The sequence below is a fragment of the Pseudomonas sp. TE3910 genome, from assembly GCF_056279025.1.
Genome location: NZ_JBWBQN010000001.1, coordinates 2731805 through 3193177, shown reverse-complemented (window position 1 = coordinate 3193177; position 461373 = coordinate 2731805). Strand labels below are relative to the sequence as shown.

Genomic DNA, 461373 nt, shown 5'->3' with positions numbered 1-461373 from the left:
GAGAACTGGCAGACCCGCCTGCCTGACGCCAGTACCCCTTACACCTCGACCATCGTTTTCCTGGTACGCAAGGGCAACCCCAAAGGCATCAAGGACTGGGGCGACCTGATCAAGAAAGACGTGTCGGTGATTACCCCGAACCCGAAAACCTCCGGGGGGGCGCGTTGGAACTTTCTTGCTGCCTGGGCCTACGGCCTGAAAGCCGGTGGCAGTGAAGCCAAGGCGCAGGAGTATGTGACGGAGCTGTTCAAGCATGTGCCTGTGCTGGACACCGGTGCCCGTGGCTCGACCATTACCTTCGTCAACAATGGCCAGGGTGACGTGCTGCTGGCCTGGGAGAACGAGGCGTTTCTGGCATTGAAGGAAGATGGCGGCAGCGACAAGTTCGAGATTGTCGTACCGTCCCTGTCGATCCTGGCTGAGCCGCCAGTTGCCGTGGTCGACAAGAATGCCGAGAAAAAAGGCAACGAGGCCATTGCCCAGGAGTATCTCAAGTACCTGTACAGCCCCGCCGGGCAGAAGATCGCCGCAGAGAACTTCTATCGTCCGCGTGATGTGAAAGTGGCGGCCGAGTATGCCAAGCAGTTCCCGAAATTGGATCTGGTAACTATCGACAAAGATTTCGGTGGCTGGAAAACTGCGCAGCCCAAGTTCTTCAACGATGGCGGGGTGTTCGATCAGATCTACACGGCGCAGTGAATTGTCACCGCCAGGATGAAAGCCGTTCAGTAGCCAGCATGGGCCCGGGATTCGTTCCGGGCTTACTGCGTTCAACCAAGGACCTTTATGTCACGTCGTATCTCCCCCGTCATACCCGGCTTCGGGCTGACGCTGGGCTACACCTTGGTGTACCTCAGCCTGATTGTGCTCATACCGCTGGGGGCGATGTTCGTCCATGCCTCCCAGCTTACGTGGGAGCAGTTCTGGGCCATCGTCAGTGCTCCGCGCGTGTTGGCGGCGCTCAAGCTCAGTTTCGGTACTGCGTTGTACGCTGCCCTAATCAACGGCCTGATCGGTACGCTGCTGGCCTGGGTGCTGGTGCGCTACACCTTTCCGGGGCGCAAGATCATTGATGCAATGATCGACTTGCCGTTTGCCCTGCCAACGGCCGTTGCCGGTATTGCCTTGACCGCGCTGTATGCGCCGACCGGGTTGGTCGGTCAGTTCGCCACTGACCTGGGCTTCAAGATCGCCTACACGCCGTTGGGTATTACCTTGGCACTGACCTTCGTCACCTTGCCGTTTGTGGTGCGTACGGTGCAGCCGGTGCTGGCCGACATTCCGCGGGAAGTCGAAGAGGCCGCGGCCTGCCTTGGCGCCAAACCCTTGCAGGTGTTCCGTTATGTATTGGCGCCCGCGCTGCTGCCCGCTTGGCTGACCGGCTTTGCCCTGGCCTTTGCCCGAGGCGTCGGTGAATACGGATCGGTGATTTTCATCGCCGGCAACATGCCGATGAAAACCGAGATCCTGCCGTTGTTGATCATGGTCAAACTGGACCAGTACGACTACACCGGTGCTACCGCTATCGGCGTGTTGATGCTGGTGGTTTCCTTCATTCTGCTGCTGCTGATCAACTTGTTGCAGCGGCGCATCGAAACCCCGTGAAGGAGGCTTTGTCCATGTCTACGTCTTCCCTTGGCGCAGCCGCTTCGGCCAATGCCGCTCGCCGTGGCAGCGCAGTGTCACGACGGGTGCTGATCGGTTTTGGCTGGCTGATCTTTGCCGTGTTCCTGTTGTTGCCATTGTTCATCGTGGTGTCCCAAGGCCTGAAAATGGGCCTGGGTACGTTCTTCAGTGCGATCTTTGAGCCCGATGCCCTCTCGGCGTTGAAGCTGACCCTGATTGCCGTGGCCATCTCGGTGCCGCTGAACCTGGTGTTTGGTGTCAGCGCGGCCTGGTGTGTCAGTAAGTACACCTTCCGTGGCAAAAGCATACTGGTGACGCTGATCGACCTGCCGTTCTCGGTGTCCCCGGTTATCGCTGGCCTGGTCTACGTGTTGATGTTCGGTGCCCAGGGCCTGTTCGGGCCGTGGTTGCAGGAGCACGATATTCAGATCGTCTTTGCGTTGCCGGGGATTGTCCTGGCGACCATTTTCGTCACCGTCCCCTTCGTGGCCCGTGAGCTGATCCCGCTGATGCAGGAGCAGGGCACGCAGGAAGAAGAAGCGGCGCGCCTGCTGGGCGCCAACGGCTGGCAGATGTTCTGGCACGTGACCTTGCCGAATATCAAGTGGGGCCTGATTTACGGTGTGGTGCTGTGTACTGCGCGAGCCATGGGCGAGTTCGGTGCGGTGTCGGTGGTCTCGGGGCACATTCGTGGGGTGACCAACACCCTGCCGCTGCATGTCGAGATCCTCTACAACGAGTACAACCATGTCGCGGCCTTCAGCGTGGCCAGCCTGTTGCTGATCCTGGCGCTCTTCATCCTGCTGCTCAAGCAGTGGAGCGAGTCCCGCATTAACCGTCTGCGCCACAACGCAGCGGAGGAATAATTCATGTCGATCGAAGTTCGTAACGTCAGCAAGCGCTTCAACGCTTTCCAGGCCCTGGACAGCATCAACCTGGATATCCACAGCGGCGAGCTGGTGGCATTGCTTGGCCCCTCCGGCTGCGGCAAGACCACGCTGCTGCGCATTATCGCCGGGCTGGAAACCCCGGATCAGGGCAGCATCGTTTTCCATGGCGAGGACGTCTCCGGCCACGACGTGCGCGACCGTAACGTCGGCTTCGTGTTCCAGCACTATGCGCTGTTCCGCCACATGAGCGTGTTCGACAACGTCGCCTTCGGCCTGCGCATGAAGCCCAAGGCCGAGCGCCCGAGCGAGAGCAAGATCGCCGAGAAAGTTCACGAACTGTTGAACATGGTTCAACTCGACTGGCTCGCAGATCGCTACCCCGAGCAATTGTCCGGTGGCCAGCGCCAACGTATTGCCCTGGCTCGCGCCCTGGCAGTAGAGCCCAAGGTATTGCTGCTCGACGAGCCCTTCGGCGCCCTGGATGCCAAGGTACGCAAGGAACTGCGCCGCTGGCTGGCGCGGCTGCACGAAGACATCAACCTGACCTCGGTGTTCGTGACCCACGACCAGGAAGAGGCCATGGAAGTTGCGGACCGTATCGTGGTGATGAACAAGGGCGTGATCGAGCAGATCGGCTCGCCGGGGGATGTCTACGAGCACCCGGCCAGCGACTTTGTTTACCACTTCCTGGGCGATTCCAACCGGTTGCACCTGAGCGAAGGTCATCACGTGCTGTTCCGGCCGCACGAAGTGTCGTTGTCGCGCCATGAGATGGAAGGCCACCACGTCGCTGAAGTGCGGGACATCCGCCCCTTGGGTGCGACGACCCGGGTCACCCTCAAGGTCGAGGGGCAGAGCGAGTTGATTGAAGCCGAAGTGGTCAAGGATCACGACAGCCTGACCGGGCTGGTGCGTGGCGAGACCTTGTTCTTCAAGCCGAAGGTTTGGCAGAAAGTCGCGAACATCTAACTGTACGCGAGCGTTTCAGGGGCCGTTCCTTGGCAGGGTGCGGCCCCTTTTTTATTGCGCTCCAGTGCTCACCGGAGCGTCCAGATTGCTACGCGAATTATTGGTTTTGGTTATTACCAAATAGCTTCTTATTCCTTTACGAATATAACCCTCGCCCTATACTGGTCCTCAAGCACGCAAGCCTGCAGGAGGCGTCCCATGTCCAACACGTCGATTCGTTACCTGATAGTGCCGGGTTGGCAGGGTTCGCCAGAGGATCACTGGCAAAGTTACTGGCAACAAAGCCTGCCCAATAGTGCCCGGGTCGAACAGGCTGACTGGTTGACGCCACGGCGTGAAGACTGGGTGGCAGCGCTGGAGCAGGCTATCGCGGCCGATGCAGCGCCGGTCATTCTGATTGCCCACAGCCTGGGCTGCATCACTGTCGCCCATTGGGCGGCGCAGGCCAGTGCCAACCTGTTGCGCCGGGTGCGTGGTGCCCTGCTGGTGGCGCCGGCGGATGTCGAGCGCCCCACCTGTGCGCCGGCCTTGCGCAACTTCGCGCCGATCACGCAACAGGTATTGCCATTCCCTTGCCAGGTGGTCGGCTCCGACAACGACCCGGCGGCCAGCGCTCCACGGGTGATGCAACTGGCCCGGGCCTGGGGGGCTGAAGCGGGGATTCTCTCCGGCGCCGGTCACATCAACGTGAAGTCCGGGCATCGTCGCTGGGAACAAGGGTTTGCTTACCTGTATCGCCTGCAGAGCCGGTTGGAACAAGGCGCCTTGCGCCGCGCCTGATCCCAAGGCGTTAACCACTTCTATCTGAAACGCCTGGTCGCCTAGTGGCCGGGCGGGAGTTTGCCATGCCTATTCATGACACCCACGGCCAGCCGTTGCTGACCTTTCCTGAACTGGACAAGAGCCCGCTCAGTATTCGCGCCAAGGCGCTGGTGTTCGTTGACCCTCGCTCACGCCAGTTGCGTGAGGAACTGGAGCAGCTTGCACCGCTGGGCTTGCCGGTATTGATTCGTGGCGAAACCGGTACCGGCAAGGAGTTGTTGGCGCGGCAGATCCACCGGGCCAGTGATCGCAGCGGGTTGTTCGTTTCGGTGAACTGCGCAGCCATCAGCCCGACCTACGCCGATGCTGAATTGTTTGGCTACAGTGCGGGCGCTCATAGTGGGACCGCCAGTAGCCGGGCCGGTTGGTTCGGCTCGGCCAATGGCGGCACCTTGTACCTGGATGAGATCGCCGATTTACCGTTGCCGATTCAGGTCAAGTTACTGGCCGCGCTGGAGACGCGAGAAGTCACCCGCGTTGGCGCGCAGCAACCGAACCCGGTGGACGTGCGCCTGGTGGCGGCCTCAAGCATCGACCTGGCATTGGCGGTGCGTGCGGGCAAGTTCCATGAGCGGCTCTATCACTACCTGCATGAGGGGCATTTGACCCTGCCGGCCTTGCGCGAGCGGGTCGGAGACATCTTGCCGTTGGCCGAGTACTTCGTCGGTATCTACAGCCAGCGGCTGAACGTGCCGGTTCCGCTGATCAGTGAGGCGGCACAGCGCGTACTGGAGGCGCATTGCTGGCCGGGCAATACCCGTGAGCTGGAAAACGTTATCCACTTTGCCTTGCTGGTGAGCACTGGTGACGAGATCCTGCCAGAGCACCTGAGCTTGCCGGCGTTCATCGTTGCGGATACTCGGGCGCAGGGTTGAAGGGCAGATTCTCGAAATGGAATAAGCCTCTAAATAAAAGGTATTGTTCTGGAATAAAAAATCTCGGTATTGTCCACCTCACGCCAGTCTTCAATGACGGGCATCTTCTTTTCGCCGTCGTCTGATGGCCATGATTCGAATAAGGACTGTGCATGAAAAAGGTTCTGCTGTTCACTGCTCTGGCGACTGCGCTGTCGGTAGCTGGTTTTGCCCAAGCGGCTGAAAAACTGGTCGTTGCGGCTACCCCGGTACCCCACGCCGAGATCCTTGAGCTGATCAAGCCAACGCTGGCCAAGGAAGGTGTGGACCTGGAGATCAAGGTGTTCACCGACTATGTGCAGCCTAACGTTCAGGTCGACCAGAAGCGCCTGGATGCCAACTACTTCCAGACCCTGCCGTACCTGAAGAACTTCAACGAAGGCAAAGGGACTCACCTGGAAACGGTGATCGGCGTTCACGTCGAACCGTTCGGTGGCTACTCGAAGAAGGTCAAGAGCCTCTCCGAGCTCAAGGACGGTGCAACCGTTGCGATCCCGAACGAGGGCAGCAACAGCGGTCGTGCCCTGCTGCTGTTGCAGAAGGCGGGTCTGATCACCCTGAAAGATCCGAAGAATGCCCTGGCTACGCCGAAAGACATCGCCGAGAACCCGAAGAAACTCAAGTTCCGCGAGCTTGAGTCGGCCATGCTGCCGCGTGTGCTGGACCAGGTCGATCTGGACATGATCAACACCAACTATGCGCTGGAAGCCGGTCTGAACCCGGCCAAAGATGCTCTGGTCATCGAAGGCAGCGACTCGCCTTACGTGAACTTCCTGGTCGCCCGTCCAGACAACAAGGACAGCGCCGCTATCCAGAAGCTGGCCAAAGCCCTGACCAGCCCTGAAGTGAAAGCGTTCATCGAGAAGAAATACCAGGGTGCGGTACTGCCCGCGTTCTGATACGCCCAGCGCCTGCCGGGCGTACTAGAACGTCTTCCGCTAACAGCGGGGGCGTCAGCAACCTGAAACGCCGACGCAGAGGCCTGCGTCGGCGTTTTTGTGTGCGCGTCAGTCTTGGTTAGCAACGGCCCTGTGCAGCGCGATGAGCAGCTTGAGCAGGTCGTTGGGGCCAAGTGCAGGCAGTGGGGTTGGGCGAGTCATGGTCGTCTTCCTTGTCAGTTAGGACACGCGGGTCAGGCGATTGGAGGGCGCGTTTCAAGGAAAGATCCCGACGCTGGCAAGGATTTGTTCAGTTGGCCGTCAGGGGATGTGCCATTTGCACCGCCGGGCTATTCCTTTGCGTGTGCTGGCCGATAAGTGTAGAAGGGCAGGTTTGGGGCCAACGAGCATGGCCCGGCTTGATAGGCTGGCATAAGCCTGCGCTTGGGTTTGCCAAAAGCGCTGGTTATGCTGGCGCCAACTGTTTGAGGAGTGAATTCGTGAAAGCGTGGATCGTGATGCTGGTGGCCCTGATGCTGCCTGCGGCCGCTATGGCCGAGGAGTCCAAGGAAGATGCACCGAAAGTGGCCTACATCTCTCTGACGCCGCCCTTTGTTGGCAACTATGCCCTCGACGGTGGGCCGAAGCTGCACGTGTACAAGGCTGATGTTGCCCTGCGGGTGACCGGTGAAGCCGCAGCGGCAGTGGTCAAGCACCATGAGCCGCTGATCCGTAACCAGCTCGTTGCACTGTTTACCCAGCAGAACCTGGAGAGCATGAGCAATGTCGAGTCCAAGGAAAAGCTGCGTCAGGAAGCGTTGAAGCAGGTCCAGCAGGTGCTCAATGACGAAGAGGGCAAGCCGATCGTCGAGGACCTGCTGTTCAACAACCTGATCGTGCAGTAATCAGGAGGTCAGGGTTCGTCTGAAGCGCGCCAACGCGATGCTGAAGAACAACAGGCCGATCGCGCCGAGCGCGAGCAGGTCTGGCCAGACTACGTCGACGCCGGCATCGCGGAACAGGATGGCGGCGGCGAGGCTGACGAAGTGGGTCGACGGTGAGCCCTGCATGACCCACTGCAGCCACTGCGGCATGCTGTCCAGCGGTGTGCTGCCGCCCGAGAGCAACAGCATCGGGATAATCACCGGGATCGCCAACAAGCCGAACTGCGGGGTCGAACGGGCCAGCGTGGCGAGGAAAATCCCCAAGGCGGTACTGGCGAACAGATAGAGCGCGGTCACTGCCAGGAACAGCCCGAGCGAACCTGCCAGCGGTACACCCAGTGCGCCTTTGACCACCACCTCCAGCGATACCCAGGTGCACAGCACCACCACCAGCGCGTTGCTGCCAATTTTCGCCAGCATGATTTCCAGTGCGGTCAATGGCAATACCAGCAGGTGGTCGAGGGTGCCGTGCTCGCGCTCACGAAGCAGCGCCGTGCCGGTCAGGATGATTGCCAGGATGGTGATGTTGTTGACGATCTGGATCACCGCCAGGAACCAGCCACCTTCCAGGTTGGTGTTGAACAACGCCCGATTGGTCAGCAGGGCCGGTGCACGCTCGACGCTTGAGTCGGGGTTGGCGTAGTCGAGCAACTCGCGTTCAAAGATCCGCCCGATGTAGCCAGCCCCCATGAACGCCTGGCTCATGGCGGTGGCGTCAACATTGATCTGCAGTTCCGGTGAGCGCCCCGCGAGCAGGTCGGTCTGGAAGTTCACCGGAATGTTGATCACGAACGTGTACTGACCGTTGTCCAGAACCTGGTCGATCCGGTCATAGGACAGGGCGGTGGCTGTCTGGAACTCGGGAGGTTGCAGGGCCTGGGTGAGTTTGCGCGAGATCAGGCTGTGGTCTTCGTCGACCACGGCGACGCTGGCGTTGTGCACGCCAATCACGGAACCCGCCGCCGGCATATAGATGGCCACACTGAAGGCATAGAGGAGGAACAGCAACAGCACGCTGTCATGGCGCAGGCTGGTGAGCTCTTTGAGCCCCAGGCGCAGAATGTGAGCAAGGCGATGCATCAGGCCTCCTGCTTTTTCAACATGGCCAGGCTCAAGCCCGTGAAGGCAAGGAAGAATCCCAGCAGGGCCAGGCATTGCGGCCACAGCTCGCGCAGGCTCAGGGCCTTGGTGAAGGTGCCGACGGCGATGTCGAGGAAGTAGCCGGCGGGGAACAGTTGCCCCATCACCGCTGCTGTGCCTTCGAGTGACGAGCGTGGCACGATCAACCCGGAGAACTGAATGGTGGGCAGGCTGGTGATGATCATGGTGCCGAGGATCGCGGCGATCTGGGTGCGGGTGAACGCAGAGATCAGCATTCCCATGCTGGTGGTCGCCAGCAGGTAGAGCACGCCACCGCACGCCAGGGCGAAGGCGCTACCCTTGAATGGCACGCCGAACAGCCAGCGGTTCATCGCCACCAGCAGTGCCAGGTTGATCAGGCTGACGATCAGATAAGGCACCTGCTTGCCGAGCAGGAATTCCAGGCGTGTCAGGGGTGTGGCATAGAAGTTGGTAATCGAGCCCAGCTCCTTCTCCCGGACGATACCCAGTGCGGTCAGCATGGCCGGGATGAAGGCCAGAATCAGCGCCATGACGCCGGGGCCGATGGCGTTCACGCTGACGACATCCTGGTTGTAGCGAAAGCGTGTTTCCAGGTTTACCAGTGGCTGTGCCGGCTGAGCGGCACTGCTCAAGGACGCCAGTAATGCCAGGTTGCCCTGATGCACGGCTTCGACATAGTTCCGACTGGTTTCGGCGCGAAACGGCATGCCACCGTCGAGCCAGGCGGCTACGGTCGGCTGGCGACCGGCGTAGAGGTCGCGACCAAAGCCCGGCGGTATCTCCAGCGCCAGCTTGATCTCGGAACGCTGCAGGCGCCGGTGCATTTGCCCCAGGTCGGTTATCGGTGCTTGCTCATCGAAGTAGCGCGAGCCACGAAACGCTTCCAGGTAGGCGCGGCTTTGCGGGCTTTGGTCCTGGTCATAGACCGCAAAGGCGAGGTTCTCGACGTCCAGCGAGATCCCGAAACCAAAGATCACCATCATGAAGAGTGCGCCGAGCAAGGCAAACGCCAGGCGTACCTTGTCCCTCAGTAGCTCCTTGCCCTCGCGGTTTGCCAGGGCGAACAGGCGCTTGAGGCTGAAGCCTCGGCGCTGGCGCAGTAACGTCGGCGCGGCGGCCGTGTTCAGCGGGGTGTCAGTGGCAGGCGCCTCCACTGGGCCCTGGGCCTGTTCCAGGCAGCGCACGAAGGCGTCTTCCAGGGTTTCGCCGGCGAACTGAGTCTGCAGCGCTGAGGGCGTATCGCAGGCCAGTACCTGGCCGGCGTGCATCAACGAAATGCGGTCGCAGCGTTGTGCCTCGTTCATGAAGTGGGTGGAGAGGAAGATGGTCACGCCCTGTTCCCGTGACAGCTCGATCAGCAGGCGCCAGAAGTCGTCACGGGCGGCGGGATCGACTCCCGAGGTCGGTTCGTCGAGGATCAGCACTTCCGGCCGGTGCAGTACCGCCACTGCGAGCGAAAGCCGTTGGCGAATCCCCAGGGGAAGCGCGCCGGATTGTTGGTCGGCCACGCTGTTCAGATCGAAACGCTGGATCAGTTCGGCGATGCGCGGACGGCTTTCGGCGTTGGGCAAGTCAAACAGGCGTGCGTGCAGCTCAAGGTTTTGCCGCACACTCAGCTCGCCGTACAGGGAAAAGCTCTGCGACATGAAACCGACCCGTTTGCGGGTGGCCAGGTCGCTGGCATCCACCGGGCGCCCGAGCAGGCTGGCGCTGCCTTCGCTGGCGGGCATCAGGCCGGTCAGGACCTTCATGGTGGTGGTTTTACCGCACCCGTTGGAGCCAAGAAAGCCGAAGATCTCGCCACGACCAATGGCGAAGCTGACCTTGTTGACCGCGGTGAAGTCGCCAAAGCGCAGGGTCAGTTCATGGGCTTCGATGGCGATTTCGGCGTTGCTGTCGGCACGTGGTGGTATGTGCAAGGGTTGCCCGCTGCGCTTGCTGTCACCCTGAAAGTGAGTAAAGGCGTCGTCGAGCTTGTCGCTGGGGGTCACGGCGGCCAGTTCGCGGCTGGGCCCGGCGGCGATCAGGCGTCCGCGGTCGAGCATCAGGCAATGCTCGAACTGCTCGGCTTCCTCCATGTAGGCCGTGGCGACCAGCAGGGTCAGTTGCGGGCGCTCGCGGCGCACCTGCTCGACCAGTTCCCAAAAGCGCCGCCGTGACAACGGGTCGACGCCTGTGGTCGGTTCGTCGAGGATCAACAAGTCGGGGTCATGGATCAGCGCGCAGCACAGCCCGAGCTTTTGTTTCATGCCGCCCGAGAGCTTGCCGGCGGGGCGGTCGGCGAAACGCACCAGGTCAGTGGCCAGCAGCAGCTCGTGCATGCGCCGCTCGCATTCCGCGCGGGGCAGGCCGAACAGGGTGGCGAAGAAACTGATGTTTTCGCGTATCGACAGGTCCGGGTAAAGGTTGTTGCCCAGCCCTTGGGGCATGAAGGCGATGCGTGAGTACAGGCTGCGGCGATGGCGACGCTCGTCGATCGAGCCGTCGAGCACCTGTAGCGTGCCGGTCTGCAACTTTTTCACCCCGGCAATCAACCCAAGCAGGCTGGACTTTCCCGCACCATCGGGGCCGATCAGGCCGCAACGGGTGCCGGCTGGCAGCTCGAAGTCGATGCCCTGCAGGGCCACTACGGTGCCGTAGCGATGGCTGATGCCCTTGGCGTGCAGCGCCAGCGCATTCATTGCAGGTTGGCCGGCCAGTCCACGGGGGCCGTGCGTACATAGCCGGCCCCCGGCATACCGGGTTTGGCTTGAGGCAGGGCGCTAGGGTCGGTCAGGCGCAGTTTTACCCGGAACACCAGCTTCTGGCGTTCGTCACGGGTTTCCACTTGCTTGGGGGTGAACTGAGCCTTGGCCGCGACAAAGGTGATCTTGGCCGGCAGGGCTTTGTCGGGCAGGGCATCGAGTACGATCCGTGCCTGATCGCCCATGGTCAGTTTGCCGGCGGTCGAAGCCGGCAGGTAGAGGTTCATGTACTGATCGTTGGGGTCGATCAGCAGGAGTACACGTCCGCCCGCCGGCAGCACCTCGCCGGGTTCGGCCAAGCGTAACTGGATCACCCCATCGATGGGGGCGCGCAGACTGCTGTCGTCAATTTCGCTGGTCAACTGTTCGACCTGTGCCTGCGCCGCACCAATGGCCGCATTGATAGCCGCCAGTTGTGCACGAGCGGCGACCACCGCCGAGCTGCTGGTGTCGAAGCGTGCCTGTTGCTGATCGAGCAGTTGCTGGCTGGCGTACTTGCGCTGGAACAGTTCACGACTGCGCCGCAGCTCCTGGCTGGCAAGCAGCAATTCGCTCTGACGCAACTGCACGTTGGCCTGGGCCGCGGCGTAGTTCTCCTTGGCGCGCAGCACTTCCGCTTCGGCCTGGGTACGTTGAGCTTCGAGGGTGCGGGTGTCGATGCGGGCCAGCAATTGTCCCTGCTTCACGCTGTCGCCTTCATCGGCCAGCACTTCGGCCAGGCGCCCGGGAACCTTGCTGGCGATCTGCACCTCGGTGGCTTCAAGCCGACCGTTGCCTTGGCTCAGGCCTTCGGGCAGGCGATCATGCAGTGATTTCCAGTAGCCCAAGCCCCCCGCGGCCACGAGCAGAGCAATCAGGGCAGCGGCGAAAAGTCTTGGTGTGTGTTGGCTAAGCGACATTGTTCAAGCATCCTGCGGCAATGACGTCAGTGTGACGGTTCCCTGTTTAGCCGGGTTGATATCCGTCAATTGAGTAGGAATCCTACCCTGTTCAGCGCAAGGCGAGTACAGCGGCCCATTGTTCGGCAGTTACCGGCATGACCGAAAGGCGGCTGCCTTTCTGTACCAGTGGCAGCTCGGCGAGGGCTGTTTGTTGTTTCAGGTAACCCAGGCCAAGCACCTTTGTGAATGTCTCGACATGGATGACATTGATGGCGCTCCACGGGTTCTTCTCGGCAGTGGCCTTAGCGTCGAAGTAGTGGCTCTCGGGGTCGAGCGCGGTGGGGTCCGGGTAAGCGTCCGAGGTGATCCGGGCAATGCCGGCAATACCCGGCTCCGGGCAGCTGGAATGGTAGAAAAAGAACGCATCACCTACCGTCATCGAACGAATGAAATTGCGTGCCTGATAGTTACGCACGCCGTCCCAGCGGGTTTCGCCGAGCGTGGCCAGGTCTTGGATCGAGAGCTCGTCGGGCTCGGATTTCATCAGCCAATAGGCCATGGAAGGTGCTCCTGAAAAAATTGGAAACAACCTGTGGCGCGAAACCGACAGCCGGTTGACGTCAACGTTTGCGTGTCGCTTCAGGTTGTCGGAGAATGCGCGGGTTTTAAGCATGACGCTGCTGCACGGCCTACCTCGCTAACCGTTGCTGCCATCGTGATCAGTTTGCCTGAGGGGGGCAATCGATGAATCGCAAACCGGATATGATCTGGGTACTCGTTTTTCTGTTCGGTTTGGGTGTGGTCACTACCGGTTATGCGGAAAGCCTCTGGGAGCGCAACCTCGACACCAATTATGAAGTGTCGGTCATCCCGCAACAGCGTTGATCGGCTGCTTGCCTGCGCTTAGTTCGCCAGGTACCAGCCCTTGTCCGAAACAGTTCCTTGAAGCGGCACGTCCCAACTGGCTTGAGTCAGTCGCTCGACCTTCTGGCATTCATGCGCCAGCCCCAGTAGCAGTGGTTTTCTCCAGGTTTTGCGTCGGGCCAGGTAGCCCAGGCTTCGGTCGTAGAAACCACCGCCCATACCCAAGCGTCCCCCTGTTTCATCGAACCCTACAAGCGGCAGCAGGACCAGGTCCAGCGCCCATACGGGGCGTTGTCGTGCCTGGCTAATGACAGGCTCAGGAATGCGGAAGCGGTTGGGGCGTAGCTTTTCGCCTGCCTCAATGCGTTGAAAGGCCATCTTGGTCTTCGGCCAGGCGTGCAGTACTGGCAGGTAGGTACGCTTGCCACGGCGCTGGGCCTCGCGCAGCAACAGGCGCGGGTCGATTTCGCTGTCGTTGGGCAGGTACAAGGCAATGTGCCTGGCACGACGGAACAATGGATGCTGTGCCAGTTGGCAATACAGGTTCTGCGCGGCCCGGCGTTGTTCGGCTGGCGTCAACGCGCGACGGGCATCTCGAAGCAGGCGGCGTAGCTGGGGGCGGGTGAGCAGCGCGGTGTCGGTCATGGCACGGGCGGTCTCTTGAGCAACTGCCAGGCGGGTGGCAGCGCGTGTGCGCATGCCAAGGCTGGCAGGCGCAGGATAATCAGGCTCCCCGACGAACCGCTGTCGGTGTAGCCCTTGAACCCGAAAGTTCAAGGTGGAGATTGCAGGGGGCGTTAAGGCTTTCCGTCAGGCGGACATGCGCACCGGCCCCAGCGTGCAACCCCCGTGGTTGTGCGTATCGGCTCAGGGACATGACCGACTGGCAAGCACTCCAGGGAGTGATCGAGAGTATACCTGAAACTCAATTGGATGGTGTATCGGCATCGTTGGCCAACGCCTGATCGACACGTTCCAGCAGGTCGCGCACCTGTTCGCGGGTGGCGCCGCCGACTTGAGGGGCCGGGCGTTCCTGGCGGTGCAGCAGGTCGTGGGTAATGTTGAGAGCGGCCATGACCGCGATACGGTCGGCGCCAATAACCTTGCCGCTGCTGCGGATCTCGCGCATTTTGCCGTCCAGGTAGCGTGCAGCGCTGATCAGGTTGCTGCGTTCTTCCGGCGGACAGATGATCGAGTACTCTTTGTCGAGGATCTGAACGGTGACGCTATTGCTTGAACTCATGAGTCTTGCTCCAGGGCCTTGAGTCGCAAAATCATCGATTCGACCTTACGCCGGGCGATTTCATTTTTTTCGATGAGGTGGGCACGTTCCTCACGCCAGGATTTTTCCTGAGCTAATAAGAGTGCGTTTTGCCGTTTTAGTTGCTCGACCCGTTCAATCAACAGTTCGAGTCGGCCCATCAGCGCTTGCAGCTCGGTCTCTTGCATGAAATGCCACTCGATTGGGTGTGCCTGAGTTCCCGGCGATTATGCCCTGCCAGCCCCGAGTTGGCCGCGTCGATGGTCTTGGCGCGCCTGCCGGTGCTAGGATACAAGGTCTTCATTCTAGTCATTGCGCCGTCTGGCGCCTAGTTGCCCATGCCCAATACCAACTCGCCGTACACCGCATTCGCCGCCCTGCTGAGCAGCGGCGGTCATCCAGTTTCTCCTGCCGAACTGCACGGGCTGTTGCTCGGACGTAGCTGCACAGGTGCCGGCTTCGATGCCGACAGCTGGTTGGCCGACGCAGCCCCCCTGCTTGATACCGAGCCGGCCGACAATGTTCGCAATGCCCTGATTGGCTTGCAGGAAATGGTCAAGGCCGAACTCACCGGTGAAGACATCACCATCGTCTTGCTGCTGCCGGGCGATGACGCGCCGCTGACCGAGCGTGCCGTTGCGCTGGGCCAGTGGTGCCAAGGCTTCCTTGACGGCTTCGGCCTGAACTCGGGTGGCCTGACATTGAGCACTGAAGCCAAGGAAGTGCTGCAGGACCTGGCCGCCATTTCCCAGGTCCAGGATGCTCTGGAGGAATCCGAGGACGGCGAGAGCGACTACATGGAAGTCATGGAATACCTGCGCGTCGCGCCGTTGCTGCTTTACACGGAGCTGGCCAAGCCTGCTCCAGCCGCTGCGAAACCTTCCCTGCACTGATTTTTGCCTGGACGCCATCTGCCCATGACCCACATCCCCAAGTCGGAATACGCCCGCCGGCGAAAGGCGCTGATGGCGCAGATGGAGCCCAACAGCATCGCCATCCTGCCGGCGGCTGCGGTCGCCATACGCAACCGCGATGTCGAGCACGTGTATCGCCAGGACAGCGACTTCCAGTACCTGAGCGGCTTTCCCGAGCCCGAAGCGGTGATTGCGCTGATACCCGGGCGTGAGCACGGTGAATATGTGTTGTTTTGTCGTGAGCGCAATCCTGAGCGTGAGCTGTGGGATGGCTTGCGCGCCGGGCAGGAGGGCGCCATTCGCGATTTTGGCGCCGATGATGCCTTCCCGATCACCGATATCGACGAAATTCTGCCGGGGTTGATCGAGGGACGCGACCGCGTGTACTCGGCGATGGGCAGCAATGCCGAGTTCGACCGCCATTTGATGGAGTGGATCAACGTGATTCGTTCCAAGGCGCGCCTCGGTGCGCAGCCGCCCAACGAATTCGTTGCCCTGGATCATCTGCTGCATGACATGCGTCTGTATAAATCGGCAGCGGAAGTGAAGGTGATGCGCGAAGCCGCGGCCATTTCGGCGCGTGCTCATGTGCGGGCGATGCAAGCCTGCCGGGCCGGCTTGCACGAGTACAGTCTTGAAGCCGAACTGGATTACGAGTTTCGCAAGGGCGGGGCGAAGATGCCGGCTTACGGCTCGATTGTCGCGGCTGGACGCAACAGCTGCATCCTGCATTACCAGGAAAACGATGCGCCGCTGAAGAACGGTGATCTGGTGCTGATCGACGCGGGTTGCGAGATTGACTGCTACGCCAGCGATATCACTCGGACGTTTCCGGTCAGTGGCACCTTTTCGCCGGAGCAGAAAGCAATCTACGAACTGGTACTCAAGGCGCAGATGGCGGCTTTCGAAGAGATTGCGCCGGGCAAGCACTGGAACCACGCGCACGAAGCGACCGTGCAGGTGATTACCGAAGGGCTGGTGGCGTTGGGCCTGCTCGCAGGCGAGGTGCCGGATCTGATCGAGTCCGAGGCTTACAAGGCCTTCTACATGCACCGTGCCGGGCACTGGCTGGGCATGGATGTACACGATGTTGGGGACTACAAGGTTGGCGGCCAGTGGCGGGTACTTGAGCCGGGGATGACCCTGACGGTCGAGCCGGGGATCTACATCTCGGCGGACAATATGCACGTGGCGAAAAAATGGCGTGGTATCGGCATACGCATCGAGGACGACGTAGTGGTAACCAAGCATGGGTGTGAAGTTCTGACGGCGGGTGTGCCGAAGACAGTCGCTGAAATCGAAGCCTTGATGGCTGCTGCACGAAGCCAGGCCGCATGAACCGGTTCAATCTGGCAATTATTGGCGGCGGCCTGGTGGGGGCCAGCCTGGCCTTGGCGCTGCAGGCCGGTGCCAAGGCTCGGGGCTGGACGATCCTGTTGATCGAGCCGTTTGCGCCGGGTGACAGCTATCAGCCCAGCTACGATGCACGCTCGTCGGCGTTGTCCTTCGGCACCCGACAGATCTATGAACGGCTGGGGCTGTGGCAGGCGATCAGTCACCGTGCCGAGCCGATCCGGCAGATCCAGGTGTCTGATCGGGGGCGTTTCGGCGCGGCCCGTCTGAACGCAATGGAAGAGGGCGTACCGGCCCTCGGCTATGTGGTGGAAAACGCCTGGCTGGGGCAGTGCCTTTGGAAAGGGCTGGATCCTGAGGTGGTCAGTTGGCGCTGCCCGGCCGAAGTGACGGCCTTGCAGGCGCTGGAAGACGGTTATCGCTTGTCGCTCAACGACGACACGACCCTTGACTGCGATCTGGCGGTGCTGGCCGACGGTGGCCGTTCTGGCCTGCGCGAGCAGTTGGGCATTCATGTCACGACGCGGCCTTACAACCAGAGTGCGTTGATCGCCAACATCACGCCCAGTGAAGCGCACTGCGGGCAAGCGTTTGAGCGCTTCACCGACGAAGGGCCTATGGCGCTGTTGCCGCTGCCGGAAAACCGCTGCGCGCTGGTCTGGACCCGCAAGGGGATGGACGCCAAGCGGTTGGCCGAGCTGGATGAGCGCAGCTTCCTCGACGAATTGCAGGGCGTGTTCGGCTACCGGTTGGGTGCCTTGTGTCAGGTGGGTGTTCGTCACCTGTATCCGTTGTCATTGGTCGAGGCGCAGGAACAGGTGCGTCCTCACCTGGTGGTGCTGGGCAATGCGGCGCACAGCCTGCACCCGATTGCCGGGCAGGGCTTCAACCTGTCGTTGCGTGACGTTCAGGCCTTGTCTGAAGCCTTGCTCGCCGGGCCGCAAGCGCCCGGTGACCTTGCGACGTTGCAAGCCTACTGTGAGCGTCAACGCCTTGATCAGGCCTTGACCATCGGCTTTTCCGACCGTGTCACCCGACTGTTTGGCAACAACCAGCCGCTGGTGACGGCCGGGCGCAACCTGGGCCTGCTTGGGCTCGACCTGCTGCCACCGGCCAAGCGCTGGTTCGCCCGGCAAGCGATGGGCCTGGGCACCCGTTCGGACCTGCAGGGTTGAGCATGCGCAAGGGCTACATACCACTTTCCCTTTATCTGCGGCTCCGGCCGCAAGCAATACAGGCTTAAGGCATGGAAATGCGCGCGGAACTGTTGATTGTCGGTGCCGGTATGGTCGGCAGCGCTCTGGCGTTGGCGCTACAGCACAGTGGCCTGAATATTCTGCTGGTCGATGGCAGCCCGCTGTCGGTCAAACCCTTTGATGTCGAGGCCGCATTCGAGCCACGGGTCAGCGCCCTGTCGGTGGCTAGCCAGCGGATCCTTGAACGGCTCGGTGCCTGGGACGGTATCCGCGCCCGACGCGTCTGCCCGTATTGGGCAGATGGAGGTCTGGGACGGCAGCGGGACAGGTCGTATTCACTTTTCCGCAGCCAGCGTGCATGCCGAGGTGCTGGGGCATATCGTCGAGAACCGAGTGGTCCAGGATGCGCTGCTGGAGCGCCTGCATGACAGCGAAATCGGCCTGCTGGCCAATGCGCGCCTGGAGCAGATGCGTCGTTCTGGAGAGGACTGGCTGCTGACCTTGGCCGATGGCCGTACGCTGCGTGCACCCTTGGTGATCGCAGCCGACGGGGCGAACTCGGCCGTGCGCCGCCTGACGGGGTGCGAAACTCGTGAGTGGGATTACTTGCATCACGCCATCGTGACCAGTGTGCGCTGCAGCCAGGCTCATCAGGCCACGGCCTGGCAGCGCTTTACGGATGATGGCCCGCTGGCGTTTCTGCCGCTGCAGCGCGACGGCGAGCAGGGGTGGTGCTCGATTGTCTGGTCGACCACGCCGGAGCAGGCCGAGCGCCTGATGGGGTTGGCCGATGAGGCGTTCTGCGCCGAACTCGAGCGCGCCTTCGAAGGTCGTCTGGGCCAGGTGCTGAGTGCCGACCCGCGATTGTGTGTGCCGCTGCGCCAGCGCCATGCCAAGCGCTATGTGGCCGAGGGCCTGGCGCTGATTGGCGATGCTGCGCATACCATTCACCCGTTGGCCGGGCAGGGCGTCAACCTGGGCTTCCTCGATGCGGCGGTGCTCGCCGAGGAACTGTTAAACGCTCTGGACCGTGGCGAGCGGCTGGCCGATGTGCGGGTACTGAGTCGCTTCGAGCGGCGCCGGATGCCGCACAACCTGGCCTTGATGGCGGCAATGGAAGGCTTCGAGCGGCTGTTCCAGGCCGATCCGTTGCCGCTGCGCTGGCTGCGTAATACGGGCCTGAAGTGGGTCGAGCAATTGCCTGAGGCCAAGGCGCTGTTTGTGCGTCAGGCCCTCGGCTTGAGCGGTGATCTGCCCGAATTGGCGCGGCCCTGAGAGGCTTGCAACATCTGGTAACTGCTCTGTTGTGAGTTAGGTTGAGATGGCAAATGGGATTCACTACCATTTCTGCCTTTCTTGTCTTTCGAGGACCGCTTCCATGTTGTCACGCAAGCATTTACTGGCCGCCCTGGCATTGACGCTGTTCGGTAGCACCGCCCAGGCAGCGGATGAAGTGGTGGTGTACTCCTCGCGAATTGATGAGCTGATCAAGCCGGTATTTGATGCCTACACGGCCAAGACTGGTGTGAAGGTCAAGTTCATTACCGACAAGGAAGCACCGCTGATGCAGCGGATCAAGGCCGAGGGCGAGAATGCCACCGCCGACCTGCTGCTCACCGTCGATGCGGGCAACCTCTGGCAGGCCGAGCAAATGGGCATCCTGCAGCCGATCCAGTCGTCGGTGATCGATGCCAACATCCCGTCTCAATATCGTGCCTCGTCCCATGACTGGACAGGCCTGAGCCTGCGCGCACGAACCATTGTCTACTCCACCGAGCGGGTCAAGCCGGAAGAGCTGAGCACCTACGAGGCACTGGCCGACAAGCAATGGGAAGGCCGCCTGTGCCTGCGTACCGCGAAGAAGGTCTACAACCAGTCGTTGACCGCCACCCTGATCGAGACCCATGGCGCCGAGAAAACCGAACAGATCATCAAGGGCTGGGTGAACAACCTGTCCACAGACGTCTTCTCTGACGATACGGCCTTGCTGCTGGCGATCAAGGCCGGTCAGTGCGATGTCGGTATCGTTAACACCTATTACTACGGTCGCTTGCACCAGCAGGACCCGCAACTGCCGGTCAAGCTGTTCTGGCCTAACCAGGCGGACCGCGGTGTTCACGTCAACCTCTCGGGTATCGGCCTGACCAAGTACGCGCCGCATCCAGAGGCAGCCAAGGCCCTGGTCGAGTGGATGACCGGTGCGGATGCACAGAAGATGTTCGCGAGTATCAACCAGGAGTTCCCGGCCAACCCGAAGGTTGCACCGTCCGAGGAAGTCGCCGCCTGGGGAACCTTCAAGGCTGACGCCCTCCCGGTGGAAGTCGCAGGTAAGCGTCAGGCTGAAGCGATTCGCTTGATGGACCGGGCTGGCTGGAACTAAGCCCCAGGCTTTATGCTTGTTCGACCCTTTGCGGCTTCATCGCCGGCAAGGCCAGCTCTGATGGGCAGGTGTTGCCGGCGACAGTCATTAAAACCTAGAGCATCGCCCTTTGGCCCACCCTGCCCAACGCCGCTGGTATCCCCTGGTTTTCGCCGTTGTCACCTTGGTGCTGTTGCCGATCAGTGTTCTGCTCCTGTCCTGGGAGACGATTGACCGGCAGATCTGGTCGCACCTGCTCGAAACCCAGATGTCCCGCCTGTTGGGCAATACCGCCACACTGGTCGCCGGTGTCGGCATTGGTGTCACCCTATTGGGCGTCAGCCTGGCCTGGTTGACCAGCCTTTGTGAGTTTCCCGGGCGTCGTTGGCTCGATTGGGCCTTGATGCTGCCCTTCGCCATCCCGGCCTATGTACTGGCGTTCGTCTTTGTCGGCTTGCTGGATTTTTCCGGACCGGTGCAAACCCTGCTGCGCGAGTGGTTCGGGCCGATGCGTCTGCCTCGGGTGCGCTCCACCGGTGGCGTGATCACGGTGCTGGTGCTGGTGTTCTACCCCTACGTCTACCTGCTGGCTCGCACTGCGTTCATTGCTCAAGGCAAGGGTTTGATGGAGGCCGCGCGGGTACTGGGGCATTCGCCGTTGCAGGCGTTCTGGCGGGTTGCCCTGCCCATGGCGCGTCCTGCGATTGGCGCGGGCGTGGCATTGGCACTCATGGAGACCCTGGCGGACTTCGGTGCGGTCTCGGTGTTCAACTTCGATACGTTCACCACGGCCATCTATAAAACCTGGTACGGCTTCTTCAGCCTTTCCAGTGCGGCACAACTGGCCAGCCTGTTATTGCTGGCGGTCATGCTGGTGCTGTACGGCGAGCGCCGGGCACGTGGTGCAACCCGCAGTGGCAGTGAGCGGCCACGGGGCAAGGCCTTGTATCACCTGCGCGGGGTCAAGGCGTTTGCAGCGACCGGTTGGTGCCTGCTGGTCTTTGCCTGTGCGTTCGTCATCCCGGTGCTGCAACTGCTGGTTTGGTTCTGGCAGCGTGGTCGTTTCGACCTCGACGAGCGCTATGCCGGGCTGATTGTGCACACCCTCTACCTGGGCGCCATGGCGGCGTTGATCACGGTCTGCGTGGCACTGATGCTGGCATTTGCCCGACGGCAGGCGCCCACGCGCGGTATCCGGGCTGGCGTCAGCCTGGCTAACCTTGGTTACGCCTTGCCAGGATCGGTACTGGCTGTGTCGATCATGTTGGCGTTCAGCTACCTGGACAAGCAACTGGTCATCCCGCTGTCCAGCTGGCTGGGTGGCGCTGGCAAGCCGTTACTGCTGGGCAGCCTCAGTGCATTGATACTGGCATACCTGGTGCGGTTCGTGGCTGTTGCCTACGGGCCTTTGGAAAGCAGCCTGGCGCGGGTTAGGCCTTCGCTGCCGGAAGCTTCGCGCAGCCTTGGGGTTGCGGGGCCGCGCCTGTTCTTCAAGGTCTACCTGCCGTTGTTGGTGCCTGGTGCGCTGAGCGCGGCGCTGTTGGTGTTTGTCGACGTACTCAAGGAAATGCCTGCTACCTTGCTACTGCGGCCCTTTGGCTGGGACACGCTAGCGGTGCGGGTCTTTGAAATGACCAGTGAGGGCGAGTGGGCACGTGCTTCTCTGCCAGCCCTGACGCTGGTGTTGGTCGGCCTGTTGCCGGTTATCGGGCTGATTCGACGGTCGGCTCGGCACCCCGGCCAAGCGCACTGAGGGTGTAAGCGTCCAGCCTTGCAGCTACAATGCGCGGCATTCGCTACGTCGGTGGCTGCACTGCCGCCGGTCGTAGCCTCGCCACGCGCGGAAGGAGAAACCCATGGGACTGCGTACGCCTCTTTATGACCTGCATTTGGCGCTTGGCGCCAAGATGGTCGATTTTGGCGGTTGGGACATGCCCCTGCATTACGGCTCGCAAGTCGAGGAGCACCATCAGGTGCGTCGCGACTGCGGGGTTTTCGATGTATCTCACATGACCGTGATTGATATCGGCGGCGCTCAGGCAGCGGCGTGGCTGCAGTATGTGCTGGCCAACGATATCGAGCGCCTGAGTGCCACAGGCAAAGCCCTGTACAGCACCCTGCTCAATGAGCAAGGCGGGGTGATCGACGACATGATCGTCTACCGCTGTGATGACGGTTATCGTCTGGTGGTCAACGCTGCGACCCGCGACAAGGACCTGGCCTGGCTACAAGCGTGCCGGGTTGGTTTTGACGTGAGTATCCAGGAGCGCACGGATTTGGCGATCCTGGCGGTCCAGGGGCCTCATGCCCGCGAAAAGGTCGCAGATCTGGTGACTGCCGCACGTGCGGCATTGATTCGCGAACTCAAGCCGTTCGAGGGCCTGGTCGACGGTGACTGGTTTATCGCCCGTACCGGTTATACCGGCGAAGATGGTTTGGAAATCATGCTGCCAGCAGTTCAGGCGCCCGGGTTCTTCAACGACCTGGTCGGTGCCGGTATTGCCCCGAGTGGGCTGGGCGCACGCGATACCTTGCGTCTTGAGGCGGGTATGAACCTCTATGGCCAGGATATCGACGAAGCACATTCCCCGCTGACCTCGAACCTCGCCTGGAGCATTGCCTGGGAGCCGGCGACGCGAGACTTCATCGGTCGTGCCGCGCTTGAGGCCGAGCGTGATGCCGGGCCGAAGCTTAAGCTGGTGGGCCTGGTGCTGGAGGAGCGCGGGGTGTTGCGGGCGCACCAGGTCGTGCGTATCAGTGAAATTGGCGAAGGAGAGATCACCAGTGGTAGTTTCTCCCCTACGCTGAGCAAATCGATTGCTCTGGCACGGGTGCCAATGGCGACTGCCGATCGCGCTGAAGTCGAGATCCGTGGTCGCTGGTACCCGGTGCGAGTGGTCAAGCCAACGTTCGTGCGGCATGGCAAGATTCTGATCTGAATTTTTTCTGGCGGGCCGACCGCTGACCTTATCGAGGACAACAATATGAGCGATATCCCTGCCGAACTGCGTTTTGCCGATAGCCATGAGTGGGCCCGTTTGGAGGCTGACGGTAGTGTCACGGTCGGCATCAGCGACCATGCACAGGAAGCCTTGGGCGATGTGGTATTCGTTGAGCTGACAGAAGTGGGCATGGTGTTTGCCGCTGGCGATACCGCCGGTGTGGTCGAGTCGGTCAAGGCCGCTTCGGACATCTACGCCCCGATCAGCGGCGAAGTCATCGCGGTCAACGAGGATCTGAGCGACACCCCTGAGTCGCTGAACAGCGATCCGTATGGCGCCTGGATCTTCAAGCTGAAGCCCGCCAACCCGGCTGAACTGGACAAGCTGCTCGACGCGGCAGGCTACAAAGCGCTTATCGGCGAATAGTTTTCCGACACAAGCGGCAATCTCTTCCTAGACTCAATATGCCTCGGCTGGTCGAGGCTTGGTCTAGGAAGAGAGAGCCGCTATGTCCCAGTCGCCGTCCCTGAGCCAACTGTACGACGCCAATCCTTTCCTGCGTCGCCACCTGGGGCCTGACCCCAGCGAGCAGCAGGCTATGCTCGAAGCCCTTGGCCTGGGCAGTCGTGTCGAGCTTATCGAACAGACCGTCCCACCCGGCATTCGCCTGAACCGCCCCCTCGACTTGCCGCCCGCCCTCGATGAAGAGGCCGCGCTGGCGAAGCTGCGTGGTTACGCCGAGCAAAACCAGATCTGGACCAGCCTTATCGGCATGGGCTACCACGGTACCCTCACGCCAACGGTGATCCTGCGTAACGTCCTGGAAAATCCCGGTTGGTACACGGCCTATACGCCGTATCAGCCCGAGATTGCCCAAGGGCGACTGGAGGCTTTGCTGAACTTTCAGCAGATGATCATTGACCTCAGCGGGCTGGACCTGGCGAACGCCTCGCTCCTTGATGAAGCCACGGCTGCCGCCGAAGCGATGGCCTTGGCTCGCCGCGTTGCCAAGTCGAAGAGCAACGTGTTTTTTGCCGATGAGCACTGCCATCCACAAACCCTCTCGGTATTGCAGACCCGCGCCGACGGTTTTGGTTTTGAACTGGTCATCGACGCTGTGGATAACCTCGCCAAATACGCTGTGTTCGGTGCCTTGTTGCAGTACCCCGACACCCATGGCGAGGTGCGCGACCTCAGGCCGTTTATCGAACAGCTGCATACGCAGCAGGCACTGGCGTGTGTCGCCGCCGACCCGCTGAGCCTGGTGCTGTTGGCGCCACCGGGCGAGCTGGGGGCCGACGTGGTGCTGGGTTCTACCCAGCGCTTTGGTGTGCCGATGGGCTATGGCGGGCCGCATGCGGCTTATTTCGCTTGTCGTGACGAGTTCAAGCGGGCGATGCCGGGGCGGATCATCGGCGTGTCCAAGGACGCCCGTGGCAACCTCGCGCTGCGCATGGCACTGCAGACCCGTGAGCAGCATATTCGTCGGGAGAGAAGGCCAACTCGAACATCTGCACGGCGCAAGTGCTGCTGGCCAATATCGCCGGATTCTATGCGGTCTACCATGGGCCGGAAGGCCTGAAACGGATTGCTCAGCGGGTACACCGATTGACCTTCATCCTGGCGGCCGGGCTGGAGAGCAAGGGTATCAAGCGGCTCAATGAGCATTTCTTCGATACCCTGACCCTGGAAGTGGGCGGCAGCCAGACTGCGATCATCCAGAGCGCCGAGGCGGCGCAGATCAACCTGCGGATTCTGGGGCGCGGCCAACTGGGTGTCAGCCTCGATGAAACGTGCAACGAAGCCACGGTGCTGCGCCTGTTCGATATCTTCCTGGGCGCCGACCACGGCCTGGACATCGCGACCCTCGATACCCATGCCCTGCCTGAGGGGATACCTGCAGCGTTGGTGCGCCGCTCGGCCTACCTGACGCACCCGGTATTCAATCTGCACCACAGCGAAACCGAGATGCTGCGCTATCTCAAGCAGTTGGAGAACAAGGATCTGGCGCTGAACCAGTCGATGATTCCACTGGGCTCTTGCACCATGAAGCTCAATGCCAGCAGCGAGATGATCCCCATTACCTGGCCAGGTTTTGCACAGCTGCATCCGTTCGCCCCCGCCGCGCAGGTGCAGGGCTACAAGGCCATGATCGACGAACTGGAGAGTTGGCTCTGCGCGATCACCGGTTTCGACGCGGTCTGCATGCAGCCCAACTCCGGTGCCCAAGGTGAATATGCCGGGTTGATGGCGATTGCCAAGTACCATCGCAGCCGCCAGCAGGGCCAGCGCGATATCTGCCTGATCCCCGCCTCAGCTCATGGGACCAACCCGGCGTCTGCACAAATGGCCGGTATGCAGGTGGTCATCGTTGACTGTGACAAGGACGGCAACGTCGACCTGACCGACCTCAAGGCGAAAGCCAAGGCGGCGGGTCAGCGCCTGTCCTGCCTGATGGCGACCTACCCCTCGACCCACGGTGTGTATGAAGAGGGGATTGTCGAAATCTGCGAGGTTATCCACAGCCATGGTGGTCAGGTGTACATGGACGGGGCCAATCTCAATGCCCAGGTCGGCCTGACCCGGCCGGCCGATATCGGTGCCGATGTGTCGCACATGAACCTGCACAAGACCTTCTGCATTCCCCATGGTGGCGGTGGCCCGGGTATGGGGCCGATTGGTGTCCGGGCCCACTTGGCGCCCTTTGTCGCCAGCCACCCGGTGGTACCGGTGCCAGGGCCTGACCCGAAGAACACGGCAATCAGCGCCGCGCCCTGGGGCAGCGCGAGTATCCTGCCGATCAGTTGGATGTACATCGCAATGATGGGGCCGCAATTGGCGGACGCCAGCGAGGTGGCGATCTTGTGTGCCAACTACCTGGCGCAGCAATTGGGCGGGGCGTTTCCGGTGCTCTATCGCGGTCGCAATGCGCGGGTGGCGCATGAGTGTATTCTCGATTTGCGGCCGTTGAAGGCCCTGACCGGCATTACCGAGGAGGATGTCGCCAAACGCCTGATGGATTACGGTTTCCATGCCCCGACCATGTCCTTTCCGGTGCCCGGCACGTTGATGGTCGAGCCTACGGAGAGTGAGTCAAAGGCTGAACTGGACCGGTTTATCGAAGCGATGCTGAGTATCCGCGCAGAAATTGCCGAAGTGCAGAACGGTAACTGGCCAGCAGAAGACAACCCACTTAAAGGCGCGCCGCATACCCTGGCAGACGTTGTCGGCGTATGGGAGCGGCCATACAGCATTGCGCAGGCGGTGACGCCCAGCACGCATGCCCGGCTGCACAAGTACTGGCCTGCGGTGAACCGGGTCGACAACGTGTATGGCGACCGCAACCTGTTCTGCGCGTGTGTCCCGGTAGAGGACTACCGCTGAAGGGCTGGTCGCGGCGCCTTGATCGCGGGCAAGCCCGTTCCTACAGGGTTTGTGGGAGGCTTGCCTGCGATGGTTTTGGCGGGTTATTCGTTGGCGCCGGCGTTTTTCGCCAGGATGGCGTTGGCCAGCTCCATGTCGCTGGCTTTCAGCCCTGGGTTGTCGGCCCGCACTTTCTGGATGGCCGCTTCGAGGTAAGGTCCGCGAATGCTGCCTTCGCTAGCGACGAAGCTGCCCGCGTCGTCTTGAGCCGCAACGATCAACTTGTGATCCCTGAACGTCAGGTAGGTAGAGGCAGTGGTTGCACCCGAGGAAATAACGTCGCGCCAGAAGGTGTCGGCCATGGCAGCGCCGAAGGGCAGGGACAGTAATGCAAGTGTTGCTACAGCACGCTTGAAGCGCATGGTGGGTGACTCCAACATTTGGGGGGTGATCTACCGGGTTTGATCTTGTCACCCCTCGGCAAGTTCCCTGGCCCTCAACGGGCCGATGAACGTACGTTGATCATGGCGCGACCCTGATAATTTCCGCCACGCTGGTAAGGCCAGCGGCGACCTTTTGCGCGCCATTCAAGCGCAGGCTTCGCATCCCTTCGGCAAGCGCCTGGTGACGTAACGCCTGAGCGTCGCCGTCGGCACAGATCAATGGCTTGAGCGACTCGCTCAAGGGCAGCAGCTCATGGATGCCAGTACGCCCCCGGTAGCCGGTGTGTCGGCAGGCAGGGCAGCCCGCTGCCTGCTTCGCCTCAGTGGGTAACGGCCACTGCTGGGGCTGGACCAGGGTATGCCAATCCTGTTCGGACAGGGTTGCGGGCACTTTGCAGGCGGGGCAGAGGGTACGGATCAGGCGTTGGGCCATCACCCCGATCAACGTAGCGCGGATCAGGTAGTGCGGGATGCCCAGCTCCAGCAAACGGCCAATGGCAGTGCAGGCATCGTTGGTGTGCAGGGTGGACAGCACCAAGTGACCGGTCAGCGCTGCCTGGATGGCCATCTGTGCGGTCTCCAGGTCGCGTATCTCGCCGATCATGATGATGTCCGGGTCCTGGCGCAGCAGTGCGCGTACTCCGTTGGCGAAACACAGGTCGATGGCCGGGTCGACCTGCATCTGATTGAACGCGGGTTCGACCATTTCGATCGGGTCTTCCAGGGTGCAGAGGTTGACCTCAGGCGTTGCCAGTTGCTTGAGGCTGGCATACAAGGTGCTGGTCTTGCCGGAGCCGGTCGGCCCGGTGACCAGGACGATCCCGTGGTTGTGCCCCAGCATGCGTTGCCAGCATGCCAGCTCATCGCCGACCAGGCCCAACTGCTGGAAATCCCGTTGCAGCAGCTCAGGGTCGAAAATCCGTAGCACCAGCTTTTCACCGAAGGTGGTCGGCAGGGTGGACAGGCGTATTTCCACCTCGCTGCCGGCGGGTGTGCGAGTCTTCAGCCGGCCGTCCTGTGGGCGGCGTTTTTCTGCGACATTCATGCGTCCCAGGCTTTTCAGCCGGCTTACCGCCGCCAGCGTCACCCACGGTGGGAACCGGTAGGCCTCATGCAGCACGCCGTCGATACGAAAGCGTACGCCACCCTGCTCGCGGCGAGGTTCGATATGGATATCGCTGGCGCGCTGCTCGAAGGCGTACTGCAGCAGCCAATCGACGATGCTCACAATGTGCGTGTCGTTGGCGTCCGCTTCCTGGTGTGCGGTGCCAAGGTCGAGCAAGTGCTCGATGCTGGCAGCGGGCCGGGCGATTTCCAGTTGGCAAGCGCTGTTGACCGAACGGGCGACATTGAAAAACTCCCGGCTCAGGTTGCGGATGCGTTCAGGGCTGGCGATTACCCGCTTGATCTGCCGTTTGAGGACGTGGGCCAGATCGCTCTCCCAGCTGCGTACAAACGGTTGCGCACTGGCCACCGTCACGCTGTCGGCATCCACCGCGACTGCAAGTATGCCGTGGCGCTGGGCAAACGCGGCAGACATCAGGGCGGTGACGTGGGCTGCATCAATGCGCATCGGGTCGATGCACAGGTAGGGTTGGCCAGCATCGGCGGCCAGCCATTGGCACAGCCCTTCCAGCTCCAGCACCTGGCCAGGCTGGCGCGCGTCGGGCAGCCTGCGGCGGGCGATGACCTCCAGCGGATGGTCAGGGTCGTCGGCGGTTGGCACAACACGTTGGGCGTCTTCGGCGTGGATGACGTGTTGTGCAACCAGTGCATCCAGCAGGGTAACAAGGTCGAGTGGGCGATCCTCTGCGAGCGCGGGCATGGGGCTTCCTTGCAGGTCGGTTATGGCCTGCCAAGGCTAGTTGCTGCCGTGCTCGACGGTCGGGCGCAAGGTTTTCCGGGTATGTCGTGGCTCAGCGTGCGGGTCGTGATCCGAAGGCGCTGACCGGTGGCAGGCAGGGCTCAAGGTGTACCTCGACAACACTGATCAGGTTGCGCATTTTTTGCGCAATGAGTTCGGCGCGATGCCAGCTCAGGCCGCCGATCTGTACCTCAATGTGCATCAGCTCATCTTCTTGTTTCATCTGTAGCTGTTGAGGCACGAGGAACTGTAATGCGAACAGATTGAGAATACGGCACAGGCTGTCCGGCTCGGCTTCAGCCTGCAATCGGTACTGAACGTGTGCGTGCGTGGCATTGCTGGCCCACGCATCGGTGCGCAGCGCAGTGACAGGGTGGTCCAGCCGTTCGAGTGCGCTCATGGAATTCTCCGAAGTTGATGAGAAGATTTTTGCATGATGCGCGGGGTATTTTTTCTCTATGATCCGCAGTTATTGCTATCAATTGAATTGATTAATTCTTGAATAAGTCGTCTGGAGAAAAAATTATGCAGAGCGAGTTAGATGCCTATGACCGACGCATCCTGGCCCTGCTGCAGGAGGATGCTTCGCTGTCCAGCGCGCAGATTGCCGAGCGTGTGGGGTTGTCACAGTCGCCCTGCTGGCGGCGTATACAGCGTATGAAGGAGGAAGGGATTATTCGCGGGCAGGTGACCCTGCTCGACCGCAAGAAAATCGGCCTGAACACTCAGATCTTTGCCGAGGTCAAACTCAACGCCCACGGGCGTTCAAACTTCACCGAGTTCACCGAGCAGATTCGCGGCTTCCCTGAAGTTCTGGAGTGTTACGTGCTGATGGGGGCTGTGGATTTTCTCTTGCGTATTGTCACCCCGGACATCGAAGCCTACGAACGGTTCTTCTTCGAAAAGCTGTCGATGGTGCCGGGGATCCAGGAGGTCAACTCGATCGTGGCCTTGTCTGAAATCAAGTCCACGACGAGTCTGCCGGTGCTCTGAGGCTTACTTGCGCAGCAGGTATTTCCAGGCACGGCTTTGGAACACGGCAATGGCCTGTTGTACCCGGGCATCCAGGGTTTCGTCGTTGATGGGCTGATGAGCCAGGTGTTGCAGCTTGTTCAGCTCGCCGTACAAGCGGTCGACTTCCGGCACCTCAAGCACGTTGCGGGCGTGATGCAGCCAGGCCAACAGGCGTTCGATGCGCGGCAGTTGCTCGGCCAGGTCTTCAGGCTGCTGCTGGTAGCGCGGCAGTTGCAGGGCCTGGGCTTCCTCGGCCAGCAGGTGGGTCAGCCAGTTACCCAGTTGCGCAGCGCCCTGGCGATTGCCACGGTTGTTGCGCTCGACTGTCCAGGCACGGGCCAGCAGCCAGCGCGAGGTGTCCAGGGAGAACTGGCCCCAGCGGGTTTCCAGCAGTTCTTCAGCGAACTGTTCTGGCGCGGCACGACGGACGTCTTCGTCTTCCAGGCCGGCCAGTACCAGTGGCTTCCAGTCTTCCAGCAGGGCGTCGAGGCTGTTGCGCAGTTCGCGGGTGCTGGCGCGTGGCGCAGCCTGGCCCAGGCTGCTGGCCAGGGCACGCAGTTCGGTCAGGTTCTCGACCCAGTCCTGCAGCAGGCGCCAGTGGCCATTGAAGCGGTACTGCTCGGCCAGTCGCTGGCTGCTGCCCAGCAACTGCCAGCCCAGTGCGGCGAAGGCGTCGTCCAGGGTCATTTCGGCGTTCAGTTCCGCCGCGGGCAGGCTCAGGTCATAGCTGGCCGGGTCGAGCAGGCGGTAGCCACGCTCGGCCTTGCTGATATCACAGGGCATCATCGGCAGGCTGGCGGCGAGTTCGGCGGCCAGCTCCAGCAGGGCTTCGGCGGGGCCTTCACGCAGTTCCAGCTCCAGTTCGCAGATCTCTTCGTGCTGCTTGCCGACGATGACCTTGCCCAGGTCCAGGGCCGCTTCGATCACGACCTTGGCCTTGCCGCGGCCCCAGGCAATTTCCGCGTATTCGCGGGTGAAGTCGGTGCTGAACAGCGGCTTGATGGTTTTCTTGTCGACCTCGGCCAGTTGTTCTGGCCAGCACTGTGCGTCGAGTTTCTTCAGGTCCAGCTTGGTTTTTTCCAGGTGCCATTCGTATTCATGGCGCTCGGACAGGCCGGCAACGCTTTGACCACGGGTCTTGAGGGTCTGGATGATGACCTCACCATCGCGGCGCAAACGCAGGGCGACCTTGGCCGCAGCCAGGTCGCGCTCAGGCGTGTCGAAGTACTGGTTGAGCAGCTCGCGCTGCTGCCAGCCGGACTTGTTGCGCTTCTTCAGCAATGGGTGTTCGCGCAGGGCCGCGAGGGTGTCGCGGCTGACCCGCAGTTTGATTTCGGTTTCTTTATGCATTGCTGGGCAATCCGGCGTCGGATGACAGGGGGGCGTCTTGGCCGTGCAGTGTACAGGAGTCGGCCGCAGACGGTTTATTCCAGATGCCCGATGGCCCTATGATGAGGTCCGACCCGAGGAGAATCCGCATGCCGTTGCCGCCGCTCAAAGACCAGTTTGCCGCGCTGATTGCCGCACCCTCGGTCAGTTGCACTCAAGCCGCGCTGGATCAATCCAACCGTGCGGTGATCGACTTGCTCGCCGGTTGGCTGGGCGACCTCGGTTTTGCCTGCGAAATCCAGCAGGTGACCCCCGGCAAATTCAACCTGCTGGCCAGCTATGGCAGCGGCCCAGGTGGGCTGGTGCTGGCCGGGCACAGCGACACCGTGCCGTTCGACCCGCAATTGTGGCAGACCGACCCGCTGAAGCTGACCGAGGTGGACGGGCGCTGGGTGGGCCTGGGTAGCTGTGACATGAAAGGCTTCTTTGCATTGATCATCGAAGCGGTGCGCACCCTGCTCGATCAACCGTTCAAGCAACCCCTGCTGATTCTCGCGACCTGCGACGAGGAAAGCTCGATGGCGGGGGCCCGGGCGTTGGCGGCGGCGGGGCGGCCATTGGGGCGCGCGGCGGTGATTGGTGAACCCACCGGGCTGCGGCCGATCCGCCTGCACAAAGGCGTGATGATGGAGCGCATCGATATTCTCGGGCGCAGTGGCCATTCGTCGGATCCGCGCCTGGGCCATAGTGCTCTGGAGGCGATGCATGAGGCGATGGGCGAATTGATGGGCCTGCGTCGGCAATGGCAGCGCGAGTTCAACAATGCGCAGTTCAGTGTCCCCCAGCCGACCCTGAACTTTGGCTGCATTCATGGTGGCGACAACCCCAATCGCATCTGTGGCCAATGTGCTCTGGAGTTCGACCTGCGGCCGTTGCCCGGCATGGACCCGGAAGCGTTGCGTGCCGCCATTCGTGGCAAGCTTCAGCCGTTGGCCGAGCGTCATCAGGTGCGTATCGACTATGCGCCATTGTTTCCCGAGGTGCCGCCGTTTGAGCAGGCGGCTGACGCCGAACTGGTGCGTCTGGCCGAACGTCTTACCGGGCATAGCGCTGAAGCAGTAGCCTTTGGCACCGAAGCGCCTTATCTTCAGCGCCTGGGGTGCGAGACCCTGGTGCTTGGCCCAGGCGACATCGCCTGTGCGCATCAGCCGGGTGAGTACCTCGAAATGTCACGCTTGCAGCCTACCGTGCGTCTATTGCGTGAGTTGATCGAACATTATTGCCTCAGCCCGGCTGTTGCCCGCTGAGTTCGACTGTATTTTTTCAAGGAGAGTACGCGTGACGCCAAGCCTGTTCCGACGATAACCCTTCGAGCGCTGTGTGTTGTTCCGCCTTTGTTCAATTTTTTACAGGCTCTGGTTATGCACGATTACGTCAACTGGCTGCGTCACGCTTCGCCTTACATCAACGCCCACCGGGACTGCACGTTTGTCGTCATGCTCCCTGGCGATGGGGTTGAACACCCTAATTTTGGCAACATTGTCCACGACCTGGTGCTGCTGCACAGCCTGGGTGTGCGCCTGGTACTGGTGCACGGTTCGCGCCCACAGATCGAGAGCCGCCTGGCGGCACGTGGCCTCACGCCGCATTACCACCGTGGCATGCGCATTACTGATGCCGCGACCCTGGAATGCGTGATCGATGCTGTCGGGCACCTGCGGATTGCCATCGAGGCGCGGTTGTCGATGGACATGGCAGCCTCGCCGATGCAGGGCTCGCGCCTGCGGGTGGCGGCCGGCAACCTGGTGACTGCAAGGCCGATTGGAGTAGTTGAAGGCATCGACTATCACCACACTGGCGAAGTGCGCCGGGTCGACCGCAAAGGTATCAACCGGCTGCTCGACGAGCGTTCGATCGTGTTGCTGTCGCCACTGGGCTACTCGCCCACCGGCGAAATTTTCAACCTGGCCTGCGAAGACGTGGCAACTCGCGCCGCCATAGACCTGGGTGCCGATAAACTGCTGTTGTTCGGTGCCGAGTGTGGCTTGATCGACGAGAACGGCAACCTGGTGCGTGAGCTTCGCCCGCAGCAGGTACCGGCGCATCTGCAACGGCTGGGCAGCGATTATCAGGGCGAGTTGCTGGATGCGGCTGCCGAGGCATGCCGTGGCGGCGTAGCGCGCAGCCATATCGTCAGTTATGCCGAAGACGGTGCCTTGCTGACGGAGCTGTTCACCCGTGACGGTGGCGGTACGCTGGTTGCCCAGGAGCAGTTCGAGAAGGTCCGCGAGGCGGCCATCGAGGATGTCGGTGGCTTGCTCGAGCTGATCAGCCCGTTGGAGGAGCAGGGGATTCTGGTGCGTCGTTCGCGCGAGGTGCTGGAGCGTGAGATCGAGCAATTCAGTGTGGTTGAACGCGAGGGCATGATCATCGCCTGTGCTGCGCTTTACCCGATTGCCGATTCCGATGCGGGTGAACTGGCGTGCCTGGCGGTCAACCCCGAGTACCGCCATGGGGGGCGCGGTGATGAACTGCTCGAGCGTATCGAGACGCGCGCGCGGGCAATGGGCCTGAAGACCCTGTTCGTATTGACGACCCGTACTGCGCACTGGTTCCGTGAGCGCGGGTTCTCCCCAAGTGGCGTCGAACGCCTACCGGCGGCGCGGGCGTCACTGTACAACTTCCAGCGTAATTCGAAGATCTTCGAGAAAGCCCTCTGAGGTTATCGCCGGTAGAGCCGGCGATAACGAGACAGCAGGCGCATAAAAAAACGCCGTCGACCCAGCGGGCCGACGGCGTTTTTCAGTGCAGCGCACACCGTTTACACGGTGTGCAGGTACCAGTTGTACTCGAGGTCGGAGATCGAGTGTTCGAACTCTTCCAGCTCACTTTCCTTGCACGCGACAAAGATGTCGATGTACTTCGGATCGATGTACTTGGCCATGATCTCGCTGTCGTCCAGCTCGCGCAGGGCGTCGCGCAGGTTGTTCGGCAGGCTCTGCTCGTTCTGCTCGTAGGAGTTGCCTTCCACCGGCGCACCGGGCTCGACCTTGTTGGTCAGGCCATGGTGTACGCCCGCCAGGACGGCCGCCATCAGCAGGTACGGGTTGGCATCGGCACCGGCAACGCGGTGTTCGAGGCGCACGGCGTCGGAGCTGCCGGTTGGTACGCGCAGCGCCACGGTACGGTTGTCCAGGCCCCAGCTCGGCGAGTTCGGTACGTAGAACTGTGCACCGAAACGGCGGTACGAGTTGACGTTCGGGCAGAGGAACGCCATCGACGCGGGTAGGGTCTCGAGCACACCGCCGATCGCGTGACGCAGTGCGGCGTTCTGCTCGGGATCCTCACTGGCGAAGATGTTCTTACCATCTTTATCCAGTATGGAAATATGGACGTGCAGACCGTTACCCGCCTGGCCTGGGTAAGGCTTGGCCATGAAGGTGGTGTCCATCTCATGGTCGTAGGCGATGTTCTTGATCAGTCGCTTGAGCAGTACCGCATAGTCACAGGCCTTGAGCGGGTCTGGGACGTGGTGCAGGTTCACTTCGAACTGTGCCGGGGCGCTTTCCTTGACGATGGCGTCGGCAGGGATGCCCTGTTCCTTGGCCCCTTCGAGGATGTCCTGAAGGCAGTCGACATACTCGTCGAGGTCGTCGATCAGGTAAACCTGAGTCGAAATCGGACGCTTGCCGGAGATTGGCGAACGCGGCGGTTGTGGACGGCCGTTCACGTTCTCCTGGTCGATCAGGTAGAACTCCAGCTCGAAGGCGGCGCAGATGGTCAGGCCCAGTTCATCGAATTTGGTCACGACCTGACGCAGGACTTCCCGAGGGTCGGCGAAGAACGGCTCACCTTCCAGCTCGTGCATGGTCATCAGCAGCTGCGCGGTAGGGCGCTTCTGCCAGGGTTCGTTGGAGAGAGAGCCCGGGATCGGATAGCAAATCCGGTCGGCGTCGCCGATATCCAGGCCCAGGCCGGTGCTTTCCACCGTCGAGCCGTTGATGTCCAGGGCAAAGAGTGAGGCCGGCAGGTTGATGCCTTTCTCGTAAACCTTGTGGAGGCTGGTGCGTTCGATGCGTTTGCCACGCACCACACCATTCATATCCGCAATCAGAAGGTCAACGTACAGAACCTCAGGATGTTCCTTAAGGAACGCGTTCGCTTCGTTAAGCTGAACGGCACGCGGGGGTACCGACATGATGCAACACCTTTGTTGTTAAATATATCAATCAATGGGGGCTTGCAGCTCCAGTCAATCCGAAAGCCACTCTTAAGTCAAGCTGACCCAATGATGCCCTAAAACGGCGCCTCAGCGGCACTTTTGCTGCAATTGAGGGCGCCGATAGCCCGTCCATCGGGTAAACATGGGTGATGCTGAGCAGGCCGTGTTCTATTTTTTACGGGGGTGTTGTGTAAAAAAATGAACAAGGCTAAGCTCGAACGTAACCCATAACAGCAATAATACCGGGGGTTACATGTCTCGCATGCCGATAATCGGCGTGACCGCCTGCACCAAGCAGATCGGTCTGCATGCTTTCCACATCAGTGGCGACAAGTACGTGCGCGCAGTTGCGCTGGCAGCCAAAGGCTTGCCATTGATTCTGCCGTCGCTGGCGGAACTGCTCGACCCGGCTGAAATAATTGACGGCCTGGACGGGCTGCTCTTTACCGGCTCCCCCTCAAATATAGAACCTCATCACTACCAAGGGCCGGCCGATGGCCCGGGCACCCCTCACGATCCTCAGCGTGATCACACCACGCTGCCGTTGTTGCGTGCTGCGGTTGCTGCTGGCGTACCCGTACTGGGCATCTGCCGTGGCTTCCAGGAACTTAATGTGGCGTTCGGTGGCAGCCTGCACCAGAAGGTTCATGAAACCGGAACCTTCATGGATCACCGTGAACCTTCAAACGAACCGGTCGAAGTCCAGTATGCCCCAAGCCATACCCTGTGGGTTCAACCTGGCGGTGTACTGGCCGCTTTGGGCCTGGCATCCGAGATTCAGGTCAACTCTATCCATGGTCAGGGCATCGCACGTTTGGCTCCAGGCCTGCGTATCGAGGCTGTGGCCCCAGACGGTTTGATTGAAGCGATATCAATTGAAGGTAGCACGGCTTTTGCTTTGGGGGTGCAATGGCACCCCGAATGGCACGTGATGTCCAATCCGGACTATCTGGCCATTTTCAAGGCGTTTGGCGATGCCTGCCGAAAGCGGGCCAGTCAGCGTGATGCCAATTCATCGCACCGCGCCTGACGCCACCTTAATAGAAGCAGGTTACCTTCAGAGGTGTTTATGAGTACCAATCTCGATCAGCTCACCGATTGGTTGAAAGAGCACAAGATCACTGAAGTCGAGTGTTTGATCAGCGATCTCACCGGGATTACCCGCGGCAAGATCTCGCCTACCAACAAGTTCATTGCCGAGAAAGGCATGCGCTTGCCCGAGAGCGTCCTGCTGCAGACGGTCACTGGCGATTACGTCGATGACGACATTTATTACGAACTGCTCGACCCTGCCGACATCGACATGATCTGCCGCCCCGACGAGAACGCAGTGTTTCTTGTCCCGTGGGCCATCGAGCCTACTGCACAGGTGATTCACGACACCTATGACAAGTTTGGCAGCCCGGTCGAACTGTCACCGCGTAACGTCCTGAAGAAGGTGCTCAAGCTGTATGCCGACAAAGGTTGGCAGCCGATCGTCGCGCCAGAGATGGAGTTCTACCTGACCAAGCGTTGCGAAGACCCGGACTTCCCGTTACAGCCACCGGTCGGTCGCTCTGGTCGCCCGGAAACCGGTCGCCAGTCGTTTTCCATCGAAGCAGCCAACGAATTCGACCCGCTGTTCGAGGATGTCTACGACTGGTGCGAACTGCAGAACCTGGACCTCGATACGCTGATCCACGAGGACGGCACGGCACAGATGGAGATCAACTTCCGTCATGGTGACGCGCTGTCCCTGGCCGACCAGATCCTGGTGTTCAAACGCACCATGCGTGAAGCCGCGCTCAAGCATAACGTCGCCGCCACGTTCATGGCCAAGCCGATGACGGGCGAGCCAGGCAGCGCGATGCATCTGCACCAGAGTGTGGTGGACGTGCAGACCGGAAAGAACATCTTCTCCAATGACGACGGCAGCATGAGCGACCTGTTCCTCTACCACATCGGTGGTCTGCAGAAGTTCATCCCCGAGCTGTTGCCGCTGTTCGCGCCCAACGTCAACTCGTTCCGGCGTTTCCTGCCTGATACCTCGGCACCGGTGAACGTCGAATGGGGCGAGGAAAACCGTACTGTCGGTTTGCGGGTTCCAGATGCCAGCCCGCAGCATCGCCGCGTCGAGAACCGTCTGCCGGGCGCCGACGCCAACCCGTACCTGGCAATCGCTGCCAGCCTGCTGTGTGGCTACATCGGCATGGTGGAGCGCATCAACGCCAGTGCGCCGGTGCAGGGGCGCGGCTATGAGCGACGCAACCTGCGCCTGCCTTTGACCATCGAGGATGCGTTGGAGCGGATGGAAAACTGTAAGGCCCTGGAGAAGTACCTGGGCAAGAAATTCATCACAGGCTACGTGGCGACCAAGCGCGCCGAGCATGAAAACTTCAAACGCGTAATCAGCTCTTGGGAACGAGAGTTCCTGCTGTTCGCGGTCTGATCAACCCGGGGCCGCAGGAGCGCGGCCGCCAGCAATTGGAGAAGCACATGAGCGTCAAGAACCCGCAAACCCGTGAATGGCAAGCCTTGAGCGGCGAGCACCACTTGGCCCCTTTCAGCGACTATAAACAGTTGAAGGAGAAAGGCCCGCGCATTATTACCAAGGCCAAGGGTGTGTATTTGTGGGACAGCGAGGGCAACAAGATCCTCGATGGCATGGCCGGGCTTTGGTGTGTGGCGGTTGGCTACGGTCGTGAAGAGCTGGTGAAAGCGGCCAGCGACCAGATGCGTGAGCTGCCTTACTACAACCTGTTCTTCCAGACCGCTCACCCACCGGCACTGGAGTTGGCCAAAGCCATTTCCGCGGTTGCTCCGAAGGGTATGAGCCATGTGTTCTTCACCGGTTCCGGCTCCGAGGGTAACGACACCGTACTGCGTATGGTGCGCCATTACTGGGCGCTCAAAGGCAAGCCGCAGAAGAAGGTGATCATCGGTCGCGTTAACGGCTACCACGGTTCGACTGTCGCGGGCGCCAGCCTGGGTGGCATGGCCTTCATGCACGAGCAGGGCGACCTGCCGATTCCGGGCATCGTGCACATTCCGCAACCTTACTGGTTCGGTGAGGGCGGCGACATGACCCCGGACGAGTTTGGCGTCTGGGCGGCCGAGCAGCTGGAGAAAAAGATTCTCGAAGTGGGTGAGGACAACGTTGCGGCCTTCATTGCCGAGCCGATTCAAGGGGCCGGTGGTGTGATTATTCCGCCAGAAACCTACTGGCCCAAGGTCAAGGAAATCCTCGCCAAGTACGAGATTCTTTTCGTTGCCGACGAAGTGATCTGTGGCTTTGGTCGCACCGGTGAGTGGTTCGGTTCCGATTATTACGACCTCAAACCTGACCTGATGACCATCGCCAAGGGCCTGACCTCCGGTTACATCCCCATGGGCGGCGTTATCGTGCGTGACGAAGTGGCCCGCGTGGTCACTGAAGGCGGCGACTTCAACCACGGCTTCACCTACTCAGGCCACCCGGTGGCGGCTGCAGTAGGCCTGGAAAACCTGCGCATTCTGCGTGACGAGAAGGTCATCACGCACGTTCATGAGGAAACGGCACCGTATTTGCAAAAGCGTCTACGCGAGCTAAACGATCACCCGCTGGTGGGTGAAGTTCGTGGCTTGGGGATGCTCGGTGCGATCGAACTGGTCAAGGACAAAACGACCCGTGCGCGCTATGAAGGCAAAGGCGTGGGCATGATCTGCCGGCAGTTCTGCTTCGACAACGGGCTGATCATGCGCGCTGTAGGCGACACCATGATCATTGCGCCGCCGTTGGTGATCACGCGTGAAGAGATCGATGAGCTGGTGGAAAAGGCACGTAAATGCCTGGACCTGACCTATGAGGCGATCCAGTAAGCCTGCTGCTAGGCTAGCGTTGTGACATTAAGGGGGTTCAGGGTTGCTCTTTCCTTGAAAGAGCGCCTTGTACCTTGCCAGACTAGCGGCTGTTTCAGTCGCCTAGTGCCTGCGCCGAAGGTCCCGGTTGCTGAACAGATGGTCAATAAAAATTCTGGAGCATTACGCATGAAGAAATTGGGCAAGACGCTGTTGGCAATGTCCCTGATGGGGGCAATGGCCAGTGCTGTTCAGGCAGAAGACAAGACGCTGCACGTGTACAACTGGTCTGACTACATTGCAGCAGACACCATCGCCAAGTTCGAAAAGCAGTCGGGCATCAAGGTGGTCTACGACGTTTTCGACAGTAACGAAACGCTGGAAGCCAAGTTGCTGGCCGGTAAATCCGGTTACGACGTGGTCGTACCTTCGAACAACTTCCTGGCCAAGCAGATCAAGGCCGGGGTTTACCAGGAGCTGGACAAGTCCAAGCTGCCGAACTGGAAGAACCTCGATACCGACCTGCTCAACGCCGTTGGCAATGCCAGCGACAAGGGCAACGTGCACGCCTTCCCTTACATGTGGGGCACGATCGGCATCGGCTACAACCCGGAGAAGGTCAAGGCTGCGCTGGGCGTCGACAAGATCGATTCCTGGGACGTGGTGCTCAAGCCGGAGAACATCGCCAAGCTCAAGAGCTGCGGCGTGAGCTTCCTCGATTCGCCGACCGAGATGATTCCGGTAGCGCTGCACTACCTCGGCTACCCGACCGATTCCCAGGACAAGAAGCAGTTGGCTGAGGCCGAAGCGCTGTTCCTGAAAATCCGTCCTTCGATCGCTTACTTCCACTCCTCCAAGTACATCTCGGACCTGGCCAACGGCAACATCTGCGTCGCCGTGGGTTACTCGGGTGACCTGGAGCAGTCCAAGGCGCGTGCTCATGAAGCTGGCGACAAGGTCAAGATCAGCTACGCCATTCCGAAAGAAGGCGCGGGCAGCTTCTATGACATGGTTGCGATTCCAAAGGATGCCGAGAACCTCGACGCAGCCTATCAGTTCATGAACTTCCTGATGCAGCCGGAAATCATGGCCGAGATCACCAACGCCGTACGCTTCCCGAACGGCAACAAAGCGGCAACGCCGCTGGTGGACAAGGACATCTCTGGCGATCCGAGCATTTACCCGTCGGATGAAGTGAAGGCCAAGCTGTATGCAATCAGCGACTTGCCGCCGGCTACCCAGCGGATCCTGACGCGCAGCTGGACCAAGATCAAGTCGGGCAAATAAGCCTGGGTTGACCCGCTGAGCGCTGCCCGGAAGCTCTAGGGCAGCGCTTTCGCGGGAGGTGAGGGCAAATATTTTTTGCCGGTTGGGTGTATCGAAGGTAAGTTGCGCGCCGGTTTGGTTATCCGGCAGAGCATTCTGTCGTTTAGCTCGGGCACTATTGAGAGGACCTTCCACTTGTCTATTTCTGTATTTCGCAAGGCCTTGATGGCTGGAGCGGGTCTGACGCTGGCGATCAGCGTCCAAGCGGCGCCCACGGTGCACATTTACAACTGGTCGGACTATATCGGCCAGACCACGCTGGCGGATTTTGAGAAAGAAACCGGTATCAAGCCGTTGTATGACGTGTTTGATTCCAATGAAACCCTGGAAGGCAAACTACTGGCCGGTCGTTCCGGCTATGACGTGGTCGTGCCGTCCAACCATTTCCTCGGCAAGCAGATCAAGGCGGGTGCGTTCCAGAAACTCGACAAATCGCTGCTGCCGAACTGGCAGAACCTCGATCCTGCTCTGCTCAAGCGCCTGAACAAGAACGACCCGGGCAACCAGTATGCGGTGCCTTACCTGTGGGGCACCAACGGCATTGGTTACAACGTCGACAAGGTCAAGGCCGTGCTGGGTACCGACAAGATCGACTCGTGGGCCATGCTGTTCGAGCCGGAAAACATCAAGAAGCTGTCCGCGTGCGGTGTCGCGTTCCTCGACTCCCCGGACGAGATGCTCCCGGCAGTGCTCAATTACATGGGCCTGGACCCCAACAGTACCAACCCGGCCGACTATAAAAAGGCCGAGGCCAAGCTGATGGCGGTGCGCCCTTACGTGACCTATTTCCACTCGTCCAAGTACATCTCGGACCTGGCCAACGGCGACATTTGTGTGGCCGCTGGCTTCTCCGGCGATGTATTCCAGGCCAAGTCCCGCGCTGAAGAGGCGGGCAAGGGCGTGCAGGTGGCGTATGCCATTCCCAAGGAGGGCGGCAACCTCTGGTTCGACATGCTGGCGATTCCCAAGGACGCCGGCAATCTCAAAGAGGCGCACGCTTTCATCAACTATTTGCTCAAGCCTGAGGTTATTGCCCAGGTCAGCGATTACGTCGGTTATGCCAACCCGAATCCAAAGGCTGGCGATCTGATGGACCAGAGCGTTAGAACCGACGCAGCGGTTTATCCACCGCAAGAGGTGCTGGACAAGTTGTACGTCAATGCTGAGTTGCCACCCAAGGTGCAACGTTTGATGACCCGTAGCTGGACCAAGGTCAAGTCGGGCAAATGAGTATCCAGGGCCCGTCACGGCAGGGGCGGGCTGCAAAAATTCTTGTTGGGAGTTTCACACATGGCTGTTGCCTCCGGTGCCTATAAAAAAGCCCTCGATGGCGGCCAGCAACCTAAACAGGTGCTGGTGAAGATCGATCGGGTTACAAAAAAGTTCGACGAAACGGTCGCCGTGGACGATGTGTCCCTGGAAATCCGCAAGGGCGAGATCTTCGCTCTGCTGGGTGGCTCCGGCTCGGGTAAATCCACATTGCTGCGGATGTTGGCCGGTTTCGAGCGTCCGACCGAAGGCCGCATCTTCCTTGATGGTGTCGACATCACCGATATGCCGCCTTATGAACGGCCGATCAACATGATGTTCCAGTCCTATGCGTTGTTCCCGCACATGACCGTTGCGCAGAATATCGCGTTCGGCCTGAAGCAGGACCGCATGCCGGCTGCCGAGATCGACGCCCGTGTGGCCGAGATGCTCAAGCTGGTGCACATGACTCAGTATGCCAAGCGCAAGCCGCACCAGCTTTCCGGCGGTCAGCGTCAGCGTGTGGCCCTGGCCCGCTCCTTGGCCAAACGGCCAAAACTGCTGTTGCTCGACGAGCCAATGGGCGCACTGGACAAGAAGTTGCGTTCGCAGATGCAACTGGAACTGGTGCAGATCATCGAGCGCGTGGGGGTGACCTGCGTGATGGTGACCCACGACCAGGAAGAGGCCATGACCATGGCCGAGCGCATTGCGATCATGCACCTGGGCTGGATCGCCCAGATCGGTAGCCCGATCGACGTCTACGAGACCCCGACCAGCCGCCTGGTCTGTGAGTTCATCGGCAACGTCAACCTGTTCGAAGGCGAAGTGGTGGACGATGCCGAAAGCTATGCCCTGATCTCCAGCCCCGAGCTTGAGCGCGGCATCTACGTTGGCCACGGCGTCACTACCTCGGTGGAAGACAAGCACATCACCTATGCGCTGCGCCCAGAGAAGCTGCTGGTAACCACCGAGCAACCGTCATGTGAGCACAACTGGTCGCGCGGCAAGGTTCACGATATTGCCTACCTGGGTGGCCATTCGGTGTTCTACGTCGAGTTGCCGAGCGGCAAGGTGGTGCAGTCGTTCGTTGCCAACGCCGAACGCCAGGGAACCCGGCCGACCTGGGGTGACCAGGTCTATGTGTGCTGGGAAGATGACTCCGGTGTGGTATTGCGCTCATGAAAATTCGAAAACTGAAGCGCGCTTTCCAGCGCCTGGTTCCCGAGGGGCGTCACCTGGTCATTGGTGCGCCATTCCTGTGGCTTTTCCTGTTCTTCATGCTGCCGTTCTTCATCGTTCTGAAGATCAGCTTTGCCGAAGCGGACGTCGCTATTCCGCCGTACACCGAGATCTACACCTTCGTCGAGCAGAAACTCGAACTGGTGCTGAACCTCGGCAACTACGCCATGTTGACCGACGACGAGCTGTACCTGTCGGCCTACCTGGGCTCGTTGAAGATGGCTTTCATCAGCACGCTGCTGTGCTTGTTGATTGGCTTTCCGATGGCCTACGCCATCGCCAATGCGCGCAAGGAAACCCAGACGGTCCTGCTGCTGTTGATCATGATGCCGACCTGGACCGCGATCCTGATTCGGGTCTATGCCTGGATGGGCATCCTCAGCAACAACGGCCTGCTTAATGGCTTCTTGATGACCATGGGCTTTATCGACGAGCCGTTGCAGATCCTCAACACCAACCTGGCGGTTTACATCGGTGTGGTGTACTCGTACCTGCCGTTCATGATCCTGCCGCTGTATGCCAACCTGGTGAAGCACGACCCAAGCCTGCTGGAGGCCGCTTCCGACCTGGGTTCCAGCACCTTCAACAGCTTCTGGAAAATCACCGTGCCGCTGTCCAAGAACGGGATCATCGCCGGCTGCATGCTGGTGTTCATTCCGGTGGTGGGTGAGTTCGTTATCCCAGAACTGCTCGGCGGCCCGGAAACCCTGATGATCGGTAAAGTGCTGTGGCAAGAGTTCTTCAACAACCGTGACTGGCCAGTGGCTTCGGCACTGGCGGTAGTGATGCTGGCGATCCTGATCGTACCGATCCTGCTCTTCAACCGTAGTCAGGCCAAAGAGATGGAGGGTCGGGCATGAAGCGTTTCAGTTTCTCCAAGCTGATGCTGGTAGTGGGCTTGCTGTTCATCTACCTGCCGATGCTGATCCTGGTGATCTACTCGTTCAACGCCTCCAAGCTGGTGACGGTCTGGGGCGGCTGGTCGGTGAAGTGGTACGTTGGCCTGCTCGACAACAGCCAGTTGATGGGCTCGGTGGCGCGCTCGCTGGAAATCGCCTGCTACACCGCGATTGCCGCCGTCGTCCTCGGTACCCTGGCGGCCTTCGTGCTGACACGGGTAACCCGCTTCAAGGGCCGTACCCTGTTTGGTGGCCTGGTCACTGCGCCGTTGGTCATGCCCGAGGTGATTACCGGCCTGTCGCTGCTGCTGCTGTTCGTGGCAATGGCACAGATGATCGGCTGGCCGCAGGAGCGCGGTATCCTCACCATCTGGATTGCGCACACCACCTTTTGCTCTGCCTATGTAGCGGTGGTGGTGTCGGCACGCCTGCGCGAGCTGGACCTGTCCATCGAAGAGGCTGCAATGGACCTGGGTGCGCGGCCATGGAAGGTGTTCTTCCTGATCACCATTCCGATGATCGCGCCTTCGCTGGCAGCGGGCGGCATGATGTCCTTTGCCCTGTCGCTGGACGACCTGGTATTGGCCAGCTTCGTCTCCGGCCCGGGCTCGACCACCCTGCCGATGGAGGTTTTCTCGGCTGTGCGTCTGGGCGTGAAGCCGGAAATCAACGCGGTGGCCAGCTTGATTCTGCTGTCGGTGTCGTTCGTGACCTTCCTGGTCTGGTACTTCAGCCGTCGGGCCGAAGAGCGCCGCCGTCGGGCTATCCAGCAAGCCATCGAGGAAAGTGCAGCCGACTCGTGGAAGCAGCCGGACGTGCGTCGCGCGCCGGCACCTGCTGCCGTTTCGGTGTAAGTGCAAGCAAGCGCATACGTCAGGTGGCGTATGCGCTTGCGCAATGGTGGTATCGCCGAAAAGGTCGCCCCTCACCCGGGCGGCCTTTTCTGTCTCTCTGATCTGAATCAACATTTCCTTTTGACCTACGCAATGTAGCGTCGATTCCTGCATTCCTTCGCTGGCTTCGCAAGCGGCGCTTGTAACCCTGATCTACGCTAACACTCGCATCCTCTCTTCGACTGGGTATCGCAAGGAGCTCGCATGCCGGTGTCGCGTCCAAACCTGATCGTCTGCCTGGGACTAACGTTGCTACTGGGTGCCTGTGGCGAGCAAGAAACCATTGAGTCGCAACGCCCGCGTGTTGTGGTTCAGGTTGCCGAAACCAATGATTACGCTGCCGCAGCGACGCTGACTGGCGATATCCAGGCACGTGTACAGACTGAGTTGTCGTTCCGGGTGGGCGGCAAGATCATTTCCCGCAGTGTCGATGTCGGTGACCGGGTGACGGCCAAGCAGGTGCTGGCAAGGCTTGACCCCAAGGACCTGCAGACCGCCGTCGATTCGGCCGCTGCACAGGTGTTTGCCGAGCAGGCACGTGTCACCCAGGCCAGTAAGGCGTTTGCACGGCAGCAAAAGCTGCTGCCAAAGGGCTACACCAGCCAGAGCGAATACGACACCGCCGAAGCCGCCCTGCTCAGCAGCCGCAGCGCACTGAAGGCTGCCGAGGCGCAGTTGGCCAGTGCTCGTGAGCAGTTGAGTTATGCCGCACTTGTAGCCGATACCGCAGGCGTCATTACCGCGCGTCAGGCCGAAGTCGGGCAGGTGGTTCAAGCGACAATGCCCATTTTCAGCCTGGCTGCCGATGGCCCGCGCGACGCGGTGTTCAACGTGTATGAGTCGCTGTCGGTTGACCCACGTAATGACCGGCGTGTGACCGTTCGTATGGTCGATAACCCGCAGGTGCAGGCCTCGGGGCGGGTGCGTGAGGTTAACCCGACCGTCTCGGCGCAGAGCGGTACTGTGCAGGTAAAAGTCGGGCTGGACTCGACTCCCAAGGGCATGGAGCTGGGCTCCGTGGTCAGTGCCAGCGTGAATGCTGCGGGTAAAACAAGTGTCGAGCTGCCTTGGGCGGCCTTGACCAAGGCGCTGCATGATCCAGCTGTCTGGGTGGTCGACAAGGACGGCAAGGTCAACTTGCAGTTGGTGACCGTCAGCCGCTACCTGACCGGCAAGGTAGTGATCGCGGAGGGGCTGAAGGGCGGCGAGACGGTGGTCGTGGCCGGTGGCCAGACCTTGCACCCTGGTGCAGTGGTCGAGGTGGTTCCGGCAAGTGCTGAAGGGGTGGCGCCATGAAATCTGTTGCGATCCTTATCAGCACCTGCCTGTGCCTGGTTGCCTGCACCGAGGAACACAGTGAGGAGCCTGTGCGCCCTGTACTGACGTTGCGGGTCACGACACAGGACACTCAACAATGGGGGCGCTATGCCGGGAGCATCCAGGCCCGCTATGAAACCAACCTGGGTTTTCGGGTGGGTGGACGAATCGCTCAGCGTCATGTGGATGTTGGCACCGAGGTGGCCAAGGATGCCTTGCTGGCCACGCTTGACCCGACCGATCAGCGTAACCAGTTGCGCGCCGCCGAGGGTGACCTCGCCAAGATCCAGGCCCAATTGATCAATGCCCAGGCCAATGCCCGACGCCAGCAGCAGTTGTACGACCGAGGGGCCGGCGCGCTGGCCCAGTTGGATATTGCCCAGACCAACCTGAAGACCACCAAGGCTGCCCTGGACCAGGCCAGTGCGGCGTTCAGGCAGGCGCGTGACCAGCTCGGCTACACCGAGCTGCACACCGACCATGGGGGCGTTGTGACGGCCTGGCAAGCCGAAGCCGGACCAGACCGTTACCGCCGGCCAGCCAGTGGTCACGCTGGCCCGTCCTGACGTCAAGGAGGCGGTCATCGACCTGCCGACAACACTGGCTGAACAGTTGCCCAAGGGCTTGCGCTTTCATGTCGAGGCGCAGCTTGACCCCAGTACCCAAACGTCCGCTTCGCTGCGTGAGCTTGAGCCTCAGGCCGATGCGGCGACCCGAACCCGTCGCGCCCGTCTGACCCTGGCCGAGGCGCCGATCGGCTTCCGTCTGGGGACGGCGATCAGTGTCTCCCTGAGTTCGGCCGTAGCGCCACGTGTGGAGCTGCCCGTCAGCGCTGTGCAAGAGGCGGACGGCCAGAGCCGGGTATGGGTGGTCGACGAGCAGCAGCAGACCGTCTCGCCCCGTGAGGTCAAGGTACTTGAGCGTAACGACGATAGGGTCGCGTTGGCGTCGGGGGTGCAGGTTGGTGAGCGAGTGGTCAGTGCCGGGGTACACAGCCTGAAGCCGGGGCAAAAGGTCAAACTTGATGAGGTGGGCCCATGAAAGGGAGCTTCAACCTGTCCGAATGGGCGCTCAAACACCAGTCGTTCGTCTGGTACCTGATGTTCGTATCCCTGTTGATGGGCGTGTTCTCCTACCTGAACCTGGGCCGGGAAGAAGACCCTTCCTTTGCCATCAAGACCATGGTCATCCAGACCAGTTGGCCGGGTGCGACCCAGGATGAGACCCTCAATCAGATCACTGACCGGATCGAAAAGAAGCTCGAAGAACTGGACTCTCTCGATTATGTGAAAAGTTACACCCGCCCGGGTGAGTCGACGGTGTACGTCAACCTGCTCGACACCACCAAGGCCGAGGACATCCCGGATATCTGGTACCAGGTTCGCAAGAAGATCCAGGACATCAAGGCCGATTTTCCCAAGGGGGTTCAGGGGCCGGGTTTCAACGACGAGTTTGGCGACGTGTATGGCTCCATCTACGCCTTTACTGCTGATGGGCTGACCATGCGGCAGTTGCGCGACTATGTCGAGCAAGTGCGTGCCGAGATTCGTGCTGTACCGAATCTGGGCAAGGTGTTGATGATCGGCGCGCAGGACGAAGTGCTTTACCTGAATTTCTCCACCCGCAAGATGGCCGCATTGGGCATAGATCGGCGTCAGGTATTGCAGGCCCTGCAAGCGCAGAACGCGGTAACGCCTGCAGGCATCATCGAGGCAGGGCCGGAGCGGATTTCGGTGCGCACCACGGGCCAGTTTGCCTCCGAGAAAGACCTGGAACAGGTGAGCCTGCGTCTCAACGATCGCTTTTACCGGTTGGCTGACATTGCCGATATCAGCCGCGGTTACGTCGACCCGCCGACGCCGATGTTCCGCTTCAATGGTCAGACGGCGATTGGCCTGGGCGTCGGCATGAAGTCCGGCGGTAACATGCAGGTATTCGGTGAGGCCCTGCACAAGAAGATGGAGGAAGTGATCGCCGACCTGCCGGTGGGCGTCGGGGTACATACCGTCTCGGATCAGGCGGTGGTGGTCGAAGAAGCCGTTGGTGGTTTTACCAGTGCGCTGTTCGAGGCGGTGGTGATCGTGCTGGTGGTGAGTTTCATCAGCCTTGGCATCCGTGCCGGGTTGGTGGTGGCGTGTTCGATCCCGCTGGTATTGGCCATGGTCTTCGTGTTCATGGAGTACAGCGGTATCACCATGCAGCGGATCTCTCTGGGGGCGTTGATCATTGCTCTGGGGTTGTTGGTTGACGATGCCATGATTACCGTCGAGGTGATGGTCACCCGCCTGGAAATGGGCGAGACCAAAGAGCAAGCGGCGACCTTCGCCTACACCTCGACGGCGTTCCCGATGTTGACCGGCACGCTGGTGACCGTCGCCGGTTTCGTGCCCATTGGCCTTAACGCCAGCTCGGCGGGTGAGTACACCTATACCTTGTTTGCGGTGATTGCCGCATCCCTGCTGGTGTCATGGGTGGTTGCCGTACTGTTCGCCCCGGTGCTGGGTGTGCATATCCTCAATGCCAAGCTGAAGGCCCACGACAAGAAAGCCGGGCGCTTTGACAAGGCGTTCCAGAACGGTTTGCTTTGGTGCATGCGCCATCATTGGCTAACGATCATTGCCACGGTGCTGCTGTTTGCGCTGTCGTTGTTCGCCATGCGGTTCGTGCAGAATCAGTTCTTTCCTGCCTCGGACCGCCCAGAGTTTCTTGTCGACTTCAACCTGCCGCAGAATGCCTCGATCGAAGAGACCCGAAAGGCGGTTGACCGCTTTGAAGCAACGCTCAAGGGTGATCCGGATATCGTTCACTGGAGCAGCTACATTGGCCAGGGCGCGATCCGTTTCTACTTGCCGCTGGACCAACAACTGGTCAACCCCTACTTTGCCCAGTTTGTCATCGTCAGCAAGGGCTTTGAGGAGCGAGGGGCGTTGATGGCCCGCTTGCGGGAACGGCTGAAAACCGATTTCGTCGGCATCAGTACCTACCTCCAGTCGCTTGAGATGGGGCCACCTGTGGGCTGGCCGATCCAGTACCGGGTCAGTGGTTCGGACATCGATCAGGTTCGGCGGCATGCCATCGGGCTGGCGACCTTGCTTGATAGCAACCCGAACATCGGCGAGATCATTTACGACTGGAACGAACCGGGCAAGGTCATGCGTATCGACATTGCTCAGGACAAGGCCCGGCAGTTGGGGCTGTCTTCCGAAGATGTCGCCAGCATCATGAATGGTATTGTCAGCGGTGCGGCGGTGACACAGGTGCGTGACAACATCTATCTGATCGACGTGATCTCCCGCGCCGATGACAATGAGCGCGCCTCGCCACAGACCCTGCAGAACCTGCAGATCCTCAGCCCTAATGGCACCTCGATCCCGCTGCTGGCGTTCGCGACCGTGCGCTATGAGCTGGAGCAGCCGCTGGTCTGGCGTCGCGACCGCAAACCGACCATTACCGTGAAGGCAGCGGTCAGCAGTGAGATTCAGCCCACCGATCTGGTCAAGCAGCTCAAGCCGCAGATCGATGAATTCGCCGGCAAGTTGCCAGCGGGCTATCAGGTGGCCACCGGCGGTACGGTGGAGTCCAGCGCCAAGGCCCAGGCGCCAATTGCCAAGGTTGTGCCACTGATGCTGTTCCTGATGGCGACCTTTCTGATGATCCAGCTGCACAGCGTGCAGAAGCTCTTCCTGGTCGTCAGCGTCGCCCCGTTGGGGTTGATTGGCGTGGTGCTGGCGTTGGTGCCGACCGGTACGCCGATGGGCTTCGTGGCGATCCTGGGGATCTTGGCGTTGATCGGTATCATCATCCGTAACTCGGTGATTTTGGTGACGCAGATTGATGAGTATGAAGCCCAAGGCTATGGCCCGTGGGAGGCCGTCATGCAGGCGACCGATCACCGACGTCGGCCGATCCTGCTGACGGCCGCCGCGGCGAGTCTGGGCATGCTCCCGATTGCGCGAGAAGTGTTCTGGGGGCCGATGGCCTACGCGATGATCGGCGGGATCATCATCGCAACCTTGCTGACGTTGCTGTTCCTGCCGGCGCTGTATGTGGCCTGGTTCAAGATCAAGGAGCCGAAACACGCTTGACTGTACGGAGGTGCGGCGCGCGTGGCAGGTACAGTAGTACGCGGCGACTGTATCGCGGGCAAGCCCGCTCCCACAGGGGGTCAGCGTTTGTTCAGGCCCTTGGCCAGGCGGTCGCCGCCCAACTGGATCAGTGCCACCAGCACCACCAGCATGACGATGACGGTCAGCATGATCTGGCTGTCGAAACGCTGGTAGCCGTAACGGTAGGCGATGTCGCCCAGGCCGCCCGCGCCGATGGCCCCGGCCATCGCCGAGGAGTTGATCATGGTGACCAGGGTGATGGTAAAACCGCCGACGATGCCTGGCAGGGCTTCAGGCAATAGTACATGCCAGACAATGTGCCAGCGTCGGCAACCCATCGCCTGCGCCGCCTCGATCAAACCATGATCGACCTCGCGCAGGCTCACCTCGGCGATCCGTGCGAAGAAGGGGGTTGCGGCAATGGTCAGCGGTACCACTGCTGCCCAAACGCCGTAGGTGGTGCCAACGATCAGGCGGGTGAAGGGGATCAACGCCACCATCAGAATCAGAAACGGTATCGAGCGGAACAGGTTGACGAAGGCGCCGAGCACCCGGTTGACGGTCGGTGCCTCGAAGATCCCACCCTTGCCGCTGGTGACCAGAATCACCGCCAACGGGATGCCGGCAAGCAGGGCGATCAGCGAAGACACACCCACCATCAGCAAGGTATCGAGTACACCCTGTAGCAGACGATCAAACCACATATCCGAGTACCTCCACCTGTGCGGCCCAGCCTTGGGCGCGTTCGATCACGTTGTCGTGGCTATGCGGTGATTGCTCCACCGAAATCACCAACTGGCCCAGGGGCCTTCCCTGAATCGACTCAATGCCACCCTGCAAGAGGCTGACCCGGCCACCCAGCGCACTGAACAGTGTCGACAACTGCGGTGCATGCTTGTCCCGGCCACTGACCCGCAGGCGCAGTACCAGCGCCGCCTCAGGGCCGGGTGCTTGTGCCTGGAGGCGCGCTTGCAGGTGTGCGGGGAGGGCCGGTTGCAGTGGCGCCAGCAAGGTCTTGCTGACGTCGTGCTGTGGCTCGCCAAACACTTGCCAGACGGCGCCCTGTTCGACGACATGACCCTTTTCCAGCACCACCACGCGGTGGCAGATCTCGCGGATCACGGCCATCTCATGGGTAATCAGCACGATGGTCAGGCCCAGGCGCTGGTTGATATCGCGCAGCAGGCCCAGGATCGACTCGGTGGTCTCCGGGTCCAGTGCCGAGGTTGCTTCGTCGCAGAGCAGGATTTCGGGGTCATGGACCAGCGCCCGGGCAATGCCGACGCGCTGCTTTTGCCCTCCGGACAACTGTGCAGGATAGACATGGTGTTTTTCCTGCAAACCGACCAGCTCCAGCAACGCAGCGACCTTGCGCTGGCGTTGCTCCTTTGGCACACCGGCTACCTTCAGTGGCAACTCGACGTTCTGCCAGACGGTTTTGGCCGACATCAGGTTGAAGTGCTGGAAGATCATGCCGATGCGACGACGCAGGTTCACCAGACGGTCTTCGTCGAACTCACCGATGTCGACCTGGTCGATCAGTACCCGCCCGCTGCTCGGTTGCTCCAGGCGATTGATGGTGCGGATCAGCGACGACTTGCCCGCGCCGCTGCGGCCGATGATGCCGAAGATCTCGCCACGCTGGATGTTCAGGTCGATGCCCGACAGCGCCGGGGCGGCTTGCCCCGGGTAGGTCTTGTTCAGGCCGATGAAACGGATATGGGCTGTGCTCAGCTCCGGGTGCAGGGCCCTTTGCTGAGCGTTTTGAGGCGGCGCGAACGGTTGCGCGTCCAGCGCCAGGCGGGCGTTGGCGGCACTCATCTCAACGCTCCCAGCCAGGCTGATAGAGCTTGCCGTAGGCCTTGTCCAATGCGCTATGAACGACCGGCGAGTGCTGGTAGATATCAATGAACCTGGCCAGGCGCGGGTCATCTTTGCTCTGTGGTTTGATCACGAATTGAATCACGTATTCCTTGTGATCCAGGCCGTCGAACAGCAACGCGGAGTTGGCATCGAAGGTGTTTGCCAGGCGAATGTAGTGCGGATAACCCTGCACCAGGTCGGCATCATCGTAAGCCCGTACCAGTTGCACCGCTTCGACCTGAAGAATCTTCAGCTTCTTCGGGTTGGCGACGATGTCATCTTCAGTCGCCTTGTAGCCGACACCTGGCTTGAGGGTGATCAAGCCTGCCTTGGCCAGCAACTGCAGGCCGCGTCCGCTGTTGATCGGGTCGTTGGCAATCGCGACGCTGGCGCCTTCAGGCAGTTGGTCGAGGCTTTTGTAGCGCTTCGAGTACAGCCCCACGTTGTTGATGATCCCGGGTGCATACGGCACCAGGTCGAAACCCGCCGCGTGCTTGGCGTTTTCCAGGAACGGGACATGTTGGTAATAGTTCACGTCGATGTCACCGTTGGCGAGGCTGACGTTCGGTGCGATCCAGTCGCTGAACTCGATCAGCTCTACCTTGAGCCCCTGTTTCTTGGCTTCGCTGACGGCGGCTTCCAACGGCGGGGCGAAGGCCGCAGTAGTGCCGACTTTCAGCGGGGCCTCGTTTGCCTGTGCCGCACCAAACAGGCCAAGAGTCAGGGCGATGGCCGCAACAGGGCGGGCCAGAACGGTCTTAAGCATGCTGTAGCGCTCCAATCGGTTGGACGGTTGATTCAGAGGGGGTGCGGTAGCTGGCCCCGGTGTGCTGGTCAGGCAGCCGGGCGCTGCCGCCAAAGAGTTTTTCCCGCAGGCTGCCGTCGTCGTAGGCGGTTTTGTACGAGCCACGGCGTTGCAGCTCGGGTATGACCAGGTCGATGAAGTCGACATAGCTTTCCGGGGTGACCGTGCGCGCCAGGTTGAAACCGTCCAGGCCGGTTTCGTCGATCCAGGCTTCCAGCTCATCGGCAACCTGGGTTGGTGAGCCGACCAGGGTGATGTAGCGCCCGCCGAGGGCGTGTTGCTCGAGCAGCTTGCGGCGGGTCCAGTCGTTGTTCTGCAGGTTTTTCGTGGCCGACTGGATGGCGTTGTTTTTTTCGTACTGGATCGGTTCGTCCAGGTCGTACTTGGCAAAGTCGATTCCGGTTGAGCTGGCAAAGTGCGCAACCCCGGCTTCGGCGCTGGCGTAGCGCAGGTACTCAGCCTGCTTGGCCCGTGCTTTCTGCTCGCTCTCGGCAACGATGACTGTCAGGCCCATGAACACCTTGATTGACTGCGGGTCGCGCCCGGCAGCTACTGCTGCGGCCCGCACCTTGTCGACCTGTGCCCGCGTCGCGGCTTTGTTCTGGCCACTGATGAACACGCACTCGGCGTGCTGCCCGGCAAAGCTCAGGCCGCGTTCGGAACTACCGGCCTGGAACAGCACCGGGGTCCGTTGCGGAGAGGGCTCGCAGAGGTGATAGCCCTCGACGCGATAGAACTCGCCGTGGTGCTGCACCTTGTGCACTTTGTCTGGCCGGGCATAGACCCGTTGCTGTGGATCGTTGACCACCGCATCGTCTTCCCAACTGCCCTCCCAGAGTTTGTAGAGCACCTGCAGGTACTCATCGGCCTGGTCGTAGCGGCGGTCATGCTCCGGTTGGGCGTCCAGGCCCATGGCTTTTGCCGCGCTGTCGAGGTAGCCGGTGACAATGTTCCAGCCAACCCGGCCGCGGCTCAGGTGGTCGAGCGTGGAGAGCCGTCGAGCAAACAGGTAGGGGGGCTCGTAGGTCAGGTTGGCTGTCAGGCCAAAGCCCAGGTTATGGGTGACTGCGGCCATGGCGGACACCAGCAGCAGCGGGTCATTGACCGGCAACTGGATGGCCTCCTTGAGCGTGACGTCCAGCGATTGCTGGTACACGTCATAGACGCCAACGATGTCAGCGATGAATAGCCCGTCGAACAGTCCGCGCTCAAGCAGTTTGGCCAGGTCGGTCCAGTACTCCAGTGTGTTGAACTGGGTGGAGGTATCCCGTGGGTGTGTCCACAGCCCATGGTTGATGTGCCCGATGCAGTTCATGTTGAAGGCATTGAGCAGGATCTTTTTCTTCGCCATCAGATGGTCCCCCGCAGTGGTGGGTTTTCATCGTTGAGGTAGTAGTTGCCGATGGCGTGGTACTTCCAGCGCACCGGATCGTGCAGGGTATGGGTGCGGGCGTTGCGCCAGTGCCGGTCAAGGCCGTGTTCGGCCAGTGTCGCCTGGCTGCCTGCCAGCTCAAACAAGGTGCTGCCGGCGGCCAGCGAGATCTCGGTGCTGATGGCTCGTGCTTCGGCAACTGCAATGGAGGCGGCGGCAACGGTGTCGGCATTGGTTTCGGCCTGCGCCCTGTCGAGGTATTCACCCGCGCGCTCGAGCAGTGCCTCGGCGGCGTGCAGACGAATTGCCAGGTGCCCGAAGGCCTTCAGGCTCAACGGGTCGTCGGTGGCTTTTTCGATACCCGAGTCGATCCAGGGCCGTGTGCGTGTACGCACGAACTGCAGGGCATCTTCGTAAGCGGCGCGGGCGATGCCCGTGTCGATCGCAGCATGGAGAATCTGCGCCAGTGGCCCGACGGGTGTTGGCCGCTCGAAGGCGCTTTGAAACGGCACGATATCGTCGGCCGCTACCTGCACGTTGTCGAACACCACCGAACCACTGCCGGTGGTGCGTTGGCCGAAACCACTCCAGTCGTCGATGACATTCAGGCCCGGGCTGTTGGCTGGAACGAAGGCCAGGTGCTGTCCACCGTGCTCGTCGACCACCGAGGTCGGAATTCGTTGAGCATACAGCGCACCGGTGGCGTAGAACTTGCGGCCATTGATTCGCCAGTGTTCGCCTTCACGGCTTAGTGCGGTGGTGCGGTCATGGGCGGTTTTGGTGCCCAACTCAGCCAGGGCATTGCCGAAGCGCAGGCCTGCGAGTACCTCGGCATACAGGCGCTGCTGTTGCTCAGGGCTGCCGTTGACGCGCAGCACTTCCAGTGCATAGAAGTGGTTCTGCGGGATCTGGCCGAGCGATGAGTCGGCCTGGGCAATACGGCTGATAACCTTGGCCAGGGTGACGTTGGACACCCCGGCACCACCGTAGGCTTTCGGGACCGTGATACCCCACAGGCCAGAGCGCGAGAACAACGCCAGTTCGGCATGCGGCAACTGCCGCTCGCGGTCGCGCAGGATGCTGTCCTGACGCAATTGCTGGGCGATATCCTCGGCGATCTGCAAGGCCTGGGCATCAGTGTGGATAACCGCAACGCTGGCGTGCGGTGGTGACAAAAGGCTCATAGAGGCTCCAGTGGTCTGGTCAGATCCAGGAATGCCGGGCAGGCAGGGTACCGTTGAGGTAATAGGCGCCGACGGCGTGGTATTTCCAGCGCACCGGGTCATGCAGGGTATGCACACGGGCATTGCGCCAATGCCGGTCGAGGTTGAACTCGGCCAGGCTGGCCCGGCTACCGGAGAGCTCGAAGAGTTTCTCGCTGGCCTGCAGGGAAATTTCCGTGGTCAACACCTTGGCCTCGGCCACGGCGATGGAGGCCCGAGCGGCCGCCTCGGCGTCAATCGGTGCGGCACTCACTGCATCCAGCACGCGGGCGGCCTTGCTCAGCAGCGCCTGGGCCGCGTGCAGTTCAAGCTGCAGGCGACCAATGTCGGCGATCACGTACGGGTCGGCGCTGGCGCGTTCGACCTTGGCATCGATCCATGGGCGAGCACGTTCGCGCACAAAGGCGATGGTGTCGGCGAGCGCCGCTTCGGCGATCCCGGCATCGATGGCGGCCTGGATCAATTGTGAGACGGCGCCCTGAATATTCGGGCTTTCACCGATCCGCCAGTTATCGACGACCAGCTCCGCGTCGACCGGAACCTTGTCCAGCAGGACGGTGCCGCTGGCCGTGGTGCGTTGGCCGAAGCCAGACCAGTCATCGACAATGCGCAGCCCCGGGCTGCCCCGGCGTACAAACGCCATGACCTGACGGCCTTCATCATTCAGCGCTTTGACCGCGACCCAATGGGCGTACAGGGCGCCGGTCGAGTAGAACTTCTGCCCGCTGATAACGTAACCGTCGCCTTGGCGGGTAATGCGCGCCTTGAGCTCCAGGGTGTTCTTGGTGCCGCGCTCCGGGCCGGCATTGCCGATGCGCCAGCCGTTCAGCACGCTGGTGAACAACAGGGCTTTCTGCGGCTCGGTTGCCGCACCCTGCAGCAGTTGCAGGATGCCGACCTGGTTTTGCGGGATCTGCCCGAGCGCAGGATCGTCGGCGCTGATGATGCGAAACACCTCGGCCAGGGTCTGAAACGAGACCTGCGGGCCACCATAGGCCCGGGGGATCGTGATACTGCCCAGGCCGCTGTGGGTGAAAAGTTCGATTTCACTCCAGGGCAGCTTGCGTTGCTGATCGCGTTTGGCTGCCTGGGTGCGGGCGACTGCGGCCAGTTCGTGGGCTGCCTGCAAGGCTTCGGCGTCAGTGCGCAGAACCTTGGCCGGCAAGAGTAATGGGGCGCTGTCCAGGTCGCTGTGGACTGTGGTGATTGCCAGACTGGACATTTCAGTACCGCTCCTTGGCTGCACTCAATGCCCTGGCGTTACGCACTGGGGTGATTGTGTTCCTGACCATACCTACCTCACTGATGGGAAAGTCGCCGCGGGTGCGGCGACGGAACAAGCGTGGGTCCGGTGGTCCGGTTTATATACCTTAATTGTTTGTAAAAATTAAATGAACGAACTTTTGGGAATATACATAGAAGGGAGGTCAGGGGCGGCTGTTGTAAACCTTCACCTGCAGGGGAGCCGCCCATTGCGAGCTGTTACCCACGCGGTCAAGGACGCAGTAACTGATGTCGAGAAAGTCGTCCGCTCCGGCTTCGATGACCAGCGCCCTGGGGATTTCGCCATGCACGGCGAGGCCGATAGCGTCAGCGCCGAGTGCAGGCAGGTCGAGGCGCACGTCACCCCAGCGAAGGGTGATTTCATCGCCTTCGGCCATGTTCAGGTAAGGGGCGATGCGAAAGGGCAGCGTCGGCCCCAGGCGCTGCAGGTCGAGGCCATGGCGAACAATTGCAGGGGCCAGGCTCAGCGGGGCGAGCGCCGGGTTTTCGGTGGTCTCGCACAGGGTCTCACCACCAGGGCAGGCCAGCTTGATGAGCACCTGCAGTGACGGTGACTTTACAGGCCGGCACCCGGGCTTGAGCAGGCGATAGTGCACGCGGTTCGCGCCTGGGCGCAGCAGCGTGCGGGGTACCTGGAAACTGATGTGCTGGTCGAGGTCGTTGGCCGAAAGCTGGTGTGCGGCAACGAAGCAACTACCCCAGAACAGTTCCAGCACGTCACCCGTTTGCATGGCCGCATTGGTGTGGATGCAGGCACGCAGGTTGCTGGCAGCGGCCAGGCCAATGCCCTCATGGGCAACGTCGGGGAGGGCAGGAGGGGGCAGTTCAGTTCCTTTGGCTGCACAGTGCATGGTGATGTTCCCGTACGAAGTAAATGAGTGGTCGAGGACGACGTTGCTCAGGTTTATTGGCGAGTACGGGAAGCGAGTCAAGGCATGCGGGCGCCGCCTTGGGCTGGGTGCAGGATCTTCGGAGACGTCCTACTTCGAGGGGGAAACCAGGGTGTTCGTCGGGTGCAAAAGTCGTCGTCCTGGCTCAGGGCTGCGAGGCGTGCATACCGAGGAACTTGCCAAGGAATTGCCGGGTGCGCTCTTCCCTGGGATTGGCAAAGAGTGCCTTGGCTTCACCCTGCTCGACGATGACCCCCTTGTCGAAAAAAATCACCCGATTGGCGACGTCGCGGGCAAAGCCCATTTCGTGGGTGACGATGATCATCGTGCGCTTTTCTTCGGCCAGGCTGCGGATGGTGGCCAGCACTTCGCCAACCAGTTCCGGGTCGAGGGCCGAGGTCGGCTCGTCGAACAGAATCACTTCGGGCTCCATGGCCAGTGCCCGAGCAATGGCTACCCGCTGTTGCTGGCCGCCGGACAAGCGTCTCGGATAAGCATTTTCCTTGTCGCCCAGACCGACTTTCTGCAACAAGGCACGGCCCAGGGTGATGGCCGCATTGCGTGGGGTTTTCTTGACCACGATGGGGCCTTCGATAACGTTTTCCAGCGCCGTGCGGTGGGGAAACAGGTTGAAGTTCTGGAACACGAAACCGACGTGCTGGCGCAGTTGGCGGATCAGGCCCTGTTGCTGTTTCAGCGGACGGTTGCCGTCAATCTCGATGTCGCCGACGCGAATGCGACCGCTGCTGGGGGTTTCCAGCAGGTTCAGGCAGCGCAGGAAGGTGGTCTTGCCCGAGCCGCTGGGGCCGATGATGGCAATCACTTCACCGGCGTTGACGGTGAGGTTGATACCGGCCAGTACGGTCTGGCCGTTGAACTGCTTGGTCAGGTGCTCTACGACGATCATGCGCTCAGGACTCCAGGTCGTGCCGGTTGACCCGCGCTTCAAGGCGGTGCTGCAGGTGGGCGAGGAGGCTGGACAGTACCCAGTAGATCAGTGCTGCTGCCAGGTACAGGGTGAACACCTCGAAGGTGCGTGCGGTAATCAACTGCGCCTGACGAAACAGCTCCGGTACCTGGATGGTCGCGGCCAGCGCCGTGTCCTTGACCAGGGAGATGAAGCTATTGCCCAGTGGTGGCAAGGCGGTGCGTGCCGCCTGTGGCAGGATCGCCCGACGCATGGCCTGGCTGCGGGTCATGCCGATGCTGGCGGCGGCTTCCCATTGGCCGCGGTCGATGGAACTGATGGCCGCCCGCAGGATTTCGCAGGCATAGGCGGCCATGTTCAGCGACAAGCCGATCAGTGCCGCCGGCAGTGGGTCGAGTTCCAGGCCCAGTTGCGGCAGGCCGTAATAGATCACGAACAGTTGGACCAGCAGCGGTGTGCCGCGAAAAAACGACACGTAGACGCGGGCAGTCCAGCTAAGCACTTTCAGCGATGACAGCCGCATCAGCGCCAGGCCGAACCCCAGCAGCAAGCCGAAGAACATGCCGCCCAGGCTCAGGCCTACGGTGAAGTACGCGCCCTTGAGCAGAAAGGGCGCGGAATCCAGCGCTAGCTGGAGGCTGTCGGCAATCATTTTGTGACGTCAGCGTTGAACCATTTCTGCGACAGCTTGGCCAGGGTGCCATTGGCCCGAAGCGTGTCGATGGCCTTGTTGATCGCCTCAAGCAGTTCTGGCTCACCTTTGCGCAATGCAACACCGGATTCCTGGCGGGAGAAGGCTTCGCCGGTGACGGCGGTGTCCTTGGCCTTGGCGACCAGCTCGAATGCTGCCAGGCGGTCTACCAGAATGGCGTCGATACGGCCGACCCGCAGGTCCTGGTATTTGGTGGGGTCGTCGTCGTAGGTCTTGATGATGGCTTTCGGTACGTTGTCCTTGAGCCATTGCTCGTAGTTGGTACCCAGGCCTACACCGACTTTCTTGCCGGCCAGATCGGCGGCGGTCTTGATGCTGCCTTCGTTCTTTTTCAGGGTCAGGGCCTGAATGCCGGAGATGGTGTACGGGGTCGAGAAGTCGTACTTCTTCTTGCGCTCCTCGGAGATGGTCACCTGGTTGATCACCACGTCCAGGCGCTTGGACTCAAGGGCCGCGAGGATGCCGTCCCACTTGGTTGGCTGCAGCTTGGCTTTTACCCCAAGCTCCTTGGCCAGGGCTTCGGAGAAGTCCACTTCAAAGCCGGCGAGCTTGCCGTCATTGTCGACGAAGCTGAACGGTGGGTAGGTGCCTTCCAGGCCAACCTTGAGTATGCCGCTGTCCTTGATCTGTTGCAGTTGCTCCCCGGCGATGGCCTGGCCCAGCAGGCTGGCACCGAGTAGCAGGCCCAGACTGGCACCGAGAACCTGTTTCGTCAGAACGGAAATCTTCATGGCTAGCCCCTCTGTTGTTATGGGTGTGTCGGTGACTATAGGGGTGACACTAATAGATCCTTAAATAATATTAATTTGTTTATTTATTCCTTTAGGTTCTATTTGGTGCCGCCCGTTCATGGGTTCCAGACTTCAGGGTAGGCGAATAACGCCGGTGCCCCACCGGTGTGCAGAAAAATCAGCGGGCCGGCCTCGAAACGCTGGCGGGTGATACCGTCAAGCAAGCCTGCCATGGCCTTGCCGGTGTAGACCGGGTCGAGCAGCAGGCCCTCGTGGCTGGCCAGTTCGCGTATCGCCGCGAGTGTGCCTGCGTTTGGTTCGCCATAGCGTGGGGCGAAGTATTCATCCCAGAGGGTGACCTTGAAGCGCTCCGGCAGTTGCACACCGAGCAGCTCGGCAGTGCGCTCGGCGAGCCCTTGTACCTTGGGTCGCTGGGCTTCGTCGGTACGCGACACGGTGACGCCGATGACCGGCAATTGCGGCAGCACCGAGGCCAATCCCAGGGCCAGGCCGCTGTGGGTGCCGGCACTGCCAGAGGCCAGCACCACCCCGGCAAAGGTTTCGCCGCTGTGCTGGATCTGCGCGGCCAGTTCCAGGCCTGCGCGCACATAGCCCAGGGCGCCGAGGGCATTGGAGCCGCCGATGGGTACCTGATAGGGTTTGCGGCCACTGGCATGCAGGCGCACCGCCAAGGACTGCAACTGCTCATCGGCGTTATCGAGGTTGTCGACCATCTCGACCTTGGCCCCGAACAGGTCCAGCAACAGGCGGTTGCCGTTGCCCAGGTAACTGGCTGAATCGGTACCGATGGGGTTTTCCAGCAGGGCGACACAGCCCAGCCCCAGGCGTGCGGCCAGGGCAGCGGTCTGGCGCACGTGGTTGGACTGGATCGCGCCCGCGGTGATCAGGGTGTCGGCACCTTTGGCCAGGGCATCGGCGGCCAGGTATTCAAGCTTGCGCAGTTTGTTGCCACCGAATGCCAGCGGCGTCAGGTCATCGCGTTTGACGTAGATGTCGCGGCCTGCCCACGTGGACAGCCGCTCGAGTTTTTCCAGTGGCGTGGGCCCGCTCAGCAGTTCAAGGCGGTTGAAGCGAGCGAGCTGGCGTTCGAGTTCGGTCATGGGAAGTTGTGCCTGACAAAAAATCGAGTATAGGCAGCCGCTGGCGTTCGGCGAATAGCTCGGCTTATGCCCCCGGTATAGCGGATTGGAATAAAGGGTTATTTTTTCCAGCGACGCCAATTGCCGTAAAGTGGTCAGCTATCAGGCGAGCATTCCAATCCAGCAGCTGCCGCGTGGCAGGAGAGCAACCGTGAGCGAGAACGCGCAAACAGGGCAATGGCAATTGCAGGGTATCGTCGGCCAGCTACGTGCTGCCCGTGATCAGTGGCGCAGCCGCAATGGCCGCAGCAGTGGGGAGCAGGGCGGGCGCGAATTACCCTCGCGTGAAGCCATGCGGCAGATCCTTGAGCAGTTGTGTGGCGCGTTGTTCCCGATGCGCCTGGGCCCGGTCGACCTGCGTGAAGAGAGCGAAGACTTTTACGTGGGGCATACCCTCGACACAGCCCTGACCGCGCTGCTCGCGCAGGCCCGTCTGGAGCTGCGCTATGTTGCGCGTCAGGGCAAGGCGGACCCGGCACAGGTCGATGCTACCGCCTTGCGTCTGATCCAGGATTTCGCCGCGGCCCTGCCTGGCCTGCGCAGCCTGCTCGACACCGACGTGTTGGCGGCGTACCACGGCGACCCGGCGGCCCGCAGTGTCGATGAAGTCCTGCTGTGCTACCCCGGTATCCTTGCAGTGATTCATCACCGTCTGGCGCACCACCTGTACCGTGCAGGCTTGCCGCTGCTGGCGCGGATCAGCTCGGAAATCGCCCACTCGGCCACGGGTATCGACATCCACCCCGGCGCGCAGATCGGCCCGAGCTTCTTCATCGATCACGGTACCGGTGTGGTCATCGGTGAAACCGCAATCATCGGTGAGCGGGTACGGATCTATCAGGCCGTGACCCTGGGTGCCAAACGCTTCCCGGCCGACGAGTCTGGCCAATTGCAAAAGGGCCACCCGCGCCATCCGATCGTCGAGGACGATGTGGTGATCTATGCCGGCGCCACCATCCTTGGCCGAATCACCATCGGCAAGGGCTCGACCATTGGCGGCAACGTCTGGTTGACCCGCAGCGTGGCACCGGGCAGCAACTTGACCCAGGCCAATCTGCAGCATGATGACGGGACGCAGAAGTAGGCGGGCTTCCAGACCGGTTGGGTCGCATCTGAGCGCCATCCATGTTTAACTTGAACGCTCGTTCAAGTTAAACGGTGGTCCGCTGCCGGTGTTCAACAGGAGGAAACCCTTTGCTGAACCCGTTCAATCCAACCCTTTCCACGCGTCGTGAGGTGCACTGCCTATGAGTGCATCCACGCCTGTCCCGACCAGCAAGATCCGCATGAACCCGCCGGTGTTCTACTTCGCGGCAAGCTTCATTCTGTTGTTTGGCCTGGTGGTGATCGCCAACCCCACGGCCGCCGGTGAGTGGCTGTTGGCCGCGCAAAACTGGGCCGCCAATACGGTTGGCTGGTACTACATGTTGGCGATGACGCTGTACCTGGTCTTCGTGGTGGTCACCGCCTTGTCTGGCTACGGCAAGATCAAGCTCGGTGCCGACCACGACGAGCCCGAGTTCAGCTACCTGTCATGGGCCGGCATGCTGTTCGCCGCCGGTATCAGCATTACCCTATTCTTCTTCTGCGTCTCCGAACCGCTCACCCACTTGCTTCAGCCGCCTCAAGGCGAGGCCGGCACGGTCGAGGCCGGGCGCCAGGCCATGCAGTTGCTGTTCCTGCATTGGGGCCTGCATGGCTGGGGTGTTTTTGCCTTTGTCGGTATGGCCCTGGCGTATTTCGCCTACCGGCACAACCTGCCATTGGCCCTGCGTTCGGCGCTGTACCCGCTGATCGGCAAGCGCATCAACGGGCCGATTGGCTATGCCGTGGATGGCTTCGGCATCATCGCCACGGTGTTCGGCCTGGGAGCCGACATGGGCTTTGGTGTCTTGCACCTGAACGCCGGCCTGGATTACCTGTTCGGTATTTCCCATAGCCATTGGGTACAAGTTGCCCTGATCACGCTGATGATGGGCGCCGCAGTGGCTGTTGCCGTGGCCGGTGTGGACAAGGGCGTGCGGGTGATGTCCGACATCAACATGCTCCTGGCCTGTGGGTTGCTGCTGTTCGTGCTGTTCGCCGGCCCGACACAGCACCTGTTCAACACGCTGATCCAGAACCTGGGTGATTACCTCGGTGCCTTGCCGCGCAAGAGTTTCGATGTCTATGCCTACACTCAGGCCAACGACTGGCTGGGTAACTGGACGGTGTTCTACTGGGCCTGGTGGATTGCCTGGGCGCCCTTTGTCGGCTTGTTCATCGCACGGATCTCCCGGGGCAGGACGATCCGTGAATTCGTCTTTGGCGTGCTGCTGATTCCACTGGGCTTCACCCTGGCCTGGATGTCGATCTTCGGCAACAGTGCCCTGACCCAGGTGCTGGACCATGGCATGACCAGCCTGGCCCAGTCGGCCCTCGACAACCCATCGATGACCCTCTACCTGTTGCTGGAAACCTACCCGTGGAGCAAGGCGGTGATCGCCATCACGGTGTTCATCAGCTTTGTCTTCTTCGTCACCTCGGCCGACTCCGGCACCGTGGTGCTGTCGACCTTGTCCGCCCGTGATGGCAACGCCGATGAAGATGGGCCGAACTGGCTGCGGGTGTTCTGGGGCGCCATGACCGGGCTGATCACCATTGGCCTGCTGTTCGCGGGCAGTATCGACTCGCTCAAATCAGCGGTGGTACTGACCTCGTTGCCCTTCTCGGTGATTCTGCTGGCCATGATGTGGGGGCTGCACAAGGCGTTTTACCTGGAGTCGCAGCGGCAGATTGCCCAACTGCACTCCCTGGCCCCATTCGCCACTTCACGGCGTGGTCGCGGGGGCTGGCGTCAACGTTTGAGCCAGGCCATTCACTTCCCGTCGCGGGATGAGGTCTACCGGTTCATGGATGACGTGGTGCGCCCGGCGATTGCCGAGGTCACCGAAGTGTTTGTCGAGAAAGGCCTGGCGGTGATTTCCCAGGAAGACCCGAGCCACGACAATGTCAGCCTGAAGATCGGCCATGGTGAAGAGCAGCCGTTTATCTACCAGGTGCAGATGCGCGGCTATTTCACACCGTCCTTCGCGTTGGCAGGGCTGGGTACGCAAGAGTTGAAGAACCGTCGCTACTACCGTGCGGAAGTGCACCTGAGTGAAGGCAGCCAGGATTATGACCTGGTGGGCTACAGCAAGGAGCAGATCATCAACGACATCCTCGACCAGTACGAACGGCACCTGCAGTACCTGCACCTGGTGCGCTGAGCCCGCTGCCTGCAACTTGCTGGACAGGTGGCAGCCATCTTGCCGTTTTACCGGGAGATGGCTGCCGCGAGGTTCAGAACGGTGCGTCGCCCAGAATCGTCGCTCGGTGCATCACGCGCCGCTGCGGACGGTAATCGTCTACCGCGTAATGCTGGGTGACGCGGTTGTCCCAGAATGCCACGTCGTTTTCCTGCCAACGCCAGCGAATGGTGAACTCGGGGCGGGTGGCGTGGGCAAACAACAGGGCGAGCAGCGCCTTGCTCTCTGCCTCGCTGAGCTCGTTGATGCGGGTCGTGAAACCCTCGCTGACAAACAGTGCCTTGCGCCCGCTGACCGGATGGGTTCTGACCACCGGATGTGAAAGCGGCGGGTTGGCGCGACGAGTCGCCTCCCAGCGTTCGCGGTCTTCGGCGGTCGTGCCAAAACGTTCCAACGGAAACGACTGGGTGAAGTCATGGGTCGCGGTGAGGCCGTCGAGCATCTGCCGCAATGGTGCCGAAAGGGCCTCAAAGGCGGCGATGCCGCTGGCCCACAGGGTGTCTCCCCCATAAGCCGGCAACTGCTTGGCACTGAGCACCGCGCCCATCGCCGGGGTTGCCAGGAAGGTCACGTCGGTGTGCCAGACGGCGTTGTCGCGCACGTCTGTGACCGCCGTGTCGAGCACCAGCACCTCTGGTGTCTCAGGGACATTAGGGTAGATCGGGTGAATGTGCAGGTCGCCAAAGTGCGCAGCGAAGCGTGCTTGCTGGGCAGGCGTCAGCGGCTGATCACGGAAGAACAGTACCTGGTGCTTGAGCAACGCCTGCTCGATGGCGTCACGTTGCTCGGCATTGATCTCAACACGCAGGTCAATGCCGCTGATCTGTGCGCCCAGTGCCGGGCTCAATGGGGTAATGGTCAGGCTCATAGGGGTCTCGTTCGGTTCGGCGCCGAGCTGTCGGCGTGGTCAGTGTCGGTGCGCGATCAATGGCTCTGGCCGTGCCAAGGCACCAGTTTGCGTTGCAGTGCACGCAGGCTCATCTCCAGGGCGAAGGCGATCAGGGCGATAACCAGAATGCCCAGTACCACCACGTCGGTGACCAGAAACTGTGCCGCCGATTGCACCATGAAGCCCAGGCCGCTGGTGGCGGCGATCAGTTCGGCGGCAACCAGGGTCGACCAGCCGACACCCAGGCCAATACGCACGCCGGTAAGAATGTCCGGCAGTGCGCTGGGCAGAATCACATGGCGAATCAGCTGTGCCCGTGTGGCGCCCAGCGACTGCGCAGCGCGCAACTTGGCCGGGTCGACCGTGCGCACGCCAGTTGCGGTGGCGATGGCAATCGGGGCGAAGATCGCCAGGTAGATCAGCAGCACTTTCGACAGCTCGCCAATACCGCACCAGATCACAATCAGGGGCAAATAGGCCAGCGGGGGAATAGGCCGGTAGAACTCGATCAGTGGGTCGAGAATGCCCCGTGCAATCCGGTTGTGGCCGATGGCGATGCCGATCGGAATGGCGCTGACAATCGCCGCACCCAGGGCCAGGCCGATACGTCCGAGGCTGGCGCCCAAATGTTGCCAGAGGGTCGACTCCATGTAGCCCTGGGTTAGCAGTAACCAGGCTTTGGACAACACCGCGGCAGGCGAGGGCAGGAACAGCGGTTCGATCCACTCGGCTGCCGTGACGGCCCACCAGACGGCCAGCAGGCTGATCAGGGTCAGGCCGCTGATCCAGCGGGTGCTCAGGCTGCGGCGTGCTGCCGTAGTGTGGGCCAAGGGTTTGGCGGCTTTTGCGGCCAACGGAACGTCCAGGCTGCTCATGCGGACTCCTGCCGCGTGGCGGCGCTGCGTTGTGAGAACACCCGTGCCAGCACATGCTCGCGGGTTTCGATAAAGCGTGGATCGGATTTGATCGCCCGGGCCGATTCACCGGCGGCGTAACGTCGCCCGAAGTCCAGCGGCAGGCGCTCGACAATCCGCCCCGGATGGGGGGCCAGCAGCACGAGCTCGGTAGCCAGGAACACTGCTTCCTCAATGTCGTGGGTAATCAGGAACACCGGCTTGGCGGTACGCTGCCACACCTGCAGCAGCAACTCCTGCATCTGCTCGCGGGTGAAGGCATCCAGTGCGCCGAAGGGTTCATCCATCAGCAGCACCCGCGGGTCTGCGGCCAGCGCACGGGCCAGGCCCACACGCTGCTTCTGCCCACCGGACAGCTGCCAGATACGCCGGCTGCCAAACCCGGCAAGGTCAACCAGGGCGAGCATTTCGCGGGCCTTTTGTTCCCGTTGCGCACGTGGCACACCAGCCAGCTCCAGGCCGAAGGCAACGTTGCTCAGCACGTCCTGCCAAGGCAGTAGCGCGTCGTCCTGGAACACCACCCCGCGCTCGGCGCCAGGGCCTTGCACCGGCTTGCCGTCGAGGGTGATGCGCCCGGCACTGGGCACAACGAAGCCGGCGATCAGGTTCAGCAGCGAGGTCTTGCCGCTGCCGGAAGGGCCTAGGGCCACCAGCAACTGCTGTGGGCCCAGGCTCAGGGAGATGTCGGCCAGTACCGGCTCGGCCGCACCGGGGTACTGTGCGCTGATGCGCTCCAGCTCAAGCAATGCCATGACAGGCTCCGATCAGTTGGCGATGAATTTGGCGCTGACGTAGGGCGAGTAGTCCGGCAGTACCGCCTCGACCTTGCCTTGCGCCTTGAGGAAGGTGGCGGTGTCGGTGATGGCCTGGGTGGTCGGTGCGCCGAGGGCTGCGATCTGGTCATTGGCCAGCGGGAAAACGTTGCCCTGAAGCAGCGCCGGGATATCGGTAGCCTTGGCCCCGGACAGTTTCACCAGCTTGTCGACGTTGCTTTGGTCGGCAAGCCAGGCTTGTGGGTCTTTGCGGTACTCGGCGTAGGCGTCCAGGGTGACCTTGGCGAAGGCTTTGACGATTTCTGGGTGTTTGGCGGCAAAGTCCTTGCGCACGATCCAGGCGTCGAAGGTGGGTGCACCGGTCTTGGCCAGTTCGCCGGAGGTGATCAGCACCTTGCCGTTTTCCTTGGCCACACCCAGTGCCGGGTCCCAGACGTAGGTGGCGTCGATGTCACCACGTTTCCAGGCAGCAATGATGGCGGGCGGCGCCAGGTTGAGGATCTGTACCTTGGCCGGGTCGATGTTCCACTGCTTCAGCGCGGCCAACAGGCTGTAGTGCCCGGTGGAGACAAACGGCACGGCGATTTTCTTGCCGACCAGGTCTTGCGGCGAATTGATCCCCGCACCGTCGCGAGCGACCAGTGCTTCGGCGGCGCCGATCTGGGTGGCGATCAGGAAGGTTTCCACCGGCAGCTTGCGGGTCGCGGCCGCTGCCAGAGGGCTTGAGCCCAGGTAGCCGATCTGCACATCACCCGAGGCTACGGCGGTGATCACGTCGGCCCCGCTGTCGAACTTGCGCCAGTCAATGCTGGCCTTGCTGGCTTTTTCATAGTCGCCGTCAACCTGGGCGACTTTCGCCGGGTCAACGGTGGTCTGGTAGGCCACGGTCAGGTCGGCCGCCTGGGTGAACCAGCTGGCACCGGCCAGGGTCAGTGCGGCGAACAGGCGCAGCGGCGTATGCAGGGTCATGGACAACTCCTTCTCAGGCGGAGGGTGATGGGCGATTGAGAGGAAGGCTAAATGATCTAAGAAAATTAAAATAAATAACTTTTAGGAATTAGCTTAGGAGCCAATTGCTTTAAGGCGCTTGCGTGTCTGGGGAGGGTGCGTTGGTTTGGCGATGGGCTGACCACGGTCAACCTCGCCACTGCACGGGTGGGAGAGGATTGAAATGGCTGCACGGAAAGGCAGGGAGAGAAAAATTCTATTTTTATGTCAGAAAAATCTTAAAACGTCATAAATAATTCTTTTTAGATTTATAGGATAGTCATTATTCTTCGGCGCAAACCGGACGCATTAGACCAAAGTCTTGAAATGAATGGTTACGATTGACTCGAACCACACCCTTTGGTGCTAATCGGCTATCGACGTCGAGCGAGGCAAAAGACCCCGCCGACAGAGAATCACAAGAATTAGAAATGAAAGGAGCAAAAATATGTACAAGTCCACCTTGGCACTTGCCGTGGCCCTTGGGGTTCTGGCTCAACAAGCAGGTGCTGCCGGTTTCGTTGAAGACAGCAAGCTGTCTGTCAGCTCGCGCACCATGTATTTCGATAACGACAACCGTGAAACCGGGGTGGAGCGATCAGCGAGAATCCGCTCAAGGCTTCAAGGCCGACTATCAGTCGGGCTTCACCGAGGGTACGGTGGGCTTCGGTTTTGACGCTCAAGCCGTTTGGGGTATTCATCTGGATGGCGGCAAAGGCCACCACCCGAATAACAACAACTTTTTCCCCAGCGATACTGACGGTTCGGCTGTAGATCAGTGGGCGCGTATCGGTGGCAACGCCAAGGCGCGCTTCTCCAAGACCGAAGCCCACCTCGGTGGTGCACTGGCGCCAAACCTGCCAATCCTGGTAGCCAACGACGGCCGTCTGCTGCCGCAAACCTTTGAAGGTGGCATTGTCACCTCCAAGGAAATCGACAACGTCACCCTGACTGGTGGTCAACTTGAGCACGCCATGGGCCGTGCTTCGAGCAACAGGACCGGCCTGTCGGTTGCGGGCGCGTCTCAGGACAGCAACAAGTTCCAGTTTGGCGGCGCCGACTGGAAGGTCACCAAAGACCTGACCCTGCAGTACTACTACTCGAACCTGGAAGACTTCTACAAGCAGCACTTCCTGGGCCTGGTCCACGTCTACCCGATCGCGAACGACCAGTCGTTCAAGACCGACCTGCGCTACTTCGACAGCAGCTCGGATGGCAAGAACGGCCAAGCCGGTTACGAGTTCAAGAACAACGGTGGTTACGGTAAGAACAACGAGGTCGATAACAAGACCTGGAGCGCCATGTTCACCTACACCCTGGGCGGACACTCGCTTATGCTCGGTCATCAGCAGGTTAGTGATGATGGTGGTTTCGTCTGGCTGAACCAAAGCAACGTTACCGATGGTAATGGTCGCCTTGAGGGTGCCGGCGGCTCCAGCTTCTACCTGTTCACCGATAGCATGATCAACCAGTTTGCCCGTGCCGGTGAAAACACCACCTTCGGTCAGTACGCTTATGACTTCGCTCGCCTGGGGGTTCCAGGTCTGAAGACCTCGATCGCCTACCTGCGTGGCGATGACATTCGTTACAAGAGCGGAAATGGCAGCTACAACGAGTGGGAGCGTGATGCACGTATCGATTACGTCATTCAGGAAGGCGCCCTCAAGGGGCTGGGTGCTAGCTTGCGGCATGGTATCTACCGTGGCGAAGGCACAGAAAGTGCTGCCGACATGGACCAAACCCGCCTGATCTTCAACTACACCTACACCTTCATGTAAGTGTCAGTTAGAGAAAGCCTCGCCTTGGTGCGGGGCTTTTTTTCGACCTGAAATTAATAGCTCGTAAAGTTATAAATAAATCATTATTTATTCTTTTTAATTTGCTTCAGGTCGATGCACAGTGGCTCCACCAGAACGTATTTCAAGGAGCCCCACCATGAGCCTCAGACTCGGCGATATCGCCCCCGATTTCGAACAGGATTCCAGCGCCGGCACAATTCGTTTCCATGAGTGGCTGGGCGACAGCTGGGGTGTGCTGTTTTCGCACCCAGCGGATTTTACGCCAGTCTGCACCACCGAACTGGGGTTCACTGCCAAGCTCAAGGAGCAGTTCGCCGAACGCGGGGTCAAGGCCATTGCCCTTTCGGTCGACCCGGTCGAGTCTCATCTGCGCTGGATCGAAGATATCAACGAAACCCAGAACACCGTCGTCAACTTTCCGATCCTGGCCGACGCCGATCGCAAGGTGTCTGACCTCTATGACCTGATCCACCCCAATGCCAGCGACACCCTGACCGTGCGTTCCTTGTTCGTGATCGACCCGAACAAGAAGATCCGCCTGACCATCACTTACCCCGCCAGCACCGGGCGCAATTTCCACGAGATTCTGCGGGTGATCGACTCACTGCAACTGACCGACAACCACAAGGTCGCCACCCCGGCCAACTGGCAGGACGGTGACGAGGTGGTGATCGTGCCGTCACTCAAGGATGAGGACGAAATCAAACGACGCTTTCCCAAAGGCTACCGGGCGGTCAAGCCCTACCTGCGCCTGACCCCGCAGCCAAACCGTTGAGTGTGTGACGCATTGCTTTAGCCACAGCAGGGATTTTCGGGCCGTTTCGACGGCCCTTTTTTTTGCGCGGCGTACGGGTTATTCAATATTCCTATACTGAATAACCAAATGAAAAAATATGATTTATAGATATATAAAACAGCTGTTAAGGTCACTCCATCAACGCGAGATCTGCTGCTCGCACCCGTCTCGAAACCGCTAAAGGATACGCTTCAATGTTGGTTGTCTCTCTCGGTGGCAGTCCCAGCGTGCGTTCACGCTCTGGTGTGTTGCTCGAACGCGCCCGGCACTGGTTGCAAGGCCAGGGTGTGGAAGTGGTGACATTCCAGGTGCGCGACTTCCCGGCAGACGATCTGCTGCATGCGCGCTTCGACAGCCCTAAGGTTCAGCACTTCCTGCAACTGGTCGAGCAGGCCGATGGCCTGATCGTCGCGACGCCGGTGTACAAGGCGTCGTTCTCCGGTGCGCTGAAGACCCTGCTGGATTTGCTGCCTGAGCGAGCGCTGAGCCACAAGGTGGTTCTGCCCATCGCTACCGGCGGCAGTATCGCCCACATGCTGGCGGTTGATTACGCGCTCAAGCCGGTACTGTCTGCACTCAAGGCGCAAGAGACCCTGCAAGGGATCTTCGCTGACGACAGCCAGATCGCTTATGGCGAAGGCAGTGCTGCCGCGCAGTTGCTTCCTGCGTTGGAGCTGCGCCTGAACGAATCGCTGGAACAGTTTCACACTGCCCTGGCCCGTCGGCCAAAACCCGTTGCACCGGGGCTGTTGAACGAACGTTTGCTCAGTGCTCGCTGGAGCATCTGAGCCGCAACACGCAACACGCAACACATTACTCGCACGTCCCACCTTACTCGCCCGCCAACGGGCAAGCAGGTGCAGCCTGAACCCTAATCGCAAAAGGAGAGCGCTATGCGCACTGTCATTTTGCGTCGTGGTCTGGTCGCTCTGTTTGCTGCGGCTGTGTCCTTCGGCGCCATTACTCAAGCCCAGGCTGAAAGCCTGCGTATCGGTTATCAAAAGTACGGCACCCTGGTGCTGCTCAAGGCCAAGGGTACGCTGGAGAAGCGCCTGGCGGCGCAGGGCGTGCAGGTCCAGTGGACGGAGTTCCCGGGTGGCCCGCAACTGCTTGAAGGGCTGAACGTCGGCTCAATCGACTTCGGTGTCACCGGCGAGACCCCGCCGGTATTTGCCCAGGCTGCTGGCGCGGATCTGTTGTACGTCGCCTATGAGCCACCGGCACCGCACAGCGAAGCGATCCTGGTACCCAAGGACTCGCCAATCGATTCGGTGAAGGCGCTCAAGGGCAAGAAGGTTGCCCTGAACAAGGGCTCCAACGTTCACTACCTGCTGGTTCGGGCCCTGGAAGATGCCGGCCTGAAATACAGCGACATTCAGCCGGTGTTCCTGCCGCCCGCCGATGCCCGTGCCGCCTTCGAGCGTGGCAGTGTCGATGCCTGGGTGATCTGGGACCCTTACCAGGCGGCGGCCGAGAAACAACTGCAAGCGCGTACCCTGCGCGATGGCAAAGGCATCGTCGACAACCATCAGTTCTACCTGGCGACCAAGCCTTACGCACAGAAACACCCTGAGGTGATCAGCGCCTTGGTGGACGAGGTTCGCGCGGTGGGTGAGTGGTCCAAGGCCAATCCGCAGGAGGTGACCGATCAGGTTGCGCCGCTGCTCGGCCTGCCCGCCGACATCACCCTGACTTCGGTTAAACGCCAAGGCTACGGTGCGACATTCCTGACGCCAGAGGTGGTCGCCGCGCAGCAAAAGATCGCCGACACCTTCCAGGCGCTGAAGCTGATTCCCAAGCCCTTGAGCATCAAGGATGTGATCTGGACACCCCCGGCCAAGGTCGCCAGCGCGCCTTGAAGCATTGCCTGCGCCGGGGCGTCGCCCCGGTCTGAGCCACCCTTAGGAGACAACTCCAATGAGCCTTAATGTTTTCTGGTTTCTGCCTACCCATGGCGACGGTCATTACCTTGGCACCGCCGATGGCGCGCGAGCAGTCGATCACGGTTACCTGCAACAGATCGCCCAAGCGGCGGATCGCCTCGGTTTTGGCGGCGTGCTGATCCCCACCGGGCGCTCCTGCGAGGACTCCTGGCTGGTCGCCGCTTCACTGATCCCGGTAACCCAGCGCCTGAAGTTCCTGGTGGCTCTGCGCCCCGGAATCATCTCGCCAACGGTCGCTGCACGTCAGGCCGCAACCCTTGATCGGCTCTCGGGTGGCCGCGCGCTGTTCAACCTGGTCACCGGTGGCGACCCGGAAGAGCTGTCCGGGGATGGCCTGTTCCTTAGTCATGAAGAACGTTATCAGGCCTCGGTGGAGTTCACTCGCATCTGGCGTCGCGTGCTCGAAGGCGAGACGGTCGATTACGACGGCCAGCATATTCAGGTCAAAGGCGCCAAGTTGCTTTACCCGCCGATCCAGCAACCACGTCCGCCGCTGTACTTTGGCGGCTCGTCCGAGGCGGCCCAGGACCTGGCCGCCGAGCAGGTTGAACTGTACCTGACCTGGGGCGAGCCGCCGGCTGCCGTTGCCGAGAAAATCGAGCAGGTGCGGGCCAAGGCGGCGAAACAGGGGCGCACGGTGCGCTTCGGCATTCGCCTGCATGTGATCGTGCGTGAAACCAACGCCGAAGCCTGGCAGGCCGCCGAGCGACTGATCTCGCACCTGGACGACGACACGATTGCCCGTGCCCAGGCATCCCTGGCGCGCTTCGATTCGGTCGGTCAGCAGCGCATGGCTGCACTGCATGGCGGCAAACGCGACAACCTGGAAGTCAGCCCGAACCTCTGGGCCGGGGTCGGCCTGGTGCGCGGCGGTGCTGGCACGGCGCTGGTCGGCGATGGCCCAACCGTGGCCGAGCGGGTCAAGGAGTATGCGGCACTGGGCATCGACACTTTTATCTTCTCCGGTTACCCGCACCTGGAAGAGTCGTATCGGGTAGCCGAACTGCTGTTCCCGCACCTGGATGTGCAGCGTCCTGAACCGCCAAAAAGCGCAGGCTATGTCAGCCCGTTCGGCGAGATGGTCGCTAACGACATCTTGCCAAAATCTGCAGCGCAGCGCTGAGGACCGGGCCATGAGTCGTGCTAACGCGCCCTTGTCACACAGGCTTGCCCCTTGGGCCTTGCCGCTGCTGTTGCTGGCTGTCTGGCAACTGGCGGTAAGTGCCGGCTGGCTGTCGACGCGAATCCTGCCGGCACCGAGTGCGGTCATCAGCGCCGGTGTCGAACTGGTGCGCAGCGGTGATATCTGGAAGCACCTGGCGATCAGTGGTTGGCGCGCCGGTGTCGGTTTTGTCATCGGCGGCAGCCTTGGCCTGGCACTGGGCTTCATCACCGGGTTGTCACGTTGGGGTGAGCGTCTGCTCGACAGTTCGGTGCAGATGATCCGCAACGTGCCGCACCTGGCGCTGATTCCGCTGGTGATTCTCTGGTTTGGTATTGATGAGTCGGCAAAGATTTTTCTGGTGGCCCTGGGCACCTTGTTCCCGATTTACCTGAACACGTACCACGGTATTCGCAATGTCGACCCGGCCTTGGTGGAAATGGCGCGCAGCTACGGCCTGTCCGGTTTTGCACTGTTCCGTCAGGTGATCTTGCCGGGTGCTTTGCCTTCGATTCTGGTCGGTGTGCGCTTTGCCCTGGGCTTTATGTGGTTGACGCTGATCGTGGCTGAAACCATCTCGGCCAATGCCGGTATCGGCTACCTGGCGATGAACGCCCGGGAGTTCCTGCAGACCGACGTGGTGGTGCTGGCCATTGTCTTGTATGCCGTGCTGGGCAAGCTCGCAGACCTTGCTGCGCGTGCACTTGAACGGGTCTGGTTGCGTTGGCACCCGGCGTATCAAGTTGCCAAGGGAGATCGCCCATGAGCCTGTTGAACGCGTCACCCGCACGGCTGTTGCGCGGTATTCCGCTGGCTGCGCGCAACCTGCAGAAAACCTTCGGCGAGCGCCAGGTGTTGCGCAACATCGACCTGCATATCCCGGCGGGGCAGTTCGTCGCCATCGTCGGTCGCAGTGGCTGTGGCAAGAGCACGCTGTTGCGCTTGCTGGCTGGCCTCGACCAGCCCAGTGCGGGTGAGTTGCTGGCCGGCCCGGCAGCGTTGAGCGAAGCCCGTGAAGACACCCGGCTGATGTTCCAGGAAGCACGTTTGCTGCCCTGGAAAACGGTCATCGACAACGTAGGCCTGGGGCTTTCCGGTGACTGGCGCCCTCGCGCGCTGGAGGCCCTGGCGGCAGTTGGCCTGGCTGAGCGGGCCAATGAATGGCCGGCAGCGCTGTCGGGTGGGCAGAAGCAACGGGTGGCGTTGGCGCGAGCACTGATCCATCAACCGCGCTTGCTGTTGCTTGACGAGCCACTGGGTGCATTGGATGCCCTGACCCGTATCGAGATGCAGCAACTGATTGAAACGCTTTGGCGCCAGCACGGTTTCACCGTGTTGTTGGTCACCCACGATGTCAGCGAAGCCGTTGCGGTCGCGGATCGGGTGATTCTGATCGAGGACGGCGAGATTGGCCTCGACCTGCTGGTTGACCTGCCACGGCCAAGGGCGCGTGGTTCACATCGCCTGGCAACCCTGGAAAGTGAAGTACTGAACCGTGTTCTGTCGGTGCCGGGCATTGCGCCCGAGCCGGAACCTGTAGCCCCTTTGCCCACGCAACTGCGTTGGGCGCATTGACCTCTCGTCCCATAAGGAATCAAGCAGATGACTATTAAAGCGATCAACGTACGTAACCAGTTCAAAGGCACCGTGAAGGAAATCCTCGAAGGCCCGGTACTGTCGGAAATCGATGTACAGACCGCCTCGGGTATCGTCACCTCGGTGATCACCACCCGTTCGGTCAAGGAGCTGGAACTGACCATTGGTAGTGAAGTGATTGCCTTCGTTAAATCCACCGAGGTGTCGATCGCCAAGCTGTGAGCAGGGTGCGACACAACACCCCGACGGGCCAGCCTTGACCCGCCGGGGCGTGGTTGCGCCGGTTTACTCGGCTGCCGGGCGTAGCCCGCCAAACAGCTTCATCGCCTCTGCCTCGTTGATAGGTCCGTGCCAGGCGTTTGATACATTGCGCTCACTGCGCACCTTCAAATGGCCCGCACTTAATTTGCGGAAACCGCTGCCGGGGCGCTGTGGAAAGTGGAAGTGGGCGTACCAAAGCACGGTGTTGGCCGCCAGATCTATCACTTCATACTCTTCCAGGTACTCGATCGGCCGACCTTTGCTGTCTTTTTTCGGTTCCAGGATGCGTCCCCACCGCGCCTTGACGGCATTCTGCTCGTGAAGAAACTGCAGCTGACCGATGTTCGGTTGTTGGGTGGTCTTGATTTTAGAGATGCGCAGCTCCTTGCCATGCCGGTCCAGATTCCTGGCTGCATCCTTCAGGCGTTGCATCAACTGACGCTGGTCGTCGGTGGCCTGATCCCCCAGGGCATCCTCGAGATAGCGTGCCCGTTCGCGCAGGTTGGTCGCGTAGTGCTCGGCGATGTTTTGCAGGCTGGCTGGCGCCATGTCAGTAGCCATATAGCCTTGCCAGCGGTTTTTTTGCTCCGCGATGCCGGCCAGTTGCTCGCGGGCCCGGGTTTGCAGTTCGTTAATACGGCGTGGGTTAATCGTTCGGCGTATGACCGGTGCCGTGCTCTGCCAGCGATCCCCGTCGACTCGACGAAAGCTTTCGGTTCGGCCGTCGTTCATGGCGTCGACTACCACCATGCGCTGTTCACCCTCAATGTGTTCCTGACGGCCTATCAGCAGTTGCTGCTCATCGGTTTGGAAGATGCGGGCTGTGCTTGGTCGGCCAGTGCCTCGTCTCGGCGGTTGATAATTGACCAGGGTTCGGTCTATTTCTGCGACCAGTTGCGTTAGGTCGGCACGTAAGCTGGTGGCAGCTGTCGCGTCGACGAAGTTCTGGAAATTAACTGACCACGAGTCAATGTGAGCGATGAAGGTGATGTACTGATTCTTGAACGCTCGTAGGGCTTCCCCATACTGGGTTCGGCTCAGACTGGCCTGTTGTGACTGGAAGTGGCTGTGTAGCGTGCGGATAAGCGCTCTGCTCTGTGTATTGACTTGATTGAAGAACAGGTAGAAATCGACGTCATGCATGTGGTCAAAATTGGCAAGCATTGAATACGTCACATGCAGGCGCGCAAATCGGTAGGCCTGGGGCTCGATTGAGAGCGAGATGAGGCGCGAGGCTTTGATGTCGTGTTGGGTCAGCATGTCGCCGCGCAATTTGTCGCGCAGGTCCATATTACGTTGGGTGTCTCGTTCAAGCCCTTGCAGTTGCGCCAGCAACTGTTTGTTGTTGCTATCGATTGTTGCCCGTTTATGGCGTATCAGCGCACTGGCCTGACTCAGGTCATTGGGCAGGTTGTCGATGAGCGTTAATAGTTCTTGGTTGAGACGTTCTACAGCGATTAGCAATTCGCTTAGTTCCAGGCTGCGTAACTGGATCAGCTTCAGGTTCTGTTCGGCAGCATTGTGCAGGTACTCTGTCAGAAAGCTGGCGTATTGCCGGCGGCCAATACTGGGTTTCAGGCGGCTGAGGGTCTGAAGGCAGCCGTCATGGTATTCGACAAAGCGTTTGCACGCCTTGATCGCCTCTTGCTGTGCACTGCGGATTTGAGCGGGGGATCCACGCTCTCCGACCGGGCCGTTGGGCCCCACGGCTCGGACCTCGTTGAAGCGTCGGATCGCAGCCGCGAGCGCGATCTTGTGCTGATCGGTTTCACGATTCATTCGTGTCAGCTCATCCCGCGGTTGCTCGATGGCGTTGCCGCGCAGGCGGCGAAGGTAGCCGTGCAGGGTTTCCCAGCCATTGTTGTACAGCCGGCTGAACCTCTGCCCTCCACTCTCGACCAGCCGGCCTAACTCCTGCCCTCCACCCTGCAGGCCACTCTCGACCAGCAGGCCGCTCAGGTGCCCATGGGTTTCCCAGACGCCATCTTCGCTGAGCCTTATGGGTTGCTTGTAGTGCTTGAGTGCGTTGCCTTTCAAGCGCCAGGTGTTGTAGGTCGCGTCCCATTGCACTTCGTAGTAACGGCCGTAGCGGCTGATGTAGCGCTTGCCGTCCAGCGCGAGCGTATTGCGCGTATAGCCTGCGCTGTCCAACCGCACCGTGTGTGTCGGCATCTCTGTTTCGTAGCCTTTGAACGGGTCGGGTGAGACCGTGCGCACGGTCTTGCCCAGGGTTGTCCGCTGCGCTTGGGTTTGTCGCAACCGAGTGTACGCGCGTGCGCTGGCCACGCGTGCGCTTGGCGCGGCACCCAGACCTGGGGCAATGTCGAGTAATGCATCAATGATCGACAGTACGACCGAATTCAAGTGGTCGACGCCTTGGCTGTGTTGCCCGCGCATAAAGGCTTCGACTGCAGCGGTGGAGGCGTTCCAGCCATCGTAGAGCCCCACCGCGACACCGACACCCGGCACGAATGACAGGCATAGATGGATATAGTCGTATACCCGGTTGTGGCGGATCGCCGCTTCTTCCAGATACAGCTCGCGTTGGCTGCGGGCTGTTTTTCGATGCTGAGTGATCAACCGGCCCATTTGCAGCCGGCTCAGGTGCGTGGCCAGCGAAAGGGTTTGGCGTGTGCCGGGGGCAATAAAGCCTGTGAAGCTCTTCAGCAGCGCCTGATTGATGTAGCTGCGATGCCGTTCCGGGTCGCCTGCTACGGGACGCGTTGCCAGCCAGTCGAGCATGATGCTGTTCAACGCCATTTGCTCCAACGCCTGGCAGGCCGCTGTTGCGTTTGGATGCTGGCTGACAATGCGGCCGTTGGGTGCTTCTGGCAGGTAAAGGATGACGGTGTCGTGGCTGGCGTTTTGCAGCAGGAACACGCCGGACAGCGCGACCTCATGGCTGGAACCGTCAGCGGCAACACCGGGGTTGAGGTTCAAGGGTGTCCATTCAATCGTACCGGCTGCCGCATCGCGCAGCAGGGCCTGCCCTTGGTCGTCCAGATCTGCAGGTTTGCTCAGGGCAAAGAGTTCCAGGCTGAGTGCAAACGGCCGACGGAGTACTTCATCACGCCACTCTTTTGCCATTTCCGTGTCGCCTTCCGAGCCATTGAAGGCTTCGAGGATGGCACTTTCATAAGCCCCCGCCAGATCGAGCGTCTTGTCGAGGCGAGCCAGGTAGGCGCTGGTCAAGGCATTGCTCAGGCGTGTGCTGCTTTCGGGAGGATCGAAGGCAAAACGCATGTAGTTCATGCGTTGCAGAACGTTCTCATCCATAGCCCCCAGGAGCAGGTTCTCCAGGGGAATATCGCTGCGCGCTTCACTCGGTACGAAGACCGTCCTGGTCGCATGCGCTTGGCCCGAGCCGGCAATCGGCTCTTGGTACATGTCGACCTGGTCCGGCAGGTTTACCGTGATCGTTGGGACGGTCGTAAGCCCGAGATCTTTGCGCAATTGCTGCGCCAGCTTGTCCCGTGCGAACTGGGTGCGTTCGGGCAGGCTCTGTTCCAGGCAGACGATGGAGGCTACCATCGCCTGACTGTACTGCTGGAAGCCGGCAGTCAGGGCGTTTCTCTCTTCAGCCGACAGGCGGTTTAGCCGGGTGTCAAACTGCTTGACGATGTTTTCGGTTCTGTTCTGTTCGGCAATCGCGTTGAAGGCTTGCGTTCGGGCTTCGTTTCTGGGAATCGACAGCAGCGTGCTCAACCAGGCGTGAGCTTCAGTGCTGGGCTCGACCTGTTCGGCGTCTTCTGGTTGTATGGCGTCAATGATCGTCTGCACGCAGTGATCAAAGCAGTGGGTAATCAGCGGGGTGCTTTCCAGGCGCGCCGGTTCCTGGCTGCTGGCCAGCGCGGTCAACAGCGCTTGGGACGCTGTTGGCCCGACACTGTCGATCAGGGTATTGGCCCACAGCCCGGACAGGCTTTCGAGCAGCGCTTGTGTCAGTAGCGTTTCGTCAGCAAACGCCTTCAGCCCGCCATCGCGTCCAGACCGATAGAGCAGTACGTCATTTTCCTGCGTCGTTGTTTCTGCGGCGGGCCGAAAGGTCAGAAAGCCGTGCAGTGGCCACTGTTGATTGCCTATGACCAGTGTCAGCCTGGCAACCTCGACCGTGTGCTCTGGGGTGTATTCCGGTTGTGCCACGACGGCGTCGATGAGCGCGAATTGCGCGTCGTTCAATTCACCCAGCGTCTGCTGCAGACGCGCTTCGGCGAGCAGTGCCTGAGCCAGGCGGTGGCTGATGAAGTCGAAGCGAGAGGTGCCCTCGACGTGTTCTTGCCAGTCGGCAGGGGAGAGGGGGTCGGGCAGCTGTTCCAGGTGCCTGGAGGTTTTTTCCTGGTGTTGCTCCAGCGCTTCTTCAAGGGCGCGCAAGGTAACCATGGCTGGCGCAGTGACTGCCGTATCGTCGCCCACGTAGCGCTCAAGGGCTGCTTGATAGGCCGCGATGCGTGAGGTTCGCCAGAGCAGCGGCAGCACAGGGCTGAGTGAATCGAAATGCAGTTGTTCTTCAGCCAGTTGCTGTTCGTGTTGCAGGGTGTTGCGGATCAGGGTCGAGGTTTCATCGGCCAGAGGTGCCACGAGGCGCAGGCTGCTGCGTTGCTCCCAGTCGGTGATCGACTGCCAGTCGAGGTTGCCGGGTTCCTGGTTCTGGTCCTTCGTCTGGTTCAGGCAGGCCTGCTCGAGTAACGGCAGTGCGCGCTCTTCATGGTCGAGCAGCAGTTGCTTCAGTACAAAGCCAAAAGCGCTTTCGTCAAGCGGGCTGATGACCGGTGCCCCGGACGTATTGTCGTCGTCCTCGGTGGCTGGCAGGTCTGGCCATAAGGTGGCGCGCAGTTCGTTCAAGCCACTCTCCAGGGCTGCACGATCAGCGTATGCGCGAAGGGTTGTCGTATCGCCGGGGCGATACAGCAGCCATGGGGCCTGCTCGGCCAGTGGCTGAACCACTAGCGTGGCCTGCGCCAGCTCACGCATTTTGTCCGAGTGTTCCCAGTAAACCGCCGCCCAGGTGCTGGCCGCATGCCCTTGGTACCAGGCGTGTTCGTCAATGTTCCCGAGGCCGTAAGCCAGGTCGATGCTGTGGGTGAAATGCTGTTGCAGCAGGCTTTCTCCGTGCGCCAGGCGAGCGTGTGCATGCCCGGGCATGCGTTGCGCCCAGTATGTGCTGTAGACCTGTGCTACCAACCGGCCTGGTGTCAGGGCGTTGATTCGACGGACCCAGTCGGCACCGCTCATTTGGGCTGCACTGGCGTTGTTATCCACCCCATAGGTGGTCCAGTCTTCTGTAAACAGATTGGAAAACGCCGGGCTGGCGAGCAGGTAGGCCGACATGTCCAACAGGCTCACCTGGGTCGTGTCGTGTTGCACACCGCACAGGCGTGGATCGATGTTCCACTGCTGGGAGAGCATGCTGGCAATGGATTGCTGCAGGCCAGGGGATTGCGCCATCAGCGCTTGCAACGCCGGGATGATCTGGTTGAGGGCCATGCTGGCCTGGTGGAGCGAGTTACCTGTACCGGAGCGGGTACCGCTAACGGTCTCCTCCAGGTCGGTAGGCTCAGGGAATGTGATTTCAAAAAAATCTGGCATGGGTGCCCTCCGTGACTAAGTTGAGCGGCGCCGTGTTTGCCGCTCCTTTCAGTTCACACGCATCGCGTTTGGTGGAGGCACTACATATTGCTGGAGATATTGCTGGGGGGTGGCGTACTACCGACGAGGCAGGAACGGTGGCAGGTAGAGGCCCAGGTAGGCGTCGAATACGCGCATGCCTTCTTCCGCCATGCGCGGGGTGATCTGCCCGTAAAGCTGTATCGAGCGGGCGTAGACCCGGTCGCCCAGCTCCATGGCCAGTGCAAACACATCCACGTCATTCGGCAGTACCGGCAACTGGAAGTGCTGCTCGAACAGCTTGTGCATCAAGTCGCCCAGTTCGATGTCGTGCTGGCGATCAGCCTGGGTCACTTCGCTCAGGCCATGCTGGGCGAGGATCAACTGGCGGGCAGCAGCATCGTCGTTGTAGATGCTCAGCATGCGCTGTTCCACCAGCCGTGACAGGTCATGCCAGGTGTTCAGCCGCGTCGGCTCGATGGGTGCCTGCAGGCAGGCCCGGAACGCACGGTGAACATCGGCAGTGAGGGCCTCAAGCAGTGCCGGAACACTGGCGAAGAAGTGGTACACCGACGACGGCGGAATCTGCGCCCGCTCGGCCACGCTGTAGATCGACAGGCTGGCCACACCCTCGCTGGCCAGTAGCGTACGGGCCGCATCGAGAATGGAGTCGATGCGGGCCTGGCTACGGGCGCGAGGTTTACGTGGAGTGGTGGTACGGGTCATGTCAGTTGCTGATCGCCAGGATGCTGGCCTGGTAGGCGCTGACGAACAGGTCGAAATCCCCCACTTCCTGGCGCTCAAGTTCAGCCTGGGCGGCGAGCGACGTGCGGGCCATAGCCTCGAAACGCTGCAGCTCCTCGGCAGGCAATGCCTGGCTGCGCAAGTATTCGGCGTGAACCTTGCTCTGGCGCAAGGAGAACTCACTGAAGCTTTCGCGGTTCTCGGTCATGCTCGCCAGCACCTGTGCCGAAGGCGTCAATTCAGGGTCGTCGACCTTGGCCTTTTGCTGGGCCAGCGCGCTGACGTGCTCATGCCCACCCTGGCTCTGGTCAAGCAATTGCGCCAGCGGCGCAATGCGCTCCAGCAGTTCTTCGGCCCATTGTGTGAGCGTCACTGGCTGCCCTTGGCGTTGCAGCGTCAGGCCTGGGCGGCGCCCTTCCTTGACGACGGTAAGGAAGTTGCTGGTGCATTGGCCGCATTCGCCATTTTCCAGCAACGGGCTTTCTTCCAGCGCGCAATACAGTAGGAAGGCGTCGAGGAAACGCGCTTCAGCCAGGTCGATGCCCGTTGGCAGGAAGGGGTTGATATCCAGGCAACGCGCTTCGACGTACTGCACGCCACGCGCCATCAATGCCTGGATCGGCCGCTCGCCGGTGTAGGTCACCCGCTTGGGTCGAATGTTGGAGTAGTACTCGTTCTCGATCTGCAGGATGTTGGTGTTGAGCTGAACCCACTCACCATCCTTGTGCGTACCGATTTCGACATACGGCGGGTAAGGCGTACCCACCGCTTTGCGCAAGCTGTCGGTATAGCTGTTCAGGTCGTTGTAGCAGGGCGTCAGGCCGGCTTGTGCATTGCTCTGGTAGCCCAGGTCACTCATGCGCAGGCTGGTGGCGTAGGGCAGGTACAAGGTACTGGCGTCAAAGCTTTCCAACTGGTGGGGGCGGCCACGCAGGAAGCCCGCATCCAGCGCTGGCGAGGCACCGAACAGGTACATCAGCAGCCAGCTGTAGCGCCGGAAGTTACGGATCAGGGCGATATAGGCGGCGGACTGATAATCGCGCTCGCTGCCTTCGGCACCTTCGGCCTGCATCAGCAGTGGCCAGAGTTTCTCCGGCAGCGAGAAATTGTAATGAATACCGGCGATGCACTGCATGGTGCGGCCATAGCGCAGGGCCAGGCCCTTGCGGTAGACGTACTTGAGCTGACCGATGTTGGAGGTGCCATACCAGGCGATCGGGATGTCCTCCTCGGCGGGCAGCGGGCAGGGCATCGACGGGCTCCACAGGTATTCGTCGCCCAGTTTGGCGTAGGCGAAACGGTGGATATTCTCCAGGCTCTCCAGGGTTTTTGCCGGGTCGGTCAGGGCTGGGGTAATGAACTCCAGCAGCGACTCCGAATAGTCCGTGGTGATCTGTTCATGGGTCAGGGCCGAGCCCAGCGCCTCGGGGTGCGGGGTCTGTGCCAGGCGACCGTCCTCGGTCACGCGCAGGCATTCGCGCTCAATACCATGCAGGCACTGCTCGAGCAGGGAGAGGTTGTCACGCTGGCCGAGCAGGCTCAGGCGGCGGTTGAGAAGTTCGCTCAAGATGGATTCCTTCACGGTCAGTCGCCCCAATATGGGGGTAGAGATGACGGTCTACAAGGGTGAAGAGAGGAACTGGCGTTGTCGCCTGGTTATCGCAGGCCGGGCCTGCAGGTTCATGCCCCGATTCTCGGGGCACAAAAGACGGTTTCGGCAGTACCTGCGCACTGGCGAAAATAGCCTGAAACAGCAAGCGTCGGCTAGAGGACCGAAAAGGTCCCCTGGGCCTTGGCGACCAATTTGTCGCCCTGAAGCACGTCGGCGTCGACCACCAGCGTGCGTCGCCCGGCATGCAGTACACGAGCGATACACAGCACGTCGCCTTCGCTGACAGCACGCAGGTAGTTGATCTTGCATTCCAGGGTAACGCTTTGCTGGTCGAAACCGTGGGCGCTGGAACAGGCCAGGCCCATGGCGATGTCGACCAGGCTGAACAGCGCGCCGCCATGCAGTTTGCCGCCACGGTTGCGCAGGTGCTCCTGCAGCGACAGGGCAACCTCCGCAACGCCGTTGTCCAGGCGTTGCAGGCGGCAGCCGAGCAATTGGCTGAATGCGCTCTGGACGATACCTTCGATACCTTCAGGTGCTTCCATCAACGTTTCTTCAGCTGTTTGGCGTTGGCGAACAGCGAGGCCATGGCGTTGTTCGCCGGGGCGGCGGTTTCCTTGGCCCGTGCCGGCGCGTTCTGTTGGCGAGGTGCCGAGCCTGGGCGGCTGCCACGGGCGCCGTCGACTTTCTCGCCGGGTGTGTCACCCATGCGCATCGACAGGCCAACGCGTTTGCGCGGGATGTCCACTTCCATGACCTTGACCTTGACCACGTCACCGGCCTTGACGGCTTCACGCGGGTCCTTGATGAACTTCTCCGACAGCGCGGAAATATGCACCAGGCCGTCCTGATGCACGCCGATGTCGACGAAGGCACCGAAGTTGGTGACGTTGGTCACGACGCCTTCGAGAATCATGCCGGGTTGCAGGTCCTTGAGGTCTTCGACGCCTTCCTGGAACTCGGCGGTCTTGAATTCCGGACGCGGGTCACGGCCTGGTTTGTCCAGTTCCTGGAGGATGTCGGTGACGGTTGGCAGGCCAAAGGTTTCGTCGGTGAACTTTTTCGGGTCCAGGCGCTTGAGGAAGCCACTGTCACCAATCAGCGAGCGAATGTCGCGATCGGTCTCGGCGGCGATACGCTGTACCAGCGGGTAGGCTTCCGGGTGAACAGCCGAGGCGTCCAGCGGGTTGTCGCCGTTCATGACGCGCAGGAAGCCTGCCGCTTGCTCGAAGGTCTTCTCGCCCAGGCGGCTGACTTTCTTCAGCGCGGCGCGGGTCTTGAAGGCACCGTTGGCATCGCGGTGCGCGACAATGTTCTGTGCCAGGGTGCTGTTCAGGCCGGAAATGCGCGACAGCAGTGCTACCGACGCGGTGTTGACGTCAACGCCGACGGCGTTCACGCAGTCCTCGACCACGGCATCCAGGCCACGTGCCAGCTTGAGCTGCGACACGTCATGCTGGTACTGGCCGACCCCGATGGACTTCGGATCGATCTTCACCAGTTCGGCCAGCGGGTCCTGCAGGCGGCGGGCAATGGACACCGCACCGCGCAGGGATACGTCCAGCTCGGGGAACTCGCGGGCAGCCAGTTCCGAAGCCGAGTACACCGACGCGCCGGCTTCGGAGACCATGATCTTGGTCATTTTCAGGGCGGGATATTTCTTGATCAGTTCGGCGGCCAGTTTGTCGGTTTCGCGGCTGGCAGTACCGTTGCCGATGGCGATCAGTTCAACCGAGTGCTTGGCGCACAGCGCGGCCAGCACGGCGATGGTCTGGTCCCACTGGTTTTTGGGTACATGCGGGTACACCGTGGCGGTGTCGAGCAGCTTGCCGGTGGCATCGACCACCGCTACCTTGCAGCCGGTGCGCAGGCCCGGGTCGAGGCCCAGGGTCGCGCGCGGGCCGGCCGGCGCGGCCAGCAGCAGGTCATGCAGGTTGTGGGCGAAGACGTTGATGGCCTCGCTTTCGGCATTGTCGCGCAGCTCACCGAACAGGTCGGTTTCCAGGTGGGTGTAGAGCTTGACCTTCCAGGTCCAGCGCACCACTTCGCCCAGCCACTTGTCGGCAGGGCGGTTCTGGTTGCGCAGGCCGAAGTGCTCACCGATCATCAGCTCGCATGGGTGCAGGGTGCCCGGCAGTTCTTCGCCAATTTTCAGCGAGGCGGCCAGCACGCCTTCGTTGCGGCCACGGAAAATGGCCAATGCGCGGTGCGATGGCACGCTCTTGAGCAGTTCATCGTGTTCGAAATAGTCGCGGAACTTGGCCCCTTCTTCTTCCTTGCCTGCCACCAGGCGGGCGCTGAGCACGGCTTCCTGCTTGAGGAAACTGCGCAGCTTGGCGAGCAGGCTGGCGTCTTCGGCGAAGCGTTCCATCAGGATGTACTTGGCGCCTTCCAGTGCCGCCTTGACGTCGGCAACACCTTTCTCGGCGTCGACGAAGCGCGCGGCTTCGGTTTCCGGGTTCAGTTGCGGGTCGTTCAGCAGGCCGTCGGCCAGCTCGCCCAAGCCGGCTTCCAGGGCGATCTGGCCCTTGGTGCGGCGCTTCTGCTTATAAGGCAGGTAAAGGTCTTCAAGGCGGGTCTTGGTGTCGGCCAGCTTGATCTCGCGGGCCAGTTCGGGTGTCAGCTTGCCTTGTTCCTCGATGCTCGCCAGGATGCTCACGCGCCGTTCGTCGAGTTCGCGCAGGTAGCGCAGGCGCTCTTCCAGGTGACGCAGTTGGGTGTCGTCCAGGCTACCGGTGACTTCCTTGCGGTAACGGGCGATAAAAGGCACCGTGGAGCCTTCATCAAGCAGGGTCACGGCCGCCTCGACCTGCTGCGGGCGGACGCCGAGTTCTTCGGCAATGCGGCTGTTGATGCTGTCCATAAAACCACCTGACAAATTGTGAATGCGGGGGCCGCAGGCCGACGCGGGGCGCGGGCGGCAGTGGATCAAAGGCGCGCATTATACCCGCCACATCCGGCTTGCGGTGATGGCAGCAGGCCAGCCTGGCGCCGGGTCCGACTGGCATCGGGGGAAAAATCTGCTAACAATGCACACGTCACGGCCCGTGGCGGCTAGGCCATAATGCTTGCCGAGATTAAAGGAGCGACCTATGAGCAGCACTGCACAAACCGCTGAAGGCGAGAAAATCCTCATCGTCGATGACGATCCGGGGCTGAGCAGCCTGCTGGAGCGTTTTTTCACCAGCAAGGGCTTCCGTGCCCGCGCTGTACCGAATGTCGAACAGATGGACCGCCTGCTGGCCCGTGAAGTCTTCAATCTGGTCGTGCTTGATCTGATGCTGCCGGGCGAGGATGGCCTCTCGGCCTGTCGCCGTCTGCGGGCGGCGAACAACCAGGTCCCGATCATCATGCTGACCGCCAAGGGTGACGAGCTGAGCCGGATCAAGGGCCTGGAACTGGGCGCCGACGATTACCTGGCCAAGCCGTTCAACCCCGACGAACTGGTGGCACGGGTCAAGGCCGTGCTGCGCCGCCAGGCGCCTTCGGTGCCAGGTGCGCCGGGCACTGAAGACGAGACCGTCACTTTTGGCGACTACGAACTGTCGCTGGCCACCCGCGAGCTCAAGCGTGGCGACGAAGTACACATGCTCACCACCGGTGAATTCGCCGTACTCAAGGCACTGGTCATGCACGCCCGTGAGCCGCTCACCCGTGACAAGCTGATGAACCTGGCCCGAGGGCGTGAATGGGATGCGCTGGAGCGCTCCATCGACGTACAGATTTCGCGTCTGCGGCGCATGATCGAGCCCGACCCGTCCAAACCGCGCTACATCCAGACCGTTTGGGGTGTTGGTTATGTGTTCGTACCGGACGGCAACGCCGGCAAGTAACGTTTCGGTTGTAGACGTGCGTCACAGGAAGCGGGGCTACCTTAACGGTGCCCTGCTTTTTGCTTGTGTCGAGGTCCGCAAAGCCTGCGAGCCATGCTCGCTCCTGCAAGGTGTGTAGCTGTTGTCCATGAAAACGCCGCTGTGGTTCCCGCAAAGCTTCTTCGCCCGCACCCTTTGGCTGGTGCTGATCGTTGTGCTGTTTTCCAAGGCGCTGACCCTGGTTTACCTGCTGATGAACGAAGATGTGCTTGTCGATCGCCAGTACAGCCATGGCGTGGCCTTGACCTTGCGCGCCTATTGGGCCGCCGACGAGGCGGACCGTGAGAAAATCGCCGAAGCCGCTGGCCTGATCCGAGTGGTCGGTACCGGTGTGCCTGAGGGTGAGCAGCATTGGCCCTACAGTGAGATTTATCAGCGGCAGATGCAGGCCGAACTGGGCGCCGACACCGAGGTTCGCTTGCGTATCCATGCCCCTCCGGCCCTGTGGGTGCGCGCTCCGAGCCTGGGCGATGGTTGGCTGAAAGTGCCACTGTACCCGCACCCGCTGCGCGGCCAGAAAATCTGGAGCGTGCTGGGGTGGTTCCTGGCCATTGGCTTGCTGTCCACGGCCTCGGCCTGGATCTTCGTGCGCCAGCTCAATCAGCCGCTCAAACGTCTGGTGTTCGCGGCCCGGCAGTTGGGGCAGGGGCGTAGCGTGCGTTTGCCGATCAGTGATACGCCCAGCGAGATGACCGAAGTGTATCGGGCGTTCAACCAGATGGCCGAGGATGTCGAGCAGGCCGGGCGCGAGCGTGAGTTGATGCTGGCCGGTGTTTCCCATGACTTGCGTACGCCCTTGACCCGGCTGCGCCTGTCACTGTCGTTGATGAGCAATGACAGTGAGCTGACTGACGGCATGGTGCGCGACATCGAGGACATGGACGCCATTCTCGACCAGTTCCTGGCCTTTATCCGTGATGGCCGTGACGAGCCCGTGGAGGAGGTCGACCTCAGCGATCTGGTGCGTGAGGTGGTGGCACCCTTCAATCAGCCGGAAGAGCGGGTGCGCCTGTGCCTGGAGCCGATTCCGCCGTTCCCGCTGCGTCGGGTTTCGCTCAAGCGCATGTTGAACAACCTGATTGGCAACGCGCTGTATCACGCCGGCAAGGGCGTCGAAGTGGCCGCCTATGTCTCGGGTGACAGCAGTGCGCCCTATGTGGTGCTGAGCGTGCTGGACCGTGGTACGGGTATTGATCCAAGCGAGCTGGAGGGCATCTTCAACCCGTTCATTCGCGGCGACCGTGCCCGCAGTGGCAAAGGCACCGGGCTGGGCCTGGCGATCGTCAAGCGCATCGCGGCCCAGCACGGTGGCAATGTCGAGCTGCGCAACCGCTCCGGTGGCGGCCTTGAAGCACGGGTGCGTCTGCCCCTGGGCTTGTTGCTGCCCAGGGACGCGGTTTAGCCCTTACCCTTGGTGCGGGTCAGGTGCGGCCCGCCATTCTTCTCCAGGTGTTCGATGATCATCCCGGCAACGTCCTTGCCGGTGGTGACCTCAATGCCTTCCAGGCCGGGCGAGGAGTTCACCTCCATCACCAGCGGGCCATGGTTGGAGCGCAGGATATCCACACCGGCTACCGACAGGCCCATCACCTTGGCGGCACGGATGGCGGTCATGCGCTCTTCCGGGGTGATCTTGATCAGGCTGGCGGTACCTCCGCGATGCAGGTTCGAGCGGAACTCCCCCGGCTTGGCCTGGCGTTTCATCGAGGCGATGACCTTGTCGCCGACCACGAAGCAACGGATGTCGGCACCGCCGGCCTCCTTGATGTACTCCTGGACCATGATGTTCTGCTTCAGGCCCATGAAGGCCTCGATCACCGATTCGGCGGCCTTGGTGGTTTCGCACAACACCACGCCAATGCCTTGAGTGCCCTCAAGGACCTTGATCACCAGTGGCGCGCCATTGACCATCTGGATCAGGTCGGGAATGTCATCCGGCGAGTGGGCGAAACCGGTGATGGGCAGGCCGACACCACGCCGCGACAGCAACTGTAGCGAGCGCAGCTTGTCCCGCGAGCGGGCGATGGCCACCGACTCATTGAGCGGAAACACGCCCATCATTTCAAACTGACGCAGCACCGCGCAGCCGTAGAAGGTCACCGAGGCCCCGATGCGTGGAATGACCGCATCGAAGCCTTCAAGTGGTTTGCCACGGTAGTGGATCTGCGGTTTGTGGCTGGCGATATTCATGTAGGCGCGCAGCGTGTCGATCACGACCATCTCATGGCCGCGTTGGGTACCGGCTTCGACCAGACGACGAGTGGAATACAGACGCGGGTTTCGCGACAGCACAGCGATCTTCATGCAACACCTGTGGAAGGGGTGGGGGAGGCCGGGAAGGCCGGCTTGTCCTGAACATACTTGAGCCCGGGGTTGACCACCAATTGGCCGTCAACCAGGGCCTTGGAACCCAGCAGCAGGCGATAGCGCATCGCCTTGCGGCACGCCAGGGTGAACTCCACCTCCCAGACTCGGTCGCCGAGTGCCAGGGTAGTGCGGATCACATAGCGGATCTGGGCCTGACCGTTGGAGCTTTTAATGGTTTTCATCGCCACCAATGGCGCTTCACAGCGTCGATGGCGCAACTGCACCACCGAACCCAGGTGGGCGTTGAAACGGACCCAGCGCTGGCCGTCGCGTTCGAACGGTTCGATTTCGGTAGCATGCAGGCTTGAAGTGCTGGCACCGGTGTCGATTTTCGCACGCAGGCCGGCTACCCCGAGGTCGGGTAGCGCCACCCACTCGCGTAGACCGATCACGGTTAAATGGTCAAAAGTCTTCAAATTGCTAAACCTGCTCAAATGATCGGTGAACTGTAAGCACGCCGCGTACTTTTTGCATCCGCCAGTTACGGTAGTACAGTTCGATTGCAGATTGCGATCGAGGACATGAGATGGCACAAAAGCCCGAAGAAGACGACAAGGTTCGCCTGGACAAATGGTTGTGGGCGGCACGTTTCTACAAGACCCGAGCGTTGGCCAAGGCGGCCATCGAGAGTGGCAAGGTGCATTGCCGAGGTGAGCGCTGCAAGCCGGGCAAGGAGCCGCGGATAGGCGATGAGTTCGTCTTGCGCACCGGTTTCGACGAGCGCACTGTCGTGGTCAAGGCATTGTCGGTGGTGCGCCGTGGTGCCCCCGAAGCCCAGGCGCTGTACGAGGAAACAGCGCAGAGTATTGCCCGCCGCGAACAGGCGGCGGCACTGCGCAAAGCGGGCGCGCTGGGTGTGACCACCGATGGGCGGCCGACCAAGAAGCAGCGGCGCCAGCTTCACCAGTTCCACGACACGGGTCATTGAGCGTTTGCGTGGTCGGCTTGCCATTCGTCGAAAGGCCGGCAGAGGCACTGGTCAAAAGGCCATAAGCGGAAACAGAGTAGGTGGGGTTGCAGCGTGTCGGTGTGAACCCGCCTTGCTTCGCTTGGATCAGTGGCCGATTGCCCATAAAATACCCGGTTCAAGCAGCACACCGTGGTACCCGCAGGTGCCCTGACGCGGCCCTTGATGGCCAGCCCATTTATTTTGTCACCTCTTAGAAAGCCAGAACTCATGCACGATTTGCCCGATACCGACTACACCCAACGCTTCATCTTCGACGAAAGCGATGTTCGCGGTGAGCTGGTTGCGCTCGAGCGTAGTTACGCCGAAGTGCTGGCCAAGCACACCTATCCGGAGCCCGTCGCGCAACTGCTCGGGGAGCTGATGGCGGCAGCGGCGCTGCTGGTTGGCACGCTGAAATTTGATGGCCTGCTGATTCTTCAGGCACGCTCTGAAGGCCCGGTTCCATTGTTGATGGTTGAGTGCTCCAGCGAGCGCGAAATCCGCGGCCTGGCGCGTTACGATGCAGACCAGATAGGCGATACGGCGACGCTGGGCGAACTGATGCCGGACGGCGTACTCGCACTGACCGTCGACCCTACCAACGGCCAGCGTTACCAGGGCCTGGTAGACCTGGATGGGGAGGACCTGTCGCAGTGCTTCACCAACTACTTCGTCATGTCCCAGCAGGTTGGCACGCGCTTCTGGCTCAAGGCCGATGGCAAAAACGCCCGTGGCATGTTGCTTCAACAACTGCCTGCCGATCGCCAGAAAGATGAAGACGATCGCGCCGCCAGCTGGCAGCACGTCACTGCCCTGGCCAGCACCCTGAGTGATGAAGAACTGCTTGGCCTGAACAACGAAACCATCCTTCACCGCCTCTACCACGAAGAGGCTGTGCGCCTGTTCGACATCCAGCCGCTGCGCTTCCGTTGCAGTTGCTCGCGCGAACGTTCGGGCAATGCACTGGTCAGCCTGGGTCAGGAAGATGCGCAGCAACTGCTGGCCGAGCATGGCGGTCATATCGAGATCGATTGCCAGTTCTGCAACGAACGCTACCGGTTCGATGCTTCTGATGTGGCGCAATTGTTCGTGGGTGCGGGTGTTGAGGCACCGTCAGATACTCGTCACTGAAACGTTTAACCTCAGGTAAATCTCCTGTCGAATGGCGGAAAAGCGCCGTTCTGACAGGAGGGCTCTACTTTTTTTGGGCGTTTCTGGCATAATCCGGCCACTTTTTTCGCTGTAGTAGTTTAAAAAGTTCTACTACAAAACGTTTGGAGCACTCGGCCTCAGGCCGGATGGGGAATCTCATGACGCAAGCCAACAACGCCGTGTACACCGATCTGAGTGTCGACGAGCTGGTACAAGAAGCCCTGAACCGCGGTGAAGGTGAGCTGGCCGATACTGGCGCCCTCGTCGTGAAAACCGGTCATCGCACCGGTCGTTCGCCGGTTGACCGTTTCATCGTAGAAGAACCAACCACTCAGGACGCTATTGCCTGGGGCCCGATCAACCGCAAGTTCCCGGCCGACAAGTTCGATGCCCTGTGGAACCGCGTCGAGGCCTACGTCAACGAGCGCGAGCATTTCGTTTCCCACGTGCATGTCGGTTCCGACGAAGCCCACTACCTGGCGGTCAAGATGACCACCGAGACGGCTTGGCACAACCTGTTTGGCCGTTGCCTGTTCATCAACCCGGAAACCTACAATCCGGGCGCCAAGCAGGAATGGCAGATCATCAACGCGCCGAACTTCGTCTGCGAACCTGAGCGTGATGGCACCAACTCCGACGGCACCGTGATCATCAACTTCGCCGCCAAAAAGGTGCTGATCGCAGGCATGCGTTACGCCGGCGAGATGAAGAAAGCGATGTTCTCGGTACAGAACTTCCTGCTGCCAGCGGCCGACGTGCTGCCAATGCACTGCGCTGCCAACATGGGCGAAGAGGGCGACGTGACCCTGTTCTTCGGCCTGTCCGGCACTGGTAAAACCACCCTGTCTGCTGACGAAAGCCGTTACCTGATCGGTGACGACGAGCACGGCTGGGGCGAAGGCGTGGTGTTCAACATCGAAGGCGGTTGCTATGCCAAGTGCATCGACCTGTCCGAGAAGAACGAGCCGGTCATCTGGAAAGCGATCCAGCACGGTGCTGTTCTGGAGAACGTGGTCATCGACCCGGTCACCAAGAAAGCCGACTACGCGGACGACAGCCTGACCCAGAACAGCCGTGCGGCCTACCCGCGCGAACTGATCGAGAAGCGTGCACCGAAAAACCTCGGCGGCGAGCCAAACGCGGTCATCTTCCTGACCTGCGACCTGACCGGCGTACTGCCGCCAGTGTCGATCCTCAGCGAAGAGCAGGCGGCCTACCACTTCCTGTCGGGTTACACCGCACTGGTTGGCTCCACCGAAATGGGTTCGGGTTCCGGCATCAAGTCGACCTTCTCCACCTGCTTCGGCGCTCCGTTCTTCCCGCGTCCTGCCGGTGAATACGCTGAGCTGCTGATCAAGCGTATCCGTGGCTTTAACTCCAAGGTCTACCTGGTCAACACTGGCTGGACCGGTGGTGGCTACGGCGTTGGCAAGCGTTTCAACATCCCGACCACCCGTGCGGTGATCGCAGCGATCCAGAGCGGTGCGCTGATCGGTGCTGAAACCGAACACCTGGACATCATCAACCTGGACGTGCCGAAGGCCGTTGAAGGCGTTGAAACCGTTCTGCTCAACCCACGTAACACCTGGGCTGACAAGGCCGCGTACGATGAAGCAGCCAAAGGCCTGGCCAAGCTGTTCATCGAGAACTTCAAGAAGTTCGACGTTTCCGATGCCATCAAGAACGCCGGCCCACAACTGTAAGTTGTCGCCAGCGCACTGACGAACCCCCGCTTTTTAGCGGGGGTTTGTTTTTTAAGCCTAAAACATTCTGGCGTTGATCTCTGTGTGTGTTGGCTTGCCAACGATGCGGGCGCTGCGTACCCACTGACACCGCGCCGATACCATCGCAGGCAAGCCTGCATTCCACAGAAAAGCAGTGTACTGCGCGGCCCCCTGTGGGAGTTGGCTTGCCAACGATGCGGGCGCTGCGTACCCACTGACACCGCGCCAATACCATCGCAGGCAAGCCTGCATCCCACAGAAAAGCAGTGTACTGCGCGGACCCCTGTGGGAGTTGGCTTGCCAACGATGCGGGCGCTGCGTACCCACTGACACCGCGCCGATACCATCGCAGGCAAGCCTGCTCCCACAGAAAAGCAGTGTGCTGCGCGGCCCCCTGTGGGAGTTGGCTTGCCAACGATGCAGGCGCCGCTTACCCACTGACACTGCGCCGATACCATCGCAGGCAAGCCAGCTCCCACAGAAAAGCAGTCTACTGCGCGGCCCCCTGTGGGAGTTGGCTTGCCAACGATGCGGGCGCTGCGTACCCACTGACACCGCGCCGATACCATCGCAGGCAAGCCTGCATTCCACAGAAAAGCAGTGTACTGCGCGGACCCCTGTGGGAGTTGGCTTGCCAACGATGCGGGCGCTGCGTACCCACTGACACTGCGCCGATACCATCGCAGGCAAGCCTGCATCCCACAGAAAAGCAGTCTACTGCGCGGACCCCTGTGGGAGTTGGCTTGCCAACGATGCGGGCGCTGCGTACCCACTGACACTGCGCCGATACCATCGCAGGCAAGCCTGCATCCCACAGAAAAGCAGTCTACTGCGCGGACCCCTGTGGGAGTTGGCTTGCCAACGATGCGGGCGCTGCGTACCCACTGACACCGCGCCGATACCATCGCAGGCAAGCCTGCTCCCACAGAAAAGCAGTGTGCTGCGCGGCCCCCTGTGGGAGTTGGCTTGCCAACGATGCAGGCGCCGCGTACCCACTGACACTGCGCCCGATACCATCGCAGGCAAGCCAGCTCCCACAGAAAAGCAGTGTACTGCGCGGCCCCCTGTGGGAGTTGGCTTGCCAACGATGCGGGCACCGCGCACTCTCTGACACTTTGTCGATGCCATCATCAGGAGGGATCGTATGTCCGAGACGGTTCAGCGTGATCATTACCCTCATTTTCACCCTGTTCAGACGCGCTGGCAGGACACTGATGCACAGGGTCATATCGCGGGTGCAATGGTTTATGCGTTCTTCGACAGTGCGCTGCAGGCGTACTTGATCGAACGTGCCGAACTGGACCCACAAGACGGCGACGTGGTGGGTTTTGTCGTGAGTTCGTCCTGCGATTTCTTCGCTTCGGCAGCGTTCCCCGAGGCGTTGGCGGTTGGCGTGCGGGTTAGCCGCCTGGCCGGTAGTAGCGTCGAATACGCGGTGGCGTTGTTCAAGGCCAATGACTCGCAAGCCTGCGCGGTAGGGCGCGTGGTACAGGTGTTCGTTGAGCGTGCTACAGGTCGCCCGGCAAGCCTGCCGGAGCGCTTGCAGGCGGCCTTGCAGGCGCTCCAGTAGGCTCAGTCGTTCAGGCGAATGATGCCTTCGCGCACAGCAAACAGTACCAGGCCCGGCACGTCGTGGATCTGCAGGCGGTGCATGATCTGCGAGCGATGGGCCTCGATGGTCTTGATGCTCAGGCCCAGGCCTTCGGCAATCGAGCGGGTCGACTCACCACGGGCAATCAGCCGAAGGATTTCCAGTTGGCGGGTGGTCAGTTGTGTCGTGGTGCCTATCGTCGGGCGCTTGCGGCTGTGTTTCACCGCCTGTTCGATCACCAGCGGCAGTACGGTGGCGGACAGGTACTGACTGCCGCTTCTTAGGGCATGCAGTGCCGACTCAAGTTCCGGCACGGTTGCGCTCTTGAGCAGGAAGCCGTGGGCGCCGTGTTGCAGGCATTTCATCACGAACTCCAGCTCTGAGCGGGACGATAGGATCAGTACGCGGCTCGACGGTACGCGCAGTTGCAGTTCGCCCAGAACCTCCTCGCTGTCGAATGCGTGCTGGAGCATGTCCAGCACGATGATGTTCGGCTTCAGTTGTTCAGCCAACGTGATGGCCTTCAGGCCGTCGCCAGCCTCCCCAACGATGACATAGTCTTTTTTTTGTTCGAGCAATGCCCTCAGACCTGCTCTGAAGAGGGGCGAGTCATCGACAAGGAGTATTCGGCAAAGCATGGGTTCGAGCCTGTTTCGCAAGGGATGAGGAGCGACAGGTTTGCTCGGTCCATGTGAGCGCTGTCGCGGTGCTGCGCCATCAGTGTCGGTGTCGCGCCTGGGTGGCCTGCCGTGAGTGTGCAGTCATAAGCGTTCGAATACGGAAGGTAGTATCGGGCGAAGGGGAAGCGCCAGTTCGTGGATGCTCTCAGCGTGCCCGATAAACAGCAGGCCACCAGGGTGCAGGCGAGCCACTATGTCCTTGAGCAGGCTCGGCTTGTGCTCGCTGTCGACGTACATCAACAGGTTGCGCAGAAAGATGGCGTGGAAATGGCCCAGGTCGTCGGGCAATGGGTGGATCAGGTTGATGGTCTTGAGGGTTAGCCGTTGGCGCAAGCATGCACTCATGCGCAGGCGCCCGACCATCTGACCAATGCCACACAGGCCATGACGCTCTAGCCAGCCTTCAGGAAAATAGCGGGCCTGGGCAATATCGTAGATACCTGCTTGGGCAAGCGACAGCATGCGTGTACTGACATCGCTGGCCAGTACTTCCCAGTGATCGGTGGCGGCATGTTCGCTGGCGACCATGGCCAGGCTGTAGGCCTCTTCACCGGACGAGCAGGCGGCACTCCAGAGGCGCACCGGGCCTTGGTGTTTCGCTAACCATTGGCCGAGGTACTCGAAGTGACGGTGCTCGCGAAAGAAGTAGGTTTCCTTGGCAACCAGCAGGTCGATGGCCAGGCTGCGCTCAGCCTGATAATGAGGCTGTTCGAGTAACTGAAGGTAGTCGCGGTAGGTGTCCAGGCGGTGGTGGCGCAGGCGCTGATTCAGGCGGGCGGCGATCAGTGCGCGCTTGTCGTCGGTGATGACGACGCCGCAGCTTTGATGCACGAGTGTCTGCAACTGCTGGAACTCGGTAGGGTCGGGTAACGCCGGTTTGAAGTTTGCCAACCCTTTAGTGGCGACAAGCGTTCGGCTTTCAGCGTCATTACCTATCCGCATTCCTTGCGTCCTGCCTGATCTGAGGACGTTGGATGATAGCGCCCAGCCCTGTTTGCCCATATCAGGACTCCCCTTAAGCCGTTGGTATCGGGCAAGGTCGGGCTAGAGGGGTATGCGGTGGGTTGGGGCGTTCCGGCCGCTTGGCGGGTGTTCTGCAACGCACCCGGAGCGTGAGCTCCGGGTCGATGCCGACGGATCGCCAGGGAAGCGAACCGTTAGGTATTTGGCTTAAGCCAGTGACGTGATAGCGGTGTGCCTTTAGGCCGTTGTCGCGGCGGCTATCAGTCGTCGTGGCGCCAGTGACGGTGCTTGCGCTGGCCGTAGTGATGGCCACGGTCATGGTAGTAACGACGGTCGTCGTAGTCGCGCCCGCGGTAACCACGTCCACGGTAGTCACGGTCTTCTTCGTCGGCTTCTCTGCCCATGTAGTTACCCAGCGCGCCACCGGCACCGCCACCGGCGGCTGCACCGATCAGGCTGCCTGTGGTGCCGCCCATGCTGCGACCCACCACGTTACCGCCGGCAGCGCCCAGTGCGCCCCCGATGGCGGCTTCGCCGCGGCTGTGTTTGTTCGCGCCAACAGCACCACCGGCTGCACCACCGAGGCCCGCACCGATCGCAGAGCCGGTGCTGCCGCCAATCGACTGGCCGACGACCGAACCCAATACCCCACCCAATGCGCCGCCAATACCGGCTTCGGTGGTGCCGCCTGCCGAGGCAACGCCACTGAGCAGGCCGAGGGACAACAAGAGAATCGAGGAGTACTTCTTCATCTAAGAGAGCCTCAGAGGGATGACGAGGCGATCCTGAGGCTCTGGGATGGGGCTGGCAACGGAAATCCGACGAGTAACACGACTTGTGCACAAATCGATAAGTTACTGTTTTTTAGCTGAAACTTTCTCGAATTTCGCGTGTCTGAGCTACTTCGGGAAAGGCCCTGGCAGTGTTGTCAGGGCCTTTTTTGTGGGCGTAAACCGGTCAGATGATTCGTGCCGTCTCGCTGGCTGCGAGCAGCTTGATCGCGATGAATTTCGAGGTGGGCGTGTGGCTGTCATCGCCGACGCTTTCCAGCGGCACCAGTGGGTTCACCTCGGGGTAATAGGCTGCTGCCTGCCCGGCGGGGATGTCGAAGGCGAGCAGGGTGAAGCCTTTGACCCGACGCTCACGCTCATCGCTCCAGAGCGACACGATATCCACCTTCTGCCCCGGACGGAAGCCCAGGCGAATGATGTCGGCCTCGTTGGCGAACAACACATCGCGTTGGCCTTTCACACCGCGGTAGCGGTCGTCCAGACCATAGATCGTGGTGTTGTACTGATCGTGCGAGCGCATCGACTGCATGATCAGGTCCGGTACCTGGCCACTGGCGCGAACACATTCATGCAACAAGTCATCGGGCAGTGCGTTGGCCTTGAAATTGGCCTTGCCACTGGCGGTATTCCATTGGCGCTGGCTGGCGCTGTTGCCCAGGTAGAAACCGCCGGGGTGCGCCAGGCGCTGGTTGAAATCCTCGAACCCCGGGATGGTCTGGCTGATCAGCTCGCGGATGCGTGCGTAATCGGCCACCAGCCAGTGCCAGTCCACCGGCTGCGCGCCGAGGGTGGCCGCAGCGATGCCGGCGATGACCGCAGGCTCCGAGCGCATCTGCCGCGACAACGGCTGCAGTTGGCCATTGGAGGCATGCACCATGCTGAACGAATCTTCTACCGTGACCGCTTGGGCGCCTTCGGCCTGCAGGTCGATGTCAGTGCGTCCCAGGCATGGCAGGATCAGCGCGTCCTTGCCGTGGATCAGATGGCTGCGGTTGAGCTTGGTGCTGATCTGCACGGTCAGTGCGCAGTTGCGCAGGGCTTGGGCGGTGCGCTCGGTGTCTGGCGTGGCTTGGGCGAAGTTGCCGCCCAAGCCGATGAACACCTTGGCCTGGCCGGCGAGCATTGCGCCAATGGCTTCGACAGTGTTGTGGCCGTTGTGCCGAGGCACCTTGAAACCGAAGCGTTTTTCCAGCGCGTCGAGCAACGCCACCGGTGGGCGTTCGTTGATGCCCATGGTGCGGTCGCCCTGCACGTTGCTGTGGCCACGGACCGGGCACAGGCCAGCACCCGGTACACCAAGGTTGCCGCGCAGCAGCATCAGGTTGGCGATTTCCTGAATGGTTGCCACTGAATGTCGGTGCTGTGTGATGCCCATGGCCCAGCACATGATGACCTTGCCAGCCTTGCGGTACATCTGCGCCGCCTGTTCGATCTCGGCAAGGCTCAGGCCCGACTGTGCCTCGATCTGTTCCCAGGGCGTGGCCTCGACCGTTGCCAGGTAGTCGTCGACACCGGCGCTGTGTTGCGCGATGAAGGCGTGGTCGAACACCGCTGGTGCACCGCTGGCCTGGGCTTCGCGTTCCCACTGCAACAGGTACTTGGCCATGCCGCGCAGTACTGCCATGTCGCCGCCCAGGGCCGGACGGAAGTACGCCGTGTTGGTTGGACGGTCGCCGTTGGTGAGCATCTCCAAGGGGTGCTGCGGGTGCTGGAAGCGCTCCAGGCCGCGTTCCTTGAGCGGGTTGATGCAGACGACCTGAGCGCCCCGCTTGACCGCTTCGCGCAGCGGCTCAAGCATCCGGGGGTGGTTAGTGCCTGGGTTCTGGCCCCAGACGAAGATCGCCTCGGCATGCTCGAAATCGTCGAAGGTCACCGTGCCTTTGCCGACGCCGACACTTTGCCCCAATGCCACACCGCTGGCTTCATGGCACATGTTCGAGCAGTCTGGAAAGTTGTTGGTGCCGTAGGCACGAACGAACAGCTGGTAGAGAAATGCCGCTTCGTTGCTGGCGCGGCCGGAGGTGTAGAACTCGGCCTGATCCGGGCTTGCCAGGTTCTGCAGGTGTCGGGCGATCAGGGCGAAGGCGGCCTCCCAGCTGATGGGCTGGTAGCGGTCGGTTGTGGGGTTGTAGCTCATCGGTTCGGTGAGCCGGCCCTGGTACTCAAGCCAGTAATCGCTTTGCTGCAGCAGTGAGGTGACGCTGTGGCGGGCGAAGAATGCAGCATCGACCCGGCGTTTGGTCGCTTCCCAGTTCACTGCCTTGGCGCCGTTCTCGCAGAACTTGACCATGCCGCTTTCCGGCGAGTCACCCCAGGCGCAGCCTGGGCAGTCGAGGCCGCCATTCTGGTTGGTCTTGAGCAACGCGCGGATGTTTTTCAGCGCGTTGTCACTGCCAATCCAGGCTTGTGCCACGCTGCGCAGTGCGCCCCAGCCACCCGCGGCGCCGCGGTAAGGCTTGTAGCGTGGAACAGGTTTCTGGTCGACTTGATGGGGCAGGTTCACGTTCGGTTCTCCCGCGCAGGGCTGTAGACCCGCGGCGCACTACGTTGTGGCAGGTGAATAAGGTTGAGGTTGTGTTGGCGGGCCCATTGCAGGGCCAGGCCGGTCGGAGCAGACAGGCTGACCAGCGTCTGGATGCCGGCGCGCAGCACCTTCTGGATCAGCTCCAGGCTGCAGCGGCTGGTGACAATGGCCAGGCCACCCTTGGTGGCGATGCGTTGGCGTACAAGGGCCCCGATCAGTTTGTCGAGGGCGTTGTGCCGACCAATATCTTCGCGGCCCAACAGCAGTTCGCCGTTGGCGTCCATGAACAGTGCGGCATGCACCGCGCCACAGTGTTGGCCCAGCGGCTGGAAGGCACTGATGCGCTGGCGCAGGTCGACCAGCCAGGCGGCCGGTGGCAAGGGTGCGCCGGGCAATACCTTGAGCTCGGGCAGCGCCTGCTCCAATGCCTCGACTCCACACAGGCCGCAACCGCTGGTACCGGCCAGTTGCCGACGTTGGTTCTTGAGGTTCCAGAACGCCCGGCTGGCGATCTCAACCTCCGCGTGCAGGGCTGAGCCGCTGCCGCTGAGCGTGATGTCATAAATCTCACTGGCCTCGGCGATGCCGCTACCGATGCTGAAGCCAACGATAAAGTCTTCAAGGTCGGTGGGGCTGACCAGCATGACCGCCTGGCTGATGCCGTTATAGGCAATCGCCAGAGCCACTTCCTCGGCCAGTGCGGTGTAGGTCGGCGTGCTGTCTTCGAGGTCGTGGAACGCGTAGTCGTTGCTGGCCGCTGGCGTCACCAGCTCAGTGGTCGCCGCGCAAGTGGGGCGTTTTAGGGTCATGGCACAGGTACCGGCGGCTGATCAGTCTTAAGCCTAGGCCTGCGCTCAGGTATCGTCTAATCGCTAATACTGATGCCGTGATAGAGCGGGTCGATCAAACCTCGTCCTGCATGTGGCGGTACTCGTTGAAGCAGGCCTCGGCCAAGGCCGAACGCGGTGCGCTGCGGCGCATGATCAGGCCCAGCGGTGCCAGGGTGCTGGCTTGCTCGATGGGCTGCAGGCGCAGGCGCTCGGTCAAGGCTTCCAGGCCGGTGGCCAGCGGCATGATTGCACAACACAGGCCACCGTTCACCGCTTGTACCAGTTGATGCACGGCATCGGTCTGCAGCAGCGGTTGCGGGTTCAGGCCACGGCTGTGGAAGTTGTGGTCGATTGACTGACGAAAGTGCATGCCGGCGGTGAGCAGGCCCAAAGGCAGTTCGGTCAATGCCTGCCAACTGAGGGGCTGATCGTCGAAATTGAAGTACGCCGGGTCATACAGCAGGCCCATGCGTGTGTCGCCCAGCGCCAGGGACTCGAAACGTTCGTTATCCAGCCGTTCGAGGTACGACACGCCGAGGTCAAGCCGGTTACTCGCCAACTGCTCCAGAATTTGTTCGGAGCTGAGTGCGCTCAGTTCAAAGCACAGTTGTGGATGCTGGCTGTGCAGGCGCTGCAGCAGTGGCAGCGGGTCGAAGCTCGACAGCGGCACCACGCCCAGGCGCAGGGTGCCTACCAGATGCCCACGGCAGGCAGCCGCTTCGGCGTACAAGCCATCGTAGGCGGCCAGTACCGAACGGGCCCAGGCCAGCACCCGTTCACCCTGGGCGGTGAACCCCTCGAAGCGCTGACCACGATTGACCAGGGCCAAACCCAGTTCCTGCTCCAGGTTGCGCAGGCGCATCGACAGGGTTGGCTGGGTTACATGGCACAACGCGGCCGCTTGGCCGAAGTGGCGGGTTTCATCCAGGGCGATCAGGAATTTCAGCTGTTTGATGTCCATCGGCGCTCCACGGCACAGGGCAGGCGAGGCATTCTAACCGAGCCCTTCGAGCAACGTCCGATAGTCGTCCAGTGCCGCGAACTCCTGGGTGTCCCGTGGGCCTTTACGGCTGTCGGGCTGACGCACCGCAAGCAGGTGTGCAACACCAAAAGACTGGGCGCTGCGCAGGATCGCCAAGGTGTCGTCGATGAACAGGCTGCGCGCCGGGTCGAAGTTGATGTCGGCCTGCAGGGCACTCCAGAACTGCGGGTCTTCCTTGGGAAAACCGTAGTCATGGGAGCTGATCAAGCGCTCGAAATACGGCGCCAGTGCCACCCGTTCCAGTTTCACCGAGAGCGAATCGCGGTGGGCGTTGGTGATCAGCACCACCCGCTTGCCGGCATCGCGGATGGCCGCAAGGAACACGTCGGCATCCGGGCGCAGGGCGATCAGGTTCGCGGTTTCCAGCTTCAGTTCGCGAATCGGCAGGTTCAGCTCTGCACTCCAGAAATCCAGGCAGTACCAGTTCAGCGAGCCGGCGTTCTTTTCAAACAACGGCTGCAGTTCCAGTTCGGCCATGGCCCGGCTCACCCCATGCAGTTCGGCATAGCGCTGCGGCAGGTGTTCGAGCCAGAAGTGGTTGTCGTAATGCAGGTCGAGCAGGGTGCCGTCCATATCGAGTAGAACGGTATCGATGTCGCGCCAGTTCAGGGCAGGCATGAAAGATTCTCGGTCAGTCGGGCGCAGTGGCCGGGCAAGCCACGGTATAGTACCGCGTTCACGCCAAGGAGCCGCCACCCATGCGCCAGAAACCCACAGTCCTTGCTCGCGAGATTGTCGCCAGCAGCCGTCTATTTCGTGTCGAAGCGGTGCAACTGCGCTTTGCCAACGGTGCCGAGCGCACCTATGAGCGATTAGTCGGGCGCGGCAACGGGTATGGTGCGGTGATGATCGTGGCGATGCTCGATGCCGAACACGCGGTGTTGGTTGAGGAGTACTGCGGCGGCACCGACGAGTACGAGCTGTCGTTGCCCAAGGGCCTGATCGAACCGGGCGAAGACGTGTTGGCTGCGGCCGACCGTGAGCTCAAGGAAGAGGCCGGCTTCGGTGCCCGGCAACTGGAGCACCTGACCGAACTGTCGTTGTCGCCGGGCTACATGAGCCAGAAAATCCAGGTGGTGCTGGCCAGCGACCTCTATGAAGAGCGCCTTGAGGGCGATGAGCCGGAGCCGATGCGGGTTGATAAGGTCAACCTGCGTGATCTGGCCTCGCTGGCACAGCATCCGCAGTTTTCCGAAGGGCGAGCGCTGGCGGCGTTGTACCTGGCGCGCGACCTGCTGACCCAGCGTGGGGTATTTGTCCCATGAGCGAATTGAACCTGAACGCGATGATGGCTGAGGTCGTCGATCTGGCCCGTCTGGCAGGGGATGCCATTCTGCCGTTCTGGCGGGTCAATGTTGCGGTGACTGCCAAGGCTGATGCCTCGCCGGTGACGGCTGCGGATATGGCCGCGCATCAAGTGATTGCCAGTGGGCTACAAGCGCTGGCCCCGGAGATTCCGGTGCTGTCCGAAGAGGATTGCGATATTCCCTTGAGCAAACGTCAGACCTGGCAGCGCTGGTGGCTGGTCGACCCGCTGGACGGTACCAAGGAATTCATCGCAGGCAGCGAAGAATTCACCGTCAACATCGCACTGATTGAACAGGGGCAAGTGCTGTTCGGTGTGGTCGCCATGCCGACCAGTGGCCGCTGCTATTTCGGTGGTAAAGCGCTCGGCGCCTGGCGCTCCGAACGCGGAGGCGAGGCGCAGCCGATTCAGGTTCGTCTGGCGCCACCGGCGGGTGAAAGCTTTACCGTGGTCGCCAGTCGCCGTCATACCAGCCCACAGCAGGAACACTTGTTGGCAGGGCTCAGCGGCACGCTGGGCGAGTTGCAACTGGCCAATATCGGCAGTTCGTTGAAGTTCTGCTTGCTGGCCGAGGGCAGCGCGGATTGTTACCCGCGCCTGGCGCCGACCTCGCAGTGGGATACGGCAGCAGCCCAAGGTGTGCTGGAGGGCGCCGGTGGTGAAGTCTTGGGCCTCGATGGCCAGGTCTTCAGCTACCCGCCGCGTGAATCGTTACTCAATGCGTTTTTCCTGGCGTTGCCGGCCGCTGCGGCGTGGCGCAACGACCTGCTCAAGCTCGCCTCAGCGATGTAATACGTACTGCCCGCTGAAACGCACGGCATCCTCTTCGCTGCCGGCGTTGCGAACCTGGGTGTTCAGGTTCAGGCGGGCCCGGCCATAGCGCTGGTAAGTGGCGATGAACTTGTTCCAGACCTTCTCATCAGGCGCCTCGCATTGAGCGATGGCTGCACCGGTGACGGGCACTGGATAGTTGATCTGACCTTCCTGAATGACGATATGGCCGTCGTCGATGCCGGCCTCGCGCAAGCGCATGTGCAACCAGCCCCAACCGACCAGCACGGCGGCGCAATACAGGCTGCCGCCAAACATGGTGCTCTTGTGATTGACGTTGGCGGCCAGCGGCAACTGCAGGCGCAGGCGCTGTTGTTGCCAATCAAGTACCTGCAAGCCCATTTCCCGGGTAAGGGGGATGTCGTGGTGCAGGAGGGCTTCCAGGTACTGGTTGTCGGTGGTCACGGGCGGTTCTCCTCAAGATCATCAGTGCCGCTGCTGTGGCTGTCGGCGAAATTCAGGCCATGCTTGCGCAACTTGTCGTGCAGGGTTTTGCGCGGGATACCCAGGGCCTCGGCCAGGCTGCGCAGTGAGCTGTGCGAACGGGCCAGCTCGGCGGCGATCAGCGAGCGCTCGAAGTGCTCGACCTGCTCACTCAAATTGCCGCTGCCCAGCACCGGGTTGGCGGCCAGCGGTTCGCTGTGGCTGTCGCCGTCCAGGGCCAGCTCAAGGCCGAGGGCGAAACGTTCCGCCGCGTTCTGCAGTTCGCGCACGTTGCCTGGCCAGGCATGGCGCATGAGCAGGGCGCGCTGCGCCGGTTGCAGGGCATGGCCGGGCAGGCCGTGGCGCTGGCTGGCCGCGTCGGCAAAATGCTGGAACAACAGCAAAATGTCTTCGCCGCGTTCGCGCAGCGGTGGAATACGCAGCGGCGCGACGTTCAGGCGGTAGTACAGGTCGGCCCGGAAGCGGCCCTGATCGGCGGCCTGGCGCAGGTCTTCCTTGGTGGCTGCGATGACCCGGATATCCAGCGGAATCTGCTGGTTGCCGCCCAGGCGCTCGACCACTCGTTCTTGCAGCAGGCGCAGCAACTTGACCTGAACATCCAGGCTCATGCTCTCGATTTCGTCGAGGAACAGTGTGCCGCCGTTGGCGAACTCGAATTTGCCAATGCGGCGTTTCTGCGCCCCGGTGAAGGCGCCGGGTTCATGGCCGAACAGCTCGCTTTCGACCACCGACTCTGCCAGCGCGCCGGCATTGATCGCCACGAACGGGCCGTCGCGGCGGCTCGACAGGTCGTGCAGGGCACGGGCGACGACTTCCTTGCCGGCGCCGGTTTCGCCGAGGATCAACACGTCGGCGCGGGTCGGGGCCAGTGCGCCAATCTGCTCACGCAGGCGCAGCATCGGTGCCGATTGCCCGACCAGCCGGGCGCTCAATGCCTGGCGATCGCTGAGGGCCAGGCGCAGGCTGCGGTTGTCCAGTATCAGGCGGCGCAGGGCCAAGGCCCGGCGCACGCTGTCGAGCAGGGCATCGCTGGCGAAGGGTTTTTCCAGAAAATCGTAGGCGCCGGCACGCATGGCCTGGACGGCCAGCGGTACGTCGCCGTGGCCGGTAATCAGCAGCACGGGTAACTCCGGGTCCTGCCCATGCAACTGTTCGAGCAGTTGCAGGCCGTCGATGCCTGGCATGCGAATATCGCTTACGACTACCCCCGGCCAATCGGCTTCGATACGTTGGGCCAAGCCTTGGGCATCGCTCAGGGACATGACCTTGAGGCCGGCGAGGTCGAGGGTCTGGCTCAGCGCCTGACGCAAGTGCGGGTCGTCATCGACCAGAATCACCTGTGTGCGGCTATCGATGAGCGGCTCGGTCGTCATGCCGATGGATCCTCCGAGGTTTGCAGGTTGGCGCCGGGTTTGGCTACGCGCAGTTTCAGGGTCAGCAGTGCGCCACCCTCAGGGTGGTTGGCCAGCAGCAGTTCGCCACCCAGCGCACGCATCAAGGTATCGCAGATCGCCAGCCCCAGGCCAAGGCCCTGGGTACGGGTCTTGGTGGTGAAGAACGGTTCACGGGCACGGGCCATGGCTTCGCTGCTGAACCCTGGGCCGTTGTCGCGAATGTACAGGTAGACGTTGTCGTCCTTGCGTTCGGCACTTAGCCACAGCTTGCGCGGGTTAGCCTTCTCGGTCAGCGCGTCGAGGGCGTTGGCCAGCAGGTTGCCGAGCACCTGGCGCAAGCGGGTTTCACCGGCCTGTACCCACAGGGTGGCCTCTGGCAGGTCACGCACCAGTTCCACGGCCATTGCCCGGCGCCGTTTGGCCAGCAGGGCCAGGGCATCGTCCAGGGCCGGTTGCAGGGCCACGCTCTCGGGGGCGTGCCGGTCGCGCCGGGCAAAGGCGCGCAGGTGGGCGATGATCGAGGCCATGCGCCCGGTCAGTTCAGCGATCAGCTTGAGGTTGCTGCGGGCCTCTTCGGTGCGCTGATGGTCGAGCAGGATCTCAGCGTTCTCGGCATAACTGCGGATGGCCGCCAGCGGTTGATTGAGCTCATGGCTGATGCTCGCCGACATCGTGCCGAGCACTGACAGCTTGCCGGCCTGAACCAGTTCATCCTGCGCACGGACCAGTTCCTGTTGCGCCTGCTCGCGCTCCAGCACTTCGTTTTTCAGCCGGCTGTTCAGGCCTTCAAGGTCGGCGGTTCGCTCAATGACCCGTTGTTCCAGTTCCTGGCGGGCGCGGGCCTCGAAGGCGATTCGGTCCATGTAGTGCCGTCGCCGCTGCATGATCAGCCCAAGCAGCAACATCAACACCAGCAGCGTGGCGCCGCCGATGGCCAGCACCGTGCGTACCGAACGGTCGATCAGGGTTCGTGGGGCAAGGATGCTCACCTGCCAGCCGGTTTCCTCGATGGTTCGGGTCTGGATCAGCCAGGCTTTGGGGTCGAGGTTCAGCGGTTGGGGCGTCAGCGTCGGGTAGGGCTGGATCGCGGCAATGGCGGCGCGCTCGGTATCGGTCAGTGGCCGGGTGGCACGGAAGCGCCAGTCCGGACGGGAGGTCAGAATAACCACGCCGTTCTGGTCGGTCAGCAGCAGTTGTTCCGGGGTTTTGCCCCAGAGCGTTTCGGTGTGGTCCAGGTCGACCTTGACCACCAGTGCGCCGATCACGCGCTCGCCATCGCGCACGGCACCTGCAAAGAAGTAACCGCGTTTGGCCGAGGTGGTGCCTTGGCCGAAAAAGCGCCCCAGGCGTCCGGTAAGGGCATCGCTGAAATACGGGCGGAAGGCAAAGTTACGGCCAACGAAGGTGTCGCGCTTGTCCCAGTTGGACGCTGCCAGGGTGTTGCCGTTGGTGTCCATCAGGTACATCACTTCGGCACCGGTCTGGGTGCTGATGTCCTTGAGCAGACGGTTGGCGTTGGTCAGGGTTTCCAGGCGCATCGGGTCCTTGAGCACCGCACGCAGGGCTGGCAGGTCACCGAGGATTTGCGGCAGGGTTTCATAACGGTGCAGGGTACCCAGCAGGTTTGCCACGTACAGGTCGAGGGTCTGGCGATTTTGCCCGGCCAGCTCGTCCTGATAGTAACGCTCGGCCAGGTGTTGCAGCGGCAAGAGCAGTGGGGCGAGGAACAAGGCCACTATGGCCAGGCTGCGCCAGCGTGGACGACGGGGAACGGTCGGGGTCATGGTCATTGCAAATGCGCCGATGGAGTCTGGCGCATTATGCGCTACTTCAGGCAGTCGATCAGTGCTTGCTGCCAGTCTGGCTGGCTGACCTGCCATTGCTGCTGCAGGCGACTGCAGTCCAGGCGCGAGTTGAGTGGGCGCTGGGCCGGTGTCGGGTACTCGCAGGTGGGGATGGGCACTAGCCGGGCACAGTGCTTGCCTTGGGCCTGGAGGTGCGCGGCGATGGCCTGGGCAAAACCGAACCAGGATGTCTCGCCTTGCGCGGTCAGGTGATAGGTGCCCCAGGCACCCGCCTGGCCAGCCTGCCAATGCTCGATCAGGGCGCGGGTGCTGCGGGCGATGGTAGCCGCCCAGGTCGGTGCGCCGATCTGATCGGCAACCACGCGCAGCTCGGGTTTTTCCTGCAGCAACCGCTGCATGGTCAGCAGGAAATTGCGCCCATGCTGCGAGTACACCCAACTGGTGCGCAGGATCAGGTGCTGGCCAGCGACGTCACGGATTGCCTGCTCGCCAGCCAGCTTGCTGCGGCCGTAGACGCTCAGCGGGTTGGGCGTGTCGTCTTCGTTGTAGGGCGTGGCCTTGCGGCCATCGAAGACGTAGTCGGTGGAGTAGTGAATCAACGGGATGCCCAGCCGCGCGGCCTCTTCAGCGAGTACCCCGGGGGCGTGGGCGTTGACCGCAAAGGCCAGGGCCTGCTCGACTTCCGCCTGATCGACTGCGGTGTGGGCGGCGGCGTTGATGATCAGGTCCGGTGCCAAGGTGCGCACCTGCTGACGGATCTGCTCCGGATACGCCAGGTCGAGCGCATCGCGACCCAGCACGTGCAGGGTGCCGAGCGGGGCCAGCTGCAGTTGCAGTTCGCGCGCCACCTGACCGTGTTGGCCGATGATCAGCATGTTCAATGGGGCAGTGGTCATGGAAACAGTTCTGCCTCTTTCAGCGATTTACCGGCCTGGTCCTTGGCCGACAACAGTGGTTCCTGTTGCAGTTGCCAGTCGATGGCCAGGTCCGGGTCGTCCCAGCGGATGCAGCGTTCGGCGGCCGGGTTGTAATAATCGGTGGTCTTGTAGAGGAACTCCGCACTGTCGCTCAACACCACGAAACCGTGGGCGAAGCCTTCCGGTATCCACATCTGACGTTTGTTTTCGGCAGACAAATGCACCGCGACCCAACGGCCAAAGGCTGGCGAACTGCGGCGGATATCCACGCACACATCGAGCACCTCGCCCTGTACGACCCGCACCAGTTTGCCCTGGGGGTTTTCCAGTTGGTAATGCAGGCCGCGCAGTACGCCGCGCTGTGAACGGGAATGGTTGTCCTGAACGAAGGTTGTCGTGACCCCTGTCTGCGCTTCGAAGGCCCGGGCATTGAAGCTTTCGTAGAAAAAACCGCGGGCATCGCCGAACACCTTCGGCTCCAGGATCAGTACCTCGGGCAGGTCAGTGGTGATTACTTCCATCGGTTCTCTCGGGTCAGGCTGTAGAGGTACTGGCCGTAGCCGGTCTTGCCAAAAGCGTTGGCACGTTCAAGCAGGTGCGCCTCGTCGATCCAGCCCTGTTGGAAGGCGATCTCTTCCAGGCAGGCCACTTTCAGACCCTGGCGGTGCTCAATGGTCTGCACGTATTGCGAGGCTTCCAGCAGGCTGTCGTGGGTACCGGTATCGAGCCAGGCAAAGCCACGCCCGAAGCGCTCTACGCGCAAGTCACCCCGTTTCAGGTAAGCGTTGTTGACGTCGGTGATCTCCAGCTCGCCACGGGCCGAGGGGGTAATGCCCTTGGCGATCTCGATCACGTCGTTATCGTAGAAGTACAGGCCAGTCACGGCATAGCTGGACTTGGGCTGCGTCGGCTTTTCCTCGATCGACAGGGCCTGGCCTTGTTCGTTGTACTCGATCACGCCGAAGCGCTCCGGGTCTTTGACCCAGTAACCAAACACCGTTGCACCGCTGCTGTGGCTGGCGGCGCGTTGCAGTTGTTCGGTAAACCGCTGGCCGTGGAAAATGTTGTCGCCGAGGATCAGGCACACCGAGTCGTTGCCAATGAACGCTTCGCCAATCAGGAAGGCCTGGGCCAGGCCGTCCGGTGAGGGCTGTTCGGCATAGCTGAACTGGACGCCGAACTGGCTGCCGTCCCCGAGCAGTTGACGGTACTGCGGCAGGTCCTGCGGGGTGGAAATGATCAGGATTTCGCGGATACCGGCCAGCATCAGTACCGAGATCGGGTAGTAGATCATCGGCTTGTCGTAGACCGGTAGCAGCTGTTTGGAAAGCCCCAGGGTAATGGGGTGCAGGCGAGTGCCGGAGCCGCCTGCCAGAACGATACCTTTGGTCATGCAATCAGGTCCTTGAAATCGCTGTTGCCCAGGCGCTGGCCTTGATAGCTGCCATCCTGAACATGTTGGCACCACTCACTGTTATCCAGGTACCACTGCACGGTCTTGCGCAGTCCGCTCTGGAAGGTTTCGGCCGGGGTCCAGCCCAGCTCACGCTGGATTTTGCTGGCGTCGATGGCGTAGCGCTGATCGTGCCCGGGACGGTCCTGGACGAAGCTGATCAGGTCGGCGTAGTGGTTTACCCCGGCCGGATGATCGGGTGCCAGTTCTTCAAGCAGGGCGCAGATGCTGCGCACCACATCGATATTCTTCTGTTCATTGTGCCCGCCGATGTTGTACGTCTCACCGACCTGACCGGCGCACAGCACCTGCAGCAGGGCGCGGGCATGGTCCTCGACGAACAGCCAGTCACGCACTTGCAGGCCGTTGCCGTAGACCGGCAGCGGTCTGCCCGCCAAGGCGTTGAGGATCGTCAGCGGAATGAGCTTTTCCGGGAACTGGAACGGCCCATAGTTGTTCGAGCAGTTGCTGAGCAGTACCGGCAAACCGTAGGTTCGGTGCCAGGCACGTACCAGATGGTCCGAGGCCGCCTTGCTGGCCGAGTAGGGCGAGCTGGGGGCGTACGGCGTGGTTTCCGTGAACAGGTCGTCCACCCCATGCAGATCGCCGTACACCTCGTCGGTGGACACATGATGGAAGCGAAAGGCTTCACGCTCGGCGGCGGGCAGCTTTGCCCAGTAAGCACGGGCGGCTTCCAGCAGGCTGTAGGTGCCGACAATGTTGGTTTCGATGAACGCGGCGGGGCCGTCGATGGAGCGGTCCACATGCGATTCGGCGGCCAGGTGCATGATCGCGTGCGGAGCAAAACGTTCCAGTACGGCGTCGACCGTGGCGCGGTCAGCGATGTCGGCCTGCACGAACTCATAGCGGGTATTGGTCGCGATGCTGCTCAGCGATTCCAGATTGCCGGCATAGGTGAGCTTGTCGAGGTTGAGCACGTCATGTGCGGTGGTCTCGATCAGGTGGCGAATCAGCGCCGAACCGATGAATCCGGCACCGCCGGTAACAAGAATACGCATGTCGAGTGGCCTTTCCTGACTAAACGGGTATTGATCGGGTGCTGCCTAGCCTGTGTAAAGGCGCGGGTGGGTGCAAGCAGCGTACGGCGACTGTCGGCGTCGGAGAAAACGATACCCGGTACGGCCTTTTTTTCCACCTCCCTTGCTTATCGGCAGAAGCGGTGGCGATATAAGCAGCAAAAAAAACGAGGCTTGCCCCATGCCGCTTACTACCCTTATCCACCGATCCAGCTTACCGCGCCCGGATGTCAGCGAATCACAGGCCCTGCAGTTGCTGCAGGAACATTATGGGCTTACCGGCACGTTACAGTCGCTGGGCAGTCAACAAGACCTGAATTTTCGCCTCGACAGCCCTCAGGGTCGTTACGTGTTGAAGATCTGCCACGGTGATTATTCACCGGTCGAGCTTCAGGCCCAGCATGCCGCCCTGGGTTACCTGCGCGAGCGCTGGTTGCCGGTGCCTGGCGTGGTGCCGGCGCGTTCCGGTGAGCACCTGTTGGCACTGAGCCTGAATGGCCAGCCCCTGCGTGCCCGCCTGCTTGAGTACATCGAAGGCCAGTCGCTCACCCGCCTCAAGCGCCTGGAGCCACGGCTGATGGCTGAGCTGGGCGAGTTCTGTGCGCGCATCGACCATGCCTTGGCCGACTTCAGCCACCCAGGCCTGGAACGTACCCTGCAGTGGGACCCTCGGCATGCCCCGGCGCTGATCGAACATCTATTGCCGGTACTCGTCGAAGGGCCGCGCAAGGCGCGCGTGCAGGCGGCGGCCACGGAGGCCTGGCAGTACCTGGCCCCGCTGATCGAACACCTGCCGCAGCAGGCCGTGCACCTGGACATCACCGACGACAACACCGTGTGGCAGCGCGATGCCCAGCGCCACTGGCAGTTGCAGGGGGTGATCGACTTTGGCGACTTGCTGCATACCTGGCGGATTGCCGACCTCTCGGTGACTTGCGCGGCGCTGCTGCACCACGCCGAAGGCGACCCGTTGCGTATCCTGCCGGCCATTCAGGCGTATCAGGTCGTCAACCCGCTGACTGAAGCCGAGCTCAAGGCCCTGTGGCCGATGATCGTGGCCCGTGCTGCCGTGCTGGTGTTGAGCGGAGAGCAGCAGGTCAGCGTCGATCCGGGCAATGCCTACAGCCGGGACAACCTGGCCCACGAGTGGGAAATCTTCGAGGTCGCAACCAGCGTGCCGTTCGCCTTGATGGAAACGGCGATCCTGCAGGCTGCGGGTCATGACCTGGCCCCGCTGGGGTTGGTCAACACCACGCTGTTAATGCCCAGCCTGAACGGCCAGCCTGTCGCCCGCGTCGACCTCGGGGTACTCAGCGAACATTTCCAGGCCGGTAACTGGCAGCAGCCGGGCATCGACCAGCAGCTGCTGCGCGCCCAGAGCGGGCTGGCCTGCTCGCTGCACGGCCAATACCGGTTGTCGCGTACCCATATCGATAACCCGCAGGAACCCGAAACCTGCGCCTTGCATGTCGAGCTGCAGGTTCCCTCGGGTACGGCCCTGCAGGCGCCGTTTGCCGGTGTCTGGCACGCGGTGGCGGGCGGTGGTTGCCTGCAGGGTGAGCAGGTCAGCCTGTGGTTGTGGGGCGTGGTCGATGCCCCGGCCGATGGCCTGGCGCTCAAGCAGGGCGAGCCGCTGGGGCAGAGCAGTGTCGGCCTGATGCTGCAACTGTGCCGCGTACCGGGGTTGTGCCCGCCACTGTTCGCCACGCCTTCACGTGCGCAGGCCTGGCTGGCGCTATGCCCCTCGCCGCAGCCATTGCTCGGGTTTGCCTGCGACGCTGAACCACTGGCCGATGCCCAGGCACTGCTTGAGCGGCGTGATGCCAGTTTCGCCCGTTCGCAGAAGCACTATTACCAGCAGCCACCGCAGATCGAGCGTGGCTGGCGCAACTACCTGATCGACATGCAGGGCCGCTCCTACCTGGACATGCTCAACAACGTTGCGGTGCTCGGTCATGGTCACCCGCGGATGGTCGCCGAGTCGGCGCGGCAATGGTCGTTGCTCAATACCAACTCACGCTTCCACTACGCGGCCATTGCCGAGTTCTCCGAGCGCCTGCTGGAACTGGCGCCCGAAGGCATGGACCGGGTGTTTCTGGTCAACAGCGGCACCGAAGCCAACGACCTGGCGATTCGCCTGGCCTGGGCCTACAGCGGTGGCCGCGACATGCTCAGCGTATTGGAGGCCTACCACGGCTGGTCGGTGGCCACCGATGCGATTTCCACCTCCATTGCCGACAACCCGCAAGCCCTGACCACCCGTCCAGACTGGGTACATCCGGTGATGGCGCCGAACACCTACCGTGGTGCCTACCGTGGCGCTGAGAGCACCGCCGACTATGTTCGTGATGTCGATGCCACCCTCGACCGCCTGACCGCGCAGAAGCGCCAGGTGGCTGGTTTCATCTGTGAGCCGGTGTACGGCAATGCCGGCGGTATCGCCTTGCCGCCGGGTTACCTGCAACAGGTCTACGGCAAGGTTAGGGCCTTGGGCGGGGCCTGTATCGCCGACGAGGTGCAGGTTGGCTATGGCCGTCTTGGCGATTATTTCTGGGGCTTTGAGCAACAGGGCGTGGTGCCGGACATCATCACCATGGCCAAGGGCATGGGTAACGGCCACCCACTGGGCGCGGTCATCACCCGTCGGGAAATCGCCGAAGCACTGGAGGCCGAGGGCTACTTCTTCTCGTCTGCTGGCGGCAGCCCGGTCAGTTGCCGGATCGGCATGGCCGTGCTCGATGTCATGGGCGAAGAAGGCCTGTGGGACAACGCGCGTACCGTCGGCGGGCACTTCAAGGCGCGGTTGCAGGCATTGGTCGATAAACATCCGCTTGTGGGCGCCGTGCACGGTTCCGGTTTCTACCTGGGCCTGGAACTGGTGCGCGACCGCAGCACACTGGAGCCGGCCACCGAAGAAACCGCGGCGCTGTGCGAGCGCTTGCGCGAACTGGGGATCTTCATGCAGCCAACCGGTGACTACCTGAACATCCTCAAGATCAAACCGCCGATGTGCACCACCCGTGAAAGCGTCGATTTCTTCGTCGACAGCGTGGCGAAGGTGTTGGCAGAAGACCTCTAAACCCGCATTGGGGCTGCACTGCAGCCCATCGCAGGCAAGCCTGCTCCTCCAAGGGGGGCAGGTTTTTCTACAATGTGATCAACATGGAAAACACAGATTTAAATCGATTGTTATCGATTTAAATGGCGACTCTCACCCTTTTATTTTGATTTATCGCCTTCCAAAGCCGATTTTTATCGGATATAAAGTCCTCATTACTTGCCCAGCAACCCTTCGAGGACGTTTTCATGAGCCGCATCGTTACCGTCGCCGCCACCCAGATGGCCTGTTCCTGGGATCGCGACGCCAACATCGCCACCGCCGAGAAACTGGTGCGCGAAGCCGCCGCCAAGGGCGCGCAGATCATCCTGATCCAGGAACTGTTCGAGACCCCGTACTTCTGCCAGAAGCCCAACGCCGACTACCTGCAACTGGCGACCCCGGTTGAAACCAACGCCGCTATCGTCCATTTCCAGAAACTGGCCAAGGAACTGCAAGTGGTGCTGCCGATCAGCTTCTACGAGCTGGCCGGGCGGGCGCGTTTCAACAGCATTGCGATCATCGATGCCGATGGCCACAACCTGGGCATCTACCGCAAGAGCCATATCCCGGATGGCCCGGGCTATCACGAAAAGTACTACTTCAACCCGGGTGATACCGGCTTCAAGGTCTGGAACACCCGTTATGCCAAGATCGGCGTCGGTATCTGCTGGGACCAGTGGTTCCCGGAGTGCGCACGCAGCATGGCCCTGCAAGGCGCGGAAATTCTGTTCTACCCGACCGCCATTGGCAGCGAACCGCATGACGCCAGCATCACCTCGCGTGATCACTGGCAGCGCGTGCAGCAAGGCCATGCCGGCGCCAACCTGATGCCGCTGGTCGCCAGCAACCGTATCGGCAAGGAAGAGCAGGACGGCTACGACATCACGTTCTACGGCTCGTCGTTCATCGCCAACCCGTTTGGCGAAAAGGTTGAAGAACTGAATGAAACCGAAGAAGGCGTGCTGGTGCATACTTTCGACCTGGACAAGCTGGAGCATGTGCGCAGCGCCTGGGGCACCTTCCGTGACCGTCGGCCGGACCTGTACGGTACGCTGAAGACCCTCGACGGTTCGCTGGAATCCTGATCACCCATTTATCGTGCCGCAGGCCCGTTCTGCGGCAGTTCTTGCAAAGGTTCAACTATGACAACCCTGACCACTACCCCACGCGCCGATGGCTTTCACATGCCTGCCGAGTGGGCGCCACAATCGCAGGTCTGGATGGTGTGGCCGGAGCGCCCGGACAACTGGCGGCTGGGCGGCAAGCCAGCGCAGGCCGCGCATGTTGCCGTGGCCAAGGCCATTGCCCGCTTCGAGCCGGTGACCGTCGGCGTGTCGGCCGCCCAGTACGAACATGCCTGTGCCCGCCTGCTGGACACCCCGAACATCCGCGTGGTGGAAATCAGCAATGACGATGCCTGGGTGCGTGACACTGGCCCGACCTTTGTGATCAACGACACGGGTGAAGTCCGCGGCGTCGATTGGGGCTTCAATGCCTGGGGTGGTTTTGAGGGCGGCCTGTACGCACCGTGGAACCGTGATGAACAAGTGGCTGGCAAGATCCTGCAGATCGAGCGCTGCCCACGCTACCAGACCGAAGGCTTCGTGCTGGAAGGTGGCTCGATTCACGTCGACGGCGAAGGCACGCTGATCACCACAGAAGAATGCCTGCTCAATCACAACCGCAACCCGCACCTGAACCGTGAGCAAATAGAGGCGATCCTGCGCGATCACCTGGCGGTGGAGACCATCGTCTGGCTGCCTGATGGCCTGTATAACGACGAAACCGATGGGCACGTGGACAACTTTTGCTGTTACGTGCGCCCTGGTGAAGTGTTACTGGCCTGGACCGATGATTCCAACGACCCCAACTTTGCACGTTGCCGTGCGGCGCTTGAGGTGTTGGAGCGTCAGCGCGATGCCAAAGGGCGCACCTTTGTGGTGCATAAAATGCCGATCCCCGGGCCGCTGTACGCGACCGAGGAAGAATGTGCGGGTGTCGATCCGGTCGCCGGTAGCCAGGAGCGTAACCCGTCGGTTCGCCTTGCCGGCTCCTATGTCAACTTCCTGATCGTCAATGGTGCGATCATCGCGCCAAGCTTCGACGACCCGGCAGATGCCGAGGCTAGAGCGATTTTGCAGACGTTGTTCGCGGATCGTGAGGTAGTCATGGTGCCAGGTCGTGAGCTGTTGCTCGGTGGCGGCAACATCCATTGCCTGACCCAACAGCAGCCAGCACCGGTCAAACGCTGAAGCATTTAAGTAAAAAGGCCCGTCGCACGACGGGCTTTTTTTTGCGCGTCATTCGACGATCGGAGCTCGATCTGGCACAGCTCTTGTATTCGTTTTGCATTGTATTTCAAGCGGATAGAGCACGCAGTTCTGTCACAAAGTTAACGTAGGTTAGTGGCTCACGACCCTGGGGAGTACGTGTCGATATGAATGTAGTCAGTGAGCCAGCTTCAGGCCTGTCCATCGTTAATAACGAATCGATCAAGGCACTGGCACAGTGGTTGAAAAACAATGCAAATAATCGAGTCAGGAAGACCGATCCGCGACGTCGGTTGTTGGTTGAGCGGTACCCGGTGGGTTTGATCAGTGAAGCAGAGCTCGATGCGCTGCTCGGGGTCTGGCACCACTGACTGAGCGATCGCCGGCAAGGTCTGCCTTGCCGGCGATGCGTTTTCTCCTGTCCTGCTCTTCGTGTCCCCCCGCAGTGCTGCATGCCCCGCCATTGTCAAAATTGCACGATCGACCGCTGATCCGTGCTGTTCACGAATTTTTGACACACAGAACTGCTGACCGCTAGGATTCGGCCCTCGCCTGTAGGCCCATTCACCTTGTACCCAGAATAGATGGCCCGCTGTGCCTATGCGCAGGGGGCTTTTTTGTTTTCAGACCCGCGAGCGTCAACCCACGCAGGGGGCGTGGTTCCTGGTGCCGGTCGCAGCGCGTCTTTGTTTTTGTGATAAGGAAAATAAAATGTTGAAAACCAGGATCAGCCTGATCGCTCTGGGTTTGTTGTCCGCGACTCAGGCCATGGCCAATGACCAGGCCAATGCCAAAGGTTTCGTAGAAGACAGCAGCATGAATGTGCTGCTGCGTAACGCTTATATCAACCGTGACAAGAAACATGGCAAGAACGACCAGATCGAATGGGGTCAGGGCGTCATTGGCAACTTCTCCTCTGGTTTTACCCAAGGTACCGTCGGCGTCGGTGTTGATGCCTTTGGCCTCTACGCCGTGCGCCTGGACGGTGGTAAAGGACACAACGGTGGTGCTGGGGTCGACTTCTTCAAACCGAGCGACGGCGCCCAAACCAATTCCCCGCACAACCTCGCCCGTGGTGGTGCTGCGGTCAAGTTCCGCGTCTCCAACACCGTACTGAAGTACGGCGACCAGATGCCGACACTGCCTGTGCTGCAATACGACGATTCGCGTCTGTTGCCAGAAAGCTTCACCGGTACCCTGGTCACCTCCAAGGAGATCGAAGGCCTGGAGCTGAACGCGGGTCGCTTCACTCAGGAAGCGCGCAAGAGCGCTGAAGGTCGTGACAGTGGTGGCCTGAAGTCGATCAACGTCTTTGGTGGTAGCTACAAGTTCACCGACAACCTGTCGGCTTCCCTGTACGGCTCCGACGTCGAAGACGTCATGAAGAAGCAGTACCTGGGTATCAACTACGTGATGCCGATCGCCGCCGAGCGCTCCCTGACCCTGGACTTCAACGGCTACAAGTCGAAGATGGACCGTGACTTTGTCAAAGACGCTGGTTTGACTGGCCGTGACAACACCATCTGGAGCCTGGCCGCGACCTATGCCTTTGGTCCGCACTCGATCACCCTGGCACACCAGCGCAGCACCGGTGACACCGGCTACAACTACGGCGGTTACCAGAGTGAAGGTTGGGTGGGTGACGGTGGCTCTACCATCTACCTGGCCAACTCGTACTGGTCCGACTTCAACGCCGAAGACGAGCGTTCCTGGCAGTTGGGCTACGGCCTGGACTTCGGCGCCTTCGGCGTACCGGGCCTGACCTACAAAGTGGCCTACGTGCGTGGTGACAACATCAACACTCACGGTTACGGTGAAGGTAAAGAGCGCGAACTCTTCAACCAGTTGAAGTACGTGGTTCAGGAAGGCCCTGCCAAGGACCTGTCGGTCAAGCTGCGCAGCTCGTTCCTGCGTACCTCTACCAGTGTTCAACAAAACACTTACAACGACGACGGCAACGAAGTCCGCGTATTTGTCGAGTACCCGATCAGCATCTTCTGATTGGCGTCTCCCACAACCCCGGCCTAGGCCGGGGTTGTTTCTCTGCGGTTCCGGGCTGCCCGGATCTCCACCACCTCGCCGGTGTCTGCGGCGAAGCTGTCACTGCGGGCCATCCGCCACATCCGCGCATAAAAATCGCTTTCAATCGAGCCACTGAGCAATTCGCCAGGCTTGAGGAACACGTGCAACTGCGAAAACAGGCGTACTTCGCTAGGGCTGATGCGTCGCGCCAGGTGCTTGGGCTTGAGCTCTTCAGGGTGCTCCAGGCCTGCGGCAGCGAGCATTTCGGCCAGCGCGTGCAGCGTGTTGCGGTGGAAGCTGTACACCCGTTCGGCTTTTTCCGGCACCACCAGCGCCCGCTGGCGTAGTGGGTCTTGGGTAGCAACCCCGGTCGGGCACTTGTTGGTGTGGCAGCTTTGCGACTGAATGCAGCCGATGGCGAACATGAAACCGCGTGCCGAGTTGACCCAGTCGGCACCGATGGCCAGCACACTGGCAATGTCGAAGGCACTGACAATCTTGCCGGCGGCACCGATGCGAATCTTGTCGCGCAGGTTCAGGCCCACCAGTGTGTTGTGTACGAACATCAGGCCTTCACGCATCGGCACGCCGATGTTGTCGCTGAACTCCCGTGGTGCTGCACCGGTGCCGCCTTCCTTGCCGTCGACGACAATGAAGTCCGGGAGAATGCCGGTGGCCAGCATGGCCTTGGCGATCCCCATGAACTCCCAGGGATGGCCCAGGCAGAACTTGAAGCCGACCGGTTTGCCACCGGACAGTTCGCGCAGTTGGCCAATGAACTGCAGCAACTCCACCGGGCTGCGGAACGCAGTGTGAGCAGCAGGGGAGACGCAGTCTTCACCCACGTTCACGCCGCGTGTTTCGGCGATTTCAGCGCTGACCTTGTGCCCGGGCAGAATCCCGCCGTGGCCCGGCTTCGCACCCTGGCTGAGCTTGACCTCGATCATCTTCACCTGAGCCGAGCTGGCCTGTTCGGCGAAGCGCTCAGGGTCGAAATGGCCGTCGGCGGTGCGGCAACCAAAGTAGCCGCTGCCAATTTCCCAGATCAGGTCACCGCCGTGCTCACGGTGATAGGGGCTGATGCTGCCCTCGCCAGTGTCATGGGCAAAGCGGCCGAGCTTGGCGCCCTTGTTCAGCGCGCCGATGGCGTTGGCGCTGAGTGCACCAAAGCTCATCGCGGAAATGTTGAAGATCGAGGCCGAGTAAGGCTGGTGGCACTGCGGCCCGCCGATGGCCACGCGGAATGATGCCGGGTCGGGGGTTTCCACCGGCAGCATCGAGTGGCTGATGAACTCGAAACCCGGCTTGTACACATCGTTCAGCGTACCGAAGGCTTTCTCGGCGCTCTCGTTCTTGGCCCGTGCGTACACCAGCGAGCGCTGGGCCCGGGAGAACGGCAGCTTGTCGTCGTCGCCTTCAAGCAGGTACTGGCGAATTTCCGGGCGGATGGTTTCGATCAGGTAACGGATATTGCCCAGGATCGGGTAGTTGCGTCGCACCGCGTGATGGCTCTGGCGCAGGTCATTGAGGCCAACCAGGCTGAGCAGGGCGGTGATCAACGTCAGGGGCCAGAGGCCCGCGTGGGCAGAGAGAAAAGGCAGGCTTGCGACAGTGAAAAGCAGACAGCCTGCCAGGCAGGCATAACGGCTGTAGAGCGACGGTTTCATGGATCTTCCGCTGATGAGTACGTCTTGCCTAGGATAGGGAAAGCGCTTCGGGAGAAAACCTGCGATTTCAGTAAAACACTTTTAAGGGGCAGGGGCTTGCAAGCGGCCAGCCGTCATGGGCGTTGGCGCAGGCAAGCCGGTTTACCCCCTTACTGAACCGGGGCGATGGCGAAACCCAAACGGTTTTCCTCAAGGTAGACAAGTGCTTCCTGGCCAAGCAGCTCCACGGGCCGCGCCGAAACCGCCTCATGCTCAGGGACGATCTTGGACAACACCTTGTTGACCAGGTCCACCCGCCAGACACAGGCCATGGCACCGCTGTTGTCGAAGTACAACACGGCCCGGCGCTCGCTCCAGGTTGGGTTCACCAGGCTCCAGTCGGTGGCGTCGTTGGCCATCACGCGCTCGGTCTTGTGGCGGTCAACCCGCTCGTCATACGACAGGGTCAGGTTGCTGTTGTTGCCGTTGATGTCGTCCAGGATACGGGCCTTGGCGAACTGTGCGGTACTGGACGGCACCTGGAACGTCTGCGCGGTCGGCTGTGGTGCCGCACCCGATCCCAAGGTATACGCCATGGCCTGTTGCAGGCCTTTGTCTTCTTGCTGGCGATAATAGAACACCCCGTCCACCACCCCGGCGTAGCGCTTGCCCTGATCGTAGAAACCGGTTTTTTCCCAGCCCTTGAAGGCAATGTGGGTGGCGATCGGGTGCCAGCCCGGGCGGGTATCGGTGTATTCGTAAAGGGTGCCGTAGGTCTGGTGGTTGAAGCGCTCGCTGAGGTACATGTTGTCGCGGTCATTGCTGTTGCTGACATAGAGAATGACATGCAGCACACCGTCGACCACGGCGGCGTCGACAATGTGCTTGAAGACGTACGCGGGCGCCTGCGGCAGCTCGGCCAGCACGTAGCGCTGCCACGGCTCATCGTCTACTTGCGTATACACCTGCCCCTCGGGCAGTGGCGACAGCGCATGAACATCGACCCTGGGCAGCGGCTGCGGGGTCAGCCGCTTGATCTGTTGGTCGTAGGCGGCCTCCAGACAACCGATCGTCTGGCACGCGTTGCGCACCTCATACAGCCAGGTGGCCCCCAGTTGGCGGAAAACCTGATGCTTTTTCAGCGGGCGGAACAGGGCATTCAACTGCTCGTCCTTGGCGGACAGCGACGGTGTATTGCAGATGGCCTGTTCCTGCAGGGTGACAGCCTTGCTGCAGTCAAACCCAGCCGCGCTGGCGGTGTGTTGCAGGGCGAAGGCAAGCAGCCCGGCGAGCATTGCGCCAAGGCATAGGAAGCGTTTCATTGCACATCCGTGTGAGTGTGAAGAAGCACGCATGGTACGTCAGCCAGTGGCCCGGGTGAACCAGGCCACGGCCACGCACCGGACGCTAGAAGAACGTCGCCACGGTCAGTTGCAGGTAGGTGTTGGTGTCGTCGTTGCCCAACTGCAACCCGCCTTCGCTGGCACTGCGCTCAGGTTTGTACAGGCCCACCAGCGGGCTGATGATCAGGTGCTCGTTGACCGTCCACTCCAGGTACAGGTCCAGTTCCTGGCCGCTGAGGTTGCCAAGATCGCGGTCGAGGGTGTCGAAGTCGAAGAACAGCGCGCCCAGCGTCAGGTCGTCCCGTGGCGTCGCTTTCAGGCCGACATGATGCACGGCGGTATTGCTGTTGAACGGCCCGGCATAGTTGGCCGCCACTTCACCTTGATACCAGGTGCCGTAGCCACGGCTGAAACCGTAGAACAGCGGGTCGAAGGCCTCGGAGAAGCGGCTGTAGCGGTAGGTGGCCGTAGGTTTCCACGGCACATCGGCGAAGGTCCAGGCGCCCTCCAGGTACCAGGCGTTCTCGCGCCCGCTGTCACGGTCCTGGGTGGCGTACTCGAACGCCAGGTTGAGGTTTTCAACCCCCAGCCCGCCGCTGCCGCGCACGCTGACGGTGTCCATGTCCTTGCGTTCAAGCTGGGCGGCGGTGGCGAAGCGCTCGTTGACGTCCAGCCCGTGAATCCAGGTCAGCCCCAGCGTACCGGCTGCACCCACATGCTCCAGGGTGGCCGCCGCCAGCTCGGTTTCGGCCTGGGCACGGTTGTCTGACTTCAGCCACACCAGATCACTGCGCCAGCCTTGCGTGCCGCCCACATGCACAACCGCGGTCTGGTCGAAGGCTTTGCGCCCGGCCAGGTAATAGGCGCCGCCCCGGTCGAAGTCGGCACCGAGGTCGGCATCGCCGACGTTCACCGAGTCGCCGTTGAGCAGGAAGCCGTCGCCGAGTTTGACCAGTTGGCGGCCGGCGGAAATGTCCACGCCGTCCTCACCAAACAGTGGCAGCAGCGCCCCGGAGCGCCAGCCCAGGTAGGCGTCTTCCACGGCTGTGCGGCGTTCGCTGCCGAGGGTGAAGCCTGCAGCATCACCGTCACCCCAGGTGCCCGAGCTCACCAGGTTGAACTTGCCGTACAGGCTGCCTGCGTCGGCCAGCGTCTGGCTGCCGCTCAGGCCGTACTTGATGTAGCCCTCGCGCCAGGCCGAACTGCCAGCGCTGCGGTTGCCAGCGGTGGCATAGCTTTCTTCGCTGTGCATGATGCCGAACACCGCCTCCAGGTCGGCGTTCAGTACGCTGCCGTCCTGGTTGTACAGCTCGTAGGCTGGCGCTGGCAGGCTGGCAAATACGCCGCTGGCGGCCAGTGCCAGGGCAAGGCGCGTTCGCAGGGGAGTGGACGTTTGCGTGGTCATCGGGGGGGCTGCTCCTATGGTTTTTGTTGTGCAGGCCCGTGCGCAACCGCCATGCCAATGTTCGCCGGGCGCTGTAAGACCATGGAAAACAAGGTGTTTTGCATCAACGCTCAGCCCCCTGCGCAGTGTCTCGGCATCTTGCCGATGCGACAGTCGCTGTCTCAGGCTGTAACAGTGGGGCGTGTGCGTACCTTCGCCTTGGCCGGCCATCACCCCCGTAAATGCTGGCCATCAGGCTGTTTTCAGCGCGCGTTGGCAGGTGGCACGCAATGTGTAATGGCTCTAACAAATACGCCTGCGCAGGCGTGCCAGTCGCCCCCGGCGTAAGGATCACGTGCGATGCTGCTGAACCGTCTGTCCATCCAGTGGAAAATTACCCTGCTCACCGGCCTGTGCCTGCTGACCATCGTCGCGGTGCTGATTGGCATCTCGCTCTACCGCATGAGTGCGAGCACCGAGTTGGTCAAGGCCAGCAGCGCACAGATGCTCGAAACCTCGGCCCGCGAGCGCATGGAAGGCGAGGGCCGGGTACAGGCGCTGACCCTGCAGCGCTTTTTCCTCGCGGCCTACCAGGACGGCGTAAACCTCAGCCGCCAGGTACTGCAGCAACAACGCCAACTGCAGAAAGCCCAGCTTGCCCCTGAAGCCCTGCGCGAGTCGCTGCACCAGCAGGTGAAAGAGGCCTTGCAGGCCAATCCGCAACTGCTCAGCCTGTACCTGGTGTTCGAGCCCAATGCGCTGGATGGCAACGATGCCCGTTTCAGCGGGCAGGGCGCCAGGGGCAGCAACGAGCAGGGGCGCTTCTCCAGCTACTGGGCGCAGCGTAACGGCGAGTTGAGCACCTTGACGGTCAGCGAAGCGCTGATCGCCGACAGCACCACCATGCTCGATGGCACCCCGTTCAACACCTGGTTCAACTGCCCGAAACAGACCCTTAAACCCTGCCTGCTCAACCCCTATTTCGACGACGCCTCGGGGCAGAAGACGCTTATCACCTCGCTGACCTTCCCGGTGATCGACAACGGCAAACTGCTGGCGGTGCTGGGCATGGACATCAGCCTGGCCAACTTGCAGCAACTGGTTGAAGCCAGCAGCCAGCGGCTGTACCAGGGCAAAGGCGCGGTCAGCATCGTCAGCGCCGGCGGGTTGCTCGCCGGGCATAGCCCGGATGTAACCCGGCTGGGCCAGACGCTGAGCCAGGCCTACCCGGAACACGGCAGCGAGCTGCTGGCCCTGCAACGCCAGGGCCAGGCCCACGCGCAGCAACAGGCCGGTCGCTTGCAGGTGCTGGCGCCACTGCAACCCATACCGGACGCGCAGCCCTGGTCTGTGCTGCTTGATGTACCTATGGAGGCCCTGCTGGCCCCGGCGCGAACCCTGCAGCAGGACCTCGACCGCCGCAGCGCCGAAGGCACCTGGCTGGAGCTGCTGTTCGGCCTGCTGGCTGCCGTGGCCGGGCTGTTACTGGTGTGGCTGACCGCACGCGGCGTCACCCGGCCGATCCTGGGTGTCGCCGCCATGCTGCGCGACATCGCCAGCGGCGAGGGCGACCTGACCCGGCGCCTCGCCTACGACAAACACGACGAGTTGGGCGAACTGGCCGGTTGGTTCAACCGCTTCCTCGACAAACTGCGGCCGATCATCGCCGATGTGAAAAGCTCGGTGCAGGACGCACGCGGCACCGCCGACCAGTCTGCCGCCATCGCCAGCCAGACCAGCGCCGGTATGCAACAGCAGTACCGCGAAGTAGACCAGGTGGCTACTGCGTCCCACGAAATGAGCGCCACGGCCCATGATGTTGCCCGCAGCGCCGCCCAGGCCGCAGAAGCTGCACGCGGCGCAGACCAAGCCACCCGCGAAGGCCTCGGCGTGATCAACCAGACCACCCGCGCCATCGACGACCTGGCCCGCGACATGACCCTCGCCATGAGCCAGGTGGAAGGCCTGTCCAGCAGCAGCGAACAGATCGGCTCGGTGCTCGAAGTGATTCGCGGCATCGCCGAACAAACCAACCTGCTGGCGCTCAACGCCGCCATCGAAGCCGCCCGGGCCGGTGAGGCGGGCCGTGGCTTTGCCGTGGTCGCTGACGAAGTACGCAACCTGGCCAGGCGCACTCAGGAGTCAGTGGAAGAGATCCGCCAGGTGATCGAAGGCCTGCAAACCGGCACCCGAGATGTCGTCGCCTCAATGCACAGCAGCCACCAACAGGCCCAGGGCAGCGTTGCCCAGGTCGAACAGGCCGTTACCGCCCTGCGGCGTATTGGCGATGCCGTCACTGTCATCAGCGACATGAACCTGCAGATCGCCAGCGCGGCCGAAGAACAGAGCTCGGTTGCTGAAGAGATCAACCGCAACGTCGCAACCATCCGTGACGTGACCGAGTCACTGTCCGGGCAGGCCGATGAGTCGGCCCAGGTGAGCCAGGCACTGAACCGCCTGGCCAACCAGCAACAAACCCTGATGGATCACTTCAGGGTATAGGCGGCGCTGCCGCGCAATACCCATGGCGTACTCCCGACTTTGCTGCTATCAAGACACCAGCGTGCACGCTAACTAAACTTCTCTGAGCCGTTAACAACGGAATTGCAGGTCTTTAGCTGCTGGGGTCTTAATGAGCAATTCCGAATCGTCGTCCCCTCGCCCTGAGCCCGGTCGAATTCACCGTCGCGTCAAGCTGACCGACCAGGCCGGTTGGGCGCACTGGATGCCGGGGCTGCGTATGCTGCGCGAGTATCAGCTGGCCTGGCTACGCCATGACATCATGGCCGGGCTGGTGCTGACCGCCATGCTGGTGCCGGTGGGCATCGCCTACGCGGTAGCCTCGGGCATCCCCGGGATTTATGGCCTCTACGCCAGCATCGTGCCGCTGCTGGCCTACGCCCTGTTTGGCCCCAGCCGCATCCTCGTGCTCGGCCCCGATTCCTCGCTGGTGGCGGTGATACTGGCGGTGGTGCTGCCCCTGTACGGCGGCGACCCGATGCGTGCCGTTGCCCTCGCCGGCATGATGGCCGTCGTCTCCGGCGCGGTGTGCATCCTGGCCGGGGTGGCCCGCTTGGGCTTCATCACCGAACTGCTCTCCAAACCCATTCGCTACGGCTACATGAACGGCATTGCGCTGACCGTATTGATCAGCCAACAGCCCAAGTTGTTCGGCTTCTCGATTGAATCCGACGGCCCGCTGAGCAACCAGTGGGCGGTGATCATGGGCGTGTTCGAGGGCAACATCCACTGGGCCAGCTTTGCCGTCGGTGCCGCGACGTTGGCGGTTATCCTGCTGTTCAAGGGCAACGGCCGTGTGCCGAGCATCCTTATCGCCGTGGTCGGCGCAACCGTCGCGGTCAGCCTGCTTGGCCTGGCCGAAGGCGCAGGCGTCGAGGTGCTCGGCTCCCTCCCGCAAGGCCTGCCAGCCTTCGCCATCCCGTGGATTACCCGCGACGACATCGTCCCGGTACTGATCGGTGGCTGCGCGGTGGCAATGGTCTCGTTCGCCGACACCAGCGTATTATCGCGGGTGTATGCCGCACGAACCCGCAGCTACGTCGACCCGAACCAGGAAATGGTCGGGCTGGGCATCGCCAACCTGGCCGCCGGGTTCTTCCAGGGCTTCCCGATCAGCAGCAGCTCATCGCGCACACCCGTGGCCGAAGCCGCCGGGGCGAAAACCCAACTGACCGGCGTGGTCGGCGCGCTCACCGTAGCCGGCTTGCTGATGGTCGCCCCCGACCTGCTGAAAAACCTGCCCACCAGCGCCTTGGCCGCGGTGGTGATTGCCTCGGCCATCGGCCTGATCGAAGTCACCGACCTGCGGCGCATCTACCGTATCCAGCGCTGGGAATGCTGGCTGTCTATCGCCTGTACGGTCGGGGTGGTGATGTTCGGTGCCATCCAAGGTATTGGCCTGGCGATCGTGATTGCCGTGATCGAATTCCTCTGGGACGGCTGGCGCCCGTACTCCGCCGTGCTGGGCCGTGCCAAGGGCGTACAGGGCTACCACGACATCAAGCGTTACCCCGAGGCGCGGCAGGTGCCAGGCCTGGTGCTGTTCCGCTGGGACGCCCCGTTGTTCTTTGCCAACGCCGAACAATTCCAGGACCGCGTACTGGATGCCGTGGCCGCCTCGCCAACGCCCGTGCGCTGGTTGGTGGTAGCGGCAGAGCCGGTGACCAGCGTCGACGTCACCTCGGCCGACATGCTGGCCGAACTGATGGGCGCCCTGAACGAAGCGGGTATCGAACTGCGCATCGCCGAAATGAAAGACCCGGTCAAAGACAAACTCAAACGATTCGGCCTGTTCGCGCAACTGGGGGAAGACGCCTTCTTCCCGACCGTGGGCACGGCGGTAAAGCACTACCTCGCCACCCATGCCGTGGCCTGGGACGACTGGGGCTGACCCCTGCCCACAAAATGAAACAGCTGGGCGCTACTGAGCGCGGGTGGTTTTGCGCGAGTATTGCCAGGCTATGGCAGCTGTGCGCATGAGGGCTTTGGCCCTGCCGGGTGCCTACTGTCCCGGTCGACCAACCTGCGCATGGCGGCCACCCTTCGATCTTCGCCTTGCCTCATTGCACCTTGGGCGTTAGGCTTCCTAGGTCGCTGAACATCAGTGATCAGGCTTGGTCGCCTGTCGGAAAAAAATACAAATCAGGTCCCATATACGAATACTGACGAGCTCCTCGTCCGTAACGTAGTTCTATGGCGGCTGTGCGTGGGAGGCATTCGTGCCTGCCGGGTTTGTCTTTTTTCCTGGTCGACCAACCTGCGTACAGCTGCCACCCAACTTGTTTGGTCGCAAGCGGTGACGGCTCAACTAAAAGAAAAAGAGACGTTCGCTATGACAAAAATCGTTCCCGATCCCCCGCAATCCCTTCTTGGCAAAACCGCGACCACCGCATTTGGTTGCTGCGACGCGGGCCATGCACCCTTGTTCACCGTACGCTCCGGCATCGATGCCGAAGACGCGCTGGTCCACGTCTCCCTGCTGCTCCAGGGTATCTACGACACGGCCCAACAGGCCTGTGAACACATCGACGACATCCCCAAAAAAGGCCTGCTATGGTCCACCCTGCACTCCGCAGAAATGGCCAAAGGGCTGGTCGATGCGGTGCTCGATGGCATTGAAACCCAAGCCTTGAACCGCCGGTAACCGATGGCGTTGTCGGCGCTTGAGTTGCCCTTATCAAGCGTCGACATCTGATAGGCGTACTTCAGAAACCGAAGCCTGCACAAGGCCGTTCTGGTTGTTCTGAATCAATTGGCCACCCTCAACATTCGGCGGGCGTTGAACTCGACCCGAAACACGCGGCTACTTCAAGCCATCCCTGGGGGGGAACGGTGTCCTCTCTTTCATGGGGCTCGTTCAATTGGTTACGCTCTGGCCTCCATCAAACACATCTCAAAGGATTGAAAATGAAAAGGAATAAAGAAGCAGTTTTGAAAGTGCTGGCTGCAGTTGAGGCGGAGACCAATGTAGGCGGAATGAGTGGGTTTGATCTCTCCACGTTTTGTGTAGAGGATTGCGACAATGATGAGTTGGAGTCTGCAAAGCTTTTGCTGCTTGATAGCGGCTATTTGGTTGATGATGGCAAGATCAGAATTACCTGGGCCGGCCACTCACTTCTAGAGGAACTGAGGGGCTAATAATGCTATTGGGCCCAATAGCAATGTTTAAAAAGGTCAGCCCAGTGCTGGCCTTTTTTATGGTTCCTCATGGAGGATCGGGAAGATGTTCTTGATCTTCATGCAACAGAGTTCGCAGGCTGAAAGTTTATGTCCGAAACGCTTAGGGCGTCCGCCAAAGCATTTGCGCGCATCTTGGCTTCATGGCGAGAGGTACTGTCCACCTCCGATCCTAGAACCGTTTTTTCGACGATGATTGACTCTACGTCGGTGATGCCAATAAGCCGTAACCACGCTTCCACATAAGGCTTTTGAAAGTCGAAATGTTGAGCGGGTGTCAGCGAAGCGGCAGAGAAATCCATACCTCGGGCATAGACGACAACAGCTTTTTTATTTCTCAACATGCCTTCGAGCCCGGTTTCCGGATTGAAACTAAACAGCACGTCTTTCTGCGATACCACGTCGATGAAGTGCTTTAGCTTGTAGGGAATGCTGAAATTCCACAGCGGCACAGACAGCACGAGCACGTCGGCTTCGTGCAGGTAATTTGCCAATGCCTTCAGTTCATTCCAGGCAACCACCTGAGTCGCAGTCAACTCCAATCCATTCAATCCAGAGTACTTGGCATCCATCACCTCATCAGAAAACTCCGGCAGTGATATCTGCCACAGGTCTAGCGTTGTCACTTCCAGATCGGGATGAGAGCCCAAGAGTCGCGAAATGAAACTCTGGGCGACCTCTATGGACGCTGAGCGATCTTTGCGGGGGGAGCATTCGATATGAAGGAGCTTGGCCATTGCGGTCTCGTGTCGTGGTGGGTGTACGAGGCATTGCAACATATCTTTAAAAGAAATATAAATTGAGAAATTACACGCTATTCATCATGGATTGAGATATGTTTGATCCGCTTCTACTAAAGACTTTTGTTGCCGTAGTTGAAGAGCAAGGTTTTGGTCGCGCTGCAGAAAAACTCCATCTCACCCAACCTGCTGTCAGTGGGCATCTGCGCCGCTTGGAAGAGCAGGTCGGCAAACCTCTGCTCAAGAGGACAACCCGGTCGCAGGAACTGACACTGGAGGGCGACCGTTTGATGCGCCACGCCAGGATCATCCTTGCTCTCAATCGAGAGGCATGGGCTGAAATGACGCGAGCCCCTTTCCAGGGGCGTATCAGGGTGGGGCTTGCGGAAGACCTTGTGGAGACCAGGCTGCTGCGTGAACTGCAGAACCTTGCACTAGGTTACCCAGGTATGGAGATTGAGTTTCAGATCAACATCCCCGGCACACTGGTCGGTTTGATGAAGCAAGGAGAGTTGGATTTAGTGGTCGGGTCTTTGTGTGAGACCGATAGCTCAGGGATCCTGTTGTGGAGCGAACCGCTCATTTGGGCGACCGCTGCGCAGCCACTCACCCCAATCAGCGAGCCGCTCCCGCTGGCACTGTTTCCTGAGCCTTGTGCTTATCGAGAGGCGGCTTTGCTGCATCTTGCACAAGCGGGCATCGCTCAACGCACGTCGATGCTATGCACCAGCACGAATGCCCTGCGCTCGGCTGTGTTGTCCGGAATAGCCATAGCCCCGATGCCGCTAAGCCAGCTGGTTGCGGGAATCTCAGTCCTGAGCGCTGAGTACGGATTGCCACCGTTACCCAATGCCGAATTTCGGTTGTTCTCGGCACCAGATGCAGACCCAGAAATCGTCACAGCGCTTACCAAGGTATTCCTGGAATACTGCTCGGTGCGCCGGCAGTGAGTATCGCTCTTGCTTTAGCTAGTACGAAGCCACCGCATCAGCCTTGATCAACATCCCTTCGGGAGCCGAACGCGATACAGGAATTAATGTACAGACTGGTAGTCGTGTGGTGTGTTGCGATTGCTATCGCAGGCAAGGCTCCTACAGGGATCTGTGCAGGACAGTGCATTTGATCGAATCAGTGTGCATCGCGGGCAAGGCTTCACCGGTTTTGTGGCGGGTAGGGTGAAGGTAGGCGGTTCCAGCTGATCTCTTGCCGTAACGCATAGCCGGGGGCGGCGGCCACTTCCTAGTCGGGTCTAAAACTCTGGCCTCGCGTCGTCCCAGGGCCAAAATTTGTCAGCGTCGGCCAAGTCGCCGTGCTGGCCTGGATGTGAGGTTTTGACAAGCTACCCACCCGGGCCTTCAATCCGGTAAAGGCACGCATGGAAGACAGAGGGCGCCGTCATCGTTTGGGAAAGAAGGCACAGTCCAGATGAATACACCTCGATCATTGCGGAGGTCTTCTATGACCGCGTCCGCCGCAGTCATATCGGAAATGGTGTGAAAACTGTGATGGCTCATCGCCTCTTAGTAGGGGCGCGCGATAGACAACCTTTCCCGAAGGACGGCTAAGCTCTAAACAGCCCCTAAGAAGACAACTGCGAAACTAGGGGCTCTTAGATGATTAGCAAAGTTTGGTTGTTATTTCACTAACGAGCTTAGAGACATCGGTTCTTTCAATGGAGAATGCGGTTTTGTACATTGCTTTTTTAAATGCGTATGAGGTTACGCCAGTTTGATTAGCGAAGTAGGATGCGGCTTTGGAAAGAACTTGCTTCCCATCGCATCGCCTTAATAGATTGGCACTGTCGATTTTTGTATAGGTTTCAAATACTTCCGCGGATTCTTTGGAGAGTAAGTTTTTCAGTTCAGTAAATTCTGAGTCAGTTAAGATGCTTGTAGTTAACTGTTCTTGAATTTTTGTAGCATCTGTCCAAGAAAAACCTTTGTTGCCCCAGATCAGGGAAGAGAATTTTCTTTCGATAACTTGCTGGAATACTAGAGAGAGCTCTTTTTTATAGACAGCGGGGAGAGAGTCGCGAGATATCTCGATGAGCTTGGATTCAATGGTTTTTATATCGAGCTTTTTGCTCTGCTCGCCTGATACATCTAAGAAGCCATCCATGGATGTTTTTATTATTTCCGGGTCTAGAAAGTAGTTTTCAAATTCGTGGCGATCAATTTTAATGAATGAGGCATTGTAGTAATCAGGGTCTATTGCTGAGACTTTGTCGAAAAAGCTGTCAGGCTTATTGTCAGAGTCTACAAGGAAAACAAATTTAGATTCCTGTACATAGTTTTTTAGTTCGGCCAGTCTTTTGAAGGTGTCGATTACTGCGGATGATCCATTGAGTGGTTTTATCTGGATGTTTTGGTCCTGAAGCACATGTTCAAGTGCTTCATGATCCCCATCGCCCTCAACTAAAAGAACTTTGCTGTAGATGGAGCTTAGGCCTAGGTTTCTGAGTTCGGCTTCAGCATCTTCATAAGAAATGGCGGTTACATTGTTGTTTACGATGTAATTTTTGCCAATTAAGAAAAATTTATATATTAAAGACCTTGAGTGGGTGGATACAAGTACCTGGTTTATATTGTGGTCTTTGTATTCGGCTGCGACCCAGTCTAATTTTACTTTTTTTCCACGACCTTCGGTACCTTCCATCCATTTATATATGCCGCCTGTTTCACAAAGTCGGTGGAGAACACTAACGAATTCCAGTAGTAATGATTCGTGGAAATGGTTCTCGGGCTCATCGATGATTAACGTGCTTACGGTTTTAGAAATGCATAAAAAAGTAAGGGTGCTGAGAAGCGCTTTTTCACCCGAGCTGAAGTCTCGAACGTCATAAAGTGGGCGTGCTTTGTCTCTACCCGCTTTACCTAGTAGTACAAACTCTCCTGGCATATGATTGCCGCTGAAATTTCTAAGCTCAACCGTAGGTATTAGATGGGTAAATAATTTTGAAGCAATGTGGTAGTAAAGGAGTCGGTCAGGCTTGCTAGGTATCAATCGATCATGCACATAGTCTTTTACGAGCTGGCTATATATGCCAGAGAACAAGCTCTCGGGATTTAAGATCGCTTCTAAGACTAAGCTGCCCTTGTCATTCCCTTTGATATTGATCTCATCAAATGTGAGGGTGGCCTCGGAAAATCCTTTGCTTGCATCAATATATAGCACTAGGTTGTTAGGGGTTGACAGGTTCCAATATTTTTTTAAAGTCTCTTCGTCACTGTAGGCAATGCTATAGCCTTGCGGGCTTGAAAGATCTTTGGTTAGCTTTATTTCTAAATCGCTGTCTTCTGAATTAAATCTTACATTTATGTATGAGTCTTTTCCGCTTAAATATTTTCTCAGCTCTTGCGAAAAAGAAGTTGATAGCTCTCTATTGTTTAGTAATTTAACGAAATGGGCTTTCTGTACAAGCCATACAGCCTTTAGTAGAGTTGATTTTCCGGCACCGTTCTTCCCTGAAAAAGCACACATTGATATTTCAGCGGGAAGTGATACCGAGGTTGCCTCATCAAATGATTTTACACCCCTAAGTTCAATTGTTGAAACTTTCACACCGATTTCCCTTGCGTAATTGCTGTGAGTGAGGCTTGATATATCTTCCGGTCTAACTCTGCTACCTTGATACCATGGTGCTGGTGTCGCAAGCATGTGTACAATAAGGCATGTTTATATTGCGTGTTTTGTCCGTGTTTCAGGGTGAATTAGTTTAATCGTTTTTTTGCATCATGGCTATATGCCATGTGGTCGGTAGGGAGTTTGAACTGTTCACGCGCATCTGTAACTATAAAGCAGTGAGCTTGATGGTGTTTTCGGGGTGGATGACGGCCAAAGGCAGTCCCTCATGTGATCACTCCGACCGGAGAGTAGCCCAAGCTGCCGTTAGCTATATACTCGAATGTTTACGAGTGGAAGATGATAAGATCAAACGCCTAATCAAGATTCGATGCACTTTTTTACATCAGGTAGTGCAATATAGGCGCGACAGCCCAGAAGTTTTCAGTGCCACGCCTTGGGTAAGTCGAAAGCTTGAGCATTCAAGTGATGTGCTATTTTGCAAGGCCGTGACAACTACAAAAAACACCCGCCCAGACTTAGAGTCTCAGTAGGAAGTGATCAGGGATGACACGTTTAGTTGAAGAAAAAGCAAAGCTTTACTTGTTAACCGAATTCAGCCACCCTAGATTTAGTTTTCGCGAGAAGGGACTACTTGATAATGGTTTTGACTTGTGGCCAGACAAGCCAGGCCGTCCCCCGAAAAAGTCGAACTGAAAGCCACTGACGCTGTATATCAAAGGCTTAATAGTATTTTCGAGCGTTTGGTTTTTAATGCCGAAATTGAAAAACAATTATTTGAAAGTGGGGAGCCTGTTATCGCACGGTTGTTTATAGTAACTAATGCCATACTCAATGGCGGTGCGCAACTTGCGACTGAGGCAAGATGTGTTGTCCGAGGCGGAATTAATTATATAAACTCAATAGTGGAGTTCGCGGGTGTTAACTCGTTAGAGGTCCTTTTATAAGGGGTAAGAGGCTATTAGGTTCGACTGCTGCAGATGCGCCTTTAAAAGTCAAATGCTCGTTCAGAGATTAAACCCCCATTTTTGTGCAACCTAAGAGAAAGCAGCCGCACGGTCAGCAAATAGTAATACCGCGTTGCCGCGTCGCGGGCGATCCGATAAGTATACTGGTCAAGAATAACTCCATATCGAATGGCTTACTCATACCCGCCCTCCAATGTAGGCAGCGACCACATCGATACGACCGTGCTCCAGTTCGTAGCTGATTTGCCTCCGGGACCCATGATCAAGGTTCTTATCTACCTGCCAACAGTGGCCGCTATTGATAGGCGCGCGATGCCGGGTGATTTGCTCCTAGCGCTGCATGCGTATGCCGCTCGTAGCTCATGGAAACCTTTGAGGTTGTGTATGCAGGATATCCCGCGCAGTACGGATGATTTCTTGCAAAAAATTCAAGTAGCTTTCGTGTGGCGCAATCAGGTTGCGGCTACCCATAGGCAACACCTGCCGTGCAAACCCAAGTGCGCCTCGAGCGTGATCATCGACCGAAATCTAGCAGGGTGCCGAGGATCCGGCGCGGCCGCCTTTGGTGCTGTCCTGGATGTTAATCCTGCCTAGTTCGTTAGTCTCACGGCTCAGCCGTGGCAGGTCAGCCAAGATAGCCTCACGCAAGCGCATACCGGTGGCTCGCGCCAACAGAACAATCGCGGCGGCCCGTAGATGATGATGGCGGCAAAGCGCATCGACAATCTGCTTAACCTGTTCGCGGTCTTGGCCCTGCGGCACTGAGTGCCGAACCCCGGTGCGCTGTATGCCCAGCGCCTTGCTTGGGCTTGGCAATTTCACGTACTGATCACCGCAAAGCGCTGCCATGGTCCTGTTAACGCTGGATAGCCGATTTTGTGCGGTGCTGACGGCAAGATCACCGCACCCAACCGCGTCGCGCAGATACATCGCATAATCGGCTAACACCTTCCGATCAATCTGCCGCGCATTATTGATACCAGGCCCCTGTTCGGAGCGGCACCACTTCACGAATGCCTGCCACCGATCACAGTGCGCCTTGACCGTACCGTAATGGCCGCCGAACATGGCTTTCAGCGCTTGCGGCCCTGCGTAGCTCAATTGCCTGCCGTAGCCGAAATTACGACCATCGCGTCTACCCACCAATGCCATGTCGGTCACTTCATCTTTCGCTCTCCGATCCTCGCCCCACGTCATCCCGCCAAGAATGCTGAGTTTTATCAGGGATCAAGGCCCCTGCGGCCTGTGGGGAATGTCCTCTACGCGGGACTGGCGACTCCTTACGACCGGGAATCGCATTCCGGGAGCAAGGGCATCTCATGATCTGGCCTTCTGAGCACCGTTACCGGTGGGCGGGTGGAGGCAGTGCTGGCTGACTAAACCAGCGCCTGAAGATCCTGAGCCGGGTGAACGCCGCAATGCGATGACAGGGGCATGCCTGACTGTCAGTCAGGTGCAGGCCATTCCCTGGTTTGCGGCACCATCATCTGCAGTGCTGTTGCGGGTGACTTTGGTGTTTGTCACGAGGGGAGTTGTCGCACCGTTCATATAAGAGAAGAGGTCGCGACCGCTCTTGAAGTGACCTAGCAAGCCGCTGGATGCCAATCGCTTATGTGGATAACCGCCACGGTATGACAGTTCACTGAACAGGCTGCTGTTTGGGTAGCCTTTTTACTGTGGCGGGGTCTGAGTTGTGTGGTGTGTTGAGATTGCTATCGCGGGCAAGCCCGCTCCTACAGGGTGGACTGCCCCCGAGAAATTGGACACAAATCCAACCCTTGGTGGGCAGTCCAGGGATCTGTGCAGGGCAGTGCATTTGATCGAGTCACTGTGCATCGCAGGCAAGGCTTCAGAGGATGGCTGCCTGAAAGGATTTCGCACGAACATTCGCCAGAAACAAAAAAGGCCCACCTTTCGGTGAGCCTTCTTTGGTACTGCGTATGGTGCCGGCACCAGGAATCGAACCCGGGACCTACTGATTACAAGTCAGTTGCTCTACCATCTGAGCTATACCGGCTTAGGGGCGCTATTATAGCCATCGGTTTGGTTATGTAAACCACTTCTGTAGCACTTATTGCGTAGGTTTTTTCCTTTCATTCTCTGCCGCCCGTTTTTGCCCTGCAACGGCGGCGATTTTTGGCGCTTTTGGCGTGTGATCTGGCGGTGCTGAAAGCCTTATTCACAATCGCTATGTCACGTTACTGTCGCGCTCCTGTCCTTTAAAACAGTCGTTTGTGTTTGCGCAAATGGCTGTTTTTTCTCGCTTAAAATGTGTGACTAAAAAATGACCAGGCGCTGTTTTGCCTTGGATCCAAGGCTTTTGAGGGGTTTGTGGGAAAACCATCAACAGAGTTATCCACAGGCTGTTCACTGCTGCTGGTTGCGTTCGGCCAGTAGCATCAGGTTGCGCGGGGTGAGGGCGTAGTCGCAGAACTGTCCGAGTTGCACGCGGTAGCCCTGGGCTTGCAGGTAAAGGGCGCGGTCGAGCACCAGCCACAGTTCCAGCGGGCGGCGGAACAGGTTGCGCAGCAGTTCCAGGTTGCGCACTTCGGCCAGCCTTGTTTGGCCTGCGGCTTCCAGGGCATCCCAGTCGGGGTTGCCGTGCAGGGGTAGGTTTTTGAGGGCGGCGAGGTCGCGGCAGTAGTCGGCAAAGGGCTTGTCTAGCCAACTGCTGGGCAGTGACGGAGTGGGCAGGTAGGCGTCGATGCCGCGTTGTTGGCGTTGCAGCAGGTCGAAGCCGAGGCGGCGGGCCATGGACAGGTCGCGTTGGCGGCGTACCCGGGCGCCAGCGGTGACGGTTTCGCTCAGCGGCAGGCCGAGGTCGTCGAGGCTCAGTTGCAGCGCCGAGGCCTGGGCTGCACTCGACAGGGGTTGGTAGAGCGGGCCTTGGGTGCGGTTGTAGCAGCACGGGGCAATGGCCAGTTGGTTGCAGCCACGGGCGCTGGCCAGTTGTATCAAGCGTACGTGCAGGTCGCCGCAGGCGTGCAGGGCCACGGGGGTGTGTTGTGGGCTGAGTTGCTGGGCGGTGTTGTCGGCCAGCACATCCTGCAGGCGGTGTTCGGCGTTCAGGCCGTGGTGTTGGCTAAGCGCTTGGCCGGCCTGTACCAGGGCCGGGTCGTATTCCAGGCAGGTCAGGTGCTGGTCGTTGTGCAGCAGGCGGCGGCCCAGGTGGCCTTTGCCCGCGCACCAGTCGAGCCAGTGACGCGGGGTGTGGGTAAAGCCCAGGTGGCTGGCGAAGGCTTCGATCTGCTGCCATTTGCGCCCCGGTACGTCGACGTTCAGCCGCGGCGGGGCCGGGGTGATGGCGATTACGGGCAATTCGCCGACCGCCGCCAGTTGCGCGGCCTGTGCCGCCAGCTGTGGATAAGGCGCCGGTGCGTCGAGTGTTTCCGGGTGGTTGTGGGCGGCCTCGGCGTCGCTCAGTGTGCGTTGGCGCAGCCACTGGGCCAGGGCCGGGTGCTCGGTTTCCCACGGCAGTTGGCGTTCGGTGAACGGGCGCGGGCGCCAGAGTGCCTGGTGTTGCAGCAGGAATTGGTCAAGGGCCTGGAAGCGGCTGAGCAGGTGCGCGTCAGCCGGGGCAGCAGCGGGGCCGGAGGCGACCCCGCTTGCCGGTTTAGCGGCCTTGGCAGGCATCGACTCGCAGCCAGCGTTCGAGCAGCTTGAAGCCGTTTACCAGCAGGAAGGAGATCAGCAGGTAGAACAGCCCGGCTGCGAAGAAGATCTCTACCGGCAGGTAGGTGCGGGCGATGATGGTGCGCGCCATGCCGGTGAGTTCCAGCAGGGTGACGGTACTGGCCAGGGCACTGGCCTTGAGCATCAGGATCACTTCGTTGCTGTAGGCCGGCAGGCCGATCCGTGCGGCACGTGGCAGCATGATGTAGAACAGCGCCTTGGCCTTGGACATGCCCAGCGCCCGGGCCGCTTCGATCTCGCCCCGTGGGATGGCCTGCAGCGCACCGCGCAGGATCTCGGCGATGTAGGCGGCGGTGTGCAGGGTCATGGTCAGCACCGTACACCAGAACGGGTCACGCAGGTACGGCCACAGGGCGCTGTTGCGCACGGCGTCGAACTGGGCCAGGCCGTAGTACACCAGGAACAACTGCACCAGCAGCGGGGTGCCCCGGAAGAAGAAGATGTAGCTGAAGGGCACGGCACGTACATACCAGTGCCGCGACGAGCGGGCGATGCCCAGCGGGATGGCCAGGATCAGCCCTGCGATCACCGCGATGGCGACCAGTTCCAGGGTGAGTGTGGCGCCTTGGGCCAGGCGTGGCAGCCACTTGATGATGACTTCCCAGTTCATTGGTTGGCCCTCGCGAAGCCGCGTGCGGCGCGTTTTTCCATGAAGTGCATGCCGGTCATGGCGATGATGGTCAGGCCCAGGTAGATGAAGGCTGCAACCATATAGAAGGTGAACGGCTGTTTGCTGACCGTCACGGCGATCTGCGAGTGACGCATGATTTCTTCCAGGCCGATCACCGAGACCAGTGCGGTGTCTTTCATCAGGATCATGAACAGGTTGCCCAGGCCGGGCAGGGCGATGCGCCACATTTGCGGCAGGATCAGTTTCGAGAAGATCCGGCCCTTGGACAGGCCCAGGGCCAGGCCCGCTTCACGGTGGCCCTTGGGGATGGCCAGGATCGCACCACGGAAGACTTCCGTGGCATAGGCGCCGAAGCACAGGCCCAGGGCGATGACGCCAGCGGCGAAGGCGTTGAGCTCCAGGCCAGGGATGTTCAGGGCTTCGCCCAGCCGGTTCATCAGGCTGACGGTGCCGAAGTAGATCAACAGTACCCACAGCAGTTCAGGTACGCCACGTACCAGGGTGGAGTAGAAACCACCGAGCCATTGCAGGGGTTTGTACGGCGAGGTTTTGGCCAGGGCGCCGAGCAGCCCCAGGACCAGCCCCAGTGCCAGGGCACACAACGCCAGTTTGACGGTCATCAAGGTACCGGCAGCAAGTGCCGGGCCGAATCCGTAGAGGTCGATATTCATGGGCAGGTTTGTTCAAGGGACGGGCACCGCCGCCAGGGCGGTGCCGGTCGGGCGGATCAGTAGATACTGAACGGGAAGTACTTGTCGTTGATCTTCTTGTACGTGCCGTCGGCGATGATTTCTTTCAGCGCAGCATTCAGCTTCTCACGCAGTGGGTCGCCTTTACGCACGGCGATACCGACTTCGTCACTCTCGACCACCGGGTCGCCCTTGAACTCGTAGTTCTTGCCAGCGTCGGTTTTCAGCCAGTCATAGTTGACATACTTGTCGGCGAGGATCGCGTCGACCCGGCCGGAGGTCAGGTCCAGGTAGGCGTTTTCCTGGGTGTCGTACAGCTTGATGTCGATGTCGCTGCCGTAGTTGTCTTCCAGCCAGGTGCCGGCGAGGGTGGCGCGCTGGGTACCGATCACCTTGCCTTTGAGCGAGGCCTTGTCGGTTTTGAAGTCGACGTTTTTCGGGGCGATGAACTGCAGTTTGTTCGAGTAGTAGCGGTCGGTGAAGTCAACGGCCTGCTTGCGCTCGTCGGTGATCGACAGCGAGGAGATCAGGAAGTCGAACTTCTTGGCGTTCAGGGCCGGGATGATGCCGTCCCAGTCCGAGGTGACGACGTCGCATTCGACTTTCATCTTGGCGCACAGGGCGTCGCCGATGTCTTTGTCGAAGCCGACGACCTGGCCGCTGGCATCCTTGTTGTTGAACGGCGGGTAGGCCGCCTCGATGCCCATCTTCAGTTTTTCGGCAGCCATGGCATTGGCCGAAAACACCAGCGTGGCGGCAGCGGCCAGGAGGAATTTCTTATAGCTCTGCATGCGTGTTGCTCCGTTAGCGGTTGCTGGACATGAATTGTTTGCAGCGCGCCGAGTTCGGGTTTTCAAAAACCTGCTGCGGCGATCCTTGCTCTTCGATCAGGCCTTGGTGCAGGAAGATCACTTCGCTGGACACCTGGCGGGCAAAGCCCATTTCGTGAGTAACCAGTAGCATGGTTCGACCTTCTTCGGCCAGCGCACGGATCACGTTGAGCACTTCCTGGACCATTTCCGGGTCCAGTGCCGAGGTGGGCTCGTCAAACAGGATGACCTTCGGTTGCATGGCCAGGGTCCGGGCGATGGCGGCCCGCTGTTGTTGCCCGCCAGACAACTCGGCGGGGTAGGCGTGGCGCTTGTGGTGAATGCCGACCTTGTCCAGCAGTGCTTCGGCGGTCTCGATGGCTTCGGCCTTGCTCTGGCCCAGCACGCGACGGGGCGCCTCGATGATGTTGTCGAGGATGGTCATGTGCGGCCAGAGGTTGAAGTTCTGGAAGACGAAGCCGATCTCGCTGCGCAGGCGATTGATCTGCTTGTTGTCGGCGGCGACCAGCTCGCCGTTTTTCGCGGCCTTCAGGCGCAGCTCTTCACCCGCGACGAGGATTTGGCCTTGATGCGGGTTTTCCAGCAGGTTGATGCAGCGCAGCAGGGTGGACTTGCCTGAACCCGAAGACCCCAGAATCGAGATCACGTCGCCGTCGCGTGCGGTCAGCGAAATACCCTTGAGTATCTCCACGTCACCGTAGCGTTTGTGCAGGTTGCGGATTTCAAGCGCGGGCGTGGCCTGGGCCATGTGCGGTCCTCATGAGTTCTGATGCGCTCCTGCTGTTGTAGGCCTTCCTGGCTTGGCGCCACGCTAGCATAGCGTTCTGACGGCCGCCAACAGCGTCGGGCGGGGCAATCGGCTGGGGTGAGGGCAGGTGTCGCATCGTTGCAGCGGACTGTCGCGCCAATGTCCGCCTGCTCCCATTTCCAGGGCCGGAGCCTTGATGAAAAAAGGCGCGATGGTGCCAGTTTTGGCCGGTACTGGGAAGCCGTATTTAGTCCTGTGCCCTCTGGGCTGCCTGTGGGTTGCACTGCCGGGTTGCACTTTTATTGCGCAAAAAATGTGCAGGGGTGTTACCACCGGCCGATTTCGGTGCACCTGCATGTATGTGTAACTGAGTATTTCGGTAATCTGAGGTGCGATGCCCTTGAATAATGGCCTTTTGGCCAGCCTTTGGCCAAAAGGCCCGCAAGGCTCGTTGTAGAGGGTTGTGCTGAATGCGGAGCAACTGCTGAAAAAATTTGGCGCAGTTCTTGCTCAAGGCATGGGTAACAGGACGTATCAGTCTTTCTTTACGAAGGGTGTGATTCAGGATTAGAGCGCCCATTCCTCGCTATAGGTAGTGTTATGAGCGGTACGCACAACTCCAATGACCTCGCTCAGGGGCTCAAGCAACGGCATGTCACCATGCTGTCCATCGCGGGTGTAATCGGTGCCGGTTTGTTCGTCGGCTCCGGCCATGCCATCGCCGAAGCCGGCCCTGCCGTGCTGCTGGCCTACGCCGCTGCCGGTACGCTGGTGGTGTTGGTGATGCGCATGTTGGCCGAAATGGCCGTGGCGTCGCCGGATACGGGTTCTTTCTCCACCTACGCCGACAAGGCCATCGGCCACTGGGCCGGTTTCACCATCGGCTGGTTGTACTGGTGGTTCTGGGTGTTGGTGATCCCGTTGGAGGCCAACGCCGCCGCGACCATCCTGCATGCCTGGTTCCCTGATATTGCCATTTGGGCCTTTACCCTGATCATTACCCTGTTGCTGACCGCAACCAACCTGTTCAGTGTGAAGAACTACGGCGAGTTCGAGTTCTGGTTCGCCTTGATGAAGGTGGTGGCGATCATTGGCTTCATCATTCTCGGGCTGGCGGCGATCTTCGGTTTCATGCCGAACAGCCAGGTCAGCGGTGTCAGCCACCTGTTCGATACCCAGGGCTTCATGCCTAACGGGATGGGGGCGGTGCTGGCAGCCATGCTGACCACCATGTTCTCGTTCATGGGTACTGAGATTGTCACCATTGCAGCGGCCGAATCGAAAGACCCTTGCAAGCAGATCACCAAGGCGACCAACTCGGTCATCTGGCGGATTTGCCTGTTCTACCTCGTGTCGATCTTTATCGTCGTGGCGCTGGTGCCGTGGAACCATGGCCCGCTGGCAGAAGTCGGTTCGTACCAGACGGTGCTGAACCTGATCGGCGTGCCGAATGCCAAGGTGATCGTCGACATCGTCGTGTTGATTGCAGTAACCAGCTGCCTGAACTCGGCGCTGTACACCTCTTCGCGCATGCTGTTCTCCCTCGGCAAGCGTGGTGATGCCCCGGCAATTGCCCAGCGCACCAACGCCAGCGGCACGCCGCACTGGGCGGTGCTGTTGTCGACTGCAGCTGCGTTCCTGGCCGTGTTCGCCAACTATGTCGCGCCGGCGGCGGTGTTCGAGTTCCTGCTGGCCAGCTCTGGCGCTATTGCGCTGCTGGTGTACCTGGTGATTGCCATCTCGCAACTGCGCATGCGTCGTCAGCGCATGGCCCGTGGTGAGAAGATCGTCTTCAAGATGTGGCTGTTCCCGGGCCTGACCTGGGCGACCATCCTGTTCATCGTTGGCATCCTGACGGTCATGCTGATTCGCCCGGACCATCGGGTGGAGATCATCGCGACTGGCCTGCTGACCATCGCCGTGGTCGCTGCGGGCCTGCTGACGGCGCGCAAGCACAAGGCCCTGGCCGCTGGGCGTGCCGCCGTACTGAACAACTGATACAAGGCTGTTGAGCAAAAAGGCCGCTACCCGAAAGGGAGCGGCCTTTTTGCTACTGTGGGAGCGGTGCTTGCCCGCGATGCAGGCACCGCGAACTTGCTGACACTCCACTGACCCTATCGCGGGCAAGCCTGCATTCCACGGGTTTGGTAGGAGCGGGTCTTGCCCGCGATGCAGGCGCCGCGAACTCACTGACGCCCCACTGACCCTATCGCGGGCAAGCCCGGCTCCTACAGGATGAGCTGCAGCCCTGTTATGCCGGGCGCTTTTGTACTTTCGAGACGGCTTCCGAGGCGGCGACATAGGCTTCCTGGAATTCGTCGCTCTCCAGCCAGGCCATGGCGGTGGCTTCGTCGGCGTCGTCGAGCCATTTGCGGTAGGCGCAGAAGACCATGACGATGTAGTCGGTCGATTGCTCTTCCTTGTGCCCCTTGAGCACCAGGGCCAGCAACGGGTCGACGAGGAACACCGCGATCATTGCCTGCAGGCCGTTGTCTTGCGCCTGGGCTTGTTTCATTTTTTCGAACAGGGCGTTGTAGCTGCCCGAGTTCATGGCCTTGTTGAATACCTGCTCAACACCCACGCTGGAGGCGTCCGACGAGCTCTTGACCGCCTGCCCACTGCGCACCATTCGGTTTTCCCGAGCCTTGTTGGCGGCGCGTTTGGCGCGTTTCTGTTGTTTGCTGCTGGAGGCCATCGATGAAATCCTTGAAATAAGCTGATGCGTCCGGCTATTGAAACGCAGTTGGTCAGGAAACCCAAGCTGCGTCTGGTGCGTTGTGGTGGGCGGCAGGTGGCTCAGGCGGGCAATGACAGCGGCTGGGTGCTCGGCTCAATCCGGTGTTCGGTGGTCGCTCTTTCGTCTTCCTCGATCACCCGTGAAGCACGGTCGACCAGCAGAGGGTCTGGCTGGTGGGCGACTTTCAGGTTCTTGCCCGGGTAGTCGAGTGAGTGCAGGAAGTGGCGAATGCAGTTGAGGCGCGCGCGCTTCTTGTCATCAGACTTGATCACGGTCCAGGGGGCGTCGGCGGTGTCGGTGTGGAAGAACATGGCTTCCTTGGCCGCGGTGTAGTCGTCCCAGCGGTCCAGCGACTTGATGTCGATGGGCGAGAGTTTCCAGTGCTTGAGTGGGTCGTCGCGGCGCGAGATGAAGCGTCGCAATTGTTCTTCGCGGTCCACCGAGAACCAGTACTTGAACAGCAGGATGCCGCTGTTGCAGAGCATGCGCTCAAGGTCTGGCGCCTGGCGCATGAATTCCAGGTACTGCAGCGGTGTGCAGAATTCCATCACCCGCTCGACGCCGGCGCGGTTGTACCAGGAGCGGTCGAAGAAGACCATTTCACCCGCCGTGGGCAGGTGCTGGATGTAGCGCTGGAAGTACCACTGGCCTTTTTCCTGTTCGGAAGGCTTCTCCAGGGCGACGATTCGCGCACCACGCGGGTTCAGGTGCTCCATGAAGCGTTTGATGGTGCCGCCTTTGCCTGCCGCATCACGGCCTTCAAAAAGCACGACGATCCGTTGCCCGGTTTCCTTGACCCAGTTCTGCACCTTGAGCAGTTCGATCTGCAACTCGTGCTTGGCCTTTTCGTATTCGAGGCGGCGCATGCGGTTGCGGTACGGGTAGCGGGCCGGCAGCTTCGCCGAGGAGCTGTCTTCGTTCGAACCATGGGGCGCGGAAATTACTTGCAGGGCCATGGGCTGCTGGCTGGCCGTGCTGATTTCGGCTTCAAGGTTTTTCACGGCGACCGGTTTGCTGGTGCTGCGTGCTCGGCGGGTGCGTGGTGCAGTGGCTTTGCGCGGGGCGCTTTTGCTGGTGCTGAGCGTTGCGGTTGGCGTGGTGCTTTCAGGCAAGGCGTTGGGAAGGGGGTGGGCGGTTGATTCTTCGCTCATGGGAGACCTGTGTTCTCTCTCGGATGTCTAAAAGCATTTTAGGGATCCAAAAGTGATGGCACATTGACTCTTATCAATAGGGCGTCGCTTTACCGCAAGGTGATTAAACCCCGGAAAACAAAAAACCCGCACTAGGCGGGTTTTTTGATGTTTCAGATGATGCTGGCACCATCTGAACTGAATGATGGTGCCCAGAGACGGAATCGAACCGCCGACACGGGGATTTTCAATCCCCTGCTCTACCGACTGAGCTATCTGGGCAACGGGGCGCATTAAAAGGCTTTTTCGGACTTAGGTCAAGCAAGTTTTGAAAAATTTTTTAATTAATACCGTCGCTTACGATTTTACGGGGTTATTCGGCCGGTGGAACGTAGCCTTCGGCCTTGGCGTAGTCCTCGCCGGAGAAGAACTTGTCCATCTCGCCCTGCAGGTACTTGCGGTCTTCGGCGTTCATCATGTTCAGGCGCTTCTCGTTGATCAGCATGGTCTGGTGTTTCTGCCAGTCGGCCCAGGCTTTCTGCGAGATGTGGTTGAAGATGTCTTCGCCCTTGGCGCCTGGGTAGGGTTGGCGCTCCAGGCCTGGCAGTTCTTCTTTGTACTTGCGGCACATTACGGTACGGGTCATGACGACTCTCCTGAATTCAAGGCATCGGCTGCGCGTTTGAGCAGCTTTTTCACCGGGGCGGCAAGGCCCAGGCGCGGCGGGGTGGCGAGGTTATACCAGAGCCAGTCGGCCTCGGCCACGTGCTCGCCCCGGCTGTCGACGCGCACCAGCCAGGGTTCGATGGCCAACTGGAAGTGGCTGAAGGTGTGGGTCAGGCCGCTCAGTGCCTGACGGCTGTCCAGGGTCAACTGGTGCTGTTCGGCAAGGTGCTCAAGGTCGGCCAGGGTATCGAGCTCGGGCAGGCTCCAGAGCCCGCCCCAGAGGCCGCTGGAGGGCCGGCGATAAAGCAGGATCGCGCCTTCACGGTTGGCCAGCAGGGGCATCAGCGTACTGCGCTGTGGCAGGGCTTTGCGCGGCTTGGGCAGGGGGTAGCGGGTTTCCTGGCCGAGCAGGTGCGCTTCACAGCCGCGTTTGAGCGGGCAGAGCAGGCAACTGGGCTTGCTGCGGGTACACAGGGTGGCGCCCAGGTCCATCATCGCCTGGGTGTAGTGGTTCACCCGGCTATGCGGGGTAAAACGCTCGGCGGTGGCCCACAGCGCCTTGGCTACCTTCGGCTCGCCGGGGTAGCCCTCCTGGGCACTGTAGCGGGCCAATACCCGTTTCACGTTGCCGTCGAGGATCGGCGCGCGCAGGCCCATGCTGATGCTGGCGATGGCACCGGCCGTGGACAGGCCGATACCGGGCAGGTCGGTGAGTTTTTCCACGTCTCGGGGAAACTCGCCGGCGTACTGCTCGACAACGATCTTCGCGGTCTTCTGCAGGTTGCGGGCGCGGGTGTAGTAGCCCAGGCCCGTCCACAGGTGCAGCACTTCGTCTTCCTCTGCTGCGGCCAGCGCCTCAACGGTCGGCAGTGCGTCCATGAAGCGCCCGAAGTAGTTGAGCACGGTGCTCACCTGGGTCTGCTGCAGCATGATTTCCGACACCCACACCCGATAGGGGGTGATGCCCTGTTGCCAGGGCAGGTCGTGGCGGCCGTGTTGGTCATACCACTCCAGTACGGCACTGGAGAACTGCTCGGGACTCATTGCTTGAACAGCCCCTTGAGTGCGTCTTTCAATTCTGGAGATACCTTATCGCCTAACTTTTCGTTGATCTTTTCGCTGAGTTTGTCACCGGCCAGCTTCGCCGCCACCTTGCCCAGGCCGTCCTTGTCGACACGGCAGGCCTTGGCGCCCAGTTCCAGCGGGCCACGGCAATGCAGTGGCCATTCAAGGCCGACGTAGCGTGAATTGACCTGGCAGGCCGGGTCGGGCATGTCGCGCTTGTCACCTTCGATGATCACGCCAACGCGGTAGTCCATGCCCAACACCCGCAGGTCGAGGTCGCCGGCACCGTTGACGGTCAGGCCAGGAATCCGCACTTTCAGGTCCGGGTTGCTGGCCACGCCATTGCGCAGTACCAGGCTGCCTTTGAGTTCCTCGAATGGGGTGTCCTTGCCGCGAGGCTCGCCACTCAATGCCTTGCGGTTGAGTGTGGCGATCCCTTGGCAGAGTTGTTGTTCAAGGTTGGCATTGACCAGCACGCCGTTGTTGATGGCGAAGCTGGCGTTGCCGTTGAGGGTGTCGATCAGCGCTTTCTGGCTGTTGCCGCTGGCGGTCAGGTCGCTCGTGAGGTCGAGCAGGCCCTTGAGCGGCGAGCTGTCGTCCTCGCCCTTGATGAAGTGTTCCACGGGTACCCGGTTGATCTGCGTGTTCAGGCCGATCTGCGGGATTGCCGGGCGCACGTCGAGCTTGCCCTTGCTCTCGAAGTCGCCGTTGTACAGGCCGCCGCGCAGGGTTTCCAGGGTGAGCAAGCCGCCCTGGCCGCTGGCTTTGAGGCTGGCGTCTTCGATCGGCAGTTTTTTCAGGGTCAGCAGTCCGAAGTTCAGGTCGGCTTGCAGGTCGAGTTGGTGCAGGCGCTCCACGGGCAGCAGGGTGTCACTGCTCCAGGCCACTTGAGTCGGCGCGTCCGGCAACGGCGTGGTGCCTCCACCGGCGAGTGCGCCGGCTTCTTTGCCTTTGACCTCGGCCTTGCGTGCGGCGCTGGCACTGGCGGCGGCTTCGCTTTTAGCCGGCAGGTAGCGGTCCGCATCGAACTTGTCGGCCTTGAGCTGCAGGCGCAGGGCCTGTTTGGCGAAGTCGTCGATGGCTACCCGACCGCTGAAGGTGCTGTCGTCGAGTTTTACCGTCAGGTCTTCCAGGGCCAGGCTGGTGCTGCTGCCTTGCAGGCGGCTGACCAGTTCGAATTTGCTCAGGGCGGTGGTGTCGGCCATCGCTGGCAGGGGGTAGCCGATGCTGTCGAGGAAGGTCCGCAGGTTGAGCTGGGCGATGGACAGGCCGCCAGTGATTTTCGGTGCCTTGTCCAGGTCGCGCAGGTTCAACTCGCCGAGGGCGCGCAGTTGGTTGGCGGACACCTTCAGGCTGTTCCATTCGGCGACATTGGCGGCCAGGTCAACCAGCAACTGGCCCTGGGCGGCAAAGGTCATGGTCTTGCCCTGCAGCGGCTCGCCGGAGGCTTCACCGGTGAGCTTCATGTCTTCGAGCTGGTAACGCTTGAGGGCGCGGTCAAAGCGCAGTTCACCGTTCAGCTCGGTGCGGGCGCGCAGCACTGGCTGGCCGACGCTGAGGAATGCGGTGAGTTTCAGCGGGATGTCGACCCCTTCATGCACCGCCCCCGTGCTCAGTTGGATGCTGTCGGCATTGAAGGTCTGGCCGTTGCGTGCATCGCTGTACTGCACACGGGCGTTGTTTACGGTGAGGCTGTCGATGTCCAGCTTGACCGGGCGCTCGTTGGCCGTGGCCGCCTGGCTGGTTTCGGCCGGTGCCAGTGTAGCCGTAGTAGCGGGCGTCGTGGTTGTGGCGGGGGTGGTGCCTAGCAATGGCTTGCCGAAGTCTTCCCAGTTGCCATGGCCGTTTTCGTCACGGGCCAGGGTCAGGTTCAACCCTTCGACCCGGACATCGCTCATTTGTACTTCGCGGCGCAGCAGGGGCAGCACGCGCACGGAAAGGCCAAGCATCTTCAGGTCGGCGAACGGGGTTTTCGGGGTGTTCAGGGTCGCGATGCTGGCGTCGTGCAGTTCCAGGCCCAGCCAGGGGAACAGGCTCCAGCCGATGTCGCCGTTGAGGGTCAGCTCAATGTTGGCCTTGTCGCGAGCCAGCTGGCGAATCTCGTCTTTGTAGTCGTTGGGATCGAAGAGGTGGGTCAGGGCGAAGCCCAGAGCCACAATGATCAGCAACAACCCGAGAAGTACCAGCCCCAGGATTTTGCCGAACGCTTTCATGGGCGAGTCCTTGTAGTCCGATTTTTAGAAAATTCAGCCGCAGAGTATAGCGCTGCGCATTTGGTTGCCGGTTTAAGTGCGTGCCCCAGCGTTATACGGTTGCGGACAGCTCCAGCGGCAGGTCCAGTTGGCTTGCCAGCGCCTGAATGGCCGCGCACTTGGTCGTGGCCTGCAAGCGCAGAGTTTGCCCGGCTTCGCGGGCCATACGCTGTGCTTCGCTGACCAGTCGCAGGCCCACCCCGCGTCGACGCGTCACGCTGCGCACGCACAAGTGCGACAGGCGCCAGGCGTCATGCTGAGGCGTAAGGCGGGCAGCGCCTAGCAGACGATCGTTGAACCGCGCTGCGATCAGGCTGCCGTCGGCCAAGGCTGCGGCCAACCAGGCTTCGGCGGTTTCGCCAGGGGCAAACAGATCGGCAGGTGCATCGGCGTAGATCTTCGCCAGGTCCAGCCGGTCTTGTTGGCTCGGTGTACGCACGGCTTCGACAACGACAGGCATGTAGGTTCCTCGTGACAGGTCAGTTAACTAAAAAAGGACGATATCAGATTGCTTTCAGTGAGCCCGGCAAATGGTACCCTTTCGCGGTTTTCAGGTGCCTGTGTAGCGTTTTGCCGCATTTTACTGATTGCCTGCCGCTAGAACGTTCGCTACCCGCGTGCGCCAAGGTCGAGGGCGGATGTGGGGCCTGCGAACCGTCCAGATCGATAAGGGAAAACAATAAATGAGCAGCATTACGGCAGGTGCGATTGTTCCTGCACCGAGCTTTTTGTCCAAGGAGCGCATCATCGCCCAGCCGGGCTTCAACCGCTGGCTGGTGCCGCCGGCAGCCTTGGCGATTCACCTGTGTATCGGCATGGCCTACGGCTTTTCGGTGTTCTGGTTGCCGCTGTCCAAGGCCATTGGTATCAGTGCGCCGGTTGCCTGCTCGGCAGACATGGGTTTTCTGGCTCAGGCGTTTTCCTCGAGCTGTGACTGGCCGATCTCGATGCTGGGCTGGATCTACACGCTGTTTTTCATTTTTCTCGGCTGTTCGGCAGCGATCTGGGGCGGTTGGCTTGAGCACGCCGGGCCACGCAAGGCTGGTGTGGTGTCAGCGCTGTGCTGGTGCGGCGGCCTACTGATTTCGGCGTTGGGTGTGTACACCCACCAACTGTGGCTGATGTGGCTGGGTTCCGGGGTAATTGGCGGTATTGGCCTGGGGCTGGGGTACATCTCACCGGTGTCGACCTTGATCAAGTGGTTCCCGGACAAACGCGGCATGGCCACCGGTATGGCGATCATGGGCTTTGGTGGCGGGGCCATGGTTGGTGCCCCGCTGGCGGCGGCACTGATGAACCATTTCGCCAGCCCTGAAGGGGTCGGCGTGTGGCAGAGCTTTGTGGTGATGGCGGCGATTTACTTCGTTTTCATGATCGGCGGCGCGTTGGCGTACCGCGTACCGCCTACTGGCTGGAAGCCCGAGGGCTGGGTCGCACCGCAGAAAAAAGCCAGCAATACGATGATTACCCATCGCCATGTGCATGTCAGCGTGGCCTGGAAAACCCCACAGTTTGCCTTGGTCTGGCTGGTGCTGTGCCTGAACGTCTCGGCGGGTATCGGTATCCTCGGCATGGCTTCGCCGCTGCTGCAGGAGGTGTTTGCCGGGAAGTTGCTGGGTAACGACCTGCGCTTCAGCGAGCTGAACACTGCGCAGTTGAGCCAGATCGCCGCGATTGCCGCCGGTTTCACCGGCTTGCTCAGCCTGTTCAACATTGGCGGACGGTTCTTCTGGGCCTCGTTCTCCGACTACATTGGCCGCAAGAACACCTACTTTGCCTTTTTCGCGCTGGGCTTCGCCCTGTATGCGCTGGTACCGAACATGGGCCACCTGGGCAATGTGGTGCTGTTCGTGGCGGCGTTCTGCATCATCCTCTCCATGTACGGCGGTGGCTTTGCCACGGTGCCGGCCTACCTTGCCGACCTGTTCGGCACGCACATGGTCGGCGCAATCCATGGTCGTCTGCTGACCGCCTGGGCGGCGGCGGGTGTGCTGGGGCCGGTGCTGGTCAACTACTTGCGTGAGTACCAGTTGAGCATCGGGGTCGAGCGGGCAGCCGCCTATGACATCACCTTGTACATCCTGGCCGGCTTGCTGGTACTGGGCTTCATCTGCAATGCCCTCGTGCGCCCGGTAGCCGACAAGCACTTCATGACCGACGAGCAATTGGCCGCCGAGGAAAAGCGCTCGCAGGCTCACGTCATCACCAGCGCCAAGGCACTGGAATGGCACGCCTCACCGGCGAGTATGCCGCTGGTGCTGTTGGCCTGGCTGGTCGTCGGTATTCCGCTGGCTTGGGGCGTCTGGGCGACGCTGCAGAAGACCGCCGCGTTGTTCCATTAAGCCGCTCGCCAGCAGGGCCGGCACCTTCGGGCATGCACAATTGCCGTTGGGTGCCGGCCTTGTCGGCGATCAAGCCCCCTGCAAGGCAGGCAGAAATTCCCTGCCATGCGTCATGTTCGTTTCAAGCCGAGCGTATCTGGGCCTATAATGGTCGCCTTTTTCGCCCAATGATTTCGCGGAGCAGGTGATGGTCGAACGTAAGGCTTCCGTCGAGCGCAATACTCTGGAAACCCAGATCAAGGCCTCGATCAACCTGGATGGCAGTGGCAAGGCCCGATTCGATATCGGTGTCCCCTTCTTGGAACATATGCTCGACCAGATCGCCCGACATGGGCTGATCGACCTGGACATCGAGTGCAAGGGCGACCTGCATATCGACGACCACCATACGGTCGAGGACGTCGGTATCACCCTGGGCCAGGCATTCAGCCAGGCAATCGGCGACAAGAAAGGTATCCGTCGTTACGGCCACGCCTACGTGCCGCTCGATGAAGCCCTGTCGCGTGTGGTCATCGACTTCTCGGGTCGCCCAGGCCTGCAGATGCACGTGCCGTACACCCGTGCGTCGGTCGGTGGCTTCGATGTCGACCTGTTCCAGGAGTTCTTCCAGGGCTTCGTCAACCACGCCAACGTCACGCTGCACATCGACAACCTGCGTGGGCACAACACCCACCACCAGATCGAGACCGTGTTCAAGGCCTTCGGCCGTGCCCTGCGCATGGCGATCGAGCTGGACGAGCGCATGGCCGGCCAGATGCCTTCCACCAAGGGTTGCCTGTAATGCAGACCGTTGCCGTTATCGACTATGGCATGGGCAACCTGCACTCGGTGGCCAAGGCCCTGGAGCACGTTGGCGCTGGCAAGGTACTGATCACCAGCGACGCTGCGGTCATCCGTGAGGCTGACCGTGTGGTGTTTCCAGGCGTAGGCGCGATTCGCGACTGCATGGCCGAGATCCGCCGCCTGGGCTTCGACAGCCTGGTGCAGGAAGTCAGCCAGGACCGTCCCTTCCTTGGCATCTGCGTGGGCATGCAAGCCCTGCTGGAGCACAGCGAGGAGAACGACGGCGTTGACTGCATTGGCATGTTCCCGGGCAATGTGCGCTTTTTCGGCAAAGACCTGCACGAAGACGGCGAACACCTGAAAGTGCCGCACATGGGTTGGAACGAAGTCGAGCAGACGATCGACCACCCGCTGTGGCACAACATTCCGGACCTGGCGCGGTTTTACTTTGTCCACAGCTACTACGTCACGGCCGGCAAGGCTGTGCAGGTGGTCGGTCGTGGCCACTACGGCGTCGATTTCGCCGCAGCGCTGGCCGACGGTTCACGTTTCGCCGTGCAGTTCCACCCGGAGAAAAGCCATACCCATGGCCTGCAGCTGCTGCAGAACTTCGCGGCCTGGGACGGGCGCTGGTAATGAGCAAGGCCAGGAACAAGGCCCCGATCCTGACGCTGGCGCCCGAACAGGAGCGCGAAGCGTTGGACGTACTCAAGCGCTTTCTCGAAGACCGTTTCGAGCTGCAATTGGGTTCTTTCGAGGTGGCTGAGGTCCTGGACCTGTTCAGCAAAGAGATTGCGCCACACTACTACAACAGGGCGATTGCCGATGTTCAGCTGCACCTCAAGGAGCGGTTCGAGAGCATCGAAAGCGACCTGTGGGCGCTCGAGAAGAACTGACTTCCCGAGCATCGCTGTTTACCGATTAGACAGGTTTTCCAGATGCTGATTATTCCCGCTATCGATCTCAAGGACGGTGCTTGCGTACGTCTGCGCCAAGGCCGCATGGAAGATTCCACGGTGTTTTCCGATGACCCGGTGAGCATGGCCGCCAAATGGGTTGAGGGTGGCTGCCGGCGCCTGCATCTGGTCGATCTGAACGGTGCTTTCGAGGGCCAGCCGGTCAACGGCGAAGTGGTCACCGCGATCGCCAAGCGCTACCCGAACCTGCCGATCCAGATCGGCGGCGGCATTCGTTCGCTGGAAACCATCGAGCACTACGTCAAGGCGGGCGTGAGCTACGTGATCATCGGCACCAAGGCCGTCAAAGAGCCTGAATTCGTGGCCGAAGCCTGCCGTGCTTTCCCGGGCAAGGTCATCGTTGGCCTGGACGCCAAGGATGGCTTCGTCGCCACCGACGGCTGGGCTGAAGTCAGCTCGGTGCAGGTGATCGACCTGGCCAAGCGTTTCGAAGCCGACGGCGTCTCGGCCATCGTCTACACCGACATCGCCAAAGACGGCATGATGCAGGGCTGCAACGTACCGTTCACCGCCGCCCTGGCCGCAGCCACCAAGATCCCGGTGATCGCCTCCGGTGGCATCCACAACCTGGGTGACATCAAGGCCCTGCTCGATGCCAAGGCTCCGGGGATCATCGGCGCCATCACCGGCCGGGCGATCTATGAAGGCACCCTGGATGTCGCCGAGGCGCAAGCCTTCTGCGACAGCTACCAAGGCTGAGGAGAACGCCATGGCGCTGGCCAAACGCATCATCCCTTGCCTGGACGTCGACAACGGTCGTGTGGTCAAGGGCGTCAAGTTCGAGAACATCCGCGATGCCGGTGACCCGGTGGAAATCGCTCGGCGCTACGATGAGCAAGGCGCCGACGAAATCACCTTCCTCGATATCACGGCCAGCGTCGATGGCCGTGACACCACGCTGCACACTGTCGAGCGCATGGCCAGCCAGGTGTTCATCCCGCTGACCGTCGGTGGCGGTGTGCGCACGGTGCAGGACATCCGCAACCTGCTCAATGCCGGTGCCGACAAGGTTTCGATCAACACGGCGGCGGTGTTCAACCCCGAGTTCGTCGGCGAGGCTGCCGCGCATTTCGGTTCGCAGTGCATCGTTGTCGCCATCGACGCCAAGAAGGTCTCTGCACCGGGCGAAGCCCCGCGCTGGGAGATCTTCACCCACGGTGGGCGCAAGCCTACCGGGCTGGATGCGGTGGAGTGGGCGAAGAAGATGGAAGGCCTGGGTGCCGGTGAGATTCTCCTGACCAGCATGGACCAGGACGGCATGAAGAGCGGTTTTGACCTGGGGGTTACCCGGGCCATCAGCGATGCCTTGGGTATTCCGGTGATCGCCTCGGGCGGTGTCGGTAACCTGCAGCACCTGGCTGACGGCATTCTTGAAGGCCACGCCAGCGCTGTGCTGGCTGCGAGTATCTTCCACTTCGGTGAGTACACCGTGCCGGAAGCCAAGGCTTTTATGGCCAAGCAGGGGATTGTCGTTCGCTGACAGTCCTCCATCGCGGGCAAGCTGTGGGGCTTGCCCGCGATAGCTTTCACCCCAGGGTTTTGCCCAGCAGGGCGTGATACAACTCGCTGTCGCCGAGGATACCCACCACGCGGTTGCCTTCCTGCAGGACAAGCTTGTTGCCGGTCTGGTAACGAATCTGCAGTGCTTCGCGCATACCGATACCGGCGTTGACCAGGGTCGGCCGGCGACCCAGCTGTTCCACTGCCTCTCCCGGCCTCCAGTTCTGCAAGTCCAGCCCGTTGACGCCCTGGCGTGCACCTTTGATGGTGTTGCCTTCAGCCAGGTCCAGCCACGAGTCGACACTGGGGTCAATGCAGACCGAACCGTTGATCCGCTTGCACTTGTCCAGGGTACGCATCAGGCTGCGGCCGCAGAGGACGTTGAGCGGGTTGGTGTGGGCGACGAAGGTACGCACGTAGTCGTCGGCCGGGTTGAGGACGATCTCCTCGGGCTTGCTGTACTGGATGATCCGGCCGTCTTTCATGATGGCGATGCGGCTGCCCAGCTTCAGGGCCTCATCCAGGTCGTGGCTGACGAATACGATGGTCTTGCTCAGCTTGCGCTGCAGTTCCAGCAATTCGTCCTGCAGGCCTTGGCGGATCAACGGGTCAAGGGCCGAGAAGGGTTCGTCCATCAGCAGGATGTCGGCATCCATGGCCAGCGCACGGGCCAGGCCGACCCGCTGCTGCATGCCGCCAGAGAGCTCGTCGGGCTTCTTGTTGCGCCACTGGGTGAGGCCGACCAGTTCCAGCTTTTCATCCACCAGTCGGCGTCGTTCATCGGCAGGGCGGCCCTGCATTTCCAGGCCGAAGCTGATGTTTTCGCGCACGGTCAGCCAAGGCATCAGGGCGAATTTCTGGAACACCATGGCAATGCGCTTGGTGCGCATCATCTTCAGTTCAGCCGGGGTGCAGGAAGCGATGTTGATCTGCGAGCCTTCGTGTTCGACGAACAGCTTGCCACGGCTGACCGTGTTCAGGCCGTTGATGCAGCGCAGCAAGCTCGACTTGCCTGAGCCGGACAGGCCCATCAGCACGCAGATCTCGCCTTTGTTGATCTCCAGGCTGGCTTTTTCCACGCCGACCACCAGGCCGGTCTTCTTCAGGATCTGTTCGCGCGTGAAGCCTTGGTCCAGCAGGCTCAGGGCCTCACGCGGTGATTTGGAGAAGATAACGTCTACCTCGTCGAAGCGAATGATGCTCATGCTTCACCCCTTACCGGTACTTCGGGTTGTTTGCAGATACGGTCGAGCATGATCGCCAGCAGTACGATCGCCAGGCCTGCTTCGAAGCCCAGGGCGATATCGGCAGTGTTCAGTGCATTGACCACGGGTTTGCCCAGGCCATCGGCTCCCACCAGCGCCGCAATCACCACCATCGACAGCGACAGCATGATGCATTGGGTGATGCCGGCAGCGATGCTTGGCATGGCGTGGGGCAGTTCGATACGCGAGAGCAATTGGCGACGTGAGCAGCCGAAGGCCTTGCCGGCATCCAGCAGCTCCTGGGGCACGTCGCAGATGCCCAGGTAGGTGAGGCGGATCGGCGCGGCGATGGCGAACACCACCGTCGAGATCAGCCCGGGCACCACACCCAGCCCGAAGAGGGTCAGGGTAGGGATCAGGTAAACGAAGGTCGGCACGGTCTGCATCAGGTCGAGTACCGGCCGCATCATGGTGTAGAACATCGGTTTGTGCGCAGCGACGATGCCCAGTGGCACACCGATAAGCACGCAGACCAGGGTGGCGAACAGCACCTGGGCCAGGGTTTCCATGGTTTCCTGCCAGTAGCCCAGGTTCAGGATCAACAGGAACGACAGGGCGACGAACGCTGTCAGTGCCCATTTGCGCTGGATCAGGTGAGCGATCAAGGCAAACAGACCGATCAGAACGAAGGGGTTGAACCAGGTCAGGGCGCCGGTAACGCCATGAATCATGAGTTCCAGTGCGGAGGCGAAAGCATCGAAGAAGTTGGCGCCGTGTTGCGTCAACCATTCGACGAATGCCGAGATGTACTGGCCCAGTGGGAGTTTATGATCGATCAGCATGATAGCGAGCGTCCACCTGCAAAGAATTGAAGACAGCCTGCGGCGGGGCAAGCCCGCCGCAGGTGGTGCTTACTGCGTCAGTTTGGCCTTGGCGGCTTCCAGGCCGGGTTTGCCGTCAACGGTGGTGACGCCGACCAGCCAGGTGTCGAGCGCCTGTGGGTTTTTCTTCAGCCAGGCCTTGGCTGCGGCGTCGGGTTTCATCTTGTCGTCCAGGACGTTACCCATCAGGGTGCTTTCCATGTCCAGGGTGAAGTACAGGTTTTTCAGCAGTTGGCCGACGTTGCTGCACTCCTGAACGTAGCCCTTGCGGGTGTTGGTCAGGACGGTTGCCTTGCCGAAATCCGGGCCGAAGAAATCATCCCCACCGCTCAAGTACTGCATCTTGAAACGCTTGTTCATGGGGTGCGGTTCCCAGCCGAGGAACACCACGTCGGTGCCGCGACGCTGGGCGCGATCCACTTGCGAGAGCATCCCGGCCTCGCTCGACTCGACCACCTTGAAGCCGGCGTCTTTCAAGCCGAAGGCGTTCTTGTCGATCATGCTCTGGATGGTGCGGTTGCCATCGTTGCCTGGCTCGATACCGTAGATCTTGCCGTCCAGCTCCTTCTTGAACTTGGCGATGTCGGCAAAGTCTTTCAGACCCTTGTCATACAGTGCCTGAGGCACGGCCAGGGTGTACTTGGCGTTCTCCAGGTTGGCCCGAACAGTCTCCACGGTGCCGGCATCGCGGTACGGCTTGATGTCGTTTTCCATGGTCGGCATCCAGTTGCCGAGGAACACATCCATGTTCTTGCCGTCGGCCAGCGACTTGTAGGTCACCGGTACCGAAATCATGGTGGTGCGGGTTTTGTAGCCCAGCGACTCAAGTACGGCGCTGGTGACCGCCGTGGTCACGGTGATGTCAGTCCAGCCGACATCGGAGAAGTTGACGGTACGACAGGCTTCGGGTTCTGCAGCCTGGGCCAGCACCGGCAGACTCAGCAGAGCGGCCAACAACAGCGAGGGTGAACCTTTCATGAGTGGACTCCTAGGTGTTTTCTTGTCGGGTGTCCCGCAGGACCGCCACGCGTTGTGAGTGATCTACTCGGGTGGGCCGGACGGTCGGGCGACAGCGGGACGGGTGCCGTGCAATCGAGTCGAGATTGATCATCTAACAGCCAAAAACAAACGCCTACAGGGTGCGTCGTATCCAGTACAGGCAGGGTCGCATCCAGTGCAGGTGAGGTCGTTTACAGTGTTTTTCCTCCCCGTAACGGCCCTTTACGGCGATCTGCACCGCATAAAAACGGCGTAATCCAGCGGCCAACGGCGAGCGGCGTTGCTGGACAAGAGTGGGTCGGTTGCAGACGTCAGAGCTGCTGATAAAAGCCTGATGATGCGCGCATTCCGGCGGATTGCAGCTTCAGCGTAGCAGCTCCGCCACCCGCGGCTTGTGGCGGCGGGCGTGTGCTCATTCAGGAGGTTCGCGGCCATGGCTATCAGTGTGTTTGACCTGTTCAAAATCGGTGTCGGACCGTCCAGTTCCCACACCGTAGGGCCCATGCGAGCGGCCGCATTGTTCGTCCAGGGGCTGCGCGAGCGTGGCGAGCTGGCGCAGGTCCGGCGTGTCGAAGTGCGCCTGTACGGTTCGCTGTCGGCCACCGGCATCGGCCATGGCAGTGACAACGCCGTGATCATGGGCCTGATGGGCGAATGGCCAGACGCCATAGACCCCTCACAAATCGGCCTGCGCATTGCGGTATTGCGCGAAACAGACACCTTGCTGCTGGACGGCCGGCTGCCAATCGAGTTCGTCTGGGCGCGCGACATGCGCTTGCTGGAGGAGAACCTGCCGTATCACCCGAACGCCATGACCTTGATTGCAGAAGGTGCGGAGGGTGAGTTGCACCGGGACACCTACTACTCGGTGGGTGGCGGCTTTGTAGTCGATGCCGCCCAGGCTGCCAGCGGCGTGCTAGACGCCGACACCACGGTATTGCCCTACGATTTCAACAGTGCGGTGGAGCTGCTTGAGCTGTGCAAGCAAAACGACCTGCGCGTGTCGCAATTGATGCTGGAAAACGAAAAAGTCTGGCGCAGCGAAGAGGAGATTCGGGCTGGCTTGATGAAGCTCTGGCGGGCCATGCAGGACTGTGTGGAAAACGGCCTGAAATACGAAGGCATACTGCCGGGCGGGCTGAATGTGAAGCGCCGTGCTGCCAAGTTGCACCGTAGCCTGCAGGAGCTGAACAAGCCCAATGTGATTGGCTCGACCCTCAGCGCCATGGAATGGGTGAACCTTTATGCGCTGGCTGTGAATGAAGAGAATGCTGCCGGCGGGCGCATGGTCACCGCGCCCACCAACGGTGCGGCGGGGATCATCCCGGCAGTGCTGCACTACTACATGCGTTTCAGTGAAGAGGTCAGCGAAGCCTGCGTGGTCGACTTCTTTCTGGGCGCGGCGGCGGTGGGCATCCTGTGCAAGAAGAACGCCTCGATCTCGGGCGCTGAAGTGGGCTGCCAGGGTGAGATCGGTTCAGCCTGTGCCATGGCGGCTGCCGGGTTGGCAGAAGTACTCGGTGCGACCCCCGCGCAGTTGGAGAATGCTGCCGAGATTGGTCTGGAGCATAACCTCGGGCTGACCTGCGACCCGGTTGGCGGCCTGGTGCAGGTGCCCTGCATCGAGCGCAACGCGATTGCTGCGGTCAAGGCGATCAATGCGGCGCAGATGGCCCTGCGTGGCGACGGTGAGCATTTCATCTCCCTCGATCGGGTGATCCGCACCATGCGCGATACCGGCGCCGACATGCACGACAAGTACAAGGAAACCTCACGCGGTGGCCTTGCGGTCAGCGCCATCGAGTGCTGAACACGGCTGCGCCGTTTTCGCCCATGCCGGTGTCGGCGCGCTGCTTTTTGGCGCAGCGTCGACACCGCCGCATCCCGGTCCTCCCTTCCGAGTGTCACTGCGCCTGTGGTGACACATCGCCGATGTCGCTTCCAAGCATCCTCTACACAAGTGCTACCGTACTGCTCACTTTTCCTACAGAGATGCGCTAGTCCGGCACTTTGCGTTTATAAATCCTGCGCTGAACACAGGCCGTATAGACGCATTGCGACGTCGTTTTCAGGTTTTATTGAATAGCTATTCAATTTCAGGCATGGCATTTGCGTTGTGTTGTGCAAAGCCCTGCATTCGAGATGGGGCCCTGACAAAAAACCGTGCCTGAGGCGCAACCTGCATTGTGTGAGGAGAGATCGCGATGACGTCGTACAACTCCGGGGCCCAACCCCAAACCCGCACACCACAATCCATCGGCTTTCTGCTGTTGGACAATTTCACGCTGATCTCTCTGGCCTCGGCCGTGGAGCCACTGCGCATGGCCAACCAGTTGTCCGGCCGTGAACTGTATCGGTGGACTACCTTGAGCGTGGATGGCGGGCAAGTGTGGGCCAGCGACGGCTTGCAGATCACTCCGGACGCCTCAATGCACAAGGCGCCAGCAATGGACACCGTGATTGTCTGCGGTGGTATTGGTATTCAGCGCACCGTTACCCGTGAACACGTTACCTGGCTGCAAAGCCAGGCGCGGCAGTCGCGCCGGTTGGGTGCGGTGTGCACCGGCAGCTGGGCACTGGCCTGTGCGGGCCTGCTTGATGGCTTTGATTGCAGCGTGCACTGGGAATGCCTGGCAGCCATGCAGGAAGCCTTCCCTCGCGTCAGCATGAGCACCCGGCTGTTTACTCTCGACCGTAACCGCTTCACCAGTTCCGGTGGCACTGCGCCGCTGGACATGATGCTGCACCTGATCAGCCGTGATCATGGTCGTGAACTGTCAGCGGCGATCTCGGAAATGTTTGTCTACGAGCGTATTCGTAACGAGCAGGATCATCAGCGTGTGCCGCTCAAGCACATGCTTGGCACCAACCAGCCGAAGCTGCAGGAAATCGTCGCGCTGATGGAAGCCAACCTGGAAGAGCCGATCGACCTCGATGAGCTGGCGGTGTATGTCGCGGTATCGCGGCGACAGCTGGAGCGCCTGTTCCAGAAGTACCTGCACTGCTCGCCATCGCGTTATTACCTGAAGCTGCGGTTGATCCGTGCCCGGCAACTGCTCAAGCAGACGCCGATGTCGATCATCGAAGTGGCGTCGGTGTGTGGCTTTGTTTCCACGCCGCACTTCTCCAAGTGCTACCGCGAGTACTTCGGTATTCCGCCGCGTGATGAGCGTGTGGGCTCCAACACCGCCCAGCAGGTGGCAATGATGCCGATTCCACAGGCACTGGTGCTGTCGCCACTGGCAGGGCCGATGTCGGCACTCAGCCAGGCGCGCAACGAATCGACTTTCGCCAGCGTACGCCTGTAGCCGAAAGCGCTTCCGGCCTTTTCGCGGGCAAGCCCGCTCCCATGCGAGAGCGGGTTTGCCCGCGAAAAGGTGTCAGCTACGGTTGCTGTTGAACTGTGCCAGCGCCGGCAACAGCTGCTTTTCGATGGCCTGGCGCACAGCCGGCAGGATGGTCGCGCTGCTGGTGTACATCTGCTCGACCATACCGCGCAGCGCCTTGGCCCGAGGCTCACTCAAGCCCCGCACCGCACACTCGCACGCTTGCTCGGCAGTTGCCCCGGCAGGCATTTCAAAACCCAGTGCGCGCAGTTGGCCCAGCAGGTCGTCCTGATCAATCAAATCCGCATGCATCATGGCTGTTGTCCTTGTCGACGGGAGGGATTGTGGGTCGATTCTGGTGTTCGCCAATCAGCGGAGCAAGGGCAGCGTGTCGCAATGGCCGGCATACCTATGAACAGGTCGTTTTCGGCTAAATCGAAGGGCAGGGGAGGCGGCACACTGGGGCCAGGTTTCAGTATGGACGGTTTGGTCACCCTCCAGATGTAGCGCGTCATTGCTCGCTTTTGACCCCGGCTTGTCACGGCTTGCCGGGGTTTTTTTTGCCTTGAAGTTTGTGGCGGTGCGAGCAGGCATCGCCAGCGTTAGCGACCGGCCTTGAGCAGCACCGCGCAGGCGCATTTGTAGGCTTCGTGCTGGTACTTGTTCAGCGAGCCGGGCAATTCCAATGCGTGTTTCTTGCTTTGGGCGCTGACCGTCTGTGGTGACAGCAACTGCACTTCGCAGGTGTCCAGCAGTTGCAGGATGCCTTCGATCTTGAAGGTGGTCGGGCCACCTGCGAACTCACCTTTCTTGCTGCGTTTCTTGATTGCCAGGTGGGTGATGCCGTGGTCGGCAACGAACTGCCGGGCCTGGTTGGCGAAGGCTTTGACGTTGGCGGCCTCGTCGTCATCCTCCAGGGCGATTTTCTTGGTCGCCAAAGGCCGGTGCACGGGTAGGCCAGCTTCAAGCGTAGCCACCGCGAGCAGGGCTTCGCTGCCCTTGATTTCGATTCCGCAAACGTTCATTCGTACCTCAGGGTGGGGTTATTGCAGGCCCAGTGACTGCAGATACTCGGAGCGATCATCGCTGCGTTGGGCCAGGCAGGTGTTCTGCGCGGTTTCGAAGTCCTTGCTGCCGGGCTTCTCGGCGAAGGTCTCCACGGCGCAATCGGCATCGCGGGCCTTGCTCCAGAGTTGCTCGGCGTTTTTCAGGCGGGCGCTCAGTTCAGTGATCTGCGCCGGCTGGCCGGCGTACTGCTCCTTGATGCGATCAAGCAGGTCGGCAAAGGCTGCATTCAGCTCGCGCTCGGCGGTCTGGCGGTTATAGACCGCGCAGTCGTAGCTCTGCTGGCTGGTTTCGACGTTGTCACAGGGCGTGCTCTCTTCTTCCGCCGCCTGGGCGCCGAAGCTCAGGGCCGCCAGGGCCAGCCATACCATTGGTTTCATCTACGACATCCCCCAAGCCGGTGTTTGGAACAGAAGTGCCGATTCTCGCTCAGCCGCGAGACAAATAACAGCGCCGCAGGCGCCCATTACAGCCATCAGGGCAGGGCCGCGAAGGGGTGCTTTGTCGCCCTTTGACGCTTTCGGCAATACCCCTGTCGTTTTTGCACCGAGGCCCTTCCGGCCCCAGGCATATGCTGGCCCCAAAGCGCCGGCAGACGATTCGGCGCAGGCATCGAGAAAAGGGGACCGCCTGATGAGCCCAGCCGAATTACACGCAGACAGCATCGTTATCGACGGGCTGATCATCGCCAAATGGAACCGCGAGCTGTTCGAGGACATGCGCAAAGGTGGCCTGACCGCTGCCAACTGCACCGTGTCGGTGTGGGAGGGCTTCCAGGCGACCGTCAACAACATTGCTGCCAGCCAGAAGCTGATCCGCGAAAACAGCGACCTGGTGATTCCGGTGAAGACCACCGCCGACATTCGTCGGGCCAAGGAGCAGGGCAAGACCGGGATCATCTTCGGCTTCCAGAACGCCCATGCCTTTGAAGACCAGCTGGGCTATGTCGAGGTGTTCAAGCAGCTCGGCGTCGGTGTGGTGCAGATGTGCTACAACACCCAGAACCTGGTCGGTACCGGCTGCTATGAGCGTGACGGCGGGCTGTCGGGCTTCGGTCGCGAAGTGGTGGCCGAGATGAACCGCGTCGGCATCATGTGCGACCTCTCTCACGTGGGCTCCAAGACCAGTGAGGAAGTCATCCTCGAATCGAAAAAGCCGGTGTGCTACTCCCACTGCTTGCCGTCCGGCCTGAAGCAGCACCCGCGCAACAAGTCCGATGAAGAACTGAAATTCATCGCCGACCATGGCGGTTTTGTCGGCGTGACCATGTTCGCGCCGTTCCTGGCCAAAGGCATTGACTCGACCATCGACGACTACGCCGAGGCCATCGAGTACACCATGAACATCGTCGGCGAAGACGCGATCGGTATCGGTACCGATTTCACCCAGGGCCACGGCCAGGAGTTCTTCGAGTGGCTGACCCATGACAAGGGCTACGCCCGCCGCCTGACCAACTTCGGCAAGATCGTCAACCCGCTGGGCATTCGTACCGTAGGCGAGTTCCCCAACCTCACTGAAACGCTGCTCAAGCGCGGCCACAGCGAACGCGTGGTGCGCAAGATCATGGGCGAAAACTGGGTCAACGTGCTGCGCGACGTGTGGGGCGAGTAAGCCTCCAAACCAAGTCTCTCTAACCCCTGCCAACTGAGCAGGGGCTGCCAACCAAATTTTCTGGAGTTGAGTTTCCATGGCCAAGATCGCCCCGCAATTGCCTATCGAAGTCGACAGCGAGACCGGTGTCTGGACCTCCGACGCCCTGCCGATGCTGTACGTGCCACGGCATTTCTTCGTCAACAACCACATGGGCATCGAGGAAGTGCTCGGCGCTGACGCCTATGCCGAGATCCTCTACAAGGCCGGTTACAAGTCCGCCTGGCACTGGTGTGAAAAGGAAGCCGAGTGCCATGGCCTGGAAGGTGTCGCGGTGTTTGAGCACTACATGAAGCGCCTGTCCCAGCGCGGCTGGGGCCTGTTCAAGATCCAGGACATCGACCTGGAAAAAGGCACCGCCAGCGTCAAGCTGGAGCACTCTGCCTTCGTTTATGTGTACGGCAAGGTCGGGCGCAAGGTCGACTACATGTTCACCGGCTGGTTTGCCGGTGCCATGGACCAGATCCTGGCAGCGCGTGGCAGTTCGATCCGTACCGTGGCCGAGCAGGTCTACGGTGGTTCGGAAGAAGGCCACGACGACGGCCTGTTCATCGTCAAGCCGCTGTAAGTCGAGGATCCCGCCATGGCTTTCGAAGCAATGTTCCAGCCGATCCAGATCGGCAAACTGACCATCCGTAACCGCGTACTCAGCACCGCGCACGCCGAGGTTTATGCCACCGACGGCGGCATGACCACCGAACGCTACGTGAAGTACTACGAAGAGAAAGCCAAGGGCGGTATCGGCCTGGCCATTTGTGGGGGCTCCTCGGTGGTGGCCATCGACAGCCCGCAGGGCTGGTGGAAATCGGTCAACCTGGCCACCGACCGGATCATCCCGCATTTCCAGAACCTGGCCGATGCCATGCACAAGCATGGCGCCAAGATCATGATCCAGATTACCCACATGGGCCGTCGCTCGCGCTGGGACGGTGAACACTGGCCAACTCTGATGTCGCCGTCGGGTATCCGTGAGCCGGTACACCGTGCTACCTGCAAGACCATCGAGCCGGAAGAAATCTGGCGGGTGATCGGCAACTATGCCCAGGCCGCGCGCCGGGCCAAGGAAGGTGGCCTGGACGGCGTCGAGCTGTCGGCGGTGCACCAGCACATGATCGACCAGTTCTGGAGCCCACGGGTCAACAAGCGTACCGACGAATGGGGCGGTACCTTCGAGAAGCGCATGCGTTTCGGCCTGGAAGTGCTCAAGGCTGTGCGGGCTGAAGTCGGCCCGGATTTCTGCGTCGGCATGCGTATTTGCGGGGATGAGTTCCACCCCGATGGCCTCAGCCATGAAGACATGAAGGAAATCGCCAAGTACTACGATGCCACCGGTATGGTCGATTTCTTTGGCGTGATCGGCTCCGGGTGTGACACCCACAACACCCTGGCCAACGTAATTCCGAACATGAGCTACCCGCCAGAGCCGTTCCTGCACCTGGCGGCTGGTATCAAGGAAGTGGTCAAGGTTCCGGTGCTGCACGCACAGAACATCAAGGACCCGAACCAGGCCACACGCATTCTGGAAGGCGGCTATGTCGACATGGTCGGCATGACCCGTGCGCACATCGCCGACCCGCACCTGATCGCCAAGATCAAGATGGGCCAGGTTGACCAGATCAAGCAATGCGTCGGTGCCAACTACTGCATCGACCGCCAGTACCAAGGCCTGGATGTGCTGTGCATCCAGAACGCCGCGACCTCCCGTGAATACATGGGCGTGCCGCACATCATCGAGAAGTCCACCGGGCCGAAACGCAAGGTGGTGGTGGTTGGTGCAGGCCCCGCCGGGATGGAGGCTGCCCGCGTGGCTGCCGAACGTGGCCATGACGTTACCCTGTTCGAGAAAAAGGACGCCATTGGCGGGCAGATCACGACGGCGTCCAAGGCACCGCAACGTGACCAGATTGCCGGTATCACCCGCTGGTACCAACTGGAGCTGGCGCGGTTGAAGGTTGACCTGCGCTTGGGCACCGCCGCCGACGCGGCGAGCATCCTCGACCTGCGCCCCGATGTGGTCGTGCTGGCCGTGGGCGGGCATCCGTTCCTGGAGCAGAACGAACACTGGGGCGCTGCCGAAGGGCTGGTGGTCAGCAGTTGGGACGTGCTCGACGGCAAGGTTGCGCCGGGCAAGAACGTGCTGGTGTACGACACTATCTGTGAATTCACCGGGATGTCGGTGGCCGACTTCATCGCCGACAAGGGCAGCCAGGTCGAGATCGTCACTGACGACATCAAGCCGGGTGTGGCCATTGGCGGTACTTCGTTCCCGACCTACTACCGCAGCATGTACCCGAAAGAAGTGATCATGACCGGCGACCTCATGCTGGAAAAGGTCTACCGCGAGGGCGACAAGCTGGTGGCGGTGCTGGAGAACGAATACACCGGTGCCAAGGAAGAGCGGGTGGTCGACCAGGTGGTGATCGAGAACGGCGTGCGTCCGGACGAAGCACTCTACTACGCGCTGAAGGAAGGCTCGCGCAACAAGGGTCAGATCGACATCGAAGCCCTGTTCGCGATCCAGCCGCAGCCGATTCTCAGCCAGCCGGGCGAAGGTTACCTGCTCTATCGCATCGGTGACTGCGTCGCTCAGCGCAACACGCACGCAGCAATCTACGACGCCTTGCGCCTGTGCAAGGACTTCTGATCGCTCAGTCGGCACACATCGGCCCTAGTGGGAGCGGGCAAGCTCGCGAAAGCGCCAGCACGAACAACACCGTTGTCTGATCTGACGCATTCGCGGGCACGCCCGCTCCCACAGGGCCGGTGCAGGATTCCAAGGGCCTGAACCCCTTGCAACCGCTGTTGTGGGAGCCTCCCATGTTGAACACCCTTCTACCCATCCTGCTGTTCGCTGCCATTGGCCTGGCGGTGCTCGGCGCCTTGCGCCGGGTGCGCATGTGGCGGCGTGGCCGCCCGTCCAAGGTCGACCTGCTCGGCGGTTTGCTGGCCATGCCGCGCCGCTACATGGTCGACCTGCACCATGTGGTCGCGCGTGACAAGTACATGGCCAACACCCACGTGGCGACTGCGGGCGGCTTTGTGCTGGCGGCGGTGCTGGCGATCCTGGTACACGGTTTTGGCTTGCATAACCGCATTCTCGGCTATGCCTTGCTGCTGGCAACGGTGCTGATGTTTGGCGGTGCGCTGTTCGTCTACAAGCGCCGCCTGAACCCGCCTGCGCGGTTGTCCAAGGGCCCGTGGATGCGCCTGCCGAAAAGCCTGCTGGTGTTCGCTGCAAGCTTCTTCCTCGCCACCTTGCCGGTGGCCGGCATTCTGCCGGAGGGCTTTGGCGGCTGGTTGCTGGTAGCCCTGCTCGGTGTCGGTGTGCTCTGGGGTGTGTCCGAGCTGTTTTTCGGCATGACCTGGGGCGGGCCAATGAAACACGCCTTCGCCGGTGCCCTGCACCTGGCCTGGCACCGCCGTGCCGAGCGTTTCGGTGGCGGTCGCTCCACCGGGCTCAAACCGCTGGACCTGGAAGACCGCAACGCGCCATTGGGCGTAGAAAAGCCCAAGGATTTCACCTGGAACCAACTGCTGGGTTTTGACGCCTGCGTGCAGTGCGGCAAGTGTGAAGCGGCCTGCCCGGCGTTTGCCGCGGGCCAGCCATTGAACCCGAAGAAACTGATTCAGGACATGGTCGTCGGCCTGGCCGGTGGTACCGATGCGAAGTTCGCCGGCAGCCCCTATCCGGGCAAGCCGATTGGTGAGCACGGCGGCAACCCGCATCAACCGATCGTCAATGGTCTGGTCGATGCCGAAACTCTTTGGTCGTGCACCACCTGCCGCGCCTGCGTGGAAGAGTGCCCGATGATGATCGAGCACGTCGATGCCATCGTCGACATGCGCCGGCACCTGACACTGGAGAAAGGCGCGACCCCGAACAAGGGCGCCGAAGTGCTGGAAAACCTGATCGCCACCGACAACCCGGGGGGCTTTGCACCGGGTGGGCGGATGAACTGGGCCGCCGACCTGAACCTTGAGGTGCTGGCCGAGAAGAAAACTGCAGACGTGCTGTTCTGGGTCGGTGACGGCGCCTTCGACATGCGCAATCAGCGCACCCTGCGTGCGTTCGTCAAAGTGCTCAAGGCGGCCGCCGTGGACTTCGCCGTGCTGGGCCTGGAAGAGCGCGACAGCGGTGACGTGGCCCGTCGCCTGGGCGACGAGGCGACGTTCCAGGCGCTGGCCAAGCGCAACATTCAGACCCTGGGCAAATACAGCTTCAAGCGTATCGTCACCTGCGATCCGCACAGCTTCCACGTGCTGAAGAACGAATACGCGGCCTTTGGCGGCGAGTACCTGGTACAGCATCACAGCACCTACATTGCCGAGCTGATTGGCGCCGGTGCGCTCAATCTCGGCCAGCACAAGGGCAGCAGTGTCACCTATCACGACCCGTGCTACCTGGGCCGCTACAACGGCGAGTACGAGGCGCCGCGTGAGGTTTTGCGTGCGCTGGGTATCGAGGTCAAGGAAATGCAGCGTTCGGGCTTCCGGTCCCGTTGCTGTGGCGGTGGCGGCGGTGCGCCGATCACCGACATTCCGGGCAAGCAGCGTATTCCCGACATGCGCATGGAGGACATCCGCGAAACCGGCGCCGAGTTGGTGGCGGTAGGTTGTCCACAATGCACGGCCATGCTCGAAGGGGTGGTTGAGCCACGCCCATTGATCAAGGACCTGGCAGAACTGGTCGCCGATGCCTTGCTTGAAGACGAAGTGCCTGTGAATAAGTCGGCAGCCGCCAAACGTAGCGCTGCGGAGGTGCATTGATGAGCGACATTATTCGCCGCGACCCTCGCGCTGAGTGGATCGCCCGCAACCGCCTGCACCCGTTGCATGCGGCCATGCAGACACAACAAACGACGTGGATGGGCCCGAACGGCCTGATCCGCAAGAACCCTCATGCTGTTGGTTTCATTGGCCCTAACGGCATCAAGCGAATCGACCGCAGTGGCGCCCAGCAGGGCAGCAGCAACAAGCGCAGTGCAGCGGTCGAGGTGCAGCTGCCGCTGCATCAACTGGCCGCGCCTGCCTTCTACATTGCCGTGGTACCGGACATGGTCGGTGGTCGCCTGAGCAGTCACGACCGCGACCTGTTGGGGCTCGCCCGTGGCTTGGCCGGCAGTGACGGTGCGGTACTGGCGGTGCTGTTTGGCGAGCACAAGGAAAGCAAATTCGACACGGCCGGCGTTGACCGCCTGTTGGTGATCGAAGGTGATGCCTTTGACGGTTATGCACCGGAGCAACGGGTCCAGGGCCTGCGCGCTGTGGATAACCAGTTCAACCCACGCCACTGGCTGCTGCCTGACAGCCGCACCGGTGGCGCTGAGTTGGGGCGGCGCTTTGCTGCAGCGCTGGGCGAGCGCCCGGCAACCCGCGTCTGGCAAGTCAAGGATGGCCTGTGCAGCGGCCGTGCGGGGGCTGGGCAGCAAGACCTGATTCGTGACCTGCCGCGGCTGATTCTGGCCTCGGCCGAATGCGCCGAGCCGGTCAGTGAAACCCGCCACGAAGCGCTGCCAGTGACGTTATCCACAGCCGTGGTCCGTAGCCTGGCACGCATCGAAGACCTCGGCCCGGTGGCCGTCGACCCGGCGGCGATTGCCATGGCCGAGGCCGAGTTCATCGTCTCTGGCGGTAATGGTGTCAAGGACTGGAACCTGTTCCACCGCGCTACCGTTGCGCTGGGCGCCACCGAAGGCGCTTCGCGGGTGGCGGTGGACGATGGCTTCATGCCGCGTAACCGTCAGGTCGGCGCGACCGGTACCTGGGTCACGGCGCGGGTCTACCTGGCTGTGGGTATCTCGGGGGCGATCCAGCACCTGCAGGGCATTGGGGCCTGCGACAAGGTGGTGGCGGTCAACCTCGACCCGGGTTGCGACATGATCAAACGGGCCGATCTCTCGGTGATCGGCGACAGCGCAGCGATCCTCAAGGCGCTGATTGCCGCTGTGGATAACTACCGCAACGAAGCCAAGCGCGATGCCGCGTAGAGCAGGGGATAGCTATGAACACTAAGGTCATCAGCCTGGTTTCGATTGGCGCCCACCCGACCTCGGGTCGGGCCCGGCGTGCTGAACAGGATGCCCGTGCAGTCGAATTGGGCTTGCAACTGGCTGGGGATAACTTGCAGGTGCTGCATGCCGGCGACCCTCAGGAGCCGGCACTGCGCAGCTACCTGGGCATGGGGCTGGCGCAACTGGACGTACTCGAACAACCGGCTGGCAGCGATGCGCTCGTTGTGCTGGGTGACTACCTGCGCGATGCCGGAGCACAACTGGTACTGACCGGTAGCCAGGCAGAAACCGGCGAAGGCTCAGGGATGCTGCCGTTCCTTCTGGCCGAGCGCCTGGGCTGGCCGCTGGTGGTGGGGCTGGCTGAGGTGGAATCTATCCACAACGGCGTTGCACAGGTGCTGCAGGCCCTGCCGCGTGGCCAGCGGCGCCGGCTGAAGGTACGCCTACCGATGTTGGCCACTGTGGATAACGCTGCGCCCAAACCACGCCAGAGCGCGTTTGGCCCGGCGCGGCGCGGGGTATTGGCGGCACGCCATGTGGCGATCGTTGAAGACACGTTACTCACCGGCGCAGAACTGCAGCCCGCCAAGCCGCGCCCCAAGCGCTTGAAAGTGATCAAGGCCAAGAGTGGTGCCGACCGCATGAAAGCCGCTACCGCCAAGGCCAGCGGCGGCGGTGGCCAGGTACTCAAGGACCTCACTCCGCAAGCGGGTGCCGAGGCCATTCTGAAGCTGTTGATCGAAGAAGGTGTGCTGCGCTGACAGTTGCTCACAAAGTCTGTTGGCGGTTCTGTGGATAAAGTGTTTGCCTATGACTACAGGCCACGTATTACGTGGCCTGTAGTCGTTTGATCAGATTTTGACCAGTTGCAACTGGGGTTTTTCCAGCCTTTCCCCCTGTGAATGAAGCACCGTTCGCACGCATATTGCCCACAATCCTTGTTGGCGCTTCTGTGGATAATCTGTTCGCCCATGGCTGCAGGCCACGGAATACAAGGCGTTCAAGGTTTTGATCAAAAAACATACAAACACACCCAAAAGCACCGGCGATGATCGGGAAAACGCCGATAAATCGGGGCCTTGCGGGTTTATCCACATGGCTTTTTCAGCCTTGCACAGTTGCGCACAAAGTCTGTTGGCTGCTCTGTGGGTAAGGTGTTCGCCTTCTTCTGCAGGCCACGGTTTTAGAGGCGCTCAGAGGTTTGATCAAAAAGTGATCAATAGGGGGTGGGTCATCGAACAGGCCGCTGGCTCAGTTTTCCACAGGGGTTGCCCACATTAACTGTGGGTTGCCCTGTGGATAAAGTGTTCGCGAAGTGTCGCAGGCCCTGTGTTTGTTGGGCAATGCGCTGTTTGGTTAGATTTTGTACAGGCAGGATGGCATGGCGCCTGGATCACCGACAAGGCGCCTACCGAGGTGTAGGAAGCGCGCTTGCCGGCGATGGAGGAGGGGGCGACGCTTACTGTGCGGCTACACCCTTGAGGTAGGGGGCTGGTGCGGCACCGAGGTTGTTCAGCATGCGCTCGCTGTACCAGTCGATGAAGTTGACCACGCCAAACTCGTAGGTCTTGGAGTACGGCCCTGGCTGGTAGGCCGTGGAGTTGATGCCACGCTGGTTTTCTTCGGCCAGGCGACGGTCCTGGTCGTTGGTGGCGTCCCACACTTCACGCATGCGCTGCGGGTCGTAGTCGACGCCTTCGACGGCGTCCTTGTGTACCAGCCACTTGGTGGTGACCATGGTTTCCTGTGCACTGATCGGCCATACCGTGAAGACGATCATGTGGTCGCCCATGCAGTGGTTCCAGGAGTGCGGCAGGTGCAGGATGCGCATCGAGCCCAGGTCAGGGTTTTTGATGCGGCCCATCAGCTTCTGGCAGCCTTGCTTGCCGTCCATGGTCATCGATACGGTGCCTTTGAGCAGCGGCATGCGCACAATACGGTTACGCAGGCCGAAGCTGGCGTGGGCATACGGAATCTGCTCGGCATCCCAGGCTGCGGCAGAGGCGGCAACGTGGTCCTTGAAGGCCTGGTCGGCGCGTGGATCGGTGACGTCGTCCCATTCCAGGAGCGTTTTGAGCAGTTCAGGGTGCGAACCGTTGCAGTGGTAGCACTCGCGGTTGTTTTCCAGCACCAGCTTCCAGTTGGCCTTTTCCATCAAGGTGGTTTGCACCGCCACCTTGGTGTTCTCCATGTCGTAAGGCTCCATGTAATGGGCCAGGGTGGAGAGGAAGTCATCGATGGCCGGTGGGTGCTCCGCCAGGCTGACGAAGATGTAGCCGCCGGCGGTTTTCACATGCACAGGCTTCAGGCCGTATTGCTTCATGTCGAAGTCGGCGCCCATTTCGGTACCGGCGAACAGCAGGCGACCGTCCAGTTCGTACGTCCACTGGTGGTAAGGGCACACCAGTTTGGCCACTTTGCCCTTGTCGCTGGTGCACAGGCGCGAGCCACGGTGGCGGCAGACGTTAATGGAAGGCATGTACCTGACCTTCGGCACCCCGTACCACCATGATCGGGTTCTTGCCGATCTCCAGGGTGAGGAAGTTGCCCTTGGCCGGGATTTCACACGTCATGCCGGCGATCAGCCATTCCTTGTGGAAGATCTCCTGCATGTCGATCTGGAACAGGCGCTCGTCGTTGTAGAACGGTTGGGGCAGCGAGAAGGTCCGCTCGCGGTTCTGCAGCATGTCGGCAGTTGCCTTGCGTGCAGGTTCCAGTGGATCGCCCAGGCTCAGGGTTGCGGTGACGTCCATCGTGTAGGTCCTCATGGCCAAGCGTGTGGCCGGTGGAAGTGGCTAATCGTTGTTATGGCGACGCAAGGCTGAAGCAGCAGCATTCTTTGAGGTGGAGTGTGCGTTCGCCGCCGACATGAACCATATCCCTGGACGACATGGTCGAATCCGTTTCCGACGCGCCAGCCCTTGTCGGTGGGGGCTGGTCGCGATAAGCACGTCAATGTCGCGGATAGGAATGTGCGCCGGTTGCAGCTTGAGCAGAATCACTACCATCAGGCCACAGTCGGCCGTGGAGATGAGCATGTCCAATCCCTTTCTCAATCCGGTGACTACCCAGACCTGGGCCAACGGCCGCCATATCGTCCGTTGCGTCAAGGTGATCCAGGAAACCTGGGATGTGCGCACCTTTTGTTTCATGGCCGACCAGCCGATCATGTTCTTCTTCAAGCCCGGGCAATTCGTCACCCTGGAGCTGGAAATCGAAGGGCAGCCGATCATGCGCTCCTACACCATTTCCAGCTCGCCCTCGGTGCCCTACAGCTTTTCCGTGACCATCAAGCGGGTGCCGGGCGGCAAGGTGTCGAACTGGCTGCACGACACCCTGCACGAAGGTCAGGAGCTGGCGGTGCATGGGCCGGTCGGCTTGTTCAATGCAATTGATTTCCCCAGCCCCAAAGTGCTCTACCTCAGCGGTGGCGTGGGCATCACCCCGGTAATGTCGATGGCCCGCTGGTTCTACGACACCAACGGCAATGTCGACATGGTGTTTGTCCACAGCGCCCGTTCGCCGAAAGACATCATCTACCACCGCGAACTGGAGCAGATGGCCTCGCGGATCGACAACTTCAGCCTGCATATCATTTGCGAGAAGCACGGCCTGGGCGAACCTTGGGCGGGTTACCGGGGTTACCTGAACCACAAGCTGCTGGAACTGATCGCCCCGGACTTCATGGAGCGGGAGATCTTCTGCTGCGGCCCGACCCCTTACATGAACGCGGTCAAGCGCTTGCTTGAAGCCAGCGGCTACGACATGCGTCGTTACCATGAGGAGTCATTTGGCGCGACCCCGGCCGAGGTCAAGGCCGATGCCGTGGAACACGCCGAACAGGCCGCCGAAGCGGCCGAGGTGGACAACGCCGACCTGCATCAGGTGGAGTTCACCGCCACGGGCAAGAGCATTCGTGTCGCGCCCGGCGAGACCGTTCATGCGGCGGCGGCCAAACTCGGCCTGATGATCCCCAAGGCCTGCGGCATGGGCATCTGCGGTACCTGCAAGGTGCTCAAGCTGGGCGGCGAAGTGGAGATGGAGCACAACGGCGGTATCACCGATGATGACGTGGCCGAGGGTTACATTCTGTCGTGCTGCAGTGTGCCGAAGGGGGATGTACGTATCGAGTATTAAATAGCTGCCCTGTTTGAACATTGTTCAGGCAGGGCATTTATTGTGTGGGTGAAGTCAACTATCAGTTTTGACAGTCTAGTTGTGTAGATGCTGATCTCGAATCAGTATTTCATTGTGGTAGTGGGCGTGTGATTTAGTTCAGCAGGCTTTTGTTGAATGATCACTGTTGAGGAGTCGCCCGCTATGTCTGCAATTCCCTCGCGTACCCGCAGAACACAATCAAAACGCCTTCAGGCAAACGAAGTGCGTGCCTTGATCCCGGATTTTCCCTTCGACTACGGTGAGTACCTGGCACAGGCCGGCCAACAGCCACTGGGCAGTATTGCCCCGAGCCACTATGGCAAGCAGGTACTGGTGGTGGGGGCCGGCATCGCCGGGCTGACAGCCGCCTACGAGGCGCTGCGCATGGGCCTGCACCCAGTGGTGGTAGACGCCAGTGGTCGCCTGGGTGGGCGCCTCTATTCGAAAGTGGTGGGCACGGAAAACAACGAGAGTAGTGTGATCTGTGAGTTGGGCGCCATGCGTTTTCCGCTGTCGGGGAAGGCGCTTTATCATTATTTCGAAAAAGTGGGCATGGCCGACAACAGTACCGAATTTCCCAACCCGGGTACTGTGGCTGCAGTCAGTACGGTGGTCGATTATCAGGGCGAGAAGGTTTACTACGAAGAAGGTACAAACAACTTCCCGAGGCCTCCAGCGTATACGAACTTAGAAGATAAGTTTTTCGATGTTTTTCTGCAGCAAGAGCCTATTCGCTTTGGCGAAATGGAACAGGCAATGTCTACGGGTACGATCAATCAGAGCCTGATCAAGTCGATCTGGAATACTGTTTTGGAAAATGGCTGGGATAACCTCAGTTTCCACGCGGCCATGGTCGAGCAAGCCAAATGGACCCCCGAGGAGATCAACCTGTTTGGCCAGATCGGTTTCGGTACGGGCGGGTGGAACACCGACTACCCCAACAGTTTTCTGGAAGTATTGCGGGTGTTGTACACCGGGCTCGATACCAATCATCGGCTCATGTATGACGGTGCTTCGACGTTACCGACACGGCTATGGAACACCTCGCCAAGCACCTTTGGTGATGCGATGGTGCATTGGGCCGCAGGCACTACGGTTGAGGGGCGGTCTAAAGCCGTGTTCGCCAACCCGTTGCAACAGGAGGTACGGCATATCGTCCGCCAGGCGGATGATCAGTTTCGGGTTTACTTCCATGACCTGGTTACCGGGCAGGAACAGTCCCTGGAGTTTTCCAGCGTTATCTATACACCCCATGTGCGTATCCTCGACAAATTGCGCTACATGGGCGGCCCACAGCTGTTCGCGGATATGAACACGTTGCTGAGCAAAGCCCAGTGGGAAGCGGTGATGTATACCCACTACATGCAGTCGGCGAAGATCTTTGCGGGTACCCAGGAAGCGTTCTGGAAGACGCGTGGCGAAGACGGTAAACAGTTGATGAGTATTACCTTGTCCGACCGGCTGACCCGTGGCACCTACCTGGTGGACTATGGCCAGAGCACCGGTACCTACAAGGGCAGTGGGATGTTCCTCTCGTACACCTGGAACGATGACAGCCTGAAATTTCTGGGTGACCTCGCTGCACCGGTGTCTGGGCATGTCGAGCTGTGCACGACACTACTGGATGTGGTGTATCCGGGGTTGAACGTGGCATCCAGGTTTGCCACGCAGGACCCTTTCGTCGAGTTGAACTGGGAAGATCAGCCGCACTTTCTCGGTGCCTTCAAGATGAACCTGCCAGGGCAGTACGAGTATCAGCGCCTGTTGTTCAGCCAGTTCATGCAGGGTGTCGGTGGTGCCAACCCCTATGGCTTTATCCTCGCCGGGGATGATGTGTCGTGGACTGGCGGTTGGGCGGAGGGCGCGGTGACCACCGCCTTGAATGCGGTGGACAAGTTGGCGGCCAAGTACGGAGGGAGTAGCGCCAACGGCCCCATTAGCCAATGGGAAGCGCTCAAGCCCATTGAGCTTACCGCCGGGCCGAAGCTTACCGCCGAGCCCAGGAAAACACCGCCTCATGAGTCCGCCCCTCACAACCGCGGCAGACTCATGAAGGAGCAGGTTAAACGCTGAAACGGGCGACCAGGCTGTTCAGGTCGACTGCCAGGCGTGACAGTTCGGCACTGGCTGCGCTGGTCTGGTGGGCTCCGGTGGCCGACTGCACCGACAGGTCATTGATGTTGACCAGGTTGCGGTCGACCTCGCGGGCCACCTGCGCCTGTTCTTCGGCGGCGCTGGCGATCACCAGGTTGCGTTCGTTGATCTGCGCCACGGCACCGGTGATGGTGTCCAGGGCCAGGCCTGCACCACGGGCGATGTTCAGGGTCGACTCGGCGCGCTCGGTGCTGTTGCGCATCGAGTTGACCGCTTGCTCGGTACCGCCCTGAATGCTGCCGATCATGCGTTCGATTTCGCTGGTCGACTGCTGGGTGCGGTGCGCCAGGGCGCGCACTTCGTCTGCAACCACGGCAAAGCCACGGCCAGCCTCGCCGGCCCGCGCGGCCTCGATGGCGGCGTTCAGGGCCAGCAGGTTGGTCTGGTCGGCCAGGCCACGAATCACGTCCAACACTTTGCCGATGTCTCGTGATTCCTCTGCCAGGTTGCTGACCAACTCGGCAGTGCCCTGTACATCAGCGCTCATGCGCTCGATGGCACTGACGGTCTCCATCACCAGATCACGGCCATCGCCGGCCGAGCGGGTGGCGTCCTTCGATGCTTCCGAGGTGCTGACGGCGTTGCGCGCCACTTCTTCCACCGCGCTGGTCATCTCGGTGACTGCCGTGGCCGCTTGCTCGATTTCGTTGTTCTGCTGTTGCAGGCCACGGGCGCTTTCTTCGGTGACGCTGTTCAGTTCTTCGGCTGCCGACGCCAGTTGGTTCGCTGAGCCGGAGATCTGGTGCAGTGTGTCACGCAGTTTGTTCTGCATCTTGGCCATGGCCTGCAGCAGGCGCGCGGCCTCATCCCGGCCTTGGGTCTGGATCGGTCGGGTCAGGTTGCCTTCGGCGATCTGTTCGGCGGCTTGCAGGGCATCGTTGATCGGCTTGACGATGCTTCGGGTCAGCAGCAAGGCGCAGACGAAGGTCAGTACGGTCGCGACCACCAGCAGCGCGATGACCAGGGTGAATGCCGTGGAGTACTGTTCGGCGGCCACCTGGTTAGTGTTACGGGTTTGCTCTGTGTTGATCTTTACCAGATTTTCCATGAGCGTGTTGATCTGCTCGGAGTTGTCCAGCAACTCGCGGTTCAGCAGGGTGCGCAGTTCGTCCAGTTGGCCGGACTGGGCGTGGTTCTTCATGCGCGCTTCCAGTTGACGGTACTGGCTCAGTAACTGCACGTACTGGTTGTAGGTTGCGCGTTCGTTCTGATCGGCGATCAGCGGCTCGTAGGTTTTACGCACCTCATCAATCTGCGCGTTGCGCTTGTCCATCAGTGCCAGCGTGTCGCGTAGCTCTGCGGGCTCGCGGTTAACCAGCAAGCGATAAGCCAGGCTGCGCAGGCGCAGGGTGAGTTGGTTGAGCTCGCCCAGGTTCTTGATGCTGGGGATGCTGTTTTGCTCAATGACCACACCTGCCTGGCGGATCACACTCATCTGGTTGAGCGCGAAAATACCGAGCGCCAGCATCAGCGCACCGATCAAGGCAAAACCCAGCAGTGCGCGCGGCGCGATGTTCATATTGCGTAGGGACATGGTCGTTATCCGAAGGAGAAAGGGCACGCGATCCATGCGACGCATTTTGACGTACTCTGCCTATCGGTCGAATCGGACAAGACTTGAGGCACTTCGGCCGAAAGTAACGCTTGTGAATGAAATTTCATCTGGGCAATGGTGGGGTTGCCAGGGAACCGAGTTGTCCAATGTGTGTCAATCAACATCAAAGCGGGGCCTCTGGCCCAATATCCCTGGCGAGTGCGGTGAGTTTTCTTTATCGTGTGCGCCCCCTGCAAAAACCCCCGAGAAGGCATTATGTTGGAAACTTCCCTGAGTCAATTGGAACAACTGGTCAACGACCTGGTACAGAAGAATCAGGAACTGGCTGAGCGCACTGCCAAGCTGGAAGCCGAACTGGTTCATGCCAAGGATGAAAACGACAGCCTGCAACTGAGCCTGCTGGAGCAGGAAGAGAAGCAGGGCGCTACGGCCGCGCGTATCCAGGCGCTGGTTGAGCGTGCCGGTGGTGGCGCAGTCAACGCATGAAAACGACCGCGCAGTCGATCAATGTTATCTCGATCCTGGGCACCGATTATTCGATCAAGGCACCTGAAGGCGAAGAGCAGACCTTGCTCAAGGCGGTGCAAATGCTCAAGGCTTCGTTGGGTGACACCAAACGCAAGTACCCAGCCCTGATTGGCGACAAGCTGTTGGTGCTGGCGGCGCTGAACCTGTGCTCGCAGCAGATCGAACTGCAGCACAAGCATCAGGAAGCCCTCGACCGTTATCAAGAGCAAGTCAACGCCACGGTCGACGTCATCGCCCGGACTATCGGCAACAACTGATCGCCCATTCCTCCGACGTACTGCGCGCCTGAGCGCGCCGGCTTTGCCGGCGCTGGGCGCGTAGTGACCTGCAACGCGTTCTAGCCCCGTCCTGAGCCCTCTACATAAGCAAAACCGACACCTGCTCGGTTGGGTATTGTCTCGCGCTAATGGAATAATTGGATACCAAAGTGTATACAGTTGACCTGCCTGTTGCAGTACAGGGTCATTTGCTCGGGGGAATTCCATGCAGTTCTGGCGGCGCAGTATTCAGTGGAAGTTGATTGCAAGCATGGGTGCGGCCTTGTTGGCGAGCATTCTGGTGGTGGTCGCGATCTATACGCTGGCGGTTAACCGGCTGACGGAGCGTTATCTGGTCGAGACGGCACTGCCAGCGAGCATCGAGGCGATTCGTAACGACATCGAGCGGATGCTCGGACAACCGCTGACGGCGGCGGCGGACATCGCCAGCAATACCTTGCTGCGTGACTGGCTGGCCGAGGGCGAGGACGCCAGCCAACGTGCGCACTTTACCGAGTACCTGGATGCACTGCGCCAGCGCAACAACGCGTTCACGGCACTGTTTGCCTCTACGGTCTCCAATCATTACTACAACGAGAAGGGCCTGGACCGTACCCTGCGTCGCGACAACCCGGCCGATAGCTGGTTCTTCCGCTTCATCGACAGCGGTGACGAGCGGATGCTCAACATTGACGTCGATGGTAGCTCCGGTGAAGTGGCGTTGTTCATCGACTACCGGGTAGAGAAGGACGGCAAACTGGTCGGCATTGCCGGGCTGGGCCTGCGTTTGCATGAGCTGTCCGAGTTGATCCACAACTTCAGTTTCGGGGCGCGAGGACGGGTGTTCCTGGTGCGTGGCGATGGCTTGATCCAGGTGCATCCACAGGCCGAGTTCAGCGGTAAACGCCAACTCAGTGAGCAGTTGGGTGAGGCTGCGGCGAAAACCGCCTTGGTGCGGCAGGAGCGGGTGGTCAGTACGCGTTTTCAGCGTGATGGCGAAACCTTCCTGGCACTTAGCCTGCCGCTGCGCGACCTGAACTGGACGCTGGTGGCGGAAGTGCCCGAGTCGCAAATTTACGCCCAGGTGCATGAGACGGTCTGGCTGACCAGCCTGATCGGCCTGGCCGTGGCGCTGTTGTCATTGCTGCTGGTGGTCTGGCTGGCGCGTGGGTTGGTCAAGCCGATCCGCCAGGTAACCGCTGCACTGGTGGCCATCGGCAGTGGCGGTGGCGACCTCAGCCGTCGGCTGGATGAGGGCCGTAGCGATGAGTTGGGTGATCTGGCGCGTGGCTTCAACCGCTTTATCGACAGCCAGCGAGAACTGATCGGCCAGGTGTTGGGCACCACTGAGCGTTTGCACCGTGCGGTGGAACAGGTGACTCAGGTGGTGGACAACACCGCTGATCGCTCTGTGCGGCAGCAGGAAATGACCGAAACGGTTGCCACTGCGGTGCATGAGATGGGCTTGACCGTGCAGGACATTGCGCAAAATGCCGGTAATGCGGCCCAGGCATCGCAGGCTGCCCGCAATGAAGCCGAACACGCCCGTGAGGTGGTGCAGCGCTCGATTAGCCAGATCGAAGGCATGTCCAATGACATCGGCTCGGCCGCCGGTGCGGTTGGCGAGTTGGCTGCAGAAGTCGCCTCGATCGACGAGGTATTGGCGGTGATCCGCAGTATTTCCGAACAAACTAACCTGTTGGCGCTGAATGCGGCCATCGAAGCGGCGCGGGCCGGGGAAATGGGCCGTGGTTTCGCCGTGGTGGCTGATGAAGTGCGCACATTGGCTCAGCGTACCCAGGTGTCCACGGGTGAAATCCAGCAGATGATTCAACGGCTCAAGCAGGGCACGGGCAATGCCGTGGCCTCAATGCAGGCCGGGCAGGTGGCAACCGGTGCCGGTGTGGCGTCGAGCCAGCGCACCGGCGCATCGCTGGGGACCATTACGGATCAGGTGGAGCATATCAGCGACATGAACCACCAGGTCGCCACGGCGACTGAGCAGCAGTCGGCAGTGACCGAGGAGATCAACCGAACGGTGCAGGGTATCTCAGACCTGGCCCGGCAAACCGCCGCAGAAGTGCGCGGCTGCCGGGACGAGTGTCAGGCCCTGCGCGAGCTGGCTGACGACCTGGCGCGGCAGATGGGCGGGTTTCGCCTGTAGCCGCTGATGGTGTCAGGCGCTCATCACGGCGCGGATATCTGCCGCCAGTTCGCGTACCCGGGCTTCTTCGGTGTCCCAGGAGCACATGAACCGGGCGCCGCCGCTGCCGATGAAGGTGTAAAAACGCCAGCCCTTGTTGCGCAATGCTTCCAGGGCCGGTTCCGACATTTGCAGGAATACACCGTTGGCCTCCACCGGGAACATCAGTTCAACGCCGGGGATGTCCGCGACCAGCGAGCTGAGCAATTGTGCGCAGTGGTTGGCATGGGCGGCGTGGCGCAGCCAGGCGCCGTCCTCCAGCAGGCCGACCCAGGGGGCGGAGAGGAAGCGCATTTTCGACGCCAGTTGCCCGGCCTGCTTGCAACGGTAGTCGAAGTCCTCGGCCAGTTTGCGGTTGAAGAACAGGATCGCCTCACCCACCGCCATGCCGTTTTTGGTGCCGCCAAAGCACAGCACGTCGATACCGGCCTTCCAGGTCAGCTCGGCCGGGGTGCAGCCGAGGAAGGCGCAGGCGTTGCTGAAACGAGCGCCGTCCATGTGCAGGTTCAGGCCCAGTTCCTTGCAGGTGGCGCTGATCGCCTTGAGTTCATCCGGGCGGTAGACGCTGCCCACCTCGGTAGCCTGGGTGATGGTCACTACCCGGGGTTTGGGGTAGTGGATGTCCTGGCGCTTGAGCGCGACTTCGCGGATCGAGGCCGGGGTCAGCTTGCCGCCTTCGCTGCGGGCGGTCAGCAGCTTGGAACCGTTGGAGAAAAACTCCGGCGCGCCGCATTCGTCGGTTTCGACGTGGGCGGTCTCCGAGCAGATCACGCTGTGGTAGCTCTGGCACAACGACGACAGCGCCAGCGAGTTGGCGGCGGTGCCGTTGAAGGCAAAGAACACTTCGCAGTCGGTTTCAAACAGCTTGCGAAAGTGATCGGCTGCCCGTGCGGTCCATTGGTCGTCGCCATAGGCACGTTCGTGGCCGTGGTTGGCCTTTTCCATGGCGGCCCAGGCTTCGGGGCAGATACCGGAATAGTTGTCGCTGGCGAATTGTTGGCTTTGATCGGTCATGGTTCTGTCCTGAAAACGACGCAGGCAAGCACTCTAAACCAAGATTCGGTGAAGTGTCTGCTGCTGTATGGCCAGCGGCCCTGCAAGCGATGGGGCCATCTGCTGTAGGGTTTTTCGCGGGTTTTATCCTGCCTGTCGGGCTGACGCTCACGAGGTTATGTCGTAAACGCACCTTTGCGTGGCGCCCATAGGCATCTGGGCTGTCTGCGTCGGTCATACCATCGAATCCAAAGGGCGCTGTCCATGTCATGCCGCCCACCTAATGAAAGCCCATGCCGCTGCCGGGAGAGATGCGATGTTCAGCAAGCAAGACCAGATCCAGGGTTATGACGATGCACTGCTGGCGGCGATGAATGCCGAAGAGCAGCGTCAGGAAGATCACATCGAACTGATCGCCTCGGAGAACTACACCAGCAAGCGCGTGATGCAGGCCCAGGGCAGCGGCCTGACCAACAAGTACGCCGAAGGCTATCCGGGCAAGCGTTACTACGGCGGTTGTGAGCACGTGGACAAGGTCGAGCAACTGGCGATTGACCGTGCCAAGCAACTGTTCGGTGCCGACTACGCCAACGTTCAGCCGCACTCCGGCAGCCAGGCCAACGCGGCGGTGTTCCTCGCCCTGCTGCAGGCCGGTGACACGGTGCTGGGCATGAGCCTGGCCCACGGTGGCCACCTGACCCACGGCGCCAAGGTCAGCTTCTCCGGCAAGCTCTACAACGCGGTGCAATACGGCATCGACACTGCCACCGGCCTGATCGACTACGACGAAGTCGAGCGCCTGGCGTTGGAGCACAAGCCGAAAATGATCATCGCCGGTTTTTCGGCCTACTCGAAAACCCTCGATTTTCCACGCTTCCGTCAGATCGCTGACAAAGTGGGCGCTTACCTGTTCGTCGACATGGCGCACGTGGCCGGCCTGGTCGCGGCCGGGCTGTACCCGAACCCGCTGCCGTACGCCGACGTGGTCACCACCACCACCCACAAGACCCTGCGCGGCCCACGTGGCGGCCTGATTCTGGCCAAGGCCAACGAAGAACTGGAAAAGAAACTCAACGCTGCGGTGTTCCCCGGCGGCCAGGGCGGGCCCCTGATGCACGTCATCGCGGCCAAGGCTGTGTGCTTCAAGGAAGCCCTGGAACCCAGCTTCAAGGCGTATCAGCAGCAAGTGATCGACAACGCCCAGGCCATGGCTGGCGTGTTCATCGACCGCGGCTACGATGTAGTGTCCGGCGGCACCGATAACCACCTGTTCCTGGTCAGCCTGATCCGTCAGGGCCTGACCGGCAAAGAGGCCGATGCTGCCCTGGGCCGTGCCCATATCACGGTGAACAAGAACGCCGTACCGAATGACCCACAGTCGCCGTTCGTCACGTCCGGCCTGCGCATTGGCACCCCGGCGGTGACCACGCGCGGCTTCAAGGTCAGCCAGTGCACCGCACTGGCCGGCTGGATCTGCGACATTCTCGACAACCTTGGCGATGCCGATGTCGAGGCCGATGTGGCGAAAAACGTGTCGGCACTGTGTGCAGACTTTCCGGTTTACCGCTGAGTGGTTGAGGAGTAACTGACTATGCAACGCTACTCGGGCTTCGGCCTTTTCAAGCACTCGCTGAGCCACCATGAAAACTGGCAGCGCATGTGGCGCACGCCGACCCCGAAAAAGGTCTACGACGTGGTGATCGTCGGCGGCGGCGGGCATGGCCTGGCCACGGCCTACTACCTGGCCAAAGAACACGGCATCACCAACGTTGCGGTGGTCGAGAAGGGCTGGTTGGGCGGTGGCAACACCGCCCGTAACACCACCATCGTGCGTTCCAACTACCTGTGGGACGAGTCGGCGCACCTCTACGAACACGCCATGAAACTCTGGGAAGGCCTGTCGCAAGACATCAACTACAACGTGATGTTCTCCCAGCGCGGCGTCTACAACCTGTGCCACACCCTGCAGGACATGCGCGATTCGGAGCGTCGGGTCAGTGCCAACCGGCTCAACGGTGTGGACGGCGAACTGCTCAACGCCCAGCAAGTGGCCGACGAGATTCCGTACCTGGACTGCTCGAAGAACACCCGCTACCCGATCATCGGTGCCACCGTGCAGCGCCGCGGCGGGGTTGCCCGTCACGACGCCGTGGCCTGGGGCTTTGCCCGCGCCGCCGATGCCTTGGGCGTGGACCTGATTCAGCAAACCGAAGTCACCGGTTTCCGCAAGGAAAATGGCGTGGTCATCGGGGTTGAAACCAGCAAGGGCTTCATTGGCGCCAAGCGGGTCGGTGTGGTCACTGCCGGCAACTCCGGGCACATGGCCAAGCTCGCCGGCTTCCGCCTGCCGCTGGAGTCGCACCCGCTGCAAGCACTGGTGTCCGAGCCGATCAAACCGATCATCGACAGTGTGATCATGTCCAACGCCGTGCACGGCTACATCAGCCAGTCGGACAAGGGCGACCTGGTGATCGGTGCCGGTATCGACGGTTGGGTTGGCTACGGCCAGCGCGGCTCGTACCCGGTGATCGAACACACCCTGCAGGCCATCGTCGAGATGTTCCCGATCCTGTCCCGTGTGCGCATGAACCGGCAGTGGGGCGGCATCGTCGATACCTCGCCGGACGCCTGCCCGATCATTTCCAAGACCCCGGTCAAGAACCTGTTCTTCAACTGCGGTTGGGGCACCGGTGGCTTCAAGGCCACGCCGGGTTCAGGCAACGTCTTTGCCGCCAGCCTGGCCAAGGGTGAAATGCACCCGCTGGCTGCGCCTTTTTCCATCGACCGTTTCTACAACGGCGCACTGATCGACGAACACGGCGCTGCCGCTGTCGCCCACTAACAGGAGAACCTGACCATGTTGCACATCTTCTGTCCCCACTGTGGCGAGCTGCGCTCCGAAGAGGAATTCCACGCCGCTGGCCAGGCGCACATCCCGCGCCCGCTCGACCCGGATGCCTGCACCGATGAGGAATGGGGCACCTACATGTTCTTCCGCGACAACCCACGCGGCCTGCACCACGAACTGTGGATTCACGCCGCCGGTTGCCGCCAGTACTTCAATGCCACCCGTGACACGGTGACCTACGAAATTCTGGAAACCTATCCAATTGGCGCCAAGCCACAAGTGACCGGCAAAAACACCAGCCCGCAGTTGGCAGTCAGTGGTCAGGGAGAAAAGGTATGAGCCAGGTCAATCGCCTGTCCAACGGCGGTCGTATCGACCGCAGCAAAGTCTTGAACTTCACCTTCAACGGCCAGAGCTATCAGGGCTATGCCGGTGACACCCTGGCGGCCGCGTTGCTGGCCAACGGGGTGGACATCGTCGGGCGCAGCTTCAAGTACTCGCGCCCTCGCGGGATCATCGCCGCCGGTGCCGAAGAGCCGAACGCGATCCTGCAGATCGGCGCCACCGAAGCCACCCAGGTGCCGAACGTGCGCGCTACCCAGCAGGCACTGTATGCCGGCCTGGTGGCCACCAGCACCAATGGCTGGCCGAGCGTGAACAACGACGTGATGGGGATCCTGGGCAAGGTCGGTGGCAAGCTTATGCCACCGGGCTTCTACTACAAGACCTTCATGTACCCGCAGTCGTTCTGGATGACCTACGAGAAGTACATCCGCAAAGCGGCCGGCCTGGGCCGTTCGCCGCTGGAAAACGACCCGGACACCTACGATTACATGAACCAGCACTGTGACGTGCTGGTGGTTGGCGGTGGCCCGGCTGGCCTGGCAGCGGCCTTGGCGGCTGGCCGCAGTGGCGCCCGGGTGATCCTTGCCGATGAGCAGGAAGAGTTTGGCGGCAGCCTGCTCGACACCCGCGAAAGCCTCGACGGCAAGCCTGCCGCGGAGTGGGTGGCGGCCGCCGTGGCCGAACTCAAGGGCATGCGCGAAGTGACCTTGCTGCCACGGGCCACTGTGAACGGCTACCACGACCACAACTTCCTGACCATCCACGAGCGCCTGACCGACCACCTGGGCGATCGCGCGCCACTGGGGCAGGTGCGTCAGCGTATCCATCGCGTGCGTGCACGGCAGGTGGTGCTGGCCACAGGCGCCCACGAGCGTCCGCTGGTGTATGGCAACAACGACGTGCCGGGCAACATGCTGGCTGGTGCAGTATCGACTTACGTGCGCCGCTACGGCGTGGCACCGGGCAAGAAACTGGTGCTTTCGACCAACAACGACCACGCGTATCGCGTTGCGCTGGATTGGTTCGACGCCGGCCTCAAGGTCGTCGCCATTGCCGATGCGCGGCATAACCCGCGTGGTTCGCTGGTCGAAGAAGCCCGCGCCAAAGGCATTCGCATTCTGACCTCCAGCGCGGTGATCGAAGCGCGTGGCAGCAAGCATGTGACAGCCGCCCGCGTGGCAGCCATCGACCTGAAAGCCCACGCAGTGACCAGCCCAGGCGAGTGGCTGGAGTGCGATCTGGTGGCCAGTTCGGGCGGCTACAGCCCGGTGGTTCACCTGGCTTCGCACCTGGGTGGCAAGCCGGTCTGGCGTGAAGACATCCTCGGCTTCGTGCCGGGCGATGCCCCGCAGAGACGCGTCTGCGTCGGCGGCGTGAACGGTGTCTACAGCCTCGGCGATACCCTGGCCGATGGTTTTGAAGGCGGTGTACGGGCTGCAACCGAAGCCGGTTTCAAGGCGGTCACCGGCGTACTGCCCAAGGTGCTGGCGCGCCATGAAGAAGCCACTGTGGCGTTGTTCCAGGTGCCGCATGACAAACCCACGGCACGGGCACCGAAGCAGTTCGTCGACCAACAGAACGACGTGACGGCCGCGGCTATCGAGTTGGCCACCCGCGAAGGTTTTGAGTCGGTCGAGCACGTTAAACGCTATACCGCGCTGGGCTTTGGTACCGACCAGGGCAAGCTCGGCAACATCAACGGCCTGGCCATCGCCGCCCGTTCGCTGGGCATTGGTGTGGCGCAAATGGGCACCACCATGTTCCGTCCGAACTACACGCCGATCACCTTCGGTGCAGTGGCGGGCCGGCATTGCGGTCACCTGTTCGAGCCGGTGCGTTTCACCGCGCTGCATGCCTGGCACGTGAAAAACGGTGCCGAGTTTGAAGACGTCGGCCAGTGGAAACGGCCGTGGTACTTCCCGCGCAAAGGCGAAGATATCCATGCCGCCGTTGCCCGTGAGTGCAAGGCGGTGCGTGACAGCGTCGGCCTGCTCGACGCCTCGACCCTGGGCAAGATCGATATCCAGGGCCCGGATGCCCGTGAGTTCCTCAACCGCATCTACACCAACGCCTGGACCAAGCTGGACGTGGGCAAGGCCCGTTACGGCCTGATGTGCAAAGAAGACGGCATGGTCTTCGACGACGGTGTCACGGCGTGCCTGGGTGAGAACCACTTCCTGATGACCACCACCACCGGCGGCGCAGCACGCGTACTGCAGTGGCTGGAGATCTATCAGCAAACCGAATGGCCAGACCTGAAGGTGTACTTCACCTCGGTCACCGACCACTGGGCGACCCTGACCCTGTCTGGGCCGAACAGCCGCAAACTGCTGTCGCAGGTCACCGATATCGACCTGGACAAAGACGCCTTCCCGTTCATGAGCTGGAAGGAAGGCAAGGTGGGCGGGGTACCGGCGCGGGTCTTCCGGATCTCCTTTACCGGTGAGCTGTCGTACGAAATCAACATCCAGGCCAACTACGCCATGGGTGTGCTGGAGCAGATCGTCGAAGCGGGCAAGCCGTACAACCTGACCCCGTACGGCACCGAAACCATGCACGTACTGCGGGCCGAGAAGGGCTTCATCATTGTCGGCCAGGACACTGACGGCTCGATGACCCCGGACGACCTGAACATGGGCTGGTGCGTCGGGCGGACCAAGCCGTTCTCCTGGATCGGCCGTCGTGGCATGAACCGTGAAGATTGCGTACGGGAAAACCGTAAACAGCTGGTCGGCCTCAAGCCGGTCAATCCGACCCAGTGGCTGCCTGAGGGTGCGCAACTGGTGTTCGATCCGAAGCAACCGATCCCGATGGACATGGTCGGCCACGTGACCTCCAGCTACGCCGCCAACTCGCTGGGCTATTCGTTCGCGATGGGTGTGGTCAAGGGTGGCCTCAAGCGTATGGGCGAGCGCGTGTTCTCGCCGCAGGCCGATGGCAGCGTGATCGAAGCGGAGATCTGTTCAGCGGTGTTCTTCGACCCGCAAGGCGAACGGCAGAACGTTTAAGGATTGACGCGCACGTGTGGCGCCGGCGCGGCCGGCCCCACACGGATCGCCCTACAGCATTTGATATTTCAGGCAGGTTTGAAATGAGCGCAATCAACGTTTACCAGCAACACCCAGGCAACGCCGCCAAGGCGGAATCGCCGCTGGCCCACGCCGACTTGCCGAGCCTGGTTGGCAAGGGGCGCAAGAACGCCGGTGTCACCCTGCGCGAGAAGAAGTTGCTGGGCCACCTGACTATTCGTGGCAACGGCCACGACCCGGCCTTCGCCGGTGGTGTGTTCAAGGCCATCGGCCTTGAGTTGCCCGTGGCCCTGACCGTGGTCGCCAACGGCGACATGTCGCTGCAGTGGCTCGGCCCGGATGAGTGGCTGTTGATCGTCCCCGGTGGCCAGGAGTTCGCCGTCGAGCAGAAACTGCGCGACGCCCTCAAGGACCAGCACATTCAGGTGGTCAACGTCAGCGGTGGCCAGACCCTGCTGGAACTGAGCGGCCCGAACGTGCGCGAAGTGCTGATGAAGTCCACCAGCTACGACGTGCACCCGAACAATTTCCCGGTCGGCAAAGCGGTCAGTACGGTGTTCGCCAAGTCGCAACTGGTCATCCGTCGCAGCAGCGAAGACACCTGGGAACTGCTGATCCGTCGCAGCTTCTCCGACTACTGGTGGCTGTGGTTGCAGGACGCCGCCGCAGAATATGGCTTGAGCATCCAGGCCTGAACCCGACAGGAGCGTTAGCATGAGCCGAGCCCCGGATACCTGGATTCTCACCGCCGACTGCCCGAGCATGCTCGGCACTGTGGATGCGGTGACGCGTTACCTCTACGAGCAGCGCTGCTACGTCACCGAACACCACTCGTTCGATGACCGGTTGTCCGGGCGGTTTTTCATTCGCGTGGAGTTCCGCCAGCCCGATGATTTTGACGAAGCGGCTTTCCGCGCAGGCCTGACCGAGCGCGGTGAGGCCTTTGGCATGGTCTTCGAGCTGACAGCGCCGAACCACCGGCCCAAGGTCGTGATCATGGTCTCCAAGGCCGACCATTGCCTGAACGACTTGCTCTATCGCCAGCGTATAGGCCAGCTGTCCATGGACGTGGTGGCGGTGATTTCCAACCACCCGGACCTGGAGCCGTTGGCCCAGTGGCACCGTATTCCGTACTACCACTTTGCCCTCGATCCCCATGACAAACCGGCGCAAGAGCGCAAGGTATTGGATGTGATCGAGGCGTCCGGTGCAGAGCTGGTGATCCTTGCCCGCTACATGCAGGTGCTGTCGCCAGAGTTGTGTCGCAAGCTCGACGGCTGGGCGATCAATATCCACCACTCCCTGCTGCCCGGTTTCAAAGGCGCCAAGCCGTATCACCAGGCCTATAACAAGGGGGTGAAACTGGTGGGCGCCACGGCGCATTACATCAACAACGACCTCGACGAAGGCCCGATCATTGCCCAGGGCGTCGAAGCGGTCGATCACAGCCATTATCCCGAAGACCTCATCGCCAAAGGCCGCGACATCGAATGCCTGACCCTGGCCAGGGCGGTGGGTTACCACATTGAGCGGCGGGTGTTTTTGAACGCCAACCGCACGGTAGTGCTCTGACGAGCACGCTTGCCAGTAAAAAAATCCAGTAACTCAGCGCTGCCTCCGGGTAGCGCACTTTGCACCGCTACATAAAAACAATCAGCGAGGTGAAAGCATGTCTGGTAATCGTGGTGTGGTGTATCTCGGCGCCGGTAAGGTCGAGGTACAAACAATCCCCTATCCAAAAATGCAGGACCCGCGAGGCCGCAAGATCGAGCACGGTGTCATCCTGCGGGTAGTGTCGACCAATATCTGCGGCTCCGACCAGCACATGGTGCGTGGCCGTACCACCGCTCAGGTCGGCCTGGTTCTGGGCCATGAAATCACCGGCGAGGTGATCGAGAAGGGCCGTGATGTCGAAAACCTGCAAATCGGTGACCTGGTTTCGGTACCGTTCAACGTTGCTTGCGGTCGCTGCCGCTCCTGCAAGGAACAGCACACCGGTGTCTGCCTGACGGTCAACCCGGCACGGGCTGGCGGTGCATACGGTTACGTGGACATGGGCGACTGGACCGGCGGCCAGGCCGAATACGTGCTGGTGCCTTATGCCGACTTCAACCTGCTGAAACTGCCGAACCGTGACAAGGCCATGGAGAAGATCCGTGACCTGACCTGCCTTTCGGACATCCTGCCAACCGGTTACCACGGTGCAGTCACCGCAGGCGTTGGGCCGGGCAGTTCGGTGTACATCGCCGGTGCCGGCCCGGTCGGCCTGGCAGCCGCGGCCTCGGCGCGCCTGTTGGGCGCGGCCGTGGTGATTGTCGGTGACGTGAACCCGGTACGTCTGGCACACGCCAAGGCTCAGGGTTTCGAGATCGCCGACCTGTCCCAGGACACCCCGCTGCACGAACAGATCGCCAACCTGCTGGGTGAGCCAGAAGTTGACTGTGCGGTGGATGCGGTGGGCTTCGAGGCCCGTGGCCATGGCCATGCTGGTGCCCAGCACGAAGCGCCGGCCACGGTGCTGAACTCGTTGATGGGTGTGGTGCGGGTAGCCGGCAAGATCGGTATCCCTGGCCTCTACGTCACCGAAGACCCGGGCGCCGTGGATGCCGCCGCGAAAATCGGCAGCCTGAGCATTCGCTTCGGCCTTGGTTGGGCCAAGTCCCATAGCTTCCACACCGGCCAGACCCCGGTGATGAAGTACAACCGCGCCTTGATGCAGGCCATCATGTGGGACCGCATCAACATCGCTGAAGTGGTGGGCGTACAAGTCATCAGCCTGGATCAGGCGCCAGAAGGTTATGGCGAGTTCGATGCCGGCGTGCCGAAGAAATTCGTGATCGACCCGCACAAACTGTTCAGCGCCGCCTGATCATTCCCCCTGCCACCCCCGCTTTTTAGCGGGGGTTGGCTTCAGCTGACACCCCACCGACGTCATCGCAGGCAAGCCAGCTCCAACAGAGCCCGCGCAACCTGTAGGAGCCGGGCTTGCCCGCGATGCAGGCGCCGCGCACTCACTGGCACCCCACCGACGCCATCGCAGGCAAGCCAGCTCCAACAGAACTCGCGCCGGCTGTGGGAGCGGGTCTTGCCCGCGATGCAAACGCCGCTAACGCACTGACACCGCGCCGAGGCCATCGCAGGCAAGCCAGCTCCAACAGAGCCCGCGCCAGCCTGTAGGAGCCGGGCTTGCCCGCGATGCAGACGCCGCTAACGCACTGACACCGCGCCGAGGCCATCGCAGGCAAGCCAGCTCCAACAGAGCCCGCGCCAGCCTGTAGGAGCCGGGCTTGCCCGCGATGCAGGCGCCGCGAACTCGCGATCACCCCACTGACGTCATCGCAGGCAAGCCAGCTCCAACAGAGCCCGCGCCAGCCTGTAGGAGCCGGGCTTGCCCGCGATGCAGGCACCGCGAACGCACTGACACCGCGCCGAGGCCATCGCAGGCAAGCCAGCTCCAACAGAGCCCGCGCCAGCTGTGGGAGCGGGGCTTGCCCGCGATGCAAACGCCGCGAATTCGCGATCACTCCACCGACGTCATCGCAGGCAAGCCAGCTCCAACAAAGAGCGGGCAGCCTGTGGCAGGCTTGCCTGCGATAGTGCCTAAAGACATGAAATTGCCGACAGATAACCTGTTCTAGGAAACATCCTACGAACGCTGTCAGCACCCATTGGCTTGTCTTGGAAATGTTGCCCACCTACGCTGCCCGTGTCGCTGACAACTCGGCGAACGGGCGTGGAAACCTGGACCGGTAATGTGGCGGCTGTCGTTATGGCGGCTGTGCGCGGGAGACCTTCGGGTCTGCCGGGTTACCCATTACCCTGGTTTTCCACCCCGCGTACAGCTGCCACCTCTTCGTGTGGAAACGGAAGGGTGCAGCTACACCTGCATCAGGAGCTTTCCATGAAGGAAATCGTTCCAGATCCACCCCACGAAACCATCGCAGGCAAGCCTCCCACAGCTACAGCATGAACGCTGCGATAGCGCCTGATGACATGAAATTGCTGGCAGATAACCTGTTCTAGGAAATATCCTACGAGCGCTGTCGGCACCCATTGGCTTGTCTTGGAAATGTTGCCCACCTACGCTGCCCGTGTCGCTGACAACTCGGCGAACGGGCGTGGAAACCCGGGCAAGTATCAGGTGTCGCTTTATGGCGGCTGTGCGCGGGAGACCTTCGGGTCTGCCGGGGTTACCTGATGCATCCGGTTTTCCACCCCGCGTACAGCTGCCACCTCTTCGTGTGGAAACGGAAGGTTGCAGCCACACCTGCATCAGGAGCTTTCCATGAAGAAAATCGTTCCAGATCCACCCCACGAAACCCTTGCCCCAACCGCCAGCACGCTCTTCGGCCTCTGTGGTGCCGGCCACGATCCGATGTTTCTCGTGCGCCCCGGTATCGAACCCCATGACGCGCTGGTGCATGTCTCTCTGTTCTTGCGCGGCGCCTACGACACGGCTCATCAGGCCAGCGACACCGCCGACGAGTCGGCCAAGGGCTTTCTCTGGTCCACGATGCATTCGGTAGAAATGGCCAAGGGCCTGGTCGATGCCTTGCTCGACGGGATCGAGGCGCGCGCCCTGAGCGAACGCTCAGGCTGAAAACACCCGACCACTGGCGGTCAATCAGCACGGAACAATCCTGAGGCAGGCCAGTCAAATGACCGTTTCCCGCCGTTGAGGCTCAAGAGGTCATTTGATGAAGCGCTTTGCCCTGGTAACCCTGATGACCCTGGCCGCCAGCCCGGTCTTTGCCTTTAACCTCAGCGATGCCGCCAATGCCGTCTCGGCCATGCAAGGCACAGACAGCGAAGGCCCTGCCGTCATTGCTGCGCCTGCGTCGGCGAACCTACTAAACACTTTGGGCAGCCAGTTGAACATCACCCCCGAACAAGCCGTGGGTGGCACGGGCGCGTTGCTTGGCCTGGCGAAGAACCAACTGAGTGGTGACGAGTTCTCGCAGCTGACCCAAGCGGTCCCGGGGCTTAACCTGCTCACCGGTGATAACGCGCTGGGTGGCTTGAATGGCTTGATCGCGCTGATGGGCAAGAGCGACGGCCAGCAATCGGCGCTGAGCAATGCCTTGGGCAATGTGAAAGACACCAACGACCTGAACAACGCCTTCAGCCTGTTAGGCATGGACACCGGCCTGATCGGCCAATTTGCCCCGCTGTTGCTGCAGTTCCTTGGCCAGCAAGGCGTGGCCAATTCGTTGTTGCAGAACCTGGGCACCATCTGGGGTAGCCAGGCAGCACTGCCTTCAGTCTGACCGGCTGGAGCGGTTTGCGCGTGAGGGGGGCTGTGGTAGCCTCCCGAGCCGTTTTACAAGGATAGGTAACTGCAATGTTCATGGATGCTCTGAAGATGTCCTTGCCGGCTGAGGCCGTGCTCGGTTTCGTCGTCTACATGGGTGGCGCCGCTGCGCTGTTCGCGCTCTATGCGCTGATCTATACCCGTCTTACGCCCTATAACGAACTGCGCCTGATTCGCGAAGGCAACACGCCTGCCGCTGTTGCCCTGGCCGGTGCGCTGGTGGGCTTTGCCATTCCGGTGGCCAGTGCTGTCTCTCATTCCATTTCGCTGCTGGACTTCCTGCTCTGGGCGGTGATCGCGGCGGTGGTGCAACTGTTGGCATTCGTGGTGGTGAACCGCTGTGTCAAAGGCATGGCCGAGCGCATCGCTCGTCAGGAGATGGCCTCGGCCATCCTGTTGGCTGCGGTCTCGATCAGTATCGGGTTGCTCAATGCTGCCTGCATGACACCCGCCGCCTGATCAGGGAGCACCGCGATGAAACGCAGTAAACGAGTACGGCTGATTGCGCTTGGCAGTCTGCCGCTGGTGCTGTCTGCCTGTGGCGAACGACCGACCCGGGTGGTCAGCGAGGTAAAGCGCTTTCAGGACGTCGACCATTGCGCCATGGCCGGGATCAACCGTCAGGTCTGTCTGCAGGCCTGGTTGGGCGCACAGCAGCACCATTACGCCAATGCGCCGCGCTTCGTGAGCCTTGAGGCTTGCGAGGAGGTTTTCCAGGAATGCGATACGCGCAACTTTGCCGGCAATTTCGTGCCACGGATGGAAGGGTTCGCCTTGACCGTCGACCGGCAGGTGTATGCCGATGGTAATGACGACACCTCAGGCGCTGGGTCGACGTCGACGGGCGGCAGCCGGTTCTACGACTACACCGACACCGAGCCGCATTATTCCACTGAGGCGATCTACCACGAGCGTGATGGCCGCAATGCGTTCAAGGTTACCTCGTTGACCGAGCAGGTCGCCGCAGGCAACCAGTACGCCGGGCTTGATCCGAACCACCCGACGTCGATGCCCTTCAGTTCCTTGCCGCATGCGCTGGACGGTACTCACCCCGCGACGGTGCCGGCTGGCAGCGCGCTGCACCCGACAGCATTGGCGCAATCGCCCCGGCCATTCGCCATCGGCAGTCACAATGGCTTTGTATCGCGTGCCTCGGCGCGTGGTGGCTTTAGTTCCTGAGGTGCGCAGATGAAACGTATAGCGGTTGCCCCGCGCCCGGGCTGGAAAGCCACCGCCGAGCATTTCGGTTTCAACTTCCATACCTTCGATGGTGAACCGTATTGGGATGAAAGCGCCTATTACCAGTTCAGCCTGCGGCAGATCGAGGATGACCTGGAGGAGCCGACCCGCGTGCTGCATGAGCTGTGCATGGCGCTGGTGGCCGAGGTGGTGGAGAGCGACGCCTTGCTCGACCGCCTGGCGATCCCGACGGCTTACCATGAGCTGATTCGCCGTTCCTGGCGCGACGGGCACCCGCATTTCTACGGGCGCATGGACCTCTGCTATGACGGTTCTGGCCCGGCCAAATTGCTGGAGGCCAACTACGACACGCCCACCTCATTGTACGAAGCGAGTTTCTTCCAGTACCTCTGGCTGGAAGAGCAGATGCGCCGCGGTGTGTTGCCGGGCGATGCCGACCAATTCAACAGCCTGGAAGAGAAGCTGACCCAGGTCATGACGGCCAACCGCTTTGCTACACCGTTCTATTTCGCCGCGGTAAAGGGCTCGGTGGAAGACCGTGGCACGGTGGAATACCTGCGCGACATCGCCGCGGGTGCCGGGCTCGATGCGCGCCTGGTCGACATGGAAGACATCGGCCTGAGCCGGGGCGGGCAGTTTGTCGATCCGGTCGGTGCGCCGATTCCAAGCCTGTTCAAGCTCTACCCTTGGGAAGAGATCTTCAATGACCCGTTCGGCCCGGCGATTGCTGGCAGCGGCACCTTGTTCGTTGAGCCGCCCTGGAAAGCGATCCTTTCCAACAAGGGCATGTTGGCGTTGCTCTGGGAGCGTCACGAGGGCCATCCGAACCTGTTGCCGGCGTTTATCGAGCCGACACCGGCCCAGCCTCTGGAAAAGGGCTGGGTGCGCAAGCCGTTCTTTTCCCGTGAGGGGGCGAACGTGGAGATTCATACCGGCCAGGGGCAGCGCATCGTCGAAGACGGCCCTTACGGCGGTGGGCCAAGCATCATCCAGCAGTTCCAGGCGTTGCCACGCTTTGGTGACAACTACACGGTAATCGGCAGCTGGATGGTTGGTGATCTACCGGCCGGTATCGGTATTCGTGAGGACAACTCGCTGATTACCAAGGACAGTAGCCGCTTTCTGCCTCATGCGATTATCGGTTGAATCAGCGCAGCTCGGCGCGCAGGGCCTCGATGCGGGCGTCCTTCTCGTGCCAGAGCTGGTTGACCCAGTCCTGAACCGTCTGGCGGAACGCCGGGTCGCTCTCGTAGTCGCCAGCCCACAGGGCCGGGTCGAGTTCGCGCACCTGGATATCAATGATCACCTTGGTCACTGAACCGCTAAGCAGGTCCCAGAAGCCTGGCGCTTTGTTACCGGGGTAGACCAGCGTGACGTCGAGCAGGGCGTCGAGTTGCTCGCCCAGTGCAGCCAGCACGAACGCAACACCACCTGCCTTGGGCTTGAGCAAGTGGCGGTAGGGGGAGTGCTGTTCGAGGCGCTTGGCCTCGCTGAAGCGGGTACCTTCCAGGTAATTGACCACGGTGACCGGCTGGCGCTTGAACAGCTCGCAGGCGGCTTTGGTGATTTCCAGGTCATGCCCCTTGAGGTGCGGGTGCTTGGCGAGAAACGCCTTGCTGTAGCGCTTCATGAACGGGTAGTCCAGCGCCCACCAGGCCAGGCCCAGCAGTGGCACCCATATCAGCTCCTTCTTCAGGAAGAACTTGAAGAACGGAATGCGCCGGTTCAAGGCCTGGATCAACGCCGGAATATCGACCCAGGTCTGATGGTTGCTGACGGCCAAGTACGAGGTGTCCAGGCGCAGCTCGGCGGCACCTCGCACGTCCCATTGGGTGGGGATGCACAGCGCGAAGATCAGTTTGTCGATTTCGGCCCAGGTTTCGGCAATCCACTTCACCGCTGTGGAGGCGTAGTCGCGGTAGTGGCCGGGGAGCACCAGCTTGAGCAGGGCAAATACGGTGAGCGGGCCAATCAGTGCCAGGGTGTTGAGCAATAGCAGCAAGGTCACGAGACTGCCGGTCAGCAGGCGGCGCATAAAGAACTCTTATTCTTGGGTAAGCGGTCAGTAATGATAAGCAGCGGCGGGGTTTACGCCAAATATGGCGGCCCGCTCTTGGCAGACAAATGTTTCACATTGTCTTTAATACCCTGTGACACCGAACCTATGCTGCCTCTGTAGTCTAATCACTGTCTTTTCTCAAGGAAGCCAACCCGGTGAAACCCTTACTCGCATTGCTTTCCCTGTTGGCCCTGCCGGTGATGGCCGCCGAGCCGACCCTGTATGGCCGTTATGAATACATTGCCCTGCCGGAAATCGGCGAAACCCTCAAGGCCAAGATGGACACCGGGGCATTGACGGCGTCGTTGTCGGCCAAGGACATCGAGCGTTTCCAGCGCGACGGTGAAGATTGGGTGCGTTTCCGCCTGGCCACCAAGGATTCAGACGGTAAGGTCTACGAGCACAAGCTGGCGCGTATCAGCAAGATCAAGAACCGCGCGGAAGAAGAGGACGACGGTGGCGAAGGCGCCGATGTGACCAAGCGTCCGGTGATCGACCTCGAGGTGTGCCTTGGCGATACCAAGCGCACGGTTGAGGTGAACCTGGCCGACCGCAGCAGCTTCAACTACCCACTGCTGATCGGCGCCAAGGCCCTGCGCGAGCTTGGCGCGGCCGTGAACCCGGCGCGACGCTTCACGGCGGGCAGGCCTGCATGCTGATGGTCTAGCCTTGTACACGTCGGCCTTGCCGACGATAGGAGCGCCGGGTTAATGGCTGACACCACCGCGACCCTATCGCCGGCAACGCTGGCCTTTGTGGAGGTATAGAGTTTCTGGGCCTTGTCAGCCACACCTGAATCTCTTACAAGTGGCGACCGATTACCGCTAGGCCTGGATGCCATGCCCCATATCTTGATTGTCGAAGACGAAGCGGCCATTGCCGATACCCTGATCTACGCCCTGCAGGGTGAAGGCCACAGCACTGAGTGGGTGACGCTGGGCAACGCGGCACTGGAGCAGCAGCGTCTGCGTCCGGCTGATCTGGTGATTCTCGATATCGGCTTGCCGGATATCAGTGGCTTTGAAACCTGCCGCCAGTTACGTCGCTTCAGCGAGGTGCCGGTGATGTTCCTCAGTGCCCGTGACGGTGAGATCGACCGCGTGGTAGGCCTGGAGATCGGTGCCGACGATTATGTGGTCAAACCCTTCAGCCCGCGTGAAGTTGCCGCCCGGGTTCGGGCGATTCTCAAGCGCATGGCGCCGCGTACCGAGGCGTTGGGCAGCCTTGAGCCCTTTGTGCTCGACACTGTGCGTATGCAGATCAATTACCGTGGTCAGCCGTTGGGCCTGACCCGGCACGAGTTTCGTCTGTTGCAGTGCCTGCTGGAGCAACCGGAGCGGGTGTTCAGCCGTGAGCAGTTGCTCGATGCGGTCGGGGTACCGGCCGATGCCGGGTATGAGCGCAGTATCGACACCCATATCAAGAGCGTGCGCGCCAAGCTGCGTCAGGTGGCCGGCGAGGCAGAGCCCATCCAGACCCACCGCGGGCTGGGCTACAGCTATAGCCCGAGCCATAGCTGATGCGCCTGGGGATACGGATTTTTCTGGTCTACTTCCTGTTTGTCGGCCTGACGGGCTACTTTCTGATCAACACCGTGCGCGAGGAAATTCGCCCTGGTGTGCGTCAGTCTGCCGAGGAAACCCTGGTGGACACCGCCAACCTGCTGGCCGAGATCCTGCGCGCGGACGTCAAGGCCGGCACCTTGGGCCAGAGCCAGCTGCCGCAGGTGCTCCAGGCCTATGGCCAGCGGCAGCCGCGAGCGCAGATCTGGGGGCTGCCCAAGACCGAGGTCAACCACCGCATCTACGTGACCGATGCCAAAGGTATCGTGCTGCTTGATTCCAGCGACCTGGCAGTGGGCCAGGACTACTCGCGCTGGAACGACGTCTACCTCACCCTGCGTGGGCAGTACGGCGCCCGCTCGACCCGCAGCGACCCGGACGATCCGGCGTCCTCGGTGATGCATGTCGGTGCGCCGATTCTGGATAACGGCATGATCATCGGTGTCGTCACGGTGGCCAAGCCCAACAGCTCGCTGCAGCCCTATATCGACCGCTCCGAACGCCGTTTGCTGTACCTCGGTGTCGGTCTGATCGCCCTCGGGTTGCTGGTGGGGGCCGGGTTGTCCTGGTGGCTGGCGACCTCATTGCGGCGCCTGACCCGTTATGCCCTGGCAGTCAGCGAGGGCGAGCGTGCGGAGCTGCCACATTACCGTGGTGGCGAGTTGGCACAGTTGGCCGGGGCTGTGGAGCGAATGCGTACCCAGCTTGAAGGCAAAGCCTATGTCGAGCGCTATGTGCACACCCTGACCCATGAGCTGAAAAGCCCGCTGGCGGCCATTCGCGGTGCCAGCGAGTTGCTTCAGGGGCCAATGCCGGAGGCCCAGCGGCAACGCTTTGCCGGCAACATAGAAAGCGAAAGCGCGCGGATGCAGCAACTGATCGAGCGCCTGCTCAACCTCGCGCAGGTGGAGCAGTTGCAGAGCCTTGATGCGCAAGAGTGGGTGCCACTGGCGCAGATGGTCGACGACCTGTTGCTGGCCCACAGTGCCCGTATCGAAAGTGCCGGCCTGCAGGTTCGGCAGCGTTTGCCGCATGAACTCCAGCTGCTCTGCGAGCCGTTCCTGATGCATCAGGCGATTGCCAACTTGCTGGATAACGCGCTGGACTTCACCCCTCCAGACGGGATGCTGCTGTTCGAGCTGGAACGGGACGGGCAGCGTGTTGCGCTGAGCCTGTTCAACCAGGGCGAGGCGATTCCCGACTATGCGCTGGGGCGGCTCAGTGAACGCTTCTATTCCTTGCCGCGCCCGCGTACAGGGCGCAAGAGCACCGGGCTTGGGCTGAACTTTGTCGAAGAGGTGCTGCAACTGCACGGCGGTTCGCTGGACGTCGGCAATGTCGAGGGTGGTGTGCGGGTTCGCCTGTGGCTACCGGCCAACCGATTCAACTGAGGCTTCACCGCATCTACACAAAGTCTCCATATTCGCTCCCTCAAGGCTCCATAACGCTGACACACACTCTGTGGCATCGAAACCGGAGCCTTGAGCATGAACCGAAACCTAAGCCTGAAACTGGGCGCTATCGCCTTTTTGATTGTGTTGTTGCTGGTACCGTTGCTGATGATTGGTGGGCTGATCCAGGAGCGCCAGTCGCTGCGCGACGGCGTGGTGCAGGACATTGCCCAGAGCTCCAGCTTCAGCCAGACGCTCAGCGGCCCGTTGCTGGTGGTGCCCTACCGCAAGATCGAGCGGCAGTGGAAAACCCCGGAAGGGGGTGGCGCACTCTATCAGGACGTGAAAACGGTCAACGGCCACTTGTATTTCTTGCCGGAGACCTTCGATCTGAACGCCAGGATCGACACTGAGCTGCGTTCACGCGGCATCTACGAAGCGCGCCTGTACCACGCCGAAAACCGCATCAACGGCCAGTTCCAGATTCCGGTGAAGCTGGGTTTAGGCAATGATTTTGAGGACTACACCTTCGATGCACCGTTCCTGGCTGTGGCGATCAGCGACATCCGCGGCATCGAGAAAGGCCTGAAGCTGGACCTGAACGGCCAGTCGATGGATTTCCAGCCGGGCACGGGCCTGAGCTGGTTGGGTGCCGGGGTGCATGTGGCACTGCCCGCGCTGGACAGCCGCAACGAGACCGTTCTGGATTACGCCTTTGATGTCAGCCTGCAAGGTACCGGGAAACTGCAAGTCTTGCCGGTGGGGCGTAGCAGCAATGTGACCATGGCGGCCAATTGGCCTCACCCCAGTTTTGTCGGTAACTACCTGCCGAGCAGTCGCCTGATCGACAGCCAGAGCTTCACTGCCAATTGGAAGACCTCGTTCTTCTCCACCAACATGGAAGACGCCTTGAGCCAGTGCGTGAACAACGAGTCTTGCCTGGAGTTCAAGGAACGCGCCTTTGGCGTGAGCTTTATCGACCCGGTGGATCAGTACCTCAAGAGTGAGCGGGCGATCAAATATGCGTTGTTGTTCATTGCCCTGACCTTTGCCGGCTTCTTCCTCTTCGAAGTGTTGAAAAGCCTCAGTGTTCACCCGATCCAGTACTTGCTGGTGGGTGTTGCCCTGGCGTTTTTCTACCTGCTGTTGCTGTCGCTGTCCGAGCACGTTGGCTTCGGCCCGGCCTATGCGATTTCGGCCAGTGCTTGCGTGTTGCTGATTGGTTTCTACCTGAGTCATGTGTTGCACAGCCTGGGACGAGCGCTGAGCTTCAGCGGTGGCCTGGCGGTACTGTACGGCATGCTCTATGGCTTGCTCAGCGCAGAGGACTACGCCTTGCTGATGGGGTCGTTGCTGCTGTTCGGCCTGCTGGGTGTATTCATGATCCTGACCCGGCGCCTGGACTGGTACCGGGTAGGGCAGGGCAAGCTGCAATGAGCGGTTTACGCGAGGAGCGTTGTGCAGGGGCGGCGCTGGCGATAAATATCGCCAGGCTGTTCAGCCCTTGTTGGAGCTGGCTTGCCTGCGATGGGATCGGCGCGGTGTCCGTGAGTTCGCGGCGTTTGCATCGCGGGCAAGCCCGGCTCCTACAGGCTGGCGCGGTATCTGTTGGAGCAGGCTTGCCTGCGATGGGATCGGTGGGGTGTCAGTGAGCTCGCGGCGTTTGCATCGCGGGCAAGCCCGGCTCCTACAGGCTGGCGCGTGCTCTGTTGGAGCTGGCTTGCCTGCGATGGCGTCGGAGGGGTGTCAGTGAGCTCGCGGCGTTTGCATCGCGGGCAAGCCCGGCTCCTACAGGCTGGCGCGTGCTCTGTTGGAGCTGGCTTGCCTGCGATGGCGTCGGAGGGGTGTCAGTGAGCTCGCGGTGTCTGCATCGCGGGAAAGCCCGGCTCCTACAGGCTGGCGCGGGCTTTGTTGGAGCTGGCTTGCCTGCGATGGCGTCGGTGGGGTGATCGCGAGTTCGCGGTGTTTGCATCGCGGGCAAGCCCGGCTCCTACAGGTTACGCGGGCTCTGTTGGAGCTGACTTGCCTGCGATGGCGTCGGTGGGGTGCCAGTGAGTTCGCGGCGTCTGCATCGCGGGCAAGCCCGGCTCCTACAGGCTGGCGCGTGCTCTGTTGGAGCTGGCTTGCCTGCGATGACGTCGGTGGGGTGATCGTGGGCAAGCCCGGCTCCCACAGGTATCGCGGGCAGGCCGCCGATCAGGCCTTGGGTGGTTCAGTGGCCTGGAGTGATGGCCGCTGGCTGACGTCAGCGTACCAGGCCGCCAGTTTAGGTTGAGCACTGCGCCAGCCGAACTGTGGCATGCGCAGGTCGAGGTAACCCAAGGCACAGGCGACACCAATGGCTGCGACGTCGAATGCCGCGTTGAGTTCAGCGATGTGCGCCTGTTCCAGCTGGGCTAGGCCGCGCCGGATCTTCTCCTGTTGTGCATCGACCCAGGCATCCCAGCGCTTTTCTTCCGGACGCAGGAAGGTCTCGTAGCGGGTCAGCACGGCTGCCTCGGCAATCGCGTCAGCCAGTGAGGCAACGGTCAGGCGCTGCCAGCGTGCGGAGCCCTCACGCGGGATCAGTGGGTTGCCAACATGCTGCAGGTCGAGGTACTCGAAGATCACCCGGCTGTCATGCAGCACCGAGCCGTCCGCCAGGCGCAGGGCCGGGATTTTCCCGGCCGGGTTGCCTTGGTTCAGCGTCGCGTCGGGCTGGGTCGGGCTGATGTTGACGCTCTGCAGCGCGACCCGGTCCAGTTGCCCGGTTTCGTGCAGCAAGACCATGATCTTGCGGACGAACGGCGAGAACGGCGAGTAAAACAGCGTCATGCTCGGTGCGGACATGTCAGTTCCTCAGTTGTTTTGCAGGCTGGGCGGCATGCAGATGCCTGTACCGCCGATGCCGCAGTAGCCATTCGGGTTCTTGGCCAGGTACTGCTGGTGGTAGGCTTCGGCGAAGTACACGATCGAGTGCTCGGCGATTTCAGTGGTGATGGTGCCCCGACCGGCCTTGGTCAGTTCGGCCTGGTACACGTGCTTGCTGGCCAGGGCCTGTTCCAGCTGGCTAGGGGTGGTGGTATAGATCACCGAGCGATACTGCGTGCCAATGTCATTGCCCTGGCGCATCCCCTGTGTTGGGTCATGCAGCTCCCAGAACATCGTTAGCAGTTCCTGGTAGCTGACCTTTTCCGGCTCATAGACAACCAGCACCACTTCAGCGTGGCCGGTCAGGCCAGAGCAGACTTCCTCGTAGGTCGGGTTCGGTGTGACGCCACCCGCGTAACCTACCACTGTGCTGACCACGCCTTCGCGTTGCCAGAAACGGCGTTCTGCCCCCCAGAAGCAACCCAGGCCGAAAATGGCGAATTCCACATTGCCCGTGAACGGCCCCAGCAGTGGATTGCCGTTGACGAAGTGATACTCGGGTAAGGTCACGTGTTGTTCGCGGCCCGGCAGGGCCTGCTTTTCAGTCGGTAGCGTGCTTTTGTTTGTCAGGATTTCAGAGCGCAAGACCATGAACCCACTCCTCTATGTCAGATGGGACGGCCGCGAGGCGGCGTCGATAAGGCTTAGACCTGTAGTGTGCCCGAGTGTTACACGGCTGTCAGGCGATTGGGCCGCGTGGGTAGCGCTTGAGTTTATCCAGCAGCTCGTGGCCGGAGATGGGCCGGTCAAACAGGTAACCCTGGCCGACATCGCAACGGTGCCTGCGCAGAAATGCCAATTGCTCAGCGGTCTCGATGCCTTCGGCAACCACCTTGAGCTTGAGGTTGTGGGCCATGGCGACCACGGCTGAGGTGATCTCCATGTCGTCCTGGTTGTCGGGAATTTCGTTGATGAAGCTGCGGTCGATCTTGATGATGTCGATCGGGAACTTCTTCAGGTAGCTCAGTGACGAGTAGCCGGTGCCGAAGTCGTCCATGGCCAGGGTCAGGCCCAACTGCTTGAGCTCGTCGAGTTGGCGGTGAGTGTCTTCGGTGGCTTCAAGCAACAGGCCTTCGGTCAACTCCAGTTCCAGGAGGTGCGGCGGCAGGGCTTCCTCTTTGAGGATTTTGGCAATCGAGGCGACCAGGTCCGGGTCGGAGAACTGCTTGGGTGACAGGTTGATGGCCACTTGCAGGTTGCCCAGGCCTTCGCTTGCCAGCTCCTGGCTCATGCGGCAGGCCTGACGCGCGATCCACTTGCCGATTGGAATGATCAGGCCGGTTTCTTCGGCGACGCTGATGAACTGGTCTGGGCGAATCATGCCCTTTTCCGGATGGTTCCAGCGCAGCAGCGCCTCCATGCCCAGCAGGCGACCGCTGCGCAGGCAGACCTTAGGCTGGTAGAACACTTCCAGTTCGTTCTGGGTCAGTGCACGGCGCAGGTTGTTCTCGACAAACAGTTTGTAGCTGGCTTCGGCGTTGAGCGCTTCGGTGAAGACCTGGACCTGATGCTTGCCGTTGGCTTTGGCCTTGTGCAGCGCAAGCCCGGCATTCTTCATCAGGGTTTGCGGGTCGCGCCCGTGCAGCGGTGCGCAGGCCAGGCCGACCGAGGCGGTGACGTTGATCAACTGGTTATCGACAAACAGTGGCTTGTCGAGGGTCTTGAGCAACTGTTGCGCAACCTGCTGGCCACCCTCCATGTCGGTATCGTCGAGCAGTACGGCAAATTCGTTACTGGCAAACCGCGCCAGGCTGCCACCGGGGCTCAGGCTGTTGCGCAGGCGTCGGGCCAGGCTGATCAGCAGTTTGTCGCCGGTCTGATGACCAAGGCTGTCATTGATCCGCTTGAAGTTGTCGATGTCCACCAGCAACAGGCTGATCTTGCGGTCGCTGTCGCAGTTAAATCGCTCGTCCAGGTTTCGGATAAATGAGGGCCGGTTGCCCAGGGTGGTCAGGTTGTCGGTGTAGGCCAGGCGTTCGATACGCTGTTGGGCCAGCTTGGTTTGGGTGATGTCTTCGTAGATGCCGATGTAGTGGGTCAGTTCGCGGTTATCGCCATAGACCTTGGAGATCGACAACTGTCCCCAGTACGGCTCAAGGTTCTTGCGCCGGCTTTTGAACTCGCCTTGCCAACTGTTGTTCATGGCCAGGCTGGAGGGCGCATCGAAGAGCAGGTCGTTGAGGTTTTCCAGGGCCGGCAGCTCTGACAGGCGGTGGCCATGGACCTCTTCGGCGCTGTACTGGGTGATCGCCGTGAAGCTTGGGTTTACGTACTCGACCACGCCATCGCGGTTGACCAGCAGGAAGGCGTTGGCGCTTTGCTCCACGGCGCGCTGGAACAGGTGCAGGGCACTGGTGGCCGTGCGGCGGTTGTGGTTGTTGATGACCTGGGCGAACTGGTCGGCCAACTCGCCAGCAAAGGCGAGTTCGTCCGACTGCCAGGTGCGTGTCGAGCCTCTATGCTCCAGGCACAGCACACCGACCACCTGCCCGTCGATGCGGATACTGGCATCGAGCATGGCGCTGATGTTGTGCTGGCGCAGGTGATCAACCAGCTCGCGGGTGCGCGGATCGTGGTTGGCATTGTGGGCGTCGATGGCACGGCTGGTGTGCAGGGCTTCCAGGTAGTTGGGGAACTGGCTGGCGTCGAACGCTTCGGGCAGGCGGTATTCCTGGGTATCGCGGTAGTAGGCCGAGATAGGCTCCAGGCGCTGGTCTTCCAGGTTCCAGATGCTTGCGCAGTCGACCTTGTAGATCTCGCAGGCGCTGCGGGTGATCAGTTCGGCGGCCTCCTGCAGCGAGTTGCCGGCGCTGTAACGCTGTCGTGCCAGGCGCAGGATCAGGTCCTGCTGGGCGCGCACCCGCTCCAGATGCTCGAGCTGTTCCTGTTGCGCTTGCTGGTTGAGTTGCAGGGCGATCTGCAGGCGGTTGTTACGGGTTTCCAGTTCGCTGGGCGAAAGCTCTGGGCTATCGCCAGGCTGCCCGTCGATTACCAGCAAGTAGCCGCGCAACAGGTGCCGATTGTGCTGTTTGTACGCTTCGCCAACTTCCAGCAGGTGCAGCGGCCCTACGCTTGTGTGCAGCGTGTAGCGCACCAGGTAATGGTTGCGCTGGCTCAGTTGCAGCTCAATGGCGTCGTGCAGTTTGTAGCGCGCCTCAGGCTCCATCAGGCTCGCGTAAGGCGAACCGATCAGGGCGCAGAGGTCGACGGCAGGCATGCCGAACTGGCGTTCGCAGCTCGGGTCGAGAAACAGCATGGCCCAACTGGCTTCATTCAGCCGCTCGAAACGCAGCATGCCGAGCCGCGAAGGCACGGGCAATTGCGTTACTACCTCGGCCACCATACGGCTGGCGGCATCGGGTTGGCTTTTCATGGAGAGCTCGCTTCAAAGGTACGAATGCGCAGTGGCCTGGAACTCGTGGAAAAATGCGTGCCGCAAGGTTGCATCATGCCGTGCTGGCTGACAAGCGCAACACGTGGTTACGACTTTTCAGGTTATCGGCCGTATCGACAGTTTCTGAAGCGAGGGGGCGTTGGGGCGAGGGGCATGGGGGCTGTGGCCTGGACAGCTCTACGAGCACTCGGCCATTACGGCTGCAACACACAAGTAACAGGCAAAAAAAGCCCCGCCAAATTGGCGGGGTTGAGGTACGAGCGTGGCAGCTCGAAAAAGGGTCTGTCTCCCCCGGCAGAGGGAGACAGGGTGTAGCGATTACAGCAGCATGGTGCGGATGTCGGCCAGCAGGTCGCTCAGACGCTTGGTGAAGCGTGCTGCTGCGGCGCCGTTGATCACGCGGTGATCGTAGGACAGCGACAGCGGCAGCATCAGCTTCGGCTGGAAGGCTTTGCCATCCCAGACTGGCTGGATGGTGGCCTTGGAGACACCAAGGATCGCCACTTCCGGCGCGTTGACGATCGGCGTGAAGCCGGTGCCGCCAATGTGTCCGAGGCTGGAGATGGTGAAGCAGGCGCCCTGCATGTCATCAGCCGAGAGCTTCTTGGTCCGGGCTTTTTCAGCCAGGGCCGCAGCCTCACCAGCCAGTTGCAGCAGGCTCTTCTGGTCGACGTTCTTGATGACCGGAACCAGCAGACCATCCGGGGTGTCCACGGCGAAGCCGATGTTCACGTATTTCTTGCGCAGGATGGCCTTGCCGCTTGGTGCCAGCGAGCTGTTGAAGTCTGGCAGTTCCTTGAGCAGGTGTGCACAGGCTTTGAGCAGCAGTGGCAGCACGGTCAGCTTGACGCCCGCTTTCTCGGCGACGGCTTTCTGCGCAACGCGGAAGGCTTCCAGTTCGGTGATGTCGGCCGAGTCGAACTGGGTAACGTGAGGCACGTTCAGCCAGCTGCGGTGCAGGTTGGTGGCACCAACCTGCATCAGGCGCGTCATCGCCACTTCCTCGACTTCGCCGAAACGGCTGAAGTCGACTTCCGGGATCGGCGGGATGCCTGCACCACCGGTTGCACCGGCGGCAGGCGCTTCCTTGGCCTTCTGCATCATGGCCTTGACGTACGCCTGCACGTCTTCCTTGAGGACACGACCGTGCGGGCCGCTGGCCGAAACAGCGTTCAGCTCGACGCCGAATTCGCGGGCCAGTTGACGCACGGCAGGGCCGGCGTGAACCTTGGCGCCGTTGTTGGCAGCCGGAGCGGCGACAGGTGCCACCTCGACCTTGGCCGCCGCTGCTGGCGCTGCAGCAGGTGCTGCAGCTGGAGCCGCTTCGGCCTTGGCGGGTGCTGCGGCCGGTGCCGGGGCGGCAGCCGCAGCTGCGCCTGCAACCTTCAGCTTCAGGATCAGGTCGCCAGTGCCGACTTCGTCGTCCAGCTTGGCGATGATCGCTTCAACCACGCCAGCAGCAGGCGATGGAATCTCCATGCTTGCCTTGTCCGATTCCAGGGTGATCAGCGACTGGTCAGCTGCGACGCTGTCGCCGACCTTGACCAGTACTTCGATGATCTTGGCCTTGCCCGAGGAGCCGATGTCCGGAACATGGATGTCCTGAACAGTGGCAGCCGCAGGTGCAGCTGCTGGCGCGGCTGCGGCGACTGGCGCTGCAGCAGGTGCCGGGGCGGCTGCAGGTGCTGCGACCGGAGCCTCAGGCGCCGCAGCGGCGCCCTCGACTTCCAGTTCCATCAGCTCGTCGCCTTCTTTCAGGCGATCACCCAGCTTGACCTTCAGGGCCTTGATCACGCCGGCTTTCGGAGCCGGGATCTCCATGGAGGCCTTGTCGGACTCCAGGGTCAGCAGGCTCTGGTCGGCTTCAATGCGGTCGCCAACTTTGACGAACAGCTCAATGATTTCACCTTCACCGCTGCCGATGTCAGGTACGCGAATGAGTTCGCTCACTTAGAAATACTCCTCAGCAGTCCAGTGGGTTGCGTTTTTCCGGGTCGATGCCGAAACGGGCGATGGCTTCAGCCACCACTTTCGGTTCGATATCGCCACGGTCGGCCAAGGCTTCCAGGGCAGCCAGCACTACGAAGTTGCGGTCGACTTCGAAGAAGTGACGCAGTTTCTTGCGGCTGTCGCTGCGACCGAAGCCATCGGTACCCAGGACTTTGAATTCTTTGCTCGGTACCCACTGACGAATCTGCTCGGCGAACAGTTTCATGTAGTCGGTGGAGGCAATGACCGGGCCCTTACGGCCAGCCAGGCACTCTTCGACGTAGGTAGTCTTCGGCTTCTGGCCAGGGTGCAGGCGGTTGCTGCGCTCTACGGCCAGGCCGTCGCGACGCAGTTCGTTGAAGCTGGTAACGCTCCAGACATCAGCGCCGACGTTGAACTCTTCACGCAGGATCTTCGCCGCTTCGCGGACTTCACGCAGGATGGTGCCGGAGCCCATCAGTTGAACGTGGTGCGCCGCTTCGCGGGTGTCTTCCTCGAGCAGGTACATGCCCTTGATGATGCCTTCCTCGACACCGGCCGGCATGGCTGGCTGGGTGTAGGCTTCGTTCATCACGGTGATGTAGTAGAAGATGTCCTGCTGCTCTTCCATCATCTGGCGCATGCCCTCGCGGATGATTACCGCCAGTTCATAGCCATAGGTCGGGTCGTAGGTGCGGCAGTTCGGGATGGTGCCAGCCAGCATGTGGCTGTGACCGTCTTCGTGCTGCAGGCCTTCGCCGTTGAGCGTGGTGCGACCGGCGGTACCGCCGATCAGGAAGCCACGGGTGCGGCTGTCGCCAGCGGCCCAGGCCAGGTCGCCGATACGTTGGAAGCCGAACATCGAGTAGAAGATGTAGAACGGCAGCATCGGCTGGTTGTGGCAGCTGTACGAGGTACCGGCAGCGATGAAGGAGGACATGGCGCCCGCTTCGTTGATGCCTTCCTCGAGGATCTGGCCCTTCTTGTCTTCGCGGTAGAACATCACCTGGTCTTTATCGACTGGCTCGTAGAGCTGGCCGACCGAGGAGTAGATGCCCAACTGACGGAACATGCCTTCCATACCGAAGGTACGGGCTTCGTCCGGGATGATCGGCACGATGCGCTGGCCGACTTCCTTGTCCTTGACCAGTTGCGCGAGGATCCGCACGAAGGCCATGGTGGTGGAGATTTCACGGTCGCCCGAGCCGTCCAGGATTGCCTTGAGGGTTTCCAGTGGCGGAGTCGGGATGCTGAAGCTCTTGGCGCGACGCTGAGGCACGAAACCACCCAGGGCGGCACGGCGCTCGCTCAGGTAACGGGCTTCGGCGCTGCCTTCTTCCGGTTTGAAGAACGGCAGGTTTTCCAGCTCGTCATCCTTGACCGGGATGTCGAAGCGGTCGCGGAACAGCCGCAGGCTGTCGATGTCGACCTTCTTGGTGTTGTGCGCGGTGTTCTTGGCTTCGCCTGCACCGGTACCGTAACCCTTGATGGTCTTGGCCAGGATGACAGTCGGCTGGTCTTTGTGGTTGACCGCCTGATGGTAGGCTGCATAGACCTTGTACGGGTCGTGGCCACCACGGTTGAGCTTCCAGATCTCGTCGTCGGACAGGTCTTCGACCATGGCCTTGAGTTCTGGGGTGTTGAAGAAGTGCTCACGGACGAACGCGCCGTCCTTGGCCTTGTAGTTCTGGTACTCGCCGTCGATGACTTCGTCCATGCGGCGCTGCAGGATACCGTGGGTGTCCTTGGCCAGCAGTGGGTCCCAGAAACGGCCCCAGACGACTTTGTTGACGTTCCAGCCACCGCCACGGAACACGCCTTCGAGTTCCTGGATGATCTTGCCGTTGCCGCGAACCGGGCCGTCGAGGCGCTGCAGGTTGCAGTTGATGACGAAGATCAGGTTGTCCAGCTTCTCGCGGCCGGCCAGGGCGATTGCACCCAGGGATTCCGGCTCGTCGCACTCGCCGTCACCCATGAAGCACCAGACCTTCTGCTTGCCTTCAGGGATGTAGCCACGGCTTTCCAGGTACTTCATGAAGCGTGCCTGGTAGATCGCCTGGATTGGGCCCAGGCCCATCGAAACGGTCGGGAACTGCCAGAAGTCAGGCATCAGCCATGGGTGCGGGTACGACGACAGGCCATTGCCATCGACTTCCTGGCGGAAGTTGTTCATCTGATCTTCGCTGATGCGGCCTTCCATGAACGCGCGGGCGTAGACGCCCGGCGAGGCGTGGCCCTGGAAGAAGATCAGGTCGCCGCCGTGTTCATCGGTCGGGGCCTGGAAGAAGTAGTTGAAGCCAATGTCATACAGGGTGGCACTGGAGGCGAAGCTGGAGATGTGGCCGCCCAGATCCGAGTCTTTCAGGTTGGTACGCATTACCATGGCCAGCGCGTTCCAGCGCACCAGCGAGCGAATGCGGCGTTCCATGAACAGGTCGCCAGGCATGCGTGCTTCGTGGGTGACGGGAATGGTATTGCGGTATGGCGTGGTGATGGCATATGGCAGCTGCGAACCACTACGGGTTGCCAGCTCGCCCATACGGGTCATCAGGTAGTGAGCGCGGTCTTCGCCTTCTTTGTCGAGAACCGACTCCAGGGCGTCCAGCCATTCCTGGGTTTCGACGGGATCGAGGTCTTGCATGGCTTGCTCCAGGGCGGAAAGGCTACCAGAATCGGTGGCCTGAGTTTTTTGGCGCCTGGCCTTGTGGGCAGGCGACATGAATTCTTGGATTACCGGATAGGGTCCCGGCGCTGTGTAGTTTTACTACAAATCAATCGGCATTTCATGCTTTTGAGGCGAAATGATAGTAGTAAAACTACAGAAAAATGGCTCGTGGCCTCTGCTCGGGTTGTGGGAAAAATCGATACGGGTGGTAAAAGCTCCGTCATCAAAGGGTTTGCTGCGATGTTTTCTACCAAGAAATCGGTTTTTTCAGCTATTTATAACTTTTGTACGACAGTCTGTCCGAGGCCTTGTTTTACGTGCCTTGCAGCCCACCACTTTTTCACGCCGTTCAAGGATAGACCATGAGCTTGCCTTCGCTGGCCGAGTTGCCCGCTTCCTTCGCGCCGCTGGTCGAGCGCAATAAACAGTCGCTGCGCAGTGCGGTCGCAGACGCTGGCCTGCAACTGGACGACTGGAGCCCAGAACGCTGGCAGCAGTTTGACCGGGTTTGCGCGGCCAGTGACTTTGTCCTGCAACAGGTGCTGCGAGACCCGCAGATGCTCCTGGACCTGCTGGCCAGTGGCGAACTGGACCGCTCGTTCGCTGCCGGTGAGTTGTGCGCCCAGGTGGCTGCAGCGGCCCAGGCGGCCACGACGGAAGACGAGTTGGCGCGCAACCTGCGCCGACAGCGCACGCGCCAGCAGGTGCGGATCATATGGCGTGATCTGAATCGCCAGGCCGATCTGGTGCAGACGTGCCGTGACCTTTCCGACCTGGCCGATGCGGCCATCGATCAGGCCTATCAATGGCTGTACCCGCGTCAGTGCCAGCAGTTCGGCACACCCATCGGCCACCGTAGCGGCGAGCCGCAGCACATGGTGGTGCTTGGCATGGGCAAGCTCGGCGCGGTCGAGCTGAACCTGTCTTCGGATATCGACCTGATCTTCGCCTACCCGGAAGGCGGGGAAACCGAAGGGGTCAAACGTTCGCTGGATAATCAGGAGTTCTTTACCCGCCTTGGTCAACGCCTGATCAAGGCGCTGGACCCGGTCACCGTCGACGGTTTCGTATTCCGGGTCGACATGCGTTTGCGCCCTTATGGCTCGGCTGGCGCGCTGGTGCTCAGCTTCAATGCCCTTGAGCAGTACTACCAGGACCAGGGTCGAGACTGGGAACGCTACGCGATGATCAAGGCGCGGGTAGTGGCTGGCGATCAGACCACTGGCGCGCAGTTGCAGGAAATGCTGCGGCCATTCGTTTACCGGCGTTACCTGGACTTCTCGGCGATCGAAGCGCTGCGCACCATGAAGCAGTTGATCCAGCAGGAAGTCCGGCGCAAGGGCATGGCCGACAATATAAAGCTGGGGGCTGGCGGTATCCGCGAGGTCGAATTTATCGCCCAGGCGTTCCAGTTGATTCACGGCGGGCGTGACCTGAGCCTGCAGCAGCGGCCGCTGCTCAAGGTGCTGGCAACCCTTGAAGGGCAGGGCTACCTGCCGCCTGCGGTGGTTGCCGAACTGCGCGAGGGCTATGAGTTCCTGCGTTATACCGAGCATGCCATCCAGGCAATTGCTGACCGCCAGACGCAAATGCTGCCTGACAGTGAGCTGGACCGTGCCCGGATCGCCTTTATGCTTGGCTTTGCCGACTGGGCGGCGTTCCATGAACAGTTGATGTACTGGCGTGGGCGCATCGACTGGCATTTCCGCCAGGTCATTGCCGACCCCGACGAGGACAGCGAAGCCGGTGAAGAGGTGGTCGGAGGCGAATGGCTGCCGTTGTGGGAAGAGGTACAGGATGAGGAGGCCGCCTGCCGTCAGTTGCAGGACGCCGGATTTGTCGACGGGCCCAAGGCGCTGAAACAACTGGCCGGCCTGCGCGCAAGCCCACAGTTGCGTGCCATGCAGCGCCTGGGTCGTGAGCGCCTGGATGCCTTTATTCCACGCCTGCTGGCGCAAGCGGTGGAGCATGCTGATCCCGATCTGGTACTGGAGCGGGTATTGCCGCTCGTCGAGGCGGTGGCGCGGCGTTCCGCCTATCTGGTGCTACTGACTGAAAACCCAGGCGCCTTGCGGCGCTTGCTGACCCTCTGTGCCGCCAGCCCCTGGATTGCCGAGCAGATTGCGCGCTTCCCGCTGCTGCTTGATGAGCTGCTCAATGAAGGTCGCCTGTTCAGCCCGCCTCATGCGCCGGAGTTGGCTGCCGAGCTGCGTGAGCGGCTGACGCGTATTCCCGAGGATGACCTGGAGCAGCAGATGGAGGCGCTGCGGCACTTCAAGCTGGCGCACAGCCTGCGTGTTGCTGCGTCGGAAATTGCCGGCAACCTGCCGTTGATGAAGGTCAGTGACTACCTGACCTGGTTGGCTGAAGCGATCCTCGATCAGGTGCTGGCCTTGGCCTGGCGCCAGACGGTGGCCCGTCATGGCCAGCCTAAACGCAGCGACGGTAGCCTCTGCGATCCGGGCTTCATTATTGTGGGCTACGGCAAGGTGGGCGGTATCGAGTTGGGCCACGGCTCGGACCTGGACCTGGTGTTTATCCATGACGGCGACCCGCAAGCCGAAACCGACGGTGCCAAACCGATCGACAGCGCGCAGCTTTTCACGCGTCTGGGGCAACGGATCATCCACTTGCTGACCACTCAGACCAACTCCGGCCAGTTATACGATGTCGACATGCGCTTGCGCCCGTCCGGCGCCTCGGGGCTGTTGGTCAGTTCGCTGGGCGCGTTCGAGCGTTATCAGCAGAACGAGGCCTGGACCTGGGAGCATCAGGCGCTGGTGCGTGCCCGTGTGCTGGTCGGGTGCCCGCAGGTCGGCGCAGCGTTCGAGGGCGTACGTGCCCGTATCCTCGGTCAGAGCCGCGACTTGGGTAAACTGCAGACCGAAGTGAGTGAGATGCGCGCCAAGATGCGTGACAACCTCGGGACCAAGGCGACGGCTGCCGGTACGGCGGCCAATGCCTATGACGCCGGTATGCCCTTCGATATCAAGCAGGACGCCGGTGGTATCGTCGATATCGAATTTATGGTGCAATACGCCGCTTTGGCCTGGTCTGACAAGCATCCGGCCTTGCTGCGTTACACCGATAACATCCGCATCCTTGAAGGGCTTGAGGAAGCCGGGTTGATGCCGGTCAGCGATGCGGTGCTGCTGCGTGAGGTCTACAAGGCATTCCGTTCGGCTGCACATCGCCAGGCCTTGCAGAAACAGGCCGGGGTCATCGATGCCGGGCAGTTCGTCAGCGAGCGGCGCGAGGTGCGGCGTATCTGGGCTGAGTTGGGTCTGAAGTGAGGGGTTCGAGCCGTTGATTCAGGCGATGGAAGGCCTGCTGCGACCACATGGCGTACACTGGTCGGATCAAGCCTGATTATAAAGAGGGGAGGCCAGGCTGTTGATGAACAGGCTGCAGCCTCCCTGATCGTTTCTGGATAAAGCATGAGAATTTTGATCATTGGGCCCAGCTGGGTGGGCGACATGGTAATGGCACAGACCCTGTTCCATTGCCTGAAGCAGCATCACCCCGAGTGTGTGATCGATGTGCTGGCACCTGAATGGAGCCGGCCGATCCTTGAGCGTATGCCTGAAGTGCGCAAGGCCTTGAGCTTCCCGCTCGGCCACGGCGTGCTGGAGTTGGCGACCCGTCGGCGTATCGGTAAATCCCTGGCTGGCGAGTACGATCAGGCGATTCTGTTGCCCAATTCGATGAAGTCGGCGCTGGTGCCGTTCTTTGCCGGCATCGCTCGGCGTACCGGCTGGCGTGGCGAGTTCCGCTACGGTCTGCTCAATGATGTGCGTACGCTCGACAAGGCACGCTATCCGTTGATGATCGAGCGCTTCATGGCCCTGGCGTATCCGGCCGGTGCCGAGCTGCCCCAACCCTATCCGCGTCCGAACCTGCGCATCGAGGCCGAAAGCCGAGAGGCCGCGCTGGCCAAGTTCGGCCTGAGCCTGGATCGCCCGGTATTGGCCTTGTGCCCTGGCGCCGAGTTTGGTGAGGCCAAGCGTTGGCCGTCCGAGCATTACGCCAAGGTTGCTGAAATCAAGATCCGTGAAGGCTGGCAGGTGTGGCTGTTTGGCTCGAAGAACGACCATGCGGTGGGCGAGTCGATCCGTGAGCGGCTGATCCCTGGGCTGCGCGAGGAATCGACCAACCTCAGTGGCGAAACCTCCCTGGCCGAGGCGATTGACCTGCTGTCCTGCAGTGACGCGGTGGTGTCCAACGACTCTGGCCTGATGCATGTGGCTGCGGCCCTTAACCGTCCGCTGGTGGCGGTTTATGGCTCGACCTCGCCGGGCTTCACCCCGCCGTTGGCCGATCAGGTGGAAATCGTTCGCCTGGGCCTTGAGTGCAGCCCGTGTTTCGAGCGGACCTGCCGCTTTGGTCACTACAATTGCCTGCGCCAGCTGGAGCCGGATGCCGTGGCTGCCGCGCTGCAGCGGTTGAACGGCCCGACGTTGATTGATGTCATGGCCGAGGTCGACTAAGTGCGGGTATTGCTGATCAAGACGTCTTCTTTGGGTGACGTGATTCACGCGTTGCCGGCGCTGACCGATGCGTCCCGGGCGATTCCCGGCATCCGCTTCGACTGGGTGGTCGAAGAGGGTTTTGCCGAGATCCCCAGTTGGCATCCTGCGGTGGACAAGGTCATTCCGGTGGCTATTCGCCGCTGGCGCAAGAACCTCTGGCAGACCTTCAAGAGCGGTGAATGGCGCCAGTTCAAGCAGCGTCTGCGTGAACGCCAGTACGACCTGGTGATCGATGCTCAAGGCTTGGTCAAGAGCGCCTGGTTGACCCGCTACGTCAAGGCGCCGGTAGCTGGCCTTGACCGCTATTCGGCCCGCGAAGGCCTGTCGAGCCGGTTCTATGACCGTCGACTGTCGGTTGCCAATGGCCAGCACGCGGTCGAGCGGGTGCGTCAGCTGTTCGCCTTGTCGCTGGGCTACGACCTGCCTTCCGGTTTGGGTGACTATGGCCTTGATCGTGCCCGCTTGCAGGAAGGCATCGCGGCACCGTTCGTGGTGTTTCTGCATGGCACCACCTGGGACACCAAGCACTGGCCTGAGGCCTACTGGCGGGAGCTGGCCGAGCGCATGGGCCGCCTGCGTGTCGAGGTGCGTTTGCCGTGGGGGAACCCGGCCGAGCGTGCGCGTGCCGAGCGTATTGCCCAAGGGCTGAGCAATGCCAAGGTCTTGCCGAAACTGAATCTGGCCGGTGTCGCCCGGGTGCTGGCGTCGGCCAGGGCCTGTGTGGCGGTAGATACCGGCCTCGGGCACTTGGCGGCAGCGCTGGATGTGCCAACCCTGTCCTTGTTCGGGCCGACCAACCCAGGGCTCACCGGTGCCTATGGCAAGGCGCAGATACACCTGGGGAGCAATTTCCCCTGTGCGCCCTGCCTGCAGAAGAAATGCACCTACAAACCGAGCGCTGACGATCAGCGTCGGTTCGATCTCAAACGCGAGTGGCCGTTGTGTTTCACTCGCTTGAATCCCGAGCACGTCGCGGGCCGATTGAGCGCGCTGCTGCTGGCTGAGGATGTTCGTTGATGCAACTGGCTTTCGTGCTCTACAAGTATTTCCCGTTCGGTGGCCTGCAACGCGACTTCATGCGCATTGCGTTGGAGTGCCAGCGTCGCGGGCACCAGATCCGTGTCTACTCGTTGATCTGGGAGGGCGATGTACCTCCGGGCTTTGAAGTGTTGGTGGCGCCGGTCAAGGCGCTGTTCAACCACCGACGCAATGAAAAACTCAGTGCCTGGATGGCGGCCGACCTGGCCAAACGCCCGGTCGATCGCTTGATCGGTTTCAACAAGATGCCCGGCCTGGACGTTTACTATGCGGCTGACGGTTGCTTCGAGGACAAGGCGCAGACCCTGCGTAACTCGCTGTACCGGCGTTGGGGCCGCTACCGGCATTTTGCCGAGTACGAGCGGGCGGTATTTGCGCCAGAGTCCAAGACTGAAATCTTGATGATCTCCGAAGTGCAACAACCACTGTTCATCAAACACTACGGCACGCCGCTGCAACGTTTCCACTTGCTGCCACCGGGCATCTCCCAGGATCGCCGGGCGCCGGCCAACGCCGCAGAGATTCGTGCGGCGTTTCGCCGTGAGTTCAAGTTGTCGGAAGATGAACTGTTGCTGGTGCAGATCGGTTCGGGTTTCAAGACCAAAGGTGTCGATCGCAGCCTGAAAGCCCTGGCGGCACTGCCTTCGGACTTGCGCAAACGTACCCGGCTGATGGTGATCGGTCAGGACGACCCCAAGGTGTTCCAACTGCAGAGTACGGCGCTGGGCCTGGGTGAGCACGTGCAGTTTCTCAAGGGGCGCAGCGATATTCCGCGCTTCCTGCTCGGTGCCGACCTGTTGATTCACCCGGCCTACAACGAGAACACCGGGACGGTGTTGCTGGAGGCCCTGGTGGCGGGTTTGCCGGTGCTGGTCTCGGCGGTCTGTGGTTATGCCCATTACATTGCCGAGGCTGACAGCGGCCTGGTGCTCGATGAACCCTTCGAGCAGGAGCAGCTTAACCAGTACCTGCAACGCATGCTTGAAGACAACACCGCTCGCGCCGCCTGGGCGCGTAATGGTTTGGCGTTTGCCGACAGTGCCGACTTGTACAGCATGCCCGAGCATGCCGCCGATGTGATTCTGGCGCAGGAGCGCGCATGAAGCTGAAACTGGCTGAACCCTTCAAGCGCCTGTGGGCCGGGTGCGATGCCTTCGAGGCTGTTGAAGCCTTGCAAGGCCAGGTGTACCGCGAGCTGGAAGGCCGCCGTACCCTGCGCACCGAGGTCGAGGGGCGGGGTTATTTCGTCAAGATTCACCGTGGCATTGGCTGGGGTGAGATCTTCAAGAACCTGTTCACGGCCAAGCTGCCGGTGCTCGGTGCTGGCCAGGAATGGCGCGCCATTGAGCGCCTGCACCAGGTCGGCGTCCCCCACCATGACCGCAGTGGCCTATGGTGAGCGTGGCAGCAACCCGGCGACTCAGCACTCGTTCATCGTGACGGAGGAACTGGCGCCCACGGTCAGCCTGGAAGATTTCAGCCTGAACTGGACCCGGCAGCCACCAGAGCCGCGCCTGAAAAGGGCGTTGATTGCGGAAGTGGCGCGCATGACCGGCACCATGCACCGCGCAGGGGTCAATCACCGTGACTGCTACATCTGTCACTTCCTGCTGCACACCGACCGTCCAGTGACGGCGGATGACTTCAAGCTTTCGGTGATCGACCTGCACCGCGCTCAAACCCGCGCGCAGATCTCCCGGCGCTGGCGCGACAAAGACCTGGCAGCGCTGTACTTCTCGGCTCTGGACATTGGCCTGACTCCGCGCGACAAGCTGCGTTTCCTGCGCGGCTATTTTCAGCAGCCATTGCGTCAGGTTCTGGCCGAAGAAGCCGCCTTGTTGCGCTGGCTGGAGGGCAAGGCCCAGAAGCTCTATGCGCGCAAGCAACGGTATGGGGATGCGCTCTGATGGCGGGTTGGACACTTGACCCTGCCTATGCGGCACTCGCAGCCGATTTTGGCAGTATCGATGCGGTCTTCGCGCTTCAGGGTGAGCGCTTGACGCACGATCTGTTGAGCGAGGTGATCCGGGTTCAGCGCGACGGAATCAACTATTACGTCAAACGCTATGTCGGTGCTGGCAAAGGCCTGCGCCGTTACCTCGGGCGCCCACGGATCAAAGCGGAATGGCAGAACCTCAGGCAGTTTGCAAAGTGGAACATCCCTACCGCCGAAGTGATCGCCTGGGGCTTGGAGCGCAACGGCCTGAGTTTTAGCCGCGGGGCGATGATTACCCGTGAGTTGCCGCATACCGAAGACTTGTCGGCGCTGGCGGAACGCCGTGACCCGCGCTTGCGTGACCGCGCCTGGGTTGACCACCTGAGTCAACAGCTGGCGCGGCATACCCGCTGCATGCATGACCAGCGTTTTACCCACAACGACCTTAAGTGGCGCAACCTGCTGGTCGATGATCAGGGCACGTTGTTCCTGATCGACTGCCCGACGGGCGACTTCTGGTGGGGCTTTATGCTGCGCTACCGGATTACAAAGGATTTGGCATGCCTGGATAAAGTGGCCAAGTATCAGTTGTCGGCTACCCAAAGATTGCGCTTCTACCTGCAGTACCGTGGGTGCAAGCGGCTCGATGCGGCGGACAAGCGGCGCATTCGGCATGTTGTCAGGTTTTTTGAGGGACGTGAATGAGCGATTTTCTGGCCAGTGGCGAGTTGGCATTGCTCGCCCGTCATGGCCTGAGCGATTTCGACCAACTTTGGGCACTGCAGCTCGATGCGGTCGATGAGCCCAATACCGGGCGTGGTGGCTGGAGCAGCGTTTACCGCTTGGAGCTTGAGGGGAAGGGCTACTACCTGAAGCGTCAGAGCAACTACCTGACTCGCACCTTGCACCGGCCATTCGGTGAGCCGACGTTTGCCCGCGAGTTTCGCAATATCAGCCGTTACCAGGCCCTGAGCATCCCTGCGTTGCAGGCGGTCTACTACGGTGAGCGGCGTATTCGCGGTGAGCGTCGAGCTATTCTGATGACCCGTGCACTGGACGACTGGAGCGACCTGGAAAGCCTGCTGGAAAAGTGGCCGCAGCTGTCGGCGTCGAAGCGTCAGGGCATTCTTCAGGTGTGTGGACGAGCCGCGCGTAAGCTGCACCGCGCCGGTCAGGTGCATTGCTGTTTCTATCCCAAGCATATTTTTCTGCGTGAGCGCCGTGATGGCTGGCAGGCACGGCTGATTGACCTGGAGAAAACGCGACCGTTGTTGTTTGGCATGCGCGACCGGCTGAAAGACCTGGAACCATTGCTGCGGCGTGCCCAGGCCTGGAGCGAAGGCGATGTGCGTGTGCTGCTGGGGGCTTATCTGAAACAGCCAGCAGACAGCGCTTTGGTCGATAATTGGTTGGAGCGCCTGACGCGCCGCCGCTGTATTAAAGAGGCTCGCTGATGCAATTGTCTGAACTCAAGAGCGCCGGACGTCGCCCGACGCTGCCACTGAGCATTTCCCTGGCCGATGCAGCCGGTGCTGCCGATCTGCAACTGCTCACGCTATTGCGGGTGTTGCCTGGGCAACGCTATGTCGGTGCCGGGGTCTGGCGTGGCAAGCCCGTACTGGCCAAGCTGCTGGTGGGCAACAGCGCTGCGCGGCACTTTCAGCGTGAGCTGGAGGGCGTGCGCTTGCTTGCCGCGCAAGGGCTGACCACGCCGCGGCTGTTGGCAGATGGCCTGCGCGAGGGCGAGGGTGGCTGGCTGCTGTTCGAGTTTCTTGAGGGTGCACTCAGCCTGGCCGACGCCTGGGCCGAAGTGGAGAACCTGCCGTTGCTGGCAGACGAGCAGCAGCAGGTGCTGGGCGAGGCATTGGCTGCGGTGGCGCAGATGCATGCCAAGGGCCTTTGGCAGGAAGACCTGCACCTGGACAACCTGTTGCGTCACAACGGTCAGCTGTACCTGATCGACGGGGCCGGTATCAAGGCCGAAACCCCTGGCCAACCGCTGTCGCGTGATCGGGTGCTGCAGAACCTTGGGGTGTTGTTTGCGCAGTTGCCCAAGCGTCTTGAACCGTACATCGAAGAACTGTTGGTTCATTACCTGTTGGCCAATGGTGAACATGCGCTGGTACTGGAAGCGCTGCAGAAACAGACCGACAAGGTGCGTGCCTGGCGGCTGAAGGACTACCTGGACAAGGCCGGCCGTGAATGCACGCTGTTTAGCGTCGAGCGCGGGCTTTCCGGCTTGCGGGCCGTGCGCCGCGATGAGTTGGCCGCGATGAGCGCTGTGCTGGAGCAGGCCGATACCTTGATCGAGCAGGGGCATATGTACAAGACCGGAGGGGCCGCCAGTGTCGCTCGGGTCGAGGTCGATGGCCGCCGTCTGGTGATCAAGCGCTACAACATCAAGAATGCCGCTCACTGGTTCAAGCGCTTCTGGCGCCCGAGCCGTGCCTGGCATTCATGGATTGAAGGGCATCGCCTGACGTTTCTGGAAATCGCCACGCCGAAGCCGCTGGCGGTACTGGAACGGCGGACCTGCGGCTTGCGTGGTCGCGCTTACCTGGTGACCGAGTACATGGACGGGCCTGACCTGGTCGAGTGCTTTGCGCCGTATGTCGAGCGCGGCGACGTGCCTCAGGAGCAGTTGCAGGCTCTACAGCAGTTGTTGGAGCGCTTGATCCATGAGCGCATCAGCCATGGTGACCTGAAGGGGCACAACCTGTTCTGGCAGGATGGTCGTTGGGCGCTGATCGACCTGGATGCGATGAGCCACCATGCGACCCAGCTCAGCTTCGCCCCGGCATTTGCCCGCGACCGGGCGCGGTTGCTGCGCAACTGGCCCACGGACAGCGCCCTGTACCAGCGGCTGGATCGGGAACTGCCGACGCTTGCCTGAGCGTCAGCGTGCTTGCTTAGAAGAGCTGACGCTGCTGCTGACGCCGGCGCCAGCCGTTTAGCCGCTGTTCAAGCGCCAAGGGGCTGTCGATGTGTTGCCGTTTTGCCTGGTTGAACAGGATCAGGGCCAGTTCGGCAGTGACCATGGCGTCGGCACTGGCATGGTGGCGTTCGCTGGCCTCCAGGCCGAAGTAGTAGGTCCAGTCATCAAGCCCGGCTTCACGCAAGGTGGCGTTGGGGTTGAGCTGGGGGGCCAGTTCGGCCACATCGATGAAAGGGTGTTGCAGGCGGTAACCCAGGCTGTCTTTAAGGGCGCGGCTGAGCATGCGCTGATCAAAGGGTGCATGAAAGGCCAGTATCGGGCTTTCGCCAACAAACTCCATCAGGTCAAGCAAGGCTTGCGCGGGGTCGCAACCGGCAGCAATGGCGCTGGGGCCAAGGCCATGGATCAGTACGCTGGGGCTGAGTTTGTGGTCGTGTCGGTGCAGGGTGCGCTCAAACTGTTGGCTGAAGTCGATGGCGCCGTCCTCAATGACTACCGCACCAATCGACAGTACCTGGTCACGGTTGACGTTCAACCCACTGGTCTCCAGGTCGAGAACAACCCAGCGTTGTTCGTCTAGCGGGCGCTCGTCGAGGGCGGCAGCGCCAGGCAATTGTGCCAGGCGCTGCGCTTGTTGTTCGTTAAGGTGGGGCTGGCGGGGACGCAGCCAGGCAAACAGACTCATAACTGGTACCGCAGGGTCAGGCTGGCTTGCAGGCGCTGGGCCTGGCGCAGGGATTCACGCAGGATGCGTCGGTCCAGATGGTTCAGGCTGTCCGGGTCGACGCGGTTGGAGTAGGGCAGGTGATGCCGGGTTTGCAACTGGTGTTGCTGCATCCGGGTCTGCTGGATGAAGTGGTAGGCCTCTTCATAGGCCGCACCGTCCAGCGGGTCGATGACGTCCTTGGCAACCAGTTGGCGCAGGCGCTCCAGGGTGTTGTTGGCGCCGATGCCATTGGCCAGCGCGAGCAGGCGTGCGCCGTCGACGAACGGTGTCAGGCCCTGAACCTTAAGGTCGAGTGTTGCGGCCTTGTCGTCGCCCTGGCGCGTCAGGACGAAGTCCCGGAAACGGCCAACCGGTGGGCGCTGACGCAAGGCGTTTTCGGCCATCATGCGCTGGAACAGACGGTTGTCTGCTACCTGCTCAAGAATGCCCTGACGCAGTTGCTCGCAGGCGCTTTCGTCGCCCCAGACCACCCGAAGGTCAAAGTAGATGCTTGAAGCCAGCAGGTTTTCCGGCGTGGCTTCACGAATGAAGGCGGCGAAGCGGCGGGCCCACTCGGCGCGTGAGAGGCACAGCTGTGGATTGCTGGCCATGATGTTGCCTTTGCACAGGGTGAATCCACATTGGGCCAGGCCTTGGTTGATGTGCAGCGCCAGCGGCAACAGCTTGCTGCGGATCTCTTCGGCCTGGGCCGCATCGCGTGCCTCGAAGATAATGCCGTTGTCCTGGTCGGTATGCAGGGTTTGCTCGCGTCGCCCTTCGCTGCCAAAACACAGCCAACTGAACGGCACACCCGGATCGCCTTTGTCCTGAAGCGCCAACTCGATGACGCGGCAGACCGTATGGTCGTTGAGCAAGGTAATGATCTGGGTAATCTGGGTCGAGGATGCGCCGTGGGCCAGCATGCGCTCGACCAGTTGACCGATCTCGCCGCGTATCGATACCAGGTTCTCGATGCGTGGTGCGTTGCGGATGGTGCGGGCCAGGTGCACCAGGTCCACCCGTTGCAGGGAGAACAGGTCACGTTCGGACACCACACCACACAGGCGTTTGTCTTCCACCAGGCAAACGTGGGCGATGTGCCGCTCGGTCATTGCAATGGCCGCATCGAAGGCACTGGCCTCGGGACTGAGGAAGAACGGCGCGTGGGTCATGTGCTGTTCGATCGGCGTGGCGAAGTCGGCGCTGGCGTCGGCCACCACCTGACGAAGGTCGCGCAGGGTGAAGATGCCAATCGGTGCTCGCTGTGGGTCGACGATGACGATGCTGCCAACCTGTTGTTCATGCATCAGCCGTACCGCTTCGCGCAGCGCTGTCTCGGGGCCGCAGACCACCGGGTGACGCATTGCCAGCTCGCCCAGGCGAGTGTTCAGCGAGTACTGAGTGCCCAGGGTTTCGACGGCCTTGCGCTGGACTTGCTGGTTGACCTGATCAAGCAGGCTGCTGACCCCACGCAGGGCGAAGTCCCGGAACACGTCAGACAGCGTGAACAGACGAATGAACGCGGCTTTAGGTAACCGCAGGCAGAAGGTGTCCTCGGCGGCCAGATGCTCGGTACGGGTCGCACGCTCACCCAGCAGCGCCGCCAGTGGGAAGCACTCGCCACTGGTGATTTCAAAGGTGGTTTCAGTGCCGCGTTTGGCGGTGTGCGGGCGTTCGCCGACCACACGCCCCTGTTTGACGATGTAGAAATGCTCCACAGGCCCATCGGCGGGCTTGATGATACTTTCGTCGGCAGCATAGAAACGCAACTGGCACTGTTCAACCAGATAGGCCAGATGGGCGTTCTCCATCTGGTTGAACGGAGGGAAACGCTGCAGGAACTGCATGGTTCCCTGAATGTTCTGCATGACTGCCGTCTTGCCGGCTTGGGCGAAGGCGTCCATTTTACTCATGTGTTCGACCACATCTCTGGGCTCGGCGGCGCAGCGCCGAAGATTGTTCTTGTCTGCCTCCATGGTCGGTCGCAGGCCCGGCAGTGCCCATTGGACGTAAGTCTAAAAAACGCGGCATAGGCAGGTTGATTGGCGTCAGGAGCGGGCTGCAGGCCATCCATTAAGCGATGAAAGGCAGGTTGCAAGGCGTCCGAATGCAGTCTGAACTTGTTCCAGTGGGCAATTTTCTACGTGCATGGAGCCGTGATGACCGATCATGAAAATATCTTGAGTGACGCCGAGCGTGAGGCGTTAAGCGCGGTCATGCAGGCTCCGGCAGCCCTGACAGTATTGATTGTCGACGACCCGCGCAATGCCGCTGAACTGCTGGCTGCGCAGCTCTCCAGCCATGGCGTGCAGTGCCTGGTGCTGGATGACGGCCAAGCGGTACTTCAGCGGCTGAAGAAGGATCGGACAATCGGCCTGTTGATCACGGGCCTGCATATGGCCCCGGTCGATGGCCTGGCGTTGATTCGGTTGATTCGGGGAACGGAACGGGCGGCCTTGCCTATCGTGATTACCTCTGCTGAGGCTGATGTGCAGGATGCGATCTCGGCAATGCGCCTGGGCGTAGTGGACTTTTTGCTCGGGCCGATCGATATGGAGGCGTTGCTGGCGCTGGTGCGGCGGGAGTTGGGTGTGAACTGAGCGTGAGGCGACGTGCGTCGCCGCCAGCACCGCCCCCCGGTGGGAGGCAGTGCTGGCGATGGCGTTACAGGCCGTTACGCGCCTTGAACTCGCGCCGACGACGGTGCAGGACCGGCTCGGTGTAGCCGTTCGGCTGCTTGGTACCTTCTACCACCAGTTCGACTGCCGCCTGGAAGGCGATGTTGTTGTCGAAGTCTGGTGCCAGTGGGCGGTACAGCGGGTCGTTGGCGTTCTGCCGGTCAACCACGGGGGCCATGCGCTTGAGGCTCTCCATGACCTGGGCTTCGCTGACGATACCGTGACGCAACCAGTTGGCCAGCAGTTGGCTGGAAATCCGCAGGGTGGCGCGGTCTTCCATCAGGCCTACATCGTTGATGTCCGGCACTTTCGAGCAGCCAACGCCTTGGTCGATCCAGCGCACAACATAACCGAGGATGCCCTGGGCGTTGTTGTCCAGCTCGTTACGGATCTCTTCGTCGGACCAGTTGGTATTGGCGGCCAGCGGGATGGTCAGGATGTCGTCGACCGAAGCCGGTGCACGCTTGGCCAGTTCCGCCTGGCGGGCGAAGACGTCGACCTTGTGATAATGCAGCGCGTGCAGCGCTGCAGCCGTTGGCGACGGCACCCAGGCAGTGTTGGCGCCAGCCAGCGGGTGAGCGATCTTCTGTTCGAGCATGCCGGCCATCAGGTCCGGCATGGCCCACATGCCTTTACCGATCTGTGCACGACCTGACAGGCCAGCGGCCAGACCGATATCGACGTTGGAGTTCTCGTAAGCGCCGATCCACTTCTCGGTTTTCATGTCGCCTTTGCGCACCATGGCGCCAGCCTCCATGGAGGTGTGGATTTCATCGCCGGTGCGATCAAGGAAACCGGTGTTGATGAACACTACACGCTCGCTGGCAGCCTGGATGCAGGCCTTCAGGTTGACCGTGGTACGACGCTCCTCGTCCATGATGCCGACTTTCAGCGTATTACGTTTCAAGCCCAGAACGTCTTCGATGCGACCGAACAGTTCATTGGTAAATGCGGCTTCTTCAGGGCCATGCATTTTCGGCTTCACGATATACACAGAGCCGGTACGGCTGTTCTTGCGGGAGGTGTTGCCGTTGAGGTTGTGCACCGCTGCCAGGTTGGTGATCAGGCCGTCGAGGATGCCCTCTGGTACTTCGTTGCCGTCTTTGTCGAGAATGGCGTCGATGGTCATCAGGTGACCAACGTTACGCACAAACAGCAGCGAACGACCGTGCAGGCTCAACGTGCCACCCTGAGGCGTGCTGTACTCGCGGTCCGGGTTCATGGTGCGGGTGAAGCTCTGGCCACCTTTGCTGACGCTTTCAGACAGGTCGCCTTTCATCAGGCCGAGCCAGTTGCGGTAGACCACCACTTTGTCGTCGGCATCGACCGCAGCGACGGAGTCTTCGCAGTCCATGATGGTGGTCAGGGCGGCTTCGACCAGGATGTCTTTTACACCCGCTGCGTCGGTTTGGCCGACAGGGGTGTTGGCGTCGATCTGGATCTCGAAGTGCAGGCCGTTGTGCTTGAGCAGGATGGCGGTCGGTTTCGCCGCATCGCCCTGGAAGCCAATCAGTTGTGCATCATCGCGCAGGCCACTGTTGCTGCCACCCTTGAGGGCGACTACCAGTTTTCCGCTCTCGATACGGTAGGCTGTGGCATCGACATGGGAGCCGGCTGCCAGTGGCGCGGACTCATCGAGGAAGGCGCGAGCGAAGGCAATGACCTTGTCGCCACGAACCTTGTTGTAGCCTTTGCCTTTTTCCGCGCCACCCGCTTCGCTGATGGCGTCGGTGCCATACAGGGCGTCGTACAGCGAGCCCCAGCGGGCGTTGGATGCGTTCAGGGCAAAGCGCGCATTCATGACCGGAACCACCAGTTGTGGGCCGGCCATGCGAGCGATTTCGTCATCGACGTTTTCGGTGGAAATCTGGAAATCTGCCGCTTCTGGCAGCAGGTAGCCGATTTCCTGAAGGAAGGCTTTGTAGGCCGCAGCATCGTGTGCCTGGCCTTTGCGTGCCTGGTGCCAGGCGTCGATCTTCGCCTGCAGGTCGTCACGTTTGGCCAGGAGGGCTTTGTTCTTTGGAGCGAGGTCGTTGATGATCTTTTCCGCACCCACCCAGAACTGTTCGGCGTTGATACCGGTTCCAGGAATGGCTTCGTTGTTCACGAAGTCGAACAGGACTTTGGCGACCTGAAGGCCACCGACTTGAACGTGTTCAGTCATTGCTTGCCTCACTCTGCTCAGCTATTCAGCTCTTCTATTTAAAGCCTGTAGCGCTTCTCTAAACACGGCACCAGAACTTGCCCGGAGGGCGGCTGGGTGCAGCCTGCCAGGCGTGCTGGCGGGCGGTTGCGTATTTTCACAGGCGCCTTGGCAGACATCGAATCAACGTTTTGTAGTCCGCGCTGCGGCATACTACATGATGCGCGGCGGTTGTGAAAATTAGACTAAATACGTCGTTCTGCGACCGTTTGGTCGCATGGGGTCACGCTGGAAGACAACATGTTCTCAAAAAACAGAGAGATTGTTCCAGATAAATCTTAAAACAGTACACGATTTGTCTTTTGGGACGGCTGCGGCAGGTTGCCGCGCCTTGCCTATACTTTCTCGGCGCCTTGGCAATTCGGGCGAATCGAACCGTTAAACGCAGAGGGCTGCCGCGTGAATCATCTCGTATTGACAGTGATTGCCGCCGACAAGGCGGGCCAGGTGGAGCGCATCGCAGAATGCATTGCCGAGCATAACGGCAACTGGCTCGAGAGCCGGATGTCGCGGATGGCCGGCCAGTTTGCCGGGATTTTGCGCGTGGCCGTTCCGGCGGAGTCCTATGATGAGTTGGTCGAAGCCTTGCAGGCGCTGGCCAGCCAGGGTATTCGCGTGCTGATCGCCGAAAGCGGCATCGAACCTTCGTGCACTTGGAAGCCCATCGCGATGGAGCTGGTTGGCAACGACCGGCCAGGCATCGTTCGCGATATCACGCGTTTGTTGGCCGAGTTGGGGATCAACGTCGAGCGCTTGAACACGGATGTGCGACCGGCCCCCATGAGCAGTGAGCCGCTGTTTTATGCGGAAGCGTTGTTGGCGCTGCCGCTGACCTTGCCGCTCGAACAGCTACAGAAGCACCTGGAAGAACTGGCAGACGATCTGATGGTAGAGCTCACGTTACGACCGGAAGAGTAGTTATCCCGTTTTACCGGGGATGCCCCTGTGGATAACCTGGGGAGCCTCCTGGCAGCGCCAAGCCGGCTGCGGCCTGTGGAGGTTTGAGCAAAAAATGAGCAGATTCAGGGGCTTGTGCACAAAGCACGGGGATCAGCTTGTGGATAACCTTGGGAGAGGTTGCTGCAGGCCACGTGCTCTGTGGCCTGCAGCGATCTGTATATTTTTTGATCAGCTATTTTTGCGCAGGCGTAGCCAACTGTCGACGCTGTACAGCGCCAGGCCCGCCCAAATGAAGATGAACGCTACCAGCGTGCTGCTCGATAGGTGTTCGCCAAACAGCCACACCGCCTGCAGCAGGACAAGCGTCGGCGCCAGGTACTGCAGGAAGCCCAAGGTGGTGTAGGGCAGGTGGCGCGCTGCGGCGTTGAAGCAGACCAGCGGCACCAGCGTGACCGGCCCGGCAGCAATCAGCCAGAGGGCTTCGCTGCTGCCGTAGAAGCTGGCCTGTGCGCTGTTGGCGTGCGGGTTGAGCAGCAGCCAGCCGAGTGCCAGCGGTACTAGCATCCAGGTTTCCACGACCAGCCCGGGCAGTGCCGCAACCGGCGCCCTTTTGCGGATCAGGCCGTAGAAACCAAAGCTCAGTGCCAGTATCAGTGAAATCCACGGCAGGCTGCCGACCTGCCACACCTGTTGCGCCACCCCGAATGCTGCCAGGCCTACGGCGAGCCATTGCAGGCGGCGCAGGCGTTCGCCTAGCAAAAGCATACCCAGCAGAACGTTGACCAGCGGATTGATGTAGTAGCCCAGGCTGGCCTCAAGCATGCGGTCGTTGTTCACGGCCCAGACATAGGTCAGCCAGTTGCCGGCGATCAGCGCGCCGCTCAGGGCCAGGGTCGCTAGCCGGCCAGGGTTTTCGCGTAGCTCGCGCCACCAGCCGGGGTGTTTCCAGACCAGCAGCAACAGTGAGCCGAATAAGGCCGACCAGAGCACCCGGTGAACAATGATTTCGACGGCCGGAACGGCTTGCAGGGCTTTGAAATAGAGGGGGAACAGGCCCCAGATGATGTAGGCGGTCAGGCCCAGGATGTACCCGCGGCGCGGGTTGACGGCGTGCATGCAGATTCCTTGCTTAGGCAGCTAACTAAAAGCAGTCGCCATTGTAGACAGACTGCTTCAGGTTTCAGAACAATTTCAGCGGTTCTTCATCCAGTGCGGCCCGTTGTTCACGTAGTGCAAGGATCTGGTCGCCCCAGTAACGCTCCTGACCGAACCAGGGGAAACTACGCGGGAAGGCCGGGTCGTCCCAGCGCCGGGCCAGCCAGGCGCTGTAGTGCAGCTGGCGCAAGGCGCGCAGTGGCTCGATCAGGGCCAGTTCCCTCGGGTCGAAGTCGTGGAACTCGTTGTAGCCGTCCATCAGTTCAGCCAGTTGCCCCAGGCGCTCCTGCCGACTGCCGGCAAGCATCATCCACAGGTCTTGAACCGCCGGGCCCATGCGGCAGTCATCCAGGTCGACGATATGGAACACCTCATCCCGGCACATCATGTTGCCGGGGTGGCAGTCGCCATGCAGGCGGATGAGCGTGTGCGGCGTTTGCGCGTAGATGGCCTCGACGCGCTTGAGCAGGTCACGTGCGACCGATTCATAGGCGGGCAGCAGGCTTTTGGGGACGAAGTTGCCTTCCAGCAGGGTGGCGAGCGAAGCATGGCCGAAGTTATCCACCCCCAGGGTTTCACGGTGCTGGAACGGGCGGGTAGCGCCTACGGCGTGCAAGCGTCCCAGCAGTTGGCCGAGGCGATAGAGTTGGTCCAGATTGCCCGGTTCGGGCGCCCGCCCGCCACGCCGTGGGAACAGGGTGAAGCGAAAACCGGCGTGTTCGAACAGGGTGGCGCCGTTGTGAACCAGTGGCGCGACCACCGGCACGTCGCAATCGGCCAGTTCGGCGGTGAAGGCGTGCTCTTCGAGAATGGCCTCGTTGCTCCAGCGTCCGGGCCGGTAGAACTTGGCGATCAACGGTTCGGCGTCTTCGATGCCGACTTGATAGACGCGGTTCTCGTAACTGTTGAGGGCCAACACCCGGGCATCGCTGAGAAAACCGGTGCTTTCCACGGCGTCCAGCACCAGGTCGGGGGTGAGGGTATCGAAGGGGTGTGACATACGCGCTCCTGCCGTGCGGCAGGCAGCCGCATCATGCCTGGCATGGTAGCGCAATCCGCCGGATGCGATGCATCTCGTTGGGGTGCGCTACATGCCCCTGCGCGCGCGGAGTTGCAGGGGCTGTGTTGCGGTTGGCCTCAGGCGCCGATGATGCCACCGTCGTCCCGGCGGATCGCCATGACGGATGAACGCGGCTTGCCGTTGGGCAGGTGCTCGGGGAAGGTCGAGCCACCACTTTCGCCTGGGTGCTGGATACCTACGAACAGCGTGCGCTGGTCTGGCGCGAAGGCAATACCGGTGACTTCACAGCCTACCGGGCCGACCATGAAGCGCCGGATCTCGCCGGTCGTCGGGTTGGCGCAGAGCATCTGGTTGTTGCCCATGCCGGCAAAATCACCGCTGTTGCTGTAGTCGCCATCGGTGAGAATCCACAGCCGTCCGTCGGCATCGAAACCCAGCCCGTCCGGGCTGTTGAACATGTTCTGCGGGGTGATGTTGGCTGAGCCGGCTTTCGCGTCGCCGGGATGAACGCCAGGGTTGCCGGCAATCAGGAACAGGTCCCAGTCGAAGGTCATCGCACCCTGGTCGTCAGCGCTTTCGCGCCAGCGCAGTATCTGCCCATAGATGTTTTTTTCGCGGGGGTTCGGTCCGTTTACAGGTTGGCCTTCTTCGCCGCGTTTGACGTTGTTGGTCAAGGTGCAATAGACCTGACCATCCTTGGGGCTGACCACAATCCATTCCGGGCGGTCCATGCGTGTGGCGCCAAGCAGGCTGGCCGCCAGGCGCGCATGGATCAGCACCTGAGCCTGATTGGCGAAGCCATTGGCGGCGTTCAGGCCGTTCTTGCCGTGGGTCAGCTCCAGCCACTGGCCCTTGCCTTTCGGCTGGTCGGGGTTGCCGTCGCCGTTGTCGAAGCGGGCGACATACAGGGTGCCGTGGTCGAGCAGGTTACGGTTGGCAGTGGGGTTCTTGTGGTCGATGGGGTCGCGACTGATGAATTTGTAGATGAACTCTCCACGTTCATCGTCGCCCATGTAGACCACTGCCCGGCCGTCGCGGGTTTCGCCTAGTGCCGCATTTTCATGTTTGAAGCGGCCCAGGGCTGTGCGCTTGACCGGCGTTGAATGTGGGTCGAAGGGGTCAATTTCGACGACCCAGCCATGCCGGTTGAGTTCATTGGGGTTTTTCGCCAGGTCGAAGCGCGGATCGTGCAGGTGCCAGCCGATGTCCTTGCTGGCGACCGAGGCACCGTAGCGTTTCTGGCCCGCATCGAATGCCTGTTGCGGGTTGCTGCTGCCGAAGCAGTCGGTGAAGTTTTCTTCGCAGGTCAGGTAGGTGCCCCATGGCGTCTTGCCGTTGGCGCAGTTCTGGAAGGTGCCCAGTACCTTGCTGCCGCTGTTGTCGGCAGCGGTCTTGAGCCAGGCATCGCCGCTGGCCGGGCCGCTCATGCGGATTGGCGTATTGCCGTGAATCCTGCGGTTGTAGGGCGAGCCCTGGACGAACTGCCACTGGCCATTGCTGCGTTGCACCTCAATCACCGACACGCCTTCGGCAGCCTGGGCCTTATGCACATCTTCGGCGGAGGTTGGCTGGCCACCGTGAGGGAACAGGTAGCGGTAGTTGGTGTACTCGTTGTTGATGGCCATCAACGCCCGGTTTTCATCGCCAGGAAAGGGGAACAGGCTCATGCCATCGTTATTGTCGCCAAACTGCAGTTCCTGCGCTTTGGCGCTGCCATTGCCCGAGGCGTCGAACGCCGGGCTGTCGGTGTGCAGCGGCTGGCCCCAACTGATCAGTACCGAGGCGTTGTAGCCTGGCGGCAGGCTGATGCTGTCGGTGGTTGCGGCAGGGATCGTCGGAAAACCCAGCAGGCTGTCGTTGGCGGCCTTGACGCTCTGCGCCAGTGTGCTGCGGCTCAGCAGGCCGCCGCCAAGGAACAATGCGGCGCCACACAGGGCGCCGGCACCGATGAAGCGGCGTCGGCTGAGGCCGACCATCTGTTCGAGATCGGTAGGCTGGTTTTCGTCTAAAAGGGTCATGATCGGCTTCCTGCTGTTTTGGCAGTCACCTTAGTCAGCCTGTATGACGGTAATGTGTCGAATTTTAGACTGGGGTTCCCAGCAGTACACAGGCCGGCGGGAACTGAACCTGTAACAGGCTTCCAGGCGTTGCGTGCAACTCATTCAGCCACTCGGCTTCTGCGAGGGCGCAGAGGGTCTGGCCGTTGCTCAGCACCAGGCGCACTTCGCTGGGCCCTTCTGCATCGTCGAGGCGCTCCTCGACGGTCGCCAGCAGGCAGTTGTAGCCTGCTTCAGGCTGGGCATTGGCCGCCAACAACTCCAGCCAGCCAGCCTTGATCAGCGCAACGACAGTGGCCCCAGGGGCCAGCTCCAGGCGCAGCGTGCTGTCATGGGTGATCTGTGCGCTGAGGCTCAGGTTGTCGGCCAGTGCCAGCTCGATCAGGTCATTGCGACCTTGAGCCTCTATTGCGCGTACCTTGCCGTACAGTTGGTTGCGTGCGCTGGTGCGCAGCATCAGCCGACCGAGCAGGTCGAGATCCGCCGCGTCTTCGGTGGCTTCGAGAATTTGCGCCTGCAAGGCTTGCAGGCGTTGATACAGGCGCAGTACCCGAGCGCCTTCCTCGGTGAGTTTCGCGCCGCCACCACCCCGGCCGCCGACGCTGCGTTCGACCAGTGGTGTGCCAGCCAGATTGTTCAGCTCGTCGATGGCATCCCAGGCGGCCTTGTAGCTGATACCGGCGCTTTTGGCCGCCCGCGTGATCGAGCCTTGTTCGGCGATGTGCTGCAGCAGGGCGATACGTTGCGGGCGTTTGACGAGGTGCTGGTTGAGCAGGGCGGGCAGGGACATGAATGGCTACGCAGGGTGGCGGTGATCGCTGCGAAAGTGCCCGCCCGCTTGTGCCAAGTCAAGCGCTGCCCGGTTTTGGTGTGCGCGCCAGGCAGTACACATCAACCCGTCGAGCCCCCGCCTTGAGCAACTGGCTCGCCAAGGCCTGGGCGGTAGCGCCGGTGGTCAGTACATCATCGACCAAGGCCAGGTGACGGCCGGCCACGGCCTTCACATCGGTCACTGCGAACGCCTGGCGCAGGTTGCGTTTGCGGGTCCGGGCGTTCAGGCCCTGTTGCGCAGGGGTATCGAGCGTGCGCACCAGCAGGTGTTCATCGCAGGTAATGTCCAGTTGTGTGCCGAGCCACTTGGCCAGCATTCCCGCTTGGTTGTAGCCGCGCTGACGCAACCGGCGTGTGGCCATCGGTACAGGTAACAGAAGCGTTGGCTGCGCCAGGCCTTCGGCGAAACGGTAGGCCAGCCAGTTGCCGAGCAGTTCGGCGAGCAGTCGCCCCAGCGGCCATTGCCGGTGGTATTTGAAGCGGGTGATCAGTGCATCCACTGGAAACCCATAGTGCCAAGGGGCTTCAACCTGCTGGAAAGCCGGGCGGCGGCGATTGCATTGCCCGCAGACCAGTCCTGTCATCGGCAAGGGCAAGGCGCACACCCGGCATCGTTCATCAAGCCAGGGCAGCTCAGCCTCGCAGGCGACGCAGATGGGGATGGGGGCGTGGGCAGGTTCATCGCATAACAAACAGTTGTGGTTATTATTTAACCACTTGTAAACCAGCTGTTTAAGCTTCGGTTGACAGTGCATGGGGCTTCCTTAATCATGCAAACACTCCGTGATGCGCTGGCGGGCTTTCCTGTCCCGGCGCCAGTCAAGCCTAAACAAGGAATCGCCCATGAGCGCCAGCACAACTGCAACTCTTCGTCACGACTGGACCCTGGCTGAGGTTAAAGCCCTGTTCCAACAGCCGTTCAATGACTTGCTGTTCCAGGCGCAGACCGTACACCGCGCGCACTTCAACGCTAACCGTGTTCAGGTCTCGACCCTGCTGTCGATCAAGACCGGTGCCTGCCCGGAAGATTGCAAATATTGTCCACAGTCCGGTCACTACAACACCGGCCTGGACAAACAGAAGCTGATGGAAGTGCAGAAGGTGCTGGAGGAAGCCGCGCGGGCCAAGGCTATCGGTTCTACCCGGTTCTGCATGGGCGCCGCCTGGAAACACCCGTCGGCCAAGGACATGCCGTATGTGCTGGAGATGGTCAAAGGGGTCAAGGCCATGGGCCTGGAAACCTGCATGACCCTGGGCAAGCTCGACCGTGAGCAGACCCAGGCCCTGGCCGAAGCCGGGCTGGACTACTACAACCACAACCTCGATACCTCGCCGGAGTTCTACGGCAACATCATCACCACCCGTACCTATGGCGAGCGCCTGGAAACCCTGGCGTATGTGCGCGATGCGGGGATGAAGATCTGTTCGGGCGGCATCCTCGGCATGGGCGAGTCGCTGGACGACCGCGCCGGCCTGCTGATTCAACTGGCCAACCTGCCAGAGCACCCGGAGTCGGTACCGATCAACATGCTGGTGAAGGTCGCCGGTACGCCGCTGGAGAATGCCGAGGCTGTCGATCCGTTCGACTTTATCCGCATGCTCGCCGTTGCCCGCATCCTGATGCCCAAGTCCCATGTTCGTCTGTCGGCTGGCCGTGAAGCCATGAACGAAGAAATGCAGGCACTGGCCTTCTTCGCGGGCGCCAACTCGATTTTCTACGGCGAGAAGCTGCTGACCACTGCCAACCCGCAGGCCGACAAGGACATGCAACTGTTTGCACGCCTTGGTATCCAGCCCGAGGCCCGCGAGGAGCATGCCGATGAGGTTCATCAGGCGGCTATCGAGCAGGCCCTGATCGAGCAGAAGAGCAGCGAGTTGTTCTACAACGCCGCCTCGGTTTGAGGTGCGGATGAGCTTCGATCTTCGTGCGCGCCTGGAAGAACGGCGCGCCGCGTCCCTGTACCGGCAGCGACCGTTGCTGGAGAGCCCGCAAGGCCCCAGCGTGGTGGTCGACGGTCAACCGCTGTTGGCCTTTTGCAGCAACGACTATCTGGGCCTGGCCAATCACCCCGATGTGATTGCTGCCTGGCGTGACGGTGCCGAGCGCTGGGGTGTCGGTGGCGGTGCTTCGCACTTGGTGATCGGTCATAGCGGCCCGCATCACGCGCTGGAAGAGGCCTTGGCCGAGTTCACCGGGCGCCCGAGGGCGTTGCTCTTCACCACCGGCTACATGGCCAATCTGGGCGCTGTGACGGCATTGGTCGGGCAGGGTGATACGGTGCTGCAGGACCGCCTCAACCACGCATCGTTGCTTGATGCCGGGCTGCTCAGTGGTGCGCGTTTCAATCGCTACCTGCATAACGACCCCCTGAGCCTGACCAGCCGTCTTGAGAAAGCCCAGGGCGACACCCTGGTGGTCACTGACGGGGTGTTCAGCATGGACGGCGATGTGGCTGACCTGCCCGCGCTGGCCAAGGCGGCGAAGGCGCGCGGTGCCTGGTTGATGGTCGACGATGCACATGGTTTCGGTACCCTGGGTCGTCAGGGCGGTGGCGTTGTCGAGCATTTTGGCCTGGGCCTGGATGACGTCCCGGTGCTGGTCGGTACCCTCGGCAAGGCCTTCGGCACCGGGGGAGCATTTGTTGCGGGCAGTGAAGAGCTGATCGAGTGCCTGATCCAGTTCGCCCGCCCTTATATCTACACCACCAGTCAGCCACCGGCGCTGGCCTGCGCCACCTTGAAAAGCCTGGAGCTGCTGCGTACAGAAACGTGGCGTCGAGAGCACCTGGCGGCATTGATCCAACAATTTCGCAGTGGTGCCGAGCAGATAGGCTTGACGCTGATGGACAGCTTTACCCCGATCCAGCCGATCGTGATAGGCGACAGTGCTCGGGCGGTTCGGTTGTCGCAGTTGTTGCGTGAGCGCGGCCTGCTGGTCACTGCCATTCGACCACCGACGGTCCCTGCAGGCGGTGCGCGGTTGCGCGTTACCCTGACAGCGGCCCACAGTCAGGCACAGGTGCAGCTATTGTTGAATGCATTGGCCGAGTGTTATCCGTTGTTGGAGCCTGTCGATGCGTGACCGTCTGATACTGCTGCCAGGCTGGGGCCTGGGAACCGCGGCGCTGGAGCCGTTGGCTGCGGCTCTGCGCGCGTTGGACCCGGCGCTCAAGGTTGAGGTGCATGCGTTACCGCAACTCGACACCAGTGATCCGCACGCCTGGCTTTCGGCCCTGGACCGTAGCCTGCCACGTAACACCTGGCTGGGTGGCTGGTCGCTGGGTGGAATGCTGGCGGCTGAACTGGCCGCTCGTCGTGGTGATGAGTGCTGCGGCGTACTGACCCTTGCCAGCAACCTCAGTTTTGTCGCTCGCCCGGATTGGCCGCACGGGATGGCGCCCGCCACCTTTGAGACGTTTCTCGACGGCTGCCGCCATCACCCTCAGGTGACCCTTAAACGCTTTGTCTCGCTGTGCAGCCAGGGTGCAGAGGAACCACGCACGCTGGCGCGGCTGTTGACGGCCGGTATGCCGCAGACGCGTGAGGAGTTTCTGGTGACTGGCCTGGAACTGCTGGCGCAGTTGGACACCCGTACAGCATTGCAGTCGTTTGGCGGGCCGCAGTTGCACCTGTTTGCCGGGAGCGATGCACTGGTGCCGGCTGAAGCTGCGCGCGAGCTGCTGAATGTGTTACCCGACGTTGAAGTCGGTTTGATCGAAGACAGCGCGCATGGCTTCCTGGTGGAGACACCCCACGAGTTGGCCTGTGCGATAAAGGCTTTTCTGCACGAGAGCGGCGATGACTGATCTATCCCGGCCGGCCTTGCCCGGTGCCTTGCCTGACAAACGCCAGGTAGCCGCGTCGTTTTCCCGCGCCGCAGTCAGTTATGACAGCGTTGCGCAGTTGCAGCGCGATGTGGGGAGCGCCTTGCTGGAACAGTTGCCTGCGTCGTTACAGCCTTCGAACTGGCTCGACCTGGGCAGTGGCACGGGTTACTTCAGCCGGATGTTGGAACAGCGTTATCCGCAACGTGTCGGCCTGGCGGTAGACATTGCCGAAGGCATGCTTCGTCATGCCCGCGAACAGGGCGGTGCGCACTACCATGTTGCTGGTGATGCCGAGCGTTTGCCGCTGCGCGAGGCCAGCGTCGGGCTGATCTTCTCCAGCCTGGCGGTGCAGTGGTGTGGTGACTTTGCAGGCGTGCTCAGCGAGGCAAGGCGGGTGCTGCAGCCGGGCGGTGTGCTGGCGTTTGCCAGCCTGTGTGTCGGTACGCTCCAGGAGCTGCGCGACAGTTGGCAGGCGGTGGACGGGCTGGTTCACGTCAACCGCTTTCGGCCATTTGAGGACTATCAGCGCCTGTGCCTGGCCAGTGGCATGCCGGTGCTGGCGTTGGAGCGTCGCCCGCATGTTTTGCACTACCCGGATGTGCGCAGCCTGACCCATGAGCTCAAGGCCTTGGGCGCACACAATCTCAACCCGGGCCGGCCCACCGGCTTGACAGGGCGCGCGCGCATGCAGGGCTTGCTGCAGGCATACGAGCGGTTCCGTCAGCCCCAAGGCCTGCCGGCGACCTATCAGGTGGTCTACGGGGTGCTGCAAAAGCCTCTGGAAAGTGGAGTGTGAAATGAACGCAGCCTATTTCATCGCGGGTACCGATACCGACGTCGGCAAGACTACGATCGCCGCCGGCTTGCTTCAGGCTGCCCGCCAGGCGGGGCTCAGCACGCTGGGTGCCAAGCCGGTCGCTTCGGGCTGTGAGGTCAGCGCCAAGGGTTTGCGCAATGCCGACGCCCTGGCGCTGATGGCGCAAAGTTCGATTGTATTGCCCTACGAGCAGATCAACCCTTTCGCCTTTGAGCCGGCCATCGCACCGCATCTGGCGGCGCGTGAGGCGGGCGTGGCATTGACGGTTCAGGGGTTGCTCGCGCCGATGCGTCACGTGTTGGCGCAACGGGCAGACTTCACCCTGATTGAAGGGGCTGGCGGTTGGCGGGTGCCGCTGTCTGATCAGGCCAACCTTTCTGATCTGGCCATTGCCCTGCAACTGCCGGTGATTCTGGTGGTTGGCGTGCGCCTGGGGTGCATCAATCACGCCCTGCTCAGTGCGGAAGCCATCGCGCGCGATGGCCTGCAGTTGGCCGGCTGGGTGGCCAACGTTGTCGACCCGCGCACATCGCGACTGGAAGAGAACCTTGCAACCCTGGCGGAGCGGTTGCCGGCACCCTGCCTGGGGCGCGTCCCTAAACTCAAGAGCGTCACGGCTGACGCCGTGGCTGAATTCCTGCAACTGGATCTGCTGGACTGACTACAGGCTATTGAAGGGCAATGTGCTATTAGTGTTTTTGACGGGCCTTTTTCCTTGAGGTCTGCTTCAATAGGCGGTATCTGCAGTTAGCGTCATGGAGTGTCGAAATGGAAATCTCAGGCAACTCAGCGTTCTATGCCGGTCTGGGGGCTATTCAGACGGGGCAGAACCGTGTCGATCAGGCAGCCAGCCAGATCGCCAATACCACCGTCGAGCGTGCCGCCACCAGCCAGTCCAGCGACTATCAGGCTGAGCGTCTGCGTTCGGTCGATCGCAGCCAGCAACAAGACCTCGCCACCAGCACCGTCGAATTGGCCCTGGGCAAGTTCCAGGTTGAACTCGGTGTCAAAGTGGCCAAAGCATCCGACGAAATGCTCGGCACCCTGATCGATACGTACGCCTGACCGCCCCCCGGTCTATCTACGTTCACCCCCTCTACTACGCTTTATGTATCAGCGCCTTGGCCTTGTCGCCAGGCGCTCGTTCGTGCGCGTGTGGCGGGTGCAGTGAGGGCCGTGCAGCGGTTTGAGATGGCAGAATTGCCCTCTGGACGATGCTTGACAACCCATTGGCGTAAACGTATGTTTCAAACAACTGTTTGACCGAAAGTCGCCAAGAGCTGGTCGGTGTGTCACGGTCTCCCTATCCAGGATCCATCAGCAGAGGTTTATCGCTATGCCTGATTACAAAGCCCCCTTGCGTGATATTCGCTTTGTTCGTGACGAGTTGCTCGGCTACGAAGCGCACTATCAGAGCCTGCCGGCTTGCCAGGACGCCACTCCAGACATGGTGAATGCCATCCTTGAGGAAGGCGCCAAGTTTTGTGAACAGGTACTGGCCCCACTGAACCGTGTGGGTGATCTGGAAGGCTGTACCTGGAGTGAGTCGGGCGTGAAAACCCCGACCGGCTTCAAAGAGGCCTACCAGCAGTTTGTCGAAGGTGGCTGGCCGAGCCTGGCCCATGACGTCGAGCATGGTGGTCAGGGCTTGCCTGAGTCGCTGGGCCTGGCGATCAGCGAAATGGTCGGTGAGTCCAACTGGTCCTGGGGCATGTACCCTGGCTTGTCTCATGGCGCGATGAACACGATCTCCGAGCACGGCACGCCCCAGCAGCAACACACCTACCTGACCAAGCTGGTTTCCGGTGAGTGGACCGGCACCATGTGCCTGACCGAGCCGCACTGCGGCACCGATCTGGGCATGCTGCGCACCAAGGCCGAGCCTCAGGCTGATGGCTCCTACAAAGTCACCGGTACCAAGATCTTCATCTCCGCCGGTGAGCACGACATGGCCGATAACATCGTCCATATCGTTCTGGCACGCTTGCCCGACGCCCCTGCTGGCACCAAAGGCATCTCGCTGTTCATCGTGCCGAAGTTCCTGCCTACCGCTGATGGTGGTGTGGGCGAACGCAATGCCGTGGCCTGCGGTTCCATCGAACACAAGATGGGTATCCACGGCAACGCCACCTGCGTGATGAACTTCGACGCCGCGACCGGCTACCTGATCGGCCCAGCCAACAAGGGCCTGAACTGCATGTTCACCTTCATGAACACCGCACGTCTGGGGACTGCGCTGCAAGGCCTGGCTCACGCTGAAGTGGCCTTCCAGGGTGGCCTGAAGTACGCACGCGACCGCCTGCAGATGCGTTCGCTGACCGGGCCGAAAGCACCGGATAAAGCCGCTGACCCGATCATCGTTCACCCGGACGTGCGGCGTATGCTGCTGACCATGAAGGCTTTCGCCGAAGGTAACCGGGCGATGGTCTACTTCACCGCCAAACAGGTCGATATCGTCAAGTACAGTCAGGACGAGGAAGAAAGGAAGAAAGCCGACGCGCTGCTGGCTTTCATGACCCCGATCGCCAAGGCTTTCATGACCGAAGTCGGTTTTGAAGCCGCCAACCACGGCGTGCAGATCTACGGCGGTCACGGTTTCATCGCCGAGTGGGGCATGGAGCAGAACGTGCGCGACAGCCGTATCTCCATGCTGTACGAGGGCACCACGGGTATCCAGGCGCTGGACCTGCTGGGCCGTAAAGTGCTGATGACTCAAGGCGAGGCCCTGAAGGGCTTCACCAAGATCGTCCACAAGTTCTGCCAGGGCCAGGAGGGCAACGATGCGGTCAAGGAGTTCGTTGAACCGCTGGCCAAGCTGAACAAGGAGTGGGGTGAGCTGACCATGAAAGTCGGGATGGCCGCCATGAAAGACCGTGAAGAAGTTGGTGCCGCTTCGGTGGACTACGTCATGTACTCCGGTTATGCCTGCCTGGCTTACTTCTGGGCTGACATGGCGCGCCTGGCTGCTGAGAAACTGGCCGCTGGTACCAGCGAAACTGCGTTCTACACCGCCAAGCTGCAAACTGCGCGCTTCTACTTCCAGCGCATCCTGCCGCGTACCCGTGCTCATGTTGAAGCCATGCTGTCAGGTGCCAATAACCTGATGGACATGAAAGAGGAAGATTTCGGCCTCGCTTACTGAGTGAGTGGCTGAACTGAAAAACCGCCTGCCCTGACCGGCAGGCGGTTTTTTTTGTGTGGACGAACAGGAGGGAAGCCTTAAACCCCATCTCGCGCTGCCGTTAAATGAAAGTGCAGGTAAACATTCATCTATTCATGTGCGTTGCCGATGCACTAGAGGCACAATGCCATTGTTGATCTGCCGGGTCGGAGATTCCCTTGTTTCGTTTATCTGCTGTACGCCTCAGTCACTTTCTGCCATCACTGTTCCTTCTGCTCTGCGGACTGGCGGCGGCCTATGTGCGGGACCTGAGTGTTTTCTTCACATCGCTGTTCAATGTGCTGCCAACCTTGGTGTTGCTGCTTGGCGGTGCCTACTGCGCGGTTTACCGACGTCAGCGTGAGCTGTTTCTGATGGTCACGGTCTATATCGCCTACTTCCTGCTGGATACTCAGACTGACTTTTATCGAGACAATGGGCGGGTCCGTGAGGATGCGGCCGTTGTCTTCCATTTAGTGTGCCTGTTACTGCCCTTGCTGTTCGGGCTGTTTGGCGCCTGGCAGGAGCGTACGCACCTGTTCCAGGATATGGTGGCGCGCTTTGCCGTGTTGCTGGCTTTTGGCAGTGTCGCCCTGGGGCTTGAGCAGAGCTTCCCGCAGCCCTTGCTGGCGTGGCTGGCGGAGATTCGTTGGCCATCGTTGCATGGCCAATGGATGAGCCTGATCCAGATGGCGTACCCGGTGTTCCTGATCGCCTTCGGCTTGCTGGTGGTGCAGTACCTGCGTCAGCCACGACCGCTGCATGCGGCGCAGATCATTGGCCTGATCGGCATTTTCTGGATGCTGCCAAAGACGTTCATCTTGCCGTTTACCCTCAACATCATGTGCAGTCAGGTGATGTTGATGATTGCCGCAGCGGTGTCCCATGAAGCCTATCAGATGGCCTTCCGCGACGAGTTGACCGGGCTACCGGGGCGTCGCGCATTGAATGAGCGGATGCAGCGGTTGGGCCGTACCTATGTGCTGGCGATGACAGACGTCGACCACTTCAAGAAATTCAACGACACCCACGGTCACGATGTCGGGGACCAGGTGCTGCGTCTGGTGGCCAGCAAGTTGTCCAAGGTCACTGGTGGTGGTCGTGCCTACCGCTATGGCGGGGAGGAGTTTTGCCTGGTATTTGCCGGCAAGAGCATCGAGGAGTGCATGCCACACCTGGAAGCCGTGCGCGAGGTGATCGCCAACTACAATATCTTGCTGCGTAATCCGGATAGCCGCCCGCAGGACGATACTCAGGGGCGCCAGCGCCGTGGTGCTGCTGCGGCCGCCAGTGTGTCGGTGACCATCAGTATCGGTGTCGCCGAGCGTCAGATGGAGCATCGCTCGCCTGACGAAGTGCTCAAATCGGCCGACCAGGCGCTCTACAGCGCCAAAGGCGCGGGCCGTAACTGCGTGGTCGCCTACGGTTTGCAAAACAAGCGAGGGGCCGTTCGTACAGCGTGACCGGATATGACTATCCGGTCAAAAGATGGCCCTATGTCTCGCAAAAGTTGTTCAGGTACACTGGTTTTCTAACTGAGTATCGGTCCCTCGGGACTGCCCCTGACTGGTTCTGTGAGAGGTTGCCATGGCTGACTATAAAGCGCCCTTGCGCGATATGCGCTTCGTCCTCAATGAAGTCTTCGAGGTTGCCAGGCTCTGGGCTCAACTGCCCGGCCTGGCCGATATCGTTGACGAAGAGACGGCCATGGCCGTTCTCGAGGAGGCCGGCAAGGTCACCAGCAAAAGCATCGCGCCGCTGAACCGTGGTGCCGACGAAGAGGGCTGCCGTTGGGATAATGGCGTCGTCACTACACCAGCAGGTTTTATCGATGCGTATCGCACCTATGCCGAAGGTGGTTGGGTGGGCGTAGGCGGTGATCCCGCATTCGGCGGCATGGGCATGCCCAAGGTTATTTCTGCCCAGGTCGAAGAGATGGTCAACGCTTCCAGCCTGTCCTTCGGCCTGTACCCGATGCTGACGGCCGGTGCCTGTCTGTCGATCAATGCCCACGCCAGTGAAGCACTCAAGGCTACCTACCTGCCAAACATGTATGCCGGCGTCTGGGCCGGCTCGATGTGCCTGACCGAGCCCCATGCCGGCACTGACCTGGGCATCATCCGCACCCGTGCAGAACCTCAGGCCGATGGCAGTTACAGGGTCAGTGGTACGAAGATCTTCATCACGGGCGGCGAGCACGACCTGACCGAGAACATCATCCACTTGGTGTTGGCTAAACTGCCGGACGCACCGGCTGGGCCGAAAGGCATTTCGTTGTTTCTGGTGCCCAAGTTCCTGGTCAATGCTGACGGCAGCCTCGGCGCACGCAACCCGGTCAATTGCGGCTCCATCGAGCACAAGATGGGCATTCAGGCTTCTGCCACCTGCGTGATGAACTTTGACGACGCGGTAGGGTATCTGGTCGGTGAGCCCAACAAGGGCCTGGCCGCCATGTTCACCATGATGAACTACGAGCGTTTGGGCGTCGGTATTCAGGGCCTGGCATCGGCAGAGCGTTCTTATCAGAACGCGATCGAATACGCCCGCGACCGTCTGCAGAGTCGCGCGCCGACCGGTCCGCAAGCGAAGGAAAAGGTCGCAGACCCAATCATCGTTCACCCTGATGTGCGGCGCATGCTGCTGACCATGAAGGCCTTTAACGAGGGTGGCCGCGCCTTCTCCAGTTATGTGGCGATGCAACTGGATACTGCCAAGTACAGCGAAGACCCGGTTGTGCGCAAGCGAGCCGAGGACCTGGTGGCCTTGCTGACGCCAGTGGCCAAGGCGTTCCTCACGGACCTCGGCCTGGAAACGACGGTGCATGGTCAGCAGGTGTTCGGTGGCCATGGCTACATCCGTGAGTGGGGCCAGGAGCAACTGGTGCGCGATGTGCGCATCACGCAGATCTACGAGGGCACCAACGGCATTCAGGCGCTGGACCTGATCGGGCGCAAGGTCGTGGGCAGCGGCGGGGCGTATTACACGTTGTTCGCGGATGAGGTCCGCCAGTTCATCGCCTCGGCAGACGCCGGGCTGGACGAATTCAGTAAACCGCTGGCAGCAGCCTTGGGTTGCCTCGACGAACTGACCGCCTGGGTACTGGACCGCGCCAAGAGCAACCCGAACGAGATCGGTGCCGCCTCGGTGGAGTACCTGCAGACCTTCGGTTACGTCGCTTATGCCTACATGTGGGCGCTGATGGCACGTACGGCGCTGGCCAAGCAGGGGCAGGACGACTTCTATGCCAGCAAACTGGGGACCGCACGGTTCTACTTTGCCCGATTGCTGCCACGCATCCACTCGTTGAGCGCAGCCGTGAAGGCCGGTAGCGAGTCGCTTTATCTGCTCAATGCCGAGCAGTTTTAAGCTTCGCCGCGTCGTGTAGGAAAAGGCTTACACGACGTGGTGACTTTTCGCCTCTATCTAAAGATTGGATCCATCGCTAATCTTTACCACATGGACGTCGCGCAGGACGCGCAATGTACAGAACAGGGACACGCAGGATTCCTGCCAGGATGGCGGGTGAAATGGATGTCAGGGAAACAGTCTGCAAACCCCGCCTCGGCGGGGTTTTCTTATGCCCGCAATTAAATCAACCCAACACGTCCAGTGGCGATACGCCGATGTGCCGTGGGTCGATCTCTTCTTCCAGTAGCGTACGCAGCAACTCGATCGATGCTTGCTGGCGCTGCGCATCCCGGAACACCAGGCCCACTTTCAGCGGCACCCGTGGCTCGCTCAACGGCTTCCAGAGCAGTTCCTGATCATCCGTCACTTCTTGGGCCCGCCCGGGCAAGACGGTAGCCAGCGACGTGTGTGGCAGGCTGTCTAGAATCCCGCCCATGTTGTTCATTTCCGCCTGAACCTGCGGGCGCCGGCCAAGGTTGGCCAGCTGCGACTGCCAGATCTGCCGCACCTGAAACTCTTCGCCCAGCAGCAGCATCGGTAACTCGGCGGCCTGTTTCAGCGAGACTTTCTTGAATTCGCGCAACGGGTGGGTATTGGGGATCACCAATTGCAGTTCGTCTTCATACAGCATCAAGCCGTGCAGGCCCGGTTGGCGCGGCGGCAGGTAGCTGATGCCGATATCCAGTGTGCCGTTTAGCAGGCGTCGCTCGATTTCCATACCTGACAGTTCGTAGATCTGTACCACCAGGTGTGGCTGCGCCTTGCGTACCCGGTCGAGCAGCTGTGGTACCAGGCTTGGACGTACGGTCTGCAGTACCCCGATGGCCAATGTGCGCAATGACTGCCCCTTGAAGTTTCGCAGGGCGTCACTCGCCCGTTGCAGGCCGTCGAGCAGGGGCAGTGCGTGGTTGTACAGGGTGTGCGCTGCCAGGGTCGGCAGCAGTCGCTTGTTGCCGCGTTCGAACAGGCTGACATCCAGGCTGTGTTCGAGTTGGCGGATCTGTTGCGACAGCGCCGGTTGGGACAGTGACAGGCGTTCGGCAGCCCGGCCGACATGACCTTCTTCGTAGACCGCGACGAAATAACGCAGTTGGCGAAAATCCATAAGAGATACTTATCAAAAAAGCTCGAAAAACGAAATGGCTGTTAGCCTGCAAGAAGCCTAGTCTATCCCGTATTCACAAGGTTTACAGGGCCATAGGGCGCGATGAATACCGTGTATGTGGATGGTGTTTACATAGGCAAGGCTAAAAACATCGGTCATGGCTTATTGACCGACATTGATAAGGAACAGGTTGCAAGAAGGCTGTGGTTGTGGCCACAGGGACTGGGCAGCGATGAACACGGCGACCCACGCTTCCATACCGGCCCTGAACGGGCCTTGCATCACTACCCCGCCGAGCACTACGCCTATTGGCGCAAACGTTATCCACAGATCGACTGGTGTGCACCGGCTTTTGGCGAAAACCTGTCGACCCACGGCATGAGCGAAGAATCCGTTTGCCTGGGCGACATGTTTCGATGGGGGGGCGCGCTGTTGCAGATCAGCCAGCCGCGCTCGCCCTGTTATCGGCTCAGCCACCGCTGGGGCCTGCTGGACTTGCCTGAACAGGCTCAGCAAACGGGCCGTTGCGGCTGGTTCTACCGGGTGCTCAAGCCGGGTTTTGTCAGCGCCGAAGATCCTTTTGAGTTGATTCAGCGTAGCTACCCAGGCCTCACCGTAGCCTGGGCGTTACATGCTTTTTTCCGTGAACCCCTGGAGCATGCAGGTTTGAAAAAGCTGGTGGATTGTCCGGCCCTGTCGTCACGCTGGCGCGACATCGCGATGAGGCGTCTACGTACCGGCCAGGTCGAAGACTGGACATCGCGTCTGCTCGGCTTGCCACTGGAAGGGTTGCGCGCATGAACCTGTTCAACCTGCGTCGTTCGCCGGCCCCCCTTGAGGAGCACGAGTCTGCTCCGGTGACCACTGCACCGGTCGAGTCGTTGTCGCGTGAATGCCTGATGCCAGTGGCAGAGCGCCCGGCACAAGTCTTCGTCCGGGGTCAGGGTTCCTGGCTGTGGGACAGTGATGGGCGGGCGTACCTCGATTTTACTCAGGGCTGTGCGGTCAACAGCCTTGGGCATAGCCCCAAAGCACTGGTTCAGGCATTGGGTGCCCAGGCTCAAGCGCTGATCAATCCGGGGGCAGGGTTTCATAACCGTGGCTTGTTGCAACTGGTCAATCGCCTGTGTGAAAGCACCGGCAGTGATCAGGCCTATCTGCTCAACAGTGGCGCCGAAGCCTGCGAAGGTGCGATCAAACTGGCACGCAAGTGGGGCCAACTGCATCGTAACGGTGCCTACCACATCATCACGGCCAGCCAGAGCTGCCATGGGCGTACGTTGGGTGCGTTGTCGGCCTCCGACCCGTCGCCGTGCAACCGCTGCGAGCCTGGCGTGCCAGGTTTCAGCAAGGTGCCCTACAACGACCTTGCAGCCCTGCATGCCGCCGTCGACTCGCGTACGGTTGCGATCATGCTCGAGCCTATCCAGGGCGAGGCTGGCGTCATTCCGGCGACCCAGGACTACTTGCAGGGTGTCGAGCGTCTGTGCCGCGAGCTGGGCATCCTGCTGATCCTTGATGAGGTTCAAACCGGTATCGGTCGCTGCGGTGCTTTGCTTGCCGAGCAAACCTACGGTGTACGCGCCGATATTCTGACCCTGGGCAAAGGCTTGGGCGGTGGTGTGCCGCTGGCCGCACTGCTGGCACGTGGCACGGCCTGCTGTGCCGAGCCGGGCGAGCTGGAGGGAAGCCATCACGGTAATGCGCTGATGAGCGCTGCTGGCCTGGCGGTGCTGCAAACGGTATTGGAGTCGGGGTTCTTCGACCATGTGCAGGAGGCCGGACGGCACCTGCGCGATGGTTTGGGGCGCCTGACTGCACGCTACGGCCAGGGTGAAGTGCGCGGCCAGGGCTTGCTCTGGGGGCTGGAGCTGGCGGATGACTCGGCGGCTGCGGTGGTCAAGGCTGCGCTGCAGGAAGGCCTGCTGTTGAACGCACCGCAGGCGAACGTGCTGCGTTTTTCGCCGGCGTTGACCGTGAGCAAAGGCAACATTGATGAAATGCTGTTGCGCCTGGCACGGGCATTCGCCCGGGTCCATACCGCGCAACTGAACCGTCGTCGCGAGGCGAGTGCCTGAGATGCGTGTACTTGTCCTGCAACATTCGCCCGCCCAGCGTCATGGGCCACTGAACCGCTGGCTGCTGCAAAACGCCGAAGCGGTGCATATCTGCCACCTCTATGCCCATGCCCGCATGCCACGGCTGGACAGTTTCGATCTATTGATCGACCTGGGGCCCGAGCAACCGCAGGAGCCTTGGCGTGACGCCGAGCGACGCCTGCTGGAAAAAGCCTTGAGCGCTGGCAAACAAGTGCTGGTAGCCGACCAACTGGACCACCTGATCCTCTCCGGCAACGTTCTGCACTAACGAATTTTACGAACCGTCTCGCGTTCCTGCGCATCGCCCTGGGCCTGATCATTTTGGCTCGGGGCGTTTTTTTATCTGCCGTCAGCTGCTCAAGGGCACGCCCGGCGTCCTAAGGTGCGCTGAGGACTTTGCGGTAGAACTTCCATTCCTCCTCCAGCGCATGGGCGAGGTTGGCCGCGGTTCGAAAGCCGTGGCGTTCATTGGCATAGAAGTGCCCTTCGGCGTGAATACCACGGCGTTTCAGGGCGTCGAGCATGCTGCGCGTTTGCTCGGGGACGACCACCGCATCCAGTTCGCCCTGGAAGAAGATCACTGGCACTTTGATTTGTGCTGCATGCAGCAGCGGTGTGCGCTGTCGGTAGCGCTCGATGTCCCGCACGGGGTCGCCGATCAGCCAGTCGAGGTAGTCGCCTTCAAACTTGTGCGTTGCGCGGGTCAGGGCCAGCGGATCACTGACCCCGTAGAGGCTCGCGCCAGCACGGAACACGTTGTGAAAGGCCAGCGCACACAGGGTGGTGTAACCACCGGCGCTACCGCCTCGGATAAAGGCCTGGGTTGGGTCCACCAGGCCTTGCCCGGCCAGGTAGCTGACTACGGCACAGGCATCTTCCACGTCGACTTCGCCCCAGCGCCCGCACAGCGCCTGACGATAGGCCCGGCCATAGCCACTGCTGCCTCGATAGTTGAGGTCGGCGACGGCAAAGCCGCGTTGGGTCCAGTATTGAACACGCGGGTCGAGCACTGGGTAGCATGCGGATGTCGGGCCACCGTGGATGAACACCACCAGCGGTGGGCGCGACGTCCCGTTCATGGCCGGGTAGAAAAAACCATGGGCAATACCATCACCGCTGGGGTAACGGAGGGTTTGCGGCCGGCTGATGCGTTCGGCCGGTAACGGAAGTACGCCGCCACTCAACACCTGAACATGGTGCGTTCGCCGGTGGATGGCGATGACAGCCGGTGGGTGGGTGGCCGACGACGCGATGGCATACAGGTAGGTGTTGTCCAGGTCCAGGCAGCGAAAACGGGTGAACGCGCCGCTGAAGTCTTCTAGCGTGCCGTCGAGATGGCGCACGCCCAGGCGGCTGAAACCGTCTTCGAACCAACTGGCCAGATAACGTCCACGATCCAGGGGGCGCCAGGTGCTGGCGCCCAGTTGCCAAGGAGCGCCGGCGTGGTCGGCCGCCGTGGCGGGGAGTGCCTGCCAACCCTGTTCGGTTTCACCCCAGGGCTGCCAGAAACCTTCACGGTCTGACAGGCAATACAGGCGGCCATTGCTACCGAAGCGCGGTTGCTGCAGGGATTCCTGTTCGTCGCCGTCACCCGCAATGCACTGCGCCGGGCTCCAGCGGCCATCGGCCTGACGCTGGCAGCACAGCAGGCGGGTGGCGGTCCAGGGTTGATCGGGGCGGTTCCACTCGATCCAGGCCAGGCGGGCACCATCCTCGCTTACGGTCGCAGATGCATAGAAGTCCGCACCTTCGGCCAGTACCTCCCGTGAGCCCCGGCCAATCGCGACCAAGCGGTGTTCGACCTGATCCGGCGTGTGCGTTTCCTCAACGGCCACGACCTTGCCGTCTGCCCAGCACAAATCACCGTAACGACGATGGCCGTGGGTCAGCGGCTGCGGCTGGCCGCCATCGAGGCTTTGCCGATAGAGCTGCTGGTCTGTTTCGTTGACGAACACCAGGCCGTTGGCCGTGAGGCAGAATGCACCGCCGCCATACTCGTAGACCCGGCTGCGTACGCTGAAACCATCGGGCGTCAGGCAGCGGCTGCGGCCCTTGTGCCAATGCCAGATCCGGCAAGCACCGTCCTGGGGACGAAAGGCATTCCAGAACAACCCGTGCGGGCCGACCTTGAGTTCGGCATAGTCGGCGCCTGCGGCAACCGCCTGTTCGGCGCTGAAGCGATCAGCCGCGAGCGATGACACGGGAGTTTCGATCATTGCGGAACGTCATCTGGTCGATGGAGAGGTTGGCGTGTTCAGCGTCTTTCCGGGCGTTGAGGATGATCCCGTGGTCGGCCGATTTGGCGCAGACCGGGTCAGCCTTGCTGGCGTCGCCGGTGAGCATGAAGGCCTGGCAGCGGCAGCCGCCGAAGTCTTTTTCTTTCTCGTCGCAGGAGCGGCACGGCTCAGGCATCCAGTCATAACCGCGGTAGCGGTTGAAGCCGAACGAGTCGTACCAGATGTGCTGCATGCTGTGTTCGCGCACGTTGGGAAACTGCACGGGCAGTTGCCGTGCGCCGTGGCAGGGCAGTGCAGTGCCGTCCGGGGTGACGGTGAGGAATACGCTGCCCCAGCCGTTCATGCAGGCTTTCGGGCGCTCCTCGTAGTAGTCCGGGGTGACGAAGATCAGTTTGCAGGGGTTGCCGGCAGCCTTGAGCGTTTCGCGGTACTCGTTGGTGATGCGTTCGGCGCGCTCCAGTTGGGCGCGGGTCGGCAGCAGGCCGACCCGGTTCAAGTGCGCCCAGCCATAGAACTGGCAGGTGGCAAGCTCGACGAAGTCCGCTTCCAGGGCAATGCACAGCTCGATGATGCGGTCGATCCTGTCGATGTTGTGCCGGTGGGTCACGAAGTTCAGCACCATCGGGTAACCGTGGGCTTTTACCGCGCGGGCCATTTCCAGCTTCTGCGCAAAGGCTTTCTTCGAGCCGGCCAACAGGTTGTTTACCTCTTCGTCGCTGGCCTGGAAGCTGATCTGGATATGGTCCAGCCCGGCGTGCTTGAAGTCGGCAATCTTCTGTTCGGTCAGGCCGATACCCGAGGTGATCAGGTTGGTGTAGTAGCCCAGGCGGCGGCCTTCGCCGATCAGTTCGGCGAGGTCCTGACGAACCAGCGGTTCGCCACCGGAGAAGCCCAGTTGCGCGGCGCCCATTTCCCGCGCTTCACGCATCACCTTGAACCATTGCTCGGTGTTCAGCTCCTGGCCCTGGGCAGCGAAGTCCAGTGGGTTGGAGCAGTAAGGGCACTGCAGTGGGCAACGGTAGGTCAGCTCGGCCAGCAACCACAGCGGCAGACCGACCTCAGGGGTAGCGGGTACCTCAGGCAAGCTCGATCCAGTGTTCGACACGGGCGACCTCCATGAATTGCTCGATGTCATCCCCAAGTTCGGGTACGCCGGGAAACTGCTCGTCCAGGTTGGCGATGATCGCGGCGACCGTGCGCTGACCATCAATCAACCGGCCGATGGCCGAGGCGCTTTCGTTGAGCTTGATCATGCCCTCCGGGTAGAGCAGCACATGGGCTTTCTGTGCCGGCTCGAACTGGAAGCGGTAACCCGGGCGCCAGCGCGGGGTCAGGTTGCGATCGAAGCTCATAGGGCAATCCCCTTGTGCCAGACCCGTTCACGGGTGACGGTGTGATAGGGCGGGCGGTTCAGTTCGTAGGCCATGCTCATGGCATCGAGCATGCTCCAGAGAATGTCCAGCTTGAACTGGAGAATCTCCAGCATGCGCTGTTGGCCTTCCACTGTAGTGTAGTGCTGCAAGGTGATACTCAGGCCATGTTCGACATCGCGACGGGCCTGGCTCAGGCGTGTTCGGAAGTACGCGTAACCGGCAGGGTCGATCCACGGGTAGTGTTGCGGCCAGCTGTCCAGGCGCGACTGATGGATCTGTGGCGCGAACAGTTCGGTCAGGGAGCTGCTGGCGGCTTCCTGCCAGCAGGCTCGTCGGGCAAAGTTGACATAGGCGTCCACCGCAAAGCGTACACCGGGCAGCACCAGCTCTTGAGAGCGTAGTTGCTCGGGATCAAGGCCAACGGCCTGGCCCAGGCGCAGCCAGGCTTCGATACCGCCATCTTCACCAGGTGCGCCGTCATGGTCGAGCAGGCGTTGAATCCACTCGCGGCGGATCTCGCGGTCCGGGCAGTTGGCCAGGATCGCGGCATCCTTCATCGGGATATTCACCTGATAGTAGAAGCGGTTGGCAACCCAGCCCTGGATCTGCTCGCGGCTGGCCCGGCCTTCATACATGGCCACGTGATACGGGTGATGAATGTGGTAGTAGGCACCCTTGGCCCGCAGGGCTTGTTCAAACTCGGCGGGGGACAGCGCTTTGGCGTCGTTCATGTCAGCTCCTACAACTCGATGCTCATGCCGTCGAAGGCGACTTCGACACCGCGGCGGTTCAGTTCAGCGCGTTCGGCCGAGTCTTCATCCAGGATCGGGTTGGTATTGTTGATGTGGATAAGCACCTTGCGCTGCGTCGGCAGGTGTTCCAGCACTTCAAGCATGCCACCTGGGCCGTTCTGGGCCAGGTGGCCCATTTCCCGACCTGTACGGGTGCCGACACCACGTCGCTGCATCTCATCATCGTCCCATAGGGTTCCGTCGACCAGCAGGCAGTCGGCGCTGGCCATCTTCTCCATCAACCCGTCATCGACTTGCCCAAGGCCTGGGGCATAGAACAAGGTACCGCCAGTGCGCAGGTCTTCGACCATCAGCCCGAGGTTGTCACCTGGGTGTGGGTCGAAGCGGTGTGGCGAGTAAGGCGGTGCGGCGCTGCGCAGCGGGAACGGGCTGAAGCGCAGGTTAGGGCAGGCGTCTATAACGAAGCTGCCTTCCAGTTCGATACGGTTCCAGACCAGCCCACCGTTCCAGTGGCTGAGCATATTGAACAGCGGAAAGCCGGTGCTCAGGTCCTGATGGACCATGTCGGTACACCAGACCTGATGGGGGCAGCCCTCGCGCAGGCTGAGCAGGCCCGTGGAGTGATCAATCTGGCTGTCGAGCAGGACGATCGCGTTGATGCCCGTGTCGCGCAGTGCCCGGGCCGGCTGCATCGGGGTAAAGCTTTGCAGTTGGGCGCGGATGTCTGGCGAAGCATTGCAGAGTACCCAGTGGACGCCGTCATCGGACAAGGCGATCGACGACTGGGTTCGCGCCGTGGCGCGCAGGGTGCCATCGCGAAAGCCCTTGCAGTTGTCACAGTTGCAGTTCCACTGGGGGAAACCGCCACCGGCGGCGGAACCGAGAATCTGGATGTACATGGCCACTCCTGCCGCGTCTGAAAATGAAAACGCCCCGGCTGACCGAGGCGTTGTACTGACAGCAAACTCAGCGGTTTGCGAAGTACATGGTCACTTCAAAGCCGATACGCAGATCAGTGTATGCAGGTTTGGTCCACATGGGATTACTCCTTCCGGATAGGTCTGGGGGTTGGTGGCTACTTATTTAGTCCACCCTCGCAATGAAGGGGGTTCGGTGGCCAAGATTGCGCTATCTTACTAAAAAATACGAAGCTGAAAGGTTAAATCTTAGATGAATGCCGTTACCGCGGGCGTAAAAATCAGCATGCATCCTGCCAGGCGGCGGACGGCGCTGGGCCGTTGGCCAAGCATAGCCAACCCTGGTCAACCCGGCGCACCGCCTCGGCGGCGGCTTCGAGTGTTGCCAGGTCTACAGCCTTGATGCGTGCCTGCAACGGCTTCAGTGTCTGCAGGGGATGGCCGGCCAGTTGCGCTTGCCAGGCCCACTCGGCCACATCGCTGTTGCTCATGCTCGGTTCAGCGAACTGCGCCGCCAGGGCCTGACGTTGTGCTTCCAGCTCGCTGGCGTGAGTGTTGAGCCAGAGTCCTAGCCCATCAATGAAGGTGTTGATGTGCATTAGGATTTGCCTATGGCTGACCGACGGTGACTGCACGCCGAACAGCAGGCCAGCATGGCCTTGAACCTGACGGAAGGCGCTGAACACGGCATAACCCAATTGCAGTTCGACCCGCAGACGCTGGTAGAAAGGCCCCTGGATCAGGTGTGCCAGCAGGCGTCCTGCAGCCTCATCGGCCACCGGGCAGAACAACAGCAGGGCTTGCTCTGCGCTGTCATCGGTCGAGTGGTACCACTGCCTGCCGCGAATGAGGCGCGGCGTGGTGTGGCTGCCAGCACTGCCGGGAATCGCCAGTGGTTGCCGTTCGGTTGCCGCAAAGCCGGTGGCCAGCCCTTGCCAGCGTGCGCTGCTCCACACGGCCTGAAGCTCTGCGTCGGTGGCTGTTTGCACCTGCGGGGTTGTGTTCCCTCCCCCCAGAACAACCTCCGGCAATTGCCGGAGCAGTTGGCGGATGGGTATCAGTGTCGGTTCCCGGGCTGGGGTCGTGGCCGTCTGCCAGGTACTCGCTGGAGGGCTGCGCAGCACCGCCAGGGCTTGCGTGACAACAGCATTGACGGCACTGGGTGCGCCAGCGCAGCGCAACTGCCAGTAGTGTGCGCAGGCGCTGAATTCCAGCTCTACACAGGCTTGTGCCGCGCGTTCGATGAGCCTTTGCAGGGCACCGTTGAGCCGTGCGTAGAGGTTATCGTGGCCGCGTGAGTCGAGTTGCCAGCGCAGGTACAGGATGCCGGTCTGGCGTGTGCTTGGCAGGGCAGGGTTGTAGACCATGTGGGGGGGGCCCGACGACGCCTGAGTGGCGGCATCAGCGTTCACCAGGAATGGGTTGGGCTCGGGCAACTGCCAGGGCATGAAGGTTTCGAGACGCGGGCATGTGCGAGCCAGTAGCGTGTTGAGCAGGGCGCTCAGCGCTGCACTGTCCGGTGTCCCGGGTGGGTTGCCCGTGCTGTCTTGACGTGCCAGTTGCAGGGCGCCGGCACGCCCTTGCTGGCAGGCCATGAGCCGAGCGTATTCCTCCTCCAGCGGCGTCCGGTCGGCGCTGTTGAAAAAAGCCAGCCAATCAAAAAACAGCCGTTCAACGTCACTGCGATGCTGCTCATCCGTCAGGGTGAACTGCACATGCAGCAGGGCCTGCTGCTCATACTGATAAAGCGTTTTGAAACTGAGCCCCGTTATCCAGCCTTTTTCGCGCAACAGTGCGAGCAGGCCGCCGGGTTGGCTGTCCGTCAGCCACGTGCTGAGGAATGCGATTGCGTCCTCGCTACCGGTAGGCAAGCGTTCACAGGCGAACAACAGGTTCAGCAGGCCTGCCGGTTGCGCCGGTGCGCCGCACAGTTGCAGAGGTGTGACCGGCGCCTGGGCTGTTTTCAGCCCGGGATTGAAGGCCTGGCTACAGGCTTCGGCCATTGCCAACAACTCGGTCAGTGGTTGTGGCCCGGCCAGGCTCAAGGTTATTTGCCCTGCCTGGTAGTAGCGTTTGTGGAAGTCCTGCAGTGCCCGTTGAAAGGCGGCCTGCTGTACACCCAGGCTGTAGCGGTTACCGGCATGGAAGGCCCGAAGTGGATGGCCTGCCGATACGCACTGAAGCAGGGTGAATTGTGCCTGCGAGGCGTGGTCGCGGGACCAGGCAATGAACTCGGCGTGCAGCACTTCGCGTTCGCGCAACTGCGCGGCGTGGTCGTCCAGGCGGGGCTGGGCAAGCATGTCGCACAGCCGCTCCAGGGCACCACTGAATGCCGCGACCGGGACTTCGAAAAAAAACTCAGTGGCCCGTTCCCGCGTGCTTGCATTGACCTGGCCACCGTAGCGTTGCACATAGCGCATCAGGCCGTCTTCAGCCGGGAAGCGGCTGTTGCCGAGAAAAAACAGGTGTTCAAGGAAGTGCGCCAGCCCCGGCCATGCCGTTGGAGCATCGTGGCTACCGGCAGCGACATGCACTGCGGCGGCGCAGCGCTTCAGGTGTGGCGCATGGCGCAGTGTGAGCTGCAGGCCGTTGGCCAAGGTATGGTGTGCAAACGTGGCAGGCATGACGGCTCCAGCAAAACGCGAACCGTCATGCTAGCGGATAACTCAGCCTTTGCGCGGGTCGCCGTACAGCTCGGGGCGCAGGTCGTGCAAATAGGGGGTGTTGGCCCGGCCCTGTACGACCTGTTGGCGATCCAGATCACTGACCAGCAAACAGGCCTCGCGTCCAGCCATGGCCAGGATGCTGCCATCCGGGCCGACGATACTGCTTTGCCCACAGTACTGGATCGCGTCCTCGGCACCGCAGTAGTTGGCGTAAACCAGATAACACTGGTTTTCGTAGGCGCGGGCGCGCACGGTGACCTGGGCGACAAAGTCGTAGGGCACCATGTTCGCGGTCGGCACCAGTATCAGTTCGGCGCCGGCCAGGGCCAGACGTCGGGCGTTCTCCGGGAACTCGATGTCGTAGCAGATCAACAGGCCAAGCTTCCAGCCGTTGAGCTGGACCACCGGGAAGTGGTCCGGGCCCGGGCTGAACATCGCCCGGTCAAGGCCGCCGAACAGGTGCGTCTTGCGGTAGTTGCACAGGCTGCTGCCGTGGGCGTCGATCAGCTGTACTGCGTTGTACAGCCGACCATCATCGGCCCGCTCAGGGTAGCCATAGGCGATGGCAATGCGGTTGCTTTGGGCGATCTCCACCACGGCCATGGCCGAGGGGCCGTCCTCGGCCTCGGCCAGCCGTGCTACAGCGTCGGCGCCGATGTTATAGCCCGTCAGGAACATCTCCGGGCACACCAGCAGTTCGGCGCCCCGGGCAGCAGCGGCCTGCGCTTGCTGATGCAAGCGCTCCAGGTTGCCGGGCACGTCCACTGGCAGCGGCGCACCCTGATACACGGCGATACGCATGGCGGTTCTCTCGTCAGTCGGCCAGGGCGATTGGGCCAATTTCATTGAACACGTCGCCTGGGCCTGGGTTGTCCGGATGGGTGTGGCCACCGAAGTGGGTCATGATACCCCACACCGCATTGAGCGACGTTTGTACCGCCCCTTCTACCCAGGCGGGGGTCCAGGAGACGTCATCACCGGCGATGAACATGCCGCGCTGCTCGGCTGGCATGTCCTGCTGCATGAAGTGCGCGTACATCCGCTGGTTGTAGCGGTAGTGGCCGGGCAGAGCGCCTTTGAACGCACCCAGGAAGTGCGGGTCGGCTTCCCAGGAAACCGTAATCGGATCGCCGATGATGTGCCCGGCGATGTCCACTTTCGGGTAGATCTTCTTCAGCGCATCCAGTGCCAGTTTCACCCGTTTTTCCACGGGTTGAGGCAGCATTTTCAGGGCATCGCTCATCCACGAATAGGACAGGCAGATCACCCCCGGCTTGTCGTCGCCGTTGTCGAACAGGTAGGTGCCACGGGTGAGGCGGTCGGTCAGGGTCATGCTCATCAGGTCGCGACCGGTTTCCGGGTCCTTGTCCTTCCAGAAGGGGCGGTCGACCATGACGAAGGTCTTCGACGACTGCATGTAGCGTGTGCGGTCCAGGGCCATCCACATCTTCTGCGAGAACAGCGACTCCTCGCATTCGATCTGCGTAGTCAGCAACCAGCTCTGGCAGGTGGTCAGCACTGCTGCGTAGTGACGGGTATCTCCCCAGTTGTCAGTCACCGCCAGGCGACCGTCGCTGGCCCGGGCAATACGTTTGACGCCCGGCCGCGGCGCGCCTCGGTGCAGTGAGCTCAGGCTGGTACCTGCGGGCCAGTGGGCACAGCGCTCAGGAACATGGCGCCAGATGCCCTGCGGCACCTGCTCGACGCCACCGACGATCAAGTGCTGGTGATCGTCGCAGTTGGTCATTACCACGCGGAAGATTTCCAGCATTGAGTTGGGGAAGTCCGAGTCCCAGCCGCCCGTGCCGAAACCCACCTGACCAAAGACTTCTCGGTGCAGGAAGCTGAGCTTGGCGAACGACTTTGAGGTCGCAACGAAATCGTAAAAGGTGCGGTCGTCCCAGAGCGGCACCAGCGTGTTCCACAGCTCTTTGAGGCGCGGAACATCACGGTCACGGATGGCTTGCTGGATATCCCCAAAGCGCGCGCCGCTTTCCAGGGCGTCGGCCCAGGCATCGGCCACTTCCTGGAACAGCTTGGGCAAATCGGAGAGTTTTTCAGCGTAATGGGTCTGGCCTTCCAGATCGATCACGGTGCTGCCGGAAGCTGGGGTCAGCGGGTTGGGGAAGGGCTTGGTCTCAAGGCCGAGCTTGTCCACATAGTGATAGAACGCCGTGGAGGACACTGGAAAACGCATTCCCCCCAGTTCTGCAATGATCCCGTCAGTGCCTTCAAAGGCTTGCGAGCGCAGGCGGCCGCCCATCCTCGAGGCTTCGTAAACGACCGGTTTCAGGCCCAGTTTCATCAACTCGTACGCGGCCACCAGGCCGGCGATCCCGGCACCGACAATCGCTACTTCCTCACCCTGTCGCTCGGCCGGGATGCTGCCGAGGCCTGCGGGGTGTTCGATCCAGTCGTCAAAGGCGAAAGGGAAGTCCGGGCCGAAAATAGTGACGGGTTTCTTTCCATCGGCGGGGTGGCGATTGTTCTTGTTCATGATTGACCTTGCCAGGGCTGCGCGGAGTGCGGAGCTTGAGTATAGGAAACTGCCTGGCGGTCATTTTAGAGGGTGTGGATTTCGTTATTAAGATGCATAGTGTCGTCGTTATGCTCTTATTTGTGTCATTTAGACGACGATACGCTACAAAGTGACGATCTGTGTGGGCGCCGGCGTGGCTCATGCCATGCCGGCCGAGGCGGTCAAATCGGCTGCCCGCGATCCACCTTGCTGCTGAGGATGATCGAGGTGGTGGTTTTCTCCACACCTTCGACGTTGCCGATTTGATCGAGCAACTGGTCCAGTTGCTCCGGTGAGTCGCTGCGCAGCCAGGCCACATAGTCAAACTCGCCACTCACCGCACATAACTGCTGGATCTGGCCCATGGCACTGAGCCGCCGCACCACATCCTTGCCGGAACGTGGCTGCACGGTAATCCCGACATACGCCTGCAAGCCGCCATCAATCACTCGCTGCCCGAGGCGAACACCGTAGCCAGTGATTACCTTGGTTTTCTCAAGGCGAGCCAGCCGTGAGGTGACGGTAGTACGAGCGATGCCCAACTGCCGGGCCAGCGTGGCCACGCCTTCACGGGCGTTGATCTGCAACAGGGCGATGAGTTGACGGTCGATTTCGTCGAGGGCTGCAGCGCGTGTTTCAGGCATGGGGTATCTCGGATACAGGCCCTGGGTCAGGGCTATTGGGCTGGCTGAAAGGCCTTGGTGCCAGGTTAAGGGCACTTGCATCCTGCAGGCTGCCTGCGATGGATGCGGCGGGGTGCCCGCATTTACGCGGTGCTTGCATCACAGGCATGAGCTTATTCGGCTCATGGTGTGAGCCGATTGTGTCGGCTATTCGGCTCACTGTCCAATACCGAGGCCGGGCTGTTTGCGGACAGGCACGCCGTGAGCTTTAGCACGCCAAAGATTGCCGTCATGAACAGCAATGGATGGATGTGCTTGAGGTGGGTTGCCTGCGCAACTCCTTTAGTCGCTACCGAAGGCTGCGCTCGCCGGAGGTGCCGCCGCTGGAGATCGTCGCGAGGCCTTGTGGGCCTCCAGCGCAGACTGCGCAGCGGTGCCTTAATTCAGGTCAGGTAATGCCCTGCTTGTCGGCCAAACCTTAAAAAGGAATAAAGAACACAACCGGCTTGCCGGGGAATTCAACAGGGCGATTTGTTTCGGTCGCAGGAGCTCCTCGTGATTAACGAATTAGCGCAAGCGCACTATATCGTCACTATTGTTCGTCATAATGACCAATAATTCGTCAAATAAATGCACTTTGCGTCTTATCGTCGCACCCGCTTGCTTTTAGACTCTTTTCCCTGCGCGCTCGGCCTTCCTGTTCATCAGGAGCACGAGCTGTTGGGTGTTACCTCTTCCAATGTGACATACGAGCTCCAGGACAGTACTCATGTGTCACAGCGCTCATATTGGTCCTTAGGAATAAAAACAATGACAAAAACATTTCTGACCCTTTCTGCATTGGCTTTGTGTGTGGCTGCCGGCTCTGCGCTGGCCAAGGAGTACAAGGAGTTACGTTTTGGCGTCGACCCTTCCTATGCGCCGTTCGAATCCAAGGCCGCTGATGGAAGCCTGGTGGGTTTCGATATCGACTTGGGCAATGCGATCTGCGCTGAGCTGAAGGTCAAGTGCAAGTGGGTCGAAAGCGACTTCGACGGCATGATTCCCGGGCTCAAGGCCAACAAGTTCGATGGCGTGATCTCTTCCATGACCGTCACACCAGCACGTGAGAAAGTCATCGACTTCTCGAGCGAGCTGTTCTCTGGGCCGACTGCGCTGGTATTCAAGAAAGGTGCGGCCTTCGGCAGCGATCCGGCCTCACTGATCGGCAAGAAGGTCGGGTACGAGCAAGGCACCATCCAGGAAGCCTACGCCAAGGCCGTGCTGGACAAAGCCGGGGTAGAGACCCAGGCCTACGCCAACCAGGATCAGGTCTACGCTGACCTGATCTCCGGACGCCTCGATGCCTCAATCCAGGACATGCTGCAAGCCGAACTGGGCTTCCTGAAGTCACCACAAGGCGCCGACTTCCAGGTCAGCGAGCCGGTCGAAAGCCCGCTTCTGCCAGCCAAAACCGCCGTGGGTCTGTCCAAAGGCAACGCCGAACTCCAGGCCTTGCTGAACAAAGGCATCAAGGCTCTGCACGACAATGGCACCTATGCGGCCGTCCAACAGAAGCACTTTGGCAATCTGAATCTCTACAGCGGCAAATAATGACCCTGCGCCCATCTGCGGATGGGCACTTTTTTGATTGATGTAGGGCTGCTCAATGCTAGAAATCCTATTGCAGAATCTCGGACTGTCAGGCTTCAGCCTCAAGGGCTTCGGCCCACTGTTGCTGGAAGGTTCCTGGATGACGGTCAAATTATCCTTTCTGTGCTTGCTGGTAAGCGTTGGCCTGGGCCTGATCGGCGCCAGCGCGAAACTGTCAAACGTCAAACTGCTGAGGGTTACGGCCCAGCTCTACACGACGCTGATTCGCGGTGTGCCGGACCTAGTGCTGATGCTGCTGATTTTCTACAGCCTGCAAACCTGGTTGACCTCGTTTACCGAGTTCATGGGATGGGAATACATCGAGATCAACCCGTTCAGTGCCGGGGTCATTACCCTGGGTTTCATCTACGGGGCGTATTTCACCGAGACCTTCCGTGGCGCCATCCTCGCGGTACCCCGCGGGCAGATGGAAGCCGCTACCGCCTATGGCCTGACCCGAGCTCAGCGCTTCCGCTTCGTGGTGTTCCCGCAAATGATGCGTTTTGCCCTGCCGGGCATCGGTAATAACTGGATGGTGATCCTCAAGGCCACCGCGTTGGTCTCGATCATCGGTCTGGCCGATCTGGTCAAGGTGGCCCAGGATGCGGGTAAAAGCTCCTATCAGTTGTTCTTCTTCCTGGTGCTGGCCGCCTTGATCTATCTGGTGATAACCACCGCTTCGAATTACGTCTTGCGTCGGCTGGATGTCTTCTACGCCGCAGGCACCCGGGAGGCCGTACGATGATCGAACTACTGCAGGAATACTGGCGCCCCTTCCTTTACCAGGACGGCAGCCACATCACCGGGCTGGCCATGACCCTCTGGTTGCTCAGTGCCTCGATTTTCTTTGGCTTCGTGATGTCGGTGCCGTTGTCGATTGCCCGGGTGTCGTCCAATGTATGGGTGCGCTGGCCGGTGCAGTTCTACACTTACTTGTTCCGAGGCACGCCGCTGTATATCCAGTTGCTGATTTGCTACACCGGCATCTACAGCCTGGCTGCGGTACGCGCCCAGCCGCTACTGGATGCATTCTTCCGCGATGCATTGAACTGCACCATTCTGGCCTTTGCCCTGAACACCTGCGCCTACACCACGGAGATCTTTGCCGGGGCCATTCGCAGCATGAACCACGGTGAAGTCGAAGCAGCCAAGGCCTACGGCCTGACGGGCTGGAAGCTGTACGCCTATGTGATCATGCCGTCGGCCCTGCGTCGCTCGCTGCCTTACTACAGCAACGAAGTGATCCTGATGCTGCACTCGACCACCGTGGCCTTCACCGCGACCATCCCGGACATCCTGAAAGTCGCACGGGACGCCAACTCGGCGACCTTTCTGACCTTCCAGTCGTTCGGCATCGCCGCGTTGATCTACCTGGCAGTCACTTTCTCTCTGGTCGGCCTGTTCCGCCTGGCTGAACGCCGTTGGTTGTCTTTCCTCGGCCCGGCTCACTAATTCAGGATGCTTGTTCATGTACAAACTGACCGTTGAAAACCTGCACAAAAGTTACGGCAACCATGAAGTCCTCAAGGGCGTTTCACTGAACGCCAAAACCGGCGATGTGATCAGCCTGATTGGCGCCAGTGGTTCTGGCAAGAGCACCTTTCTGCGTTGCATCAACTTCCTGGAAACGCCCAACGACGGCGCCATGAGCCTGGATAACCAGCCGATTAAAATGGTCCATGATCGCCACGGCATGCGCGTGGCCGACGCCAATGAACTGCAACGTATCCGTACTCGCCTGGCCATGGTGTTCCAGCACTTCAACCTGTGGAGCCACATGACCGTGCTCGACAACATCACCATGGCCCCACGCCGTGCGCTGGGTGTCAGCAAGAAGGATGCAGAGGAGCGCGCCCGACGTTATCTCGACAAGGTGGGGCTGCCGTCGCGCGTCGCCGATCAATACCCGGCGTTCCTCTCCGGTGGTCAGCAGCAACGCGTTGCCATCGCCCGGGCCTTGAGCATGGAGCCGGAGATCATGCTGTTCGACGAACCGACTTCGGCACTGGACCCGGAGCTGGTGGGCGAAGTGCTCAAGGTGATCCAGGGCCTGGCCGAAGAAGGCCGCACCATGATCATGGTGACCCACGAAATGAGCTTTGCGCGCAAAGTGTCGAACCAGGTGCTGTTCCTGCACCAAGGGCGGGTCGAAGAGCAGGGCGCGCCCGAGGACGTATTGGGTAACCCGCAAAGCGGACGTCTGCAGCAGTTTCTCAGTGGCAACCTGAAGTAAGCCGCAGGGCAGATTCAAGCGTCATCCGTTCTGAAAGTCTTAGACGCAGTCGGCCAGCCATTTTTACGAATGACCGCTTTCCATGTTTCTGAAGGTGTTTTTACGAGGGTTGCCATACGTTCTCCGAGGGACGATCAGTACGGGCTGTACCGACACTGTTCCTCGGGAACGTCTGATTGGGGCGTCAAGACCTGCAGCTGAGCTGCAGGTCTTGATTCATATGGTGGGCCCAGCAGGACTCGAACCTGCGACCAAGGGATTATGAGTCCCCTGCTCTAACCAACTGAGCTATAGGCCCTCAGTGGTCGCGGATTATAACGAGGGTTTCCAGGCTGTGCCATCCGAAAGATCTGAAACTGCTATACGAAGAAAGGTTGCGGCAAACTCTTCGGGTGGTAATGGCAAGCTGACGATGTAGCCTTGGATCTGTTCGCAGCCCTCAGCCGCGAGGAAGCGTTGTTGGGCGAGGTTCTCTACGCCCTCGGCAATGATGGTCAGTTGCATGCTGCGGCCCAGGGCGATAATGGCGCGGGCAATCGCTGCGTCATGCGGGTCGTCCGGTAGGCCGCGGATGAATGACTGATCGATCTTGAGGATGTCCAGCGGCAGGCGCTTGAGGTAACTGAGCGATGAGTAGCCGGTGCCGAAGTCGTCGATGGCCAACTGTACGCCCAGGCGTTTGAGTTGGTGCAGAATCGCCAGGGCCTCTTCGGCCTGGCTCATGATGAAGTTCTCAGTGATCTCCAACTGCAGGTCGCCCGCGCTCAGGTGGTAGGTATTGAGCAACTGTTCAATACGTTTGACCAGGCTGGGCTGGCGTAACTGGGCCCCCGCCAGGTTGATCGACAGTGGGCCGAAGGCGAGGTAGGTCTCTTTCCATTGCTGCATTTGTCGGCAGGCATGTTCCAGCACCCAGTCGCCCAGTTGCAGAATCATGCCGTTCTCTTCTGCCAGCGCAATGAAGTGTTCGGGCGGAACATCACCAAAGGTGGGGTTGCTCCAGCGAATCAGGGCTTCGGCACCAATCAGGCTTTGGGTCTTCAGGCTGAACTTAGGCTGGTAGTACAAGCTCAGTTCGTCGCGCTCAATGGCTCTGCGCAGTTCATGCTCCAAGGCAACGCGCGCGCTGGCCTGTGCGGTCAGGTCGCGTGTGTAGGATTCGACGCGGTTGCGGCCCTTGGCTTTGGAACGGTACATCGCGGCGTCGGCGTTTCGGATAAGTGATGCAACGTCGCTGCCGTCCTGTGGATAAAGGCTGGTACCGATGCTGGCGCTGGTGAAGAACTCATGTTCGCCCGCCTGGAAAGGTGCACTGAAGCAATTCAGTAGCTTGGCGGCGATGTGTTCGGCGTCGCTGGGTTGGTGCAGGCCGGGAAGCAGGATGATGAACTCGTCACCGCCCAGGCGGGCGACGGTGTCGATATCCCGCACTTGCTCCTTCAGGCGATGGGCGATGCCTTTGAGCAGCAGGTCGCCGACCGGGTGACCAAGGCTGTCGTTGATGTGCTTGAAGCGGTCCAGGTCGAGAAACAGCACGGCTCCCTGAGCCTTGGAGGTTTGTGTGCAGCTCAAGGCGGCCTGTAGCCGGCTTTCAAACAGGGTACGGTTGGGCAGGCCGGTCAGTGGATCATGGTGCGCCTGATAGTCGAGCTTGGCCTGGGCATGTTTGATGCTGGAGATGTCGGCGAATACTGCCACGAAGTGGGTGATTTCCCGGCCGCTATTACGTACGGCACTGATGGTCAGCCAGCCTGGGTACACTTCGCCGTTCTTGCGGCGGTTCTGAATTTCGCCTTGCCAGTGGCCTTCGGCGGTCAGTTGGTGCCACATGGCCGCGTAGAAGGCGCTGTCGTGCTGGCCAGAAGCGAGCAGGCGCGGTGTCTGTCCCAGCGCCTCGAATTCGCTGTAGCCGGTGATCTCGCTGAAAGCCCGGTTGACCGCACTGATACGCTGCTCGGTATCGGTGATCAGCACGCCCTCGGCCGTATTCTCGAAGACAGTGGCCGCCAGTTGCAGTTTTTCCTGCATCAGGTGGCGCTCGGTAATATCGCGCGCGATGGTCAGCATGCACTCTTCGCCGGCGATGGGCAGTGGCCGCGCTGAGAGTTCACACAGGCGAATCTGCCCGTCGCTGCGGCGAATATGGCAGGTGTAGTCGCGCACGAAGCCGTCCCTTTCCAGCAGTTCCAGCAGGCGTTTGCGTTCATTGAGGTCAACCCAGATGCCCAGGTCAATCGATGTGCGGTCCAGCGTCATGCTCAGGTCATAGCCTGTCAGGCGGCAGAACCCTTCGTTGACTTCAATCAGCCTGCCGTCTCGCTGGCGCGACAGAAGAAGCCCGTCGGGTGAGGCATGGAAAGCCTTGGCGAACTTCTCTTCGGATGTTTGCAGCTGATCCTGGGCTTCCTTGAGTTGGCTGATGTCGCGTACGGCCACCACCAGGGCAGGCGTGCTATCCAGCTGGAAGGCCTCGACCGAGGTCAGCCCGGTAAACACCTGGCCATTGCGACGTTTGAACAGCATCTCAAGGTTGCGCACCTTTCCGGCCTGCAGGCGCCGCAGTAATTTGGGGCCTATGCCTTCGATGCCCCAGATGTTCAACTCGGTGGCGGTCTTGCCGATGACGTGTGCCGGGCTCAGGCCAAGCTGCTCCTCGAAGGCTTCGTTGACTTCAAGCAGGCAGCCGTCGCTGAGGCGGGCGATAACCAGGATGTCTGGGCACTGCTGGAACACTGAGGCGAACTTTTGCTCAGAAAGGCGCAGGGCCAGTTCGGTATTCTTGGCTTCACTGATGTCTATCATCAAGCCGCGCATGACCGGCTTGTGCCCGTGTTCGATCAGGCTGACGATGTCGCGCACCCACAGGCTACGCCCGTCGGCAGTGATCACCCGGTAGTCGAGGCTGTGATCGCGTCCTGCAGCGGTCTCGCTGTCACAGTAGGCCTGTGCCCAAAGCGCGTCGTCGGGGTGCAGGATGCTGTTCCAGAAGCCGGGCTTGAGCCAGTCGCTGAGTGGATAGCCCAGCAGGTTTTCTGCATGGGGCGAGACGTAGCTGTAGGTGAAATCTTCGGTGTCGGCTTCCCAGGCGATGGCCGAAAGGCTCTCGATCAAGCCGCGGTAGTGGTATTCGCTGCTACGCAACTCCTGTTCAAGGGCGATGCGTCTGGAAATCTCGGAGCTGAGTCGGCGGTTGCTCCAGATGACCACCGCCAGGATGGTGAGCAGCACCAGGATCCCTGGCAAGCCATACATCAGCAGGTCGTACCAGCCTGTGCGGCGATCCAACACCTTGCCGACCCAGCGCTCCTGGATATTGCTGATCTCGCCAGGGCTCATGTCGGCCAGGACTTTGTCGAGGATTGCGACGAGTATTTTATCCTCGCGTGGCACGGCCATTGCCAACTGGTAGCGATAGGGGGTTTCCCCGCTGACATACAAGCCTTCAAGCTTCTGCTGGCGCAGGCTCCAGATACTTGATGCCAGGTCGCCGACCACCGCATCGACCTGGTCTGTCGCCAGGGCTTGCAAGGTCGAGCTGACGTTGGGCAGGGCGACCAGATTGAGGTCGGGGTGGTGGTGGGTGCGTAACAGTTCGTGGGGGGCGTAGTTCTCAACCACGGCGACTTTCAGGCCATAGAGGTCTTTCAGGTCGTGGGGTTGCGCGCCGCCCTGATGGGCAAGAATGACAATCGGAAAATCCAGGTAGGGGCGCGTAAAGGACAGGTAGCTTTGTCGTTCAGGCGTCGACATGATGCCTGGCAACAGATCCAGTTTGCCGTTTCGAGCCTCCTCCAGTACTGCAGTCCAACTGATCGGTTCGATCGGTTTGAATGCGACCCCCAGGCGATCCTCGAGCAAGGTGATGTAGTCGGCGGCCAGTCCCTGGTAGCGACCCTCCTGGTCCCGGTATTCAAAGGGTGGCCAGGAAGCATCGACGCCTAAGCGCAGTTGCGGGTGCGCACTGAGCCAGGCTTGTTCTTCGTCTGTCAGGGTCAAGGCGCCGGCCGTTGCACTCCAGAGAAGCTGGAGCAGCAACAGGATGGCCGGCAATCTGAGCATAGCGGCCTCGTCACACAGGTAGTCTGATTCGAGTGTAGACGGCGCTTTTGCCTAGGGGATAGTGGCGAAAGTCTTAAATGCAGATGCCATGAAAAGAAAAACCCCGGCGCAAGGGCCGGGGTTTGTCATCACTCGTCGAGGAAGGAGCGCAGATGCTCGCTTCGCGTCGGGTGGCGCAGCTTACGCAGTGCCTTGGCTTCAATCTGACGGATCCGCTCACGGGTCACGTCGAACTGCTTGCCGACCTCTTCGAGGGTGTGGTCGGTGTTCATGTCGATACCGAAACGCATGCGCAGCACTTTGGCTTCGCGTGCGGTCAGGCCGGAGAGCACGTCACGGGTTGCTTCCTTGAGGCTTTCGACAGTGGCCACATCAATTGGCGACTGCATGGTCGAGTCCTCGATGAAGTCGCCCAGATGCGAGTCTTCGTCGTCACCGATCGGGGTTTCCATGGAGATCGGCTCTTTGGCGATCTTCAATACCTTGCGGATCTTGTCCTCAGGCATTTCCATGCGCTCACCCAATTCCTCCGGCGTCGGCTCGCGCCCCATTTCCTGCAGCATCTGCCGGGAAATACGGTTGAGCTTGTTGATCGTTTCGATCATGTGTACCGGGATACGGATGGTGCGAGCCTGGTCGGCGATAGAACGGGTAATCGCCTGACGGATCCACCAGGTGGCGTAGGTCGAGAACTTGTAGCCGCGACGGTATTCGAACTTGTCCACCGCCTTCATCAAGCCGATGTTGCCTTCCTGGATCAGATCGAGGAACTGCAGGCCACGGTTGGTGTACTTCTTGGCAATGGAGATCACCAGACGCAGGTTGGCCTCGACCATTTCCTTTTTCGCGCGGCGGGCCTTGGCCTCACCGATCGACATGCGACGGTTGATGTCCTTGATTTCGGCAATCGTCAGACCGGTTTCTGCTTCCAGGTCTACCAGCTTCTGCTGGCAACGCACGATGTCGGCGTCCAGTCGGCCCAATGCTTCAGCCCACTTGGTGCTGCGCTTGGCAAGATCGCCGCTCCAGGTCAGGTCGACTTCGTTGCTTGGGAACATGCGCAGGAAGTCGGCACGTGGCATACGTGCATCACGTACGCACAGCTGCATGATGGCGCGTTCCTGGGCCCGCAGGCGTTCCAGGGCGCTACGTACACGCTCGACCAGTACTTCAAACTGCTTCGGAACCAGTTTGATCGGCATGAACAGCTCGGCCAGTTGCAGCAGCTCGGCAATGCCTTGCTTGCTGTTTCGACCGTGCTTTTTCAGCACCTTGACCGTTGCTTCGAGTTGCTCTGCCACTGCGCCGAAACGCTGGCGAGCGACTTCCGGGTCCGGACCGCTTTCGGTCTCTTCCTCGTCGTCGGAGGCTTCGGCAGCCTCTTCCTCGTCGTCATCAGCGACCGCAGCCGGAGCGGCTTTGGTGTCGACCGGTGGCGGCATTTCGGCCGGCGCGGCGATGCCGTCATCCGGGTCGATGTAGCCACTGAGCACGTCGGACAGGCGGCCGCCTTCGGCGGTTACACGGTCGTATTCGCTGAGGATGTAGTCGACAGTACCCGGGAAGTGGGCAATCGCACCCATGACTTCACGGATGCCTTCCTCGATGCGCTTGGCGATTTCGATTTCGCCTTCACGGGTCAGCAGCTCAACCGTACCCATTTCGCGCATGTACATGCGCACTGGGTCGGTAGTGCGACCAATGTCGGTTTCCACAGCCGCCAACGCGGCGGCCGCTTCCTCGGCGGCGGCTTCGTCGGTATCGGCTTCGGCCAACAAAAGGGCATCCGCATCCGGAGCACTCTCGAATACGTTGATCCCCATGTCGTTGATCATGCGGATGATGTCTTCCACCTGCTCCGGATCTGAAATATCCTCTGGCAGGTGGTCGTTGACCTCCGCGTAAGTCAGGTAGCCCTGCTCACGACCGCGGGTGATCAACTCTTTGATGCGAGACTGCTGTTGCGCTTTTCCGGACATAACACCCTATCCACTGAAGGTCTTGGCGGGCAAAAAAACAAGCCGAGGATTATACCCGAGCATGGACCTCACGCGCCAGTTGAGGTCGGGTTTTGTGCGGGAACATTACGGCTTAACAGGTCGCGCAGCTGATTTTTTTCCTCTGCGCTCAGTTCACTTTGACGTGCTTTCCTGAGCAAATGTTCCAGGCTGCGCTCGCGTTGGCGAGCGGACAAGCTAGTTATAGTGTCGAAAAACTGTTGTTCAAGGTTGTCGGCATCGATCAACCATTCCTTTTCTGCCAGCGCTCGCAGCAAGCGGCCTTGTTCAGTGCCGTGCCAGCGTGCGATCAGCTGTAATGAGCGTAGCTCAGGATTTTTCTGCAAGGCCTCAAGGAGTGCCACCAGTAGCTGAGCGTAATGGTGCTCTTCGGCAGCGAAGTGGCTGGCGTCCTCGACTTTTTTGGCCAGTCGCGGGTGGTGCAGCAGCGTACGCAGGGCGCTCAGCGTGGGTGGCTCGACGGCGGTCGGTACCCGTGGTGGCGCCTCTTGATTGCGGCCATTGCGCTCCCATGGCTTGCCTTTCTTGTCCCAGGGCTTGCCGTCCCACTTCTTTTTCTGGCCACCCTTGTTCGGTGTCCACTGCTGCTGTGGTGGTGCGTACTCGGGCTGATGAAAATCATTGTAATCGGGTGTGTAGTCGGGCATCGCACCGTAGTCGATGCCCGGGTCGTAGCTGGGCGGCGCTTCGGTGGGCGCGCTGTGCGACAGCTGCTCGACCTGCTCGCTATTGAGGCCGGTAATTTCCTTCAGCCGATTACGCATCAGGGCGCGCAGGTTTGCACCGGGCACTTTGTCGATCAGCGGTGCGGCGAGGGTGGCCATGTGGGCCTTGCCTTCGAGCGAGCGCGGGTCGGCCTCTTCGGTCAGTCGTTGGAAAAAGTAATCGGCAAGCGGTTGAGCGTGCTGGTTGATCCGTGCGCGGAAGGCGTCTGTGCCTTCGGCGCGAATCAGGGTGTCAGGGTCTTCACCTTCGGGCAGGAACAGGAAGCGTGCCTTGCGACCATCCTGCAGGCTCGGCAGGGCAGCTTCCAGTGCGCGCCAGGCGGCATTGCGGCCAGCCTGGTCGCCGTCGAAGCAGAACAGCACGCTGGGCACCACGCGGAACAGGCGCTTGAGGTGTTCTTCGCTGGTGGCTGTGCCCAGGGTGGCTACGGCATTGCGCAGGCCTTGCTGGGCCAGGGCGATGACGTCCATGTAGCCTTCTACGACGATGATTTCATCGAGATTGCGGTTGAACTTGCGCGCTTCGTAGAGCCCGTAAAGCTCCTGGCCCTTGTGGAATACAGGCGTCTCCGGGGAGTTCAGGTACTTGGGCTTGTCGTCCCCCAGCACGCGGCCACCAAAGGCGATGACGCGGCCCCGGCTATCGCGGATCGGGAACATGACGCGATCGCGGAAGCGGTCATAGCGTTTGCCGGTTTCGGCGTTCTCGATCAACAGCCCGGCGTCGATCATGGCTTTTTGCTGCAGTGTATCGCTGCTGAGGTGCTTGAATAGGTTGTCCCAGCCGGGCGGGGCGAAGCCCAGGCCGAAGTCGCGGGCAATTTCACCGGACAGGCCACGCCCTTTGAGGTATTCGACTGCTGATTTGCGCGTCGGGTGGCTTTTCAGGGCCTGGCGGTAGTACTCCGCGGCGGCTTCCAGCAGTGGATAGAGCGGTGAATCGGTCGGTTGCCGAGGCTTGTGCCCGCGCTGGCCTTCTTCGCGTGGCACTTCCATGCCGGCCGCTTTGGCCAGTTCCTCGACAGCCTGGGGAAAGTCCAGGTTGTCGTGGTCCATGATGAAGCCCAGGGCGTTGCCACCAGCGCCGCAGCCAAAGCAGTAGTAGAACTGCTTGTCGGGGCTGACGCTGAAAGAAGGGGTCTTCTCTTTATGGAACGGGCAGCAGGCGGTGAGGTTCTTGCCGGCTTTTTTCAGTTGGACGCGTGAGCTCACCACATCGACGATATCGGTGCGGTTGAGGAGGTCGTCAATGAAACTTTGGGGTATCAGCCCGGCCATGGCACTCTCATCATCAGGCGATAAACCAGTGTAATCGCTAATGCTGCGGGAACGGCTGCGCATTCGAGCGTGGTCGAATGTTCATAACACAAGTGTGGAAGAGTGTGCTCGCCTGCAGCCCGTGAGGACTCGTCAGTGTTGACGTGCACAGCTGGCGTGATGCCAGTTCTGACGATTGGAAGGCCTGCTTCAACCGACGAGCGGTCTCTGCAGCTCAGGTGTTTAGGCCTGAGTAAAACATCATCTGCCGACAACCCGGCGTTTAGACCGGGTTAGGCAGAAGCGTGGTCGAACGTCTGTATTAGTACAGACGAACGGCGCGGCGCTGCTCGCGCTGGACTTTCTTGGCGTGACGCTTAACTGCAGCAGCAGCCTTGCGCTTACGCTCGGAAGTCGGCTTCTCGTAAAATTCGCGGCTACGAACTTCAGCCAGTACACCGGCTTTTTCGCAGGAGCGCTTGAAACGACGCAGAGCTACGTCGAAGGGTTCATTCTCTTTAACTTTGACGGCTGGCATCCAGAGCTACCTTCATTTAGTACCGGGGCAACGTACTCGTGGCAAAAATGTGCGCTGGAGAACGTCGGTTTTTAAGGGTTGCGGATGTTAACCCTTAGACGCTCGGAATGCAAAGCCTCTGATCGAAAACCGCTGGTCGGCATCGGGTACGGGGACTATCATGCGCGCCTTCGAATTCAGCCTATACAAGGCATAGACCCATGCTAGTACTGGGATTGGAAACATCCTGCGACGAAACCGGCGTCGCATTATACGACAGTGAGCGCGGTTTGTTGGCCGACGCGCTGTTCAGTCAAATCGACCTTCACCGTGTCTACGGCGGGGTGGTGCCCGAGCTTGCCTCGCGTGATCACGTCAAGCGCATGCTGCCGTTGATCCGGCAGGTGCTGGCCGAGGCCGACTGTGTCGCGACCGAGATCGATGCCATCGCGTATACGGCAGGCCCCGGGCTTGTCGGTGCGTTGCTGGTTGGTGCCTCCTGCGCCCAGGCCCTGGCGTTTGCCTGGGGCATCCCGGCGTTGGGCGTACACCATATGGAAGGCCATCTGTTGGCGCCGATGCTGGAAGCCCAGCCGCCGGAGTTCCCGTTCGTCGCCTTGCTGGTTTCGGGTGGCCACACCCAACTGGTCCGGGTGGATGGTATCGGTCGCTACGAACTGTTGGGCGAGAGCCTGGATGACGCAGCAGGTGAGGCGTTCGACAAGACTGCCAAGCTGATCGGCCTGAACTATCCGGGCGGGCCGGAGATTGCCCGCCTTGCCGCTCAGGGCGTACCGGGACGCTTCGTGTTCCCGCGGCCTATGACCGATCGTCCGGGCCTGGATTTCAGCTTCAGCGGCCTGAAAACCTTTGCCCTCAACACCTGGCAGCAGTGTCAGCGCGCTGGGGACGACGGTGAGCAAACCCGTTGCGACATCTCGCTGGCCTTCCAGCAGGCAGTGGTGGAGACTTTGACCATCAAGTGCCGGCGTGCCTTGAAGCAAACCGGCCTCAAGCGGCTGGTGATTGCCGGTGGAGTGAGCGCGAACAAGGCCTTGCGTGCGTCGTTGGAAGAGATGCTGGCCGGGCTCAAAGGCAATGTGTATTACGCGCGCCCAGCGTTCTGTACCGATAACGGGGCGATGATCGCCTATGCCGGCTGCCAGCGTTTGGCCGCCGGGCAGCACGAAAGCCTGGCAATTACAGTGCAGGCGCGTTGGCCGATGGAGCAGTTGCCAGCGCTTTGAAGCTGAAAGCCATTCATGTTTCAGGTTCAGAAGTGTCGTTCGCGCCCGGCGAAAAGGTCGCGTAGATTGCCGCGATGGCGCCAGACGATCAGTATCGTCAGTACGCTTATCGGCAGCAGTGCCTCAGGTTCACGCCAGGCCAGCAAGGGCAGGGTGAGCGGTGTGGCGATCAACGCGGCCAGCGAACTGGTGCGGGTCAGGCGGAAGGTAAGCAGCCAGGCACTGATGGCCAGTAGAGCGGCCGGCGGGTAGAGGCCAAGGAGCATGCCGGCGGCAGTGGCAACGCCCTTGCCGCCACGAAAGCGAAAGTACACCGGGAACAGATGGCCGATGACGGCGTACAGGCCGATCCAGGCTTGTTGTTGCAGGCCAAAGCCCAGCGCTTGCGCGATCAGTACGGGCAGCAGGCCTTTGCAGAGATCGCCGAGCAGGGTCAGGATGGCGAGTTTTTTTCCCGCCAGGCGCAGCATGTTGGTCGCGCCGGCGTTGCCTGAACCGCTCATGCGCGGGTCGGGGCAGCCGTTCAGGCGGCTGAGTAGGATGGCAAAGGACAGCGAGCCGAGCAGGTAGGCGAGCAATGCCAGTAACCAAAACATGCTAACTATTCCGGGCGAGGACGCCCTGATTCTAACGGCGCAAGGCGCCCTTGTCGTGCAGCGGAGAAAAGTGCTTGGACAGAGTGTTCATCGAAGGGCTGGAAGTCGATACCGTCATCGGTGCTTACGATTGGGAGCGCGGTATTCGCCAGTGCTTGCGGCTGGACCTGCGATTCGCCTGGGACAATCGCCCGGCAGCCGCAGGTGATGACCTGACGCTGGCCCTCGATTACGCCAGCGTGTCGGCGCGCATCCAGGCCTTTGCCGAGCAGGCGCAGTTCCAACTGGTGGAAACCTTTGCCGAGCGCTTGGCCAAGGTGCTGATGGACGAATTTCAGATTCCCTGGCTGCACCTCAAGCTGACCAAGCCCGGCGCCGTCCCGGAAGCCAGCGGGGTGGGTGTGGAGATTGAGCGCGGATGTCTCTGACCACGGTTTACCTTGGGCTTGGTAGCAATACCGAGCGAGAACGGCATTTGACCGCAGGGCTTGATGCGCTGGCATCGTTCCTTGTGGACATGCACTGTTCAGCGGTGTTCGAGAGCCAGGCGGTGGGCATCAAGAGTGGCCCGTTCTTCAATCTGGTGGTGGTGGCGAAGACCGATCTGCCGCTGACGGAGCTGGATCGTCGCTTGAAGTTCATTGAGGCTGAAAACGGTCGTTATGCGCCTGAGCGCAAAGGCCTGCCGCTGGATATCGATGTACTGCTGTACGGCGATCTGGTCGGTAATTTCGATGGTTTGGTGCTGCCGCGTGCCGAAATTCTGAAAAATGCCTTCGTGCTCTGGCCATTGTCGCTGATTGCCCCTGAACTGGTTCATGTGGAAGTCGGTAAGACCATGGCTCAGTTATGGGTCGATTCGCATATCGAACAGGTGTTGGCGCCTGTGCCGTTTGAGTGGCGCGGTCAGCAACTGACGCGTCAGGACACCCTTGGCGGCGATGCAAGCGCCGCCAAGGGTGATCAGGCATGCTAGTGTGCGGCCGCGTCCTTGTAGGCCTTCAGCGCCTTCAGTCGCTCTGATTTAAGCGCATCGCCCAAGGCTTGTCCCGTCAGGCCTTGCTGCACCAATGGCTGGACTGCGACCGCGCGTGCTGCCGCAGCCGCCCCACGCAGGTAGTCCGCTTGTGGGTAGGCCCGCTGTTCCAGCCCAAGGCGCCCACGGGCGTCCATTTCGCAGGCCGCGATGAACGCCTCAAAACGCTCTGGGCGGCGATACACATCGAAGCTCTGCAACAGCTCCAGCAGGGTCGACGCCTTGAGCTCCAGGGCCCGGTGGCTGTGGGTGTGGTACTCGCCGACCAGTATTGCCAGTTCCTGGCAGTCTCGCGGTACCTTGAAACGCTGGTTGACCGCTTTGATCAAGGGCCGCCCGCGATGCTCGTGGGCAATGTGCTGTGGCCATTGCGCTTCAGGGGTCAGGCCTTTGCCCAGGTCGTGCAGCAGGCAAGCCCAGCGCACGCTGAGGGGCTGTTGATGCACGGCCGCCTGTTCCAGCACGGCGAGGGTATGCAGGCCGGTGTCGATTTCCGGATGGTGTGCAGCCGGCTGCGGTACACCGAACAACGCATCGACCTCGGGCAGCAACTCCTTCAGCGCGCCACACGCCCGTAGCACCTCAATGAAGACCTGTGGTTGGTCTTCCATCAGTGCGCGGGAGATTTCCTTCCAGCTGCGTTCTGCCGTAAGGGCCTGGAGTTCCCCGGAGGCGCTGAGTTGGCGCATCAGTTCAAGGGTTTCCGGAGCCACCGTGAAGCCCAGGTAGGCATACCGCGCGGCGAAGCGGGCTACACGTAATACGCGCAGGGGATCTTCGGCGAACGCCGGGGAAACATGGCGTAAGATGCGTGCTTCGAGATCGCGGATGCCGTTGTAGGGGTCAAACACCTGGCCGTGTTCGTCTTCGGCGATGGCATTGATGGTCAGGTCGCGGCGGATGAGGTCTTCTTCGAGGGTGACCTCGGGGCTTGCGTGAAAGGTGAACCCGCCATAGCCACGCCCGCTCTTGCGCTCCGTGCGTGCCAGCGCATATTCCTCGCCGCTGCGTGGATGCAGGAAAACCGGAAAGTCGGCACCGACCGGGCGATAGCCCAAGGCTTGCATCTGCTCGACTGTCGCGCCCACTACCACCCAGTCGATATCTGTTACGGGCCTGTTGAGCAGGCGGTCACGTACCGCGCCGCCGACCTTGTAGATGTGCATTAAAAAACCTCCGTTGATGCCACAGGATACCCTGTCCGGCAGCAACGGAGGCTGGCTTCGCTACAGGTGTACGACGGCCAAGTCGAGGCGACCGTAATCGCCGTCCGAGTGTTCGCCTTTGGGCGGCACATGGTGGGTCTTGACGATCTGGTCGCCCTGCAGGGTTTCCAGGTGGATATCGAAGCCCCAGAGACGGTGCAGGTGCTTGAGTACTTCTTCGGTGGAGTCCCCCAGGGGTTTTCGGTCGTGCTGCTGATGGCGCAGGGTCAGCGAGCGGTCGCCCCGCCGGTCAATGCTCCAGATCTGCACGTTGGGCTCGCGGTTGCCCAGGTTGTATTGGGCGGCCAGGGTCTCACGAATGGTCCGGTAGCCGGCTTCGTCGTGGATCGCGGGCACCAGCAGGTCGTCGCGTTGGTCATCGTCGAGGATGCTGAACAGCTTGAGGTCGCGGATGACCTTGGGCGACAGGTACTGCAGGATGAAGCTCTCGTCCTTGAAGCTGCTCATGGCGAACTTGATGGTCGAGAGCCAGTCGCCACCTGCGATGTCGGGGAACCAGCGACGGTCTTCTTCCGTGGGGTTTTCGCACATGCGGCGAATATCGCGGTACATGGCAAAGCCCAGGGCATAAGGGTTGATGCCGCTGTAGTAGGGGCTGTCGAAACCTGGCTGGAACACCACGCTGGTGTGCGACTGGAGGAACTCCATCATGAAGCCGTCGGTCACCAGCCCTTCGTCGTACAGGTCGTTCATCAGGGTGTAGTGCCAGAAGGTAGCCCAGCCTTCGTTCATCACCTGGGTTTGCCGTTGTGGGTAGAAGTACTGGGCGATCTTGCGCACGATGCGCACCACTTCACGCTGCCAGGGCTCAAGCAGCGGTGCATGCTTCTCGATGAAATACAGGATGTTCTCCTGTGGCTCGGCCGGGAAGCGTGCGTTGTCTCTGTCACTGTTCTTGTCACTGTTCTTGGGTATGGTGCGCCACAGGTCGTTGATCTGTTTCTGCAGGTGTTCTTCACGGTCCTTTTGCCGGCGCCGTTCTTCTTCGGCAGAGATCGGGTAGGGGCGTTTGTAACGGTCTACACCGTAGTTCATCAGGGCATGGCAGGAATCGAGCAGGTCCTCCACGGCATCAATGCCATGCCGCTCTTCGCACTGGGTGATGTACTGCTTGGCGAACACCAGGTAGTCGATGATCGAGCTGGCGTCAGTCCAGGTGCGGAACAGGTAGTTGCCCTTGAAAAAGCTGTTGTGGCCATAGCAGGCATGGGCCACCACCAGCGCCTGCATGCAGATGGTGTTTTCTTCCATCAAGTAGGCGATGCACGGGTCGGAGTTGATGACGATCTCGTACGCCAGGCCCATCTGGCCGCGGCTGTAGGACTTCTCGGTGCTGAGAAAGTGTTTGCCATACGACCAGTGGTGGTAGCCCAGCGGCATGCCGACCGAGGCATAGGCGTCCATCATCTGCTCGGCGGTGATCACCTCGATCTGGTTGGGGTAAGTGTCCAGGGCATAGCGCTCTGCCAGGCGGCCGATCTCACGGTCATAGGCCTGGATGAGTTCGAACGTCCATTCGGACCCCGTGGAAATGGGTTGGCGCTTCTGTTCTCTGGCGGTCATGTCACTAACCTGCGCTGGAAGAGTTCACGGAAGACCGGATAAATATCACCGGCCGATACCAGTTGTTGCTGGGCGAATGTGTCGGGGAAGGACTCGCCGATGCGCTCATACTCGAACCACAGGGCCTGGTGCTCGCGTGGGGTGATCTCGACGTACGTGTAGTACTGCACGAAGGGCATGATCTGCTTGCTGAGGATCTCGCGGCAGATCGGCGAGTCATCATTCCAGTTGTCGCCGTCCGAGGCCTGGGCGGCGTAGATGTTCCACTCGTTGGCCGGGTAACGTTCGGCCATGATCTCCTGCATCATTTTCAGGGCGCTGGAAACGATGGTGCCGCCGGTCTCCCGCGAATAGAAAAACTCTTCCTCGTCCACTTCGCGGGCACTGGTGTGGTGGCGGATGAACACGACTTCGATCTTGTCGTAGTTACGCTTGAGGAACAGGTACAGGAGGATGAAAAAGCGTTTGGCGATGTCCTTGGTCGCCTGGGTCATGGACCCGGAAACGTCCATCAGGCAGAACATCACGGCTTTTGAGCTTGGGTTGGGCTGTTTGACCAGCAAGTTGTACTTGAGGTCGAAGGTATCAAGGAAGGGGACGCGATGAATGCGCGCACTCAACCGCTCTATTTCCGCTTCTATGGCTTGAATGTCGCCGAAATTGTCAGGTTCTTCCTGTTTCAGTCGGGCAAGTTCTTCCTGAGCCTCGCGCAGTTTGGCGCGGCTGCTGCCAGACAGGGCAATACGCCGTGCATGGGCAGAACGCAATGTGCGAATGATGTTGATGCGTGACGGGTTGCCTTCGTTGCTGATACCGGCGCGTACGGTTTTGAAGGTGTCGGTACCGGCCAGGTGACGCTTGACCAGGTTGGGCAATTCGAGGTCCTCGAACATGAATTCGAGAAACTCTTCCTGGGTGATCTGAAAGACGAACTCGTCCATGCCTTCGCCGGAGTTACCGGCCTTGCCGCGTCCACTGCCGCCACCGCCGCCTTGAGGGCGGGCGATATGTTCGCCAGCGGTAAACTCCTTGTTGCCGGGGTGGACGACGGTCTGCTTGCCGCCGCGGCCATGGTGCAGCACCGGCTCGTCAATATCGCGCCCGGGAATACTGATCTGCTCGCCGTGCTCCATATCGGTAATGGAGCGGCGGCTTACGGCCTCCTCGACGGCTTTCTTGATGTGGTCGCGGTAGCGCCGCAAGAAGCGCTGGCGGTTAACCGTGCTCTTGTTCTTGCCGTTCAGACGTCGGTCGATCACATAGCTCATGACTGCTCCTTATGAAGCCGTCTTGGAAAACCTTTGGCGGGTCAATCGGCCAGAACATCCGAAACGGACTGCTCGGGTGCGCACTGAGTGTGGCTGAACCACGCCGCCAGCTTTCCGACAACTTCCCTCAAGCCTGTGTAGCAGATATTGCTGACACAGGCTCTGGGCTAACGACAACCGGTGCTCCGGTTGCGGGTTATTGTGACTTTCTGACCCGCAGGTACCACTCGGAGAGCAGCCGGACTTGCTTGTCGGTGTAACCGCGTTCCACCATCCGTGTGACGAAGTCGTTGTGCTTTTGTTGATCCTCTTTGCTGGCTTTGGCGTTGAAGCTGATGACAGGCAGCAGGTCCTCGGTGTTGGAGAACATTTTCTTCTCGATGACCACACGCAGCTTCTCGTAGCTGAGCCAGGTCGGGTTCTTGCCGTTGTTGTTGGCCCGGGCGCGCAGCACGAAGTTCACGATCTCGTTGCGGAAATCCTTCGGATTGCTGATACCGGCCGGTTTTTCGATCTTCTCCAGCTCCTCGTTGAGGGCAATGCGGTTGAGGATCTCGCCGGTTTCCGGATCGCGGTACTCCTGGTCCTGAATCCAGAAGTCGGCGTAGAGCACGTAGCGGTCGAAGATGTTTTGACCGTACTCGCTGTAGGACTCCAGGTAAGCGGTCTGGATTTCCTTGCCGATGAACTCGATGTAGCGGGGCGCCAGGTACTCTTTCAGGTAGCGCAGGTAACGCTCGCGCACCTCAGCCGGGAACTGTTCCTGTTCGATCTGCTGCTCCAGCACATACAGCAGGTGTACCGGGTTGGCGGCGATTTCGTGCGGGTCGAAGTTGAAGACCTTGGACAAGATCTTGAAGGCAAAACGGGTTGAAAGGCCGTTCATGCCTTCATCGACCCCGGCCGCGTCGCGGTATTCCTGGATCGACTTGGCCTTTGGATCGGTGTCCTTGAGGTTTTCGCCGTCATAGACGCGCATCTTCGAGTAGATGTTGGAGTTCTCTGGCTCCTTGAGGCGCGACAATACGGTGAACTGGGCAAGCATCTTCAGGGTGTCGGGCGCGCAATGGGCCTTGGCCAGGGAGCTGTTGAATAGGAGTTTGTCGTAGATCTTGATCTCATCGCTGACGCGCAGGCAGTACGGCACCTTGACGATGTAGATCCGGTCGATGAACGCCTCGTTGTTCTTGTTGTTGCGGAAGCTGTGCCATTCCGATTCGTTGGAGTGGGCCAACAGGATCCCGGAGTAGGGGATCGCGCCCAGGCCTTCGGTACTGTTGTAGTTACCTTCCTGGGTTGCGGTCAGCAACGGGTGCAGGACCTTGATCGGCGCCTTGAACATCTCGACGAATTCCATCAGGCCCTGGTTGGCCCGGCACAATGCCCCCGAGTAGCTGTAGGCGTCAGCGTCGTTCTGTGGGTACTCCTCCAGCTTGCGGATATCGACTTTACCGACCAGTGCAGAGATGTCCTGGTTGTTCTCATCGCCTGGCTCGGTCTTGGCTACCGCGATCTGGTTGAGGATCGAGGGGTAGAGTTTGACCACCTTGAACTTGCTGATGTCGCCGCCGAACTCGGACAGGCGTTTGGTGGCCCATGGCGACATGATGGTATTCAGGTAGCGCCGTGGAATGCCGTACTCTTCCTCAAGGATGCTGCCGTCTTCCGCGGCATTGAACAGCCCCAGCGGGGACTCGAAAACGGGTGAGCCCTTGATGGCGTAGAAGGGCACTTTCTCCATCAACTGCTTCAGCTTTTCTGCCAGTGACGATTTACCGCCGCCGACCGGGCCGAGCAGGTAGAGAATCTGCTTCTTCTCTTCCAGGCCCTGAGCGGCGTGGCGGAAGTAGGAGACGATCTGGTCGATGCATTCTTCCATGCCGTGGAAGTCTTCAAAGGCCGGGTAGCGCCGTATGACCTTGTTGGAGAAAATCCGCGACAGCCTCGAGTTGTGCGAAGTGTCGATCAGCTCTGGTTCGCCAATAGCCATCAGCAGGCGTTCGGCCGCCGAAGCATAGGCACTGCGATCTTTCTTGCAGAGCTCTAGATACTCTTGCAGCGAAAGTTCTTCCTGACGGGTGGACTCGAAACGTTGTTGGAAGTGGCTAAAAATACTCATGACGTCACCTCGCTCGATACGTGGAGCCGACGCCGGATCAGTCAGCTGATGCTGGCAAACAACCGGATGCCCGATTGCTTCATACCCCCCAGAACACCTGTAAAATCGCTACCGATGACCCGCACGCCGGTGTACCGGCTCTCCCCTTTTTGGATGGCCTGAGCCTAAGAATAGTTCGGAATCGGGGAGGTCAAGGGTGGTTGCGTGATAAGTTCGCCACGACCGTTCGTCAGATCTGGCGCCAGCCCACAGGGGACGTGGGCTGGAGGACCGTGAAAAAAATTATTCGGCGTCGCCTTGAGCGGTTTGCTCGGGGTAGACGCTACGCCACAGTTCGAAACCGCCATCAAGGCTGTAGACGTCGGAAAAGCCCTGGCTGACCAGATAGGCCGCTGCGCTTTGGCTGGAATTACCGTGGTAGCAGACCACCACCAGCGGGGCATCGAGGTCGGCATTGCGGATGAAGTCGGCAACCGACTGGTTATCCAGGTGCTGAGCACCTGTGATGTGGCTGGCGGCGTAGGTCTGTGGATCGCGAATGTCGACCACGACCGCACCTTGCTCACGCAGCGCTTGGGCTTGCTCGGGAGGGATGCGTTTGAATTCGCTCATGGGGGTTCCTTCAGGAGTGATCAGCCATCTGAGAGGCTGCAGGCATTGAGGGTTGTGGGCGCAGGCTGCCTTCGCTGCTGCATTCGCACTCGAAGCGCTCGCCTGTGTCGACGTTCATCAGGGTCATGGACCCGCCCCAGACACAGCCGGTGTCCAGTGCGTACAGGCCGGGTACGTCACACCGGCCTTCAAGCGCAGCCCAATGACCGAAGATGATCTTCAGGCCGTGGGTGCGTCGCTCCTTGTGACTGAACCAGGGCGCATAGCCAGGCGGGGCGGTATCGACTCCCTCCTTGCCCTTGAGGTCGAGCTTGCCGTCGCTGGTGCAGAAGCGCATGCGGGTGAAGTAGTTGGTGATAACCCGCAAGCGCGTCACCCCGTGGAGGCTCTTGTCCCACTTGTTCGGTTCATTGCCGTACATGCCGTCCAGATAGGGCTTCAGACGGGTGTCATCGCGCAGCACTTCCTCGACTTCCGCGGCCAGGCGCCGAGCCTTGTTCAGGCTCCACTGCGGCGGGATGCCAGCATGCACCAGGGCGATTTCGCGTTGCTCGTCGTAGTGCAGCAGCTTTTGCTGGCGTAGCCAGTCGAGCAGGTCTTTGGCGTCTGGCGCTTCGATGATCTCGCGCAGGGTGTCACTCTTTTTCAGGCGCTCGATATTGTGCCCGGCCGCCAGCAGGTGCAGGTCATGGTTGCCCAGTACGCACACCAGTGAGTCACGCATGCCGTAGAGGAAGCGCAGGGTTTCCAGCGATTCCGGGCCACGGTTGACCAGGTCGCCGACCAGCCACAGCGTATCGACGGCAGGGTTGAACGCCACGCGCTTCAGCAGGCATTTGAGGGGTTGCAGGCAGCCTTGCAGGTCGCCGACGGCATAAACCGCCATCAGTGTAGGGCCCCAGGCACTGCAAGCCGGAATGGCGCGATGATCGCATCGAAGCGTTTGCCGTCTTCGGCAAACATCTGGTAGGTGCCTTGCATGGTGCCAACACGCGTGCTGATGACCGCGCCGCTGCTGTAGGTATGGCTGGCTCCGGGCTCGATCAGCGGTTGCTGGCCAACCACGCCGGCACCGCGTACTTCTTCGACTTCGCCATCGCCGTTGGTGATCAGCCAATGGCGGGACATCAGCTTGGCGGGCAACTGGCCGTTGTTCTGCACCGTGATGGTGTAGGCAAAGGCATAACGGTCGTTGTCGGGTTGGGACTGCTCGGGAAGGAATCGGGTGACGACGCTGACGTCGATCTGGTAGCGAGGATCAGACATGCAAAGGGCCTTAAGCAAACGCGAATGCTGCAATTGCTTCAGTCTAGGCCAAAGGCGGGGCGGCCGGCCAGCCGTGAATGCACGGTTGACCGGCGGGAGGCTTATTCGGCGCCGTTCTGCTCGGCCAGTTTGTCGGCCAGGCGGACAAAGGCGGCGAGATCGAGTTGCTCCGGACGCAGGCTGCCATCGACATTGGCCGCCTCGATCGCCTCGCTGCTGAGCAGCGCCTTGAGGGTGTTGCGCAAGGTCTTGCGGCGCTGGTTGAAGGCTTCACGAACAATGCGCTCAAGCAGCCGGTGGTCTTTGGCTGGGTGCGGCAGGGTTTCGTGAGGCACCAGGCGGACGATGGCTGAATCAACCTTGGGAGGCGGGTTGAAGGCGCCAGGCCCGACGTTGAACAGGTGCTCGACCTTGCAATGGTACTGAACCATGATCGACAGACGTCCCCAGTCGCCGCCACCAGGCCCTGCGGCCAGGCGCTCGACCACTTCTTTCTGCAGCATGAAGTGCATGTCACGGATCAGCCCGGCGTTATCCAGCAGGTGGAAAATCAGCGGGGTGGAGATGTTGTACGGCAGGTTGCCGACGACACGCAGGCTGTGTGGGGCTGCCCCCAGGCTGGTGAAGTCGAACTTCAGGGCGTCGCCCTGGTGCAGGCGGAAGTTGTCACGGCCGGCGAACTGGTGGTTGAGGATCGGGATCAGGTCCTTGTCCAGTTCCACCACGTCCAGCTCTGCGCCACTGCCCAGCAGGCCTGCGGTCAGTGCACCCTGGCCTGGGCCGATTTCCAGCATGCGCTCGCCTGGGCGAGCGTGAATGGCACGCAGGATACGGTCGATAACGCCTGCGTCATGCAGGAAGTTCTGGCCGAAGCGCTTGCGCGCCCGGTGTTGGTATTGCTCACTCATAAACGGGTCTCGGCCATCTGATAGGCGGTTTCCAGGGCGACCTGCAGGCTGCCGGTGTCGATCTTGCCGGTTCCGGCAAGGTCCAGGGCGGTGCCATGATCAACCGAAGTGCGGATGATCGGCAGGCCCAGGGTCACGTTCACTGCAGCGCCAAACCCTTTGTACTTGAGTACGGGCAGGCCTTGGTCGTGGTACATCGCCAGCACTGCATCGCAGTGCTCCAGATATTTGGGGGTAAACAGGGTATCGGCGGGCAGTGGGCCGCGCAGGTCCATGCCTTCGCTGCGCAGGCGCGCCAATGTCGGTTCGATAATGTCGATTTCTTCGCGGCCCAGATGGCCGCCTTCACCGGCATGCGGGTTGAGGCCGCAGACCAGGATGCGCGGGTTGGCGATGCCAAACTTGTTCACCAGGTCGGCATGCAGGATGCGCGTGACGCGCTCCAGCCGCTCCTCGGTGATGGCGTCGGCCACGTCGCGCAAGGGCAGGTGAGTGGTCACCAGTGCAACACGCAGGCCGCGTGTCGCCAGCATCATTACCACCTGCTGGGTGTGGGTGAGGTCAGCAAGAAACTCGGTGTGGCCGGAGAAGGCGATACCGCTCTCGTTGATCACGCCTTTGTGCACCGGCGCGGTGATCATGCCCGCGAAATGGCCATCCAGGCAGCCTTGGCCTGCACGGGTGAGGGTTTCCAGCACGAAGGCGGCGTTGGCTTTATCCAGTTGCCCAGGCACCACAGCGGTTTGCAGCGGTGTATCCCAGACATACAGGCTGCCTGCGTCGGCAGGTGTATCCGGGAAGGCATCGGCAGACACGGGCAGCAGTGTGACGGCCACGCCCAACTGCGCGGCCCGCTCGGCGAGCAGGTCACGGTTGGTAATGGCGATCAGAGGGTAAGGCTGGGCGTGTGCAGCGAGCAGCAGGCACAGGTCTGGACCTATGCCGGCCGGCTCGCCGGGTGTCAGGGCGAAACGTTGGCGTTTCACTGGGCGGCCTGGGCCGCGCCGGGGAGCTTGATTTCAACGTAGGCTTCGTCACGAATCTGACGCAGCCAGGTCTGCAGCTCCTCGTCGTACTTGCGGTTGCGCAGTACGGTCAACGCTTGTTGTTCGCGGGCTTGAGTCGTGCTGTCGGTGGCGCGGCGACCCAGCACTTCAAGTACGTGCCAGCCGTATTGGGTCTTGAAGGGCTTGGACACTACACCTTGCTGGCTGCTTGCCATGACTTCGCGGAACTCCGGCACCAGCGCGTTCGGGTCGATCCAGTTCAGGTCGCCACCATTGAGTGCCGAGCCTGGGTCTTCCGAGAAGCTCTTGGCCAGTTCAGCGAAGTCTTCCCCGGCCTTGATCCGGTCGTAGAGCTTTTCCACCAACTGCTTGGTTGCGGCTTCGCTGCGGATCTCGCTTGGCTTGATCAGGATGTGACGAACATGGACTTCGTCACGAACCTGGGTTTGGCCACCACGCTTGTCCAGCAGCTTGAGGATGATGAAGCCCCCTGGCGTACGCACTGGCTCTGTAACATCACCGACCGACAGGGAACTCAGCAGGCGGTCGAACGGTGGTGGCAGTTGAGCAGCTTTGCGCCAGCCCATCTCACCACCTTCCAGTGCCGTTTCGCTGGCGGAACGAGCGATAGCCAGTTGGCCGAAGTCGGCACCCTGCTTGAGCTGCTGGTACACCTCACCGGCTTGCTTGGCCGCAGCCTGGATTGCAGCCGAGTTGGCGCTTTCCGGGGTCGGGATCAGGATGTTCGCCAGGCGGAACTCTTCAGAGAGTTGCATCTTGCCCAAGTCCGAGGCGAGGAAGTTCTTCACTTCCTGCTCCGACACTTGAATGCGCTCGGCTACACGGCGTTGACGCACACGGCTGATGATCATCTCGCGGCGAACCTGCTCGCGGGCGTCCTCATAGGAGAGGCCGTCGCGGGCCAGGGCTGCGCGGAACTGATCGATGCTCATGCCATTGCGCTGGGCAATGGTGCCAATGGCCTGGTTCAGCTCTTCATCGGTGATGCGGATGCCGGAACGGTCGCCGATCTGCAATTGCAGGTTCTCGACGATCAGGCGTTCCAGTACCTGTGGCTCCAGGGCGCTGGCTGGCGGAACGCCAGAACCGCGCTTGGCGATGGTTTGCTGCACCTCGTGCACACGTTGGTCCAGTTGGCTTTGCATGACCACATCGTTATCGACGATGGCCACCACGCGGTCCAGTTCCTGTACCGCGGCATGCACTGCGGAACTCAGCAATACAGCGCCCAGCATCAGCGGGCGCAGACAATCAATAAGCTTGGTCTTCACGTGTACGATAACCTTGAATGCCTTCGTCGAGGAACGTCTCGACCTTGTTGCCCACTACGCCACCGAGACCTTTGAGTACGATCTGCAGGAAGATGCCGTGGTCGCCTTTTTCGTTGCTTGGTGCGTCCTGGCTGAACTCGTCGTAGTCGATCCAGTAGCGGTTGATCAGACGCAGTTTCCAGCAGCAGTTGTCGTACTCGAAACCACCGAAGGCTTCCAGCGTACGGTTGCGGTTGTAGTCATGCTGCCAGCGAGCGATGGCATTCCACTGCGGAACGACCGGCCAGATGACAGAGAAGTCATGCTGCTGGATCTTGTAGTAGTCCTTGACGTAGTTCGCGTCACCCGGCTTGCCATAGTCGCCACCACCCACCTGCCATTTACCAGTGGTCTGGTCATAGCGGACGGCATCGTTACGGTAGCGATAGCCGAGGTTGACCACTTTGTTGACGTTGTCTTCAGGCTGGTAGTGGAACATCGCACTGCCCGAACGGGTGCTGCGGCTGTCCGGATCCCAGTTGAAGTCGGAGTTCAGGCGCCAGTCGCGGTTGAAGCGGTACTGGTATTCCAGCGCGTAGGGCGAGACATTCGCTTGGGCATCTTCGCGATCACGCCAGTCAATACGCGGCAACTGGACTTTGCGGTCCTTGAAGTACAGGGCCTGGCCAATGCTGAAGCGTTGCCGTTCGAAACCGTTCTCTTCAATCCAGCGGTTGGTCACGCCAAGCGACAGTTTGTTCTCGTCGCCGATGCGGTCGGAGCCACTGAAGCGGTTCTCACGGAAGAGTGAGGAATAGCTGAAGGTGCTTTCGCTGGTGTCAAAGACTGGGATATCAGTCTGGTCTTTGTAAGGCACATACAGGTAGAACAGTCGCGGTTCCAGGGTCTGGCGGTAGTTCTTGCCGAACCATTGGGTGTTGCGGTCGAAGTACAGGCCGCTGTCCACGCTGAAGACAGGGACGTCACGGTTCTGCGAGCTTTTGAAGGTCTCGCCATCGGCCAGTGTGTCTTTCCCGCGCTGATCCAGGTCCAGGTTGTAGTCGGTGTAGACGTAGGTCAGTGATGGTTTCAGGAAGCCATAACCGGTTTCCAGCGGCAGGCTGATTCGTGGTGCCAGGTTGATTCGGTCACCATTGGCACGTGCCAGGCCCGAAACGCGAGTGTCATACCAAGGGCTGGCGACCCCGTTTTCATCGACAAAGTCGCCGGTGCGCAGATCGCGCTCAAAGCGTGCGAACTCGGTCTTGTAGGAAAGGTCCAACCCGCCTGGATGGTACGGCAGCTTCCCGTTGAAGGTGATTTGCGGCAACCGGTCGTATGGTGTGATCCGGGTGATCGTCGCCAGCTCGTAGGCCTGCACGTTCAACCGCGCCGTGTAATCCTCGGCACGGTAGGTGAGCGCACCCTGCTGGTTCACGTAGTCGCGGCTTTCAACGCCAATCTGGTCGGTTTCCAGATCCTGGAAGTAATACGGATCGCTGATGTCGGTGTAGTCGACTTCAGTCATCAGGCGCGAGTCAAGGCCGCCCTTGTGCTGCCAGTTGATCATCCAGCGCTGGTCCTTGTAGTCGGACTGCAGCTTGCGTTCGTCTTCCTTGTCGTTCAACCAGGCGCCGCCGAATTGGCCTTCGCTGGACTCGGTCAGGTAGCGGAACTCGCCTTCCATCAACAGGCCGCGCTTGGCCATGTAGCGCGGGTACAACGTGGCATCGTAGTTCGGCGCCAGGTTGAAGTAGTACGGGGTGACCAGCGTGAAGCCGCTGTCGCTGCTGGTGCTGAACGACGGTGGCAGGAAGCCGGATTGGCGACGGTCGTCGATCGGGAAGTAGATGTACGGTGTATAGAACACCGGGAAATCCTTGACCCGCAGGGTGACGTTGGTCGCAGTGCCGAAACCGGTGGCCGGGTTCAGGGTGATGTTGTTGCCCTTGAGCTGCCAGGCGTTGCTGTTCGGCTCACAGGTGGTGTAGGTACCGTCTTTCAGCCGGATGATGGCGTTTTCGGCGCGCTTGGCATACAGGGCGTTACCGCGGATGTGTGACTTGTGCATCACGTATTCGGCGTTGTCGACCTTGGCTTCGCCAGTGTCGAGCTGAATATCGGCGTGATCGCCAACCACCAGCGAGCCGTTGTCGCGAATCTTCACGTTGCCTTTGAGTTCACCACGGTTTTCAGCCTGGTACAGGTTGGCTTCATCGGCCTCGACCTGCATGCTGCCCTGGCGCATCACTACGTCACCGGCGAGCTGAGCGATCTGCTGCTCCTGCTGATAGCGCGAAACCTTGGCACCAATGAAGGTCGGTGCTTCGTCTTTCGGGGTGCTGTCGTTCATGCCGGGGCGGGTTGGCTCGACATAGGCGCCACCACAATACGGGCCGGTCTCGGCCAGTTGTGCAGGGGTCAGCTTGTCACGGGGTACCCAGTCAAGATGGCTGTAATCGGCGCTACGCGATTTCAGTACACGGCCTTTGCTTTCAGTGACGAGCATCGGGCCTTTGCCCGGCTCTTCAGCCGCTTCGGCAGCGGGTGCCGAGCTTTCGTCGGTCGAGCTGACGGCGGCGCCTGGGTGCACAGGACGTGGAGGCAGGTTGGCAGTAGTGGTCTTGGGCTTGCAGTCCCAACCGCCGGCAGCAGACACTTGACAGTCGAACTGTTCTGCGGCGACCACATACGACGTCGCCAGAGGTTGCATGGCCAGCAAGCCGCCGGTAACCAGCAACGGGAATTTTTTACGAAACGCGGGGGATTTCAATGCCATCTTATTAGTCCGGGCTTCCTGCGTGCCATCTGCCCGCGTGTGGGGCCGCACGCCTCTCGATGGTCTGAAAAAGATGCTGGATAATAAAGCATGACCCGCTTGACGGCTAGGGCCGTCGGAGACCCTTGTAATGCCCGATCACGATGTACGCCTGCAACACTTGAATGTCTGGCTCGATGAACAACTGGCAAATCTGTTCCAGGCCCAGGGCTGGGGCGAGGTGCCGCAAGGCAGCCTGACTGCCGCCAGCAGCGATGCCAGCTTCCGCCGCTACTTTCGCTGGGAAGCCAATGGCCGCAGTTTTATCGTCATGGACGCACCGCCGCCCCAGGAAAACTGCAAGCCCTTCGTGGATATCGATCATTTGCTGGCCAGTGCCGGCATCCATGTCCCGAACATTTATGCGCAGGATCTGCAGCGTGGCTTTCTGCTGCTCAGTGATATGGGCAACCAGACTTACCTGGATGTCATTGATGCCGACAATGCCGACACCTTGTTCAATGATGCGGTTGACGCACTGTTAGCGTTCCAGCGGTTACCCATGACGGCGCCATTGCCCAGCTATGACGTCGCGCTGCTGCGCCGTGAACTGGAGTTGTTCCCTGAGTGGTATGTGGGGCGGGAGCTGGGGCTTGCCTTCAGCGAGGCGCAACACGCGGCCTGGCAGCGTGTGAGCGGTCTATTGATCGACAGTGCGCTGGATCAGCCCAAGGTACTGGTGCACCGCGACTATATGCCGCGCAACCTGATGCTCAGTACCCCGAACCCGGGCGTGCTGGATTTTCAGGATGCCGTGTATGGCCCGGTCACCTATGACATCACCTGCCTGTTCAAAGATGCGTTTCTGAGCTGGCCAGAGGCCCGCGTAGCCGGTTGGTTGCGTGATTACTGGCAGCGTGCGCAAGCCCGGGGCATCCCTGTGCAAGGCGACTTTGGCAGTTTCCACCGTGCCAGTGACCTGATGGGCGTGCAGCGCCACCTGAAGGTGATCGGCATTTTCGCGCGGATCTGCCACCGCGATGGCAAACCACGCTACCTGGGTGATGTGCCGCGTTTCTTTGCTTATATAGATGCAGTGGTTGCCCGTCGTCCGGAGCTTGCTGAACTCGGTGAGTTGATCACGCAGTTGCAGCAGGCAGCCGGAGTGCGGTCATGAAGGCAATGATCCTGGCTGCGGGAAAAGGCGAGCGCATGCGGCCGCTGACGCTGCATACCCCAAAGCCCTTGGTGCCAGTGGCGGGGGTGCCGTTGATCGAGTATCACCTGAAGGCACTGGCTGCCGCCGGGTTCAAGGATGTCGTGATCAATCACGCCTGGCTTGGCCAGCAGATTGAAGACTACCTGGGTGACGGTGCGCAGTGGGGGCTTAGCATTCAGTACTCGGCGGAAGGTGAACCACTGGAAACCGGCGGGGGTATCTACAAGGCGTTGCCACTACTGGGTGATGCGCCGTTTGCGCTGGTTAACGGCGATATCTGGACCGAGTTTGACTTCGCCCGCTTGCGTCAGCCCTTGGCGGGTTTGGCGCATTTGGTGCTGGTGGATAACCCCGGGCATCACGGCAAGGGTGATTTTCGTTTGGTCGATGGCCGGGTGCTCGACGCCGAGGCGGGGGCTGACACCCTGACCTACAGCGGTATTGCCGTGCTTGATCCGGCACTTTTTGCCGACTGCCAGCCAGGCGCGTTCAAACTGGCGCCGCTGTTGCGCCAGGCGATGACGACGGGGCAGGTGAGCGGCGAGCACTTCGCTGGCCATTGGGTGGATGTGGGCACGCTTGAGCGTCTTGCCGATGTCGAACGCATCATGACTGGCGAGCGCCGCTGAGATGTTGTGGCCGAGCACAGTGATTGGTGCTGGGGCGGGTTTCGCCATTGCCAGCATTCCTGGGGCCTTGCTGGGGGCGTTACTTGGTCAGGCGATGGACCGCCGTCTGCAGTTGCATAGCTGGGCGCACGTGCGTGAGCGCTTGGGTGGTCGCCCCGTGTTGCGTGACGATGAGGTGTTGTTCCTGCTGTTGGGGCGGCTGGCCAAGAGTGACGGCCGAGTGGTGGAGGGGCACATTCAGCAGGCACGGCAGGAAATGCAGCGCCTGGAAATGAGCGACCCGGCGCGGCGCCGTGCGATTGCAGCGTTCAACCGGGGCAAGAACGGACGGGAGCGGCTCGGGCGCTATCTGCGTCGCCTCAAGCAGCAACCGCATGCTGCCGAAGGGGTTTTGCGTGCGTGTCTGCGGATGGTCTGGGCTGATGGCCGGGCGAGCCCTCATGAACGTGAGTTGATTGTGCAATGGGGGCAGGCGTTGGGCTGGTCAGCCGCCAAGGTGAAGGCCTTGACGCAGGACTATGAACCTCAGAAAACCGCGCTGGGCAGTGCCACCCTGGCGTATCCGGATGCGCTGAAGTTGCTGGGTGTCGAGGTGGGCGCAGCGCCTGAGCAGATCAAGCGTGCTTATCGGCGCTTGTTGAGCCGTCACCACCCCGACAAATTAGTGGGTAGTGGCGCGAGCCCTGAGCGTGTGCGGGAGGCGACCGAGTACACCCGTGATCTGCATCAGGCTTACTCGGTCATCCGCACGCGGCAGGGATTTTAGTTGTCCTGGCTGGGGCTCAACCAGCCACGGACCCGGCGAAACAGGTTTTCCTGTTCGGCGTTGCGGTTACCGGGCATGGCAGTGAGGACCACCTGGTGGTAGTTGCTGCCTTTTAGCCGTTTGCTGGCTTGTAGTCGCTGCTCGGCCGCCTTTCGGGCTCGTGGCTGGTTGTAGTAGAAATCGGCCGTCGGCAGCTTCAGCCCCGGTGCCAGGGCCGTCAGGTTCTGGTCCGCAGTGGCCGGTGTTTGTGCTTCGACCATGACCAGCTTTTGTACCTGCGCCGGTTGGCGTTCATTCAGGTAGCGAGCAGCCCAGTAGGCCCCCGTGCCATGTCCGAGCAGTACAACGCTACGGGCATTCTGTTGCTGCGCGTAAGCGACGGCCGCATCCAGGCGAGCAAAAATCCGTTCGGCATCGGCGTTGCTTTGAGCTTCCGGCGTTTTTGCCGGTTCGCTGTTATCGGCACTTTCGCCTTCGGCGGCCGTGGCTTGTTCAACGCTGGCATTGGCGTCGGCAGGTGTGTCTTTGGCCGGTGCCTGCTGGCCCTCTGCGCTGGGCTCTGCGGGCTTGGCCGGTGTTTCGGCCCGGGGTTGCGGGCTGTCAGCGAGCAGGTCGGGCAGGCTCAGGCTAAGGCTGTGCCAGCCGGCATCCGGAAATTTGCGCCGTAGTGGGCCAACAGCCTTTGGCCAGTCGGCGGTTTCGCCGGCACCCGCAAGCATGATCAATGCCCCTTCCGGGTCGCCGCTATTGGCGGGCTTCCAGAGGGCCAGAAAGCTCTCGCTGCCGGCTTGCAGGGTTTGTTGTTCTTCTTTTGGGACTTGGCGCTCAAGTGCCAAGGCATCGTCCTGGCTGCGTTCGTTCAGGGCTTGGCGCTGCACAGGCGTCGGCTGTGCCTCTTTCGCCGGCTCTGGCGTTTCGCCATCTGCGGCGTTTAGGGTACAAGGTAGTATCAAGGACAGGCATAACGCAGGAAGCGTTGTGCGATTCAGTGGGAACATGGATCTATCCAGGCCAGATTATTACCGGCAGCCTAAAGGTATTTGTCCGGGACGGCCATGCTCTGAGGCCGTCCGTTCTATGACGAGATTCAAGATGAAGCGTTTGCGCTGCTTGTGGTTTATCGGCTGTTTTTGTCTGCCCTTTATCGCGTGGGCTGCAGCGGCATCGACAACGCCGCCGCTGCAGCTGGATCCGGCCCAACAGCAGTGGCTGGATGAACATCGCAGCTTGCGTGTGGGTTTGGTACTGCAAGCCCCTTATGCTCAATTCGACCGCAGGCTTCAGCAGCTTTCGGGGGTTAATGTCGAGTTGATGAACTGGCTCGGCAAGCGTTTGGGGCTGGACCTGACATGGCGTAACTATCCTGACCAGTCGGCGCTTGAGCACGCGCTGGTGGGCGGCGAAATCGATATGGCCCCAGGCCTGACCCAAACGCCTGCGGGCTTGCGCTTATGGTTGTTCAGCGACCCGTACATGCGTGTGCCGCAGCTGATTGTCGGCCCGCGTAATGGTGCCGTAGCGGTGGACCTGGAAAAGCTCAGCAGTACGGACCGCGTGGCTGTGCGCATGCCCAGTGCGGTGGCCGATTATTTGCGCAGCACCTATCCCAATTTGAATGTGCAAGGTGTGCCACTGGAGCGCCAGGCTCTACAGCTGTTGCTCACTGAACAGGCACGCTACGCGGTGGTGGATGAAGCCCAGCTCAGCCGTCTGTCTCGCGAGAACGAATTCAGCGAGCTGGCGGTGGTCGGTGATATTGGCTTGCCGCAGTTGCTGCGTATCGGCTCGCGACGTGACTGGCCGCAGTTGGCGGAAATACTTGAGCGGGGGCTGCAGGCGATTCCGCCCAAAGACCTCGAGAAACTGCACAACCGTTGGCTGCAGCCCAAGTACCCGCGCCTGAGCGAGTCGCCGGGTTTCTGGCAAAACCTGAGCCTGCTGCTGCTTGCGTTGTTGCTGAGCGCCATGGCCATTGTGCTCTGGCAGCGGCGTCAACAGCATGCGCTGGAACATAGCCTGCTCGCCGCGCGCGACAATATTGCCCAGCGTTTGGCGCGAGAACAGGCGCTGCGTTTGAGCCAGTTCTCGATTGATCAAAGTACCGTCGGCATTCTGTGGGTCAACTGGGACAGCCATGTACGTTATGCCAACCGCGCAGCCGAAGCGATGCTCGGTTATGCGTCGGGGCAGGTGGTGGAGCGCCCGTTGATCGATTTCGAGCCCAATCTGCACATGGATCGCTGGTTGACGCTGTGGAAGCGTGCGCGTTCCTGTGACGAAGCGGCGCAACGCTTTGAAACCGAATGCCTGCGCGCTGATGGCCGACTGTTGCCGGTGGATGTTTCGCTGAGCTTCCTGCGTTTTCGTGATGCCGAGTACTTGGTGGTGTTCCTGACCGATGTCACCGAGCGTCGCCGTGCATTGGCGGCGCAACAGGAAAGCGAGGCACGGCTCAAGGGGATTGCCGCCAACGTCCCGGGCCTGGTGTTTCGCCTGGAGCGGGATCCGCCTGTTGGTCTCTTGGAGTTCCCCTACATCAGTGAGGGCAGTGAGGCACTCGTTGGCTATACGCCGGCTGAAATCCAGCGCCCGCATATGGGCTTGCGCAGCCTGGTTCATCCGGATGACCGTGCCCATTATCATCAGGTCCAGGACCGAGCACTTGAGACTGACAGTGACTGGGCCTGGCAGGGGCGAATCGTTACGCGTCAGGGCGACATACGCTGGGCCGACATCAAGGCCACCGCGCGGGCACTGGGCGATGGGCGTGTGGTCTGGGACGGCATCGTGTGGGACATCACCCAGAGCAAGGTGATCGAACTGGAGTTGGCGCGCTCGCAGGAGCAATTGCGTGAGCTGTCGGCGCACCTGGAAAGCGTCCGGGAGGAAGAGAAGGCCCGCATCGCCCGCGAGGTGCATGACGAACTGGGCCAAATGCTCACCGTACTGAAACTGGAAACATCGATGTGCGAGCTTGCTTATGCCGACCTCGACCCCGGCTTGAATGAACGCTTGGCGAGCATGAAACGCCTGATTGCCCAGCTCTTTCAACTGGTGCGCGATGTAGCGACGGCATTGCGCCCGCCGATCCTCGACGCCGGGATCGCTTCGGCAATCGAATGGCAGGCGCGTCGCTTTGAGGCGCGTACGCAGATTCCTTGCCTGGTGGAGGTGCCTGAAAACGTGCCGCCCTTGAGCGATGCCAAGGCTACGGGGTTGTTTCGTATCTTGCAGGAGGCGTTGACCAATGTGATGCGCCACGCCCAGGCGCATACTGTAGAGATAAGCCTGACCGAAGATGAGCAGCAGCTATGCCTGACCATCAGTGATGACGGTATTGGTTTCGCCATGCACGATAGTCGCCCGAGTTCCTTCGGGCTGGTTGGTATGCGCGAGCGGGTGCTGATGCTGGGCGGCACCATGACACTCGACAGTGAACCGGGCGAGGGCACCAGCCTGAGCGTGCGGATTCCCTTGGATTAACACAGGAGCAGGGCCGTGATACGAGTACTGGTTGCTGAAGACCACACCATTGTGCGCGAAGGCATCAAACAATTGATCGGCCTGGCCAAGGACATGCAGGTGGTGGGCGAGGCCGCCAATGGCGAGCAGCTACTCGATACCTTGCGTCATACCGAGTGCGAAGTGGTGTTACTGGACATCTCGATGCCAGGCGTCAATGGTCTTGAGGCGATCCCGCGTATCCGGGCGCTGAACAACCCGCCGTCGATCCTGGTGCTGTCGATGCATGACGAAGCACAGATGGCTGCACGGGCGCTGAAGATTGGCGCCGCCGGCTATGCAACCAAGGACAGTGACCCTGCCTTGTTGCTGACGGCGATTCGCCGGGTGTCTTCAGGGGGGCGTTACATTGATCCCGATCTGGCAGACCGAATGGTCTTTGAGGTAGGCCTGACGGACGCTCGCCCCCTGCACTCGCTGCTATCCGAACGTGAGTTTTCGGTCTTCGAGCGCCTGGCCCAGGGTGCCAATGTCAACGACATTGCCCAGCAACTGGCCCTGAGCAACAAGACCATCAGCACGCACAAGGCGCGGCTGATGCAGAAGCTCAACGTCAACTCGCTGGCTGAGCTGGTTAAGTACGCCATGGAGCACAAGCTGCTCTGACTGTTCTGAATACGACACCTTGCGTCGGCCCATCGGGCCCTTCCCACGCTGTCCTGCCGGGGGCGGCATTGGTTGGGGGGCTCCAGTAGCGTCGGCGGATATCTAAAAACGCCATCCTTGTAGGGCAATCCCTACAACAACCCTTCCACCCGGCTGATGTCAATCTCTCTCCACCCCCGATTTGCGCTGCCTTTTGCCTTCACTAGGCTTGTGTTACGGCAGTCATCCAACAAAAAGGTACGGGTATGAGTGAGGTGAATTCGAGCGCTGCAACCGGCGAAGTGCTGGTCAGCTTCCGTGGTGTGCAGAAGAGCTACGATGGCGAGTCGCTAATCGTCAAAGACCTCAATCTGGACATTCGCAAAGGCGAGTTTCTCACCTTGTTGGGGCCTTCGGGCTCGGGCAAGACTACCAGCCTGATGATGTTGGCTGGCTTTGAGACCCCGACCGCTGGCGAGATCCAACTGGCGGGTCGCTCGATCAATAATGTACCGCCGCATAAACGCGACATCGGCATGGTGTTCCAGAACTATGCACTGTTCCCGCACATGACCGTTGCCGAGAACCTGGCGTTCCCGCTGACCGTGCGCGGCCTGAGCAAGACCGACATCAGTGAGCGGGTCAAGCGTGTGCTGAACATGGTTCAGCTCGATGCCTTCGCCCAGCGTTATCCGGGCCAGCTCTCCGGTGGTCAGCAGCAGCGTGTGGCCTTGGCCCGGGCGCTGGTGTTCGAGCCACAGCTGGTTCTGATGGACGAACCGCTCGGCGCGCTGGACAAGCAGCTGCGTGAACACATGCAGATGGAAATCAAACACCTGCACCAACGCCTTGGCGTGACCGTGGTGTATGTGACCCACGACCAAGGTGAAGCCTTGACCATGTCGGATCGGGTGGCGGTGTTCCATCAAGGCGAGATTCAGCAGATCGCCGACCCACGCACCCTCTACGAAGAGCCGAAGAACACCTTCGTTGCCAACTTCATCGGTGAGAACAACCGTATCAATGGCCGTTTGCTCAGCCAGAGCGGTGACCGTTGCCAGGTGCAACTGGCGCGTGGCGAGAAGGTTGAGGCGCTGGCGGTCAACGTCGGTCAGCCGGGCGAGCCTGTAACCCTTTCGATTCGCCCTGAGCGCGTGCGCCTCAACGGTCATAGCGAACATTGCGTCAACCGTTTCTCCGGCCGCGTGGCCGAATTCGTCTACCTGGGTGACCACGTAAGGGTGCGCCTGGAAGTCTGCGGCAAGGCCGATTTCTTCGTGAAGCAGCCGATTGCCGAACTCGACCCAGCCCTGGCTGTGGGCGATGTGGTACCGCTGGGCTGGGAGGTCGAGCACGGTCGCGCGCTCGATCCGATCCTGGAAGCCCATTGAGGTTTGCTTCACCCAACCCTGCACTGTGGAGAGAATAATAATGCTCAAGCACTTGAAGTTGACCGCCCTTTCTTTGGGCCTGTTCGCAGCAACCCAGGCCATGGCGGCGGCCGATCTGACTGTGATTTCCTTTGGTGGCGCGAATAAGGCAGCCCAGACCAAGGCGTTCTACGAGCCTTGGGAAAAGGCTGGCAACGGCAAGATTGTTGCGGGTGAGTACAACGGCGAGATGGCCAAGGTCAAAGCCATGGTCGACACCAAAAGCGTGTCCTGGAACCTGGTCGAAGTCGAATCGCCAGAGCTGGCGCGTGGTTGCGACGAAGGCATGTTCGAGGAGCTCGACCCGGCGCTGTTCGGTGATGAGTCCGACTATGTTCCCGGTGCCATTCAGCCGTGCGGTGTAGGTTTCTTCGTGTGGTCCACGGTGATGGCCTACAACGCCGACAAACTGAAATCTGCGCCAACCAGCTGGGCCGATTTCTGGGATACCAAGAAATTCCCGGGCAAGCGTGGCCTGCGCAAGGGCGCCAAGTACACCTTGGAATTCGCCTTGATGGCCGACGGTGTCGCGCCGAAGGAAGTCTACAAAGTGCTGGCGACCAAGGAAGGCCAGGATCGCGCCTTCAAGAAGCTTGATGAACTCAAGCCAAGCATCCAGTGGTGGGAAGCCGGTGCTCAGCCACCGCAGTACCTGGCCTCGGGTGACGTGGTCATGAGCTCGGCCTACAACGGTCGTATCGCCGCCGTTCAGAAAGAAAGCAACCTGAAGGTGGTGTGGAACGGCGGTATCTACGACTTCGACGCTTGGGCCATTCCAAAGGGTGCCAAAAACCTTGAAGAGGCGAAGAAGTTCATCGCCTATTCGGTCAAGCCAGAGCAGCAGAAGACCTACTCCGAAAACATCGCTTACGGTCCGGCGAATTCGAAAGCTGTCGCCCTGTTGTCTGACAGCATCAAGAAAGACATGCCGACCACCCCGGAAAACATCGCCAATCAGGTGCAAATCGACGTGGCGTTCTGGGCCGACAATAGCGAGCAACTGGAGCAACGCTTCAACGCGTGGGCAGCCAAGTAAGCCGTGCTGATGGCGCGTCACCCTTCCGGTGACGCGCCTTTTGATCAAGTTTTTCGGAGTTCGCTATGGCCATCGCAGTGCCCCTGAACGAAGGCACCGGTCCTTCCCTCAAGCGTCGCCTGGCGCATGCCGAGCGGGTCAACCGCTGGAAGGCGCAGGCATTGATCGCACCTCTGGCAGTGTTTCTGCTGCTGGTGTTTCTGGTGCCTATCGCTGCGCTGTTGTACAAGAGTGTCGGTAACCCTGAGGTGGTCAGCGGCTTGCCGCGTACCGTCGTTGCGGTCAGCGAGTGGGATGGCAAGAGCCTGCCGGCCGAGCCGGTGTACAAGGCATTGGCCGACGACCTCGCCGAATCGCGCAAGAACCAGACCTTGGGCGACCTGTCCAAGCGTTTGAACATGGAGCTGGCTGGCTACCGTAGCCTGTTGGCCAAGACTGCCCGTGCCCTTCCGTTCAAGGCCGAGCCGGCTTCTTATAAAGAAGCGCTGCAGGAGTTGGACGAGCGTTGGGGCGACCCCGCCTACTGGCAGGCGATCCGCCGTAACACCAGTAGTATCACCCCGTTCTACCTGTTGGCTTCCCTGGACCATCGTATCGACGATCTGGGCGAGCTGGCCCCGGCCACCCCTGACCAGGCGATCTACCTGGACATTTTCGCCCGTACCCTGTGGATGGGCTTCGTCATCACCGGCATCTGTCTGCTGTTGGCCTATCCGTTGGCGTATCTGCTTGCCAACCTGCCAACCCGCCAGAGCAACCTGCTGATGATCCTGGTGCTGTTGCCGTTCTGGACCTCGATCCTGGTGCGTGTTGCCGCCTGGATCGTGCTGTTGCAGTCTGGTGGTTTGATCAACAGCGCACTGATGGCGATCGGCATCATCGACAAGCCACTGGAGTTGGTGTTCAACCGGACCGGTGTGTACATCTCCATGGTGCATATCCTGCTGCCGTTCATGATCCTGCCGATTTACAGCGTGATGAAGGGCATTTCGCCGACTTACATGCGTGCAGCCATCTCGCTGGGTTGCCATCCTTTCGCCAGCTTCTGGCGGGTGTACTTCCCACAAACCTATGCGGGCGTTGGCGCAGGCTGCCTGTTGGTGTTCATCCTGGCGATCGGTTACTACATCACCCCGGCGTTGCTGGGTAGCCCGAACGACCAGATGGTCAGCTACTTCGTCGCCTTCTACACCAACACCAGTATCAACTGGGGTATGGCCACGGCGCTGGGCGGTTTGCTGTTGCTTGCCACCGTGCTGTTGTACTTGATCTATAGCTGGCTGGTCGGTTCAAGCCGCCGTCGTCTGAGCTGAGGAGCCTTTCCATGTTGAGTCCTTACATGTCGCCTATCGAGCGGGTCTGGTTCTACAGCTTGCGTATCCTCTGCGGGCTGATCCTGCTGTTCCTGGTGTTGCCGGTGCTGGTCATCATTCCACTGTCGTTCAACTCGGGCAGTTTTCTGGTCTACCCGCTGCAGGGCTTCTCGCTGCACTGGTATCAGGACTTCTTCGCTTCGGCGGAGTGGATGCGCGCACTGAAGAACAGCATCATCGTTGCGCCAGCGGCCATGGTGCTGGCAATGGTCTTCGGTACGTTGGCCTCGATTGGCCTGACCCGTGGCGACTTCCCCGGTAAATCGCTGGTGATGGCATTGGTGATTTCGCCGATGGTGGTGCCGGTGGTGATCATCGGTGTGGCCAGCTACCTGTTCTTCGCACCGCTGGGCATGGGAAACAGCTTCATTTCGCTGATCCTGGTGCATGCCGTGCTGGGTGTGCCGTTTGTGATCATCACGGTTTCGGCAACCCTGCAGGGCTTCAACCATAACCTGGTGCGTGCAGCGGCCAGCCTGGGTGCATCGCCATTGACAGCGTTCCGCCGTGTGACCCTGCCATTGATTGCACCTGGCGTCATTTCCGGAGCCTTGTTCGCCTTTGCGACCTCGTTCGACGAAGTGGTGGTCACCCTGTTCCTTGCTGGCCCGCAGCAGGCGACCTTGCCACGGCAAATGTTCAGCGGTATCCGTGAGAACCTGAGCCCGACCATTGCGGCGGCCGCGACCTTGCTGATTGCATTCTCGGTGCTCCTGCTGCTGACCCTGGAATGGTTGCGTGGGCGTAGCGAAAAACTGCGCACCCAGCAGCCGGCTTGATGCCTGTGCCCCTCAGGTGCAAAACCTGGGGGGCACGCCTTGGTACCTGTTTGTCGCTGTGATTGATACCGGTCAGCCCTTGGCCGGTCGCTTGAGCTACAATGCGCACCACCGTGATTTCTGCCCTACAGGTGCGCCATGCAGCCCTACGCTATTGCCCCCTCCATTCTCTCTGCCGATTTCGCTCGCCTGGGCGAGGAAGTCGACAATGTGCTGGAGGCCGGAGCCGACATCGTTCACTTCGATGTCATGGATAACCACTACGTCCCCAACCTGACCATCGGCCCGATGGTCTGCAGTGCGCTGCGCAAGTATGGCGTCACTGCGCCGATCGACGTGCACCTGATGGTCAGTCCGGTAGATCGCATCATTGGCGATTTCATTGAAGCCGGTGCGACGTACATCACTTTCCACCCAGAAGCTTCCCAGCACATCGACCGCTCGCTGCAACTGATCCGTGATGGTGGCTGCAAGGCGGGCCTGGTGTTCAACCCGGCAACATCGCTCGATGCCTTGAAGTACGTCATGGACAAGGTCGACATGGTCCTGTTGATGAGCGTCAACCCAGGCTTTGGTGGTCAGAAGTTCATTCCCGGCACCCTCGACAAGCTGCGTGAGGCTCGCGCGCTGATCCAGGCCAGTGGTCGCGATATCCGTCTGGAAATCGATGGCGGCGTCAACGTCAACAACATCCGCGAGATCGCTGCTGCTGGCGCTGACACCTTTGTTGCGGGCTCTGCGATCTTCAATGCGCCGGACTACCGCGAAGTCATCGCTAAAATGCATGCTGAACTGGCTTTGGCACGGCCATGAGTGGTTTCGAGCAGCTGTTCCCGGGCAGCCTGCCCAGGCTGGTAATGTTCGATCTGGATGGCACGCTGATCGACTCGGTACCGGACCTGGCGGTCGCAGTGGACCAGATGCTGCTCGAAATGGGCCGTCGTCCGGTTGGCCTTGAGGCTGTACGCCAATGGGTCGGTAACGGCGCTGCGGTACTGGTACGCCGCGCCTTGGCCGGTGGCCTGGATCACTCCGCCGTTGATGAAGACGAGGCGGAGAAGGGCCTGGAGATTTTCATGCAGGCCTATGCTGAAAGCCATGCGCTGTCGGCGGTTTACCCTGGCGTGAAGGATACGCTGCGTTGGTTGCGCAAGCAGGGCGTGGAAATGGCCCTGATCACCAACAAGCCTGAACGCTTTGTTGGCCCGTTACTGGACCAGATGAAAATCGGCCGTTATTTTCGCTGGATCATCGGCGGCGATACCTTGCCGCAGCAGAAGCCAGACCCGGCAGCGCTGATGTTCGTTATGAAAATGGCGAATGTGCTGCCAGAAAACGCGCTGTTTGTCGGTGATTCGCGCAGCGATGTGCTGGCGGCGAAGGCTGCTGGCGTCAAGTGTGTTGCACTCAGCTATGGCTATAACCATGGTCGTCCGATAGCCGAGGAGTCACCCACATTGGTGATTGATGACCTTCGTGCACTCTTGCCTGGTTGCTTAGAAGCAGACACTGAGCTAATGTCGGACGTTCAATCCCCCCCTGATAGAGATTCCATCGTGGTGGTCACCTGCAAACTCTGGATGAAAGTCATCAAGGCACTGGCCCGTTGGCGTTGGCGCGCCTGACTTCTATCTAGCCGGCTTGACCCGGCACGTTTGCTTGCCCGACCCATAGCTCCTTGCCACGAGGCTATCATGACCCGCGAAGAATTCCTGCGCCTGGCCGCAGCCGGCTACAACCGCATTCCGCTTGCCTGCGAAACCCTGGCTGACTTCGACACGCCGCTGTCCATTTACCTGAAACTGGCCGACCAGCCCAACTCCTACCTGCTCGAATCCGTGCAGGGCGGTGAAAAATGGGGGCGTTATTCCATCATTGGCTTGCCGTGCCGCACGGTGTTGCGTGTGCATGACTATCAGGTTCGCATCAGCCATGACGGTGTAGAAGTCGAGCGGCATGATGTCGACGATCCGTTGGCATTCGTCGAGGCCTTCAAAGATCGCTACAAGGTGCCGACGATCGCGGGTCTGCCGCGTTTCGACGGCGGTCTGGTGGGGTACTTTGGCTATGACTGCGTGCGCTATGTGGAAAAGCGCCTGGGCAAATGCCCGAATCCAGACCCGTTGGGTGTGCCGGATATTTTGCTGATGGTTTCCGATGCCGTCGTGGTGTTCGACAACCTGGCCAGCAAGATCCATGCGATCGTGCTGGTCGACCCGGCGCAGGAAAACGCCTACGAAGAAGGTCAGGCGCGCCTCGAGCAATTACTCGAGCAACTGCGTCAGCCGATCACGCCGCGCCGTGGCCTGGATTTCAAGGGGTTGCAGGCTGCCGAGCCCGCATTCCGCTCCAGTTTCACGCAGGACGACTACGAGCGTGCTGTCGATACCATCAAGGAGTACATCCTGGCGGGCGACTGCATGCAGGTTGTGCCGTCGCAGCGTATGTCCATTGATTTCAGTGCCGCGCCTATCGACCTGTACCGTGCGCTGCGCTGCTTCAACCCGACGCCGTACATGTACTTCTTCAACTTTGGCGACTTCCACGTCGTTGGCAGTTCGCCGGAAGTACTGGTGCGCGTCGAGGACAACCTGGTCACCGTACGTCCAATCGCCGGTACCCGTCCACGCGGTGCAACCGAAGAAGCCGACCGTGCCCTGGAAGAAGACCTGCTGTCCGATGACAAGGAGATCGCCGAGCACCTGATGCTGATTGATCTGGGGCGTAACGACACCGGTCGGGTATCCGAAACCGGCTCGGTCAAGGTCACCGAGAAAATGGTAATCGAGCGCTACTCCAATGTGATGCATATTGTCTCTAACGTTACTGGTCAACTGAAGGAAGGTCTTTCGGCCATGGATGCGCTACGCGCGATTCTTCCGGCGGGTACCTTGTCGGGTGCGCCGAAGATCCGTGCGATGGAGATCATCGACGAGCTGGAGCCGGTAAAGCGCGGCGTGTATGGCGGTGCGGTCGGTTACCTCGCCTGGAACGGCAACATGGATACCGCCATCGCGATCCGCACGGCGGTGATCAAGGACGGCGAGTTGCATGTACAGGCCGGTGGCGGCATCGTCGCCGACTCGGTGCCCGCGCTGGAATGGGAAGAAACCATCAATAAGCGCCGCGCGATGTTCCGGGCCGTAGCCTTGGCCGAGCAGACGCCACGCCAGTGAAGATGGCGCCTTTTCGGCGCAAGACAGGTATTCAGAGTCAGCAGACTCAAGAGGTTGACCAGATGTTACTGATGATCGACAACTACGACTCTTTCACCTACAACGTCGTGCAGTACCTTGGCGAGTTGGGTGCAGAGGTCAAGGTCATTCGCAATGACGAACTGACCATCGCCCAGATCGAGGCGCTCAAGCCCGAACGTATCGTTGTTTCCCCCGGCCCTTGCACCCCAACCGAAGCAGGTGTGTCGCTGGAGGCAATCAAGTATTTTGCCGGGAAATTGCCCATTCTCGGTGTCTGCCTGGGCCACCAGTCCATCGGCCAGGCCTTTGGCGGGGACGTGGTGCGTGCCCGCCAGGTGATGCACGGCAAAACCAGCCCGGTGTTCCACCGCGACCTCGGCGTATTTGCGGGCCTGAACAATCCGCTCACCGTAACCCGCTACCACTCGCTGGTGGTCAAGCGCGAAACCTTGCCGGAGTGTCTTGAGGTCACCGCCTGGACTGCGCTGGCAGATGGTTCTGTCGATGAAATCATGGGCCTGCGGCACAAGACACTGAACATCGAAGGGGTGCAGTTCCACCCTGAGTCGATCCTCACTGAACAGGGCCACGAGCTGTTCGCCAACTTCCTCAAGCAGAGCGGCGGCCACCGCTAAGGATCGAACATGGATATCAAGAGCGCGCTGGCCCGTATCGTCAGTCAGTTGGACCTCTCCACCGATGAAATGCGCGACGTCATGCGTCAGATCATGACCGGCCAATGCACCGAAGCGCAGATCGGCGCTTTCATGATGGGGCTGCGCATGAAGAGCGAGAGCATTGACGAAATCGTCGGTGCCGTCTCGGCGATGCGTGAGCTGGCGGATAAAGTTGAACTCAACACCCTTGCCGGTGTTGTCGATGTCGTCGGCACCGGCGGCGACGGCGCGAACATCTTTAATGTCTCCACTGCCTCGTCATTTGTGGTGGCAGCGGCGGGTTGCACGGTTGCCAAACATGGTAACCGTGCCGTTTCGGGCAAGAGTGGCAGTGCCGATCTGCTTGAGGCCGCCGGTATCTACCTGAACCTGACCCCGGTTCAAGTGGCTCGTTGCATTGACAGCGTTGGTATCGGCTTCATGTTTGCCCAGTCGCACCATGGGGCAATGAAGCACGCTGCTGGCCCTCGCCGTGATCTGGGGTTGCGCACCCTGTTCAACATGATTGGCCCGCTGACGAATCCTGCCGGCGTGAAGCACCAGGTGGTCGGTGTGTTTACTCAAGCGCTGTGCCGGCCGTTGGCCGAAGTGCTGCAACGCTTGGGCAGCAAACATGTACTGGTGGTGCATTCAAAGGATGGTCTGGACGAGTTCAGCCTGGCCGCGCCGACCTTTGTGGCGGAATTGAAGAACGACCAGATTACCGAGTATTGGGTCGAGCCTGAAGACCTTGGCATGAAAAGCCAGAGTCTGCATGGGTTGTCGGTTGAAAGCCCGGCGGCTTCGCTGGAGCTGATTCGCGATGCCTTGGGCCGACGCAAGACTGAAAACGGTCAGAAGGCTGCAGAAATGATCGTGCTTAATGCGGGCGCAGCACTGTATGCCGCAGACCACGCCTCTTCGCTCAAAGAGGGCGTCGCGTTGGCACATGATGCGCTGCACACCGGTCTTGCTCGTGAAAAACTCGAGGAGCTGGGTGCGTTTACCGCTGTATTCAAGCAGGAGAATGAAGGATGAGTGTGCCGACGGTTCTGGAAAAAATCCTCGCGCGCAAGGTCGAAGAAGTCGCCGAGCGCAGCGCCCGGGTGAGCCTGGCCGAACTTGAGCGTCTGGCGGCCAGCGCCGATGCGCCTCGTGGTTTTGCCAAGGCGCTGATCGAGCAGGCGGCACGCAAGCAGCCAGCGGTTATTGCTGAAATCAAGAAAGCTTCGCCGAGCAAGGGTGTCATTCGCGAGCACTTCGTTCCGGCCGACATCGCGGTCAGTTACCAGAAGGGTGGGGCAACCTGCCTGTCGGTACTGACCGACGTCGACTACTTCCAGGGCGCTGATGTGTATTTGCAGCAGGCCCGAGCGGCTTGTGCCTTGCCCGTTATCCGCAAGGATTTCATGATCGATCCTTACCAGATCGTCGAAGCGCGAGCCCTGGGTGCTGACTGCGTACTGCTGATCGTTTCCGCGTTGGACGACGTGAAGATGGCTGAGCTGGCGGCCACCGCCAAAGGTGTCGGCCTCGATGTATTGGTCGAAGTGCATGATGGTGATGAACTCGATCGGGCATTGAACGTCCTTGATACCCCGCTGGTTGGTGTCAACAACCGTAACCTGCACACCTTCGAGGTGAGCCTGGAAACGACGCTCGACCTGTTGCCACGCATTCCGCGTGATCGTCTGGCAATTACTGAAAGCGGCATTCTGACCCGTGCCGACGTCGAGTTGATGGAAATCAATGAGGTGTATTCTTTCCTGGTCGGCGAAGCGTTCATGCGCGCGGACAATCCAGGTTATGAACTGCAGCGTCTGTTCTTCCCTGAGCGTGTGCCACAGAATCTGGTTCCAGGTCTGGACTGATCAACCCCTGAAGCCGGCGATGCCGGCTTTTTTGTATCGACAAGGTTAATGCGATGAACGATCAACCTGTTGCCGTGACCGTTGAAGCTGGCCTGCGTGCTGAGCAGGATTTGCTGGCCGCAGTGTGTCGAGGTGAGCAAGACCATGGTGTGTTGTTCTGGCGCCCGACTGACCGGGCTTTGGTCATGCCTCGGCGCATGAGTCGCCTGGAGGGCTTCGAGACGGCCTGTGCGGAACTGGCGATTGCCGGCTGGCCGGTATTGTTGCGAGAGACTGGCGGCGAGCCTGTACCGCAATCACCAGCGGTCATCAATATTGCCCTGGTGTATGTTGCGCCGCGCAGTGAGGGTGATCATGGGCGGATCGAAAGCGCCTATGAGCGACTTTGCCAACCCTTGTGCGAGGCCCTGCGTGAGTGGGGCGGGGTTGCTTCGGTCGGAGAGATCGAGGGGGCGTTCTGCGATGGTCGTTACAACGTCAACCTTAATGGTCGCAAACTGGTCGGTACGGCTCAGCGCTGGCGTCAGGGGCTCAATGGCAAGCGGCCTGTCGTGCTGGTGCATGGTGCTCTGCTGTTGGACAACGAGCGCGAAACGATGGTCGCCGCAGTGAACCGGTTCAATGAGTGTTGCGAGCTGGAGCAACGTTGTCTGGCCGATAGCCACATTGCCCTGCACGAAGTGGTACCCGAGGCCCCACTGTTTACACAGTTGGCGCAGGCCTATGGCGCGGTGCTTGCGGGTATCGCGAAAGACTAGCGGGTACCGTAGACCACCATGGTCTTGCCCTTGACCTGAACCAGGCTGCGTTCTTCAAGATCCTTGAGCACGCGGCCGACCATCTCCCGTGAGCATCCGACGATTCGGCCGATTTCCTGGCGGGTTATCTTGATCTGCATACCGTCCGGGTGGGTCATTGCGTCGGGTTGCTTGCATAGCTCCAGCAGGCAGCGGGCTACGCGTCCGGTGACGTCGAAAAAGGCCAGGTCGCCTACCTTGCGAGTCGTGTTACGCAGGCGTTGTGCCATCTGGCTGCCGAGGGCGTAGAGAATGTCCGGGTCCTGGCGGGCCAGCTCGCGAAATTTCTCATAGGTGATTTCGGCCACTTCACATTCGCTTTTGGCGCGTACCCAGGCACTGCGTTGCTGCTCTTTGCCCTCGGGTTCAAAGAGCCCAAGTTCACCAAAGAAGTCGCCACTGTTGAGGTAGGCGATGATCATCTCATGGCCTTCATCATCCTCGATCAGGATGGTCACCGAACCCTTGACGATGTACCACAGGGTATGAGCCTCGTCGCCCGCGCAAATGATGTTGCTCTTGGCAGTGAAATGCCGACGCTGACAATGAGCAAGCAACTTGTCGATGTTCTTGATCTTGGCTGGGAGGTTCAAGGCAACCATGGCTGAATTCCGGAAAGAAGCGATGCGTGGACACTTTTGTAAGTAGCCTGGCTTTTGCGCCAGTGATTTGGCGTCAGCTTATCAGACGCGTGTTCCTGTATCGGCACATTTCCTTGAACGCTTAGCTTTTCCGACGTGCCCGCAGGGTCTAAGCTGGCAGCCTTTTTCATGTTTAATGGAGTCCAGGTATGAAGGCGCGTATCCAGTGGGCTGGCGAAGCCATGTTTCTCGGCGAGTCAGGCAGTGGCCATGTGGTGGTCATGGATGGTCCGCCGGAGAGTGGCGGGCGTAATCTGGGCGTTCGGCCGATGGAGATGCTGCTGCTGGGTCTGGGCGGTTGCAGCAACTTCGATGTGGTCAGCATCTTGAAGAAGTCGCGGCAGGCGGTAGAAAGCTGTGAAGCGTTCCTGGAGGCTGAGCGTGCGAGTGAAGACCCCAAGGTATTCACCAAGATACATCTGCGCTTTGTGGTCAAGGGCCGTGGTTTGAAAGAGGCTCAGGTCAAACGTGCGGTTGAGCTGTCTGCCGAGAAGTATTGCTCGGCTTCGATCATGCTGGGGCGTGCGGGTGTCGAGATTACTCACGCCTATGAAATCGTCGAGCTGGGTTGAGTCGACATTCAACTATCATAAAAGCGGCGCACACTCTGGCAGACCGGGCTTCAGGTCTGCATAATGCGCCCCTTTTTCAGGGCTTTGGCCCTGTCTCGGACCTGCTCCGACCAGACAACCAAAATCGCCATCGCGAAGAGGTGTTAACCGTCCTACGCAGGTGCGTCGTTCGCATCTGACGGGCATGCTTGATCACGCGGCCGGGCCGCACACATATAGAGAGTTTTCAACGGTGAAAAGCAAACTCAAGCTCCACGGGTTCAACAACCTGACAAAGACCTTGAGCTTCAACATCTATGATATCTGCTATGCAGAGTCCCCTCAGGACCTGCAGGCCTACGTCGAGTACATCAACCAAGAGTACGACGCCGAACGCCTGACGCAGATTCTCACCGATGTGGTTGATATCATTGGTGCCAATATCCTGAACATTGCCCGTCAGGATTACGAGCCACAAGGCGCCAGCGTGACCATTCTGATCTCTGAACAACCGGTCACCCCGACCGACAGCCAGATCGAAGAGTCGCCGGGCCCATTGCCAGATACCATTCTGGCCCACCTCGACAAGAGCCATATCACTGTTCACACCTACCCGGAAATTCATCCGGTGGATGGCATCGCTACCTTCCGTGTGGATATCGATGTGTCGACCTGCGGGGTTATTTCACCGCTCAAGGCGCTCAATTACCTGATTCACCAGTTCGATTCGGACATCGTGACTGTGGATTACCGTGTGCGCGGTTTCACCCGTGACATCGAAGGCAAGAAGCACTTCATCGATCACGAGATCAACTCGATCCAGAACTACCTCTCTGAAGATACCAAGTCCGCCTACCAGATGACGGACGTCAATGTGTATCAGGAGAACCTGTTCCACACCAAGATGCTGCTCAAGGACTTCGAACTGGACAACTACCTGTTCGGCGACGCGACCAACAACTTGTCTGCAGAACAGCGCGCGCAGGTGACTGAGCGTGTAAAACACGAAATGCTGGAAATCTTTTACGCTCGCAACATGCCAGCGTAAATTTCCAGGCAAAAAAAGGGGCCCTTGCGAGGGCCCCTTTTTTATTTTCGTCAGTTGCTCCGGTTGTTGCGCTGCATTTAGCGGCGCAATCCGGGCAGAAAATCCACGATGGCAGTTGGCAGCAGGGTACGTAGGGCTGTACTCAAGCGCTCGCGGTGTTTCTGGTAGAACACGCCAAGGCCAATAATCGCGATCCCGATCAGGCTCAGTACCAGCGGGAACAGCAGTGAGTCAGCGAACACATCATAGGACAGGTACCCCAGATAAGCCGCCACACCCAGTGCCCCGAACACCATGAACACGGGGCGGCGCAGCAAAAGAGCAACGGCCATCAAGCCAAGGTTGATCAGGCAGTACATGGCCTTGCCCCATTCGCTGCCGCTGTCCATCAAGGTCAACCCGCCCCAGAAGGCTGAGAGCCCGGCCAGATAGCCCCAGAAGGCATAGTCCTGGCGGCTGCGCCCATCAATCCAGACGCATACCAGCAGCAAGCCGAGGCCGAACCACAGCGAGACTTCTCGACGCTGATCCCAACTGAATCCGTCACCGTAGACCCACTCGGTCAGGTCCATTGACATGAACCAGAGGGCGATCGCCATTGGCATCACGATAAACGGGAAGGGCACCAGGCGCAGCATCAGCAGGCCGGCAACCACTGCCGCAACTTCCATCAACAACCACCCGCCTTGTACATAGCGGTAGTAGTTCTGGTAGTCACCTTGGCTGTCGTCCATGGGCCAGAAACCGCTAAGGCGTTCGAGTGCGAACACTGCCAACGGCACAATGCTCACCGCCACGGCAGCGAGCAGCCCACCAGGGATTACCTGCCCACTGCGGTGCATGGCCTTGCCGGCCAGGGTGAGCAGGGCGATGTAGCTCAGTGCGATCAGCAGCAGGGCGCTGTCACCGATACTCATCCAGGCTTCGGTCAATAGCCAGCCCATGGCGCCCATGATCAGTAGTGCGCCAAAGTAATAGGCGACATGCGCCAGTTGGAAGCTGGCACGCTCTTGCGGTTGCTGCTTGAGAAAGTCCAGTAGGGCCTGATCCTGGCCGGGCTGGAGAATCCCCGCAGCTACGGCACGGGCAAGATCTTGAGCATCGAAGCGGTCAGCCATGATGGTCACATACGGTAGGTGCTTTTAGTCATGACCTTTGCCATAAGGCTCATCCCGAACTTGATCGGCGCAGGGAAGCGGAAGCCCCCAGCGTCCAGTGCGGACTCGGCGTGGTGTGCTTCATCGATGCGCATCTGCTCGAGGATAGCCCGTGATTTCTCATCTTCGGCTGGAATTTGCTCCAGGTGCTCATCCAGGTGCTTGCACACTTGATGCTCGGTAGCTGCGACGAACCCCAGGCTGACTTTGTCGCTGATCAGCCCGGCCACTGCGCCGATGCCGAATGACATGCCATAGAACAACGGGTTTAGCACACTGGGGTGGCTGCCAAGTTGGCGAATGCGCTGTTCGCACCAGGCCAGGTGATCGATTTCTTCTTCGGCTGCATGTTCCATTGCCTTGCGTACCTGCGGCAGCTTTGCCGTCAGTGCCTGGCCTTGATACAGCGCTTGAGCACAGACCTCGCCGGTATGGTTGATGCGCATCAGGCCCGCTACATGGCGCGTTTGTTCGTCGTCCATGTCACTGTCGGGCTGAATGATCGCCGGAGACGGGCGGGAAGGTTGGCCGCTGAAGGGCAGCAAGGTGCGCATGGCAGTGTCGGCCTGCAGCAACAAGCGGTCGAGCGGCAAGTAGTGACGTTCGGTAGCCATCGGGCACCTCCGCAAGAATGTGCCCGATAGTTTACCCCAATCCAGATGACACGGCTTGCGTTGGATCAGCCCGGCGGCCAGTGCATCTGGCGTTGACCGAGCACGTGCATATGGATGTGGTAGACGGTCTGACCGCCCAGCTCATTGCAGTTCATGACCACACGAAAACCGTCTTCGCAGCCCAGTTCTTTGGCCAGGCGCTGAGCGGTGAAGAGGATATGGCCAGCCAGGCCTTTGTCTTCTTCGGTCAGGTCATTGAGGGTGCGGATAGGCTTTTTCGGGATAACCAGAAAGTGTACGGGTGCCTGTGGTGCGATATCGTGGAAGGCCAGAACCTGGTCGTCCTCGTAGATGATCTTGGCCGGGATCTCCCGGTTGATGATCTTGGTGAAGAGAGTCTCCACAACGCTTGCTCCATGGTGGTGGTCTGGCCTGAGTGTACTCAGCGCGGGGCCTGCCGCCCAGCCTCTATTCGATTCTGCTTGGGCGATAGCGTTGGTTGATGGCACCGGCCAGCTTGCGTGTGAGCCAGCGCGAGAGCATTCGCGGGCTGAATGCAAGCCAGCGATTGCGCCGACCGGGAAGGATCAAGGCGCGGTTTTTTTCCAGCGCTCGAACGGTATACAGCGCCACTTCCTCGGCGCTCAGGCAGCGCTTGCTGTTGTCCAGGCGTGGAATACGGCGTCTGGACGAGCGCACCGGGCCGGGGCAGAGGACTGAAACCTTGATGCCGGTGCGCTTGAGTTCTTCGCGTAGCCCTTCGGAGAAGTGCAGAACATACGCCTTGCTTGCGGCATAGCTGCTCATCCAGGGGCCAGGCGCAAACGCCGCGAGGGAGGCAACGTTGAGGATCTGCCCTCCGCCCTGAACCGCCATGGCGTTACCCAGCGCGTGGCAAAGGCGGGTAAGGGCGAGAATGTTCACTTCGATCAGGTCCTGCTCGTCTGCCCATTCCTGAGCGAGGAACGGACCATAGGAGCGGATGCCCGCACAGTTCACCAGCAGATCGATTTGCCGTTCGCCTTCTTCGAGCTCAAGTAGAAAGCCAGACAGACGCAGCGGCTCGCCGAGATCGCAGGCGCGGAAAAGAACTTCTACACCGAAACGTTGAGTCAGTTCGATGGCGACAGGTTCAAGCAGGTCGCGTTGTCGTGCCACCAGAATCAGGTTGCGCCCCCGCCTGGCCAGTGCTTCGGCCAGTGCCAGGCCGAGGCCGCTGGAGGCACCGGTGATCATGGCGTAACGGGTCATGCAGTTCTCCAATCAGGGGGGCGTTGTTCAAGGCGCGTAGTTTACAGGTTGGGGTCGGCGCAGCCACTACCGCTACGTACAGGCGTTGCGCCTGCAGTGCGGGTAGTAGCCGACGAGGTTCGGCTTAGAACGGTTTGACCACCACCAGGATGACGATACCCAGCAGAATCAGCACGGGCACCTCATTGAACCAGCGGTAGTAGACGTGGCTGCGAGTGTTTTCTCCACGTGCAAAACGTTTCAGCTGGGCGCCGCACATATGGTGGTAGCCGGTCAGCAGCACGATAAGTGTCAGCTTGGCGTGCATCCAGCCCTGGCTCATGAAGCCGGGGTTCAAGCTAAGCAGCCAGATGCCAAAGATGAAAGTGGCGATCATCGCCGGCCCCATGATGCCCCGGTACAGCTTGCGCTCCATGGTCACGAAACGTTCCTGGCTGATGCTGTCCTGGCTCTGGGCGTGGTAGACGAAGAGCCGGGGCAAATAGAACAGCCCGGCAAACCAGCACACCACGCTGACGATGTGTAGGGCCTTGATCCATAGATAAAGCATGTTTTGCAGTTCCTTCAGGGTTCACGGTGGTCGGATAGTAGTGGCTGTGGGTGGCCCCCGTCATCTCAACGGTTGTTACCAAAGCGACAGCCCCATATTATCGCTGGCTTTACACTCTACAGTCGGTTCGTTCAGAAGGGGCACGCGTTATGGTCAAGGTCGGTATCGTCGGCGGCACGGGTTACACCGGTGTCGAGCTGCTGCGTCTGTTGGCACAGCATCCACAGGCAGAGGTGGCGGTGATCACATCGCGATCAGAAGCAGGGCTGGCCGTCGCCGACATGTACCCGAACCTGCGCGGCCACTACGATGGCCTTGCCTTCAGCGTGCCCGACAGCAAGGCATTGGCAGCATGCGACGTGGTCTTCTTTGCCACGCCACATGGTGTAGCCCATGCGCTGGCTGGGGAGCTCCTGGCAGCCGGTACCAAGGTGATCGACCTCTCTGCGGACTTCCGTTTGCAGGATGCTGACGAGTGGGCCAAGTGGTATGGACAGCCACACGGTGCACCTGAACTGCTCAAGGATGCGGTCTATGGCTTACCCGAGGTCAACCGTGAGCAGATTCGCCAGGCTCGCCTGATTGCCGTCCCAGGTTGCTATCCAACCGCTACCCAATTGGGATTCCTGCCACTGCTTGAGGCCGGCATTGCTGATACCTCGCGCCTGATCGCCGACTGCAAGTCCGGTGTCAGTGGTGCTGGCCGTGGCGCCAGCGTAGGGTCGCTGTTCTGCGAAGCCGGTGAAAGCATGAAGGCATACGCGGTCAAAGGGCACCGTCACCTTCCAGAAATTAGCCAAGGCTTGCGCCGTGCTGCCGGTGGTGATGTCGGTCTGACCTTTGTGCCGCATCTGACGCCAATGATCAGGGGTATCCACTCGACCCTGTACGCCACCGTTGCCGATACCTCGGTGGACCTGCAGGCGCTGTTCGAAAAACGTTATGCAGATGAGCCGTTTGTCGATGTCATGCCAGCCGGCAGCCACCCGGAAACCCGTAGCGTGCGGGGTGCCAACGTTTGCCGTATTGCGGTTCATCGGCCACAAGGTGGTGACCTGGTCGTAGTGCTCTCGGTCATCGATAACCTGGTCAAGGGCGCGTCGGGTCAGGCGGTACAGAACCTGAACATCCTTTTTGGCCTGGACGAGCGCATGGGTCTGTCTCATGCGGGGCTGTTGCCTTAATCACCTTTCAAGCGCGGGAAACCACACGTGGGAGGCGCTTGCAGTGTCGTTTCACGTGTGGCGTGGGTCTGCTTCAATTCTTGACCAATTTTCTCGGAGAAGCGGATAATGCCTGTCATCACGCATTATGGCGGCACAGCGCCGGGAGATAGTCAGCATGAGCGTCGAATCCTTCACCCCTACGGCTTTGCAATTCACGCAGGGCGCCGCGCACAAGGTGAAGACCCTGGTCGATGAAGAGGGTAATGACCGTCTGAAGTTGCGAGTGTTTCGTAACCGGCGGCGGTTGCTCCGGCTTTCAGTATGGTTTCACCTTTGATGAAGACGTTGCCGAAGACGATACTGTCGTGGAGCGCGAAGGCGTTGCCTTGGTTGTCGATCCGATGAGCTTCCAGTACCTGGCAGGTGCCGAAGTGGATTACCAGGAAGGTTTGGAAGGCTCGCGTTTCGTGATCAAGAACCCTAACGCTACCACCACCTGTGGTTGCGGTTCTTCGTTCTCGATCTAAGGCCGGGTGTTTACTGCTGACGCCGCGCACTTGCGCGGCGTTTTGCTGTGCGCTTCATGCAGGGTAGATAGCGCCAAGTACCCGAGGGCCGCGGGCGCCGGTGACGCTGGGGCGATTGCCCGCAATGCCTTCCAGGCAGCAATGAGCCAACCAGGCGAATGCCATCGCCTCTACCCAGTCCGGATCGACGCCGCAAGCGTCAGTGCTGCTGACCCGCGCACCGGGAAGCAGTTTGGCCAAGCGCTGTATCAGCACGTCGTTGTGCGCGCCGCCCCCGCATACCAACAGTACCTGTGTCCCCGGTTGGGCTGCCTGCAGTGAGTTGATGATGCTTTGTGCGGTCAACTCCAGCAGTGTGGCCTGTACGTCGGCATCGTCGTGGACGGGTTGTGAGCTGAGGTGGTGCTTGAGCCATGGAAGGTTAAACACTTCCCTGCCTGTGCTCTTGGGGCCGGTTCCCGCGAAGAACGGGTCACTGAGCAAGGCAGACAGCAAGCTCGGAATGACCATCCCGCTCGCAGCCCAAGCGCCCCCTGCATCGAAGCTAAGCCCCTTGCGGTCTTGAATCCAGGCGTCCAGCAGTACGTTGCCCGGACCACAGTCAAAGCCTCTGACTGGCATGCCGTGCTCGATCAGGCTGAGGTTGCTGAAACCACCGATATTGAGTACTGCCAGGCGTTCGCCTGGGTGCTCGAACAGCGATTCATGGAAGGCGGGTACCAGAGGGGCGCCCTGGCCGCCTGCGGCGACGTCGCGGCGTCGGAAGTCACTGACGACGCTGATGCCCGTGAGCTCGGCTAGCAGGGCTGGGTTGCCGATCTGCACAGTGAAGCCGCGCGCCGGTTCATGCCGAATGGTCTGGCCGTGGCTGCCAATGGCGCGAATGGCACTGGGTTGCAGGTGCTGAGTACTCAGCAATTGTTGGATTCCGGTCGCTGCCAGTGCCACCCACTCATTTTCGGCAAGTGCTGCCCGGGCGACTTCATCCGGCCCGCTGGCGCACAACGCCAGTAGCGACTGGCGAAGCGTGTCCGGCATGGGGATGTAATGCGTGGCGAGTAGCGTTGGCTTGAGCTGTTGCGCTTGCTCGATCAATGCGATGTCCAGGCCGTCAAGGCTGGTCCCGGACATCACCCCCAGATAGAGAGGCATCGCTTAACGCTTGCTCGAGGCCAGCATGGTGGCCTTTTCCTGGTCCATGCGTGCGATCAGCGGTTGGCTCTGCTGCATGAAGCGTTGGCGTTCAGCCTTGGCAATAGGGTCTGCCATGGGTAGCTTCTGGCCCAGAGGGTCGACGTGGACGCCATTGACCTGGAATTCATAGTGCAGGTGTGGGCCGGTGGAGAGGCCAGTAGTGCCGATATAACCAATCACCTGGCCCTGCTTGACCGAGCCTCCGGTCTTCACGCCTTTTGCGAAGCCCTGCATATGCCCGTAGAGCGTCTGATAGCGGTTACCGTGCTGAATGATGACGGTGTTGCCATAGCCGCCGCGACGCCCTGCCAGAAGCACCTTGCCATCGCCAGCGGCTTTGATTGGCGTCCCACGTGGCGCTGCATAGTCGACGCCTTTGTGCGCGCGAATCTTGTTCAGGATCGGGTGTTTACGCCCAGCAGAGAAGCGCGAGCTAATACGTGCGAAATCAACCGGTGTACGGATGAATGCCTTGCGCATGCTGTTGCCGTCGGCGGTGTAGTAACTGGTGTTGCCCTGCTTGTTGGTATAGCGAACGGCGCTATAGCTCTTGCCGCGGTTGCTGAAGCGGGCGGAAAGGATATTGCCGGTGCCTACGACCTTGCCGTTGACTACCTTCTGTTCATAAATCACATCGAACTCGTCACCCTGGCGAATGTCCTGAGCGAAGTCGATGTCGTAGCCGAAGATACCGGCCATATCCATGGTCAGGCTGTGAGACAGGCCGGCACGTTGTGCTGACGCAGAAAGCGAGCTCTTGATGACGCCGTGCACATAGGCAGTGCGTACAGTCGGTTTGCTGATCTCGCGATTGAACGCATAGCCGTTGCTGGTCTTGGTCAGGCGGATGGTTTCCAGGTCGCTGACCTTGCTGTGCAAACTGGACAGTTGACCGTCCTTGTCCAGTTCAATTTCCAGAACCTGGCCATGTTTGAGCTGGCTGAACTGCTTGGCCTGCTTGTTACTGGCCAGTACCTCATGCACCGCATTGGCTGGCAGGCCGACTTTGTTGAACAGTGTCGACAGCGTATCGCCGCGGCCTACGGTGACTTCGCGGTGGCTAGGCGATTTAGCTGTTTCTGCTGTTTCTGCTGTTGGTGCAGGCTCCGCCTTGGCAGCTTGCTCGTTTTTTTCGTCAGCGTTGTCTATCTGGGCAAACGGTGAGGGTGCAGTCTCTTCGCTGGCCAGCGGTGGCGTTGCTTGTTGTTGCTCAAGCTGCTCGACTGGGCTTTCCAGCTCAAGGTTCAGGGTTGTTTTCTTGGCCTCGACTTCGCTGGATGGGAATACCAGCAAAGCCAGGCTGAGTAAGGCTGCAATGCCGCTCGCAGCCAACAGATGGCTCTTCGGATAAAGCGGAGGCGCTTTAGGCGGTTCGTTGCTCATGGGTAAATTGACTTTGAAAAAGATGAAATGGAAAAGATGAATGACATGATGAAGATGAAATAACTGTATAAAATATAACCAAATCCCTTCCAAAGCAAGCGGGCAGACGTCATCAGTCGGGTGTTGGGTCACATTCAGGCCAAAAACTTGTAATTGACGGCTGATCTTGTATGGTTGGGGCCTTTTAATCTGAGCCTTACGGGTCTGTCATGAAGTCGGTTGAAGAGCAGCTAGAGCTGATCAAACGTGGTGCGGAAGAGGTACTGGTCGAGTCCGAACTGGTCGAGAAGCTCAAGCGCGGTCAGCCGCTGCGGATCAAGGCGGGTTTCGACCCTACCGCGCCTGATCTGCACCTGGGGCATACCGTCCTTATTAACAAGCTGCGTCAGTTCCAGGATCTTGGGCATCAGGTGATCTTCCTGATTGGGGACTTCACCGGGATGATCGGGGATCCGAGTGGCAAGAGTGCTACGCGTCCGCCGCTGACTCGCGAGCAGGTGCTGGAAAATGCCGAGACGTATAAACAGCAGGTGTTCAAGATCCTTGACCCAGCCAAGACAGAAGTTGCATTCAATTCGACCTGGATGGATGCGCTGACCCCGGCTGATTTCATTCGCCTGGCGTCCCAATACACGGTTGCGCGTATGCTGGAGCGGGATGACTTCCATAAGCGCTACACCACCAATCAACCGATCGCGATCCATGAGTTCCTCTACCCGCTGGTGCAGGGGTATGACTCGGTAGCGCTGAAGGCGGATGTTGAACTGGGTGGTACCGATCAGAAGTTCAATCTGCTGATGGGGCGCGAGCTTCAGCGCGGTTACGGTCAGGAACCTCAGAATATTGTCACCATGCCACTGCTTGAGGGGCTTGATGGTGTCAAGAAGATGTCCAAGTCCCTCGGGAACTATGTTGGTATCCAGGAAGCGCCGGGTGTGATGTACAGCAAGCTTGTCTCGATCCCGGACACCTTGATGTGGCGTTACTTCGAGTTGTTAAGCTTCCGGTCCATGGAAGAGATCAATGCATTCCGTGCAGATGTAGAGGCGGGCGCTAATCCGCGGGACATCAAGATCAAGCTGGCTGAAGAGATCGTTGCGCGCTTCCATGGTGAAGAGGCTGCTGCGAACGCGCACCGTGCCGCGGGCAATCGCATGAAGGATGGCGAGTTGCCAGAAGACCTGCCCGAGGTTGTAGTGCCTGCCGATGAAGAGATGCCGATTGCGGCTGTCCTTAATAAGGCTGGGCTGGTCAAGAATGCTGCTGCGGCTCGCGATCTTCTGGCGGCGGGTAGTGTGCGCATTGATGGCGAGGTCGTTGATCGTGGCTTCGTATTCGCGTTGGGCGCCACTCATGTTTGCCAGGCCGGCAAGAAGGCCTTTGCGCGTATTACGCTGAAGGCTGAGTGAGTTTGTAAATAAGGCTTGACGGCGAATTGTAACTGTCTATAATTCGCCCCACTTCCGGCGCAGTCGAAACGGAAAACTCCTTGATAATCAATGAGTTAGACGTTTAGCGATAGTGTCGGAAGTGCTTCGGTCGAATAGATCGGCAGCGGTGAAAAAGGTGGTTGACAGCGAGTTGAAACGCTGTAGAATTCGCCTCCCGCTAACGAGAGATCGAAGCGAGTCAAGTGGTTGAAGTTGAACGGAAAATTCTGAAAAACTTCAAAATAAACGCTTGACAGACACAGAGGAAAGCGTAGAATGCGCGCCTCGGTTGAGACGAAAAGCTCTTAACCAACCGCTCTTTAACAATCGAATCAAGCAATTCGTGTGGGTGCTTGTGAAATCAGACTGATAGTCAAAAAGATTATCAGCATCACAAGTGACTACACGAGAAATCGAAATAGTCATTTGAGATTGCTGAGCCAAGTTTAGGGTTTTCTCAAAACCCAAGCAGTATTGAACTGAAGAGTTTGATCATGGCTCAGATTGAACGCTGGCGGCAGGCCTAACACATGCAAGTCGAGCGGATGACGGGAGCTTGCTCCTTGATTCAGCGGCGGACGGGTGAGTAATACCTAGGAATCTGCCTGATAGTGGGGGACAACGTTTCGAAAGGAACGCTAATACCGCATACGTCCTACGGGAGAAAGCAGGGGACCTTCGGGCCTTGCGCTATCAGATGAGCCTAGGTCGGATTAGCTAGTTGGTGAGGTAATGGCTCACCAAGGCGACGATCCGTAACTGGTCTGAGAGGATGATCAGTCACACTGGAACTGAGACACGGTCCAGACTCCTACGGGAGGCAGCAGTGGGGAATATTGGACAATGGGCGAAAGCCTGATCCAGCCATGCCGCGTGTGTGAAGAAGGTCTTCGGATTGTAAAGCACTTTAAGTTGGGAGGAAGGGCAGTAAGCTAATACCTTGCTGTTTTGACGTTACCGACAGAATAAGCACCGGCTAACTCTGTGCCAGCAGCCGCGGTAATACAGAGGGTGCAAGCGTTAATCGGAATTACTGGGCGTAAAGCGCGCGTAGGTGGTTCGTTAAGTTGGATGTGAAATCCCCGGGCTCAACCTGGGAACTGCATCCAAAACTGGCGAGCTAGAGTAGGGCAGAGGGTGGTGGAATTTCCTGTGTAGCGGTGAAATGCGTAGATATAGGAAGGAACACCAGTGGCGAAGGCGACCACCTGGGCTCATACTGACACTGAGGTGCGAAAGCGTGGGGAGCAAACAGGATTAGATACCCTGGTAGTCCACGCCGTAAACGATGTCAACTAGCCGTTGGAATCCTTGAGATTTTAGTGGCGCAGCTAACGCATTAAGTTGACCGCCTGGGGAGTACGGCCGCAAGGTTAAAACTCAAATGAATTGACGGGGGCCCGCACAAGCGGTGGAGCATGTGGTTTAATTCGAAGCAACGCGAAGAACCTTACCAGGCCTTGACATCCAATGAACTTTCCAGAGATGGATTGGTGCCTTCGGGAACATTGAGACAGGTGCTGCATGGCTGTCGTCAGCTCGTGTCGTGAGATGTTGGGTTAAGTCCCGTAACGAGCGCAACCCTTGTCCTTAGTTACCAGCACGTTATGGTGGGCACTCTAAGGAGACTGCCGGTGACAAACCGGAGGAAGGTGGGGATGACGTCAAGTCATCATGGCCCTTACGGCCTGGGCTACACACGTGCTACAATGGTCGGTACAGAGGGTTGCCAAGCCGCGAGGTGGAGCTAATCTCACAAAACCGATCGTAGTCCGGATCGCAGTCTGCAACTCGACTGCGTGAAGTCGGAATCGCTAGTAATCGCGAATCAGAATGTCGCGGTGAATACGTTCCCGGGCCTTGTACACACCGCCCGTCACACCATGGGAGTGGGTTGCACCAGAAGTAGCTAGTCTAACCTTCGGGGGGACGGTTACCACGGTGTGATTCATGACTGGGGTGAAGTCGTAACAAGGTAGCCGTAGGGGAACCTGCGGCTGGATCACCTCCTTAATCGACGACATCAGCTGCTTCATAAGCTCCCACACGAATTGCTTGATTCATTGAAGAAGACGATTAGGTTAGCAACCTTCGATTGGGTCTGTAGCTCAGTTGGTTAGAGCGCACCCCTGATAAGGGTGAGGTCGGCAGTTCGAATCTGCCCAGACCCACCAATTGCTGGGGCCATAGCTCAGCTGGGAGAGCGCCTGCCTTGCACGCAGGAGGTCAGCGGTTCGATCCCGCTTGGCTCCACCACCCCTCTTGCTTAACCGTGTCAAAGCTTAGAAATGAGCATTCCATTGTGATGATGGTGAATGTTGATTTCTGAACTTTTTCAGAATCGTTCTTTAAAAATTTGGGTATGTGATAGAAATAGACTGAATAGCACTTTCACTGGTGTTTATTCAGGCTAAGGTAAAATTTGTGAGTGTCTCTTAAGTCTTAAGAGTATTGCGAATTTTCGGCGAATGTCGTCTTCACAGTATAACCAGATTGCTTGGGGTTATATGGTCAAGTGAAGAAGCGCATACGGTGGATGCCTTGGCAGTCAGAGGCGATGAAAGACGTGGTAGCCTGCGATAAGCTTCGGGGAGTCGGCAAACAGACTTTGATCCGGAGATCTCTGAATGGGGGAACCCACCTAGGATAACCTAGGTATCTTGTACTGAATACATAGGTGCAAGAGGCGAACCAGGGGAACTGAAACATCTAAGTACCCTGAGGAAAAGAAATCAACCGAGATTCCCTTAGTAGTGGCGAGCGAACGGGGACTAGCCCTTAAGTTGATTTGAGATTAGCGGAACGCTCTGGAAAGTGCGGCCATAGTGGGTGATAGCCCTGTACGCGAAAATCTCTTATCAATGAAATCGAGTAGGACGGAGCACGAGAAACTTTGTCTGAATATGGGGGGACCATCCTCCAAGGCTAAATACTACTGACTGACCGATAGTGAACTAGTACCGTGAGGGAAAGGCGAAAAGAACCCCGGAGAGGGGAGTGAAATAGATCCTGAAACCGTATGCGTACAAGCAGTGGGAGCCTACTTTGTTAGGTGACTGCGTACCTTTTGTATAATGGGTCAGCGACTTATATTCAGTGGCGAGCTTAACCGAATAGGGGAGGCGTAGCGAAAGCGAGTCTTAATAGGGCGTTTAGTCGCTGGGTATAGACCCGAAACCGGGCGATCTATCCATGGGCAGGTTGAAGGTTAGGTAACACTGACTGGAGGACCGAACCGACTACCGTTGAAAAGTTAGCGGATGACCTGTGGATCGGAGTGAAAGGCTAATCAAGCTCGGAGATAGCTGGTTCTCCTCGAAAGCTATTTAGGTAGCGCCTCATGTATCACTGTAGGGGGTAGAGCACTGTTTCGGCTAGGGGGTCATCCCGACTTACCAAACCGATGCAAACTCCGAATACCTACAAGTGCCGAGCATGGGAGACACACGGCGGGTGCTAACGTCCGTCGTGAAAAGGGAAACAACCCAGACCGTCAGCTAAGGTCCCAAAGTCATGGTTAAGTGGGAAACGATGTGGGAAGGCTTAGACAGCTAGGAGGTTGGCTTAGAAGCAGCCACCCTTTAAAGAAAGCGTAATAGCTCACTAGTCGAGTCGGCCTGCGCGGAAGATGTAACGGGGCTCAAACCATGCACCGAAGCTACGGGTGTCACTTAGGTGACGCGGTAGAGGAGCGTTCTGTAAGCCTGTGAAGGTGAGTTGAGAAGCTTGCTGGAGGTATCAGAAGTGCGAATGCTGACATGAGTAACGACAATGGGAGTGAAAAACTCCCACGCCGAAAGACCAAGGTTTCCTGCGCAACGTTAATCGACGCAGGGTTAGTCGGTCCCTAAGGCGAGGCTGAAAAGCGTAGTCGATGGAAAACAGGTTAATATTCCTGTACTTCTGGTTATTGCGATGGAGGGACGGAGAAGGCTAGGCCAGCTTGGCGTTGGTTGTCCAAGTTTAAGGTGGTAGGCTGAGATCTTAGGTAAATCCGGGATCTTAAGGCCGAGAGCTGATGACGAGTGCTCTTTAGAGCGCGAAGTGGTTGATGCCATGCTTCCAAGAAAAGCTTCTAAGCTTCAGATAACCAGGAACCGTACCCCAAACCGACACAGGTGGTTGGGTAGAGAATACCAAGGCGCTTGAGAGAACTCGGGTGAAGGAACTAGGCAAAATGGCACCGTAACTTCGGGAGAAGGTGCGCCGGTGAGGGTGAAGGACTTGCTCCGTAAGCCCATGCCGGTCGAAGATACCAGGCCGCTGCGACTGTTTATTAAAAACACAGCACTCTGCAAACACGAAAGTGGACGTATAGGGTGTGACGCCTGCCCGGTGCCGGAAGGTTAATTGATGGGGTTAGCTAACGCGAAGCTCTTGATCGAAGCCCCGGTAAACGGCGGCCGTAACTATAACGGTCCTAAGGTAGCGAAATTCCTTGTCGGGTAAGTTCCGACCTGCACGAATGGCGTAACGATGGCGGCGCTGTCTCCACCCGAGACTCAGTGAAATTGAAATCGCTGTGAAGATGCAGTGTATCCGCGGCTAGACGGAAAGACCCCGTGAACCTTTACTATAGCTTTGCACTGGACTTTGAATTTGCTTGTGTAGGATAGGTGGGAGGCTTTGAAGCGTGGACGCCAGTTCGCGTGGAGCCATCCTTGAAATACCACCCTGGCAACTTTGAGGTTCTAACTCAGGTCCGTCATCCGGATCGAGGACAGTGTATGGTGGGTAGTTTGACTGGGGCGGTCTCCTCCTAAAGAGTAACGGAGGAGTACGAAGGTGCGCTCAGACCGGTCGGAAATCGGTCGTAGAGTATAAAGGCAAAAGCGCGCTTGACTGCGAGACAGACACGTCGAGCAGGTACGAAAGTAGGTCTTAGTGATCCGGTGGTTCTGTATGGAAGGGCCATCGCTCAACGGATAAAAGGTACTCCGGGGATAACAGGCTGATACCGCCCAAGAGTTCATATCGACGGCGGTGTTTGGCACCTCGATGTCGGCTCATCACATCCTGGGGCTGAAGCCGGTCCCAAGGGTATGGCTGTTCGCCATTTAAAGTGGTACGCGAGCTGGGTTTAGAACGTCGTGAGACAGTTCGGTCCCTATCTGCCGTGGACGTTTGAGATTTGAGAGGGGCTGCTCCTAGTACGAGAGGACCGGAGTGGACGAACCTCTGGTGTTCCGGTTGTCACGCCAGTGGCATTGCCGGGTAGCTATGTTCGGAAGAGATAACCGCTGAAAGCATCTAAGCGGGAAACTTGCCTCAAGATGAGATCTCACTGGAGCCTTGAGCTCCCTGAAGGGCCGTCGAAGACTACGACGTTGATAGGTTGGGTGTGTAAGTGCTGTGAGGCATTGAGCTAACCAATACTAATTGCCCGTGAGGCTTGACCATATAACACCCAAGCAATTTGCGTCGAAATGACCAGATTGCGGTGTTGTGAAGACGAAACGAACCGAAAGTTTGCGACTCACAACTATCACATACCCGATTTGCTGGAACGTCGAAAGACGGTCTGGTGCACAGAATTTCTTGACGACCATAGAGCATTGGAACCACCTGATCCCATCCCGAACTCAGCAGTGAAACGATGCATCGCCGATGGTAGTGTGGGGTTTCCCCATGTGAGAGTAGGTCATCGTCAAGATTAAATTCCGAAACCCCTATCTGCACACGCAGGTAGGGGTTTTGTCTTTGTGGCCTGGAAAACATTGCCAGCAGGGCGGCTGTCGCTATTTCACGTTTGTGGGCTGGCTTGTGGCCTCTAAGCGGCTGGCAGTGTGCGATCCACTCAGGGAGGCCCCTCCATGGCTGGGCTTTCCGGCTCCCAGGTCGTCTCTCGTGGCTACAGATTTCTATGCAAGTCTTCGAGGCATGGCTATCATGCCTGCCTCATTGTGAGTCGAGATTGGCATGCTGAAGTTGTTAAACCTCCTTAAAGATGGCCGGTTTCATTCCGGACAGGCGCTGGGGGCCGCCTTGGGTGTCAGTCGCAGTGCTGTCTGGAAGCAGTTGCAGCACCTTGAGGCTGAGCTGAACTTGCCTATTTATAAAGTCCGCGGTCGCGGTTATCAGCTGGCGACGCCATTGTCCTTGCTGGAACCGGCGGCAATTGCAGAGCGATCTGTCGACGAGTCGTGGCCGGCATTGATTTTCGACTCAATCGACTCGACAAATGCCCAGGCGCTCCGTGAGGTCAATGAGGGGCGAGTTGCTCCTTTTATTGTTCTGGCTGAGCGGCAAACGGCCGGGGCGAGGCCGTCGTGGGCGTAGTTGGGCCAGTCCGTTTGCAGAGAACCTTTATTACAGTCTGGTACTGCGCATAGAGGGTGGTATGCGCCAGTTGGAAGGGCTTAGCCTGGTCGTTGGCTTGGCGGTGATGCGCACGCTACATGCCTATGGTGTCAGTGGCGCAGGTCTTAAGTGGCCAAACGATGTGTTGGTGAATAATCAAAAAATTGCCGGTATCTTGCTAGAACTTGTAGGTGATCCTGCAGATGTTTGCCACGTGGTGATGGGCGTTGGGATCAACGTCAACATGCAGGCCAGCAGTGAAGTGGATCAGCAATGGACGTCCATATGGCGAGAGGTTGGGGAGGTCGTTGATCGCAATCAGCTGGTCGCTCTGCTCAATCAGAACCTGCAGGAAGACCTGGTTCGGCATCGCCAGTCGGGATTTGCAGTATTCCAGGGTGAGTGGGAGAAGGCGCACCTCTGGCAAGGTCGCGCGGTATCGCTTATTGCAGGTAATCATCAGGTCGATGGTGTGGTGAGAGGCATTGATCGTCAGGGGGCTCTGCGTCTTGAGGTCGATGGTGTTGAAAAGAGCTTTAGTGGCGGAGAGCTCAGTTTGAGGTTGCGCGATGATTCTTGAGCTCGATTGCGGTAACAGCTTTATCAAATGGCGAATCATTCGCTCTGAGGATGCCTCGATAGTCGCTGGTGGCGTCGTTGAGTCCAATGAAGCATTGATTGCCTCGATCCATGCAGTTCCAGGTAGCGCCCCTCGATGCTGTCGCTTGGTCAGTGTCAGGGGAGAGGATGAGACAGCAGGACTGCGTGCAGCTCTGGTTGAGCAGTTCGGTCTGCTGGTTGTTAGTGCTGAGCCAGCGAAAGAGTTGGCCGGGGTTCGTAATGGCTATGATGATTTCCAGCGATTGGGGTTGGATCGTTGGTTGGCGCTTTTGGGTGGCTATCATCTGGCCAAGGGTGCTTGTGTGGTTATCGACTTCGGTACAGCGGTAACGGCCGACTTTGTCGCGGCTGACGGGGCGCATCTTGGGGGGTTTATTTGCCCTGGGTTGCCGCTGATGCGTAATCAGCTGCGCACCCATACCCGTCGTATCCGTTATGACGACGCCGCAGCAGAGCGTGCGCTCTCAAGCGTGGAGCCTGGGCGTTCTACTGTCGAAGCGGTTGAGCGCGGCTGTCTGTTAATGCTCCAAGGGTTCGTATTGACACAGGTAGAGCAGGCTCGCTCGCTTTTTGGAGAGGCATTTACACTGTTCCTCACGGGTGGTGATGCGCCCCTGGTTCATCAGGTGGCTCCGTGTGCTCGCGTGGTGCCGGATCTAGTGTTTGTTGGTCTGGCGATAGCCTGCCCCCTGGATTGAGGTATCTATGCGCTGGTTGTTTCTTCTCTTAGTGGTGCTCAATGCTGTTTATTACGTCTGGCATCAGCAAGAAGCGCCTTTGAAGGCAAAGGAGGTAGCCCCGCTGTCTTTGTATAAAGGCAGTCAGCAGGGTATTCGCCTTTTGAGTGAGTCGGGCGCTGGAGGGCGCAGCGCGCAGCATGCTGAAGATTGTCTCTACATCGGTGGCCTTGCCAAGGTTGAGCAATTGAATGCGCTTCGTCAGCGCTTGGTTTCGTTGGATGTGGCGACTGCACAGGTAGTTGGGGCGCTGGGTGACAGCCCGGGATTCTGGCTGCAGGTGGCGCCCCAAAGCCGACGTTTACTGGACGAAGCGCTGCTCGCGACACTTTCCCATGATTTCAAAGACTTAAAACATAAAATAATGTTGTGCGAGGGTATTGCAACTGCTGAATAGCTTGATAGAATGGCGCCCGCTTCACAGGGAACACCACTAGTTGGAAAGCCTGTGTAGCAACTGTCAAATTAGCTAACCTCAAGATTTTAATGAGAAAAAGCTTGACAGGAAGGCAGCAAGAGTTGAAAATGCTGCCCACGTTCAGGAGGGGTTCCCGAGCGGCCAAAGGGATCAGACTGTAAATCTGACGTCTACGACTTCGAAGGTTCGAATCCTTCCCCCTCCACCAGTTTAGCGAGAGCTGCAAGCTCCGCGGGTATAGTTTAGTGGTAGAACCTCAGCCTTCCAAGCTGATGATGCGGGTTCGATTCCCGCTACCCGCTCCAGGTTTGCTGTTTTTGCAAAGTGTAAGGCTCTTGTAGCTCAGTTGGTAGAGCACACCCTTGGTAAGGGTGAGGTCAGCGGTTCAAATCCGCTCAAGAGCTCCATATTAACAAGGCAGATATGAAAATATCTGCCTTTGTTTTAATGGTTGGCGTGACTAGTTAAATTCTTCTGCGGGGGACAGTCTCGATGGCTAAGGAAAAGTTCGAACGTAACAAGCCGCACGTGAACGTAGGCACTATTGGTCACGTTGACCATGGTAAGACCACGTTGACTGCTGCGCTGACTCGCGTTTGCTCCGAAGTTTTCGGTTCGGCTAAAGTCGATTTTGATAAGATTGACAGCGCTCCAGAAGAAAAAGCTCGCGGTATCACCATTAACACCGCGCACGTCGAGTATGACTCTAATATTCGTCACTATGCTCACGTTGATTGTCCTGGTCACGCTGACTATGTGAAGAACATGATTACCGGTGCTGCCCAGATGGACGGCGCTATCCTGGTTTGCTCGGCCGCTGATGGTCCGATGCCGCAAACCCGTGAGCACATCCTGCTGTCCCGTCAGGTAGGCGTTCCCTACATTGTGGTCTTCCTGAACAAGGCTGACCTGGTAGACGACGCAGAGCTGCTGGAACTGGTTGAAATGGAAGTTCGCGATCTGCTGTCCACCTACGACTTCCCGGGTGACGACACTCCGATCATTATCGGTTCTGCTCGTATGGCCCTGGAAGGCAAAGACGACAACGAGATGGGTACCACTGCTGTCAAAAAGCTGGTCGAAACTCTGGATAGCTACATTCCAGAGCCAGAGCGCGCCATCGACAAGCCGTTCCTGATGCCAATCGAAGATGTATTCTCGATTTCGGGTCGTGGTACTGTTGTTACCGGTCGTATTGAGCGTGGTATCGTACGTGTTCAAGACGCTCTGGAAATCGTTGGACTGCGTGACACCGCTACCACCACTTGCACTGGTGTCGAGATGTTCCGCAAGCTGCTCGACGAGGGTCGTGCTGGCGAGAACTGCGGCGTTCTGCTGCGTGGTACCAAGCGTGACGACGTTGAGCGTGGTCAGGTTCTGGTTAAGCCAGGTTCGGTTAAGCCGCACACCAAGTTCACCGCAGAAGTTTACGTTCTGAGCAAGGAAGAAGGCGGCCGTCATACTCCGTTCTTCAAGGGCTACCGTCCACAGTTCTACTTCCGTACTACTGACGTGACTGGTAACTGCGAGCTGCCAGAAGGCGTTGAAATGGTAATGCCAGGTGACAACATCCAGATGACTGTCACTCTGATCAAAACCATCGCAATGGAAGATGGTCTGCGCTTCGCTATCCGTGAAGGCGGTCGTACCGTCGGCGCTGGTGTGGTTGCAAAGGTTCTCGAATAAGTAGTTGATTTATTTCTATCGGGCCGGCATAATGGTCGGCCTGATTAAGCTTTTAGGTCAGTAGCTCAATTGGCAGAGCGACGGTCTCCAAAACCGTAGGTTGGGGGTTCGATTCCCTCCTGACCTGCCAGATTCACCTCGTGTGTCTGGCTTTCTTTTCACAGGATCCTCCTAGATGACTTCCAAGTCTGAAGCCCAAGACTCTCGTTTTGATCTGCTCAAGTGGCTTGCTGTTGTCGCTTTGGTGATCGTAGGCGTTGTTGGTAACCAATACTACAGCGCATCCCCGATTCTGTACCGCGTAATCGCGCTCCTTGTTCTTGCTGCTGCTGCTGCCTTCGTTGCGCTGCAGACGGCTAAGGGTAAGTCGTTTTTTGCGCTGGCTAAGGAAGCTCGTACCGAGATTCGTAAAGTTGTATGGCCAACCCGCCAAGAAACCACTCAGACCACCCTTATCGTAGTGGCGGTCGTTCTGGTTATGGCGCTGCTGTTGTGGGGGCTTGATTCCCTGCTCGGTTGGTTGATTTCGTTGATTGTCGGCTAAGGGTGTCCCGTGGCTAAGCGTTGGTACGTCGTGCATGCTTACTCGGGTTACGAGAAGCATGTCATGCGCTCGTTGATCGAGCGCGTAAAACTGGCTGGCATGGAAGACGGTTTCGGCGAAATTCTGGTCCCGACCGAAGAAGTGGTCGAGATGCGCAATGGCCAGAAGCGCAAGAGCGAGCGTAAGTTCTTTCCAGGCTACGTATTGGTTCAGATGGATATGAACGAAGGGACTTGGCACTTGGTCAAGGATACCCCTCGCGTCATGGGCTTCATCGGTGGTACAGCAGATAAACCTGCGCCTATCACTGATAAAGAAGCAGAAGCGATTCTCCGTCGTGTTGCTGATGGCAGCGACAAACCGAAGCCGAAGACGTTGTTTGAGCCGGGCGAGGTCGTTCGTGTCATCGACGGTCCGTTCGCTGATTTCAACGGCACTGTCGAAGAAGTTAACTACGAGAAGAGCAGGCTGCAGGTCGCAGTGCTCATTTTCGGACGCTCTACTCCGGTGGAGCTCGAGTTCAGTCAGGTCGAGAAGGTCTAACTGAACCCAGCATCCCATACCCCGCAGCCTTGTGCTGCGGGGTTTTGTCGTCACTGGGATAAAACGTAAGTAATCCGGGGAGCCATCAGGCGTTCGTACCCGATATTGGAGTAGCTCATGGCTAAGAAGATTCAGGCTTACATCAAGCTGCAAGTAAAGGCCGGCCAGGCCAACCCAAGCCCACCCGTTGGTCCTGCACTGGGTCAACACGGTGTGAACATCATGGAATTCTGCAAGGCCTTCAACGCCCGTACTCAGGGTCAAGAGCCAGGTCTGCCGACTCCAGTGATCATCACTGTTTACAGTGACCGCAGCTTCACCTTCGAAACCAAGAGCACCCCTGCTTCGGTTCTGCTGAAGAAAGCAGCTGGCCTGACCAGCGGTTCGGCTCGTCCGAACACTGTCAAGGTTGGTACTGTGAACCGCGCTCAGCTGGAAGAGATCGCAAAAGCTAAGAAAGCTGATCTGACTGCCGCTGACCTGGAAGCAGCCGTGCGTACCATCGCCGGTTCTGCTCGCAGCATGGGCCTCAACGTGGAGGGTGTGTAATGGCTAAGCTGACCAAGCGCCAAAAGGCCATCGCTTCGAAGGTTGAAGCTGGCAAAGTTTACAACTTTGAAGACGCAGCAGCTCTGCTGGCCGAACTGTCCACCGTGAAGTTCAGCGAGTCCTTCGACGTTGCAGTCAACCTCGGTGTTGACCCGCGTAAATCTGACCAGGTTGTTCGCAGCGCAACTGTGCTGCCGCACGGCACTGGCAAGACCGTACGCGTAGCTGTCTTCACTCAGGGTCCAGCTGCTGAGGCCGCTCTGGCTGCCGGCGCTGACCGTGTAGGTATGGACGATCTGGCTGCCGAAATGAAAGGCGGCGATCTGAACTATGACGTCGTTATTGCCTCCCCGGACGCAATGCGTGTTGTAGGTCAGTTGGGTCAGGTACTGGGTCCTCGCGGCCTGATGCCAAACCCGAAGGTTGGTACTGTAACTCCAGACGTAGCTACCGCGGTTAAAAACGCCAAGGCTGGTCAGGTTCGTTATCGCACCGACAAAAACGGCATCATCCACACCTCCGTTGGCAAAGTCGGCTTTGATGCTGTCAAGCTGAAGGAAAACGTTGAAGCCCTGATCGCTGATCTGAAGCGTATCAAGCCAGCTTCTTCGAAAGGTATCTACGTCAAGCGCGTTACCCTGAGCACCACTATGGGCCCAGGTCTGGTCATCGATCAGAGCTCGCTGAGCGCGTAAGACATCGGTGGGTGCGAGCGATCGCGCCCGCTTTGCAAAATTGGGGTCCCTGCCTGGCGGGGGCTATCCAAGACCGTAGGCGACGCAAGTCTTAAACCTCAAGCCTACGCAGATGGTGCTCCCGATTCCTTACCGAATCAGACACCAAAACGACATTCGGCCTCGGTCGAATGAAACGGTAACAAGCAGGAGTTAAACCCGTGGCAATTAAACTCGAAGACAAGAAGGCCATCGTCGCTGAAGTCAACGAGGCTGCCAAAGCTGCTCTGTCCGCTGTCGTGGCTGATGCCCGTGGCGTGACTGTAGGCGCTATGACCGGACTCCGTAAAGAGGCTCGTGAAGCTGGCGTTTACGTACGTGTTGTACGTAACACCCTGCTCAAGCGTGCAGTTGCTGACACTGAATACAGTGTCCTCAACGACGCCTTCACCGGCCCGACCTTGATCGCGTTCTCCAACGAACATCCAGGCGCTGCTGCCCGTTTGTTCAAGGAATTCGCTAAAGGTCAGGACAAGTTCGAGATCAAGGCAGCTGCGTTCGAGGGCAAGTTCCTCGCAGCAAACGAGATCGACGTGTTGGCTTCGCTGCCAACTCGCGACGAAGCCATTGCAAGGCTGATGAGCGTGATTCAAGGCGCTACCAGCAAGCTGGCTCGTACTTTGGCGGCCGTTCGCGACCAGAAAGAAGCTGCTGCTGCCTAAGGCACCGCAAGCGCTTTCGAAATCATACGTTTAATTTGATGGCTGCGTAGGCTGTCACCCCAATACAGGAATTTATAGTCATGTCTCTGACTAACGAACAAATCATCGAAGCAATCGGCCAGAAAACCGTTCTGGAAGTTGTTGAGCTGATCAAAGCAATGGAAGAAACCTTCGGCGTTACCGCTGCTGTTGCCGCTGCTGGCCCAGCTGCTGCCGCTGCCGTTGTTGAAGAGCAAACCGAGTTCACCGTTAAACTGGTTGAAGCCGGCGACAAGAAAGTAAACGTCATCAAGGCTGTTCGTGAAGCCACCGGTCTGGGCCTGAAAGAAGCCAAGGCTGTTGTTGACGACCTGGGCGTCGTGAAAGAGAACGCTTCGAAAGAAGAAGCTGAAGCTCTGAAGAAAGCTCTGGAAGAAGCAGGCGCTAAAGTCGAAGTTAAGTAACTCCGACTTTGCGTATCCAGCCCAAGCGTTAAGCGAACGGCTGATGGCTGGTGGCTCTTGCCACCGGCCTTTTTCCGTTATTGGCGGCCGACCAGGTCGGCCCCGATAACGAGCTGCAACCACCGAGACGGTGGCGCAAACCAAGGGGTTTGCACGATTTTCTGGCTGCTTCCGTCGGGAGGAGCCAAACAAGCAGGTGACCAAGCTGGGGAACGCTGATGGCTTACTCATACACTGAGAAAAAACGTATCCGCAAGGACTTTAGCAAGTTGCCGGACGTCATGGATGTGCCTTACCTCCTGGCCATCCAGCTGGATTCGTATCGTGAATTCTTGCAAGCGGGAGCGACCAAAGATCAGTTCCGCGACGTGGGCCTGCATGCGGCCTTCAAATCGGTTTTCCCGATCATCAGCTACTCCGGCAATGCTGCCTTGGAGTACGTTGGCTATCGTCTGGGCGAACCGGCTTTTGATGTCAAAGAATGCGTACTGCGCGGCGTAACCTTCGCCGTACCACTGCGGGTGAAGGTGCGTCTGATCATTTTCGACAAAGAGTCGTCGAACAAAGCGATCAAGGACATCAAAGAGCAAGAAGTCTACATGGGTGAAATCCCCCTGATGACTGAAAACGGTACCTTCGTTATTAACGGTACCGAGCGTGTTATCGTTTCCCAGCTGCACCGTTCGCCAGGTGTGTTCTTCGACCACGACCGTGGCAAGACTCACAGCTCTGGCAAACTGTTGTACTCGGCTCGGATCATTCCTTACCGTGGTTCGTGGTTGGACTTCGAATTCGACCCGAAAGACTGCGTATTCGTTCGTATCGACCGTCGCCGCAAGCTGCCGGCTTCGGTGCTGCTGCGCGCGCTGGGCTACAGCACTGAAGAAGTGTTGAACGCTTTCTACACCACCAACGTTTTCCATGTTTCCGGTGAAAAACTCAGCCTGGAACTGGTTCCTCAGCGTCTGCGTGGCGAAATCGCAGTCATGGACATCCATGACGAGACCGGCAAGGTGATCGTGGAGCAGGGCCGTCGTATTACTGCCCGCCACATCAACCAGCTCGAAAAGGCAGGCGTCAAGCACCTGGACGTTCCAATGGAATACGTCTTGGGTCGCACCACCGCCAAGGCCATCGTGCACCCGGCTACCGGCGAAATCCTGTGTGAGTGCAACACCGAACTGACCACCGAGCTGCTGATCAAGATCGCCAAGGCTCAGGTTGTCCGTATCGAGACGCTCTACACCAACGATATCGACTGCGGTCCGTTCATTTCGGATACCCTGAAAATCGACTCTACCGGCAACCAGCTGGAAGCCCTGGTCGAGATCTACCGCATGATGCGTCCAGGCGAGCCGCCAACCAAGGACGCTGCCGAGACCCTGTTCAACAACCTGTTCTTCAGCGCCGAGCGGTACGATCTGTCCGCTGTTGGCCGCATGAAGTTCAACCGTCGTATCGGTCGTACCGAGATCGAGGGTTCGGGCGTACTGAGCAAGGAAGACATCGTCGAGGTTCTGAAGACCCTGGTCGACATTCGTAACGGCAAAGGTATCGTCGATGACATCGACCACCTGGGTAACCGCCGTGTACGTTGTGTTGGCGAAATGGCTGAGAACCAGTTCCGTGTTGGCCTGGTGCGCGTCGAGCGTGCGGTCAAGGAACGTCTGTCGATGGCAGAAAGCGAAGGCCTGATGCCGCAAGACCTGATCAACGCCAAGCCGGTTGCGGCTGCGGTGAAAGAGTTCTTCGGTTCGAGCCAGCTGTCCCAGTTCATGGACCAGAACAACCCGCTCTCCGAAATTACCCACAAGCGTCGTGTCTCTGCACTCGGCCCTGGCGGTCTGACTCGTGAGCGCGCGGGCTTTGAGGTTCGTGACGTACACCCGACTCACTACGGTCGCGTTTGCCCGATCGAGACCCCTGAAGGTCCGAACATCGGTCTGATCAACTCCTTGGCCGCATATGCGCGCACCAACCAGTACGGCTTCCTGGAAAGCCCGTACCGTGTGGTGAAAGAGGGCGTTGTTACCGACGAAATCGTGTTCCTGTCGGCGATCGAAGAAGCAGATCACGTCATCGCTCAGGCTTCGGCCGCGATGAACGATAAGAAGCAACTGATCGATGAACTGGTAGCCGTTCGTCACCTGAACGAATTCACCGTCAAGGCGCCGGAAGACGTCACCCTGATGGACGTTTCGCCGAAGCAGGTAGTTTCGGTTGCAGCGTCGCTGATTCCGTTCCTCGAGCACGACGACGCCAACCGTGCGTTGATGGGTTCGAACATGCAGCGTCAAGCTGTACCAACCCTGCGTGCTGACAAGCCGCTGGTCGGTACCGGTATGGAGCGCAACGTAGCACGCGACTCCGGCGTTTGCGTTGTGGCTCGTCGTGGTGGCGTTATCGACTCCGTCGATGCCAGTCGTATCGTGGTCCGTGTTGCCGATGATGAAGTCGAAACCGGCGAAGCGGGTGTCGACATCTACAACCTGACCAAGTACACCCGCTCTAACCAGAACACCTGCATTAACCAGCGTCCGCTGGTGAGCAAAGGTGATCGCGTTGAGCGTGGCGACATCATGGCTGACGGCCCGTCCACCGACATGGGTGAACTGGCATTGGGTCAGAACATGCGCATCGCGTTCATGGCATGGAACGGCTTCAACTTCGAAGACTCCATCTGCCTGTCCGAGCGTGTGGTTCAGGAAGACCGTTTCACCACGATCCACATTCAGGAACTGACCTGTGTGGCCCGTGACACCAAGCTTGGCCCAGAGGAAATCACCGCGGACATCCCGAATGTGGGTGAAGCTGCGCTGAACAAGCTGGACGAAGCCGGTATCGTTTATGTTGGTGCTGAGGTTGGCGCTGGCGATATTCTGGTCGGCAAGGTCACGCCAAAAGGCGAGACTCAACTGACTCCGGAAGAAAAACTGCTGCGTGCGATCTTCGGTGAGAAGGCTAGCGACGTTAAAGACACCTCCCTGCGCGTGCCGACCGGCACCAAAGGTACTGTCATCGACGTTCAGGTCTTCACCCGTGATGGTGTCGAGCGCGATAGCCGTGCGCTGTCCATCGAGAAGATGCAGCTGGACGAAATCCGTAAAGACCTCAACGAAGAGTTCCGTATCGTCGAAGGGGCAACCTTCGAGCGTCTGCGTGCAGCCCTGAATGGTCAGATCGTTGAAGGTGGTGCGGGCCTGAAGAAAGGCACCGAGATCACTAACGAAGTTCTGGACGGTCTGGAGCACGGCCAGTGGTTCAAACTGCGCATGGCCGAAGACGCGCTGAACGAGCAACTGGAGAAGGCCCAGGCCTACATCGTTGATCGTCGCCGTCTGCTGGACGACAAGTTCGAAGACAAGAAACGCAAGCTGCAGCAGGGCGATGACCTCGCTCCTGGCGTACTGAAGATCGTCAAGGTCTACCTGGCAATCCGTCGTCGCATTCAGCCGGGCGACAAGATGGCTGGTCGTCACGGTAACAAGGGTGTGGTCTCCGTGATCATGCCTGTCGAAGACATGCCGCACGATGCCAACGGTACGCCGGTAGACGTGGTACTCAACCCGCTGGGTGTACCATCGCGTATGAACGTCGGTCAGATCCTGGAAACCCACCTGGGCCTCGCGGCCAAGGGCTTGGGCGAGAAGATCAACCGCATGCTCGAAGAGCAGCGTAAAGTCGCTGAACTGCGTAAGTTCCTCACCGAGATCTACAACGAAATCGGTGGTCGTCAGGAGAACCTGGAGTCGTTCACCGACCAGGAAATCCTTGACCTGGCCAAAAACCTGAAAGGCGGTGTGCCAATGGCAACTCCGGTCTTCGATGGTGCCAAGGAGCAAGAAATCAAGGCCATGCTGAAACTGGCAGACATGCCAGAAAGCGGCCAGATGCAGCTGTTCGACGGTCGTACCGGCAACAAGTTCGAGCGTCCAGTGACCGTTGGTTACATGTACATGCTCAAGCTGAACCACTTGGTGGACGACAAGATGCACGCGCGTTCCACTGGTTCTTATAGCCTGGTTACTCAGCAGCCGCTGGGTGGTAAGGCGCAGTTCGGTGGTCAGCGTTTCGGGGAGATGGAAGTGTGGGCGCTGGAAGCATACGGCGCGGCATACACCCTGCAAGAAATGCTCACAGTGAAGTCGGACGACGTGAACGGTCGGACCAAGATGTACAAAAACATCGTGGACGGCGATCACCGTATGGAGCCGGGCATGCCCGAGTCCTTCAACGTGTTGATCAAAGAGATTCGTTCGCTCGGTATCGATATCGATCTGGAAACCGAATAACACGTGACGCGAATCGGGAGCGTGGCTGAACAAGCCCGCTCCCTGCTCCGCCAGGAGGAAAGGCCTTGAAAGACCTACTGAATTTGCTGAAAAACCAGGGTCAAGTCGAAGAGTTCGACGCCATCCGTATCGGATTGGCCTCGCCTGAGATGATCCGTTCGTGGTCGTTCGGTGAAGTTAAAAAACCGGAAACCATCAACTACCGTACGTTCAAACCCGAGCGTGACGGTCTGTTCTGCGCCAAGATTTTTGGTCCAGTCAAGGACTACGAGTGCCTGTGCGGTAAGTACAAGCGCCTGAAGCACCGTGGTGTTATCTGTGAGAAGTGCGGCGTTGAAGTCGCCCTGGCCAAGGTTCGTCGTGAGCGCATGGCGCACATCGAGCTGGCCTCTCCGGTTGCCCACATCTGGTTCCTGAAGTCCCTGCCGTCGCGTATCGGCTTGCTGATGGATATGACCCTGCGTGATATCGAACGTGTTCTCTACTTCGAGAGCTATGTCGTTATCGATCCAGGCATGACCACCCTTGAAAAGGGTCAACTGCTGAACGATGAGCAGTACTTCGAAGCGCTGGAAGAGTTCGGCGACGACTTTGACGCTCGTATGGGTGCCGAAGCTGTACGTGAGCTGCTGCACGCTATCGATCTGGAGCACGAAATTGGCCGCCTGCGCGAAGAGATTCCGCAGACCAACTCGGAAACCAAGATCAAGAAGCTGTCCAAGCGTCTGAAGCTGATGGAGGCCTTCCAGGGCTCCGGCAACCTGCCTGAGTGGATGGTTCTGACCGTTCTGCCGGTTCTGCCGCCAGATCTGCGCCCATTGGTTCCGCTGGACGGCGGTCGTTTCGCGACCTCCGACCTGAACGATCTGTATCGTCGGGTGATCAACCGTAACAACCGTCTGAAGCGCCTGCTCGACCTGTCCGCGCCAGATATCATCGTGCGCAACGAAAAGCGCATGCTGCAGGAAGCGGTCGACGCACTGCTCGACAACGGCCGTCGTGGCCGCGCCATCACTGGCTCGAACAAGCGTCCTCTGAAATCCCTGGCTGACATGATCAAGGGTAAGCAAGGTCGTTTCCGTCAGAACTTGCTCGGTAAGCGCGTTGACTACTCTGGCCGTTCGGTAATTACCGTAGGTCCGACCCTGCGTCTGCACCAGTGCGGTCTGCCGAAGAAGATGGCTCTGGAGCTGTTCAAACCATTCATTTTCGGCAAGCTGGAGATGCGCGGTCTGGCGACCACCATCAAAGCGGCCAAGAAAATGGTCGAGCGCGAGCTGCCAGAGGTCTGGGACGTTCTTGCCGAAGTGATTCGCGAACACCCCGTACTGCTTAACCGTGCACCGACCCTTCACCGTCTGGGTATCCAGGCTTTTGAACCGGTACTGATCGAAGGTAAGGCTATCCAGCTGCACCCGTTGGTCTGTGCTGCGTACAACGCCGACTTCGACGGTGACCAGATGGCCGTTCACGTGCCGCTGACGCTGGAAGCCCAGCTGGAAGCGCGCGCGCTGATGATGTCGACCAACAACATCCTGTCGCCAGCCAACGGTGAGCCGATCATCGTTCCTTCGCAGGACGTGGTACTGGGTCTGTACTACATGACCCGTGAAGCCATCAACGCCAAGGGCGAAGGTCGCGTTTTTGCTGACCTGCAGGAAGTCGACCGCGTGTTCCGCGCTGGTGAGGCCGCTCTGCACGCCAAGATCAAGGTTCGTATCAACGAAACCGTCAATGATCGTGATGGTGGCAGCGTCAAGAACACCCGTATCGTCGACACAACCGTTGGCCGTGCGCTGCTGTTCCAGGTGGTTCCGGCCGGCCTGTCGTACGACGTGGTCAACCAGCCGATGAAGAAAAAGGCGATCTCCAAGCTGATCAACCAATGCTACCGCGTTGTTGGTCTGAAAGAGACCGTGATCTTCGCTGACCAGTTGATGTACACCGGTTTTGCCTACTCGACCATTTCTGGCGTTTCCATCGGTGTTAACGACTTCGTTATCCCGGATGAGAAAGCCCGCATCATCGGTACTGCTACCGACGAAGTGAAAGAGATCGAGAGCCAGTACGCTTCCGGCCTGGTAACCCAGGGCGAGAAGTACAACAAGGTAATCGACCTGTGGTCGAAGGCGAACGACGAAGTTTCCAAGGCGATGATGGCCAACCTCTCGAAAGAGAAGGTTATCGACCGTGATGGCAACGAAGTCGAGCAAGAGTCCTTCAACTCCATGTACATGATGGCTGACTCCGGTGCTCGGGGTTCGGCAGCTCAGATTCGTCAGTTGGCCGGTATGCGTGGTCTGATGGCCAAGCCGGACGGCTCGATCATCGAGACGCCGATCACCGCGAACTTCCGTGAAGGTCTGAGCGTACTGCAGTACTTCATCTCGACTCACGGTGCTCGTAAGGGTCTTGCGGATACCGCGTTGAAGACTGCGAACTCCGGTTATCTGACGCGTCGTCTGGTAGACGTTGCGCAGGATCTGGTAGTGACCGAGATCGATTGCGGCACCGAACAGGGCCTGCTGATGACGCCGCACATTGAAGGTGGCGACGTCGTTGAGCCGCTGGGTGAGCGTGTACTTGGTCGTGTAATTGCCCGTGACGTATTCAAGCCTGGCACCGACGAAGTCATCGTCCCTGCTGGCACTCTGGTAGACGAGAAGTGGGTTGAGTTCATCGAGCTGAACAGCATCGATGAAGTTATCGTGCGCTCGCCGATCAGCTGTGAAACCCGTTACGGTATCTGTGCCAAGTGCTACGGTCGTGACCTGGCTCGCGGTCATCAGGTCAACATCGGTGAGGCTGTCGGCGTTATCGCTGCCCAGTCGATCGGTGAGCCTGGTACCCAGCTGACCATGCGTACGTTCCACATCGGTGGTGCTGCGAGCCGTACTTCGGCTGCCGACAGCGTCCAGGTGAAGAACGGCGGTATGGTTCGCCTGCACAACCTCAAGCAGGTTGAGCGTGCCGATGGCAATCTGGTCGCGGTCTCGCGTTCCGGTGAGCTGGCCATTGCCGACGAATTCGGTCGTGAGCGTGAGCGCTACAAGCTGCCTTACGGTGCTGTGATTTCGGTCAAGGAAGGTGACAAGGTCGACGCTGGCGCGATCGTTGCCAAGTGGGACCCGCACACCCACCCGATCGTTACCGAAATGAAAGGTACCGTGACCTTCGTGGGCATGGAAGAAGGCATTACCATCAAGCGTCAGACCGACGAATTGACTGGTTTGACCAACATCGAAGTATTGGACGTTAAAGACCGTCCGGCTGCAGGTAAGGAAATTCGTCCTGCAATCAAGATGGTCGACGTCAATGGCAAGGATCTGCTGCTGCCGGGTACCGATGTACCAGCTCAGTACTTCCTGCCGGCGAACGCCCTGGTTGGTGTTGCTGACGGTGCGCAAATCGGTGTGGGTGACGTTATTGCACGTATCCCGCAAGAAACTTCCAAGACCCGTGACATCACCGGTGGTCTGCCGCGCGTTGCCGACTTGTTCGAAGCGCGTCGTCCGAAGGAAGCGTCGATTCTCGCGGAAGTCAGCGGTACCATTGCATTCGGTAAAGAAACCAAGGGCAAGCGCCGCCTGGTTATCACTCCGAACGATGGCAGCGAGCCGTACGAAGAGCTGATTCCGAAGTGGCGTCACCTGAACGTCTTCGAAGGCGAACAAGTGAACCGTGGTGAAGTTATCTCCGACGGTCCAAGCGATCCGCACGACATCCTGCGTTTGCTGGGTGTGAGCGCGCTGGCCAAGTACATCGTCAACGAGATTCAGGACGTTTACCGTCTGCAAGGCGTTAAGATCAACGACAAGCACATCGAGACCATCCTGCGTCAGATGCTGCGTAAGGTTGAGATCGCCGAGTCGGGTGATTCCAGCTTCATCAAGGGCGACCAGATGGAGTTGACCCAGGTACTGGTAGAGAACGAGCGCTTGGCTTCTGAAGACAAGTTCGTCTCCAAGTTCTCGCGCGTACTGTTGGGTATCACCAAGGCTTCGCTCTCCACCGAGTCGTTCATCTCGGCGGCCTCCTTCCAGGAGACCACCCGAGTGCTGACCGAAGCTGCGGTAACCGGCAAGCGCGATTACCTGCGCGGCCTGAAAGAGAACGTGGTCGTAGGTCGTCTGATCCCGGCCGGTACCGGTCTGGCTTACCACAGCGAGCGCAAGCGTCGCCGTGATGCCGACAAGCCGCTGCGTGTAAGTGCCAGTGAGGTGGAAGCCGCACTGACTGAAGCGCTGAACTCCAGCGGCAACTAAGCGTAGGGCCCTGGTGGCCTCACTCCAGTCGTCGGTGACTGTTATTGTCACCGACAGCCGGGGAGGGGAGGCTGGGGCCTTGCCTTGACTGGGGGCAAGATCCTCTTTAGACTCTTGTACCCCTAAATTTGGTGGGACTTCGTCCTGCCATTTTGCTTTTCTTGCAAGACAATAGCGTCGCAAGACAACAGTGGAGCTAGTAGATGGCAACTATCAACCAGCTGGTACGTCAGCCGCGTAAGCGTATCGTCGAGAAATCCGACGTTCCTGCGCTGCAGAACTGCCCGCAACGTCGTGGCGTATGCACTCGTGTGTACACCACCACGCCGAAAAAACCTAACTCGGCACTGCGTAAAGTATGCCGTGTGCGTCTGACCAACGGTTTCGAGGTTTCCTCGTACATCGGTGGTGAAGGCCACAACCTGCAAGAGCACAGCGTGGTGCTGATTCGTGGCGGTCGTGTAAAAGACTTGCCAGGTGTTCGTTACCACACCGTTCGCGGTTCCCTGGATACCTCCGGCGTCAAAGGTCGTAACCAAGGCCGTTCGAAGTACGGTACCAAGCGTCCGAAGTAATCGGCCGTTTGCAGCAGTTTGCAGTTATTCATTTTATTGAGTCGATAAGAGTAAGGTCGGGCACGCACCCAGTGGGTCAGGTGTCCCGGGCTAACCTGAAGACCGTTTGAGGGCTTATCAATGCCAAGACGTCGTGTAGCAGCCAAGCGTGAGATTCTGGACGATCCGAAATACGGAAGCCAGATTCTCGCCAAGTTCATGAACCACGTGATGGAAAGCGGCAAGAAGGCCGTAGCCGAGCGCATCGTTTACGGTGCTCTGGATACCGTCAAAGCACGCAAGAACAGCGATCCCCTGGAAATCTTCGAGAAAGCTCTCGACGCCATCGCTCCGCTGGTCGAAGTAAAGTCGCGCCGTGTTGGCGGTGCCACTTACCAGGTTCCTGTTGAAGTTCGTCCATCCCGTCGTAACGCGCTGGCAATGCGCTGGCTGGTAGACTACGCCCGCAAGCGTGGCGAGAAGTCCATGGCGCTGCGCCTGGCCGGCGAACTGCTGGATGCTGCTGAAGGCAAAGGTGCTGCAGTCAAGAAGCGTGAAGACGTACACCGTATGGCTGAAGCCAACAAGGCTTTCTCGCACTACCGCTTCTAATCACAGCATCAATTTTTTTGCGAGGGCTTTATGGCTCGTACTACAGCAATTAACCGCTACCGTAACATCGGTATCTGTGCGCACGTTGATGCGGGCAAGACTACCACTACCGAGCGGATCCTGTTCTACACAGGCCTGAGCCACAAAATGGGCGAGGTGCATGATGGCGCCGCGACCACCGACTGGATGGTTCAGGAGCAGGAGCGGGGTATTACCATTACCTCTGCTGCCGTTACTACCTTCTGGAAAGGTTCCCGTGGTCAGTACGACAACTACCGCGTAAACGTCATTGATACACCAGGCCACGTTGACTTCACTATTGAAGTAGAGCGTTCCCTGCGTGTACTCGACGGTGCTGTCGTTGTGTTCTGCGGTACCTCCGGTGTTGAGCCTCAGTCCGAAACCGTATGGCGTCAGGCCAACAAGTACGGTGTTCCACGTGTTGTTTACGTGAACAAGATGGACCGTGCAGGTGCTAACTTCCTGCGCGTAGTTGGTCAGATCAAGAACCGTCTGGGTCACACCCCGGTTCCTGTCCAGCTGGCTATCGGTTCGGAAGAGAACTTCGAAGGTCAGGTTGATCTGATCAAGATGAAGGCGATCTACTGGAACGAAGACGACAAGGGCACCACCTATCGCGAGGAAGAAATTCCTGCTGATATGCTGGAGCTGGCTGAAGAGTGGCGCGCCAATATGGTCGAAGCTGCTGCTGAGGCCAACGAAGAGCTGATGAACAAGTACCTTGAAGAAGGTGAGCTGTCCGTCGAAGAAATCAAGGCTGGTCTGCGTGCTCGCACCCTGGCTAGCGAGATCGTTCCGGCTGTCTGCGGCTCTTCCTTCAAGAACAAGGGTGTTCCTCTGGTTCTTGACGCCGTTATCGACTTCCTGCCTGCTCCGACCGAGATCCCTGCAATTCAGGGTATCCACCCGGACAACATCGACGACGAAAGCGCTCCGAAAATCGAGCGTCACGCTAGCGATGATGAGCCGTTCTCGGCTTTGGCGTTCAAGATCGCTACCGACCCATTCGTTGGTACTCTGACTTTCGTGCGCGTCTACTCGGGCTTCCTGAGCTCTGGTGACTCCGTGATCAACTCGGTCAAGGGCAAGAAAGAGCGCGTTGGTCGTATGGTGCAGATGCACGCCAACCAGCGTGAAGAGATCAAGGAAGTACGTGCAGGCGACATCGCTGCGCTGATCGGCATGAAAGATGTCACCACTGGTGATACCCTCTGTGACGCCGACAAGCCGGTAATCCTTGAGCGTATGGATTTCCCTGAGCCGGTAATTTCGGTAGCTGTTGAGCCGAAAACCAAGCAGGATCAGGAAAAGATGGGTATCGCACTGGGCAAGTTGGCTCAGGAAGACCCGTCGTTCCGCGTCAAGACCGACGAAGAAACCGGCCAGACCATTATCTCGGGTATGGGCGAGCTTCACCTGGACATCCTCGTTGACCGCATGAAGCGCGAGTTCAACGTTGAAGCCAACATCGGTAAGCCACAGGTTTCCTACCGCGAGCAGATCACCAAGGACAACGTCGAGATCGAAGGTAAGTTCGTCCGTCAGTCCGGTGGTCGCGGTCAGTTCGGTCACTGCTGGATTCGCTTCTCGCAGCCAGACGTGGACGATAAGGGCAACATCACCGAAGGCCTGGTTTTCACTAACGAGGTTGTGGGTGGTGTGGTTCCGAAGGAATACATCCCGGCTATCCAGAAGGGTATCGAAGAGCAGATGAAGAACGGCATCGTTGCCGGCTATCCGCTGATCGGCCTGAAGGCAACCGTGTTTGATGGTTCCTACCACGACGTCGACTCCAACGAGATGGCGTTCAAGGTGGCGGCCTCCATGGCGACCAAGCAGCTGGCCACGAAAGGCGGCGGTAAAGTGCTTGAGCCGATCATGAAGGTGGAAGTTGTGACCCCTGAGGACTACATGGGTGACGTGATGGGTGACCTGAACCGTCGTCGTGGTCTGATCCAGGGTATGGAAGATTCGGTGTCCGGCAAGGTTGTCCGTGCTGAAGTTCCGCTCGGAGAGATGTTCGGTTATGCGACCGACGTTCGTTCCATGTCTCAGGGTCGCGCGAGCTACTCCATGGAATTCTCCAAATACGCTGAGGCTCCGTCGAACATCGTCGAAGCGCTCGTTAAAAAACAAGGCTGATTCAGTCCTTTAGGCTAGGAGTTAATTGTCGTGGCTAAAGAAAAATTTGATCGTTCCCTTCCGCACGTCAACGTTGGCACCATCGGTCACGTTGACCATGGTAAAACCACTCTGACTGCTGCTCTGACTCGCGTCTGCTCCGAAGTTTTCGGTTCGGCTGTTGTCGAATTCGACAAGATCGACAGCGCTCCAGAAGAGAAAGCTCGCGGTATCACCATCAACACCGCGCACGTCGAGTACAACTCGAACATTCGTCACTACGCTCACGTTGACTGCCCAGGTCACGCTGACTACGTGAAGAACATGATCACCGGTGCTGCTCAGATGGACGGCGCTATCCTGGTTTGCTCGGCCGCCGATGGTCCGATGCCACAAACCCGTGAGCACATCCTGCTGTCCCGTCAGGTAGGCGTTCCGTACATCGTGGTCTTCCTGAACAAGGCTGACCTGGTAGACGACGCAGAGCTGCTGGAACTGGTTGAGATGGAAGTTCGCGACCTGCTGTCCACCTATGACTTCCCAGGCGACGACACTCCGATCATCATCGGTTCTGCTCGTATGGCGCTGGAAGGCAAAGACGACAACGGCATGGGTACCACCGCTGTCAAGAAGCTGGTTGAAACTCTGGACAGCTACATCCCAGAGCCAGAGCGCGCTATCGACAAGCCGTTCCTGATGCCAATCGAAGACGTATTCTCGATCTCGGGTCGTGGTACTGTTGTTACCGGTCGTATCGAGCGTGGTATCGTCCGCGTTCAAGACGCTCTGGAAATCGTTGGTCTGCGTGACACCACCACCACCACCTGCACCGGTGTTGAGATGTTCCGCAAGCTGCTGGACGAAGGTCGTGCTGGCGAGAACTGCGGCGTTCTGCTGCGTGGTACCAAGCGTGACGACGTTGAGCGTGGTCAGGTTCTGGTTAAGCCAGGTTCGGTTAAGCCGCACACCAAGTTCACCGCAGAAGTTTACGTTCTGAGCAAGGAAGAAGGCGGCCGTCATACTCCGTTCTTCAAAGGCTACCGTCCACAGTTCTACTTCCGTACTACTGACGTGACTGGTAACTGCGAGCTGCCAGAAGGCGTTGAAATGGTAATGCCAGGTGACAACATCCAGATGACTGTCACTCTGATCAAAACCATCGCAATGGAAGATGGTCTGCGTTTCGCTATCCGTGAAGGCGGTCGTACCGTCGGCGCTGGCGTCGTAGCCAAAATCATCGAGTAATATTCGATGCTTTGAAAAGCCCCCGCTCAGCGGGGGCTTTTTTTATTGGGTTGACACCCAACTGGGGCGTCTATAGAATCACGCCTCCTTTTAACGGGCGTAGTGCGCCCGGTGGGAATAGCAGCCTGGAGTCTGAAATCCAATGCAAAATCAGCAAATCCGTATCAGGTTGAAGGCTTTTGACCATCGCCTGATCGACCAATCCACCCAGGAAATCGTGGAAACCGCGAAACGTACTGGTGCTCAAGTGCGTGGTCCAATTCCACTGCCTACCCGTAAAGAGCGGTTCACCGTTCTGGTCTCCCCGCACGTCAACAAAGACGCGCGTGACCAGTACGAGATCCGTACTCATAAGCGCGTACTGGATATCGTCCAGCCAACGGATAAAACCGTTGATGCACTTATGAAGCTTGATCTTGCGGCAGGTGTGGAAGTGCAGATCAGCCTCGGCTAAGACTCGGGTCTTAGTCGTGTAACGCTCTGAAATGGGCGGCCATAGCGGGTGAAAGCCCCGTACACTCATGAGGTTTACAACATGACTATTGGTGTAGTCGGTCGTAAATGCGGTATGACCCGTATTTTCACCGAAGAAGGTGTCTCCATTCCGGTCACGGTCATTGAGATCGAGCCGAATCGCGTCACCCAGTTCAAAACTGAAGAAACCGATGGCTATCGTGCAGTGCAAGTCACTGTAGGTGAGCGTCGTGCTTCGCGCGTGACTGCTGCTCAAGCAGGTCACTTCGCTAAAGCGAACGTTGCCGCTGGTCGCGGTGTCTGGGAATTCCGCCTTGAAGAAGGCGAGTACCAGGCTGGCGACTTGATCAATGCTGAACTCTTCGCTGCAGGCCAACTGGTAGATGTTACCGGTCAGTCCAAAGGTAAAGGCTTTGCCGGTACCATCAAGCGTTGGAATTTCCGCGGTCAAGATAACACCCACGGTAACTCCGTTTCCCACCGCGTCCCGGGCTCTATCGGCCAGTGCCAGACTCCTGGTCGTGTATTCAAGGGCAAAAAAATGTCCGGTCATATGGGCGCCGAGCGCGTGACCGTTCAGTCCCTCGAAGTAGTGCGCGTCGACGCTGAACGCAATCTGTTGCTGGTCAAGGGTGCCGTTCCTGGCGCTACTGGCGGCGATCTGGTTGTGCGTCCGGCTGCCAAGGCTCGCGGTTAAGGGGAAGCTGACATGCAACTAAATGTAAATGACGCTCAAGCGATCGAAGTTTCCGAACTGACTTTCGGCGGCGAATTCAACGAGACGCTGGTTCACCAAGCAGTCGTGGCCTACATGGCTGGCGGCCGTCAAGGTACCAAGCAGCAGAAAACCCGTTCCGACGTTGCTGGTGGCGGTAAGCGCCCATGGCGTCAGAAAGGTACTGGCCGTGCTCGTGCCGGTACTATCCGTAGCCCAATCTGGCGTGGCGGCGGTACCACTTTCGCAGCTCGTCCTCAGGATCACTCGCAGAAGCTCAACAAGAAGATGTACCGCGCAGCACTGCGCTCCATCCTCGCTGAGCTGGTGCGTACCGACCGTCTGGTCGTGGTTCAGGACTTCGCTGTTGAAGCACCGAAAACCAAAGACCTGCTGAACAAGCTGAACGGTATGGGTCTGACCGACGTACTGATCGTTTCTGAGGCTGTTGATCAGAATCTGTACCTGGCTGCTCGCAACCTGCCGCACGTCGATGTACGTGACGTACAAGGTTCCGATCCGGTCAGTCTGATCGCATACGACAAAGTGTTGATCACTGTGTCGGCCGTGAAGAAATTCGAGGAGCTGCTGGGATGAACCAGGAACGCGTATTTAAAGTTCTACTTGGCCCGCACGTTTCCGAGAAGGCCACGGTTCTGGCTGAGAAGAAAGGCCAGTTCGTATTCAAGGTTGCTACTGATGCAACCAAGCTGGAAATCAAGAAGGCTGTCGAAGGTCTGTTCGGTGTCAAGGTCGAGAACGTCACTACCGTGAACGTTCTGGGTAAGACCAAGCGCACCGCTCGTGGTCTGGGCAAGCGCAATGACTGGAAGAAGGCGATCGTATCCCTTCAGCCAGGCCAAGATCTCGATTTCAGCAGCAGTGCTGAGTAAGGAAGGGGTGCATCATGGCAATCGTTAAATGCAAACCGACTTCCCCTGGCCGCCGTTTCGTGGTCAAGGTGGTCAACCAGGAGCTGCATAAAGGCGCTCCTCACGCACCGCTGCTCGAGAAGAAATCGAAGACTGGTGGTCGTAACAACAATGGCCGCATCACTACTCGTCACGTAGGTGGTGGTCATAAGCAGCATTACCGTATGGTCGACTTCCGTCGCAACGACAAGGACGGCATCGCCGCCACTGTCGAGCGTATTGAATACGATCCAAACCGTACTGCTCACATCGCACTGCTGTGCTATGCAGACGGCGAGCGCCGCTACATCATCGCCCCTAAAGGCGTGAGTGCTGGCGACCAGCTGATCGCAGGTGCTCTGGCTCCAATCAAGCCAGGCAACTCCCTGCAGCTGCGTAACATCCCAGTGGGTAGCACCATTCACGGCATCGAACTGAAGCCGGGCAAAGGTGCACAAATCGCTCGTTCCGCTGGTGCTTCGGCTCAGCTGATCGCTCGCGAAGGTGTCTACGTGACCCTGCGTCTGCGCTCTGGTGAAATGCGTAAAGTCCTGGCTGAATGCCGTGCGACCCTGGGTGAAGTCTCGAACTCCGAGCACAGCCTGCGTTCGCTGGGTAAAGCTGGTGCTAAACGCTGGCGTGGCGTTCGCCCAACCGTTCGTGGTGTTGCCATGAACCCGGTTGACCACCCGCACGGTGGTGGTGAAGGTCGTACCTCCGGTGGTCGTCATCCGGTATCGCCATGGGGCTTCCCGACTAAGGGTGCTAAGACTCGTGGTAATAAGCGTACCGACAATATGATCGTCCGTCGTCGCAAGTAAATAGAGGGATACGACAGTGCCACGTTCTCTGAAAAAAGGTCCTTTTATTGATCTTCACCTACTGAAGAAGATCGAAGTGGCGGCGGAAAAGAACGATCGCAAACCAGTTAAAACCTGGTCGCGCCGTTCCATGATCCTGCCACAAATGGTCGGTTTGACCATCGCGGTACACAACGGTCGCCAACACGTCCCAGTTCTCGTGAACGAAGACATGGTCGGCCATAAACTGGGCGAGTTCGCCGGTACCCGCACCTACCGCGGGCACGTGGCTGACAAGAAAGCCAAGCGTTAAGGGGTAAGGAAATGGAAGTAGCCGCTAAGTTGTCGGGCGCTCGCATCTCCGCCCAGAAAGCCCGCTTGGTCGCCGACCAGATCCGCGGGAAGAAGGTGGGCGAAGCGCTCAACCTGTTGGCCTTCAGCAGCAAGAAAGCCGCTGAAATCATGAAGAAAGTCCTCGAGTCGGCCGTAGCCAACGCCGAGCATAACGAAGGCGCAGACGTTGATGACCTGAAGGTCTCCACCGTTTTCGTCAACGAAGGGCGTTCGCTGAAGCGTATCATGCCGCGTGCCAAAGGCCGCGCTGATCGCATCGTCAAGCGGTCTTGCCATATCACTGTCAAGGTTGCGGACAAGTAACGGAGTCGATCAGATGGGTCAGAAAGTACATCCCACTGGCATTCGCCTGGGAATCGTCAAGGAGCACACCTCCGTCTGGTATGCAGACGGTCGGACTTATGCGGACTATTTGCTCGCAGATCTGAACGTGCGTGAGTATCTCCAAGACAAACTAAAAAGCGCGTCCGTTAGCCGTATCGATATCCATCGTCCGGCCCAAACTGCACGCATCACCATCCACACCGCTCGTCCAGGTATCGTTATCGGGAAGAAAGGTGAGGATGTTGAAAAACTGCGTCAGGACCTGACCAAGCAAATGGGTGTGCCTGTGCACATCAATATCGAAGAGATCCGCAAGCCGGAACTCGACGGTATGCTGGTTGCTCAGAGCGTAGCTCAGCAGCTGGAGCGTCGTGTGATGTTCCGTCGCGCCATGAAGCGCGCTGTACAGAACGCCATGCGTATTGGTGCCAAAGGCATCAAAATCCAAGTGAGCGGTCGTCTCGGCGGTGCTGAAATCGCACGTACTGAATGGTATCGCGAAGGTCGTGTGCCACTGCACACCCTGCGTGCCGATATCGACTATGCCACCTACGAAGCTCACACCACTTATGGTGTGATCGGTGTCAAGGTTTGGATCTTCAAAGGCGAAGTTATCGGTGGTCGCCAAGAAGAACTGAAACCACAAGCACCAGCGCCTCGTAAAAAAGCTGCTAAGTAAGGGGTACGCCAAATGTTGCAACCAAAGCGTACAAAATTCCGCAAGCAGATGACCGGCCACAACCGTGGTCTGGCACTGCGCGGTAGCAAAGTCAGCTTCGGCGAATTTGCTCTGAAAGCTGTTGCTCGCGGTCGTCTCACCGCTCGCCAGATCGAGTCGGCACGTCGTGCTCTGACTCGTCACGTAAAACGTGGCGGCAAGATCTGGATCCGTGTATTCCCGGACAAGCCGATCTCCAAGAAGCCTCTCGAAGTGCGGATGGGTAAAGGTAAGGGTTCCGTGGAGTACTGGGTTGCCCAGATCCAGCCAGGCAAAGTCCTGTACGAGATCGAGGGTGTTTCTGAAGAGCTGGCGCGTGAGGCATTCGCCTTGGCGGCTGCAAAGCTGCCTCTCGCCACCTCCTTTGTTAAGCGGACGGTGATGTGATGAAAGCGAATGAACTTCGTGACAAATCAGCACAGCAACTGAACGAGCAACTGCTCGGCTTGCTGCGCGACCAGTTCAATCTGCGCATGCAGAAAGCAACTGGCCAGTTGGGGCAGTCGCACCTGCTCTCGCAAGTTAAGCGTGACATCGCTCGCGTGAAAACTGTGCTCAACCAGCAGGCAGGTAAGTGATCATGGCTGAAGCTGAAAAAACCGTCCGTACGCTGACTGGCCGTGTCGTCAGCGACAAAATGGACAAGACCATCACCGTACTGATCGAGCGTCGCGTTAAGCACCCGATCTACGGTAAATACGTTAAGCGTTCGACTAAGCTGCACGCGCACGACGAAACCAATCAGTGCCACATCGGCGACAAGGTCTCCATTCGCGAGACCCGTCCGCTGGCCAAGACCAAGTCCTGGGCACTGGTTGAAGTTCTCGAACGCGCTGTTGAAGTCTAAGGGCTAAGGGTCGGAGAAATTTTATGATTCAGACTCAATCCATGCTCGATGTGGCCGATAACAGCGGCGCTCGTCGCGTCATGTGCATCAAGGTGCTCGGCGGTTCCCACCGTCGTTACGCCGGTATCGGTGACATCATCAAAGTAACCGTCAAGGAAGCAATTCCTCGCGGTAAAGTGAAAAAGGGCCAGGTGATGACTGCTGTTGTAGTCCGCACCCGTCACGGCGTTCGCCGTGCCGATGGTTCGATTATCCGCTTTGATGGCAACGCTGCTGTTCTGTTGAACAACAAGCAAGAGCCAATCGGCACCCGTATCTTTGGGCCAGTGACCCGTGAACTTCGTACTGAGAAGTTCATGAAGATCGTCTCGCTCGCCCCAGAAGTGCTGTAAGGAGATCCGACATGCAAAAGATTCGTCGTGACGACGAGATCATCGTGATCGCCGGCAAAGACAAAGGTAAGCGCGGTAAGGTGCTGAAGGTGCTCGCTGATGACCGTCTGGTCGTTGGTGGGATCAACCTGGTGAAGCGTCATACCAAGCCTAACCCTATGTCGGGCGTACAAGGCGGTATCGTCGAGAAAGAAGCGCCACTGCACGCTTCCAACGTCGCCATTTTCAACGGCGAAACCAACAAGGCTGACCGCGTTGGTTTCAAAGTAGAAGAAGGCAAAAAAATTCGTGTCTTCAAGTCGACCCAAAAAGCGGTTGATGCTTGAACACTGCTAGGTAGAAGACCATGGCACGACTGAAAGAGATTTATCGGAAGGAAATCGCTCCCAAGCTTAAGGAAGAACTTAAGCTGGCGAACGTGATGGAAGTTCCGCGCGTTACCAAAATCACCCTGAACATGGGTCTGGGCGAAGCGATCGGCGACAAAAAAGTCATCGAGCACGCTGTTGCTGACCTGGAAAAGATCACCGGTCAAAAAGCCGTTGTGACTTTCGCACGGAAATCCATCGCGGGCTTCAAAGTCCGTGAGGGCTGGCCGATTGGCGTTAAAGTTACTCTGCGCCGCGATCGTATGTACGAATTCCTGGACCGCCTGCTGGCGATCTCCCTGCCTCGGGTTCGCGACTTCCGCGGCCTGAATGCCAAGTCCTTCGATGGTCGTGGCAACTACAGCATGGGCGTGAAAGAGCAGATCATCTTCCCGGAAATCGATTACGACAAGATCGATGCTCTCCGCGGTCTGGACATTACCCTGACCACTACTGCTCGTACGGATGACGAAGGTCGCGCCCTGCTGCGTGCTTTCAAATTCCCGTTCCGCAACTGATTGGAGTAGGAAAATGGCCAAGAAGAGCATGAAAAACCGCGAGCTGAAGCGTCAGCTCACGGTTGCTAAATACGCCAAGAAGCGTGCTGAGCTCAAAGCTACCATCGTTAATCTGAATGCAACTCCAGAAGAGCGTTGGGCAGCAGCTGTAGCTCTGCAGAAGCAGCCACGTGACGCAAGCGCCTCGCGCATGCGTAACCGCTGCCGCATCACCGGCCGTCCACACGGCGTTTACCGCAAGTTCGGCCTGGGCCGTAACAAGCTGCGTGAAGCAGCAATGCGCGGTGACGTTCCAGGTCTGGTTAAAGCCAGCTGGTAAGACGTGCCGATAGTGTCCCGGTGGAGGAGGAGTAATCTTCCGACCGCCGGTGACCTGGCAACGAAACAAGCCCCTTATGGGGCTTGTTTCGTTTCTGGGATGTGTCTAGAATGACCGGCTCACCTGAGCCCGGGTTTTTCCTGGGTCGTTCGGGTGTCTGTAGTAGCCGAAAGGCTAATTATTCTTGTATCAGGAGCGTCTAGCCCATGAGTATGCAGGACCCGTTAGCGGACATGCTAACTCGAATCCGTAATGCCCAGATGGCTGAAAAGTCCGTCGTAAGCATGCCTTCTTCTACCCTGAAGGTGGCTGTAGCCAAAGTTCTGAAAGACGAAGGTTACATCGCGGGTTACCAGGTCAGCAGCGAAGTTAAACCGTCGCTGTCCATCGAGCTGAAATACTTCGAAGGCCGTCCAGTCATCGAAGAAGTCAAGCGCGTAAGTCGTCCAGGCCTGCGTCAGTACAAGTCCGTCGAAGAACTGCCGAAAGTACGTGGCGGTCTGGGCGTGTCTATCGTCTCCACCAACAAAGGTGTGATGACTGATCGTGCTGCGCGCGCTGCCGGTGTCGGCGGCGAAGTTCTCTGCACTGTGTTCTAAGGGGGGATAAGCATGTCTCGCGTCGCTAAGAACCCCGTAAAGCTGCCAGCAGGCGTCGAAGTTAAGTTCGCCGGCCAACAGCTTTCGGTGAAGGGTGCCAAGGGCACTCTCGAACTGAATGTTCACTCGTCCGTAGAAGTCGTCGAAGAAGCCGGTGAGCTGCGTTTCGCTGCTCGCAATGGCGATCAACAGACTCGCGCCATGGCCGGTACTACCCGTGCTCTGGTTAACAACATGGTCCAGGGCGTAAGCCAAGGCTTCGAGCGTAAGCTCCAGCTGGTCGGTGTTGGTTACAAGGCTCAGGCCAAAGGCGAAGTGCTGTCCCTGGCTCTCGGTTTCTCCCACCCGGTTGATTATCAGCTGCCGCAAGGCGTCACTGCTGAGACCCCAAGCCAGACCGATATCCTGATCAAGGGCATCGATAAGCAACTGGTTGGTCAAGTGGCCGCTGAAATTCGCGATTTCCGTCCGCCAGAGCCTTACAAAGGTAAGGGTGTGCGTTACGCGGATGAAGTCGTCCGTCGTAAAGAAGCCAAGAAGAAGTAGGGCCTAGCAAATGACCGACAAAAAAGTTACTCGACTGCGTCGCGCTCGCAAAGCACGTCTGAAAATGCACGAGCTCGAAGCCGTGCGTCTCTGCGTGTTCCGCTCTTCGCAGCACATCTACGCCCAGGTCATTTCGGCCGACGGCAGCAAAGTCCTGGCCAGCGCCTCGACTTTGGACAAAGAACTGCGTGATGGCGCCACTGGCAACATCGACGCGGCCACTAAGGTTGGCAAGCTGGTTGCCGAGCGTGCGAAAGCCGCTGGCGTTTCTCAAGTTGCTTTCGACCGTTCTGGCTTCAAGTACCACGGCCGTGTCAAGGCACTGGCTGATGCTGCTCGTGAAGGCGGGCTGGAGTTCTAAGTTATGTCAAATAACGACCAAAAGCGCGACGAAGGCTACATCGAGAAGCTGGTTCAAGTTAACCGCGTAGCTAAAACCGTAAAAGGCGGCCGTATCTTCACTTTCACCGCGTTGACCGTGGTTGGTGATGGTAAAGGTCGTGTTGGCTTCGGCCGTGGCAAGTCGCGTGAAGTGCCTGCTGCGATCCAGAAGGCAATGGAAGCTGCTCGTCGCAACATGATTCAAGTGGACCTGAACGGCACCACTCTGCAGTACGCTACCAAGGCCGCCCACGGCGCCTCGAAGGTTTACATGCAGCCTGCCTCTAACGGTACCGGTATCATCGCTGGCGGCGCAATGCGTGCTGTCCTGGAAGTTGCTGGTGTTCAGAACGTTCTGGCCAAGTGCTACGGTTCGACCAACCCAGTGAACGTGGTTCATGCCACTTTCAAGGGTCTGAAAGCCATGCAATCTCCTGAGTCCATTGCCGCCAAGCGTGGCAAGAGTGTTGAGGAGATCATCTGATCATGGCTACCGTTAAAGTAACGTTGATCAAAAGTACCGCTGGCCGTCTGCCTAACCACAAACTGTGTGTTAAAGGCCTGGGTCTGCGTCGCATCGGTCACACTGTAGAAGTCCTGGATACTCCCGAGAACCGCGGGATGATCAACAAGGCTTACTACATGCTGCGCGTCGAGGGTTAATCGATGAAACTCAATGATCTGAGTCCAGCGCCGGGTTCCCGTCGCGAGAAGCATCGTCCGGGTCGTGGTATCGGTAGCGGTTTGGGTAAGACTGGTGGCCGTGGCCACAAAGGTCAGACCTCCCGTTCCGGTGGCACCATCGCTCCAGGCTTTGAAGGCGGTCAACAGCCGCTGCATCGTCGTCTGCCGAAGTTCGGCTTCGTTTCGCTGAAAGCCATGGACCGCGCAGAAGTGCGTCTGTCCGAGCTGGCTAAAGTGGAAGGCGACGTCGTCACCGTGCAATCCCTGAAGGATGCCAACGTGATTAACCAAAACGTACAGCGCGTGAAAATCATGCTGTCCGGTGAAGTTACTCGCGCAGTCACCATCAAGGGCGTCGCTGCCACCAAAGGTGCGCGTGCGGCTATCGAAGCAGCTGGCGGCAAGTTCGAGGAATAAATGGCTAAGCAAGGTGCTCTCTCTTCGCTCGGCAAGGGCGGGATGTCTGAACTCTGGGCTCGTCTGCGTTTTCTGTTCCTGGCGATTATCGTCTATCGGATCGGCGCACACATCCCTGTTCCAGGTATCAATCCGGACCGGCTGGCGGAACTGTTTCGACAGAATGAGGGGACCATTCTTAGCTTGTTCAACATGTTTTCCGGCGGCGCGCTGGAGCGGATGAGCATCTTTGCATTGGGGATCATGCCGTACATTTCGGCATCGATCATCATGCAGCTGATGACCACCGTCAGCCCGCAGCTGGAGCAGTTGAAGAAGGAAGGTGAATCTGGCCGTCGCAAGATTAGCCAGTACACCCGCTACGGCACCGTCGTTCTGGCGCTGGTTCAAGCTATTGGCATGTCTATTGGCTTGGCCGGTCAGGGCGTAGCGTTTTCTGCTGATTTTGGCTTCCATTTCGTTGCGGTCTCCACTTTTGTGGCGGGCGCGATGTTCATGATGTGGCTGGGTGAGCAGATCACGGAGCGCGGTGTCGGCAACGGTATCTCGATGTTGATCTTCGCGGGTATCGTTGCCGGTCTTCCGAGAGCAATCGGGCAGTCTTTCGAGTCTGCGCGTACGGGTGATATCAACATTATCGCCCTGATCGTTATCGGTCTTCTGGCAGTAGCGATCATCGGTTTTGTGGTGTTCATTGAGCGTGGTCAGCGTCGTATCGCCGTTCATTACGCCAAGCGTCAGCAGGGCCGTAAGGTCTTTGCTGCGCAGACCAGCCACCTGCCGTTGAAGGTGAACATGGCCGGGGTTATCCCAGCCATTTTCGCGAGCAGCATCTTGCTGTTCCCGGCTTCGCTGGGTGCCTGGTTCGGTCAGTCCGAAGGTATGGGCTGGCTGCAGGACATCTCGGAGTCGATCGCTCCTGGTCATCCATTGAATATTCTGCTGTTTAGTGCAGGGATCATTTTCTTCTGCTTCTTCTATACGGCGTTGATGTTCAATCCGAAAGACGTAGCGGAAAACCTGAAGAAGTCCGGTGCCTTTATTCCGGGCATCCGTCCAGGCGAGCAGTCGGCGCGCTACATTGATGGCGTTCTGACCCGTTTGACCATGTTCGGTGCTCTTTATATGACGGCCGTCTGCCTTCTGCCCCAGTTCCTGGTGGTGGCTGCAAACGTTCCGTTCTACCTTGGCGGGACCTCGTTGCTGATTGTGGTAGTGGTTGTGATGGACTTCATGTCCCAAGTACAATCGCACCTCGTTTCGCACCAGTACGAATCCCTGATGAAGAAAGCCAACCTGAAAGGCTACGGTGGCAGCGGTCTGCTGCGTTGATAGTCCCTTAAGGTTCGAGGAGTTGGTGATGAAAGTTCGTGCATCGGTGAAAAAGCTGTGCCGTAACTGCAAAATTATTCGCCGCGAAGGTGTCGTTCGAGTAATTTGCAGCGCGGAACCACGTCACAAACAGCGCCAAGGCTGAGTGTGATCTGTGCTTCAAGCCCAGCAGCTAGTGCGCTGCTGGGTTGATTATTTGTTTCTACAGCGATATTATCTCGCGCCCTATTTCTTGGCTTCCGGGGCGTAGGTAGCTGTCAATTGGAGTCCCACTGAATGGCCCGTATTGCAGGCGTCAACATTCCAGATAACAAGCACACTGTTATCTCGCTGACCTACATCTATGGTGTTGGTCGCACTACTGCACAGAAAATCTGTGCAGACACTGGGGTCAACCCAGCCGCAAAGATCAAAGATCTGAGCGACGAGCAGATTGAACAGCTGCGTAGCGAAGTTGCGAAGTTCACCACCGAAGGTGATCTGCGTCGCGACATCAACATGAAAATCAAGCGGTTGATGGACCTGGGCTGCTACCGCGGTCTGCGTCATCGTCGGGGTCTGCCAGTACGCGGTCAGCGTACCAAGACCAACGCGCGTACCCGTAAAGGTCCGCGTAAGCCGATCCGCAAGTAATCGCACCAGCGAATCGACAGGAAAATAGACATGGCAAAACCTGCTGCTCGTCCTCGTAAAAAAGTCAAAAAGACAGTGGTTGATGGGATCGCCCACATCCACGCGTCTTTCAACAACACCATCGTGACCATCACCGATCGTCAAGGTAACGCACTGTCGTGGGCTACCTCCGGCGGTTCGGGTTTCCGTGGTTCGCGCAAATCCACCCCGTTCGCGGCCCAAGTTGCTGCAGAGCGTGCTGGTCAAGCTGCGCTGGAGTACGGTCTGAAAAACCTCGACGTTAACGTCAAGGGTCCAGGTCCAGGTCGTGAGTCCGCTGTTCGTGCTTTGAACAGCTGTGGCTATAAGATCGCCAGCATCACCGACGTGACGCCAATCCCGCACAACGGGTGCCGTCCGCCGAAGAAGCGCCGCGTGTAATCAGGAGACAGATAAATGGCACGTTACATTGGTCCAAAATGCAAACTGTCTCGTCGTGAAGGCACTGATCTGTTCCTGAAGAGCGGCGTTCGCGCTCTGGAATCGAAGTGCAACATCGAAGCAGCCCCAGGTATTCACGGTCAGCGTCGTGGTCGTCAGTCCGACTACGGCACCCAGCTGCGTGAGAAGCAAAAAGTCCGTCGTATCTACGGCGTTCTCGAGCGTCAGTTCAGCGGTTACTACAAGGAAGCAGCCTCCAAGAAGGGTGCTACCGGCGAGAACCTGCTGCAACTGCTCGAGTGCCGTCTGGACAACGTCGTTTATCGTATGGGCTTTGGCGCTACTCGTGCCGAATCCCGTCAGCTGGTTTCGCATAAAGCGATCAGCATCAACGGCAAGACTGTAAACGTTCCGTCCTACCAAGTTCGTCCGGGTGACGTGGTCGCAGTTCGCGAGAAATCGTTGAACCAGCTGCGCATTGTTCAAGCCCTTGAACTGTGCGCCCAGCGTGGCCGCGTTGAGTGGGTAGAAGTAGATGCTGCTAAAAAATCCGGTGTTTTCAAGAACGTCCCGGCTCGCAGCGACCTGTCTGCCGACATCAACGAAAACCTGATTGTCGAGCTCTACTCCAAGTAAGGGCTAGAAAATAGGTGCATCCATGCAGATTTCGGTAAATGAGTTTCTGACGCCCCGCCACATTGATGTGCAGGTCGTCAGTCCAACCCGCGCCAAGATCACGCTCGAGCCTCTCGAGCGTGGCTTCGGCCATACCCTGGGCAACGCGCTGCGTCGCATCCTGTTGTCCTCTATGCCTGGCTGTGCAGTAGTCGAGGCCGAAATTGACGGCGTACTCCATGAGTACTCGGCAATTGAAGGTGTACAGGAAGATGTTATTGAGATCCTGTTGAACCTGAAAGGCCTGGCTATCAAACTGCATGGTCGTGACGAAGTTACGCTGACCTTGTCGAAAAAGGGTTCGGGGGTGGTTACCGCTGCCGATATTCAGCTGGATCATGATGTCGAGATCGTTAACCCCGATCACGTAATCGCTAACCTGGCGTCTAACGGCGCTTTGAACATGAAGCTCACCGTAGCTCGTGGTCGTGGTTATGAGCCGGCCGATTCGCGTCAGAGCGATGAAGACGAGAGCCGCAGCATTGGTCGCTTGCAGCTTGACGCTTCGTTCAGCCCGGTTCGCCGTATCGCCTACGTGGTGGAAAACGCCCGTGTCGAGCAGCGTACCAACCTGGATAAGCTGGTTATCGATCTGGAAACCAACGGTACTCTGGATCCTGAAGAGGCAATCCGTCGTGCAGCAACCATTCTGCAACAGCAGTTGGCTGCGTTCGTCGACCTCAAAGGTGACAGTGAGCCTGTGGTAGTGGAGCAGGAAGACGAGATCGATCCGATCCTGCTTCGCCCGGTTGACGATCTGGAATTGACCGTACGTTCGGCCAACTGCCTGAAGGCGGAGAACATCTACTACATCGGTGATCTGATTCAGCGCACCGAAGTAGAGCTGTTGAAAACTCCGAACCTGGGTAAGAAGTCCCTGACTGAAATCAAGGACGTTCTGGCTTCCCGTGGTCTGTCCCTCGGCATGCGCCTCGACAACTGGCCGCCTGCAAGTCTTAAGAAAGACGACAAGGCGACTGCCTGATCGTCGTAATCACCGAACGTAAGTTTGGTAAGGAATGAACCATGCGTCATCGTAAAAGTGGTCGTCACCTGAGCCGCACCAGCGCGCACCGCAAAGCCATGTTCCAAAACATGGCGGTGTCGCTGTTCGAGCACGAGCTGATCAAAACTACCCTGCCTAAAGCCAAGGAACTGCGCCGCGTTGCCGAGCCGCTGATCACCCTGGCCAAGGAAGACAGCGTAGCTAACCGTCGTCTGGCCTTCGACCGTACTCGTTCGAAAGCCATCGTTGGTAAGCTGTTCAACGATCTGGGCAAGCGCTATGCCACCCGTCAGGGCGGCTACCTGCGTATCCTCAAGTGCGGTTTCCGCGCTGGCGATAACGCACCTATGGCGTACGTCGAGCTGGTTGATCGTCCTGTCGGTGGCGTAGTAGAAGCTGCTGAGTAAGACGAACAGTCTGAAACAAGGAACCGGGCCTAGTGCCCGGTTTTTTGTTTTCACGGTAATTGAAATAAGCTATTGATTTTGATCAATTAATGAATTTGATCGTGTCGTCTTCATGCTCAATACTCCCTCTCAGCCGACTAGCCGGCAGCATTATTCTGAAAAGGGAGAGAGCATGAGCCAGAACAAGACACTGACCACCGCCAGCGGTGCTCCGGTTGCCGATAACCAGAACTCGCGTTCTGCCGGCCCACGTGGTCCGCTGCTGCTGGAAGATTTTCACCTGATTGAAAAGCTCGCGCACTTCAACCGTGAGAACATTCCGGAGCGTCGTGTACATGCTAAAGGCTCGGGCGCTTATGGCACCTTCACCGTCACCCGGGATATCAGCCAATACACCAGTGCCAAACTGTTCGAGGCAGTAGGCAAGCAGACGCCAACGTTCCTGCGATTCTCTACGGTGGGCGGCGAGCGGGGCTCTGCCGATACCGAGCGCGATCCTCGTGGGTTTGCCGTGAAGTTCTACACCGAGGAAGGTAACTGGGACATTGTGGGCAACAACACGCCGGTTTTCTTCATTCGGGACCCGCTGAAGTTCCCCGACTTCATCCATACCCAGAAGCGCTTGCCACAAAGTAACCTGAAGAGCCCGCAGGCGATGTGGGACTTCTGGTCGCATTCGCCAGAGGCATTGCACCAGGTCACCATCCTGTTCTCTGATCGGGGCATTCCGGATGGCTACCGTCATATGCACGGCTTTGGTAGCCATACCTTCAGCCTGATCAACGCGGCTGGTGTGCGTCATTGGGTCAAGTGGCACTTCAAGACCAAGCAAGGTATCAAGAACCTGGCGCCGGCCGAGGCGACTCGCCTTGCTGGCACCGATCCGGACTACGCCCAGCGGGATCTGTTCGAGGCCATTGAACGAGGCGACTTCCCTAAATGGAGTGTCTGTATCCAGGTCATGACCGAGGATCAGGCCGCTGCGCACAGCGATAACCCATTCGATGTCACCAAGACCTGGTCGCAGAAGGCGTTCCCGCTGATTGAAGTGGGTGAGCTTGAGCTCAATCGTAACCCGCTGAACTACTTTGCCGAGGTTGAGCAGGCGGCTTTCGCGCCGAGCAATCAGGTGCCGGGTGTTGGCCTATCGCCAGACCGTATGCTGCAGGGGCGTGTGTTCGCTTATGCCGATGCTCACCGCTACCGTGTAGGGACCAACCATCAGCAGTTGCCTGTTAACGCTCCGAAGAGCCCTGTGAACAGTTACCAGCGTGATGGTGCGATGGCCCTGGGCAGTAATGGCGGAGCAGCACCGAACTATGAGCCAAACAGCTACAGCAACGCCCCCAAGCAGGCGCCTCAGTACGCCGAACCAGCGCTTGCACTCAATGGCGCTGCGGACCGTTACGATCATCGTGAGGATGGTGACTACTACAGCTATGCCGGTGCCCTGTTCCGTTTGATGAACAGTGAACAGAAAGCGCTGCTGATCAGTAATATCGCGGGCGCGATGAAGGGTGTGTCGCAGGATGTTGTTCAACGTCAGTTGCAGCACTTCCTCAAGGCTGATGCGGCTTACGGTGAAGGTGTCGCCAAGGCGTTGGGGGTCAAACTGGCATAAGTCGAAGTGATAAGCAGAACCGCCCGCATTAGGGCGGTTTTTCAATGCAATTGACTACTGTTTGCGCCCCTTTTTACCTGATTTTACGTTAATCGCAGTGACCTCTCCGTCATCCTGGTTCACACTGTCACTTTCACTTAGGGAGAAGCAGGGCGATGCAAGGTCACCCGGACGTAATCGACTACCTCAACACGTTGCTGACGGGAGAACTGGCGGCACGTGATCAGTATTTCATCCACTCGCGCATGTATGAAGACTGGGGCTTGAGCAAGCTCTACGAGCGTATCAACCATGAGATGGAAGAAGAGGCACAACACGCTGACGCCCTGATTCGCCGTATTCTCATGCTTGAAGGCACACCGCGTATGCGTCCTGACGATCTGGACATCGGTGCTACCGTGCCGGATATGTTCGCAGCCGATTTGCGCCTCGAGTACAAAGTCCGTGCAGCACTGTGCAAAGGCATCGAGTTGTGCGAGCTGCACAAGGACTACATCAGCCGCGATATCTTGCGTGCGCAACTGGCTGACACCGAGGAAGATCACACCTACTGGCTGGAGAAGCAGTTGGGCCTGATCAAGTCCATCGGCCTGGAAAACTACCTGCAATCGCAGATGTAGTTCGCGATGCTGCAAAAAAGCCCCTGCCGTTTGCGCGGCAGGGGCTTTTTCATGGGCGTCAGGCCCTGTCGCGCAGTAACAACGGTTTTAGGTAATGACCTGTGTGCGACTGCTCCATCTCCGAGACCTCTTCAGGCGTCCCGCAGGCGATGATCTGGCCTCCTCGGGAGCCACCCTCCGGGCCGAGATCGACCAGCCAGTCGGCCGTCTTGATCACATCCAGGTTGTGTTCGATCACTACCACGGTGTTGCCGTGGTCACGAAGCCTGTGCAGCACATCGAGCAACTGCTGAATATCAGCGAAGTGCAGACCGGTGGTCGGCTCATCGAGGATGTACAGCGTCTTGCCAGTATCGCGCTTGGACAGTTCGCGTGACAGCTTCACCCGCTGAGCCTCACCACCGGACAAGGTGGTCGCAGATTGCCCCAGCTTGATGTAGGAGAGCCCCACGTCCATCAGCGTTTGCAGCTTGCGCGCCAGCGCCGGTACTGCATCGAAGAACTCCCGCGCTTCCTCGATGGTCATCTCAAGAACTTCGTGGATGTTCTTGCCCTTGTATTTGATCTCCAGGGTTTCGCGGTTGTAGCGTTTGCTCTTGCAGACATCGCACGGCACATAGATGTCAGGTAGAAAGTGCATCTCGACTTTGATCAGGCCATCGCCCTGGCACGCTTCACAGCGTCCGCCCTTGACGTTGAAGGAGAAGCGTCCCGGGCCATAGCCGCGTGAGCGCGACTCCGGCACGCCGGAGAACAGTTCACGAATCGGTGTGAACAGGCCGGTATAGGTGGCCGGGTTGGAGCGCGGCGTGCGACCGATCGGGCTTTGGTCGATGTCCACGACCTTGTCCAGGTGTTGCAGGCCATCACAACTGCTATGCGGTGCCGCTTCAAGGCTGGTCGCACCATTAAGGGCTGTCGCGGCCAGGGGGAACAGCGTGTTGTTGATCAGGGTTGACTTACCTGAGCCGGAAACGCCGGTCACGCAGGTCAGCAGGCCAATTGGAATCTCCAGGTCAACGTTCTGCAGGTTGTTGCCGCGCGCGCCCTTGAGCTTCAGTGAGCGCTTCTTGTCACGCGGCGTGCGGGTGGCCGGTACGGCAATTTTGACCCGGCCCGAGAGGTATTTACCGGTCAGCGAGTCAGGGTGTGCCATTACCTCGGCGGGCGTTCCTTCGGCGACGATTTGTCCACCGTGTACGCCAGCACCAGGCCCAATATCCACCACATAGTCAGCCAGACGAATGGCATCCTCGTCATGCTCCACCACGATCACGGTGTTGCCGATATCGCGCAGGTGGTTGAGGGTCGCCAGGAGGCGGTCGTTGTCCCGTTGATGCAGGCCGATGGACGGCTCGTCGAGGATATACATCACCCCGACCAACCCGGCACCGATCTGGCTGGCTAGCCGAATACGCTGTGCTTCGCCGCCCGACAGGGTGTCGGCACTACGGTCTAGCGTCAGGTAATCCAGGCCTACGTTCACCAGGAACTGCAGGCGCTCACAGATTTCCTTGAGGATCTTGTCGGCGATTTCACCGCGTCGCCCGGTCAGTTTCAGGCCGCCGAAGTACTCGCTGGCATCGCCGATTGGCAGGCTGGTAACGGCTGGCAGGGTTTTCTCGCCAACCCATACGTGCCGTGCTTCGCGTCGCAACCGTGTGCCGCGGCAGTCAGGGCAGGGCTGAGTGCTGAGGAACTTGGCCAACTCTTCGCGGACGGTGGCCGATTCGGTTTCCCGGTAGCGGCGCTCCAGGTTCGGCACGATGCCTTCGAAGGGGTGTGACCGCTTGACGATATCGCCGCGGTCGTTGAGGTACTTGAAGTCGACATTCTGGTTGCCGCTGCCGTGCAGAATGACCTTCTGCTGGTCGGCTGGCAGCTCGCCGAAGGGCACCTCGAGACTGAACCCATAGTGCGCGGCCAAGGAGCCAAGCATCTGGAAGTAGTAGACGTTACGTCGGTCCCAGCCGCGTATCGCGCCCTCTGCCAAGGTCAGTTCATTGTTGACCAGGCGTTTGACATCGAAGAACTGTTTCACTCCGAGGCCGTCGCAGGTTGGACATGCGCCGGCGGGGTTGTTGAAGGAAAACAGCTTAGGTTCCAGTTCGCTGATGGCATGGCCGCAGATCGGGCAGGCGAAGCGGGCGGAGAAGATCAGCTCTTCGCCGGGCTCTTCATCCATTGGCGCAACCAGGGCGATGCCATCGGCCAGCTTCAGAGCCGTTTCGAAGGACTCCGCCAGGCGTTGCTGCAGGTCCTCGCGAACCTTGAAGCGATCGACCACCACTTCGATGGTGTGCTTCTTCTGTTTGTCCAGCTTGGGCAGTTCGTCGAGCTCGAACAGCTTGCCGTTGACCCGGGCGCGGACAAAGCCCTGAGCGCGCAACTCCTCGAAGATCGCCAGGTGTTCGCCCTTGCGCTCTCGAATCACCGGTGCCAGCAGCATCAGCTTGCTACCTTCAGGCTGCGCCAACACCAGATCGACCATCTGGCTGACGGTCTGTGCTTCCAGCGGAATGTCGTGGTCCGGGCAGCGTGGCGTACCAACACGTGCGTAAAGCAGGCGCAGGTAGTCGTAGATTTCGGTGATGGTACCGACAGTCGAGCGCGGGTTGTGCGAGGTCGACTTCTGTTCGATGGAAATTGCTGGCGACAGGCCTTCAATGGTGTCGACGTCGGGCTTTTCCATCATTGATAGGAACTGTCGGGCATAGGCCGACAGCGATTCGACATAACGCCGCTGGCCTTCGGCATAGAGGGTGTCGAACGCCAACGACGACTTTCCAGAGCCAGACAGGCCGGTGATGACGATCAGCTTGTCCCGGGGCAGGGTCAGGTCGATGTTCTTAAGGTTGTGGGTTCGTGCCCCACGAATCAGGATCTTGTCCACTGCGGCCTCGCTTGGCGGGCATAAACCGGTGAGTATAAGGCTGCATGCCAGCACGCGGCAAAGCGTCACGTATATGCTGACAATCGATCGGGCTGGTAGAATCGCCGCCGGTTCACACGAGGTTTATCCATGCACGATCCCCACAGCGAACGCATGAGTGGTAGCGAAACTCGCGCCGCAAGCGGCCTGGCACTGGTGTTCGCATTCCGTATGCTAGGCATGTTCATGGTGTTGCCGGTTCTGGCGACCTATGGCATGGACCTGGCTGGCGCCACGCCGGCACTGATTGGCCTGGCCATTGGCGCCTATGGCCTGACCCAGGCATTCCTGCAGATCCCGTTCGGGGTCATTTCCGATCGGATTGGTCGGCGTCCGGTTATTTATCTGGGCCTGGTCATCTTTGCCCTGGGGAGTGTGCTGGCAGCCAACGCCGACAGCATTTGGGGCGTGATTGCCGGGCGCGTACTGCAAGGCGCTGGTGCTATTTCGGCGGCAGTCATGGCGCTGCTGTCGGATTTGACCCGTGAGCAACATCGAACCAAGGCCATGGCCATGATTGGCATGAGTATCGGCTTGTCCTTTGCGGTGGCCATGGTGGTAGGGCCCTTGCTGACGCGGGCCTTTGGCTTGTCGGGGTTGTTTCTGGCCACAGCGGCGATGGCGCTTGTCGGCATCGCGCTGATCGCGTTCGTCGTTCCAGCCTCCCACGGCGCCTTGCAGCACCGTGAGTCGGGTGTGGCGAAACAGGCCCTTGGCCCGACCTTGCGGCACCCCGATCTGTTGCGTCTGGATGTCGGTATCTTTGTTCTGCACGCCATCCTGATGGCCAGTTTCGTGGCCTTGCCATTGGCGCTCGTCGAGCGTGGCGGCTTGCCGAAGGAGGAGCACTGGTGGGTGTACCTGACGGCCCTGCTCATTTCATTCTTCGCAATGATTCCCTTCATCATCTACGGCGAAAAAAAGCGCAAGATGAAGCGTGTGTTGCTCGGGGCGGTGAGTGTATTGATGCTCACTGAACTATTCTTCTGGGTATCGGCAGACAACTTGCAAGAACTGGTGATCGGCACCGTGATATTCTTCACCGCCTTTAACCTGTTGGAGGCGTCGTTGCCTTCGCTGGTAAGCAAGGTGTCGCCTGCCGGTGGCAAGGGAACTGCAATGGGGGTTTACTCCACCAGTCAGTTCCTGGGTGCCGCGCTAGGGGGAATTATCGGCGGCTGGTTGTTCCAGCACGGTGGCTTGAGCATGGTCTTCCTCGGATGTGCGTTGCTCTGTGCCCTGTGGTGGGTGGTTGCGGTAGGCATGCGCGAGCCGCCGTACGTGACCAGCCTGCGCATGCCGCTGTCGGCCGAGGCCGTCCGTGAAGCGGGGCTGACCGAGCGGCTTATGGCCGTCCCGGGTGTGACCGACGCAGTGGTGGTGGCAGATGAAGCCGCCATCTATATCAAACTGGATACGAAAATTTTGGATCGTTCGACCCTGGAGCGCCTGGTCAATCCGGCATCCGCGGCGTGCGAAGCCTAGGAGAACGTTATGGCCCGTGGGGTTAACAAAGTCATATTGGTCGGTACTTGCGGCCAGGATCCCGAAGTCCGCTACCTGCCCAACGGTAACGCCGTGACCAACCTGAGCCTGGCGACCAGCGAGCAGTGGACCGACAAGCAAACCGGTCAGAAGGTCGAGCGCACCGAGTGGCACCGCGTATCGATGTTCGGCAAGGTTGCCGAGATCGCTGGCGAATACCTGCGTAAGGGTTCCCAGGTCTACATCGAGGGCAAGCTGCAAACCCGCGAGTGGGAAAAAGACGGCATCAAGCGTTACACCACCGAGATCATCGTCGACATGCAGGGCACCATGCAGCTGCTCGGCGGTCGTCCGCAGAACCAGGACGGTGCTCCGCAGGGAGGTGGTAACAACTACAACCAGGCCCCGCGTCAGCAGGCGCCACGCCCACAGCAGGCACCACAGCGTCCAGCTCCGCAACAGCCAGCACCACAGCCGGCTCCGGACTTCGACAGCTTTGATGATGATATTCCGTTCTAACGGATGAGGTTAAATGTAAAGATTCTATTGGGCGTTACCCGGTGTGGCGTCCTGTAGGGCCAGCATTAAGCTTCAGAATAAAAACCCTGATCGCCATGAGGCGGCCAGGGTTTTTTATTGACTGGTGGAAGTGCCGCTATGTTTTAAATTTTTCATGGCTCTGCTTTTCTTTTTTGTGTGTAGGAGGCTTCTGAGAATTATTATTTAGTAATTTTTCTCGGGCATTAATTGCATGCTCTGTTAATTTTCCACTGAGCGCGCTATGCGATTTTTCCTATTACATGATGTACCCGGTTTGGGTTGCGGGCCGAGGTGTTTCCCCCGCGCTACCGGCAGGAGGGCAGGAGGGCAGGAGGGCAGGAGGGCAGTTGAAGACCATAGAGCAACCCCGGTGTTGCTGGAAAGTTGCTGGAAAGGTTGCCGGAAGAGGCAAGGGTAGAGGGATTTGAATCGGCGTATCATGATTATTATGAACGTTACAGTGATCCTTTCGACTATTTGAGCTTTATAGGTTGGATGGTTATGGTAGTCGGTCTTCTCATATTTATGCTTGGGCCGCAGTCGCTATCGGTCAGCGCGTTTGGTGGGCCAACTTTTTTGAGATGATGGTATTAAGCCCCGGGCCGAGTTACGCGCTATCCCACATTTAAAAGCAGCAGTTGATGCCCACCGCGTTGCTTCTGGTTTCGCTCTGGCGCCAGCACGTCATGATGGGCCCTGACGCAAACGTTGCAGCTCGCCCGCACACAAAAAACAAACCCCGATAAGCGCTAAGGCTTGTCGGGGTTGTTAGCAACCTGAGGTGGCTATCGTCGTAACCGTTTACGCGCTAGATCACAGAACGAAGTCGGTCGCCGCCAGGGTCGTCACTCCTGTGAGCTTGATGGCGAACTCGGCGTCGCTGTCTGTATCGGTGTTGCCGTACAGCACACTGTCCTGCAGCCTCAGTTGCCCGGCGGCAGTAAAGGCAGTTGTATTGCCGATGAACGAGAATGCCTCGTTACTGTAGGTTGTGTAGGTTATGGCATCCAATGTCGACAGATCGATTTTGTCCTGCCCTCGAAAAAAATCATTGATGACATCAGCGGTCGAGCTGGTTATTCCCATCTCCTGTAGCGAGTTGAAGTCGAAGGTATCGTTGCCAGTGCCACCAGTGAGTGAGTCTTGGCCGGCACCACCGATAAGGGTGTCGTTGCCCGCGCCGCCGTTGAGCACGTTGGCGGCGCTGTTGCCGCTCAGTATGTTGGCCAGTTCATTGCCTGTTCCGTTGATAGTCGCTGTGCCCGTAAGGACTAGGTTCTCAACGTTGGCGCTCAGTCCATAGCTGACCGAGCTGGTTACGGTATCGGTACCAGCGCCTGAGTACTCGATTACGCGATCACCTGCGCTATCAACGATGTAGGTGTCATTGCCACGTCCACCCAGCATTCTGTCGGCACCCGCACCGCCGGAAATCACGTTGTTTCCGCTATTGCCTACGAGCTGGTTGTCCAGTGCGTTCCCAGTGGCGTCGATATGTCCGGAGCCAGTGAGTGTCAGGTTTTCGACGTTGGCCGAGAGCGTATAGCTACCCGTGCTGATGACCAGGTCGGTTCCGCCCGCGACGGCTTCAACCACGACGTCCCGGCTGTCTTGAACGTAGTAGGTATCGTTGCCAGCCAAGCCTTCCAGGCGATTGGTGAGTCCGTTACCGATCAAGGTATCGTTGAAAAGACTACCTATGGCGTTCTCGATCCGAGCCTCGGTAATCTGACTCATGCCATCGGTCACGGCCTCAACCAGATTGGAACTGTCCGTCGCCAGCGTCACGACTGTGCCGAAACCCAACTGCTTTACAAGGTCGTTGTAGTAGGTTTCGTTACCTGCAGTGACTGCAAATACCGGCACTATTCCACTTGCCAGCAGCTTTGTCTTGAGTAGCTCAACTGTCGGGTAGTCTTCGACCTCCAGTACGGCATCACCATCATTGGCAACGTAGGATGAATCGCCTGCCTTGTGATAGTTGGCGTCGGTCATCACGATCGCAACGCGGAAAGAGTCGGTGCGAAAACCCAGTTCGGTCTGACGAACAGCCGCTTGCATCAGGGCTTCAATTTGCGCCTCGGGAGTGTCACCACCGTTTCCAATGGTCAATGTATTGAGTGCGTTGATCAGGCTGGTTTGATTGGCGGTCATCGCCAGATCAGTGCGATAAACGTATTCGCCCTTGTCGATGAAGGAGGCCAGACCGAAGCGGTTGTCTGCTTGAACTCCAGACAGTGCGGACACCACTTGTGGTACTAGCGTTTTCACCTTGGTAACGTCATCGCTAAACGAGCCAGAGGCGTCTTGCAGGAATAGTACGTCGAGTGCTGTGTCTACAGTGCCTCCAGAGGCAAGCGTCACCATCCGTCCATCAATATTGCTGGTGCTTCCGGGCGTCAGATCGATGGTTACACCGCCTGTGGCTCCCGAAGCATCCAGTGTGTCAATGCCGATTGAGTCTTCAATCAGAATCGACCCAGCGTTGCCGGCAACAACGTAAGTATCGTCACCCGCGCCACCGCTCAGCGTGTCATCGCCGATAGCATCTACCAAACGATCATTGCCTGCATCACCATAGAGTTGGTCATTGCCTGCGCCGCCAATCAGCATGTCATTGCCGTCGCCGCCACGAAAGGTATTGGCATTGCCATCACCCGTCAGGCGATCGTTGTGCTGGCTCCCAGAAAGGTTTTCAATGTTGCTCAGCGTGTCAGTACCTGAGCCGCCAGTAACCTGGTTCGTGCCATTGACGGTGACCGTGACGCCCGCGATAGCGCTGGCGTAGTTGACGGTGTCTTCACCGCTACCGCCATTGATAATGCTGTTACCGACGTTGGCGGAGATCTCATTATTCAACGCATTGCCGGTGCCGCTCATGGTTCCGGTGCCGACCAGTTTCAGGTTTTCGATGGCCGTGCGAGTGACCAGCGAAAAGTTGGCCATGCTTTGCACGGTATCCACACCTGATGTGTCGATGATGATGTCGGTATCCGTGTCGACAATATAGAGGTCGTCACCGTCACCACCATTGAGTGTGTCAATTCCGCCTCCACCATTGAGTGTGTCGTTGCCAGCAAGGCCGCTCAGGGTATTGTTGCTGGCGTTGCCCACGAGCGAGTTGTTTCCAGCATTGCCTGTGCCGATTGCAGCTGCCCCCGCCAGGGTCAGGTTTTCCAGGTAGGCCCCTAGCGTGTGATTCAGATGACTTATCACGGTGTCGGCACCACCCGTACTGCCTTCGGTGATGACATCGCCGCTGTCACGTACGATGTACGTATCGTTGCCTGCACCCCCTATCATGATGTCTGCACCTGCACCGCCATCAATGATGTTGGCTGCGGCATTACCCACGATAGTGTTTGCAAGGGCGTTACCAGTGCCATTGATGGCGGCAGTCCCAGTCAGTGTCAGGTTTTCGATAGCTGCATACGCGGCCAGGCTGAGCGTGGCAGAGGACTCAATGCGGTCTGTGCCCGCGCTATCAATGATGCTGTCGGTCGTCGTATCTACGATGTATACATCATTACCATTGCCGCCATTCAATGTGTCGACGCCGCCCGCGCCGTTGAGAATATCGTTGCCATCCCCGCCGTTTAGCGTGTTGTTGGACGCATTGCCGATCAATGTATTGGCATTGACATTACCGGTCGCACTCAGCGCTGTGCCGGTCAGCGTGATGTTTTCGACATTCTGCAGCGTTGCAATACTGAAATTGACGCTGCTCTTGACCGTATCAATGCCTTCATTAGCGTTCTCGGTTATCGTGTCGCTGACCGAATCGACGACATAAATGTCATTACCGAGACCGCCCATCATTTTGTCATTTGCCACGCCCCCATCAAGTGTGTCACTGCCTGCGCCACCGATCAGGGTATCGTTGCCGCCCCCGCCGATTAGGGTGTCGTTACCGCCATTGCCTGTGAGCGTGTTAGCCGCAGTGTTCCCAGTAATGATGTTGTCGCGTTCGTTGCCGGTACCGTTGATGACGGAAGTACCCGTCAGTGTGAGGTTGGCCTGATACGCTGCAAGCGTTTTGGTTTCGCTGCTGGAAATATCCTGGGTGAAGTTGATAAGACCGTTCAGTTCGGTCGGGGTCATGCCTGCTAGGTAGGTGTTGTTTGTCAGGCCAGCGAGCGAACTGCCAATCGCTTTTGCGCCAACAGCATCGGTGGCCAGTGCATAAAAATGCATGACCACCTTGGTTTCACCAGCCGCCAACGTAATGTTGTAGGAGGTCTGCGGCCGATCAGCGCTGCCGTATTGCTCGCTCGTGGCGTTTGGCGAGCCAGCGCCTCCGGAAACCACATGGACAAGTTGTGTGGCGGTGCTGTTGGTACGGCTGCCGACGGCGAACCAGTCATCAGCAGTATTGCGTACAGTGTCGCCGCTGCTGGTGGCTGTTATGACAGTGTTGCTATCGTAGTAAACGTCGTCAGCCAGTTGAAGGTTGACCGACTGGGCGGAAGCGCCTGTATTTTTTACGACTTCCAGTGTGCGGACAAAACCATCGCCGATATAGGTACTGCGCGTAATGGTAATGCCAGAAGTAGAGTGTGTTGCGGTGACCGTCTGTGTACTGGCTGAACTACTTGTTGTGGACCATGGCAAGTAGGCAGAAGACGTTGAGTCACCAATGTAAAGCGCTATATTGCTACCGTCCAACGTATTGCCGTAGGTACCTGATTTGGTAGCCTTGGTCAAATTTCCAGCGTTGTCCACAGCCCATGCGTTTCCTGAGGCGTCCGTGTAGTTCAATGCCATTGCTGATGCTCCTTGCTATTGTGTGTTGTTCAGAACGTGTGGGGTTTAGTTCTTGAACTTAATGAGGTGCCAGATCGTGTCGCGCTGCTTCAGTTAAACCCTGTTGAACGCCATTTAACGTGGCATTGAACTTATGTTTAGGTGCCATGTTTGCGGATGCAGCATACCCTGTTCTACCGCCTCAGCAATCACGATTGAAGGCAATTTGCTATCAGTTGTTCATGGTGCTTGTGGATATCGACTTCGACCCGCGCGTCACTCAAACCACGCTGAGGGGGCGGGTTGACCAGTATCGCTAACGGATGCAGGTTGATCTCGCCACGAGGCCCCCCGACGATCCGTTTTTACTCCATCCCGCGCAATCTTGACTAAAGTATCAACTGGCGACAGCCGTAACGTCGCCACTGTGATCGTTCAAGAGATGCCTGGCATTGCTCCAGGCGTCCCAAACCTGATCAGGAGTGCACGATGGACCTCAACCGTCGTCAGTTCTTCAAGGTCGCCGCTATTGGCCTTGGAGGCTCAAGCCTGGCTGCGCTGGGAATGGCCCCGACCCCGGCCTTCGCCGAGCAGGTGCGCCACTTCAAGCTGGCCCACGCCCACGAGACCCGCAACACTTGCCCTTACTGTTCTGTCGGCTGCGGCCTGATCATGTACAGCCAGGGCGATGCAGCCAAGAATGTCGCGCAGAACATCATCCATATCGAAGGCGACGCCGATCACCCGGTCAATCGCGGCACGTTGTGCCCGAAAGGCGCGGGCTTGCTCGACTTTATCCACAGCCCTAGCCGGTTGCAGTACCCACAGGTGCGCAAGCCGGGCAGCAGTGAGTGGACGCGAATCTCCTGGGATGATGCACTGGATCGCATTACCGACCTGATGAAGGCCGACCGTGACGCCAACTTTGTGCAGAAGAATGCGCAGGGGCAGACGGTCAACCGCTGGCTGACGGTGGGTTTCCTCGCCGCGTCCGCTTCGTCCAACGAAGCCGGTTACATGACCCATAAGGTCGTTCGCAGTTTCGGCATGCTGGGGTTCGATAACCAGGCACGTGTCTGACATGGCCCGACGGTGGCAAGTCTTGCCCCGACGTATGGCCGTGGAGCCATGACCAACCACTGGACCGATATCGCCAACGCGAATCTGATTCTGGTGATGGGTGGTAATGCCGCTGAAGCCCACCCTTGTGGCTTCAAGTGGGTGACCGAAGCCAAGGCGCACAACCAGGCTCGTTTGATCGTGGTCGATCCACGGTTCACCCGCACTGCCTCAGTAGCGGATTACTATGCTCCAATTCGCACGGGCAGTGATATTGCCTTCATGGGCGGGTTGATCAATTACCTGTTGACTGAGGACAAGATTCAGCACGAGTACGTGCGTAACTACACCGATGTTTCGTTCATCGTAAAAGCCGGCTTCGCTTTCGAGGACGGGCTGTTTTCAGGCTACGACGCAGCCAAGCGCAGTTACACCGACAAGTCCGGTTGGGGCTATGAGATCGGTGAGGATGGCTTTGCCAAGGTCGACCCAACGCTGCAGAACCCACGTTGCGTCTACCAATTGATGAAGCAGCACTACAGCCGTTATACCCCGGCCTTGGCTAGCCAGATTTGCGGCATGCCGGAAGACAGCATGCGCAAGATCTGGGAAGAGATCGCCACCTGCTCGCAGCCGGGCAAAACCATGACGATTCTCTATGCCCTGGGCTGGACACAGCACTCGATTGGCTCGCAGATCATTCGCAGTGCGGCCATGGTGCAGTTGCTGTTGGGTAACGTCGGTATGCCTGGCGGCGGTGTCAACGCCTTGCGTGGGCATTCCAATATCCAGGGGCTCACGGACTTGGGCCTGCTGTCCAATCTGTTGCCCGGCTACCTGACCCTGCCGTCCGATGCCGAGCAGGATTACGACGCCTACATCGCCAAGCGAGCGCTCAAGCCGTTACGTCCCGGGCAGATGTCTTATTGGCAGAACTACGGCAAGTTCCATGTCAGCTTGATGAAGGCCTGGTACGGAGCCAACGCGACAGCGGAAAACCACTGGGGTTATGACTGGCTGCCCAAGCTGGATGTTCCTGGCTACGACGTACTGAAAATGTTCGACATGATGGCCAAGGGGCAGGTTAATGGCTACTTCTGCCAGGGCTTCAACCCGATTGCTGCGCTGCCGGACAAGAACCGTGTAATGGCGTCGCTGGCCAAGCTCAAATGGCTGGTGGTAATGGACCCGTTGGCCACCGAGACATCTGAGTTCTGGCGCAATGTGGGGCCGTACAACGACGTTGAGACCGCCAATATCCAGACCGAGGTCATCCGCCTGCCGACCACCTGCTTTGCAGAGGAGGACGGCTCGTTGGTCAACAGCAGCCGCTGGCTGCAATGGCACTGGAAGGGGGCCGAAGGCCCGGGCCAGGCTCGCACCGACGTGAAGATCATGAGTGAACTGTTCCTGCGTTTGCGCGAGCGCTACCAGCGCGAGGGCGGTGCCTGGGCAGAACCGATACTCAAGCTCAACTGGCCTTACAAGGTAGCGGATGAGCCGTCGCCGGAAGAAATCGCCAAGGAGTTCAACGGCTATGTCACCGCCGACTTCACCGACGCCAGTGGTATGGCGTTCAAGGCGGGGCAACAACTGTCTGGGTTCCCTCAGCTCAGGGACGACGGTAGCACCGCCTCGGGCTGCTGGATCTTCTGCGGCAGTTGGACCGAGCAAGGCAACCAGATGGCCCGGCGTGACAACAGCGATCCTTATGGCATGAAGCAGAACCTGGGGTGGGCATGGGCCTGGCCGATGAACCGAAGGATTCTGTACAACCGGGCCTCGGCTGATCTGCAAGGCAAGCCCTGGGCACCGAACAAGCGACTGGTCTGGTGGAACGGCAAGACCTGGGGCGGTACCGACGTGCCGGACTACAAAGCGGATGTCGCTCCAGAGGCGGGGATGAACCCGTTCATCATGAACCCCGAAGGGGTAGCGCGCTTCTTCGCGCTGGACAAGATGGCCGAAGGCCCGTTCCCCGAGCATTACGAACCGTTCGAGACGCCAATTGGCATCAACCCGCTGCACCCGGGCAACAAACAGGCGACCAGCAACCCGGCCGGACGCGTGTTCGATTCGGTCTGGGACTCGCTGGGGCAGGCCAAGGACTTCCCCTATGCCGCCACCAGCTACCGGTTGACCGAGCACTTCCATTTCTGGACCAAACATTGCCCGATCAACGCTGTGACGCAGCCAGAGCAGTTCGTTGAAATTGGCGAAGCACTGGCCAAGGAGAAGGGGATTGTCGCAGGGGATCGGGTTCGGGTGACCTGCAAGCGAGGGCATATCGAGGCGGTGGCCGTAGTGACCAAGCGGATCCGCCCACTGCAGGTCAACAACCAGACCGTGCATCAAATCGGCATTCCCTTGCACTGGGGCTTCACCGGTGCCACCCGTCACGGCTACCTGACCAATACCTTGGTGCCGTACCTCGGTGACGGTAATACCCAGACCCCGGAATCCAAGTCGTTCCTGGTCAACCTGGAGAAAATCTGATGGCCAGCCAAGACATTATTGCCCGTTCAGCCACCACCACCTTACCGCCTTCGGTGCGCCAGCAAGAGGAGGTAGCGAAGCTGATCGACACGTCCAAGTGCATCGGCTGCAAGGCTTGCCAGGTGGCGTGCTCGGAATGGAACGAGTTGCGTGACGATGTTGGGCATAGCCTCGGCATCTATGACAACCCTCAGGACTTGAGCGCCGAAACCTGGACCCTGATGCGTTTCACGGAGCATGAGAATACGGTGGGTAACCTGGAGTGGTTGATTCGCAAGGACGGTTGCATGCACTGCGCCGATCCGGGGTGCCTGAAGGCCTGTCCTAGCCCGGGGGCGATCATCCAGCACGCCAATGGCATCGTCGACTTCAACCAGGATCACTGTATCGGCTGTGGTTATTGCATCACGGGCTGCCCGTTCAATATTCCGCGGATCTCACAGAAGGACCACAAGGCCTACAAGTGCACCCTGTGTTCGGATCGGGTCGCCGTCGGGCTGGAGCCGGCTTGTGTCAAAACCTGCCCCACCGGTGCGATTGTCTTTGGTAGCAAGGCGGACATGAAGGAGCATGCCGCCGAACGCATCGTCGATCTCAAGTCGCGCGGTTTCGAACAGGCTGGTTTGTACGATCCAGATGGCGTTGGTGGTACTCATGTGATGTACGTGCTGCACCATGCCGATCAGCCTCAGCTCTACGCTGGCCTGCCGAATCAACCGGTGATCAGCCCCTTGGTCGGTTTGTGGAAGGGCATGAGCAAGCCGTTGGCGTTGCTGGCCATGGGCGCAGCGGTGTTGGCGGGGTTCTTCCACTATGTGCGTATTGGCCCGCAGCGGATCGAGGACGATGAGCATCCGGCTGGCAAGGACCCCAGCGTGCATGAGGTTGACCCGGCAGTGCATGTCTTCGACCCGAGCAACCCTGGGGCACAAGGGGAGGATCGGCCATGAAAGACAAACCGATCCTGCGTTACACCGCGAATGAGCGCAGCAACCACTGGGCGGTGGCCATTCTGTTCTTCATGGCGGCGTTGTCCGGGCTGGCGCTGTTTCATCCTGCATTGTTCTGGCTCAGCCATCTGTTTGGTGGCGGGCCCTGGACGCGGATATTGCACCCTTTTATGGGGGTGCTGATGTTTGTGTTGTTCCTGGGTCTGGTAATACGTTTCTGGCGGGCGAACATGCTCACGGCGAATGATCGACTCTGGCTCCGGCGGGTCGACCGGGTGATGCGCAATGAAGAGCAGGGCGTGCCGCCTGTGGGTAAGTACAACGCCGGGCAGAAGCTACTGTTCTGGACGTTGCTGCTTTGCATGCTGGTGTTGCTGCTCAGCGGCGTGGTGATTTGGCGTGCCTACTTCAGTCAGTATTTCGGCATTGGCAGTATTCGTCTGGCGACACTGCTGCATGCATTGGCTGCATTCGTGCTGGTATTGAGCATCATCGTGCATATCTATGCCGGTATCTGGATCAAGGGCTCGAACGGTGCCATGGTGCATGGCTGGGTGAGCCGTGCCTGGGCGAAAAAGCACCATGGGCTATGGTTTCGGGACGTGACCGGTGAAGATCGGTCGGACAGTCACATCGGCAAGAAGGGGTGACGGCTTGAGCAGGATACTTGAACCGGGCCATATCGAGGCGGCAGCGAGTGCCCCGCCGTTCATCCATTTGCCTCCTGCGAACCTGTTTGACCTGCGCCGTGTGCGTCTTGAGCACATGGCTGCAGGGCATCCACTGGCTGATTATCTGCGCTTTGCTGCCAGCCTTTGTCAGCTCCAGCAAGGCTTGTTGGATCAGCCTCCGGGCATCTGCGCGCCAGACCCTGAGCGCATCCGCCTGTGTCTTGAGCACGGTCTGCCACCGCTGGCCGCAGACAGCCTGGTGCGCGAAGCCGATTGGCAGCCGTACCTGGAGGCATTGCTGCAGCAGTATCAGGCCTCTTCGGAACCTGTGCGTGCGGCACTGGCACAGTTGCGCGCTGCCAGCCCCGGGCAGCGCAAGGTGTGGGCATTGGCCTTGCTCGGCGGGCAGTACGCTGGGCTGCCGGCGGCCTTGGTGCCCTTTCTCGGTGCTGCGCTGCAAGTGGCCTGGAGCCACTGGCTATTGAGTTTGCCGGAAGATCTACTCAGGCCCGTTGATACCCTCAGGCAATGCCCGGCCTGTGGCTCGCCGGCCATGGCCGGGGTGATTCGCCATCGGGGCAAATTCAATGGGTTGCGTTATCTGGTCTGCTCCCTGTGTGCCTGCGAGTGGCATGTGGTTCGGGTGAAATGCATCTACTGCGAACAGAGCAAGGGGCTGCGTTACTACAGCTTCGAGGATGACCGCCACCCTGCCGGCCAGGCACCGCTGCGTGCCGAGTGCTGTGCGGGGTGTAACAGCTATTTGAAACTGGTCTATCTGGAGCATGATGCCGAAGCGGAAGCCTTGAGTGCCGACCTTGCCAGCCTGGCCCTTGATTTGCGTCTGGATCAGGAGGGGTATCAGCGCCTGGCACCGAACCTGCTGCTGGCGCCAGGAGGGGACTGAGCCCAGCGGCTACACTCAGGGTTCCCGGCTCCCTTCGTCGGCAGAGTCGACCGCTGCCGTGCGTCGAGAGCGCGATGACCGGAGAGTCTTTGATGCCTTCCAGTTTAGCCCCGCTGCCCGCGCGCCTTCCTTCCGTCGATAGCCTGTTGCGTAGCCCGGCCTGCCAGCCGTTGGCGGAGCGCTATGGGCGCGAGGCGTTACTCAGTGTTCTACGGCACGTACTCGATGACCTGCGAGAACCCGCTCGGCTGGGGCAGTTGGAGGCCATTGAGCTGATACCCGAGGTGCTGGCTGGCAGGGTGGGTGAGCGTTTGGCGGTGCAGCATCAAAGCCAGGTACGTCGGGTGTTCAACCTGACCGGTACGGTGTTGCACACCAACCTGGGGCGAGCACTGCTGCCGGAAGAAGCCATTCATGCAGTGCAGCAGGCTGCGCGCTATCCACTGAACCTGGAGTTTGACCTGGAGAGCGGCAAGCGCGGCGACCGCGATGACTTGATCGAGGACCTGATCCTTGAGCTGACCGGTGCCGAAGCCGTCACGGTGGTGAACAACAATGCTGCAGCGGTGTTGCTGGCACTCAACAGTCTGGGGGCGCGCAAGGAGGGGATCATCTCACGCGGTGAGTTGATCGAGATCGGTGGCGCCTTTCGGATACCCGACATCATGGCGCGTGCTGGCGTAAAACTGCATGAAGTGGGCACAACCAACCGCACGCATGCGCGTGACTATGAAGCCGCCATCGGCCCGCGCAGCGGCCTGTTGATGCGCGTGCATTGCAGCAATTACAGCATCCAGGGGTTCACCCATCAGGTACCGACCCAAGCGCTGGCGGAACTGGCCCACCGGCATGGTCTGCCGCTGTTGGAGGACCTGGGCAGTGGAAGCCTTCTGGACCTGACGCGCTGGGGGCTGCCCGCCGAGCCGACGGTTCACCAGGCCTTGGCTGACGGGGCCGATATCGTCACCTTCAGCGGCGACAAACTGCTGGGTGGGCCTCAGGCGGGCTTGATCGTAGGCCGCAAGGCGTTGATTGCACAGATCAAGAAGAACCCGCTCAAGCGTGCCCTGCGTGTGGATAAGTTGACCCTCGCTGCACTGGAAGCTGTGCTGGGCTTGTACCGCAACCCTGAGCGCCTGGCTGAGCGCTTGCCCAGCCTGCGCCTGCTGACCCGCCCTCAGGCCGACATTCTGGCGCAAGCCGAGCGCCTGGCACCGGTGCTGGCGCACGCGCTGGGTGAGTTGTGGACGGTCAGTGTGGAGCCCGCACTCGGCATGATTGGCAGCGGCAGTCAGCCTGTGGCCCGCTTGCCCAGCGCCGCCCTGTGTGTGCGCGCACAAGCGTCCAAGCGTTTGCGCGGGCGTCACTTGCTCGCGCTGGAGGCGGCCTTGCGCGCCTTGCCGATACCCGTGCTTGGGCGCATTGATGACGATGCGCTGTGGATGGACCTGCGCCAGTTGGATGACGAAGCAGGCTGGCTTGAGCAGTTGCCGCAACTGCGGCCGGGAGCGATGGCAAGGTGATTGTCGGAACGGCCGGGCATATCGATCATGGCAAGACTGCGCTGCTGGAAGCATTGACCGGGCAGGCAGGCGATCGTCGCCGGGAGGAGCGCGAACGCGGTATCACCATCGACTTGGGGTATCGCTATGCGTCGTTGCGGGCGGGGGCCGAACAGACCGGTTTTATTGATGTACCTGGGCATGAGCGGTTTATCCACAACATGCTCGCCGGGGCGCACGGCATTGACCTTGTGTTGTTGGTTGTAGCGGCCGACGACGGGGTGATGCCGCAGACCCGTGAGCATCTGGCGATTGTCGAGCTGCTGGGTATCCCGAGGGCGCTGGTGGTCATCAGCAAGTGTGACCGCGTCGAGCCTGCCAGGGTGCAGGAGGTGCAGCGCGAGGTGCGCACCTTGCTGGCGCCAGGGACTTATGCGGGCGCAGCTCAATTCGTGGTGTCGAGTGTGTCTGGTAGCGGTATCGAAGCACTGCGTCAGGCGCTCTTGAGCGCGCAGCGTGACGTTCAACGGCGCAGCAGTGCAGGAGGTTTTCGCCTGGCCATCGACCGCGCATTCAGCGTTGCTGGCGCAGGTATTGTGGTGACCGGCACGGCATTGGCCGGACATGTGCAGGTGGGTGACACGTTGCTGTTGGGCAGGGCCGGCAAACCGGTGCGCGTGCGTGGCCTGCATGCCCAGAACCAGGCCGCAGTCGAAGCATGGGCCGGGCAGCGGGTGGCCTTGAACATCAGTGCCGAGCGTCTGGGGGTAGAGCAGACTCACCGGGGTGATTGGCTACTGGCCGAGTGGTTGTATGCCACGACTCAGCGTGTGGATATCGAGTTGCAGTTGCTGGGCGGCGAAACACGCCAGTTTGAGCATTTCAGTTCGGTGCATGTGCACCTTGGCACCCAGGATGTTACTGCCAGGGTCGCTCTGTTGCAGGGGGAATACCTGGCGCCCGGTGGGCGCATGTTCGCGCAACTGCTGCTCAACGCCCCATTGCACGCCGTTCATGGCGATCACCTTGTGCTGCGCGACCAGCGCGCTCAGCGCACCCTCGGTGGCGGTAAGGTGCTGGACCCCTTTGCCCCGGCCAGGCAGCGTCGCAGCCCGGCGCGGCTGGCGCAGTTGCACGCGCTGGCCGAGGCCGAGAGCCTGGAGCAGGCGCTGCCGGCCCTGCTTGCGCAGGGTGCGACCGGGCTGTACCCGCAACAGCTGGAGCGTCAGTTCAATCGCCTGCGCAGCAGTTGGCGTTTACCTGAGGACGTCAGTGTTGTTGCCACGCGCCAGGGCGCACGGTTGTTCGCGACAGCCCATTGGCAGGCGCTCAAGCAGGAGGTGCTGGTGCAATTGGCCCGGTTTCATACGCTGGAGCCGGATCAACTAGGCCCTGACCGTGACCGCTTGCGACGTTTCGTGGCGTTGCCGTTGGAGCGCCCGGTGTTCATCAGCTTGATTGAGGAACTGCTGGCCGCCGGGTTACTTGCCAGCAGTGGGCCTTGGTTGCACCTGCCGGAACACCAGGCGCGTCTGAGCGACGCGGACATGGCGTTGTGGGAGCAGTTGCAGCCGTACGTGCAGGCGTCCGGTTTCGACCCGCCCTGGGTGCGTGACCTGGCCCGTGCAACCCACAGCGAGGAGGCTGCGGTACGGCTGCTGTTACGCAAGATGGCGCGCTTGGGGCAGGTTCATCAGGTGGTGCGCGACCTGTTTTACCCGGACGCCACAGTGCGACAAATGGCGGCTATGCTCATGCAGGTGGCTGCCGAGGACCTGAGTGTGCAGGTGGTGCGTTTTCGCGATGTGCTGGGGATCGGCCGTAAACGCAGTATTCAGATTCTCGAGTATTTCGACCGTGTCGGCTTGACCCGCCGTCTCGGCGACCAGCGTCGCATCCGGAAGGACAATGCGCTGGCCCACGTACCCCGCGACGTATGACAAGGAAGGCAATCGCGCCCGGTGGCGCGGCCGGGCTTCAAACCCGGTTGGGGACGGCAGCCGTTCCCGGGCAGGTTCGACTCCCGCTGCCTTCCGCCAACCTGTAGGTTGGACATCCCCTGCGGGAAGCCGCAAAATATCCGCTTTCCTCTATTTCTGACCGGACCTGCTGACTCTATGCGAATGCGCCTGATGCTGTTGGGTGGTGGAAGTGCCCTCGGGCAAGCGCTGATTCGCCTTGGAGCCGAGGAAGACATCGGCTTTCTGGCGCCGCGTCCGCCGGATAAGGGGTGGGACGCTGCCAGCCTGACCCAGTTACTGGATGACACCCGCCCCGATGCGTTGGTGAATCTGGCTTATTATTTCGACTGGTTTCAGGCCGAGTCGGTCAGCGAGCAACGACTGGCACAGCAGGAGCGCTCGGTAGAGCGTCTGGCTGAGCTGTGCCAGCACCACGGCATTATCCTGGTACAGCCTTCCAGCTACCGCGTGTTCGATGGCTCTCGGGCCACGGCCTACAGTGAGAAGGACGAGCCAGTGCCGTTGGGCCTGCGCGGGCAAGCGCTCTGGCGGATCGAGCAGAGCGTCCGCGCCACCTGCCCGCAGCATGTACTGCTGCGCTTTGGCTGGTTGCTCGACGAAAGCCTGGACGGCGTTCTTGGGCGCTTCCTGACGCGCGCTGAACAGGCTCAGGAGTTACTGCTGGCGGACGACCGGCGTGGAAACCCGACGCCGGTCGATGATGCCGCACGGGTCATTCTCTCCGTGCTCAAGCAGCTGGATTGCGCGGCCCCACTGTGGGGCACTTACCATTACGCGGGCAATGAGGCGACTACGCCGCTCGCGCTAGGCCAGGCGATCCTCAGTGAGGCCTCGCAGCTTCACAAGCTTGCTGTCGAAGCGCCGACTGCACAGGCGCACGCGGCACGCCCGGATGCGGCTGAAGAGCCACAGCACGCGGTGCTGGCCTGCAAGAAAATTCTGCACACCTTCGGTATCAAGCCGCGCGCCTGGCGTGCTGGCCTGCCGACACTACTGGATCGATTCTACCGACATGGCTGATGCACCTATTCTGATTACCGGCGGCGCAGGCTTCATCGGCTCTCACTTGAGCGACGCGCTGTTGGCAAACGGCTACGCGGTGCGGGTACTGGATGACCTGTCCACCGGCAAGCGCAGCAACCTGCAGTTGCAGCACCCCAAGCTGCAACTGATCGAAGGCGATGTCGCTGACGCGGCGCTGGTCGCCCAGGCGGCGGCAGGGTGCCAGGCGGTGGTTCACCTGGCTGCGGTGGCCTCGGTCCAGGCGTCGGTCGAAGACCCGGTGAAAACTCACCAGAGCAATTTCATCGGCACCCTGAATGTGTGCGAGGCTATGCGCCTGGCCGGCATTCGGCGGGTGCTCTTTGCCTCCAGTGCAGCCGTGTATGGCAACAACGGTGAAGGCGAATCGATCAGTGAGGAGACGCCCAAGGCGCCCCTCACGCCTTATGCTGTGGATAAGTTGGCCAGTGAACACTACCTGGACTTCTACCGCCGTCAGCATGGCCTGGAGCCCGTAGTGTTTCGCTTCTTCAATATTTTCGGTCCGCGCCAGGACCCTTCATCGCCGTATTCGGGCGTGATCAGCATCTTCAGCGAGCGGGCGCTCAGCGGGCAGCCCATTACTGTGTTTGGTGATGGCGAGCAGACCCGCGACTTCGTCTATGTCGGTGATCTGGTGAGTGTGATGCTGCAGGCGCTGACGCTTGATCAGGTGGAAGAGGGTGCAGTGAACGTCGGCTTGAATCAGGCCACCTCGTTGAACCAACTGTTGGCTGCCCTGAAAACGGTGGTCGGCAGCTTGCCTGCGATCAGTCATGGGCCTGTGCGTTCTGGCGATATCCGCCATTCGCGTGCAGACAATACCCGTCTGCTGCAGCGCTTCCGCTTTCCCGAACCTACGCCAATGGCCGAAGGCCTTGCCCGGCTTCTGGGGCGCTGAAACAAAAAAACGGCGATTTAATCGCCGTTTTTTTATTAAGGCCAAGCCTTAGAACTTGTAGCCGACACCGACCATGTAAACCCATGGATCGACATCCACGTCGACCTTGGTCTTGCCTACGTTCAGCAAGCTCGGGCCATCGATGCTGGCCTCGGTGTCGATGTCGACATACCAGACCGCGGCGTTGACCAGGAAGTTGTCGGTCAGCATGTAGTCCATGCCCAGTTGGCCAGCCAGGCCCACCGAGTCCTTCAGTTTCAGGTTGCTGAAGCCCTGGGCCTTGCGGTTGCTGCTCAGGTCTTCATCGAAGAACATGGTGTAGTTCAGGCCGATACCGGCATACGGCTGGAACTTGGAGCTCGCGTCAAGCGGGTAGTACTGCAGCGACAGGGTCGGTGGCAGTTGCTTGATGTCGCCCAGTTTGCCGTCCAGGCCTGCGCCCTTGACGCTAACGGTGTGCTGGAATGGCGTCGCCGCCAGCAGTTCCAGGCCAACGTGGTCGGTCAGCATGTAGGCGAAGGTCAAGCCCAGTTGGGTATCGCTGTCCAGCGTCGCTTTGGTGCCGGGAACCTTGTTGCCGTCCAGCTTGAGGTTGCCGCTGTCTTCGTTAGGAGCGGTGGTGATAGCGCCAGCACGCATAATAAATTCACCCGCCTTGTGGGCGTGGGCAACAGGGGCTGTAAGCGCCAGGGCAATCAGCGAGGCGCCAAGCAAGGACTTGTTCATGGAAGCTCCCAAAGGACATTTAGAATGTAATGTGCCAATGGTAAAGAGCCAGCAGCGGGGAGAATTTGACTCAGCTCAATGAAACCGCGATAGCGCTCCAGAGCGGCTCTTATTGTAGTTCATAGGCGTAGATTTTCTCGGCGTCCATCTGATAACCCGCTTCAGCCAGCTCACTGCTCGACGACTGGACACGCATCGGGCCTTCGATCCAGTACGGCTGGTAAAGCTCCTCGACCTTGATGCCGAGCTCACTGACCACATGCACGATCTGGTTGGACGGGGGCGGAGGCACATGAATGCACGCGCCGTAGTAAGGCACCAGAAGGAACTCAGTCGTACGCCCCTCCTCGTTGACCTCCAGCGGTACGATGTAGCCAGGTAGCTTGACCTGCTGACCGTCCAGCGCCTGGACGACCGGCGCATCCGGTGCTTGCTGGTGCGCTGCCGGGGCACTCTCCGCCGCCAGCGCATTGCCCAGTTGTGACAGGTCATGCAAGGGAGCCATCTGCGGCTCGATCACCGGTGCGCCAGGAGGGATCAGCTGTGGCCATTCCAGGGTGCGGGGTTCGCCCGCCCACAGCGGTGTGGCAACCAGTAGCAACAAGAACAGGGCGCGGGCCATAGGTATTGGTCTCATAAGTGAATCGACAGACCGTCCGCCAGTGACTGCCGATAGGCACGCCAAGCGGGCACGCTGCCCATCAATAGCGCGGCGCCCAGGATGATTGCCAGCAATGTCCATTCGTGGCTGCTGGGCCAGGCCAGTGGCAGGTACAGGCCATAGTTGGCTTGCACATACCCTTGGGCCAGGGCGATACCCAGGTAAAGCAGGGACAGGCCTGCGAGTATGCCTGCAACCGACAACGCAAAGGCTTCCAGTACCAGCAGGCCGGCGATGTGCCAAGGGCGGGCACCCACCGAGCGCAGTATGGCCATTTCCCGGCGTCGCTCGTTCAGGCTGGTGAGAATGGCGGTCAGCATGCCAATCAGGCCGGTCAGCACGACGAACAGGGATACCACGAACAGCGCCTGCTCGGCAGTGCTCATCAGGCTCCACAGTTCCTGTAGGGCGACGCCTGGCAGAATGGCCTGCAGTGGTTCATTGCGGTACTCGTTGATCTCGCGTTGCAGAGCAAAGGTGGCGATTTTGTTGTTCAGGCCGAGCATGAACGCGGTAATGGCGCTGGGCGTCAGGTCCATGTTGCGTGCCTGATCGGCGCTTACACGGCCTGCCCCGCGCGCGGGAACACCGTTGTGCCAGTCAACGTGGATTGCTTCCATACCGCCCAGGCTGATGTGCAGTGTGCGGTCTACCGGTGTGCCGGTTCGCTGCAGAATACCGACCACCGTGAACGGCTTGTCGTCATGTTTGACCAGACTGATTGCCGCCACGCCGTGAGCCAGTACCAGCTTGTCGCCCAGGGCGTAATGCAGGGCCTGCGCGACTTCGGCGCCCAGTACCACTTCAAACGGGTCATTGGCAAAGGCGCGGCCTTGAGCCAGTTGCAAGGATTGCTTGTGGCCGTACTGGTAGTGCTCAAAGTAGGCCTCGGACGTGCCCATCACGCGGTAGCCACGGTGCGAGTCACCCAAGGAAATCGGAATCGCCCATTTCACCCGTGGGTCGCTGGCGTAATGCTCATAGCTGTCCCAGCGAATGTTGTTGGTGGCATTGCCAATGCGAAACACCGAATACAGCAGCAGGTTCACCGAGCCGGAGCGTGCGCCGACGATCAGGTCGGTGCCGCTGATGGTACTGGCGAAGCTGGCACGGGCTTCAGTGCGTACGCGTTCCACTGCCAGCAGCAGGCACACGGACAAAGCAATGGCAAAGGCGGTCAGGAAGGCGGTAAAGCGTCGATTGGCCAGGCTGGCTAGTGCAAGGCGTAGCAGGTACATCAGGCCTCCAGGTCATTGGCCGGACGGGCCGCGCGGTTGAGTTCTGACAACGACAGGTGGCGGTCGAACAAGGGCGCCAGGCTCTGGTCATGGCTGACAAACAGCAAACTGGAGCCGGCCGCTCTGCACTCTGCGAACAGCAGGCGGATAAACGCCTCACGACTGTCAGCATCGAGGGCTGAGGTTGGCTCGTCGGCGATCACCAGCTCAGGTTGGCCAATCAATGCGCGGGCTGCGGCGACGCGTTGCTGCTGGCCAATCGACAGGCTGTCGGCACGACGCATCAACAAGGCGGGGTCTTTCAGGCCCAGATGAGCCAGCAGGCTGGCGGCAGCCTGATCGACACTGCCGTAGCGCTCACAGGCCTTGGCTGCGCGAACCTTGGAGAAGCGGCAGGGCAGTTCGACGTTTTCGCGGACCGAGAGAAACGGCAGCAGGTTGAACTGCTGGAAGATGTAGCCGGTATGGTCAACGCGAAAGCGATCGCGAGCGCCTTGCTTGAGCGTGCTCAGCGTCTGACCGAGCAGGCGAATGCTGCCGCGGTCAGGTTGCTGCACGCCGCCAAGCAGGCCGAGCAGGGTGGTTTTGCCGCTACCACTGGGGCCTTTGAGGAACAGCGATTCACCCGCATCCAAATGGAAGGCCGGGATATCCAGCAAGGGTGGATGGCCCGGCCAGGCGAACGCCAGGTCTGTCAACTCGATCAGTGGCTGGTGCATTCAGAGCGCAACCGTGGCCTTGTTCGGGGTTGCTTCCAGGCCTTTCTGGCCATTGGGGCCGATCAACTGCACCGTAATTTTCTGAGTGGCGGGGAAGGTTTTGAACAGTGGGCCCAAATCCAGGTTGGCCAGTTTGCCTGGCTGTTCACAGGTCAGTTGGTAATGGGCGTGGATCTCGCTGTGTTCGTGTTCGTGGGCGGCGTGGTGATCATCGGTGGCGTCATCGTCAGATGGCGCATCATCGAATAATGGGCTTTCCAGGGCTTCGTCGGTTTCCGTGCACTGCGCCGCATTGGCCAAGCCAAACAGTGTCAACGGCTGCTCCAGTTGTTTGCGGACGGCCGCGACCTTGGCCTTGTCGGCCGCACTGTTGGCCGCATGCTCAAACCCCACCAGGTTCATGGCCGGGCTTTCCAGTTCCAGCTCAAGTGTCTTGTCATCGAGCACGACATTGAGATGCGCCACGCCATGCTCGTGGGCGTCAAGGCTGCCATGGGCATGATCATGGTCTTTCTCGGCGTGTGCTGCCGTGAGTGGCAACAGGGCAAACGGCAAGGCGAGCAGCAGACGGCGCATGGAACGGTCTCCGTAGAGGTGGGGCTTGAATCGCAATGTTATAACAAGTTGTCGAGTGGTTGCCAGTGTGCTTGGCGGCAGCCTGTCGCCGTGGGAGCATGGGCTATCGGATGATCTGAAGGAGAGGCCTGTGCGTATTCGTGGACATATTGGTGACTGGCCGGTGGACCTGACACTGGAGCTTGATCCGGCCGAGTGGGCGCAGTTGGGTGGGCATCTGGAACGGGCTCTGCCCGCGACTCCGCCTACCGAAGCCAGTGTGTCGAGCGTGCGTTCGGATGATGTGCAGTGGCAAGCGGCGCTGACCTTGTTGCGTCAGGCCGGGCAGCTCAATGGGCCGGCGTTGTTGGAAGGCTTGGCTGCGCTTGCTGGCAGTGCGGCGGCCGGCAAGCGACTGCTGGTGCGCTTGCGCCACAGTGCACAGGTGAAGGTTGAAAGCGGGGCGGATGCGCCGGTGTATCGCTGGCTTGGATGAGCGTCCGGCGCCTGCCGCGTGTGCAGGCGCCGGCGATAGGCTGCTCAGTACAGCGCTGCAAACAGCTTGCGTCGATAGGTACCCACCAGCGGGTGATCATTGCCGAGCAGGTCGAACACCTGCAGCAATGTCTTGTGCGGCAGGCCACCGTCATAGCCACGGTTGCGCACGAACAGTTTCAGCAGTGCCTCTAGCGCCGCTTCGTATTGCTGGCGTGACAGTTGGTGAATCGCCAGCTGGTAAAGCGCTTCATCATCCTCTGCATTCTGCGCCAGGCGCGTCTTGAGGGTGGCGGCGTCAGGCAAGTCCACCACTTGCCGCAGGAAGGTCAACTGGGCTTTGGCGCCTGCCAGTGCGGCCTTGTGCTCATCGCTTTTCACGGCATCGAGGACGGTCTGGGCTTCGCCCAGCTCACCGCGTTCTGCCAGGCAGCGGGCGTAGAGAATCAGTGCGCCGGCATTGCTGTTGTCTTCAGTGAGCAGTGCCTTGAGGGTGGTCTCGGCTTCACCAAAGCGCCCTTCAGCAAACAGTGCCTGAGCCAGCACCATAGGGTCGGCGGCTGGTGGCGGCGGCATTTGAACATGAGGCTCGAGCAGCGCTCGGATTGCCGACTCGGGCTGGGCACCCGCGAAGCCATCAACCGGTTGACCATCCTTGAACAGCACTACGGTCGGCAGGCTGCGGATACCGAAGCGTGCAACGATATCCTGTTCGATGTCACAGTTGACCTTGGCCAGCAGCAGCTCGCCTTGGTAGCTCTCCGTGATTTGTGCAAGCAGCGGCATCAGCGCTTTGCACGGCGCACACCATTCGGCCCAGAAATCCACCAGCACCGGTTTGTGATGGGAGTTGGCGATCACCAGCTGATCGAAGTTGGCAGCGCTGGCGTCGAAAATGTACGGCGTTTCTTGACTCATCGCGACTCTCGCAAATCCTTGAATGGCAGCACTATAAAGGCTGTCGGCTGGCGTGGTACAGGCTGACCCGGCGGAATTCGTGAGGCTCGGCCAGGTCCGGCAGGGTCAGGGCTTCGAGGACGCCCAGTGATTGATACAACGGGTGGCTGAAGTCGCGTACGCGGGAGTCGGCCACCAAGGCTTCACGGCCGCGGCTGAGGAATTCGTCGAGCAGCGGCAGGTTGGCCCGGTCATAGAGCACGTCGGCGACCAGAATCAGGTCGAAGCGGTCGGCTTCGGCAAAGAAGTCCGTGGAGTAGTTCAGGTTCACCCCGTTCAGTTCGGCATTGGCCCGGCAGGCGTCCAGCGCCAGAGGGTCGAGGTCGCAGGCCACCACTTCAAGGGCGCCGGCCTTGGCCGCGGCAATACCTGCAACGCCAGAGCCTGCGCCGAAGTCGAGCACGCGCTTGCCCTCAACCCACTCCGGTCGCTCGCACAAATAGCGCGCCATGGCCAGGCCGCTGGCCCAGCAAAAGCTCCAATATGGCGGCTCATGGAGGATGCGTCGGGTCTCTTCGGGGCTGAAGGCGCGGTCCATGTTGTCCGCATCGATCAGCCAGAGCTTCAGGTCGCTGCCCGGCAGGTGGCTGGCGACAAGACGCGCATCGCCGAGCAGTTCACTCAATGCCCCTTGCAGTGATGACGGTACTGCCGTCATGGCGCCTTCTCAAAACGCAGCGGCCCAGTGGCCTGGGTGGTTGCCTGGGTAACCCGCAGTGCCGGCAAGTGCAGGATCAGTTGCCCTGACTGACTGGCCCGACCGCGCAGTTCAACACGTGCTCCACTGGGGAAGGCTTCCGGGTTGAAGCGTAAATGAAAGGGCAGTGCCTGACCGTTACCTGCGAGTGAGCTGCTGGCCAGCAAGCGCTGCGGACGACCGCGTTCGTCAATGACCAGCAACGCCAGCTCAACATCGGCGTTGGCCGGTATACCCAGCAGGGTGCCGCTGAGTTCGCGCTGATAGGCCGGCAGAGGGCCGGGGGCCGCAGGCAAGGTGCCGGTGGTCGGGGAGGTTTCTGTCTGCGTCTGTTTGGGCGCATCGCTACTGCAGGCGACGAGCAGGCCGACAAAACTGAGCAGAATGAGTGCTCGAAAGCGCATGAAGAGGTTCCTTGAGGACGTTTCCTCACTGGATGGTAAACCCTTTGGCTTGTCTTGCCAGTGAGATGCGCTACCATGGCCCTCCCTTTTTTTGTTGCCTGCCACCATGCACTGTCCCTTCTGCGGTGCCAACGACACCAAAGTCATCGACTCGCGACTGGTCGCCGAGGGTGAGCAAGTGCGCCGTCGGCGCGAATGCGTCGCCTGCGGTGAGCGCTTTACCACCTTTGAAACCGCCGAATTGGTTCTGCCTCGCTTGATCAAGCAGGATGGCAGCCGACAGCCGTTCGATGAAGACAAGCTGCGCGCCGGTATGCAGCGTGCGCTGGAGAAGCGCCCGGTCAGCGTCGAGCGACTGGAAGCGGCGCTGGCGCATATCAAGCACAAGCTGCGGGCAACCGGCGAGCGTGAGGTCAAGTCGCTGGTCGTGGGCGAATTGGTGATGGCCGAGCTGCAGAAGCTCGATGAAGTCGCCTACATCCGTTTCGCCTCGGTTTACCGACGCTTCCAGGACCTCGATGAATTCCGTGAAGAGATTGACCGTCTGGCCCGAGAGCCTGCTAAAGAGTGATCATGCCCACTGAACGCGCTGTGCTGGATGCTCACTACATGGCCCGCGCCCTGGAACTGGCGCGCAAGGGGCTGTACTCAACCCACCCTAATCCTCGCGTCGGCTGCGTGATTGTGCGTGATGGTCAGGTGGTGGGTGAAGGCTGGCATGTCCGTGCCGGTGAACCGCATGCTGAGGTTCATGCATTGCGCCAGGCGGGCGAACTGGCCCGTGGCGCCTGCGCCTATGTCACCCTTGAGCCGTGCAGCCATCATGGCCGCACACCGCCTTGCGCCGAAGCGCTGGTCAACGCGGGTGTGGCGCGGGTTGTTGCGGCCATGCAGGACCCCAATCCACAGGTTGCCGGTCAAGGCCTGAAGCGCTTGGCCGATGCCGGTATTGAGGTGTCCAGCGGGGTGCTTGAGGCCGAGGCACGCGCGTTGAACCCGGGCTTTCTAAAGCGTATGGAGCACGGCCTGCCTTATGTGCGGGTCAAACTGGCGATGAGCCTCGATGGCCGCACCGCTATGGCCAGTGGCGAGAGCCAGTGGATTACTGGCCCCGCCGCACGCTCGGCCGTTCAACGTTTGCGTGCGCGTTCCAGTGTGGTGCTGACCAGCGCTGAAAGCGTGATCGCGGACAATGCCCGGATGACTGTGCGTGGCGAAGAACTGGGGCTGGATGCGGAAAATACTGTATTGGCGCTGGCTCGCCCGCCGCTGCGGGTGCTGATCGATGGGCGTTTGCGCCTGCCGTTGGAGGCAGCGTTTTATAAGGCCGGTCCTGCGCTGGTGGCGACTGCCACCGCACACGATGAGCGCTATGCTCAGGCGGGCCTGGAGCTGCTGCGACTGCCCACTCAGGAGGGGCGCGTCGACTTGCGTGCATTGCTGCGTGAGCTGGCTGCCCGAGGCGTCAATGAGGTGCTGGTCGAGGCCGGCCCGGGGCTTGCGGGGGCATTTGCGCAGTCAGGGCTGGTAGACGAGTATCAACTGTTCATTGCCGGCAAGTTCCTCGGCTCCAGCGCCAGGCCGCTGCTTGATTGGCCGCTGGCCCGCATGAGCGAGGCGCCGGCGCTGAAAATCACTGAAATGCGAGCGGTTGGCGATGACTGGCGAGTCACCGCGATCCCTGTGCCGACGTCCGGCGTATAATTTTCGGCTTGCGCCACGCGCGGCCTGTTCTCGAGGAGGACTCATGTTCACAGGCATTATCGAATCTATCGGCAGCATTCGCTCGTTGACCCCAAAAGGTGGCGATGTGCGGGTTTATGTCGAAACCGGCAAGCTGGACCTGGGCGATGTGAAACTTGGCGACAGCATTGCGGTGAATGGTGTCTGCCTGACGGCAGTCGAGCTGCCTGGCGACGGCTTCTGGGCCGATGTCAGCCGCGAAACCCTGGACTGCACTGCCTTCTCCGACCTCAAGAGCGGCAGCCGGGTCAACCTGGAAAAAGCCCTGACGCCGACCACCCGATTGGGCGGTCATCTGGTCAGCGGCCACGTCGACGGTGTCGGCGAAATCATATCGCGTAGCGATAACGCTCGCGCCATCCAGTTCCGTGTTCGTGCGCCAAAGGAACTGGCCAAGTACGTTGCGCACAAGGGGTCGATTACCGTCGACGGCACCAGCCTGACGGTGAACGCCGTCGATGGCGCCGAGTTCGAGCTGACAATCGTGCCCCACACCCTGGCCGAAACCATCATGGCCGACTACCGCGCTGGTCGTCGGGTCAACCTTGAGGTCGACCTGCTGGCCCGCTACCTGGAGCGTCTGTTGCTCGGCGACAAAGCCGCCGAGTCGACCAAGGGCAGCGGTATCACTGAAAGTTTCCTGGCCGCCAACGGCTACCTGAAATCCTGAATGAGAAGGGGGTGCCGCGTGGCGCTCAACAGCATCGAAGAACTGGTTGAAGACATCCGCCAGGGCAAAATGGTCATCCTGATGGATGACGAAGATCGCGAGAACGAAGGCGACCTGATCATGGCCGCCGAGGCCTGCAAGGCTGAGCACATCAACTTCATGGCCAAGCATGCCAGGGGCCTGATCTGCATGCCGATGTCGCGCGAGCGCTGTGAACTGCTCAAGTTGCCGTTGATGGCACCGCGCAACGGTTCGGGCTTTGGCACCAAGTTCACGGTCTCGATCGAGGCTGCCGAAGGTGTCACTACCGGTATCTCCGCTGCTGACCGTGCGCGTACCGTTCAGGCTGCCGCCGCGCGTGATGCCAAGGCCGAAGACATCGTCAGCCCAGGCCATATCTTCCCGCTGATGGCGCAAGCCGGCGGTACGCTGGCCCGCGCAGGCCATACCGAGGCTGCGTGTGATCTGGCGCGCATGGCCGGTTTTGAGCCAAGTGGCGTGATCTGCGAGGTCATGAATGACGACGGCACCATGTCCCGTCGCCCGGAGCTGGAAGCGTTTGCCGCCGAGCACGGCATCAAGATCGGCACCATCGCCGACCTGATTCACTACCGGATGATCCACGAACGTACCATTCAGCGGATTTCCGAGCAGCCGCTGGACAGCGAATTGGGCCAATTCAACCTGGTTACCTACCGTGACTCGGTCGAGGGTGATGTGCACCTGGCACTGACCCTGGGCAATATCTGCGCAGAAGAACCGACCCTGGTTCGGGTTCACAACATGGACCCGCTGCGTGACCTGCTGATGGTCAAGCAGCCCGGCCGCTGGAGCCTGCGTGCCGCAATGAGCGCGGTGGCAGAGGCGGGCAGTGGTGTTGTGTTGTTGCTCGGCCACCCGTTGGACGGTGACGTGCTGTTGGCGCATATCCGTGAGACCGCCGACAGCGCTCAGGTGAAAACCCCGACAACCTACAGCACCGTCGGTGCGGGTTCGCAGATTCTCCGTGACCTCGGCGTACGCAAAATGCGCCTGATGAGTTCGCCGATGAAATTTAATGCGATATCCGGATTCGATCTGGAAGTTGTAGAATACGTGCCCTCCGAATAAAGCAGGCGTTTATTGCACTGCGTGTTCGTGACCAAACCTCCCACAGGCCGCGTCGGTGCGGCCTGGCTCTTTAAGATGAGAATCCCGGAATGACTCTGAAGACCATTGAAGGTACCTTCATCGCCCCCAAAGGTCGCTATGCTTTGGTGGTTGGCCGCTTCAACAGCTTCGTCGTCGAAAGCCTGGTGAGCGGTGCCGTTGATGCCCTGGTTCGCCATGGCGTGAGCGAAAGCGACATCACCATCATCCGTGCCCCGGGTGCGTTCGAGATCCCGCTGGTTGCACAGAAAGTCGCCCAGCAAAGTGAATACGCGGCCATCATCGCCCTGGGCGCGGTGATCCGTGGCGGCACTCCGCATTTCGAATACGTGGCAGGCGAGTGCACCAAGGGCCTGGCCCAGGTGTCCATGGAGTTCGGCGTACCGGTGTCCTTCGGTGTCTTGACTGTCGATTCGATCGAACAGGCCATCGAGCGCTCCGGCACCAAGGCCGGCAACAAGGGCGCTGAAGCAGCCCTGTCCGCCCTGGAAATGGTCAGCCTGCTGGCGCAGTTGGAGGCCAAGTGATTAGCGACGAAAGCGATCGTTTCAACCCGCGCGATCCAAAACCTGCGGATGCTGGCAAACCATCGAAAAGCGCCAAGCGTCGCGAAGCCCGTCAGCTCGCGACCCAGGCCCTGTATCAGTGGCACATGGCCAAGCAGTCGCTGAACGAGATCGAAGCGCAGTTCCGGGTCGATAACGATTTCAGCGATGTCGACGGCGCCTACTTCCGGGAGATCCTGCACGGGGTTCCGGTCATGAAGGAAGAGATCGACAAAGCCCTGGCTCCGTGCCTGGACCTGCCACTGGAAGAACTCGACCCGGTAGAGCTGGCTGTGCTGCGGCTGTCCACCTGGGAGTTCATCAAACGGGTCGACGTGCCGTTTCGCGTTGTGATCAACGAAGGTGTTGAGCTGGCCAAGGTCTTCGGTGCCACCGATGGCCACAAGTTCGTCAACGGTGTGCTCGACAAGCTGGCTCCACGGCTTCGTGAAGCCGAAGTACGGGCATACAAGCGCTGATCTCGGCGCTGCTGGCCAATGGGTGAGTTCGAGCTGATCCGTCACTACTTCGCCGCCGCACCGTGTGCGCAAGGTGGCGAAGGAGTTGCCTTGGGCATCGGTGACGACTGTGCCCTGCTGGCCTTGCCAGCGGGCGAACAGTTGGCGGTGTCTACCGACACGCTGGTTGTCGGTGTGCATTTCCCGCACAACAGTGACCCGTTCCTGCTCGGCCAGCGTTCGCTGGCCGTTGCCGCCAGTGACCTGGCGGCGATGGGCGCTACCCCCCTCGCGTTTACCCTTGCCCTGACCCTGCCGGACACGTCGGCGGACTGGTTGCGCGCTTACGCAGAAGGCCTCAATCAGATGGCCAGGCAGTGCAACCTGAGCCTGGTCGGTGGCGATACCACCCGTGGCCCCTTGAGCCTGACCATGACCGTATTCGGCCGGGTGCCTGCCGGGCAGGCGCTGACCCGCGCCGGCGCGCAACCAGGCGACCTGGTGTGTGTGGGCGGTGAACTGGGCAACGCTGCTGGCGCGCTGCCGCTGGTGCTTGCGGAACGTCAAGCCGAGCCGTCGCTGGCGGCACCGCTGCTGGCGCACTACTGGTCGCCAGCACCGCAGTTGGCACTCGGCCAGGCGTTACGCGGCAAGGCGTCCTCGGCGCTGGATATCTCCGACGGCTTGCTGGCTGACTGTGGGCATATCGCCAAAGCCTCTGGCGTGGCGCTGCATTTGCAGGTGGACTCGCTACCGATGAGCCAGGCATTACGCGGCTTTTTGGGGCTGGAGGGTGCGCGTCACGCCGCATTGACCGGTGGCGACGATTATGTGCTGGCCTTCACGCTTCCTGATGCCGAACTCCCGGGGCTGCTGGCCGCCGGCTGGCCGATTCACGTGGTTGGCAGGGTCGAGGTTGGCTCCGGTGTCAGCCTGTACGATCGGGAAGGGCGCAACATCACCCCGGCTGTTCGGGGCTATCAACACTTTAGCGATTAGGGAGACACCGTGACCGATCACCGTAATCAGGTGAAGCCTGTTCCGCCTTCGGTCTGGAGCAACCCTTGGCATTTCATGGCATTCGGCTTCGGCTCGGGTACTTTGCCGAAGGCGCCAGGGACCTGGGGGTCTCTGGTTGCCTTGCCGTTCATGCCCTTGTGGCAAATGCTGCCAGACTGGGGTTACTGGCTGATGCTGGGCCTGACCATGCTGTTTGGTTTCTGGCTGTGCGGCAAGGTTGCCAGCGATTTACGTGTGCACGACCATGAGGGTATCGTCTGGGACGAGATGGTGGGGATGTGGATTACCCTGTGGCTGGTGCCGCAAGGCTGGCAATGGTTGTTGGTCGGGTTCTTGGTATTCCGCTTCTTTGACATACTCAAGCCCTGGCCGATCAGTTGGCTTGATCGGCATGTGCATGGAGGTGTCGGCATCATGATCGACGATGTGCTTGCCGGTGTATTCGCCTGGCTGACGATGCAAGGGCTAGTATGGAGCTTTACCTAAGGAGATAGGGCGATGCAAGGATGCCGATGGTTGCTACTGGTCCTGCTTTTGGCAGGAGGTGTGACGTGGGCAGCAGAGCCCTTGCCGAAAAAGCCTTTGCACGCTCGTTTGGCCAGCGAGGTGTGGCTCGACTACACCAATGCCGACGGCACAGGCCTGGCCTGGGAGTTGCTGCGCAAGGTTTTTGAGCCCGTAGGTGTCAAGGTCAAGACGGCGAGCGTGCCTTACAGTCGCGCCATCGGCCTGGTAAAGCGTGGCGAAGCAGATGCCTGGGTCGGCTCTTATCATGAGGAAAGCGCCGATAATATCTACCCGCGCTGGCACTTTGACCAAGACCATATCTATGCCCTGGGGTTGGCCAGTCGGCCGGTACCTACCCAGGAAACGCTGGGTCAGTTCCAATTGGCTTGGGTGCGTGGTTACGATTTCAACAGTTACCTGCCCTATGTTGACCGTTACCGCGAGGTTCAGCGGCGTGAGGGCATTCTGCCGATGCTTGAGTATGGTCGCGTCGATTTCTACATCGATGCCCTGACCGAGGTCGACTATGTGTTGTCGCAGGCGCAGAATCCGTCGGCATTTCGGCGTACCCACCTGGCTGAACTGCCGTTGTACCTGGCATTTGCCAAAACCCCGGAAGGCCGTGCCCTCAAGGAAATTTTCGATCAGCGCATGGATGAGCTGGTGCCAAGTGGCCAGTTGCGCGAGATATTCACGCGCTGGAAGCAGCCGTATCCGTTCTAGGTTGCCCTCAGATCGTCAAGGCGCATCGAACTTTTCGATATGTCTGCACAAAAATTCAGCATAAGCACCGGTGCCACGCTGCTGTTACAATCCAGTCCACGTCAAATATTCACGTTATTTCAGGAGCACAAGGTGCCCGTCGTTTTCGTTGCTGCCTCCAAGCTGCCTACACCCTTTGCCACCTTCACCATGCATGGTTTTCTCGATGAGGCCACCGGTCGCGAGCACGTGGTGCTCAGTCTGGGTGATGTGGCCGACGGCGCGCCGGTACTGGGACGCCTGCACTCCGAGTGCCTGACGGGCGATGCGCTGTTCAGCCAGCGCTGCGATTGCGGTTCGCAGCTGGAAGCGGCGCTGCAGGCGATCGCTCATGAAGGGCGCGGTGTATTGCTGTACTTGCGTCAGGAAGGTCGCGGCATTGGTCTGTTGAACAAGATTCGCGCCTACGAGCTGCAGGATGGCGGTGCCGATACGGTTGAGGCCAATGAGCGTCTGGGTTTTGCTGCCGATCAGCGTGACTACGCCATGTGCCTGCCGATGCTTGAGCACCTGGGCGTGAAGTCGCTGCGCCTGATGACCAATAATCCGCGCAAGGTGAAAGCCCTCACTGCGATGGGTATCGCGGTGGCTGAGCGAGTGCCGTTGCATACCGGCCACAACCCGCACAATAAACACTACCTGGCCACCAAGGCCGGCAAGCTTGGCCACATGATGGGCAACGAGCATCAGGGTGAGGTTGGTCGGGCGTGACCCGGGCTCAGGTTCGTCGCCGTCTCAGCATTGCCTGGTGGCAGCATCTGCTGATCGCATTGGCGCCGTTGTTTGTCTTCAATTGGGCGTTCGGTGATCGTGAAGCGTTGCTGCCAATCCTCGCCATGCCGATGTTCATCGCCAGTGTTTCTTCGATGTTCCTCAGCCTGCCGCGCTTTGGCGCTTACAAGCACGGGCTGATTGCAATGGAGAAGGCGCTGAACAGCGAGGCGGAGCCTGCGGCCTGGATTGAGCTGGCGCGCGTACGCCGGGTGGCCATGCTCTATGCCTGCTTGCCGGCCTGGCTTGCGGCTGTGTCGGTATTCGTTGGCTTGGAGGCCGTGCCGCAGATTCTGTTGGCGGTCTCAAGCGTGGTCGTGCTCTACCTCTACCGTATTCCGCGTCAGCTCGGCTGATAGGTCGGCAGGCCTATTGTCGTCATGGCCGCTCCTTGCGGAGCCGACCATGACGATAGGGCGTCAGAGGCCCAACAACTGAAGGCGCTGACGTACTGCTGCTTCGATTCCCGCTGCATCCAGACCACATTCAGCAAGCATCTGTGCCGGTTTGGCGTGCTCGACATAAATGTCAGGCAGGCCCAGGTGCAGGATCGGCTTGATCAGGTTCTCGCGGGCCAGGAATTCACCGACAGCCGCACCGGCGCCGCCCATGATGGCGTTCTCTTCGATGGTCACCAGCAGCTCGTGCTGGCCAGCCATCTCACGTACCAACGCCTCATCCAGCGGTTTGACGAAACGCATGTCAACCACGGTGGCATCGAGCTGTTCGGCAACCTTGAGTGCTTCGGCCAACTGAACACCAAAGACCAGCAAGGCGACGGTGCGGCCTTGGCGGCGTACTACGCCCTTGCCGATTTCGAGGGGTTCAAGGTCGTTTTCAATCGGCGTATTCGGGCCGGTACCGCGCGGGTAGCGCACCGCTGCCGGGCCGTTGTACAGGTGACCGGTGCTGAGCATTTTGCGCAGTTCGTTCTCGTCGCTCGGGGTCATCACCAGCATGCCGGGGATGCAGCGCAGGAACGACAGGTCAAAGCTGCCCGCATGCGTCGGGCCGTCTTCGCCGACCAGGCCGGCGCGGTCGATGGCAAACAAGACGTCGAGGTTCTGTACCGCAACGTCATGAATCAGTTGATCATAGGCGCGCTGCAGGAAGGTCGAGTAGATCGCCACCACGGGCTTGGCGCCTTCGCACGCCATGCCGGCGGCGAGGGTGACAGCGTGTTGCTCGGCGATGGCCACATCGAAGTAGCGCGCTGGGAAACGTTCGCTGAAGGCCACCAGGTCCGAGCCTTCCTTCATGGCTGGGGTGATGCCAACCAGGCGTGGGTCAGCCGCAGCCATGTCGCACAGCCACTGGCCGAATACCGCCGAATACTTCGGCCCGCTGGGTTTCTTCGGCGCAGCAGCCGGTGCATCGACCGGCTCAAGCTTGGTAATTGCGTGATAACCGATCGGGTCGACTTCGGCCGGCCTGAAGCCTTTGCCTTTCTTGGTGACCACATGCAGGAACTGTGGCCCCTTGAGGTCGCGCATGTTGCGCAGGGTGGCAATCAGGGTCGGCAGGTCGTGGCCGTCAATCGGGCCGATATAGTTCCAGCCGAGTTCCTCGAACAGGGTGCCGGGTACCAGCATGCCCTTGGCATACTCTTCGGTGCGGCGAGCGATTTCCCAGGCGCCGGGCAGGCGCGAAAGCACTTTTTTACTGCCTTCGCGCATGCTGGCGTAGGTGCGGCTGGAGAGAATCTTGGCCAGGTAGTTGGACAGGCCACCGACATTGCGTGAAATCGACATGTCGTTGTCGTTGAGAATCACCAGCATGTCAGCGTTGACTTCCTGCGCATGGTTGAGCGCTTCGAAAGCCATGCCGGCGGTCAGTGCACCGTCGCCGATCACCGCAATGGACTTGCGCGCCTCGTTCTGCAGGCGAGCGGCGATGGCCATGCCCAGTGCGGCACTGATCGAGGTGCTTGAGTGGCCGACGCCAAAGGTGTCGTACTCGCTCTCGGAACGACGTGGGAAGGCCGCAATACCGTCCTTCTGGCGCAGGGTATTCATGCGCTTGCGTCGACCCGTGAGGATCTTGTGCGGGTAGGCCTGATGGCCCACGTCCCACACCAGCCGGTCATCCGGGGTGTCGAAGACGTAGTGCAGGGCGATCGTCAGTTCGATGACGCCCAGGCCGGCACCGAAATGCCCGCCGGTCTGGCCAACGGTATAGAGCAGCTCCTGGCGCAGTTCGTCGGCCAGGCTCTCCAGATCGGCTTCAGCCAGCCGGCGCAGGCCAGCGGGCGTATCAGCACGGTCGAGCAGCGGCGTGACCGGGCGTTCGCGGGGAATCTCTTGAAACGTCGTGGGCATCAGGCGAATCATTATAGGTGTGAAGAGGCGGCAGTTTACCTTATTGCGGTGATGGCTGCCCATGGCATGGTGCTTCTGCGACACCTGTGCATCGTCTTTCGCGGGAGCCGGTCCTGCCAGCGATATGTCTTACCGCTGCCAAGGCCGGCGCCTACGTGAAGTGCACTCAGTTCTTGCGTTCTACGATGTAACGGGCCAGATCGCGCAGTGGTTCGGCCGCGCCGTCGAAGGCTTCCAGCGCCTGCAGTGCTTGATCGCGCAGTTCCAGCGCGTAGGCTTTGGCGGCATCCAGGCCGAGCAGCGCCGGATAGGTCGGCTTGTCGCGAGCGATATCCGCGCCTTGGCGTTTGCCGAGGGTGGCCGTGTCGCTTTCGACGTCGAGGATGTCATCCTGTACCTGAAACGCCAGGCCGATTGCCTGGGCGTAGCGTTGCAGTGCCTCCAGCTCGGTGCTGCCGGCACGGGCGCTGGCGAGAGCACCCAGGCGCACGCTGGCTTCGATCAGGGCGCCGGTCTTGTGCCGGTGCATGAATTCCAGCGCTTGCTGGTCAAGCTTCAGGCCCACTGAGCCCAGGTCGATGGCCTGGCCACCGACCATCCCGGCCGGGCCGGCAGCCAAGGCCAGCGTCTGGACCATGGTCAGGCGGTTGCTGTCGCTTTGCGGGCTCAGGCGCGGGTCGAGCAAGGCGCTGAAGGCCAGGCTTTGCAGGCCATCGCCTGCAAGGATCGCGCAGGCCTCGTCGAAGGCTTTGTGGGTGGTTGGCTGGCCACGGCGCAGGTCGTCGTCGTCCATGGCCGGCAGGTCATCGTGAACCAGTGAATAGGCATGGATCAGTTCAACCGCACAGGCCGCGCCGTTAGCCTGTTCGGCTGGCGCCCCCAAGGCTTCGCAGGCGGCATAAGCGAGCAGCGGGCGAACCCGTTTGCCACCGTTCATTACGCTATAGCGCATGGCGGCGTAGAGGCGGGTGAGTTCGGCCGAAGGGGCGACAAACAACTGTTCCAGCGCCGCATCGACACGGGCCTGGCAGGTGGCTTGGTAGCGGGCGATCATTCCGGCTGCTCTGCGCTGAAGGGTTCGGCGGCCAACTCACCATCGCGCTCGAGGAGGATCTGCACTTTCTGCTCGGCCTGTGCCAGGGCGCCCTGGCAGTCACGGGTCAGACGGATACCTTGCTCGAAGGCGGTCAGCGAGTCTTCCAGCGACAGTTCGCCGTTCTCCAGGCGTTCGACCAGGGCTTGCAGGTCGGCGAGGGATTGCTCGAAATCAACGGCGGCTTTTTTCCGGGCCATGGCGGCTGTCTCTGTGGCGGTTTAAACGGCGCGACACTAGCAGAGCGGGGCAGGGGGAGCAAATCAGTGCCGATGATCTTTCGTCGCATTCTGTTGCATAAAGCCTTTGTTCACTATCTTGCTTTTTCTGTGAGCCTGTCATTGTGAGGGGTTGTGGCTCTCTGCCATAATTGCCGCCGTCTTGCGCTACGGCGTTGCCCGGCAAGGCTCTCCCTTCCTGATGTCGCGTAATGGACTACGTTGTGAGCTTCCTTTCGATCGAGTTCGGCCTCTGCTTCATCCTGTTCTTCGCTATTTACTGGAGCCTGTGCTGGAGCGTTCGTTTGCAGAACGTCATGCTTCTGGCCGCCAGTTACGGCCTTGTTGCCAGCTTCAGTCTGAATTCTCTCTATATCCTGCTGGGGTATACAGCGCTGGTCTATCTGCTGGGGCTTCTGGGTGCGCGTTATCCGGGGCGACGCTTCAGTTACGGGCTGGTTGCGCTGCTGGTGCTGGGGTGTTTCTACCTCTTCAAGTACCAGGAGTTCCTCGTCGGTGGCGTTCAGTCGGCGCTGGCCGGTGCCGGGCTTGATGTCTCGCTGCCTATTCTGGAAGTGCTGCTGCCTATTGGCCTGTCGTTCTACACCTTCCATTCGGTCAGCTACCTGGTGTCGATCAACCGGCGCGAGATGAGGCCCGCGCCGGTGTTTGATCTGGCCCTTTACCTGGCGTTCTTCCCGAGCCTGATTGCCGGGCCGGTGAACCGTGCTTCGCACATGCTGCCGCAGATTCAGGCCGGGCAGATGCGTCAGGTGCTGGAGCCACAGCGTGCATTGGGGCTGATTGCGTTGGCGGTGGTGAAGTTGTTCTTCTTCAGCGCCTGGCTGGCCAGTGAGTGGGTTGATCCGGTGTTCGAGACGCCCAGCAGCTATTCGGCCGAGCAGATCCTGCTCAGCGTCTACGGCTACAGCTTTCTGATCTACTTCAACTTCAGTGGCTACACCAACCTGGTGACCGGCATTGCCTTGTTGTTGGGGTTCCGTTTGCCGGACAACTTCAATGCGCCCTATGCCGCGAACAACCTCAAGGAGTTCTGGGGCCGTTGGCATATCAGCCTGTCGACCTTTATCCGTGACTACGTGTACATCCCGTTGGGCGGCAACCGTCAGGGCGTCTGGCGCGGCAACCTGAACATGCTGCTGGCCATGCTGATCTCCGGGCTTTGGCATGGCGCGAGCATCAACTTCATTATCTGGGGGGCGCTGCACGGCCTGGGTTTGGCGTTGTACAAAGCCTCGACCTATTGGTTGCCGCAGCCGATGCGTTGGCCGGGGGCGGGTATCGCCGCACGCTTGCTGACCTTCCACTATGTGGCGTTTGCCTGGATTTTCTTCCGTTGCGCCAGCCTCGATGATGCCAAGGACATGCTCGCCGGTATTGCTGGCTTGCGTCTGGAGGCACTGTTCTCGCCTACGGGCGCCCTGTTGCTGGCCTGTGTGGTGTACATCGCGGTCTACCGGCAACTGATCGCGCTTCTGCGCCAGCTCTTCGCCGCCACCACGCGCCTGCCTTGGCAGTTGTACCCCGTTCCGCTGGGGGTATTCATTTCCTTGGTCATCTTTGCATCGCAGTCGGGCGTTCCGGGGTTCATCTATGCCAGTTTCTAGTGCCAGCAAGCTGTTCGAAACGCAGGTGGGCGCGGCCAAGGTGCTGTATGCCATTGTGGTGACTACCTTGCTGTTGTTCTGGTTCAACCAGGACTCAATCCGCCTTTACTGCGAGCAGAAGTACCACCAGGGCTGTGAACTGCCGCTACTGGGTCAGAGTGCTGCCTGGCGGATGGGCAGCAACCTGACTCAGGCCTTGGGCAGTGCCCGTGACAGTTTTATCGAAAGCCTGACCCAGCCTGCACCGCCAGCATTGATTGCGCAGGCTCCCGTCAGCGAAACTGTGACGATGCCCGCTACGGTGCCTGTCGTGCCGGTGAAGCTGGATGGCAAGCATGCGACCCCGGTGCATGCCGCTCCGGCACATCAGAGCGCCAAGCCAGTCAAGGTGGCGGCGACGCCATTGCCTGCGCCCATCCCGCAGCCAGTACAACCGATGCCGGTGACCCTGTCGGCGGGCGATGAAGTCTTTCTGGTCGGCGATTCGCTGATGCAAGGGGTGGCGCCGCACCTGGCCAATACCTTGCACAAGCGTTACCAGATCAAAAGCGTCAACCTCAGCAAGCAGAGTACCGGGCTTGCCTATCCGGGCTTTTTCAACTGGCCACAGACGGTGGCCAAGACCTTGCAAAGCCAGCCGAACATTCGCCTGATGGTGGTGTTCCTAGGGCCGAATGACCCTTGGGACATGCCGGTTGCCAAAGGTAAGCCGTTCCTGCGCTTTAAAACTGCCGAGTGGGAGGAGCAGTACCGTCAGCGTATTGATTCGATTCTTGAGCAGGCGCGTGCGCATGATGTGCAGGTGATCTGGGTTGGCCCGCCGAACATGCAGAAAGCCAAGCTGTCCAGCGCCATGGCCTACCTGAGCACGCTCTATGAAACCCAGACCAGGCTCTACCAGCAGCATTATGTCTCTGCTAACGGCGTGTTGGGTTACAAGGCTGATGAGTTCTCCTACACCTTGCAGGATGACCAAGGCAAACGGGTCAAGACCCGGGTCGATGACGGCATTCACTTTACCCCCACCGGGCAGAAGCTCATTGCACAGCAAGTGCTGTCGATGATTACCTTCCCGGGTTTGACCGTGACGGAACACTGAAATGCGTCGATTGCACAACATCCTGGCCCTGGTGGCACTGATCTGCGCATTGCCGGGCTGTAGCCCGGTAGCGGCGGTCAATGGGCCGGCAGCACGTCCACTTCAGGTGCCTCAAAAGGCGGTTCAAGCCCCTGCCAACGGTAATTTGGCGCTGCTGGCGGGCAAGTTCCGCACTGCAAACCGCACCCCGATCAATATTGTGCAACTGGGTGACTCACACACCGCCGCCGACCTGTTCAGCGGGGAAATGCGGCGCCTGTTGCAGGCCCAGTATGGCGATGGCGGTATCGGCCTGGTTGCAGGCTCACCGGTATCGGGGACGCGCTATGAAACGGTGATCCTCAAGGCCGCCAAGCGCCAGTGGGAACTGGTTTCGGCACGGAACCAGCAAAGCACTCAGTTTCCCCTGGGCGGTTACCTGTCATTACCGCTAACGGCCAACGCAGCCGTACGCATCGAGGCGCGTGAGCCCACGGCCCAGCGTTACCGCGTGTCGGCCCTCTACACCTCAACGGCCAACACGACATTGCTCGCCCGCGACGGCACTACCCAGAACCGGCGCCTGCTGGCAGCAACCAATGGGCAGTGGCGCTTCAGCCCGGTGTTCAACAGTGTCAGCTTGCCGCTGGACCTCACCTTGAGCAACCGCAAGGACGTAGCGCTGGGTGGCTGGTTCATCCAGGGCCAGAAGAATGCCGGTGTGACCTATTCAGCTCTGGGGATCAACGGCGCGCGGCTGGATGTTGTGGATAAGTGGCAGCCCGGCTGGCAGGAGAGCTTCAAGGCTCTGCGCCCGGATCTGATCATTCTGGCGTACGGTACCAACGAAGCCTTCGACGACAAGCTCGACTTGAACCAGTACCGTGACCACCTGAACCAGACCCTGGCCGAGTTGCGCCGCAACATGCCGCGTGCCGCCATTCTGCTGGTCGGCCCACCGGACTCGATCAAACAGCGCAAAGCGCGTACGTGCGCCGCCCGTCAGCCGCAACCATTGGCCCAGATCATTCGTATTCAGCGCCAGGCCGCCAAGCAGTTCAACGGCCTGTTCTGGGATTGGCAGGCGTACATGGGCGGCCCTTGTTCTATCGTCAACTGGCAGGCTGAAGGTCTGGCCCGGAACGACCTGGTGCATTTATCCGCCGATGGTTACCGCAAAAGTGCCTCAGGCCTGTATGACTTCCTGCGTGGGCAGCTCGGGTTGCAGTGACGCCCTCGCTGACGATCGAATTTCGGTGTGCGGCGGGTGGGATAAGGTGTTGAATGGTGTGGTGAAGCTTGAGTAACCTGCCATGCAGCAAGGCCGCCAGATGAAAACCATGAACATCCTCGAAGTCGCCAACGGCAAACCGATCAAGCTCTGGACCCAGGGCGTGCCGGTGGAAGAGGAAGCGCGGCAGCAACTGATCAACACCGCCAAACTGCCGTTCATCTTCAAGCACCTGGCGGTGATGCCCGATGTCCATCTGGGCAAGGGCTCGACCATTGGTAGTGTGATTCCCACGCGTGGCGCGATCATCCCGGCAGCGGTGGGCGTGGACATTGGCTGCGGGATGATCGCCGCACGCACTTCATTGCACGCGGCAGACCTTCCGGACAACCTTCATGGCCTGCGTACGGCCATCGAAAAGGCGGTACCGCACGGTAAGACCTTCGGCCGTCGCGATCAAGGCGCCTGGGACAGCGTACCCGGCGTGGCCGATCATGCCTGGCGTGCACTGGCTGGCCGATTCAAGGCCATCACTGACAAGTACCCGACGCTGGAGCGCACCAACCACCGTCAGCACCTGGGAACCTTGGGCACGGGCAACCACTTCATCGAGGTATGCCTGGACGAGGCCAATCGTGTCTGGTTCATGCTGCACAGTGGGTCGCGTGGCGTGGGTAACGCCATCGGCAACCTGTTCATCGAACTGGCCCAGGCCGATATGCGCCAGCACATTGCCAATCTGCCGGATAAGGACCTGGCCTACTTCGAGGAAGGCAGCCGGCATTTCCACGACTACGTCGAAGCCGTGGAGTGGGCCCAGGACTTTGCCCGGCAGAACCGTGCGCTGATGATGCACGCGGTAATTGACGCTGCGCGTAAGGTGATCAACAAACCCTTCGAGGCCAACCTCGAAGCGGTGAACTGCCACCACAACTATGTGCAGAAAGAACAGCATTTCGGCCATGAGGTGCTGGTTACCCGCAAGGGCGCGGTTTCTGCGCAGAAAGGCCAGTTGGGGATCATTCCGGGGTCGATGGGCGCACGCAGCTTCATCGTTCGCGGCCTGGGTAACGAAGAAGCGTTCTGCTCCTGCAGCCATGGCGCGGGGCGTGTGATGAGCCGCACCCAGGCGAAGAAGCGCTTCACCATCCAGGACCAGGCGCGTGCCACCGCGCACGTCGAGTGCCGCAAAGACAAAGACGTGATTGACGAGATCCCCATGGCCTACAAGGACATCGACGCGGTCATGCAGGCCCAGCGTGATCTGGTGGAAGTGGTGCATACCCTGCGTCAAGTGGTGTGCGTGAAAGGCTAGTCGCCTGCGCGGCGGTGTAGACTGCGGGCCTGGCTGTGCAACCACTACAACGAGGTGTGCTGTGAGATATCTGTCGATTCTGCTGTTGAGCGTATTGCCATTGTTGGCCCAGGCGGTCGAAGTCGGAGAGCGCCTTGCGCCCTGGACCCTGCTCGATCAGTTCGATCAGCCCTATAGCCTGGACGATCAAACCCGAACCCTGCTGGTAGCCCGTGGCATGGACGGCGCCAAACTGGTGAAAGAGGCCCTGCAAGACCGTCCCAAGGGCTACCTGGAAGCACGACATACCGTGTTCGTTGCCGACATCCAGCGCATGCCTGCACTGATCGCAAAAATGTTCGCCATCCCCGCCATGCGTGATTACAGCTACCGGGTACTGCTCGACCGCGACGCACGCGTGGCAACCCGTTATGCCGGTGCCGAAGACAAGGTGCTGTGGCTGCAACTGGACAACGGCCGGTTGGTTGCACAACAGGAATACGCCACGGCGGCTGCGCTGCGTGAGGCGCTGGAGAAGGCGCCGCATTGATAGGTGTGATGCGGTAGGTGGATTTCGGGCATTAAAAAGCCGGCTTGTGGCCGGCTTCTCGGGGACGGTCTTGGCTTATTTTTGGTAAGCCGCAACCGCCTTCAAATCGTTGCGTCGGCGCGAGGGCCGAAGGTGGCTGGACGCGAATGTATTGCGTCGCCAAACCCGTTGGCAGGCGCTCGGCTGCCATGGGCTAAATGTGCGGCGTAGCATACTGACAATGGCGCGGTATGCCTAGTGGAAATTCACCTTGAGCGCTTTAGGCTGGCCGTTCGGTACGCCGTTGTCCCCACCAGAAGACCCAACCGAGAATTTCCAGGTGCTGCATTTTGGCCTGGGCCGGGCTGTAGCTTTCGCTGGGGAATTGCCGATTGTCGTAGCTGTGCAGGGCGATGGCACCACCCCGCAGGCGGCTGAGGGTGTGGATGCGCAGTCGGCCATTGTGCAGCAGGGCGTAGAGTTCGCCTTCGACGATGCGGGTCAGGCTGCGGTCGATGGCCAGGGTCGCACCCTGTGACAGCAGCGGGGCCATGTTGGTGTCGGGCATGCTCAAGCAGAATGCTCGCGCGGGATCGACACCAAGCCGCTCGAGGCTGCAGGCGGGCAGGCGCAGGTGGCGGTCGGCGATCACGCTCAGTTGTTTGTCCTTCACGCGGTAGAAGGGCAGTTGCGCGTCATCCTCTTTGTGCGCGGCCATCAGGCTGGTGTCGGGTGGTTCGACTTCGATTTCGGTCGGGGTGATGCGCGGTGCGGGTGGCGGATGCTTGGGCCCTTCGCCGCTGCGTAGCCATTTGCTGTAGACGCACAGGAGTTCTGCGATCTCATCGATACGCGCCAGGGGAACACCGCGGTTGAACCAGTTGTTGATGTGCTGCGGTGTCACTTTGCGGTGGGCGGCAAAGTCGGAGGGTGTCAGGTTGCACTCGCGCAGGAGGGCTTTCAAACGGCTGCCAGAAGTATTCATGAGGCCCGATTTTACGGGGCTCTGTGCGATCAGGATATAAACATTGGGTTGAAGAATTTCTCGGAGTTAAGGGTGTTTCCGAGGGATTTGCCGGATGTTTCTCGCGGCCCTAGGTGTTGGCTGGCACCCTGCTGATGCCATCGTAGGCAAGCCTACTCCTACAGGGGGCTATCTTTGCAGGCAACAAAAAGCCCCGCGAGCGGGGCTTTTTGTTCAGCGCGGTGCTTAGCCTTTGTAGGCGGCAACGGCCTTGGTGATTTCGGCGCGGGCGGCGTCTGCGTTGCCCCAACCGTCGATCTTCACCCATTTGCCTTTTTCGAGATCCTTGTAGTTCTCGAAGAAGTGCTTGATCTGCTCCAGCAGCAGGGCTGGCAGGTCGGTGTACTCTTTGACGTCGACGTACAGTTGCGACAGTTTGTCGTGCGGTACGGCGATGACTTTGGCGTCGCCGCCGCCGTCGTCAGTCATGTTCAGGATGCCGACCGGACGGGCGCGGATGACCGAACCTGGAGCCACTGGGTACGGGGTTACAACCAGCACGTCCAGCGGATCACCGTCATCAGCCAGAGTGTTCGGGATGAAACCGTAGTTGGCCGGGTAGAACATTGGGGTGGCCATGAAACGGTCGACGAACAGGCAATCGCTGTCCTTGTCGATTTCATATTTGATCGGCGCGTGATTGGCTGGAATCTCGATGGCGACGTAGATGTCGTTCGGCAGGTCTTTGCCAGCCGGAATCTTGCTGTAGCTCATTGGGCATTGCCCCCATGTTTGGCCAAAAATTGGTCGCGATTATAGGCACATTCCCACGCGCTTGCCACGCCCACCCGGATGCTTGGCATGCTCAGTCCTTGGCGTGGCGATAGTGGGGATGATGGCTGTGTAGTTGCTGTAGACGCAGCAGCGGGTCCTGGCGGTAGAACGCGCGCAGTTGCTGGTAGACCTTGGGGTAGGTTCGGGCCAGCAGGTCGGGGGCGCTGAAGAAATATTCGCTGGTGACCGCGAAGAATTCCGCCGGGCTTTCTGCGGCATAGGGGTCGATGGCGGTTTCGGCATCCGGGTGGCGGTCAAGTTGACGATTGAGGTCGTCATAGGCGTGTTGCATGGCTGACGCCCAATCGCTGACGCGCATGTCGCTGTGCAGCGGTGGCAGGCCGTTGGCATCACCGTTGAGCATGTCGAGTTTGTGCGCCAACTCATGGATGACGAGGTTATAGCCTTCCCAGCCACCACTGGCCAGAACGCCCGGCCAGGCCAGGATTACCGGGCCCTGCAACCACGCTTCGCCACTGTGCTCACCATCCCACTCATGTTCCACGCCGCTGGCGTCGCGGTGACGCTGTGGGCTGATGAAGTCGTCGGGGTAGAGGATGATTTCATGGAAGCCCTGGTACCAGTTCAGTTCACCCAGGTGCAGTAGGGGCAACTGCGCTTGAGCCGCCAGGTACAGGCGCTGTTCGGCGTCCAGTTCGACGCCGGGCAGTGCGGTGAGGTGTTTTTCGCGCAAGAACAGCACGCAGGCGTCGCGCAGCCAGTGATCTTCTGCCTCGCTCAGACCGTCGAGCAGCGGCAGGCGTTCACGGATGCGCTGCCACAGCTGCGCATCGAGTGGGTACCGGGCCAATGTACGGCGGCGTCGCCAGGCGCTCAGGGACCACATGAGCGGGGCTTAGTTGGCCTTGGCGGCGTTGCGGTTGATGCGGTTGCGCACCAGGCTGATGATCATCGGCAGCATCGACACCAGAATGATCGCGACGATCATCAGCGACAGGTTTTTCTTGATGAACGGCACATTACCAAAGAAGTAGCCGAGGGTGACCAGGCCACCTACCCACAGGACGGAACCGGCGACGCTGAACGCCAGAAAACGGCTATAGGTCATTTTGGCGATACCGGCGACGAACGGTGCGAAGGTCCGCAGGATCGGCAGAAAGCGCGCCAGGGTGACAGTCTTGCCACCGTGGCGGTCGTAGAAATCGTGGGTTTGTTGCAGGTAATCGCGGCGGAAGATCTTCGAGTCGGGGTTGCGGAACAGTCGTTCGCCAGCGGTTCTGCCAATCACATAGTTGGTGCTGTCGCCCAGGATTGCCGCAGCCATCAGCAGGCCGCCAAGCAGCAATGGGTCCATGCCGCCGCCAGCGGCTACTGCGCCTGCGATGAACAGCAGCGAGTCGCCTGGCAGGAAGGGCGTCACCACAAGGCCTGTCTCGCAGAAGATCACCATGAACAGAATGGCGTAGATCCAGGGGCCGTAGTTGTTGACCAGTAAATCGAGGTAGGTATCAAGATGCAGGATAATGTCCAGCGGGTTGAAATCCATGTACGGCACCTGTGGTGAAAGCCCGTGCTGGCGGGCCTGCGATGACTGGCAGTGGGGTGTTTCGCGCGCGACACAGCGGCGTGCGAAAGCCTCCACTCAACGTGTGGTGCCGTATTATACGGCCGCAAACGGATTATTCCTGTGCTGTTTGTAGCGGAGGGTTTTGCTGGTGCATACCGGGCAGGCTCAAGGCCCGCCCGGCTGCCAGGTCAGTCCGACTGGATGGGGAGGATGTAGCTCTTGAACTCGGTGTCTTCACGAAAGCCGATGGACTCGTAGACTTTCATGGCCACGTCGTTGTTGGTGCTGGTGGAAACCCGCATGCGCACGGCATTGGTCTCCTTGGCCATCTTTTTCGCGGCGCGCATCAGGTGGTCGGCCACCAGTTGGCGGCGCGAGTCTTCGGCCACATAGATATCGTTGAGGATCCAGACGCGCTTGAGCGACAGCGAGGAAAAACTCGGATACAGCTGGCAGAAACCAAGCAGTTTGCTGTCGTCATCGTTGGCCAGTGCCAGGTAAATCACCGACTCACCACGCTTCAGGCGTTTTTCGAGAAATTTGCGTGAGGATTCGGGGTAAGGCGGTTGGCCGTAGAACTCGCGGTATTTGACGAAAAGCGGAGCGATCAGATCCAGATGCTCAAGGGTTGCTTTGATGATTCGCATAAGCAGTCCTCAGGTTCCTTTGGGGGTGGCGGCGAATCGCAGGGCAGCCGTAGCCCCGATGCTGCCTAAAGCGGAAAAAAAGCGCAATTGGCAAAAATGGACCCGAATCCGGGTCTTGTCGATTAGGAAATTTCAGTTTCTGGCGGAGGTTATGTCTGAATCCTGCCTGTGCGCCGGCGTGGGGCGGCAAGGCGGGCGATAAGGCAGCTGCAGTTGAGGGGGCGGTGAGGTCAAGCCAGTGCGGCCTTCAATCTGTTGAAGGCCGCACCGTACACTGGGTTAGAAGAAGCCCAATGGGTTGATGTCGTAGCTCACCAGCAGGTTTTTGGTCTGTTGGTAGTGATCAAGCATCATTTTGTGGGTTTCACGACCCACGCCCGACTTCTTGTAGCCACCGAAAGCGGCGTGTGCCGGGTACAGGTGGTAGCAGTTGGTCCACACGCGACCGGCCTTGATCCCGCGGCCCATGCGGTAAGCACGGTTGATGTCGCGAGTCCATACGCCCGCGCCCAGCCCGAACTCGGTGTCGTTGGCGATGGCCAGGGCTTCCGCTTCGTCCTTGAAGGTGGTGACGCTTACCACGGGGCCGAAGATCTCTTCCTGGAACACCCGCATCGTGTTGTTGCCTTTGAGCAGGGTCGGTTGGATGTAATAACCGGTGGCCAGGCTGCCTTCGAGCTTCTCCACCTTGCCGCCGGTCAGCAGTTCAGCACCTTCCTTCTCGGCGATCTCCAGGTAGGAAAGGATCTTGTCGAATTGCTGTTCAGAGGCCTGGGCGCCGACCATGGTGTCGGTGTCCAGTGGGTCGCCACGTTTGATCTGTTTGATCTTCTTCATCACTTCTTGCATGAACGCCGGGTAGATCGACTCTTGTACCAGCGCACGCGATGGGCAGGTGCAGACCTCGCCCTGGTTGAAGAATGCCAGCACCAGACCTTCGGCGGCTTTTTCGATGAAGGCCGGTTCGGCTTGCATGATGTCTTCGAAGAAGATGTTCGGCGACTTGCCGCCCAGCTCAACAGTGGACGGAATGATGTTCTCGGCCGCGCATTTCATGATGTGCGAACCAACCGGCGTGGAGCCGGTGAAGGCGATCTTGGCGATGCGCTTGCTGGTGGCGAGTGCTTCACCGGCTTCACGGCCGAAACCTTGCACCACGTTGAGTACACCAGGTGGCAGCAGGTCACCAATGACTTCCATCAGCACGGTAATGCCCAGCGGGGTTTGCTCGGCGGGTTTGAGCACGACGCAGTTACCGGCAGCCAGTGCCGGAGCCAGTTTCCAGGCCGCCATCAGGATCGGGAAGTTCCACGGGATGATCTGTCCGACCACGCCCAGCGGTTCATGGATGTGGTAGGCCACGGTGTTGCCGTCGATCTCGGCGGCGCTGCCTTCCTGGGCGCGCAGGCAACCGGCGAAGTAACGGAAGTGGTCAGCTGCCAGCGGAATATCGGCGTTCAGGGTTTCACGGACCGCTTTGCCGTTGTCCCAGGTTTCAGTGATGGCCAGCAGTTCAAGGTTCTGCTCGATACGGTCGGCGATCTTCAGCAGGATCAGCGAACGGGCTTGTACCGAGGTGCTGCCCCAGGCGTCGGCGGCGGCATGGGCGGCATCCAGAGCCTTGTCGATGTCTTCGGCAGTGGAGCGCGGGAATTCGGCGATCGGTTGGCCGTTCACTGGCGAGGTGTTGGTGAAGTACTCACCTTTGACCGGGGCGACGAACTCGCCATTGATGTAGTTCCCGTAACGGCTCTTGAAGGAAACGATTGCGCCTTCGGTACCTGGGTGTGCGTAACGCATGGTGTGTCTCCTGGCTTTTGTGCTTGTTGGGGAGGATATAGAGCGTAGAGCAAAGCGCGGGCCACTGCTGGCAGGTCTATGTAAATCAAGGGCTTGATGGGATTCTGCGGGTGCGCGCGGGCTTGGTTGTCGCATTTCTGGGACGGTGGGGGTGACACTTTGTGCCAGATGCGGGACAACCTGTGACTCAGCGGTCGTACTGACATTGCAAAGCGTCAGCGGCTGGAGGATGCTGGGTTGTACCGCTTCCGGGGAGAACAATAAAAAGTGCAGAGCAATCATTTGAGCCGGCACGCTCGGCAAGTGCTTACGGTGACTCAGGGCAAGGCCCACTTGCAGGGGCCGGGCAGCGATCCATCCATCGCCCGTTCCTGGCTGCGTTGTCTGGAGGACTATCATCTCGATCCGGCCATGGCGATGGCGCCGACCGTGCTTGAGCATGGGCGTCTGCTGGAAAGCCGAGAGCGCCTGCAGCAGGTGCTGCAGATTGCCGGCAACGAGATGAACACGCTGCATCAACAGCTTTCCGGCGCAGGCCATGCGGTGCTGCTGACCGATGCGCGTGGGGTAATCCTCAACTGTGTGACGGCGCCAACCGAGCGCAAAATCTTCGAGCGTGCCGGGCTCTGGCTCGGCGCCGACTGGAGCGAGGCCAGTGAAGGCACCAACGGGATTGGTACCTGCCTGGTCGAGCGTCAAGCCGTCACTATTCATCAGGAAGAGCATTTTCGTGGCCGTCATACCGGCCTGACCTGCTCTGCCAGCCCGGTGTTCGACCCCCACGGCGAACTGCTTGCGGTGCTTGACGTATCGTCGGCCCGCCCTGAGGTCTCGCGGCAAAGTCAGTTTCACACCATGGCGTTGGTCAACCTCTCGGCGAAGATGATCGAGAGCTGTTACTTCCTGCGCCATTTCGAAAACCAGTGGCTACTGCGCTTTCATTTGCAGGCCGAGTCGGTGGGCCTGTTCAGCGAGGGGTTGCTGGCGTTTGAGGGGGATGGGCGTATCTGCGCGGCCAACCAGAGCGCCCTGAACTTGCTTGGGCATGTTCGCGGCGGCCTGCTTGGAAAGCCTGTGGAGATGTTCTTCGAGTGTTCACTGGATGAGTTGCTGGGGCGTGCTACGGCTCAGGCCAATGCCAGTTGGCCGTTGCGTACGCGTGATGGTCGCCAGTTGTTTGCCAGTGTGCGCGGTCAGGTTCGGGCGCCACAACCGTCGTCATTGGCCGCGGTGGCGTTGCCGCCGCCAGCACCGATTACGGGTTCGATTTGCCTGGTCGACCCTGCATTGCAGAACGATTTTCGTCGCGCCGTGCGGGTGTTCGAGCGCGATGTGCCATTGCTGCTCAATGGCGAGACCGGGTGTGGCAAGGAGGCCTTTGCCAAGGCCGTGCATCAGGCCAGTCAGCGTGCGGCAAAGCCGTTCGTCGCCCTGAACTGTGCCTCGATCCCTGAGAGCCTGATCGAGAGTGAGCTGTTTGGCTATCGCGGCGGCTCGTTCACCGGTGCACGTAAGGAGGGGATGCGTGGGAAGCTGCAACAGGCCGATGGCGGCACCCTGTTGCTGGATGAAATCGGTGATATGCCGCTGGCGCTGCAAACCCGCCTGCTGCGTGTGCTTGAAGAGCGCAGGGTCGTGCCGATTGGTGGTGAACCCCAGGCCGTGGATGTCCGCATCATCAGCGCCACCCACCGCAACCTGCTGGAGCGGGTCGAGGACGGCAGTTTCCGCGAAGACCTCTACTACCGGCTGAACGGCCTGGAAGTGGCCTTGCCAGCTCTGCGTGAGCGCAGTGACAAGGCCCAGTTGCTTGATTTTCTGCTGGCGGAGGAAGCTGCGGGGCAGGTTGTCCGTCTGGAGGCGAAGGCGCGACATGCCTTGCTCGATTTCGCCTGGCCCGGCAACGTGCGCCAGTTGCGCAACGTCCTGCGCACATTGGTTGCGCTCGCGGAGGGCGAAGAGATTACCTTCAACGACCTGCCACCATTGATCCGTCGGCCGCCAGTTGCTGCGATACCCACGGTTTCCAGCGAGGCGCCTGAACATCCACTTGAGGATGCTGAACGCAGCGCTTTGCTGGCCGTGCTGGAGCAGCAACGCTGGCACATGAGCCATGTGGCGGCGTATTTGGGCGTGAGTCGCAATACCTTGTACCGAAAACTGCGCAAGCATGGTATTGCCCGGGACGCCTGAACGAAAGGATGCGATTTTCCCCGCCCTGGGCTACCCTGCCTCGATGTTTTGCGAGGTCGACCATGCACATTCACATTCTCGGTATTTGCGGCACTTTCATGGGTTCGCTGGCGGTGTTGGCCAAGGAGCTTGGCCACCGCGTCACGGGCTCCGACGCCAACGTCTATCCACCGATGAGCACTCAGCTTCAGGCCCAGGGCATTGAACTGACCCAAGGCTATGATGCCAGCCAGCTGGATCCGGCACCGGACCTGGTGGTCATCGGCAATGCCCTGTCGCGTGGTAATCCCGCGGTGGAGTATGTGCTGAATAAAGGCCTGCCTTATGTGTCCGGTCCGCAGTGGCTTGCCGATCATGTGCTGCAAGGGCGTTGGGTGCTGGCCGTGGCCGGAACCCATGGCAAAACCACTACCAGCAGCATGCTGGCCTGGGTGTTGGAGCATGCCGGGATGAGCCCGGGCTTTCTGATCGGCGGCGTGCCACAGAACTTCTCGGTGTCGGCGCGCTTGGGCGATACGCCGTTCTTCGTGGTTGAGGCTGATGAATATGACAGCGCCTTCTTCGACAAGCGTTCGAAGTTCGTCCACTACCGTCCGCGTACTGCCATCCTGAATAACCTTGAATTCGATCATGCGGATATTTTCCCGGATCTGGCAGCTATCGAGCGGCAGTTCCACCATCTGGTGCGCACGATCCCGAGTGAAGGCCTGATCATTCACCCCACCACTGAGCCGGCCTTGCAGCGCGTGATTGAGATGGGCTGCTGGACCCCGGTCCAGACCACGGGTGTTGGCGGTCAGTGGCAGGTCAAGCTGCTCAGTGCTGACGGTTCGCGTTTTGAAGTCAGCTTTGAAGGCGAGTCGCAAGGGGTGGTCGAGTGGGAACTGACCGGTCAGCACAACGTCGCCAACGCCTTGGCCACGTTGGCTGCTGCTCGCCATGTTGGTGTGGTGCCGTCGATGGGTATCGCCGCGCTGAGCGCCTTCAAAAGCGTGAAGCGGCGCATGGAGAAAGTCGCTGAAGTACAAGGCGTGACGATTTATGACGACTTTGCACACCATCCGACGGCGATCGCCACCACGCTGGATGGCCTGCGCAAGCGTATTGGCGATGCACCACTGATCGCCGTGATTGAACCGCGTTCGAACTCAATGAAGCTGGGCGCGCACCGCGATGGCCTGCCGGAAAGCGTACGCCAGGCCGATCAGGTGATCTGGTATGCACCGCCTAACCTGGGTTGGGATCTGGCGGCCACGGCAGCCCAGTGCCCGGTACCTGCGGTGGTGGCTGACAGCCTGGAAGCGATCATTGCCCGGGTGAAAAGCCAGGCCAAGCCCGGTACTCAAGTCGTGATCATGAGTAATGGCGGCTTTGGTGGCCTGCATGGGAAGTTGGCCGAGGCCCTGCGATGAGCGGGCCGGAACGCATCACGCTGGCCATGACCGGGGCCTCGGGGGCGCAGTACGGCCTGCGCCTGCTTGATTGCCTGGTGCGCGAAGACCGAGAGGTGCATTTCCTGATCTCCAAGGCTGCGCAGTTGGTCATGGCGACGGAAACCGATGTGCTGCTGCCGGCCAAGCCACAGGCAATGCAGGCCTTTCTGACCGAGTACACCGGCGCCGCCGCAGGGCAGATTCGTGTGTACGGCAAGGAAGACTGGATGTCGCCGGTGGCCTCAGGTTCCGGTGCACCGGCAGCGATGGTGGTCGTGCCGTGCTCCACGGGCACGCTTTCGGCCATTGCGACCGGCGCCTGTAACAACCTGATCGAGCGGGCGGCGGATGTCACTCTGAAAGAACGTCGGCAGTTGATTCTGGTACCGCGTGAGGCGCCGTTCTCCACCATTCACCTGGAGAACATGCTCAAGCTGTCGAACATGGGCGCGGTGATTCTGCCAGCGGCTCCAGGTTTCTATCATCAGCCGCAAACCATTGACGACCTGATTGATTTTGTCGTCGCGCGCATTCTCAATGTGCTGAACATTCCTCAGGACATGTTGCCGCGTTGGGGTGAGCACCATGTCGGCGGTGAGGATTGAAACGTTCAGTTTTACTGGTGATGGTGCTGGCGCTGGCGCTGCTCAGTGGTTGCGCCAGCGTACGCACGCTGGACGCGGCCAAGCCAGGGGCACCGATTGTATACTCCGGTACGCGCCTTGATCTGTATGCCATGCAGGGCGGGTGTTGCCCCATGGACCGTTTTGGTGCTGAGGCGCCGGCGTATCCCGGGCTTGATCTGCCCGCGAGCGCGTTGCTCGACACGCTGCTGTTGCCGCTGTCGTTGTTGACCGTGCTGGGTGTCAGCTTTCAGGCCACCGGCGGTTTGTAACCGGCCATCGCCGCCGTGCCGGCGATGGCCGGGCAGGGCTTACTTCTTGCCCAGCCTGCGCAGTTCATCGGACTCCACCACGCGAATGCCGTCCTGCTCTTCCAGCGCCAGGCGCCACAATGCCCGCGCCAGTTCACAGGCTTCAATCCCGTGGTACTTGCCCGGTAGCAGTCGTGCCAGCGGTGCTGCCAAGCGCTCAGCGGTGCGTGGTTCGATGCGTTCGCCGAGCAGCAGGGACGGCCGGGCGATGGTGAGTTGCGGCCAGTCTTGTGCTTTCAGCGCTTCTTCCATTTCCCCTTTTACCCGGTTGTAGAACACCGACGATTTTGGGTCTGCGCCGAGTGCGCTCACCACCAGCAAGTGGCGCGCGCCCATTTCGCGGGCGCGCTTGCTGAAAGCAACAACCATGTCCAGGTCGACCGCGCGGAATGCCGTTTCTGAGCCTGCCTGTTTGATGGTGGTGCCCAGGCAGCAGAAGGCGATATCGACACGGCCGCTGAGTTGGGGCAGAAAAACCGCAGGGTCACCCACCGGGTTCTCTAGATGTGGGTGTTTGGCCAGTGGTCGACGGGTAGGGGCAAGAACGCGGCTGACGGTGGGTTCGCTGAGCAGCCGATCCAGTAAATGTTCACCGGTCAGTCCGGTGGCTCCGGCAAGCAGGATGTGCTGAGGCGTCAAGTACATGATGTCTCTCCCTTGATACAGTCAGCTTAGTGGCTCCGGGCGCTCTTTGCTTGTTCAGTTGTTTTTTCGTCACTCTGCAGGGCTTTGCGGGCCTGCTGCTGGCGCAAACGCTGCCAGTGCGCAAGGACGCCTTTGGGGGCCCAGATCTGCGGTTCCGAGGCGTCGAAGTCTTCGTTGTGCTCACGCAAGGCTACTTGGGTGCGGGCCAGTTCGAAGGCGTTTTGCAGGTCGTCGGTCTGGTTCAGTGCCTGGGCAAACAGGGCATCGCCGAAGTAGGTGAAGTCGGCCTCTTCGGAACAGCCGAAAGACACTCTGTCCGAGCGCGCGGCGGTCATGATCAGGGTCTTGTCGTCCTTGAGGGAGTCGATAAAGCCACCTGAGTAACACGCAGAGATGACAACAATTTTGTCTCGCCCTTTCAGGGGCGCAAGCGCTGTGGCCAGTTCGCCGGCAGGCAGGTCTGCCAGTTGCAGGCGCGGCTGATCGAGCACCAGTTCGTGGGTCTGGCTGCCGTGGCTGGTCAGGTAGATGAATACCAGGTCTTCCGGGCCGGTGCGTTCGGCGAGGGTGCGCGCGGCACGGGTCAGGTTTTCCCGGGTGGCCATCGTGCGGTCGGTCAAATGATCGCGGTGATTGGCCAGGGTGATTTGGCCAACGGCACCAAATCGGCTCTTGAGCATGCTGCTGACGTAGTCGGCCTCCCGCAGGAACACGCTCTGTTTGCCGTCGCCGGCCAGGACCAGGCTGTAGAGTTCTACCTCGGCGGTGGAGCGCGGCACGTTGTCGAGGGCTTGTTCGAGCAGCTTGCCTTGGTTGAGCAGTGCCAGTTCCAGTGGGTCGGACAGTGGTCGCCCCTGATCGTCACGAACCCGTTGGCCGTTGATCCAGTGTCCGCTCTCGACCTGGCCGTTTGGCAGGGTCAGCAGGCCTTTGCCTTGATACGTGTCGTTCTCGAAGCCACCCACATAAACGCTACCGTCTGCCAGTTGCAGGCGACCGTAACCGGAAAAGTGCCAGTCGCGGAAATCGCCTTTGTAGTGGCTGCCGTCGCTGGCGAACAGCTCACCTTTACCGCTGAGCGAGCCGTCTTCAAACTGGCCGATCCAGACATCGCCGTCGGCGTTTTCGTAGCGGCCCCGGCCTTCCAGGCGGTTGTCGCGGAACTCACCGATGTACTGATCACCATCGACGCTGTTGAATGTGCCGCTGCCCTCCAGTTGGCCGTTGACGAAACGCCCGCTGAACTGGTTGCCGCTGGCATCGCTGCGCACCCCTTCGCCGTTGGGTTTGCCATGGGCGAACAGTCCTTGGTACTGACTGCCGTCTTCCAGCTCCAGGTGACCGGCGCCGCTGTACTGGTCGGCTTTGAACTGGCCTCGATAGGCCTGGCCGGCCTCTTTGAGCGTGCCTTCACCTTCACGACGTCCAAGCTTGAAGCCACCTTGGTAGCTACTGTCTGCCGTCTTCAGTCGGCCCTGGCCATGGAACAGGCCTTGCTCAAACTGGCCAACATAGACTTCGCCGTTGCTGCCGTGCCATTCACCCTGGCCGTGCCATTGGCCGTTCAGGAAGCCTCCGGCGTACCAGCTGCCATTGGGGTAGTCGATGCGTCCACTGCCCTGCAACAGGCCATTCACCACCTCTCCGCGATAGCGACCACCGTCGGGCAGGCGGGCATCGGGCGGCGAAAGTGGTTCGCCGTCACCGCAGGCGGTGAGCAGCAGGGTCAGGGCGAGTGGGGCAAGTGGGCGCATAACGGGGTCCGGGTGGGTTAGCCGCCGAGTATGCCGCAGAATGCGCCGGTGGAAACAGCCGCGCCGGCGTGTTTCTACCGGCCATGTTTCGTCATACGAAGCAGAGTGACAGCGGTTCGGCGATGTACGCAGGTTTTTCTTCACCTTCGATTTCCAGGGTGGCGGTAGCCTTCAGCAACCACTGCCCTGGTTTCTTTTCGGTGGCTTCGGTGAGATCAACCTTGAGCCTTACCTGGCTGTTGACCTTTACCGGCTGGATAAAGCGGACGCTGTCCAGGCCGTAGTTGACCACCATTTTCAAGCCTTCAGGCAACACCAGAATGTCCAGCATCAGCGTAGGGATCAGTGACAGGGTCAGAAAACCGTGAGCAATGGTCGTACCGAATGGCGTTTTTGCTGCCTTCTCGGGGTCAACGTGGATGAACTGAAAGTCGCCGGTGGCTTCGGCGAACAGGTTGATGCGTTCTTGGTCGATCTTCAGCCATGCGGAACGTCCCAGTTCCTTGCCGACATAGTCTTTGAGCGCTGTAACGGGTACATAGGGCATCGAGACTCTCCTGATTGTCGTTGGTTTTCTTATGACTACGGTAGGTTCAAGCGTTTAAGATCAGCACGTCGGAGGGGGGCGGTCAAGTCAGCATGACTTGAACGAATATCTCGGTATAGGCACACCAGTAGGGTGCTTATAATGGCCGGCGGGCCTGAGGGAGATTTCTATGCTGTTGCGTGGTTTGACGTGGCTGGTGTTGTTTCAGTTGTTGGGGACAGCGATTAATCACTTGTTCCTGTCGATACTGCCGGGGCCAATTATCGGGCTCTTGCTCCTGCTGACGTACCTGATCGTCCGAGGTGAGGTCGGTGCGCCACTGAGCGAAGCCGCCAGCAGCCTGCTGCGCTATTTACCGTTGTTGCTGGTGCCGCCGGCAGTAGGGGTGATGGTTTATGCCGCCGATATCGCGGCGGATTTCTGGGCGATTGCCGGTGCATTGGTGCTTTCGCTACTCATTTCCATCGTCTTCGCAGGTGTCTTGATGCAGAAGCTCATCGCCCGTCAGGCGCGGGATGAGGAGCGGCCATGAACCTGGATTGGCACGGCGCCGTCGAGGCGGTCATTCATCACCCTTTGTTCGGTATCGGTATCACGCTGGGGGCCTATCAACTGGTGCTTGCCGCCTATGAGAAGACGCGCTGGATCTTTCTGCAGCCCGTGTTGATGTCGATGCTGGTCGTCATCAGCGTACTGCTGCTGTGTGGCTTGACCTACAGCGAATACCGTAAAAGTACCGAAATTCTCAATATTCTTCTGGGGCCTGCGACCGTCGCGCTGGCGGTGCCGCTGTACCTGAATCTGCGGCGTATTCGCCAGCTGTTTTGGCCGACCTTTACTACGCTGGTAATCGGAGGCGTGGTAGCGACTGGCGCCTGCCTGCTGTTGGGGTGGTGGTTTGGCGCCGAACACATGATTCTGATGACCCTGGCGCCGAAGTCGGTGACCTCGCCGATTGCCATGTTGGTGGCCGAGCAGATTGGCGGCGTTGCGCCATTGGCGGCCGTGTTTGTATTGATCACTGGGGTGATTGGGGCCATTTTTGGCCCGGCGCTCTTGTCCCGTTGTGGTGTTCATAGCCCAGAGGCTCGTGGCATGGCGCTGGGCTTGACGGCGCACGCGGTCGGTACTTCAGTGGCGTTGCAGGAAAGTGAGGAGTGCGGGGCCTTTGCGGCCCTGGCCATGAGCCTGATGGGCGTTGCCACGGCGGTCTTTCTGCCGTTGGCGGTCAGCCTGGTCGCGTGAGGAGTCGCCATGACATTACCGCTGTTTCCGCTGAATACGGTGCTGTTTCCCGGCTGCTATCTGGATCTGCAGATCTTTGAGGCGCGCTACCTGGACATGATTGGCCGTTGCATGAAGCAGGGCGGTGGTTTCGGTGTGGTCTGTATTCTGGACGGTGCCGAAGTCGGTAGGGCTGCGCAGGGCTATGCCTCGATCGGCTGCGAGGCGCTGATTCGCGATTTTCAGCAGCAGGACAACGGCCTGCTCGGTATCCGTGTCGAAGGCACACGACGTTTTCGCGTGACCCAGGCCGAGGTGCAGAAGGATCAGTTGCTGCTGGCGCAGGTGCAGTGGCTGGCCGAACAGCCGGATCGCCCGTTGCGTGATCAGGACGAAGACCTGCGAGCGTTGCTCGTTGCGTTGGCCGAACATCCGATGGTCGAGGCGCTGAACATGCCGAGAGCCATTCTCGGGCAGCAGGCGTTGGCGAATCAATTGGCCTACCTGCTGCCGTTTGTCGAGGAAGACAAGCTCGACCTGCTGGCCATTGATGCGCCCCAACAGCGCCTGGATGCTATCCAGGCACTGCTTGATCGTTTACAGGGTGAGCTGTTCGCCTGACCACTCAGTACTGGTAGCGGGCCAGGGCTTGTGGCAACGCATGCAAGGTAAAAAAGGCGAGCAGTGCCGTACAGGCTGGCAGGATCAGCCACCAGGCACGTCGTGGCAGGGCGTTCAGTGGTGCGCGGTCCTGAATCAGTGTCAGGCTGCTCGCGCATACAAAACAGGCCAGCAGTGCTCCAGCGAGGATGTCGGTGGGCCAATGTGCGCCCAGGTAAACGCGTGAGCAGGCGATGGCCAGGGCCGGCAGGCAGCCCAGCATGACCCAGGTCAGACGCATGCGTGGTGGTTGTTCGCGCCCGGCCAGCACCGCAAGCACCAGAAAGAACGCAAACGACGCAGAACTATGCCCGCTGGGCATGCTGTAAGTGCCCAAAGGGTCGGTCAGCACGTCCGGGCGGGCGCGGGCGAAGAACCACTTCAGGGTACCGTTGAGCAGTGCGGTGCCAATCAGGGTGGTCGCGGCAAAAAGGGCGTGTCGCCATTGCCGGGCCAGTAGCAGAAGCGCGGTCAGCAGGCCTCCTGCTATTAGCTGCGTTCGGAAGTCTCCCAGCCGTGTGACCATGACGGCTATATCATCGATCGCTTGGCTGCGGTTTTCCTGAATGACGGCCATCAAGCCTTGATCCAACTGTGTCAGGTACGGCCAGCCGAAAAACAGCGCAATCAGCGCCAACAGGCTCAGCCCGGCCATCAGCCGGGTACCACGTCGTTGGCTGCGCAGGCTGCCACTGATGCTCAGTGCAATCAGCACGGCCATGCTACCCGCCACGATACCGGCCTGCGGCCAGAAACCGTCCGGCAATGGCAGGCGCATGGCTGCACCGGTCGCCCAGCCTGGCAGCAGGTAGGCGATAGCCCAGCCGGCACCAGCAACCAGGCTGACCATGATAAAGCGCGGAATCGGCATGTCGAACATGCCCGCCACCATCGGCAGCATTGGGCGTAGCGGGCCGATAAAACGCCCGACCAGCAGGCTGGCGATACCATAGCGCTGGAAGTAGGTTTCAGCGCTGCCGATCCATTGCGGGTGTGTGCGCAGTAATGGCAGGCGTCGGATGTTCTGGTGGAAGTGCCGGCCCAGGGTATAGGAGATTGCATCGCCGAGAAGGCCGCCCAGATAGCCCAGTAACAGCGTTTCGCCCAGCGACAGGGCGCCGCTGCCTGCCAGTACGGCGATAGCGAACAGCAGCACGGTGCCGGGTACGATGATCCCGGCAATCGCCAGGCACTCGATGCAGGCGACCACAAAAATCGCCAGGCCAAGCCACTGCGGGTGGGTGGTCAGCCAGCCGGTCAGGCTGTCGAGCCATGCGCCCATAGGTTCAAATTCCTTGTGTCAGTAAAAGGTAGTCTTGCCCCTCGACCTGCCCTCGGCGCAACGGGTTGCGGGTGCAGTAACGGGCGAATTCGGCATCAACGAAACGATACAGCAGATGCTCATCGCGGCCGTGGGGAATGCCCAGGCGAGTGGTCTGAATAATGTGTTTCACAATAATGCTGCAGTCGTCGACAAACAGTCGCTCGGGGTCAAAGCGTTGGGCGTCCCACTCGGGCACCTTCAGCCCCAGTGCCTTGCACAGCAGGGTTTGCCCGGCGCACAGGCGTTCAGGTTGGCGTGGCTGGCCGCGGGTATCAGGATTGTTCGCTTGCATTTGCGCCAGGCTGTCGGCATCGGAACAGGCGTCTAGCCATGGGTAGCCGGATTTGATCAGCACGGCATTACCAGGGCCTTGGGCGCTGAAGTTCAGCGAGTCGCCACCGCGGGCGTAGTACATATAGATGTGCCCACCCTCGAGAAACAGGGCTTTGCGCTTTTCTGTGTAGCCCAGCGAGGCGTGGCTGCCTTTTTCGGCGCAGTAGTAGGCTTCGGTTTCGATGATGCGTGCCGAGAGCCAGTAGGGGCCCTGTCGGTGACGGATGACCTTGCCGAGCAAGGCTTTGGCCAGGGTTTGCGCATCACGGTCAAAAAATGTATCGGGCAGTGGCCGGCAAGCGTTCGGCGTAGGCATTATCGATCATCGTTGGAAGCTGGCGCCGATCATAGCAACTTATCGTCAGGGCCGTTTTGGGTGGTTGATTTCGACCATCCGCCAGCCACCGCTGGGCGTTCACCTGCATGACAGTTATAATCAGCCGATTTCCCCTTCGCCAAGACACTGAGCCCCATGACTGAGTCCGTTCTTGACTACATGACCCGCCTGGGTCGCGCTGCCCGTGAGGCGGCCCGCGTCATTGGCCGTGCCAGCACTGCGCAGAAGAACCGCGCGCTGCAGGCTGCTGCCAATGCGTTGGACGCTGCCCGCGCCGAACTGTCCGCTGCCAACGAGCAGGACCTGGCTGCTGGCCGTGCCAACGGCCTTGAGCCGGCCATGCTCGAGCGCCTGGCGCTGACGCCAGCACGTATCGACAGCATGATCGTCGGCTTGCGTCAGGTCGCCAGCCTGCCAGACCCGGTAGGGGCGATTCGCGACATGAGCTACCGCCCTTCGGGCATTCAGGTGGGCAAGATGCGTGTGCCGCTGGGTGTCGTCGGGATCATCTATGAGTCGCGGCCTAACGTGACCATCGATGCTGCGAGCCTGTGCCTGAAGTCCGGCAACGCCACCATCTTGCGTGGCGGCTCGGAGGCCATTCATTCCAATCGCGCGATTGCCGCCTGCATCCAGCGTGGCCTGGCTGAAGCCGGCCTGCCTGCGGCGGTGGTGCAAGTGGTCGAGGTCACTGACCGTGCGGCGGTCGGCGCGCTGATCAGCATGCCGGAGTATGTCGACGTGATCGTGCCCCGTGGCGGCAAGGGCCTGATCGAGCGGGTCAGTCGCGAAGCCCGCGTACCGGTGATCAAGCACCTGGACGGCATCTGCCACGTGTATGTGGCCGAGCATGCTGATCTGGAAAAGGCCCGGCGTATTGCCTTCAATGCCAAGACCTACCGCTATGGCATCTGCGGCGCGATGGAAACTCTGCTGGTCGATCAGCGTGTTGCGGCGGAGTTCCTGCCGGCAATGGCGACCCTGTTCAGGGAAAAAGGCGTTGAATTGCGTGGTTGCGAACGTACCCGTCAGTACATCGAGGCGCTGCCTGCCACGGAAGAAGACTGGCACACTGAGTACCTGGATGCGATTCTGTCGATCCGAGTGGTCGATGGCCTGGATCAGGCTATTGAACATATCAACCACTACGGCTCGCACCATACCGATTCCATCGTGACCGAGCATCAGGGCCTGGCCCGGCGTTTTATTGCCGAGGTCGACTCGGCGTCGGTCATGCTCAATACCCCGACCTGCTTTGCCGACGGGTTCGAGTATGGCCTGGGCGCCGAGATCGGTATTTCCACCGACAAGCTGCATGCCCGTGGTCCGGTTGGCCTGGAAGGGTTGACCTGCGAGAAATATGTTGTGATCGGCGACGGCCAGTTACGCGGCCAGGAGTCGCTCTGACTTGGTTGAGCATGCCCCACTCGCCGCTGCTGTCAGCGTGCCGCCCCAGCGGCGCATTGGCGTGCTCGGCGGAACCTTCGACCCCGTGCATATCGGTCACCTGCGCAGTGCGCTGGAGGTTGCCGAAGTGCTGGGGCTCGATGAGTTGCGGCTGATGCCCAATGCTCGACCGCCGCACCGCGATACCCCGCAGGTGTCGGCGCTCGACCGTTTGGCAATGGTCGAACAGGCGGTGCGTGGCGTGCCGTTGCTGACAGTCGATGCCCGGGAGTTGTCCCGTGATAGACCGTCGTACACCATTGAAACGCTGGAGCTGATGCGGGCCGAGCTGGCTGCTGAAGACCAGTTGTTCCTGTTGTTGGGTTGGGATGCCTTTTGTGGCTTGCCCAGTTGGCACCGTTGGGATGAGTTGCTGAAACACTGCCACATCCTGGTGCTGCAACGCCCGGATGCCGACGTTGAGCCGCCGGATGCGTTGCGCAACCTGCTGGCCGCACGCTCGGTCAGCGATCCACAGGCCCTGGTTGGGCCTGCCGGGCAAATTGCATTCGTCTGGCAAACGCCGCTGGCGGTTTCCGCCACGCAAATCCGACAGCTGCTGGCCAATGGCAAGTCGGTGCGTTTTCTGGTTCCAGACGCAGTACTGGCCTATATCGAGGCGCACGGCTTGTACCGTACGCCGAACTGAAGGGCACGCCGCGAGGCGGCCCCTACTTACGAGCTGAATGAGTTTTATATGAAGAACCAAGCAATCAACGCCGAAACACTGGTCGAACTGACCCAAGCGGCACTGGCTGACGTCAAGGCCCAGGACATCCTGGTGATCGACGTGCGTGACAAGCACAGCCTCACCGACTACATGATCATCGCTACCGGTACCTCCAACCGTCAGATCAACGCGATGCTGGAAAAGGTTCGCGAGAACGTCAAGAAGCACGGCGCTCAGCCGCTGGGCGAAGAAGGCAAGGGCGAAAGCGATTGGGTTCTGCTGGACCTGGGTGATGTCATTGTTCACATGATGACCGCCGCCGCACGTCAGTTCTATGACCTGGAACGTCTGTGGCAGGGCGCTGAGCAGAGCCGTGCTGCCGACGGCAAGCACCACTCGCCGGAGCATTCGCACGAGCACTTCGACAAGCTCCGCGACAAGGAATAAGGAAGCGTCGTGCGTCTGCGTCTGATCGCGGTTGGCTCGCGCATGCCCAAGTGGGTTGAAGACGGCTGGCATGAGTATGCCAAGCGTCTACCTTCTGAGCTGTCGCTGGAGCTGGTGGAAATTCCACTCAATACCCGAGGCAAGAATGCCGATGTCGCCCGCCTGATCCGTCAGGAGGGCGAAGCCATGCTGGCCAAAGTCCAGCCGGGGGAACGTATCGTCACGCTGGAGGTCCATGGCAAGCCCTGGAGCACCGAACAGCTGGCGGTCGAGCTGGACCGCTGGCGGCTGGATTCGCGTACGGTCAACTTCATGGTCGGTGGCCCCGAGGGGCTGGCGCCGGAAGTCTGTGCACGCAGTGAACAGCGCTGGTCGCTGTCACCCTTGACCCTGCCGCACCCGCTTGTACGGATACTCATTGGCGAACAGCTGTATCGCGCCTGGACGGTTCTGTCCGGGCACCCTTACCACAAATAAGCCGTAAGCCTCCGTAATGTCGCAGCCGATTCGCCTCAAGGATCACGAAAAAGACGCCCGTCTGGTGCGTAGCCGCGTCGTGGTCGGTGCGGTGGCGGTCGTCTTGCTGGTGTGCGTGCTGATTGTTCGCCTCTACTACCTGCAGGTCATTCAGTACGACTATCACTCCACGCTGTCGGAAAACAATCGGGTGCATGTACAGCCGATTCCGCCGACCCGTGGGCTGATCTTCGACCGTAATGGGGTAATCATCGCCGATAACCGACCAAGCTTCAGCTTGAGCATGACCCGTGAGCGGGCTGGCGACTGGCGTCAGGTGCTCGATGTAATCGTCGAAGTGCTGCAACTGACCCCCGATGACCGTGCGTTGTTTGAAAAACGCATGAAGCAAGGGCGTCGTCCTTTCGAGCCGGTGCCCATCCTGTTCGAGCTGACGGAGGAGCAGATTGCCCGCATTGCGGTGAATCAGTTCCGCCTGCCGGGTGTCGAAGTGGTTGCGCAGTTGGTCCGGCACTATCCGCAAGGGCCGCATTTTGCTCATTCGGTGGGTTACGTCGGGCGGATCAACGAGAAAGAACTCAAGACCCTCGACCCGGTCAACTACAGCGGTACCCACCACATTGGCAAAACCGGTATCGAACGATTCTATGAACCGGAATTGCATGGTCAGGTGGGTTACGAGGAAGTCGAGACCAATGCCCGGGGCCGTGTGCTGCGTGTACTCAAACGCACTGACCCGGTGCCGGGCAAAGATATCGTTCTAAGCCTCGACATCAAGCTGCAGGAGGCCGCAGAAGCTGCGCTGGGCGGGCGCCGAGGTGCCATTGTGGCCCTTGATCCTCGTACCGGCGAGGTGTTGGCGATGGTTAGCCAGCCGAGCTTCGACCCGAACCTGTTCGTGACCGGCATCAGTTTCAAGGCCTATGCCGAGTTGCGTGATTCCATTGATCGGCCACTGTTCAACCGTGTGCTGCGTGGTCTTTACCCGCCGGGCTCGACGATCAAGCCGGCTGTGGCGATTGCCGGTCTCGACACGGGTGTGGTGACTGCCGGTACGCGGGTGTTTGACCCTGGCTACTACCAGTTGCCCAACTACGACCACAAGTACCGTAACTGGAACCGTACCGGCGATGGCTGGGTCGACCTGGACACGGCAATCATGCGCTCCAACGACACCTACTTTTACGACCTGGCGCACAAGATGGGCATCGACCGGTTGGCCAACTACATGAACCGCTTTGGTATTGGCCAAAAAGTGGCGTTGGACATGTTTGAAGAGTCGCCTGGGTTGATGCCGTCCCGTGAGTGGAAGCGGGCGACCCGTCGTCAGGCCTGGTTCCCGGGTGAAACGCTGATTCTCGGTATTGGCCAGGGTTACATGCAGGCGACCCCGTTGCAGTTGGCTCAGGCCACCGCGTTGATTGCCAACAAGGGCAAGTGGAACCGTCCGCACCTGGCCAAGACCATCGAAGGTAAGCCACCGGTAGATGAGAACCCGATGGAAGACATCGTTTTGCGTGACAAGTCCGATTGGAACAAGGTCACCCACGGCATGGAGCAGGTGATGCAAGGTGCGCGGGGTACTGCGCGCAAGGCCTCGATTGGTGCCCAGTACCGGATTGCAGGCAAGAGTGGTACGGCTCAGGTGGTGGCGATCAAGCAGGGCGAGAAGTACGACCGTAACAAGTTGCAGGAGCGCCACCGTGACCACGCACTGTTTGTCGGCTTTGCACCGGCTGACGATCCGAAGATTGTCGTATCGGTGATGGTTGAGAACGGCGAGTCTGGCTCGGGCGTTGCCGCGCCAGTCGTGCGGCAGGTCATGGATGCCTGGCTGCTCGATGAACATGGGCGGCTCAAACCGGAGTACGTCACACCTTCTGTCGCTCAGGAACCTGCCCAGTGAAAAGCAATTTCGATCGCATGCTTTCCAGTGAGGACGTCATGCGCCGTCGGGCGACGTTCCTCCAGCGTATCCACGTTGATGGCCCGTTGCTCGTTCTCTTGTTGACCTTGGCTGCGGGCAGCCTGTTCGTGCTGTATTCGGCCAGCGGGAAGAACTGGGACCTGTTGCTCAAGCAGGCCAGTTCATTCGGTATTGGCCTGGTCTCAATGTTCATCATCGCGCAGTTCGAGCCGCGGTTCATGGCGCGTTGGGTACCACTGGCCTACGTTTTCGGCGTGTTCTTGCTGGTCGTGGTGGATGTCATGGGGCACAACGCCATGGGGGCCACGCGCTGGATCAACATCCCGGGGGTGATCCGCTTCCAGCCTTCGGAATTCATGAAGATCATCATGCCCGCCACCATTGCCTGGTACCTGGCCAAGCGCACGCTACCGCCGCACTTGAAGCATGTGGCGATCAGTCTGGTGATGATTGGCGTGCCGTTCATTTTGATCGTCCGTCAACCGGACCTGGGCACTGCACTGCTGATTCTGGCCTCGGGTGCATTCGTGCTGTTCATGGGCGGGCTGAAGTGGCGCTGGATTATCAGTGTGGTCGCCGCTGCTGTGCCTGTGGCGGTGGCGATGTGGTTCTTCGTCATGCACGACTACCAGAAGCAGCGCGTGCTGACCTTTCTCGACCCGGAAAGCGACCCATTAGGCACGGGCTGGAACATTATCCAGTCCAAGGCAGCCATTGGATCGGGCGGTGTGTTCGGCAAGGGCTGGCTGCTGGGCACGCAGTCGCACCTGGACTTCCTTCCGGAAAGCCATACGGACTTCATTATCGCCGTCATGGGTGAGGAGTTCGGGTTGGTAGGGATCTGCGCGCTGTTGCTGATTTACATGTTGTTGATCGGACGCGGCCTGGTGATTACTGCCCAGGCGCAAACGCTGTTCGGCAAACTGCTGGCGGGCAGCCTGACCATGACGTTCTTCGTCTATGTTTTTGTCAATATCGGTATGGTCAGCGGCTTGCTCCCCGTGGTGGGGGTGCCGCTGCCCTTCATTAGTTATGGTGGAACTTCGTTGGTGACGCTGCTGTCAGCGTTTGGGGTTTTAATGTCGATTCATACGCACCGTAAATGGATCGCACAAGCTTGAATAAGGTGAAGAATTTCATGCAAGCAATGCGTGGCTGGGCGGCTCGTTGCGCGCCTTGGGTTGGCCTTTTCGGCCTGCTCGGCTCGGCGCAACAGGCTGTGGCTGGCGACTATGACGGCTCGCCTCAGGTGGCCGAGTTCGTCGGCGAAATGACCCGTGACTACGGTTTTGCTGGTGAGCAGTTGATCGGGGTATTTCGTGAGGTCGAGCGCAAACAGTCGATTCTCGATGCCATTTCTCGACCTGCTGAGCGGGTAAAACCCTGGAAGGAATATCGCCCGATGTTCCTGACCGATGCACGTATCGCCCGCGGCGTGGATTTCTGGCGCCAGCACGAGGCTGCTCTGGCCCGCGCCGAGCAGGAGTACGGTGTCCCCGCCCAGGTCATTGTGGCGATCATTGGCGTTGAAACCTTCTTTGGGCGCAATACAGGCAACTATCGGGTCATTGATGCCTTGTCGACGCTTGGCTTCGACTATCCACCGCGTGCCGAGTTTTTCCGCAAGGAGTTGCGTGAGTTCCTGTTGCTGGCCCGTGAAGAACAGGTCGACCCGCTGACCCTCAAGGGTTCTTACGCCGGCGCCATGGGGCTGCCGCAGTTCATGCCGAGCAGTTTTCGGGCCTACGCCGTGGACTTCGATGGCGATGGCCATATCAATATCTGGAACGACCCGGACGATGCCATTGGCAGTGTCGCCAGTTATTTCAAGCGCCACGGTTGGGTGGCCGGCGAGGGTGTGGTCAGCCGTGCCATGGTCCGCGGTGAACGGGTGGATGAAGGGCTGACGACTGGAATCGAGCCGGTTCGTACGGTTGGGGAGTTGCGGGCACTGGGCTGGTCAAGCCATGATGTGCTGCGCGATGATCTGCCGGTCACCGCTTTTCGGCTTGAAGGCGACAACGGCCCTGAGTATTGGCTGGGCCTCAAGAACTTCTATGCGATCACGCGCTACAACCGCAGCGTGATGTACGCCATGGCGGTACATCAACTTTCGGACCTGCTGGTTCAAGCACGAGGCGCCAAATAAATGCGCGTATCGCTCACTACTTCGTTACAACTGCTCGGCGTGGCTGCGCTGGGGCTGGTGCTGGTCAGTTGCTCCACCGGTCGTTCACCGCAACAACAGGGCGGTATCCGCTCGCAGCCCGGCCTGGATATCAACCGTGCTCACAAGGACGGCGCGCCCTGGTGGGATGTCGATGTCTCGAAGATCCCCGATGCGACGCCTACGGTGCACAATGGCCCGTACAAGGCCAACCCCTATACGGTGTTGGGCAAGACCTACTACCCGATGGGCGAGTCGCGCAACTACGTGGCCCAAGGTACCGCCTCTTGGTACGGCACCAAGTTTCATGGCCAGAACACCGCCAACGGAGAGGTCTACGACCTGTATGGCATGAGCGCGGCGCACAAGACCTTGCCGCTGCCGAGCTACGTGCGGGTAACTAACCTGGACAACAACCGCAGTGTGATTTTGCGGGTCAATGACCGTGGCCCGTTCTACTCCGACCGGATCATTGACCTGTCGTATGCCGCAGCGAAAAAGCTTGGCTACGCTGAGACCGGCACGGCGCGTGTGCGTGTTGAAGGTATTGATCCGCAACAGTGGTGGGCCCAGCGCGGCCGGCCTGCACCGCTGGTGCTGGAGCAGCCACAGGTAGCGCAGGCCCAGCCGCTGTCGAGCAATACCGGGACGGTCGAGCAGTGGACGCCGCCACCGCAGCAGCATGCGGCGGCGGTGGTGCCGGTTCAGGTCGCCAGCAACACGGCTCCGGCCGGCGCTGGCATGTACTTGCAGGTCGGCGCATTTGCCAACCCGGATGCCGCCGAACTGCTGCGTTCCAAGCTCAGCACCATGGTGAGCGCTCCGGTGTTCATCAGCTCGATCGTGCGCAATCAGCAGACCCTGCACCGGGTTCGCATGGGCCCGATCAGCAACCCGGGCGAAGCCCAGCAAATGCAGGACAGTGTGCGTCTGGCCAATCTGGGCCAGCCGAAAGTTGTCACGGCAGACTGACTCAGGGGGCCTGATCAGTCTGTTGTGAAATACGCCGGTCGGTGTGCTCAAGTGCGAACGACCGGCGCGGCAAAACAGTCTGTACAATGCCTGTTTTGCTCATCAGGCCACGCGCCTGGAAACGTTTTGCCCTTGCGGGCATGAGCCCATTAGCCATTTCGAGAGACGGATGAACATCACCACCTTTGCCAAACGCCTTTGCCTGCTTGTCCCGCTGATGATCACCCCTGCCGCATTCGCGGCGGAGCAGATGATGCCGTCGCCGCCACAACTGGCAGCCAAGTCCTACGTGCTCATGGAAGCCTCCAGCGGCAACATTCTGGTTGAGAACAATGGCGACGAGCGTCTGCCGCCGGCCAGCCTGACCAAGCTGATGACCGCCTACATCGCGACCCTGGATATCCGTCGCGGGCAGATTGGCGAGAACGATCCTGTTACCGTCAGCGAGAACGCCTGGCGTACCGGTGGTTCGCGCATGTTCATCAAGGTGGGTACCCAGGTCAGCGTCAGCGACCTGCTGCACGGCATCATCATCCAGTCTGGCAACGACGCCAGCGTGGCGCTGGCCGAGCATATTGCGGGCAGCGAAGATGCGTTCGCCGACATGATGAACAAGACGGCTGGCGATCTGGGCATGAGCAACAGCCACTTCATGAACCCGACCGGCCTGCCGCACCCAGAGCATTACTCGTCGGCGCACGACATGGCCCTGCTGGCCCGTGCGATCATCCACGAAGACCCGGCTCACTATGCGATCTACTCGCAGAAAGAGTTCTTCTGGAACAACATCAAGCAGCCGAACCGCAACCTGCTGCTGTGGCGTGACAAGACCGTCGACGGCCTGAAAACCGGCCATACCGACGAAGCCGGCTACTGCATGGTATCCTCGGCTGTACGCGACGGCATGCGCCTGATCGCGGTGGTCTTCGGCACTAACAGCGAGCAGGCTCGTGCAGCCGAAACGCAAAAACTGCTGACCTACGGCTTCCGTTTCTTCGAAACCCAGACCTTCTACCAGAAGGGTACCGAGTTGGCACAGGCGCCGGTCTGGAAGGGCGCCACCAGTCAGGTCAAGGCCGGTTTGGCCGAAGACCTGAGCATGACTTTGCCTAAAGGCCAATTGAAGAAGCTGGCTGCCAGCATGACCATGAACCCGCAGCTGACTGCGCCTATCGCCAAAGGTGACGTAATCGGTAAAGTGGAAGTCAAACTGGATGACAATGTGGTGCATAGCGCCGACCTGATTGCCTTGGACGGCGTGGAAGAGGGTGGTTTCTTCCGTCGTGTGTGGGATAGCATTCGGCTATTCTTCTACGGGTTGTTCAACTGATATCGTGACCTGCACGCCCTCGCCATATTCAGGTGAGGGCGTTGTTGTTGCCACGGCTTACGAGGCCGTTACTGCCATGAGCGTACCTGACGTCAAGTCGCACACTATTGAGTTCCCCTGCCTCGATTACCCGATCAAGGTAATCGGCGATACCGTGGTCAATTTCAAGGACACGGTCATCGAGATCCTGAGCAAATATGCCAAGATCGACCTGCAGACACTGGCCGAGCGCCAGAGCAGCAATGGCAAATACACCACGGTGCAACTGCACATCGAAGCGACCGGCGAAGATCAACTGCGAGATATCAATAGCGCCCTGCGTGCTACTGGCATCGTGCATATGGTGCTTTGATGCCCGCAAGCCTGGGCTTTCGCGAACTCGGCCTGTTGCCTTATGAACCTGTCTGGCAGGCCATGCGTCGGTTTACCGATACGCGTGGGCCGCAGACCGGCGATGAAGTCTGGCTGGTTGAACACCCTCCGGTGTTCACCCAGGGGCAAGCTGGCAAGGCTGAGCACCTGCTGTTGCCGGGTGATATTCCGGTGGTGCAGGTCGATCGCGGAGGCCAGGTGACCTACCATGGTCCTGGCCAGTTGGTAGCGTATCTGCTGCTGGATGTGCGCCGGTTGGGTTTCGGCGTACGAGATCTGGTAAGCCGCATTGAGCGCTGCCTGATCGATCTGTTGGCAGGCTACGATGTTGAAGCTGCCGCCAAGCCGGACGCCCCGGGTGTCTACGTCGATGGAGCAAAGATCGCTTCCCTCGGCTTGCGAATTCGCAATGGCTGTTCATTCCATGGCCTTGCCTTGAACGTGGACATGGACCTTGCGCCATTCCGTCGTATTAATCCCTGTGGGTATGCGGGGCTGGCAATGACCCAGCTGCGCGACCAGGCAGGCCCGATCGAACTCTCCGAGGTAAGGGCAAGGCTGCGTGCGCAGCTGGTCAAGCACCTCGACTATGCTGAGCAGACGACCCTTACGGGCGGAATCGACTGATTATGACTACTGTTGTGCAAGAACCGCTGGAGAGCAGCGCGCCGAACGTGACCGTTGCGGTGGACGCGTCGGCTGCGCCGGCCCCGCGGGCGAAAGTTGAAGCCGGTGTAAAGTTGCGTGGCGCCGAAAAGGTTGCGCGTATTCCGGTGAAGATCATCCCTACCGAAGAGCTGCCGAAGAAACCTGACTGGATCCGCGTGCGCATCCCGGTTTCGCCGGAAGTCGACCGTATCAAGCAACTGCTGCGCAAGCACAAGCTGCACAGCGTGTGTGAAGAAGCCTCCTGCCCGAACCTGGGTGAGTGCTTCTCGGGGGGCACCGCCACCTTCATGATCATGGGTGATATCTGCACCCGCCGTTGCCCGTTCTGCGACGTGGGTCATGGCCGCCCCAAACCATTGGATGTCGATGAGCCGAAGAACCTTGCAGTTGCCATCGCCGACCTGCGCCTGAAGTACGTGGTCATCACCTCGGTGGACCGTGACGACCTGCGTGACGGTGGTGCTCAGCACTTCGCCGACTGCCTGCGCGAGATCCGTGCGCTGTCTCCAGGCGTGCAGTTGGAGACCTTGGTTCCGGACTACCGTGGTCGTATGGACGTGGCCCTTGCCATCACCGCGCAAGAGCCGCCAGACGTGTTCAACCACAACCTGGAAACCGTACCGCGCCTGTACAAGGCCGCGCGTCCGGGGTCTGATTTCGAGTGGTCGCTGGACCTGCTGCAAAAGTTCAAGCAACTGGTACCGCACGTTCCGACCAAGTCCGGCCTGATGCTCGGCCTGGGCGAGACGGACGAGGAAGTCATTGAGGTCATGCAGCGCATGCGCGAGCACGATATCGACATGCTGACCCTCGGCCAGTACCTGCAGCCGTCGCGCAGCCACCTGCCGGTACAGCGCTTTGTTCACCCGGATACCTTCGCCTGGTTCGCCGAGGAAGGTTATCGGATGGGCTTCAAGAACGTTGCGTCCGGCCCGCTGGTGCGTTCGTCCTACCATGCCGATCAGCAGGCTCATGAGGCCAAGATCAAGCTCTGATTCGACATGAACGAAAAATGCCGACGCCCGTCTTCATGAGGGCGTCGGCATTTTTGTGTGCGCTACGGGAAAGTCTGCCGCTGGCAGCCTGAGCCGCCCCGTTGGGCGTGCTAGCGTGCCTGCTGGTTGCGCAGGCTCTCCAGCAGCTTATGGGTCGGGTAACCGTCTGCCGGCCAGCCCAGGGCTTGCTGTGCGCTACGAATTGCCTTGCGGGTATTGGCCCCGATGATGCCGTCGGCGCTGCCGGCGTCGTAGTTGCTGGCACTGAGCAGGTTCTGCAGTTCCATGCGCTCACTACGGCTCAGCGGCAGATCATCTTTTGGCCAGTCACCGCGGATGTAGCCAGACCCATCGAAACGCTGTGCCAGCAGGCTGACGGCCAGGGCGTACGACGATGAGTTGTTGTACTTGAGGATGGCGCGGAAGTTGTCCAGTACCAGGAAGGCCGGGCCGCGAGCGCCGGCAGGCAGCAGCAGGGCTGCAGACAGTTGTTCGCTACCCGCGGGTACTTGCGTTCCAGGGGGAAGTTGCAGGCCCAGTTGCAGCCATTCTGCGACCGTCTTGCGTTGAGAGCCGTCCGCCAGCCAGTAGTCGAAGCCGGGTTTCAGGCCAACTTCAAAACCCCAAGGCTCGCCGCGTTTCCAGCCTGAGCTTTGCAGGTAGTGGGCGGTCGATGCGAGGGCGTCGGCGGTGCTGTTCCAGATGTCACGGCGACCGTCACCGTCGAAGTCTACCGCGTGGGTGTTGTAGGTCGTCGGGATAAACTGGGTCTGGCCCATGGCGCCGGCCCATGAGCCCAGCATGGCCTCGGGCTGGATGTCGCCGTTCTGCAGGATCTGCAGGGCAGCGAGGAGCTGCGCCTGTGCGAAGGCCGGGCGGCGGCCTTCGTAGGCCAGGGTGGCGAGCGAGCGGATCACCGATTTGCTGCCCTGGAACTGGCCAAAGTTACTTTCCATGCCCCAGACGGACACCAGTGTGGTGCGGTCGACGCCATACCGTTGTTCGATGCGTGCCAGCAGCTCGGCGTTCTGGTTGAGCAGGGCCTGGCCTTTGCGAACACGTACAGGCGAGACAGCGCCGTCGAGGTATTCCCAGACGGGGCGTGTGAATTCGGGTTGACTGCGGTCGGCCTTGATCACGCTCATGTCAGGGGTGATATTAAAAAACGCGCGGTCAAAGGTCGCCGGATTGATACCGGCTTGCAGGGCCTGCTGGCGGAAGCCGGCTTGCCATTGAGCGAAGCTCTGCAGGGGTTGCACATCGTCGATCGGATCGGCGCTGGCAGTTGGCTGGGGTGCAGCAGAAGCGGATTGTGTCGGCGCTAGCGGCAGCGCATCGGCGGCGGTCGGCTTCTCCGCGCAGGCGACAAGCAGGATGAGGCTGGAGGCAGCGATCAGTTGGCGGGGTTGCCAACGGCGGGAAAGGCAAAAGGGCATGCACAGGTCCAGTAATTCAAGTCAGGTGTTGACCATACCATGCTTGCCGGATTCCTGCCTTCATGCGGCCAAAAAGTAAGAAGCCTCCCAATCTCTCGATTGGAAGGCTTCGCGGCGGTAGCTGCCTTTGCCCTTGCCTGAGCGTTCCTGGCGGCTACGGAACAGGGGCTGGGCGATGATGGACTTGGCTTTGTTGGGGCCGGGTTTGGCCGGTTTCTTGCTCATTACAGGAGCTCCTGCGATGGGGGTGTTGGCGCGCACTATAGGCCCTTGCATTCGTGTGGGCAATCTTACGGGCTTACCGGCTATCTGCTCGTTGTGGCATGGGTTGTTGCGCGATGCATACATCGCTGGCGGGGGTGGTATCGCCAGGTTTGGCGTGACGCTATTCGGCAGGTAATGTCAGACGTTGGCCGGCCATCAGCAGCGACAGACGTGCCAGGCTGGTCCAGGGAGAGCCCTGTGCCTGCCCCTTGATCTGTGCATCAATGCGTTGGGCATCCTGCAGCAGCTGGCTCCAGCGTTGCGCCGAATGACGTTGCAAGGCTTTGCTCATCAGCGGCCGGCGTTTATCCCAGACCGGCGGTTTGGCCTGGCTGAATGCCTTGTCCAGCGGTACGCCCTGGCTGTACTGCTGGGAAAGGCCAGCCAGCAGGCGCAGTTCCCGGGCCAATGCCCAGAGAATGACCGGTGGCTCAACCCCTTCACCGCGCAAGCCTTCGAGCATGCGCAGGGCATGGGCAGCTTCGCCATTAAGAATGGCGTCGACCAGGCCAAAGACATCGAAGCGGGCACTGTCGGCCACGGCGGCCTGTACCGTTTCGACGGTGATCTGATTGCCATCGGCCAGTAACTTGAGCTTTTCGATTTCCTGAGCGGCGGCGAGCAGGTTGCCCTCCACGCGCGCTGCAATCAGCTCTACTGCATCGCGTTGGGCTGCCAGGCCGGCTTGAGACAGGCGTTGGCTGATCCATTGCGGCAGTTGATTGTTGTCCACCGGCCAGATCTGAATGAACTGGACGTGCTGACCGTCAACCAGCGCCTTGCCCCACTTGGTTTTTTGCGCGCTGCCGTCGAGTTTTGGCAGGCTGATCAGCAGCAGGGTGTCTTCGGCAGGGTTGGAGCAGTACTCAATCAGCGCTGCGGCGCCTTTGTCACCGGGCTTGCCTGAAGGCAGGCGCAGTTCCAGCAGGCGTCGTTGAGCGAACAGCGACAAGCTGGCGCCCGCTTGAAGCAGCGTGCCCCAGTCGAAGTTGGCATCTGCGCTGAACACCTGGCGTTCGTCGAAGCCTTGCTGGCGAGCTGCCGCGCGAATCGCGTCGGCGGCTTCCTGGCACAGCAGCGGGTCATCGCCGCTAACCACGTAGACCGGGGCGAGCGAACCTTGCAGGTGCTTGTTGAGTTGGGCAGGTGTGAGTTTCATCGCGGAGTGCGGGGCACCGAAGTGCCCCGTTCAGGCTCAGTTGGCTGGGATTTCCAGCGGGGATTGCTGCGGCGTTTCGTCCTGGGCGCGACGGGCGGCTTCGAGGGCATCAGCCTCGGCCTTGGCGCGCGCCTCGGCTTCCATTTGCAGGGTTTCAAGTTGGGCCGGGGTGATCAACTGCAAGCGCAGGACCATCTTCTGGACCATCTCGCGGCGCATTTCATCGCGAACCTGGCTGGCTTCCTGGTCGGAGCCCGTAAGGTTGTTGCTGTCATGCACATAGATCTTTTGTACTTCCAGCTTGTCGGCAAGGAGGCTGGTGTTGTTCTGGCCGCGGATCTCGAAGCTCAGGGTGTCGGTGAGTTCATACTCGACCGAGCGAGCAGAGCCTGCATAGCTGGCGGCGCGCTGGGTATTGTCTTCACGGGCCAGGAACAGCTTGTATGGGGCGCCGGCATGCACGTTCACGCCGCTGCTTTTCAGAACCTGGCGCAGTTGCGTCACAGTATCGCCATAGGCGTCGCGAGCACTGACATCGAGCTCCTTGAGCGCCAGGTCGGTGGTGCCGGTGCCGCGCAGTTGGAAGCCGCAGGCGCTGAGCATTACGGCCAGGCCCATCACCAGCAGGTTGCGTTTGATCATGTTGTTGCTCCCTTGAAACCTTGTAAGCCGATTCTGTGCGGGCGCCCTGAGGTGAGCAGGGCGCCACATTCCATCAGCTGGCGACAATATTGACCAGCTTGCCCGGTACGACGATGACCTTGCGGATGGTCAGGCCTTCAGTGAAACGCAGCACGTTTTCATTGCTGCGGGCCGCGGCTTCAATGTCTTCACGGCTGGCGCCAACCGGCATCTCGATCTGGCCGCGCAGTTTTCCGTTGACCTGGATTACCAGTTGCAGGCTGTCCTGTACCAGCGCGCTTTCATCCACGGCTGGCCAGCCAGCGTCGATGACTGCGCCTTCATGGCCCAACTGCTTCCACAGTTCGTGGCTGATGTGCGGCGTGATCGGTGCCAGCAACAGGGTCACGGTTTCCAGGCCTTCCTGAATCAGTGCGCGGTCTTGTGCCGTGGCTTGCGGTGCCTTCTCCAGCACGTTCATCAGGGTCATTACTTGCGCAATGGCGGTGTTGAACTTGTGGTGCTGGCCCACATCCTGGCTGGCTTGCTTGATGGCCGAGTGGATCGAACGGCGTACGGCTTTCTGGGCATCGTCCAGCGCAGCGACATCCAGGGCGCCAGGCAGCCCTTGCGCGACGTGGCTTTGCGCCAGGCGCCAGACGCGGCGCAGGAAGCGGTTCGAGCCTTCTACGCCGGAGTCGGACCATTCCAGGCTCATATCGGGCGGCGAGGCGAACATCATGAACAGGCGGCAGGTGTCAGCACCGTAGGCTTCGATCATGGCCTGAGGGTCAACGCCGTTGTTCTTCGACTTGGACATCTTCTCGGTGCCGCCGATCTCTACGGGCAGGCCGTCGGTTTTCAGGCGGGCGCCAATGATCTTGGCCTTGGCATCGCGTTCGACTTCAACGTCGGCCGGGTTGAACCAGTCTTTGCCACCGTTGCTGGCAGTGCGGTAGTACGTCTCTGCGACGACCATGCCCTGAGTCAGCAGGTTCTTGAACGGTTCGTTGGAGCTAACCAGGCCTTCGTCACGCATCAGCTTGTGGAAGAAGCGTGCATAGAGCAGGTGAAGAATGGCGTGTTCGATACCGCCGATGTACTGGTCAACCGGCAGCCAGTGGTTGGCAGCCTGTTTGTCGACCATGCCGCCTTCGTAGTTTGGCGAGGCGTAACGCGCGAAGTACCAGGACGACTCGACGAAGGTGTCCATGGTGTCGGTTTCGCGCTTGGCTGCGGCGCCGCATTTCGGGCAGCTGCAGTTGTAGAACTCAGGCATGCGCGCCAGCGGCGATCCCGCACCATCCGGCACCACGTCTTCTGGCAGGACGACCGGCAACTGGTCTTCCGGTACCGGTACGTCGCCGCAGGATGGGCAGTGGATGATCGGGATTGGGCAACCCCAGTAGCGCTGGCGGCTGATACCCCAGTCGCGCAGACGGAACTGGGTGCGCGACTTGCCGAGTTCTTTCTTGATCAGGGCGGCTTCGATGGCATCGAACGCGCCAGCGAAGTCCAGGCCGTCGAATTCAGCAGAATTGATCAGTTGGCCGTGCTCGCCGTAGGCGGCGTCCCACTCGGTGCCAACCACATCACCGGCACGGGTGCGAACCACGGTCTTGACCGGCAGGTTGTACTTGTGTGCGAACTCGAAGTCGCGCTCGTCATGGGCAGGAACAGCCATGACCGCGCCGTCGCCGTAGTGCATCAAGACGTAGTTGGCGACCCACACGGGCAGTTTTTCGCCAGTCAGCGGATGCTCGACGAACAGCGACGTCGGCATGCCTTTCTTTTCCTGGGTGGCAACGTCGGCCTCGGCAACGCTGCCGCTCTTGCACTCGTCGATAAAGGCTTGCAGCGCCGGGTTACCCTGGGCAGCCTGCGTGGCCAGCGGGTGCTCGGCTGCAACGGCGACGTAGGTCGCGCCCATCAGGGTGTCTGGACGGGTGGTGAAGACTTTCAGTGTACCGTCGTGGCCGATCGAGGCCTTGTCGAACGGGAACTGGACTTCCATGCCGCGTGACTTGCCAATCCAGTTACGTTGCATGGTCTTGACCTGTTCAGGCCAGCCCGGCAGTTCATCGAGGCTTTCCAGCAACTCGTCGGCGTAATCGGTGATCTTGAAGTAGTACATCGGGATTTCGCGCTTCTCGATCAGCGCGCCCGAACGCCAGCCACGGCCGTCGATGACCTGCTCGTTGGCCAGTACGGTCTGGTCAGCCGGGTCCCAGTTGACGGTGCCGTTCTTGCGATAGATGACGCCTTTTTCGAACAGGCGGGTGAACAGCCACTGCTCCCAGCGGTAGTAGTCCGGCTTGCAGGTGGTGACTTCACGCGACCAGTCGAAGGCCAGGCCCAGGCTCTTGAGCTGGGTCTTCATGTACTCGATGTTTTCGTAGGTCCACTTGGCCGGGGCGACGTTGTTTTTCATCGCCGCGTTTTCGGCCGGCATGCCAAAGGCGTCCCAACCCATCGGCTGCAGGACGTTCTTGCCCTGCATGCGCTGATAGCGGGCGATGACGTCGCCGATGGTGTAGTTGCGCACGTGACCCATGTGTAGCTTGCCGCTTGGGTACGGGAACATCGACAGGCAGTAGAAGGTGTCTTTGCCTGGTTGTTCACTGACTTCAAAAGACTTTTGCTCGTCCCAGAACGACTGGGCGGCGGCTTCAATTTCGCGGGGCTGATAGAGTTCGTGCATGGCTACTTTGCGCTGAGAAATGGGAGACCTTATCCAGGCAGAACCGCTGCGCCCGGCAATTCGGTGTCAATATAATGAACGCAGTAGCATACATGACCCGTCTCTATCGAGGGAAACCCTGATTGCATCCTCAGACTGGCTGCGGGCCGTTGGTCGTGGCGTCTCGCTGCTTTTGTGAGTACCGCTAAGCTGATTCTTGGGGGCGGTATTTTTATCTCAAATGAGGTGAACGGATGGGTGAGTCGCCGCTACAAGCACTAGAGCCCGAGCTTTGCGAGCGTTTGATCGACCGGTTGGGGCTGGCACTGGATGTCGCCAGAGCCTCTGTTCGACTGCGCGATGAGATGCCCGCCGAACTGGAACTACGTGGATTGAGCTACGCCGAATTTGAAGTGATCAAGGCTTACCTGGCATCGAACCCAGAGCGCTACAGAGCACATATAGATGCGCTGCAGCAGCCTGAGGTACCTGCCGGCAGAGTGGTCTGGCTTAAAGACAGCGCGCGTTCTTCAGTCACGACAAAGTCCAGGGCATTGCATTTCAAGTAATCGTACGAGTCCTTCAGGCCCTACGACCTTACCGTTAAATTTTCCATGATCGGCACCTGGCTATTGTTGTCAGGTGCCGATTTTCTTAGGCTTCGCGCATCCATGGAGGTGCCGATGCCGTTTCGTTATTTCATTAAACAATTGATCATGCCGCCTGGCGTGTTGTTTCTGCTGTTGATCGCGGCATGGTGGTTGCGTAACACCTGGCCTCGTACGGCCTGTGCATGTTTCACGCTGGGCTTGGGCGGGCTGTGGCTGATGAGCTTGCCTGTCGTTGTGGAGCAGGCCGCACGCCTGCTGGAGCGTGACCCTGCGCTGGCTTATGGCCAGTGGGAGGACCTTGCTGAGCGTGCCGATGCCATCGTCGTGCTGGGCGCGGGCCGAGAGCGCGATGACCCCGCCTGGGGCGCCAGGGATCAGCCGAGTGCTGTCGCGCTTGAACGTATGCGCTATGCCGCGCAATTGGCCAAGGCTTCCGGTTTGCCTGTACTCATCAGTGGCGGTTTGCACTACGGTACGCCGCCCAGTGAGGCCCAGTTGATGGCCGACGCGCTCGCGCGCGATTTTGGTGTCTCGGTGCGTTGGAAAGAGGAGCGTAGCCGTACGACCTGGGAGAATGCGCAGATGAGCGCAGAGCTGCTGCTGCCAGAGGGCTACAAGCGCGTGGTGTTGGTGACCCAGGCATGGCACATGCAGCGTTCGCGCTGGAGCTTTGAGCGCGTCGGGTTCACTGTGGTGCCAGCGCCAGTGGGCTACATGGGGCGCAATCATGCTCGCCCGTTTGGCGGCTGGATGCCTGAAAACAAATCACTCTGGCAGAGCAGCCAACTGCTTAACGAAGCCGTTGGTCTGCTCGCCTATCGCTTGTTTTACTAGACTGTTCTGGCGATGCGGCCGGCCATCAGTGCCCAGCCCAGCAGCAGGGTGCTGAGAATGATCAGCGGCCAGGAGCGCCATTTCAGGTACGGCGTGAGCTTTTGCATCGGAACCACTTCGCCGTAGAGAATGCCGCGCTCAAACTGCGGAATTTGCGCGGTGATCCGGCCGAAGGGGTCGATCAGGCCGGTGACGCCGTTGTTGGTTGCACGGATCATCCAGCGTCCTGCTTCAAGGGCACGCATTTGTGCCATCTGCAGGTGTTGCAACGGTCCGATCGAGGTGCCGAACCAGGTGTCGTTACTGATGGTGAGCAACAGGTCGCTGCGTGCCGCGAGGCTGGCGGCGAACTCTGGGTACACCACTTCGTAGCAAATGTAGGGCGCGATCTGGTAGCCCTTTGCTTGCAACAGTGTCTGGTCTGAGGGGCCGCGAGCGAAGTCCGACATCGGCAGGTCGAAGAAGGTGATCAGCCCGCGTAGCAGGTCTTGCAGTGGCACGTACTCACCGAAAGGCACCAGTTTCTGTTTCAGGTAGGTGCCGTCGCCTTCACCGGTGACGGTAATGCCGTTGTAGTAGCGCCGTTGGTCATGCACAACCTGGCGGATTGGTACGCCAGTGATCAGCGCCGAGCGTCGGTCGCTGGCAAAGCTGCCCATCATGTCCAGGTAGCCCTGAGCGGACTCCTTGAGCACTGGCACAGCCGTCTCCGGCCAAACGATCAGGTCGACCTGTTTGGACGTGAAGGTCATGTCGCGGTACAGCGCCAACTGGGCGTTCAGTTGGGTCGGATCCCACTTTAGCGACTGCTCGATGTTGCCCTGGATTGCGGCCACCTTCAGTGGCTCGCCCGCCGGGCGGGTCCAGGCGTGGCCTTTGAGTGCCATGCCGATCGCCCACGGGGCCAGCAACACGGCCAGCGAGGCGATCAGGAAGGCTTTGCGCTCACGCAGGCGGTTCAGGTTGCACAGCAGTGCGGCGCTCAGTGCCAGGCTGAAGGAGATCAGCCACATTCCACCCAGTGGGGCCAAGCCGGCCAAGGGGCCGTCAAGCTGGCTGTAGCCTGCGTAGAGCCATGGGAAGCCGGTCAGGAACCAGCCACGGAATGCTTCCTGGGCCAGCCAGAGCGCGGCAAAGGCCAGGGCGTCGGCCAGCGGTGCTTCGTTGCGTCGAATCCAGCGCGCCCAGACCCAGGCAGGCAGGGCGAAGAAAAACGCTATCGCTGCGATGAAGGCAAGCATCAGCAGGCCTGCCAGCAGTGCCGAGGCGCCGCCGTAGGTATGGATGCTGACGTAGATCCAGCTGGTTCCCGCGCCGAACACACCGAAGCCATAACACCAGCCGCGTGCCAGAGCCTGGCGTGGGCCAAGGTCGCGCAGGCCCAGGTAGAACATCGCCAGGGTCACCAGCGCCAGTGGCCAGATGTTGAAGGGCGCTAGGGCCAGGGTGGTGATGGCGCCGGCCGCCACGGCCAGCAGGTTACCGGGCCAGCCGGGGCGGGTGATCCAACGCATGGTTGTCCTTAGCGGGTGATAGGTGTCAGGCGCAGCAAGTGTATCCGGCGGCTGTCGGCGTTGAGAACCCGGAAACGGTAGGGGCCGATTTCGGTTGTCTCGTTACGCTTGGGCAAGTGCCCGAATGCGCTCATCACCAAGCCACCGACGGTGTCGAACTCGTCATTGGAGAACTCGCTGTCGAAGAACTCGTTGAAGTTCTCGATGGGCGTCAAGGCCTTGATCAGGAAGTCGCCACTCGGCAACGGCTTGATGTAGCTGTCTTCCTCGACGTCATGCTCATCCTCGATGTCGCCGACGATTTGTTCGAGCACGTCTTCGATGGTTACCAGGCCGGCCACGCCGCCATACTCATCGATGACGATGGCCATGTGGTTGTGGTTGGCACGGAATTCACGCAACAGCACGTTCAGACGCTTGGATTCGGGCACAAAGGTGGCCGGGCGCAGCAGGTCCTTGATGTTGAAGCGGTCGCCATTTTCCTTGAGGATCAGTGGCAACAGGTCCTTGGCGAGCAGTACGCCGAGGACGTCATCGTGGCTCTCGCCCACGACCGGGTAGCGTGAGTGCGCAGCGTCGATCACCGCTGGCAGGAACTCGCGGGGTGTTTGGGTCGCCTTGATGCTGATCATCTGCGAGCGCGGGACCATGATGTCACGCACTTGCAGGTCTGCGACCTGGATTGCGCCTTCCACGATGGTCAGGGCTTCGCTGTCGAGCAGCTTGTTCTGATGGGCTTCGCGCAGCAGTTCCAGGAGTTCCTGGCGGTTTTTCGGCTCATGGGCAAAAGCCTGGGTCAGCTTACCCAGCCAGGACTTTTGCCCATTGCTCGATCGATCTTCGCTCATGGCGGTTACTCGTGATCCTTACAGGTATCGGTGTCGGGGAAATCGTGTTCGTCGTCGGCATACGGGTCAGGGTGACCCAGTTCGGCAAGCAACGTTCGTTCCAGTGCTTCCATCTCTTCGGCCTCATCGTCTTCGATGTGGTCGTAGCCCAGCAGGTGCAGGCAGCCGTGGATGACCAGGTGCGCCCAGTGTGCCTCCAGCGACTTGCCTTGTTCGGCAGCTTCGCGTTCGACCACGGCGACGCAAATGACCAGGTCGCCGAGCAGTGGAATGTCGAGCATGTCATCGGGCACATCGGCCGGGAAGGACAGCACGTTGGTGGCGTAGTCCTTGTGCCGATAGGTGTTGTTGAGCTCGCGGCCTTCGGCTTCATCAACCAGGCGTATGGTCAGCTCGGAGTCGGCGCTGCGCTGACGCAGGGCAAGCTCACACCAGCGACGGAACGTGGCTTCATCAGGGGCGGCGGCATCAGTAGCCAGTTGCAGGTCGAGTTCAACCATCGTGACGGTTGCCTTCGTGCTTGTCCTGCTGCTTGCTGTCGAAGCGCTCGTAGGCCTCGACGATGCGTTGCACCAACGGATGGCGTACAACGTCTTTCGGCTTGAAGTGGGTAAAGCTGATGCCCGGCACCCCGTCAAGAACCTCGATCACATGCGCCAGCCCTGATTTGGTGCCGCGCGGCAGGTCGACCTGGGTGATGTCCCCGGTGATCACGGCTGTCGAGCCGAAGCCGATTCGAGTGAGGAACATTTTCATCTGCTCGACGGTCGTGTTCTGGCTTTCGTCGAGGATGATGAAGCTGTTATTCAAGGTACGGCCGCGCATGTAGGCCAATGGCGCGATCTCGATAACCTGGCGCTCAATCAGCTTGGCCACATGTTCGAAGCCCAGCATTTCGTAGAGGGCGTCGTACAGTGGTCGCAGGTACGGGTCGATTTTCTGTGCCAGGTCGCCGGGCAGGAAGCCAAGCTTTTCGCCTGCTTCGACCGCCGGGCGCACCAGCAGAATGCGGCGCACCTGTTCACGCTCCAGTGCATCAACCGCACAGGCCACAGCCAGGTAGGTCTTGCCGGTACCCGCCGGGCCGATGCCGAAGTTGATGTCGTTCGCCAGGATTTCCTTGACGTAGCGCTGCTGGTTGAGCCCGCGCGGGCGGATATTGCCCTTGCGTGTGCGCAGGGTCACGCTCGGTTCGGCGGCAGCCGGGTTTTCCATGGCTTCCAGCGACGACTCCTGCAGGAACAGGTGAACCATGTCCGGCGAAAGCTCGGTAGCCTTGGTTTCGCGGTACAGGCGTCGAAGCAGTTGCTCGGCGGAAGAGGTGAGTTGGGGTTCGCCGATCAATTCAAATTGATTGCCGCGGTTGCGGATTTCAATGGCCATGCGCTGTTCGATGAGGCGCAAATGCTCGTCGAACTGCCCGCACAGGTTGGCGAAGCGGCGAGCCTCAAAGGGCTCGAGGATGAAACGATGAGGTTCTATGGGTGCGTTCAAGGTCGTTTTTTAGCCGCCCAACGGCAATGAGAGTGAATTCAAGGATAACCCCAGAGGCTCACGTGCGAAAGCGCTGAAACGTTCAAGGATTACCGGGCCCGGTGTGCAGGGCCCGGCCATGCCTTTACGGTAGCAGCGAGCCGAACAACGAGTGAGGCCGTGCATCGTCGATCTGCACGTCGACAAACTGCCCAATCAGTTTGGGATTGTCGCAGCGGAAGTTGACGATACGGTTATTTTCGGTGCGCCCTTGCAGTTGCCCAGGGTCACGGCGTGAGTAATCGGTTACCAGAATGCGCTGAACGGTCCCGACCATGCGCCGGCTGATTTCAAAACCTTGATGGTCAAGGCGCTGCTGCAGTACCTGCAGGCGTTCCTTCTTGAGTTCTTCCGGTGTGTCGTCTGGCAGGTCGGCGGCCGGTGTACCCGGGCGCTGGCTGTAGACGAACGAGTAGGAGAAGTCGAAGCCGACATCGCTGACCAGTTTCAGGGTTTGTTCGAAGTCTTTTTCAGTTTCGCCGGGGAAGCCGACAATGAAGTCGGAGCTGATGCAGATGTCCCGGCACCGCCGCCTTGAGCTTGCGCAGCTTGGACTTGTACTCAAGAACGGTGTGGTTGCGCTTCATCGCGGCCAGTACACGGTCCGAGCCCGACTGCACCGGCAGGTGCAGGTGCTTGACCAGTTGCGGCACGTCAGCGTGCGCCTGGATCAGGCTGTCGGAGAACTCCAGGGGGTGCGAGGTGGTGTAGCGGATGCGACCGATGCCGTCCACTGCGGCAACCACGCGGATCAGCTCGGCCAGGTCGGCCAGGCGCCCATCGTGGGTCAGGCCACGGTAACCGTTGACATTCTGCCCCAGCAGGGTGATTTCACGTACACCGTTCTCGGCCAGGTGAATGACCTCGGCCAGTACGTCGTCGAATGGGCGGCTGACTTCCTCGCCGCGGGTGTAAGGCACCACGCAGAAGGTGCAGTACTTGCTGCAGCCCTCCATGACTGAAACGTAGGCAGTAGGGCCGTCGATACGGGGTTCCGGCAGGTGGTCGAACTTTTCGATTTCCGGGAACGAGACGTCTACCTGTGGTTGCCGGGTAGTGCGGGCGGCGTCGATCATCTCCGGCAAGCGGTGCAGGGTTTGCGGGCCAAACACCACGTCGACATAGGGCGCACGCTTGCGGATGGACTCGCCTTCCTGGCTGGCGACACAGCCGCCGACGGCAATGACCATTTCCGGGTTCTGTTCCTTCAGTTCACGCCAGCGGCCCAGTTGGGAATAGACCCGGTCTTGTGCACGTTCGCGAATCGAACAGGTGTTGAGCAGGATGACATCGGCGTCTTCTGCCCGGGCGGTGACCTCCAGGGCTTGATGTTCGCCCAACAGATCGACCATGCGCGAGCTGTCATACTCGTTCATCTGGCAACCGTGGGTTTCGATATAAAGCTTCTTGGCCATGGGAGATCATCAGGTAATTCAAAGAACCGCGCATTATAAGGGGCGTCAGCGATGGTTCCTAGCGTTGTCGATCAGGTGGCTATGCTATAGTTTGCGCCCTCTTTACCACCTGTCTTCGTTCCCGCCGAAAATGACCAAACGTGCCGATCCGATCTACAAAGTGATTTTTCTCAACCAGGGCCAGGTATTCGAGATGTACGCCAAGCAGATCTACCAAAGTGATCTGTGGGGCTTTCTCGAAGTGGAGGAGTTTATCTTCGGAGAGCGCACCCAAGTGGTGGTCGATCCCAGTGAAGAGAAGCTCAAGGCGCAATTCGAGGGTGTGGTTCGCAGCTTCGTACCGATGCATTCGATCGTGCGTATCGATGAAGTCGAGCGGCTGGGGACACCCAAGATCAGTGAAGCGCGCGGGGGCGGTAACGTGATGCCGTTCCCAATGCCGATGCCCGAGAAGTAAGCAGGACGCTGCCCCGGCGTCAGGGGAGTGGCGAGAAGGGGGTGCGCCCTTCGGCGCTCTGCAGTTCCAGCAGGTACTTGCGGAAGATCTGCCCCAGTACTTGGGTAGCGACCTCCAGCTCGTCACGTGGCATTTGTGCCGACACCTCGTCGGCCATGTCCAGGGCGTCTTCGGCGCCATTGACTGCGGCCATTTTCAGCACGATGTAGGCTTGCACATTGTTGGCCGCCACGCCTTCTCCGCGGAAAAACATGGTGCCCAGGCGGTACTGTGCTTCAGCATGCCCTTGCAATGAGGCCTGTTCGAAGTAGCTCAGTGCCTTGCTCAGGTCGCGCGGTGCATTTTTACCCACGTAGTAGAACTCACCCAACTCGTACTGCGCCTGGGCATCCCCGCCCTGTGCCGCTTGTTGGCAGTCAGCGAGTGCTTGCGCCAGGTCTTCGGGCTGGGAATCGAGGGTGCAGCGGCCGGTTGCCGGGATCAGCAACGAGTTACCGCCTGCTGTAGCCAGCAGGGGCTGAAGAAGCAACAGGCAGCCCAGGGCAAGGGCGCGGCCGGTGCGGTTCATGGGGATCGACTTACCTCTGCAAAGCTGCGGCCAATGTGTCTGGTGGCACATTATGGGATAACCTGCGCCAACCTTACAAAGTCTTTACTCGATTTTCTGCTTGAAGGGGTGTTTGGTGCTCGCTATTTGCATGTACCGGCCTTGTTGGCGCTGCGGGCAACGCGTGCTCATTGGCATCGCGTCGGCCCCGCAGCGGCGACAAGACGGTCTGTTGCAGGCGGGCGCTTAGAGCTTGGCGAATGCCCGCTCAGCGGCGTCCAGAGTGATCTTCAACTCGGCTTCGCCATGGGCAATAGAGGTAAAGCCCGCCTCGAAGGCGCTCGGTGCCAGGTACACGCCACCTTCCAGCATCAGGTGGAAGAAGCGCTTGAAGCGTTCGGCATCGCTGGACATGACGTCGTCGAAGGTCACGATGTCGTCGGCAGCGCTGAAGTACAGGCCGAACATGCCACCCGCCTGGGTGGTGACGAACGGTACGCCTGCAGCATCGGCACGCTCCTGCAGCCCCTGGAGCAGGCGGCGGGTGAAGTCGCTCAGTTCGTCGTGGAACCCAGGCCGGCTGATCAGCTTCAGTGTGGTCAAGCCAGCGGCCATGGCCAGTGGGTTGCCCGACAAGGTGCCGGCCTGATACACCGGGCCCAGCGGCGCGATCTGCGACATGATTTCGCGCTTGCCACCGAAGCAGCCGACAGGCATGCCGCCGCCGACGATCTTGCCGAAGGTCGACAGGTCAGGGGTAACGCCGTAATAGGCTTGCGCACCGCCCAGGGCAACACGGAAACCGGTCATGACTTCGTCGAAAATCAGGACCACGCCGTGTTTGTCGCATTGTGTGCGCAGGCCTTCAAGGAAGCCGGGGGCGGGCGGCACGCAGTTCATGTTGCCGGCGACCGGCTCGACGATGATACAGGCGACCTCGTTGCCCACTTCATTGAGCATCTTCTCGACGGCAGCAAGGTCGTTGAACGGCAGGGTCAATGTATGTTTGGCGAACGCAGCGGGCACGCCTGCAGAACTCGGTACGCCCTGGCTTAGAAGGCCAGAGCCGGCTTTTACCAGCAGGCTGTCGGAGTGGCCGTGGTAGCAACCCTCGAACTTGATGATGCTGTCGCGGCCGGTGTAGCCCCGGGCCAGGCGGATAGCGCTCATGGTGGCTTCGGTGCCGGAGCTGACCATGCGAACCATTTCCATCGACGGCACGATCGAGCAGACCAGGTCGGCCATCTCGGTTTCCATCGCGGTCGGGGCGCCATAGGACAGGCCGTGCTCCAGTTGCTTGCGCACCGAGTCAAGGACGTCTGGGTGGCTGTGGCCCAGAATCATTGGCCCCCAGGAACCGACGTAGTCGACATAACGCTTGTCGTCTTCATCGGTAACGTAGGCGCCTTCGGCGTGCTTGAAGAACAGCGGGGTGCCGCCAACGCTGCGGAATGCGCGGACTGGCGAGTTCACGCCACCTGGGATGTGCTTCTGGGCATTGGCAAACAGGGCTTCGGAACGGGACATGAGGGTCTCTCTCAATCAAACAGATTCGAACAGGGCGTTGAAGGCGCGGGCGCGGCGGGTGACTTCCTGCGCGCTGTCGGCTCCAAACAGCCCGTGGATGACGGCCAGCAGGTCGGCGCCATGGGCGACCAACGGTGCGGCATTGTCCAGGGTAATGCCGCCGATCACGGCAATCGGCAGGTTGACCCGGCGGCGTGCCTGTTCCAGCAGTTCGACGCTGGCGGCCGGCGCACCGGGCTTGGTTACGGAATTGAAGAAACGACCAAAGGCCACATAGCTGGCGCCTTCGCGCGCGGCCTGCTCCGCCAGTTCAAGCTGGGCGTGGCAGGTAGCGCCAATGATCGCCTGTTGCCCCAACAGCGCGCGGGCCGGCGTCAGCGGGCCGTCGGTCTGGCCCAGATGCACGCCGACACCCAGGCGTGCGGCCAACTCGACATCGTCATTGATGATCAACTGGGTGGTGTAGCGTTCGCAGAGTTTGGCCAGGGCTTCGGCTTCGCGCAGACGTTGCGCCGCGTCGTCACTCTTGTCGCGGTACTGCAACAGGGTCACGCCGCCATCCAGCGCGGCTTCGACATGAGACAAGAACCGACCGGCCAGTAACTGGCTATCTGTAATGGCGTACAAACCGCGTAACTTCATTGCTTGAGCCTCGTGGCCGTGACCGGAAACCAGTCGTCAGGAACAGAAATCCAGGGGCAGACGGCGCGGTACGTACTGGCCTTTGCCCAATTGCTCGGCATCGCGCAGCGTTCGCCAGGTGTAGTCCAGCGCGGATCGCACGGCGCTCTCCAGTTGTTCGCCCAGCGCCAGACGGCCCGCGAGGGCACTGGCCAGGGTGCAGCCGGAGCCATGGTAGCTGCCAGGCAGGCGCTGGCAGGTCCAGGTGTGGCGCTGGCCATCGCGGCTGTACAGGCGGTTATGGATCTCGTGCTCGTCACCGTGACCGCCGGTAATCAGCAGGTACTTGCAGAAGGGCAGGAGCTTTTCCGCACACTCATCGGCAGTCCCTTCCGGGAGTTCAGCCAGAATGCGTGCTTCCGGCAGGTTCGGTGTGGCGATGGTGGCAATCGGCAGCAGGCGTTCGCGCATGGCGTAACCCACTTCATCCTTGCCCAGCCGTCCGCCGCCGCCTGCACGCAGCACGGGGTCACAGACCATCGGCAGGTGCGGATGGGCGGCCAGTAGCTCGACCACGGTATCAACCATTTCCAGTGAGCCGAGCATGCCCAGCTTGACGGCTGCTACCGGCGAGTCGTTGAGCACGGCATTGGCTTGGGCCAACACCCACTCACGATCAAGGACGCGGAAGTCGCTGACATTGACGGTATCCTGCACGGTCAGGGCGGTCACGGTGGGTGCAGCGTGACAGCCTTGAGCGATCAGGGCTTCGATATCTGCCTGCAAGCCGGCGCCGCCACTGGGGTCGTGGCCGGAGAGACAGAGGACAACGGGGCGGGAGCTGTAGGTATTCATGGTGCGCGAGCTTAACACCAAACGCATTTTGCGGGTCTTCCCCTGCCAGGTTGATTTTTTGGCAAAGGGGTCAGGTATTTTTGTGTTGGTTGTCTGTAATGCCCGAAATAGAGCCTTTTCTTTGTATTTTGGAGTGGCGGCTAGTAAGCCGCGACAGCTATGCTAGAGTGCTCTCAATACTGATAACAGGCACCGCCGGATTTCGTCGTCTCAAAAGGAAAGGAGGCGAACGCGACGCAACCGGGGCAGACCATGCTGGGGCTGTATGCGCTATTTGCTGATTTTTTTGCTGGGCTGCCTGCCAACCTTTGCTGGCGCGGTCGACTTTGACGACGCCACTCGCAACCTGCCGCTAGGGCGCTTGATGCAGGTCTATGAAGACCGTGAGGGCCATGCCGATATTGCTCAGGTGAGTGCTGCGGCCTTCAGCGATCGATTCAGCTCCCATGACGCTGACGTGCTCAACGCAGGCTATTCAAGATCGGTGTTCTGGCTCAAGGTGGACCTGCACTACCTGGCAATGCCCCAGGCAAGTGCACGTAGCTGGTTGCTGGAGCTGGCCTACCCGCCGCTTGATCATCTGGAACTGTATATCCCCGACGATAGCGGCACCTACCGGCTGGCTCAGCGCACCGGTGATGCGTTGCCTTATGACAGCCGTCAGATCAAGCAGAACAACTACTTGTTCGAATTGCCGTTCAAGCCTGATCAATCGATGACGGTCTACCTGCGCCTGCACAGCGAAGGGTCGGTTCAGGCGCCGTTGACCTTGTGGGCTACCGATGCCTATCTGGAGGCACAGCCGACACGCCTGTATGTGCTGGGCCTGATCTATGGCGTGCTGCTGGGGATGCTGGTGTACAACCTGTTCATCTACATCAGTGTGCGCGACACCAGTTACCTCTATTACATCCTCTACATCGCCTCGTTTGGTTTGTATCAGGTTTCGGTAAACGGCGCCGGGGTGGCTTACTTCTGGCCGGAAAACCCCTGGTGGGCCAATGCGGCCACGCCGTTCTTCATTGGTGCGGCGGGTTTGTTCGGTTGTCAGTTCGCCCGAAGTTTTCTCCAGATGGCGCAACACAGCCGAGTGCTTGATCGTTTGTTGCTTGCCTTGATGGCCTGTGCGGTCGCGGTCGTACTGATGTCGTTGACCCTCAGCTACGGCATAGCCCTGCGCCTGGCGACCTTGCTGGCGTTGATGTTCACCCTCAGTATTTTTACCGCCGGTGTGTTCGCCTGGTGGCGCGGGTTGAGGGTTGCGCGTTACTTCATCATTGCCTGGTCGGCGTTTTTGCTCGGTGGTTTGGTGAACACCCTGATGGTGTTGGGCTACCTGCCGAACGTCTTCCTGACGATGTATGCCAGCCAGATCGGTTCTGCGCTGGAGGTCGGTCTGCTGTCGTTGGCGCTTGCCGACCGCATCAACAGCATGCGCGATTTGCAGGCGCGAACCTTGCGCGAAACCGGGGAGAGCCTTGAGCGGCTCAATCAGCAATTGGCCAAGAGCAATCGGCTCAAGGATGAGTTCCTCGCCACCGTGACGCATGAGCTGCGCACACCGATGAACGGTGTTATTGGTTGCCTGGAACTGATGCAGACCCTGCCAATGGAGCCAGAGCTTGCGCAGTACCAGCAAACGGCCAGCGGCTCGGCGCGGGACATGATGCGGATGGTCGATGACATCCTGGTGCTGACGGAACTCCAGGCCGGGCGGCTGCAGCAGCACAACGAACCCTTCAGCCTGCGTGGCGTCTTGCATGAGTTGCGTGGGCAGTTCACCGCTCAGGCGTTGCACAAGGGCTTGTACGTTCGCCTCGAGATCGCTGCCGGCTTGCCGGATACCGTGATCGGTGATCGACAGAAGCTGGCCTCATGTTTGGGTTACTTGCTCGATAACGGCATCAAGTTCACCCATCGTGGTGGTGTGACCGTGCACATCAACGGCGTGCCACAAGGTTCTGGGCAGTTGTGCCTGACCATCAGTGTTCGTGACACTGGAATCGGTTTTGCGTGCCTGGACCAATCGACCGTGTATCAGCGTTTTTTCCAGATTGATGGTTCGATGACCCGTGAGTACGGCGGGTTAGGCATCGGTTTGGCGATCTGTCGGCAATTGGCCGAATTGATCGGCGCCCGTTTGACCCATGAGTCGCAGCCGGGCGAAGGCAGTTGTTTCGAGTTGTCCCTGTGTGTGGCGGCCAATCCCGTGCAAATCGCCGACATGAGCCTTAATCGAGGCCAAAGCCCGGTCAGTTAGGCGCTTTTGTCACTTTGACCCGGGGGCGGCGCGTGATTCACTGAGGTTAAGTCATGCGTGAATCTGTCAGGAGCCCCCGATGAACCTGCACCAGTACGCTGAAACCCATGAGGTCACCAACCAGCCACCGTCGTTGGATGGCGTCAACCTGTACCGCATTGATCTGCCTTTGCAGCAGTGGTCGCAACGCTTCGGTGCGGGCTGGGCGCAAGCACGGATCGACGCCTACGGTGCTCTTGCCGGTGGGCCGCTGATGGCCGCCGGGTTCCTTGCCAACCAGCACAAGCCCCAATTCAAGAGCCATGATCGCTACGGCAACCGGATCGATCTGGTGGAGTTCCATCCGGCTTATCACGAGCTGATGCGAACGGCCATCGAACATGGCTTGCCCTCACTGCCCTGGACCTCACCGGGCGAGGGCGCTCATGTCGCACGTGCTTCGATGACTTATCTGCACAGCCAGGCCGAGGCCGGTAGTGGTTGCCCGTTGACCATGACCTTTGCAGCGGTGCCGACCCTCAAGTTGCAGCCAGAGCTGGCCCAGTATTGGCTGCCCAAGGTACTCGCTACCGAGTACGACCCGCGCAACATCGGAGATCGGCACAAGGCGGGCGTTACGCTGGGCATGGCCATGACCGAGAAGCAGGGCGGCACCGATGTGCGTGCCAACACCACCCGGGCTTACCCCGTCGGTGCGGCAGGCCCGGGCCAGGCCTACGAACTGGTCGGGCACAAGTGGTTCTGTTCCGCGCCCATGTGCGATGCCTTCCTGACCTTGGCGCAGACCCATAAGGGGTTGAGTTGTTTTCTGCTGCCGCGTCACCGCCCTGACGACAGCCGCAATCAATTCTATATCCAGCGCTTGAAGGACAAACTGGGTAACTGCTCGAATGCGTCCAGTGAGGTGGAGTTTCGCGGCGCCCTTGCCTGGATGGTGGGTGAAGAGGGGCGTGGGGTGCCAACCATCATCGAAATGGTCGGCATGACCCGCTTCGATTGCATGGTTGGCTCCAGTGCGTTGATGCGCCAGGCGTTGACCCAGGCTGCGCATCACTGTGCTCACCGCCAGGTGGGGGGGCGCCTGCTGGCTGAGCAGCCACTGATGCAGAACGTCATTGCCGACCTGGCCCTGGAAAGCGAGGCCGCCTTGGCCCTCAGCCTGCGCATGGCGCACGCCCTGGATCAGCCGGATGATCCGCAGCAGGTGCGATTTGCTCGCCTGGTGACAGCCGTGGGCAAGTACTGGATCTGCAAGCGCGCCCCGGCAATGATTAACGAAGCGGCCGAATGCATGGGCGGTGCCGGTTATGTCGAGGACAGTATCTTGCCGCGGCTGTACCGCGAGGCGCCGGTCAATTCGACCTGGGAAGGCTCCGGTAACGTGCAGTGTCTGGATGTACTGCGGGCATTGTCGAAAGAGCCGGGCGTGCTCGATGCCCTGTTTGCCGAGCTTGGTGATGGCCATGGCGATGCGCGTCTGGCGGCGCACATCGTCGCGCTGAGGAAAGCATTCAGTGATGTCAGTGATATCCAGTACCGGGCCCGGCAACTGACTGAGGCGATCGCCTTGGGGTTGCAAGCCAAGTTGCTGCTGGAGGCCGGTAATGCTGCTGTCAGCGATGCATTTATTGCCAGTCGTCTGAGTGGCGATGGTCGCGTGTACGGGACCTTGCCACGTGGTCTGGACGTCGCTGATCTGGTCCAGCGTTCGACGCCGCATTGGCCACTCTAAACAGGCGTGCCTTTAGGCGCAGATGTAGGCAAGATGGAAACCTGCATGTCAGACAGGAAGTACATTGTGAACCGCACTGTTGAAGCCTTTGTTGTCGTAGAAACCGCCGAGGAGGCGGTTGATCGTCTGGCCGCCCTGCATGAGCAGGCAACCGGGGCCTTGAGTCAGGCGCTCAAGCGCTACCTCAAGGACCGTACCGAGCCGAGCGCGGCCGAACGCGCACAGTTCCGATATCCTGAATTACGTCTGACCTATCAGTATCAAGGTGAAGTGCCAGCCATCACGCGGGCCTACGCCAAGGTCCAGTTACCCGGCACCTACAGCATTACCGTGACTCACCCGGCGGCGTTTCGCAGTTATCTGCTGGAGCAACTGCGCCCGCTGATGCGAGATTTCACCGTGACGGTGGAAGTGGGTGTCAGCGAGCAGAACATTCCATACCCTTATGTGGTTGAGCAGGGCGATGAGTTGGCGGGCAGTGGCATTACCGCCGCCGTGCTGGCACGGGTCTTCCCCAGTACCGACCTGTCGGCAGCCACCGATGGTATTGCCGACGGCCTGTATGACTGGGCCAACGTCGATCCGCTGCCGCTGGCGTTGTTCGATGCGGCGCGGGTGGACTTCTCATTGCGTCGTCTGGTGCATTACACCGGCAGCGACTGGCGTCATGTGCAACCGTGGATTCTGCTGACCAACTACCACCGTTACGTCGACCAGTTCATCAGCCATGGCCTGGAGCGTTTGCGCGACGATCCACGTTTTGTGCGGATGATCCTGCCGGGCAATGTCATCATCGAAAAGGCCATGGACAACGGTGAAGCCCAGGCGCTGGTTGCCGGAGTGGTCTGGCACCGTTACCAGATGCCGGCGTATCACCTGATCGCGGCCGATGGGCATGGCATTACCTTGGTCAACATTGGCGTCGGCCCGTCCAACGCCAAGAACATCACCGACCATCTGGCGGTACTGCGTCCGCATTGCTGGTTGATGATCGGCCACTGTGGCGGCCTGCGGCAGTCGCAGACCATTGGTGACTACGTACTGGCTCACGCCTATATGCGTCGCGATGGGATTCTTGATCGCGTGGTACCGCCTAACATCCCGATACCGGCGTTGGCTGAAGTCCAGCTGGCACTGCAGGAAGCCGCCGCACAGGTCACGGGTGAGCGTGGCGATGAGCTGAAAAAACGCCTGCGTACCGGCACGGTATTGACCTATGACGACCGCAACTGGGAGCTGCGCTGGGCCCAGGAGCGACCGCTGATCAACCTCTCGCGAGCCGTGGCAGTCGACATGGAAAGCGGTACGATTGCGGCGCAGGGTTATCGCTTGCGGGTGCCCTATGGCACGTTGCTGTGTGTCTCGGACAAACCGTTGCACAGTGAAATCAAGCTGCCTGGTTCGGCCAACGCGTTCTACAATCGAGCGGTCAGCCAGCATTTGAAGATTGGCATCGCGGCACTGGACCTGCTGCGTAACCAACTGAACGCGCTGCACTCGCGTAAACTGCGCAGTTTCGATGAGCCGCCGTTCCGCTGAGGCCCCATGCCGTTACCCCCTCGTACCAAGCCGCGCCGCCCAGCGGCCAAACCGTTCGCCCCGCGTCGCCAAGCCAAGGCGCCGCCGGCCGAACCGCGGCTGATCCTGTTCAACAAGCCCTTCGACGTCCTGACCCAGTTCAGTGACGGCGAGGGGCGAGCAACGCTCAAGGACTACATCGACATCCCCGGAATCTATCCGGCAGGGCGCCTGGACCGTGACAGTGAAGGGCTGTTGTTGCTGACCAATGACGGTCAGTTGCAGGCCCGCATTGCCGACCCCAAGCACAAGCTGGCAAAGACCTACTGGGTACAGGTCGAAGGTGAACCGAGCGATGAGCAATTGCAGCGGTTGCGTGATGGTGTTGAGTTGAACGATGGCATGACCTTGCCAGCACAGGCACGTGCACTGGATGAGCCTGAATTATGGCCGCGCAATCCGCCGGTACGCTTTCGCAAGAGCGTGCCGACTCACTGGCTGGAGCTGGTGATCAAGGAGGGGCGTAACCGTCAGGTGCGGCGCATGACCGCAGCGGTAGGCTTGCCGACCCTGCGGCTGGTCAGGGTCAGGATCGGCAACTGGACGCTCGATGGGCTTGATCAGGGCTGCTGGCGGGAAGTCCCGGCCAAGCTCTAGACCCCTTCGATGTAGCCGATCACCACGCTCTTGATGATGAAGGCAAGGATGCCCAGGCCCAGCACGAAGAACAGAATGAACGTGCCGAATTTGCCAGCATTGGATTTTTTCGCCAGGTCCCAGACGATAAAACCCATGAAGCCAATCAAGATGGTGACCAGGCCGGTCATCATCCACTCTTCAAATACCGCAGGATCCATCGATCTTCTCCAGGCAGGCTGAGGCGCGGCATTATACGCCTGTACGAATGGCCTGACTAACGCAGGTGCGTCAACGGTAGTTCGGTGCTGGCCAGTACCTGGTTGAGTACGAAGCTTGAGCGTACGCTGGTCACCCCTTCGATACGCGTCAGGTGGCCGAGCAGCAGCTTCTGGTAGTGGTCCATGTCGGGCACCACGACTTTGAGCTGGTAGTCAGCGTCCATCCCGGTGACCAGGCTGCATTCGAGCACTTGCGGCAGGTTGCGGATGGCTGCCTCGAAGGTTTCAAAACGCTCTGGTGTGTGCCGGTCCATACCGATCAGGACGTAAGCGGTCAGGCTCAAACCGAGCATCTTGCGGTCGAGCAGGGCAACCTGGCGGGCGATGTAACCGTCATCTTCGAGTTGTTTGACCCGCCGTGAGCAGGGCGACGGCGACAGGCCAATACGCTCGGCCAGCTCCTGGTTGGAGATGCGCGCATCGCGCTGCAATTCGGCAAGAATACTCAGGTCATAGCGGTCCAGCTTGCTCATGGATCAGGCCTTTTCTGTTTCGATTGCGCTGAATTATCTATCTTTAGTTAAAAATTGCGCAACTAGTGTTTTGATCAGCAATATTCGCAATCCGCTGCCGCAGCTGTCGCCGTATTCTTATTTCCAGAATCACTGCCCGGACATCAGTCCACGGCGGCTTACCCAATCAGGACAGCCGCGGCCAGCAATCCCACAGGGTTGTGCTCGGCCCCCGGGCTACACACTGTCCAGAAGACGGCGTGAGGTGAGCCGGCGTCAAAAGCGTCGAGCACGGACAAAATTATCAAGGGGAGGCCTAAGGGCCTCCCTTTTTTATGCCCTGAATTTTTCATCTACCGGTCGATTACCCGCCCTGGCAGGCCTGATAGAGTGATGGCAGAACACGCCTGTGGTTCTGCTGTATTCGCTACAGGCCCATCTTGACCCCGTGAGGAACAGCATGAAGTCGTGCATCTGGCGCCTGGCCGGTGTTGGTCTGTTTTGTGTGAGTATGAGCGCCTTGGCGCAGGGTGAGCGTTATGGCCAACAGCCGTCCAATGGCGAGGAGCAGCCCACCGCCTCGCTACCGATCCAGTCACGTCCGGATGAAGTGCGTCAGACGCAGCAACCGCGGCAGGGATACTATCAGGACATTCCACGACGCAATGGCTACAACCAGCACTGGCAGGCGGGTGGTGCCGGGCAGCGACCGCATGAGGATTGGCCGGGGCGGCCTGATGGGCATGGCAATGGCTGGGGTGAAGGCCCGCAGTATCGACCGGGGCATGTGATCGATCGCTTTCCAGAGCAGTCCTGGAAAGTCCCCTACCGAGGTCATGATTACTTCTACTCAGGTGGTTACTGGTATCGACCGCAAGGGCCGCGCTATGTGGTCGTGGCACCGCCTTACGGGGCAAGGGTGACCTATTTGCCGCCCTACGCGCGCGAGGTGTGGGTTGGCAACGCGTTGCTGTTTATGGTCGCGGGTACTTATTACCAATACCTCAACGACCGCCAGGAGTATGTGGTGGTCAATCCACCGCAGGCCAGTACGGCGCCTCAGGCTGAACCGAGTAACGGTTATGACGTGATTGCCTACCCGGCCGAGGGGCAGACGCCGCAGCAGGTCCAGCAGGACCGCTACGAGTGTCACCGCTGGGCTGTGGAGCAGAGTGGTTTTGACCCGGCAGCGGCCAGCTACGCGCCGGCGGCGTATGTGGCTGACAACTACCGGCGCGCGCTGGGCGCGTGTCTGAGCGGGCGTGGCTACAGCGTGAACTGATTCCTGTACTTAGTGTGGCGCCGGGTCGGCGTGCACCAGCACTTCGGCCCTGGGGAAGCGTTCGTTGATTGCCGCTGCCGCTTCTTCGCAGAGTGAATGGGCTTCGCGCAACGGCAAGTCGCCCGGCAACTCCAGATGCAACTGAACGAACCAGTGCTGTCCAGAGATGCGCGTACGCAGGTCATGAGCGCCCACGACACCTTTGACGGAACAGGCCAGCGCCAGCATTTCCTCGCTGACGTCTTCTGGTAATGCCGTGTCCATCAGGATCGCCGTGCTTTCGCGAGCGATCTGCAGTGCACTCCAGAGGATGTACAGTGCGATTCCCAGGCCGAAGTAGGCATCCAGTTGCGGCCAGCCGAACATGGCCAGCACCAGCGCCAGCAAAATACTGCCATTGAGCAGCATGTCGGAGCGGTAATGCAGCGAGTCGACGCGAATAGCCGTGGAGCCGGTGATACGGATGACGCGTGCCTGGAGCATCAGCAAGGCCGCCGTCAGCACCAGCGACAACACCATCACGCCGATACCGACGCTGGTGTTGCCGAGCGGTTCTGGGGTTTCCAGCCGATGGTAGGCCTGGATGCCGATCAATACGGCACTGACCCCGATGAACAGCGCCTGAGCCATGCCGGCCAATGTTTCCGCCTTGCCGTGACCGTAGCGGTGATTGTCATCGGCAGGACGCAGGGCGTAATGCACTGCCAGCAGGTTGAGAAAGGACGACACGCTATCGAGCAGCGAGTCGGTCAAGCCTGCCAGCAGGCTGACTGACCCGCTAAGCCACCAGCCGATGGCCTTGGCCAGTACCAGAGTACAGGCCACCGCAAGCGACGCGCGGGTGGCCAGGCGCAACAACCGTTCATGTTCAGCGGCTTCACTCATGGGGTATCTATGTCCGTGGAGGGTTGTTTCAGGCAGCAGGCTTGAGGCCGTACATTGCCAGTTGCTCGACACTGCCTTTGTGCTGGATCAGGCGTGGGTCATTGAGTGGCAGGTGCTGGTTCAGCTCCTGCTGGAGGATGGCTTGCAGTTTTACCAGGTCCACTTTGCCGTCAGGCCCCAGGGCCGGTTGCAGTTTTTCCGGTGATATCTGGGCGTGCCTGCCGCCCGGCATGTAGATAGCGCCGGTGGCAAAGTCGATGCCGAAGGCGATCAGGCCGGGGATGACAAAGAACAGGATGCCGATGGCATCCATGGCGGCAATCACCGGGTCGATCTTGCCGGAAATCTGGCCGCGTCGATCCGGGTAGAACAGGGTGCCGCAGGCCGTCAGTTGGGTCAGTAAGCAGGTGATCAGAGCACCGCCAATGAGGCGGGAAGGCATACGCATAGAAATCTCCGCAATTGAGGTTACAAAGGAGCAGGCAGTGCACCTGCAACTGCTGATCAGACCATGATAAGGCATCCTAGGTTCGCCGTTATACTCGGCCCATTGTTTGAGGGCCACCATGATTTCATTACCGATCGACAACGTACTTCCCGCTCTGCGCCAAGCGCTGGGCCAACGCCATGAAGTGGTGCTGGAGGCGCCACCGGGCGCAGGCAAGACAACCCGCGTGCCACTGGCGTTGCTGAACGAGCCTTGGCTGGCCGGGCAGCGGATCCTGATGCTTGAGCCGCGCCGCCTGGCCGCACGTGCCGCAGCGGAGCGACTGGCCAGTGAGTTGGGGGAATCGGTCGGCGAAACGGTGGGCTATCGCATTCGCCTGGACAGTAAAGTCGGCCCGCGTACACGCATCGAAGTTGTGACAGAGGGCATCCTGACGCGGCGCCTTCAGGAAGACCCTGCACTCGATGGCGTGGGCTTGTTGATCTTCGACGAGTTTCACGAACGGAGTCTGGATGCGGATCTGGCCTTGGCCCTCAGTCTCAATGGGCGTGACCTGCTGCGCGACGAGCCGCCGCTGAAGATCATGCTGATGTCGGCGACGCTGGAGGGCGAGCGGCTGTCGGCGTTGCTCGGTGACGCGCCGGTGGTCAGCAGCGAAGGGCGCATGTACCCGGTTGACGTGCGTTGGGGCAGGCCGTTCCAGCCCGGCGAGTTCATCGAGCCGCGCGTGGTCGATACGGTCCATCAGGCACTGGCCGACGAGCCGGGCAGCCTGCTGGTGTTCCTGCCGGGGCAGGCGGAAATTCGCCGAGTGCATGACTCGTTGCAGGCGTCGTTGGGTGGACGACAGGACATCCTGCTCTGCCCGCTACACGGTGAGCTCGAACTGAGTGCCCAGCGTGCAGCCATCGATGCACCCGCGCCGGGCGTGCGCAAGGTGGTATTGGCCACCAACATCGCCGAGACCAGTCTGACCATCGACGGTGTTCGGGTGGTCATTGATGCAGGGTTGGCACGGGTGCCTCGGTTCGACCCTGGCAGTGGCATGACGCGTCTGGACACCCAGCGAATTTCCCGCGCCAGTGCTACCCAGCGGGCGGGCCGGGCCGGGCGTCTTGAACCTGGCGTGTGCTACCGGCTTTGGTCCGAAGCGCAACATGATCAGTTGGCGGCATACGCCAGTGCGGAAATACTCCAGGCCGATCTGGCCGGGTTGGCGCTGCAACTGACCCGCTGGGGTGTGACGCCGGGGCAATTGAGCTGGCTCGATCAACCCCCAGCGGCGGCCTATGCACAGGCCCAGGACCTGTTACTTCGGCTCGGCGCGCTCAAGCCCGGGCAACTGCTCAGCCTGACTGCTCATGGCCAGGCAATGGCTGAATTGCCGGCGCATCCACGTATTGCGCATTTGCTATTGCGTGGCCAGGCGCTTGGGTTGGCCGAGATGGCCTGCGATGTTGCGGCCCTGCTGGGGGAGCGCGACATTCTGCGCGGTGCCGGCGCCGACCTGCATAGCCGTTTGACCCTGCTCAGTGGTGAGACCCGTGCTTCCCGTGGTGGGCAGGGTGGTGTTCAGCGCGCGCGGCAATTGGCCCGGCAGTACCGTGGCTACTTGCGAGGAAAAGCATCGAGCGCAGTGCCAGACCCTGAGCATCCTCGCTGGCTTGGCGCGTTGCTGGCATTGGCGTATCCAGACCGTGTTGCACAGCAGCGCCGTGCCGGGGGCGCGGAGTACCGGCTGGCCAATGGGCGAGCGGCCCTGTTTGGTGAGGTCGATGCGCTGATGAAGGCGCCGTGGTTGGTGGTTGCTGATCTGGGCAGTCGTCAGGGCCAGCGTGAGGAGCGTATCTACCTGGCGGCCGAGTTCGACCCGGCGCTGTTCGATGGGGTGCTGGCCGAGCAGGTCGAGTGCCTCGATGTGCTCGACTGGGATGAGCGTGAAGGCGTGCTGCGTGCCGAGCGCCAGCGTAAGGTCGGGGAACTGATTTTGGCGCGCGAGCCGCTGACCGGTCTGGATGATGACGCCCGTGCCCGCGCATTGCTTGACCTGGTTCGGCGCAAGGGGCTGGAGTTGCTGCCGTGGACGCCGGAGTTGCGCCAATGGCAGGCCCGGGTGGCGTTGCTGCGTCAGTTGGACCTGGCCACAGGGGGCGACAGTGAATGGCCGGACCTGAGTGATGCGGCATTGTTGGCGGGCCTTGAGCAGTGGTTGCAGCCTTATCTGGGCAAGGTCACGCGCTTGAGCCATTTCGCCCAGCTCGACCTCTCTTCAATTGTCCGCAACCTGTTGCCCTGGCCGTTGCCGCAACGCCTGGACGAGTGGGCTCCGATGCACCTGAGTGTGCCGTCGGGTTCCAGCATTCGTCTGGATTACAGCGAGCATCCACCGATCCTTGCCGTGCGCCTGCAGGAGTTGTTCGGCCTGGCGGAAACACCGCGTATTGCTCAGGGCCGCCTACAGGTCAAGCTGCACCTGCTGTCGCCTGCGCGTCGACCTGTGCAGGTCACTCAAGATCTGGCCAACTTCTGGCGCAGCACATACAGCGAGGTCAAAAAAGACCTGAAGGGCCGTTACCCCAAGCACTATTGGCCCGATGACCCATTGGTAGCGGAAGCCACGGCGCGAGCCAAACCGCGCAAATAGTCAAGGCGCTACCGGCAGCAGCAGGCGAGCGCTCACAGGAAGGTGGTCGGAGATTTCCAGGGTGTCCTGCTGCAGCACCTGTGCGCTTACACGCGTGAGCTTGGGGCTGTGGAACAGGTAGTCGAGGGTTCGGTCCGGAGCGCTCACATTGGGGTCGTTGGGATAATGGGTAAGCCAGCGGGCGCGATCTGCACCGCTGGCCTCGGCATTGCTGGGGATCATGGGGTACGTATCCCAGAGCAGGTGCAGGTCGCTGTCAGCCGCGTACAACCCGCGTTGCTGGGGCGTGAGGCGCCGGTACTGTCCGAGTGGCAGCATGTTGAAATCCCCTCCAATCAACCATGCCGCGCCTTGGCGTTCCAGGCTGCCAAGTTGTTTAACCAGCGCCTGAACCTGTTGGCGCTGAACATCATTCTGCGTTTCATAGTGCGCCAGGCGGGTGTTGAGCACCGCCAATTGGCCGCCGTCACGCAGTGGCAGGTAACTGGCCAGCACCGCGTGCTGGGGCTGGAGCAGGCGACTCAGTGCATTGCTCGCGGTTGTCGGCAGTTGCAGGCGTTGAGCCTTGCTGATCGGGTAACGGCTCAGGGTTGCCAGGCTGCGGCCAACACTGCCGAAAACATGCCAGTCCGGGACAAACTCCGCTTTCCAGTCGTAGGCCTGTACCGCACACGGATAGAGGTCGACCAGGCGTTCACGCAACAACGCCAGTTGATCGTGATAGCCCGTGGCCTTGGCATTGTTGTCCAGTTCCTGGAGCAGAACGATATCGGGTTGTTCGGCACGAATCACGCGGGCTACCTCGTCGAGGTTATGCGCGAGGTCTTCAGCGGTGGGCCGTGTATCGCTGCCGCGTCCTTCGTCGTACCAGAAGACGTAGCGCTTGCCGGCCAGGTACTGCACGTTCCAGGTCATGACCTTGAGTACCTGACCAGGCACCAGCGGCGTGCTGCTGGCCGTGCAACTGACGGGCAGGTCTTCGCGGGTGGCAGGTTGCCAGCTCAGGTGTGAGGCCAGCGTCCAGAGCAGGGCAATGGTCAGTAACAGCGTCAGCAGGGTATTGCGCAGTAATCGGATCATCGGCGCGGCTTGGCGGGTTCCGGGTGATGCCTGAGCATACCCTAGCTACGGGGTCTCTACCGTTGGTCAGAAAGAAATACCGTGCGGTGA

The 461373-nt window shown here is 60.1% G+C and carries 404 protein-coding genes, 10 tRNA genes, 3 rRNA genes, 1 other RNA gene and 14 pseudogenes (1 of these 432 running past the window's edge); 259 read left to right on the top strand and 173 right to left on the bottom strand.

Features of this window, described 5'->3' with window-relative positions; all coding sequences use genetic code 11:
• The 8 genes from ACZ9H3_RS14600 to ACZ9H3_RS14565 all read left to right on the top strand — a co-directional run.
• Positions 1-699, top strand: the 3' portion of a protein-coding gene (locus tag ACZ9H3_RS14600) for a sulfate ABC transporter substrate-binding protein (RefSeq protein ID WP_102052497.1). The gene continues 309 nt to the left of window position 1, outside the view; 699 of the gene's 1008 nt are visible here — the last part of the coding sequence; its start codon lies beyond the left edge, outside the window; it ends in the stop codon at positions 697-699.
• An 87-nt stretch (positions 700-786) separates the two neighbouring features.
• Positions 787-1605, top strand: a complete 819-nt coding sequence (cysT, locus tag ACZ9H3_RS14595; RefSeq protein ID WP_099776278.1) for a sulfate ABC transporter permease subunit CysT — start codon at positions 787-789, stop codon at positions 1603-1605.
• Between the two features lie 14 nt (positions 1606-1619).
• Positions 1620-2492, top strand: a complete 873-nt coding sequence (gene cysW / locus ACZ9H3_RS14590) for a sulfate ABC transporter permease subunit CysW (RefSeq protein ID WP_099776276.1) — start codon at positions 1620-1622, stop codon at positions 2490-2492.
• Positions 2493-2495: 3 nt separating this feature from the next.
• Positions 2496-3485, top strand: a complete 990-nt coding sequence (locus ACZ9H3_RS14585; protein WP_065761645.1) for a sulfate/molybdate ABC transporter ATP-binding protein — start codon at positions 2496-2498, stop codon at positions 3483-3485.
• Positions 3486-3683: 198 nt separating this feature from the next.
• On the top strand, positions 3684-4265 hold the full coding sequence (locus ACZ9H3_RS14580) for an alpha/beta hydrolase (RefSeq protein WP_158240127.1): 582 nt from the start codon (positions 3684-3686) through the stop codon (positions 4263-4265).
• Positions 4266-4330: 65 nt separating this feature from the next.
• Positions 4331-5182: a sigma 54-interacting transcriptional regulator gene (locus tag ACZ9H3_RS14575; protein WP_065761647.1), complete on the top strand. Its 852-nt coding sequence runs from the start codon at positions 4331-4333 to the stop codon at positions 5180-5182.
• Between the two features lie 152 nt (positions 5183-5334).
• Positions 5335-6120 carry a MetQ/NlpA family ABC transporter substrate-binding protein gene (locus tag ACZ9H3_RS14570; protein WP_065761648.1) on the top strand — a complete coding sequence of 262 codons (786 nt, stop codon included), beginning with the start codon at positions 5335-5337 and terminating at the stop codon, positions 6118-6120.
• Between the two features lie 479 nt (positions 6121-6599).
• The gene (locus tag ACZ9H3_RS14565; RefSeq protein WP_099776274.1) at positions 6600-7004 is read left to right on the top strand and encodes a flagellar basal body-associated protein FliL; all 405 of its coding nucleotides are present in this window, start codon (positions 6600-6602) and stop codon (positions 7002-7004) included.
• On the opposite strand, the gene ACZ9H3_RS14560 is transcribed toward ACZ9H3_RS14565, so the two are convergent.
• The 4 genes from ACZ9H3_RS14560 to ACZ9H3_RS14545 all read right to left on the bottom strand — a co-directional run bounded on the left by ACZ9H3_RS14560 (position 7005) and on the right by ACZ9H3_RS14545 (position 12349).
• Positions 7005-8123, bottom strand: coding sequence for an ABC transporter permease (locus tag ACZ9H3_RS14560; RefSeq protein ID WP_065760045.1), 1119 nt, complete (start codon positions 8121-8123; stop codon positions 7005-7007).
• A complete protein-coding gene (rbbA, locus tag ACZ9H3_RS14555) occupies positions 8123-10846 on the bottom strand; it encodes a ribosome-associated ATPase/putative transporter RbbA (RefSeq protein ID WP_476221255.1) in 2724 nt (907 codons plus the stop codon). The genes ACZ9H3_RS14560 and rbbA overlap by 1 nt, the downstream gene beginning before the upstream one ends.
• Positions 10843-11808, bottom strand: a complete 966-nt coding sequence (locus tag ACZ9H3_RS14550) for an HlyD family secretion protein (protein WP_102052493.1) — start codon at positions 11806-11808, stop codon at positions 10843-10845. The genes rbbA and ACZ9H3_RS14550 overlap by 4 nt, the downstream gene beginning before the upstream one ends.
• Positions 11809-11899: 91 nt before the next feature.
• The gene (locus ACZ9H3_RS14545; protein WP_065760048.1) at positions 11900-12349 is read right to left on the bottom strand and encodes an EVE domain-containing protein; all 450 of its coding nucleotides are present in this window, start codon (positions 12347-12349) and stop codon (positions 11900-11902) included.
• Between the two features lie 185 nt (positions 12350-12534).
• Between ACZ9H3_RS14545 and ACZ9H3_RS14540 the strand changes: the two genes are divergently transcribed.
• The gene (locus tag ACZ9H3_RS14540; protein ID WP_178081702.1) at positions 12535-12675 is read left to right on the top strand and encodes a hypothetical protein; all 141 of its coding nucleotides are present in this window, start codon (positions 12535-12537) and stop codon (positions 12673-12675) included.
• A gap of 18 nt (positions 12676-12693) precedes the next feature.
• Here the strand turns inward: ACZ9H3_RS14540 and ACZ9H3_RS14535 are convergent, their stop codons facing one another.
• The 4 genes from ACZ9H3_RS14535 to ACZ9H3_RS14520 all read right to left on the bottom strand — a co-directional run bounded on the left by ACZ9H3_RS14535 (position 12694) and on the right by ACZ9H3_RS14520 (position 14103).
• On the bottom strand, positions 12694-13299 hold the full coding sequence (locus ACZ9H3_RS14535) for a 5-formyltetrahydrofolate cyclo-ligase (protein ID WP_065760076.1): 606 nt from the start codon (positions 13297-13299) through the stop codon (positions 12694-12696).
• A gap of 81 nt (positions 13300-13380) precedes the next feature.
• Positions 13381-13559, bottom strand: a non-coding RNA gene (gene ssrS / locus ACZ9H3_RS14530) — 6S RNA.
• A gap of 20 nt (positions 13560-13579) precedes the next feature.
• Positions 13580-13897: a cell division protein ZapA gene (locus ACZ9H3_RS14525; protein WP_065760049.1), complete on the bottom strand. Its 318-nt coding sequence runs from the start codon at positions 13895-13897 to the stop codon at positions 13580-13582.
• Positions 13894-14103 (bottom strand): TIGR02449 family protein, encoded by a 210-nt coding sequence (locus ACZ9H3_RS14520; protein ID WP_065760050.1) that lies wholly within the window; start codon positions 14101-14103, stop codon positions 13894-13896. Before ACZ9H3_RS14520 ends, ACZ9H3_RS14525 begins: the two co-directional genes overlap by 4 nt.
• 150 nt (positions 14104-14253) lie before the next feature.
• On the opposite strand from ACZ9H3_RS14520, the gene ACZ9H3_RS14515 reads away from it, so the two are divergent.
• The 9 genes and pseudogenes from ACZ9H3_RS14515 to gcvP all read left to right on the top strand — a co-directional run bounded on the left by ACZ9H3_RS14515 (position 14254) and on the right by gcvP (position 26063).
• Positions 14254-14808, top strand: coding sequence for a YecA/YgfB family protein (locus ACZ9H3_RS14515; protein ID WP_330522425.1), 555 nt, complete (start codon positions 14254-14256; stop codon positions 14806-14808).
• Positions 14809-14832: 24 nt separating this feature from the next.
• Positions 14833-16167 (top strand): Xaa-Pro aminopeptidase, encoded by a 1335-nt coding sequence (pepP, locus tag ACZ9H3_RS14510; protein ID WP_065760052.1) that lies wholly within the window; start codon positions 14833-14835, stop codon positions 16165-16167.
• Positions 16164-17357, top strand: coding sequence for a 2-octaprenyl-6-methoxyphenyl hydroxylase (gene ubiH / locus ACZ9H3_RS14505; protein ID WP_476221250.1), 1194 nt, complete (start codon positions 16164-16166; stop codon positions 17355-17357). Before pepP ends, ubiH begins: the two co-directional genes overlap by 4 nt.
• Before the next feature lie 77 nt (positions 17358-17434).
• A pseudogene (locus ACZ9H3_RS14500) lies at positions 17435-18653 on the top strand (2-octaprenyl-3-methyl-6-methoxy-1,4-benzoquinol hydroxylase).
• A 103-nt stretch (positions 18654-18756) separates the two neighbouring features.
• A complete protein-coding gene (locus ACZ9H3_RS14495; protein ID WP_102052487.1) occupies positions 18757-19758 on the top strand; it encodes an extracellular solute-binding protein in 1002 nt (333 codons plus the stop codon).
• A gap of 109 nt (positions 19759-19867) precedes the next feature.
• Entirely contained in the window at positions 19868-21490 is a 1623-nt protein-coding gene (locus ACZ9H3_RS14490; protein ID WP_099776263.1) for an ABC transporter permease, read from the top strand.
• A 103-nt stretch (positions 21491-21593) separates the two neighbouring features.
• Positions 21594-22676 carry a glycine cleavage system aminomethyltransferase GcvT gene (gene gcvT / locus ACZ9H3_RS14485; RefSeq protein ID WP_065760057.1) on the top strand — a complete coding sequence of 361 codons (1083 nt, stop codon included), beginning with the start codon at positions 21594-21596 and terminating at the stop codon, positions 22674-22676.
• 45 nt (positions 22677-22721) lie between these two features.
• Complete coding sequence (gene gcvH / locus ACZ9H3_RS14480) at positions 22722-23105, top strand: glycine cleavage system protein GcvH (protein WP_476221247.1); 384 nt, start codon at positions 22722-22724, stop codon at positions 23103-23105.
• 82 nt (positions 23106-23187) lie between these two features.
• Positions 23188-26063 (top strand): annotated as a pseudogene (gene gcvP / locus ACZ9H3_RS14475) (aminomethyl-transferring glycine dehydrogenase).
• Between the two features lie 83 nt (positions 26064-26146).
• Here gcvP and ACZ9H3_RS14470 read toward each other — a convergent pair.
• The 3 genes from ACZ9H3_RS14470 to ACZ9H3_RS14460 all read right to left on the bottom strand — a co-directional run bounded on the left by ACZ9H3_RS14470 (position 26147) and on the right by ACZ9H3_RS14460 (position 28749).
• On the bottom strand, positions 26147-26464 hold the full coding sequence (locus ACZ9H3_RS14470; RefSeq protein ID WP_065760060.1) for a DUF2388 domain-containing protein: 318 nt from the start codon (positions 26462-26464) through the stop codon (positions 26147-26149).
• 100 nt (positions 26465-26564) lie between these two features.
• The gene (gene tfpB / locus ACZ9H3_RS14465) at positions 26565-28310 is read right to left on the bottom strand and encodes a type IV pilus assembly ATPase TfpB (RefSeq protein WP_476221244.1); all 1746 of its coding nucleotides are present in this window, start codon (positions 28308-28310) and stop codon (positions 26565-26567) included.
• A gap of 91 nt (positions 28311-28401) precedes the next feature.
• Complete coding sequence (locus tag ACZ9H3_RS14460; protein WP_102052483.1) at positions 28402-28749, bottom strand: hypothetical protein; 348 nt, start codon at positions 28747-28749, stop codon at positions 28402-28404.
• A 125-nt stretch (positions 28750-28874) separates the two neighbouring features.
• Here ACZ9H3_RS14460 and ACZ9H3_RS14455 point away from each other — a divergent pair, with 125 nt between their 5' ends.
• Entirely contained in the window at positions 28875-29342 is a 468-nt protein-coding gene (locus ACZ9H3_RS14455) for an Lrp/AsnC family transcriptional regulator (RefSeq protein WP_065760063.1), read from the top strand.
• 3 nt (positions 29343-29345) lie between these two features.
• Here ACZ9H3_RS14455 and ACZ9H3_RS14450 read toward each other — a convergent pair whose 3' ends face one another.
• Positions 29346-30713, bottom strand: a complete 1368-nt coding sequence (locus ACZ9H3_RS14450; protein ID WP_476221242.1) for a CYTH domain-containing protein — start codon at positions 30711-30713, stop codon at positions 29346-29348.
• Between the two features lie 128 nt (positions 30714-30841).
• Between ACZ9H3_RS14450 and argE the strand changes: the two genes are divergently transcribed.
• Positions 30842-31999 carry an acetylornithine deacetylase gene (argE, locus tag ACZ9H3_RS14445; RefSeq protein WP_476221240.1) on the top strand — a complete coding sequence of 386 codons (1158 nt, stop codon included), beginning with the start codon at positions 30842-30844 and terminating at the stop codon, positions 31997-31999.
• Between the two features lie 114 nt (positions 32000-32113).
• The gene (gene argA, locus ACZ9H3_RS14440) at positions 32114-33412 is read left to right on the top strand and encodes an amino-acid N-acetyltransferase (RefSeq protein ID WP_476221238.1); all 1299 of its coding nucleotides are present in this window, start codon (positions 32114-32116) and stop codon (positions 33410-33412) included.
• Between the two features lie 101 nt (positions 33413-33513).
• Here the strand turns inward: argA and ACZ9H3_RS14435 are convergent, their stop codons facing one another.
• Positions 33514-34890, bottom strand: a complete 1377-nt coding sequence (locus tag ACZ9H3_RS14435; protein WP_454240346.1) for a glutamine synthetase family protein — start codon at positions 34888-34890, stop codon at positions 33514-33516.
• 277 nt (positions 34891-35167) lie between these two features.
• Between ACZ9H3_RS14435 and ACZ9H3_RS14430 the strand changes: the two genes are divergently transcribed.
• From ACZ9H3_RS14430 to ACZ9H3_RS14380, 11 genes and pseudogenes are all read left to right on the top strand, one after another.
• Positions 35168-35944, top strand: coding sequence for a gamma-glutamyl-gamma-aminobutyrate hydrolase family protein (locus ACZ9H3_RS14430; RefSeq protein WP_476221236.1), 777 nt, complete (start codon positions 35168-35170; stop codon positions 35942-35944).
• 39 nt (positions 35945-35983) lie between these two features.
• Positions 35984-37342 carry a glutamine synthetase family protein gene (locus ACZ9H3_RS14425; protein WP_065760069.1) on the top strand — a complete coding sequence of 453 codons (1359 nt, stop codon included), beginning with the start codon at positions 35984-35986 and terminating at the stop codon, positions 37340-37342.
• Positions 37343-37389: 47 nt separating this feature from the next.
• Positions 37390-38751 carry an aspartate aminotransferase family protein gene (locus tag ACZ9H3_RS14420; protein WP_065760070.1) on the top strand — a complete coding sequence of 454 codons (1362 nt, stop codon included), beginning with the start codon at positions 37390-37392 and terminating at the stop codon, positions 38749-38751.
• 168 nt (positions 38752-38919) lie between these two features.
• Positions 38920-40017 carry a polyamine ABC transporter substrate-binding protein gene (locus ACZ9H3_RS14415; RefSeq protein WP_102052480.1) on the top strand — a complete coding sequence of 366 codons (1098 nt, stop codon included), beginning with the start codon at positions 38920-38922 and terminating at the stop codon, positions 40015-40017.
• A 174-nt stretch (positions 40018-40191) separates the two neighbouring features.
• Entirely contained in the window at positions 40192-41286 is a 1095-nt protein-coding gene (locus ACZ9H3_RS14410; protein ID WP_102052479.1) for a polyamine ABC transporter substrate-binding protein, read from the top strand.
• Between the two features lie 60 nt (positions 41287-41346).
• On the top strand, positions 41347-42489 hold the full coding sequence (potA, locus tag ACZ9H3_RS14405; protein ID WP_065760073.1) for a polyamine ABC transporter ATP-binding protein: 1143 nt from the start codon (positions 41347-41349) through the stop codon (positions 42487-42489).
• Complete coding sequence (locus ACZ9H3_RS14400; RefSeq protein ID WP_102052478.1) at positions 42486-43406, top strand: ABC transporter permease subunit; 921 nt, start codon at positions 42486-42488, stop codon at positions 43404-43406. Before potA ends, ACZ9H3_RS14400 begins: the two co-directional genes overlap by 4 nt.
• Complete coding sequence (locus tag ACZ9H3_RS14395) at positions 43403-44299, top strand: ABC transporter permease subunit (protein ID WP_330522420.1); 897 nt, start codon at positions 43403-43405, stop codon at positions 44297-44299. The genes ACZ9H3_RS14400 and ACZ9H3_RS14395 overlap by 4 nt, the downstream gene beginning before the upstream one ends.
• Before the next feature lie 243 nt (positions 44300-44542).
• Positions 44543-45634, top strand: a complete 1092-nt coding sequence (locus ACZ9H3_RS14390; RefSeq protein WP_476221232.1) for an efflux RND transporter periplasmic adaptor subunit — start codon at positions 44543-44545, stop codon at positions 45632-45634.
• Positions 45631-46696 (top strand): annotated as a pseudogene (locus tag ACZ9H3_RS14385) (efflux RND transporter periplasmic adaptor subunit). The gene ACZ9H3_RS14390 and the pseudogene ACZ9H3_RS14385 overlap by 4 nt, the downstream one beginning before the upstream one ends.
• Positions 46693-49740 (top strand): efflux RND transporter permease subunit, encoded by a 3048-nt coding sequence (locus ACZ9H3_RS14380; protein WP_476221231.1) that lies wholly within the window; start codon positions 46693-46695, stop codon positions 49738-49740. Before ACZ9H3_RS14385 ends, ACZ9H3_RS14380 begins: the two are co-directional and overlap by 4 nt.
• A gap of 80 nt (positions 49741-49820) precedes the next feature.
• On the opposite strand, the gene ACZ9H3_RS14375 is transcribed toward ACZ9H3_RS14380, so the two are convergent.
• From ACZ9H3_RS14375 to ACZ9H3_RS14325, 11 genes are all read right to left on the bottom strand, one after another.
• Positions 49821-50465 (bottom strand): methionine ABC transporter permease, encoded by a 645-nt coding sequence (locus ACZ9H3_RS14375; protein WP_099776246.1) that lies wholly within the window; start codon positions 50463-50465, stop codon positions 49821-49823.
• Positions 50455-51582, bottom strand: a complete 1128-nt coding sequence (locus ACZ9H3_RS14370; protein ID WP_476221229.1) for a methionine ABC transporter ATP-binding protein — start codon at positions 51580-51582, stop codon at positions 50455-50457. Before ACZ9H3_RS14370 ends, ACZ9H3_RS14375 begins: the two co-directional genes overlap by 11 nt.
• A 1-nt stretch (position 51583) precedes the next feature.
• Entirely contained in the window at positions 51584-52390 is an 807-nt protein-coding gene (locus ACZ9H3_RS14365; RefSeq protein WP_476221227.1) for a MetQ/NlpA family ABC transporter substrate-binding protein, read from the bottom strand.
• Complete coding sequence (locus tag ACZ9H3_RS14360; RefSeq protein WP_476221225.1) at positions 52383-53780, bottom strand: LLM class flavin-dependent oxidoreductase; 1398 nt, start codon at positions 53778-53780, stop codon at positions 52383-52385. The genes ACZ9H3_RS14365 and ACZ9H3_RS14360 overlap by 8 nt, the downstream gene beginning before the upstream one ends.
• On the bottom strand, positions 53780-54985 hold the full coding sequence (locus ACZ9H3_RS14355) for an SfnB family sulfur acquisition oxidoreductase (RefSeq protein ID WP_476221223.1): 1206 nt from the start codon (positions 54983-54985) through the stop codon (positions 53780-53782). Before ACZ9H3_RS14355 ends, ACZ9H3_RS14360 begins: the two co-directional genes overlap by 1 nt.
• Positions 54986-55004: 19 nt before the next feature.
• Entirely contained in the window at positions 55005-56246 is a 1242-nt protein-coding gene (locus ACZ9H3_RS14350; RefSeq protein WP_476221221.1) for an SfnB family sulfur acquisition oxidoreductase, read from the bottom strand.
• A gap of 205 nt (positions 56247-56451) precedes the next feature.
• Positions 56452-57159, bottom strand: coding sequence for a hypothetical protein (locus ACZ9H3_RS14345; RefSeq protein WP_476221219.1), 708 nt, complete (start codon positions 57157-57159; stop codon positions 56452-56454).
• Positions 57160-57343: 184 nt separating this feature from the next.
• Entirely contained in the window at positions 57344-58105 is a 762-nt protein-coding gene (gene tcyN, locus ACZ9H3_RS14340) for an L-cystine ABC transporter ATP-binding protein TcyN (RefSeq protein ID WP_102052468.1), read from the bottom strand.
• Positions 58106-58109: 4 nt separating this feature from the next.
• Positions 58110-58778, bottom strand: a complete 669-nt coding sequence (gene tcyL, locus ACZ9H3_RS14335; protein ID WP_102052467.1) for a cystine ABC transporter permease — start codon at positions 58776-58778, stop codon at positions 58110-58112.
• Positions 58775-59569: a cystine ABC transporter substrate-binding protein gene (gene tcyJ / locus ACZ9H3_RS14330; RefSeq protein WP_409277614.1), complete on the bottom strand. Its 795-nt coding sequence runs from the start codon at positions 59567-59569 to the stop codon at positions 58775-58777. The genes tcyL and tcyJ overlap by 4 nt, the downstream gene beginning before the upstream one ends.
• A 116-nt stretch (positions 59570-59685) precedes the next feature.
• On the bottom strand, positions 59686-60690 hold the full coding sequence (locus ACZ9H3_RS14325) for a D-cysteine desulfhydrase (protein ID WP_102052465.1): 1005 nt from the start codon (positions 60688-60690) through the stop codon (positions 59686-59688).
• 190 nt (positions 60691-60880) lie between these two features.
• Between ACZ9H3_RS14325 and epsC the strand changes: the two genes are divergently transcribed.
• Both epsC and betT read left to right on the top strand, forming a co-directional pair.
• Positions 60881-61813 (top strand): serine O-acetyltransferase EpsC, encoded by a 933-nt coding sequence (gene epsC / locus ACZ9H3_RS14320; protein ID WP_330522409.1) that lies wholly within the window; start codon positions 60881-60883, stop codon positions 61811-61813.
• A gap of 202 nt (positions 61814-62015) precedes the next feature.
• A complete protein-coding gene (gene betT / locus ACZ9H3_RS14315) occupies positions 62016-63977 on the top strand; it encodes a choline transporter BetT (protein WP_476222767.1) in 1962 nt (653 codons plus the stop codon).
• 73 nt (positions 63978-64050) lie between these two features.
• Here the strand turns inward: betT and tauD are convergent, their stop codons facing one another.
• Genes tauD through tauA form a run of 4 tightly spaced genes read right to left on the bottom strand, consistent with a single transcriptional unit; the run spans position 64051 to position 67561 of the window.
• A complete protein-coding gene (gene tauD / locus ACZ9H3_RS14310) occupies positions 64051-64884 on the bottom strand; it encodes a taurine dioxygenase (protein WP_476221215.1) in 834 nt (277 codons plus the stop codon).
• A gap of 56 nt (positions 64885-64940) precedes the next feature.
• Positions 64941-65780, bottom strand: coding sequence for a taurine ABC transporter permease TauC (gene tauC / locus ACZ9H3_RS14305; protein ID WP_065760084.1), 840 nt, complete (start codon positions 65778-65780; stop codon positions 64941-64943).
• A complete protein-coding gene (gene tauB, locus ACZ9H3_RS14300; protein WP_476221212.1) occupies positions 65777-66571 on the bottom strand; it encodes a taurine ABC transporter ATP-binding subunit in 795 nt (264 codons plus the stop codon). The genes tauC and tauB overlap by 4 nt, the downstream gene beginning before the upstream one ends.
• A 12-nt stretch (positions 66572-66583) precedes the next feature.
• Positions 66584-67561 (bottom strand): taurine ABC transporter substrate-binding protein, encoded by a 978-nt coding sequence (gene tauA, locus ACZ9H3_RS14295; RefSeq protein ID WP_476221210.1) that lies wholly within the window; start codon positions 67559-67561, stop codon positions 66584-66586.
• Positions 67562-68027: 466 nt separating this feature from the next.
• On the opposite strand from tauA, the pseudogene ACZ9H3_RS14290 reads away from it, so the two are divergent.
• The 8 genes and pseudogenes from ACZ9H3_RS14290 (at position 68028) to ACZ9H3_RS14255 (ending at position 75097) form a co-directional block, all read left to right on the top strand.
• Positions 68028-69357 (top strand): annotated as a pseudogene (locus tag ACZ9H3_RS14290) (OprD family porin).
• Positions 69358-69514: 157 nt separating this feature from the next.
• Complete coding sequence (locus ACZ9H3_RS14285; protein WP_099776225.1) at positions 69515-70153, top strand: peroxiredoxin; 639 nt, start codon at positions 69515-69517, stop codon at positions 70151-70153.
• 215 nt (positions 70154-70368) lie between these two features.
• Positions 70369-70962 carry an NADPH-dependent FMN reductase gene (gene ssuE / locus ACZ9H3_RS14280; protein WP_102052458.1) on the top strand — a complete coding sequence of 198 codons (594 nt, stop codon included), beginning with the start codon at positions 70369-70371 and terminating at the stop codon, positions 70960-70962.
• Between the two features lie 105 nt (positions 70963-71067).
• A complete protein-coding gene (locus ACZ9H3_RS14275; protein ID WP_065760090.1) occupies positions 71068-72033 on the top strand; it encodes a sulfonate ABC transporter substrate-binding protein in 966 nt (321 codons plus the stop codon).
• Between the two features lie 58 nt (positions 72034-72091).
• Positions 72092-73240, top strand: a complete 1149-nt coding sequence (gene ssuD, locus ACZ9H3_RS14270; protein ID WP_102052457.1) for an FMNH2-dependent alkanesulfonate monooxygenase — start codon at positions 72092-72094, stop codon at positions 73238-73240.
• A gap of 10 nt (positions 73241-73250) precedes the next feature.
• Positions 73251-74045, top strand: a complete 795-nt coding sequence (gene ssuC / locus ACZ9H3_RS14265) for an aliphatic sulfonate ABC transporter permease SsuC (protein ID WP_065760092.1) — start codon at positions 73251-73253, stop codon at positions 74043-74045.
• Positions 74042-74854: an aliphatic sulfonates ABC transporter ATP-binding protein gene (ssuB, locus tag ACZ9H3_RS14260; RefSeq protein ID WP_065760093.1), complete on the top strand. Its 813-nt coding sequence runs from the start codon at positions 74042-74044 to the stop codon at positions 74852-74854. The genes ssuC and ssuB overlap by 4 nt, the downstream gene beginning before the upstream one ends.
• A 27-nt stretch (positions 74855-74881) precedes the next feature.
• Complete coding sequence (locus tag ACZ9H3_RS14255; protein ID WP_009400132.1) at positions 74882-75097, top strand: TOBE domain-containing protein; 216 nt, start codon at positions 74882-74884, stop codon at positions 75095-75097.
• Positions 75098-75160: 63 nt separating this feature from the next.
• On the opposite strand, the gene ACZ9H3_RS14250 is transcribed toward ACZ9H3_RS14255, so the two are convergent.
• The 5 genes from ACZ9H3_RS14250 to ACZ9H3_RS14230 form a co-directional block, all read right to left on the bottom strand.
• Positions 75161-80722, bottom strand: a complete 5562-nt coding sequence (locus ACZ9H3_RS14250) for a dermonecrotic toxin domain-containing protein (RefSeq protein WP_476221204.1) — start codon at positions 80720-80722, stop codon at positions 75161-75163.
• 117 nt (positions 80723-80839) lie between these two features.
• Positions 80840-81466 carry a TetR/AcrR family transcriptional regulator gene (locus ACZ9H3_RS14245; protein ID WP_065760095.1) on the bottom strand — a complete coding sequence of 209 codons (627 nt, stop codon included), beginning with the start codon at positions 81464-81466 and terminating at the stop codon, positions 80840-80842.
• A gap of 1 nt (position 81467) precedes the next feature.
• Positions 81468-83051, bottom strand: coding sequence for a glutamate--cysteine ligase (gene gshA / locus ACZ9H3_RS14240; RefSeq protein ID WP_476221203.1), 1584 nt, complete (start codon positions 83049-83051; stop codon positions 81468-81470).
• Positions 83052-83248: 197 nt separating this feature from the next.
• The gene (locus ACZ9H3_RS14235; RefSeq protein ID WP_476221201.1) at positions 83249-83641 is read right to left on the bottom strand and encodes a PaaI family thioesterase; all 393 of its coding nucleotides are present in this window, start codon (positions 83639-83641) and stop codon (positions 83249-83251) included.
• Positions 83641-85959: a Tex family protein gene (locus tag ACZ9H3_RS14230; RefSeq protein ID WP_409277601.1), complete on the bottom strand. Its 2319-nt coding sequence runs from the start codon at positions 85957-85959 to the stop codon at positions 83641-83643. Before ACZ9H3_RS14230 ends, ACZ9H3_RS14235 begins: the two co-directional genes overlap by 1 nt.
• 229 nt (positions 85960-86188) lie before the next feature.
• Here ACZ9H3_RS14230 and ompR point away from each other — a divergent pair, with 229 nt between their 5' ends.
• Positions 86189-86929 carry an osmolarity response regulator transcription factor OmpR gene (ompR, locus tag ACZ9H3_RS14225; protein ID WP_065760099.1) on the top strand — a complete coding sequence of 247 codons (741 nt, stop codon included), beginning with the start codon at positions 86189-86191 and terminating at the stop codon, positions 86927-86929.
• Between the two features lie 127 nt (positions 86930-87056).
• Positions 87057-88370 (top strand): ATP-binding protein, encoded by a 1314-nt coding sequence (locus ACZ9H3_RS14220; RefSeq protein WP_065760100.1) that lies wholly within the window; start codon positions 87057-87059, stop codon positions 88368-88370.
• Here the strand turns inward: ACZ9H3_RS14220 and rimK are convergent.
• On the bottom strand, positions 88367-89272 hold the full coding sequence (gene rimK, locus ACZ9H3_RS14215; protein ID WP_065760101.1) for a 30S ribosomal protein S6--L-glutamate ligase: 906 nt from the start codon (positions 89270-89272) through the stop codon (positions 88367-88369). The two genes, ACZ9H3_RS14220 and rimK, sit on opposite strands and share 4 nt — an antisense overlap.
• Positions 89269-89751: a retropepsin-like aspartic endopeptidase RimB gene (gene rimB / locus ACZ9H3_RS14210; protein ID WP_102052454.1), complete on the bottom strand. Its 483-nt coding sequence runs from the start codon at positions 89749-89751 to the stop codon at positions 89269-89271. The genes rimK and rimB overlap by 4 nt, the downstream gene beginning before the upstream one ends.
• Positions 89752-89861: 110 nt before the next feature.
• Here rimB and ACZ9H3_RS14205 point away from each other — a divergent pair, with 110 nt between their 5' ends.
• From ACZ9H3_RS14205 to ACZ9H3_RS14190, 4 genes are all read left to right on the top strand, one after another.
• Positions 89862-90263 (top strand): RNA-binding S4 domain-containing protein, encoded by a 402-nt coding sequence (locus ACZ9H3_RS14205; RefSeq protein ID WP_065760103.1) that lies wholly within the window; start codon positions 89862-89864, stop codon positions 90261-90263.
• 249 nt (positions 90264-90512) lie between these two features.
• Complete coding sequence (hslO, locus tag ACZ9H3_RS14200) at positions 90513-91415, top strand: Hsp33 family molecular chaperone HslO (protein WP_476221197.1); 903 nt, start codon at positions 90513-90515, stop codon at positions 91413-91415.
• A gap of 179 nt (positions 91416-91594) precedes the next feature.
• Positions 91595-93139 (top strand): phosphoenolpyruvate carboxykinase, encoded by a 1545-nt coding sequence (locus ACZ9H3_RS14195; protein WP_065760105.1) that lies wholly within the window; start codon positions 91595-91597, stop codon positions 93137-93139.
• 1165 nt (positions 93140-94304) lie between these two features.
• The gene (locus ACZ9H3_RS14190; protein ID WP_476221195.1) at positions 94305-94730 is read left to right on the top strand and encodes an acyl-CoA thioesterase; all 426 of its coding nucleotides are present in this window, start codon (positions 94305-94307) and stop codon (positions 94728-94730) included.
• Positions 94731-94732: 2 nt separating this feature from the next.
• Here ACZ9H3_RS14190 and ACZ9H3_RS14185 read toward each other — a convergent pair whose 3' ends face one another.
• From ACZ9H3_RS14185 to yrfG, 7 genes are all read right to left on the bottom strand, one after another.
• Positions 94733-95389: a response regulator transcription factor gene (locus tag ACZ9H3_RS14185; RefSeq protein ID WP_330522396.1), complete on the bottom strand. Its 657-nt coding sequence runs from the start codon at positions 95387-95389 to the stop codon at positions 94733-94735.
• A gap of 123 nt (positions 95390-95512) precedes the next feature.
• On the bottom strand, positions 95513-96373 hold the full coding sequence (locus tag ACZ9H3_RS14180) for a CheR family methyltransferase (protein ID WP_083199865.1): 861 nt from the start codon (positions 96371-96373) through the stop codon (positions 95513-95515).
• Positions 96374-96654: 281 nt separating this feature from the next.
• Entirely contained in the window at positions 96655-97146 is a 492-nt protein-coding gene (locus ACZ9H3_RS14175) for a glycine zipper domain-containing protein (protein ID WP_330522395.1), read from the bottom strand.
• Positions 97147-97351: 205 nt separating this feature from the next.
• Complete coding sequence (locus ACZ9H3_RS14170) at positions 97352-99682, bottom strand: FdhF/YdeP family oxidoreductase (protein WP_476222765.1); 2331 nt, start codon at positions 99680-99682, stop codon at positions 97352-97354.
• 2 nt (positions 99683-99684) lie between these two features.
• The gene (gene fdhD / locus ACZ9H3_RS14165; RefSeq protein ID WP_102053656.1) at positions 99685-100518 is read right to left on the bottom strand and encodes a formate dehydrogenase accessory sulfurtransferase FdhD; all 834 of its coding nucleotides are present in this window, start codon (positions 100516-100518) and stop codon (positions 99685-99687) included.
• Positions 100519-100612: 94 nt separating this feature from the next.
• A complete protein-coding gene (locus ACZ9H3_RS14160) occupies positions 100613-101500 on the bottom strand; it encodes a LysR family transcriptional regulator (protein WP_102053657.1) in 888 nt (295 codons plus the stop codon).
• Between the two features lie 33 nt (positions 101501-101533).
• Complete coding sequence (gene yrfG / locus ACZ9H3_RS14155; RefSeq protein ID WP_065761084.1) at positions 101534-102199, bottom strand: GMP/IMP nucleotidase; 666 nt, start codon at positions 102197-102199, stop codon at positions 101534-101536.
• Between the two features lie 80 nt (positions 102200-102279).
• Between yrfG and nudE the strand changes: the two genes are divergently transcribed.
• Both nudE and cysQ read left to right on the top strand, forming a co-directional pair.
• On the top strand, positions 102280-102846 hold the full coding sequence (gene nudE, locus ACZ9H3_RS14150; protein WP_065761083.1) for an ADP compounds hydrolase NudE: 567 nt from the start codon (positions 102280-102282) through the stop codon (positions 102844-102846).
• Positions 102843-103679, top strand: a complete 837-nt coding sequence (gene cysQ, locus ACZ9H3_RS14145) for a 3'(2'),5'-bisphosphate nucleotidase CysQ (RefSeq protein WP_102053659.1) — start codon at positions 102843-102845, stop codon at positions 103677-103679. Before nudE ends, cysQ begins: the two co-directional genes overlap by 4 nt.
• Here cysQ and ACZ9H3_RS14140 read toward each other — a convergent pair.
• From ACZ9H3_RS14140 to rfbB, 7 genes are read right to left on the bottom strand one after another with little or no spacing between them, the layout of a single operon-like run.
• Positions 103668-104123: a YiiD C-terminal domain-containing protein gene (locus ACZ9H3_RS14140; protein WP_065761081.1), complete on the bottom strand. Its 456-nt coding sequence runs from the start codon at positions 104121-104123 to the stop codon at positions 103668-103670. The genes cysQ and ACZ9H3_RS14140 overlap by 12 nt on opposite strands.
• Complete coding sequence (locus ACZ9H3_RS14135) at positions 104120-105535, bottom strand: sigma-54-dependent transcriptional regulator (protein WP_102053660.1); 1416 nt, start codon at positions 105533-105535, stop codon at positions 104120-104122. The genes ACZ9H3_RS14140 and ACZ9H3_RS14135 overlap by 4 nt, the downstream gene beginning before the upstream one ends.
• On the bottom strand, positions 105532-107346 hold the full coding sequence (locus tag ACZ9H3_RS14130) for a sensor histidine kinase (protein WP_102053661.1): 1815 nt from the start codon (positions 107344-107346) through the stop codon (positions 105532-105534). The genes ACZ9H3_RS14135 and ACZ9H3_RS14130 overlap by 4 nt, the downstream gene beginning before the upstream one ends.
• A 35-nt stretch (positions 107347-107381) precedes the next feature.
• A complete protein-coding gene (gene rfbD, locus ACZ9H3_RS14125) occupies positions 107382-108257 on the bottom strand; it encodes a dTDP-4-dehydrorhamnose reductase (protein WP_476221186.1) in 876 nt (291 codons plus the stop codon).
• Positions 108254-108799: a dTDP-4-dehydrorhamnose 3,5-epimerase gene (gene rfbC / locus ACZ9H3_RS14120; RefSeq protein WP_099776202.1), complete on the bottom strand. Its 546-nt coding sequence runs from the start codon at positions 108797-108799 to the stop codon at positions 108254-108256. Before rfbC ends, rfbD begins: the two co-directional genes overlap by 4 nt.
• Positions 108790-109671 (bottom strand): glucose-1-phosphate thymidylyltransferase RfbA, encoded by an 882-nt coding sequence (rfbA, locus tag ACZ9H3_RS14115; RefSeq protein WP_099776200.1) that lies wholly within the window; start codon positions 109669-109671, stop codon positions 108790-108792. The genes rfbC and rfbA overlap by 10 nt, the downstream gene beginning before the upstream one ends.
• Positions 109668-110750 (bottom strand): dTDP-glucose 4,6-dehydratase, encoded by a 1083-nt coding sequence (gene rfbB / locus ACZ9H3_RS14110; protein WP_476221183.1) that lies wholly within the window; start codon positions 110748-110750, stop codon positions 109668-109670. Before rfbB ends, rfbA begins: the two co-directional genes overlap by 4 nt.
• A 199-nt stretch (positions 110751-110949) precedes the next feature.
• Between rfbB and ACZ9H3_RS14105 the strand changes: the two genes are divergently transcribed.
• The 5 genes from ACZ9H3_RS14105 to ACZ9H3_RS14085 all read left to right on the top strand — a co-directional run bounded on the left by ACZ9H3_RS14105 (position 110950) and on the right by ACZ9H3_RS14085 (position 118139).
• Entirely contained in the window at positions 110950-113847 is a 2898-nt protein-coding gene (locus ACZ9H3_RS14105; RefSeq protein ID WP_476221181.1) for an aminotransferase, read from the top strand.
• Between the two features lie 227 nt (positions 113848-114074).
• Positions 114075-114953: an N-carbamoylputrescine amidase gene (gene aguB, locus ACZ9H3_RS14100; RefSeq protein WP_102053665.1), complete on the top strand. Its 879-nt coding sequence runs from the start codon at positions 114075-114077 to the stop codon at positions 114951-114953.
• Between the two features lie 57 nt (positions 114954-115010).
• Positions 115011-116120 carry an agmatine deiminase gene (gene aguA / locus ACZ9H3_RS14095; protein ID WP_102053666.1) on the top strand — a complete coding sequence of 370 codons (1110 nt, stop codon included), beginning with the start codon at positions 115011-115013 and terminating at the stop codon, positions 116118-116120.
• Positions 116121-116305: 185 nt separating this feature from the next.
• Positions 116306-116509: a hypothetical protein gene (locus tag ACZ9H3_RS14090; protein WP_065762061.1), complete on the top strand. Its 204-nt coding sequence runs from the start codon at positions 116306-116308 to the stop codon at positions 116507-116509.
• Between the two features lie 340 nt (positions 116510-116849).
• A complete protein-coding gene (locus tag ACZ9H3_RS14085; RefSeq protein WP_476221177.1) occupies positions 116850-118139 on the top strand; it encodes an OprD family porin in 1290 nt (429 codons plus the stop codon).
• Between the two features lie 23 nt (positions 118140-118162).
• On the opposite strand, the gene ACZ9H3_RS14080 is transcribed toward ACZ9H3_RS14085, so the two are convergent.
• The 3 genes from ACZ9H3_RS14080 to ACZ9H3_RS14070 all read right to left on the bottom strand — a co-directional run bounded on the left by ACZ9H3_RS14080 (position 118163) and on the right by ACZ9H3_RS14070 (position 122554).
• Positions 118163-119827, bottom strand: a complete 1665-nt coding sequence (locus ACZ9H3_RS14080; RefSeq protein ID WP_476221175.1) for an FMN-binding glutamate synthase family protein — start codon at positions 119825-119827, stop codon at positions 118163-118165.
• 149 nt (positions 119828-119976) lie between these two features.
• Entirely contained in the window at positions 119977-121128 is a 1152-nt protein-coding gene (locus tag ACZ9H3_RS14075) for a lysozyme inhibitor LprI family protein (RefSeq protein ID WP_476221173.1), read from the bottom strand.
• Between the two features lie 85 nt (positions 121129-121213).
• Positions 121214-122554, bottom strand: coding sequence for an alginate export family protein (locus ACZ9H3_RS14070; protein WP_476221171.1), 1341 nt, complete (start codon positions 122552-122554; stop codon positions 121214-121216).
• 339 nt (positions 122555-122893) lie between these two features.
• Here ACZ9H3_RS14070 and ACZ9H3_RS14065 point away from each other — a divergent pair.
• From ACZ9H3_RS14065 to ACZ9H3_RS14045, 5 genes and pseudogenes are all read left to right on the top strand, one after another.
• Positions 122894-124129: pseudogene (locus ACZ9H3_RS14065) on the top strand (cache domain-containing protein); the annotation flags it as partial.
• A 150-nt stretch (positions 124130-124279) separates the two neighbouring features.
• Positions 124280-125035: a methyl-accepting chemotaxis protein gene (locus ACZ9H3_RS14060; protein ID WP_409277774.1), complete on the top strand. Its 756-nt coding sequence runs from the start codon at positions 124280-124282 to the stop codon at positions 125033-125035.
• Positions 125036-125165: 130 nt separating this feature from the next.
• Complete coding sequence (locus ACZ9H3_RS14055; protein ID WP_476221169.1) at positions 125166-126944, top strand: SulP family inorganic anion transporter; 1779 nt, start codon at positions 125166-125168, stop codon at positions 126942-126944.
• A gap of 441 nt (positions 126945-127385) precedes the next feature.
• Complete coding sequence (locus ACZ9H3_RS14050) at positions 127386-127697, top strand: DUF6124 family protein (RefSeq protein ID WP_065761096.1); 312 nt, start codon at positions 127386-127388, stop codon at positions 127695-127697.
• 263 nt (positions 127698-127960) lie between these two features.
• Entirely contained in the window at positions 127961-128191 is a 231-nt protein-coding gene (locus ACZ9H3_RS14045; RefSeq protein WP_476221167.1) for a hypothetical protein, read from the top strand.
• Between the two features lie 98 nt (positions 128192-128289).
• Here ACZ9H3_RS14045 and ACZ9H3_RS14040 read toward each other — a convergent pair whose 3' ends face one another.
• On the bottom strand, positions 128290-128967 hold the full coding sequence (locus ACZ9H3_RS14040) for an FMN-dependent NADH-azoreductase (RefSeq protein ID WP_476221165.1): 678 nt from the start codon (positions 128965-128967) through the stop codon (positions 128290-128292).
• A gap of 98 nt (positions 128968-129065) precedes the next feature.
• Between ACZ9H3_RS14040 and ACZ9H3_RS14035 the strand changes: the two genes are divergently transcribed.
• On the top strand, positions 129066-129920 hold the full coding sequence (locus tag ACZ9H3_RS14035) for a LysR family transcriptional regulator (RefSeq protein ID WP_476221164.1): 855 nt from the start codon (positions 129066-129068) through the stop codon (positions 129918-129920).
• A 667-nt stretch (positions 129921-130587) separates the two neighbouring features.
• On the opposite strand, the gene ACZ9H3_RS14030 is transcribed toward ACZ9H3_RS14035, so the two are convergent.
• The 8 genes and pseudogenes from ACZ9H3_RS14030 to ACZ9H3_RS13995 form a co-directional block, all read right to left on the bottom strand.
• Positions 130588-132531, bottom strand: coding sequence for an ATP-dependent nuclease (locus ACZ9H3_RS14030; RefSeq protein ID WP_476221162.1), 1944 nt, complete (start codon positions 132529-132531; stop codon positions 130588-130590).
• 1166 nt (positions 132532-133697) lie between these two features.
• Positions 133698-134672: pseudogene (locus ACZ9H3_RS14025) on the bottom strand (integrase domain-containing protein).
• Positions 134673-135461: 789 nt separating this feature from the next.
• Positions 135462-135537 (bottom strand) — tRNA-Thr (locus ACZ9H3_RS14020).
• A 350-nt stretch (positions 135538-135887) separates the two neighbouring features.
• Positions 135888-137153, bottom strand: coding sequence for a methyltransferase (locus ACZ9H3_RS14015; RefSeq protein WP_476221160.1), 1266 nt, complete (start codon positions 137151-137153; stop codon positions 135888-135890).
• Positions 137134-137823, bottom strand: coding sequence for an ABC transporter permease (locus ACZ9H3_RS14010; protein WP_409277569.1), 690 nt, complete (start codon positions 137821-137823; stop codon positions 137134-137136). Before ACZ9H3_RS14010 ends, ACZ9H3_RS14015 begins: the two co-directional genes overlap by 20 nt.
• Complete coding sequence (locus ACZ9H3_RS14005) at positions 137820-138515, bottom strand: ABC transporter permease (RefSeq protein ID WP_065761805.1); 696 nt, start codon at positions 138513-138515, stop codon at positions 137820-137822. Before ACZ9H3_RS14005 ends, ACZ9H3_RS14010 begins: the two co-directional genes overlap by 4 nt.
• Before the next feature lie 56 nt (positions 138516-138571).
• On the bottom strand, positions 138572-139324 hold the full coding sequence (locus tag ACZ9H3_RS14000) for an ABC transporter substrate-binding protein (RefSeq protein ID WP_102052226.1): 753 nt from the start codon (positions 139322-139324) through the stop codon (positions 138572-138574).
• A gap of 13 nt (positions 139325-139337) precedes the next feature.
• Positions 139338-140111 carry an ABC transporter ATP-binding protein gene (locus ACZ9H3_RS13995; RefSeq protein ID WP_099776098.1) on the bottom strand — a complete coding sequence of 258 codons (774 nt, stop codon included), beginning with the start codon at positions 140109-140111 and terminating at the stop codon, positions 139338-139340.
• 600 nt (positions 140112-140711) lie between these two features.
• Between ACZ9H3_RS13995 and gabP the strand changes: the two genes are divergently transcribed.
• Positions 140712-142109 carry a GABA permease gene (gene gabP, locus ACZ9H3_RS13990; protein WP_099776096.1) on the top strand — a complete coding sequence of 466 codons (1398 nt, stop codon included), beginning with the start codon at positions 140712-140714 and terminating at the stop codon, positions 142107-142109.
• 253 nt (positions 142110-142362) lie between these two features.
• Here the strand turns inward: gabP and ACZ9H3_RS13985 are convergent, their stop codons facing one another.
• The 7 genes from ACZ9H3_RS13985 to panM all read right to left on the bottom strand — a co-directional run bounded on the left by ACZ9H3_RS13985 (position 142363) and on the right by panM (position 148421).
• Entirely contained in the window at positions 142363-142806 is a 444-nt protein-coding gene (locus tag ACZ9H3_RS13985) for a hypothetical protein (RefSeq protein WP_065761809.1), read from the bottom strand.
• A gap of 101 nt (positions 142807-142907) precedes the next feature.
• Positions 142908-143804 (bottom strand): polyphosphate kinase 2, encoded by an 897-nt coding sequence (ppk2, locus tag ACZ9H3_RS13980; protein WP_176717483.1) that lies wholly within the window; start codon positions 143802-143804, stop codon positions 142908-142910.
• Between the two features lie 380 nt (positions 143805-144184).
• Positions 144185-144260: transfer RNA gene (locus ACZ9H3_RS13975), tRNA-Phe, on the bottom strand.
• Positions 144261-144351: 91 nt separating this feature from the next.
• On the bottom strand, positions 144352-144624 hold the full coding sequence (locus ACZ9H3_RS13970; RefSeq protein WP_065760226.1) for an oxidative damage protection protein: 273 nt from the start codon (positions 144622-144624) through the stop codon (positions 144352-144354).
• Complete coding sequence (mutY, locus tag ACZ9H3_RS13965; protein WP_330522382.1) at positions 144621-145688, bottom strand: A/G-specific adenine glycosylase; 1068 nt, start codon at positions 145686-145688, stop codon at positions 144621-144623. The genes ACZ9H3_RS13970 and mutY overlap by 4 nt, the downstream gene beginning before the upstream one ends.
• Positions 145685-147922, bottom strand: coding sequence for an AsmA family protein (locus ACZ9H3_RS13960; protein ID WP_476221154.1), 2238 nt, complete (start codon positions 147920-147922; stop codon positions 145685-145687). Before ACZ9H3_RS13960 ends, mutY begins: the two co-directional genes overlap by 4 nt.
• A 91-nt stretch (positions 147923-148013) precedes the next feature.
• Positions 148014-148421 (bottom strand): aspartate 1-decarboxylase autocleavage activator PanM, encoded by a 408-nt coding sequence (panM, locus tag ACZ9H3_RS13955; protein ID WP_476221152.1) that lies wholly within the window; start codon positions 148419-148421, stop codon positions 148014-148016.
• A 223-nt stretch (positions 148422-148644) separates the two neighbouring features.
• Here panM and ACZ9H3_RS13950 point away from each other — a divergent pair, with 223 nt between their 5' ends.
• The 6 genes from ACZ9H3_RS13950 to hisF all read left to right on the top strand — a co-directional run bounded on the left by ACZ9H3_RS13950 (position 148645) and on the right by hisF (position 153543).
• Positions 148645-150303 (top strand): OFA family MFS transporter, encoded by a 1659-nt coding sequence (locus ACZ9H3_RS13950; protein WP_065760222.1) that lies wholly within the window; start codon positions 148645-148647, stop codon positions 150301-150303.
• Positions 150304-150490: 187 nt separating this feature from the next.
• Entirely contained in the window at positions 150491-151084 is a 594-nt protein-coding gene (hisB, locus tag ACZ9H3_RS13945) for an imidazoleglycerol-phosphate dehydratase HisB (protein ID WP_010221320.1), read from the top strand.
• Positions 151084-151722 (top strand): imidazole glycerol phosphate synthase subunit HisH, encoded by a 639-nt coding sequence (gene hisH / locus ACZ9H3_RS13940; protein ID WP_065760221.1) that lies wholly within the window; start codon positions 151084-151086, stop codon positions 151720-151722. The genes hisB and hisH overlap by 1 nt, the downstream gene beginning before the upstream one ends.
• Positions 151722-151982 (top strand): DUF2164 domain-containing protein, encoded by a 261-nt coding sequence (locus ACZ9H3_RS13935; protein ID WP_065760220.1) that lies wholly within the window; start codon positions 151722-151724, stop codon positions 151980-151982. The genes hisH and ACZ9H3_RS13935 overlap by 1 nt, the downstream gene beginning before the upstream one ends.
• A 42-nt stretch (positions 151983-152024) precedes the next feature.
• Complete coding sequence (gene hisA, locus ACZ9H3_RS13930; protein WP_007921811.1) at positions 152025-152762, top strand: 1-(5-phosphoribosyl)-5-[(5-phosphoribosylamino)methylideneamino]imidazole-4-carboxamide isomerase; 738 nt, start codon at positions 152025-152027, stop codon at positions 152760-152762.
• A gap of 10 nt (positions 152763-152772) precedes the next feature.
• Entirely contained in the window at positions 152773-153543 is a 771-nt protein-coding gene (gene hisF, locus ACZ9H3_RS13925) for an imidazole glycerol phosphate synthase subunit HisF (protein WP_065760219.1), read from the top strand.
• Between the two features lie 46 nt (positions 153544-153589).
• Here the strand turns inward: hisF and choV are convergent, their stop codons facing one another.
• The 3 genes from choV to ACZ9H3_RS13910 form a co-directional block, all read right to left on the bottom strand.
• Complete coding sequence (gene choV / locus ACZ9H3_RS13920) at positions 153590-154768, bottom strand: choline ABC transporter ATP-binding protein (RefSeq protein WP_065760218.1); 1179 nt, start codon at positions 154766-154768, stop codon at positions 153590-153592.
• Positions 154765-155613, bottom strand: a complete 849-nt coding sequence (choW, locus tag ACZ9H3_RS13915; protein ID WP_178081693.1) for a choline ABC transporter permease subunit — start codon at positions 155611-155613, stop codon at positions 154765-154767. Before choW ends, choV begins: the two co-directional genes overlap by 4 nt.
• A 66-nt stretch (positions 155614-155679) precedes the next feature.
• Positions 155680-156627, bottom strand: coding sequence for a choline ABC transporter substrate-binding protein (locus tag ACZ9H3_RS13910; RefSeq protein WP_099776084.1), 948 nt, complete (start codon positions 156625-156627; stop codon positions 155680-155682).
• 454 nt (positions 156628-157081) lie between these two features.
• Here ACZ9H3_RS13910 and ACZ9H3_RS13905 point away from each other — a divergent pair, with 454 nt between their 5' ends.
• Entirely contained in the window at positions 157082-158458 is a 1377-nt protein-coding gene (locus ACZ9H3_RS13905) for an L-serine ammonia-lyase (protein ID WP_476221144.1), read from the top strand.
• Between the two features lie 394 nt (positions 158459-158852).
• Positions 158853-159956, top strand: a complete 1104-nt coding sequence (gene gbdR, locus ACZ9H3_RS13900; RefSeq protein ID WP_102052219.1) for a choline metabolism transcriptional regulator GbdR — start codon at positions 158853-158855, stop codon at positions 159954-159956.
• A gap of 72 nt (positions 159957-160028) precedes the next feature.
• Here the strand turns inward: gbdR and ACZ9H3_RS13895 are convergent, their stop codons facing one another.
• The 3 genes from ACZ9H3_RS13895 to ACZ9H3_RS13885 form a co-directional block, all read right to left on the bottom strand.
• Complete coding sequence (locus tag ACZ9H3_RS13895) at positions 160029-160289, bottom strand: hypothetical protein (RefSeq protein ID WP_065760213.1); 261 nt, start codon at positions 160287-160289, stop codon at positions 160029-160031.
• 287 nt (positions 160290-160576) lie between these two features.
• Positions 160577-160999, bottom strand: a complete 423-nt coding sequence (locus tag ACZ9H3_RS13890; protein ID WP_065760212.1) for a DUF3010 family protein — start codon at positions 160997-160999, stop codon at positions 160577-160579.
• 18 nt (positions 161000-161017) lie between these two features.
• Positions 161018-161419, bottom strand: coding sequence for a lysozyme inhibitor LprI family protein (locus ACZ9H3_RS13885; RefSeq protein ID WP_065760211.1), 402 nt, complete (start codon positions 161417-161419; stop codon positions 161018-161020).
• A 253-nt stretch (positions 161420-161672) separates the two neighbouring features.
• Here ACZ9H3_RS13885 and ACZ9H3_RS13880 point away from each other — a divergent pair, with 253 nt between their 5' ends.
• From ACZ9H3_RS13880 to etfB, 6 genes are all read left to right on the top strand, one after another.
• Positions 161673-162650, top strand: coding sequence for a dipeptidase (locus ACZ9H3_RS13880; RefSeq protein ID WP_065760210.1), 978 nt, complete (start codon positions 161673-161675; stop codon positions 162648-162650).
• A 76-nt stretch (positions 162651-162726) separates the two neighbouring features.
• The gene (locus tag ACZ9H3_RS13875; protein ID WP_065760209.1) at positions 162727-163257 is read left to right on the top strand and encodes a DUF5943 domain-containing protein; all 531 of its coding nucleotides are present in this window, start codon (positions 162727-162729) and stop codon (positions 163255-163257) included.
• 15 nt (positions 163258-163272) lie between these two features.
• The gene (dgcA, locus tag ACZ9H3_RS13870) at positions 163273-165333 is read left to right on the top strand and encodes a dimethylglycine demethylation protein DgcA (RefSeq protein ID WP_099776079.1); all 2061 of its coding nucleotides are present in this window, start codon (positions 163273-163275) and stop codon (positions 165331-165333) included.
• Positions 165334-165506: 173 nt separating this feature from the next.
• On the top strand, positions 165507-167456 hold the full coding sequence (gene dgcB, locus ACZ9H3_RS13865) for a dimethylglycine demethylation protein DgcB (RefSeq protein WP_099776077.1): 1950 nt from the start codon (positions 165507-165509) through the stop codon (positions 167454-167456).
• On the top strand, positions 167456-168676 hold the full coding sequence (gene etfA / locus ACZ9H3_RS13860; RefSeq protein ID WP_476221139.1) for an electron transfer flavoprotein subunit alpha: 1221 nt from the start codon (positions 167456-167458) through the stop codon (positions 168674-168676). The genes dgcB and etfA overlap by 1 nt, the downstream gene beginning before the upstream one ends.
• 14 nt (positions 168677-168690) lie before the next feature.
• Positions 168691-169461, top strand: coding sequence for an electron transfer flavoprotein subunit beta (gene etfB / locus ACZ9H3_RS13855; RefSeq protein WP_065760205.1), 771 nt, complete (start codon positions 168691-168693; stop codon positions 169459-169461).
• 698 nt (positions 169462-170159) lie between these two features.
• Here etfB and gbcA read toward each other — a convergent pair.
• A pseudogene (gene gbcA / locus ACZ9H3_RS13850) lies at positions 170160-171453 on the bottom strand (glycine-betaine demethylase subunit GbcA).
• Between the two features lie 283 nt (positions 171454-171736).
• Here gbcA and gbcB point away from each other — a divergent pair.
• Together gbcB and ACZ9H3_RS13840 are read left to right on the top strand one after the other, a co-directional pair.
• Positions 171737-172837 (top strand): glycine-betaine demethylase subunit GbcB, encoded by a 1101-nt coding sequence (gene gbcB, locus ACZ9H3_RS13845; protein WP_099776075.1) that lies wholly within the window; start codon positions 171737-171739, stop codon positions 172835-172837.
• Between the two features lie 183 nt (positions 172838-173020).
• The gene (locus ACZ9H3_RS13840; RefSeq protein ID WP_102052215.1) at positions 173021-174931 is read left to right on the top strand and encodes a flavin monoamine oxidase family protein; all 1911 of its coding nucleotides are present in this window, start codon (positions 173021-173023) and stop codon (positions 174929-174931) included.
• On the opposite strand, the gene ACZ9H3_RS13835 is transcribed toward ACZ9H3_RS13840, so the two are convergent.
• Together ACZ9H3_RS13835 and ACZ9H3_RS13830 are read right to left on the bottom strand one after the other, a co-directional pair.
• Positions 174921-175784: a methyl-accepting chemotaxis protein gene (locus ACZ9H3_RS13835; RefSeq protein ID WP_371917198.1), complete on the bottom strand. Its 864-nt coding sequence runs from the start codon at positions 175782-175784 to the stop codon at positions 174921-174923. The two genes, ACZ9H3_RS13840 and ACZ9H3_RS13835, sit on opposite strands and share 11 nt — an antisense overlap.
• Positions 175776-176531: pseudogene (locus tag ACZ9H3_RS13830) on the bottom strand (MCP four helix bundle domain-containing protein); the annotation flags it as partial. The pseudogene ACZ9H3_RS13830 and the gene ACZ9H3_RS13835, both read right to left, overlap by 9 nt.
• Before the next feature lie 291 nt (positions 176532-176822).
• Between ACZ9H3_RS13830 and ACZ9H3_RS13825 the strand changes: the two are divergent.
• The 4 genes and pseudogenes from ACZ9H3_RS13825 (at position 176823) to ACZ9H3_RS13810 (ending at position 179516) form a co-directional block, all read left to right on the top strand.
• Positions 176823-177053, top strand: coding sequence for a hypothetical protein (locus ACZ9H3_RS13825; protein ID WP_065760200.1), 231 nt, complete (start codon positions 176823-176825; stop codon positions 177051-177053).
• Complete coding sequence (locus ACZ9H3_RS13820; RefSeq protein WP_065760199.1) at positions 177050-177352, top strand: cell division protein ZapA; 303 nt, start codon at positions 177050-177052, stop codon at positions 177350-177352. The genes ACZ9H3_RS13825 and ACZ9H3_RS13820 overlap by 4 nt, the downstream gene beginning before the upstream one ends.
• Positions 177353-177578: 226 nt before the next feature.
• Positions 177579-178655, top strand: a pseudogene (locus ACZ9H3_RS13815) (HAMP domain-containing protein); the annotation flags it as partial.
• A 123-nt stretch (positions 178656-178778) separates the two neighbouring features.
• Complete coding sequence (locus ACZ9H3_RS13810) at positions 178779-179516, top strand: methyl-accepting chemotaxis protein (RefSeq protein WP_407682251.1); 738 nt, start codon at positions 178779-178781, stop codon at positions 179514-179516.
• Positions 179517-179528: 12 nt separating this feature from the next.
• Here the strand turns inward: ACZ9H3_RS13810 and ACZ9H3_RS13805 are convergent, their stop codons facing one another.
• Positions 179529-180569, bottom strand: coding sequence for a threonine aldolase family protein (locus ACZ9H3_RS13805; RefSeq protein ID WP_065760197.1), 1041 nt, complete (start codon positions 180567-180569; stop codon positions 179529-179531).
• Between the two features lie 295 nt (positions 180570-180864).
• Between ACZ9H3_RS13805 and glyA the strand changes: the two genes are divergently transcribed.
• From glyA to ACZ9H3_RS13745, 12 genes are all read left to right on the top strand, one after another.
• Complete coding sequence (gene glyA / locus ACZ9H3_RS13800; RefSeq protein WP_476221136.1) at positions 180865-182118, top strand: serine hydroxymethyltransferase; 1254 nt, start codon at positions 180865-180867, stop codon at positions 182116-182118.
• Positions 182119-182139: 21 nt separating this feature from the next.
• Positions 182140-183390 carry a sarcosine oxidase subunit beta family protein gene (locus ACZ9H3_RS13795; RefSeq protein WP_099773990.1) on the top strand — a complete coding sequence of 417 codons (1251 nt, stop codon included), beginning with the start codon at positions 182140-182142 and terminating at the stop codon, positions 183388-183390.
• 15 nt (positions 183391-183405) lie between these two features.
• Positions 183406-183735 (top strand): sarcosine oxidase subunit delta, encoded by a 330-nt coding sequence (locus tag ACZ9H3_RS13790; RefSeq protein WP_099773991.1) that lies wholly within the window; start codon positions 183406-183408, stop codon positions 183733-183735.
• Positions 183732-186749: a sarcosine oxidase subunit alpha gene (locus ACZ9H3_RS13785; RefSeq protein WP_476221134.1), complete on the top strand. Its 3018-nt coding sequence runs from the start codon at positions 183732-183734 to the stop codon at positions 186747-186749. Before ACZ9H3_RS13790 ends, ACZ9H3_RS13785 begins: the two co-directional genes overlap by 4 nt.
• An 83-nt stretch (positions 186750-186832) precedes the next feature.
• Complete coding sequence (locus ACZ9H3_RS13780; RefSeq protein ID WP_099776064.1) at positions 186833-187465, top strand: sarcosine oxidase subunit gamma; 633 nt, start codon at positions 186833-186835, stop codon at positions 187463-187465.
• A 19-nt stretch (positions 187466-187484) separates the two neighbouring features.
• The gene (gene purU / locus ACZ9H3_RS13775) at positions 187485-188342 is read left to right on the top strand and encodes a formyltetrahydrofolate deformylase (RefSeq protein WP_330524024.1); all 858 of its coding nucleotides are present in this window, start codon (positions 187485-187487) and stop codon (positions 188340-188342) included.
• Positions 188343-188439: 97 nt separating this feature from the next.
• Positions 188440-189639, top strand: a complete 1200-nt coding sequence (fdhA, locus tag ACZ9H3_RS13770) for a formaldehyde dehydrogenase, glutathione-independent (RefSeq protein WP_099776060.1) — start codon at positions 188440-188442, stop codon at positions 189637-189639.
• 1416 nt (positions 189640-191055) lie between these two features.
• Entirely contained in the window at positions 191056-191370 is a 315-nt protein-coding gene (locus ACZ9H3_RS13765) for a DUF3077 domain-containing protein (RefSeq protein WP_065760141.1), read from the top strand.
• 97 nt (positions 191371-191467) lie between these two features.
• Positions 191468-192037 (top strand): DUF2780 domain-containing protein, encoded by a 570-nt coding sequence (locus ACZ9H3_RS13760; protein WP_476221130.1) that lies wholly within the window; start codon positions 191468-191470, stop codon positions 192035-192037.
• A gap of 74 nt (positions 192038-192111) precedes the next feature.
• A complete protein-coding gene (locus ACZ9H3_RS13755) occupies positions 192112-192540 on the top strand; it encodes a DUF350 domain-containing protein (protein ID WP_102052209.1) in 429 nt (142 codons plus the stop codon).
• Positions 192541-192555: 15 nt separating this feature from the next.
• Positions 192556-193260: a DUF1190 domain-containing protein gene (locus ACZ9H3_RS13750; protein WP_476221128.1), complete on the top strand. Its 705-nt coding sequence runs from the start codon at positions 192556-192558 to the stop codon at positions 193258-193260.
• Positions 193261-193269: 9 nt separating this feature from the next.
• The gene (locus ACZ9H3_RS13745; protein WP_476221126.1) at positions 193270-194427 is read left to right on the top strand and encodes a glutathionylspermidine synthase family protein; all 1158 of its coding nucleotides are present in this window, start codon (positions 193270-193272) and stop codon (positions 194425-194427) included.
• 1 nt (position 194428) lies between these two features.
• Here ACZ9H3_RS13745 and ACZ9H3_RS13740 read toward each other — a convergent pair whose 3' ends face one another.
• Positions 194429-195316: an acyltransferase gene (locus tag ACZ9H3_RS13740; protein ID WP_476221124.1), complete on the bottom strand. Its 888-nt coding sequence runs from the start codon at positions 195314-195316 to the stop codon at positions 194429-194431.
• A 179-nt stretch (positions 195317-195495) separates the two neighbouring features.
• Between ACZ9H3_RS13740 and rloA2 the strand changes: the two genes are divergently transcribed.
• The 4 genes from rloA2 to creD all read left to right on the top strand — a co-directional run bounded on the left by rloA2 (position 195496) and on the right by creD (position 199730).
• A complete protein-coding gene (gene rloA2 / locus ACZ9H3_RS13735) occupies positions 195496-195999 on the top strand; it encodes a retropepsin-like aspartic peptidase RloA2 (protein WP_476221122.1) in 504 nt (167 codons plus the stop codon).
• 180 nt (positions 196000-196179) lie between these two features.
• Entirely contained in the window at positions 196180-196860 is a 681-nt protein-coding gene (creB, locus tag ACZ9H3_RS13730; protein ID WP_099776048.1) for a two-component system response regulator CreB, read from the top strand.
• Complete coding sequence (gene creC, locus ACZ9H3_RS13725) at positions 196860-198293, top strand: two-component system sensor histidine kinase CreC (protein ID WP_476221119.1); 1434 nt, start codon at positions 196860-196862, stop codon at positions 198291-198293. The genes creB and creC overlap by 1 nt, the downstream gene beginning before the upstream one ends.
• Positions 198294-198389: 96 nt before the next feature.
• Positions 198390-199730, top strand: coding sequence for a cell envelope integrity protein CreD (gene creD / locus ACZ9H3_RS13720; RefSeq protein WP_102052205.1), 1341 nt, complete (start codon positions 198390-198392; stop codon positions 199728-199730).
• Positions 199731-200489: 759 nt separating this feature from the next.
• Here the strand turns inward: creD and ACZ9H3_RS13715 are convergent.
• The 5 genes from ACZ9H3_RS13715 to aceE form a co-directional block, all read right to left on the bottom strand.
• Positions 200490-201122, bottom strand: coding sequence for a glutathione S-transferase (locus tag ACZ9H3_RS13715; RefSeq protein ID WP_454240283.1), 633 nt, complete (start codon positions 201120-201122; stop codon positions 200490-200492).
• Between the two features lie 9 nt (positions 201123-201131).
• The gene (msrA, locus tag ACZ9H3_RS13710) at positions 201132-201794 is read right to left on the bottom strand and encodes a peptide-methionine (S)-S-oxide reductase MsrA (protein ID WP_102052203.1); all 663 of its coding nucleotides are present in this window, start codon (positions 201792-201794) and stop codon (positions 201132-201134) included.
• Between the two features lie 88 nt (positions 201795-201882).
• The gene (locus ACZ9H3_RS13705) at positions 201883-204576 is read right to left on the bottom strand and encodes a putative bifunctional diguanylate cyclase/phosphodiesterase (protein ID WP_065760767.1); all 2694 of its coding nucleotides are present in this window, start codon (positions 204574-204576) and stop codon (positions 201883-201885) included.
• Between the two features lie 339 nt (positions 204577-204915).
• Positions 204916-206547 (bottom strand): dihydrolipoyllysine-residue acetyltransferase, encoded by a 1632-nt coding sequence (gene aceF, locus ACZ9H3_RS13700; protein ID WP_476221115.1) that lies wholly within the window; start codon positions 206545-206547, stop codon positions 204916-204918.
• A gap of 13 nt (positions 206548-206560) precedes the next feature.
• Positions 206561-209206 (bottom strand): pyruvate dehydrogenase (acetyl-transferring), homodimeric type, encoded by a 2646-nt coding sequence (aceE, locus tag ACZ9H3_RS13695; protein WP_065760764.1) that lies wholly within the window; start codon positions 209204-209206, stop codon positions 206561-206563.
• A gap of 386 nt (positions 209207-209592) precedes the next feature.
• Here aceE and glnE point away from each other — a divergent pair, with 386 nt between their 5' ends.
• The 8 genes and pseudogenes from glnE to ACZ9H3_RS13655 all read left to right on the top strand — a co-directional run bounded on the left by glnE (position 209593) and on the right by ACZ9H3_RS13655 (position 219626).
• Entirely contained in the window at positions 209593-212523 is a 2931-nt protein-coding gene (glnE, locus tag ACZ9H3_RS13690) for a bifunctional [glutamate--ammonia ligase]-adenylyl-L-tyrosine phosphorylase/[glutamate--ammonia-ligase] adenylyltransferase (protein ID WP_476221113.1), read from the top strand.
• A 144-nt stretch (positions 212524-212667) separates the two neighbouring features.
• The gene (gene waaF, locus ACZ9H3_RS13685; protein WP_065760762.1) at positions 212668-213717 is read left to right on the top strand and encodes a lipopolysaccharide heptosyltransferase II; all 1050 of its coding nucleotides are present in this window, start codon (positions 212668-212670) and stop codon (positions 213715-213717) included.
• A complete protein-coding gene (gene waaC / locus ACZ9H3_RS13680; RefSeq protein WP_065760761.1) occupies positions 213718-214776 on the top strand; it encodes a lipopolysaccharide heptosyltransferase I in 1059 nt (352 codons plus the stop codon).
• Positions 214776-215900 (top strand): glycosyltransferase family 4 protein, encoded by a 1125-nt coding sequence (locus tag ACZ9H3_RS13675; protein WP_476221110.1) that lies wholly within the window; start codon positions 214776-214778, stop codon positions 215898-215900. Before waaC ends, ACZ9H3_RS13675 begins: the two co-directional genes overlap by 1 nt.
• Positions 215897-216704 (top strand): annotated as a pseudogene (gene rfaP / locus ACZ9H3_RS13670) (lipopolysaccharide core heptose(I) kinase RfaP). Before ACZ9H3_RS13675 ends, rfaP begins: the two are co-directional and overlap by 4 nt.
• The gene (locus ACZ9H3_RS13665; RefSeq protein ID WP_102052198.1) at positions 216704-217438 is read left to right on the top strand and encodes a lipopolysaccharide kinase InaA family protein; all 735 of its coding nucleotides are present in this window, start codon (positions 216704-216706) and stop codon (positions 217436-217438) included. Before rfaP ends, ACZ9H3_RS13665 begins: the two are co-directional and overlap by 1 nt.
• Positions 217435-218187, top strand: coding sequence for a lipopolysaccharide kinase InaA family protein (locus tag ACZ9H3_RS13660; RefSeq protein WP_102052197.1), 753 nt, complete (start codon positions 217435-217437; stop codon positions 218185-218187). Before ACZ9H3_RS13665 ends, ACZ9H3_RS13660 begins: the two co-directional genes overlap by 4 nt.
• A complete protein-coding gene (locus ACZ9H3_RS13655; protein ID WP_476221107.1) occupies positions 218187-219626 on the top strand; it encodes a lipopolysaccharide kinase InaA family protein in 1440 nt (479 codons plus the stop codon). Before ACZ9H3_RS13660 ends, ACZ9H3_RS13655 begins: the two co-directional genes overlap by 1 nt.
• A gap of 16 nt (positions 219627-219642) precedes the next feature.
• On the opposite strand, the gene ACZ9H3_RS13650 is transcribed toward ACZ9H3_RS13655, so the two are convergent.
• Both ACZ9H3_RS13650 and ACZ9H3_RS13645 read right to left on the bottom strand, forming a co-directional pair.
• Complete coding sequence (locus ACZ9H3_RS13650; RefSeq protein ID WP_065760755.1) at positions 219643-220353, bottom strand: 3'-5' exonuclease; 711 nt, start codon at positions 220351-220353, stop codon at positions 219643-219645.
• Entirely contained in the window at positions 220350-222287 is a 1938-nt protein-coding gene (locus tag ACZ9H3_RS13645; protein ID WP_476221105.1) for a DUF294 nucleotidyltransferase-like domain-containing protein, read from the bottom strand. Before ACZ9H3_RS13645 ends, ACZ9H3_RS13650 begins: the two co-directional genes overlap by 4 nt.
• A 246-nt stretch (positions 222288-222533) precedes the next feature.
• Between ACZ9H3_RS13645 and ACZ9H3_RS13640 the strand changes: the two genes are divergently transcribed.
• A complete protein-coding gene (locus ACZ9H3_RS13640; protein WP_476221103.1) occupies positions 222534-222974 on the top strand; it encodes a response regulator in 441 nt (146 codons plus the stop codon).
• Positions 222975-223038: 64 nt separating this feature from the next.
• Here ACZ9H3_RS13640 and ACZ9H3_RS13635 read toward each other — a convergent pair whose 3' ends face one another.
• Complete coding sequence (locus ACZ9H3_RS13635) at positions 223039-225216, bottom strand: malate synthase G (RefSeq protein ID WP_476221101.1); 2178 nt, start codon at positions 225214-225216, stop codon at positions 223039-223041.
• 438 nt (positions 225217-225654) lie between these two features.
• Between ACZ9H3_RS13635 and ACZ9H3_RS13630 the strand changes: the two genes are divergently transcribed.
• Positions 225655-226173 (top strand): glycine cleavage system transcriptional repressor, encoded by a 519-nt coding sequence (locus ACZ9H3_RS13630; RefSeq protein WP_065760752.1) that lies wholly within the window; start codon positions 225655-225657, stop codon positions 226171-226173.
• Positions 226174-226383: 210 nt separating this feature from the next.
• On the opposite strand, the gene rarD is transcribed toward ACZ9H3_RS13630, so the two are convergent.
• The 5 genes from rarD to ACZ9H3_RS13605 form a co-directional block, all read right to left on the bottom strand.
• A complete protein-coding gene (gene rarD / locus ACZ9H3_RS13625) occupies positions 226384-227271 on the bottom strand; it encodes an EamA family transporter RarD (RefSeq protein ID WP_454240272.1) in 888 nt (295 codons plus the stop codon).
• A 64-nt stretch (positions 227272-227335) separates the two neighbouring features.
• Positions 227336-228310, bottom strand: a complete 975-nt coding sequence (locus tag ACZ9H3_RS13620; RefSeq protein WP_330522840.1) for a serine/threonine protein kinase — start codon at positions 228308-228310, stop codon at positions 227336-227338.
• A 137-nt stretch (positions 228311-228447) separates the two neighbouring features.
• A complete protein-coding gene (locus ACZ9H3_RS13615) occupies positions 228448-230349 on the bottom strand; it encodes a PhoX family protein (protein ID WP_454240270.1) in 1902 nt (633 codons plus the stop codon).
• 64 nt (positions 230350-230413) lie between these two features.
• Positions 230414-231178 carry a TOBE domain-containing protein gene (locus ACZ9H3_RS13610; RefSeq protein ID WP_476221097.1) on the bottom strand — a complete coding sequence of 255 codons (765 nt, stop codon included), beginning with the start codon at positions 231176-231178 and terminating at the stop codon, positions 230414-230416.
• A gap of 58 nt (positions 231179-231236) precedes the next feature.
• Complete coding sequence (locus tag ACZ9H3_RS13605) at positions 231237-231974, bottom strand: ComF family protein (protein ID WP_065761523.1); 738 nt, start codon at positions 231972-231974, stop codon at positions 231237-231239.
• 88 nt (positions 231975-232062) lie between these two features.
• Here ACZ9H3_RS13605 and bioB point away from each other — a divergent pair, with 88 nt between their 5' ends.
• From bioB to ACZ9H3_RS13560, 9 genes are all read left to right on the top strand, one after another.
• Complete coding sequence (gene bioB / locus ACZ9H3_RS13600; protein WP_065761524.1) at positions 232063-233121, top strand: biotin synthase BioB; 1059 nt, start codon at positions 232063-232065, stop codon at positions 233119-233121.
• 7 nt (positions 233122-233128) lie between these two features.
• Positions 233129-234301, top strand: coding sequence for an 8-amino-7-oxononanoate synthase (gene bioF / locus ACZ9H3_RS13595; protein WP_099776022.1), 1173 nt, complete (start codon positions 233129-233131; stop codon positions 234299-234301).
• Entirely contained in the window at positions 234294-235025 is a 732-nt protein-coding gene (locus ACZ9H3_RS13590; protein ID WP_099776020.1) for an alpha/beta fold hydrolase, read from the top strand. Before bioF ends, ACZ9H3_RS13590 begins: the two co-directional genes overlap by 8 nt.
• On the top strand, positions 235018-235842 hold the full coding sequence (gene bioC / locus ACZ9H3_RS13585; RefSeq protein WP_065761527.1) for a malonyl-ACP O-methyltransferase BioC: 825 nt from the start codon (positions 235018-235020) through the stop codon (positions 235840-235842). Before ACZ9H3_RS13590 ends, bioC begins: the two co-directional genes overlap by 8 nt.
• A 1-nt stretch (position 235843) precedes the next feature.
• Positions 235844-236524 carry a dethiobiotin synthase gene (gene bioD / locus ACZ9H3_RS13580; protein ID WP_409279046.1) on the top strand — a complete coding sequence of 227 codons (681 nt, stop codon included), beginning with the start codon at positions 235844-235846 and terminating at the stop codon, positions 236522-236524.
• Positions 236525-236631: 107 nt separating this feature from the next.
• The gene (locus tag ACZ9H3_RS13575) at positions 236632-236928 is read left to right on the top strand and encodes a pyrroloquinoline quinone biosynthesis protein PqqE (protein WP_065761529.1); all 297 of its coding nucleotides are present in this window, start codon (positions 236632-236634) and stop codon (positions 236926-236928) included.
• 271 nt (positions 236929-237199) lie between these two features.
• Positions 237200-239005 (top strand): phenylacyl-CoA dehydrogenase, encoded by a 1806-nt coding sequence (locus tag ACZ9H3_RS13570; protein ID WP_102052186.1) that lies wholly within the window; start codon positions 237200-237202, stop codon positions 239003-239005.
• A gap of 197 nt (positions 239006-239202) precedes the next feature.
• Positions 239203-240486: a GGDEF domain-containing protein gene (locus ACZ9H3_RS13565; protein ID WP_065761422.1), complete on the top strand. Its 1284-nt coding sequence runs from the start codon at positions 239203-239205 to the stop codon at positions 240484-240486.
• Between the two features lie 124 nt (positions 240487-240610).
• The gene (locus tag ACZ9H3_RS13560) at positions 240611-242389 is read left to right on the top strand and encodes an acyl-CoA dehydrogenase C-terminal domain-containing protein (RefSeq protein ID WP_454240263.1); all 1779 of its coding nucleotides are present in this window, start codon (positions 240611-240613) and stop codon (positions 242387-242389) included.
• A 226-nt stretch (positions 242390-242615) separates the two neighbouring features.
• Here ACZ9H3_RS13560 and ACZ9H3_RS13555 read toward each other — a convergent pair whose 3' ends face one another.
• The gene (locus tag ACZ9H3_RS13555; RefSeq protein ID WP_065761424.1) at positions 242616-243536 is read right to left on the bottom strand and encodes a LysR family transcriptional regulator; all 921 of its coding nucleotides are present in this window, start codon (positions 243534-243536) and stop codon (positions 242616-242618) included.
• 102 nt (positions 243537-243638) lie between these two features.
• Here ACZ9H3_RS13555 and ACZ9H3_RS13550 point away from each other — a divergent pair, with 102 nt between their 5' ends.
• From ACZ9H3_RS13550 to ACZ9H3_RS13540, 3 genes are read left to right on the top strand one after another with little or no spacing between them, the layout of a single operon-like run.
• On the top strand, positions 243639-244337 hold the full coding sequence (locus ACZ9H3_RS13550; protein ID WP_065761425.1) for an MOSC domain-containing protein: 699 nt from the start codon (positions 243639-243641) through the stop codon (positions 244335-244337).
• On the top strand, positions 244334-245614 hold the full coding sequence (locus ACZ9H3_RS13545) for an aspartate aminotransferase family protein (RefSeq protein ID WP_476221091.1): 1281 nt from the start codon (positions 244334-244336) through the stop codon (positions 245612-245614). Before ACZ9H3_RS13550 ends, ACZ9H3_RS13545 begins: the two co-directional genes overlap by 4 nt.
• Position 245615: 1 nt before the next feature.
• On the top strand, positions 245616-245903 hold the full coding sequence (locus tag ACZ9H3_RS13540; RefSeq protein WP_256587535.1) for a hypothetical protein: 288 nt from the start codon (positions 245616-245618) through the stop codon (positions 245901-245903).
• Between the two features lie 109 nt (positions 245904-246012).
• Here ACZ9H3_RS13540 and ACZ9H3_RS13535 read toward each other — a convergent pair whose 3' ends face one another.
• From ACZ9H3_RS13535 to ACZ9H3_RS13490, 10 genes are all read right to left on the bottom strand, one after another.
• Complete coding sequence (locus ACZ9H3_RS13535; protein WP_102052184.1) at positions 246013-247851, bottom strand: S9 family peptidase; 1839 nt, start codon at positions 247849-247851, stop codon at positions 246013-246015.
• Positions 247817-248977 carry a pyrroloquinoline quinone biosynthesis protein PqqE gene (gene pqqE, locus ACZ9H3_RS13530; protein WP_065761429.1) on the bottom strand — a complete coding sequence of 387 codons (1161 nt, stop codon included), beginning with the start codon at positions 248975-248977 and terminating at the stop codon, positions 247817-247819. Before pqqE ends, ACZ9H3_RS13535 begins: the two co-directional genes overlap by 35 nt.
• Complete coding sequence (pqqD, locus tag ACZ9H3_RS13525) at positions 248949-249224, bottom strand: pyrroloquinoline quinone biosynthesis peptide chaperone PqqD (protein ID WP_330522832.1); 276 nt, start codon at positions 249222-249224, stop codon at positions 248949-248951. The genes pqqE and pqqD overlap by 29 nt, the downstream gene beginning before the upstream one ends.
• Positions 249221-249976, bottom strand: a complete 756-nt coding sequence (pqqC, locus tag ACZ9H3_RS13520) for a pyrroloquinoline-quinone synthase PqqC (RefSeq protein ID WP_065761431.1) — start codon at positions 249974-249976, stop codon at positions 249221-249223. Before pqqC ends, pqqD begins: the two co-directional genes overlap by 4 nt.
• A gap of 8 nt (positions 249977-249984) precedes the next feature.
• Positions 249985-250896: a pyrroloquinoline quinone biosynthesis protein PqqB gene (gene pqqB, locus ACZ9H3_RS13515; RefSeq protein ID WP_476221088.1), complete on the bottom strand. Its 912-nt coding sequence runs from the start codon at positions 250894-250896 to the stop codon at positions 249985-249987.
• 67 nt (positions 250897-250963) lie between these two features.
• Complete coding sequence (gene pqqA, locus ACZ9H3_RS13510; RefSeq protein WP_003243383.1) at positions 250964-251035, bottom strand: pyrroloquinoline quinone precursor peptide PqqA; 72 nt, start codon at positions 251033-251035, stop codon at positions 250964-250966.
• 160 nt (positions 251036-251195) lie between these two features.
• Positions 251196-253538, bottom strand: a complete 2343-nt coding sequence (gene pqqF / locus ACZ9H3_RS13505; RefSeq protein ID WP_476221086.1) for a pyrroloquinoline quinone biosynthesis protein PqqF — start codon at positions 253536-253538, stop codon at positions 251196-251198.
• A gap of 42 nt (positions 253539-253580) precedes the next feature.
• Positions 253581-254381, bottom strand: coding sequence for a carbon-nitrogen hydrolase family protein (locus ACZ9H3_RS13500; protein ID WP_099776005.1), 801 nt, complete (start codon positions 254379-254381; stop codon positions 253581-253583).
• Positions 254382-254394: 13 nt separating this feature from the next.
• On the bottom strand, positions 254395-256077 hold the full coding sequence (locus ACZ9H3_RS13495; RefSeq protein ID WP_065759048.1) for a flavin monoamine oxidase family protein: 1683 nt from the start codon (positions 256075-256077) through the stop codon (positions 254395-254397).
• A gap of 203 nt (positions 256078-256280) precedes the next feature.
• Positions 256281-256742: an Lrp/AsnC family transcriptional regulator gene (locus tag ACZ9H3_RS13490; protein WP_099776001.1), complete on the bottom strand. Its 462-nt coding sequence runs from the start codon at positions 256740-256742 to the stop codon at positions 256281-256283.
• Positions 256743-257531: 789 nt separating this feature from the next.
• Here ACZ9H3_RS13490 and ACZ9H3_RS13485 point away from each other — a divergent pair.
• From ACZ9H3_RS13485 to ACZ9H3_RS13470, 4 genes are read left to right on the top strand one after another with little or no spacing between them, the layout of a single operon-like run.
• A complete protein-coding gene (locus tag ACZ9H3_RS13485) occupies positions 257532-258314 on the top strand; it encodes a transporter substrate-binding domain-containing protein (protein WP_476221083.1) in 783 nt (260 codons plus the stop codon).
• A gap of 55 nt (positions 258315-258369) precedes the next feature.
• On the top strand, positions 258370-259098 hold the full coding sequence (locus ACZ9H3_RS13480; protein ID WP_330522827.1) for an ABC transporter permease: 729 nt from the start codon (positions 258370-258372) through the stop codon (positions 259096-259098).
• Positions 259095-259805: an ABC transporter permease gene (locus tag ACZ9H3_RS13475; protein WP_330522826.1), complete on the top strand. Its 711-nt coding sequence runs from the start codon at positions 259095-259097 to the stop codon at positions 259803-259805. Before ACZ9H3_RS13480 ends, ACZ9H3_RS13475 begins: the two co-directional genes overlap by 4 nt.
• A 16-nt stretch (positions 259806-259821) precedes the next feature.
• Positions 259822-260586 (top strand): ABC transporter ATP-binding protein, encoded by a 765-nt coding sequence (locus ACZ9H3_RS13470; protein ID WP_330522825.1) that lies wholly within the window; start codon positions 259822-259824, stop codon positions 260584-260586.
• Positions 260587-260612: 26 nt separating this feature from the next.
• Here ACZ9H3_RS13470 and ACZ9H3_RS13465 read toward each other — a convergent pair.
• The 6 genes and pseudogenes from ACZ9H3_RS13465 to rpsU form a co-directional block, all read right to left on the bottom strand.
• A pseudogene (locus ACZ9H3_RS13465) lies at positions 260613-260702 on the bottom strand (integrase); the annotation flags it as partial.
• A 105-nt stretch (positions 260703-260807) separates the two neighbouring features.
• Positions 260808-260884: transfer RNA gene (locus ACZ9H3_RS13460), tRNA-Ile, on the bottom strand.
• A 14-nt stretch (positions 260885-260898) separates the two neighbouring features.
• Positions 260899-264645, bottom strand: coding sequence for an EAL domain-containing protein (locus tag ACZ9H3_RS13455; protein ID WP_476221080.1), 3747 nt, complete (start codon positions 264643-264645; stop codon positions 260899-260901).
• 128 nt (positions 264646-264773) lie between these two features.
• Positions 264774-266624 (bottom strand): RNA polymerase sigma factor RpoD, encoded by a 1851-nt coding sequence (gene rpoD / locus ACZ9H3_RS13450; protein ID WP_065759045.1) that lies wholly within the window; start codon positions 266622-266624, stop codon positions 264774-264776.
• 68 nt (positions 266625-266692) lie between these two features.
• Entirely contained in the window at positions 266693-268666 is a 1974-nt protein-coding gene (dnaG, locus tag ACZ9H3_RS13445) for a DNA primase (protein ID WP_476221078.1), read from the bottom strand.
• A 301-nt stretch (positions 268667-268967) separates the two neighbouring features.
• Positions 268968-269183, bottom strand: coding sequence for a 30S ribosomal protein S21 (gene rpsU / locus ACZ9H3_RS13440; RefSeq protein ID WP_002551877.1), 216 nt, complete (start codon positions 269181-269183; stop codon positions 268968-268970).
• Between the two features lie 200 nt (positions 269184-269383).
• On the opposite strand from rpsU, the gene tsaD reads away from it, so the two are divergent.
• Positions 269384-270409, top strand: a complete 1026-nt coding sequence (gene tsaD / locus ACZ9H3_RS13435) for a tRNA (adenosine(37)-N6)-threonylcarbamoyltransferase complex transferase subunit TsaD (RefSeq protein ID WP_065759043.1) — start codon at positions 269384-269386, stop codon at positions 270407-270409.
• 26 nt (positions 270410-270435) lie between these two features.
• On the opposite strand, the gene plsY is transcribed toward tsaD, so the two are convergent.
• Complete coding sequence (plsY, locus tag ACZ9H3_RS13430; RefSeq protein ID WP_102052167.1) at positions 270436-271005, bottom strand: glycerol-3-phosphate 1-O-acyltransferase PlsY; 570 nt, start codon at positions 271003-271005, stop codon at positions 270436-270438.
• A gap of 74 nt (positions 271006-271079) precedes the next feature.
• Between plsY and folB the strand changes: the two genes are divergently transcribed.
• Both folB and folK read left to right on the top strand, forming a co-directional pair.
• Positions 271080-271433 carry a dihydroneopterin aldolase gene (folB, locus tag ACZ9H3_RS13425; RefSeq protein ID WP_065759041.1) on the top strand — a complete coding sequence of 118 codons (354 nt, stop codon included), beginning with the start codon at positions 271080-271082 and terminating at the stop codon, positions 271431-271433.
• Positions 271424-271981 carry a 2-amino-4-hydroxy-6-hydroxymethyldihydropteridine diphosphokinase gene (folK, locus tag ACZ9H3_RS13420; protein WP_476221076.1) on the top strand — a complete coding sequence of 186 codons (558 nt, stop codon included), beginning with the start codon at positions 271424-271426 and terminating at the stop codon, positions 271979-271981. Before folB ends, folK begins: the two co-directional genes overlap by 10 nt.
• On the opposite strand, the gene ACZ9H3_RS13415 is transcribed toward folK, so the two are convergent.
• From ACZ9H3_RS13415 to ACZ9H3_RS13365, 11 genes are all read right to left on the bottom strand, one after another.
• Complete coding sequence (locus tag ACZ9H3_RS13415) at positions 271978-273207, bottom strand: multifunctional CCA addition/repair protein (protein WP_102052165.1); 1230 nt, start codon at positions 273205-273207, stop codon at positions 271978-271980. The genes folK and ACZ9H3_RS13415 overlap by 4 nt on opposite strands.
• A 60-nt stretch (positions 273208-273267) precedes the next feature.
• The gene (locus tag ACZ9H3_RS13410) at positions 273268-274830 is read right to left on the bottom strand and encodes a SpoVR family protein (RefSeq protein ID WP_065759038.1); all 1563 of its coding nucleotides are present in this window, start codon (positions 274828-274830) and stop codon (positions 273268-273270) included.
• Positions 274827-276098: a YeaH/YhbH family protein gene (locus ACZ9H3_RS13405; RefSeq protein WP_065759037.1), complete on the bottom strand. Its 1272-nt coding sequence runs from the start codon at positions 276096-276098 to the stop codon at positions 274827-274829. The genes ACZ9H3_RS13410 and ACZ9H3_RS13405 overlap by 4 nt, the downstream gene beginning before the upstream one ends.
• A gap of 196 nt (positions 276099-276294) precedes the next feature.
• Complete coding sequence (locus tag ACZ9H3_RS13400; protein WP_065759036.1) at positions 276295-278217, bottom strand: PrkA family serine protein kinase; 1923 nt, start codon at positions 278215-278217, stop codon at positions 276295-276297.
• A gap of 282 nt (positions 278218-278499) precedes the next feature.
• A complete protein-coding gene (gene glpE / locus ACZ9H3_RS13395; RefSeq protein ID WP_454240255.1) occupies positions 278500-278829 on the bottom strand; it encodes a thiosulfate sulfurtransferase GlpE in 330 nt (109 codons plus the stop codon).
• A gap of 10 nt (positions 278830-278839) precedes the next feature.
• Positions 278840-279715 carry a symmetrical bis(5'-nucleosyl)-tetraphosphatase gene (locus ACZ9H3_RS13390; RefSeq protein ID WP_099775992.1) on the bottom strand — a complete coding sequence of 292 codons (876 nt, stop codon included), beginning with the start codon at positions 279713-279715 and terminating at the stop codon, positions 278840-278842.
• Positions 279715-280095 carry a Co2+/Mg2+ efflux protein ApaG gene (apaG, locus tag ACZ9H3_RS13385; RefSeq protein ID WP_099775990.1) on the bottom strand — a complete coding sequence of 127 codons (381 nt, stop codon included), beginning with the start codon at positions 280093-280095 and terminating at the stop codon, positions 279715-279717. Before apaG ends, ACZ9H3_RS13390 begins: the two co-directional genes overlap by 1 nt.
• Positions 280096-280196: 101 nt before the next feature.
• Positions 280197-281003: a 16S rRNA (adenine(1518)-N(6)/adenine(1519)-N(6))-dimethyltransferase RsmA gene (rsmA, locus tag ACZ9H3_RS13380; protein WP_330522819.1), complete on the bottom strand. Its 807-nt coding sequence runs from the start codon at positions 281001-281003 to the stop codon at positions 280197-280199.
• On the bottom strand, positions 281000-281989 hold the full coding sequence (gene pdxA, locus ACZ9H3_RS13375; RefSeq protein ID WP_065759031.1) for a 4-hydroxythreonine-4-phosphate dehydrogenase PdxA: 990 nt from the start codon (positions 281987-281989) through the stop codon (positions 281000-281002). Before pdxA ends, rsmA begins: the two co-directional genes overlap by 4 nt.
• On the bottom strand, positions 281986-283302 hold the full coding sequence (gene surA, locus ACZ9H3_RS13370; protein ID WP_065759030.1) for a peptidylprolyl isomerase SurA: 1317 nt from the start codon (positions 283300-283302) through the stop codon (positions 281986-281988). The genes pdxA and surA overlap by 4 nt, the downstream gene beginning before the upstream one ends.
• Complete coding sequence (locus ACZ9H3_RS13365) at positions 283283-286060, bottom strand: LPS-assembly protein LptD (protein WP_476221072.1); 2778 nt, start codon at positions 286058-286060, stop codon at positions 283283-283285. Before ACZ9H3_RS13365 ends, surA begins: the two co-directional genes overlap by 20 nt.
• Positions 286061-286190: 130 nt before the next feature.
• Between ACZ9H3_RS13365 and ACZ9H3_RS13360 the strand changes: the two genes are divergently transcribed.
• Genes ACZ9H3_RS13360 through ACZ9H3_RS13350 form a run of 3 tightly spaced genes read left to right on the top strand, consistent with a single transcriptional unit; the run spans position 286191 to position 288653 of the window.
• Positions 286191-287216: an aminoglycoside phosphotransferase family protein gene (locus tag ACZ9H3_RS13360; protein WP_330522817.1), complete on the top strand. Its 1026-nt coding sequence runs from the start codon at positions 286191-286193 to the stop codon at positions 287214-287216.
• Entirely contained in the window at positions 287213-287887 is a 675-nt protein-coding gene (gene murU / locus ACZ9H3_RS13355; RefSeq protein ID WP_102052161.1) for an N-acetylmuramate alpha-1-phosphate uridylyltransferase MurU, read from the top strand. The genes ACZ9H3_RS13360 and murU overlap by 4 nt, the downstream gene beginning before the upstream one ends.
• Position 287888: 1 nt before the next feature.
• Complete coding sequence (locus ACZ9H3_RS13350; protein ID WP_102052160.1) at positions 287889-288653, top strand: TerB family tellurite resistance protein; 765 nt, start codon at positions 287889-287891, stop codon at positions 288651-288653.
• On the opposite strand, the gene ACZ9H3_RS13345 is transcribed toward ACZ9H3_RS13350, so the two are convergent.
• Complete coding sequence (locus tag ACZ9H3_RS13345) at positions 288650-289651, bottom strand: alpha/beta hydrolase family protein (protein ID WP_476221070.1); 1002 nt, start codon at positions 289649-289651, stop codon at positions 288650-288652. The genes ACZ9H3_RS13350 and ACZ9H3_RS13345 overlap by 4 nt on opposite strands.
• A 94-nt stretch (positions 289652-289745) precedes the next feature.
• Between ACZ9H3_RS13345 and ACZ9H3_RS13340 the strand changes: the two genes are divergently transcribed.
• From ACZ9H3_RS13340 to ACZ9H3_RS13280, 13 genes are all read left to right on the top strand, one after another.
• A complete protein-coding gene (locus tag ACZ9H3_RS13340; protein WP_476221068.1) occupies positions 289746-292136 on the top strand; it encodes a PAS domain-containing sensor histidine kinase in 2391 nt (796 codons plus the stop codon).
• A gap of 15 nt (positions 292137-292151) precedes the next feature.
• Entirely contained in the window at positions 292152-292781 is a 630-nt protein-coding gene (locus ACZ9H3_RS13335; RefSeq protein ID WP_065759023.1) for a response regulator, read from the top strand.
• A gap of 245 nt (positions 292782-293026) precedes the next feature.
• Positions 293027-294151, top strand: a complete 1125-nt coding sequence (locus tag ACZ9H3_RS13330; RefSeq protein WP_102052157.1) for an ABC transporter ATP-binding protein — start codon at positions 293027-293029, stop codon at positions 294149-294151.
• 40 nt (positions 294152-294191) lie between these two features.
• Entirely contained in the window at positions 294192-295226 is a 1035-nt protein-coding gene (locus ACZ9H3_RS13325; protein WP_065759021.1) for an ABC transporter substrate-binding protein, read from the top strand.
• A gap of 65 nt (positions 295227-295291) precedes the next feature.
• Positions 295292-296539 carry an ABC transporter permease gene (locus ACZ9H3_RS13320; protein ID WP_065759020.1) on the top strand — a complete coding sequence of 416 codons (1248 nt, stop codon included), beginning with the start codon at positions 295292-295294 and terminating at the stop codon, positions 296537-296539.
• A gap of 11 nt (positions 296540-296550) precedes the next feature.
• Positions 296551-297378 carry an ABC transporter permease gene (locus ACZ9H3_RS13315; protein WP_065759019.1) on the top strand — a complete coding sequence of 276 codons (828 nt, stop codon included), beginning with the start codon at positions 296551-296553 and terminating at the stop codon, positions 297376-297378.
• Between the two features lie 138 nt (positions 297379-297516).
• On the top strand, positions 297517-298191 hold the full coding sequence (gene rpe, locus ACZ9H3_RS13310) for a ribulose-phosphate 3-epimerase (protein ID WP_065759018.1): 675 nt from the start codon (positions 297517-297519) through the stop codon (positions 298189-298191).
• Positions 298188-299003, top strand: coding sequence for a phosphoglycolate phosphatase (locus ACZ9H3_RS13305; protein WP_330522814.1), 816 nt, complete (start codon positions 298188-298190; stop codon positions 299001-299003). Before rpe ends, ACZ9H3_RS13305 begins: the two co-directional genes overlap by 4 nt.
• Before the next feature lie 69 nt (positions 299004-299072).
• Entirely contained in the window at positions 299073-300554 is a 1482-nt protein-coding gene (gene trpE, locus ACZ9H3_RS13300; protein ID WP_330522813.1) for an anthranilate synthase component I, read from the top strand.
• Between the two features lie 62 nt (positions 300555-300616).
• Positions 300617-301210 (top strand): aminodeoxychorismate/anthranilate synthase component II, encoded by a 594-nt coding sequence (locus tag ACZ9H3_RS13295; RefSeq protein WP_065759050.1) that lies wholly within the window; start codon positions 300617-300619, stop codon positions 301208-301210.
• 9 nt (positions 301211-301219) lie between these two features.
• Positions 301220-302269 (top strand): anthranilate phosphoribosyltransferase, encoded by a 1050-nt coding sequence (gene trpD, locus ACZ9H3_RS13290; protein ID WP_189396007.1) that lies wholly within the window; start codon positions 301220-301222, stop codon positions 302267-302269.
• Positions 302266-303102, top strand: a complete 837-nt coding sequence (gene trpC / locus ACZ9H3_RS13285; protein ID WP_476221064.1) for an indole-3-glycerol phosphate synthase TrpC — start codon at positions 302266-302268, stop codon at positions 303100-303102. Before trpD ends, trpC begins: the two co-directional genes overlap by 4 nt.
• Positions 303103-303155: 53 nt before the next feature.
• Complete coding sequence (locus tag ACZ9H3_RS13280; protein ID WP_476221062.1) at positions 303156-303860, top strand: lipoate--protein ligase family protein; 705 nt, start codon at positions 303156-303158, stop codon at positions 303858-303860.
• Here the strand turns inward: ACZ9H3_RS13280 and crp are convergent.
• Entirely contained in the window at positions 303857-304501 is a 645-nt protein-coding gene (gene crp / locus ACZ9H3_RS13275) for a cAMP-activated global transcriptional regulator CRP (RefSeq protein ID WP_065759012.1), read from the bottom strand. The two genes, ACZ9H3_RS13280 and crp, sit on opposite strands and share 4 nt — an antisense overlap.
• Positions 304502-304689: 188 nt before the next feature.
• Here crp and ACZ9H3_RS13270 point away from each other — a divergent pair, with 188 nt between their 5' ends.
• Positions 304690-305112 carry an OsmC family protein gene (locus ACZ9H3_RS13270; protein ID WP_065759011.1) on the top strand — a complete coding sequence of 141 codons (423 nt, stop codon included), beginning with the start codon at positions 304690-304692 and terminating at the stop codon, positions 305110-305112.
• Positions 305113-305344: 232 nt separating this feature from the next.
• A complete protein-coding gene (gene speD / locus ACZ9H3_RS13265) occupies positions 305345-306139 on the top strand; it encodes an adenosylmethionine decarboxylase (RefSeq protein ID WP_330522809.1) in 795 nt (264 codons plus the stop codon).
• 77 nt (positions 306140-306216) lie between these two features.
• Here the strand turns inward: speD and ACZ9H3_RS13260 are convergent, their stop codons facing one another.
• The 5 genes from ACZ9H3_RS13260 to hemJ form a co-directional block, all read right to left on the bottom strand.
• On the bottom strand, positions 306217-307257 hold the full coding sequence (locus ACZ9H3_RS13260; protein WP_476221059.1) for a DUF2157 domain-containing protein: 1041 nt from the start codon (positions 307255-307257) through the stop codon (positions 306217-306219).
• Between the two features lie 5 nt (positions 307258-307262).
• The gene (coq7, locus tag ACZ9H3_RS13255) at positions 307263-307910 is read right to left on the bottom strand and encodes a 2-polyprenyl-3-methyl-6-methoxy-1,4-benzoquinone monooxygenase (protein WP_476221058.1); all 648 of its coding nucleotides are present in this window, start codon (positions 307908-307910) and stop codon (positions 307263-307265) included.
• Positions 307911-307975: 65 nt separating this feature from the next.
• On the bottom strand, positions 307976-308314 hold the full coding sequence (locus ACZ9H3_RS13250; RefSeq protein ID WP_028942126.1) for a histidine triad nucleotide-binding protein: 339 nt from the start codon (positions 308312-308314) through the stop codon (positions 307976-307978).
• Between the two features lie 64 nt (positions 308315-308378).
• Positions 308379-309161, bottom strand: a complete 783-nt coding sequence (locus ACZ9H3_RS13245; RefSeq protein ID WP_065759008.1) for an SDR family NAD(P)-dependent oxidoreductase — start codon at positions 309159-309161, stop codon at positions 308379-308381.
• A 124-nt stretch (positions 309162-309285) separates the two neighbouring features.
• Positions 309286-309711, bottom strand: a complete 426-nt coding sequence (gene hemJ / locus ACZ9H3_RS13240; protein WP_065759007.1) for a protoporphyrinogen oxidase HemJ — start codon at positions 309709-309711, stop codon at positions 309286-309288.
• 149 nt (positions 309712-309860) lie between these two features.
• Between hemJ and argC the strand changes: the two genes are divergently transcribed.
• Positions 309861-310895, top strand: coding sequence for an N-acetyl-gamma-glutamyl-phosphate reductase (gene argC / locus ACZ9H3_RS13235; protein WP_065759006.1), 1035 nt, complete (start codon positions 309861-309863; stop codon positions 310893-310895).
• 157 nt (positions 310896-311052) lie between these two features.
• Positions 311053-311404, top strand: a pseudogene (gene erpA, locus ACZ9H3_RS13230) (iron-sulfur cluster insertion protein ErpA).
• A gap of 54 nt (positions 311405-311458) precedes the next feature.
• Here the strand turns inward: erpA and ACZ9H3_RS13225 are convergent.
• Positions 311459-312556 carry an anhydro-N-acetylmuramic acid kinase gene (locus ACZ9H3_RS13225; RefSeq protein ID WP_476221054.1) on the bottom strand — a complete coding sequence of 366 codons (1098 nt, stop codon included), beginning with the start codon at positions 312554-312556 and terminating at the stop codon, positions 311459-311461.
• A 3-nt stretch (positions 312557-312559) separates the two neighbouring features.
• Positions 312560-313981, bottom strand: coding sequence for a peptidoglycan DD-metalloendopeptidase family protein (locus tag ACZ9H3_RS13220; RefSeq protein WP_102052153.1), 1422 nt, complete (start codon positions 313979-313981; stop codon positions 312560-312562).
• 209 nt (positions 313982-314190) lie between these two features.
• Between ACZ9H3_RS13220 and tyrS the strand changes: the two genes are divergently transcribed.
• The 56 genes and pseudogenes from tyrS to bfr all read left to right on the top strand — a co-directional run bounded on the left by tyrS (position 314191) and on the right by bfr (position 357839).
• On the top strand, positions 314191-315390 hold the full coding sequence (gene tyrS, locus ACZ9H3_RS13215) for a tyrosine--tRNA ligase (protein WP_409279008.1): 1200 nt from the start codon (positions 314191-314193) through the stop codon (positions 315388-315390).
• Positions 315391-315887: 497 nt separating this feature from the next.
• Positions 315888-317424 (top strand): 16S ribosomal RNA (locus tag ACZ9H3_RS13210).
• 84 nt (positions 317425-317508) lie between these two features.
• Positions 317509-317585, top strand: a tRNA-Ile gene (locus ACZ9H3_RS13205).
• Between the two features lie 6 nt (positions 317586-317591).
• Positions 317592-317667: transfer RNA gene (locus ACZ9H3_RS13200), tRNA-Ala, on the top strand.
• Between the two features lie 253 nt (positions 317668-317920).
• Positions 317921-320811: ribosomal RNA gene (locus ACZ9H3_RS13195) — 23S ribosomal RNA — on the top strand.
• A 137-nt stretch (positions 320812-320948) separates the two neighbouring features.
• Positions 320949-321064 (top strand): 5S ribosomal RNA (rrf, locus tag ACZ9H3_RS13190).
• Together the 16S, 23S and 5S rRNA genes with 2 tRNA genes alongside form the textbook arrangement of a ribosomal RNA operon.
• Before the next feature lie 266 nt (positions 321065-321330).
• Positions 321331-322291 (top strand): annotated as a pseudogene (gene birA, locus ACZ9H3_RS13185) (bifunctional biotin--[acetyl-CoA-carboxylase] ligase/biotin operon repressor BirA).
• Positions 322281-323030: a pantothenate kinase gene (locus ACZ9H3_RS13180; protein WP_102051730.1), complete on the top strand. Its 750-nt coding sequence runs from the start codon at positions 322281-322283 to the stop codon at positions 323028-323030. Before birA ends, ACZ9H3_RS13180 begins: the two are co-directional and overlap by 11 nt.
• A gap of 7 nt (positions 323031-323037) precedes the next feature.
• A complete protein-coding gene (locus ACZ9H3_RS13175; RefSeq protein WP_476221051.1) occupies positions 323038-323466 on the top strand; it encodes a hypothetical protein in 429 nt (142 codons plus the stop codon).
• Positions 323467-323610: 144 nt separating this feature from the next.
• Positions 323611-323695, top strand: a tRNA-Tyr gene (locus ACZ9H3_RS13170).
• A 23-nt stretch (positions 323696-323718) separates the two neighbouring features.
• Positions 323719-323792, top strand: a tRNA-Gly gene (locus ACZ9H3_RS13165).
• Between the two features lie 26 nt (positions 323793-323818).
• Positions 323819-323894 (top strand) — tRNA-Thr (locus ACZ9H3_RS13160).
• A gap of 85 nt (positions 323895-323979) precedes the next feature.
• A complete protein-coding gene (gene tuf, locus ACZ9H3_RS13155; protein WP_102051728.1) occupies positions 323980-325173 on the top strand; it encodes an elongation factor Tu in 1194 nt (397 codons plus the stop codon).
• 54 nt (positions 325174-325227) lie between these two features.
• Positions 325228-325303: transfer RNA gene (locus tag ACZ9H3_RS13150), tRNA-Trp, on the top strand.
• Positions 325304-325348: 45 nt separating this feature from the next.
• Positions 325349-325717: a preprotein translocase subunit SecE gene (secE, locus tag ACZ9H3_RS13145; RefSeq protein WP_476221049.1), complete on the top strand. Its 369-nt coding sequence runs from the start codon at positions 325349-325351 to the stop codon at positions 325715-325717.
• A gap of 9 nt (positions 325718-325726) precedes the next feature.
• Positions 325727-326260 carry a transcription termination/antitermination protein NusG gene (nusG, locus tag ACZ9H3_RS13140; RefSeq protein ID WP_065761373.1) on the top strand — a complete coding sequence of 178 codons (534 nt, stop codon included), beginning with the start codon at positions 325727-325729 and terminating at the stop codon, positions 326258-326260.
• 117 nt (positions 326261-326377) lie between these two features.
• Positions 326378-326809 (top strand): 50S ribosomal protein L11, encoded by a 432-nt coding sequence (gene rplK / locus ACZ9H3_RS13135; protein WP_065761372.1) that lies wholly within the window; start codon positions 326378-326380, stop codon positions 326807-326809.
• Positions 326809-327504 (top strand): 50S ribosomal protein L1, encoded by a 696-nt coding sequence (gene rplA, locus ACZ9H3_RS13130; RefSeq protein ID WP_065761371.1) that lies wholly within the window; start codon positions 326809-326811, stop codon positions 327502-327504. Before rplK ends, rplA begins: the two co-directional genes overlap by 1 nt.
• Positions 327505-327704: 200 nt before the next feature.
• Positions 327705-328205: a 50S ribosomal protein L10 gene (gene rplJ / locus ACZ9H3_RS13125; protein ID WP_065761370.1), complete on the top strand. Its 501-nt coding sequence runs from the start codon at positions 327705-327707 to the stop codon at positions 328203-328205.
• A gap of 80 nt (positions 328206-328285) precedes the next feature.
• The gene (gene rplL / locus ACZ9H3_RS13120) at positions 328286-328648 is read left to right on the top strand and encodes a 50S ribosomal protein L7/L12 (protein ID WP_065761369.1); all 363 of its coding nucleotides are present in this window, start codon (positions 328286-328288) and stop codon (positions 328646-328648) included.
• A gap of 218 nt (positions 328649-328866) precedes the next feature.
• Complete coding sequence (rpoB, locus tag ACZ9H3_RS13115) at positions 328867-332940, top strand: DNA-directed RNA polymerase subunit beta (RefSeq protein WP_065761368.1); 4074 nt, start codon at positions 328867-328869, stop codon at positions 332938-332940.
• A gap of 65 nt (positions 332941-333005) precedes the next feature.
• Complete coding sequence (gene rpoC, locus ACZ9H3_RS13110; RefSeq protein ID WP_476221046.1) at positions 333006-337205, top strand: DNA-directed RNA polymerase subunit beta'; 4200 nt, start codon at positions 333006-333008, stop codon at positions 337203-337205.
• A 203-nt stretch (positions 337206-337408) separates the two neighbouring features.
• Entirely contained in the window at positions 337409-337780 is a 372-nt protein-coding gene (gene rpsL, locus ACZ9H3_RS13105) for a 30S ribosomal protein S12 (protein ID WP_003186084.1), read from the top strand.
• Positions 337781-337900: 120 nt separating this feature from the next.
• Positions 337901-338371, top strand: coding sequence for a 30S ribosomal protein S7 (gene rpsG / locus ACZ9H3_RS13100; protein WP_003246741.1), 471 nt, complete (start codon positions 337901-337903; stop codon positions 338369-338371).
• 30 nt (positions 338372-338401) lie between these two features.
• The gene (gene fusA / locus ACZ9H3_RS13095) at positions 338402-340534 is read left to right on the top strand and encodes an elongation factor G (protein ID WP_065761366.1); all 2133 of its coding nucleotides are present in this window, start codon (positions 338402-338404) and stop codon (positions 340532-340534) included.
• Between the two features lie 30 nt (positions 340535-340564).
• Complete coding sequence (gene tuf, locus ACZ9H3_RS13090) at positions 340565-341758, top strand: elongation factor Tu (RefSeq protein ID WP_099775969.1); 1194 nt, start codon at positions 340565-340567, stop codon at positions 341756-341758.
• Positions 341759-341900: 142 nt separating this feature from the next.
• Entirely contained in the window at positions 341901-342212 is a 312-nt protein-coding gene (gene rpsJ, locus ACZ9H3_RS13085; RefSeq protein ID WP_003186070.1) for a 30S ribosomal protein S10, read from the top strand.
• 81 nt (positions 342213-342293) lie between these two features.
• Positions 342294-342929, top strand: coding sequence for a 50S ribosomal protein L3 (gene rplC, locus ACZ9H3_RS13080; protein WP_065759211.1), 636 nt, complete (start codon positions 342294-342296; stop codon positions 342927-342929).
• Positions 342930-342941: 12 nt separating this feature from the next.
• On the top strand, positions 342942-343544 hold the full coding sequence (gene rplD / locus ACZ9H3_RS13075; RefSeq protein WP_065759207.1) for a 50S ribosomal protein L4: 603 nt from the start codon (positions 342942-342944) through the stop codon (positions 343542-343544).
• Positions 343541-343840 carry a 50S ribosomal protein L23 gene (rplW, locus tag ACZ9H3_RS13070; protein WP_065759206.1) on the top strand — a complete coding sequence of 100 codons (300 nt, stop codon included), beginning with the start codon at positions 343541-343543 and terminating at the stop codon, positions 343838-343840. Before rplD ends, rplW begins: the two co-directional genes overlap by 4 nt.
• Positions 343841-343854: 14 nt before the next feature.
• Positions 343855-344679, top strand: a complete 825-nt coding sequence (gene rplB / locus ACZ9H3_RS13065) for a 50S ribosomal protein L2 (protein ID WP_065759205.1) — start codon at positions 343855-343857, stop codon at positions 344677-344679.
• 16 nt (positions 344680-344695) lie between these two features.
• The gene (rpsS, locus tag ACZ9H3_RS13060) at positions 344696-344971 is read left to right on the top strand and encodes a 30S ribosomal protein S19 (protein ID WP_002555486.1); all 276 of its coding nucleotides are present in this window, start codon (positions 344696-344698) and stop codon (positions 344969-344971) included.
• An 11-nt stretch (positions 344972-344982) separates the two neighbouring features.
• A complete protein-coding gene (rplV, locus tag ACZ9H3_RS13055; protein WP_003103908.1) occupies positions 344983-345315 on the top strand; it encodes a 50S ribosomal protein L22 in 333 nt (110 codons plus the stop codon).
• A gap of 13 nt (positions 345316-345328) precedes the next feature.
• Entirely contained in the window at positions 345329-346015 is a 687-nt protein-coding gene (gene rpsC, locus ACZ9H3_RS13050) for a 30S ribosomal protein S3 (protein ID WP_010220308.1), read from the top strand.
• A gap of 12 nt (positions 346016-346027) precedes the next feature.
• Positions 346028-346441 (top strand): 50S ribosomal protein L16, encoded by a 414-nt coding sequence (gene rplP / locus ACZ9H3_RS13045; RefSeq protein WP_003255479.1) that lies wholly within the window; start codon positions 346028-346030, stop codon positions 346439-346441.
• Complete coding sequence (gene rpmC / locus ACZ9H3_RS13040) at positions 346441-346632, top strand: 50S ribosomal protein L29 (protein ID WP_065759204.1); 192 nt, start codon at positions 346441-346443, stop codon at positions 346630-346632. The genes rplP and rpmC overlap by 1 nt, the downstream gene beginning before the upstream one ends.
• 2 nt (positions 346633-346634) lie before the next feature.
• A complete protein-coding gene (gene rpsQ / locus ACZ9H3_RS13035) occupies positions 346635-346901 on the top strand; it encodes a 30S ribosomal protein S17 (RefSeq protein ID WP_008374160.1) in 267 nt (88 codons plus the stop codon).
• A gap of 23 nt (positions 346902-346924) precedes the next feature.
• The gene (gene rplN / locus ACZ9H3_RS13030) at positions 346925-347293 is read left to right on the top strand and encodes a 50S ribosomal protein L14 (protein ID WP_002555479.1); all 369 of its coding nucleotides are present in this window, start codon (positions 346925-346927) and stop codon (positions 347291-347293) included.
• Positions 347294-347304: 11 nt separating this feature from the next.
• Entirely contained in the window at positions 347305-347619 is a 315-nt protein-coding gene (rplX, locus tag ACZ9H3_RS13025; RefSeq protein WP_008374158.1) for a 50S ribosomal protein L24, read from the top strand.
• A 20-nt stretch (positions 347620-347639) separates the two neighbouring features.
• The gene (rplE, locus tag ACZ9H3_RS13020) at positions 347640-348179 is read left to right on the top strand and encodes a 50S ribosomal protein L5 (protein ID WP_009397500.1); all 540 of its coding nucleotides are present in this window, start codon (positions 347640-347642) and stop codon (positions 348177-348179) included.
• A gap of 13 nt (positions 348180-348192) precedes the next feature.
• On the top strand, positions 348193-348498 hold the full coding sequence (gene rpsN / locus ACZ9H3_RS13015) for a 30S ribosomal protein S14 (protein ID WP_065759203.1): 306 nt from the start codon (positions 348193-348195) through the stop codon (positions 348496-348498).
• A 206-nt stretch (positions 348499-348704) separates the two neighbouring features.
• Positions 348705-349097, top strand: coding sequence for a 30S ribosomal protein S8 (gene rpsH, locus ACZ9H3_RS13010; protein WP_010220313.1), 393 nt, complete (start codon positions 348705-348707; stop codon positions 349095-349097).
• Between the two features lie 12 nt (positions 349098-349109).
• Positions 349110-349643, top strand: coding sequence for a 50S ribosomal protein L6 (gene rplF, locus ACZ9H3_RS13005; RefSeq protein ID WP_065759202.1), 534 nt, complete (start codon positions 349110-349112; stop codon positions 349641-349643).
• A 10-nt stretch (positions 349644-349653) separates the two neighbouring features.
• Positions 349654-350004, top strand: a complete 351-nt coding sequence (gene rplR / locus ACZ9H3_RS13000; RefSeq protein ID WP_011531893.1) for a 50S ribosomal protein L18 — start codon at positions 349654-349656, stop codon at positions 350002-350004.
• Positions 350005-350007: 3 nt separating this feature from the next.
• The gene (rpsE, locus tag ACZ9H3_RS12995; protein ID WP_065759201.1) at positions 350008-350508 is read left to right on the top strand and encodes a 30S ribosomal protein S5; all 501 of its coding nucleotides are present in this window, start codon (positions 350008-350010) and stop codon (positions 350506-350508) included.
• A 2-nt stretch (positions 350509-350510) separates the two neighbouring features.
• Positions 350511-350687 (top strand): 50S ribosomal protein L30, encoded by a 177-nt coding sequence (rpmD, locus tag ACZ9H3_RS12990; RefSeq protein ID WP_010220317.1) that lies wholly within the window; start codon positions 350511-350513, stop codon positions 350685-350687.
• Between the two features lie 3 nt (positions 350688-350690).
• On the top strand, positions 350691-351125 hold the full coding sequence (gene rplO / locus ACZ9H3_RS12985; protein WP_065759200.1) for a 50S ribosomal protein L15: 435 nt from the start codon (positions 350691-350693) through the stop codon (positions 351123-351125).
• The gene (secY, locus tag ACZ9H3_RS12980; protein WP_065759199.1) at positions 351126-352457 is read left to right on the top strand and encodes a preprotein translocase subunit SecY; all 1332 of its coding nucleotides are present in this window, start codon (positions 351126-351128) and stop codon (positions 352455-352457) included.
• A gap of 28 nt (positions 352458-352485) precedes the next feature.
• On the top strand, positions 352486-352602 hold the full coding sequence (rpmJ, locus tag ACZ9H3_RS12975; protein WP_002555468.1) for a 50S ribosomal protein L36: 117 nt from the start codon (positions 352486-352488) through the stop codon (positions 352600-352602).
• A gap of 131 nt (positions 352603-352733) precedes the next feature.
• Positions 352734-353090 carry a 30S ribosomal protein S13 gene (gene rpsM / locus ACZ9H3_RS12970; protein ID WP_095159996.1) on the top strand — a complete coding sequence of 119 codons (357 nt, stop codon included), beginning with the start codon at positions 352734-352736 and terminating at the stop codon, positions 353088-353090.
• 30 nt (positions 353091-353120) lie between these two features.
• Positions 353121-353510 (top strand): 30S ribosomal protein S11, encoded by a 390-nt coding sequence (gene rpsK / locus ACZ9H3_RS12965; RefSeq protein WP_065759197.1) that lies wholly within the window; start codon positions 353121-353123, stop codon positions 353508-353510.
• 15 nt (positions 353511-353525) lie between these two features.
• Entirely contained in the window at positions 353526-354146 is a 621-nt protein-coding gene (gene rpsD / locus ACZ9H3_RS12960) for a 30S ribosomal protein S4 (RefSeq protein WP_065759196.1), read from the top strand.
• A 22-nt stretch (positions 354147-354168) separates the two neighbouring features.
• Positions 354169-355170: a DNA-directed RNA polymerase subunit alpha gene (locus ACZ9H3_RS12955; RefSeq protein WP_017901544.1), complete on the top strand. Its 1002-nt coding sequence runs from the start codon at positions 354169-354171 to the stop codon at positions 355168-355170.
• A gap of 41 nt (positions 355171-355211) precedes the next feature.
• Positions 355212-355598, top strand: a complete 387-nt coding sequence (rplQ, locus tag ACZ9H3_RS12950) for a 50S ribosomal protein L17 (protein ID WP_065759195.1) — start codon at positions 355212-355214, stop codon at positions 355596-355598.
• Positions 355599-355770: 172 nt separating this feature from the next.
• Positions 355771-357219, top strand: a complete 1449-nt coding sequence (locus tag ACZ9H3_RS12945; RefSeq protein WP_330522803.1) for a catalase — start codon at positions 355771-355773, stop codon at positions 357217-357219.
• Positions 357220-357374: 155 nt separating this feature from the next.
• Positions 357375-357839, top strand: coding sequence for a bacterioferritin (gene bfr, locus ACZ9H3_RS12940; RefSeq protein WP_065759193.1), 465 nt, complete (start codon positions 357375-357377; stop codon positions 357837-357839).
• 58 nt (positions 357840-357897) lie between these two features.
• Here bfr and uvrA read toward each other — a convergent pair whose 3' ends face one another.
• Positions 357898-360732, bottom strand: coding sequence for an excinuclease ABC subunit UvrA (gene uvrA / locus ACZ9H3_RS12935; protein ID WP_065759192.1), 2835 nt, complete (start codon positions 360730-360732; stop codon positions 357898-357900).
• A 129-nt stretch (positions 360733-360861) separates the two neighbouring features.
• Here uvrA and ACZ9H3_RS12930 point away from each other — a divergent pair, with 129 nt between their 5' ends.
• Both ACZ9H3_RS12930 and ACZ9H3_RS12925 read left to right on the top strand, forming a co-directional pair.
• The gene (locus ACZ9H3_RS12930; RefSeq protein WP_102051725.1) at positions 360862-362256 is read left to right on the top strand and encodes an MFS transporter; all 1395 of its coding nucleotides are present in this window, start codon (positions 360862-360864) and stop codon (positions 362254-362256) included.
• A 9-nt stretch (positions 362257-362265) separates the two neighbouring features.
• The gene (locus ACZ9H3_RS12925) at positions 362266-362775 is read left to right on the top strand and encodes a single-stranded DNA-binding protein (RefSeq protein WP_065759190.1); all 510 of its coding nucleotides are present in this window, start codon (positions 362266-362268) and stop codon (positions 362773-362775) included.
• Between the two features lie 834 nt (positions 362776-363609).
• Here ACZ9H3_RS12925 and ACZ9H3_RS12920 read toward each other — a convergent pair.
• Positions 363610-367560 carry a M10 family metallopeptidase C-terminal domain-containing protein gene (locus tag ACZ9H3_RS12920; protein WP_476221038.1) on the bottom strand — a complete coding sequence of 1317 codons (3951 nt, stop codon included), beginning with the start codon at positions 367558-367560 and terminating at the stop codon, positions 363610-363612.
• 468 nt (positions 367561-368028) lie between these two features.
• Between ACZ9H3_RS12920 and fdnG the strand changes: the two genes are divergently transcribed.
• From fdnG to ACZ9H3_RS12875, 9 genes are all read left to right on the top strand, one after another.
• On the top strand, positions 368029-371094 hold the full coding sequence (gene fdnG / locus ACZ9H3_RS12915; protein ID WP_476221036.1) for a formate dehydrogenase-N subunit alpha: 3066 nt from the start codon (positions 368029-368031) through the stop codon (positions 371092-371094).
• On the top strand, positions 371094-372044 hold the full coding sequence (gene fdxH, locus ACZ9H3_RS12910) for a formate dehydrogenase subunit beta (protein WP_476221034.1): 951 nt from the start codon (positions 371094-371096) through the stop codon (positions 372042-372044). The genes fdnG and fdxH overlap by 1 nt, the downstream gene beginning before the upstream one ends.
• On the top strand, positions 372041-372694 hold the full coding sequence (locus ACZ9H3_RS12905; RefSeq protein ID WP_065759186.1) for a formate dehydrogenase subunit gamma: 654 nt from the start codon (positions 372041-372043) through the stop codon (positions 372692-372694). Before fdxH ends, ACZ9H3_RS12905 begins: the two co-directional genes overlap by 4 nt.
• A 4-nt stretch (positions 372695-372698) precedes the next feature.
• Positions 372699-373622 carry a formate dehydrogenase accessory protein FdhE gene (gene fdhE / locus ACZ9H3_RS12900; protein ID WP_476221032.1) on the top strand — a complete coding sequence of 308 codons (924 nt, stop codon included), beginning with the start codon at positions 372699-372701 and terminating at the stop codon, positions 373620-373622.
• A 92-nt stretch (positions 373623-373714) separates the two neighbouring features.
• The gene (selA, locus tag ACZ9H3_RS12895; protein ID WP_476221030.1) at positions 373715-375145 is read left to right on the top strand and encodes an L-seryl-tRNA(Sec) selenium transferase; all 1431 of its coding nucleotides are present in this window, start codon (positions 373715-373717) and stop codon (positions 375143-375145) included.
• A complete protein-coding gene (gene selB, locus ACZ9H3_RS12890; protein WP_476221028.1) occupies positions 375142-377064 on the top strand; it encodes a selenocysteine-specific translation elongation factor in 1923 nt (640 codons plus the stop codon). The genes selA and selB overlap by 4 nt, the downstream gene beginning before the upstream one ends.
• Before the next feature lie 3 nt (positions 377065-377067).
• Positions 377068-377163: transfer RNA gene (locus tag ACZ9H3_RS12885), tRNA-Sec, on the top strand.
• Between the two features lie 78 nt (positions 377164-377241).
• Entirely contained in the window at positions 377242-378126 is an 885-nt protein-coding gene (locus tag ACZ9H3_RS12880) for a sugar nucleotide-binding protein (RefSeq protein ID WP_065759182.1), read from the top strand.
• Complete coding sequence (locus tag ACZ9H3_RS12875; RefSeq protein WP_102051715.1) at positions 378119-379048, top strand: NAD-dependent epimerase/dehydratase family protein; 930 nt, start codon at positions 378119-378121, stop codon at positions 379046-379048. Before ACZ9H3_RS12880 ends, ACZ9H3_RS12875 begins: the two co-directional genes overlap by 8 nt.
• 48 nt (positions 379049-379096) lie before the next feature.
• Here the strand turns inward: ACZ9H3_RS12875 and ACZ9H3_RS12870 are convergent, their stop codons facing one another.
• From ACZ9H3_RS12870 to ACZ9H3_RS12850, 5 genes are all read right to left on the bottom strand, one after another.
• Complete coding sequence (locus ACZ9H3_RS12870; RefSeq protein WP_102051714.1) at positions 379097-379774, bottom strand: OmpW/AlkL family protein; 678 nt, start codon at positions 379772-379774, stop codon at positions 379097-379099.
• Positions 379775-379883: 109 nt separating this feature from the next.
• A complete protein-coding gene (locus tag ACZ9H3_RS12865) occupies positions 379884-380396 on the bottom strand; it encodes a DUF3299 domain-containing protein (RefSeq protein WP_065759179.1) in 513 nt (170 codons plus the stop codon).
• 11 nt (positions 380397-380407) lie between these two features.
• Positions 380408-381673 carry an ABC transporter permease gene (locus ACZ9H3_RS12860; RefSeq protein WP_454240227.1) on the bottom strand — a complete coding sequence of 422 codons (1266 nt, stop codon included), beginning with the start codon at positions 381671-381673 and terminating at the stop codon, positions 380408-380410.
• Positions 381673-382392 (bottom strand): ABC transporter ATP-binding protein, encoded by a 720-nt coding sequence (locus ACZ9H3_RS12855; protein WP_476221026.1) that lies wholly within the window; start codon positions 382390-382392, stop codon positions 381673-381675. The genes ACZ9H3_RS12860 and ACZ9H3_RS12855 overlap by 1 nt, the downstream gene beginning before the upstream one ends.
• The gene (locus ACZ9H3_RS12850) at positions 382393-382968 is read right to left on the bottom strand and encodes a DUF2796 domain-containing protein (RefSeq protein ID WP_476221024.1); all 576 of its coding nucleotides are present in this window, start codon (positions 382966-382968) and stop codon (positions 382393-382395) included.
• Positions 382969-383098: 130 nt separating this feature from the next.
• Between ACZ9H3_RS12850 and ACZ9H3_RS12845 the strand changes: the two genes are divergently transcribed.
• Positions 383099-383443, top strand: coding sequence for a hypothetical protein (locus tag ACZ9H3_RS12845; protein ID WP_330522792.1), 345 nt, complete (start codon positions 383099-383101; stop codon positions 383441-383443).
• Between the two features lie 44 nt (positions 383444-383487).
• Here the strand turns inward: ACZ9H3_RS12845 and trxA are convergent, their stop codons facing one another.
• The 3 genes from trxA to ACZ9H3_RS12830 are packed head-to-tail and all read right to left on the bottom strand — an operon-like array spanning position 383488 to position 385500.
• Entirely contained in the window at positions 383488-384360 is an 873-nt protein-coding gene (trxA, locus tag ACZ9H3_RS12840; RefSeq protein WP_330522791.1) for a thioredoxin, read from the bottom strand.
• A 31-nt stretch (positions 384361-384391) separates the two neighbouring features.
• Entirely contained in the window at positions 384392-385057 is a 666-nt protein-coding gene (locus ACZ9H3_RS12835; RefSeq protein ID WP_476221022.1) for a class I SAM-dependent methyltransferase, read from the bottom strand.
• Positions 385054-385500, bottom strand: coding sequence for a YbaY family lipoprotein (locus ACZ9H3_RS12830; protein WP_102051706.1), 447 nt, complete (start codon positions 385498-385500; stop codon positions 385054-385056). Before ACZ9H3_RS12830 ends, ACZ9H3_RS12835 begins: the two co-directional genes overlap by 4 nt.
• Positions 385501-385606: 106 nt before the next feature.
• Between ACZ9H3_RS12830 and nrdR the strand changes: the two genes are divergently transcribed.
• The 11 genes from nrdR to ACZ9H3_RS12775 all read left to right on the top strand — a co-directional run bounded on the left by nrdR (position 385607) and on the right by ACZ9H3_RS12775 (position 393481).
• On the top strand, positions 385607-386071 hold the full coding sequence (gene nrdR, locus ACZ9H3_RS12825) for a transcriptional regulator NrdR (RefSeq protein ID WP_065759210.1): 465 nt from the start codon (positions 385607-385609) through the stop codon (positions 386069-386071).
• 2 nt (positions 386072-386073) lie between these two features.
• A complete protein-coding gene (ribD, locus tag ACZ9H3_RS12820) occupies positions 386074-387204 on the top strand; it encodes a bifunctional diaminohydroxyphosphoribosylaminopyrimidine deaminase/5-amino-6-(5-phosphoribosylamino)uracil reductase RibD (RefSeq protein ID WP_476221019.1) in 1131 nt (376 codons plus the stop codon).
• Between the two features lie 43 nt (positions 387205-387247).
• The gene (locus ACZ9H3_RS12815; protein WP_065759170.1) at positions 387248-387913 is read left to right on the top strand and encodes a riboflavin synthase; all 666 of its coding nucleotides are present in this window, start codon (positions 387248-387250) and stop codon (positions 387911-387913) included.
• 18 nt (positions 387914-387931) lie between these two features.
• Positions 387932-389023, top strand: coding sequence for a bifunctional 3,4-dihydroxy-2-butanone-4-phosphate synthase/GTP cyclohydrolase II (gene ribBA, locus ACZ9H3_RS12810; RefSeq protein ID WP_065759169.1), 1092 nt, complete (start codon positions 387932-387934; stop codon positions 389021-389023).
• Between the two features lie 89 nt (positions 389024-389112).
• Entirely contained in the window at positions 389113-389589 is a 477-nt protein-coding gene (gene ribH, locus ACZ9H3_RS12805) for a 6,7-dimethyl-8-ribityllumazine synthase (RefSeq protein WP_065759168.1), read from the top strand.
• Complete coding sequence (gene nusB / locus ACZ9H3_RS12800) at positions 389586-390086, top strand: transcription antitermination factor NusB (RefSeq protein ID WP_065759167.1); 501 nt, start codon at positions 389586-389588, stop codon at positions 390084-390086. The genes ribH and nusB overlap by 4 nt, the downstream gene beginning before the upstream one ends.
• A gap of 18 nt (positions 390087-390104) precedes the next feature.
• Positions 390105-391064 carry a thiamine-phosphate kinase gene (gene thiL, locus ACZ9H3_RS12795; protein ID WP_065759166.1) on the top strand — a complete coding sequence of 320 codons (960 nt, stop codon included), beginning with the start codon at positions 390105-390107 and terminating at the stop codon, positions 391062-391064.
• Positions 391065-391073: 9 nt separating this feature from the next.
• Positions 391074-391571, top strand: coding sequence for a phosphatidylglycerophosphatase A family protein (locus ACZ9H3_RS12790; RefSeq protein ID WP_065759165.1), 498 nt, complete (start codon positions 391074-391076; stop codon positions 391569-391571).
• 12 nt (positions 391572-391583) lie between these two features.
• Positions 391584-392315, top strand: a complete 732-nt coding sequence (locus ACZ9H3_RS12785) for a substrate-binding periplasmic protein (protein WP_065759164.1) — start codon at positions 391584-391586, stop codon at positions 392313-392315.
• A gap of 132 nt (positions 392316-392447) precedes the next feature.
• A complete protein-coding gene (ribA, locus tag ACZ9H3_RS12780) occupies positions 392448-393065 on the top strand; it encodes a GTP cyclohydrolase II (RefSeq protein WP_065759163.1) in 618 nt (205 codons plus the stop codon).
• Positions 393062-393481 (top strand): MFS transporter, encoded by a 420-nt coding sequence (locus tag ACZ9H3_RS12775; RefSeq protein ID WP_065759162.1) that lies wholly within the window; start codon positions 393062-393064, stop codon positions 393479-393481. Before ribA ends, ACZ9H3_RS12775 begins: the two co-directional genes overlap by 4 nt.
• Positions 393482-393544: 63 nt before the next feature.
• On the opposite strand, the gene dxs is transcribed toward ACZ9H3_RS12775, so the two are convergent.
• From dxs to ACZ9H3_RS12760, 3 genes are all read right to left on the bottom strand, one after another.
• Complete coding sequence (gene dxs / locus ACZ9H3_RS12770) at positions 393545-395443, bottom strand: 1-deoxy-D-xylulose-5-phosphate synthase (RefSeq protein WP_476221015.1); 1899 nt, start codon at positions 395441-395443, stop codon at positions 393545-393547.
• 166 nt (positions 395444-395609) lie between these two features.
• Complete coding sequence (gene ispA / locus ACZ9H3_RS12765) at positions 395610-396497, bottom strand: (2E,6E)-farnesyl diphosphate synthase (protein WP_476221013.1); 888 nt, start codon at positions 396495-396497, stop codon at positions 395610-395612.
• Positions 396494-396736, bottom strand: a complete 243-nt coding sequence (locus tag ACZ9H3_RS12760) for an exodeoxyribonuclease VII small subunit (protein WP_065759159.1) — start codon at positions 396734-396736, stop codon at positions 396494-396496. Before ACZ9H3_RS12760 ends, ispA begins: the two co-directional genes overlap by 4 nt.
• 242 nt (positions 396737-396978) lie before the next feature.
• Between ACZ9H3_RS12760 and ACZ9H3_RS12755 the strand changes: the two genes are divergently transcribed.
• From ACZ9H3_RS12755 to ACZ9H3_RS12735, 5 genes are all read left to right on the top strand, one after another.
• Positions 396979-398382 (top strand): MBOAT family O-acyltransferase, encoded by a 1404-nt coding sequence (locus ACZ9H3_RS12755; protein WP_476221011.1) that lies wholly within the window; start codon positions 396979-396981, stop codon positions 398380-398382.
• Positions 398369-399481 (top strand): SGNH/GDSL hydrolase family protein, encoded by a 1113-nt coding sequence (locus ACZ9H3_RS12750; protein WP_476221009.1) that lies wholly within the window; start codon positions 398369-398371, stop codon positions 399479-399481. Before ACZ9H3_RS12755 ends, ACZ9H3_RS12750 begins: the two co-directional genes overlap by 14 nt.
• Before the next feature lies 1 nt (position 399482).
• Positions 399483-400691 carry an SGNH/GDSL hydrolase family protein gene (locus ACZ9H3_RS12745; protein WP_476221007.1) on the top strand — a complete coding sequence of 403 codons (1209 nt, stop codon included), beginning with the start codon at positions 399483-399485 and terminating at the stop codon, positions 400689-400691.
• 100 nt (positions 400692-400791) lie between these two features.
• On the top strand, positions 400792-402006 hold the full coding sequence (locus ACZ9H3_RS12740; protein ID WP_476221005.1) for an RtcB family protein: 1215 nt from the start codon (positions 400792-400794) through the stop codon (positions 402004-402006).
• Positions 402007-402067: 61 nt separating this feature from the next.
• On the top strand, positions 402068-402535 hold the full coding sequence (locus ACZ9H3_RS12735; protein WP_330522784.1) for an FAD/FMN-containing dehydrogenase: 468 nt from the start codon (positions 402068-402070) through the stop codon (positions 402533-402535).
• A gap of 259 nt (positions 402536-402794) precedes the next feature.
• On the opposite strand, the gene ACZ9H3_RS12730 is transcribed toward ACZ9H3_RS12735, so the two are convergent.
• The 6 genes from ACZ9H3_RS12730 to exaC all read right to left on the bottom strand — a co-directional run bounded on the left by ACZ9H3_RS12730 (position 402795) and on the right by exaC (position 408287).
• Positions 402795-403499, bottom strand: coding sequence for a LexA family transcriptional regulator (locus ACZ9H3_RS12730; RefSeq protein WP_476221003.1), 705 nt, complete (start codon positions 403497-403499; stop codon positions 402795-402797).
• Positions 403500-403724: 225 nt separating this feature from the next.
• Positions 403725-404252, bottom strand: a complete 528-nt coding sequence (ppa, locus tag ACZ9H3_RS12725) for an inorganic diphosphatase (protein WP_065761987.1) — start codon at positions 404250-404252, stop codon at positions 403725-403727.
• 91 nt (positions 404253-404343) lie between these two features.
• Positions 404344-405159 (bottom strand): M90 family metallopeptidase, encoded by an 816-nt coding sequence (locus tag ACZ9H3_RS12720; RefSeq protein ID WP_065761986.1) that lies wholly within the window; start codon positions 405157-405159, stop codon positions 404344-404346.
• Between the two features lie 9 nt (positions 405160-405168).
• The gene (locus ACZ9H3_RS12715; protein WP_454240213.1) at positions 405169-405819 is read right to left on the bottom strand and encodes a DedA family protein; all 651 of its coding nucleotides are present in this window, start codon (positions 405817-405819) and stop codon (positions 405169-405171) included.
• 209 nt (positions 405820-406028) lie between these two features.
• Positions 406029-406487 (bottom strand): GNAT family N-acetyltransferase, encoded by a 459-nt coding sequence (locus ACZ9H3_RS12710; protein ID WP_065761984.1) that lies wholly within the window; start codon positions 406485-406487, stop codon positions 406029-406031.
• A 279-nt stretch (positions 406488-406766) separates the two neighbouring features.
• Positions 406767-408287, bottom strand: coding sequence for an acetaldehyde dehydrogenase ExaC (exaC, locus tag ACZ9H3_RS12705; RefSeq protein ID WP_454240212.1), 1521 nt, complete (start codon positions 408285-408287; stop codon positions 406767-406769).
• A 267-nt stretch (positions 408288-408554) separates the two neighbouring features.
• Between exaC and ACZ9H3_RS12700 the strand changes: the two genes are divergently transcribed.
• The 4 genes from ACZ9H3_RS12700 (at position 408555) to ACZ9H3_RS12685 (ending at position 412808) form a co-directional block, all read left to right on the top strand.
• Positions 408555-410480: a sigma-54-dependent Fis family transcriptional regulator gene (locus ACZ9H3_RS12700; RefSeq protein ID WP_476220999.1), complete on the top strand. Its 1926-nt coding sequence runs from the start codon at positions 408555-408557 to the stop codon at positions 410478-410480.
• 62 nt (positions 410481-410542) lie between these two features.
• The gene (mpl, locus tag ACZ9H3_RS12695) at positions 410543-411892 is read left to right on the top strand and encodes a UDP-N-acetylmuramate:L-alanyl-gamma-D-glutamyl-meso-diaminopimelate ligase (protein ID WP_065761865.1); all 1350 of its coding nucleotides are present in this window, start codon (positions 410543-410545) and stop codon (positions 411890-411892) included.
• The gene (gene ubiX, locus ACZ9H3_RS12690) at positions 411889-412518 is read left to right on the top strand and encodes a flavin prenyltransferase UbiX (protein ID WP_065761866.1); all 630 of its coding nucleotides are present in this window, start codon (positions 411889-411891) and stop codon (positions 412516-412518) included. Before mpl ends, ubiX begins: the two co-directional genes overlap by 4 nt.
• A gap of 20 nt (positions 412519-412538) precedes the next feature.
• Positions 412539-412808, top strand: a complete 270-nt coding sequence (locus ACZ9H3_RS12685) for a YceK/YidQ family lipoprotein (protein ID WP_099775916.1) — start codon at positions 412539-412541, stop codon at positions 412806-412808.
• Between the two features lie 39 nt (positions 412809-412847).
• Here ACZ9H3_RS12685 and ACZ9H3_RS12680 read toward each other — a convergent pair whose 3' ends face one another.
• The 3 genes from ACZ9H3_RS12680 to ACZ9H3_RS12670 all read right to left on the bottom strand — a co-directional run bounded on the left by ACZ9H3_RS12680 (position 412848) and on the right by ACZ9H3_RS12670 (position 415793).
• Complete coding sequence (locus ACZ9H3_RS12680; protein ID WP_065760341.1) at positions 412848-413492, bottom strand: oxidoreductase; 645 nt, start codon at positions 413490-413492, stop codon at positions 412848-412850.
• A gap of 26 nt (positions 413493-413518) precedes the next feature.
• Positions 413519-415246, bottom strand: coding sequence for a C13 family peptidase (locus ACZ9H3_RS12675; RefSeq protein ID WP_330522779.1), 1728 nt, complete (start codon positions 415244-415246; stop codon positions 413519-413521).
• A 91-nt stretch (positions 415247-415337) separates the two neighbouring features.
• Positions 415338-415793 (bottom strand): MaoC family dehydratase, encoded by a 456-nt coding sequence (locus ACZ9H3_RS12670; protein WP_065760343.1) that lies wholly within the window; start codon positions 415791-415793, stop codon positions 415338-415340.
• Positions 415794-415962: 169 nt separating this feature from the next.
• On the opposite strand from ACZ9H3_RS12670, the gene ACZ9H3_RS12665 reads away from it, so the two are divergent.
• From ACZ9H3_RS12665 to ACZ9H3_RS12655, 3 genes are read left to right on the top strand one after another with little or no spacing between them, the layout of a single operon-like run.
• Positions 415963-416325 (top strand): CidA/LrgA family protein, encoded by a 363-nt coding sequence (locus ACZ9H3_RS12665; RefSeq protein ID WP_065760344.1) that lies wholly within the window; start codon positions 415963-415965, stop codon positions 416323-416325.
• A 2-nt stretch (positions 416326-416327) separates the two neighbouring features.
• Positions 416328-417038: an LrgB family protein gene (locus tag ACZ9H3_RS12660; protein ID WP_176717438.1), complete on the top strand. Its 711-nt coding sequence runs from the start codon at positions 416328-416330 to the stop codon at positions 417036-417038.
• Positions 417039-417047: 9 nt separating this feature from the next.
• On the top strand, positions 417048-417638 hold the full coding sequence (locus ACZ9H3_RS12655; RefSeq protein WP_065760346.1) for an LON peptidase substrate-binding domain-containing protein: 591 nt from the start codon (positions 417048-417050) through the stop codon (positions 417636-417638).
• A gap of 4 nt (positions 417639-417642) precedes the next feature.
• Here the strand turns inward: ACZ9H3_RS12655 and ACZ9H3_RS12650 are convergent, their stop codons facing one another.
• Both ACZ9H3_RS12650 and ACZ9H3_RS12645 read right to left on the bottom strand, forming a co-directional pair.
• Positions 417643-418959, bottom strand: coding sequence for a bifunctional DedA family/phosphatase PAP2 family protein (locus ACZ9H3_RS12650; protein WP_099775913.1), 1317 nt, complete (start codon positions 418957-418959; stop codon positions 417643-417645).
• Between the two features lie 4 nt (positions 418960-418963).
• Positions 418964-419650: a DNA-3-methyladenine glycosylase gene (locus tag ACZ9H3_RS12645; RefSeq protein ID WP_099775911.1), complete on the bottom strand. Its 687-nt coding sequence runs from the start codon at positions 419648-419650 to the stop codon at positions 418964-418966.
• Positions 419651-419806: 156 nt separating this feature from the next.
• On the opposite strand from ACZ9H3_RS12645, the gene ACZ9H3_RS12640 reads away from it, so the two are divergent.
• From ACZ9H3_RS12640 to lipA, 12 genes are all read left to right on the top strand, one after another.
• Positions 419807-421078 carry a glutamate-5-semialdehyde dehydrogenase gene (locus ACZ9H3_RS12640; RefSeq protein WP_065760348.1) on the top strand — a complete coding sequence of 424 codons (1272 nt, stop codon included), beginning with the start codon at positions 419807-419809 and terminating at the stop codon, positions 421076-421078.
• 1 nt (position 421079) lies between these two features.
• Complete coding sequence (gene nadD, locus ACZ9H3_RS12635) at positions 421080-421766, top strand: nicotinate-nucleotide adenylyltransferase (RefSeq protein ID WP_065760349.1); 687 nt, start codon at positions 421080-421082, stop codon at positions 421764-421766.
• 48 nt (positions 421767-421814) lie between these two features.
• Complete coding sequence (rsfS, locus tag ACZ9H3_RS12630) at positions 421815-422234, top strand: ribosome silencing factor (protein WP_065760350.1); 420 nt, start codon at positions 421815-421817, stop codon at positions 422232-422234.
• A gap of 9 nt (positions 422235-422243) precedes the next feature.
• Positions 422244-422711, top strand: a complete 468-nt coding sequence (gene rlmH / locus ACZ9H3_RS12625; protein ID WP_065760351.1) for a 23S rRNA (pseudouridine(1915)-N(3))-methyltransferase RlmH — start codon at positions 422244-422246, stop codon at positions 422709-422711.
• A gap of 16 nt (positions 422712-422727) precedes the next feature.
• Positions 422728-424617 carry a penicillin-binding protein 2 gene (gene mrdA, locus ACZ9H3_RS12620; protein ID WP_099775910.1) on the top strand — a complete coding sequence of 630 codons (1890 nt, stop codon included), beginning with the start codon at positions 422728-422730 and terminating at the stop codon, positions 424615-424617.
• A gap of 38 nt (positions 424618-424655) precedes the next feature.
• A complete protein-coding gene (rodA, locus tag ACZ9H3_RS12615; RefSeq protein ID WP_177442453.1) occupies positions 424656-425759 on the top strand; it encodes a rod shape-determining protein RodA in 1104 nt (367 codons plus the stop codon).
• Between the two features lie 17 nt (positions 425760-425776).
• A complete protein-coding gene (gene mltB, locus ACZ9H3_RS12610) occupies positions 425777-426787 on the top strand; it encodes a lytic murein transglycosylase B (protein WP_099775908.1) in 1011 nt (336 codons plus the stop codon).
• The gene (locus ACZ9H3_RS12605; protein WP_102051694.1) at positions 426788-427777 is read left to right on the top strand and encodes a septal ring lytic transglycosylase RlpA family protein; all 990 of its coding nucleotides are present in this window, start codon (positions 426788-426790) and stop codon (positions 427775-427777) included. It abuts the gene before it with no gap.
• Between the two features lie 169 nt (positions 427778-427946).
• Positions 427947-429107: a D-alanyl-D-alanine carboxypeptidase family protein gene (locus ACZ9H3_RS12600; protein WP_099775906.1), complete on the top strand. Its 1161-nt coding sequence runs from the start codon at positions 427947-427949 to the stop codon at positions 429105-429107.
• Positions 429108-429183: 76 nt separating this feature from the next.
• Complete coding sequence (locus ACZ9H3_RS12595; RefSeq protein ID WP_065760356.1) at positions 429184-429459, top strand: DUF493 domain-containing protein; 276 nt, start codon at positions 429184-429186, stop codon at positions 429457-429459.
• Complete coding sequence (gene lipB / locus ACZ9H3_RS12590; protein ID WP_099775905.1) at positions 429459-430106, top strand: lipoyl(octanoyl) transferase LipB; 648 nt, start codon at positions 429459-429461, stop codon at positions 430104-430106. The genes ACZ9H3_RS12595 and lipB overlap by 1 nt, the downstream gene beginning before the upstream one ends.
• Positions 430107-430108: 2 nt before the next feature.
• On the top strand, positions 430109-431143 hold the full coding sequence (gene lipA / locus ACZ9H3_RS12585; RefSeq protein ID WP_099775904.1) for a lipoyl synthase: 1035 nt from the start codon (positions 430109-430111) through the stop codon (positions 431141-431143).
• A 110-nt stretch (positions 431144-431253) separates the two neighbouring features.
• Here lipA and ACZ9H3_RS12580 read toward each other — a convergent pair whose 3' ends face one another.
• The 5 genes from ACZ9H3_RS12580 to leuS form a co-directional block, all read right to left on the bottom strand.
• Positions 431254-432579 carry a lytic murein transglycosylase gene (locus ACZ9H3_RS12580; RefSeq protein ID WP_065760359.1) on the bottom strand — a complete coding sequence of 442 codons (1326 nt, stop codon included), beginning with the start codon at positions 432577-432579 and terminating at the stop codon, positions 431254-431256.
• Positions 432580-432639: 60 nt separating this feature from the next.
• The gene (gene arfA / locus ACZ9H3_RS12575) at positions 432640-432804 is read right to left on the bottom strand and encodes an alternative ribosome rescue factor ArfA (protein ID WP_065760360.1); all 165 of its coding nucleotides are present in this window, start codon (positions 432802-432804) and stop codon (positions 432640-432642) included.
• 160 nt (positions 432805-432964) lie between these two features.
• A complete protein-coding gene (gene holA / locus ACZ9H3_RS12570; protein WP_065760361.1) occupies positions 432965-434002 on the bottom strand; it encodes a DNA polymerase III subunit delta in 1038 nt (345 codons plus the stop codon).
• Between the two features lie 36 nt (positions 434003-434038).
• Positions 434039-434644, bottom strand: coding sequence for an LPS-assembly lipoprotein LptE (locus ACZ9H3_RS12565; protein ID WP_065760362.1), 606 nt, complete (start codon positions 434642-434644; stop codon positions 434039-434041).
• 73 nt (positions 434645-434717) lie between these two features.
• Complete coding sequence (gene leuS, locus ACZ9H3_RS12560; RefSeq protein WP_099775903.1) at positions 434718-437324, bottom strand: leucine--tRNA ligase; 2607 nt, start codon at positions 437322-437324, stop codon at positions 434718-434720.
• Positions 437325-437557: 233 nt separating this feature from the next.
• Between leuS and ACZ9H3_RS12555 the strand changes: the two genes are divergently transcribed.
• Together ACZ9H3_RS12555 and ACZ9H3_RS12550 are read left to right on the top strand one after the other, a co-directional pair.
• Positions 437558-437872, top strand: a complete 315-nt coding sequence (locus tag ACZ9H3_RS12555) for a hypothetical protein (protein WP_330522774.1) — start codon at positions 437558-437560, stop codon at positions 437870-437872.
• Between the two features lie 114 nt (positions 437873-437986).
• On the top strand, positions 437987-438748 hold the full coding sequence (locus tag ACZ9H3_RS12550) for a YdcF family protein (protein ID WP_114438331.1): 762 nt from the start codon (positions 437987-437989) through the stop codon (positions 438746-438748).
• Here ACZ9H3_RS12550 and lnt read toward each other — a convergent pair.
• From lnt to miaB, 5 genes and pseudogenes are all read right to left on the bottom strand, one after another.
• Positions 438745-440262 carry an apolipoprotein N-acyltransferase gene (gene lnt, locus ACZ9H3_RS12545; RefSeq protein WP_476220984.1) on the bottom strand — a complete coding sequence of 506 codons (1518 nt, stop codon included), beginning with the start codon at positions 440260-440262 and terminating at the stop codon, positions 438745-438747. The two genes, ACZ9H3_RS12550 and lnt, sit on opposite strands and share 4 nt — an antisense overlap.
• An 8-nt stretch (positions 440263-440270) precedes the next feature.
• Entirely contained in the window at positions 440271-441110 is an 840-nt protein-coding gene (locus tag ACZ9H3_RS12540) for an HlyC/CorC family transporter (RefSeq protein WP_065760367.1), read from the bottom strand.
• A gap of 5 nt (positions 441111-441115) precedes the next feature.
• Entirely contained in the window at positions 441116-441610 is a 495-nt protein-coding gene (gene ybeY / locus ACZ9H3_RS12535) for an rRNA maturation RNase YbeY (protein WP_065760368.1), read from the bottom strand.
• Positions 441603-442604, bottom strand: coding sequence for a PhoH family protein (locus tag ACZ9H3_RS12530; RefSeq protein WP_065760369.1), 1002 nt, complete (start codon positions 442602-442604; stop codon positions 441603-441605). Before ACZ9H3_RS12530 ends, ybeY begins: the two co-directional genes overlap by 8 nt.
• Before the next feature lie 124 nt (positions 442605-442728).
• Positions 442729-444058 (bottom strand): annotated as a pseudogene (gene miaB / locus ACZ9H3_RS12525) (tRNA (N6-isopentenyl adenosine(37)-C2)-methylthiotransferase MiaB).
• A 130-nt stretch (positions 444059-444188) separates the two neighbouring features.
• On the opposite strand from miaB, the gene ACZ9H3_RS12520 reads away from it, so the two are divergent.
• A complete protein-coding gene (locus ACZ9H3_RS12520) occupies positions 444189-444515 on the top strand; it encodes a DUF1820 family protein (RefSeq protein WP_065760371.1) in 327 nt (108 codons plus the stop codon).
• Positions 444516-444534: 19 nt separating this feature from the next.
• On the opposite strand, the gene ACZ9H3_RS12515 is transcribed toward ACZ9H3_RS12520, so the two are convergent.
• The 4 genes from ACZ9H3_RS12515 to ACZ9H3_RS12500 all read right to left on the bottom strand — a co-directional run bounded on the left by ACZ9H3_RS12515 (position 444535) and on the right by ACZ9H3_RS12500 (position 448065).
• Positions 444535-445083: a tetratricopeptide repeat protein gene (locus tag ACZ9H3_RS12515; protein WP_065760372.1), complete on the bottom strand. Its 549-nt coding sequence runs from the start codon at positions 445081-445083 to the stop codon at positions 444535-444537.
• Positions 445084-445308: 225 nt separating this feature from the next.
• The gene (gene hemL / locus ACZ9H3_RS12510; RefSeq protein ID WP_102051691.1) at positions 445309-446589 is read right to left on the bottom strand and encodes a glutamate-1-semialdehyde 2,1-aminomutase; all 1281 of its coding nucleotides are present in this window, start codon (positions 446587-446589) and stop codon (positions 445309-445311) included.
• 15 nt (positions 446590-446604) lie between these two features.
• Positions 446605-447231 (bottom strand): thiamine phosphate synthase, encoded by a 627-nt coding sequence (thiE, locus tag ACZ9H3_RS12505; protein WP_476220981.1) that lies wholly within the window; start codon positions 447229-447231, stop codon positions 446605-446607.
• 36 nt (positions 447232-447267) lie between these two features.
• Positions 447268-448065, bottom strand: a complete 798-nt coding sequence (locus ACZ9H3_RS12500; protein WP_065761254.1) for a hydroxymethylpyrimidine/phosphomethylpyrimidine kinase — start codon at positions 448063-448065, stop codon at positions 447268-447270.
• 265 nt (positions 448066-448330) lie between these two features.
• On the opposite strand from ACZ9H3_RS12500, the gene ACZ9H3_RS12495 reads away from it, so the two are divergent.
• From ACZ9H3_RS12495 to ACZ9H3_RS12480, 4 genes are all read left to right on the top strand, one after another.
• Positions 448331-450325 carry a sensor histidine kinase gene (locus ACZ9H3_RS12495; protein WP_476220979.1) on the top strand — a complete coding sequence of 665 codons (1995 nt, stop codon included), beginning with the start codon at positions 448331-448333 and terminating at the stop codon, positions 450323-450325.
• A 79-nt stretch (positions 450326-450404) separates the two neighbouring features.
• Complete coding sequence (locus ACZ9H3_RS12490) at positions 450405-452057, top strand: acyl-CoA dehydrogenase family protein (RefSeq protein ID WP_476220977.1); 1653 nt, start codon at positions 450405-450407, stop codon at positions 452055-452057.
• 66 nt (positions 452058-452123) lie between these two features.
• Positions 452124-453596: an AMP nucleosidase gene (gene amn, locus ACZ9H3_RS12485; protein WP_371918209.1), complete on the top strand. Its 1473-nt coding sequence runs from the start codon at positions 452124-452126 to the stop codon at positions 453594-453596.
• A gap of 6 nt (positions 453597-453602) precedes the next feature.
• Positions 453603-454232 carry a pseudouridine synthase gene (locus ACZ9H3_RS12480; RefSeq protein ID WP_099775892.1) on the top strand — a complete coding sequence of 210 codons (630 nt, stop codon included), beginning with the start codon at positions 453603-453605 and terminating at the stop codon, positions 454230-454232.
• Here the strand turns inward: ACZ9H3_RS12480 and ACZ9H3_RS12475 are convergent.
• Together ACZ9H3_RS12475 and ACZ9H3_RS12470 are read right to left on the bottom strand one after the other, a co-directional pair.
• On the bottom strand, positions 454229-454432 hold the full coding sequence (locus ACZ9H3_RS12475; RefSeq protein ID WP_065761247.1) for a DUF2788 domain-containing protein: 204 nt from the start codon (positions 454430-454432) through the stop codon (positions 454229-454231). The genes ACZ9H3_RS12480 and ACZ9H3_RS12475 overlap by 4 nt on opposite strands.
• A gap of 56 nt (positions 454433-454488) precedes the next feature.
• Positions 454489-454965, bottom strand: coding sequence for an Lrp/AsnC family transcriptional regulator (locus ACZ9H3_RS12470; protein ID WP_065761248.1), 477 nt, complete (start codon positions 454963-454965; stop codon positions 454489-454491).
• A 439-nt stretch (positions 454966-455404) separates the two neighbouring features.
• On the opposite strand from ACZ9H3_RS12470, the gene ACZ9H3_RS12465 reads away from it, so the two are divergent.
• Positions 455405-456226: a DUF6515 family protein gene (locus ACZ9H3_RS12465; RefSeq protein WP_476220973.1), complete on the top strand. Its 822-nt coding sequence runs from the start codon at positions 455405-455407 to the stop codon at positions 456224-456226.
• A gap of 9 nt (positions 456227-456235) precedes the next feature.
• Here the strand turns inward: ACZ9H3_RS12465 and ACZ9H3_RS12460 are convergent, their stop codons facing one another.
• Together ACZ9H3_RS12460 and ACZ9H3_RS12455 are read right to left on the bottom strand one after the other, a co-directional pair.
• Complete coding sequence (locus ACZ9H3_RS12460; RefSeq protein WP_099775888.1) at positions 456236-457111, bottom strand: cation diffusion facilitator family transporter; 876 nt, start codon at positions 457109-457111, stop codon at positions 456236-456238.
• A gap of 28 nt (positions 457112-457139) precedes the next feature.
• Positions 457140-457559, bottom strand: coding sequence for a polyribonucleotide nucleotidyltransferase (locus ACZ9H3_RS12455; RefSeq protein WP_065761251.1), 420 nt, complete (start codon positions 457557-457559; stop codon positions 457140-457142).
• A gap of 118 nt (positions 457560-457677) precedes the next feature.
• Here ACZ9H3_RS12455 and hrpB point away from each other — a divergent pair, with 118 nt between their 5' ends.
• Entirely contained in the window at positions 457678-460203 is a 2526-nt protein-coding gene (gene hrpB / locus ACZ9H3_RS12450) for an ATP-dependent helicase HrpB (RefSeq protein ID WP_476220970.1), read from the top strand.
• Here the strand turns inward: hrpB and ACZ9H3_RS12445 are convergent, their stop codons facing one another.
• Entirely contained in the window at positions 460204-461283 is a 1080-nt protein-coding gene (locus ACZ9H3_RS12445) for an endonuclease/exonuclease/phosphatase family protein (RefSeq protein WP_476220968.1), read from the bottom strand.
• Positions 461284-461373 lie beyond the last annotated feature (90 nt).

Coding starts and splice junctions, on each gene's coding strand:
- fusA (WP_065761366.1), top strand. CDS start 338,402: ATGGCTCGTACTACAGCAATTAACCGCTACCGTAACATCGGTATCTGT.
- trpC (WP_476221064.1), top strand. CDS start 302,266: ATGAGTGTGCCGACGGTTCTGGAAAAAATCCTCGCGCGCAAGGTCGAA.
- ACZ9H3_RS14560 (WP_065760045.1), bottom strand. CDS start 8,123: ATGCATCGCCTTGCTCACATTCTGCGCCTGGGGCTCAAAGAGCTCACC.
- rpsM (WP_095159996.1), top strand. CDS start 352,734: ATGGCCCGTATTGCAGGCGTCAACATTCCAGATAACAAGCACACTGTT.
- ACZ9H3_RS13245 (WP_065759008.1), bottom strand. CDS start 309,161: ATGACCCGTTACGCCATGATCACCGGTGCCTCCAGCGGCCTCGGCCTG.
- ACZ9H3_RS14285 (WP_099776225.1), top strand. CDS start 69,515: ATGAGCCTCAGACTCGGCGATATCGCCCCCGATTTCGAACAGGATTCC.
- ACZ9H3_RS12595 (WP_065760356.1), top strand. CDS start 429,184: ATGAGCGTACCTGACGTCAAGTCGCACACTATTGAGTTCCCCTGCCTC.
- rsfS (WP_065760350.1), top strand. CDS start 421,815: ATGAAGAACCAAGCAATCAACGCCGAAACACTGGTCGAACTGACCCAA.
- ACZ9H3_RS12495 (WP_476220979.1), top strand. CDS start 448,331: ATGCGCTATTTGCTGATTTTTTTGCTGGGCTGCCTGCCAACCTTTGCT.
- ACZ9H3_RS13885 (WP_065760211.1), bottom strand. CDS start 161,419: ATGAAACCAATGGTATGGCTGGCCCTGGCGGCCCTGAGCTTCGGCGCC.
- dnaG (WP_476221078.1), bottom strand. CDS start 268,666: ATGGCCGGGCTGATACCCCAAAGTTTCATTGACGACCTCCTCAACCGC.
- tcyL (WP_102052467.1), bottom strand. CDS start 58,778: ATGATTGCCGACAGCCTCCAGCTAGCGCTGGATTCCGCGCCCTTTCTG.
- ACZ9H3_RS14365 (WP_476221227.1), bottom strand. CDS start 52,390: ATGCTTAAGACCGTTCTGGCCCGCCCTGTTGCGGCCATCGCCCTGACT.
- ACZ9H3_RS14085 (WP_476221177.1), top strand. CDS start 116,850: ATGTTGAAAACCAGGATCAGCCTGATCGCTCTGGGTTTGTTGTCCGCG.
- ACZ9H3_RS12785 (WP_065759164.1), top strand. CDS start 391,584: ATGCAAGGATGCCGATGGTTGCTACTGGTCCTGCTTTTGGCAGGAGGT.
- ACZ9H3_RS13750 (WP_476221128.1), top strand. CDS start 192,556: ATGAAACGCAGTAAACGAGTACGGCTGATTGCGCTTGGCAGTCTGCCG.
- dxs (WP_476221015.1), bottom strand. CDS start 395,443: ATGCCCACGACGTTTCAAGAGATTCCCCGCGAACGCCCGGTCACGCCG.
- ACZ9H3_RS13715 (WP_454240283.1), bottom strand. CDS start 201,122: ATGTCCGCACCGAGCATGACGCTGTTTTACTCGCCGTTCTCGCCGTTC.
- ACZ9H3_RS13280 (WP_476221062.1), top strand. CDS start 303,156: ATGAACGATCAACCTGTTGCCGTGACCGTTGAAGCTGGCCTGCGTGCT.
- ACZ9H3_RS13875 (WP_065760209.1), top strand. CDS start 162,727: ATGGCCAAGATCGCCCCGCAATTGCCTATCGAAGTCGACAGCGAGACC.
- tauD (WP_476221215.1), bottom strand. CDS start 64,884: ATGAGCCTGACCATTACCCCATTGAGCCCGGCACTGGGCGCACAGATC.
- plsY (WP_102052167.1), bottom strand. CDS start 271,005: ATGTTTTGGTTACTGGCATTGCTCGCCTACCTGCTCGGCTCGCTGTCC.
- rpsU (WP_002551877.1), bottom strand. CDS start 269,183: ATGCCAGCCGTCAAAGTTAAAGAGAATGAACCCTTCGACGTAGCTCTG.
- ACZ9H3_RS13330 (WP_102052157.1), top strand. CDS start 293,027: ATGAGTGAGGTGAATTCGAGCGCTGCAACCGGCGAAGTGCTGGTCAGC.
- ACZ9H3_RS14580 (WP_158240127.1), top strand. CDS start 3,684: ATGTCCAACACGTCGATTCGTTACCTGATAGTGCCGGGTTGGCAGGGT.
- ACZ9H3_RS13270 (WP_065759011.1), top strand. CDS start 304,690: ATGAAGGCGCGTATCCAGTGGGCTGGCGAAGCCATGTTTCTCGGCGAG.
- ACZ9H3_RS13390 (WP_099775992.1), bottom strand. CDS start 279,715: ATGGCGGTTTATGCCGTCGGCGACCTGCAAGGCTGCCTGCAACCCCTC.
- rfbB (WP_476221183.1), bottom strand. CDS start 110,750: ATGCGTATTCTTGTTACCGGCGGTGCCGGATTCATCGGTTCGGCGCTG.
- ACZ9H3_RS12670 (WP_065760343.1), bottom strand. CDS start 415,793: ATGCCCTATGTACCCGTTACAGCGCTCAAAGACTATGTCGGCAAGGAA.
- ACZ9H3_RS14520 (WP_065760050.1), bottom strand. CDS start 14,103: ATGCAAGAGACCGAGCTGCAAGCGCTGATGGGCCGACTCGAACTGTTG.
- ACZ9H3_RS14275 (WP_065760090.1), top strand. CDS start 71,068: ATGCGCACTGTCATTTTGCGTCGTGGTCTGGTCGCTCTGTTTGCTGCG.
- ACZ9H3_RS14355 (WP_476221223.1), bottom strand. CDS start 54,985: ATGAGCCTTTTGTCACCACCGCACGCCAGCGTTGCGGTTATCCACACT.
- ACZ9H3_RS12500 (WP_065761254.1), bottom strand. CDS start 448,065: ATGAATACCTACAGCTCCCGCCCCGTTGTCCTCTGTCTCTCCGGCCAC.
- glnE (WP_476221113.1), top strand. CDS start 209,593: ATGAGCTTGCCTTCGCTGGCCGAGTTGCCCGCTTCCTTCGCGCCGCTG.
- ACZ9H3_RS13790 (WP_099773991.1), top strand. CDS start 183,406: ATGTTGCACATCTTCTGTCCCCACTGTGGCGAGCTGCGCTCCGAAGAG.
- ACZ9H3_RS14400 (WP_102052478.1), top strand. CDS start 42,486: ATGAAAATTCGAAAACTGAAGCGCGCTTTCCAGCGCCTGGTTCCCGAG.
- ACZ9H3_RS12955 (WP_017901544.1), top strand. CDS start 354,169: ATGCAGATTTCGGTAAATGAGTTTCTGACGCCCCGCCACATTGATGTG.
- rpsQ (WP_008374160.1), top strand. CDS start 346,635: ATGGCTGAAGCTGAAAAAACCGTCCGTACGCTGACTGGCCGTGTCGTC.
- ACZ9H3_RS14540 (WP_178081702.1), top strand. CDS start 12,535: ATGAATCGCAAACCGGATATGATCTGGGTACTCGTTTTTCTGTTCGGT.
- nrdR (WP_065759210.1), top strand. CDS start 385,607: ATGCACTGTCCCTTCTGCGGTGCCAACGACACCAAAGTCATCGACTCG.
- ACZ9H3_RS12600 (WP_099775906.1), top strand. CDS start 427,947: ATGAACATCACCACCTTTGCCAAACGCCTTTGCCTGCTTGTCCCGCTG.
- rfbA (WP_099776200.1), bottom strand. CDS start 109,671: ATGACCAAAGGTATCGTTCTGGCAGGCGGCTCCGGCACTCGCCTGCAC.
- ACZ9H3_RS14220 (WP_065760100.1), top strand. CDS start 87,057: ATGAAAACGCCGCTGTGGTTCCCGCAAAGCTTCTTCGCCCGCACCCTT.
- pqqB (WP_476221088.1), bottom strand. CDS start 250,896: ATGTACATCCAGATTCTCGGTTCCGCCGCCGGTGGCGGTTTCCCCCAG.
- ACZ9H3_RS13895 (WP_065760213.1), bottom strand. CDS start 160,289: ATGATGCATGCGGATTTGATTGATCAGGACGACCTGCTGGGCCAACTG.
- ACZ9H3_RS13575 (WP_065761529.1), top strand. CDS start 236,632: ATGGAAATCTCAGGCAACTCAGCGTTCTATGCCGGTCTGGGGGCTATT.
- rpsH (WP_010220313.1), top strand. CDS start 348,705: ATGAGTATGCAGGACCCGTTAGCGGACATGCTAACTCGAATCCGTAAT.
- tcyN (WP_102052468.1), bottom strand. CDS start 58,105: ATGATCGTCGTAGAGCACCTGACCAAGCAGTTCAACGGCCAGACCGTA.
- nudE (WP_065761083.1), top strand. CDS start 102,280: ATGCGCCAGAAACCCACAGTCCTTGCTCGCGAGATTGTCGCCAGCAGC.
- murU (WP_102052161.1), top strand. CDS start 287,213: ATGAAGGCAATGATCCTGGCTGCGGGAAAAGGCGAGCGCATGCGGCCG.
- ACZ9H3_RS13620 (WP_330522840.1), bottom strand. CDS start 228,310: ATGTCACACCCCTTCGATACCCTCACCCCCGACCTGGTGCTGGACGCC.
- ACZ9H3_RS14245 (WP_065760095.1), bottom strand. CDS start 81,466: ATGACCCGTACCACCACTCCACGTAAACCTCGCGCCCGTAGCCAGGCC.
- rfbC (WP_099776202.1), bottom strand. CDS start 108,799: ATGGAAGTAATCACCACTGACCTGCCCGAGGTACTGATCCTGGAGCCG.
- rarD (WP_454240272.1), bottom strand. CDS start 227,271: ATGCACGCCGTCAACCCGCGCCGCGGGTACATCCTGGGCCTGACCGCC.
- rpsK (WP_065759197.1), top strand. CDS start 353,121: ATGGCAAAACCTGCTGCTCGTCCTCGTAAAAAAGTCAAAAAGACAGTG.
- ACZ9H3_RS13935 (WP_065760220.1), top strand. CDS start 151,722: ATGAGCAAGGCCAGGAACAAGGCCCCGATCCTGACGCTGGCGCCCGAA.
- ACZ9H3_RS13840 (WP_102052215.1), top strand. CDS start 173,021: ATGTCTGCAATTCCCTCGCGTACCCGCAGAACACAATCAAAACGCCTT.
- rplE (WP_009397500.1), top strand. CDS start 347,640: ATGGCACGACTGAAAGAGATTTATCGGAAGGAAATCGCTCCCAAGCTT.
- hisA (WP_007921811.1), top strand. CDS start 152,025: ATGCTGATTATTCCCGCTATCGATCTCAAGGACGGTGCTTGCGTACGT.
- rimK (WP_065760101.1), bottom strand. CDS start 89,272: ATGAAGATCGCTGTGCTGTCGCGAAACCCGCGTCTGTATTCCACTCGT.
- ACZ9H3_RS12710 (WP_065761984.1), bottom strand. CDS start 406,487: ATGCGAATCATCAAAGCAACCCTTGAGCATCTGGATCTGATCGCTCCG.
- fdxH (WP_476221034.1), top strand. CDS start 371,094: ATGGCCAGCCAAGACATTATTGCCCGTTCAGCCACCACCACCTTACCG.
- fdhD (WP_102053656.1), bottom strand. CDS start 100,518: ATGACCCTAAAACGCCCCACTTGCGCGGCGACCACTGAGCTGGTGACG.
- ACZ9H3_RS13180 (WP_102051730.1), top strand. CDS start 322,281: ATGATTCTTGAGCTCGATTGCGGTAACAGCTTTATCAAATGGCGAATC.
- mltB (WP_099775908.1), top strand. CDS start 425,777: ATGCAAGCAATGCGTGGCTGGGCGGCTCGTTGCGCGCCTTGGGTTGGC.
- ACZ9H3_RS13660 (WP_102052197.1), top strand. CDS start 217,435: ATGAGCGATTTTCTGGCCAGTGGCGAGTTGGCATTGCTCGCCCGTCAT.
- rpoB (WP_065761368.1), top strand. CDS start 328,867: ATGGCTTACTCATACACTGAGAAAAAACGTATCCGCAAGGACTTTAGC.
- ACZ9H3_RS13220 (WP_102052153.1), bottom strand. CDS start 313,981: ATGAGCAACGAACCGCCTAAAGCGCCTCCGCTTTATCCGAAGAGCCAT.
- ACZ9H3_RS14375 (WP_099776246.1), bottom strand. CDS start 50,465: ATGTGGTTTGATCGTCTGCTACAGGGTGTACTCGATACCTTGCTGATG.
- etfA (WP_476221139.1), top strand. CDS start 167,456: ATGAGCGACATTATTCGCCGCGACCCTCGCGCTGAGTGGATCGCCCGC.
- ACZ9H3_RS12870 (WP_102051714.1), bottom strand. CDS start 379,774: ATGAACAAGTCCTTGCTTGGCGCCTCGCTGATTGCCCTGGCGCTTACA.
- pepP (WP_065760052.1), top strand. CDS start 14,833: ATGACCCACATCCCCAAGTCGGAATACGCCCGCCGGCGAAAGGCGCTG.
- ACZ9H3_RS12850 (WP_476221024.1), bottom strand. CDS start 382,968: ATGCGCCGTCTGCTGCTCGCCTTGCCGTTTGCCCTGTTGCCACTCACG.
- ACZ9H3_RS12945 (WP_330522803.1), top strand. CDS start 355,771: ATGAGCCAGAACAAGACACTGACCACCGCCAGCGGTGCTCCGGTTGCC.
- cysQ (WP_102053659.1), top strand. CDS start 102,843: ATGAGCGAATTGAACCTGAACGCGATGATGGCTGAGGTCGTCGATCTG.
- ACZ9H3_RS12905 (WP_065759186.1), top strand. CDS start 372,041: ATGAAAGACAAACCGATCCTGCGTTACACCGCGAATGAGCGCAGCAAC.
- rpe (WP_065759018.1), top strand. CDS start 297,517: ATGCAGCCCTACGCTATTGCCCCCTCCATTCTCTCTGCCGATTTCGCT.
- ACZ9H3_RS12605 (WP_102051694.1), top strand. CDS start 426,788: ATGCGCGTATCGCTCACTACTTCGTTACAACTGCTCGGCGTGGCTGCG.
- bioF (WP_099776022.1), top strand. CDS start 233,129: ATGAGCTTCGATCTTCGTGCGCGCCTGGAAGAACGGCGCGCCGCGTCC.
- panM (WP_476221152.1), bottom strand. CDS start 148,421: ATGCCTGTCGTTGTCGAAGCCGTGCGTACACCGAGCCAACAAGACCGG.
- creC (WP_476221119.1), top strand. CDS start 196,860: ATGCGCCTGGGGATACGGATTTTTCTGGTCTACTTCCTGTTTGTCGGC.
- ACZ9H3_RS13345 (WP_476221070.1), bottom strand. CDS start 289,651: ATGTTCCCACTGAATCGCACAACGCTTCCTGCGTTATGCCTGTCCTTG.
- ybeY (WP_065760368.1), bottom strand. CDS start 441,610: ATGGTTGAACTCGACCTGCAACTGGCTACTGATGCCGCCGCCCCTGAT.
- ACZ9H3_RS12715 (WP_454240213.1), bottom strand. CDS start 405,819: ATGGATTTCAACCCGCTGGACATTATCCTGCATCTTGATACCTACCTC.
- tyrS (WP_409279008.1), top strand. CDS start 314,191: ATGAAGTCGGTTGAAGAGCAGCTAGAGCTGATCAAACGTGGTGCGGAA.
- rpsG (WP_003246741.1), top strand. CDS start 337,901: ATGCCAAGACGTCGTGTAGCAGCCAAGCGTGAGATTCTGGACGATCCG.
- ACZ9H3_RS12640 (WP_065760348.1), top strand. CDS start 419,807: ATGACTGAGTCCGTTCTTGACTACATGACCCGCCTGGGTCGCGCTGCC.
- ACZ9H3_RS12685 (WP_099775916.1), top strand. CDS start 412,539: ATGGTGCTGGCGCTGGCGCTGCTCAGTGGTTGCGCCAGCGTACGCACG.
- gbcB (WP_099776075.1), top strand. CDS start 171,737: ATGTCCAATCCCTTTCTCAATCCGGTGACTACCCAGACCTGGGCCAAC.
- ACZ9H3_RS12875 (WP_102051715.1), top strand. CDS start 378,119: ATGGCTGATGCACCTATTCTGATTACCGGCGGCGCAGGCTTCATCGGC.
- gcvH (WP_476221247.1), top strand. CDS start 22,722: ATGAGCGATATCCCTGCCGAACTGCGTTTTGCCGATAGCCATGAGTGG.
- ACZ9H3_RS12515 (WP_065760372.1), bottom strand. CDS start 445,083: ATGAACCGCACCGGCCGCGCCCTTGCCCTGGGCTGCCTGTTGCTTCTT.
- ACZ9H3_RS12650 (WP_099775913.1), bottom strand. CDS start 418,959: ATGGGCGCATGGCTCGACAGCCTGACCGGCTGGCTGACCACCCACCCG.
- ACZ9H3_RS13755 (WP_102052209.1), top strand. CDS start 192,112: ATGTTCATGGATGCTCTGAAGATGTCCTTGCCGGCTGAGGCCGTGCTC.
- lipB (WP_099775905.1), top strand. CDS start 429,459: ATGCCCGCAAGCCTGGGCTTTCGCGAACTCGGCCTGTTGCCTTATGAA.
- rplF (WP_065759202.1), top strand. CDS start 349,110: ATGTCTCGCGTCGCTAAGAACCCCGTAAAGCTGCCAGCAGGCGTCGAA.
- ACZ9H3_RS13985 (WP_065761809.1), bottom strand. CDS start 142,806: ATGGCCTCCAGCAGCAAACAACAGAAACGCGCCAAACGCGCCGCCAAC.
- ACZ9H3_RS13500 (WP_099776005.1), bottom strand. CDS start 254,381: ATGCGTATCGCCGTGTATCAGGGTGCGCCGCTGCCAGTGGACGTGCCC.
- tauA (WP_476221210.1), bottom strand. CDS start 67,561: ATGACCCTGCATACGCCGCTGCGCCTGTTCGCCGCACTGACCCTGGCC.
- ACZ9H3_RS13455 (WP_476221080.1), bottom strand. CDS start 264,645: ATGCTCAGATTGCCGGCCATCCTGTTGCTGCTCCAGCTTCTCTGGAGT.
- aguB (WP_102053665.1), top strand. CDS start 114,075: ATGAGCCGCATCGTTACCGTCGCCGCCACCCAGATGGCCTGTTCCTGG.
- ACZ9H3_RS12720 (WP_065761986.1), bottom strand. CDS start 405,159: ATGTGGTCCCTGAGCGCCTGGCGACGCCGCCGTACATTGGCCCGGTAC.
- ACZ9H3_RS13365 (WP_476221072.1), bottom strand. CDS start 286,060: ATGGCATTGAAATCCCCCGCGTTTCGTAAAAAATTCCCGTTGCTGGTT.
- ACZ9H3_RS12550 (WP_114438331.1), top strand. CDS start 437,987: ATGCCGTTTCGTTATTTCATTAAACAATTGATCATGCCGCCTGGCGTG.
- ACZ9H3_RS13470 (WP_330522825.1), top strand. CDS start 259,822: ATGTACAAACTGACCGTTGAAAACCTGCACAAAAGTTACGGCAACCAT.
- ACZ9H3_RS13795 (WP_099773990.1), top strand. CDS start 182,140: ATGCAACGCTACTCGGGCTTCGGCCTTTTCAAGCACTCGCTGAGCCAC.
- ACZ9H3_RS12925 (WP_065759190.1), top strand. CDS start 362,266: ATGGCCCGTGGGGTTAACAAAGTCATATTGGTCGGTACTTGCGGCCAG.
- ACZ9H3_RS12830 (WP_102051706.1), bottom strand. CDS start 385,500: ATGCGCTTTCGAGCACTCATTCTGCTCAGTTTTGTCGGCCTGCTCGTC.
- ACZ9H3_RS13805 (WP_065760197.1), bottom strand. CDS start 180,569: ATGACCGATCAAAGCCAACAATTCGCCAGCGACAACTATTCCGGTATC.
- ACZ9H3_RS14255 (WP_009400132.1), top strand. CDS start 74,882: ATGACTATTAAAGCGATCAACGTACGTAACCAGTTCAAAGGCACCGTG.
- ACZ9H3_RS12835 (WP_476221022.1), bottom strand. CDS start 385,057: ATGACGGCAGTACCGTCATCACTGCAAGGGGCATTGAGTGAACTGCTC.
- cysT (WP_099776278.1), top strand. CDS start 787: ATGTCACGTCGTATCTCCCCCGTCATACCCGGCTTCGGGCTGACGCTG.
- ubiH (WP_476221250.1), top strand. CDS start 16,164: ATGAACCGGTTCAATCTGGCAATTATTGGCGGCGGCCTGGTGGGGGCC.
- ACZ9H3_RS13890 (WP_065760212.1), bottom strand. CDS start 160,999: ATGAACGTTTGCGGAATCGAAATCAAGGGCAGCGAAGCCCTGCTCGCG.
- ACZ9H3_RS13545 (WP_476221091.1), top strand. CDS start 244,334: ATGAACCTGTTCAACCTGCGTCGTTCGCCGGCCCCCCTTGAGGAGCAC.
- mutY (WP_330522382.1), bottom strand. CDS start 145,688: ATGAGTCCCGAGCAGTTCTCCAGTGCCGTACTGGAGTGGTATGACCAA.
- selA (WP_476221030.1), top strand. CDS start 373,715: ATGCCTTCCAGTTTAGCCCCGCTGCCCGCGCGCCTTCCTTCCGTCGAT.
- ACZ9H3_RS13550 (WP_065761425.1), top strand. CDS start 243,639: ATGAATACCGTGTATGTGGATGGTGTTTACATAGGCAAGGCTAAAAAC.
- ACZ9H3_RS13350 (WP_102052160.1), top strand. CDS start 287,889: ATGTTGTGGCCGAGCACAGTGATTGGTGCTGGGGCGGGTTTCGCCATT.
- rplA (WP_065761371.1), top strand. CDS start 326,809: ATGGCTAAGCTGACCAAGCGCCAAAAGGCCATCGCTTCGAAGGTTGAA.
- ACZ9H3_RS12920 (WP_476221038.1), bottom strand. CDS start 367,560: ATGGCATTGAACTACACGGACGCCTCAGGAAACGCATGGGCTGTGGAC.
- ACZ9H3_RS14435 (WP_454240346.1), bottom strand. CDS start 34,890: ATGTCGGTACCCCCGCGTGCCGTTCAGCTTAACGAAGCGAACGCGTTC.
- cysW (WP_099776276.1), top strand. CDS start 1,620: ATGTCTACGTCTTCCCTTGGCGCAGCCGCTTCGGCCAATGCCGCTCGC.
- mpl (WP_065761865.1), top strand. CDS start 410,543: ATGCACATTCACATTCTCGGTATTTGCGGCACTTTCATGGGTTCGCTG.
- ACZ9H3_RS13225 (WP_476221054.1), bottom strand. CDS start 312,556: ATGCCTCTCTATCTGGGGGTGATGTCCGGGACCAGCCTTGACGGCCTG.
- ACZ9H3_RS13340 (WP_476221068.1), top strand. CDS start 289,746: ATGAAGCGTTTGCGCTGCTTGTGGTTTATCGGCTGTTTTTGTCTGCCC.
- ssuC (WP_065760092.1), top strand. CDS start 73,251: ATGAGTCGTGCTAACGCGCCCTTGTCACACAGGCTTGCCCCTTGGGCC.
- etfB (WP_065760205.1), top strand. CDS start 168,691: ATGAACACTAAGGTCATCAGCCTGGTTTCGATTGGCGCCCACCCGACC.
- ACZ9H3_RS14135 (WP_102053660.1), bottom strand. CDS start 105,535: ATGACGACCGAGCCGCTCATCGATAGCCGCACACAGGTGATTCTGGTC.
- ACZ9H3_RS13490 (WP_099776001.1), bottom strand. CDS start 256,742: ATGCCTGAAACACGCGCTGCAGCCCTCGACGAAATCGACCGTCAACTC.
- rplD (WP_065759207.1), top strand. CDS start 342,942: ATGCAACTAAATGTAAATGACGCTCAAGCGATCGAAGTTTCCGAACTG.
- ACZ9H3_RS13360 (WP_330522817.1), top strand. CDS start 286,191: ATGCCCGATCACGATGTACGCCTGCAACACTTGAATGTCTGGCTCGAT.
- rplC (WP_065759211.1), top strand. CDS start 342,294: ATGACTATTGGTGTAGTCGGTCGTAAATGCGGTATGACCCGTATTTTC.
- rpsD (WP_065759196.1), top strand. CDS start 353,526: ATGGCACGTTACATTGGTCCAAAATGCAAACTGTCTCGTCGTGAAGGC.
- ACZ9H3_RS13785 (WP_476221134.1), top strand. CDS start 183,732: ATGAGCCAGGTCAATCGCCTGTCCAACGGCGGTCGTATCGACCGCAGC.
- ACZ9H3_RS13540 (WP_256587535.1), top strand. CDS start 245,616: ATGCGTGTACTTGTCCTGCAACATTCGCCCGCCCAGCGTCATGGGCCA.
- ACZ9H3_RS14420 (WP_065760070.1), top strand. CDS start 37,390: ATGAGCGTCAAGAACCCGCAAACCCGTGAATGGCAAGCCTTGAGCGGC.
- lnt (WP_476220984.1), bottom strand. CDS start 440,262: ATGCGTTGGATCACCCGCCCCGGCTGGCCCGGTAACCTGCTGGCCGTG.
- ACZ9H3_RS12480 (WP_099775892.1), top strand. CDS start 453,603: ATGCCGTTACCCCCTCGTACCAAGCCGCGCCGCCCAGCGGCCAAACCG.
- ACZ9H3_RS14160 (WP_102053657.1), bottom strand. CDS start 101,500: ATGGACATCAAACAGCTGAAATTCCTGATCGCCCTGGATGAAACCCGC.
- msrA (WP_102052203.1), bottom strand. CDS start 201,794: ATGGTCTTGCGCTCTGAAATCCTGACAAACAAAAGCACGCTACCGACT.
- ssuE (WP_102052458.1), top strand. CDS start 70,369: ATGTTGGTTGTCTCTCTCGGTGGCAGTCCCAGCGTGCGTTCACGCTCT.
- ACZ9H3_RS12730 (WP_476221003.1), bottom strand. CDS start 403,499: ATGAATACTTCTGGCAGCCGTTTGAAAGCCCTCCTGCGCGAGTGCAAC.
- ACZ9H3_RS14495 (WP_102052487.1), top strand. CDS start 18,757: ATGTTGTCACGCAAGCATTTACTGGCCGCCCTGGCATTGACGCTGTTC.
- ppk2 (WP_176717483.1), bottom strand. CDS start 143,804: ATGGCCCTGCAAGTAATTTCCGCGCCCCATGGTTCGAACGAAGACAGC.
- ACZ9H3_RS14080 (WP_476221175.1), bottom strand. CDS start 119,827: ATGAAACCGTCGCTCTACAGCCGTTATGCCTGCCTGGCAGGCTGTCTG.
- ACZ9H3_RS13495 (WP_065759048.1), bottom strand. CDS start 256,077: ATGAACAAGAACAATCGCCACCCCGCCGATGGAAAGAAACCCGTCACT.
- rfbD (WP_476221186.1), bottom strand. CDS start 108,257: ATGACCACTGCCCCATTGAACATGCTGATCATCGGCCAACACGGTCAG.
- hemL (WP_102051691.1), bottom strand. CDS start 446,589: ATGTCCCGTTCCGAAGCCCTGTTTGCCAATGCCCAGAAGCACATCCCA.
- ppa (WP_065761987.1), bottom strand. CDS start 404,252: ATGAGCTACAGCAAGATTCCGGCTGGCAAAGACCTGCCGAACGACATC.
- ssuD (WP_102052457.1), top strand. CDS start 72,092: ATGAGCCTTAATGTTTTCTGGTTTCTGCCTACCCATGGCGACGGTCAT.
- rplR (WP_011531893.1), top strand. CDS start 349,654: ATGACCGACAAAAAAGTTACTCGACTGCGTCGCGCTCGCAAAGCACGT.
- ispA (WP_476221013.1), bottom strand. CDS start 396,497: ATGATCGCCCGCTACCAAGCCACCTGCCAGGCCCGTGTCGATGCGGCG.
- purU (WP_330524024.1), top strand. CDS start 187,485: ATGAGCCGAGCCCCGGATACCTGGATTCTCACCGCCGACTGCCCGAGC.
- ACZ9H3_RS14070 (WP_476221171.1), bottom strand. CDS start 122,554: ATGACCACGCAAACGTCCACTCCCCTGCGAACGCGCCTTGCCCTGGCA.
- hisH (WP_065760221.1), top strand. CDS start 151,084: ATGCAGACCGTTGCCGTTATCGACTATGGCATGGGCAACCTGCACTCG.
- ACZ9H3_RS14035 (WP_476221164.1), top strand. CDS start 129,066: ATGTTTGATCCGCTTCTACTAAAGACTTTTGTTGCCGTAGTTGAAGAG.
- ACZ9H3_RS13640 (WP_476221103.1), top strand. CDS start 222,534: ATGACCGATCATGAAAATATCTTGAGTGACGCCGAGCGTGAGGCGTTA.
- rbbA (WP_476221255.1), bottom strand. CDS start 10,846: ATGAATGCGCTGGCGCTGCACGCCAAGGGCATCAGCCATCGCTACGGC.
- mrdA (WP_099775910.1), top strand. CDS start 422,728: ATGTCGCAGCCGATTCGCCTCAAGGATCACGAAAAAGACGCCCGTCTG.
- ACZ9H3_RS12680 (WP_065760341.1), bottom strand. CDS start 413,492: ATGTACTTGACGCCTCAGCACATCCTGCTTGCCGGAGCCACCGGACTG.
- rplQ (WP_065759195.1), top strand. CDS start 355,212: ATGCGTCATCGTAAAAGTGGTCGTCACCTGAGCCGCACCAGCGCGCAC.
- choV (WP_065760218.1), bottom strand. CDS start 154,768: ATGAGCATCATTCGCTTCGACGAGGTAGACGTTATCTTCTCCAAATCA.
- ACZ9H3_RS13480 (WP_330522827.1), top strand. CDS start 258,370: ATGCTAGAAATCCTATTGCAGAATCTCGGACTGTCAGGCTTCAGCCTC.
- pqqD (WP_330522832.1), bottom strand. CDS start 249,224: ATGAGCTTCGATCGCAACCTGACCCCGCGCTGGCGCCCGGGTTACCGC.
- ACZ9H3_RS13960 (WP_476221154.1), bottom strand. CDS start 147,922: ATGAAAGCGTTCGGCAAAATCCTGGGGCTGGTACTTCTCGGGTTGTTG.
- tuf (WP_102051728.1), top strand. CDS start 323,980: ATGGCTAAGGAAAAGTTCGAACGTAACAAGCCGCACGTGAACGTAGGC.
- hslO (WP_476221197.1), top strand. CDS start 90,513: ATGCACGATTTGCCCGATACCGACTACACCCAACGCTTCATCTTCGAC.
- ACZ9H3_RS13260 (WP_476221059.1), bottom strand. CDS start 307,257: ATGGCTGACCGCTTCGATGCTCAAGATCTTGCCCGTGCCGTAGCTGCG.
- ACZ9H3_RS13315 (WP_065759019.1), top strand. CDS start 296,551: ATGTTGAGTCCTTACATGTCGCCTATCGAGCGGGTCTGGTTCTACAGC.
- ACZ9H3_RS14395 (WP_330522420.1), top strand. CDS start 43,403: ATGAAGCGTTTCAGTTTCTCCAAGCTGATGCTGGTAGTGGGCTTGCTG.
- ACZ9H3_RS14050 (WP_065761096.1), top strand. CDS start 127,386: ATGACAAAAATCGTTCCCGATCCCCCGCAATCCCTTCTTGGCAAAACC.
- secY (WP_065759199.1), top strand. CDS start 351,126: ATGGCTAAGCAAGGTGCTCTCTCTTCGCTCGGCAAGGGCGGGATGTCT.
- ACZ9H3_RS14575 (WP_065761647.1), top strand. CDS start 4,331: ATGCCTATTCATGACACCCACGGCCAGCCGTTGCTGACCTTTCCTGAA.
- gabP (WP_099776096.1), top strand. CDS start 140,712: ATGAGCGGTACGCACAACTCCAATGACCTCGCTCAGGGGCTCAAGCAA.
- trxA (WP_330522791.1), bottom strand. CDS start 384,360: ATGAGTCAAGAAACGCCGTACATTTTCGACGCCAGCGCTGCCAACTTC.
- argE (WP_476221240.1), top strand. CDS start 30,842: ATGCCGTTGCCGCCGCTCAAAGACCAGTTTGCCGCGCTGATTGCCGCA.
- rplN (WP_002555479.1), top strand. CDS start 346,925: ATGATTCAGACTCAATCCATGCTCGATGTGGCCGATAACAGCGGCGCT.
- bioD (WP_409279046.1), top strand. CDS start 235,844: ATGAACGCAGCCTATTTCATCGCGGGTACCGATACCGACGTCGGCAAG.
- aguA (WP_102053666.1), top strand. CDS start 115,011: ATGACAACCCTGACCACTACCCCACGCGCCGATGGCTTTCACATGCCT.
- ACZ9H3_RS13555 (WP_065761424.1), bottom strand. CDS start 243,536: ATGGATTTTCGCCAACTGCGTTATTTCGTCGCGGTCTACGAAGAAGGT.
- holA (WP_065760361.1), bottom strand. CDS start 434,002: ATGAAACTCACACCTGCCCAACTCAACAAGCACCTGCAAGGTTCGCTC.
- ACZ9H3_RS14185 (WP_330522396.1), bottom strand. CDS start 95,389: ATGCTTTGCCGAATACTCCTTGTCGATGACTCGCCCCTCTTCAGAGCA.
- ACZ9H3_RS13295 (WP_065759050.1), top strand. CDS start 300,617: ATGTTACTGATGATCGACAACTACGACTCTTTCACCTACAACGTCGTG.
- aceE (WP_065760764.1), bottom strand. CDS start 209,206: ATGCAAGACCTCGATCCCGTCGAAACCCAGGAATGGCTGGACGCCCTG.
- ACZ9H3_RS12855 (WP_476221026.1), bottom strand. CDS start 382,392: ATGCACCAGCCACTGATCGAGTTGACAGACCTGGCGTTCGCCTGGCCG.
- coq7 (WP_476221058.1), bottom strand. CDS start 307,910: ATGGCTACCGAACGTCACTACTTGCCGCTCGACCGCTTGTTGCTGCAG.
- ACZ9H3_RS12815 (WP_065759170.1), top strand. CDS start 387,248: ATGTTCACAGGCATTATCGAATCTATCGGCAGCATTCGCTCGTTGACC.
- lipA (WP_099775904.1), top strand. CDS start 430,109: ATGACTACTGTTGTGCAAGAACCGCTGGAGAGCAGCGCGCCGAACGTG.
- ACZ9H3_RS14230 (WP_409277601.1), bottom strand. CDS start 85,959: ATGGACAGCATCAACAGCCGCATTGCCGAAGAACTCGGCGTCCGCCCG.
- argC (WP_065759006.1), top strand. CDS start 309,861: ATGGTCAAGGTCGGTATCGTCGGCGGCACGGGTTACACCGGTGTCGAG.
- ACZ9H3_RS13665 (WP_102052198.1), top strand. CDS start 216,704: ATGGCGGGTTGGACACTTGACCCTGCCTATGCGGCACTCGCAGCCGAT.
- ACZ9H3_RS14090 (WP_065762061.1), top strand. CDS start 116,306: ATGAATGTAGTCAGTGAGCCAGCTTCAGGCCTGTCCATCGTTAATAAC.
- ACZ9H3_RS13410 (WP_065759038.1), bottom strand. CDS start 274,830: ATGACCGCCAGAGAACAGAAGCGCCAACCCATTTCCACGGGGTCCGAA.
- fdhA (WP_099776060.1), top strand. CDS start 188,440: ATGTCTGGTAATCGTGGTGTGGTGTATCTCGGCGCCGGTAAGGTCGAG.
- ACZ9H3_RS14175 (WP_330522395.1), bottom strand. CDS start 97,146: ATGAAGAAGTACTCCTCGATTCTCTTGTTGTCCCTCGGCCTGCTCAGT.
- ACZ9H3_RS12645 (WP_099775911.1), bottom strand. CDS start 419,650: ATGCCTACGCCGAACGCTTGCCGGCCACTGCCCGATACATTTTTTGAC.
- ACZ9H3_RS14425 (WP_065760069.1), top strand. CDS start 35,984: ATGAGTACCAATCTCGATCAGCTCACCGATTGGTTGAAAGAGCACAAG.
- ubiX (WP_065761866.1), top strand. CDS start 411,889: ATGAGCGGGCCGGAACGCATCACGCTGGCCATGACCGGGGCCTCGGGG.
- ACZ9H3_RS14130 (WP_102053661.1), bottom strand. CDS start 107,346: ATGACCATGACCCCGACCGTTCCCCGTCGTCCACGCTGGCGCAGCCTG.
- trpE (WP_330522813.1), top strand. CDS start 299,073: ATGACCCGCGAAGAATTCCTGCGCCTGGCCGCAGCCGGCTACAACCGC.
- rplO (WP_065759200.1), top strand. CDS start 350,691: ATGAAACTCAATGATCTGAGTCCAGCGCCGGGTTCCCGTCGCGAGAAG.
- ACZ9H3_RS13645 (WP_476221105.1), bottom strand. CDS start 222,287: ATGAGTAAAATGGACGCCTTCGCCCAAGCCGGCAAGACGGCAGTCATG.
- ACZ9H3_RS14005 (WP_065761805.1), bottom strand. CDS start 138,515: ATGAATATCGACCTCTACGGATTCGGCCCGGCACTTGCTGCCGGTACC.
- ACZ9H3_RS14455 (WP_065760063.1), top strand. CDS start 28,875: ATGCAGAGCGAGTTAGATGCCTATGACCGACGCATCCTGGCCCTGCTG.
- ACZ9H3_RS13760 (WP_476221130.1), top strand. CDS start 191,468: ATGAAGCGCTTTGCCCTGGTAACCCTGATGACCCTGGCCGCCAGCCCG.
- ACZ9H3_RS13415 (WP_102052165.1), bottom strand. CDS start 273,207: ATGCACATCTACAAGGTCGGCGGCGCGGTACGTGACCGCCTGCTCAAC.
- ACZ9H3_RS14370 (WP_476221229.1), bottom strand. CDS start 51,582: ATGAGTGCCGCCAACGCCCGCCTGGCGCTGGACGCGCAACCGTTCGCG.
- thiL (WP_065759166.1), top strand. CDS start 390,105: ATGGGTGAGTTCGAGCTGATCCGTCACTACTTCGCCGCCGCACCGTGT.
- trpD (WP_189396007.1), top strand. CDS start 301,220: ATGGATATCAAGAGCGCGCTGGCCCGTATCGTCAGTCAGTTGGACCTC.
- ACZ9H3_RS12675 (WP_330522779.1), bottom strand. CDS start 415,246: ATGCGCCCACTTGCCCCACTCGCCCTGACCCTGCTGCTCACCGCCTGC.
- ACZ9H3_RS14450 (WP_476221242.1), bottom strand. CDS start 30,713: ATGCATAAAGAAACCGAAATCAAACTGCGGGTCAGCCGCGACACCCTC.
- ACZ9H3_RS12740 (WP_476221005.1), top strand. CDS start 400,792: ATGAAAACCATGAACATCCTCGAAGTCGCCAACGGCAAACCGATCAAG.
- ACZ9H3_RS14250 (WP_476221204.1), bottom strand. CDS start 80,722: ATGCCAGATTTTTTTGAAATCACATTCCCTGAGCCTACCGACCTGGAG.
- ACZ9H3_RS13820 (WP_065760199.1), top strand. CDS start 177,050: ATGAAAACGACCGCGCAGTCGATCAATGTTATCTCGATCCTGGGCACC.
- ACZ9H3_RS13475 (WP_330522826.1), top strand. CDS start 259,095: ATGATCGAACTACTGCAGGAATACTGGCGCCCCTTCCTTTACCAGGAC.
- gcvT (WP_065760057.1), top strand. CDS start 21,594: ATGGGACTGCGTACGCCTCTTTATGACCTGCATTTGGCGCTTGGCGCC.
- folK (WP_476221076.1), top strand. CDS start 271,424: ATGTCTCTGACCACGGTTTACCTTGGGCTTGGTAGCAATACCGAGCGA.
- argA (WP_476221238.1), top strand. CDS start 32,114: ATGCACGATTACGTCAACTGGCTGCGTCACGCTTCGCCTTACATCAAC.
- rpoD (WP_065759045.1), bottom strand. CDS start 266,624: ATGTCCGGAAAAGCGCAACAGCAGTCTCGCATCAAAGAGTTGATCACC.
- ACZ9H3_RS14205 (WP_065760103.1), top strand. CDS start 89,862: ATGGCACAAAAGCCCGAAGAAGACGACAAGGTTCGCCTGGACAAATGG.
- ACZ9H3_RS12455 (WP_065761251.1), bottom strand. CDS start 457,559: ATGCGTATGCCTTCCCGCCTCATTGGCGGTGCTCTGATCACCTGCTTA.
- ACZ9H3_RS12880 (WP_065759182.1), top strand. CDS start 377,242: ATGCGAATGCGCCTGATGCTGTTGGGTGGTGGAAGTGCCCTCGGGCAA.
- ACZ9H3_RS13705 (WP_065760767.1), bottom strand. CDS start 204,576: ATGAAAAGCCAACCCGATGCCGCCAGCCGTATGGTGGCCGAGGTAGTA.
- ACZ9H3_RS13950 (WP_065760222.1), top strand. CDS start 148,645: ATGAGCAGCATTACGGCAGGTGCGATTGTTCCTGCACCGAGCTTTTTG.
- ACZ9H3_RS12540 (WP_065760367.1), bottom strand. CDS start 441,110: ATGAGCGAAGATCGATCGAGCAATGGGCAAAAGTCCTGGCTGGGTAAG.
- ACZ9H3_RS14195 (WP_065760105.1), top strand. CDS start 91,595: ATGACGCAAGCCAACAACGCCGTGTACACCGATCTGAGTGTCGACGAG.
- ACZ9H3_RS13740 (WP_476221124.1), bottom strand. CDS start 195,316: ATGCGCCGCCTGCTGACCGGCAGTCTCGTGACCTTGCTGCTATTGCTC.
- arfA (WP_065760360.1), bottom strand. CDS start 432,804: ATGAGCAAGAAACCGGCCAAACCCGGCCCCAACAAAGCCAAGTCCATC.
- tauC (WP_065760084.1), bottom strand. CDS start 65,780: ATGAGCAGCCTGGACGTTCCGTTGGCCGCAAAAGCCGCCAAACCCTTG.
- ACZ9H3_RS13560 (WP_454240263.1), top strand. CDS start 240,611: ATGGCTGACTATAAAGCGCCCTTGCGCGATATGCGCTTCGTCCTCAAT.
- rpmD (WP_010220317.1), top strand. CDS start 350,511: ATGGCTACCGTTAAAGTAACGTTGATCAAAAGTACCGCTGGCCGTCTG.
- ACZ9H3_RS14460 (WP_102052483.1), bottom strand. CDS start 28,749: ATGAGCGCACTCGAACGGCTGGACCACCCTGTCACTGCGCTGCGCACC.
- ACZ9H3_RS13485 (WP_476221083.1), top strand. CDS start 257,532: ATGACAAAAACATTTCTGACCCTTTCTGCATTGGCTTTGTGTGTGGCT.
- ACZ9H3_RS13835 (WP_371917198.1), bottom strand. CDS start 175,784: ATGCAGAACAAACTGCGTGACACACTGCACCAGATCTCCGGCTCAGCG.
- ACZ9H3_RS12665 (WP_065760344.1), top strand. CDS start 415,963: ATGCTGTTGCGTGGTTTGACGTGGCTGGTGTTGTTTCAGTTGTTGGGG.
- rodA (WP_177442453.1), top strand. CDS start 424,656: ATGCGCCGTCGGGCGACGTTCCTCCAGCGTATCCACGTTGATGGCCCG.
- ACZ9H3_RS12750 (WP_476221009.1), top strand. CDS start 398,369: ATGCCAGTTTCTAGTGCCAGCAAGCTGTTCGAAACGCAGGTGGGCGCG.
- ACZ9H3_RS12760 (WP_065759159.1), bottom strand. CDS start 396,736: ATGGCCCGGAAAAAAGCCGCCGTTGATTTCGAGCAATCCCTCGCCGAC.
- ACZ9H3_RS14180 (WP_083199865.1), bottom strand. CDS start 96,373: ATGCGGATAGGTAATGACGCTGAAAGCCGAACGCTTGTCGCCACTAAA.
- ompR (WP_065760099.1), top strand. CDS start 86,189: ATGAGCAGCACTGCACAAACCGCTGAAGGCGAGAAAATCCTCATCGTC.
- bioC (WP_065761527.1), top strand. CDS start 235,018: ATGACTGATCTATCCCGGCCGGCCTTGCCCGGTGCCTTGCCTGACAAA.
- ACZ9H3_RS13765 (WP_065760141.1), top strand. CDS start 191,056: ATGAAGAAAATCGTTCCAGATCCACCCCACGAAACCCTTGCCCCAACC.
- ACZ9H3_RS13635 (WP_476221101.1), bottom strand. CDS start 225,216: ATGACTGAACACGTTCAAGTCGGTGGCCTTCAGGTCGCCAAAGTCCTG.
- ACZ9H3_RS14010 (WP_409277569.1), bottom strand. CDS start 137,823: ATGAACTGGGAAGTCATCATCAAGTGGCTGCCACGCCTGGCCCAAGGC.
- ACZ9H3_RS14345 (WP_476221219.1), bottom strand. CDS start 57,159: ATGCACTGTGCAGCCAAAGGAACTGAACTGCCCCCTCCTGCCCTCCCC.
- ACZ9H3_RS12475 (WP_065761247.1), bottom strand. CDS start 454,432: ATGGATCCTGCGGTATTTGAAGAGTGGATGATGACCGGCCTGGTCACC.
- ACZ9H3_RS14325 (WP_102052465.1), bottom strand. CDS start 60,690: ATGACCGAACTCGAACGCCAGCTCGCTCGCTTCAACCGCCTTGAACTG.
- ACZ9H3_RS14055 (WP_476221169.1), top strand. CDS start 125,166: ATGAGCAATTCCGAATCGTCGTCCCCTCGCCCTGAGCCCGGTCGAATT.
- ACZ9H3_RS12580 (WP_065760359.1), bottom strand. CDS start 432,579: ATGCCCTTTTGCCTTTCCCGCCGTTGGCAACCCCGCCAACTGATCGCT.
- tfpB (WP_476221244.1), bottom strand. CDS start 28,310: ATGCCCGCGCTCGCAGAGGATCGCCCACTCGACCTTGTTACCCTGCTG.
- ACZ9H3_RS14105 (WP_476221181.1), top strand. CDS start 110,950: ATGCCGCTTACTACCCTTATCCACCGATCCAGCTTACCGCGCCCGGAT.
- ACZ9H3_RS14075 (WP_476221173.1), bottom strand. CDS start 121,128: ATGAAACGCTTCCTATGCCTTGGCGCAATGCTCGCCGGGCTGCTTGCC.
- dgcA (WP_099776079.1), top strand. CDS start 163,273: ATGGCTTTCGAAGCAATGTTCCAGCCGATCCAGATCGGCAAACTGACC.
- ACZ9H3_RS14045 (WP_476221167.1), top strand. CDS start 127,961: ATGAAAAGGAATAAAGAAGCAGTTTTGAAAGTGCTGGCTGCAGTTGAG.
- rplW (WP_065759206.1), top strand. CDS start 343,541: ATGAACCAGGAACGCGTATTTAAAGTTCTACTTGGCCCGCACGTTTCC.
- ACZ9H3_RS13995 (WP_099776098.1), bottom strand. CDS start 140,111: ATGGCCCAGGCCACGCCCGCGCTTGAAATCCGCAACCTGCACAAACGC.
- crp (WP_065759012.1), bottom strand. CDS start 304,501: ATGGTTGCCTTGAACCTCCCAGCCAAGATCAAGAACATCGACAAGTTG.
- betT (WP_476222767.1), top strand. CDS start 62,016: ATGAACCCGCCGGTGTTCTACTTCGCGGCAAGCTTCATTCTGTTGTTT.
- leuS (WP_099775903.1), bottom strand. CDS start 437,324: ATGCACGAACTCTATCAGCCCCGCGAAATTGAAGCCGCCGCCCAGTCG.
- ACZ9H3_RS13675 (WP_476221110.1), top strand. CDS start 214,776: ATGCAACTGGCTTTCGTGCTCTACAAGTATTTCCCGTTCGGTGGCCTG.
- ACZ9H3_RS14515 (WP_330522425.1), top strand. CDS start 14,254: ATGCCCAATACCAACTCGCCGTACACCGCATTCGCCGCCCTGCTGAGC.
- ACZ9H3_RS13400 (WP_065759036.1), bottom strand. CDS start 278,217: ATGAGTATTTTTAGCCACTTCCAACAACGTTTCGAGTCCACCCGTCAG.
- rpsC (WP_010220308.1), top strand. CDS start 345,329: ATGGGTCAGAAAGTACATCCCACTGGCATTCGCCTGGGAATCGTCAAG.
- ACZ9H3_RS14570 (WP_065761648.1), top strand. CDS start 5,335: ATGAAAAAGGTTCTGCTGTTCACTGCTCTGGCGACTGCGCTGTCGGTA.
- ACZ9H3_RS14235 (WP_476221201.1), bottom strand. CDS start 83,641: ATGGAAGCACCTGAAGGTATCGAAGGTATCGTCCAGAGCGCATTCAGC.
- ACZ9H3_RS13910 (WP_099776084.1), bottom strand. CDS start 156,627: ATGAAAGGTTCACCCTCGCTGTTGTTGGCCGCTCTGCTGAGTCTGCCG.
- thiE (WP_476220981.1), bottom strand. CDS start 447,231: ATGAAGTTACGCGGTTTGTACGCCATTACAGATAGCCAGTTACTGGCC.
- ACZ9H3_RS13605 (WP_065761523.1), bottom strand. CDS start 231,974: ATGCACTGTCAACCGAAGCTTAAACAGCTGGTTTACAAGTGGTTAAAT.
- exaC (WP_454240212.1), bottom strand. CDS start 408,287: ATGCGTTACGCACACCCAGGTACCGAAGGCGCAATCGTTTCCTTCAAG.
- ACZ9H3_RS12565 (WP_065760362.1), bottom strand. CDS start 434,644: ATGATCAAACGCAACCTGCTGGTGATGGGCCTGGCCGTAATGCTCAGC.
- ACZ9H3_RS14350 (WP_476221221.1), bottom strand. CDS start 56,246: ATGTCCAGTCTGGCAATCACCACAGTCCACAGCGACCTGGACAGCGCC.
- pqqF (WP_476221086.1), bottom strand. CDS start 253,538: ATGCCTGCCACGTTTGCACACCATACCTTGGCCAACGGCCTGCAGCTC.
- waaF (WP_065760762.1), top strand. CDS start 212,668: ATGAGAATTTTGATCATTGGGCCCAGCTGGGTGGGCGACATGGTAATG.
- ACZ9H3_RS14190 (WP_476221195.1), top strand. CDS start 94,305: ATGTCCGAGACGGTTCAGCGTGATCATTACCCTCATTTTCACCCTGTT.
- creD (WP_102052205.1), top strand. CDS start 198,390: ATGAACCGAAACCTAAGCCTGAAACTGGGCGCTATCGCCTTTTTGATT.
- ACZ9H3_RS13535 (WP_102052184.1), bottom strand. CDS start 247,851: ATGATCGAAACTCCCGTGTCATCGCTCGCGGCTGATCGCTTCAGCGCC.
- secE (WP_476221049.1), top strand. CDS start 325,349: ATGACTTCCAAGTCTGAAGCCCAAGACTCTCGTTTTGATCTGCTCAAG.
- ACZ9H3_RS14525 (WP_065760049.1), bottom strand. CDS start 13,897: ATGAGTTCAAGCAATAGCGTCACCGTTCAGATCCTCGACAAAGAGTAC.
- hemJ (WP_065759007.1), bottom strand. CDS start 309,711: ATGCTTTATCTATGGATCAAGGCCCTACACATCGTCAGCGTGGTGTGC.
- rpsN (WP_065759203.1), top strand. CDS start 348,193: ATGGCCAAGAAGAGCATGAAAAACCGCGAGCTGAAGCGTCAGCTCACG.
- ACZ9H3_RS14535 (WP_065760076.1), bottom strand. CDS start 13,299: ATGACCGACACCGCGCTGCTCACCCGCCCCCAGCTACGCCGCCTGCTT.
- rpsE (WP_065759201.1), top strand. CDS start 350,008: ATGTCAAATAACGACCAAAAGCGCGACGAAGGCTACATCGAGAAGCTG.
- rplX (WP_008374158.1), top strand. CDS start 347,305: ATGCAAAAGATTCGTCGTGACGACGAGATCATCGTGATCGCCGGCAAA.
- ACZ9H3_RS13175 (WP_476221051.1), top strand. CDS start 323,038: ATGCGCTGGTTGTTTCTTCTCTTAGTGGTGCTCAATGCTGTTTATTAC.
- ssuB (WP_065760093.1), top strand. CDS start 74,042: ATGAGCCTGTTGAACGCGTCACCCGCACGGCTGTTGCGCGGTATTCCG.
- ACZ9H3_RS14470 (WP_065760060.1), bottom strand. CDS start 26,464: ATGCGCTTCAAGCGTGCTGTAGCAACACTTGCATTACTGTCCCTGCCC.
- glyA (WP_476221136.1), top strand. CDS start 180,865: ATGTTCAGCAAGCAAGACCAGATCCAGGGTTATGACGATGCACTGCTG.
- ACZ9H3_RS14060 (WP_409277774.1), top strand. CDS start 124,280: ATGCAACAGCAGTACCGCGAAGTAGACCAGGTGGCTACTGCGTCCCAC.
- ACZ9H3_RS13590 (WP_099776020.1), top strand. CDS start 234,294: ATGCGTGACCGTCTGATACTGCTGCCAGGCTGGGGCCTGGGAACCGCG.
- rpsL (WP_003186084.1), top strand. CDS start 337,409: ATGGCAACTATCAACCAGCTGGTACGTCAGCCGCGTAAGCGTATCGTC.
- ACZ9H3_RS13570 (WP_102052186.1), top strand. CDS start 237,200: ATGCCTGATTACAAAGCCCCCTTGCGTGATATTCGCTTTGTTCGTGAC.
- ACZ9H3_RS14545 (WP_065760048.1), bottom strand. CDS start 12,349: ATGGCCTATTGGCTGATGAAATCCGAGCCCGACGAGCTCTCGATCCAA.
- ACZ9H3_RS13325 (WP_065759021.1), top strand. CDS start 294,192: ATGCTCAAGCACTTGAAGTTGACCGCCCTTTCTTTGGGCCTGTTCGCA.
- bioB (WP_065761524.1), top strand. CDS start 232,063: ATGAGCGCCAGCACAACTGCAACTCTTCGTCACGACTGGACCCTGGCT.
- ACZ9H3_RS13810 (WP_407682251.1), top strand. CDS start 178,779: ATGACCGAAACGGTTGCCACTGCGGTGCATGAGATGGGCTTGACCGTG.
- rplK (WP_065761372.1), top strand. CDS start 326,378: ATGGCTAAGAAGATTCAGGCTTACATCAAGCTGCAAGTAAAGGCCGGC.
- pqqC (WP_065761431.1), bottom strand. CDS start 249,976: ATGAACGACGCCAAAGCGCTGTCCCCCGCCGAGTTTGAACAAGCCCTG.
- ACZ9H3_RS12745 (WP_476221007.1), top strand. CDS start 399,483: ATGCGTCGATTGCACAACATCCTGGCCCTGGTGGCACTGATCTGCGCA.
- ACZ9H3_RS14360 (WP_476221225.1), bottom strand. CDS start 53,780: ATGGCGAAGAAAAAGATCCTGCTCAATGCCTTCAACATGAACTGCATC.
- ACZ9H3_RS12655 (WP_065760346.1), top strand. CDS start 417,048: ATGACATTACCGCTGTTTCCGCTGAATACGGTGCTGTTTCCCGGCTGC.
- ACZ9H3_RS13305 (WP_330522814.1), top strand. CDS start 298,188: ATGAGTGGTTTCGAGCAGCTGTTCCCGGGCAGCCTGCCCAGGCTGGTA.
- ACZ9H3_RS12490 (WP_476220977.1), top strand. CDS start 450,405: ATGAACCTGCACCAGTACGCTGAAACCCATGAGGTCACCAACCAGCCA.
- rsmA (WP_330522819.1), bottom strand. CDS start 281,003: ATGAGTGAGCAATACCAACACCGGGCGCGCAAGCGCTTCGGCCAGAAC.
- ACZ9H3_RS14415 (WP_102052480.1), top strand. CDS start 38,920: ATGAAGAAATTGGGCAAGACGCTGTTGGCAATGTCCCTGATGGGGGCA.
- potA (WP_065760073.1), top strand. CDS start 41,347: ATGGCTGTTGCCTCCGGTGCCTATAAAAAAGCCCTCGATGGCGGCCAG.
- glpE (WP_454240255.1), bottom strand. CDS start 278,829: ATGAGCGAATTCAAACGCATCCCTCCCGAGCAAGCCCAAGCGCTGCGT.
- rplP (WP_003255479.1), top strand. CDS start 346,028: ATGTTGCAACCAAAGCGTACAAAATTCCGCAAGCAGATGACCGGCCAC.
- ACZ9H3_RS13650 (WP_065760755.1), bottom strand. CDS start 220,353: ATGAGTCTGTTTGCCTGGCTGCGTCCCCGCCAGCCCCACCTTAACGAA.
- ACZ9H3_RS12445 (WP_476220968.1), bottom strand. CDS start 461,283: ATGATCCGATTACTGCGCAATACCCTGCTGACGCTGTTACTGACCATT.
- ACZ9H3_RS12465 (WP_476220973.1), top strand. CDS start 455,405: ATGAAGTCGTGCATCTGGCGCCTGGCCGGTGTTGGTCTGTTTTGTGTG.
- ACZ9H3_RS13970 (WP_065760226.1), bottom strand. CDS start 144,624: ATGACCCGTACCGTAATGTGCCGCAAGTACAAAGAAGAACTGCCAGGC.
- ACZ9H3_RS14015 (WP_476221160.1), bottom strand. CDS start 137,153: ATGCCTGCCAAGGCCGCTAAACCGGCAAGCGGGGTCGCCTCCGGCCCC.
- ACZ9H3_RS14390 (WP_476221232.1), top strand. CDS start 44,543: ATGCCGGTGTCGCGTCCAAACCTGATCGTCTGCCTGGGACTAACGTTG.
- rpmJ (WP_002555468.1), top strand. CDS start 352,486: ATGAAAGTTCGTGCATCGGTGAAAAAGCTGTGCCGTAACTGCAAAATT.
- ACZ9H3_RS13880 (WP_065760210.1), top strand. CDS start 161,673: ATGAGCCCAGCCGAATTACACGCAGACAGCATCGTTATCGACGGGCTG.
- dgcB (WP_099776077.1), top strand. CDS start 165,507: ATGTTGAACACCCTTCTACCCATCCTGCTGTTCGCTGCCATTGGCCTG.
- apaG (WP_099775990.1), bottom strand. CDS start 280,095: ATGTCTGATCCTCGCTACCAGATCGACGTCAGCGTCGTCACCCGATTC.
- ribH (WP_065759168.1), top strand. CDS start 389,113: ATGACTCTGAAGACCATTGAAGGTACCTTCATCGCCCCCAAAGGTCGC.
- ACZ9H3_RS13825 (WP_065760200.1), top strand. CDS start 176,823: ATGTTGGAAACTTCCCTGAGTCAATTGGAACAACTGGTCAACGACCTG.
- ACZ9H3_RS13320 (WP_065759020.1), top strand. CDS start 295,292: ATGGCCATCGCAGTGCCCCTGAACGAAGGCACCGGTCCTTCCCTCAAG.
- ACZ9H3_RS13615 (WP_454240270.1), bottom strand. CDS start 230,349: ATGACCCTTTTAGACGAAAACCAGCCTACCGATCTCGAACAGATGGTC.
- ACZ9H3_RS14380 (WP_476221231.1), top strand. CDS start 46,693: ATGAAAGGGAGCTTCAACCTGTCCGAATGGGCGCTCAAACACCAGTCG.
- ACZ9H3_RS14430 (WP_476221236.1), top strand. CDS start 35,168: ATGTCTCGCATGCCGATAATCGGCGTGACCGCCTGCACCAAGCAGATC.
- ACZ9H3_RS12555 (WP_330522774.1), top strand. CDS start 437,558: ATGGGTGAGTCGCCGCTACAAGCACTAGAGCCCGAGCTTTGCGAGCGT.
- ACZ9H3_RS12860 (WP_454240227.1), bottom strand. CDS start 381,673: ATGTACCTGCTACGCCTTGCACTAGCCAGCCTGGCCAATCGACGCTTT.
- tauB (WP_476221212.1), bottom strand. CDS start 66,571: ATGGCATTGCTTGAGCTGGAGCGCATCAGCGCACAGTACCCCGGTGCG.
- ACZ9H3_RS14585 (WP_065761645.1), top strand. CDS start 2,496: ATGTCGATCGAAGTTCGTAACGTCAGCAAGCGCTTCAACGCTTTCCAG.
- hrpB (WP_476220970.1), top strand. CDS start 457,678: ATGATTTCATTACCGATCGACAACGTACTTCCCGCTCTGCGCCAAGCG.
- creB (WP_099776048.1), top strand. CDS start 196,180: ATGCCCCATATCTTGATTGTCGAAGACGAAGCGGCCATTGCCGATACC.
- ribD (WP_476221019.1), top strand. CDS start 386,074: ATGCCCACTGAACGCGCTGTGCTGGATGCTCACTACATGGCCCGCGCC.
- ACZ9H3_RS14550 (WP_102052493.1), bottom strand. CDS start 11,808: ATGTCGCTTAGCCAACACACACCAAGACTTTTCGCCGCTGCCCTGATT.
- yrfG (WP_065761084.1), bottom strand. CDS start 102,199: ATGCCTGCCCTGAACTGGCGCGACATCGATACCGTTCTACTCGATATG.
- ACZ9H3_RS12520 (WP_065760371.1), top strand. CDS start 444,189: ATGACCAAACGTGCCGATCCGATCTACAAAGTGATTTTTCTCAACCAG.
- ACZ9H3_RS13745 (WP_476221126.1), top strand. CDS start 193,270: ATGAAACGTATAGCGGTTGCCCCGCGCCCGGGCTGGAAAGCCACCGCC.
- ACZ9H3_RS14040 (WP_476221165.1), bottom strand. CDS start 128,967: ATGGCCAAGCTCCTTCATATCGAATGCTCCCCCCGCAAAGATCGCTCA.
- ACZ9H3_RS13905 (WP_476221144.1), top strand. CDS start 157,082: ATGGCTATCAGTGTGTTTGACCTGTTCAAAATCGGTGTCGGACCGTCC.
- gbdR (WP_102052219.1), top strand. CDS start 158,853: ATGACGTCGTACAACTCCGGGGCCCAACCCCAAACCCGCACACCACAA.
- rplL (WP_065761369.1), top strand. CDS start 328,286: ATGTCTCTGACTAACGAACAAATCATCGAAGCAATCGGCCAGAAAACC.
- ACZ9H3_RS12470 (WP_065761248.1), bottom strand. CDS start 454,965: ATGAGCAAGCTGGACCGCTATGACCTGAGTATTCTTGCCGAATTGCAG.
- rplB (WP_065759205.1), top strand. CDS start 343,855: ATGGCAATCGTTAAATGCAAACCGACTTCCCCTGGCCGCCGTTTCGTG.
- ACZ9H3_RS13655 (WP_476221107.1), top strand. CDS start 218,187: ATGCAATTGTCTGAACTCAAGAGCGCCGGACGTCGCCCGACGCTGCCA.
- bfr (WP_065759193.1), top strand. CDS start 357,375: ATGCAAGGTCACCCGGACGTAATCGACTACCTCAACACGTTGCTGACG.
- rpmC (WP_065759204.1), top strand. CDS start 346,441: ATGAAAGCGAATGAACTTCGTGACAAATCAGCACAGCAACTGAACGAG.
- ACZ9H3_RS14000 (WP_102052226.1), bottom strand. CDS start 139,324: ATGCAGAGCTATAAGAAATTCCTCCTGGCCGCTGCCGCCACGCTGGTG.
- tsaD (WP_065759043.1), top strand. CDS start 269,384: ATGCTAGTACTGGGATTGGAAACATCCTGCGACGAAACCGGCGTCGCA.
- rplV (WP_003103908.1), top strand. CDS start 344,983: ATGGAAGTAGCCGCTAAGTTGTCGGGCGCTCGCATCTCCGCCCAGAAA.
- tcyJ (WP_409277614.1), bottom strand. CDS start 59,569: ATGAAGATTTCCGTTCTGACGAAACAGGTTCTCGGTGCCAGTCTGGGC.
- ACZ9H3_RS13405 (WP_065759037.1), bottom strand. CDS start 276,098: ATGAGCTATGTGATCGACCGACGTCTGAACGGCAAGAACAAGAGCACG.
- hisF (WP_065760219.1), top strand. CDS start 152,773: ATGGCGCTGGCCAAACGCATCATCCCTTGCCTGGACGTCGACAACGGT.
- ACZ9H3_RS12930 (WP_102051725.1), top strand. CDS start 360,862: ATGCACGATCCCCACAGCGAACGCATGAGTGGTAGCGAAACTCGCGCC.
- hisB (WP_010221320.1), top strand. CDS start 150,491: ATGGTCGAACGTAAGGCTTCCGTCGAGCGCAATACTCTGGAAACCCAG.
- rpsJ (WP_003186070.1), top strand. CDS start 341,901: ATGCAAAATCAGCAAATCCGTATCAGGTTGAAGGCTTTTGACCATCGC.
- ACZ9H3_RS13780 (WP_099776064.1), top strand. CDS start 186,833: ATGAGCGCAATCAACGTTTACCAGCAACACCCAGGCAACGCCGCCAAG.
- ACZ9H3_RS12865 (WP_065759179.1), bottom strand. CDS start 380,396: ATGGCCCGCGCCCTGTTCTTGTTGCTACTGGTTGCCACACCGCTGTGG.
- ACZ9H3_RS12460 (WP_099775888.1), bottom strand. CDS start 457,111: ATGAGTGAAGCCGCTGAACATGAACGGTTGTTGCGCCTGGCCACCCGC.
- ACZ9H3_RS13610 (WP_476221097.1), bottom strand. CDS start 231,178: ATGTCCCTGCCCGCCCTGCTCAACCAGCACCTCGTCAAACGCCCGCAA.